This window comes from Microbacterium allomyrinae, assembly GCF_020682705.1.
In the GTDB taxonomy this organism is placed as follows: Bacteria; Actinomycetota; Actinomycetes; order Actinomycetales; family Microbacteriaceae; genus Microbacterium; species Microbacterium allomyrinae.
Map to the genome: position 1 here is coordinate 167238 of NZ_JAGTTN010000002.1, position 458950 is coordinate 626187.

432 protein-coding genes, 14 tRNA genes, 1 other RNA gene and 2 pseudogenes (2 of these 449 only partly in view) are annotated in these 458950 nt (G+C 68.4%); 188 read left to right on the forward strand and 261 right to left on the reverse strand.

All coding sequences use genetic code 11. The features are described from left to right. Together KEC57_RS19085 and KEC57_RS07105 are read right to left on the reverse strand one after the other, a co-directional pair. Positions 1-436, reverse strand: partial view of a hypothetical protein gene (locus tag KEC57_RS19085; protein WP_229383877.1) — the 5' portion only. The gene continues 119 nt to the left of window position 1, outside the view; the window shows 436 of its 555 coding nt (coding positions 1-436); it begins with the start codon at positions 434-436; the stop codon falls past the left edge of the window. 101 nt (positions 437-537) lie between these two features. Then, positions 538-1059 (reverse strand): hypothetical protein, encoded by a 522-nt coding sequence (locus KEC57_RS07105; RefSeq protein ID WP_229383878.1) that lies wholly within the window; start codon positions 1057-1059, stop codon positions 538-540. A gap of 383 nt (positions 1060-1442) precedes the next feature. Here KEC57_RS07105 and KEC57_RS07110 point away from each other — a divergent pair, with 383 nt between their 5' ends. The 5 genes from KEC57_RS07110 (at position 1443) to KEC57_RS07130 (ending at position 4730) form a co-directional block, all read left to right on the forward strand. Beyond that, positions 1443-1811, forward strand: a complete 369-nt coding sequence (locus KEC57_RS07110; protein WP_229383879.1) for a hypothetical protein — start codon at positions 1443-1445, stop codon at positions 1809-1811. Between the two features lie 45 nt (positions 1812-1856). Then, positions 1857-2222: a TraR/DksA family transcriptional regulator gene (locus tag KEC57_RS07115; protein WP_229383880.1), complete on the forward strand. Its 366-nt coding sequence runs from the start codon at positions 1857-1859 to the stop codon at positions 2220-2222. A gap of 1 nt (position 2223) precedes the next feature. Further along, on the forward strand, positions 2224-2658 hold the full coding sequence (locus tag KEC57_RS07120; RefSeq protein ID WP_229383881.1) for a YchJ family protein: 435 nt from the start codon (positions 2224-2226) through the stop codon (positions 2656-2658). 46 nt (positions 2659-2704) lie between these two features. Beyond that, positions 2705-3484, forward strand: a complete 780-nt coding sequence (locus KEC57_RS07125) for an isocitrate lyase/PEP mutase family protein (RefSeq protein WP_229383882.1) — start codon at positions 2705-2707, stop codon at positions 3482-3484. Between the two features lie 136 nt (positions 3485-3620). Next, positions 3621-4730, forward strand: a complete 1110-nt coding sequence (locus KEC57_RS07130; protein ID WP_229383883.1) for an NAD(P)-binding domain-containing protein — start codon at positions 3621-3623, stop codon at positions 4728-4730. On the opposite strand, the gene KEC57_RS07135 is transcribed toward KEC57_RS07130, so the two are convergent. After that, the gene (locus KEC57_RS07135; RefSeq protein ID WP_229383884.1) at positions 4727-5758 is read right to left on the reverse strand and encodes a serine hydrolase domain-containing protein; all 1032 of its coding nucleotides are present in this window, start codon (positions 5756-5758) and stop codon (positions 4727-4729) included. The genes KEC57_RS07130 and KEC57_RS07135 overlap by 4 nt on opposite strands. 84 nt (positions 5759-5842) lie before the next feature. Between KEC57_RS07135 and KEC57_RS07140 the strand changes: the two genes are divergently transcribed. The 9 genes from KEC57_RS07140 (at position 5843) to KEC57_RS07180 (ending at position 14273) form a co-directional block, all read left to right on the forward strand. Further along, on the forward strand, positions 5843-6058 hold the full coding sequence (locus KEC57_RS07140; RefSeq protein WP_229383885.1) for an SCO4848 family membrane protein: 216 nt from the start codon (positions 5843-5845) through the stop codon (positions 6056-6058). A gap of 60 nt (positions 6059-6118) precedes the next feature. Then, entirely contained in the window at positions 6119-6763 is a 645-nt protein-coding gene (locus tag KEC57_RS07145; protein WP_229383886.1) for an SDR family oxidoreductase, read from the forward strand. 49 nt (positions 6764-6812) lie between these two features. Next, positions 6813-7862 (forward strand): zinc-dependent alcohol dehydrogenase family protein, encoded by a 1050-nt coding sequence (locus KEC57_RS07150; RefSeq protein WP_229383887.1) that lies wholly within the window; start codon positions 6813-6815, stop codon positions 7860-7862. Between the two features lie 159 nt (positions 7863-8021). Next, positions 8022-8189 carry a hypothetical protein gene (locus KEC57_RS07155; protein ID WP_229383888.1) on the forward strand — a complete coding sequence of 56 codons (168 nt, stop codon included), beginning with the start codon at positions 8022-8024 and terminating at the stop codon, positions 8187-8189. After that, positions 8186-8920 (forward strand): PH domain-containing protein, encoded by a 735-nt coding sequence (locus KEC57_RS07160; protein ID WP_229383889.1) that lies wholly within the window; start codon positions 8186-8188, stop codon positions 8918-8920. The genes KEC57_RS07155 and KEC57_RS07160 overlap by 4 nt, the downstream gene beginning before the upstream one ends. 283 nt (positions 8921-9203) lie before the next feature. Next, positions 9204-10658 carry a 30S ribosomal protein S1 gene (gene rpsA, locus KEC57_RS07165; protein ID WP_229383890.1) on the forward strand — a complete coding sequence of 485 codons (1455 nt, stop codon included), beginning with the start codon at positions 9204-9206 and terminating at the stop codon, positions 10656-10658. A gap of 191 nt (positions 10659-10849) precedes the next feature. Beyond that, on the forward strand, positions 10850-11338 hold the full coding sequence (locus tag KEC57_RS07170) for a GIY-YIG nuclease family protein (RefSeq protein ID WP_229384402.1): 489 nt from the start codon (positions 10850-10852) through the stop codon (positions 11336-11338). Positions 11339-11433: 95 nt separating this feature from the next. Beyond that, positions 11434-13110 carry a sensor histidine kinase gene (locus KEC57_RS07175; protein ID WP_229383891.1) on the forward strand — a complete coding sequence of 559 codons (1677 nt, stop codon included), beginning with the start codon at positions 11434-11436 and terminating at the stop codon, positions 13108-13110. After that, positions 13107-14273 (forward strand): hypothetical protein, encoded by a 1167-nt coding sequence (locus KEC57_RS07180; RefSeq protein ID WP_229383892.1) that lies wholly within the window; start codon positions 13107-13109, stop codon positions 14271-14273. The genes KEC57_RS07175 and KEC57_RS07180 overlap by 4 nt, the downstream gene beginning before the upstream one ends. 12 nt (positions 14274-14285) lie before the next feature. Here the strand turns inward: KEC57_RS07180 and KEC57_RS07185 are convergent, their stop codons facing one another. Next, positions 14286-15026 carry a response regulator transcription factor gene (locus KEC57_RS07185; protein ID WP_229383893.1) on the reverse strand — a complete coding sequence of 247 codons (741 nt, stop codon included), beginning with the start codon at positions 15024-15026 and terminating at the stop codon, positions 14286-14288. A 549-nt stretch (positions 15027-15575) separates the two neighbouring features. Between KEC57_RS07185 and coaE the strand changes: the two genes are divergently transcribed. The 3 genes from coaE to uvrB all read left to right on the forward strand — a co-directional run bounded on the left by coaE (position 15576) and on the right by uvrB (position 19150). Then, entirely contained in the window at positions 15576-16199 is a 624-nt protein-coding gene (gene coaE, locus KEC57_RS07190; protein WP_229383894.1) for a dephospho-CoA kinase, read from the forward strand. A gap of 114 nt (positions 16200-16313) precedes the next feature. After that, positions 16314-16994: a hypothetical protein gene (locus tag KEC57_RS07195; RefSeq protein ID WP_229383895.1), complete on the forward strand. Its 681-nt coding sequence runs from the start codon at positions 16314-16316 to the stop codon at positions 16992-16994. An 83-nt stretch (positions 16995-17077) separates the two neighbouring features. Further along, complete coding sequence (uvrB, locus tag KEC57_RS07200) at positions 17078-19150, forward strand: excinuclease ABC subunit UvrB (RefSeq protein WP_229383896.1); 2073 nt, start codon at positions 17078-17080, stop codon at positions 19148-19150. A 37-nt stretch (positions 19151-19187) separates the two neighbouring features. Here uvrB and KEC57_RS07205 read toward each other — a convergent pair whose 3' ends face one another. Continuing rightward, on the reverse strand, positions 19188-19442 hold the full coding sequence (locus tag KEC57_RS07205; RefSeq protein WP_229383897.1) for a hypothetical protein: 255 nt from the start codon (positions 19440-19442) through the stop codon (positions 19188-19190). A gap of 72 nt (positions 19443-19514) precedes the next feature. Here KEC57_RS07205 and KEC57_RS07210 point away from each other — a divergent pair, with 72 nt between their 5' ends. The 12 genes from KEC57_RS07210 (at position 19515) to KEC57_RS07265 (ending at position 34008) form a co-directional block, all read left to right on the forward strand. Next, positions 19515-19943, forward strand: coding sequence for a MarR family winged helix-turn-helix transcriptional regulator (locus KEC57_RS07210; protein ID WP_229384403.1), 429 nt, complete (start codon positions 19515-19517; stop codon positions 19941-19943). A gap of 165 nt (positions 19944-20108) precedes the next feature. Continuing rightward, on the forward strand, positions 20109-22532 hold the full coding sequence (locus KEC57_RS07215) for a 5'-nucleotidase C-terminal domain-containing protein (RefSeq protein WP_229383898.1): 2424 nt from the start codon (positions 20109-20111) through the stop codon (positions 22530-22532). 59 nt (positions 22533-22591) lie between these two features. Continuing rightward, the gene (gene uvrA / locus KEC57_RS07220; protein ID WP_372456981.1) at positions 22592-25504 is read left to right on the forward strand and encodes an excinuclease ABC subunit UvrA; all 2913 of its coding nucleotides are present in this window, start codon (positions 22592-22594) and stop codon (positions 25502-25504) included. Between the two features lie 5 nt (positions 25505-25509). Further along, entirely contained in the window at positions 25510-27408 is a 1899-nt protein-coding gene (uvrC, locus tag KEC57_RS07225) for an excinuclease ABC subunit UvrC (protein ID WP_229383899.1), read from the forward strand. A gap of 22 nt (positions 27409-27430) precedes the next feature. Further along, positions 27431-28312 carry an RNase adapter RapZ gene (gene rapZ, locus KEC57_RS07230; RefSeq protein WP_229383900.1) on the forward strand — a complete coding sequence of 294 codons (882 nt, stop codon included), beginning with the start codon at positions 27431-27433 and terminating at the stop codon, positions 28310-28312. A gap of 87 nt (positions 28313-28399) precedes the next feature. Continuing rightward, positions 28400-29377 (forward strand): DNA-binding protein WhiA, encoded by a 978-nt coding sequence (whiA, locus tag KEC57_RS07235; RefSeq protein WP_229383901.1) that lies wholly within the window; start codon positions 28400-28402, stop codon positions 29375-29377. Positions 29378-29510: 133 nt separating this feature from the next. Then, positions 29511-30137, forward strand: a complete 627-nt coding sequence (locus KEC57_RS07240) for a superoxide dismutase (RefSeq protein ID WP_229383902.1) — start codon at positions 29511-29513, stop codon at positions 30135-30137. 105 nt (positions 30138-30242) lie between these two features. Continuing rightward, positions 30243-31253, forward strand: coding sequence for a type I glyceraldehyde-3-phosphate dehydrogenase (gene gap / locus KEC57_RS07245; protein WP_229383903.1), 1011 nt, complete (start codon positions 30243-30245; stop codon positions 31251-31253). A gap of 7 nt (positions 31254-31260) precedes the next feature. After that, on the forward strand, positions 31261-32475 hold the full coding sequence (locus KEC57_RS07250) for a phosphoglycerate kinase (protein ID WP_229383904.1): 1215 nt from the start codon (positions 31261-31263) through the stop codon (positions 32473-32475). Continuing rightward, the gene (gene tpiA / locus KEC57_RS07255; RefSeq protein WP_229383905.1) at positions 32466-33257 is read left to right on the forward strand and encodes a triose-phosphate isomerase; all 792 of its coding nucleotides are present in this window, start codon (positions 32466-32468) and stop codon (positions 33255-33257) included. Before KEC57_RS07250 ends, tpiA begins: the two co-directional genes overlap by 10 nt. Positions 33258-33403: 146 nt before the next feature. Further along, the gene (gene secG / locus KEC57_RS07260) at positions 33404-33652 is read left to right on the forward strand and encodes a preprotein translocase subunit SecG (protein ID WP_229383906.1); all 249 of its coding nucleotides are present in this window, start codon (positions 33404-33406) and stop codon (positions 33650-33652) included. Beyond that, on the forward strand, positions 33652-34008 hold the full coding sequence (locus KEC57_RS07265) for an RNA polymerase-binding protein RbpA (protein WP_229383907.1): 357 nt from the start codon (positions 33652-33654) through the stop codon (positions 34006-34008). Before secG ends, KEC57_RS07265 begins: the two co-directional genes overlap by 1 nt. An 81-nt stretch (positions 34009-34089) precedes the next feature. Here KEC57_RS07265 and pgl read toward each other — a convergent pair whose 3' ends face one another. Genes pgl through tkt form a run of 6 tightly spaced genes read right to left on the reverse strand, consistent with a single transcriptional unit; the run spans position 34090 to position 42274 of the window. Beyond that, positions 34090-34869: a 6-phosphogluconolactonase gene (pgl, locus tag KEC57_RS07270; protein WP_229383908.1), complete on the reverse strand. Its 780-nt coding sequence runs from the start codon at positions 34867-34869 to the stop codon at positions 34090-34092. A 17-nt stretch (positions 34870-34886) separates the two neighbouring features. Next, the gene (locus tag KEC57_RS07275) at positions 34887-35846 is read right to left on the reverse strand and encodes a glucose-6-phosphate dehydrogenase assembly protein OpcA (protein ID WP_229383909.1); all 960 of its coding nucleotides are present in this window, start codon (positions 35844-35846) and stop codon (positions 34887-34889) included. Beyond that, positions 35843-37393: a glucose-6-phosphate dehydrogenase gene (zwf, locus tag KEC57_RS07280; protein WP_229383910.1), complete on the reverse strand. Its 1551-nt coding sequence runs from the start codon at positions 37391-37393 to the stop codon at positions 35843-35845. Before zwf ends, KEC57_RS07275 begins: the two co-directional genes overlap by 4 nt. 14 nt (positions 37394-37407) lie before the next feature. Further along, complete coding sequence (locus tag KEC57_RS07285) at positions 37408-39030, reverse strand: glucose-6-phosphate isomerase (RefSeq protein WP_229383911.1); 1623 nt, start codon at positions 39028-39030, stop codon at positions 37408-37410. Beyond that, positions 39027-40148 carry a transaldolase gene (tal, locus tag KEC57_RS07290; RefSeq protein ID WP_229383912.1) on the reverse strand — a complete coding sequence of 374 codons (1122 nt, stop codon included), beginning with the start codon at positions 40146-40148 and terminating at the stop codon, positions 39027-39029. The genes KEC57_RS07285 and tal overlap by 4 nt, the downstream gene beginning before the upstream one ends. A 17-nt stretch (positions 40149-40165) precedes the next feature. Beyond that, positions 40166-42274: a transketolase gene (tkt, locus tag KEC57_RS07295; protein ID WP_229383913.1), complete on the reverse strand. Its 2109-nt coding sequence runs from the start codon at positions 42272-42274 to the stop codon at positions 40166-40168. Between the two features lie 359 nt (positions 42275-42633). Here tkt and KEC57_RS07300 point away from each other — a divergent pair, with 359 nt between their 5' ends. Beyond that, complete coding sequence (locus KEC57_RS07300) at positions 42634-43575, forward strand: heme o synthase (RefSeq protein WP_229383914.1); 942 nt, start codon at positions 42634-42636, stop codon at positions 43573-43575. A 58-nt stretch (positions 43576-43633) separates the two neighbouring features. Here the strand turns inward: KEC57_RS07300 and KEC57_RS07305 are convergent, their stop codons facing one another. Both KEC57_RS07305 and KEC57_RS07310 read right to left on the reverse strand, forming a co-directional pair. Then, positions 43634-44083 (reverse strand): dinucleotide-utilizing enzyme, encoded by a 450-nt coding sequence (locus KEC57_RS07305; protein WP_229383915.1) that lies wholly within the window; start codon positions 44081-44083, stop codon positions 43634-43636. An 88-nt stretch (positions 44084-44171) separates the two neighbouring features. Continuing rightward, the gene (locus KEC57_RS07310) at positions 44172-45161 is read right to left on the reverse strand and encodes a COX15/CtaA family protein (protein WP_229383916.1); all 990 of its coding nucleotides are present in this window, start codon (positions 45159-45161) and stop codon (positions 44172-44174) included. A gap of 255 nt (positions 45162-45416) precedes the next feature. Between KEC57_RS07310 and sufB the strand changes: the two genes are divergently transcribed. The 7 genes from sufB (at position 45417) to KEC57_RS07345 (ending at position 52115) form a co-directional block, all read left to right on the forward strand. After that, positions 45417-46835 (forward strand): Fe-S cluster assembly protein SufB, encoded by a 1419-nt coding sequence (gene sufB / locus KEC57_RS07315; RefSeq protein ID WP_229383917.1) that lies wholly within the window; start codon positions 45417-45419, stop codon positions 46833-46835. Next, complete coding sequence (gene sufD, locus KEC57_RS07320) at positions 46835-48025, forward strand: Fe-S cluster assembly protein SufD (RefSeq protein ID WP_229383918.1); 1191 nt, start codon at positions 46835-46837, stop codon at positions 48023-48025. Before sufB ends, sufD begins: the two co-directional genes overlap by 1 nt. After that, positions 48022-48348 carry a non-heme iron oxygenase ferredoxin subunit gene (locus tag KEC57_RS07325; RefSeq protein ID WP_229383919.1) on the forward strand — a complete coding sequence of 109 codons (327 nt, stop codon included), beginning with the start codon at positions 48022-48024 and terminating at the stop codon, positions 48346-48348. The genes sufD and KEC57_RS07325 overlap by 4 nt, the downstream gene beginning before the upstream one ends. Positions 48349-48362: 14 nt before the next feature. Next, entirely contained in the window at positions 48363-49157 is a 795-nt protein-coding gene (gene sufC / locus KEC57_RS07330) for a Fe-S cluster assembly ATPase SufC (RefSeq protein ID WP_229383920.1), read from the forward strand. Positions 49158-49166: 9 nt separating this feature from the next. After that, positions 49167-49496, forward strand: coding sequence for a metal-sulfur cluster assembly factor (locus KEC57_RS07335; protein WP_229383921.1), 330 nt, complete (start codon positions 49167-49169; stop codon positions 49494-49496). Between the two features lie 76 nt (positions 49497-49572). Next, a complete protein-coding gene (locus KEC57_RS07340) occupies positions 49573-50733 on the forward strand; it encodes a MalY/PatB family protein (RefSeq protein WP_229383922.1) in 1161 nt (386 codons plus the stop codon). Then, positions 50730-52115 carry an MFS transporter gene (locus KEC57_RS07345; RefSeq protein ID WP_229383923.1) on the forward strand — a complete coding sequence of 462 codons (1386 nt, stop codon included), beginning with the start codon at positions 50730-50732 and terminating at the stop codon, positions 52113-52115. The genes KEC57_RS07340 and KEC57_RS07345 overlap by 4 nt, the downstream gene beginning before the upstream one ends. Before the next feature lie 96 nt (positions 52116-52211). On the opposite strand, the gene KEC57_RS07350 is transcribed toward KEC57_RS07345, so the two are convergent. The 6 genes from KEC57_RS07350 to KEC57_RS07375 all read right to left on the reverse strand — a co-directional run bounded on the left by KEC57_RS07350 (position 52212) and on the right by KEC57_RS07375 (position 57904). After that, positions 52212-53120, reverse strand: coding sequence for a siderophore-interacting protein (locus KEC57_RS07350; RefSeq protein WP_229383924.1), 909 nt, complete (start codon positions 53118-53120; stop codon positions 52212-52214). Continuing rightward, positions 53104-53967, reverse strand: a complete 864-nt coding sequence (locus tag KEC57_RS07355; protein ID WP_229383925.1) for an ABC transporter ATP-binding protein — start codon at positions 53965-53967, stop codon at positions 53104-53106. Before KEC57_RS07355 ends, KEC57_RS07350 begins: the two co-directional genes overlap by 17 nt. Beyond that, a complete protein-coding gene (locus KEC57_RS07360; protein ID WP_229383926.1) occupies positions 53964-54989 on the reverse strand; it encodes a FecCD family ABC transporter permease in 1026 nt (341 codons plus the stop codon). The genes KEC57_RS07355 and KEC57_RS07360 overlap by 4 nt, the downstream gene beginning before the upstream one ends. After that, the gene (locus tag KEC57_RS07365; RefSeq protein WP_372457010.1) at positions 54986-56026 is read right to left on the reverse strand and encodes a FecCD family ABC transporter permease; all 1041 of its coding nucleotides are present in this window, start codon (positions 56024-56026) and stop codon (positions 54986-54988) included. Before KEC57_RS07365 ends, KEC57_RS07360 begins: the two co-directional genes overlap by 4 nt. A 91-nt stretch (positions 56027-56117) precedes the next feature. Then, positions 56118-57149, reverse strand: a complete 1032-nt coding sequence (locus KEC57_RS07370; protein ID WP_229383928.1) for an iron-siderophore ABC transporter substrate-binding protein — start codon at positions 57147-57149, stop codon at positions 56118-56120. 152 nt (positions 57150-57301) lie between these two features. Further along, positions 57302-57904 (reverse strand): biotin transporter BioY, encoded by a 603-nt coding sequence (locus tag KEC57_RS07375; protein WP_229383929.1) that lies wholly within the window; start codon positions 57902-57904, stop codon positions 57302-57304. Positions 57905-58141: 237 nt separating this feature from the next. On the opposite strand from KEC57_RS07375, the gene KEC57_RS07380 reads away from it, so the two are divergent. Beyond that, positions 58142-59740 (forward strand): ABC-F family ATP-binding cassette domain-containing protein, encoded by a 1599-nt coding sequence (locus KEC57_RS07380; protein WP_308187580.1) that lies wholly within the window; start codon positions 58142-58144, stop codon positions 59738-59740. 22 nt (positions 59741-59762) lie between these two features. On the opposite strand, the gene KEC57_RS07385 is transcribed toward KEC57_RS07380, so the two are convergent. The 4 genes from KEC57_RS07385 to KEC57_RS07400 are packed head-to-tail and all read right to left on the reverse strand — an operon-like array spanning position 59763 to position 61935. Next, positions 59763-60677 carry an SURF1 family cytochrome oxidase biogenesis protein gene (locus KEC57_RS07385; protein WP_229383930.1) on the reverse strand — a complete coding sequence of 305 codons (915 nt, stop codon included), beginning with the start codon at positions 60675-60677 and terminating at the stop codon, positions 59763-59765. Further along, positions 60674-60904, reverse strand: coding sequence for a hypothetical protein (locus KEC57_RS07390; RefSeq protein ID WP_229383931.1), 231 nt, complete (start codon positions 60902-60904; stop codon positions 60674-60676). Before KEC57_RS07390 ends, KEC57_RS07385 begins: the two co-directional genes overlap by 4 nt. Next, positions 60901-61293, reverse strand: coding sequence for a DUF3099 domain-containing protein (locus KEC57_RS07395; protein ID WP_229383932.1), 393 nt, complete (start codon positions 61291-61293; stop codon positions 60901-60903). The genes KEC57_RS07390 and KEC57_RS07395 overlap by 4 nt, the downstream gene beginning before the upstream one ends. Before the next feature lie 39 nt (positions 61294-61332). Further along, positions 61333-61935 (reverse strand): DUF4190 domain-containing protein, encoded by a 603-nt coding sequence (locus KEC57_RS07400; RefSeq protein WP_229383933.1) that lies wholly within the window; start codon positions 61933-61935, stop codon positions 61333-61335. A gap of 127 nt (positions 61936-62062) precedes the next feature. On the opposite strand from KEC57_RS07400, the gene fabG reads away from it, so the two are divergent. Further along, on the forward strand, positions 62063-62773 hold the full coding sequence (gene fabG / locus KEC57_RS07405; protein WP_229383934.1) for a 3-oxoacyl-ACP reductase FabG: 711 nt from the start codon (positions 62063-62065) through the stop codon (positions 62771-62773). 69 nt (positions 62774-62842) lie between these two features. Here the strand turns inward: fabG and KEC57_RS07410 are convergent, their stop codons facing one another. Genes KEC57_RS07410 through glgC form a run of 3 tightly spaced genes read right to left on the reverse strand, consistent with a single transcriptional unit; the run spans position 62843 to position 65525 of the window. Then, a complete protein-coding gene (locus tag KEC57_RS07410) occupies positions 62843-63550 on the reverse strand; it encodes an alpha/beta fold hydrolase (RefSeq protein WP_229383935.1) in 708 nt (235 codons plus the stop codon). A 49-nt stretch (positions 63551-63599) separates the two neighbouring features. After that, entirely contained in the window at positions 63600-64244 is a 645-nt protein-coding gene (gene serB, locus KEC57_RS07415; protein WP_229383936.1) for a phosphoserine phosphatase SerB, read from the reverse strand. Positions 64245-64280: 36 nt separating this feature from the next. Next, on the reverse strand, positions 64281-65525 hold the full coding sequence (gene glgC, locus KEC57_RS07420) for a glucose-1-phosphate adenylyltransferase (RefSeq protein WP_229383937.1): 1245 nt from the start codon (positions 65523-65525) through the stop codon (positions 64281-64283). A gap of 47 nt (positions 65526-65572) precedes the next feature. On the opposite strand from glgC, the gene glgA reads away from it, so the two are divergent. The 3 genes from glgA (at position 65573) to KEC57_RS07435 (ending at position 67956) form a co-directional block, all read left to right on the forward strand. Continuing rightward, on the forward strand, positions 65573-66766 hold the full coding sequence (gene glgA / locus KEC57_RS07425) for a glycogen synthase (protein ID WP_229383938.1): 1194 nt from the start codon (positions 65573-65575) through the stop codon (positions 66764-66766). A 10-nt stretch (positions 66767-66776) separates the two neighbouring features. Further along, complete coding sequence (locus KEC57_RS07430; protein WP_229383939.1) at positions 66777-67577, forward strand: ABC transporter ATP-binding protein; 801 nt, start codon at positions 66777-66779, stop codon at positions 67575-67577. A 121-nt stretch (positions 67578-67698) separates the two neighbouring features. Further along, positions 67699-67956, forward strand: a complete 258-nt coding sequence (locus KEC57_RS07435; protein WP_229383940.1) for a type B 50S ribosomal protein L31 — start codon at positions 67699-67701, stop codon at positions 67954-67956. A 57-nt stretch (positions 67957-68013) separates the two neighbouring features. Here KEC57_RS07435 and KEC57_RS07440 read toward each other — a convergent pair whose 3' ends face one another. Then, on the reverse strand, positions 68014-68745 hold the full coding sequence (locus KEC57_RS07440) for an exonuclease domain-containing protein (RefSeq protein ID WP_229383941.1): 732 nt from the start codon (positions 68743-68745) through the stop codon (positions 68014-68016). A gap of 76 nt (positions 68746-68821) precedes the next feature. Here KEC57_RS07440 and KEC57_RS07445 point away from each other — a divergent pair, with 76 nt between their 5' ends. Next, on the forward strand, positions 68822-69721 hold the full coding sequence (locus KEC57_RS07445) for an alpha/beta fold hydrolase (protein ID WP_229383942.1): 900 nt from the start codon (positions 68822-68824) through the stop codon (positions 69719-69721). On the opposite strand, the gene KEC57_RS07450 is transcribed toward KEC57_RS07445, so the two are convergent. Next, on the reverse strand, positions 69681-70235 hold the full coding sequence (locus tag KEC57_RS07450) for a CGNR zinc finger domain-containing protein (RefSeq protein WP_229383943.1): 555 nt from the start codon (positions 70233-70235) through the stop codon (positions 69681-69683). The two genes, KEC57_RS07445 and KEC57_RS07450, sit on opposite strands and share 41 nt — an antisense overlap. 74 nt (positions 70236-70309) lie before the next feature. On the opposite strand from KEC57_RS07450, the gene KEC57_RS07455 reads away from it, so the two are divergent. Continuing rightward, positions 70310-71332, forward strand: a complete 1023-nt coding sequence (locus tag KEC57_RS07455) for an EamA family transporter (protein WP_229383944.1) — start codon at positions 70310-70312, stop codon at positions 71330-71332. Here KEC57_RS07455 and KEC57_RS07460 read toward each other — a convergent pair. Continuing rightward, complete coding sequence (locus KEC57_RS07460) at positions 71307-71777, reverse strand: Lrp/AsnC family transcriptional regulator (protein WP_229383945.1); 471 nt, start codon at positions 71775-71777, stop codon at positions 71307-71309. The two genes, KEC57_RS07455 and KEC57_RS07460, sit on opposite strands and share 26 nt — an antisense overlap. A gap of 166 nt (positions 71778-71943) precedes the next feature. Here KEC57_RS07460 and pdhA point away from each other — a divergent pair, with 166 nt between their 5' ends. From pdhA to KEC57_RS07475, 3 genes are read left to right on the forward strand one after another with little or no spacing between them, the layout of a single operon-like run. After that, on the forward strand, positions 71944-73095 hold the full coding sequence (gene pdhA, locus KEC57_RS07465) for a pyruvate dehydrogenase (acetyl-transferring) E1 component subunit alpha (protein ID WP_229383946.1): 1152 nt from the start codon (positions 71944-71946) through the stop codon (positions 73093-73095). Continuing rightward, entirely contained in the window at positions 73092-74105 is a 1014-nt protein-coding gene (locus KEC57_RS07470; RefSeq protein ID WP_229383947.1) for an alpha-ketoacid dehydrogenase subunit beta, read from the forward strand. The genes pdhA and KEC57_RS07470 overlap by 4 nt, the downstream gene beginning before the upstream one ends. Positions 74106-74151: 46 nt before the next feature. Further along, the gene (locus KEC57_RS07475; RefSeq protein WP_229383948.1) at positions 74152-75624 is read left to right on the forward strand and encodes a dihydrolipoamide acetyltransferase family protein; all 1473 of its coding nucleotides are present in this window, start codon (positions 74152-74154) and stop codon (positions 75622-75624) included. Positions 75625-75682: 58 nt separating this feature from the next. Here the strand turns inward: KEC57_RS07475 and KEC57_RS07480 are convergent, their stop codons facing one another. Both KEC57_RS07480 and KEC57_RS07485 read right to left on the reverse strand, forming a co-directional pair. Further along, positions 75683-77515 (reverse strand): alkaline phosphatase family protein, encoded by a 1833-nt coding sequence (locus KEC57_RS07480; protein WP_229383949.1) that lies wholly within the window; start codon positions 77513-77515, stop codon positions 75683-75685. 57 nt (positions 77516-77572) lie between these two features. Then, positions 77573-78169: an SACE_7040 family transcriptional regulator gene (locus KEC57_RS07485; protein WP_229383950.1), complete on the reverse strand. Its 597-nt coding sequence runs from the start codon at positions 78167-78169 to the stop codon at positions 77573-77575. Between the two features lie 116 nt (positions 78170-78285). Here KEC57_RS07485 and KEC57_RS07490 point away from each other — a divergent pair, with 116 nt between their 5' ends. Genes KEC57_RS07490 through KEC57_RS07510 form a run of 5 tightly spaced genes read left to right on the forward strand, consistent with a single transcriptional unit; the run spans position 78286 to position 84545 of the window. Beyond that, the gene (locus KEC57_RS07490) at positions 78286-79890 is read left to right on the forward strand and encodes a carboxyl transferase domain-containing protein (RefSeq protein WP_229383951.1); all 1605 of its coding nucleotides are present in this window, start codon (positions 78286-78288) and stop codon (positions 79888-79890) included. A 5-nt stretch (positions 79891-79895) separates the two neighbouring features. Next, positions 79896-81989, forward strand: coding sequence for an ATP-binding protein (locus tag KEC57_RS07495; RefSeq protein WP_229383952.1), 2094 nt, complete (start codon positions 79896-79898; stop codon positions 81987-81989). A gap of 18 nt (positions 81990-82007) precedes the next feature. Then, positions 82008-83159 (forward strand): acyl-CoA dehydrogenase family protein, encoded by a 1152-nt coding sequence (locus KEC57_RS07500; protein WP_229383953.1) that lies wholly within the window; start codon positions 82008-82010, stop codon positions 83157-83159. A gap of 19 nt (positions 83160-83178) precedes the next feature. Then, complete coding sequence (locus KEC57_RS07505) at positions 83179-83709, forward strand: MaoC family dehydratase (protein ID WP_229383954.1); 531 nt, start codon at positions 83179-83181, stop codon at positions 83707-83709. Between the two features lie 11 nt (positions 83710-83720). After that, positions 83721-84545, forward strand: coding sequence for an HpcH/HpaI aldolase/citrate lyase family protein (locus tag KEC57_RS07510; RefSeq protein ID WP_229383955.1), 825 nt, complete (start codon positions 83721-83723; stop codon positions 84543-84545). Positions 84546-84609: 64 nt separating this feature from the next. On the opposite strand, the gene KEC57_RS07515 is transcribed toward KEC57_RS07510, so the two are convergent. Beyond that, positions 84610-85215, reverse strand: a complete 606-nt coding sequence (locus tag KEC57_RS07515) for a histidine phosphatase family protein (RefSeq protein ID WP_229383956.1) — start codon at positions 85213-85215, stop codon at positions 84610-84612. Between the two features lie 41 nt (positions 85216-85256). Then, complete coding sequence (locus KEC57_RS07520) at positions 85257-86114, reverse strand: Sir2 family NAD-dependent protein deacetylase (protein ID WP_229383957.1); 858 nt, start codon at positions 86112-86114, stop codon at positions 85257-85259. A 73-nt stretch (positions 86115-86187) separates the two neighbouring features. Here KEC57_RS07520 and KEC57_RS07525 point away from each other — a divergent pair, with 73 nt between their 5' ends. Further along, a complete protein-coding gene (locus KEC57_RS07525) occupies positions 86188-86994 on the forward strand; it encodes a TrmH family RNA methyltransferase (protein WP_229383958.1) in 807 nt (268 codons plus the stop codon). Here the strand turns inward: KEC57_RS07525 and KEC57_RS07530 are convergent, their stop codons facing one another. Continuing rightward, positions 86995-87840, reverse strand: a complete 846-nt coding sequence (locus KEC57_RS07530) for an SGNH/GDSL hydrolase family protein (RefSeq protein ID WP_229383959.1) — start codon at positions 87838-87840, stop codon at positions 86995-86997. It lies immediately after the preceding gene. Between the two features lie 183 nt (positions 87841-88023). Between KEC57_RS07530 and KEC57_RS07535 the strand changes: the two genes are divergently transcribed. From KEC57_RS07535 to KEC57_RS07560, 6 genes are all read left to right on the forward strand, one after another. Continuing rightward, positions 88024-89847: a DEAD/DEAH box helicase gene (locus KEC57_RS07535; RefSeq protein WP_229384406.1), complete on the forward strand. Its 1824-nt coding sequence runs from the start codon at positions 88024-88026 to the stop codon at positions 89845-89847. A gap of 20 nt (positions 89848-89867) precedes the next feature. Next, positions 89868-90371, forward strand: coding sequence for an SRPBCC family protein (locus KEC57_RS07540; RefSeq protein WP_229383960.1), 504 nt, complete (start codon positions 89868-89870; stop codon positions 90369-90371). A 100-nt stretch (positions 90372-90471) separates the two neighbouring features. Then, the gene (locus KEC57_RS07545) at positions 90472-91560 is read left to right on the forward strand and encodes a VIT1/CCC1 transporter family protein (protein WP_229383961.1); all 1089 of its coding nucleotides are present in this window, start codon (positions 90472-90474) and stop codon (positions 91558-91560) included. Between the two features lie 81 nt (positions 91561-91641). After that, positions 91642-91727: transfer RNA gene (locus tag KEC57_RS07550), tRNA-Leu, on the forward strand. Between the two features lie 116 nt (positions 91728-91843). After that, complete coding sequence (locus KEC57_RS07555; RefSeq protein ID WP_229383962.1) at positions 91844-93145, forward strand: M20/M25/M40 family metallo-hydrolase; 1302 nt, start codon at positions 91844-91846, stop codon at positions 93143-93145. A gap of 45 nt (positions 93146-93190) precedes the next feature. Further along, entirely contained in the window at positions 93191-94012 is an 822-nt protein-coding gene (locus KEC57_RS07560) for an undecaprenyl-diphosphate phosphatase (RefSeq protein WP_229383963.1), read from the forward strand. 75 nt (positions 94013-94087) lie between these two features. Here the strand turns inward: KEC57_RS07560 and KEC57_RS07565 are convergent, their stop codons facing one another. After that, positions 94088-94960, reverse strand: a complete 873-nt coding sequence (locus KEC57_RS07565) for a PAC2 family protein (protein WP_229383964.1) — start codon at positions 94958-94960, stop codon at positions 94088-94090. A gap of 99 nt (positions 94961-95059) precedes the next feature. Here KEC57_RS07565 and KEC57_RS07570 point away from each other — a divergent pair, with 99 nt between their 5' ends. From KEC57_RS07570 to lnt, 9 genes are all read left to right on the forward strand, one after another. Then, on the forward strand, positions 95060-95746 hold the full coding sequence (locus KEC57_RS07570; RefSeq protein WP_229383965.1) for an HAD family hydrolase: 687 nt from the start codon (positions 95060-95062) through the stop codon (positions 95744-95746). After that, complete coding sequence (locus KEC57_RS07575; protein ID WP_229383966.1) at positions 95743-96744, forward strand: tRNA (adenine-N1)-methyltransferase; 1002 nt, start codon at positions 95743-95745, stop codon at positions 96742-96744. The genes KEC57_RS07570 and KEC57_RS07575 overlap by 4 nt, the downstream gene beginning before the upstream one ends. A gap of 47 nt (positions 96745-96791) precedes the next feature. Beyond that, positions 96792-97754 (forward strand): FKBP-type peptidyl-prolyl cis-trans isomerase, encoded by a 963-nt coding sequence (locus tag KEC57_RS07580; protein WP_229383967.1) that lies wholly within the window; start codon positions 96792-96794, stop codon positions 97752-97754. Between the two features lie 73 nt (positions 97755-97827). Continuing rightward, positions 97828-98823: a helix-turn-helix transcriptional regulator gene (locus KEC57_RS07585; protein ID WP_229383968.1), complete on the forward strand. Its 996-nt coding sequence runs from the start codon at positions 97828-97830 to the stop codon at positions 98821-98823. Beyond that, the gene (locus KEC57_RS07590; RefSeq protein ID WP_229383969.1) at positions 98820-99782 is read left to right on the forward strand and encodes a helix-turn-helix transcriptional regulator; all 963 of its coding nucleotides are present in this window, start codon (positions 98820-98822) and stop codon (positions 99780-99782) included. The genes KEC57_RS07585 and KEC57_RS07590 overlap by 4 nt, the downstream gene beginning before the upstream one ends. A gap of 84 nt (positions 99783-99866) precedes the next feature. Further along, entirely contained in the window at positions 99867-100112 is a 246-nt protein-coding gene (gene tatA / locus KEC57_RS07595; RefSeq protein ID WP_229383970.1) for a Sec-independent protein translocase subunit TatA, read from the forward strand. Positions 100113-100178: 66 nt separating this feature from the next. Further along, positions 100179-100937 (forward strand): twin-arginine translocase subunit TatC, encoded by a 759-nt coding sequence (gene tatC, locus KEC57_RS07600; RefSeq protein ID WP_229384407.1) that lies wholly within the window; start codon positions 100179-100181, stop codon positions 100935-100937. Next, entirely contained in the window at positions 100934-103447 is a 2514-nt protein-coding gene (locus tag KEC57_RS07605) for a DEAD/DEAH box helicase (RefSeq protein WP_229383971.1), read from the forward strand. The genes tatC and KEC57_RS07605 overlap by 4 nt, the downstream gene beginning before the upstream one ends. 130 nt (positions 103448-103577) lie before the next feature. Further along, positions 103578-105137 carry an apolipoprotein N-acyltransferase gene (gene lnt / locus KEC57_RS07610; protein ID WP_229383972.1) on the forward strand — a complete coding sequence of 520 codons (1560 nt, stop codon included), beginning with the start codon at positions 103578-103580 and terminating at the stop codon, positions 105135-105137. Between the two features lie 27 nt (positions 105138-105164). Here lnt and KEC57_RS07615 read toward each other — a convergent pair whose 3' ends face one another. From KEC57_RS07615 to KEC57_RS07630, 4 genes are all read right to left on the reverse strand, one after another. Continuing rightward, positions 105165-105545: an RNA polymerase-binding protein RbpA gene (locus KEC57_RS07615; protein WP_229383973.1), complete on the reverse strand. Its 381-nt coding sequence runs from the start codon at positions 105543-105545 to the stop codon at positions 105165-105167. A 124-nt stretch (positions 105546-105669) separates the two neighbouring features. Then, entirely contained in the window at positions 105670-106446 is a 777-nt protein-coding gene (locus KEC57_RS07620; RefSeq protein WP_229383974.1) for a glycerophosphodiester phosphodiesterase family protein, read from the reverse strand. Further along, complete coding sequence (locus tag KEC57_RS07625; protein WP_229383975.1) at positions 106443-107399, reverse strand: SPFH domain-containing protein; 957 nt, start codon at positions 107397-107399, stop codon at positions 106443-106445. Before KEC57_RS07625 ends, KEC57_RS07620 begins: the two co-directional genes overlap by 4 nt. Beyond that, positions 107396-107893, reverse strand: a complete 498-nt coding sequence (locus KEC57_RS07630) for an NfeD family protein (RefSeq protein WP_229383976.1) — start codon at positions 107891-107893, stop codon at positions 107396-107398. The genes KEC57_RS07625 and KEC57_RS07630 overlap by 4 nt, the downstream gene beginning before the upstream one ends. Before the next feature lie 44 nt (positions 107894-107937). Between KEC57_RS07630 and KEC57_RS07635 the strand changes: the two genes are divergently transcribed. Beyond that, positions 107938-108723, forward strand: a complete 786-nt coding sequence (locus KEC57_RS07635; protein ID WP_229383977.1) for an SDR family oxidoreductase — start codon at positions 107938-107940, stop codon at positions 108721-108723. A gap of 3 nt (positions 108724-108726) precedes the next feature. Continuing rightward, positions 108727-110730, forward strand: a complete 2004-nt coding sequence (locus tag KEC57_RS07640) for a S9 family peptidase (protein ID WP_229383978.1) — start codon at positions 108727-108729, stop codon at positions 110728-110730. Between the two features lie 62 nt (positions 110731-110792). Here the strand turns inward: KEC57_RS07640 and KEC57_RS07645 are convergent, their stop codons facing one another. Continuing rightward, entirely contained in the window at positions 110793-111350 is a 558-nt protein-coding gene (locus tag KEC57_RS07645; RefSeq protein WP_229383979.1) for an HdeD family acid-resistance protein, read from the reverse strand. A 185-nt stretch (positions 111351-111535) separates the two neighbouring features. Here KEC57_RS07645 and KEC57_RS07650 point away from each other — a divergent pair, with 185 nt between their 5' ends. Genes KEC57_RS07650 through KEC57_RS07660 form a run of 3 tightly spaced genes read left to right on the forward strand, consistent with a single transcriptional unit; the run spans position 111536 to position 113120 of the window. After that, positions 111536-112129: a sulfite oxidase-like oxidoreductase gene (locus tag KEC57_RS07650; RefSeq protein ID WP_229383980.1), complete on the forward strand. Its 594-nt coding sequence runs from the start codon at positions 111536-111538 to the stop codon at positions 112127-112129. A 26-nt stretch (positions 112130-112155) separates the two neighbouring features. Next, positions 112156-112851, forward strand: a complete 696-nt coding sequence (locus tag KEC57_RS07655; RefSeq protein ID WP_229383981.1) for an FAD-binding oxidoreductase — start codon at positions 112156-112158, stop codon at positions 112849-112851. After that, on the forward strand, positions 112848-113120 hold the full coding sequence (locus tag KEC57_RS07660; protein ID WP_229383982.1) for a DUF6510 family protein: 273 nt from the start codon (positions 112848-112850) through the stop codon (positions 113118-113120). Before KEC57_RS07655 ends, KEC57_RS07660 begins: the two co-directional genes overlap by 4 nt. Positions 113121-113130: 10 nt before the next feature. On the opposite strand, the gene KEC57_RS07665 is transcribed toward KEC57_RS07660, so the two are convergent. Both KEC57_RS07665 and KEC57_RS07670 read right to left on the reverse strand, forming a co-directional pair. Then, the gene (locus KEC57_RS07665; RefSeq protein ID WP_229383983.1) at positions 113131-114051 is read right to left on the reverse strand and encodes an AEC family transporter; all 921 of its coding nucleotides are present in this window, start codon (positions 114049-114051) and stop codon (positions 113131-113133) included. Positions 114052-114141: 90 nt separating this feature from the next. Continuing rightward, on the reverse strand, positions 114142-114603 hold the full coding sequence (locus tag KEC57_RS07670; RefSeq protein WP_229383984.1) for a MarR family winged helix-turn-helix transcriptional regulator: 462 nt from the start codon (positions 114601-114603) through the stop codon (positions 114142-114144). 55 nt (positions 114604-114658) lie between these two features. Here KEC57_RS07670 and KEC57_RS07675 point away from each other — a divergent pair, with 55 nt between their 5' ends. Next, the gene (locus KEC57_RS07675) at positions 114659-116143 is read left to right on the forward strand and encodes an MFS transporter (protein WP_229383985.1); all 1485 of its coding nucleotides are present in this window, start codon (positions 114659-114661) and stop codon (positions 116141-116143) included. 133 nt (positions 116144-116276) lie between these two features. Here KEC57_RS07675 and KEC57_RS07680 read toward each other — a convergent pair whose 3' ends face one another. Together KEC57_RS07680 and KEC57_RS07685 are read right to left on the reverse strand one after the other, a co-directional pair. Further along, the gene (locus tag KEC57_RS07680; RefSeq protein ID WP_229383986.1) at positions 116277-116540 is read right to left on the reverse strand and encodes a DUF6458 family protein; all 264 of its coding nucleotides are present in this window, start codon (positions 116538-116540) and stop codon (positions 116277-116279) included. Between the two features lie 132 nt (positions 116541-116672). Further along, positions 116673-117188 (reverse strand): cupin domain-containing protein, encoded by a 516-nt coding sequence (locus tag KEC57_RS07685; protein WP_229383987.1) that lies wholly within the window; start codon positions 117186-117188, stop codon positions 116673-116675. Positions 117189-117305: 117 nt separating this feature from the next. Between KEC57_RS07685 and KEC57_RS07690 the strand changes: the two genes are divergently transcribed. The 3 genes from KEC57_RS07690 (at position 117306) to KEC57_RS07700 (ending at position 120448) form a co-directional block, all read left to right on the forward strand. After that, positions 117306-117989 carry a GNAT family N-acetyltransferase gene (locus tag KEC57_RS07690; RefSeq protein ID WP_229383988.1) on the forward strand — a complete coding sequence of 228 codons (684 nt, stop codon included), beginning with the start codon at positions 117306-117308 and terminating at the stop codon, positions 117987-117989. Between the two features lie 109 nt (positions 117990-118098). Further along, positions 118099-119439 (forward strand): MFS transporter, encoded by a 1341-nt coding sequence (locus tag KEC57_RS07695; protein WP_229383989.1) that lies wholly within the window; start codon positions 118099-118101, stop codon positions 119437-119439. A 94-nt stretch (positions 119440-119533) separates the two neighbouring features. Next, positions 119534-120448, forward strand: coding sequence for a pseudouridine-5'-phosphate glycosidase (locus KEC57_RS07700; RefSeq protein ID WP_229383990.1), 915 nt, complete (start codon positions 119534-119536; stop codon positions 120446-120448). 33 nt (positions 120449-120481) lie between these two features. Here the strand turns inward: KEC57_RS07700 and KEC57_RS07705 are convergent, their stop codons facing one another. Next, a complete protein-coding gene (locus tag KEC57_RS07705; protein WP_229383991.1) occupies positions 120482-120928 on the reverse strand; it encodes an SRPBCC family protein in 447 nt (148 codons plus the stop codon). Next, complete coding sequence (locus tag KEC57_RS07710; RefSeq protein WP_229383992.1) at positions 120921-121286, reverse strand: ArsR/SmtB family transcription factor; 366 nt, start codon at positions 121284-121286, stop codon at positions 120921-120923. The genes KEC57_RS07705 and KEC57_RS07710 overlap by 8 nt, the downstream gene beginning before the upstream one ends. A 101-nt stretch (positions 121287-121387) precedes the next feature. Here KEC57_RS07710 and KEC57_RS07715 point away from each other — a divergent pair, with 101 nt between their 5' ends. Then, complete coding sequence (locus KEC57_RS07715) at positions 121388-121960, forward strand: dihydrofolate reductase family protein (RefSeq protein WP_229383993.1); 573 nt, start codon at positions 121388-121390, stop codon at positions 121958-121960. Positions 121961-121976: 16 nt separating this feature from the next. Here the strand turns inward: KEC57_RS07715 and KEC57_RS07720 are convergent, their stop codons facing one another. The 3 genes from KEC57_RS07720 to KEC57_RS07730 are packed head-to-tail and all read right to left on the reverse strand — an operon-like array spanning position 121977 to position 125257. Then, complete coding sequence (locus tag KEC57_RS07720) at positions 121977-122741, reverse strand: SGNH/GDSL hydrolase family protein (RefSeq protein WP_229383994.1); 765 nt, start codon at positions 122739-122741, stop codon at positions 121977-121979. Between the two features lie 20 nt (positions 122742-122761). After that, entirely contained in the window at positions 122762-124171 is a 1410-nt protein-coding gene (locus tag KEC57_RS07725) for an MFS transporter (protein ID WP_229383995.1), read from the reverse strand. 48 nt (positions 124172-124219) lie between these two features. Further along, entirely contained in the window at positions 124220-125257 is a 1038-nt protein-coding gene (locus KEC57_RS07730; RefSeq protein WP_229383996.1) for an LLM class flavin-dependent oxidoreductase, read from the reverse strand. A gap of 114 nt (positions 125258-125371) precedes the next feature. Between KEC57_RS07730 and KEC57_RS07735 the strand changes: the two genes are divergently transcribed. Next, complete coding sequence (locus KEC57_RS07735) at positions 125372-126028, forward strand: phosphoribosyltransferase (protein WP_229383997.1); 657 nt, start codon at positions 125372-125374, stop codon at positions 126026-126028. A gap of 33 nt (positions 126029-126061) precedes the next feature. Here KEC57_RS07735 and KEC57_RS07740 read toward each other — a convergent pair whose 3' ends face one another. Then, positions 126062-127735: a DUF885 domain-containing protein gene (locus KEC57_RS07740; RefSeq protein ID WP_229383998.1), complete on the reverse strand. Its 1674-nt coding sequence runs from the start codon at positions 127733-127735 to the stop codon at positions 126062-126064. A 93-nt stretch (positions 127736-127828) separates the two neighbouring features. Next, complete coding sequence (polA, locus tag KEC57_RS07745; RefSeq protein WP_229383999.1) at positions 127829-130546, reverse strand: DNA polymerase I; 2718 nt, start codon at positions 130544-130546, stop codon at positions 127829-127831. 69 nt (positions 130547-130615) lie between these two features. Here polA and KEC57_RS07750 point away from each other — a divergent pair, with 69 nt between their 5' ends. Further along, complete coding sequence (locus KEC57_RS07750; RefSeq protein ID WP_229384000.1) at positions 130616-131041, forward strand: hotdog fold thioesterase; 426 nt, start codon at positions 130616-130618, stop codon at positions 131039-131041. 80 nt (positions 131042-131121) lie between these two features. Here KEC57_RS07750 and KEC57_RS07755 read toward each other — a convergent pair whose 3' ends face one another. Continuing rightward, positions 131122-131742: an ANTAR domain-containing response regulator gene (locus KEC57_RS07755; protein WP_056368239.1), complete on the reverse strand. Its 621-nt coding sequence runs from the start codon at positions 131740-131742 to the stop codon at positions 131122-131124. Positions 131743-131790: 48 nt separating this feature from the next. Here KEC57_RS07755 and KEC57_RS07760 point away from each other — a divergent pair. Continuing rightward, positions 131791-131873: transfer RNA gene (locus KEC57_RS07760), tRNA-Leu, on the forward strand. Between the two features lie 61 nt (positions 131874-131934). Here KEC57_RS07760 and KEC57_RS07765 read toward each other — a convergent pair. The 15 genes from KEC57_RS07765 to rpe form a co-directional block, all read right to left on the reverse strand. Further along, on the reverse strand, positions 131935-132324 hold the full coding sequence (locus KEC57_RS07765; RefSeq protein WP_229384001.1) for an SHOCT domain-containing protein: 390 nt from the start codon (positions 132322-132324) through the stop codon (positions 131935-131937). 75 nt (positions 132325-132399) lie between these two features. After that, positions 132400-133848, reverse strand: a complete 1449-nt coding sequence (gene pyk / locus KEC57_RS07770; protein ID WP_229384002.1) for a pyruvate kinase — start codon at positions 133846-133848, stop codon at positions 132400-132402. 48 nt (positions 133849-133896) lie between these two features. Further along, positions 133897-135363: a glutamate synthase subunit beta gene (locus KEC57_RS07775; protein ID WP_229384003.1), complete on the reverse strand. Its 1467-nt coding sequence runs from the start codon at positions 135361-135363 to the stop codon at positions 133897-133899. Continuing rightward, the gene (gene gltB / locus KEC57_RS07780; RefSeq protein ID WP_372456985.1) at positions 135356-139963 is read right to left on the reverse strand and encodes a glutamate synthase large subunit; all 4608 of its coding nucleotides are present in this window, start codon (positions 139961-139963) and stop codon (positions 135356-135358) included. The genes KEC57_RS07775 and gltB overlap by 8 nt, the downstream gene beginning before the upstream one ends. A 93-nt stretch (positions 139964-140056) precedes the next feature. After that, the gene (lgt, locus tag KEC57_RS07785; RefSeq protein WP_229384004.1) at positions 140057-141034 is read right to left on the reverse strand and encodes a prolipoprotein diacylglyceryl transferase; all 978 of its coding nucleotides are present in this window, start codon (positions 141032-141034) and stop codon (positions 140057-140059) included. Positions 141035-141089: 55 nt separating this feature from the next. Next, positions 141090-141884: a tryptophan synthase subunit alpha gene (trpA, locus tag KEC57_RS07790; RefSeq protein ID WP_229384005.1), complete on the reverse strand. Its 795-nt coding sequence runs from the start codon at positions 141882-141884 to the stop codon at positions 141090-141092. Beyond that, on the reverse strand, positions 141881-143137 hold the full coding sequence (trpB, locus tag KEC57_RS07795; protein ID WP_229384006.1) for a tryptophan synthase subunit beta: 1257 nt from the start codon (positions 143135-143137) through the stop codon (positions 141881-141883). Before trpB ends, trpA begins: the two co-directional genes overlap by 4 nt. Continuing rightward, entirely contained in the window at positions 143134-143910 is a 777-nt protein-coding gene (gene trpC / locus KEC57_RS07800) for an indole-3-glycerol phosphate synthase TrpC (RefSeq protein ID WP_229384007.1), read from the reverse strand. Before trpC ends, trpB begins: the two co-directional genes overlap by 4 nt. A gap of 2 nt (positions 143911-143912) precedes the next feature. Beyond that, entirely contained in the window at positions 143913-144143 is a 231-nt protein-coding gene (locus KEC57_RS07805) for a DUF6704 family protein (protein ID WP_229384008.1), read from the reverse strand. An 86-nt stretch (positions 144144-144229) separates the two neighbouring features. Beyond that, positions 144230-144841, reverse strand: a complete 612-nt coding sequence (locus KEC57_RS07810) for a Trp biosynthesis-associated membrane protein (RefSeq protein WP_229384009.1) — start codon at positions 144839-144841, stop codon at positions 144230-144232. Further along, positions 144838-145203: a phosphoribosyl-AMP cyclohydrolase gene (gene hisI, locus KEC57_RS07815; RefSeq protein ID WP_229384010.1), complete on the reverse strand. Its 366-nt coding sequence runs from the start codon at positions 145201-145203 to the stop codon at positions 144838-144840. Before hisI ends, KEC57_RS07810 begins: the two co-directional genes overlap by 4 nt. Next, a complete protein-coding gene (gene hisF / locus KEC57_RS07820) occupies positions 145200-145973 on the reverse strand; it encodes an imidazole glycerol phosphate synthase subunit HisF (RefSeq protein ID WP_229384011.1) in 774 nt (257 codons plus the stop codon). The genes hisI and hisF overlap by 4 nt, the downstream gene beginning before the upstream one ends. Then, positions 145973-146815, reverse strand: a complete 843-nt coding sequence (gene hisG, locus KEC57_RS07825) for an ATP phosphoribosyltransferase (RefSeq protein WP_229384012.1) — start codon at positions 146813-146815, stop codon at positions 145973-145975. Before hisG ends, hisF begins: the two co-directional genes overlap by 1 nt. 43 nt (positions 146816-146858) lie before the next feature. Beyond that, positions 146859-147122, reverse strand: a complete 264-nt coding sequence (locus tag KEC57_RS07830; RefSeq protein WP_229384013.1) for a phosphoribosyl-ATP diphosphatase — start codon at positions 147120-147122, stop codon at positions 146859-146861. Between the two features lie 146 nt (positions 147123-147268). Continuing rightward, positions 147269-147964: a ribulose-phosphate 3-epimerase gene (gene rpe, locus KEC57_RS07835; protein WP_308187583.1), complete on the reverse strand. Its 696-nt coding sequence runs from the start codon at positions 147962-147964 to the stop codon at positions 147269-147271. 20 nt (positions 147965-147984) lie between these two features. Here rpe and glsA point away from each other — a divergent pair, with 20 nt between their 5' ends. After that, a complete protein-coding gene (glsA, locus tag KEC57_RS07840) occupies positions 147985-149157 on the forward strand; it encodes a glutaminase A (RefSeq protein ID WP_229384014.1) in 1173 nt (390 codons plus the stop codon). Between the two features lie 51 nt (positions 149158-149208). Here the strand turns inward: glsA and KEC57_RS07845 are convergent, their stop codons facing one another. The 30 genes from KEC57_RS07845 to KEC57_RS07990 form a co-directional block, all read right to left on the reverse strand. After that, on the reverse strand, positions 149209-150582 hold the full coding sequence (locus tag KEC57_RS07845; protein WP_229384015.1) for an RsmB/NOP family class I SAM-dependent RNA methyltransferase: 1374 nt from the start codon (positions 150580-150582) through the stop codon (positions 149209-149211). Further along, the gene (gene fmt / locus KEC57_RS07850; RefSeq protein ID WP_229384016.1) at positions 150579-151502 is read right to left on the reverse strand and encodes a methionyl-tRNA formyltransferase; all 924 of its coding nucleotides are present in this window, start codon (positions 151500-151502) and stop codon (positions 150579-150581) included. The genes KEC57_RS07845 and fmt overlap by 4 nt, the downstream gene beginning before the upstream one ends. A gap of 42 nt (positions 151503-151544) precedes the next feature. Beyond that, entirely contained in the window at positions 151545-153518 is a 1974-nt protein-coding gene (locus tag KEC57_RS07855) for a primosomal protein N' family DNA-binding protein (protein ID WP_229384017.1), read from the reverse strand. A gap of 66 nt (positions 153519-153584) precedes the next feature. After that, entirely contained in the window at positions 153585-154778 is a 1194-nt protein-coding gene (metK, locus tag KEC57_RS07860) for a methionine adenosyltransferase (RefSeq protein WP_229384018.1), read from the reverse strand. Positions 154779-154865: 87 nt separating this feature from the next. Beyond that, the gene (gene rpoZ / locus KEC57_RS07865) at positions 154866-155120 is read right to left on the reverse strand and encodes a DNA-directed RNA polymerase subunit omega (RefSeq protein WP_229384019.1); all 255 of its coding nucleotides are present in this window, start codon (positions 155118-155120) and stop codon (positions 154866-154868) included. Positions 155121-155211: 91 nt separating this feature from the next. Further along, positions 155212-156108, reverse strand: coding sequence for a guanylate kinase (gmk, locus tag KEC57_RS07870; protein WP_229384020.1), 897 nt, complete (start codon positions 156106-156108; stop codon positions 155212-155214). After that, the gene (gene pyrF, locus KEC57_RS07875; protein ID WP_229384021.1) at positions 156101-156961 is read right to left on the reverse strand and encodes an orotidine-5'-phosphate decarboxylase; all 861 of its coding nucleotides are present in this window, start codon (positions 156959-156961) and stop codon (positions 156101-156103) included. Before pyrF ends, gmk begins: the two co-directional genes overlap by 8 nt. Then, a complete protein-coding gene (carB, locus tag KEC57_RS07880) occupies positions 156958-160245 on the reverse strand; it encodes a carbamoyl-phosphate synthase large subunit (protein ID WP_229384022.1) in 3288 nt (1095 codons plus the stop codon). The genes pyrF and carB overlap by 4 nt, the downstream gene beginning before the upstream one ends. After that, positions 160246-161403, reverse strand: coding sequence for a glutamine-hydrolyzing carbamoyl-phosphate synthase small subunit (carA, locus tag KEC57_RS07885; protein WP_229384023.1), 1158 nt, complete (start codon positions 161401-161403; stop codon positions 160246-160248). Then, the gene (locus KEC57_RS07890; protein WP_229384024.1) at positions 161400-161909 is read right to left on the reverse strand and encodes a PH-like domain-containing protein; all 510 of its coding nucleotides are present in this window, start codon (positions 161907-161909) and stop codon (positions 161400-161402) included. Before KEC57_RS07890 ends, carA begins: the two co-directional genes overlap by 4 nt. Further along, positions 161906-163252 (reverse strand): dihydroorotase, encoded by a 1347-nt coding sequence (locus KEC57_RS07895; protein ID WP_229384025.1) that lies wholly within the window; start codon positions 163250-163252, stop codon positions 161906-161908. Before KEC57_RS07895 ends, KEC57_RS07890 begins: the two co-directional genes overlap by 4 nt. Further along, a complete protein-coding gene (locus KEC57_RS07900; protein WP_229384026.1) occupies positions 163249-164235 on the reverse strand; it encodes an aspartate carbamoyltransferase catalytic subunit in 987 nt (328 codons plus the stop codon). Before KEC57_RS07900 ends, KEC57_RS07895 begins: the two co-directional genes overlap by 4 nt. Further along, positions 164232-164762, reverse strand: a complete 531-nt coding sequence (gene pyrR, locus KEC57_RS07905) for a bifunctional pyr operon transcriptional regulator/uracil phosphoribosyltransferase PyrR (protein WP_229384027.1) — start codon at positions 164760-164762, stop codon at positions 164232-164234. Before pyrR ends, KEC57_RS07900 begins: the two co-directional genes overlap by 4 nt. Before the next feature lie 146 nt (positions 164763-164908). Then, complete coding sequence (locus tag KEC57_RS07910) at positions 164909-165442, reverse strand: DoxX family protein (RefSeq protein ID WP_229384028.1); 534 nt, start codon at positions 165440-165442, stop codon at positions 164909-164911. Positions 165443-165611: 169 nt separating this feature from the next. Then, on the reverse strand, positions 165612-167195 hold the full coding sequence (locus KEC57_RS07915; protein ID WP_229384029.1) for a Rieske 2Fe-2S domain-containing protein: 1584 nt from the start codon (positions 167193-167195) through the stop codon (positions 165612-165614). A 92-nt stretch (positions 167196-167287) separates the two neighbouring features. Further along, positions 167288-170542 carry a DEAD/DEAH box helicase gene (locus KEC57_RS07920; RefSeq protein WP_229384030.1) on the reverse strand — a complete coding sequence of 1085 codons (3255 nt, stop codon included), beginning with the start codon at positions 170540-170542 and terminating at the stop codon, positions 167288-167290. A 49-nt stretch (positions 170543-170591) separates the two neighbouring features. Continuing rightward, positions 170592-171002: a transcription antitermination factor NusB gene (nusB, locus tag KEC57_RS07925; protein WP_229384031.1), complete on the reverse strand. Its 411-nt coding sequence runs from the start codon at positions 171000-171002 to the stop codon at positions 170592-170594. Between the two features lie 19 nt (positions 171003-171021). Beyond that, positions 171022-171582 (reverse strand): elongation factor P, encoded by a 561-nt coding sequence (gene efp, locus KEC57_RS07930; protein WP_229384032.1) that lies wholly within the window; start codon positions 171580-171582, stop codon positions 171022-171024. Between the two features lie 164 nt (positions 171583-171746). Continuing rightward, positions 171747-172205 carry a type II 3-dehydroquinate dehydratase gene (gene aroQ, locus KEC57_RS07935; RefSeq protein ID WP_229384033.1) on the reverse strand — a complete coding sequence of 153 codons (459 nt, stop codon included), beginning with the start codon at positions 172203-172205 and terminating at the stop codon, positions 171747-171749. A 36-nt stretch (positions 172206-172241) separates the two neighbouring features. Then, positions 172242-172796 carry a GNAT family N-acetyltransferase gene (locus KEC57_RS07940; protein WP_229384034.1) on the reverse strand — a complete coding sequence of 185 codons (555 nt, stop codon included), beginning with the start codon at positions 172794-172796 and terminating at the stop codon, positions 172242-172244. A gap of 26 nt (positions 172797-172822) precedes the next feature. Next, entirely contained in the window at positions 172823-173899 is a 1077-nt protein-coding gene (gene aroB, locus KEC57_RS07945) for a 3-dehydroquinate synthase (protein WP_229384035.1), read from the reverse strand. Further along, positions 173896-174441 (reverse strand): shikimate kinase, encoded by a 546-nt coding sequence (locus KEC57_RS07950; RefSeq protein ID WP_229384036.1) that lies wholly within the window; start codon positions 174439-174441, stop codon positions 173896-173898. Before KEC57_RS07950 ends, aroB begins: the two co-directional genes overlap by 4 nt. After that, positions 174425-175654, reverse strand: coding sequence for a chorismate synthase (gene aroC / locus KEC57_RS07955; protein ID WP_229384037.1), 1230 nt, complete (start codon positions 175652-175654; stop codon positions 174425-174427). Before aroC ends, KEC57_RS07950 begins: the two co-directional genes overlap by 17 nt. Before the next feature lie 48 nt (positions 175655-175702). After that, on the reverse strand, positions 175703-176599 hold the full coding sequence (locus KEC57_RS07960; RefSeq protein ID WP_229384038.1) for a shikimate dehydrogenase: 897 nt from the start codon (positions 176597-176599) through the stop codon (positions 175703-175705). Continuing rightward, a complete protein-coding gene (mltG, locus tag KEC57_RS07965; protein WP_229384039.1) occupies positions 176566-178395 on the reverse strand; it encodes an endolytic transglycosylase MltG in 1830 nt (609 codons plus the stop codon). Before mltG ends, KEC57_RS07960 begins: the two co-directional genes overlap by 34 nt. A 1-nt stretch (position 178396) precedes the next feature. Continuing rightward, positions 178397-178864: a Holliday junction resolvase RuvX gene (gene ruvX / locus KEC57_RS07970; protein ID WP_229384040.1), complete on the reverse strand. Its 468-nt coding sequence runs from the start codon at positions 178862-178864 to the stop codon at positions 178397-178399. Then, positions 178861-181518, reverse strand: a complete 2658-nt coding sequence (gene alaS / locus KEC57_RS07975; protein WP_229384041.1) for an alanine--tRNA ligase — start codon at positions 181516-181518, stop codon at positions 178861-178863. Before alaS ends, ruvX begins: the two co-directional genes overlap by 4 nt. A 59-nt stretch (positions 181519-181577) precedes the next feature. Continuing rightward, a complete protein-coding gene (locus KEC57_RS07980) occupies positions 181578-181862 on the reverse strand; it encodes an ATPase (protein WP_229384042.1) in 285 nt (94 codons plus the stop codon). Positions 181863-181993: 131 nt separating this feature from the next. After that, positions 181994-182623, reverse strand: a complete 630-nt coding sequence (gene rpsD, locus KEC57_RS07985; RefSeq protein WP_229384043.1) for a 30S ribosomal protein S4 — start codon at positions 182621-182623, stop codon at positions 181994-181996. A 204-nt stretch (positions 182624-182827) separates the two neighbouring features. Then, positions 182828-184180 carry a replication-associated recombination protein A gene (locus KEC57_RS07990; RefSeq protein WP_229384044.1) on the reverse strand — a complete coding sequence of 451 codons (1353 nt, stop codon included), beginning with the start codon at positions 184178-184180 and terminating at the stop codon, positions 182828-182830. A 175-nt stretch (positions 184181-184355) separates the two neighbouring features. Between KEC57_RS07990 and KEC57_RS07995 the strand changes: the two genes are divergently transcribed. The 3 genes from KEC57_RS07995 to KEC57_RS08005 all read left to right on the forward strand — a co-directional run bounded on the left by KEC57_RS07995 (position 184356) and on the right by KEC57_RS08005 (position 187198). After that, positions 184356-184646: a dioxygenase gene (locus KEC57_RS07995; RefSeq protein WP_229384045.1), complete on the forward strand. Its 291-nt coding sequence runs from the start codon at positions 184356-184358 to the stop codon at positions 184644-184646. Between the two features lie 102 nt (positions 184647-184748). Then, a complete protein-coding gene (locus tag KEC57_RS08000) occupies positions 184749-186530 on the forward strand; it encodes a DUF349 domain-containing protein (RefSeq protein WP_372456988.1) in 1782 nt (593 codons plus the stop codon). Positions 186531-186646: 116 nt separating this feature from the next. Then, complete coding sequence (locus KEC57_RS08005) at positions 186647-187198, forward strand: type IV toxin-antitoxin system AbiEi family antitoxin (RefSeq protein WP_229384046.1); 552 nt, start codon at positions 186647-186649, stop codon at positions 187196-187198. Here KEC57_RS08005 and KEC57_RS08010 read toward each other — a convergent pair. The 10 genes from KEC57_RS08010 to pdxS all read right to left on the reverse strand — a co-directional run bounded on the left by KEC57_RS08010 (position 187185) and on the right by pdxS (position 197478). Further along, entirely contained in the window at positions 187185-189434 is a 2250-nt protein-coding gene (locus KEC57_RS08010) for a RelA/SpoT family protein (protein ID WP_229384047.1), read from the reverse strand. The two genes, KEC57_RS08005 and KEC57_RS08010, sit on opposite strands and share 14 nt — an antisense overlap. A gap of 70 nt (positions 189435-189504) precedes the next feature. Then, complete coding sequence (gene secF / locus KEC57_RS08015) at positions 189505-190497, reverse strand: protein translocase subunit SecF (RefSeq protein WP_229384048.1); 993 nt, start codon at positions 190495-190497, stop codon at positions 189505-189507. Then, positions 190497-192236, reverse strand: a complete 1740-nt coding sequence (gene secD, locus KEC57_RS08020; RefSeq protein WP_229384049.1) for a protein translocase subunit SecD — start codon at positions 192234-192236, stop codon at positions 190497-190499. The genes secF and secD overlap by 1 nt, the downstream gene beginning before the upstream one ends. A gap of 45 nt (positions 192237-192281) precedes the next feature. Next, the gene (locus tag KEC57_RS08025; protein ID WP_229384050.1) at positions 192282-192725 is read right to left on the reverse strand and encodes a preprotein translocase subunit YajC; all 444 of its coding nucleotides are present in this window, start codon (positions 192723-192725) and stop codon (positions 192282-192284) included. A gap of 81 nt (positions 192726-192806) precedes the next feature. Further along, a complete protein-coding gene (gene ruvB, locus KEC57_RS08030) occupies positions 192807-193835 on the reverse strand; it encodes a Holliday junction branch migration DNA helicase RuvB (protein ID WP_229384051.1) in 1029 nt (342 codons plus the stop codon). Next, positions 193828-194451, reverse strand: a complete 624-nt coding sequence (ruvA, locus tag KEC57_RS08035; RefSeq protein ID WP_229384052.1) for a Holliday junction branch migration protein RuvA — start codon at positions 194449-194451, stop codon at positions 193828-193830. The genes ruvB and ruvA overlap by 8 nt, the downstream gene beginning before the upstream one ends. A 46-nt stretch (positions 194452-194497) precedes the next feature. After that, a complete protein-coding gene (gene ruvC, locus KEC57_RS08040) occupies positions 194498-195076 on the reverse strand; it encodes a crossover junction endodeoxyribonuclease RuvC (protein ID WP_229384053.1) in 579 nt (192 codons plus the stop codon). Between the two features lie 68 nt (positions 195077-195144). Further along, positions 195145-195909 carry a YebC/PmpR family DNA-binding transcriptional regulator gene (locus KEC57_RS08045; RefSeq protein ID WP_229384054.1) on the reverse strand — a complete coding sequence of 255 codons (765 nt, stop codon included), beginning with the start codon at positions 195907-195909 and terminating at the stop codon, positions 195145-195147. A 79-nt stretch (positions 195910-195988) separates the two neighbouring features. Then, positions 195989-196594 carry a pyridoxal 5'-phosphate synthase glutaminase subunit PdxT gene (pdxT, locus tag KEC57_RS08050; protein WP_229384411.1) on the reverse strand — a complete coding sequence of 202 codons (606 nt, stop codon included), beginning with the start codon at positions 196592-196594 and terminating at the stop codon, positions 195989-195991. Next, on the reverse strand, positions 196588-197478 hold the full coding sequence (gene pdxS / locus KEC57_RS08055) for a pyridoxal 5'-phosphate synthase lyase subunit PdxS (protein WP_308187584.1): 891 nt from the start codon (positions 197476-197478) through the stop codon (positions 196588-196590). Before pdxS ends, pdxT begins: the two co-directional genes overlap by 7 nt. Before the next feature lie 122 nt (positions 197479-197600). Between pdxS and KEC57_RS08060 the strand changes: the two genes are divergently transcribed. Beyond that, positions 197601-198959, forward strand: a complete 1359-nt coding sequence (locus tag KEC57_RS08060; protein WP_229384413.1) for an aminotransferase class I/II-fold pyridoxal phosphate-dependent enzyme — start codon at positions 197601-197603, stop codon at positions 198957-198959. Beyond that, complete coding sequence (gene pdxY, locus KEC57_RS08065) at positions 198956-199807, forward strand: pyridoxal kinase PdxY (RefSeq protein WP_229384055.1); 852 nt, start codon at positions 198956-198958, stop codon at positions 199805-199807. The genes KEC57_RS08060 and pdxY overlap by 4 nt, the downstream gene beginning before the upstream one ends. Before the next feature lies 1 nt (position 199808). Here pdxY and KEC57_RS08070 read toward each other — a convergent pair whose 3' ends face one another. The 6 genes from KEC57_RS08070 to KEC57_RS08095 form a co-directional block, all read right to left on the reverse strand. Continuing rightward, positions 199809-200345, reverse strand: coding sequence for an HIT family protein (locus KEC57_RS08070; protein WP_229384414.1), 537 nt, complete (start codon positions 200343-200345; stop codon positions 199809-199811). Positions 200346-200425: 80 nt separating this feature from the next. Further along, positions 200426-202420, reverse strand: coding sequence for a threonine--tRNA ligase (gene thrS / locus KEC57_RS08075; RefSeq protein ID WP_229384056.1), 1995 nt, complete (start codon positions 202418-202420; stop codon positions 200426-200428). Positions 202421-202481: 61 nt separating this feature from the next. Beyond that, positions 202482-203141, reverse strand: a complete 660-nt coding sequence (locus tag KEC57_RS08080; protein ID WP_229384057.1) for a DNA alkylation repair protein — start codon at positions 203139-203141, stop codon at positions 202482-202484. Positions 203142-203216: 75 nt separating this feature from the next. Further along, positions 203217-203291: transfer RNA gene (locus KEC57_RS08085), tRNA-Val, on the reverse strand. A 27-nt stretch (positions 203292-203318) separates the two neighbouring features. After that, positions 203319-203392, reverse strand: a tRNA-Cys gene (locus KEC57_RS08090). A gap of 54 nt (positions 203393-203446) precedes the next feature. Next, positions 203447-203519, reverse strand: a tRNA-Gly gene (locus KEC57_RS08095). Positions 203520-203674: 155 nt separating this feature from the next. Here KEC57_RS08095 and KEC57_RS08100 point away from each other — a divergent pair. After that, positions 203675-203747, forward strand: a tRNA-Val gene (locus KEC57_RS08100). Positions 203748-203834: 87 nt separating this feature from the next. Here the strand turns inward: KEC57_RS08100 and KEC57_RS08105 are convergent. From KEC57_RS08105 to zapE, 3 genes are all read right to left on the reverse strand, one after another. Next, positions 203835-204377, reverse strand: coding sequence for a type II toxin-antitoxin system PemK/MazF family toxin (locus KEC57_RS08105; protein ID WP_229384058.1), 543 nt, complete (start codon positions 204375-204377; stop codon positions 203835-203837). 96 nt (positions 204378-204473) lie between these two features. Beyond that, complete coding sequence (locus KEC57_RS08110; RefSeq protein WP_229384059.1) at positions 204474-205715, reverse strand: ammonium transporter; 1242 nt, start codon at positions 205713-205715, stop codon at positions 204474-204476. 206 nt (positions 205716-205921) lie between these two features. Continuing rightward, a complete protein-coding gene (gene zapE, locus KEC57_RS08115; RefSeq protein WP_229384060.1) occupies positions 205922-206950 on the reverse strand; it encodes a cell division protein ZapE in 1029 nt (342 codons plus the stop codon). 184 nt (positions 206951-207134) lie between these two features. Here zapE and KEC57_RS08120 point away from each other — a divergent pair, with 184 nt between their 5' ends. Both KEC57_RS08120 and KEC57_RS08125 read left to right on the forward strand, forming a co-directional pair. Continuing rightward, positions 207135-208043 carry a sulfurtransferase gene (locus tag KEC57_RS08120; protein WP_229384061.1) on the forward strand — a complete coding sequence of 303 codons (909 nt, stop codon included), beginning with the start codon at positions 207135-207137 and terminating at the stop codon, positions 208041-208043. A 63-nt stretch (positions 208044-208106) separates the two neighbouring features. Then, the gene (locus tag KEC57_RS08125) at positions 208107-208547 is read left to right on the forward strand and encodes a SufE family protein (RefSeq protein WP_229384062.1); all 441 of its coding nucleotides are present in this window, start codon (positions 208107-208109) and stop codon (positions 208545-208547) included. A gap of 1 nt (position 208548) precedes the next feature. On the opposite strand, the gene KEC57_RS08130 is transcribed toward KEC57_RS08125, so the two are convergent. Then, positions 208549-209751 carry an alpha/beta hydrolase family protein gene (locus KEC57_RS08130; RefSeq protein WP_229384063.1) on the reverse strand — a complete coding sequence of 401 codons (1203 nt, stop codon included), beginning with the start codon at positions 209749-209751 and terminating at the stop codon, positions 208549-208551. Between the two features lie 25 nt (positions 209752-209776). Here KEC57_RS08130 and KEC57_RS08135 point away from each other — a divergent pair, with 25 nt between their 5' ends. The 6 genes from KEC57_RS08135 to KEC57_RS08160 all read left to right on the forward strand — a co-directional run bounded on the left by KEC57_RS08135 (position 209777) and on the right by KEC57_RS08160 (position 216297). After that, positions 209777-210367 carry a DUF3000 domain-containing protein gene (locus KEC57_RS08135; protein ID WP_229384064.1) on the forward strand — a complete coding sequence of 197 codons (591 nt, stop codon included), beginning with the start codon at positions 209777-209779 and terminating at the stop codon, positions 210365-210367. Beyond that, positions 210360-211559, forward strand: coding sequence for a ribonuclease D (locus tag KEC57_RS08140; protein WP_229384065.1), 1200 nt, complete (start codon positions 210360-210362; stop codon positions 211557-211559). Before KEC57_RS08135 ends, KEC57_RS08140 begins: the two co-directional genes overlap by 8 nt. Positions 211560-211631: 72 nt before the next feature. Continuing rightward, positions 211632-212834, forward strand: a complete 1203-nt coding sequence (locus KEC57_RS08145) for a thiolase family protein (RefSeq protein ID WP_229384066.1) — start codon at positions 211632-211634, stop codon at positions 212832-212834. A 10-nt stretch (positions 212835-212844) separates the two neighbouring features. After that, positions 212845-214989 (forward strand): 3-hydroxyacyl-CoA dehydrogenase NAD-binding domain-containing protein, encoded by a 2145-nt coding sequence (locus tag KEC57_RS08150; RefSeq protein ID WP_229384067.1) that lies wholly within the window; start codon positions 212845-212847, stop codon positions 214987-214989. Between the two features lie 82 nt (positions 214990-215071). Further along, a complete protein-coding gene (locus tag KEC57_RS08155) occupies positions 215072-215749 on the forward strand; it encodes a TetR/AcrR family transcriptional regulator (protein ID WP_229384068.1) in 678 nt (225 codons plus the stop codon). Beyond that, on the forward strand, positions 215746-216297 hold the full coding sequence (locus tag KEC57_RS08160) for a hypothetical protein (RefSeq protein ID WP_229384069.1): 552 nt from the start codon (positions 215746-215748) through the stop codon (positions 216295-216297). The genes KEC57_RS08155 and KEC57_RS08160 overlap by 4 nt, the downstream gene beginning before the upstream one ends. Here KEC57_RS08160 and dxs read toward each other — a convergent pair. The 5 genes from dxs to dut all read right to left on the reverse strand — a co-directional run bounded on the left by dxs (position 216294) and on the right by dut (position 223125). After that, the gene (dxs, locus tag KEC57_RS08165; protein WP_229384070.1) at positions 216294-218246 is read right to left on the reverse strand and encodes a 1-deoxy-D-xylulose-5-phosphate synthase; all 1953 of its coding nucleotides are present in this window, start codon (positions 218244-218246) and stop codon (positions 216294-216296) included. The genes KEC57_RS08160 and dxs overlap by 4 nt on opposite strands. A 98-nt stretch (positions 218247-218344) precedes the next feature. Beyond that, positions 218345-221179, reverse strand: a complete 2835-nt coding sequence (locus KEC57_RS08170; RefSeq protein ID WP_229384071.1) for an aconitate hydratase — start codon at positions 221177-221179, stop codon at positions 218345-218347. Between the two features lie 136 nt (positions 221180-221315). Next, complete coding sequence (locus KEC57_RS08175; protein WP_372456991.1) at positions 221316-222080, reverse strand: DUF3159 domain-containing protein; 765 nt, start codon at positions 222078-222080, stop codon at positions 221316-221318. Continuing rightward, on the reverse strand, positions 222077-222676 hold the full coding sequence (locus KEC57_RS08180; RefSeq protein ID WP_229384072.1) for a DUF3710 domain-containing protein: 600 nt from the start codon (positions 222674-222676) through the stop codon (positions 222077-222079). Before KEC57_RS08180 ends, KEC57_RS08175 begins: the two co-directional genes overlap by 4 nt. Next, the gene (dut, locus tag KEC57_RS08185; RefSeq protein WP_229384073.1) at positions 222673-223125 is read right to left on the reverse strand and encodes a dUTP diphosphatase; all 453 of its coding nucleotides are present in this window, start codon (positions 223123-223125) and stop codon (positions 222673-222675) included. Before dut ends, KEC57_RS08180 begins: the two co-directional genes overlap by 4 nt. 12 nt (positions 223126-223137) lie before the next feature. Between dut and KEC57_RS08190 the strand changes: the two genes are divergently transcribed. Further along, a complete protein-coding gene (locus tag KEC57_RS08190; RefSeq protein WP_229384074.1) occupies positions 223138-223626 on the forward strand; it encodes a DUF3093 domain-containing protein in 489 nt (162 codons plus the stop codon). On the opposite strand, the gene KEC57_RS08195 is transcribed toward KEC57_RS08190, so the two are convergent. Continuing rightward, entirely contained in the window at positions 223601-223894 is a 294-nt protein-coding gene (locus KEC57_RS08195; RefSeq protein ID WP_229384075.1) for a DUF4193 domain-containing protein, read from the reverse strand. The two genes, KEC57_RS08190 and KEC57_RS08195, sit on opposite strands and share 26 nt — an antisense overlap. A gap of 208 nt (positions 223895-224102) precedes the next feature. Here KEC57_RS08195 and sepH point away from each other — a divergent pair, with 208 nt between their 5' ends. Further along, positions 224103-225146 (forward strand): septation protein SepH, encoded by a 1044-nt coding sequence (gene sepH, locus KEC57_RS08200; RefSeq protein ID WP_229384076.1) that lies wholly within the window; start codon positions 224103-224105, stop codon positions 225144-225146. An 11-nt stretch (positions 225147-225157) separates the two neighbouring features. On the opposite strand, the gene KEC57_RS08205 is transcribed toward sepH, so the two are convergent. Then, positions 225158-226273, reverse strand: a complete 1116-nt coding sequence (locus tag KEC57_RS08205; RefSeq protein WP_229384077.1) for an alkaline phosphatase family protein — start codon at positions 226271-226273, stop codon at positions 225158-225160. Positions 226274-226339: 66 nt separating this feature from the next. Between KEC57_RS08205 and KEC57_RS08210 the strand changes: the two genes are divergently transcribed. Further along, a complete protein-coding gene (locus KEC57_RS08210) occupies positions 226340-228799 on the forward strand; it encodes a DNA gyrase/topoisomerase IV subunit A (protein WP_229384078.1) in 2460 nt (819 codons plus the stop codon). Between the two features lie 29 nt (positions 228800-228828). Here the strand turns inward: KEC57_RS08210 and KEC57_RS08215 are convergent, their stop codons facing one another. Beyond that, entirely contained in the window at positions 228829-230913 is a 2085-nt protein-coding gene (locus tag KEC57_RS08215) for a DNA gyrase/topoisomerase IV subunit B (protein ID WP_229384416.1), read from the reverse strand. Between the two features lie 166 nt (positions 230914-231079). On the opposite strand from KEC57_RS08215, the gene KEC57_RS08220 reads away from it, so the two are divergent. Then, positions 231080-231304, forward strand: coding sequence for a DUF7455 domain-containing protein (locus KEC57_RS08220; RefSeq protein WP_229384079.1), 225 nt, complete (start codon positions 231080-231082; stop codon positions 231302-231304). A gap of 7 nt (positions 231305-231311) precedes the next feature. On the opposite strand, the gene KEC57_RS08225 is transcribed toward KEC57_RS08220, so the two are convergent. Next, entirely contained in the window at positions 231312-232358 is a 1047-nt protein-coding gene (locus KEC57_RS08225; RefSeq protein ID WP_229384080.1) for an alanine racemase, read from the reverse strand. Further along, positions 232355-233050, reverse strand: coding sequence for an alanine racemase C-terminal domain-containing protein (locus KEC57_RS08230; protein ID WP_229384081.1), 696 nt, complete (start codon positions 233048-233050; stop codon positions 232355-232357). Before KEC57_RS08230 ends, KEC57_RS08225 begins: the two co-directional genes overlap by 4 nt. A gap of 66 nt (positions 233051-233116) precedes the next feature. Here KEC57_RS08230 and KEC57_RS08235 point away from each other — a divergent pair, with 66 nt between their 5' ends. Next, complete coding sequence (locus tag KEC57_RS08235; protein ID WP_229384082.1) at positions 233117-234139, forward strand: sugar-transfer associated ATP-grasp domain-containing protein; 1023 nt, start codon at positions 233117-233119, stop codon at positions 234137-234139. A 48-nt stretch (positions 234140-234187) separates the two neighbouring features. Here the strand turns inward: KEC57_RS08235 and KEC57_RS08240 are convergent, their stop codons facing one another. The 3 genes from KEC57_RS08240 to KEC57_RS08250 form a co-directional block, all read right to left on the reverse strand. After that, positions 234188-234883 (reverse strand): coenzyme F420-0:L-glutamate ligase, encoded by a 696-nt coding sequence (locus KEC57_RS08240; RefSeq protein WP_229384083.1) that lies wholly within the window; start codon positions 234881-234883, stop codon positions 234188-234190. Continuing rightward, on the reverse strand, positions 234880-236250 hold the full coding sequence (locus KEC57_RS08245) for an RNA polymerase sigma factor (protein WP_229384084.1): 1371 nt from the start codon (positions 236248-236250) through the stop codon (positions 234880-234882). The genes KEC57_RS08240 and KEC57_RS08245 overlap by 4 nt, the downstream gene beginning before the upstream one ends. 227 nt (positions 236251-236477) lie before the next feature. Then, a complete protein-coding gene (locus KEC57_RS08250) occupies positions 236478-237398 on the reverse strand; it encodes a PAC2 family protein (RefSeq protein ID WP_229384085.1) in 921 nt (306 codons plus the stop codon). Positions 237399-237482: 84 nt separating this feature from the next. Here KEC57_RS08250 and KEC57_RS08255 point away from each other — a divergent pair, with 84 nt between their 5' ends. From KEC57_RS08255 to sucB, 3 genes are all read left to right on the forward strand, one after another. Beyond that, the gene (locus tag KEC57_RS08255) at positions 237483-238961 is read left to right on the forward strand and encodes a leucyl aminopeptidase (protein ID WP_229384086.1); all 1479 of its coding nucleotides are present in this window, start codon (positions 237483-237485) and stop codon (positions 238959-238961) included. Then, positions 238958-240331, forward strand: a complete 1374-nt coding sequence (gene lpdA, locus KEC57_RS08260) for a dihydrolipoyl dehydrogenase (protein ID WP_229384087.1) — start codon at positions 238958-238960, stop codon at positions 240329-240331. The genes KEC57_RS08255 and lpdA overlap by 4 nt, the downstream gene beginning before the upstream one ends. A 62-nt stretch (positions 240332-240393) precedes the next feature. After that, a complete protein-coding gene (sucB, locus tag KEC57_RS08265; RefSeq protein ID WP_229384088.1) occupies positions 240394-242112 on the forward strand; it encodes a 2-oxoglutarate dehydrogenase, E2 component, dihydrolipoamide succinyltransferase in 1719 nt (572 codons plus the stop codon). Positions 242113-242131: 19 nt separating this feature from the next. Here the strand turns inward: sucB and KEC57_RS08270 are convergent, their stop codons facing one another. Further along, positions 242132-243448 carry a hypothetical protein gene (locus KEC57_RS08270; RefSeq protein ID WP_229384089.1) on the reverse strand — a complete coding sequence of 439 codons (1317 nt, stop codon included), beginning with the start codon at positions 243446-243448 and terminating at the stop codon, positions 242132-242134. A gap of 125 nt (positions 243449-243573) precedes the next feature. Here KEC57_RS08270 and KEC57_RS08275 point away from each other — a divergent pair, with 125 nt between their 5' ends. Continuing rightward, positions 243574-244284: a DUF4191 domain-containing protein gene (locus KEC57_RS08275; protein ID WP_229384090.1), complete on the forward strand. Its 711-nt coding sequence runs from the start codon at positions 243574-243576 to the stop codon at positions 244282-244284. A 45-nt stretch (positions 244285-244329) separates the two neighbouring features. On the opposite strand, the gene KEC57_RS08280 is transcribed toward KEC57_RS08275, so the two are convergent. Further along, complete coding sequence (locus KEC57_RS08280) at positions 244330-244722, reverse strand: RDD family protein (protein ID WP_229384091.1); 393 nt, start codon at positions 244720-244722, stop codon at positions 244330-244332. A 135-nt stretch (positions 244723-244857) separates the two neighbouring features. Between KEC57_RS08280 and glnA (KEC57_RS08285) the strand changes: the two genes are divergently transcribed. After that, complete coding sequence (glnA, locus tag KEC57_RS08285; RefSeq protein ID WP_229384092.1) at positions 244858-246282, forward strand: type I glutamate--ammonia ligase; 1425 nt, start codon at positions 244858-244860, stop codon at positions 246280-246282. 46 nt (positions 246283-246328) lie between these two features. On the opposite strand, the gene KEC57_RS08290 is transcribed toward glnA (KEC57_RS08285), so the two are convergent. Next, entirely contained in the window at positions 246329-247411 is a 1083-nt protein-coding gene (locus tag KEC57_RS08290) for a tyrosine-type recombinase/integrase (RefSeq protein ID WP_229384093.1), read from the reverse strand. Continuing rightward, entirely contained in the window at positions 247386-248120 is a 735-nt protein-coding gene (locus KEC57_RS08295; protein WP_229384094.1) for a helix-turn-helix domain-containing protein, read from the reverse strand. The genes KEC57_RS08290 and KEC57_RS08295 overlap by 26 nt, the downstream gene beginning before the upstream one ends. A 127-nt stretch (positions 248121-248247) precedes the next feature. On the opposite strand from KEC57_RS08295, the gene KEC57_RS08300 reads away from it, so the two are divergent. From KEC57_RS08300 to KEC57_RS08395, 20 genes are all read left to right on the forward strand, one after another. Beyond that, positions 248248-248439 (forward strand): helix-turn-helix domain-containing protein, encoded by a 192-nt coding sequence (locus KEC57_RS08300; RefSeq protein WP_229384095.1) that lies wholly within the window; start codon positions 248248-248250, stop codon positions 248437-248439. Then, positions 248436-248765, forward strand: coding sequence for a hypothetical protein (locus KEC57_RS08305; protein WP_229384096.1), 330 nt, complete (start codon positions 248436-248438; stop codon positions 248763-248765). The genes KEC57_RS08300 and KEC57_RS08305 overlap by 4 nt, the downstream gene beginning before the upstream one ends. After that, the gene (locus tag KEC57_RS08310) at positions 248765-248959 is read left to right on the forward strand and encodes a hypothetical protein (RefSeq protein WP_229384097.1); all 195 of its coding nucleotides are present in this window, start codon (positions 248765-248767) and stop codon (positions 248957-248959) included. The genes KEC57_RS08305 and KEC57_RS08310 overlap by 1 nt, the downstream gene beginning before the upstream one ends. Before the next feature lie 140 nt (positions 248960-249099). Further along, a complete protein-coding gene (locus tag KEC57_RS08315) occupies positions 249100-249873 on the forward strand; it encodes a hypothetical protein (protein ID WP_229384098.1) in 774 nt (257 codons plus the stop codon). Further along, on the forward strand, positions 249870-250277 hold the full coding sequence (locus KEC57_RS08320; protein WP_229384099.1) for a hypothetical protein: 408 nt from the start codon (positions 249870-249872) through the stop codon (positions 250275-250277). Before KEC57_RS08315 ends, KEC57_RS08320 begins: the two co-directional genes overlap by 4 nt. Positions 250278-250351: 74 nt before the next feature. After that, positions 250352-251029, forward strand: a complete 678-nt coding sequence (locus tag KEC57_RS08325) for a hypothetical protein (RefSeq protein ID WP_229384100.1) — start codon at positions 250352-250354, stop codon at positions 251027-251029. After that, positions 251026-251322, forward strand: a complete 297-nt coding sequence (locus tag KEC57_RS08330; protein WP_229384101.1) for a DNA/RNA non-specific endonuclease — start codon at positions 251026-251028, stop codon at positions 251320-251322. The genes KEC57_RS08325 and KEC57_RS08330 overlap by 4 nt, the downstream gene beginning before the upstream one ends. Positions 251323-251492: 170 nt before the next feature. Further along, positions 251493-252998: a hypothetical protein gene (locus tag KEC57_RS08335; RefSeq protein ID WP_229384102.1), complete on the forward strand. Its 1506-nt coding sequence runs from the start codon at positions 251493-251495 to the stop codon at positions 252996-252998. Next, complete coding sequence (locus tag KEC57_RS08340; protein ID WP_229384103.1) at positions 252995-253186, forward strand: hypothetical protein; 192 nt, start codon at positions 252995-252997, stop codon at positions 253184-253186. Before KEC57_RS08335 ends, KEC57_RS08340 begins: the two co-directional genes overlap by 4 nt. Positions 253187-253232: 46 nt before the next feature. Further along, positions 253233-254312, forward strand: a complete 1080-nt coding sequence (locus tag KEC57_RS08345) for a phage portal family protein (RefSeq protein ID WP_229384104.1) — start codon at positions 253233-253235, stop codon at positions 254310-254312. 1 nt (position 254313) lies between these two features. Then, a complete protein-coding gene (locus tag KEC57_RS08350; protein ID WP_229384105.1) occupies positions 254314-255849 on the forward strand; it encodes a phage major capsid protein in 1536 nt (511 codons plus the stop codon). Positions 255850-255867: 18 nt separating this feature from the next. Then, a complete protein-coding gene (locus tag KEC57_RS08355) occupies positions 255868-256233 on the forward strand; it encodes a hypothetical protein (RefSeq protein ID WP_229384106.1) in 366 nt (121 codons plus the stop codon). Then, the gene (locus KEC57_RS08360; RefSeq protein ID WP_229384107.1) at positions 256223-256621 is read left to right on the forward strand and encodes a hypothetical protein; all 399 of its coding nucleotides are present in this window, start codon (positions 256223-256225) and stop codon (positions 256619-256621) included. The genes KEC57_RS08355 and KEC57_RS08360 overlap by 11 nt, the downstream gene beginning before the upstream one ends. Next, the gene (locus tag KEC57_RS08365) at positions 256621-257115 is read left to right on the forward strand and encodes a hypothetical protein (protein ID WP_229384108.1); all 495 of its coding nucleotides are present in this window, start codon (positions 256621-256623) and stop codon (positions 257113-257115) included. Before KEC57_RS08360 ends, KEC57_RS08365 begins: the two co-directional genes overlap by 1 nt. A gap of 1 nt (position 257116) precedes the next feature. Next, a complete protein-coding gene (locus tag KEC57_RS08370) occupies positions 257117-258523 on the forward strand; it encodes a hypothetical protein (RefSeq protein ID WP_229384109.1) in 1407 nt (468 codons plus the stop codon). A 216-nt stretch (positions 258524-258739) separates the two neighbouring features. Further along, on the forward strand, positions 258740-259597 hold the full coding sequence (locus KEC57_RS08375; protein ID WP_229384110.1) for a hypothetical protein: 858 nt from the start codon (positions 258740-258742) through the stop codon (positions 259595-259597). 40 nt (positions 259598-259637) lie between these two features. Then, positions 259638-259958 carry a hypothetical protein gene (locus tag KEC57_RS08380; RefSeq protein ID WP_229384111.1) on the forward strand — a complete coding sequence of 107 codons (321 nt, stop codon included), beginning with the start codon at positions 259638-259640 and terminating at the stop codon, positions 259956-259958. Between the two features lie 97 nt (positions 259959-260055). Further along, complete coding sequence (locus KEC57_RS08385) at positions 260056-260271, forward strand: hypothetical protein (RefSeq protein ID WP_229384112.1); 216 nt, start codon at positions 260056-260058, stop codon at positions 260269-260271. 4 nt (positions 260272-260275) lie between these two features. Further along, positions 260276-260485 (forward strand): hypothetical protein, encoded by a 210-nt coding sequence (locus KEC57_RS08390; RefSeq protein ID WP_229384113.1) that lies wholly within the window; start codon positions 260276-260278, stop codon positions 260483-260485. A gap of 10 nt (positions 260486-260495) precedes the next feature. Then, complete coding sequence (locus tag KEC57_RS08395) at positions 260496-260729, forward strand: hypothetical protein (RefSeq protein WP_229384114.1); 234 nt, start codon at positions 260496-260498, stop codon at positions 260727-260729. A 264-nt stretch (positions 260730-260993) separates the two neighbouring features. On the opposite strand, the gene KEC57_RS08400 is transcribed toward KEC57_RS08395, so the two are convergent. The 3 genes from KEC57_RS08400 to KEC57_RS08410 are packed head-to-tail and all read right to left on the reverse strand — an operon-like array spanning position 260994 to position 265612. Then, positions 260994-263996 carry a bifunctional [glutamine synthetase] adenylyltransferase/[glutamine synthetase]-adenylyl-L-tyrosine phosphorylase gene (locus KEC57_RS08400; RefSeq protein WP_229384115.1) on the reverse strand — a complete coding sequence of 1001 codons (3003 nt, stop codon included), beginning with the start codon at positions 263994-263996 and terminating at the stop codon, positions 260994-260996. Between the two features lie 13 nt (positions 263997-264009). After that, positions 264010-265347: a type I glutamate--ammonia ligase gene (glnA, locus tag KEC57_RS08405; protein ID WP_229384116.1), complete on the reverse strand. Its 1338-nt coding sequence runs from the start codon at positions 265345-265347 to the stop codon at positions 264010-264012. A 37-nt stretch (positions 265348-265384) separates the two neighbouring features. After that, entirely contained in the window at positions 265385-265612 is a 228-nt protein-coding gene (locus KEC57_RS08410) for an SPOR domain-containing protein (RefSeq protein WP_229384117.1), read from the reverse strand. A gap of 99 nt (positions 265613-265711) precedes the next feature. Between KEC57_RS08410 and ppgK the strand changes: the two genes are divergently transcribed. Then, the gene (ppgK, locus tag KEC57_RS08415) at positions 265712-266473 is read left to right on the forward strand and encodes a polyphosphate--glucose phosphotransferase (RefSeq protein ID WP_229384118.1); all 762 of its coding nucleotides are present in this window, start codon (positions 265712-265714) and stop codon (positions 266471-266473) included. Positions 266474-266486: 13 nt separating this feature from the next. Here the strand turns inward: ppgK and rnpB are convergent. Further along, positions 266487-266877: RNase P RNA component class A (gene rnpB / locus KEC57_RS08420), an RNA gene on the reverse strand. 154 nt (positions 266878-267031) lie between these two features. On the opposite strand from rnpB, the gene KEC57_RS08425 reads away from it, so the two are divergent. Together KEC57_RS08425 and KEC57_RS08430 are read left to right on the forward strand one after the other, a co-directional pair. Then, positions 267032-267670, forward strand: a complete 639-nt coding sequence (locus KEC57_RS08425; protein ID WP_229384119.1) for an LPXTG cell wall anchor domain-containing protein — start codon at positions 267032-267034, stop codon at positions 267668-267670. A gap of 43 nt (positions 267671-267713) precedes the next feature. Further along, positions 267714-269462, forward strand: coding sequence for a DUF4012 domain-containing protein (locus tag KEC57_RS08430; RefSeq protein ID WP_229384120.1), 1749 nt, complete (start codon positions 267714-267716; stop codon positions 269460-269462). On the opposite strand, the gene KEC57_RS08435 is transcribed toward KEC57_RS08430, so the two are convergent. Beyond that, positions 269459-271201, reverse strand: coding sequence for a bifunctional 3'-5' exonuclease/DNA polymerase (locus KEC57_RS08435; protein WP_229384121.1), 1743 nt, complete (start codon positions 271199-271201; stop codon positions 269459-269461). The genes KEC57_RS08430 and KEC57_RS08435 overlap by 4 nt on opposite strands. A 1-nt stretch (position 271202) precedes the next feature. Continuing rightward, positions 271203-271934 carry a zinc ribbon domain-containing protein gene (locus KEC57_RS08440; RefSeq protein ID WP_229384122.1) on the reverse strand — a complete coding sequence of 244 codons (732 nt, stop codon included), beginning with the start codon at positions 271932-271934 and terminating at the stop codon, positions 271203-271205. 87 nt (positions 271935-272021) lie between these two features. On the opposite strand from KEC57_RS08440, the gene KEC57_RS08445 reads away from it, so the two are divergent. Continuing rightward, positions 272022-273539 (forward strand): amino acid permease, encoded by a 1518-nt coding sequence (locus KEC57_RS08445; protein WP_229384123.1) that lies wholly within the window; start codon positions 272022-272024, stop codon positions 273537-273539. Positions 273540-273550: 11 nt separating this feature from the next. Here the strand turns inward: KEC57_RS08445 and KEC57_RS08450 are convergent. Further along, positions 273551-273624 (reverse strand) — tRNA-Val (locus KEC57_RS08450). Between the two features lie 142 nt (positions 273625-273766). Between KEC57_RS08450 and aceE the strand changes: the two genes are divergently transcribed. The 6 genes from aceE (at position 273767) to KEC57_RS08480 (ending at position 281396) form a co-directional block, all read left to right on the forward strand. After that, complete coding sequence (gene aceE, locus KEC57_RS08455; RefSeq protein WP_229384124.1) at positions 273767-276496, forward strand: pyruvate dehydrogenase (acetyl-transferring), homodimeric type; 2730 nt, start codon at positions 273767-273769, stop codon at positions 276494-276496. Positions 276497-276504: 8 nt separating this feature from the next. Next, complete coding sequence (locus KEC57_RS08460) at positions 276505-277725, forward strand: PucR family transcriptional regulator (RefSeq protein WP_372456994.1); 1221 nt, start codon at positions 276505-276507, stop codon at positions 277723-277725. Between the two features lie 124 nt (positions 277726-277849). Beyond that, the gene (locus KEC57_RS08465) at positions 277850-278761 is read left to right on the forward strand and encodes an ACP S-malonyltransferase (protein ID WP_229384125.1); all 912 of its coding nucleotides are present in this window, start codon (positions 277850-277852) and stop codon (positions 278759-278761) included. 15 nt (positions 278762-278776) lie between these two features. Continuing rightward, positions 278777-279778 carry a beta-ketoacyl-ACP synthase III gene (locus tag KEC57_RS08470; protein ID WP_229384126.1) on the forward strand — a complete coding sequence of 334 codons (1002 nt, stop codon included), beginning with the start codon at positions 278777-278779 and terminating at the stop codon, positions 279776-279778. A 74-nt stretch (positions 279779-279852) separates the two neighbouring features. Beyond that, the gene (locus KEC57_RS08475) at positions 279853-280101 is read left to right on the forward strand and encodes an acyl carrier protein (protein WP_229384127.1); all 249 of its coding nucleotides are present in this window, start codon (positions 279853-279855) and stop codon (positions 280099-280101) included. A gap of 56 nt (positions 280102-280157) precedes the next feature. Beyond that, positions 280158-281396, forward strand: a complete 1239-nt coding sequence (locus tag KEC57_RS08480; protein WP_229384128.1) for a beta-ketoacyl-[acyl-carrier-protein] synthase family protein — start codon at positions 280158-280160, stop codon at positions 281394-281396. 233 nt (positions 281397-281629) lie between these two features. Here KEC57_RS08480 and KEC57_RS08485 read toward each other — a convergent pair whose 3' ends face one another. Both KEC57_RS08485 and KEC57_RS08490 read right to left on the reverse strand, forming a co-directional pair. After that, positions 281630-282133, reverse strand: coding sequence for a DUF3145 domain-containing protein (locus KEC57_RS08485; RefSeq protein WP_229384129.1), 504 nt, complete (start codon positions 282131-282133; stop codon positions 281630-281632). 150 nt (positions 282134-282283) lie between these two features. After that, positions 282284-283057, reverse strand: a complete 774-nt coding sequence (locus KEC57_RS08490) for a hypothetical protein (protein WP_229384130.1) — start codon at positions 283055-283057, stop codon at positions 282284-282286. Between the two features lie 141 nt (positions 283058-283198). Between KEC57_RS08490 and KEC57_RS08495 the strand changes: the two genes are divergently transcribed. Next, positions 283199-285205 carry a DUF262 domain-containing protein gene (locus tag KEC57_RS08495; protein ID WP_229384131.1) on the forward strand — a complete coding sequence of 669 codons (2007 nt, stop codon included), beginning with the start codon at positions 283199-283201 and terminating at the stop codon, positions 285203-285205. 60 nt (positions 285206-285265) lie between these two features. Here KEC57_RS08495 and KEC57_RS08500 read toward each other — a convergent pair whose 3' ends face one another. The 4 genes and pseudogenes from KEC57_RS08500 to KEC57_RS08515 form a co-directional block, all read right to left on the reverse strand. Continuing rightward, the gene (locus KEC57_RS08500; protein ID WP_372457012.1) at positions 285266-286309 is read right to left on the reverse strand and encodes a glucose PTS transporter subunit IIA; all 1044 of its coding nucleotides are present in this window, start codon (positions 286307-286309) and stop codon (positions 285266-285268) included. A gap of 12 nt (positions 286310-286321) precedes the next feature. After that, positions 286322-287199: pseudogene (locus KEC57_RS19175) on the reverse strand (PTS transporter subunit EIIC); the annotation flags it as partial. Positions 287200-287334: 135 nt separating this feature from the next. Beyond that, positions 287335-287408 (reverse strand) — tRNA-Ile (locus KEC57_RS08510). Between the two features lie 47 nt (positions 287409-287455). Further along, entirely contained in the window at positions 287456-288541 is a 1086-nt protein-coding gene (locus KEC57_RS08515) for a DMT family transporter (RefSeq protein ID WP_229384134.1), read from the reverse strand. 42 nt (positions 288542-288583) lie between these two features. Between KEC57_RS08515 and def the strand changes: the two genes are divergently transcribed. Beyond that, the gene (gene def / locus KEC57_RS08520) at positions 288584-289150 is read left to right on the forward strand and encodes a peptide deformylase (RefSeq protein WP_229384135.1); all 567 of its coding nucleotides are present in this window, start codon (positions 288584-288586) and stop codon (positions 289148-289150) included. Between the two features lie 8 nt (positions 289151-289158). On the opposite strand, the gene KEC57_RS08525 is transcribed toward def, so the two are convergent. The 6 genes from KEC57_RS08525 to dusB form a co-directional block, all read right to left on the reverse strand. Then, the gene (locus KEC57_RS08525; RefSeq protein ID WP_229384136.1) at positions 289159-289812 is read right to left on the reverse strand and encodes a hypothetical protein; all 654 of its coding nucleotides are present in this window, start codon (positions 289810-289812) and stop codon (positions 289159-289161) included. 65 nt (positions 289813-289877) lie between these two features. Next, a tRNA-Asn gene (locus tag KEC57_RS08530) sits at positions 289878-289950 on the reverse strand. A gap of 65 nt (positions 289951-290015) precedes the next feature. Then, positions 290016-290804: an ATP-binding cassette domain-containing protein gene (locus KEC57_RS08535; protein ID WP_229384137.1), complete on the reverse strand. Its 789-nt coding sequence runs from the start codon at positions 290802-290804 to the stop codon at positions 290016-290018. Positions 290805-290858: 54 nt separating this feature from the next. Next, complete coding sequence (dnaG, locus tag KEC57_RS08540) at positions 290859-292715, reverse strand: DNA primase (protein ID WP_229384138.1); 1857 nt, start codon at positions 292713-292715, stop codon at positions 290859-290861. After that, on the reverse strand, positions 292715-294055 hold the full coding sequence (locus KEC57_RS08545; protein ID WP_229384418.1) for a deoxyguanosinetriphosphate triphosphohydrolase: 1341 nt from the start codon (positions 294053-294055) through the stop codon (positions 292715-292717). Before KEC57_RS08545 ends, dnaG begins: the two co-directional genes overlap by 1 nt. Positions 294056-294065: 10 nt before the next feature. Continuing rightward, a complete protein-coding gene (dusB, locus tag KEC57_RS08550) occupies positions 294066-295232 on the reverse strand; it encodes a tRNA dihydrouridine synthase DusB (protein WP_229384139.1) in 1167 nt (388 codons plus the stop codon). Positions 295233-295324: 92 nt separating this feature from the next. Here dusB and KEC57_RS08555 point away from each other — a divergent pair, with 92 nt between their 5' ends. After that, positions 295325-295828 (forward strand): glutathione peroxidase, encoded by a 504-nt coding sequence (locus KEC57_RS08555; protein WP_229384140.1) that lies wholly within the window; start codon positions 295325-295327, stop codon positions 295826-295828. Positions 295829-295933: 105 nt separating this feature from the next. Here the strand turns inward: KEC57_RS08555 and KEC57_RS08560 are convergent, their stop codons facing one another. The 3 genes from KEC57_RS08560 to recO are packed head-to-tail and all read right to left on the reverse strand — an operon-like array spanning position 295934 to position 298211. Next, on the reverse strand, positions 295934-296614 hold the full coding sequence (locus KEC57_RS08560) for a DsbA family oxidoreductase (protein WP_229384141.1): 681 nt from the start codon (positions 296612-296614) through the stop codon (positions 295934-295936). 53 nt (positions 296615-296667) lie between these two features. Further along, positions 296668-297471 carry an isoprenyl transferase gene (locus KEC57_RS08565; protein ID WP_229384142.1) on the reverse strand — a complete coding sequence of 268 codons (804 nt, stop codon included), beginning with the start codon at positions 297469-297471 and terminating at the stop codon, positions 296668-296670. Further along, positions 297468-298211: a DNA repair protein RecO gene (gene recO / locus KEC57_RS08570; RefSeq protein WP_229384143.1), complete on the reverse strand. Its 744-nt coding sequence runs from the start codon at positions 298209-298211 to the stop codon at positions 297468-297470. Before recO ends, KEC57_RS08565 begins: the two co-directional genes overlap by 4 nt. Before the next feature lie 95 nt (positions 298212-298306). Here recO and KEC57_RS08575 point away from each other — a divergent pair, with 95 nt between their 5' ends. The 3 genes from KEC57_RS08575 to KEC57_RS08585 are packed head-to-tail and all read left to right on the forward strand — an operon-like array spanning position 298307 to position 300135. Beyond that, positions 298307-298774: a MarR family winged helix-turn-helix transcriptional regulator gene (locus KEC57_RS08575; RefSeq protein ID WP_229384144.1), complete on the forward strand. Its 468-nt coding sequence runs from the start codon at positions 298307-298309 to the stop codon at positions 298772-298774. Next, on the forward strand, positions 298771-299409 hold the full coding sequence (locus KEC57_RS08580) for a hypothetical protein (protein ID WP_229384145.1): 639 nt from the start codon (positions 298771-298773) through the stop codon (positions 299407-299409). The genes KEC57_RS08575 and KEC57_RS08580 overlap by 4 nt, the downstream gene beginning before the upstream one ends. Before the next feature lie 39 nt (positions 299410-299448). Beyond that, a complete protein-coding gene (locus tag KEC57_RS08585; protein ID WP_229384146.1) occupies positions 299449-300135 on the forward strand; it encodes a trimeric intracellular cation channel family protein in 687 nt (228 codons plus the stop codon). Between the two features lie 111 nt (positions 300136-300246). Here KEC57_RS08585 and leuA read toward each other — a convergent pair whose 3' ends face one another. The 13 genes from leuA to KEC57_RS08650 form a co-directional block, all read right to left on the reverse strand. Beyond that, positions 300247-302007 carry a 2-isopropylmalate synthase gene (gene leuA, locus KEC57_RS08590; RefSeq protein WP_229384147.1) on the reverse strand — a complete coding sequence of 587 codons (1761 nt, stop codon included), beginning with the start codon at positions 302005-302007 and terminating at the stop codon, positions 300247-300249. A 240-nt stretch (positions 302008-302247) separates the two neighbouring features. Beyond that, positions 302248-303216: a GTPase Era gene (gene era, locus KEC57_RS08595; RefSeq protein ID WP_229384148.1), complete on the reverse strand. Its 969-nt coding sequence runs from the start codon at positions 303214-303216 to the stop codon at positions 302248-302250. Beyond that, a complete protein-coding gene (locus KEC57_RS08600; protein ID WP_229384149.1) occupies positions 303213-304565 on the reverse strand; it encodes a hemolysin family protein in 1353 nt (450 codons plus the stop codon). The genes era and KEC57_RS08600 overlap by 4 nt, the downstream gene beginning before the upstream one ends. After that, positions 304562-305032, reverse strand: a complete 471-nt coding sequence (gene ybeY / locus KEC57_RS08605; protein ID WP_229384150.1) for an rRNA maturation RNase YbeY — start codon at positions 305030-305032, stop codon at positions 304562-304564. The genes KEC57_RS08600 and ybeY overlap by 4 nt, the downstream gene beginning before the upstream one ends. Next, complete coding sequence (locus tag KEC57_RS08610) at positions 305029-306057, reverse strand: PhoH family protein (RefSeq protein ID WP_229384419.1); 1029 nt, start codon at positions 306055-306057, stop codon at positions 305029-305031. The genes ybeY and KEC57_RS08610 overlap by 4 nt, the downstream gene beginning before the upstream one ends. Positions 306058-306109: 52 nt before the next feature. Beyond that, positions 306110-306457, reverse strand: coding sequence for an HIT domain-containing protein (locus KEC57_RS08615; RefSeq protein ID WP_229384151.1), 348 nt, complete (start codon positions 306455-306457; stop codon positions 306110-306112). A gap of 56 nt (positions 306458-306513) precedes the next feature. Then, positions 306514-307272 carry a 16S rRNA (uracil(1498)-N(3))-methyltransferase gene (locus tag KEC57_RS08620; protein ID WP_229384152.1) on the reverse strand — a complete coding sequence of 253 codons (759 nt, stop codon included), beginning with the start codon at positions 307270-307272 and terminating at the stop codon, positions 306514-306516. 3 nt (positions 307273-307275) lie between these two features. Then, a complete protein-coding gene (gene dnaJ / locus KEC57_RS08625) occupies positions 307276-308388 on the reverse strand; it encodes a molecular chaperone DnaJ (RefSeq protein ID WP_229384153.1) in 1113 nt (370 codons plus the stop codon). Positions 308389-308439: 51 nt separating this feature from the next. Then, on the reverse strand, positions 308440-309480 hold the full coding sequence (gene hrcA, locus KEC57_RS08630; protein ID WP_229384154.1) for a heat-inducible transcriptional repressor HrcA: 1041 nt from the start codon (positions 309478-309480) through the stop codon (positions 308440-308442). 98 nt (positions 309481-309578) lie between these two features. Further along, a complete protein-coding gene (gene hemW, locus KEC57_RS08635; protein WP_229384155.1) occupies positions 309579-310796 on the reverse strand; it encodes a radical SAM family heme chaperone HemW in 1218 nt (405 codons plus the stop codon). Positions 310797-310803: 7 nt separating this feature from the next. Then, positions 310804-311454 carry a DUF1990 domain-containing protein gene (locus KEC57_RS08640; RefSeq protein ID WP_229384156.1) on the reverse strand — a complete coding sequence of 217 codons (651 nt, stop codon included), beginning with the start codon at positions 311452-311454 and terminating at the stop codon, positions 310804-310806. 10 nt (positions 311455-311464) lie between these two features. Next, entirely contained in the window at positions 311465-313318 is a 1854-nt protein-coding gene (lepA, locus tag KEC57_RS08645) for a translation elongation factor 4 (protein WP_229384157.1), read from the reverse strand. Between the two features lie 52 nt (positions 313319-313370). Further along, a complete protein-coding gene (locus tag KEC57_RS08650) occupies positions 313371-314513 on the reverse strand; it encodes a pyridoxal phosphate-dependent aminotransferase (RefSeq protein WP_229384158.1) in 1143 nt (380 codons plus the stop codon). A 41-nt stretch (positions 314514-314554) separates the two neighbouring features. Between KEC57_RS08650 and KEC57_RS08655 the strand changes: the two genes are divergently transcribed. Further along, on the forward strand, positions 314555-315298 hold the full coding sequence (locus tag KEC57_RS08655; protein WP_229384159.1) for an alpha/beta fold hydrolase: 744 nt from the start codon (positions 314555-314557) through the stop codon (positions 315296-315298). A gap of 114 nt (positions 315299-315412) precedes the next feature. Further along, the gene (gene rpsT / locus KEC57_RS08660; RefSeq protein ID WP_229384160.1) at positions 315413-315673 is read left to right on the forward strand and encodes a 30S ribosomal protein S20; all 261 of its coding nucleotides are present in this window, start codon (positions 315413-315415) and stop codon (positions 315671-315673) included. Positions 315674-315736: 63 nt separating this feature from the next. Here the strand turns inward: rpsT and holA are convergent, their stop codons facing one another. From holA to KEC57_RS08685, 5 genes are all read right to left on the reverse strand, one after another. Then, on the reverse strand, positions 315737-316774 hold the full coding sequence (gene holA / locus KEC57_RS08665; protein ID WP_229384161.1) for a DNA polymerase III subunit delta: 1038 nt from the start codon (positions 316772-316774) through the stop codon (positions 315737-315739). Positions 316775-316801: 27 nt separating this feature from the next. After that, complete coding sequence (locus KEC57_RS08670) at positions 316802-319213, reverse strand: ComEC/Rec2 family competence protein (RefSeq protein WP_229384162.1); 2412 nt, start codon at positions 319211-319213, stop codon at positions 316802-316804. Then, positions 319210-319809 carry a ComEA family DNA-binding protein gene (locus tag KEC57_RS08675; protein ID WP_229384163.1) on the reverse strand — a complete coding sequence of 200 codons (600 nt, stop codon included), beginning with the start codon at positions 319807-319809 and terminating at the stop codon, positions 319210-319212. Before KEC57_RS08675 ends, KEC57_RS08670 begins: the two co-directional genes overlap by 4 nt. A gap of 118 nt (positions 319810-319927) precedes the next feature. Beyond that, positions 319928-322516, reverse strand: a complete 2589-nt coding sequence (gene leuS, locus KEC57_RS08680) for a leucine--tRNA ligase (protein ID WP_372456997.1) — start codon at positions 322514-322516, stop codon at positions 319928-319930. 70 nt (positions 322517-322586) lie between these two features. Then, the gene (locus tag KEC57_RS08685) at positions 322587-323927 is read right to left on the reverse strand and encodes an anthranilate synthase component I family protein (RefSeq protein WP_229384164.1); all 1341 of its coding nucleotides are present in this window, start codon (positions 323925-323927) and stop codon (positions 322587-322589) included. A gap of 41 nt (positions 323928-323968) precedes the next feature. Between KEC57_RS08685 and KEC57_RS08690 the strand changes: the two genes are divergently transcribed. The 4 genes from KEC57_RS08690 to KEC57_RS08705 are packed head-to-tail and all read left to right on the forward strand — an operon-like array spanning position 323969 to position 327373. Next, positions 323969-324658 carry a DedA family protein gene (locus KEC57_RS08690; protein WP_229384165.1) on the forward strand — a complete coding sequence of 230 codons (690 nt, stop codon included), beginning with the start codon at positions 323969-323971 and terminating at the stop codon, positions 324656-324658. Positions 324659-324662: 4 nt separating this feature from the next. After that, positions 324663-325700: an App1 family protein phosphatidate phosphatase gene (locus KEC57_RS08695; protein ID WP_229384166.1), complete on the forward strand. Its 1038-nt coding sequence runs from the start codon at positions 324663-324665 to the stop codon at positions 325698-325700. A gap of 28 nt (positions 325701-325728) precedes the next feature. Beyond that, positions 325729-326442, forward strand: coding sequence for an SOS response-associated peptidase (locus tag KEC57_RS08700; protein ID WP_229384167.1), 714 nt, complete (start codon positions 325729-325731; stop codon positions 326440-326442). Between the two features lie 34 nt (positions 326443-326476). Further along, complete coding sequence (locus KEC57_RS08705; protein WP_372456998.1) at positions 326477-327373, forward strand: 3-methyladenine DNA glycosylase; 897 nt, start codon at positions 326477-326479, stop codon at positions 327371-327373. A 1-nt stretch (position 327374) separates the two neighbouring features. On the opposite strand, the gene KEC57_RS08710 is transcribed toward KEC57_RS08705, so the two are convergent. From KEC57_RS08710 to rplU, 15 genes are all read right to left on the reverse strand, one after another. Then, a complete protein-coding gene (locus KEC57_RS08710; protein ID WP_229384168.1) occupies positions 327375-328577 on the reverse strand; it encodes a glycoside hydrolase family 3 N-terminal domain-containing protein in 1203 nt (400 codons plus the stop codon). A 57-nt stretch (positions 328578-328634) separates the two neighbouring features. Further along, complete coding sequence (locus KEC57_RS08715) at positions 328635-330314, reverse strand: acyl-CoA dehydrogenase family protein (protein ID WP_229384169.1); 1680 nt, start codon at positions 330312-330314, stop codon at positions 328635-328637. Then, positions 330311-331396 (reverse strand): zinc-binding metallopeptidase family protein, encoded by a 1086-nt coding sequence (locus KEC57_RS08720; RefSeq protein WP_229384170.1) that lies wholly within the window; start codon positions 331394-331396, stop codon positions 330311-330313. Before KEC57_RS08720 ends, KEC57_RS08715 begins: the two co-directional genes overlap by 4 nt. Before the next feature lie 72 nt (positions 331397-331468). Beyond that, the gene (locus KEC57_RS08725; RefSeq protein ID WP_229384171.1) at positions 331469-332491 is read right to left on the reverse strand and encodes a PQQ-dependent sugar dehydrogenase; all 1023 of its coding nucleotides are present in this window, start codon (positions 332489-332491) and stop codon (positions 331469-331471) included. A gap of 116 nt (positions 332492-332607) precedes the next feature. Further along, a complete protein-coding gene (locus KEC57_RS08730; RefSeq protein ID WP_229384172.1) occupies positions 332608-333084 on the reverse strand; it encodes a VOC family protein in 477 nt (158 codons plus the stop codon). Between the two features lie 133 nt (positions 333085-333217). Next, positions 333218-333290: transfer RNA gene (locus KEC57_RS08735), tRNA-Ala, on the reverse strand. A 71-nt stretch (positions 333291-333361) separates the two neighbouring features. Next, positions 333362-333742 (reverse strand): ribosome silencing factor, encoded by a 381-nt coding sequence (gene rsfS / locus KEC57_RS08740; RefSeq protein ID WP_229384173.1) that lies wholly within the window; start codon positions 333740-333742, stop codon positions 333362-333364. Continuing rightward, positions 333742-334941, reverse strand: coding sequence for a hypothetical protein (locus KEC57_RS08745; RefSeq protein ID WP_229384174.1), 1200 nt, complete (start codon positions 334939-334941; stop codon positions 333742-333744). Before KEC57_RS08745 ends, rsfS begins: the two co-directional genes overlap by 1 nt. Then, positions 334938-335534 carry a nicotinate-nucleotide adenylyltransferase gene (gene nadD, locus KEC57_RS08750; protein WP_229384175.1) on the reverse strand — a complete coding sequence of 199 codons (597 nt, stop codon included), beginning with the start codon at positions 335532-335534 and terminating at the stop codon, positions 334938-334940. Before nadD ends, KEC57_RS08745 begins: the two co-directional genes overlap by 4 nt. A gap of 9 nt (positions 335535-335543) precedes the next feature. Beyond that, on the reverse strand, positions 335544-335768 hold the full coding sequence (locus KEC57_RS08755) for a hypothetical protein (protein WP_229384176.1): 225 nt from the start codon (positions 335766-335768) through the stop codon (positions 335544-335546). Between the two features lie 55 nt (positions 335769-335823). Next, a complete protein-coding gene (locus tag KEC57_RS08760; RefSeq protein WP_229384177.1) occupies positions 335824-337083 on the reverse strand; it encodes a glutamate-5-semialdehyde dehydrogenase in 1260 nt (419 codons plus the stop codon). Beyond that, complete coding sequence (gene proB / locus KEC57_RS08765) at positions 337080-337922, reverse strand: glutamate 5-kinase (RefSeq protein WP_229384178.1); 843 nt, start codon at positions 337920-337922, stop codon at positions 337080-337082. The genes KEC57_RS08760 and proB overlap by 4 nt, the downstream gene beginning before the upstream one ends. Then, positions 337919-339424 carry a GTPase ObgE gene (gene obgE / locus KEC57_RS08770; protein ID WP_229384179.1) on the reverse strand — a complete coding sequence of 502 codons (1506 nt, stop codon included), beginning with the start codon at positions 339422-339424 and terminating at the stop codon, positions 337919-337921. Before obgE ends, proB begins: the two co-directional genes overlap by 4 nt. A gap of 91 nt (positions 339425-339515) precedes the next feature. Then, the gene (gene rpmA, locus KEC57_RS08775) at positions 339516-339773 is read right to left on the reverse strand and encodes a 50S ribosomal protein L27 (RefSeq protein WP_229384180.1); all 258 of its coding nucleotides are present in this window, start codon (positions 339771-339773) and stop codon (positions 339516-339518) included. 19 nt (positions 339774-339792) lie between these two features. Beyond that, positions 339793-340101: a 50S ribosomal protein L21 gene (rplU, locus tag KEC57_RS08780; protein WP_229384181.1), complete on the reverse strand. Its 309-nt coding sequence runs from the start codon at positions 340099-340101 to the stop codon at positions 339793-339795. A 256-nt stretch (positions 340102-340357) separates the two neighbouring features. Between rplU and KEC57_RS08785 the strand changes: the two genes are divergently transcribed. Then, complete coding sequence (locus KEC57_RS08785) at positions 340358-340630, forward strand: DUF4031 domain-containing protein (protein WP_229384182.1); 273 nt, start codon at positions 340358-340360, stop codon at positions 340628-340630. Positions 340631-340671: 41 nt separating this feature from the next. On the opposite strand, the gene KEC57_RS08790 is transcribed toward KEC57_RS08785, so the two are convergent. Next, entirely contained in the window at positions 340672-343041 is a 2370-nt protein-coding gene (locus tag KEC57_RS08790) for an Rne/Rng family ribonuclease (protein ID WP_229384183.1), read from the reverse strand. Between the two features lie 305 nt (positions 343042-343346). Here KEC57_RS08790 and KEC57_RS08795 point away from each other — a divergent pair, with 305 nt between their 5' ends. Further along, positions 343347-343964: a vitamin K epoxide reductase family protein gene (locus tag KEC57_RS08795; RefSeq protein WP_229384184.1), complete on the forward strand. Its 618-nt coding sequence runs from the start codon at positions 343347-343349 to the stop codon at positions 343962-343964. 90 nt (positions 343965-344054) lie between these two features. On the opposite strand, the gene ndk is transcribed toward KEC57_RS08795, so the two are convergent. Genes ndk through ileS form a run of 4 tightly spaced genes read right to left on the reverse strand, consistent with a single transcriptional unit; the run spans position 344055 to position 349680 of the window. Continuing rightward, the gene (gene ndk, locus KEC57_RS08800) at positions 344055-344471 is read right to left on the reverse strand and encodes a nucleoside-diphosphate kinase (protein ID WP_229384185.1); all 417 of its coding nucleotides are present in this window, start codon (positions 344469-344471) and stop codon (positions 344055-344057) included. Positions 344472-344489: 18 nt separating this feature from the next. After that, complete coding sequence (locus KEC57_RS08805; protein WP_229384186.1) at positions 344490-344909, reverse strand: DUF4233 domain-containing protein; 420 nt, start codon at positions 344907-344909, stop codon at positions 344490-344492. Further along, positions 344906-346264, reverse strand: coding sequence for a bifunctional folylpolyglutamate synthase/dihydrofolate synthase (locus KEC57_RS08810; protein ID WP_229384187.1), 1359 nt, complete (start codon positions 346262-346264; stop codon positions 344906-344908). The genes KEC57_RS08805 and KEC57_RS08810 overlap by 4 nt, the downstream gene beginning before the upstream one ends. Further along, complete coding sequence (gene ileS, locus KEC57_RS08815) at positions 346261-349680, reverse strand: isoleucine--tRNA ligase (protein WP_229384422.1); 3420 nt, start codon at positions 349678-349680, stop codon at positions 346261-346263. The genes KEC57_RS08810 and ileS overlap by 4 nt, the downstream gene beginning before the upstream one ends. Positions 349681-350047: 367 nt before the next feature. Between ileS and KEC57_RS08820 the strand changes: the two genes are divergently transcribed. The 3 genes from KEC57_RS08820 to KEC57_RS08830 all read left to right on the forward strand — a co-directional run bounded on the left by KEC57_RS08820 (position 350048) and on the right by KEC57_RS08830 (position 354266). Beyond that, on the forward strand, positions 350048-351313 hold the full coding sequence (locus KEC57_RS08820; protein ID WP_229384188.1) for an MFS transporter: 1266 nt from the start codon (positions 350048-350050) through the stop codon (positions 351311-351313). A gap of 105 nt (positions 351314-351418) precedes the next feature. Then, complete coding sequence (valS, locus tag KEC57_RS08825) at positions 351419-354016, forward strand: valine--tRNA ligase (protein ID WP_229384189.1); 2598 nt, start codon at positions 351419-351421, stop codon at positions 354014-354016. 1 nt (position 354017) lies between these two features. After that, the gene (locus KEC57_RS08830) at positions 354018-354266 is read left to right on the forward strand and encodes a hypothetical protein (protein WP_229384190.1); all 249 of its coding nucleotides are present in this window, start codon (positions 354018-354020) and stop codon (positions 354264-354266) included. Positions 354267-354304: 38 nt separating this feature from the next. Here the strand turns inward: KEC57_RS08830 and KEC57_RS08835 are convergent, their stop codons facing one another. Genes KEC57_RS08835 through KEC57_RS08845 form a run of 3 tightly spaced genes read right to left on the reverse strand, consistent with a single transcriptional unit; the run spans position 354305 to position 356510 of the window. Beyond that, entirely contained in the window at positions 354305-355648 is a 1344-nt protein-coding gene (locus KEC57_RS08835; RefSeq protein ID WP_229384191.1) for an MFS transporter, read from the reverse strand. Then, a complete protein-coding gene (locus tag KEC57_RS08840; RefSeq protein ID WP_229384192.1) occupies positions 355645-355875 on the reverse strand; it encodes a hypothetical protein in 231 nt (76 codons plus the stop codon). The genes KEC57_RS08835 and KEC57_RS08840 overlap by 4 nt, the downstream gene beginning before the upstream one ends. Further along, positions 355872-356510: an ArsR/SmtB family transcription factor gene (locus KEC57_RS08845; protein ID WP_229384193.1), complete on the reverse strand. Its 639-nt coding sequence runs from the start codon at positions 356508-356510 to the stop codon at positions 355872-355874. Before KEC57_RS08845 ends, KEC57_RS08840 begins: the two co-directional genes overlap by 4 nt. Before the next feature lie 92 nt (positions 356511-356602). Between KEC57_RS08845 and KEC57_RS08850 the strand changes: the two genes are divergently transcribed. Then, complete coding sequence (locus KEC57_RS08850; protein WP_229384194.1) at positions 356603-358654, forward strand: M3 family metallopeptidase; 2052 nt, start codon at positions 356603-356605, stop codon at positions 358652-358654. Between the two features lie 42 nt (positions 358655-358696). Here KEC57_RS08850 and KEC57_RS08855 read toward each other — a convergent pair. From KEC57_RS08855 to KEC57_RS08890, 8 genes and pseudogenes are all read right to left on the reverse strand, one after another. Continuing rightward, positions 358697-359644 (reverse strand): annotated as a pseudogene (locus tag KEC57_RS08855) (alpha/beta fold hydrolase); the annotation flags it as partial. Positions 359645-359659: 15 nt separating this feature from the next. Beyond that, the gene (locus tag KEC57_RS08860; protein ID WP_229384195.1) at positions 359660-359815 is read right to left on the reverse strand and encodes a hypothetical protein; all 156 of its coding nucleotides are present in this window, start codon (positions 359813-359815) and stop codon (positions 359660-359662) included. 92 nt (positions 359816-359907) lie between these two features. After that, positions 359908-361176 carry an ATP-dependent Clp protease ATP-binding subunit ClpX gene (gene clpX / locus KEC57_RS08865; protein ID WP_229384196.1) on the reverse strand — a complete coding sequence of 423 codons (1269 nt, stop codon included), beginning with the start codon at positions 361174-361176 and terminating at the stop codon, positions 359908-359910. A gap of 214 nt (positions 361177-361390) precedes the next feature. After that, complete coding sequence (locus KEC57_RS08870; RefSeq protein ID WP_229384197.1) at positions 361391-362062, reverse strand: ATP-dependent Clp protease proteolytic subunit; 672 nt, start codon at positions 362060-362062, stop codon at positions 361391-361393. 32 nt (positions 362063-362094) lie between these two features. Continuing rightward, a complete protein-coding gene (locus tag KEC57_RS08875) occupies positions 362095-362679 on the reverse strand; it encodes an ATP-dependent Clp protease proteolytic subunit (protein ID WP_229384198.1) in 585 nt (194 codons plus the stop codon). 81 nt (positions 362680-362760) lie between these two features. After that, a complete protein-coding gene (locus tag KEC57_RS08880) occupies positions 362761-363252 on the reverse strand; it encodes a tetratricopeptide repeat protein (RefSeq protein ID WP_308187587.1) in 492 nt (163 codons plus the stop codon). Between the two features lie 66 nt (positions 363253-363318). Further along, positions 363319-364782, reverse strand: a complete 1464-nt coding sequence (gene tig / locus KEC57_RS08885) for a trigger factor (protein ID WP_229384199.1) — start codon at positions 364780-364782, stop codon at positions 363319-363321. Between the two features lie 81 nt (positions 364783-364863). Next, positions 364864-364937 (reverse strand) — tRNA-Pro (locus KEC57_RS08890). Between the two features lie 196 nt (positions 364938-365133). Between KEC57_RS08890 and KEC57_RS08895 the strand changes: the two genes are divergently transcribed. Then, a tRNA-Gly gene (locus KEC57_RS08895) sits at positions 365134-365204 on the forward strand. A 110-nt stretch (positions 365205-365314) separates the two neighbouring features. Here the strand turns inward: KEC57_RS08895 and KEC57_RS08900 are convergent. Continuing rightward, complete coding sequence (locus KEC57_RS08900; protein ID WP_229384200.1) at positions 365315-366361, reverse strand: DMT family transporter; 1047 nt, start codon at positions 366359-366361, stop codon at positions 365315-365317. 99 nt (positions 366362-366460) lie between these two features. Between KEC57_RS08900 and KEC57_RS08905 the strand changes: the two genes are divergently transcribed. Beyond that, entirely contained in the window at positions 366461-367387 is a 927-nt protein-coding gene (locus KEC57_RS08905) for an alpha/beta fold hydrolase (RefSeq protein WP_229384201.1), read from the forward strand. Positions 367388-367439: 52 nt separating this feature from the next. Here the strand turns inward: KEC57_RS08905 and KEC57_RS08910 are convergent, their stop codons facing one another. Beyond that, positions 367440-367979: a gamma carbonic anhydrase family protein gene (locus KEC57_RS08910; protein WP_229384202.1), complete on the reverse strand. Its 540-nt coding sequence runs from the start codon at positions 367977-367979 to the stop codon at positions 367440-367442. A gap of 36 nt (positions 367980-368015) precedes the next feature. Next, complete coding sequence (locus tag KEC57_RS08915; RefSeq protein ID WP_229384203.1) at positions 368016-370160, reverse strand: acyltransferase family protein; 2145 nt, start codon at positions 370158-370160, stop codon at positions 368016-368018. A 169-nt stretch (positions 370161-370329) separates the two neighbouring features. Between KEC57_RS08915 and KEC57_RS08920 the strand changes: the two genes are divergently transcribed. Continuing rightward, on the forward strand, positions 370330-370815 hold the full coding sequence (locus KEC57_RS08920; protein WP_229384204.1) for a Dps family protein: 486 nt from the start codon (positions 370330-370332) through the stop codon (positions 370813-370815). A 62-nt stretch (positions 370816-370877) separates the two neighbouring features. On the opposite strand, the gene KEC57_RS08925 is transcribed toward KEC57_RS08920, so the two are convergent. The 7 genes from KEC57_RS08925 to KEC57_RS08955 form a co-directional block, all read right to left on the reverse strand. Continuing rightward, a complete protein-coding gene (locus KEC57_RS08925) occupies positions 370878-371558 on the reverse strand; it encodes a response regulator transcription factor (protein WP_229384205.1) in 681 nt (226 codons plus the stop codon). 20 nt (positions 371559-371578) lie between these two features. Then, positions 371579-373045 (reverse strand): sensor histidine kinase, encoded by a 1467-nt coding sequence (locus tag KEC57_RS08930; RefSeq protein ID WP_229384206.1) that lies wholly within the window; start codon positions 373043-373045, stop codon positions 371579-371581. Between the two features lie 106 nt (positions 373046-373151). Next, positions 373152-374657, reverse strand: coding sequence for an amidohydrolase (locus tag KEC57_RS08935; protein ID WP_229384207.1), 1506 nt, complete (start codon positions 374655-374657; stop codon positions 373152-373154). Further along, positions 374654-375295: an FMN-binding negative transcriptional regulator gene (locus KEC57_RS08940; RefSeq protein ID WP_229384208.1), complete on the reverse strand. Its 642-nt coding sequence runs from the start codon at positions 375293-375295 to the stop codon at positions 374654-374656. The genes KEC57_RS08935 and KEC57_RS08940 overlap by 4 nt, the downstream gene beginning before the upstream one ends. Positions 375296-375337: 42 nt before the next feature. Further along, positions 375338-376351 carry an Fpg/Nei family DNA glycosylase gene (locus KEC57_RS08945; RefSeq protein WP_229384209.1) on the reverse strand — a complete coding sequence of 338 codons (1014 nt, stop codon included), beginning with the start codon at positions 376349-376351 and terminating at the stop codon, positions 375338-375340. Positions 376352-376357: 6 nt separating this feature from the next. Then, positions 376358-376903, reverse strand: a complete 546-nt coding sequence (locus KEC57_RS08950) for a ribose-5-phosphate isomerase (protein WP_229384210.1) — start codon at positions 376901-376903, stop codon at positions 376358-376360. A 35-nt stretch (positions 376904-376938) separates the two neighbouring features. Continuing rightward, a complete protein-coding gene (locus KEC57_RS08955) occupies positions 376939-378135 on the reverse strand; it encodes a ferrochelatase (protein ID WP_229384211.1) in 1197 nt (398 codons plus the stop codon). Between the two features lie 141 nt (positions 378136-378276). Here KEC57_RS08955 and pepN point away from each other — a divergent pair, with 141 nt between their 5' ends. The 8 genes from pepN (at position 378277) to KEC57_RS08995 (ending at position 388012) form a co-directional block, all read left to right on the forward strand. Further along, positions 378277-380823: an aminopeptidase N gene (gene pepN / locus KEC57_RS08960; protein ID WP_229384212.1), complete on the forward strand. Its 2547-nt coding sequence runs from the start codon at positions 378277-378279 to the stop codon at positions 380821-380823. An 81-nt stretch (positions 380824-380904) separates the two neighbouring features. Further along, positions 380905-381813, forward strand: a complete 909-nt coding sequence (locus KEC57_RS08965) for an ATP-binding cassette domain-containing protein (RefSeq protein ID WP_229384213.1) — start codon at positions 380905-380907, stop codon at positions 381811-381813. Next, a complete protein-coding gene (locus KEC57_RS08970; RefSeq protein ID WP_229384214.1) occupies positions 381813-382673 on the forward strand; it encodes an ABC transporter permease subunit in 861 nt (286 codons plus the stop codon). Before KEC57_RS08965 ends, KEC57_RS08970 begins: the two co-directional genes overlap by 1 nt. Positions 382674-382682: 9 nt before the next feature. Further along, positions 382683-383939, forward strand: a complete 1257-nt coding sequence (locus KEC57_RS19090) for a sensor histidine kinase (protein ID WP_229384215.1) — start codon at positions 382683-382685, stop codon at positions 383937-383939. Beyond that, positions 383932-384609 carry a response regulator transcription factor gene (locus KEC57_RS08980; RefSeq protein ID WP_229384216.1) on the forward strand — a complete coding sequence of 226 codons (678 nt, stop codon included), beginning with the start codon at positions 383932-383934 and terminating at the stop codon, positions 384607-384609. Before KEC57_RS19090 ends, KEC57_RS08980 begins: the two co-directional genes overlap by 8 nt. An 87-nt stretch (positions 384610-384696) precedes the next feature. Next, complete coding sequence (locus tag KEC57_RS08985) at positions 384697-385800, forward strand: mechanosensitive ion channel family protein (RefSeq protein WP_229384217.1); 1104 nt, start codon at positions 384697-384699, stop codon at positions 385798-385800. After that, entirely contained in the window at positions 385797-386306 is a 510-nt protein-coding gene (locus KEC57_RS08990; RefSeq protein ID WP_229384218.1) for a globin, read from the forward strand. Before KEC57_RS08985 ends, KEC57_RS08990 begins: the two co-directional genes overlap by 4 nt. Positions 386307-386341: 35 nt before the next feature. Then, the gene (locus KEC57_RS08995; protein ID WP_229384219.1) at positions 386342-388012 is read left to right on the forward strand and encodes an FAD-binding dehydrogenase; all 1671 of its coding nucleotides are present in this window, start codon (positions 386342-386344) and stop codon (positions 388010-388012) included. Positions 388013-388067: 55 nt separating this feature from the next. On the opposite strand, the gene KEC57_RS09000 is transcribed toward KEC57_RS08995, so the two are convergent. Beyond that, positions 388068-388748, reverse strand: a complete 681-nt coding sequence (locus KEC57_RS09000) for a DUF8185 domain-containing protein (protein ID WP_229384220.1) — start codon at positions 388746-388748, stop codon at positions 388068-388070. Between the two features lie 100 nt (positions 388749-388848). Between KEC57_RS09000 and KEC57_RS09005 the strand changes: the two genes are divergently transcribed. After that, complete coding sequence (locus tag KEC57_RS09005) at positions 388849-389697, forward strand: acyl-CoA thioesterase (RefSeq protein ID WP_229384425.1); 849 nt, start codon at positions 388849-388851, stop codon at positions 389695-389697. Positions 389698-389710: 13 nt separating this feature from the next. Here KEC57_RS09005 and KEC57_RS09010 read toward each other — a convergent pair whose 3' ends face one another. The 4 genes from KEC57_RS09010 to ssb all read right to left on the reverse strand — a co-directional run bounded on the left by KEC57_RS09010 (position 389711) and on the right by ssb (position 393170). Beyond that, positions 389711-390232 carry an acyl-CoA thioesterase gene (locus KEC57_RS09010; RefSeq protein WP_229384221.1) on the reverse strand — a complete coding sequence of 174 codons (522 nt, stop codon included), beginning with the start codon at positions 390230-390232 and terminating at the stop codon, positions 389711-389713. After that, positions 390225-391904 (reverse strand): energy-dependent translational throttle protein EttA, encoded by a 1680-nt coding sequence (gene ettA / locus KEC57_RS09015; RefSeq protein ID WP_229384222.1) that lies wholly within the window; start codon positions 391902-391904, stop codon positions 390225-390227. The genes KEC57_RS09010 and ettA overlap by 8 nt, the downstream gene beginning before the upstream one ends. Positions 391905-392008: 104 nt before the next feature. Continuing rightward, on the reverse strand, positions 392009-392464 hold the full coding sequence (locus tag KEC57_RS09020) for a DUF6993 domain-containing protein (protein WP_229384223.1): 456 nt from the start codon (positions 392462-392464) through the stop codon (positions 392009-392011). A 109-nt stretch (positions 392465-392573) separates the two neighbouring features. Next, positions 392574-393170, reverse strand: coding sequence for a single-stranded DNA-binding protein (gene ssb / locus KEC57_RS09025; RefSeq protein ID WP_229384224.1), 597 nt, complete (start codon positions 393168-393170; stop codon positions 392574-392576). 230 nt (positions 393171-393400) lie between these two features. Here ssb and KEC57_RS09030 point away from each other — a divergent pair, with 230 nt between their 5' ends. Then, positions 393401-393664 (forward strand): hypothetical protein, encoded by a 264-nt coding sequence (locus tag KEC57_RS09030; RefSeq protein WP_229384225.1) that lies wholly within the window; start codon positions 393401-393403, stop codon positions 393662-393664. A gap of 7 nt (positions 393665-393671) precedes the next feature. On the opposite strand, the gene yczR is transcribed toward KEC57_RS09030, so the two are convergent. Continuing rightward, positions 393672-395096, reverse strand: a complete 1425-nt coding sequence (gene yczR, locus KEC57_RS09035; protein ID WP_229384227.1) for a MocR-like transcription factor YczR — start codon at positions 395094-395096, stop codon at positions 393672-393674. A gap of 62 nt (positions 395097-395158) precedes the next feature. Here yczR and yczE point away from each other — a divergent pair, with 62 nt between their 5' ends. After that, positions 395159-395797 (forward strand): membrane protein YczE, encoded by a 639-nt coding sequence (gene yczE, locus KEC57_RS09040; RefSeq protein WP_229384228.1) that lies wholly within the window; start codon positions 395159-395161, stop codon positions 395795-395797. 41 nt (positions 395798-395838) lie between these two features. Here the strand turns inward: yczE and KEC57_RS09045 are convergent, their stop codons facing one another. Then, positions 395839-396051: a methyltransferase gene (locus KEC57_RS09045; RefSeq protein ID WP_229384229.1), complete on the reverse strand. Its 213-nt coding sequence runs from the start codon at positions 396049-396051 to the stop codon at positions 395839-395841. Positions 396052-396158: 107 nt separating this feature from the next. Here KEC57_RS09045 and KEC57_RS09050 point away from each other — a divergent pair. The 6 genes from KEC57_RS09050 (at position 396159) to KEC57_RS09075 (ending at position 398229) form a co-directional block, all read left to right on the forward strand. Next, positions 396159-396231: transfer RNA gene (locus tag KEC57_RS09050), tRNA-Arg, on the forward strand. A gap of 59 nt (positions 396232-396290) precedes the next feature. Then, the gene (orn, locus tag KEC57_RS09055; protein WP_229384230.1) at positions 396291-396917 is read left to right on the forward strand and encodes an oligoribonuclease; all 627 of its coding nucleotides are present in this window, start codon (positions 396291-396293) and stop codon (positions 396915-396917) included. A 37-nt stretch (positions 396918-396954) separates the two neighbouring features. Then, positions 396955-397030, forward strand: a tRNA-His gene (locus KEC57_RS09060). Between the two features lie 64 nt (positions 397031-397094). Beyond that, complete coding sequence (locus KEC57_RS09065) at positions 397095-397436, forward strand: metallopeptidase family protein (RefSeq protein WP_229384232.1); 342 nt, start codon at positions 397095-397097, stop codon at positions 397434-397436. Beyond that, positions 397427-397738, forward strand: coding sequence for an ATP-dependent Clp protease adapter ClpS (gene clpS, locus KEC57_RS09070; RefSeq protein WP_229384234.1), 312 nt, complete (start codon positions 397427-397429; stop codon positions 397736-397738). The genes KEC57_RS09065 and clpS overlap by 10 nt, the downstream gene beginning before the upstream one ends. After that, positions 397735-398229: a DUF2017 family protein gene (locus tag KEC57_RS09075; protein WP_443676989.1), complete on the forward strand. Its 495-nt coding sequence runs from the start codon at positions 397735-397737 to the stop codon at positions 398227-398229. Before clpS ends, KEC57_RS09075 begins: the two co-directional genes overlap by 4 nt. 46 nt (positions 398230-398275) lie before the next feature. Here the strand turns inward: KEC57_RS09075 and KEC57_RS09080 are convergent, their stop codons facing one another. The 6 genes from KEC57_RS09080 to gatC all read right to left on the reverse strand — a co-directional run bounded on the left by KEC57_RS09080 (position 398276) and on the right by gatC (position 403951). Further along, entirely contained in the window at positions 398276-398881 is a 606-nt protein-coding gene (locus tag KEC57_RS09080; RefSeq protein WP_308187588.1) for a nucleoside/nucleotide kinase family protein, read from the reverse strand. Next, on the reverse strand, positions 398844-399164 hold the full coding sequence (locus KEC57_RS09085; protein WP_229384237.1) for a hypothetical protein: 321 nt from the start codon (positions 399162-399164) through the stop codon (positions 398844-398846). The genes KEC57_RS09080 and KEC57_RS09085 overlap by 38 nt, the downstream gene beginning before the upstream one ends. 60 nt (positions 399165-399224) lie before the next feature. Beyond that, the gene (gene dinB, locus KEC57_RS09090) at positions 399225-400490 is read right to left on the reverse strand and encodes a DNA polymerase IV (RefSeq protein WP_229384242.1); all 1266 of its coding nucleotides are present in this window, start codon (positions 400488-400490) and stop codon (positions 399225-399227) included. A gap of 115 nt (positions 400491-400605) precedes the next feature. After that, complete coding sequence (gene gatB, locus KEC57_RS09095) at positions 400606-402120, reverse strand: Asp-tRNA(Asn)/Glu-tRNA(Gln) amidotransferase subunit GatB (RefSeq protein ID WP_229384243.1); 1515 nt, start codon at positions 402118-402120, stop codon at positions 400606-400608. Next, positions 402120-403640: an Asp-tRNA(Asn)/Glu-tRNA(Gln) amidotransferase subunit GatA gene (gene gatA / locus KEC57_RS09100; protein WP_229384244.1), complete on the reverse strand. Its 1521-nt coding sequence runs from the start codon at positions 403638-403640 to the stop codon at positions 402120-402122. The genes gatB and gatA overlap by 1 nt, the downstream gene beginning before the upstream one ends. An 11-nt stretch (positions 403641-403651) precedes the next feature. After that, entirely contained in the window at positions 403652-403951 is a 300-nt protein-coding gene (gene gatC, locus KEC57_RS09105) for an Asp-tRNA(Asn)/Glu-tRNA(Gln) amidotransferase subunit GatC (protein WP_229384245.1), read from the reverse strand. 58 nt (positions 403952-404009) lie between these two features. Between gatC and KEC57_RS09110 the strand changes: the two genes are divergently transcribed. Then, positions 404010-405713: a long-chain-fatty-acid--CoA ligase gene (locus KEC57_RS09110; RefSeq protein ID WP_229384246.1), complete on the forward strand. Its 1704-nt coding sequence runs from the start codon at positions 404010-404012 to the stop codon at positions 405711-405713. Positions 405714-405754: 41 nt separating this feature from the next. On the opposite strand, the gene ligA is transcribed toward KEC57_RS09110, so the two are convergent. From ligA to KEC57_RS09125, 3 genes are read right to left on the reverse strand one after another with little or no spacing between them, the layout of a single operon-like run. After that, entirely contained in the window at positions 405755-408115 is a 2361-nt protein-coding gene (gene ligA, locus KEC57_RS09115; protein ID WP_229384247.1) for an NAD-dependent DNA ligase LigA, read from the reverse strand. Between the two features lie 29 nt (positions 408116-408144). Next, complete coding sequence (mnmA, locus tag KEC57_RS09120) at positions 408145-409242, reverse strand: tRNA 2-thiouridine(34) synthase MnmA (protein WP_229384254.1); 1098 nt, start codon at positions 409240-409242, stop codon at positions 408145-408147. Between the two features lie 9 nt (positions 409243-409251). After that, positions 409252-410436 carry a cysteine desulfurase family protein gene (locus KEC57_RS09125; RefSeq protein ID WP_229384256.1) on the reverse strand — a complete coding sequence of 395 codons (1185 nt, stop codon included), beginning with the start codon at positions 410434-410436 and terminating at the stop codon, positions 409252-409254. Between the two features lie 124 nt (positions 410437-410560). On the opposite strand from KEC57_RS09125, the gene glgX (KEC57_RS09130) reads away from it, so the two are divergent. The 3 genes from glgX (KEC57_RS09130) to glgB are packed head-to-tail and all read left to right on the forward strand — an operon-like array spanning position 410561 to position 416960. Next, complete coding sequence (gene glgX / locus KEC57_RS09130) at positions 410561-412645, forward strand: glycogen debranching protein GlgX (RefSeq protein WP_229384257.1); 2085 nt, start codon at positions 410561-410563, stop codon at positions 412643-412645. Positions 412646-412701: 56 nt separating this feature from the next. Continuing rightward, the gene (locus tag KEC57_RS09135) at positions 412702-414786 is read left to right on the forward strand and encodes a maltotransferase domain-containing protein (protein WP_229384258.1); all 2085 of its coding nucleotides are present in this window, start codon (positions 412702-412704) and stop codon (positions 414784-414786) included. Beyond that, positions 414783-416960, forward strand: coding sequence for a 1,4-alpha-glucan branching protein GlgB (gene glgB, locus KEC57_RS09140; RefSeq protein ID WP_229384259.1), 2178 nt, complete (start codon positions 414783-414785; stop codon positions 416958-416960). The genes KEC57_RS09135 and glgB overlap by 4 nt, the downstream gene beginning before the upstream one ends. 48 nt (positions 416961-417008) lie before the next feature. Here the strand turns inward: glgB and KEC57_RS09145 are convergent, their stop codons facing one another. Both KEC57_RS09145 and KEC57_RS09150 read right to left on the reverse strand, forming a co-directional pair. Further along, positions 417009-417965, reverse strand: coding sequence for a tetratricopeptide repeat protein (locus tag KEC57_RS09145; protein ID WP_229384261.1), 957 nt, complete (start codon positions 417963-417965; stop codon positions 417009-417011). Beyond that, complete coding sequence (locus KEC57_RS09150; RefSeq protein WP_229384262.1) at positions 417965-419824, reverse strand: DUF8094 domain-containing protein; 1860 nt, start codon at positions 419822-419824, stop codon at positions 417965-417967. The genes KEC57_RS09145 and KEC57_RS09150 overlap by 1 nt, the downstream gene beginning before the upstream one ends. A 173-nt stretch (positions 419825-419997) precedes the next feature. Between KEC57_RS09150 and KEC57_RS09155 the strand changes: the two genes are divergently transcribed. Then, positions 419998-421068, forward strand: a complete 1071-nt coding sequence (locus KEC57_RS09155; RefSeq protein WP_229384264.1) for an AI-2E family transporter — start codon at positions 419998-420000, stop codon at positions 421066-421068. 45 nt (positions 421069-421113) lie between these two features. Here KEC57_RS09155 and KEC57_RS09160 read toward each other — a convergent pair whose 3' ends face one another. From KEC57_RS09160 to rpsB, 9 genes are all read right to left on the reverse strand, one after another. Beyond that, the gene (locus tag KEC57_RS09160; protein WP_229384266.1) at positions 421114-421842 is read right to left on the reverse strand and encodes an alpha/beta hydrolase; all 729 of its coding nucleotides are present in this window, start codon (positions 421840-421842) and stop codon (positions 421114-421116) included. Position 421843: 1 nt separating this feature from the next. Beyond that, the gene (locus tag KEC57_RS09165; RefSeq protein WP_229384268.1) at positions 421844-422128 is read right to left on the reverse strand and encodes an Rv1322 family protein; all 285 of its coding nucleotides are present in this window, start codon (positions 422126-422128) and stop codon (positions 421844-421846) included. A 4-nt stretch (positions 422129-422132) separates the two neighbouring features. Next, positions 422133-422867 (reverse strand): aggregation-promoting factor C-terminal-like domain-containing protein, encoded by a 735-nt coding sequence (locus tag KEC57_RS09170; RefSeq protein WP_372457000.1) that lies wholly within the window; start codon positions 422865-422867, stop codon positions 422133-422135. An 80-nt stretch (positions 422868-422947) separates the two neighbouring features. Then, positions 422948-423511, reverse strand: a complete 564-nt coding sequence (locus KEC57_RS09175; protein ID WP_229384269.1) for a DivIVA domain-containing protein — start codon at positions 423509-423511, stop codon at positions 422948-422950. After that, a complete protein-coding gene (locus KEC57_RS09180; protein WP_229384271.1) occupies positions 423508-424575 on the reverse strand; it encodes a phosphatidate cytidylyltransferase in 1068 nt (355 codons plus the stop codon). The genes KEC57_RS09175 and KEC57_RS09180 overlap by 4 nt, the downstream gene beginning before the upstream one ends. A 9-nt stretch (positions 424576-424584) precedes the next feature. Then, on the reverse strand, positions 424585-425139 hold the full coding sequence (frr, locus tag KEC57_RS09185; protein WP_229384272.1) for a ribosome recycling factor: 555 nt from the start codon (positions 425137-425139) through the stop codon (positions 424585-424587). A gap of 51 nt (positions 425140-425190) precedes the next feature. Beyond that, positions 425191-425910, reverse strand: a complete 720-nt coding sequence (pyrH, locus tag KEC57_RS09190) for a UMP kinase (protein WP_229384273.1) — start codon at positions 425908-425910, stop codon at positions 425191-425193. 81 nt (positions 425911-425991) lie between these two features. After that, on the reverse strand, positions 425992-426819 hold the full coding sequence (gene tsf / locus KEC57_RS09195) for a translation elongation factor Ts (protein ID WP_229384275.1): 828 nt from the start codon (positions 426817-426819) through the stop codon (positions 425992-425994). Positions 426820-426902: 83 nt separating this feature from the next. Continuing rightward, positions 426903-427841 (reverse strand): 30S ribosomal protein S2, encoded by a 939-nt coding sequence (rpsB, locus tag KEC57_RS09200; RefSeq protein WP_229384276.1) that lies wholly within the window; start codon positions 427839-427841, stop codon positions 426903-426905. A 319-nt stretch (positions 427842-428160) separates the two neighbouring features. Here rpsB and KEC57_RS09205 point away from each other — a divergent pair, with 319 nt between their 5' ends. Beyond that, on the forward strand, positions 428161-428721 hold the full coding sequence (locus tag KEC57_RS09205) for a murein hydrolase activator EnvC family protein (RefSeq protein ID WP_229384277.1): 561 nt from the start codon (positions 428161-428163) through the stop codon (positions 428719-428721). Between the two features lie 6 nt (positions 428722-428727). On the opposite strand, the gene KEC57_RS09210 is transcribed toward KEC57_RS09205, so the two are convergent. From KEC57_RS09210 to KEC57_RS09250, 9 genes are all read right to left on the reverse strand, one after another. Beyond that, positions 428728-429642 carry a tyrosine recombinase XerC gene (locus KEC57_RS09210; RefSeq protein ID WP_229384278.1) on the reverse strand — a complete coding sequence of 305 codons (915 nt, stop codon included), beginning with the start codon at positions 429640-429642 and terminating at the stop codon, positions 428728-428730. 57 nt (positions 429643-429699) lie between these two features. Next, the gene (gene dprA, locus KEC57_RS09215; protein ID WP_229384279.1) at positions 429700-430890 is read right to left on the reverse strand and encodes a DNA-processing protein DprA; all 1191 of its coding nucleotides are present in this window, start codon (positions 430888-430890) and stop codon (positions 429700-429702) included. Continuing rightward, positions 430887-432413: a YifB family Mg chelatase-like AAA ATPase gene (locus KEC57_RS09220; protein WP_229384280.1), complete on the reverse strand. Its 1527-nt coding sequence runs from the start codon at positions 432411-432413 to the stop codon at positions 430887-430889. The genes dprA and KEC57_RS09220 overlap by 4 nt, the downstream gene beginning before the upstream one ends. After that, entirely contained in the window at positions 432410-432778 is a 369-nt protein-coding gene (locus KEC57_RS09225) for a YraN family protein (protein WP_229384281.1), read from the reverse strand. Before KEC57_RS09225 ends, KEC57_RS09220 begins: the two co-directional genes overlap by 4 nt. A 113-nt stretch (positions 432779-432891) precedes the next feature. Continuing rightward, entirely contained in the window at positions 432892-433215 is a 324-nt protein-coding gene (locus KEC57_RS09230) for a DUF2469 family protein (RefSeq protein ID WP_127818250.1), read from the reverse strand. Positions 433216-433274: 59 nt separating this feature from the next. Next, positions 433275-433934, reverse strand: coding sequence for a ribonuclease HII (rnhB, locus tag KEC57_RS09235; RefSeq protein ID WP_229384282.1), 660 nt, complete (start codon positions 433932-433934; stop codon positions 433275-433277). Continuing rightward, a complete protein-coding gene (lepB, locus tag KEC57_RS09240; RefSeq protein ID WP_229384283.1) occupies positions 433931-434713 on the reverse strand; it encodes a signal peptidase I in 783 nt (260 codons plus the stop codon). The genes rnhB and lepB overlap by 4 nt, the downstream gene beginning before the upstream one ends. A gap of 199 nt (positions 434714-434912) precedes the next feature. Beyond that, entirely contained in the window at positions 434913-435260 is a 348-nt protein-coding gene (rplS, locus tag KEC57_RS09245) for a 50S ribosomal protein L19 (protein WP_229384284.1), read from the reverse strand. Positions 435261-435429: 169 nt separating this feature from the next. After that, on the reverse strand, positions 435430-435924 hold the full coding sequence (locus tag KEC57_RS09250; RefSeq protein WP_229384286.1) for an MFS transporter permease: 495 nt from the start codon (positions 435922-435924) through the stop codon (positions 435430-435432). Positions 435925-436040: 116 nt separating this feature from the next. On the opposite strand from KEC57_RS09250, the gene map reads away from it, so the two are divergent. Next, positions 436041-436823 carry a type I methionyl aminopeptidase gene (map, locus tag KEC57_RS09255; RefSeq protein WP_229384288.1) on the forward strand — a complete coding sequence of 261 codons (783 nt, stop codon included), beginning with the start codon at positions 436041-436043 and terminating at the stop codon, positions 436821-436823. 42 nt (positions 436824-436865) lie between these two features. On the opposite strand, the gene glgX (KEC57_RS09260) is transcribed toward map, so the two are convergent. Continuing rightward, entirely contained in the window at positions 436866-439070 is a 2205-nt protein-coding gene (gene glgX / locus KEC57_RS09260; RefSeq protein ID WP_229384290.1) for a glycogen debranching protein GlgX, read from the reverse strand. Positions 439071-439373: 303 nt separating this feature from the next. Here glgX (KEC57_RS09260) and nirB point away from each other — a divergent pair, with 303 nt between their 5' ends. From nirB to KEC57_RS09280, 4 genes are read left to right on the forward strand one after another with little or no spacing between them, the layout of a single operon-like run. Further along, positions 439374-441968 carry a nitrite reductase large subunit NirB gene (nirB, locus tag KEC57_RS09265; RefSeq protein WP_229384291.1) on the forward strand — a complete coding sequence of 865 codons (2595 nt, stop codon included), beginning with the start codon at positions 439374-439376 and terminating at the stop codon, positions 441966-441968. Further along, on the forward strand, positions 441965-442363 hold the full coding sequence (gene nirD / locus KEC57_RS09270) for a nitrite reductase small subunit NirD (protein WP_229384292.1): 399 nt from the start codon (positions 441965-441967) through the stop codon (positions 442361-442363). The genes nirB and nirD overlap by 4 nt, the downstream gene beginning before the upstream one ends. Further along, the gene (gene cobA / locus KEC57_RS09275; RefSeq protein ID WP_372457002.1) at positions 442360-443592 is read left to right on the forward strand and encodes a uroporphyrinogen-III C-methyltransferase; all 1233 of its coding nucleotides are present in this window, start codon (positions 442360-442362) and stop codon (positions 443590-443592) included. The genes nirD and cobA overlap by 4 nt, the downstream gene beginning before the upstream one ends. Beyond that, positions 443589-444737, forward strand: a complete 1149-nt coding sequence (locus KEC57_RS09280; protein ID WP_229384293.1) for a uroporphyrinogen-III synthase — start codon at positions 443589-443591, stop codon at positions 444735-444737. The genes cobA and KEC57_RS09280 overlap by 4 nt, the downstream gene beginning before the upstream one ends. 47 nt (positions 444738-444784) lie before the next feature. Here KEC57_RS09280 and trmD read toward each other — a convergent pair whose 3' ends face one another. Continuing rightward, entirely contained in the window at positions 444785-445477 is a 693-nt protein-coding gene (trmD, locus tag KEC57_RS09285) for a tRNA (guanosine(37)-N1)-methyltransferase TrmD (RefSeq protein ID WP_229384294.1), read from the reverse strand. Between the two features lie 257 nt (positions 445478-445734). Here trmD and KEC57_RS09290 point away from each other — a divergent pair, with 257 nt between their 5' ends. Further along, positions 445735-447171: an MFS transporter gene (locus tag KEC57_RS09290; RefSeq protein WP_229384295.1), complete on the forward strand. Its 1437-nt coding sequence runs from the start codon at positions 445735-445737 to the stop codon at positions 447169-447171. 159 nt (positions 447172-447330) lie between these two features. Here the strand turns inward: KEC57_RS09290 and KEC57_RS09295 are convergent, their stop codons facing one another. From KEC57_RS09295 to rpsP, 4 genes are all read right to left on the reverse strand, one after another. Beyond that, positions 447331-451482 carry a bifunctional nitrate reductase/sulfite reductase flavoprotein subunit alpha gene (locus tag KEC57_RS09295; RefSeq protein ID WP_229384296.1) on the reverse strand — a complete coding sequence of 1384 codons (4152 nt, stop codon included), beginning with the start codon at positions 451480-451482 and terminating at the stop codon, positions 447331-447333. A gap of 105 nt (positions 451483-451587) precedes the next feature. Further along, positions 451588-452220 carry a ribosome maturation factor RimM gene (gene rimM / locus KEC57_RS09300; protein WP_229384428.1) on the reverse strand — a complete coding sequence of 211 codons (633 nt, stop codon included), beginning with the start codon at positions 452218-452220 and terminating at the stop codon, positions 451588-451590. Positions 452221-452341: 121 nt separating this feature from the next. Then, entirely contained in the window at positions 452342-452572 is a 231-nt protein-coding gene (locus tag KEC57_RS09305; RefSeq protein WP_045276246.1) for an RNA-binding protein, read from the reverse strand. A 4-nt stretch (positions 452573-452576) separates the two neighbouring features. Next, positions 452577-453008 (reverse strand): 30S ribosomal protein S16, encoded by a 432-nt coding sequence (gene rpsP / locus KEC57_RS09310; protein ID WP_229384297.1) that lies wholly within the window; start codon positions 453006-453008, stop codon positions 452577-452579. Positions 453009-453246: 238 nt separating this feature from the next. Here rpsP and KEC57_RS09315 point away from each other — a divergent pair, with 238 nt between their 5' ends. After that, a complete protein-coding gene (locus KEC57_RS09315) occupies positions 453247-454407 on the forward strand; it encodes a glutamate--cysteine ligase (protein WP_229384298.1) in 1161 nt (386 codons plus the stop codon). 56 nt (positions 454408-454463) lie between these two features. Here the strand turns inward: KEC57_RS09315 and ffh are convergent, their stop codons facing one another. From ffh to KEC57_RS09335, 4 genes are all read right to left on the reverse strand, one after another. Then, positions 454464-456014, reverse strand: a complete 1551-nt coding sequence (gene ffh, locus KEC57_RS09320; protein ID WP_229384300.1) for a signal recognition particle protein — start codon at positions 456012-456014, stop codon at positions 454464-454466. Between the two features lie 86 nt (positions 456015-456100). Beyond that, the gene (locus tag KEC57_RS09325) at positions 456101-456601 is read right to left on the reverse strand and encodes an RNA polymerase sigma factor (protein WP_229384301.1); all 501 of its coding nucleotides are present in this window, start codon (positions 456599-456601) and stop codon (positions 456101-456103) included. After that, positions 456592-457191 carry a hypothetical protein gene (locus KEC57_RS09330; RefSeq protein WP_229384303.1) on the reverse strand — a complete coding sequence of 200 codons (600 nt, stop codon included), beginning with the start codon at positions 457189-457191 and terminating at the stop codon, positions 456592-456594. The genes KEC57_RS09325 and KEC57_RS09330 overlap by 10 nt, the downstream gene beginning before the upstream one ends. Before the next feature lie 225 nt (positions 457192-457416). Next, complete coding sequence (locus KEC57_RS09335; RefSeq protein ID WP_229384304.1) at positions 457417-458406, reverse strand: TetR family transcriptional regulator; 990 nt, start codon at positions 458404-458406, stop codon at positions 457417-457419. 76 nt (positions 458407-458482) lie between these two features. On the opposite strand from KEC57_RS09335, the gene lipB reads away from it, so the two are divergent. Next, on the forward strand, positions 458483-458950 hold the 5' portion of the coding sequence (gene lipB, locus KEC57_RS09340; protein ID WP_267492237.1) for a lipoyl(octanoyl) transferase LipB. 306 nt of this gene lie beyond the right edge of the window; the window shows 468 of its 774 coding nt (coding positions 1-468); its start codon is at positions 458483-458485; the stop codon falls past the right edge of the window.

Consider the following 458950-nt stretch of genomic DNA (forward strand, 5'->3'; position numbering starts at 1 on the left):
GTGCCGCCCATGCGGCGCCGCCCGTCGCACTGCGCCAAGACGTGCCGTCGCCGTGATCGAACACGAACGCGACCGGCACGAAGCGCACGGTGACGTCCCAGCCGAGTACGACGCCCGCCAGGTGCTGCTCGGATGCCGCGGCCACGAGATTCGCCGGCATCCCCACCAGGCCGAACCCGGCCGGCTCACCCGAAAGCGTCGGCGTGGCCGGACGGAATGAGGCGAGGTCGTCGAGAGTCACATCGGGGAACGAGACGACGCTGTACTCGATGCAGCGATTGAGCGGACCGCAGTCCTCCGGCACCGGCGTGGGGGCGGGATCGGGGGCGGTGATCGAGTTCGGACCTTGGTCATCCCCGCCGTGGGTTCCCGGCGTCCATGCCCCGCCATCGGAGCGGTTTCCAAAAATCGTGACTTCCGCCTCGTCGGTCGTCACGCACAGGCCGGCTGCAGCTGCGGTCGCGCTGCAACCGCCGACTGCGCTAATGGGAACAGAAGCTGTTGAGACGGTGAGCAAGACGGACAACGCGACCGACGTCAGCACTGTTTACCCTCGGCCACAGCGCTCTTGGAAATAAGCAACTCAGAGTCGGTCTTGAGGAACGTCGACTCAAGAGCGATCGTCGGTTCACGATCGGCAGGCGTTACATCCGCGCCAGATTCATCAATGACGCGCGCTTCAGTTGAATCGAGGCAAACCACGGCGACAACCTCGGTGTACTCACTCGATGTGGACTCACCGTGAAAAGATGCGAGACGACTCGGCCCAACGATCATCACATGTGACTGGGTGAGGAGCTGATGTGTATCGATTTCCGCCTCAAGTGCGTCGCCGATTAGGAAGTCCATCGGGTCGGGCAATGCGGATGGATCGGCCCGGCGTGCGTTCAGCGCATCGACATACGCACGGTACGTGGCCTCGGCGGCGGCGAAAGCCTCTTCCTCGGTACCGAAGGCGGCGGTCGGAGTCGGCGTCGGGTCGGGCGCAGCCGGGGCGCACGCGCTCAGCGCGATCACGAGCGCCGCGATGCCGAGCGCGTATGCCAGAGGTCCTCTCACCCGCACCAACGTACCGGGGCGGCACAGGCGGCATCCGAGTTATCCACACCCGGACGCAGCAGCGGAAGAAGCCGGCGATCGCGCGGGGGGTCGCAGATCGCCGGCTCCGGGCGGGTCGGTGAGACCGCCCCTCGTGCCCCCGGGGGTCGGGCACGAGGAGTGGTCCCCGGCGACGCTTCGCCGTGCGGGAGAATCGCGCGGAATCGAGGCCTGGAGACGCTTCGGCGACCCCGCGAGTTCCTCTTCACCCTGTCATCGCGACCTGGGAGGAACCTATGGTCCGACCCCATTTTCGCCCCATGCCGAGGCCCATTCCCCGCTCTGTCCGCCATGTTGCTCGCGCCACGCTGGCAGCCACGTCCGCCGCCTGCCATCATGTGCCCATGGGTATCGCGAAGCGGCTGCTCGTTCTGGGTGTGGCAGGTGCTGTGCTGGCACTGTCGGCGTGCGCGGCACCCGCCGGATCCGGCTTCCCTCCCGTCAAGGCCAACGTGGACGAACTGCAGGGCGCGAGAGTGGGCCTCGCCGTCGGGCAGTTGCTCAGCATCGACACCGGAGACCTGGCGGTCGTGAGCTACACCGGTGTCGTGGCCGATCCCGCCGTCGCCCGCTTCATCGCGGGCCGCGACGAGAGCGGGACGCTCTACAACCCGGGTATCGAGGGGCTGTCGGTGGGCACCACCACCGTTGTGCTGTCGAACACCGACGGGGGCATCGAGGACGTCACCTTCACCGTCCATGTCTCGCACTGACGTACGCGAGTGCGGGCGGGCCGGATCGGTCGTATCCTCGGGGCGATGACCACCGCCGCCCACCGCACCGAGTTGCGCGCCCTCCTCGATGAACTCCGGACCGAGGCGGTCCAGCGTCTCGCCGCGATCGACGAGACCATCGCCCAGCTGCGCGCCGACCGTGGAACCGATGTGGCGGACGACGAGCACGATCCCGAGGGCGTGACGCTCTCCGCGGAATGGGCACGGGCGGTCGGGCTTCAGGCGGCGGATCGCCGCGAGATCGCAGAGATCGACGATGCGGTGCGCCGGTGGGAGGCGGGCAGGTACGGAGTGTGCATCGACTGCGGTCGAGGCATCCCCATCGCTCGTCTGCGCGTTCGTCCGTTCGCGACCCGCTGCGTGGCCTGCGCCGAGAAGGCCGGGGTCTGACGTGTCGTTCGGCGCGGCGGCATCGGGCGCCGCGAGCGACGGATTCCCCCGTGTCGACGAAAGTGCCGCGTGTCCGTGCGGCAGCGGGGAGCGATTCGACGGATGCTGTCGCCCCCTGCTGCGGGGATACCCGGCCCCGACGGCCGAGCGGCTCATGCGCTCGCGGTACACGGCGTTCGTCGTGGGCGACGCCCGCTACCTGTCCGAGACGTGGCATCCGGGCACGCGACCGGACGATCTGTCGCTCGACCCGGGACAGCGCTGGAGCGGACTTGAGATCGTCGATGTCGTCGACGGCGGCGACGGCGACGCGCGCGGCGCCGTCGAGTTCCATGCGCGCTGGCGCTACGGTCGCGACCGTGGCGAGCTCCACGAGCGCAGCCGGTTCGTGCGGCAGAGCGAGCGCTGGTGGTACCTCGACGGGATCGTCCAGTAGCTCGGCGGCCGGCCCGCAGACGCCCGCGCGCCGATAGCGTGGAACCATGACGACCCAGGCAGAGAAGGCACAGACCCTTGCGCGGCTGCACGCGGCGCCCGAGATCCTGCGGGTGGTGAACGTGTGGGATGCGGTGTCGGCGAAGACGATCGCAGCGCTGCCCGAGACTCGCGCCATCGCCACCGCCGGCCATTCCATCGCGGCGACCTTCGGCTACGCCGACGGCGAGAACATCCCGCTCGAGCTGATGCTCGACATGGTGGGGCGCATCGTCGAGGCGGTCGGCGATCTTCCGGTCAGCGCCGACCTCGACGCCGGATTCGGCGATGCGGGAGAGACCGTGCGCCGCGCGATCGGCAAGGGCGTGGTCGGCGCGAACGTCGAGGATCGCCTGCGTCCCCTGGGCGATGCCGTCGCTGCGGTCGAAGCCATCGTCGCCGCCGGAGCGGCCGAGGGGGTGCCATTCGTGCTCAACGCCCGGACCGACGCGTTCGTGCGCGCCGGCGGACGCCCGGCCGAGGAATCGCTCGCCGACGCGATCGAGCGCGGCCGCGCGTACCTCGCGGCCGGTGCCGACCTCGTCTTCGTGCCCGGTGCACTCAACGCCGACGTGACCCGTGCGCTGGTCGAGGGCATCGGCCCGCGCAAGCTCAGCGTCATCGGTCTTCCCGGAGCCCTGACCGCCGCCGAGTACGAGGCCCTCGGCGTCGCCCGCGTCTCGTACGGGCCGATGACGCAGCGGGTCGCCCTGACCGCGCTGCAGGATGTGGCCGCAGACCTGTACCGCGACGGCGCCATCCCGGCGGGCACCCGCACCCTGAACTGACGTGGACCGGGATGTCGCGTCCGCAGGCGCGACATCCGGGCACGGCCGGCCGGGACGATCCCACCGAGGCGAGTGCCGGCCGGTGCGCTGGGCGCTGCCCGGGAATCGCCGAGCGATGACCGACGTTGCGTCAGGCATGGAACCCGCAGCCATCGACGTCGACGTGGTCGTGATCGGTGCCGGGCAGGCGGGGCTGTCGGCCGCGTACCACCTGCGCCGCCGCGGATTCGTGCCACTCGGCCACCCGGACGCCACCGACCGCGTCGACCCGTCGTTCGTGGTGCTCGATGCGAACGCGGATGCCGGGGGAGCGTGGCAGCACCGGTGGCCATCGCTGCGCATGGCGACCGTGAACGGCATCCACGAGCTCCCGGGATTCGCCGTGCCGCCGGCCGATCCCTCCGCCGCGAGCCGCGACATCCTTCCCCCGTACTTCGCGGACTATGAGGACCGCTTCGGTCTCGCCGTCGTGCGACCGGTCACGGTGTCCACCGTGCGCCGCGCCGACGACGATCCGCTCGGGCGACTGATCATCGAAACGGATCGCGGGGCGTGGGCGGCGCGCTACGTCATCAACGCCACAGGAACCTGGACACGGCCGTTCTGGCCCCGCTATCCCGGTCAAGCGCGCTTCGGCGGCCGTCAGCTCCACGTCGCCGACTACGTCTCGGCCGAAGAGTTCGCCGGCAAGCGCGTCGTGATCGTCGGGGCGGGCATCTCGGCGGTGCAGCTGCTCGATGAGATCTCGCACGTCGCCGACACATTCTGGGTGACGCGCCGTGAGCCGGAGTGGATCGACGAGGACTTCGACATCGCGAAGCGGGTCGCCGCGATCGCCGGCGTCGAGGATCGCGTGCGGCGCGGCCTGCCGCCCGGCAGCGTCATCTCGGTCACCGGCATGCACTGGACTCCGTGGGCGCGAGCCGCCGAGGCGCGGGGTGTACTGGTGCGGCATCCGATGTTCTCCGCGATCGAAGTGGGCGGGGTCCGCATGCCGGACGGGTCGTTCGAGGCCGCCGACGTGATCCTGTGGGCCACCGGGTTCCGCCCTGCTCTCGACCACCTCGCTGCGCTCCGCCTCCGGACGCCGGACGGCGGCATCCGTGTGGCGAACGGCCGGTCGATCGACGAGCCCCGTCTCTTCCTCATCGGGTACGGCCCGTCGCAGTCCACGGTGGGCGCCAATCGTGCCGGACGCGAAGCGGTGCGCGCGATCATGGGCGACCGAGCGGCGCTCGCCGCCTAAGGTCGGGCGAGGTGCTCGACGAAGGTGCGGATGACGTCCCACGCCCCCTCGGACGAGTTCGACACGATCGTCACCGTCGCCCGCGTCTCGGGATCGAAGCGCGTACGGATCGACACCCCGGCGTCGTACCCCTCGAGCACGATCCCCGGGCCCTCCGCGTCGAGCCAGAACCCCATGCCGTAGCGAAGGCGCTCAGATTCCACGAACACGCGAGGGCGCCACATCTCGGCGATCACCTCGTCAGGAAGCACCAGGCCGTCCGCGAGGGCGCGCCAGAAGCGGCTCAGGCCCGCAGCGTCGGAGAACGCGCCGCCGTCGCCGTTGCCGCGCACCGGCAGGTGCAGCACGTTCGTCCGGAGCGACTGCGGGTCGTCGGCCAGGTAGCCGATCGCGGCATCACCGGGCAGCTCGTCCAGACGCAGGAATCCGGTGCGGGTCAGCCCTGCGGGGGTGAGGACGCGTTGCGCGACCACGTCGTGGAACGGCATTCCCGACACTCGCTCCAGCGCGATCGCCAACACGATGTAGCCGCCGTTGTTGTATGCGAATCGCTCGCCGGGCGGCGACTTCTGCGGTTGCCCGTCGACGGCGCGCACGAACGCCTCGGTCTGGGCGAGCTCATGGACCGGCACCGTCAGGACGTAGTCCTCGACCTCCCAGTCCGCTTCCTCATCGAGATAGTCGCCGATCCCCGAGGTGTGGGTCAGGAGGTGCTCGACCGTCACCGCGTCGTCCACCAGCGGCAGATCCGCACCCAGGATGTCGCGCACCGGTGTGTCGAGAGCGATCACGCTGTCGCCGATCAGCGACATCGCCGCGAGCGCGGTGAACGCCTTGCTCGCGCTCGCCATGGCGAACATCGTGCCGACGTCGTTCGGGATGCCGTGCGCCCGATCGGCGAGGCCGTACGCCGACGAGAACACCTGGACGCCGTCGGCGTCGATCGAGACGACGCCGCTCATGCCGCTCTCACGGGCGCGCACATCCAGCGATCCGCCGAGGGCTGCGAGGTCGAGCGCATCGGTCATGCAGCTCACGCTACGGGTGCCCCGCCCGCTCCGCCAGGCGCTGCGCGGTCGGTCGCGGGCCTTGTGCCTGCGTAGGCTTGCGGGGTGACGACGCTCCTCGCCGTGCTCCTGTTCCTCAACGCCGCATTCAACGTCCTCGTGTGGCCGACGTTCTACCGCCGGGTCGCGAAAGACCCCCGTGCGCGCGACGCGAACGGTCGTGCCACCCGATTCCTCACGGTGCACATCGTGCTCATCGCGGTCGCGCTGACGCTGGCTGCGGCATCCGTCGTCGCCGGTATCGCCGCGCTCGTCGGCTAGGCCCGAACCAGGCGTTCACCCGTCACGCGTAGCGTGGAGGGACGCGACGAAAGGAACACCATGGCACGCATCCTCATCTTCGGCGGTCACGGCAGGATCGCCCTTCTTCTCGAGCCGCTCCTGGTCGCGGCCGGCCACACGGTCACCGCGGTGATCCGCAATCGAGAGCACGAAGCGGATGTCGCCGCGACGGGCGCTCAGCCGCTCGTGGCCGACGTCGAGCGGTTCGACCTCGCCCAGCTGACCAACCTCGTGAGCGGCAACGACATCGTGGTGTGGACGGCGGGCGCCGGCGGCGGCGATACCTCGCGCACTTATGCGGTGGACCGCGATGCGGCGATCCGCTCGATGGACGCCGCGGCCGCCGCGGACGTCGAGCGCTACGTCATGGTGTCGTGGATCGGCTCTCGCGCCGACCACGGTGTCGACCCGGAGTCGTCGTTCTTCGCCTATGCCGACGCCAAATGGGCTGCCGACGCGCACCTCGCGGACAGCGACCTGGACTGGACGATCCTCGCTCCGGGCACGCTCACCCTCGACGCACCCACCGGCCGCATCGAGGTGGATCCCGACGGGAGCGGGGCGGTTCCTCGGGCCGATGTCGCCACCGTCGTGGTCGCCACGATCGCCGACGACACCACGATCGGCCGCACGATCCGATTCGGCAGCGGCGACGAGTTCATCGGCCACGCGATCGCGCGCTGAGACGGCGCCGAACCGGCGGGACCCGACCGTCGAGTCATAGGCTCGACCCATGCTCGCCACCGTCATCCACGCCGCCCGTGACATCCGCGTCGAAGAAGTCCCCGACCCGGTCCTCTCGACAGGCGCCGACGCGATCGTCCGCGTGGTCGCCGCATGCGTCTGCGGATCGGACCTCTGGCCCTACCGAGGCGTGACCCCGACCGATCGCCCGCATCGCATCGGCCACGAGTTCGTCGGCGTCGTCGAAGAGGCGGGGCCCGAGGTGGCGCTCGTGCGCCCCGGCGACTTCGTGATCGCGCCGTTCTACGTGTGCGACGGAACATGTGCGAACTGCCGGAACGGCGTCAGCACCTCATGCCTCGCGGGCGGCTGGTGGGGCAGCGACGACCGTGCCGGTGCCTTCGCCGACGGCGGGCAGGGGGAGCGCGTGCGTGTGCCGCTCGCCGACGGCACCCTCGCGGTCGTCCCCGGTCCCGTCTCGGACGACGAGATCCCCGGGCTGCTGACGCTGAGCGACGTGATGGGCACCGGGCACCACGCCGCCGTGTCGGCCGGGGTCGCCCGCGGAGACACGGTCGCGGTCGTCGGTGACGGTGCTGTCGGGCTCTGCGCCATCATCGCGGCGAAGCGACTCGGAGCGACGACGATCATCGCGATGTCGCGGCATCCGCAGCGCCAGGCGCTCGCCCGCGAGTTCGGTGCCACCCATGTCGTCGAGGAGCGGGGCGACGAGGGTGTCGAGCGGGTGCGAGCGCTCACCGGAGGGCTCGGCGCCGATCGCGTGCTGGAGTGCGTCGGCACCAAGGAATCGATGGATCAGGCACTGCGATCAGCGCGTCCGGGCGGGATGGTCGGCTTCGTGGGCGTCCCCAATGGTGGGCCCGAGCTGCCGGTCAGGACGATGTTCAGCCGCAACGTGGGCGTGAACGGCGGTGTCGCGCCGGTACGCGGATACATCGAGGAGCTCCTTCCCGATGTGCGCTCGGGGGCGATCCGGCCCGGTCTGGTCTTCGATCTCGAACTGCCGCTGACGGATGCCGCGGAGGCGTACGCCGCGATGGACGAGCGGCGTGCGACCAAGGTGCTCCTGAGGCCCTGATCGGTCCTCGTCGACCGGCGGCAGTGCGGGAGACGGACCGGACCAGGCGACTCGCCGCGCGCCTGACCGGTCGACGCTGGCTGCGGGGGTAGAACTGCAGGAGTTGCGCTCTGGGGGGATCGCTCCCGCCGTCGACTCGAAAAGGACCCCCCACACACCATGAAGCTGGTCAAGCGCATCGTCATCGGGCTCGTCATCGCGTTCGCGGTGTTCTATCTCGTCACCCGCCCGCAGGATGCGGCCAACGCCGTGCAAGGCGCGATCGGAGCGGTGTGGGGCGCCGGCGCCGCCGTCGCCCAGTTCTTCACGACCCTCGCCAGCGGGTGAGTGTGTTCGATCCGCGGATCGAGAAGCACCTCATCGTCGATCACGGCGAAGTGGTGATCGACGAGGTTCGCAAGCACTGGGCGGCGATCGTCGCCGCAGTGCTCGAACTGTTCGCGGGGGCCATCGTGCTGCTGCCGTCGTTCTTCGTCCCTCCGCTGGTGTGGTGGGTGCCGGCGCTCGTCGGCGGGGGAGTCGTGCTCCATGCGGCGTGGCGCATCCTCGAGCAGCACACCGACCGGTTCGTCATCACGAACATGCGCGTGTTCCGGGTGCACGGCATCCTCTCGCAGAGCATCGCGACGATGCCGCTCGCGCGCATCCTCGACATCTCGGTGCACACGCCGATCATCGGCCGGATCTTCGGATACGGCCACTTCGTTTTCGAGTCCGCCGCGCAGGCTCAGGGTCTGCGTGAGATCCGCTTCGTCGGAGACCCGGACGCGCGGGGGCTCACGATCCAGCGCGTCATCCAGCAGGCCGGTCTTCGGGGTCGTGTCGATCCGCAGACGCAGGCTCCGGTGGTGCCGCCCCGCCCCGCACCACCGCTGCCGGCGCCCGGTAATCGCCCGGAACGCCCCGAAGGCGACACCGACGGATGGGGCTGGCTCGCCGACGCGCAACGGCGCGAGGACGAGCATCTGGATCGGCTGCGGCGCGGCGAGACGAGCCCTGCTCCGGCGTCATTCGATCCCGATCGCACGACCACCGCCCCGATCGATCTGCCCCGCTGAAGAGGTGCTGTTTCACCCGCGCCGAGCCCGATCGGGCGGGCGATACGGAACATCGCGGTTGACCCCCGCGTTCTGATAGCCTTGGGTGTCACTCGTGTGGCCGTTTCGGCACGCCTGGCTCCCGGTTTCGCACCGGTATCCAGAACCTCACCAGGGCGGGTGACATCGCACGGCAACAAATCCGCTTCGCTTCGGCTCGAGGCATCCGTTCGCGCTCGCGCGGGGGGACCGCCACGAAACGCCGGGGCCCGATACCCCAAACCCAACAAGGACAACCCACTACATGACTACCGCAACGACCGCCCCGGCCACCAAGCAGGTCGCGATCAACGACATCGGATCTGCCGAGGACTTCCTGGCAGCGGTCGAACTGACCCTCAAGTTCTTCAACGACGGCGACCTCATCGAAGGAACCGTCGTGAAGATCGACCGCGACGAGGTGCTCCTCGACGTCGGCTACAAGACCGAGGGTGTCATCCCCTCACGCGAGCTCTCCATCAAGCACGATGTCGACCCCAACGAGGTCGTCAAGGTCGGCGACGAGGTCGAGGCTCTTGTTCTCCAGAAGGAGGACAAGGAAGGCCGCCTCATCCTGTCCAAGAAGCGTGCGCAGTACGAGCGCGCGTGGGGCGACGTCGAGAAGATCAAGGAGAACGACGGTGTCGTCACCGGTTCCGTGATCGAGGTCGTCAAGGGTGGCCTCATCGTCGACATCGGCCTCCGCGGCTTCCTGCCGGCATCGCTCATCGAGCTGCGCCGCGTCCGCGACCTGACGCCGTACCTCGGCCAGGAGATCGAGGCGAAGATCCTCGAGCTCGACAAGAACCGCAACAACGTCGTGCTCTCGCGCCGCGCCCTGCTCGAGCAGACGCAGTCCGAGTCGCGCACCACGTTCCTCAACAACCTCCACAAGGGCCAGGTCCGCAAGGGCACCGTCTCGTCGATCGTCAACTTCGGTGCGTTCGTCGACCTGGGCGGCGTGGACGGCCTCGTGCACGTCTCCGAGCTCTCGTGGAAGCACATCGAGCACGCCTCCGAGGTCGTCGAGGTCGGTCAGGAAGTCACCGTCGAGATCCTCGAGGTCGACCTGGATCGCGAGCGCGTGTCGCTCTCGCTCAAGGCGACGCAAGAGGACCCGTGGCAGGTCTTCGCCCGTACCCACGCCATCGGCCAGGTTGCACCGGGCAAGGTCACCAAGCTCGTTCCGTTCGGTGCGTTCGTGCGCGTCGCGGACGGCATCGAGGGCCTCGTGCACATCTCGGAGTTGTCGGGCAAGCACGTCGAGCTCGCCGAGCAGGTCGTGTCGGTCGGCGAAGAGGTCTTCGTCAAGATCATCGACATCGACCTCGAGCGTCGCCGCATCTCGCTCTCGCTGAAGCAGGCGAACGAGTCGGTCGACCCCACCGGCACCGAGTTCGACCCCGCCCTCTACGGCATGGTCACGGAGTACGACGAGAACGGGGAGTACAAGTACCCCGAGGGATTCGACCCCGAGACGAACGCCTGGCTCGAAGGATTCGACGAGCAGCGCGAGAAGTGGGAGCAGGAGTACGCCGCTGCCCACGCTCGCTGGGAGGCGCACAAGGCCGCCGTCCTCAAGGCCCTCGAGGCCGAGGCTGCAGCGCCCGTCGAGACCGGCTCGAGCTCGAGCTCGTACTCGTCCGACAGCGGCCCCGCGGGCACGCTGGCTGACGACGAGGCTCTCGCGGCTCTCCGCGAGAAGCTGTCGGGCCGCTGATCCGGCAATGATCGACCGGCTCGTCTGAGCCGTCATCCGAAAGGGCCGTCACCACGGAGCAATCCGTGTGTGGCGGCCCTTTCGCCGTTGTTGGGGGAGGGGCGGCGTAGTCTCGCGGGGTGCCCGATGACGTCCGCTGCCTCGTAGACGATGACGGATGCCGCGGCCAGGTGCCGCGGGATGCTCCGGTGATGCTGTGCGAGCGACATCTGGCAGCGGCGGGAGACTGGTGCGAGGCCGAGTACGGGGCGAGCGACGTGCTGCCGTCCCCGTGCGTGCTCTGCGGCTCGAGGCTCGGCGTGCGGCATCGCTCGGGCTGGCTGTGCGCCGTGTGCGAGTGGCGTCACGGCGACATCCCCGATGACGAGCTGCCGCCGCCCCGTGTCGATGTCGTCTACTACCTGCGCTACGCGGATCGCGTGAAGATCGGAACGACCGCGAATCCGCGGCAGCGCTTCGGCGCGATCTGGCACGACGAGGTCATGGCGTTCGAACGCGGCGATCGCGCGCTGGAGCAGCGACGGCACGTGCAGTTCGCGGCGGATCGGTACGAGCGCACGGAGTGGTTCCGGCTGTCCGACGCCCTGCGCGCGCACATCGCGACGGTGGCTGCGGGGATCGACGATCCCTGGTCGCGGCACGCGCGGTGGATGAGCGAAGCGATCGCTCTGCGGGGTTGAGACGGGAGCCTGCGACGGGCGGACCCGGCTCTGCCGGCGCCGGCGACGCGGCGCGGCCCGCGCGCGGGGGCCGCGGCATCCGTTACCGTCACGGTATGACCGCCGCGAGGGAGGATCGATCGAGCCCGCGCGTCGTGCCGCGCGGTCGATCCGGAACGGGCTGGCACGCGCAGGACCTCGCCGATCGCACGCGGGATCGCACCGCCACGTTGAATCAGCTGCTGCTGGCATCCGTCGTCTTCGTGCTCGGCGTGCTGGTGGCGCTGGGATCCTTCCGAGGCGATCTCGTGCTGTTCTTCGCCGGGGTCGTCCTCGTGATCGTGGTGACCGGGGCGACCTTCGTGGTGCCGTGGAACACGATTCCCTACGGCTGGGTCGCGGTCGTGCCCGCACTCGACATCGTCGCGATCACGATGATGCAGGTCGCGGCGCCGACCTCGGCGCTGGGGCTCCTGTGGATCTTCCCGACGACCTGGATCGCGGGAGGGTTCGGCCTGGTGGGCCTGCTCGGCGTCATCTTCGCGATCGCCGGGATCATCAGCGTTCTGAACGCGCTGAGTGACGAGGAGCTGACCTACCAGACTCTGCTGCTTCCGCTCGTGCTCTTCGCGGTCGCGGCGACCAGCCATCTCAACAGCCGCCGTTCCGACGCGCAGCGCATGCTGCTCGCGAAGCAGTCGCAGTTGCTGCGCAGCGTTCTGGCGCGTACGCGACGACAGGAGCAGGTGGTGACGGAGGTGCTCGACGCGGTCGACTTCGGGATCGTGCGCATCGATCCCGACGGTCGTGTGGCCGTCACGAACGATGCACATGGCCGTCTGCAGCAGGCGCAAGAGCCCGACGATTCTGCTCAGGCTGCATTCCGCGACGACGGCACGACCCGGTTGCCGCCCGACGAGCTTCCCGTGGAGCGCGCCCGCCGCGGCGAGGCGTTCGATGATCAGGTCGTGTGGTTCGGAGACGATCCCGAGGAGCGTCGCGCTCTGACGATCACGGCGCGGCGCCTCACCGACCCCGACGGCGAAGATGCCGGCGCGGTCGTCGTGTCGCGCGATATCACCGTAGAGCTCAACGCCCTGCGCGCCCGTGACGACCTCGTCGCGTCCGTGTCGCACGAGCTGCGCACGCCGCTCACGTCGATCCTGGGCTACCTGGACCTCGCGATCGAGAACCCCGAGATCCCCGAGGCGGTCCGCGCGAACCTCGACATCGCCGAGCGCAACGCCGAGCGTCTGCTGCGGATCGTCGCCGATATCCTGGCGGCCTCGAGCTCATCGTCCTCGTCGATCGAAGCATCGCTGACCCCTCAGCTCGTCGATGCGCAGGACGTCGTGCGATCCGCCGCCGAGTCGGCGGTACCGCGCGCCGGCATGCGCGCGATCACCATCGACACGACCGGACTCGAACCCGCACCCGTGTGGGCCGATCCCCTTCGGCTTCGCCAGGTGGTCGACAACCTGGTCTCGAACGCGATCGCGTACAACAAGGACGGCGGCACGGTGTTCGTGGGCACGACGACCGATGGCTTGTGGAGCTGGGTGCTCGTGCGAGACACGGGCGTCGGAATCTCGGATGCCGATCGGTCGCGGCTCTTCCAGCGGTACTACAAAGCGGGTGCCGAGCGTCGTGCGGGAACCGGGCTGGGCCTGGCCATCACCCGCGACATCGTGCGCGCGCACGGCGGCGAGATCGGGCTGCACAGCGCGCCCGGGGTCGGCACCACCTTCGTCGTCAAGCTGCCGGCCGTCGCCGGCGAGAGGACACCGACATGACCCTCGACCTCGCCAGTGTCCTGGTGATGACGGCGCTGGTCGTCAACATCAGCGGCATCCTGTTCATCATCGAAACGTTGCTGCGGCGCGACGAAGGCGCCGGCCGCATCTGGGCGGTGGGCTTCCTCGCCGCGATGCTGACGACGCTCGCCTACATGATCTGGGCGCAGCCCGGAGACGCCTGGTGGGCGATCACCGTCGGCAATGCCGCATTCGTCGCCGGCACCGGATGCATGTGGCTCGGCTGCCGCCGCTTCAACGGCCGGCGGATGACGTGGGCATCGCTCGGCGTGATCGCGGCGGTGATCGCGGCGGCGATGTCTGTGGTCGTGCAGGGTGAGGACGGCGGCGACTGGGCAGGTGCGGTGTGGATGTTCGTCGCCCTGGTCGTGTTCGCCGGTGCGGGCGCCGTGGAGTGTCTCCGCGGCGCGCTGCGAGAATCGCGGACGGCCCTGGTGCTGGGCGCCGTGCTGGGATTCCAGTCGCTGTACTACGTCTTGCGCACAGCGGTCTTCGTCACCTCCGGACCGGAGAGCCCATTGTTCCAGGCCGGGTTCGGAACAATCAGCACGAGCTTCCTCACCGTCATGCTGACGATCGTCGCCGTCGTGATCACCTCGGTCCTGCGCGCGACGCGCGCTCCGATGCGCGGTCACCTCCGACCGGCCAGCGCGTCGGGCGCGTCGGACGGCATCCTCGACGCGCCGTCCTTCTCACGGCTGCTGAGGGACCTATCGGCCCGGGCCGCATGGCGCTCCGAGATCGTTGCGGTCACGGCGGTGCGCATCGACGACCTCGAGCAGATCTCCACGGCGTTCGGCAGCGAAGTCGCCGGAGCGGTGACCGAGGCATGGCGAACCGGTGTCCGACGTCACGCGCCGACGAACGCGACCGTCGCGGAGGACGGGCCGACCGGACTGGTCGTCGCGGTGGTCGTCGCCTCCGCGCAGGAAGCGCGCCGTCAGGCCGGGACCATCTACCGGGGACTGTTCGACGATCTCGGCCGTGTCGGCGGGGGAGTGATACCCGTCGTCGGAGTCGGGGTCTCGCTGAGCGACGCCGCGGGCTACGAGCCGGGGGAGCTCATCCGCGTCGCCCGGGAGGCGGCGAGTCGCGCCGCGACGAGCGTGGAGACATCGGTTCTGATGGGTGACGCCGAGTAGCGGAATCCGCCGTCACGCGGTGAGTCGGTATCCGACTCCGCGCACGGTCTCGATCCAGCGCGGCTGAGCGGGCGACTCGCCGAGCTTGCGGCGGAGATTCGCCACGTGCACCTCGATCGCGCGGGAGTCGCTGTCGGTGACGAACTCGATCCCGGTGTGCTGCTCGCCGCGCAGCATGAGGGCGAGATCGGACTTCGCGCGCACTCGGCGACCCGCGGCCAGCAGGTCGGCGAGGATGTCGAACTCGCTGCGCGTCAGGTCGGTGTCGGCGTCGTCGACGGTGACGATGCGCGTGTGCACGTTCAGGCGCAGCCCGTGATGCTCGAGCCACGCGGCGTCCTGTCGGGCGCTCTCGTCGGCCGTGGTGGTCGCGGCGACATGGTGTCGCGGCCGTCGCAGCATCGCATCGATCCGCGCCCGCAGTTCGCGGGGCCGGAACGGCTTCGCGACGTAGTCGTCGGCGCCGGCCTCGAGGCCTTGCAGTGCGTCGATCTCCTCGGTGCGGGCGCTCAGCATCACGATGTACGTCGAGCTGACCGCGCGGATGCGCTTCGCCGTCTCGAAACCGTCCATACCGGGCATATTGACGTCGAGCGTCGTCACGAGCGGCTGGTGCTCGAGCACGAGATCGAGCCCCTCGGAGCCGTTGGCCGCGCCGTGCACGTCGAATCCCGCCTGCGACAGCACGGCAGAGAGCAGTGACCGGATGTCTTCCTCATCTTCGATCACCACGGCGACGCGCGTTTCTTCCACCGATGCACCTTCCGGAGCCGGTGAGTCGACGGCGGGCTCCTGGACGTCGGTCAGGATATCCCAGAACGCGGTTCGGAACGTACGATCGGCCTCGAGCATCAGACGCGCCGTGCGATGCTGTCGTGCCCGCAGCCTGCCCCGGTGAGGCGGCGGCCCGGTCCCCCCAGGAACCCGGTGCCGCACGCCCCGCCGGAACGAAAGGGCCGCGCGTACTGCGAGGGACATCCCCACGCCTCGCAGTGCGCTCGCCCCCGTGGGACGGATCGGAGCGGCGGTCGCCCCCGCTGTCGCCTCTCCTCCGTGCCCTGACGGAACCTTCCGCACCGGCCGGTGGCACGATGCAGGCGGTAGGGCAGGCTTTCGGCCGACGTCACTTCGTCACGTCCGCCGAACATGTCTGCCCTTCCCCAGAGCCGCTCCCGCGGTTCCGTCTGTTTCGGGTAGCCCGACGCTATCGCCGGCTGCTCAAGGCGGCCTCAGCGCGGCCTCAAGAACTGCCCAGTCTTCGTGACGGCCTGGCAGCGTGCCCTCGCGTGGCATGCTCGATCCATGCCTCTCGTCGCGCTCACCGGCGGCATCGCCTCCGGCAAATCCACGATCGCCCGTCGTCTCGCCGCGCACGGTGCCGCGGTGGTCGATGCGGATCAGATCGTCCGAGAGGTGCAGCAGCCGGGATCGCCGGTGCTGGCCGCGATCGCGGCCGAGTTCGGCGACGGGATGCTGATGGCCGGCGGCGCACTGGATCGGGCCGCGCTCGGAGGGCGGGTCTTCGGCGACGACGCCGCCGTCGCGCGGCTGAACGCGATCGTGCATCCCGCCGTGCGTGCGGAATCGGCCCGCAGGTTCGCGGCGGCCTTCGCAGACGATCCCGCGGCGGTGGTGGTGTACGACGTGCCACTTCTCGTCGAGGCGCGCGCGGACGATCCATGGGCCCTCGTCATCGTCGCGCACGCGCCGGCGGAGGTGCGTATGCGCCGCCTGGTCGAGCTCCGCGGCATGAACGAGAGGGATGCCGCTGCTCGCATCGCATCGCAGGCGCCGGACGATGTGCGCCTCGCGATCGCCGACGTCGTGATCGACACCTCCGGCGAACTCGACGAGACCCTCCGCCAGGTGGATGAGCTGTGGGCGGAGCTGGACACTCGCATCGCAGTCCGCGCGGCCGCGCAATAGCGGCGCGGCCGGGTCCCTACGTCCGTCGAGAGCGCGGCCGGCTCGGGCGTTCGCCGGGGCTGTCGCCTCCGGCGCGCCGGGGCGTACCCTGGTGCCACGTCACTGGAGGTCGGCATGGGCATGCTCTCGAGATTCCGTCGGCGGAAGACCCCTTACGCGGCCGTCACCGACGAAGAGCGCATCGCGCGCTACGTCTATCTGCTGGGATCGCTCCCCGCGTCGGTGATCGAGTCCTCGCACGCCACCGCGTTCGCAGATCTGCCCGCGGAGCGCCGTCGCGAGCTGTTCGAGCAGCTGAGACCGTTCATGGCCGAGTCCGAGCGGGACGCGGCATCCGATGACCCCACGGTGCTGGCGCGACTGTTCCGCCGCGCGGAGGAGCATCGCGCCCGGCGCGCCGCGAGCGCATCCGCGGAGTCCACGATCGGACCGGCCATCGTGACGGCCGAGCGGGTGGACGACGATGCCGATCGCGACGACCTCGTACGGACGACGGATCCTCGGGACGGTGTGGACGTCCGGGGAATGCTCGCGAGCACGGGCGTGCTGGCGCTCGTCGCGAACCAGGTGCTCGTCTCGAGCGCGGTGACGAGCTATTACACGCTGGGAGCCGGCTCGCTGATGATCGGAACCGAGCCGGGGTGGATCGGCGACACTTACGACCTCGGCTCCGCGGGGCTCGACGGCGGCTCCGCGTTCGGCGGGGGCTTCGACGGCGGCGGAATGGATGCCGGGGGCTTCGGCGGCTTCGACGGCGGAGGTTTCGGCGGCGGCGGGTTCGACGGCGGCGGCTGAGACGACGGCGGCGGCGCCGGGGCCCGGCATCCGCCGCCCGCGAACACGGCCCCGATGTCGGCGGTGCCGCCTACGCTGGACGAGTGCAGACCACTCGATCCGTGCGGCCCTTCGAAGTCGTCAGCGAATACTCGCCGTCGGGGGACCAGCCGCAGGCGATCGCCGAACTCGCGGCGCGCATCAATGCGGGTGAGACCGACGTCGTGCTGCTCGGTGCCACCGGAACCGGAAAGTCCGCCACCACGGCATGGCTCGTCGAGGCCGTGCAGCGCCCGACTCTCGTGCTGGCGCACAACAAGACTCTGGCCGCGCAGCTGGCGAACGAGTTCCGCGAGCTCATGCCGCACAACGCCGTCGAGTACTTCGTCAGCTACTACGACTACTACCAGCCCGAGGCGTACGTGCCGCAGACCGACACCTTCATCGAGAAGGACTCGTCGGTCAACGCCGAGGTCGAGCGGCTGCGTCACTCGACCACGAACTCGCTGCTGAGTCGTCGAGACGTGATCGTGGTCAGCACCGTCTCGTGCATCTACGGTCTCGGCGCTCCCGAAGAGTACATGCGGGCGATGGTTGCGCTGCAGGTGGGCGAGGCCTACGACCGCGATGCGTTGATCCGCAAGTTCATCGCGATGCAGTACAACCGCAACGACGTCGACTTCTCCCGCGGCAACTTCCGCGTGCGCGGTGACACGATCGAGATCATCCCGGTCTACGAGGAGTACGCGATCCGCATCGAGATGTTCGGCGACGAGATCGAGGCGCTGTACATGCTCCATCCGCTCACGGGCGATGTGCTGCAGAAGATGGACTCGGTGCCGATCTTCCCCGCATCGCATTACGTCGCGGGAACCGAGACGGTGCACCGGGCGATCGGCACGATCGAGGACGAACTCGCCGAACGGCTGAAAGAGCTCGAGTCGCAGAACAAGCTCCTCGAGGCGCAGAGGCTGCGCATGCGCACGACATTCGACCTCGAGATGCTCCAGCAGCTCGGGTTCTGTTCGGGCATCGAGAACTACTCGCGGCACATGGACGGCCGCGCGCCGGGCGAGCCGCCTCACACCCTTCTGGACTTCTTCCCCGACGACTTCCTCATGGTGATCGACGAGTCGCACGCCACGGTCCCGCAGATCGGGGCCATGTACGAGGGGGATGCATCGCGCAAGCGCACGCTCGTCGAGCACGGTTTCCGGCTTCCCAGTGCCCTCGACAACCGCCCGCTGCGGTGGGACGAGTTCAAGAATCGGGTGGGCCAGACGGTGTACCTGTCGGCGACGCCCGGCCGGTACGAGATGGGCATCGCCGACGGGGTGGTCGAGCAGATCATCCGCCCGACCGGCCTGGTCGATCCCGAGATCGTCGTGAAGCCTTCCAAGGGGCAGATCGACGACCTTCTGGAAGAGATCCGCATCCGGGCGGCGCGTGACGAGCGAGTGCTCGTGACCACGCTCACGAAGAAGATGGCCGAAGAGCTCACCGACTTCCTCAGCGAGCATGGGGTTCGCGTCCGATACCTCCACTCGGACGTCGACACCCTGCGCCGCGTCGAGCTGCTCAGTGAGCTGCGCGCCGGCGTCTACGACGTGCTTGTCGGCATCAACCTGCTGCGCGAAGGACTCGACCTGCCCGAGGTGTCGCTCGTGTCGATCCTCGACGCCGACAAAGAGGGGTTCCTGCGCAGCGGCACCTCGCTCATCCAGACGATCGGCCGCGCCGCGCGCAACGTATCGGGCCAGGTGCACATGTACGCCGACAAGATCACCGACTCGATGGCCAAGGCGATCGACGAGACCGATCGCCGCCGCGAGAAGCAGGTGGCCTACAACACGGCGAACGGGATCGACCCGCAGCCGCTGCGCAAGAAGATCGCCGACATCACCGAAGTGCTGGCACGTGAGGCCTCCGACACGAATCGGATGCTTTCGCGCAGAGGCGGTGCCTCGGGAAAAGGCAAGTCGCCGACTCCTCAGCTGCGCCGTGAGGGGATCGGGGCCGAAGGCGCCCAACAGCTCGAGGCCACGATCGGCGACCTCAGCGATCAGATGCTGGCCGCGGCGGCGGAGCTCAAGTTCGAGCTCGCGGCCCGGCTGCGCGACGAGGTCCAGGACCTCAAGAAAGAGCTCCGCGCGATCGAACGCGCGGGTCACGCCTAACCCCTCGCCCGGTCGGGCCGCGTCGACTCTGCCGTCGTCAGGGGCAGTGCATGAGCGGCTTCGGGCCGGACCGGTCGAACGTGTGCTCCGTGATGGGCGCCCCGCAGAGCGGGCACGCGCGCTCCGCGCGTTCGGCTGCCGACGGCGGGGGAGTCGTCTCGTAAGGGCCGACCGCGGCCGGGCCGGCGAGGCGGATCAGTCTGGTGTTGAACCAGGCGTACCAGCCGCCCGCCTCTCGCACGCGAACGCGAAGCGGCTGAGGAGCGGCGGTCGAGGCATCCTGTTCTTCCATGTTCATTAGTGTACTAACTATTCGTGCCGATACGATATGGGGGTGACGGAATCCGAACTCAGCCTCGACGACATGCTGCGCCTGGACAACCAGCTCTGCTTCGCGCTGGTCACGGCTGCGCGAAACGTGGTGTCGATCTACCGGCCGATCCTCGAGCCGCTCGGGCTCACGCATCCGCAGTATCTCGTCATGCTTGCGCTCTGGGAAGACTCGCCGCGCTCGCTCCGCGACCTCGCAGACGCGCTCGCGCTCGAGCCCGCCACGCTCTCGCCCCTCGTCAAGCGGCTCGAGAGCCAGGGCCTGGTCACCCGTGCGCGCAGCGGCGCGGACGAGCGGGTGCTCGACGTGGGGCTGACGCTCGAAGGGGCGGGCCTTCGCACGCGGGCACTCGAGGTTCCTGGTCGCGTGATGGCCGTCACCGGCATGGATGCCGCCGAGATCGCGCGGCTGCGAGATGCTCTCACGCGCTTCTCGGGACGGATGCCCGTCGTCCCTTCCTGAGCCGGCTGTCGTACGGCACGTCTCGGTTGCGTTGCCATTCGATGAAGTCGCTCTCATGATCGTTGGCAGACTCACGGCAGACTCTTAGGCTCGGCTTCGTGCAGCGCCGCGCGACATCATCGCGCGCGCCGTCGTCTCTATCGGCTCGAACACAGAGGAAGCTCCATGCGATCTCGGTCACACCCCGACCACGCGTCATTCCGAACCCCTCGTCGACTGGCCGCGTTCGCGGTGGCCACCGCTGCAGCGCTCGGCGCGAGCGCGCTCGTCGTCCCTGCGGCGCATGCCGCGACGACCGAGGTGCAGATCCTCGCGACGAACGACTTCCACGGCCGCATCCTGAACAACACGACGAACGGCGAAGCCGGCGCCGCTGTGCTCGCCGGTGCGGTGAAGCAGCTGCGCACCGAGCACGCGAACACCGTGTTCGCCGCGGCGGGCGACCTCATCGGCGCTTCGACGTTCGAGTCCTTCATCCAGGACGACAAGCCCACCATCGACGCCCTCAACGCTGCAGGCCTGGAGGTGTCGGCCGTCGGCAACCATGAGCTCGATCAGGGCTACGACGACCTCATCAACCGGGTGATGGCCCCGTACGACGCCGTGACCAACCCCTGGGGCGGGGCGCAGTGGGAGTACATCGCTGCGAACCTCAAGGTGAGGCAGACCGGCGACCCCGCGGTACCCGCCACCTGGATCAAGGAGTTCGGTGACGTGCAGGTCGGCTTCGTCGGAGCCGTCACCGAGGAGCTTCCGGGGCTCGTTTCCCCCGGCGGCATCGCCGACATCCAGGTCGAGGGGATCGTCCAGTCCGTCAACACGGAAGCCGCGGCGCTGGTGGCCGAGGGCGCCGACCTGGTCGTGATGCTCGTGCACGAGGGAGCGCCCGACGCCTCCTGCGACAAGATGGATGACGGCGGCAAGTGGACCGACATCATCAACACCGTGTCGCCGGACGTCGATGCGATCGTGTCGGGTCACACGCATCTGGCGTACAACTGCTCCTTCCCCGTCCCGCAGTGGGCGACCGAGCAGCGGGCTGTCCTCAACCGCCCGGTCGTGTCTGCAGGGCAGTACGGGATGAACCTCAACCAGCTGTTGTTCAGCGTCGACGGTGAGACCGGCGAGGTTCAGGGGATGACCCAGAACCTTCTGCCCCTCGAGGCGACGGGCGATGTTCCGCTCTATCCGGCCGATTCCGCGGTCGCGGAGATCGCCGCGGCCGCCGCCGCGGAGGCCGAGGTGCTCGGCGCCGTCGAGCTCGGCAAGATCGGAGGGGCGCTCAACCGCGCACAGGCGGTCAACTCCGCCGGAGCGCGCATCGAGAATCGGGGTGGCGAGTCCACCCTCGGCAACCTGGTCGCCGAGGTTCAGCAATGGGCCACCGAGAGCCCTGAATCGGGCGCCGCGCAGATCGCCTTCATGAACCCGGGCGGGCTGCGCACCGACATGGCAGGGACCGACCCCGGCGACGGCTCGTATCCGCGCACCCTGACGTACAAGCAGGCCGCGGTGGTGCAGCCGTTCGCGAACACCCTCGTGAACATGCAGCTCACCGGCGCCCAGATCAAGGCGGTGCTCGAGCAGCAGTGGCAACGCGACGCGTACAACGCTCTTCCGACCCGACCCTTCCTGCGGCTGGGCGCATCGGAGGGCTTCCAGTACACCTACACGCAGGAGACCGTGACCGAGGTCCAGCAGGACAACCCCGCGACCGTGGTGAACGAGGCGGGCCTGACCTATCAGGCTCCGCAGGGCACCGTGACAGGCATGTGGCTGAACGGCGAGCCGATCGATCCTGCCGCGTCGTACTCGGTGACGGTCAATTCGTTCCTGTCGACCGGTGGCGACAACTTCCGCGAGTTGGCGAACGGCGCGGGCAAGCGCGACACCGGCAAGATCGATCTGACCGCGATGGTGGATTACATGGACGCGTTCGCGTCGACGACTCCGCTCGCCGTGGACCATCGGCAGCACGCGGTCGAGGTCGCGTTCCCCGCAGATGCGCCCGCGACGTACGAGCTGGGCTCGACCGTCGCCTTCGGCGTGAAGTCGTGGACCATGTCGCCGCTCAGCGACGCGAAGGACACCGAGGTGGTCGTCTCGCTCGGCGGTGAGGCGCTGGGCTCCTTCCCGCTCGACAACACGATCGGCGCCGCTGTCTACGACGACTACGGCACCGCCTCGGTGTCGGTGGCCCTGCCCGCCGATGCTCCGGTCGGCGCCGCCGAGTTCGTGCTCACCGGCGCCACGACGGGAACGTCCGTCATCGTGCCGATCACGACGTTCGATCGTGCCGACAGCGTCACCGTCGGCATCCCGAACAAGCTCATCGCCAAGCAGAAGTCGGCGATCCAGTACACGGTCATCGTCGTCGCCGAGGGTGGCGTGCGGCCCACCGGCGAGGTCACGATCTACGACGGCGACGCGGTGATCGCAACGGCGACCCTCACCGAGCAGAGCCGCGGCATCGTCAAGGTGAAGCTGCCCGAGCTCGACAAGGGCGTGCACAAGCTGTCGGCGTCGTTCGCCGGCAGTGACGCGGTGCGGCCTTCGACGAGCCCGAAGGTGCCGGTGCTCGTCTACTGAGAGCGTGTGAATGCGGGGTCTCCGGCGCCCATGTCGGAGGCCCCGCCTACACTTGTTTGGTGCCCATCGTCCCTGTCGCCATGCCTGGAAACTCCGCCGGAAACAACAGCGGGATGCTCAGCGTCCGCGGTGCCCGAGTGCACAATCTGAGGAACGTCGATCTCGACATCCCCCGCGATTCGCTCGTGGTCTTCACCGGACTCTCGGGCTCGGGCAAGTCCAGCCTCGCGTTCGACACCATCTTCGCCGAGGGCCAGCGGCGGTACGTCGAGTCGCTGAGCGCGTACGCCCGCCAGTTCCTGGGGCAGGTCGACCGGCCCGACGTCGACTTCATCGAGGGTCTGAGCCCCGCGGTCTCGATCGACCAGAAGTCGACCAACCGCAACCCGCGGTCCACGGTGGGCACGATCACCGAGATCCACGACTACATGCGCCTGCTGTGGGCCCGCATCGGCGTGCCCCACTGCCCGGAGTGCGGCGAGGTCATCCAGCGACAGACCGTGCAGCAGATCGCCGATCAGCTCATGGAGCTGCCCGACCGCACCCGATATCAGATCGTTGCGCCGGTCGTCACGCAGAAGAAGGGCGAGTTCGTCGACCTCTTCAAGGAGCTCGGCGCGAAGGGCTACGCCCGTGCCATCGTCGACGGCGAGCTGATCCAGCTCGCCGAGCCGCCGACCCTCAAGAAGAGCTACAAGCACGACATCGCGGTGGTGGTCGATCGTCTAGTCGCCAGTTCCGACATCCTCGGCCGCGTCACCGACTCCGTCGAGACGGCGCTCGGCCTCGCGGGCGGCATCATGCAGATCAACTTCGTCGACCTCGAGGGCGACGAAGCCTGGCAGTCGTTCTCCGAGAAGCTCGCGTGTCCCAACGGACACCCACTGCAGCTCACCGAGATCGAGCCGCGCACCTTCTCGTTCAATGCGCCGTTCGGCGCATGCCCGGCGTGCTCGGGTCTGGGCACCCGCATGTCGGTCGACACCGAGCTCATGCTCGGCGACGAAGAGCTGTCGATCCGCGAGGGCGTGATCATCCCGTGGACGACCCAGGGCAAGGGGCTGTTCCAGTACTACGAGCGACTGCTCGAGGGTCTCGCCACAGACTTGAGCTTCTCGCTCGACACCCCGTGGCGCGATCTCCGAGTGGACGTGCAGGACGCAGTCCTTCGCGGTGAGAACTACAAGGTCACCGTCAAATGGAAGAACCGCTACGGGCGCGAGATGCGCTACTCGTCGGGCTTCGAGGGTGTCGTGCCCTACATCGAGCGGCAGTACACGCAGGCCGAGTCCGACACGCAGCGCCAGCGCTGGTCGGAGTACCTCCGAGAAGTGCCGTGCCCGGTCTGCGACGGAGACCGCCTGAAGCCCGAGGTGCTGGCGGTGCTCGTGCACGGCCATTCGATCGCGGATGCCTCGCGCCTGAGCCTCGGCGAGGCTCGCGAGTACTTCGCCCGGCTCACGCTCACGCCCCGCGAGGCGACGATCGCCGCACAGGTGTTGCGCGAGATCCGGGTGCGATTGGACTTCCTCATCCGCGTCGGCCTGGACTATCTCAGCCTGAGTCGCGCGGCGGCGACGCTGTCGGGCGGCGAGGCGCAGCGCATCCGGCTCGCGACGCAGATCGGCTCGGGACTGACCGGTGTGCTGTACGTGCTCGACGAGCCGTCGATCGGGCTTCATCAGCGTGACAACCGCCGTCTCATCGAGACCCTCGTGGCCCTGCGCGACCTCGGCAACACGCTCATCGTCGTGGAGCACGACGAGGAGACCATCCATGCCGCGGACTGGGTCGTCGACATCGGCCCGGGCGCCGGGGTCAACGGAGGCGCCGTGGTGCACTCCGGTCCGCTCGAGGAGCTTCTGGCAGACCCCGCGTCGATCACGGGGGACTACCTCGCCGGCCGGAGGGCGATCCCGACGCCGAAGAAGCGGCGCAAGATCGACAAGAGCCGGCAGGTCAGCGTCGTGGGTGCGCGCGAGAACAACCTTCGAAACGTCACCGCCGACTTCCCGCTCGGAGTGCTCACCGCGGTCACCGGTGTCAGCGGTTCGGGCAAGTCGTCGCTGGTGAACGGCATCCTCTACCAGGTGCTGGCCACGCGTCTCAACGGCGCCCGCCGCGTCGCCGGCAAGCACACGCGCGTCACCGGCCTCGACAACCTCGACAAGGTCGTCCACGTCGACCAGGCGCCCATCGGGCGCACGCCGCGATCCAACCCGGCCACCTACACGGGCGTGTTCGACCGTGTCCGCACGCTCTTCAGCGAGACGCCCGAAGCCAAGGTGCGCGGCTACCAGCCGGGTCGCTTCAGCTTCAACGTCAAGGGAGGGCGCTGCGAGGCGTGCTCGGGCGACGGCACGATCAAGATCGAGATGAACTTCCTGCCCGACGTGTACGTGGACTGCGAGGTGTGCCACGGCAAGCGATACAACCGCGACACACTCGCCGTGCACTACAAGGGCAAGAACATCGCCGAGGTGCTGGAGATGCCCATCGCCGAGGCGGCGGAGTTCTTCGAGCCGATCCAGGCGATCCATCGCTACCTGAAGACCCTCGTCGATGTGGGCCTCGGGTACGTGCGTCTGGGCCAGTCCGCGACCACGCTGTCGGGCGGTGAAGCGCAGCGCGTCAAGCTCGCCACCGAGCTCCAGCGCCGCACGAACGGACGCTCGATCTACGTACTCGACGAGCCGACGACAGGCCTTCATTTCGAGGATGTGCGCAAGCTCCTCGAGGTGCTGAACGGCCTCGTCGACAAGGGCAACACCGTCATCGTCATCGAGCACAACCTCGACGTGATCAAGTCGTCCGACTGGGTGATCGACCTCGGTCCCGAAGGTGGATCGGGTGGCGGGCAGATCGTCGCCACGGGCACACCTGAGCAGGTCGCTCGCGCCTCGGGCAGCCACACCGGCATGTTCCTGGCCGAGGCCCTCGGAGGCGGCCAGGCGGTCCGCAAGGCCGGCTGAGCGCGATGGCACGATCCGCACCGACCGTCTCCTACAAACCGAAGCCGGGAGAGATCCCGACGAATCCGGGCGTCTACCGGTTCCGCGACGCCGACGGGCGCGTGCTCTACGTCGGCAAGGCGAAGAACCTGCGCGCCCGCCTCTCGAATTACTTCGCGCCGCTGCACACGCTGCACGAGCGCACGCGGCGCATGGTCACGACCGCGGCCTCCGTCGAGTGGACGGTGGTCGCCACCGACGTCGACTCGCTGCAGCTGGAGTACCAGTGGATCAAGGAGTTCGATCCGCCCTTCAACGTGCGCTACAAGGACGACAAGTCCTACCCGTTCATGGCGATCACCCTCGCCGATGAGGCGCCGCGGGTGATCGTGACCCGCAACCGGCGCATAGCGGGGGCGAAGTACTTCGGGCCGTACCCGAAGGTCTGGGCCGTGCACGACACGATCGACCTCATGATCCGTGTCTTCCCGATCCGGACGTGCAGCGACTCGTCGTACAAGAAGGCGATGGCCACGGGTCGGCCGTGCTTTCCAGGCCAGATCGGGCGCTGTGGCGGCCCCTGCTCGATGAGGGTCACGATCGAGGAGCATCGGGCGATCGTCGACGACTTCGTGGCGTTCATGTCCGGCGGTGATCAGCGATTCACCAAGGCGCTCACCGCGCGAATGCGAGAGGCGTCCGCCGCGATGGACTATGAGGCGGCGGCGGGGTACCGCGACAAGCTGCAGTCGATAGACGCGGTGCTGAACCGGAGCGCGCTCGTGCTCGCCGCCGATACGGACGCGGACCTCTTCGGCATCGCGGAGGACGAACTCGCGGCCACGGTCCAGCATTTCGTCATCCGCGGCGGCCGTGTGCGAGGAGTGCGCGCCACGACGATCGAGAAGGAGATCGACATCTCGACCGGTGAGCTGGTCGACCAGGTGCTGCAGCGCACCTACGGCAGTGCCTCCGGCGCCGACATCCCGAAGCAGGTCCTCGTCCCGGTCATGCCGGATGACGCCGCGGACCTCGAAGAGTGGCTGCGAGCACGGCGGGGCAAGTCGGTCACGATCCAGGTCGCGCAGCGCGGCCGCAAGTCCGAGCTCATGAAGACGGCGACTCTGAACGCCCAGCAGGCGCTGATGCTCCACAAGACGCGCCGCACCAGCGACTACGTTGCCCGCTCGCAGGCGCTCACCGACCTGCAGGAGGCTCTCGACCTGTCGGAGGCGCCGCTGCGCATCGAGTGCTTCGACGTGTCGCACCTCAGCGGAACGAACGTGGTCGCCTCGATGGTCGTGTTCGAGGACGGCCTGCCGCGCAAGGACCAGTACCGCTCCTTCGGCGTCGCCGAGACCACCGACGACACGGACTCGCTGTACCAGGTGCTCACGCGGCGGCTCGCGTATCTGGATCGTCCGGAAGAGCCCGTGAAGGATGCCGATCCCGACGGCGCGGTCATCACCGAACGACGTCGACCTCGATTCGCGTACCGGCCGCAGCTGCTGGTCGTGGACGGCGGACAGCCCCAGGTCGAGGCGGCGGCCCGCGCCCTCCGCGACGCCGGGCACGAGGAGATCGCCCTGTGCGGCATCGCCAAACGTCTCGAGGAGGTGTGGCTGCCGGGGGAGGAGTACCCGGTCATCCTGCCGCGCACCTCAGAGGCGCTGTATCTGCTGCAGAGGCTCCGCGATGAGGCACACAGGTTCGCGATCACGCACCAGCGCAAGCGCCGCCGCCGCGACATCCAGAGCGTGCTGTCCGAAGTGCCCGGCCTGGGCGACGCGCGGATCAAGGCGCTGCTGCGCCACTTCGGCTCGGTCACGGCTCTGAAGAACGCGACGCCCGCCGAGATCTCGCAGCTGCCGGGTGTCGGGCCAAAGCTCGCCTCGGCGATCCACGGGCATCTGTCCGGTGGCTAGGCTGGGATCGACGGGGGTGGACATGGCCGAGGCGACGCACCGCGAGAGCGGGGAAGTTCTGATCGTCACCGGTATGTCCGGTGCCGGGCGATCCACGGCTGCCAACGCCCTGGAAGACCTCGGCTGGTACGTCGTGGACAACCTTCCTCCGCAGATGCTGCGTCCGCTGCTCGATCTCACGGAACTCGCCGCAGGCGTGCTTCCGCGAGTCGCCGTCGTGGTCGACGTGCGCGGCCGCGACCTGTTCTCGGATCTGCCGGAGGCGATGCGAGCCCTCCGAGAACGCCGCCAGATCCGTCTGCTGTTCCTGGATGCCTCGGACGATGTGCTGGTGCGCCGTTTCGAGGCCGTCCGGCGCCCGCATCCGCTGCAGGGGGACGGCACGATCATCGACGGCATCCGCCTGGAGCGCGACCGCCTGGCTGCCATGCGCGAGAGCGCGGACGTCATCCTCGACACGTCGTCGTACAACATCCACCAGCTCGCGACGCAGGTCTCCGACCTCTTCACCGCGGTGGACGCCGCCCGCCACTCGCTCACCGTCCTGAGCTTCGGGTTCAAATACGGGCTGCCGCCGGACGCCGACATGGTCGCCGACATGCGGTTCCTGCCGAATCCGTTCTGGAACGAGGAACTGCGCGCACTCACCGGCGAAGATGCCGACGTGCGTGACTTCGTGTTCGCTCAAGAGGGCGCGAAGGAATTCATCGACGCGTACTCGACGGCGTTGCGTCCCGTGCTCGAGGGCTATCAGCGCGAGAACAAGCGACACTCGGTCGTCGCCGTGGGCTGCACGGGTGGCAAGCACAGATCCGTCGTGATGGCGCGTGAGCTCGCCGAGCGACTCTCCACCGTCTCGGGCGTGGCGGTGCGCGTCAAGCACCGCGATCTCGGTCGGGAGTGACCTTCGCATTCAGGTGCGGCACGGTGTTCGTGAGTTCAGCCGAGTAGGCTGGATCCTCGTTCCCGAACCCGTCTGAAGAGGAGTCCCGTGTCGTTGACCGCTGATGTGAAGGCCGAGCTGATCACGGTGCGCGATCCGCGCCCTACGGCGAGGGTCGCCGAGCTCACCTCCCTGCTGCGGTTCTCGGGCGGACTGCACTCGATCGCGAACCGAGTCGCGGTCGAGGCCGAGCTCGACTCCGATATCCTGGCCCGCCGCACCGCACGCGATCTCGTCGAGCTGTACGGCGTGCGCCCCGAGCTGGTGCATGTGCAGGGCTCCGGTGCCCGCAACGGCAGCCACTACGCCGTGCGCGTCATCGAAGGCGGCGAGACGCTCGCACGCCAGACCGGTCTTCTCGATCAACGCCGTCGTCCCGTGCGCGGTCTGCCGAACAAGCTGACCACGGGCTCCCGCGGCGACCTCGCGGCGATCTGGCGCGGTGCGTTCCTCGCCGCCGGATCGCTCAGCGAGCCCGGCCGGTCGGCGGCGCTCGAGATCACCTGCCCGTCGTCCGAGGCCGCGATGGCGCTCGTGGGCGCCGCGCACCGGCTCGGGATCCCCGGTAAGGCGCGCGAGGTACGTGGCGTGCCGAGGGTCGTGGTGCGCGAAGGCGAGGCGATCAGAGCCGCTCTGGCTGCGATGGGCGCCGTGCGCTCCGCTTCGGACTGGGACCAGATGCGTCAGCGCCGCGAGGTGCGTGCGGGCGTGAACCGGCTGGTGAACTTCGACGACGCGAATCTGCGGCGCTCCGCACAGGCCGCCGTGGCCGCCTGTGCGCGGGTCGAACGAGCGCTCGAGATCCTCGGCGACGAGGTGCCCGAGCACCTCAGCGAGGCCGGCGCGCTGCGCCTTGCGCACCGCGACGCGAGCCTGGACGAGCTCGGCCACCACGCCGACCCGCCGCTGACGAAGGATGCGGTCGCCGGCCGCATCCGACGCCTCCTCGCGATGGCCGACAAGAAGGCCGAGACCGAGGGCATCCCCGGCACCGAGTCAGCCGTTCCTGCGGGCCTCGAGGACTGACGGCGACCCCTTTATCCCTTCGTCATGAAGGGAAGCAACCCCCGCACCCGGGTGTTGTCGGTCAGTAGGATGAAGCCGTCACCCTCGCTGCGCCGTGGAGTCTCGGCGCGCGCCGACAAAGGAAGAAGAGAACATGGCGAATTACACGTTGCCCGACCTCCCCTACGACTATGCCGCTCTCGAGCCGCACATCAGCGCGACGATCATGCAGCTGCACCATGACAAGCACCACCAGGCGTACGTCACCGGTGCCAACACGGCGCTGGAGCAGCTGGCAGAAGCGCGCGAGAAGGGTGACTTCACCTATGTGAACAAGCTCGAGAAGGACCTCGCGTTCAACCTCGGCGGTCACACCAATCACTCGATCTTCTGGACGAACCTCTCGCCGAACGGCGGCGACAAGCCGACCGGCGACCTCGAGTCCGCGATCGCTGACCACTTCGGTTCGTTCGACAAGTTCCAGGCCCACTTCTCCGCCGCCGCGCTCGGCGTGCAGGGGTCGGGCTGGGCGGGACTGTTCTGGGATTCGCTCGGCGAGAACCTGATCATCCAGCAGTTCTTCGACCAGCAGGCGCAGTTCGCCGCGGGTACCGTTCCGCTGCTCCTGCTCGACGTCTGGGAGCACGCGTACTACCTCGACTACAAGAACGTGCGCGCCGACTACGTCAAGGCATTCTGGAACATCGCGAACTGGGCCGACGTCCAGAGCCGCTTCGCCACGGCCCGGGAGAAGACCTCGGGGCTGCTGGTACTGTCATAGCAAGGCGAGGCGTCCCGGCGGGTATGCCCGCCGGGACGCCGTTGTCCTCCGTCTGAACCGCAATAAACCGCGCACTCGCGCACGACACATCTCAGGAGAAACTCCGTGGCTGTCAAGATCGGCATCAACGGCTTCGGCCGTATCGGACGCAATTATCTTCGCGCGGCACTCGCGCAGGGTGCGGACCTCGAAATCGTGGCGGTGAACGACCTCACCGACAACAAGACTCTGGCGCACCTGCTGAAGTACGACTCGGTCGGCGGCCCGCTGTCGGAGGACGTGTCGTACGACGCGGACTCGATCACGGTCGGCGGCAAGAAGATCAAGGTCTTCGAAGAGCGCGACCCCGCGAACCTCCCCTGGGGCGAGCTGGGCGTCGACATCGTCATCGAGTCGACCGGTCGCTTCACCAACGCCGTCGACGCGAAGAAGCACGTCGCGGGCGGCGCAAAGAAGGTTCTCATCTCGGCACCGGCCACCGGTGACGACGTGACGATCGTCATGGGCGTCAACGAGGGCGACTACAAGCCCGAGTCGGACGTCATCATCTCGAACGCCTCCTGCACCACGAACTGCCTCGCACCCCTGGCGAAGGTCTTCAACGACGCGTTCGGCATCGAGCGCGGCTTCATGATGACCGCACACGCGTACACCGCCGACCAGAACCTGCAGGACGGCCCGCACAGCGACCTGCGCCGTGCCCGCGGCGCGGCGATCAACATCGTTCCCGCCTCGACCGGCGCCGCGAAGGCCATCGGCCACGTGCTCCCCGAGCTCAACGGCAAGCTCAGCGGCTCGTCCTACCGCGTGCCCGTACCCACCGGCTCGATCGTCGACCTGACGATCGTCACGCCGGCCGAAGGCCTCACGGTCGACCAGGTCAACGCGGCCTACAAGGCAGCGGCCGCCGACGGTCGCCTCGCGGGCTACCTCGAGTACACCGAGGACCCGATCGTCTCGAGCGACATCCAGGGCAACCCGCACTCGTCGATCTTCGACTCGGAGCTGACCAACGTCAGCGGCAACCTGGTCAAGGTCTCGGCCTGGTACGACAACGAGTGGGGCTACTCGAACCGCCTCGTCGACCTCACCGAGTACGTCGCCGAGCGCCTCTAAATCCGCCATGGCTCTGCGCACCCTCGAATCGCTGGGTTCGCTGGCCGGCAAACGCGTCATCGTCCGTGCTGATCTCAACGTTCCTCTCAAGGACGCGATCATCACGGACGATGGCCGTGTGCGGGCCACGCTCCCCACGCTCAATGCCCTGATCAACCAGGGCGCCCGCGTCGTCGTCTCGTCGCACCTCGGCCGCCCTGACGGCGCTCCGGACGCGAAGTACAGCCTCGCGCCCGTCGCCCAGCGGCTCTCCGAGCTGCTCGGCAAGCCCGTCGCCTTCGCCCTCGACACCGTGGGGCCCTCCGCTCACGAGGCGGTCGCCGCTCTCGAGGACGGCGACGTCGCCGTCATCGAGAACCTCCGCTTCAACCCGGGCGAGACCGCCAAGGACGACGTGACCCGTCGAGAGTTCGCGGAGCAGCTCGCCGCCCTCGGCGACGCGCTCGTGTCGGACGGCTTCGGTGTCGTGCACCGCAAGCAGGCCTCGGTCTTCGAACTCGCCCAGATCCTGCCGTCCGCGGCGGGCCTGCTGATCGAGAAAGAGGTCGAAGTTCTCGACCGCCTGACCGAGAACCCGGAGCGTCCGTACACCGTGGTGCTCGGCGGCTCGAAGGTCAGCGACAAGCTGGGTGTCATCGAGCACCTGCTCCCGCGCGTGGACCGGCTGCTCGTCGGCGGCGGCATGATGTTCACGTTCCTCGCAGCCAGTGGCTACAAGGTCGGGTCCAGTCTGCTCGAGCAGGACCAGCTCGACACCGTCAAGCGGTACATCGCCACGGCGAAGGAGCGCGGCGTCGAGCTCGTGCTCCCCGTCGACGCGGTGGTCGCGGCATCCTTCTCGGCGGATGCCGAGCATGTGGTGACGTCCGCGTCCGCGATCGAGGAGACCCCGTTCGGCGCATCGGGCCTCGGCCTCGACATCGGACCCGAGACCGCCGTGCTGTTCGCCGATGCGGTGCGCGGCTCGCGAACGGTGTTCTGGAACGGCCCGATGGGTGTGTTCGAGATGGCGGCGTTCGCCGCCGGCACGAAGACCGTTGCGAAGGCCCTCACCGAAGTCGACGGCCTGTCGGTCGTCGGCGGTGGCGACTCCGCTGCGGCCGTCCGCCAGCTCGGCTTCACAGATGACGAGTTCGGTCACATCTCGACCGGAGGGGGCGCGAGCCTCGAATTCCTCGAAGGCAAGAAGCTCCCCGGACTGGAGGTCCTCGGATGGCAGTAGCAGTGCGCACACCGCTCATCGCAGGCAACTGGAAGATGAACCTCGACCACCTGCAGGCGGTCGCGTTCGTTCAGAAGCTGCACTGGACGCTGAAAGATGCCAAGCACGAGGACGGATCGGTCGAGGTCGCGGTCTTCCCGCCCTATACCGACCTGCGCACCGTGCAGACGCTCCTCGACGCCGACAAGATCCCGTTCGCCCTCGGCGCGCAGGACCTCTCGTCACACGACTCCGGTGCGTACACGGGTGAGATCTCGGGCGCGTTCCTGGCGAAGCTCGACGCGAAGTACGTCATCATCGGCCACTCCGAGCGTCGCCAGTACCACGCGGAGTCCGATGACGTCGTGGCATCGAAGGTGCAGGCGGCTCTGCGCCACTCGCTCGTTCCGGTGATCTGCGTCGGCGAGACGAGCGAGGACCTCGAGAAGTTCGGTGCGAGCGCCGTGCCGGTCAGCCAACTGGCCGTGGCGCTCGAGGGTCTCTCGGCCGATGCCGACATCGTCGTGGCGTACGAGCCGGTCTGGGCGATCGGCTCCGGCCAGGCGGCGACGCCCGACCAGGCTCAGGACGTCTGCGCCAAGCTGCGCGAGGTCGTCGCTGAGAAGCTGGGTCACGACGCCGCGGCCCGCACGCGCGTCCTCTACGGCGGATCGGTCAAGTCGACGAACATCGCGAGCTTCATGCGCGAGCCGGATGTCGATGGTGCGCTGGTCGGCGGCGCCAGCCTCGTCGTGGACGAGTTCGCCGCGATCATCCGCTACCAGAAGCACGTCGGGGTCTGACCCCGTCTCGTCGTTTCGCCGCTCGCCCAACGACTGGAGAACTACTTTCCGGTCGTTGGGCGAGCGGAGCGAGACGAAACGGCGCAACCCGTATACTTGTCCCTTGTGCGATCGGCGACCGATCGCAGCGAAAGGCTTCAACGACTGTGCAGATCCTCGAGTTCGTCCTGCAGGTGCTTCTCGGCATCACCAGCCTCCTGCTGACCCTTCTCATCCTGCTCCACAAGGGGCGTGGTGGCGGCCTGTCCGACATGTTCGGCGGCGGCATGACTTCGGCGCTCGGCTCCTCGGGTCTCGCTGAGCGCAACCTGAACCGGTTCACCGTCGTGCTCGCGCTGGTGTGGTTCGTAGCGATCGTGGCCCTCGGCCTGATCACGAAGTTCCAGGCGCTCTGATGGCTACCGGAGGCAACGCGATCCGCGGCACCCGAGTCGGCGCGGGACCCATGGGTGAGCAGGACCACGGCTTCCACGCCGACCGCGTGGCCGTGTCGTACTGGGATGCCCTCGGCAACGAGACGGTTCGCTACTTCGCTGCGGGAATCCCCGAAGAGGAGATCCCCGAGACGATCGACTCTCCGCACTCGGGCCTTCCGGCCGGTCGTGACAAAGAGAACCCGCCTGCGGTTGCGAAGACCGAGCCATACAAGACGCACCTCGCCTACGTGAAGGAGCGTCGCACCGAAGAAGAAGCCGTCGCGCTTCTCGACGATGCGCTCAAGCAGCTGCGTGATCGACGCGGTCAGAGCTGACGACGACAACGTACAGAAGAGCGGATGCCGTGACACGGCATCCGCTCTTCTCGTCTGTCCGGTGTAAGAACCGGTCGTGCGTCAGTACTCGCGGTCGATGAGATCCGGCGGAACCTGCGAGGCAGCCGCCTGGTCGATGAAGAAGATCGTGCGCTTGCGCCCCTTGGCGCCGGCTGCCGGAACGCTCGCGTAACTCGCGCCCGCGAGGGCGAGGCCCAGTGCCGATGCTTTGTCGGCGCCTGCCATGACCAGCCACACGCGCTTGGAGCTGTTGATCACGGGCCGGGTCATCGTGACGCGCTCGGGCGGAGGCTTGGGGGAGTCCCGCACGGAGACGACGGTGCGATCGGTGATCTGGATCTCGGAGCGGTCCGGGAACAGTGAGGCGATGTGCCCGTCCGGTCCGACCCCCAGGAAGCACACGTCGAACGACGGCCATGCATCGATCGAGCTCGGGAATCCGGCGAGCTCGTCGGCATAGGCTGCCGCAGCGGCATCCAGATCGGCGCCCTCGTCGCTCGCGAGCACCGAGTGGATGTTCGCGGCGGGGATGTCGAGTGCGTCGAGGAGAGCCTCGCGGGCTTGCTTCTCATTGCGATCCGGATGCTCCCGAGGTACGAAACGCTCGTCGCTCCACCAGAAGTGCGCGCGTGACCAATCGATGCGCTCGAGTCGGGGGTTGCGAGCCGCCGCAGCGAGCACCGCGGATCCCATGGAGCCGCCGGTCAACGAGATGTGCGCGAGCTTGCCTTCATCGATGCGCTTGGCCACACGGCTGAGGAATCGGGCCGCGACCGCATCGGCGAGGGTGGCGGTGTCGGGACTGATGACGACGCGTTTCTCGGCCCAAGCTTCAACCATCCGCGTCTCATCCTCGCTCATCGACCCTGCGTCGCCTTCGTCGCCGGCTGATCGAGCAGTGCCCAACCCTCGGTGATCACTCGACCATACAGGACGTCCGGGTCGAGCCGACGAAGCTCCTCCGCCAGGCACTCGCGCAGCGAACGACGGGGGAAGGCGAGCTCGTGGCTGGGCTGGCCGGGCTGCGTCAGGATCGCCGTACCGGGCGACGGGCGCTCCAGGAGCACTTCGCCGCTCTGACGAACGAGCGCGACCGACTTGATGCCGTGCGGCCACTCGTCGGCGTCGAGATACGCCCAGTCGACGGGGACGTCCAGCGCGAGGCGCAGCCACGCCGCAAGGAGCGCGGTCGACGGCGAGTCGGATGCTCCGCGCACCCGCACGCCGATGACGGGCTCGTACGGCGGCTGGTCGAGGATCGCGGCCAGCTGCTCGCGCCAGCGCGTCAGGCGCGTCCACGCGAGGTCGGTGTCGCCCGGCGCGTACTGGCTGCCGAGGTCGGCGACCCATTCCGAAGGATCGGACTTGGTCGCGGCATCCGTGATCCGGCGCTGAGCGATCCTGCCGATCGACGTCTTCGAGATGTGCTCGGGTGTGCGGTTCGGCCACCACACCACGACCGGCGCATCCGGCAGCAGCAGGCCGGTGACGAGGCTCTCGAGGTTGGAGTGCCCCGCCTCACCGAACGCGCGCAGAGTGACGACTTCGCTCGCGCCGGCGTCGCCGCCGACCCGGATCTGTGCGTCGAGACGGGATTCCGCCTCGAGGCCGTCGCCGATCATCAGCACGATGACCCGCATGGGATGCTCGCGCGACGCATCGTTGGCGGCTTCGATGACCTCTTCGACCGCGCCTTCGCGCGTGAGGATGATCAGCGTGAGCACGCGGCCGAGCGCGACGGCTCCGCCTTCTTCTCGCACGCTGACCAGCGCCCGGGAGATCTTGCTGACGGTGGTGTCGGGCAGATCGACGATCACGGGCGCCTCCAGCTACGGCCGTCGCGGGAGAGCATCTCGTCCGCGGATTCCGGGCCCCAGGACCCGGGAGAATACTGTTCGAGCGGGCCGCCCTGCGCGTCCCAGAACTGCTCGATCGGGTCGAGGATCTTCCATGAGAGCTCGACCTCCTCGTGGCGAGGGAACAGCGGCGGGTCGCCGAGGAGCACGTCGAGGATCAACCGCTCATAGGCCTCGGGACTGGCTTCGGTGAAGGCATGGCCGTAGCCGAAGTCCATCGTGACGTCGCGCACCTGAGCGCCGGCACCGGGAACCTTCGATCCGAACCGGATCGTGACACCCTCGTCGGGCTGGACGCGGATCACGAGGGCGTTCTGGCCCTGGCCGGACGTCTGATTGCGAGAGAACAGCTGCTCGGGAGCGCGCTTGAACACGACTGCGATCTCGGTGACGCGGCGTCCCAGACGCTTGCCGGTGCGCAGATAGAACGGCACGCCTGCCCAGCGACGAGTGTTGACCTCGAGGGTGACAGCGGCGTAGGTCTCGGTCGTGGATTGCGGGTTCATCCCGTCTTCCTCGAGGAACCCGAGCACCTTCTCGCCGCCCTGCCAGCCGCCCGCGTACTGACCGCGAGCGGTGGAACGACCGAGGTCGGCGGGCAGGGTGACCGCCGCGAGAACCTTCTCCTTCTCGGCGCGAAGATCCTTCGCGTCGAACGAGATCGGCTCCTCCATCGCCGTGAGGGCCATCAGCTGCAGCAGATGGTTCTGGATGACGTCACGGGCTGCGCCCACGCCGTCGTAGTACCCCGCGCGACCGCCGACGCCGATGTCTTCGGCCATGGTGATCTGCACGTGGTCGACGTAGTTGCGGTTCCAGATCGGTTCGTACAGCTCGTTGGCGAAGCGCAGCGCCAGGATGTTCTGGACCGTCTCCTTGCCGAGGTAGTGGTCGATGCGGAAGATCGAGTCCGTCGGAAACGCCGACCGAAGCACGTCGTTCAGCGCGCGCGCCGAGGTGAGATCGTGTCCGAACGGCTTCTCGATGACGACTCGCCGCCATCGGTTGGTCTGGTCGGCGGTGTCGTCCACCAGTCCCGACGCCTTGAGCTGCTCCGCCACCAGAGGGAACGCCTTGGGCGGGATCGAGAGGTAGAACGCGTGATTGCCCATCGTGCCGCGCTCGGTGTCGAGGCGATCGACGGTCTCGCGCAGGCGGCGGAACGCATCCGGGTCGTCGAACTCGCCGGAGACGAATCGGATTCCCTGCAGCAGCTGCTGCCAAGTCTCGTCACGGAACTCGGTACGGGCATGCTGCCGTACGGCTTCGTAGACGACCTGTGCGAAGTCCTGGTCCTCCCAGTCGCGGCGTGCGAATCCGACGAGTGCGAACCCCGGAGGCAGCAGACCGCGGTTGGCGAGGTCGTAGACGGCGGGCATGAGTTTCTTACGGGAGAGGTCTCCCGTAACTCCGAAGATGACGAGCGCGCTCGGACCGGCGATGCGGTTGAGGCGACCGTCTTCGGCGTCGCGCAGCGGGTTCTGCCCGTGCGAGATCTCGACAGTCATGGGGCGGTGGGCTCCTACTGGGCCGCTTCGAAGAGCGAGAGCACTTCGATCTGCGGGTCGGTGAGGGTGAGGGTGACGACGGGGCGACCGTGGCCTTGCGCGAGCACGCTCGCGTCGCCGGCGGCCTGCGCCTGGATGAGCTCGCCGAACGTGAACGGGCGGTCCGGGATCTCGAGGTCGACGTCTGTCTGCTCGAGGATCTGAAGGAACACGCCGTTCGCCGGTCCGCCCTTGTGGTACTGACCGGTCGAGTGCAGGAACCGGGGGCCCCAGCCGAAGGTCGTCGGACGACCGGAGTCGGCGGCGACCAGCTCGCGCAGGCCCGTGAGCTGGGGCAGCTCGAGGCGGTTGACGTAGGCCTGGATGGCGACGTAGCCGTCTTCGGGGATCTGTGCCCACAGCGCGTCGAGGACGCCTGCCACCGACCCCGATACGGCGAGCTGCGGGTCGGAGACACGCACCTCGACGCCTTCGACGGTGAACGCCGGGGCGGTCGGGTCGGGCCGTGCGTCGAGCAGGCCGCGGGTGGCGATCTTGGCGGATTCCACATCGGGCTGATCGAACGGGTTGATGCCGAGCATCGATCCGGCGATGGCCGTCGCGTACTCCCACACGACGAACTGCGCGCCCAGCGAGCCGCTGATGACGATCTCGCCCTCGTGGTGCTCGAAGAGGTGGAACTTCTTGGCCTCGTCGACCAGGCGGACGATCTGCAGGTCGGCCGGCGCGCTGTCGATCTCGGGCGAGACGGGGAGAAGCACGACGGGCAGGATGCCGATGCCCCCCTTGCCGGTGGACTCGGCGACCAGCTGCTCGATCCAGTCCGGCAGCCCGACGATGTGCGTGCCGTCGGTGATCAGGCCCAGCTTGTCGCGACGCGGCTCGCCACCGGCGATCGCCGCGGCGAGCACCAGGGCGGGGTTGTCGGGGCTGTCGATCGCCACCTCGAGCAGCGACGCCTCCGCCTCGTCGAGGAGCTCGGAGATGTCGACGCCCGCGAGGCCCGCGGGCACGAGACCGAAGGCGGTGAGCGCGGAGTACCGGCCCCCGACGGTCGGGTCGGCGTTGAAGACGGTGTAGCCGTCGGCCCGTGCCGCCTGATCCAGGGGTGAACCGGGGTCGGTGACGACGACGATGCGCTGCAGCGGATCGATGCCGAGGTCGCGGAACGCGGCCTCGAAAGCCCGCTTCGCCGAGTCGGTCTCGACGGTCGCCCCCGACTTCGACGACACCACGAGAACCGTGTGGGTGAGCCCGCCGGCCTCGGCATCGCCGTCGAGTGCGGCGAGCACCTGTCCGGGCGCGGTGGAGTCCAGGATGACCAGGGGCACGCCCGCGGTCTGGGCGATCACCTCGGGTGCGAGTGATGAGCCGCCCATCCCGGCGAGCACGACGCGCGTGACGCCCTGGGCGACGAGCTGCACGCGCAGCGCCTCGATCTGGGGCACCAGCGGCCGGGACACGCTGACGGCCTCGACCCAGCCGAGGCGCTGCGACGCCTCGTCCTCGGCGGCAGTGCCCCACAGAGCTGCGTCGCCCGCCGTGATGCCCGACGCGACGAGGCTGGAGACCAGCCCCGGAAGCGTGGCATCGACGACGGACTTGACGTGCCCGCTCAGGTGGATGTCAAAGCTCATCGAGCGGCCTCGAGGGCGCTTTCGAGCGCCGACTTCACCGTGCCCTGCAGGTCGTGCCACGAGGCGATGAACTTCTCGACGCCTTCATCCTCGAGCACCTGGGTGACGTCGTCGAAGTCGACGCCGACGGCGGCGAGATCGGCGAAGACCTTGTGAGCCGCCTCGTAGGTGCCGGTGACGGTGTCACCCGCGATGGCGCCGTGATCGAACGTGGCCTCGAGCGTCTTCTCGGGCATCGTGTTGACGGTGCCGGGAGCGACGAGCTCGGTCACGTAAAGAGTGTCGGGAAGGTCCGCCGACTTGACGCCGGTCGATGCCCAGAGCGGCCGCTGCACATTGGCGCCGGCATCCGTCAGCGTCTTCGCGCGGTCGGAGGAGAACTCCTTCTCGAACAGCTCGTACGCGAGCCGCGCGTTTGCGATGCCCGCGAGCGACGCGAGGCCTGCGGCCTCGTCGGTGCCGATCACGGCGAGGCGCTTGTCGACCTCGGTGTCGACGCGCGACACGAAGAACGAGGCGACGGAGTGGATCCCGGACAGATCGTGTCCGTTCGCCTGAGCCTTCTCGATGCCGGAGAGGTAGGCGTCGATGACCTCCGCGTAGCGCTCGAGGCTGAAGATCAGGGTGACGTTGACCGAGATGCCCTCGGCCAGCACCGCCGTGATGGCCGGAAGGCCAGCCTTGGTCGCGGGAATCTTGATGTGCACGTTGGGACGTGCGACCTTCGCCCACAGTTCTTTTGCCTGCGCGATGGTCGCGTCGGTGTCGTGGGCGAGGTCGGGGGAGACCTCGATCGACACACGCCCGTCCACGCCGGCCGTCGCGTCGAAGACGGGACGGAAGATGTCGGCCGCGTCGCGGACGTCGTCGGTGGTCGCGGCGAAGATCGCCTCGTCCACCGTGGCGCCTGCGCGGGCGAGCTCGGCGATCTGGCCCGAGTACGCGGGGCCGCCGCCGCCGATGGCGCTCTGGAAGATCGTGGGGTTGGTGGTCACTCCGCTGACGTTGCGTGTGCTGATGAGCTCGGTCAGGTTGCCGGACGTGATGCGGTCGCGCGACAGGTCGTCGAGCCAGATGCTGACGCCCTGGGCGGTGAGCTGCTGGGTGTGGGTGCTCATGTGCGTTCTCCTCGGTACTACTGGGCTGCCGGGCCGGCTGCCGCGAGGGACTCGCGGGCTGCCAGGACGACGGCGTCGGCGGTGATGCCGAACTTCTCGAACAGGGTCTTGTAGTCGGCGGATGCGCCGAAGTGGTCGATCGCGACGGAGCGGCCGGCGTCGCCGACGATGCCGCGCCAGGTGAGCGCGGATCCGGCCTCGACCGAGACGCGCGCCTTGACGGCGGCGGGGAGGACTTTCTCTTGGTAGGAGGCGTCCTGCTCGGCGAACCATTCCAGTGAGGGTGCCGACACGACGCGGGCGTTGATGCCCTCGGCCGCGAGGGTCTCGCGTGCGGCGATGGCGAGCTGCACTTCGGAGCCGGTGCCGATGAGGATCACGTCGGGCGTGCCGTTCGGGGCTTCGGCGAGGATGTACGCGCCCTTGGCGACGCCGGCGGTCGAGGCGAAGACGTCGCCGGAGGCGTCTGCGTCGCCGCGGGCGAGCACGGGGATGTTCTGCCTGGTCAGCGCGATGCCGGCCGGGCCGTCCTTGCGGCGGAGGATCTCCAGCCATGCGGCCGAGGTCTCGTTCGCGTCGGCGGGGCGCACCACGGTGAAGTTCGGGATGGCGCGCAGCGTCGCGATCTGCTCGATCGGCTGGTGGGTCGGGCCGTCTTCGCCGAGCGCGACGGAGTCGTGGGTCCAGACGAAGATCGACGGGATGTCCATCAGCGCGGCCAGACGCACCGAGGGGCGCATGTAGTCGCTGAAGATGAGGAAGGTGCCGCCGAAGGCGCGGGTCGGTCCGTGCAGCACGATGCCGTTGATGATCGCACCCATGGCGTGCTCGCGGATGCCGAAGTGCAGCACGCGGCCGTAGGGGTCGCCCGACCACTCGTGGGTCGACCATTCCCCGGGGATGAAGCTCTTGGCGGCCTTGATGGTCGTCAGGTTCGACTCGGCGAGGTCGGCCGAACCGCCCCACAGCTCGGGAAGCTCCGCCGCGAGGGCGTTGATGACCAGGCCCGACGCGGCACGCGTGGAGACGTCCTTGCCGGCCTCGAACACGGGCAGGGCGGCGTCGAGGTCGGTGGGAAGCTCGCCGGCCTGGAGCCGGTCGAACAGCGCCTTGCGTTCCGGATTCGCGGCGGCCCAGGCGTCGAAGCCCTCCTGCCACACGGCGCGGTCCGCAGCGGCCCGGTCGGCGAGGGCGCGGGTGTGGGCGATCACGTCGTCGGCGACGACGAAGCTCTGCTCAGGGTCGAACCCGAGCACCTTCTTGGTCGCGGCGAGCTCGTCGGCGCCGAGCGCGGAACCGTGGATCTTGCCGGTGTTCTGCTTGCCGGGCGAGGGCCACCCGATGATGGTGCGCAGAATGATGAGCGACGGCTTGGCCGTCTCGCCCTTGGCCGCCTCGATCGCCGCGTACAGCTCGGCGACGTCCTCGACGTACTGGCCGGACTTCTTCCAGTCCACGACCTGCACCTGCCAGCCGTACGACTCGTACCGCTGGGCGACATCCTCGGTGAACGCGACGTTGGTGTCGTCCTCGATCGAGATCTGGTTCGAGTCGTAGATCGCGATGAGGTTGCCCAGCTGCTGGTGCCCGGCGAGGCTCGACGCCTCGCTGGTGATGCCCTCCTGCAGGTCGCCGTCGCCCGCGATCACGTAGATGTGGTGGTCGAACGGCGACTGCCCGGCGGCGGTCTCGGGGTCGAACAGGCCGCGCTCGTAGCGGGCCGCGTAGGCGAACCCGACGGACGAGGCGAGCCCCTGACCCAGCGGGCCGGTGGTGATCTCCACGCCCGCGGTGTGCCCGAACTCCGGGTGACCCGGCGTCTTGGATCCCCAGGTGCGCAGCGACTTCAGATCGTCGAGCTCGAGCCCGAACCCACCCAGGTACAGCTGCACGTACTGCGTCAGCGAGGAATGCCCTGCCGAGAGGATGAACCGGTCACGGCCCACCCAGTGCGTGTCGGCCGGGTCGTGGCGCAGCACCCGCTGGTAGAGCAGATATGCGGCCGGCGCCAAGCTCATCGCAGTACCGGGGTGGCCGTTACCCACCTTCTCGACCGCATCCGCTGCCAGCACACGCGCGGTGTCAACCGCGCGCCCATCGATCTCATCCCAACGCAGTTCCGACACCCGGCGCCTTTCTCGAGGAGTTAGTGCGCCCAGAATTTGCCGGTCCGCGGCCCTTGTCCGGATGGAGAAGGGGGAATCGGCGGCGGGCGCGCGTGTGGTCTCAGCATAGCGAAGGGGTATGCCACCCAGGCCATGCGGACCGCTGTGTGACAGAGTCTTGCGAACCTCGCCTCGTGCCCCGTGTCCGCACCGTGTCGCGCGGGTCACGTTCTGCTCACGCGACGCGAGGCGATGTTGTGAGGGCTAACGGCCGCCGGCACGCGCAGCACCGGCGTCGCGTCGGGCCGGGGGACGGCTTCGGGGCGACGGAGCCGATGCCATAGACTTGGGGAGTTCTGCATACGGCGATTGCGGGGGCGATGGACATCACGAAGACGGCCGGGGTCGAGGCTTCGGTCGACGGTTCCCGCCCCACCCGCCGAGGTTTCGGCCGTACCGTCCGTGCGTACGTCGCACTGATGAAACCGCGCGTGCTCGAGCTGCTGCTCGTGACCACGGTGCCGGTCATGATCCTCGCGCAGGGCGGTCTGCCCAGTCTGTGGCTCGTCGTGGCCACCGTGATCGGCGGCACCGCGAGCGCCGGATCGGCGGCGGCGTTCAACATGTACCTCGACCGCGACATGGACGCGCACATGCAGCGCACCGCCAACCGTCCGCTGGTGACGGGCGAGGTGTCGCCGCGCGGGGCACTGATCTTCGCGTGGACGCTCGCCGTCGGCTCGACCGTGTGGCTCTGGCTCGCCACCAACTGGCTGGCAGCGACTCTGTCGGTCGCCGCGATCTTCTTCTATGTCGTCATCTACACGATGATCCTGAAGCGCCGCACCGAACAGAACATCGTGTGGGGCGGGATCGCGGGATGCTTCCCCGTCCTGATCGGCTGGACGGCCGTCACCGGCTCGCTCGCCTGGCCGCCGGTGATCCTGTTCACGCTCGTGTTCCTGTGGACGCCGCCGCATTACTGGCCCCTGTCGATGAAGTACAAGGAGCAGTACGAAGAGGTCAACGTGCCGATGCTCGGCGCGACTCGCCAGGGTTCACAGGTCGGGCTGCAGGTCATCCTCTACGCGTGGGCGACCGTCGTGTGCTCGCTGCTGCTGATCCCGGTCGCAGACATGGGTCTCGTCTACATCGTCTCCGCGGTCGTCTTCGGTGGATGGTTCATCTACGAGTCGCACGTGCTCTACAACCGTGCGGTGCGCGGAACCGAGCCGCGCCCGATGCGGGTCTTCCATGCCTCGATCACCTATCTGACGCTGCTGTTCGTCGCGATCGCCGTCGATCCGCTGCTGCCGTTCTGACAGGCGTACGAGAAGAGGCCACCCGGCGAACCGGGTGGCCTCTTCTCGTACGCCTGTCTCAGCGAGATTCGGTTGTCTTGGGCTCCGCGGGCGCGGTGGTCTCGGTGGTCTCCGATGCGGTGTCGACCGCGGCGGTGTAGCCGAGGCCCTGCTCGTAGCCGTGGGCGGGTGCCGCTGTGGTGTCGTCGGCGACGGTCTCTGCCTCGCCCTCCCAGTCGATGGGCTCGACGACCTCGACGGGCGGGTGGGGGCGCAGGGTCGCAGCGGCGGCGACACCGAGCGCCAGCAGGAGGCCGATGACTCCGGCGCCGACGAGAATCGCACCGAGCTGCGCGACCGACTGGCCGACGTAGACGTCGACACCGGTGGCGGTGCCATCGGTGAGGGTCGTCGTCATCGTGCCGAGCGTGCCGTTGAGCACGTACGCGCCACCGGCGATCGTTCCGAGCGAGACGGCGACGAGCCCCCAGAACGGGATGCTGCGGACAAGGCGGGGACGGGTTGACATGTGTCGATCACTCCTCGGGATGCGCGGCCCGGATGGCTGCGACATCCGTCACGCTGTCATCCCCGTTCGTGCGGAAGCGATGTGAATCCTATGAAATGGCTGTGTGCGCTGCGCGGACCGGGGCCTTCAGATTCATGACGACCGCGGTCATCGCCGCGACGAGCATGACGGCGAGCACCATGTGGATGTTCACGAGCCAGATCGGAAGCCCGGTGCGCGCCTGCCACAGCCCGACGACGATCTGCACGAGCTCGACGGCGAGGAGGAGCCCGGTCCAGAGCGTCAGGCGCAGGGCCGGGGGAGTGCGTCGTGCGCCGAGGACGAGGACGATCGTCAATGCGAACGTGACGTATGCGGGCCACGAATGCACGTGCTGCATGAACTCGGGGTTCAGGCCGTTGCGCGCCGCGCCGCCGTCTCCCGCGTGCGGGCCGGAGCCGGTGACGAGAATGCCGACCGCCACCGTCACGAGCACCGCGAGGCTGGTCAGGTGGGTGGTGATCGCGTACCAGCGGGGCACTGCCCGCTCCCGCGGACCCGGAGTGGCGTACACGCGGACCACGAGGATGGCGGCGAGTGCGACGAGGACGACCGATGCGAAGTAGTGGAGCCCGACGACGTACGGGTTGAGGTTCGTGAGCACCGTGATACCGCCGATGATCGCCTGGAGGGGGACGTAGAGGCCGATCCCGAGCGACAGCCAGAACAGGTCGCGGCGCTCACGGCGCATCCGCACCACGAACAGGAACATGAGGATCGCGACGATCACCAGGACGAACGTCAGCATGCGGTTGCCGAATTCGATGACGCCGTGGATGCCCATCTCATGGGTGGCCACGAGCGAGTCCTCGGTGCAGCGAGGCCACGTCGGGCAGCCGAGGCCGGATCCCGTGAGCCGCACCAGGCCGCCCGTGCCGACGATGCCGATCTGCACGGCGAGGGTCGACCACGCGAGAGCGATCACGCGGCGGTCGATCGTCGTGGGAAGCCACTCCCAGAAGCGGTGCCGCACGCCGGCCACCGCGTTCAGGATGCGCCGCCAGGTTCCGGTCGATGACGTCGTCGGTTCCGCGGACATGCTGCTGGTCGCCTCCAGGGCTGGTTCCGCAGCGAGGCATCCATGGACACGCGGGCCCGGTGCCGGGACGGAACCTGTAGAATCGAGGGGTCGGTCGCGCGCGCACTTGAGGCGGCGCACCACCGACAGTCTAGGCGCGATGCTCAGCGCCGCATGAAAGGGCCCACGAGCGGCATCCCCCCTCCGGTAACTCCACCGGAGGAGCAGGAATGCCGGGACGGATCACACCGCCAGGGCCCGGAGGAGAACGTGACGATGTCTGATGTGCTGATCGACCGCCCCGAGCTGGATGGCCTGGGCGTCTACGAGTTCGGGTGGCATGATGCGGATGCCGCGGGCGCTGTCGCGCAACGCGGCATCAACGAGAACGTCGTGCGCGGCATCTCGGCGCTGAAGAGCGAGCCCGAATGGATGCTGAAGACGCGTTTGAAGGGCTATCAGCTCTTCGGACGCAAGCCGATGCCGACCTGGGGCGCCGACCTCAGCGAGATCGACTTCGACAACATCAAGTACTTCGTGCGCTCCACCGAGAAGCAGGCGCAGTCGTGGGAGGACCTCCCCGAGGACATCCGCAACACGTACGAGAAGCTCGGCATCCCCGAGGCGGAGCGTCAGCGCCTCGTCGCCGGCGTCGCGGCACAGTACGAGTCCGAGGTCGTCTACCACCAGATCAACGAAGAACTCGAGAAGCAGGGTGTCATCTTCATGGACACCGACACGGCGCTGCGCGAGCACCCGGAGTTCTTCGAGGAGTACTTCGGCACCGTGATCCCCGCCGGCGACAACAAGTTCGCCGCGCTGAACACGGCCGTATGGTCGGGCGGCTCGTTCGTCTACGTCCCTCCGGGCGTTCATGTCGAGATCCCGCTTCAGGCGTACTTCCGCATCAACACCGAGAACATGGGCCAGTTCGAGCGGACGCTGATCATCGCCGACGAGGGATCGTACGTGCACTACATCGAAGGCTGCACCGCCCCGATCTACAAGTCCGACTCGCTGCACTCCGCAGTCGTCGAGATCATCGTCAAGAAGAACGCCCGCGTGCGCTACACGACGATCCAGAACTGGTCGAACAACGTCTACAACCTCGTCACCAAGCGCGCTGTCGCACACGAGGGCGCCACCATGGAGTGGATCGACGGCAACATCGGCTCCAAGGTCACGATGAAGTACCCGTCCATCTTCCTGATGGGCGAGCACGCCAAGGGCGAGACTCTGTCGGTCGCGTTCGCTGGTCCCGGACAGCACCAGGATGCCGGCGCCAAGATGATCCACATGGCGCCCTACACCCAGTCCTCGATCGTCTCGAAGTCGATCGCGCGTGGCGGTGGACGCGCCGGATACCGCGGCGAAGTGCGTGTCGACGCCAACGCCCACCACTCTGCGAACACCGTGCGCTGCGACGCCCTGCTCGTCGACACCAAATCTCGCTCCGACACCTACCCGTCGATCGACATCCGCGTCGACGACGTGCAGCTCGGCCACGAGGCGACCGTCTCGAAGGTGAGCGAGGAGCAGCTGTTCTACCTCATGAGCCGGGGCATGCCCGAGGACGAGGCAATGGCCATGATCGTGCGCGGCTTCATCGAGCCGATCGCCCGAGAGCTGCCGATGGAGTACGCGCTCGAACTCAACAAGCTCATCGAGATGGGCATGGAAGGATCCGTCGGCTAGTGAGCTCTGTGACTCAGGCCCCCGCCACCATTCCCGGTGCGAAGGGCCACTCCGATGGCGCCGGTGCGTTCGTTCCGGTGCAGACCCGGTCCGAGCGCCTGCGCTCCTATGACCCCTCCGACTTCGAGGCGCCCGTCGGGCGCGAGGTGAACTGGAAGCACACGCCGGTCGCGCGACTCGAGCGTCTTTTCGCAGACGCCGCCGGCGACGCCGGGGCGGTTTCGCTCGTCGTGTCCGGACCGCTCGCGGCCGGGAGCCTCGAGATCGGCGCCACTCCGCGCGGCGAGGTGTTCGTCCCCGAAGACCGGTCCGCCGCGGTGGCCTGGAGCCGCTCCGCCGAGGCCCTCTACATCTCTGTGCCCGTCGAAGCCGAATTCGACGAGCCGATCGTGATCGAGGCCGTCGGCGGTGGCGCCGATCTCGTCGCTCATTCGCACGTCGTGATCGAGGCATCCCGTCACAGCCGCGCCACTGTGGTGCTCCGCCACGTCGGCGCCGCGCAGTTCGCGCAGAACGTGGAGATCATCGTCCGCGAGGGTGCCCATCTCGAGATCGTCACCGTGCAGCGGTGGGACGACGAGGCCGTGCACGCGGCATCCCACCAGGCCCGCGTCGAGCGCGACGCCACGCTCCGTCACATCGTCGTCAGCTTCGGCGGCGGCGTCGTGCGGGTGAACCCAAGTGTCGAGCTCGCCGGCACCGGCTCCCGCGCCGAGCTGTTCGGGCTGAGCTACTCCGACGCCGGCCAGCACCTCGAGAGTCAGGTGTATCTGCACCACAAGGGCGCCGAGACCTCTGGCGACGTCCTCTACAAGGGCGCGCTTCAGGGCGCCGGCGCACGCAGCGTCTGGATCGGCGACGTTCTCATCGGGCCGGATGCCGTGGGCACTGATTCGTACGAGGCCAACCGCAATCTGGTGCTCACCGACGGCGCCCGTGCCGAGTCGATCCCGAATCTCGAGATCGAGACGGGCGATATCCGCGGTGCGGGTCACGCCAGCGCCACCGGGCGCTTCGACGACGAGCAGCTTTTCTACCTGCAGGCGCGCGGGATCTCCGAAGACGAGGCGCGACGCCTCGTCGTCCTCGGGTTCCTCTCCGAGATCGTGCAGAAGATCGGTGTCCCCGAACTCGAGGTCGAGCTCTTCGCCGCGATCGAAGAAGAGCTCGCCCAGGTGGTTGTTCGATGACCGCTCAGCGCGTGTGCGCTCTCAGCGATCTCGAGCAGGATGCCGCCGTGCGCTTCGAGGTCGACGGGGTGGCCATGGCCGTCGTGCTCGACTCGAACGGTGAAGTGCACGCTATCGGAGACACCTGCACACATGGCGACATCTCGCTCGCCGAAGGCTTCATCGACGGCGACACGCTGGAATGCTGGGCCCACGGCTCGGCGTTCTCGCTCCGCACCGGTAAGCCCTTGAACCTCCCCGCGTACGAGCCGGTCCCCGTCTTCGCCGTCGTCATCGACGGTGACGACGTGATCATCGACCCGGCCGTCAAAGTAGAGCTGTGAAGAAGGAAGTTTGAATGTCAGTCCTCGAGATCCGCGACCTGCACGTGACGGTCGAGACGGATGCCGGAACCACCCCCATCCTCAACGGTGTGACGCTCACGATCCGTACCGGTGAGACTCACGCCATCATGGGCCCCAACGGCTCGGGCAAGTCGACTCTCGCGTACACGATCGCCGGTCACCCGAAGTACAACGTGACCAGCGGCTCGATCGCCCTCGACGGCGAGGACGTCCTCGCGATGACCGTCGACGAGCGCGCCCGTGCCGGGCTCTTCCTCGCGATGCAGTACCCGGTCGAGATTCCGGGTGTCACCGTGACGAACTTCCTGCGCACCGCGAAGACCGCGATCGATGGCGAGGCTCCGTCGATCCGCACGTGGACCAAGGACGTCAAGGCGTCGATGAAGGCACTGCGCATGGACCCCAAGTTCGCGCAGCGCAACGTCAACGAGGGCTTCTCCGGCGGCGAGAAGAAGCGTCACGAGATCCTCCAGCTCGAGCTGCTCAAGCCGCAGATCGCCGTGCTCGACGAGACCGACTCGGGTCTGGACGTCGACGCGCTCAAGATCGTCTCCGAGGGCGTGAACCGTGCCAAGAGCGAGACCAACCTCGGTGTGCTGCTCATCACGCACTACACGCGCATCCTGCGCTACATCCGTCCTGACTTCGTCCACGTGATGGTGGGCGGTCGAATCGTCGAGGAGGGCGGGTCCGAACTCGCCGATCGTCTCGAGGACGAGGGCTACGACCGGTTCCTCCCGGCAGGCGAAGAGGAGCCCGCCGAGGCTCCCGTGAGCACCGAAGCGTAGAATCGTTACATGACCGCAACGCTCACGCCCGAGAAGTACGACGAGGTCACCGAGGCGCTCAAGGACGTCATGGATCCCGAGCTGGGGATCAACGTCGTCGACCTCGGCCTCATCTACGATCTGGGTTGGGATGACGAGAACGACGCGCTCGTCATCCACATGACGCTCACGTCAGCCGGATGTCCCCTCACCGACGTGCTCGAAGAGCAGACGGCACAGGCTCTCGACGACGTCGTGGACCAGTTCCGCATCAACTGGGTGTGGATGCCGCCGTGGGGGCCGGAGCGGATCACGGACGACGGGCGCGACATGATGCGCGCGCTCGGCTTCGCGATCTGACTCGACTCCCGTGTCCGTGGCTTCACACGGTGACGCGCGGCGGATGCCTCCGCGTCGTGCTCGATAGGCTCGAAGGGTGAGCGTCACCCCCCTTCAGGCCCTGCCGATCGATGAGCTGCGCCAGCGGACGAGCACGAAGTGGCGCAAGTATCCGCCGCAGGTCCTGCCGCTCTTCGTCGCGGAGACCGACTTCCCGCCGGCGCCGGCGATCACTGCGGCCCTCACGCGGGCGGTGCTGCTCGGCGACACCGGCTACACGCCGCCGGATCCCGGCGTGGCGACCGCGTATGCGAGCTTCGCCGCCCGCCGCTTCGGTTCCGACGTCGATTCCTCGCGGATCCGCTGGACGGGCGACGTGATGATGGGCGTGGTCGAGATCCTGCGCGCCGTCACCCAACCGGGCGACCGCGTGGTCGTGACCCCGCCGGTCTACCCGCCGTTCTACGACACGGTCGAAGAGGCCGGCGCGGTCGTCGAGCGTGTTCCCCTCCTCGACACCGGCTCGGCGTGGGAGCTGGATCTTCTCGGTATCGAGGCGGCCCTCGCCGGCGGTGCGCGGGCCGTGCTGCTGTGCAACCCGCACAATCCGACGGGCACGGTGCACTCCCGGGCCACGCTCGCGGCACTGGCGGATCTCGCCGCCGGGTTCGGCGCCGTCGTCATCAGTGACGAGATCCATGCGCCCCTCGCGCATCCCGGGGTGGTTTTCACTCCTTTCCTCGACGCATCGCCCGCCGCGGCGCGCGTGGGCTACGCGGTGACCAGTGCCAGCAAGGCGTTCAACTTCGCGGGGCTCAAATGTGCGCTGATGGTGACGGCGGACGATGAGACGACCCGCATCGTCAAGGCGCTGCCCGACGAGGTCGAGTGGCGTACCGGGCTGTTCGGCGCCATCGCGAGCGTCGCGGCGTTCTCCGAAGAGAGCGACGCGTGGCTCGATGGACTTCTGGCCGCACTCGATCAGAATCGGCTGCTCCTGGCGGACCTGCTCGCCGAGCACGTCCCCGGCGCGCGGTATCGGATCCCGGATGCCGGCTTCCTGGCGTGGGTCGACCTGTCCGATCTCGGCTGGGGCGACAACCCTGCGGTGAAGATCCGCCGCGAGGCGGACGTCGCCCTGCACTTGGGCCCGCTGTTCGGCACCGAGGGCAAGGGGCACGTCCGCATCAACTTCGGGTGCTCTCCCGAAGTGCTCCGCGAGGCCGTGGAGCGCATCGGAGCCCTGGCGAGATCGTGACGACCTCCGACGGGGACGCCGTCGGAGTCTGGCAGTCCCGCTATCTCTGGGTGACCGTCGGCGCCGTCGCGCTCGTGTTCCTGGCAGCGATGCAGTCGCTCGCGGTGACGACGGTCATGCCCGTGGTCAGCGCGGACCTCGACGGCGATCGCCTGTACGCGGTTGCGTTCGCCGGAACGCTCGCCACGAGCGTGATCGGCATGGTCGCGGTGGGTGCGTGGTGCGACCGGGGCGGGGTGCTGGCGCCTCTCACCACCGCGGTCGTGTTGTTCGTCGTGGGGCTGGTGATCGCCGGTCTCGCGCTCAGCATGCCCGCGCTGGTGGCAGGACGGCTCGTGCAGGGTCTCGGCACCGGCGGGCAGACGGTCGCACTCTATGTCGTGGTGGCGCGTGTCTACCCGCCCGCGCTCCACGGTCGCGTGTTCGCGGCCTTCTCCGCCGCATGGGTGCTGCCGTCGCTGATCGGTCCGTTCCTCGCCGGTGCGGTGACGGAGTTCCTGCACTGGCGCTGGGTATTCCTCGGTGTGGCCGGGCTCACCGTGATCGCCTTCGCCCTGGTGGTGGCGCGATTGCACGGACTCTCGCTGCACACCGATCATCCGTCCACCGAGCGGGTGTGGCCGCGCCTGGCCTGCGCGGTCGCACTGGCGGCAGGCGCGCTCGGACTCAGCCTGGCGGGCGAACTCGGTGCGTGGTCATGGGCGGCCGTCGCGGCATCCGCTCTCGTGATCGTGCTCTCGTCGCGCCCACTGCTGCCGCGCGGCACGCTCGTAGCAGCGCGAGGCCTGCCCAGCGTCGTCCTCATGCGCGGACTCATCGCCGGCGCGCTGTTCGGCGCGGAGATCTACGTGCCCTACCTGCTCATCGCCGACTACGGATTCACTCCGACATGGGCGGGGCTGGGACTGACGGCGGCCGCGCTGGCGTGGGCGGTCGCGGCGGATCTGCAGGGGCGCTTCGGTGACCGGATCGGCAACACGCGCATCACCGTGATCGGCACGGGGCTGCTCGTCGCGGCCCTCCTCTTCGCGCTCGTCACCGCTCTGCTGCTCCTGCACCCGGCGGTGATGATCGCGGGCTGGGCGCTCGCGGGCGGCGGAATGGGTCTCATGTATCCGCGTCTGACGGTGCTGACGCTGGCGTACTCGAACCCGCAGAATCAGGGCTTCAACTCGTCCGCGCTGTCGATCGCGGATTCGATCGGCACGGCGACGACGATCGCGGTGATGGGTCTCGTCTTCACAGCCCTGGTGGGAACGGATGCCGGATTCCCCGCCGTGTTCGCGATCGCCGCGGTTCTCGCGCTCGGCGCCCTCGTCCCGGGGCTGCGTCTCGGGCACGCGCATGAGATGCGCCAGGTCGGCGCCGATCGCGGCGCCTGACGCTCGCGGGAGCCCGGACACGCCGCACGAAGCTCCCGCCCGACGTCGACCGTGCCGACTCACGCCGGGCTCGACCGCCGCGGCCCGCGTCACACGTCAGTTCTCGGCACGCCCGAGGCGCCAGTAGCCCATGAACGCGACCGCACGGCGATCCACGCCCCGCTCGGCGACCAGATGCCGGCGCAACGCCTTGATCGCGCCCGCCTCTCCGGCCAGCCACGCGTAGAGGCGCGCGCTCTTGAGCGCAGCGCCGCCTTTCGCCGTCCGCGGCACCTCCCAGAGGATGTCGGTGTCGATGTCGATCTCCTCGACGTCGGAACCCTCGCCGCTCGGCGCGAGGGTGGCCGCGGCATCCGTCACCGTCGACAGGAGGTGGCTGTGACGGTCGCCATCCCCGCGCGCACCGACAAGGTATTCGAAGCCGGGGTGGCGGGGCAGATAGGCGATGTCCTCGTCGCGAGGCACTTCGAGCGCGACCACGCCGCGGGCCTCGGGCGGAAGCTGCTCGAGGATCACCGCGATCGCCGGTGCGGCGGTCTCGTCGCCCGCCAGGAGGATCTGATCGACCCGGGCGGGCGGCACGAAGTCGATTCCGTAGCTGACGCCGCTGTGGGCGGTGGTGGGGGCGAAGATCAGAACCTCGTCGCCGATGCGAGCACGGGCGATCCAGCCGGATGCCGGGCCGAGCACGTCGTGCGACACCATGTCGACATCGACCTCACTCACTTCGTTGCGCACATAGCGCGTCGTGTAGGTGCGGAACGGCGGGCGCTCGGCCTCGGGAAGCTCGCGCCACTGGGTGTACCAGTCCTCGCCGACCGGCATCGTGTCGAGGCTCACGGAATCAGTGGGGAAGACGATCTTGATGCGCTGATCCAGGCCCGGGTTGCCGTAGACGGTGAGGTCGTCGCCGCCGAACGTGAAGCGGCGGAAGCTCGGAGTCAGATCGGTGATCGAGATCACCCGTGCGCGGAAGAAGCGGTGGACGTCAGCGGTCGGGGCCATCGGGGGATCCTGCCTGGGTTGTGAGGGGCTGTGCGGTGGCGCGGGGGCTCGTGACATGGTGGCGGCCGCGGGGCAGGACGATGGGGGCGCCGGACACCGGGTCGGAGACGACGAGGGCGTCGAGATCGAACACCTCGCGGATGAGGTCGGCCGTCATGACCTCGTGCGGCTCGCCACTGGCCACGAGACGGCCGGCGCGGAGGGCGAAGATGTGATCGGCGTAGCGCGCCGCGAGATTCATGTCGTGCAGCACCATGACGATGGTGGTGCCGCGGTCGCGGTTGAGGTCCGTGAGGAGATCGAGCACTTCGACCTGGTGCGCGACGTCGAGGAATGTGGTCGGCTCGTCGAGGAGCAGGATGTCGGTCTCCTGTGCAAGCGCCATCGCGATCCACACCCGCTGGCGCTGCCCGCCCGACAGTTCGTCCACCGAGCGATCGGCCAGCTCGGTGATGCCGGTCGCCTCGAGAGATTGTGCGACCACCTGGTAGTCGCGTTCGCTCCAGCGCGCCAGCAGCTTCTGATGAGGGTGGCGTCCGCGCCCGACGAGGTCGGCGACCGCGATCCCCTCGGGCGCCACCGGACTCTGTGGCAGGAGGCCGAGCGTGCGCGCGACCTCTTTCGAGGGGCGCCCGTGCAGGGCTTTGCCGTCGAGGACGACCTGACCTGCGCGCGGGGTGATCAGTCGCGCGAGCGCCCGCAGGAGCGTCGACTTGCCGCAGCCGTTCGCCCCGACGATCGCGGTGATGCGGCCGGGCGGGATTTGAAGATCCATCCCATCGACGATCGTGCGATCGCCGTAGGCGAGTGTCAGGGACTCCGCCGCGAGGCGGTGCGGATCGGTCATAGAGAGCCTCCGGATCGGTTCGTCCTGATGAGGAGGTAGACGAGATAGGGCGCGCCGAGCACGCCGGTGATGACGCCGACCGGATAGCGGGTGTCGAACGCGAACTGGCCGATCAGATCGGCGACGAGCACCAGCAGCGCGCCGACCAGCCCCGAGGGCAGCAGCAATGATCCGCCGGGACCGACGATGCGTGCCGCGATCGGCCCCGCCATGAAGGCGACGAAAGCGATCGGCCCGCTCGCGGCCGTGGCGAAGGCGAGCAGCGCGACGGCCGCGACGATCAGGAGCACCCGGGTACGCGTGACAGGCACACCGAGGCTGGCGGCGGCGTCATCGCCCAGACGCAGCATGTCGAGGCCGGCGCTCTGCGACAGCAGCACGGGTATGAGCAGAACGCACGCGATCGCGAGGGGCAGGACGATCTGCCAGGTCGCCCCGTTGAGGCTCCCGGTGAGCCAGCGCATCGCGACCTGCAGATCCCATGTGGCCGCCTTCGACAGCGCGTAGGTGATCACACTGTCGAGCATGGCGGCGACACCGATGCCGATGAGGATCAGGCGTGTTCCGGCGAACTGGCCACGGTGGGACAGCAGATAGATTGCTCCGGCGGTGAGGAGCGCGCCCGCGAGTGCGAGGAACGAGACGGTCGTCTCGTCGAGGGAGAGGATGACGATTCCGATGACGGCAGCAGCACTGGCGCCGGAGCTGATGCCGATGATGTCGGGGGAGGCCAGCGGATTGCGCAGCATCGTCTGGAATGTGACGCCCGCGATGCCGAACGCGAAGCCGGCGAGAAGCCCGAGCGTCGCGCGCGGAAGGCGCAGCTCACCCACTGTGAACGATGCTCCGGGCACCGTCTGGCCCAGCAGTACCTGGAGGACTTCCGTCGGCGCGTAGAACGTCTGACCGATCATGAGGCTCAGCGCGAAGGTGACGACGATCGCGACCACGAGTGCGGTGACGGTGAGCCCGCGGTTGCGCACCCGCCGACGGCGCCCCGCGACGACGACCTGGATGCTCACAGTTCACGCACCTTCTGGCGGCGCACGATCCAGATGAAGAAGGGTGCGCCGATGAACGCCGTCACGATCCCGACCTCGATCTCTTCGGGGCGTGCGACGACGCGGCCGATGATATCGGAGGCGACCAGCAATGCAGCTCCGGCGAGGGCGGAGAACGGCAGCAGCCAGCGATGATCGGTGCCCACGAGCAGTCGGCAGAGGTGGGGGATGACGAGACCGACGAAAGCGATCGGCCCGGCGACGGCGGTCGCGGCGCCGCAGAGGATCACGGCGCCGGCGGATGAGATCAGACGGGTGCGGGCAACGTGCTCGCCCAGCCCGGCGGCCAGGTCGTCGCCGAGGGCGAGGGAATTCATCCCGCGTGCGGTGAGCAGGCAGATGATGGCGCCCACAGCGAGCACCGGGAGAACCGTGGCGATACGGTCCCAGGTGGCTCCGCCGACACCACCGATCTGCCAGAAGCGGAATGTCTCCATGATGTCGACCCGGGGGAGCAGGATGGCGCTCACCAGAGACGTGAACGCTGCCGTGGTGGCGGCGCCCGCCAGCGCGAGCTTGAGCGGCGTGGCGCCCCCGCGCCCCACGGATCCGACCGCGTAGACGAACACCGCGGCGCTGGCGGCGCCGAGGATGGCGAGGCCCATCGTCGCGTAGGGATCGGTCAGCGCGAAGAAGGCGATCCCGATCACGACGGCGAGCGCCGCGCCGCCGGAGACACCGAGGATGCCGGGGTCGGCGAGTGGATTGCGCGTGACGGCCTGCATCGTCGTGCCTGCGAGGGCGAGCGCGGCCCCGACGAGGATGGCGAGCACGGTCCGCGGGATGCGGGTGACCACGGCCGCTTCTGCAACGCCATCGATGTCACCGCGGAGGGCGGTGAGGATCTCTCCGACGCTGACCTCTCGCGCGCCCAGCGCGACCGAGGCGATGCACAGCATCGCGAGCACCAGCGCTGCCGCCGCCAGCCAGCCCAACCGCACCGCCGCCGAGCGCCGCAGGGTGGCGGCGTTCGGCAGCGGCGTACGGGTCTCTGAGATAGTCACGTGGTGAGGGTTTCGAGGTGTCCGGCGTGCTCCCGGGTCCGACGAGAGACGGGCCCGGCTTTCGATGGACTCAGGCTTCGAGGGCTCAGCCGAGCGCGCCGGCAAGCACGGCGAAGTACTCGTCGATGCCCCACCCGATCGACAGCGGCGACGGGTTGGCGGAGGCTGCGAGTGGCGTGGAGCTCTCGAGGATCGCGATCCGTCCGTTCGCGATCGCGGGGATCTGCGAGAGGAGCGGGTCGGACTGGAGCTGGTCGATGATCGCGCCGTCTGCCTCGCCGTAGGTCACGAAGACATCGACGTCCTCGAATCGGTCGGCCTCTTCGGAGCTGATCGTGAGGTAGAACTCTTCCGTGTCCGCCGACTCCTCCTCGACGACGGCCGGCAGCGGCAGCCCGAGATCGGTGAGGAAGCCGGGCCGCGTGTCGAGGCTGGTGTAGAAGCCGACCTGGCTGAGGTCGGACGGGTCGATGTACGAGAAGAGCAGCTTCGAATCGGCGAGTTCGGGGTAGTCGGCAAGTGCCGCGTCGACCTCGGACTGAAGCTCGTCGATCAGGTCGTCGCCCTCGTCGGCGAGTCCCAGAGCCGCCGAGTTGAGCCGGATCATGTCCTGGTAGGAGGTGCCCCACGCGAGGTCCGGGTAGGCGACGACGGGGGCGATCTTCGACAGGGTGTCGTAGTCCTCCTGCGTGAGGCCCGAGTAGGCGGCGAGGATCACGTCGGGCTGCGTGTCTGCGACGGCTTCGAAGTCGATGCCGTCCGTCTCGTCGAACAGCACCGGGGTCTCCGCGCCGAGTTCTTCGAGCTGGTCCTCGACCCACGGCAGCACGCCGTCGCCGTCGTCGTCGCCCCAGGTGGCTTTGCTCATGCCCACGGGCACGACGCCGAGTGCGAGCGGGACCTCGTGGTTCGCCCATGCCACCGTCGCGACGCGCTCGGGCTTCTCCGTGATGGTCGTCTCGCCGTACGCGTGCTCGATCGTGACGGGGAACACATCGCCGTCGCCGGCCTCCGCATCGTCCGACGCCGGCGCGGTGGTGCCGCTCGCGCAGCCGGTGAGCAGAAGGGCGGACGCCGCGGCGAGGCCGAGGGCGGTGCGGGTGCGTGAACGAAGCACGGGACTCTCCAAGTGTGGGGGATGCCCTGGGGAGGTGTTAGGGCAGGCTTACTTTACCTTGAGGGTCGCGGCCGTGCCAATCGATGACGCTCCGAGATGACGAAAGGTCCCGGTCGCACGGGGCGACCGGGACCTCCGAAAGAACGACCTCGTCAGACCTTCTTGCTCGCGTCGGCTTTGCGGACGAGCGCCCAGGCTCCGGGAATGATCGCTGCGGCGACGCCGGCCTTGATGAGTCCGCCGACGATGAACGGCAGCAGTCCGACTTCGAGAAGCGCCGTGAAGGAGTAGTCGAGGCCCATCACGACGTTCAGGATGAACGCCATGTAAGGGATGCCGAACAGGAACGGCACCACGCTCGCGGCGGCGAAGCCGACGAATGCCAGCGCCGGACGGCGGTCCCATGCGCGCTGGGCGAACCAGCCAGCCACGAAGGCCGAGAAGATGAAGCCGATCACGAATCCGAAGCTCGGCTTGCCGACGGCTGCGATCGTGCCGGTGAAGCCCGCGAACACGGGGAGGCCGGCGAGTCCGACGAGCATGTAGGCGGTGAGGGCGGCCGCGCCGCGCCACGCGCCGAGAGCTGCCCCGACCACGATGACACCGAGGGTCTGGCCCGTGATGGGAACGGGCCAGAGGGGGATCTCCACCTGAGCCAGCAGCGCCACGACGGCCGCACCGGCGATGACGAGGCCCGCATCGAGAGCGAATGCGCGGGCTCGTGAGGACGGGCGTGCGATGACGTCGGCGAGCACCCGACGTGCCCCGGTGGACGCGGAGGGAGTGGCGGCGATGGTTGACCTGCGACTCAGCTTAGAGCCGGGCACGCCCGACTACTTGGATGCAGTCCACCAATGAATCCGGATCCCGCTGTGCAGGTTCCACACCGGCGCCGCGATGACTGTTCGGCTGGCACGCAGGCAGCGCAACCTATACTGGGAGGCTGGCCGTTCGGTCAGATCACTTCTCCCTCCAAGGAACGGACGTTCGCTGTGCTCGCCGTGCACGACCTCGAGATTCGCGTGGGCGCCCGCGTGCTCATGTCGGATGTGTCCTTCCGCGTATCCGACGGCGACAAGATCGGACTCGTCGGCCGCAACGGTGCCGGCAAGACCACGCTGACGAAGGTCCTCGCCGGCGACCTGCCGCCCGCCGACGGCAAGGTGGAGCGGTGGGGCGAGCTCGGTTATCTTCCGCAGGATCCCCGCGCGGGTGACCCCGAGATGCTCGCCCGCACGCGCATCCTCGATGCTCGCGGGCTCGGCACGCTGGCGCTCGGCATGCACGAGGCCTCCCTCGCGATGGCGAGCGAGGATGAAGCCGTCGCGGCCAAGGCGATGCGCAAGTACGCCAACCTCACCGAGCAGTTCGAAGCTCAGGGCGGATACGCCGCCGAGGCCGAAGCCGCGATCATCTCGAACAACCTCTCGCTGCCTGACCGCATCCTCGACCAGCCCCTGAAGACCCTGTCGGGCGGACAGCGTCGCCGCATCGAACTCGCGCGCATCCTATTCTCCGATGCGCAGACGATGATCCTCGACGAGCCGACCAACCACCTCGACGCCGATAGCGTCGTGTGGTTGCGCGAGTTCCTCAAGGGATACAAGGGCGGCCTCATCGTCATCAGCCACGACGTCGAACTGGTCGGCGAGACAGTCAACCGGGTGTTCTACCTCGACGCCAACCGTCAGGTCATCGACACCTACAACATGAACTGGAAGAACTACCTGCGTCAGCGGGTGGCCGACGAGGAGCGCCGCAAGAAGGAGCGCGCGGGCGTCGAGAAGAAGGCGACGCAGCTGCAACTGCAGGCGGCGCGCTTCGGCGCGAAGGCGTCGAAGGCCGCGGCAGCCCACCAGATGGTGGCGCGCGCCGAGAAGATGTTGTCGGGCCTCGACGATGTGCGCCAGGACGAGCGCGTCGCCAAGCTCCGGTTCCCGAAGCCGGCGCCGTGCGGCAAGACGCCGCTCATGGCGTCGGGGCTGTCGAAGTCGTACGGGTCGCTGGAGATCTTCACCGACGTCGACCTCGCGATCGACCGTGGCTCGAAGGTCGTCATTCTGGGCTTCAACGGCGCGGGAAAGACCACTCTGCTGCGCATCCTCGCCGGCGTCGACCAGCCCGACACCGGGCAGCTCGAACCAGGGCATGGCCTCAAGATCGGCTACTACGCGCAGGAGCACGAGAACCTCGATGTGAATCGGTCCGTTCTCGAGAACATGATGTCGGCCGCTCCCGACATCACCGCGACTGAGGCGCGCAAAGTGCTGGGATCGTTCCTGTTCACGGGCGATGATGTGCTGAAGCCCGCAGGAGTTCTCTCCGGCGGCGAGAAGACGCGCCTCTCGCTCGCGACGCTGGTCGTCTCGAGTGCCAACATGCTGCTTCTCGACGAGCCGACGAACAACCTCGACCCGGCATCGCGTGAAGAGATCCTCGGTGCTCTGGCCCACTACGAGGGCGCCGTCGTCCTCGTCTCGCACGATGAAGGCGCCGTGGAGGCGCTCAACCCCGAACGCGTGCTGATCCTCCCCGACGGCGTCGAAGACATCTGGGGCCGCGACTACGCCGAGCTGATCAGCCTGGCCTGATCGCGCCCGCGCCGCGTTCGCGTCACCGTCCGGCGGCGTCTATCAGCGCGTCTTCGTCCTCGGCATCGCGATCGCGACGACGGCGCGGCGATGCAGATGCAGATGCCCCGGGGAGTGCGGGATCCTCTGCCGGCCGCGGCATCGAGTCGTCGCCGTCGTCCTCGGCGTCCTCGCGGCGGTGGCGACGCTCGGTACGGATCACGTAACCGATGAACACGAAGCCCATCACCGCGAACAGGATCCATTGGATCGCATATGACAGATGAGGCCCCGGGTCTTCGGACGGGCTCTCGAGCGCCTCGGGGGCGGCAGCGGGCGCCGGGTCCTCCGTCACCATCACGCCGTAGGCGGTCAGCTCGAGGTCCTCGCCCGTCTCAGCGGAGACGGTCGCAGCGATGAGCGGCAGATTGATGGTCGGCACCTGGCCGTCCGGCGCGGAGCGACCCGATGAGGGCAGCTGCTCGCCCGGACGAAGGCGCACGATCACGCTGACATCGCCCGCCGGCGCCGCCGGAACCGCATCGGGTTCGGGCTGGTCCTCGCCGGGCCGAACCCAGCCACGATCGACCAGGACGACGCGCCCGTCGTCGAGTCGGAACGGTACCAGCACCTCGAACGCCGATGTGCCGCCGTGGGGACGGTTGCGCGCGAGCAGCTGGTCTTCGGGAAGGTACCGGCCCTCGAGAATCACCTGACGCCACTGGTCCGAAGGATTCAGCGCACCGCCGACCGGGATGACGTCGGCCAAGGGGACGGCGGGCGCGTCGTAGTTCGCCGCCACGAGGGCGAGCTGCCCGGAGCGCTCCTCGTTGCGCGTGAACTGCCAGTTCGAGAGGAACGCGCACGCTATGGCGAACACGATGGCGAGGGCGATGTAGATCGACCAGCGTCCGCCGCGGGGGAGATCCTGCATGCTGAGGGCGCGGCCGGGGCTCATCGTGGTGCCTCCGCCGGGGAGAGAGCCGTCACCGTGAGCGGAAAGCTGCGCGCCGCGAGGAATTCGCGGAGGTAGTCGCGATGCTCGTCGCACGCCACCCAGGTCTTCGTCCGCCCCTCGGTGTGGATCCGCGGGTTGCGCCAATCGATCCGCCACGCCGCGGGGGCGCGGCATCCGGCCCGCGAGCAGGTCGCCGGCGCGACGGGCTCGTCCGCTGTGGTGCTCATGCGTCGTCGTCCGGGCTCTCGCTCGGGCGCGCGAGCGGCGCAGGCGCCTCGGGGGCCTCGAGATGCGACTCTTCCAGGCGGATGATGCGCGCATCCGGGACCTGCGGTGCGCTCGGCGTGGCCGGCAGAGCCGGTTCGGGGTCCTCGCGACGATTGCGGCGAGCCTCCTGGCCGACGTTCGCACTCACCACGGCGATGTAGGGGAGGAAGATCGCCGCGGCGCCGAGAACCCAGGTGTACCAGCCGTACGGCGTGATCACGACCATCAGGATGAAGCACAGGACGCGTACGCCCATCATCACGAGATACCGCGTGGAGCGCGCGCCGACATCGTCGCGCGGCGCTCGCGGCAGCGACGTGGCGGATGGTGCGTGGCTCGAACTCTTCACGGTGCTTCCAGCGTACGCCGGAAGCACCGTGAAGGAGGGTCAGTACTCGTAGTCGAAGCGCGATCCCTGGCTGGCCGCCCACGCGATGAAGGCGAAGAAGATGATTCCGCCGATGATCCACAGGCCCAGCCCCACGTACCCGGCGATCGTGCCCCCGAGCGCCATGCCGCGACCCTTCTCGCCGCTGGTCTTCAGCTGATTCAGCGAGATGTGGCCCGTGATGATGCCGCCGATCGAGCCGATGATCGGCAGGAAGCCGATGAATCCGACGATCGAGGCGATCAGCGACACGATCGCGAGGACGTTCGTCTTGACCTGGGTTCCGTATCCGTAGGCGGGCGCCGCGCCGTAGCCCTGTGGTGCGCCGTAGGTCTGTGGTGCGCCATAAGCGGGTGCGGTGCCGTAGGCCGGCGCCGCACCGTAGGCGGGTGCTTCGCCGTAGGCCGGAGGAGGGGTCGGAGCGCCGTATGCCGGCGGCGGGTATCCGCCCGGAGCAGGCGGCGGGTAGGCGGCGGGCGTGGCAGTCGCCGGCGCACCGGGGTCGGCCGGGGGAGCGGCGGGCGACGCCGGGGCGGGCGGTACGGGCTGTGTCGGCTGCGCCGACGGGTCCGGCACCGGGGTGTCGGGGGTGTTGTCGCTCACGGGAGGCCTTTCGTCGAGGTACCGGTCCAGCGTTCCAGCGTACGTCGGGGAGTGTCAATCGGCGAGGGTGCCGATGGACCCGCCGCTAGGCTGGGGCGGATCCGTCACCGAACCCGGGAGCATCACCATGTCCAGCGATCGTGTCGTCCTCGTCACCGGCGGAAACCGCGGCATCGGCCGCGCCATCGCAGAGCGCTTCGTCGCGCTGGGCTACAAGGTGGCTGTGACCGCGAGGTCGGGCGAAGGGCCCGAGGGCACCGTGACGGTGCGGGCGGACGTGACGGACTCTGCGGCCGTCGACGCCGCGTTCACAGAGGTCGAGAACACCCTCGGCCCGGTCGAGATCGTCGTTGCCAACGCCGGCGTCACGAAGGACACCCTGCTGCTTCGGATGAGCGAGGACGACTTCGACAGCGTCGTGGCCACCAACTTGGGCGGCGCATTCCGTGTGGTGAAGCGCGCCTCCAAGGGCATGCTCCGCGCCCGCTGGGGAAGGGTGGTGCTGATCTCGAGCGTCGTCGGCCTCTACGGCTCGGCCGGACAGATCAACTACGCCGCGTCCAAGAGCGGACTCGTGGGCTTCGCTCGCTCGCTCACCCGCGAACTGGGCGCTCGGGGGATCACCGCGAACGTCGTCGCACCGGGGTTCATCGAGACCGACATGACGGCCGAGCTTCCGGAAGAGACGCAGGCCGAGTACAAGAAGAACATCCCCGCGGGCCGCTTCGCGACCGCGGATGAGGTCGCCGGTGTGGTCGCGTGGATCGCCTCCGACGACGCCGCGTACATCTCGGGTGCTATCATCCCGGTGGACGGCGGCCTCGGTATGGGGCACTGACCCCCCCCCAGCCCGCTTCACGCTTCGGCAGGTCCGGCGACGGGTGAATTTCAGACCGCGAGCCTGTCGTCAGTCGATCGCGCGCAGGATCGCCTCTGCTACCGCGCCGGGCTGGGAGAACTGCGGCCAATGCCCCGTCTTCTCGTCGGCCGCGTTGAGCTGGACGATGTCGAGGTTCTCGAGGGCCGCCAGCTCGGCGGCCCAGGCGGGTGCCTGCCGGATGTACTCGCGGATCTCGGCCTCGGGCACCGTGCTGGTGATCATCGTCGCGGGGACCGCGCGGCGGCGCTCGTCGGTGAGCTTCACGGCGTCGGTGGGCACACGCGCGGGCACGGATTTCGCGCGGGCCGCGACATCTGCTCGCGTAGCGGGATCGAGATCGGCGATCTCCGGCTCGTCGAAGAAGTCCCACCCCGGAAAGGGGATCACGCCTTCGACGACCGGGAACTCCCAGATCGATCCGCCGTCGGAGGGCGGGAAGGTGTCGAGGAACACGACCCGCGCCACGCGGTCGGGGCGTGCGTCGAGCGCGCCGTAGACGACGTTTCCGCCACCGGAATGACCGACGAGCACGACCTGGCCGTCGAGCCGGTCGATCTCGGCGACAGTGGCCGCGACCCAATCAGCGATGCCGATATCGGCGGATTCGGAGGCCGGGGCGCCGACCCCCGGCATGGTGAGCGGGTGGGTGCGATGCCCGGCGGCCTCGAGCGCGGGAGCGACCTCGCCCCACGTCGCCGCGTCGAGCCACAGGCCCGGTACGAGGATGATGTGCATGCGTCCGACGCTACCGGCGACGCCCGACATACGGCAGGCCGCGGCAGGGTCAGGGCAGAAGCGCGATGACCTCGCGAAGATCCACCGGCCCGACGACGACGTCGGCCTGAGCGCGGACGGCGGGCTTCGCATTGAACGCGACACCGAGTCCCGCCGCCGCCATCATCGTGAGGTCGTTGGCACCGTCGCCGATCGCGATCGTGCGGGTGAGGTCGACCCCGCGCTCGGCCGACCACTCGCGCAGTGCTGCGGCCTTCGCCGCAGCATCCACGATCTCGCCGTCGACGACGCCGCTCAGTACGCCGTCCTGCGTCGCCAGTCGGTTGGCGCGCCAGACATCGACCCCCAGCGACGGCGCCACGGTGTCGAGGACTTCGTGGAAGCCTCCCGACACGACCCCGACGGCGCCGCCGCGCGAGTGGACCGCGTCGATCAACTCCCTCACGCCCGGCGTCGGCTCGATGCGCGCCAGCACGCGGGCGAATGCCGTGACCGGCACACCGGCGAGGGCCTCCACACGCGAGCGGAGGCTCGTCGCGAAGTCGACCTCGCCGCGCATCGCCGCCTCGGTGGCTGCAGCCACCTCCGGCCCGCGTCCGGCCTCATCGGCGATGAGTTCGATGACCTCGTTGCGGATCAGCGTCGAATCGGCGTCGAGCACGACGAGGAAGCGTGCGGGTGCGGCAGCAGACATCCCTCCACGCTAGCGGGAGCGGATGCGCGCGCCGTGTCACCGATCGACGTGGATGCCCTTGCCGACGACCGTGATGCCGCTTTCGGTCACGGTGAAGCCCCGGGCGAGGTCCTTCTCGCGGTCGACACCGACCGTCGCACCCTCGGCGAGCACCACGTTCTTATCGAGGATCGCGCGATGGATTCGCGCGCCCGCACCGACATGGACATGGTCGAACAGCACCGAGTCGGTGATGGTGGAGCCGCCCCCGGCGAGCGTCCAGGGGCCGACGACGCTGCGCTCGAGGTGCGTGCCGGACAGCACGGACCCGAGCGAGACGATCGAGTCGATCGCGTTTCCGATGCGGCCGACCGAGTCGCGCACGAACTTGGCAGGCGGCGAGTTCACCGCCTGCGAGTGGATCGGCCAGTCGGTGTTGTACAGATTGAAGATCGGCAGCGTCGAGATGAGGTCGCGGTGCGCGTCGAAGAACGAATCGATCGTTCCGACGTCGCGCCAGTAGTACCGGTCCCGGTCGGTCGAACCCGGCACGTCGTTGCGATTCATGTCGTACACACCGGCCTCGCCGCGTCCGACGAAATACGGGATGATATCGCCGCCCATGTCGTGATTCGAGGTCGGCAGCTCGCCATCCGATTCGACCGCCTCGATCAGGGCGTCGGCGTCGAAGATGTAGTTGCCCATGGAGGCGAGCACCTGGTCGGGCGCATCCGAGAGACCCGTGGGGTTGAGCGGTTTTTCAAGGAACTCATGGATCTTCGCGGGGTCGTCCTTGTCGACGTCGATGACACCGAACTGGTTCGCCATCGAGATCGGCTGACGGATGCCGGCGACCGTGGCCCGTGCGCCGGATTCGATGTGCGCGGCGAGCATCTGGCGGAAATCCATGCGGTAGACGTGGTCGGCGCCGATCACGACGACGATGTCGGGCTGCTCGTCGTTGATGAGGTTGAGGCTCTGCAGGATGGCGTCGGCCGATCCCGAGAACCATCGCTTGCCGAGGCGCTGCTGAGCCGGCACCGAGGTGACGTACGAATCCAGCAGGGCCGACATGCGCCACGTCTGCGAGATGTGACGGTCGAGGCTGTGCGACTTGTACTGCGTCAGCACGACCACCTGCCGAAGTCCCGAGTTCAGCAGGTTCGAGATGGCGAAGTCGATGAGGCGGTATTGACCGCCGAAGGGGACGGCGGGCTTCGCACGATCCGCGGTCAGGGGCATCAACCTCTTTCCCTCTCCACCTGCGAGGATGATTCCGAAGACCTTGGGCGCTGCTGGCATGGCACCACACTATGACGCGTTCCGGCCGGTGTACTAGCGTTCGACACATGCGCGTCGACATCGTCACCAAGGAGTACCCGCCGGAGATCTACGGGGGCGCCGGCGTGCACGCCGCCGAGCTGGTGAAAGCCCTCCGCTCCACCGTCGATGTCCGCGTCCGTGCGTTCGGCGCCGAGCGTGACGAAACCGGCACCACGTCCTACACGGTGCCGAGCGAACTGGCGGCGGCGAACGCGGCGATCCAGACCCTGGGAACCGATCTCGAGATCGTGACCGATGTCGCCGGTGCCGACGTCGTGCACAGTCACACCTGGTATGCGAATTTCGCCGGGCACCTCGCATCGTTGCTCCACGGCATCCCGCACATCGTCACGGCGCACAGTCTCGAGCCGCTGCGTCCGTGGAAGGCCGAGCAGCTCGGCGGCGGCTATGCCGTGTCGAGCTGGATCGAGCGCGCCGCCTACGAGGGTGCAGCCGCGGTCGTCGCCGTGAGCGAGGGAATGCGCGCCGACATCCTGCGCAGCTACCCGGCTCTGGACCCCGAGCGGGTGCGGGTCATCTACAACGGCATCGATGTGTCGGCGTGGCGCCCCGTCGAGGACCCCGAGCTGCTCGCCGGGCTCGGCATCGACCCCGCCAAGCCCTCAGTCGTGTTCGTGGGGCGCATCACGCGCCAGAAGGGACTGCCGTACTTCCTCCGCGCGGCCGAGCTGCTGCCGGCGGACGTGCAGGTGATCCTTTGCGCGGGAGCCCCAGACACCCCGCAGATCATGGCCGAGGTCGAGGGCCTCGTCCGCGGCCTGCAGGAGACGCGCCAGGGCGTCGTGTGGCTGGATCGGATGCTGTCGCGCCACGAGCTCTGCGCGATCCTGAGCTCCGCCACCACGTTCGTGTGCCCGTCCGTCTACGAACCGCTCGGCATCGTGAACCTCGAGGCGATGGCGTGCGGCGCCGCGGTCGTCGGCACGGCGACCGGCGGCATCCCCGAGGTCGTCGTGGATGGTGTCACCGGGCGGATCGTGCCGATCGAGCAGCTGCAGGACGGCACCGGCACCCCGACGGATCCCGAGAAGTTCGTCGGCGATCTCGCCCGTATCCTCACCGAGGTCGTCAACGATCCAGCCCGCGCACGTGAGTACGGCGCCGCAGGCCGCGAGCGGGCGACGAACGACTTCAGCTGGGAGAGCATCGCCCAGCAGACGGCCGCGCTCTACGCAGAGGTGGCCGCCGTCGGCCGATAGGCTTGACGGCATGCCCCAGGTGCTCGAGTTCTCCGACGTCGTCGTCCGTCGAAACGCCCGGAACATCGTCGATCACGTGGACTGGACCGTCCGCGACGACGAGCGGTGGGTGATCCTCGGGCCCAACGGCGCAGGCAAGACCACCGCGCTGCAACTTGCCGACACCCTGCTGCACCCGACCTCGGGAAGCGTCACGATCCTGGGGGAGCGGCTCGGCCGCACCGACGTCTTCGAATTGCGTCCGCGCATCGGATTCGCGTCCTCGGCGATGGCTCGCCGAGTGCCGCCAGAAGAGACGGTCTTGAACGTCGTACTGACCGCGGCGTACTCGGTGCTCGGCCGCTGGCGCGAGGATTACGAAGACATCGATGAGCGCCGGGCGCTGCGGGTGCTCGCCGAATGGAAGCTCGATCACCTCGCCGACCGCACGTTCGGAACGCTCAGCGACGGCGAGCAGAAGCGCGTGCAGATCGCTCGAGCGGTCATGACCGACCCCGAGCTGCTGCTGCTGGACGAGCCGACCGCGAGCCTCGATCTGGGTGCACGCGAGGAGCTCCTCATCCTGCTCGGCGGGTACGCGCAGGCGCCCACCACGCCGGCGATGATCATGGTCACCCACCATGTCGAAGAGATCCCGGTCGGATTCAGCCACGTCCTGCTCCTCAAGGACGGAATGGCCGTCGCCGCCGGCCCGATCCGCGAGACCTTGACGGGGGAGGCGCTCAGCGAGACCTTCGGTGTGCCCATCCGGCTCACCGAGGAAGACGGCCGCTTCGCCGCTCGCGCGGCGCATTCCGGCACCGGCTCCTGAGCCCGTCGAACGACGATTCACCAGGATGCCCGCGGGCTGATAGAATTGTTGTTTGGTGCGCTCGCACCCCAGACTTTGACCGCCCTGGCAAAATCCAGGGCATCATCCTCAAAGGACCATCATGAAGACTGACATTCACCCCGACTACCAGGCAGTCGTGTTCCGCGACCTCGGCTCGGGCGACACGTTCCTCACGCGTTCGACGGTTTCCAGCGACAAGACGATCGAGCTCGACGGTGTCGAGTACCCCGTCATCGACGTTGAGATCTCGTCCGCGTCGCACCCGTTCTACACGGGCAAGCAGCGCATCATGGACTCGGCCGGCCGCGTCGAGAAGTTCAACCAGCGCTTCAAGGGCTTCGGCGGCGCTTCCCAGTAAGCCCGCTCCTTCGAAAAGGCCTCGCTTCGGCGGGGCCTTTTCGTTTCGGCCTCCGACTCAGCGGATCGGCCAGCTGCCGTCGACGCGATCATCGGGGTCGAGGCGTCCGATGCCGATGAAGTACTCCGTGAGGCTCTCGGCCTGCGCGCGAGCCCACGCGATCTGCCGCGTGTGCAACTCGTGCGCCGTAGCGGGGAGGGATCCGGCGAAGCGCTCGGCGAGTGCCTGAGCCACGCGACCCGCTGCGACCGCGTCGGCCGCGGCCTCGTGCGCGCCGTCCAGCCGCACCGCGTAGTGCGCGGCGACGACCTCCAGGGTGCGCTTGCCGCGCCGCCAGCGGTCGTACGCCTTGTCGACCACCAGTGGATCGATCACCGGGAAAGGTGCGTCGATGGGTGCGATCCCATGCCGAAGCGCCTCGTGCTTGAGCAATGAGAAGTCGTAGGGGGCGTTGTAGGCGACGACGGGGATGCCGGCGTCCAGAAGTGCGCGCAGCGCGTCGACGACCTCGGCCACGACCGCCGCGGCGGGTCGGCCGGCACGGCGAGCATGCTCGGTCGTGATGCCGTGGATCGCGCTGGCGCCTTCGGGGATCTCGATACCGGGGTCGGCGAGCCAGTCGCGAGCGCGGATCACCGAGCCGGTGGCGTCGAGCAGACCCACGTGCGCCGTGACGATGCGGTCGCCCGTGACGTCGACGCCGGTCGTCTCTAAGTCGAAGACTCCGACCACTCGCACCCATTCCGGAATATCGAACAAGGCGAGCTGTTCGCCGGGCGCGTGCTTCATGCCGTTCACGGTATGAGCAGGCGCCGACATCGGAGTGGAGGCGCTCCGTGTGCGTGCGCACTCGTAGACTCGACGCGTGGCCGCTCCCAACCCCTACGCACCCCTGCTCGACGAGATCCCCGTCGAGCGGCGTGAGGTCGCGGTGCTGGGGGGAACGACGGCGTACTGGGTCTATGGGCCGGCCGAAGCGGACACCACGATCGTCGCCGTGCACGGCTTCCGCGGTGAGCACCACGGTCTCGAGCCGGTCGTCGCGCATCTTCCCGGCATCCGTGTCGTGTCGCCCGACCTTCCGGGCTTCGGCGAGACCGGCGCGGTTCCCGGCCGCACGCACGACATCGCCCTCTACGCGGACTGGCTGCGTGAGTTCGCGGCGGCCGTCGCACCGGGCGCCGTCATCCTCGGGCATTCGTTCGGTTCGATCGTGGTCGCGAAGGCGGTCGCCGAGGGTCTCGTGGCGCCGCGCGTGATCCTGGTGAACCCGATCGGCGCACCCGCCCTGGAGGGCCCGCGCGGCATCCTGACCCGCCTCGCCGTGTTCTACTACTGGGCGGGCGCGCGGCTCCCGCGCCGTGTCGGAGAGGCGGTGCTTCGCAACGGGCTCATCGTGCGGGTCATGAGCGAGTCGATGGCCAAGACAAGAGACCCCGAGCTGCGGCGGTTCGTGCACGACCAGCACGACACCTACTTCTCGAACTTCGCGGATCGCGATGTGCTGCACGACGCGTTCCTCGCGTCGGTGTCCAACGACGTGCGGGCGTTCGCGCCGCGCATCGCACAGCCGACGCTCCTCGTCGCGGCCGAGCGTGACGACATCACGCCGATCGAGGTCGAGCGTCGTCTGGCGACCATGTTCAGCGACGCCGAGCTGGTCGAGATCCCCGACGTCGGCCACTTGATCCATTACGAGACGCCGGCGGTCGCGGCCGCCGCGATCACGCGGTTTCTCGCGCCTTCCGACGCCGATACGCGTTGACGTTCATGCGGTTGCCGCAGTTGCCGGTGTCGCAGTACCGTTTCGATCCGTTCTTGGAGTAGTCGACGTAGACCGCGTCGCAGTCGTCGGCGTCGCACACGCGGATGCGGTCGTACTCGTCGGCGCGGATCACGTCGACGAAGGCCATGGCCGCCTCGACGAGGATGCGGGTGGCGAGCGGCGAATCGTCGGTCGTCGCGTGGATGTGCCAGTCGTACGCATCGTGGATGACGAGCTGGGGGAGCGCGTGGCCGTCGCGCAGCATCTCGTTCACGAGCGGCACGGCGCCTTCGCGATCGACAGCCCAGAGGGCGCGAAGGCGGTTGCGGATGCCGCGGACCGCGGCGAGCTCGGCGGCATCGCGTCGCAGCAGCCCGGTGTAGGGGTTCACCACGAGGTATTCGTCGAGCTCGGCGGTGGTCTGCAGGCGATCTTCTCCGTCGTAGCCGGGGAGCGTGTTCACAAGGTGCACGGCCGCCATGAGCGCCTGCTGCGTGTCATGGATGAAGACCATGTTGACTCCTGACATTCGCTTCGATACTGTCACCAGTGTAAGCACACTTCACCCCTGACAGTCGGATGTCGCCCATGACCGCCTCTCCCGCGCCCCTCCCCATGATCACCGCGGGTGCGGCATCCGCAGAGCTCCCCTTCGGTGCGACCTCGCCCGCACGGCTGCGCACGAGCGGACTCGTGATGGGTATCGCCTCGGCGCTGGCGTTCTCGTCGAGCGGTCCTTTCGTCAAGCCGCTGCTCGAGGCGGGGTGGTCGCTCGGGGCCGCGCTGCTCGTGCGCATGGGAGTGGCGGGGCTCATCCTCGCGCCCGCGATCGTGCTCGCCATGAAGCGGCAGCGCGGTTTCCTCCGGCGCCACTGGCGCCTCATCACCGGTTTCGGGTTGATGCCGGTGCTGGGCTGTCAGCTGTTCTTCTTCTCCGCGATGCAGCGCATGCCGGTGGCCGTCGCTCTGCTCATCCAGTACCTCGCGCCGGTCATGCTGGTCGCCTACGTGTGGGTGCGCACGCGACGAGCGCCGTCCGCTCTCGTGCTGTGGGGGTCGGCGGTGGCGGTCGTCGGACTCGTGCTCGTCGTCGACATCTCGGGTGCATCCTTCGACCTGCTCGGCACTCTGCTCGCCCTGGCCGCCGCCGTGTGCGTGTGCGCCTACTTCGTGCTCTCGGAGCGCGCGGGCGATGACATGCCGCCACTGGCGCTGGCAGCCAGCGGCCTGCTCGCCGGCGCGATCGTCATGGGAGTGCTATGCCTCGCGGGCATCATGCCCGTCGCCGCGCCCCCGGTCTCGGTCGTCCTCGCCGGAGTCGAGGTGCCGTGGTTCGTGCCGATGCTGTGGGTCGCCGCCGTCGCGACGACCGTCGGCTACGCACTCGGGGTGATGGCGGTGCCGCGCATCGGCTCGCGCGTGGCGTCATTCGTAGGGTTGTCGGAGGTGCTGTTCGCACTCGGCTTCGCCTGGGTGTTCCTGGGCGAGGTGCCCGCCCCGGTGCAGTTCGCAGGGGGCGCGCTGATCCTGGTAGGCGTCGTTCTCGTACGCGCGGACGCGTCGTCGACCAGATCTACGCGCTCTCTCACTCCCGCCGCGCCAGCTCCATGAGCGGCGTCACGCGATGGGGGATGACCTCGCCCATCACCAGCGAGGTCTCGGTGCGCTCGACGCCCTCGATCGCGAGGATGCGCGCGTCGGTGTCGAACAGGTGCTGGGTATCGCGGCACGCCACGCGCACGAGCAGGTCGACCTGACCGGAGAGGCCGTGGGCCTGCACCACCTCGGGCACCCGAGCCAATTCCACGGCGATCCTGGGCAGCTCGGCTTGGCGGACGATGACGCTGATGAAGGCCTCGATCGGGAACCCCAGCGACGACGACGAGATGGCGCGCTCATACGACAGGAAGACCCCGGAGCGCTCCAATCGCGCCATGCGCGCCTGGACTGTGTTGCGCGACAGTCCGAGCCGTTCGGCGAGCGCGACGACGGTCGCGCGCGGGTCGGCGGAAAGTGCGGCGAGAAGCTCGAGGTCGACGTGATCGAGGGCACCCATAATGCGAAACGTTAGCACGGGTTGAGGGAGGGATATTTGTCAACATGCTCAAGAAGTCCTCGCAAGCTTGAGCGAGGTGCGATGCCGACGTAATCTCGGGCTAGCCGGCGACGATGCCGGCGTACCACGACGCGACCCCTCACGAGGGGGCCCGCACCGAGGAGTGATGACGATGACGCACACCCTGACCCCGACAGCGGATCCCGCCACCGACATCGATGATGTCGCGCGACTGCTGAGCCCCGACGGCGAGAGGATCGCCGACCCCGAACTGGATCGCTGGGTGCGGGATGTCGACGCCGCAGCTCTGCGTGATCTTTACCGCGACATGACGCTCGTGCGCCGCATCGACACCGAGGGCGTGGCCCTCCAGCGACAGGGGCAGCTGGCCCTCTGGCCGCCCTGCCAGGGGCAGGAAGCCGCCCAGATCGGCACCGCACGGGCGCTCCGCCATGACGACTTCGCCTTCCCGAGCTACCGCGAGACGGGTGTCGTCTTCGTCCGTGGCGCACGCCCGGAGGATTACGTCCTCGCCTGGCGGGGCGAGGAGCACTCCACCTACAACCCGTATGAGCTGAACACCGCGACCCCCCAGATCATCATCGGAGCGCAAACGCTCCACGCCGTCGGGTACGCGATGGGCGTGCAGCGCGACGGCACCGACCAGGTGTCTGTCGCCTACTTCGGCGACGGAGCGTCGAGTCAGGGCGATGTGAACGAGGCGATGGTGTTCGCCTCGTCGTTCCGCGCCCCGGTGGTATTCGTGTGCACGAACAACCAGTGGGCGATTTCGGAGCCGGTCAGCGTTCAGGCGAAGTTCCCGATCGCCGGTCGCGCGCCGGGGTTCGGCATCCCGAGCATGCGCGTCGACGGGAACGACGTGCTCGCATGTCTCGCGGCGATGCGCTGGGCGCTCGACATCGCTCGGACCGGCAACGGGCCGGCGTTCATCGAGGCGGTGACCTACCGGATGGGCCCGCACACCACCTCGGACGATCCCACGCGCTACCGCGACAAGGGCGAGGTCGAACGGTGGAAGGGCCGTGATCCCATTTCACGCGTCGAGGCGCTGCTGCGCGCGCAGGGCGAGTTGGACGACGAGTTCGCGGCGCGCGTCGCCGCCGATGCCGACGCGCTCGCGGCCGAGGTCCGCTCGGCGGCCATGGGAGCGGAGAGCCGCGAGCCGATCACCGTCTTCGATCACGTCTACGCCGAAGCCCATTCGGAGCTCGACGAGCAGCGCACGCGATTCTCTGCCTACCTCGACGGGTTCGCGACGACGGAGCCCGTCACCGGCGGTCAGGGGGTCGCGCGATGACTCAGTTGACGATGGCGAAGGCCGTCAACGAGGGGCTGCGGCGCGCGATGGCGGACGACGCGAAGGTGCTCGTGATGGGCGAGGACATCGGAAAGCTCGGCGGGGTGTTCCGTGTCACCGACGGCCTGCTCGACGAATTCGGCGGCCAGCGCGTGATCGACACGCCGCTGGCGGAGTCCGGAATCATGGGCGCGGCCGTGGGGCTCGCATTCCGCGGCTACCGACCCGTCGTCGAGATCCAGTTCGACGGCTTCGTCTATCCGGCGTTCGACCAGATCGTGTGCCAGGTCGCCAAGCTCCACTACCGCACCCGTGGCAACGTCACGATGCCGATCACGATCCGGATCCCGTGGGCGGGCGGTGTCGGAGCCGCCGAGCATCACTCCGAGTCGCCCGAGGCATACTTCGTGCACACGTCGGGTCTGCGCGTGGTCGCGGTGTCCCACCCTCAGGACGCCTATGTCATGCTGCGTCAGGCGATCGCGTCCGATGACCCGGTCGTCTACTTCGAGCCCAAGCGGCTCTATCACGCCAAGGGCGAGGTCGACCTGGACCTCCAGCTCGCCGACGCGCCGCCGATGGGACTTGCGCGCGTGGCGAAAGAGGGCACGGATGTGACCCTGCTCACCTACGGCGCGCAGGTGTCCACCGCGCTCGACGCCGCGACCGCGGCCGAGGACGACGGCATCTCGATCGAGGTCGTCGACCTGCGCTCCATCTCGCCGGTCGACTATCGCACCGTGACCGCATCCGTCCGAAAGACAGGTCGCGTCGTGGTGACGCACGAGGCCGCGCGTGAGGCCGGAGTGGGCGCCGAACTCGTCGCAAGCATCACCGAGCGCTGCTTCCACTATCTCGAGGCGCCGCCCGAGCGGGTGACGGGGCATGACATCCCGTATCCGCCGGCGAAGCTCGAGAAGCATCATCTGCCCGATCTGGACCGGATCCTCGACGCGGTCGACCGTGTGATGGACCGGCCCAACAGCATGTCGGGGCTGGTGGAGGCATGATGCGCACGAGCACACGGGATCGGCGCACGTGTGGGGGCGGCCAGCGATGATCGAGGACTTCCTGCTCCCCGATCTGGGGGAGGGCCTGCCCGAGGCCGAGCTCGTGCAATGGCTCGTGGCCGAGGGTGACACGGTGGCGCTGAATCAGACGATCGCCGAGGTCGAGACCGCCAAGGCCGTGGTCGAGCTCCCGTCGCCGCACGCGGGAGCGGTGAAGACGCTGCATGCCGCGGTCGGCGACGTGATCGCGGTGGGGTCGGTGCTGATCTCGTTCGACACCGGCGGAGCTGCGGATGCCGGACCCGCCGCGCCCGCGACGTCCGGTCAGGTCGCAGCCGTCGTCGCGCCCGCGGTCGAGACGAGCGTTCACGACACGACGGTTGCCGGCGCGACGGCGGACGAGACGTCGGGGCAGTCCGCGAAGGCGGAGCCCAATCTCGTCGGCTACGGCGCTGCTCCCCGCGGCGAGCAGCGACCGCAGCGGCGTGCTCGGGGCGGTCGCAAAGGAGCATCGACCGCCGCGCTCTCGGAGGCTGCGGTGCTGGAGGCCGCCCCGCACGACGCCATCCAGTTCGGCGAGATCGCCGAGCAGCCGCTGGAGCGACCGCGATCCACGCCTCCGGTCCGCCGATTCGCCAAGCAGCTCGGCGTCGACCTGGCACTCGTCGAAGCCACGGGCGCCTCGGGGCTCATCACGCGGACCGACGTCGAAGAGTACGCGGCTCGGGTGGGCGCCCGCGCCACGACGCTCGCGCCCTCGGAGCCGTACGAGGAGGTCGCGCCCGCATCGCTCCCGCTCGGATCGGCAGCACCCGGCGAGCGCATCACACGCACTCCGATCCGCGGGGTTCGCAGGGCGACCGCCGCGGCGATGGTGCGCAGCGCCTTCACAGCCCCGCACGTCACGACCTTCCTCACCGCCGACGTGACCGCGACGAGCGAGCTCATCGCGTCGCTCAAGGCGGATCGCGCGCTGCAGGAGCACCGGATCGGTGTGATGGCCGTCGCCGCCAAGGCGGTGTGTCTCGCGCTCGGCCGCCATCCGGGGCTCAACTCGCGCTGGGACGACGACGCGGGCGAGATCGTCGAGCACCACTATGTCAATCTCGGCATCGCTGCGGCCACGGGCCGGGGGCTCGTGGTCCCCAACATCCGGGATGCCCAGGAGCTGACCCTGGCGGAACTGGCGGACGCGATACGCGGGCTCGCCGAGACGGCCCGTGCCGGCAAGACGGCGCCGGCCGACATGATGGGCGGGACGTTCTCGATCACGAACGTCGGCGTCTTCGGCGTCGATGCCGGAACTCCCATCATCAACCCCGGAGAAGCGGGGATCCTGGCGCTCGGAGCCGTGCGCCGCCAGCCCTGGGAGCACCGCGGCGAGATCGCCCTCCGCGACGTCATGACGCTCGCCCTCTCGTTCGATCACCGACTGGTCGATGGCGAGCAGGGATCGAGATTCCTGGTCGAGGTGGCCGAAGTGCTGCGCGAGCCGGGGAGGGCGATGCTGCTGCGCTGACCGCACCCGGGGATGCGAACGGGTGAACCGGCGCGCCCGAGCCGCGGCATCCGCTCGGTCACTCCACCTTCGGGTAGAACAGTCCGAGGCCGTGCTCCTGCAGGACGGTGTACGCCTCGGCGTACGTCTCGGGCTCGGGTGCGCCCTGCGGGCCGTAGCGCGCGAGCAGCAGACCGAGAAGGCCGCGTCCGGGCGGACTCAGAGGCTTGTCCTTGTGCGCACCGTCGCGCAGGTCGAGCTGCTCGTCCTCATGGGGGTTCGGCGGCACGTACATGGGATGCACGACCGGCCACGTCGCCGGATCCCGCGGGGCGTCGAGGTTGACGATCGAGAACAGATCGCGAGCGTCGGCATCGCGGCGGGTGAGCGGGCGCAGGCCGTGCAGGCGGGCGAGGGTCGCGATCACGGCGCCATGGTGGAACTCGTCGTGCACGATCGTGCCGGCGCGAGTGTAGGCGGAGACGGCGATCGTCGGTACGCGCACACCGAGCCGGTCGAACGCGAAGCCCATCTCGCCGGGAGCGTCGCCCGCCACAGGCGGTGTGGCGGGGGGCGGCGGGACGTGGTCGTAGGTGCCGCCGTGCTCGTCGAACGTGATCAGAAGGAGGGTGTTCATCGCGTTGGAGCCGTTCGGGGTGGCGCTGGCCTTGACCGCGTCGTACACGTCCGCGATCAGCTTCTCGCCGGCGCGGACGTCCGAGACGGCAGAGTCCAGCACCGGCGTGCCATCCACGTCGCTCTCGCGGAAAACGCCGAACGGCGGGTGGAAGTCATTGTGGTTGTAGACCATGCGCGGCTCGATGAACGCATACGCCGGCAGGCGGCCGGCTTCGGCATCCTTCGCGAACTCCGACATGTGGGCGAATCGTCCGGTGCGCCAGTACTTCTCCAGAGCGGGGGCGTGCATCATGCCGGTGAGCGACACGAGCTGCATCTCGTCGAAGTAGATCCTCCACGACACTCCCGCATCTTCGAGACGATTGAAGATCGTCGGGGTGTCGGGGGCGTCGAGCCACTTGTCGTAACCGCCGCCATGCTTGTTGGTCACGTACCCGTGAGATGTCGATGCATGGAAGAAGGAGCGGTTGCAGTAGGTCTGCGACGGCACCGCGGCGAACCATGCGTCGAACACCGCGAAGCCCTTCGCGAGGGTCGAGAGCACGGGCAGCTGTTCGGGCGAGAACCCGCCCATGATGTGGGATGCCTCCTCGAGCGTCGGCGTCCGCCCATGGCGGAGGCGCTCGAGGTTGTGCCAGTAGTCGCGGAGGAAGCCATCCATCGTCGGCCTCGTCCCCGCGGCGGGCGCGTTGAACGGGGAAGTCATGTCACTCACCGGGCTGGTGGCGTTGGAGGGAGGGACCACCGTGCCGAAGAGCTGGGTGTTGACGTGCGGGAACTCCTCGCCCGGATCGGGGTTGGGTCGCCCCATGAGTTCGTCGGTCGGCCCCGTGTAGGTGTGGGCGGCGACGCGCTCGCCGGTGGGTGCCGTATTGGCGTGCTCGCCGAACGCGAGGCCGTCGAACGAGGCGCCCTCCGGCAGCGTCTCGGGGGAGTACAGCCAGCCGAGCAGATTGTCGAACGAGCGGTTCTCTCCCATGATGACGACGACGTGGTCGAACCCGGGCTCGGAGCGTGCCGGCACGGCGCCGAGGTCGATCGAGCCGTCGCGGTAGCCCTGAGGGTAGGCGATGGATGCGGCCGCTGCGGCTCCGACTCCGCCGCCCACGGCGAGCCCTGCTGCCGCGATCCCGCCGAACTTCAGGAAGTCGCGGCGCGTGCTGCCGCCATCGGGCGCTGTGCCGGCGTGAGATGTATCGACGGCCCCCGGGCCGCCATCGCGACCCGTGCGCGGGTCATCCGCCTGATCGTTCTTCTGGTCTCGCCCCGCCATGGTGCGACCCAGAATAGGGCACCGCGGCGCTCTGCGAATCCGTTCGGGTAACCCGGGCTAGGACATCAGCGCCGCGCGGGCCATCGACTGCAGGATGCCGCCGACGTCGCGCTCGCCGGACGGCGCACGGAGCGCCCGCACGCTGTGAGGCGTCGAGTTGATGAGCCCGAAGCAGGCGTGCGCCCGCACGCGGAGCTCGTCCTCGTCGCGGCCGGGGTGCGCAGACGCGAGGATGCCGATCCAGACCTCGACGTACTCGCGCTGGAGGCGACGCACGGTGTGGCGGTCCTCGTCGGCGAGGCTCGCGAGATCGCGGTCCTGGACGCGGATGACATCGGCGTCGCGAAGGGCGAACTCGACGTGGAACGCGATGATCGCGTCCAGCTGATCCGCCGGCTCGCTGTGCTCGGCCAGCACCGTGCGGCCACCCGCGAGCAGCCGCTCGCTCACCTCGACCAGGATCGCCCCCAGGAGCGCCTGCTTGTTCGCGAAGTGGCGGTACAACGCGGGTCCGCTGACACCCACCGCGCTGCCGATGTCTTCCAGGCTCACCCCGCTGAATCCGCGTTCGGCGAACAGCGCCGCCGCTTCGTGGAGGATCGCCGCGTGGCGGTCTGCCTTGGCGCGGTCGCGCTCTGTGACACCGCTTGTCATTTCAGTTAATCCTCGCTAACCTCAATCCCAGTTAGTGAACACTAACCACCACGATCGCGTCTGGACAACAGACGTGATCCGATCGTGACGTCGATGCGGATGACACGGGAGATGACATGAGCGCGCTGGCGACCGATGCCGTGCACGACGAGACCTTCGCGCGCGCCCACCACGCACAGCGGATATTGGCGCAGCGCCTGCGCGAGCGGGTGGCCGCAGCGTCCCTCGGCGGCCCTGCCGCCTCTCGCGAACGGCATGTCGCGCGAGGCAAGCTCCTGCCGCGCGATCGTGTCGTCCGTCTGCTCGACGAGGGTAGTCCGTTCCTCGAGGTGGCTCCCCTCGCCGCGGAAGGCCTCTACGGGGGAGACGCCCCTGCGGCCGGGGTCATCGCGGGAATCGGGCTGGTCCACGGACGCCACGTGATGGTCGTCTGCAACGATGCGACCGTCAAGGGCGGCACCTACTACCCGATGACGGTGAAGAAGCACCTGCGTGCGCAGGAGATCGCGTTCGAGAACCGGCTGCCCTGCATCTACCTCGTCGACTCCGGCGGCGCGTTCCTGCCGATGCAGGATGAGGTCTTCCCCGATCGCGACCACTTCGGCCGCATCTTCTTCAACCAGGCACGTCTGTCGGCCGCAGGGATCCCGCAGATCGCCGCCGTGCTCGGCTCGTGCACGGCCGGCGGAGCGTACGTGCCGGCGATGAGCGACGAGACGGTGATCGTCCGGGGGCAGGGCACCATCTTCCTGGGCGGTCCGCCACTCGTGAAAGCCGCGATCGGCGAGATCGTCACCGCGGAGGAACTCGGCGGGGGAGAGCTGCACGCGCGGCGATCCGGAGTCGTCGACCACCTCGCCGAGGACGACGAGCACGCGATCGAGATCGTCCGCGACATCGTCGCGACGCTGCCGCAGCCCTCGGACCCCGCGTGGGAGGTCGTGCCGGCTGTTGCCCCCGCGGTCGATCCCGCCGATCTGTACGGCGTCGTCCCCGTCGACGTCAACCAGCCGTATGACGTGCGCGAGGTGATCGCCCGCCTCGTCGACGCCAGCGAGTTCCACGAGTTCAAACGCGAGTACGGCGAGACGCTCGTCACCGGCTTCGCACGCATCCACGGCCATCCGGTCGGCATCGTCGCCAACAACGGGGTGCTGTTCAGCGAGTCGGCGCAGAAGGGCGCCCACTTCATCGAACTGTGCGACCAGCGCGGCACTCCTCTGCTGTTCCTGCAGAACATCTCGGGCTTCATGGTGGGGCGCGATGCCGAGGCCGGCGGCATCGCGAAGGACGGCGCCAAGATGGTCACTGCGGTCGCCACGACCCGTGTGCCCAAGCTCACCGTGGTGATCGGCGGTTCGTTCGGCGCCGGCAACTACTCGATGTGCGGGCGGGCGTACTCGCCCCGATTCCTCTGGACCTGGCCCGCGAGCCGCATCTCCGTCATGGGCGGCCCGCAGGCGGCATCCGTCCTGTCCACCGTCAAGCGCGACCAGCTCCAGGTGCGCGGCGAGGAGTGGTCGGCAGACGAGCAGACCGAGTTCGAGGCGCCGATCCGCGCCCAGTACGAGGAGCAGGGGAGCCCGTACTACGCGACCGCACGGCTCTGGGACGACGGCGTCATCGATCCGCTCGACACCCGCGACCTGCTCGGCCTCGCCCTGGACGTCGTCTCGCGCCCGCCCCTGCCCGAACCACGCTTCGGCGTCTTCCGGATGTGACCGCCGTGACCGTCTCCCCGCTCTTCTCCACCGTCCTGGTCGCCAACCGTGGCGAGATCGCGCGGCGGGTGATCCGGACGCTCCGACGGCTCGGCATCCGATCCGTCGCCGTGTACAGCGATGCCGACGCAGACGCGCCCCATGTTCGCGAGGCCGATGTCGCCGTCCGGATCGGTCCCGCCCCAGCCTCGGAGTCGTACCTCTCCATCGATGCCGTGATCGCCGCTGCTCGCGAGACGGGCGCCGATGCCGTTCATCCCGGCTATGGATTCCTCTCGGAGAACGTCTCGTTCGCGCGGGCATGCGCGGCCGCCGGGGTCGTCTTCATCGGTCCGGATGAGCGCGCGCTCGAGGTCATGGGCGACAAGATCCGGGCCAAAGAGCACGTCGTCGCGAACGGCGTGCCGATCGTGCCCGGGTTCAGTGCGGCGGGCATGACGGAGGCCGCGATCGCGGTCGCCGCGCACGACACGGGCTATCCGCTGCTGGTCAAACCGTCAGCGGGAGGCGGCGGAAAGGGCATGCAGGTCGTTCATGCGGCGTCCGAGCTGCCCGACGCGCTCGCGACCGCCCGGCGCGTGGCGGCGGCTGCCTTCGGCGACGACACGCTCCTGCTCGAGCGCCTCATTCAACGCCCGCGCCACATCGAGGTGCAGGTGCTCGCCGACGCGCACGGCAGCGTCATCCACCTCGGCGAGCGCGAGTGCACGCTGCAGCGTCGCCACCAGAAGGTCATCGAGGAGGCTCCCTCGCCGGTCGTGGATGCCGCGACCCGTGCCCGGCTCGGAGCCGCGGCCTGTGCGGCGGCCGCGTCCGTCGACTACCGGGGTGCGGGCACCGTGGAGTTCCTCGTCGCCGGGGATGCCCCCGACGAGTTCTTCTTCATCGAGATGAACACGCGGCTGCAGGTCGAGCATCCGGTCACCGAACTCGTGACCGGGGTCGACCTCGTCGAGCAGCAGCTTCTCGTCGCGGCGGGGCGACCGCTCGCACTCGTCCAGGACGACATCCGCTTCGAGGGTCATGCGATCGAGGCGCGCGTGTACGCCGAGAGTCCCGAGCGCGGATTCCTCCCGGCGACCGGTGACGTGCTCCTCTGGCGGCCCCCGCGCTCGCCGGTCGTCGTCGATGTCTCCTCGTCGGACATTGCACCGGTCACCGTGAGGACGGATGCCGCGGTCGAGTCCGGCAGCGTCGTGACGGCCGACTACGACCCGATGATCGCCAAGGTGATCGCACACGGCGCCGACCGTGCGACCGCTCTCGCCGCCCTGAGCACGGCGCTGGCCGACACCGTACTGCTCGGCGTGGACTCGAACATCGGCTTCCTGCGGGAGCTGCTGGCGGTGCCCGAGGTCACCGCGGGCGACATGGACACCGGTCTGATCGATCGGATCCCGCCGTACGCGCCACCCGGGCCGAGCACCACTGCGCTGCGAGCCGCGGCATCCGTCTCCGTCATGTGCTCTCACCGAACGCACACGTCGCTCGCGTCGGCTTCGTATGCGCTCGGTGAGAGCACACGAAGCGGACGCGCCGGCGCAGCGTGGCGATCGCTCCACGGATGGCGCATCGGTGCGCCCGCAGTGCCTGTGACGTCGGTCTTCCTCGATGATGCGGGTGCGGTGCACTCCGTCGCCTTCCCGCCTCCAGGTGGCGGCTCCGGCGACATCGGGCCTCACGTCTCGGCCGAAACCGATACTCGAGCACCAGCGACGACTGTCGTCGATGCGGACGGCGCGGTGTGGGTGCACGCCGACGGCGCCACCCACCGTCTTCGTCCGCTCACGCGCCGGCAGGCGATGGACAGGCGGCTCGCCGTCCGCGAGCGCGGCGTCGCCGCGACGGACCCCGCGCTGCGCGCCCCCATGCCCGGCGCCGTCGTCGCCCTCCACGTCGCAGACGGTGCGACGGTAGCCGCCGGTGATCGCATCGTCACGATCGAGGCGATGAAGATGGAGCATCCGGTCCTCGCGCCGCACGGGGGAGTCGTCCGCCTCGACGTCGCAACAGGCGATCAGGTGCGGCGCGATCAGGTGCTCGCTCACGTATCCGCCGCAGCAGATCCCGCCCACGAGGCATCCGAAACCCGCTCCTGAGACCCAGAGGAGAAGAAGATGGACCACTTCAACCTGACCGACGACGAGCGTGAGCTCGCCCGCATGGTGCGCGACTTCGCCGACGAGGTCGTCGCACCACAGGCTTACGAGGCCGACCGGACGAAGACGCTTCCGCTCGATGTGGTGCGGCAGATGGGCGAGCTGGGGCTGTTCGGACTCCCGTTCCCCGAGGAGTTCGGCGGGCAGGGCGGCGACTACTTCGCCCTGTGCCTTGCGATCGAAGCCCTCGGCCGCGTCGACCAGTCGATCGCGATCACACTCGAGGCGGGGGTGAGTCTCGGCGCCATGCCGGTGTTCCGCTTCGGCACCGAGGAGCAGAAGCAGGCCCTTCTTCCCGACCTCTTGGCAGGCAGGTCCCTCGCCGGCTTCGGGCTCACCGAGCCCGAAGCCGGCTCGGACGCCGGCGCCACGCGCACGACGGCCAAGCTCGAGGGCGACGAGTGGGTCATCAACGGTTCGAAGCAGTTCATCACCAACTCCGGCACCGACATCACCCGCTTCGTCACGGTCACGGCGGTCACGGGGGAGCGCGACGGTCGAAAGGAGATCTCGACGATCATCGTTCCGTCCGGCACACGCGGGTTCACCGTCGAGCCCGGTTACGACAAAGTCGGCTGGCACGCCTCCGACACTCACCCTCTGACGTTCCAGGACGCGCGCGTTCCCGCGGCGAATCTCCTCGGCGAACGCGGACGCGGATTTGCGAACTTCCTCCACATCCTCGACGAGGGCCGCATCGCGATCGCGGCGCTGTCCACCGGCGCGGCAGAGGGATGCCTCGAGGCGGCGGTGGACTACGCCAAGAAGCGCACGGTCTTCGGCGACGCGCTCTCGACCCGCCAGGGCATCCAGTTCCTCCTCGCCCGCATGCAGCTGCGGGTGCACAACGCCCGGCTCGCCTGGCACCACGCCGCGCGCCTGCGCGACGCCGGCAAGCCGTTCAAGACCGAAGCGGCGATCGCCAAGCTCACCGCCAGCGACGCGGCGATGGACAACGCGCGCGACGCGACGCAGGTGTTCGGAGGCAATGGCTTCATGAACGAGTACCCCGTCGCGCGTCACTACCGGGACTCGAAGATCCTGGAGATCGGCGAGGGCACCACCGAGGTGCAACTCCTCGTGATCGCCCGCTCGCTCGGCGTCGCCTGAGCCGGGTACCGTGAGGATCATGGACGGAATCGGCGACGCGGACGCAATCGTCCAGCGCGGTCTGTACTTCGATGAGCTCGACGTCGGCGCCCGCTTTCTCCACCGCCCCGGTCGCACCGCGACCGAGGCCGACAACGTGATGTTCTCGTCGCTGACGATGAACACGCAGGCACTGCACCTCGACGCTGCATTCGCCGAGACTCAGCCGTTCGGACGGCGCCTCATGAACTCGATGTGGACGCTCGCGACGATGGTCGGCTCGTCCGTCTCGCAGATCACACAGGGCACACTCGTCGCGCAGCTCGGACTCAGCGACATCGTCTTCCCGGCGCCTCTCTTCCACGGCGACACGCTGTACACCGAAACCGAGATCGTCGACAAGCGGCTGTCGGCCTCACGCCCGGGGCAGGGCATCGTCACGTTGCGGCACACCGGCCGCAACCAACGCGGCGAGGTGGTCGCGACGGCGACGCGCGTCGCTCTGATGTGGTGCGGGCCCGATGCCGATGGGGACCAAGATGCCGCCCGCGCGACAGAAGGGAGCGGATGATGGCGGGAGCCATGACACCGACCGCGGCGAGGTTCCATCTGGGTCCCGCGCTGCTGTTCTGCCCGGGCGATCGACCCGAGCGGTACCGCAAGGCGATGGACCGCGCGGATGCGGTGATCCTCGATCTCGAGGACGCTGTTGCGGGGACCGACAAGGCGGTCGCCCGCGGGCATCTCATCGAGTCCGAGCTGGATCCGGAGCGGGTGATCGTGCGGGTGAATCCGCCCGAGACCGACGCGTTCACCGCTGACCTCGCGACGCTCTCGCAGACCGACTACCGGCGGATCATGGTCGCGAAGGCGGAGTCGCCCAAGCGCATCGCGCGTATCGACGCGCGCTTCGAGGTCGTCGTGCTCTGCGAGACGGCCAAGGGTGTCGCGCAGTCCGACCGTCTCGCGGCGCTCGACAACGTCTCCGCTCTCATGTGGGGAGCGGAGGATCTCGTGGCCAGCCTCGGAGGATCCTCCAGCCGCAAGCCCAACGGGCGCTACCGCGACATCGCCCGCTATGCGCGCGCTCGCGTGCTGCTGGCAGCGGGAGCGCGGGGCAAGGCGGCTATCGACGCCGTGCATCTCGACATCGACGACACGAAGCGGCTCACGATCGAGGCGTCCGATGCCGCGGCATCCGGATTCGCCGCCACCGCGTGCATCCACCCGAGCCAGGTGGCGATCATCCGTGCCGCCTACCGGCCCGACGAGAAGACCGTGAGCTGGGCGCGCGCCGTGCTCGCGGCGGCCCAGCAGGAGCGCGGTGTGTTCGCGTTCGAGGGACGGATGGTCGACGAGCCCGTGCTGCGACACGCGCGCGGAGTGCTGGAGCGCGCACGACGGTGACGACGGATTCCCCGCCCGCCGCTCGCGGCCGGTCCTTCGCCGTGTGAGGGTCGCGCTGCTCGGACTAGGCCGCGAGCCCGGTGTAAGCGACCAGGCGGAGGTGGTCGCGTTCGTACACGAAGTCGTGTGCAGACCCGTTCGCGAGGCGCTCGCCCACCGGGGGAAGCTCGCCACCGGTAGCGTGACGGATGATCTCGCGGATGAGCGCCCCATGGCTCACGACGATCAGGGTGCCCGCGGCCGGCGCCGTCGCACGCCGATGATCGCGCACCGCGTGGCCGAGAGCGCTGACGGCGCGCTCGCGGAGAACCGGCCACGGCTCGGCGCCAGGGATCTCGGCCGCGTGCCAGTCGCCCCAGCGCGTGCGGAACTCCTCGACATCCAGCCCCTCGGCTTCGCCGTACGCGCGTTCGCGCAGGCCCGGGTAAGCGCGCGGCTCGGCCATGCCGAGTTCGGCGGCGATGATCTCAGCGGTCTCGCGTGCTCGCGAGAGGTCACTCGAGACGACCGTGAACGGCACGTCGAGGTCGAGTCGCTCTCGCAGCGCCGCCCCGGTGGCACGCGCCTGCGCGCGGCCCGTGTCGTTGAGCGGAATGTCGGTCGAGCCCTGGATGCGCCGATCGCGATTCCAATCGGTCTCGCCATGGCGGATGAGGGTCAGCGCAGTCACCCGTCGAGCCTACGGGACCGTTCTGAAGGGTCGCCGCGCGACTATGTCAGCGGCGGGAGGGAGTCCGCGAGCGCCCGCAGCACCTCGCTCGTTCCGGCGTCGATCTTCACGGTCGCGCGCGAATCGGCGCGAGTCGCTCCGCGGTTGACGATCACGACCGGCAGCCGGCGACGCCGGGCGCGCTCGAGTAGACGGATGCCGGAGTTCACCACGAGCGACGATCCCGCGATCACGAGTCCCTCGCTGGTCTGCACGAGCTGTTCGGCCTCTCGGAACTTCTCGGCCGGGATGAACTCGCCGAAGAAGACGACGTCGGGCTTCAGCATTCCGCCGCACACGCTGCAGTCGGGAACCTTGAATCCATCGACGCTGCTCGGGAGAACGTCGCCGTCGGGTCCGAGCTCGACGTTCTCGGGAACGGTGATCCAGGGGTTGTCCGCCTCGACGCGCACGGCGAGGTCGCGGCGGTCGAACACTTGGCCGCAATGCGTGCAGAAGACGCGACGCATCGTGCCGTGCAGCTCGACCACCCGGCGGCTGCCCGCGCGCACGTGCAGCCCGTCGACGTTCTGGGTGACGACCCCGGTGGCGATGCCGCGCTGCTCGAGGTCCGCGAGGGCGCGATGCCCGTCGTTCGGAGCAGCCGAGGCGAACGCCCGCCAGCCGAGGTGGCTTCCCACCCAGTACCGGCGCCGTGCGGCGTCGCTGGCCAGGAACTGATCGACGGTCATGGGTGTGCGCACCGGCGCGCCTTTGCCTCGATAGTCCGGAATGCCGGAGTCCGTCGACACACCGGCACCGGTGAGCACCGCGATACGACGGCCGGACAGCGTCGACACGGCCTCGGCCACGGCGTCCGCGGTCGTGGCGCCGAACTGCGTCTCGATCGTGGTCGCCATGTGGCACCCCCTTCAGGTCGAGTGTAGGCGGCGCGGTTTTCGGGGATGTTACGGATTCTGCGAGAGTGGACCGGTGAGGATCGAACGCATCGCCGCCGCCGCCGACGAGCGTCTGGCCGATTATCGCGATCTCACGGATGTGGCGCTCCGCCGGATCCTCGAGCCCGAGGGCGGGCTCTACATCGCGGAGTCGGCGAAGGTGATCTCCCGTGCGGTGCGCGCCGGCCACCGCCCGCGGTCGGTGCTCGTGCAGGAGAAGTGGCTCGCCGAGATCGAGGTTCTGCTGGCGTCGCACGACGACGTTCCGATCTACGTCGTCGATTCCGCCCTCGCCGAGCGCCTCACCGGGTACGCCGTGCATCGCGGTGCGCTGGCATCGATGCATCGCCCCGACCTGCCGTCGGTCGCCGAGGTCGTGGCAGACGCGCGTCTCGTGGTCGTGCTCGAAGACCTCGTCGATCACACCAACGTCGGTGCCATCTTCCGCGCGGCAGCCGGGCTCGGCGCCGACGCCGTGCTCGTCAGTCCCCGCTGCGCCGATCCGCTCTACCGGCGGAGCGTGCGCGTCAGCATGGGAACGGTCTTCCAGGTGCCGTGGACCCGTCTGCCGAAATGGAGTGAGGCCGGACCCGTCCTCCACGAGGCGGGCTTCCATCTCGCCGCCCTCGCGCTTGCGGACGGCGCCGTGCCGCTGGACGAGTTCAGCGCCGCCCGGCCCGAGCGCATCGCCTTGCTGCTCGGCGCCGAGGGCGACGGGCTCAGCCGCGCCGCGCTCGCCGCGGCCGACACGGTCGTCACGATCCCGATGGGCGGCGGCGTCGACTCGCTCAACGTCGCCGCGGCGAGCGCGGTCGCGCTATGGGAACTGCGCGCGCGCTGATCAGGTCGAGTCGTCGGCGCCGGGCTCGGCCGCCCGCGTGACAGGGAGCGGATCGGGCCTCTTCGCGGTGACCGTATCGCCCGACGACTGGTGGCGCACGCGCCGCAGAACCCACGGCACGAGATGCGTGCGCGCCCACACCAGATCGACCGCGCGCGCCTCGCGCCACGTGCGGATCGGGAGGGGATCGGGCTGCATCGGCTGAAGGTCGTTGGGCACGTTGAGCGCACGCAGCACCATGCGCGCGACCTCGTGATGGCCCAGCGCGTTGTAGTGCAGCCGGTCGTCGTCGAAGAAGCGCGGGTCCTGCACCTCTTTCAGCGACCATTGGTCGGCGACGATGCAGTCGTAGCGGTCGGCGATCGCGCGGATGTTCTCGTTGTAGATGGCCACCTTGCCGCGGATGCCTCGGAAGACCGGCGTGAAGGCGGTGTCGATTCCGGTGAACACCACGACCGTGGCCCCGCCACCGGAGAGGCGGACCACGGCGTCTTCGAAGACCTGCGCGACGGCATCGGGATCGGATCCGGGCCGAATGACGTCGTTGCCGCCGGCGGAGAAGGTGACGAGATCCGGCTTGAGCGAAATGGCCGGCTCCACCTGCTCGGCGACGATCTGTCCGATGAGCCGCCCGCGGATCGCGAGGTTCGCATAGGCGAAGTCGTCGACCTGCTGAGAGAGAACCTCGGAGACACGGTCGGCCCAGCCGCGCAGACCGTTCGCAGAGCCGGGCTCGGGATCTCCCACACCCTCGGTGAACGAGTCGCCGATCGCGACGTAGCGGCGCCACGGATGCGTCTCGGGGTTCGGAAAATTCTGTGCGGCGTGTGCGTCGCTGATAGGCATGCGTCTTCCTCGGTTCGTGACCGCTGACAGGTTACCGCGACCCGCCGACGACGGGCGGGTGGGCGCAGCCGTCGACGTGCGCGGGCTGTGCGGCGAATCGGCGATGTCGGCGCGATGTCCTATCGTGGTGTCTCGTTGTCGACGGGGGAGGTGCATTCGGTGACCGACGAAACCATCCTGGACATGCCGTCGTCCGAGCCCCACATCGGCAGCTTCGCGGCGGAGCACCTCAGCCCCACCTACCCGCAGCGCGCTCCCTGGGGAACCGCGCAGCGGCTTCGCGCGTGGCAAGCCGAGGCCCTCGATCTCTACTTCGATCTCGACGGGCCGGACGGACCGGGCGGCGGTCCTCGCGACTTCCTCGCGGCGGCGACGCCGGGCGCCGGAAAGACCACGTTCGCGCTGCGTCTGGCGAGCGAACTGCTGCGCCGCCGCATCATCGATCGCATCGTGGTCGTGGCCCCCACCGAGCATCTGAAGACGCAGTGGGCCGACGCCGCGGCCCGGGTGTCGATACGACTGGATCCCGCGTTCAGCAACCGGCACGTCTCGCCGGCCCGGCAGTACCACGGCGTGGCGGTGACCTACGCGCAGGTCGCGGTGAAGGCATCCGTTCATGAGCGTCTGGTGATGGATGCGCGCACGCTCGTGATCCTGGACGAGGTGCACCACGGGGGCGACGCGCTCAGCTGGGGCGAGGCTCTCCGCGAGGCGTACGCACGCGCGACGCGGCGACTGCTGCTCAGCGGCACCCCTTTCCGCAGCGACACCGCGCCGATCCCGTTCGTCGAGTACCACCCCGATGCGAAGGGCATTCGCATCTCGCGCACCGATTACGCCTACGGGTACAAGCGCGCGCTCGAAGACGGCGTCGTTCGCCCGGTGATCTTCATGGTCTATGCGGGCCATATGCGCTGGCGCACCAAGACCGGCGACGAGATGGAAGCCCAACTCGGGCAGGACAACACGAAGGACATCACTTCGCAGGCCTGGCGCACGGCGCTGGATCCGGAGGGGGACTGGATCCCGGCCGTGCTGCGGTCGGCGGATCGACGGCTCACCGAGGTGCGCGAGCACGTTCCGGATGCCGGCGGCCTCGTGATCGCGACGGACCAGACCGCGGCACGGGCCTACGCCGCGATCCTCCACGAGATCTCGGGCGAGGCGCCTACGATCGTCCTGTCGGACGAGGCCGAGGCGTCGAGCCGGATCGAGGAGTTCTCGAAGGCCACGAGCCGGTGGATGGTCGCCGTCCGCATGGTGTCGGAGGGCGTCGACGTGCCGCGGCTGGCCGTCGGCGTGTACGCGACGAGCGCGTCGACTCCGCTCTTCTTCGCGCAGGCCATCGGACGCTTCGTGCGGGCCCGCCGCCGTGGCGAGATGGCCAGTGTCTTCCTGCCGAATGTGCCGCAGCTGCTCGCCCTCGCCAACGAGATGGAACGCCAGCGCGATCATGCGCTCGACCGTGACACCGACGGCGAAGACGAGTGGAACGCCGAAGAAGACCTCATGGACGCCGCCGAGCGCGAGGACAAGGCGTCCGATGCGCTGACCGAGGAGTTCACCTACCAGGCACTCGGGTCCCTGGCGCACTTCGATCGGGTGCTGTTCGACGGCAAGGAGTTCGGACAACTCGCGGTTCCGGGAACCCCGGAGGAGGAGGAGTTCCTCGGTCTTCCCGGCCTGCTCGAGCCGGAGCACGTCCACGAGCTCCTCATGCAGCGCCAGGCCCGACAGGGCAGGCATCGGCAGGTGCGCGAGGCCCGTGAGGCCGCTGCGCCAGAGGGGGAGGAGCCGGCGCTGCCGCAGGCCCTCCATCGCACGCTCAAAGAGCAGCGGCAGCTGCTGAACAGCCTGGTAGGCCTGTACTCGCGGCAATCCGGCGAGGCGCACGGTCTCGTCCACGCCGAGCTCCGACGCATCTGCGGCGGCCCCGCGGTCTCGCATGCGACGGTCGCCCAGCTGCAGTCGCGCATCGACGTGCTGCGGGGCCGGGTCCACTCCTGATCCCGGCCTAGACTCCGGTCATGCCGGCGGCGTACTCGTTCGTGACCCGATGGCACATCACGGTGCCGGTCGATCGTGCCTGGACGGAGATCGAACGGATGATCTCGATACGCGCGCAGAGCGAGCACTCGATCCGGCGGCTGCATCCCGGCGCCGAGCGGACGTGGTGGCCCGGTCTCACACTGCCCATGCCGGCGCGGCGGCTGGCGGCGGGGGAGCGAATGGTCCTCGCGGTGCGGAGCCCTCTCGGATACCGGCTCCGAATGCTGCTCGAGATCTCGGACGTCGACCCCGGCCGCTCGATCGAGGCCATCAGCAGGGGCGACCTGCGCGGGACAGGGCGCGTCAGCGTCGCCGCCGACGGGGCGGGGGCGTCCGTCGTCACCTTCCGCTGGAACGTCGAGACCGACCGCGTCTGGATGAACACCACGTCATGGCTGCTGCGACCGGTGTTCGAGCGCGCCCACGCCCACGTGATGCGCCGGGGCGAGCGCGGACTCCGCGAGGTGATCGCCCGAGCGTGACGTTCGGAGGCCCGAAATACTGGCAATACCGGCAGACGACCGACGTGCACGCGCACCGCTGGCTAGCGTGGACGAAGCCCGAGACCCTCTGGAGGCCTGAGTGAGCGCGACCGCCGCACCCACCGACCGTGATCGTCGCCGCTGGGCGCAATACCTCGTGAACGAGCGCGCGGAAGCCCACGTCTACCGCGAACTCGCCGGCCGTCGCTCCGGGGAGGAGCGCGTGATCCTGCTCGCCCTCGCCGAGGCCGAGGGGCGTCATGAGGCCCACTGGCTCGGACTGCTGGGCGGCGAGCCGGCGCGGCTTCCGCGGGCCGACGGGCGAACCGTGCTGCTGGGGTGGATGGCCCGCCGGTTCGGGTCGATATTCGTCCTCGCCCTGGCTCAGAACGCCGAAGCGCGCTCGCCCTACGACGATGAGCCTTTCGCGACGCCGATGATGGCGGCCGACGAGAAGATCCACCACGAGGTGGTGCGCGGACTCGCCGCGCGCGGGCGGCGACGCCTCTCGGGCACCTTCCGCGCCGCCGTCTTCGGCGCGAACGACGGGCTGGTGTCGAATCTCGCCCTCGTTATGGGCATCGGTGCCACGGGCGTTTCGAGTCAGTTCGTGCTGTTCAGCGGGATCGCGGGGCTGCTCGCCGGCGCGCTGTCGATGGGAGCCGGCGAGTTCGTCTCGGTGCGATCGCAGCGCGAACTGCTCGCCGCCACCGAGCCGAGTGACTTCGCCGACGGGGCGATCCCGCACCTCGACATCGACGCCAACGAGCTCGCTCTCGTCTATCGCACGCGAGGGATGCCGGAGGCCGAGGCATCCGCTCGCGCACGGCGCGCCGTCGAGTCCGCGCGCGCCCTGGGCCAGGGGCGCGCCGAAACCGGCCCGATCGAGGTCGTCGACCACTCCGACGTCATCGGCAGTGCGTGGGGAGCGGCGCTGTCGAGCTTCCTGTTCTTCGCCTCGGGTGCTGTCATCCCCGTGCTGCCGTGGATGTTCGGCCTCTCGGGCGTCACCGCCGTGGCTGTGGCGCTGCTGCTCGTCGGGATCGCGCTGATGTCGACGGGCGCCGCAGTCGGGCTTCTCTCGGGCGCTCCGCCCCTGCGTCGAGCACTCCGCCAGCTGGCGATCGGATTCGGCGCGGCTGCCGTGACGTACGTCCTCGGGCTCCTGTTCGGGGTGTCGATGGGGTGACGCGCCCGGGTGCCGTTCGATTCGTTGAACGCTCAGCGACATGGTAATGTCATTCCTCGGTTGCAAAACCGAAATCCACCTGCGCGGGTGGCGGAATAGGTAGACGCGCTAGCTTGAGGTGCTAGTGCCCTTTAACGGGCGTGGGGGTTCAAGTCCCCCCTCGCGCACAGAATGAGAAGGCCCCCGAAAGGGGGCCTTCCTCATTTGCGGACTGTTTCGTTCCGGCCGTCTTCGTACCCCGTTCGTCGCCGGAGCGAAATCTCGAAACGATAGGTTGGACGCCATGCCCGCACCCGTCTCCGAGCTGCCCGAAGTCGCCGCCGTCGCGCGCGACCTGATCCGGTTCGACACCACGAATCACGGCGGCGGACGGGCGACGGGGGAGCGAGAGGCCGCCGAGTATGTCGGCGCCTACCTCGACCGCCTCGGGCTGGAGCCCGCGTTCTACGAGCCGATTCCGCGCCGCACCAACGTGATGGCCCGTGTCGCGGGTCGCAATCCCCACAAGCCCGCTCTCGTGCTGCACGGGCACCTCGACGTCGTGCCGGCGATCGCCGCGGACTGGAGCGTGGACCCCTTCGAGGGCGTCGTGCGGGACGGGATGCTGTGGGGCCGCGGTGCCGTCGATATGAAGGACATGGACGCCATGATCCTCACCTCGGTGGCCGAGATCCTCCGAGAGGGGGATCAGCCCGAGCGCGACCTGATCCTCGCGTTCTTCGCCGACGAGGAGAACGGCGGCGTCGAAGGATCCGCGCTGGTGGTGCAGGACCGGCCCGAGTGGTTCGACGGCGCGACGGAGGCGATCAGCGAGGTGGGCGGCTACTCGATCTCGATCGGCGACCGCCGCGCCTACCTGCTGCAGGTCGGCGAGAAGGCGCTGGTGTGGATCCGGCTCGTGGCACGCGGCCGGGCGGCCCACGGCTCGAGCTTCCATTCCGACAACGCCGTCACGAAGCTGGCAACCGCTGTCGCGGCGCTCGGGCGCACCGCCTGGCCGGTGACGCTCACCGACACCACGCGCGAGATGGCCGACCGACTGGCCGAACTCACCGGGCAGGATCCCGGCGACCCCGATGCCGTCGCCGCGGCGACGGGTGCGGCATCCGGCTTCCTCCGTTCGACGCTGCGGACCACGACCAACCCCACCGGGCTGACCGCCGGCTACAAGCACAACGTGATCCCCGACCTCGCCGAGGCATTGATCGACGTGCGGGTGCTGCCCGGAACCGAAGAGGCAGCTCTCGCCGAGATCCGCCGCATCGTCGGCGACGATGTGGACGTCGAGATCGTGCACCAGGACATCGGACTCGAGGTGCCGTTCTCCGGCGACCTCGTGGACGCCATGGTCGCGGCCCTCGGCCGGCACGACCCCGAGGCGCCGGTCATCCCGTACCTGATGGGCGGCGGCACCGACAACAAGGCGCTCGCCACTCTCGGCATCGCCGGGTATGGATTCGCCCCGCTGCGCCTGCCGGCCGACCTCGACTTCACCGGCATGTTCCACGGCGTGGACGAGCGCGTGCCGATCGACGCGCTCGTCTTCGGCCAGACCGTTCTCACCGACCTGCTCCGCACCTACTGAAGACCCGCGGATGCCGATCCCGGCATCCTGCAGCGAAAGGCGCCCATGCTTCTCGAAGCGATCATCCTCGGCTTCGTCCAGGGACTGACCGAATTCCTCCCCGTGTCCTCCAGTGCGCACCTGCGCATCCTGGGGGAGTTCCTGCCCTCGGCGCAGGACCCCGGCGCCGCGTTCACGGCGATCACGCAGATCGGCACCGAGGCTGCCGTCGTGCTGTTCTTCTGGCGCGACATCGTGAGGATCATCAGCCATTGGTTCCAAGCCCTTATCGGCCGGATTCCGCGCAACGATCCCGACGCGAAGATGGGATGGCTCATCATCGTCGGCAGCATCCCGATCGTCGTGCTCGGGCTGCTGTTCCAGGACCAGATCGAGACCACGTTCCGCTCGCTCTGGCTCATCGCGGGCATGCTGATCTTCTTCGGCGTGCTGCTCGGCATCGCCGACCACGTCGGAGCGAAGAAGCGCAAGCTCCAGGACATCACGATCGGGCATGGCGTGATCTACGGCTTCGCGCAGTCGCTCGCGCTCATCCCGGGCGTCTCCCGCTCAGGCGGCACCATCACGGCCGGTCTGTTCATGGGCTACGAGCGCGCCGCGGCCGCCCGTTATGCGTTCCTCCTCGCGATCCCGGCGGTCTTCGGAAGCGGCTTCTACCAGCTTTTCAAGAGCTTGGACGAACCGGGTGTCTTCACCCTCGGCGAGACCGCCGTGGCGACCGTCGTGGCATTCGTCGTGGCGCTGGGCGTGATCGCGTTCTTCATGAACTGGATCTCGAAGCACAGCTTCCTGCCGTTCGTGGTCTACCGCGTCGCGGTCGGGTCGCTGCTGCTCGTCCTCCTCAGCGCCGGGATCATCCAGGCGTAGGCCGGCGCATTCGCTGGGCTCGTCAAGAAGGTTCGACGAGCCCAGCGAGCGGACGTGCTCGGTGATTCGATGCGGTCAGCGACCGGAGCGGGGTTCGTCTCGGCCGGGCTTCGTGGGTCCCTCGCCTCCGCCGCGGCGAAGGTATCGCTCGAACTCCTGGGCGATGGCGTCACCGGAAGCCTCCGGAGAGTCCCACGTGTCGCGGGTGCGCTCGAGCTGGTGGATGTACTCGGTCATCTCTTCGTCGTCGGCCGCGGCGGCGTCGATCGACGCCTCCCAGGCGGCCGATTCGGTGGCCAGCTCGCCCCGGGGCACCGGTGCGCCGGTCAGATCCTCGAGCTTGTCGAGCAGTGCCAGCGTCGCCTTGGGCGACGGGGTGTGGCCCGCGACGTAGTGGGGCACGCTCGCCCAGAGGCTCGCGGCCGGGATGCCCGACGCATCCGCCAGGTTGCCGAGCACGCTCAGGATGCCGACGGGTCCCTCGTACGTGCTGCGCTCGAGGTCGAGCGATCCTCGGAGAGCTTCGTTGTCGCTGCCGGCGAAGACCGAGATGGGGCGGGTGTGGGGGACATCCGACATCATCGAGCCGATCGCGATGAAACCGGTGATGTCCTCGCGCAGCGCGATATCGATGAACTCGGAGGCGAAGGCCTGCCACGCGCGAGCCGGCTCGACGCCGGTCAGCAGCCACAGCTGCGTGCCGCGGGTCGAGCGCTTCGGGCGGAGCAGTGTCGCCTCGGGCCACTTCAGAGTCCGGCGCCCCTCGCTGTCGGCCGCCATCTGCGGGCGCGTGTACTGGTAGTCGAAGTAGAGCTCGGGATCCACCGAGAACACCGGTTCGTACGACCCGCCCTCTTGGAGGTGCGTGATCGCGGACGATGCGGCTTCACCCGCGTCGTTCCACCCATCGAATCCGGCGATGAGCACACGGCGACCCAGTCCGTCCACGAGACCTCCTTCTCCACCCGCACGCTCCTTCAACGGGATCCTTCCAGGATAGGCCTCCCTTCCGCGGATGGGCCGGAGACGCCTCGGTAGGATTGCACGGTGAACCCCCCTCGCCTCGCGGCCGTCCTCTGGGACATGGACGGAACCCTCGTCGACACGGAGCCGTACTGGATGGCGGCCGAGACCCCTCTCGTGGAGCGGTTCGGCGGCACCTGGTCGCACGAGCAGGCACTCGCCCTCGTGGGGCTCGGGCTCGAGGACTCGGCTCGCATCTTCCAGGCCGCGGGAGTGCGCATGAGCGTGGATGCGATCATCGACCACCTCACCGACGAGGTGATGCGGGCGCTCGCCACGACCGGCGTGCCGTTCCGGCCCGGGGCGCGGGAGCTGCTCGCCGATCTTCGCGGGGCGGGCATCAAGACGGCCCTCGTCACGATGTCGATGCGGCGGATGGCTCAGACCGTGGTCGATCTCATCGACTTCCCGGCGTTCGACGTGGTGATCGCGGGCGATGACGCCACGCGTCCGAAGCCGTTCCCCGACCCGTACCTGCAGGCCTGCGAAGCGCTCGGCGTGTCGCCCGAAGAGACGGTCGCGATCGAGGATTCGCCCAACGGCCTGCGCTCCGCGGTCGCTGCGGGCACTTCCGCCATCGGCGTGCCGCTCATGGTCTCGGTCGCCGGCGCCGGCGCACACGCCGTGTGGCCGACACTCGAGGGTCGCTCCGCCCAGGACGTCGCATCCTTCCATTCCGCCCACCGCGCCGCACAGGAGAGCACCCGATGACCGAACGACTGAGCGGCCCCTTCCGCCTCGGCGACCGCGTACAGCTGACCGGCCCGAAGGCCCGCCTGCACACCATCACCCTGCGCGAGGGGGGCGAGCTGCACACCCATCACGGCGTGCTCCGCCACGCCGACCTCGTCGGGCAGCCCGACGGCTCGGTCGTCGCGAACAGCGGCGGGCACGAGTACCTCGCGCTTCGGCCGCTGCTGCGCGACTTCGTGATGTCGATGCCGCGCGGCGCGGCCATCGTCTACCCGAAGGACGCGGCGCAGATCCTCGCCGAGGCCGACGTGTTCCCCGGAGCGACGGTCGTGGAGGCGGGCGTCGGTTCGGGCGCGCTGTCGCTCTGGCTGCTCCGCGCGATCGGCGCGGAGGGCCGCCTGGTGTCGTTCGAGCGCCGCGAGGACTTCGCCTCTGTCGCCCGTGCCAACGTCGAGACGTTCCTGGGTGACATTCCGCCGAACTGGGACGTCGTCGTGGGGGATCTCGCCGAGGCGCTGCCCGCCACGTTGGCCGCGGCATCCGTCGATCGTGTGGTGCTCGACATGCTCGCGCCGTGGGAGTGCATCGACGTCGTGGCCGAGGCGCTCACCCCCGGCGGCGTGGTGGTCTGCTACGTCGCGACCGCGACGCAGCTCAGCCGGGTGGCGGAGTACATCCGCAGCACCGGCCTGTTCACCGAGCCGGACGCCAACGAGACGATGGTCCGCGGGTGGCACGTCGAGGGTCTCGCCGTGCGGCCTGACCACAGGATGATCGCGCACACCGGCTTCCTGATCTGGGCGCGCCGCCTCGCACCCGGAGCGATCCTCCCTGAGGTCAAGCGCCGCGCATCCAAGTCGAGCTATGGCGACGAGGATGTCGAGCTCTGGACGCCCGGAGCGGTCGGTGACCGGCAGATCACCGACAAGAATCTCCGCAAGCGCGTGCGCGAAGCCGAGCGCGCAGCCGAGGGCGCGCGCCAGGCTGCAGGGGCCGGCGACGAGGAATCGGAGTGATGCGGCCCCGACACGTTCGCCCTTCCCGACGCATCTAGACTGTTCCGGTGCGCAAGATCCCCGCTGCTCTCGTCGTCCTGGGCCTCGTGACGGTCGGCCTCACCGGCTGCTCGCTGTCCGGTGCCGCCTCCGACTGCTCGCGTCCCACGGTCTCGGATCCCGAGACGATGGATCTCATCGATGTGACCGGTGAGACGGACGCCGAGCCCGAGGTCGAGGTGTACACGCCGTTCAAGGCCCCCGAACTCGCCTTCGAAGACATCGTGACCGGTGAGGGCACGGCGATCACCTCGACCGACCAGCTCGTCGTCATCGATGTCGCGCTGGTGAGCGGGGTCACCGGCGAGCCGCTCGTGGCGACGCCGTACGACGGGGACCTGACCCGGGTCTACCCGGTGTCGCAGTGGACGCAGAACTTCCCGGCCTTCGAAGACGCTCTCGATTGCGCGACCGAGGGGTCGCGCATCGCCGTGGCCCTCGCCCCCGGCGACATCGCCGCGGAGTCCGCCGCGAGCCTGGGTCTCGCCGAGGACGACTCCGCCGTCGCCGTCATCGACCTGCGCAAGGTGTACCTGCCCGCCGCGGACGGCCAGGACCAGTTCAACAGCGACCGCGGCATGCCCATGGTGGTGCGCGCCCCGGACGGGCGCCCCGGGCTCATCATCCCCGAAGGTGCGGCACCCGAGGAGCTCTCGATCCAGACCCTCAAGAAGGGCTCCGGCGCCGAGGTGACCGGCGAGGTCCCTGTTCGCGTGCACTACACGGGTGTCGTGTGGGGCCAAGACGAGGCGTTCGACAGCACGTGGGACGCGCAGCCCGCATCGCTCACGCTCGATGCGCTCGTGCCCGGATTCGCGCAGGCGCTCGAGGGACAGACGGTCGGCTCCCAGGTGCTGGTCGTGATCCCGCCCGAGCTCGGATACGGCGATCAGACGCAGGGCACGATCCCGGCGAACTCGACGCTGGTGTTCGTGGTCGACATCCTGGGTCTCGACGCCCCCGTCCAGTAGCGTTCGAATCGGCGCCGCGATGGCCGCGCCCCGCTCGCTCCGCGTGGTATCGGCGGCGACCTAAGATGGGCGGGTGCCTGCCAATCTCGCTGCGAAGATCCCTCCGGAGGAGCGGCTCGTCAACCTCGTCGTCGCGCTCATCGCGACCGATCAGGGGCTGACGAAGGACACGATCCTGACCTCGGTCGCCGGGTACCGTGAGCAGAGCGATGCCGGTGCGTCCAAGGATGCGCTCGAGAAGATGTTCGAGCGCGACAAGGAGAGCCTGCGCGGCCTCGGCGTGCCGATCGAGACAATCGGGGACTGGGCCGATCCCGACGACCTGCGTGAGGCCCGCTACCGGGTGCCGAGCGCCGAATACGAACTGCCGGAAGACATCGACTTCTCGCCGGCGGAGCTGGCGTTGCTCAATCTCGCCGGCGGGGTGTGGAGCGAGAGCTCCATGTCGGACGACGCGCGCAGCGGACTGCGCAAGATCAGGGCGCTCGGCGACATCGTCGACGAGCCCATCATCGGCTTCTCGCCGCGGCTCAGTCTGCGCGATCCCGCCTTCCCCGTGCTGCAGCAGGCCATCGAGCAGAGCCGGGTCGTGACGTTCCCGTATCTGAAGCCCGGCGAAGAGGCGCCGCGCGTGCGCCGGGTGCAGCCGCTGGCGCTGGTGGAGTACGAGGCGCGCTGGCATGTGTTCGGGATCGACCTCGACGCCCACGGCGACCGCACCTTCCTGCTGTCGCGGATCGTGGGACAGGTCGTGGTGACGCGCACGAGCTTCGACGCGGCTTTGCGCGACGGTGCCGGCGACCGCGCGCTCGCGGGGCTCGAAGAGGTCGCCGCCCGCAACAGCGCGCTGCTCGAGGTGAATCCCGGCACCGAGGCGGCGCTTCGCCTCGCCCGGCGTGCCCGACCTGCAGAGCAGGGGATCCGTGTGCCGTACGTCGACGTCCACATCTTCGCCGACGAGCTCGCCTCGTACGGGCCGGAGGTGCGCGTCGTCGAACCGGCCGTGCTGCGAGACCACGTCATAGACCGTCTCGCGACGACGCGCGAACTGCACGGAGGCGCATCATGACCGCCCGCAGACCCCTGGTGGCGACAGACCGTGCGGCGCTCATGCTCCAGCTCGTGCCGTATCTGATCGGCAAGGGCGAGGTGTCGATCGCCGAGGCGGCCGACGATTTCGACGTGTCGCCCGCCCAGATGCGATCGATGGTCGAGAAGCTCACCGTGATCGGCCTGCCCGGAGACGGCGGGTACTGGCAGATGGCGAACGACCTGTTCGACATCGACTGGGACCTGCTCGACGAGCGCGATCTCATCGTGATCACCAACACCGTCGGGCTGGAGCGCGCTCCGAAGCTCACCGCTCGCGAGGCCGCCGCGCTGCTCGCCGGGCTGCAGCTGGCTCGCGCCATCCCGGGCGTCGGCGACACCGAGCTCTACACCGGTCTGCTGGCCAAGCTCTCGCGGGGCGCGTCGGCGACTCCGGCCGAAGTCATCCTGGCGACCGAGCCGGTCGACGCCGTGCGCGATCTCGTGGCCGACGCGCTGCGGCGAGGCGTGGCGGTCTCGTTCACCTACAAGGCACCGGATGCCGCGCCCACGACGCGCACCGTCGACCCGGTGAAGGTGCATATCGCGAGCGGCCAGTGGTACCTGCAGGGCTGGTGTCACCTGCGCGAGGCGATGCGCACCTTCCACCTCGACAGGGTGAGTGATCTCGAACTCACCGGAATCCCGAGTTCTCACGCAGGCGAGACGGCGCCGGGGTTCTTCGAGCCCGGTGACGGCGACATCGTCGCACGCGTGCGGTTTGCCGAGGCGGTGGCGCCTCTCCTGGGCGACTACATCGACCGCGCTACGCTCGAGACGGTCGACGGGGTGACCGTCGCGACGATGCGAGTGGCCGATGAACTCAGCCTTCGCCGCCTCGCGGCTCGCCGGGGCGGAGCAGTCGAGATCCTCGAGCCTGCGGCGGCCCGGCGAGCAGCGGCCGAGTGGGCCGAAGCCGGACTCGCGCAGTATCGGTGAGCTCAGGCTCTCCGCTTGGCACTCTCGCAGTTAGACTGAAAGTCGACCCACCGCACCGAGAAGTACGACACGACGGAGTTCATCATGTTGGGCAATCTGAACGGCTGGCATCTGCTGATCCTGCTCGTCGTCATCCTGCTGCTGTTCGGCGCGGCCAAGCTCCCGGCGCTCGCCAAGAGCATGGGCCAGTCCGCTCGTGTGTTCAAGGGTGAGATGAAGGCCATGAAGGAGGAGGACGGTGCCGCCGACCCGGCGACCTCCACCTCGGCCGACTCGACGGCCGCCGCTGCCCCCCGCCCCAACGACGGCACTCCTGAAGCCAAGCCCTAGCGGATGGTGGCAGAAGCCGGTTCCCCGCCCGTCGATGGGCCGGAGGCGCCGAAACGCGACAAGCGCATGTCGCTCGGGCAGCACCTCGTGGAGCTGCGCAGGCGGCTGATGTTCGCGGCGATCGCGCTGGTCGTCGGCATGGTCGTCGCATTCCTCATCACCGACCCGATCATCCACTGGATCACGGGTCCCATTCGACAGATCACCGAGGAGCGCGGCGACAATTTCGCGGCACTGAACTTCACCGCGGTGACCTCCGCGTTCGACATGCGCATGCGCATCGCCTTCACGATCGGTCTGTTCCTGTCGGCTCCGGTCTGGCTGTGGCAGATCTGGGCGTTCATCATGCCCGGCCTCACACGCAAAGAGATCCGCTACACGGTGGGCTTCGTCGCGGCCGCCGTGCCGCTGTTCTTCGCCGGCTGCTACGTCGGCGTCCTCGTCGTCCCCCACGTCATCGAGCTGATGTGGGGGTTCACGCCCGAAGGCGGCGTCAACTTCTACAACGCGCCGGACTACTACGACTTCGTCTTCAAGCTGATGATCGTCATCGGCATCTCGTTCGTACTCCCGGTGTTCCTGGTGGCACTCAACATGGCGGGGATCATGTCGGGCCGGGCGATCCTCAAAGGCTGGCGCGTCGCGATCATCATCGCCACGGCGTTCGCAGCCCTGGCCACCCCGGCGGCCGACGTCGTCAGCATGCTCATGCTCGCCGGCATCCTGGTGGTCCTCTTCTTCGCCGCTGCGGGCCTGTCGATGCTGTTCGACCGGCGCAAGGCGAAACGGGCCGCCCAGATCCTCCCGCCCGAGGCGAGCGCATGATCGAACCCGGTCCGGCCGAACGGTACGCGCGAGCGCGAGAGTCCGTCGAGCTCGACCGGAGCCATCCGATCACGGCGTCGTTCGCGGCAGCCCAGCGGTTCACACTGGATCCGTTCCAGCTGGCCGGATGCCGCGCGCTCGAGTCTGGTCGGAGCGTGCTGGTGGCCGCTCCCACGGGGGCCGGCAAGACCATCGTGGGCGAGTTCGCCATCCACCTCGCGATGCGCGAGCCGTCGGTGAACGGACACGGTGACAAGGCCTTCTACACGACGCCGATGAAGGCGCTGTCGAACCAGAAGTTCCGCGAGCTGCAGGAGGTCTACGGGGCTGACCAGGTCGGGCTGCTGACCGGCGACACCAACATCAACGGCAACGCGCGGGTCGTGGTGATGACCACCGAAGTGCTGCGCAACATGCTCTACGCGAACTCGCCCGCGCTGCGGGGCCTGCGGTACGTGGTCATGGACGAGGTGCACTACCTGGCCGACCGGTTCCGCGGCGCAGTGTGGGAGGAGGTCATCATCCACCTCGCGCCCAGCGTCCGGCTGGTGTCGCTGTCGGCGACCGTCTCCAACGCCGAGGAGTTCGGAGACTGGCTCGACACCGTGCGCGGCGACACCGAGGTGATCGTCTCCGAGACTCGTCCGGTTCCGCTCGAGCAGCACGTGCTCGTGCGCGGCGACCTGCTCCCGCTGTTCGACGACCGCGCCGGTGTTGCGACGGCACAGGTCAACCAGGAGCTGATGCGCATCCGCTCGGTCAAGGGATCGAACTACGAGAACAACCGGCGCGCGCAGGCATCGAGCAGCGCCCGCAACGCCGGGTACGAGGCCTCCCGTCACCGTCCGCACAAGGGCGGCAGGAGGCCGGTGCGCTCGGCGAATGTGCAGCGTATCGAGCGGCTGGACAGGCCGGATGTCGTCGAGCTGCTGTCGCGCGCGAATCTTCTGCCCGCCATCTTCTTCATCTTCAGTCGTGTCGGATGCGACGCCGCGGTGCAGCAGGTGCGCCGCGCCGGCGTGCGGCTCACCTCGCACGAGGAGCGACTCGAGATCCGAGAGATCGTGGAGGAGCGCACCCGCACCCTCCACGACGAGGACCTCGCGGTGCTCGGCTATTGGGAGTGGCTCGACAATCTCGAGCGCGGCGTCGCGTCGCATCACGCCGGCCTGCTGCCGGCCTTCAAAGAGGTCGTCGAGGAGCTGTTCCGCCGCAAGCTGGTCAAAGTCGTCTTCGCCACCGAGACGCTCGCGCTCGGCATCAACATGCCCGCGCGCACGGTCGTGCTCGAGAAGCTCGAGAAGTTCAACGGCGAAGCGCGCGTCGCCATCACGTCGGGGGAGTACACCCAGCTGACCGGGCGCGCAGGGCGCCGAGGCATCGATGTCGAGGGGCATGCCGTCGTCCAATGGACGGAGGGGCTCGACCCGCAGGCGGTCGCCGCGCTGGCCTCGCGCCGCACCTACCCGCTCAATTCGAGCTTCCGCCCGACGTACAACATGGCCGTGAACCTCATCGATCAGTTCGGGCGCGCGAAGGCGCGCGAGATCCTCGAGTCCTCGTTCGCGCAGTTCCAGGCCGATCGCGCGGTCGTGGGGCTCGCGCGCCAGGTGCGAGAGCAGGAGGAGTCGCTCGCGGGCTACGCCACCGCGATGACGTGCGACAAGGGCGATTTCGCCGAGTACGCCGCGATCCGGCGAGAGCTGAGCGACCTCGAGAAGATCAACCGCAGAGATGTGAGTGCGTCCCATCGCACCAGGGACGAGCGGCAGCGGCAGATCGCGGGCCTGCGCAAGCGGATGCAGCGCCACTCCTGCAACCAGTGTCCCGACCGCGAGCACCACGCGCGATGGGCCGAGCGCTACTACAAGCTCAAGCGCACGATCGACAAGATGCGTCAGCAGATCGATACGCGCACGGGCACGGTGGCGCGCATCTTCGACCGCGTCGTCGATGTGCTCGCAGAGCTCGACTACGTCCGATCGGCCGACGACGGCACGACGGCGCTCACGCCCGCCGGTCGCACGATGCGGCGCATCTACGGCGAACGCGACCTCCTCGTGGCGGAATCGCTTCGGCGCGGAATCTGGAAGGACTTGGATGCCGCGTCGCTCGCGGCCCTCGCCTGCTCGCTCGTGTACGAGCCGCGCCGCGACGATGCGGGCCCCGGTGAGCGCGGTCTTCCGCGGGGCGCGTTCCGGCCCGCCTTCGCAGCCACGATCGAGCTATGGCAGGCCCTGGACGATCTGGAGCGCGAGCACAGGCTCCCGGGTTCCGAGCCGATCTCCTCGGGCCTGGCACCGGCGATGCACTCGTGGGCGCGAGGGGCGATGCTCGACCGCGTGCTCGTCGAGGCCGATATGGCCGCGGGCGACTTCGTGCGCTGGGCGAAGCAGACCATCGATCTGCTCGACCAGCTCTCGCTCGTCGCGGATCAGCCGATCGCGTCCACCGCCCGCAAGGCGCTGGACGCCGTCCGCCGCGGCATCGTCGCCTACTCGACGGTCTGAACGCCTCCTGGCCAGAGTCGAGAACTGAGGCCGTCAGGCGGGCTGACGGCCTTGTTCTCGTGCGGCCGCAGCATCGCCGGATCGCGACACAGCGTCAGTGGGCGCCGGGCGCTCGCTTAGGGTGGATTCCGTGCCCACCGCCCGCCCGGACCTTCCCCGCCCGGTGCTGCCGCTGTGGGCCGCCGTCATCGCTGCGGCTGCCGGTGGCCTCGCCCTCACGCTCGCCTTTCCCGCGGTCGCATGGTGGCCGATGGTGTTCGTCGCCATCCCGTTGACCCTGCTGAGCCTGATCGGCCGACGCGTCTGGGGAGCGGCGCTGGTGGGCCTGGTCTTCGGCCTCGCGTTCTTCCTCGTGAACGTGTCGTTCACGGCTCGCTATCTCGGTCCGATTCCCTGGCTGGCACTGTCCACCCTCGAGGCGCTGATCACCGCGGCGGGCGCGATCCCCATCGCGCTGGCGTATCGCTGGCTCCCGCGCGTGCGCGCAGGTGCCTGGGCGCGGCTGGTCGCCCTTCCGGCGCTCGTCGCGGCGCTCTGGGTCCTCCGCGAGCAGGTGCTCGGCACGTGGCCGTACGGGGGCTTCCCGTGGGGGAGGGTCGGCATCACCCAGGCAGACAGCCCGCTCGCGAGCGTCGCATCGTGGGTCGGAGTCGCCGGCTTGTCGTTCCTCATCGTCATGGTCTGCGCGGGCGTCGTGGAATGGGTGCGGCTCCGCCGCCACCGCGACCCGCGCTCCGCCATCCCTGTGCTCGTGGTGGGACTGCTGATCTTCGCGCTCCCGCAGTTTCCGACGACGGATGCCGGCACCATGCGCGTCGGCGCGGTGCAGGGCAATGGTCCCGCCGGCTACTTCGACGAGCGTGGCCGCAACGACGTGCTGAACGCCCAACTGGCCGCGACCGCTCCGCTGTTCGGCGAGGACCTCGACGTGCTGTTGTGGCCGGAAGGCGGCGTCGACTCCGATCCGACCACCGACGAGAGCACCGCGCGAACCCTCGATGCGCTGGCCGAGCGCATCGACGCCCCCCTCGTGATCGCGGCGATCACCCAGCGCGGAGACGAGTACTTCAACTCGTCGCTGCTGTGGGAGCAGAATGCCGAGAATCCGGTCGATGTGTACGACAAGCGGCATCCGGTGCCGTTCGGCGAGTATGTGCCCGATCGCGGGCTGTACCGCCTCTTCGCTCCGGATCTGATCGATCTCATCCAGCGAGAGTTCGAACCCGGCACCGTGCGGCCGTTCTTCGAGGTCGACGGCGTCGGCGTCGGGCTCGCGATCTGCTTCGATGTGATCTACGACGACGTCATCTGGGACGGCGCATCGGACGGGGCCGAGATCTTCATGTTCCAGACCAACAACGCGGACTTCCGCGGGACGGATGAGAACCTGCAGCAGCTCGCGTTCGCCCGCATGCGCGCTGTCGAGACGGGTCGCTCGGTCGTCAACATCTCGACCGTCGGGACGAGCCAGGTGATCGCCCCGGACGGTTCCGAGATCGCGGCGATCGACGCCGACACGGCCGGGCACATGCTCGAGGACGTGCCGCTGCGCACCGGTCTCACACCCGCTGTGATCCTGGGCGCCGCGATTCAACTGGTCCTGGTGTGGGGTGGGGTGCTCGCGCTCGTCGCTCTCGGCGTCCTCGGACGATTGCGCTCGCGCGGGCACGCGAAAACGCCGACCCCGTAGGGTCGGCGTTGCGCGGTGCGTCTGGGATCAGGCGCTGATCTTGTCGACGGCGTCCTGGGTGGCGCCGCGGCGGGCACGCACGAAGGCGAGGCGCTCCTCGAGGAGCTCTTCGAGCTCGGGGATCGTGCGGCGCTCCAGCAGCATGTCCCAGTGACTGCGCGGGATCTTGTCGCCGGAGTGGTCGACGGTAGCGGTGCCGTCGCCGACGCGGAGCAGGGCTTCTGCGCCGCAGGTGCGGCACTCCCATGCCGGAGGCACGTCGGCGTCTGCCGCGAATGTCAGTGTGGTGTCACGTCCACACGTTGCACACGTGTAGATGTGCTGTGCACGCTCATGGAAAACGACGCCCTCTTCGCTCTGTAGGCTCTGGGCGCCGAGTCGGATGCCGCGCAGGCTGCGGTCTGCCATTTTGTGGTCCTCTCGTCGCTGTATAGGTATAACGAAGGGACCTGTGCGGATCATCCGAAGGGGCCCCGTTCACCCTCCATTCACAGTGGATCCACAGCGGGGGAGTAGGGCACGCTGGCGCCCGTCACGAGAGGTTCCCGAGTGCGATGTCGGCGCGGTCGGTGACGATGCCGTCGACGCCGAGACGGACGAGGCGGCGCATGTCGTCCGGATCGTTCACCGTCCAGACGTGGACCTCGACGTCATGGCGGTGCGCGGCGGCGATCAGGCGCGGCGTGACGATCCGCACGCGGCCTCGCCGTTCCGGCACCTGCAGGGCGTCGATGCCTGTGAGAGCGCGCGCGAGGAGTCGATCGGAACGCGTCGCGACAGCAGCGAGGACGCGCGCGATCGTGCTGCTTCCAGCGGATGTCGCAGGACGGACGCCGCGCGCCGCGGTCTGCGCGGCGGCCAGGGCCTCGCGGCGGCGCGCGTCGGAGAAGCTCGTGACGAGCACTCGGTCCCCGTAGGGCGCGACGGTCGTCCCGACGGCCGTCGCGGCATCCGCAGCTTTCACGTCGAGGTTGAACTTCATAGTGGGAAAGGCGTCGAGGGCCTGCGCGAGGGTGATGAGGCCCCCTCGCTCGGCCATCAGTCGCTCGAGTTCGAGGACGGTGACGCCGGCGACGGTGCGCGGATCGCCCGTGACGCGCGACAGGTCGTCGTCGTGGAAGAGCACGACGATGCCGTCCGCGGTGAGATGGCAGTCGGATTCGACGTATGGCGCGCCCGCGGAATGGGCGGCGGCGACGGCGGCGAAGGAGTTCTCCACCACGCCCACGCGGGCGTCGTCGGGCGCGACGAGACCGCGATGCGCGAGGACGCGGGGTGTTGCGGTTCCCTCGAACCAGGGGTGCGTCACGGAGCGGGGGAGGTGCCGCGCTGCTCGTTCGCGCGCGACCTGGCCGAGGAATCCGCGACCGCACCGCCGAACGAGCCGCTCAGACCCTTCAGGGCCTCGGTGAATTCGCTCGGGATGATCCACAGCTTGCTCGACGCGCTGTCGGCGATCTTCGGAAGCGTCTGCAGATACTGGTACGCGAGAAGCTTGTCGTCGGGGTCGCCGGCGTGGATCGCGTCGAAGACGACCTGGATCGCCTCGGCCTCGCCCTGCGCGCGCAGGACGGCGGCCTGCTTGTCGCCTTCGGCTTTGAGGATCTCGGCCTGCCGCTGGCCCTCGGCGGTGAGGATGGCCGACTGCTTGGTGCCCTCGGCTGTGAGGATGAGCGCGCGGCGGTCGCGTTCGGCGCGCATCTGCTTCTCCATGGAATCCTGGATGCTGTGCGGCGGGTCGATCGCCTTGAGCTCGACGCGTCCCACGCGGATACCCCATTTGCCCGTCGCCTCGTCGAGCACGAGACGCAGCTGGCCGTTGATGCTGTCGCGGCTGGTGAGTGCCTCTTCGAGGTTCAGCCCGCCGACGACGTTGCGGAGGGTCGTGGTGGTGAGCTGCTCGACGGCGCCGAGGTAGTTGGCGATCTCGTAGGTGGCCGCTCTGGCGTCCGTCACCTGGAAGTAGATGACCGTGTCGATGGAGACCACGAGGTTGTCTTCGGTGATCACGGGCTGCGGCGGGAAGGACACCACCTGCTCGCGCATGTCGAGGAGGGGACGGAGGCGGTCGATGAACGGCACCAGCAGGTTCAGGCCGGGGCTGAGGGTCTTGTGGTACCGACCGAGACGCTCGACGATTCCGGCACTGGCCTGCGGGATGATCCGGATCGATCGCGCGATGACGACGAGTACGAAGATGAAGACCGCGATCGCGAGGATCCACCCGATCGCGGTGGGAATGACGGCGTCGAGATCGTTCATGCGCGGGGATCCTCTGCGGCGATTGCTGGCGGGTCTGTGGGCTCGGCGGATCGTACGATCGCCGTCGCGCCGTCGATGCGGCTCACGCGCACGCGGGTGCCGGGTTCGAGCTCGCCGATCTCGACGCGAGCGGTCCAGATGTCGCCGTTGACGAGCTTCACCTGGCCGCCGTGCGCTCCGACCGTCGAGACGACGGTGCCGGTCAGATCGACGAGTGCGGCGACGTTGGACAGGGTGGGGTCTTCGCCGCGCCGGAGCCTCCTCAGCAGCGGCGGGCGCAGGAACAGCACGAGGATCGCGGCGACAACGCCCGCGATGATCACCTGAAGCCAGATCGGCGCACCCAGAAGGTCGGCGCCGAGACCCGCGAGTCCGCCGATGCTGAGCATCAGGAACGTGAAATCGAGCGTGAGTATCTCGATCACGAGGAAGACGAGGATCAGGACGAGCCAGCCGATCCACGCCCACTGTTCAACGGTCTGGATGAGCTCCACGGTGCGCCTCCTCTTCACTCGAACCTAGCAGGTAGGGTCGTTTCGTGACTGAGTCAACCACCGCGACAAACACCCCACTTCCCGCAGGTTCTCTGAGCGGCAAGACCGCGTTGGTGACGGGCTCCTCCCGTGGCATCGGCGCCGACACGGCGCGCTATCTGGCCGAAGCCGGCGCCAACATCGTCATCAACTACCGCAACAAGGCTCCACGGGCAGAGAAGCTCGCGACCGAACTGCGCGCGCTCGGCGTCGACGTGCTGGTCGTCGGTGCCGACCTGACCGATCCGGCCTCGGTGCAGACCATGTTCGACGAGGTGCGCAATACCTTCGGGGCGCTCGACGTGCTCGTGCTGAACGCCTCGGGCGGCATGGAGTCGGGCATGGCCGAGGACTACGCTCTGCTGCTCAACCGCGATGCGCAGGTGAACGTGCTCGAGACGGCCCTGCCGCTTCTGGGCGAGGGGTCTCGTGTGGTGTTCGTGACGAGCCACCAGGCGCACTTCATCCGCACCACGCCCACGATGCCGGAGTACGAGCCTGTCGCGCTGTCCAAGCGCGCGGGCGAGGACGCCCTGCGCGAGCGCATCCCCGCACTCACCGAGCACGGCGTCGAGTTCGTCGTGGTGTCGGGCGACATGATCGAGGGAACGATCACGGCGACGCTGCTGGAGCGCGCCAATCCCGGCGCCATCGCCGCACGCCGCGAGGACGCCGGCAAGCTCTACAACGTTTCGGAGTTCGCGGCCGAGATCGCCGCCGCCGCCATCGAGACCGTTCCTGCGGACAACACACGCCTCATCGGCGACGTCTCGTCGTTCGCGGGGGAGTGACGCGTGCGCGCTCGAGACATCGAGAGCCTCATCTCGGTCGGTCGCCCCGACATCGCGCCTGACGGCTCCTTCGCCGTCTTCGCCACATCGCGCCCCGATCTCGCCGCCAACCACTCGGTCGGACAGCTGTGGCGGATCGAGCTGCCCGACGGCACGCCTCGCCGGCTGACGCGCGGGATCGCCGATTCCCGACCTGCTGTATCGCCGGACGGCACGCGCATCGCTTTCGTCCGCGGGGATGCGAAGGGCAAGCCTCAGGTGCACGTGCTCGTGGCTGCGGGCGGCGAGCCGGTGCAGGCGACCGATGCGGTGCTCGGCGTCGAGGACTTCGCCTGGTCGCCCGACGGGGCGAGGCTGGCCTTCACCGCCCGCGTTCCCGAGAAGGGTCGGTACGGCAGTGTGGAGGGCCTGGACGCCTCGGCCGAGGCGCCGCGGCACGTCACCGGCATCCGCTGGCACGCGAACGGTCTCGGATACCTCGCCGACCGTCCCGCACACGTGTTCGTGATCGCGGCGCCCGCGGCCGATGCCGAGCCGTTCTATGAACCGGCGTCCGCGGTGCTCCCCGAAGGGGTCGCTCCACCGAAGAAGACCATCGTGGCGGCCGAAGCTCGGCAGCTCACCGAGGGCACCGCCTCGCACGGCGGTGCCGTCTTCACCGCCGACGGGCGCGAAGTGCTCACCGTGCCCGACGAAGTCGAGCCGCTCGCTCGCGACCTGCGTTCGCGCGTGGTCGCGATCGCCGTCGACGGATCGCAGCGGCGCGAGGTGCTCGGCGTCGACGCGGGCCTCTCAGTGCTGCACCTGCGCGTGTCGGTGGACGGCTCGATCGCGGCACTGGCGCACGAGGTCGGCGACGGGGTCGACTTCATCGCTCCGGGCGTCGGGCTGTGGCTGCTCGAGCCGGACGGCGCCCGCAGGCTCACCGATGCCGAGACGATCGATCTCGGCGAGGTCGGCAGTCATATCTCACCCATCGGCGACGACTTCCTCGTGCAGGATCGCACCCGCGGGCGCGTGAGGCTGCTGCGCGTCACGCGATCGGGAGACGTCACCGAGGTCCTCGGCGGCGACGTCGAGGTCGTCGGTCACGCGGCAGCGGAAGACCGCCTCGTCGCCTCGATCGCGGCGCCGGACTCCTTCGGCGAACTCGTGCTGGTCGACGACGCCGGCGGGGATCTCGATGGACTGTCGCGCACACTGACCTCCTTCGGTGCACGGGCCGCGGCATCCGGAATCATCGCTCCTCAAGAGCTCACGATCACCGGGCGTGACGGATACCCCGTGCACGGCTGGGTGGCGACGCCCGAGGGCGAGGGACCGTTCCCAGTGATCCTGCAGATCCACGGTGGACCGTATGCGTCGTACGGCGTCCACCTTTTCGACGAGACGCAGGTGCTCGTGGACGCCGGTTACGCGGTCGTGTACTCGAACCCGCGCGGTTCTGCGGGTTACGGGCGGGCGCATGGGCGCAGCATCCGCCGCGAGATGGGAACGGCCGACTTCGCCGATGTCATCGACTTCTTCGACGGTGCGATCGCCGCCGATCCACGCCTGGATGCCGACCGGGTCGGCATCATGGGCGGTTCCTACGGCGGCTACCTCACGGCGTGGGTCATCGCGCACGACCATCGGTTCGCCGGCGCCATCGTCGAACGAGGATTCCTCGATCCCGCGACCTTCCAGGGCACGAGCGACATCGGCACCTTCTTCGGCGACGAGTACGTGGGCGTGTCCGACGCCGACATCGCCCGCCAGAGCCCCATGGCCGTCGTGTCCCGGGTGAAGACGCCGACATTCGTCATCCACTCCGAGCTGGACTTCCGCTGCCCGCTCGAGCAGGCGACCCGCTACTACTCCGCGCTCAAGCGTCAGGGAACCGAGGCCGAGATGCTCGTCTTCCCCGGTGAGAATCACGAGCTGACACGGGCCGGCCAGCCGCGACACCGCGTGGAGCGATTCGACGCGATCCTCGACTGGTGGGGCCGCTACCTTCCCGTCCGCTGACGCAACGTGAAACGGCCCCGAGAGCAGCTGCTCTCGGGGCCGTTCTGTCGACCGAGGTCGGGTCAGATGTCGCCCTTGAACGTGAAGGCGCGGACGACGTTGATGATGCCGAGGACGATGAGCGAGATGCCCAGGATCCACCACAGCACTGCGACGCCCCACAGCGGGGAGAAGAGCACGAGGATACCGGCGATGATGCTCAGGATGGCGAAGAAGATCGACCATCCCTTCGATGCCGCGTCGCCCAGCGTCGACAGTGCGACGATGCCTTCGACGATCCACATGATACCGACGAGGATGCCGAGGAACAGCGCGAGCCAGGCGGTGGTCTGACCGAGGTTGAAGAGGGCCACGACACCGGCGATGATGAACACGATGCCGAGGGCGATGTGGCCGACGCGCGCCCACCCGCCCTTGGTCTTGGAGAAGATGCCGAGGCCGGCATAGACCAGCCCGGCGGCGATCGCGTAGATCGCGATGATCGCCGCGACGAACATCGCGGTCTTGCCCGGCCAGACCAGGATGAGGATTCCGACGATGACGGCGAGGACGCCGCCGACGCCGAGTGCGGTGCGGATGCCGTTGACGGCCGACTTCTCGGCCGCGGATTCGGTGGACATAGGAGGGTCCTTTCTGAGAGTTCCCTGAGAGGTGCGGCTAAAGCTTAGACCCGAAGTCGAACTTCGCCGTACGCGCGCGGGTGTGTCGCGACACGAACGTTCGCACGGCGCGAGCATCCGCTCTCGCGCACGCAGCCGTCCGCGCGCTACCGTGGGCGTGCTTGCGCGCGACGAGGAGGACTTCGATGGCCGTGATCTCGAGGGGATTCGGTGCCCGTCGCCGTGACAGCGACCCGCACCTTCCGCCGGGGCAGTATCTGACAGAAGATTTTCCGGTGCTGTCGGCGGGGCCCACTCCTCGCATCGACACCGACGAGTGGTCCTTCGAGATACGCACCGAAGGCGGCGACGTGACGTCCTGGACGTGGGACGAGTTCCAGGCGTTGCCGATCGAGGACGTGCAAACCGACATCCACTGTGTGACGCGCTGGTCGAAACTCGGCACGTCGTGGCGCGGGGTCTCGCTCGACACACTGCTCGATGCCGTCGAGACGGAGGCGTCGTTCGCCATGGCGCACTCGTACGGCGGATACACGACGAACGTGCCCCTCGACGATCTCGTGGAAGGGAAGGCCTGGGTCGCCTTCGAGTTCGACGGCGAACCGCTGGATCCCGAGCACGGCGGACCGGCGCGTCTCCTCGTGCCGCACCTGTACTTCTGGAAGAGCGCGAAGTGGGTGCGGGGGCTCACGCTCATGGACGATGACGCGCCGGGATTCTGGGAGCAGAACGGCTACAACATGCACGGCGACCCGTGGACCGAGGAGCGATATTGGTGACGGTGGGCGGCTGGAGGCCCGCACGGGTGGCCGAGACCGTCCCGGCCACGGCGTCGGCGCGCATCCTGCGGCTCGAGGTTCCCGGCTGGCCCGGAAACGACGCCGGTCAGCACGTCGATGTGCGACTCACCGCGGAGGACGGGTACCAGGCTGTGCGGTCGTACTCGCTCGGCACGTACGGGGCGGGCGAGAGGATCGAACTCGCCGTCGATGAGATTCCCGACGGAGAGGTCTCGCCGTACCTCGTGCGAGACGTCCTGCCGGGTGACGAACTCGAGGTCAAGGGCCCGCTCGGAGGCTACTTCGTGTGGCGCGCCGGGGGAGAGGAGCCGGTGCAGCTGATCGCGGGCGGATCGGGGATCGTCCCGTTGGTGGCGATGGTGAGGGCGGCGACGGATGCCTCGGCTGCGGCATCCGTTCGGCTGCTCTATTCCGTACGCAGCCCCGAGAATGCGATATATCGCGAAGAGGTGGAGAATGCGGCGGGCCCCGGGGGAGTGCGGGTCGACTGGACTTACACGCGCACCGCGCCGCCGGACTGGCGGGGACGCGTCGGACGGGTCGACGACGACACGCTTCGCGAAGCCGTGTGGGAACCCGCACGCAACCCGATCGTCTACGTGTGCGGGCCGACGGGCTTCGTCGAGCACGTCGCCGACGCACTCGTGCGGCTCGGATATCCGCCCACGCGGATCAGGACCGAACGCTTCGGAGGTGCATGATGCGAGCAGGCAACGCCGGGGAGATCCTCGACGGCAACGCTGCGGCGGGGCTGCTGACAGATGTGTTCGACACCGACGTCACGGCGTTGATCGCGGTGTGCGCCGGATGCGGCGCCGCGGCGCCTTTCGCCGAAACCGTGGTCGAGCTCGATGAGGCGGCTGCCATCGTTCGATGCCGTAGTTGCACCCACACCCTCTTGACGGTGCTGCGCCAGGGACAGGAAGTGCGGGTTGTGATCGGGATGCTGGGGGAGTTGGTGCGCCGCTGAGGCGGCGGCCCTACCCGAGCAGCAGGGTGACCGCGATCAGCACGGGGACGCAGCCGATCGTGGTGAGGAACACGGTGTCGCGCGAGATCGTCTCGCCGACGTCGTAGCGCTGTGAGTAGTTGAAGACGTTCTGCGCGGTCGGCAATGCTGCCAGCACCGTCACGATGAGCACGTCCTGGGTGCTGAGGCCGAAGACGAACTCGGCGACGGCCCAGGCGATCAGCGGCATGGCGACGAGTTTGAGAATCGATGCCAGCACGATGTCGCGGCGGCGGCCCGAGGGGCCGAGCACGCGCTGGCCGTGAAGCGAGATTCCGTAGCTGATGAGCAGGATGGGCACGCACGCGTTGGCGATGAGCAGTGCGGGCTCCATGACGACGGGCGGAAGATCGAGGTCGAGAACCGAGACGAGGGTGCCGAGCACCGAACCCAGGACGATCGGATTCGTCACGACGCGGCTGACCGCACGCCAGAGCGACGCTCGTGCGGTGGTGACGGCATCCAGGATCGCCATCGTGATGGGAGTGAACACCAGGAGCTGCAGCAGGATCACCGGCGCCGGGTAGGCGGCGCTGCCCAGCAGATACAGCGACAGCGGGATGCCGATGTTGTTCGAGTTCACCTGGCCGGCGCTGAGGGCGCCGATCACCGTCTCGCCGACCGAACGCCGCCAGAGCAGACGTGCGACCAGCGTGTAGACGGCGATCACGGCGACCGCGGCGATCGCCGAGACCGGCAGGAGAGCCGAGAAGAGGGTGTGCACGTCCGCCTGCGCGAGCACGACGAACAGCAGGAACGGAGACAGCACGAAGAACGTGAGCCGGGCAAGCACCGGTCGTGCATGCTCGCCGAGCAGGTCGATGCGGCCCAGGATCCAGCCGACCAGGATCGCGACTCCCACCACGACGAACCCGGTGAGCGACTCCAGCATGCTTCGAGCCTAGAGAAATCGTTCTCTCATGCCGAATCGCTGCGGCCCTGATCGAGCGGCGGAAGTGTGGTCGCGGCGACTCGACTCGGGCTATGGAGTCCGCGGCCACTCGCGCTGCAGGCGAGCCTCGATGGCCTTGTTGAATCGCTCCAGGAGGTCGGCGAAGGTGCCGCGATCGTGCGGGGACCAGTCCGTGATCACGGCGGCGAGCGCCGCCTTGCTCGCCTCGCGCTCCTCTGCGAGCACATGGTCGCCCTCGGCGGTGGGGCGGAACTTTCGCGCCATCCCGCCGTCGGGATCTGCGATGCGCTCGGCGTAGCCGTCGCGCAGGAGCGCCGCTGTCTGCCGATTCAGTGTTGATGCGTCCAGGCCGGTCACAGCCCCGAGTTCCGCGATGCTGGCTGGGCCACCCTCGTGAAGAACGGCCAACAGCGTGTACGCGCTCTGATCGATGAGCCCTCCACGACGTCTGCTGCGACCGGGAAGGCCGGAGAGGTGGCGGCCGAGGATCAGCGCCTCGTACTCGATGGTGGCGATCGGATCCACTGACATGCCTGTCATGCTCGCACAAAGTATGCAATACACATAGTGTGTGTAACATGCATAAGTGACGTTGATCGAGAGACAGCAAGAGCCCGTACTGACAGACACGCTCGAACCGGGAACCAGATCGAGTGTGGTGGTGGCGACCCTGGCGGCAGCCGGGATCGTGGTGTCGCTCGCGCAGACTCTGGTGGTTCCGATCATCGGTTCGCTGCCTCAGATCTTCCAGACGGATGCATCGAATACGGCATGGGTCATCACGGTGACGCTGCTCGCCGGCGCGGTGTCCACGCCGGTCGTGGGGCGACTTGCCGACATGTACGGCAAGAAGCGGATGCTGCTCATCGCGATCATCCCGTTCATCGTGGGGTCGGTACTGTGTGCGCTGTCTGCGGATATCGTGACGATGATCGTCGGTCGCGGAATGCAGGGACTGGCGACCGGCATGATTCCGCTGGGAATCTCCCTGCTGCACGACGTGCTGCCGAAGGACAAAGCCGGTGGAGCGATCGCGCTGATGAGCTCGTCGATGGGGATCGGCGGTGCTCTGGGCCTGCCGATCGCCGCGGCGGTCGCCGAGTTCGCCGACTGGCGTGTGCTGTTCTGGGGGACGGCGGGGGCGGCAGCGCTGGTGGCCCTCGCCATCTGGCGCGCGATCCCGGTCCGTGAACCGAAGGGGCAAGCGCACGGGTTCGACTACGTCGGGGCTTTCGGGCTCGCGTCAGGTCTTATCGCGCTGATGCTGGCCATCTCGAAGGGGGCCGAGTGGGGCTGGGGAAGTGCTCTGACCATCGGGTGCTTCGTCACGGCGGCGGTCGTCCTCGGGCTCTGGGGGTGGTACGAGCTACGCCGTCGCGCACCGCTCGTCGATCTGCGCACGACCACGAAGCCTGTCATCCTGCTCACCAACATCGCTTCGATCCTGGTCGGATTCGCCATGTATGCGATGAATCTCATCGTTCCTCAGGTGATGCAGCTGCCTGTGGAGATCGGCTACGGTCTGGGCCAGTCGATGTTCCAGATGGGCCTGTGGGCCGCCCCGATGGGAATCGGAATGATGGCCGTATCGAACCTCGGCGCCCGAATCAGCCGCGTGCGTGGTGCGAAGGTGACGCTGACGCTGGCGGGGATCGTGATCGCCGTCGGGTACGGCGTGACTGCGGTCGTCCTCGCGACGATCGGGAGCCGTGCGCCGGGACCCGCAGACGATGCAGTCGTGCTGTGGACGCTGATCCTGCTCACGGTCGGCACCACGGTCGTCGGGTGCGGCGTCGGATTCGCGTTCGGCGCCATGCCGGCGCTCATCATGAGTGCCGCGCCCGCGAACGAGAAGGCAGCCGCGAACGGATTCAACTCGCTCATGCGATCGCTGGGCACCACGGCTTCGGCGGCGATCGTCGGCGCGGTGCTCGGATCCATGGTTCACCGCGTCGGCGAGTACATCTTCCCGACGCAGGGCGCCTTCATTCTGTCGCTCGTCATCGGATGCATCGCTGCGCTCGTCGCATCGGTTATCGCATCGACGATCCCGGGCAATGTCAAGAGGTAGCGGCGCACTGAGGTCTCATCGGGACGGAGAATATTCGCTGATAATGCACATTATGTCAGTTCGAGCATCCGACGTCATGATCAGCCGGGTGGGACGACGCCCTCCTCGGCGCCGTCCCACCCGCGCCGTCAGGTCAGAGGCCGGTCGTGTCGTCGGTCGCGCTCGTGCTGTGACGCGTCACGCGTTCGCTCGCATTCGGGTCGACGGCGGTACGGGTCACCGTCTCGGACCGCCGGCGGCGTGCGAGCAGCACGATCCCGAGCACGAAGACGACCGCGCCGGCCGCCATCAGGATGTAGCCGACCAGATCGAGGTTCACCCATTCCACCTCCACGTTCACGGCGAACGCGAGGATGGCGCCAAGAGCGAAGAGGGCGATGCCTGCACCGATACTCATGTGCGGTTTCCTTTCCGGGGCGCGGGCGCGGGCCCTCCCCTGTTCCGGGAAGTGTTCTCCCTCCGTCACACTCCCCCGTCTTCGCCTCGATTCCCAGGGGGTTGACAGACGCGCGCCGTCGACGCTTCGGGGCTACTCGCCGCAGTTCGCCAGATCCGTCTCGGCGAGCGGCTTGCCGTCGGGAATGACGTACGTGACCCACAGGACGACATCCGTATCGCCCTCGTTGCGCCCTTCGTGCGGATACGACGCTCCCTCGATGATCGAGTCGCCGGCCTTGTAGACGTGGACACCGCCGGGATGCGTCTCGGCGTAATGCGTGAGCTCGCCCTCCTTGACGACTGCGATGAGCTGGCCGTAGTGGCAGTGCTCGCCCGTCCCTGCTCCCGGCTCGATCGTGATCTCGCGGAAGGTCACGTCGACGCCGTCAGGGCCGCCGTCGACCAGCACCTCTACGGGTTCGACCTGCTCCCCCGACGCCAGGTCGACGGCTCGCACGGGTGCCTCGGGTGTGGCTGAGGCCGAGGGCGAGGCGACGGCCGGCTCTGCGGCAGGCGCCGTGGCGCTGCACGCCGAAGCGATGAGCGTCGCGAGAAGGATGACGATGACGGATGCCGTCCGTCGCGGACGGCTTCTGACGTGCTGCACAGCTACCCCCAGGCGGCACCGATCTCGTTGACCTCGCTTGCGTGCCTTACTGGACCATAGCGTGGAAGCTGCATCCCGTTCATGGAACGCCGGGCCGGTCTCTGACAGACTTCCCGGATGCCTTCCACTGAGGTTCTCGCGCGGCTCTGGCCGGCGTCGGGCGTTCGCGTGCGCGCCGGAGATCTCGAGCTGCGCTGGATCGACGATGAGCTGCTCGTCGAGCTCGCGGCCCTTGCGGGGCGCGGCATCCACGCTCCCGATGCGATGCCGTTCGAGCATCCGTGGACGCGAGGCGAGCCCGATGAGGTCGCCCGCAACGTCCTGACGTACCAGTGGGATGTGCGCCCGAGGGTCTCCCCCGACCGGTTCGCCGTCGAGCTCGCGGTCCTCCACCACGGGGTCCCCGTCGGCGTCCAGGGGCTGACCGCGAACGATTGGCCGGTGCTGCGACGCGTGCAGACCGGCTCGTGGCTGGGGATGGCGCATCAGGGTCGCGGGATCGGCTCGCGAATGCGCGTCCTCGCGCTCCACCTGGCGTTCGAAGGTCTCGGCGCGCGCGAGGCGACCTCCGGGGCGTTCGCCGACAACCCGGCGTCGAATGCCGTGTCGCGGCGGGTGGGCTATGAGTCCGACGGCGCTTTCATGGTCGCGCGGGAGGGCGTAGCGGTCTCGCACAACCGATACACGATGTCGCAGCAGCGCTGGGTGGAGCTCCGTGCCCCGCACCGCGCACTGCTGGGCGCGCCTGTGGAGCTGCGGGGCGTCGACGCGTTCCGGCGGCAGCTGGACCAGACCGCCTGATCCGCCGCTGCGGACGATCAGCAAGCGGATGCCGCGGGTCGAGGCATCCGCTTCCCACCAGTGGGTCTGCCGCGCGGGGGGCCGCTCCGCGGTGGGTACTGTGGATAGTGTGCAGCGCGTGTCCGGATCCCCCGTGACCGGGCCGGGAGCCCGCGCGTGGCTCATCTGGGGCGTCGGCGTCGCCGCTTACGTGCTCGCCATCACCAACCGCTCCTCGCTGAGCGCGGTCGGAGTCGACGCCGCCGACCGGTTCGATGCGGATGCCGCCACTCTGTCGATGTTCGCCGTCGTGCAGTTGGCGGTGTACGGCGGCATGCAGATTCCGATCGGCGTGCTGCTGGATCGCTTCGGCGCCCGGCCCATCATGACGATCGGCATGCTGCTGATGGCGGCGGGCCAGCTGACGATGGCCATCTCCCCCAGTGTCGGCGTCGCGCTCATCGCACGCATGCTTCTCGGAGCAGGCGATGCGGCGATCTTCCCCGGCGTGCTGCGCCTCGTCGCCACCTGGTTCCCCGCCCAGCGCGGCCCGCTCATGGTGCAGTTCACCGGCATCATCGGGCAATCGGGGCAGCTGCTCGCTCTTATTCCGCTGGCTGCGCTGCTGCACTCCACGTCCTGGACCATCACGTTCGGAAGCATCGCCGGTCTCGGCGTGCTCTTCGCGATCCTGGTCGCGCTCCTCATTCGCAATCATCCGCCAGACCGTGACGACGACGTGTCGGTCGACACCGGCACCGGCGCGATCCGCGTCGTCACCTCGGCGGTCGACACCGGCGTGGGCATCCGTGCTGCCTGGGCGCACCCCGGCACGCGTCTGGCGTTCTGGTCGCACTTCACGACACCCTTCGCCGGGACCGCGTTCGTGCTGCTGTGGGGAATGCCGTTCCTCACCGCGGGAGAGGGGCGCACGGTGGCCGAGGCGGCCACCATCATGTCGACGTACGTCATCGTCGGCATGGTGCTCGGACCGATCATGGGCGGGATCTCCCAGCGCATCCCGCACCTGCGATCGCGGGCTCTGGTGCTTCCGGCCGTGGCAGTGCAGGTCGTCGCATGGCTCGCCGTCATCGCGTATCCGGGACCGGCGCCGCTCTGGCTGCTGTTCGCCCTCGCTTTCGCGCTCGCGATGGGCGGTCCCGCGTCGATGATCGCCTTCGACCACGCGCGCACGCACAACCCATCGCATCGCCTGAGCACGGCGACCGGCGTGACCAATGCCGGCGGGTTCCTCGCCGCACTGATCGCGATCCTGATGATCGGGCTCGCTCTCGACCTCCAGGGTGCCGGCACACCCGAGACCTACACGCTCGACGCCTTCCGGATCGCGTTCCTCACCCAGCTTCCGCTGTGGCTCCTGGGCAGCGCCTTCATCATCGTCGAACGCAGGCGCACCCGGGTCCGGCTCGGGATCGATCCGCCGCGGGCGCCGCGTCGCCCCCGATCCTGAGCCGATCCCACCTGCATCGGGCTCGCGCGCAGAGCAGGAGCCACGGCATGCGTCGTGTCGGTACTGTGGCCGTACCCGACCGAAGGATACGCCCGTGACCTCTGCCCTCGTCGTCGCCCCCGAAGTTCAGGATGCCCTGCGTGCGGGGCGCCCGGTACTCGCCCTGGAATCGACGATCTTCACGCACGGGCTGCCGCGTCCGCGCAATCTGCAGGTCGCACTCGACGCCGAGGCGCTGGCGCGCGCACAAGGTGTCGTTCCCGCCACGATCGGCGTGATCGACGGCCGGCCGACGGTGGGGCTCTCACCGGATGAGATCGAGCGCCTGTCGATGACCGACGGCGTCGTCAAGGCCAGTCTGCGCGATCTGCCGATCGCCGCTGTCAAGGGTCTGAGCGCGGGCACGACGGTCGCGGCGACCGCCCACCTCGCTCACCGAGCGGGGGTGCGGGTGTTCTCCACCGGCGGGGTCGGCGGCGTCCACCGCGGTGCGTCGCAGACCTTCGACGAATCCGCGGACCTCGGCACTCTCGCCACGCTGCCGCTCGTCGTCGTGAGCGCCGGCGTGAAGTCGGTCCTCGACATCCCGCTCACGCTCGAAAGGCTCGAGACACTCGGACTAGCGGTCGTCGGCTACAAGACGACCGACTATCCCGGCTTCTACGTCGCGGACTCGGGCCTGGACATCGAGTACTCGGCGGACTCCCCCGCCGAGATCGCCGCCATCGCCCGCACCCGCGACGCGCTCGGCATCGCCGCGACACTGCTCATCGCGAACCCTGTTCCCGCCGAGCGCGAACTCGATCCCGCGGTGCACGACGCCGTGCTCGAGCAGGCCCTCGCCGCAGCCGACGCGCAGGGCGTGAGCGGCCACGACACCACGCCCTTTCTGCTCGATTTCCTGCAGCGCGCCACGGCCGGGCGGAGCCTCGACGTCAACGTCGATGTGTACCGCGGCAACGTCGAGCTGGGTGCACGGATCGCCGCCGCCCTCGCGGGCGCTCTCTGACGGGTTCGTCGATCGCTGCCGACGCTACGGGGTTCAGGCGCCTTGAATCGCTTCCAGCACCCGCTCGATGTCGTCGACGAAGGCGTTGTAGCCGGCGATCGTCGCCTGGACCTGCTCGTCGGTGAAGTCTGCGCGATCCTGGCGGATGGTGAGCTGCGTCCCCCCGTCCACCTCATCCAGGTCGAACAGCACAGGCAGGCCGGGATCGTCGCCCGGCTGATCTGTGAGGGTCATCGCGAGGTGCGACGGCGGCTGCACGACCCGGTACTCCCCCGACCAGTCGATCCGGTTGCCGTCAGGCAGGAGCATGACGGCGCGGAACTGGCCGCCGGGGCGCACGTCCATCGTGAGGCTCTCCTGCGGCACGTGCACCGCCGCCGTGCCGAACCACACCGCGAAGTGCTCGGGTTTGGTGATCGCGTCGAACACCAGCTCACGCGGTGCACGCAGGGTGCGGGTGATCGTGAAGTACTCAGTCATCGTCGTTCTCCTTGTCGGTGTCTTGCGTAGGTTCACTGAGCTCCTGCAGGGCATGCAGGTATTGGTCGAGCGCATCGACACTGTCTTCCCAGAAGCGGGCGTAGTCGCCGATCCAGCGGGATGCCGCGGCGAGCGGTCGTGCGTCGAGTCGTGCCGGTCGATACTGGGCGTCGCGACCGCGGCTGACGAGCCCCGCCCCTTCGAGAACGCGCAGGTGCTTCGACACCGCGGCGAACGTCATGTCGAAGGGTGCCGCCAACTCCCCCACCGTGGCTTCGCCCTCGGTGAGACGTGTGAGGATCGCCCGGCGCGTCGGGTCGGCGAGTGCCGAGAACGTGCGGGTCAGGGAATCGGTCATGCGAATCACCTCCGTATTAAACTGATCAGTACAGTACCAACTAGTTGAATAGAGGTCAAGACGGCCACGCACGTGTCGGAGCCAGGCGGTACCGTGACCGCATGCCCCGTGTGATCTTCTACACAGCCACCACGCTCAACGGCTTCCTCGCCGACGACCACGACTCGCTCGAATGGCTCTTCGCCGCTCCGGGAGGTGAAGGCGGCGATGACGATTTCCAGCGCTTCCTCTCCGGGATCGGCGTGCTCGTCCAGGGGTCGTCGACCTATCGCTGGGTCGTCGAGCACGAAGACCTCGTCGCGCATCCCGACAAATGGCCGGCGTACTACGGCGACCGCCCGACGTGGGTGTTCTCGAGTCGTGAGCAGCGCGCCGTGCCAGGCGCAGACATCCGCTTCGCCAGCGGCGACGTGGCGGCCGAGTGGCCGGCGATCCGCGATGCCGCGGGCGAGCGCGACGTATGGGTCGTGGGTGGTGGAGATCTGGCCGGTCAGTTCGCCGACGCCGGTCTCCTCGACGAGATCCGGGTGTCGATCGCGCCCGCGACGCTCCCGTCCGGCAAGCCCCTGCTGCCGCGTCGGATCGGCGCGGAGCGGCTCACCCTCACCGCCGTACGGAAGGCGGGCGCGTTCGCTGAGCTCACGTATGCCGTTGGCGCTCCCGCAGCCGAGTGACGGCGTGCTGGGGCTGTCAGCCGTCGGTCGAGGGCGCGAACGGAGTCCACGTCCCGAACTTCGCCGCACGACCGTCTCCTGACGACGTGCCCGTGAGACGGCGGCGCACCCACGGCCCCACGTGCTCACGGTAATACGCCGCCCCTCGTGCACCGGCGGGGGGCAGCGGGGGCATCGACCACCATGCCGGCGGCGGCTCCATGCCCAGGGCGGCGAGCACCCGCGCCGCGACGCGGTGATGGCCACGGGAGCTCATGTGGAGACGGTCCTCCGACCAGTAGGGCGGGCTCGCGAGTTCGCGATCGAACCAGTTGTACGCCCGCACGACATCGGTGCGCTCTGCCACGCGCGCCTCCACGGCCCACGAGAGCAGATCACCGCGCCGCTGGATCAGTCGGCTGAGCGGCAGTTGTCCGGATGGATTGGCGCCCGACAGCAGGATGAGGCGGACGCCCTCCTCATCGCACCGGCGCAGCACGGTGTCGAAGGCGTCGACGACATGCGACACACTCGTGCGCGGACGGAGCATGTCGTTTCCGCCGCCGTTGAACGACAGGTGGGTGGGGCGCAGCGCCAGCGCGGGTTCGAGCTGCTGCTCGAGGATGGGCCACACCAGCTTGCCGCGGATCGCGAGGTTGGCGTACTCGATCGGCTCGCCCGAGGCATCCGCCCAGCCTTGCGCCACAAGGTCGGCCCAGCCCCGCACATGCCCGTCGGGAAGCTCGTCGCCGACGCCCTCGGTGAATGAGTCGCCGATCGCGACGTAACGCACGGATGCCATCGCTCCAGCCTACGTCTGCCTCACCGGTCGTCGAGCGCGACGCCGCGGCGATCGGCCAGACCCCACGCCGCACCCGCGGCCACCGCGAAGAAGGCGGCGAACACGACGAACAGCGCGGGTGCTCCGCCTGCCGCGAGCAGCGGAGGCACCGTGAGCGGCGCGATGATCGAGGCGATCCGCCCGACGCCCGCAGCCCAGCCGGACCCGGTCGCACGCAGTGACGTCGGATAGGTTTCGGGCGTCACCGCATACAGCGCTCCCCACGCACCGAGGTTGAAGAACGACAGTGCCATTCCGGCGGCGATGATGGCGCCTGCGCTGCCGGCCGTGCCGAAGACGATCGCGGATGCCGCAGACCCGACCAGGAAGACCGAGAGCGTCGTGCGCCTCCCCCACACCTCGATCAGCCAGGCTGCTGCGGCATATCCGGGCAGCTGTGCGAGGGTGATGATGAGGGTGAACCCGAACGAGCGCACCAGGTCGTATCCCTGGGCGACCAGGATCGACGGGATCCAGATGAACGCTCCGTAGTAGGAGAAGTTCACGCAGAACCACACGACCCACAGACAGGCCGTCCGCACGCGGAACTCCCGCGACCACAGTGCGCCCAGGCGCGCGCCGGCGCTCGTCGCGGCCGCAGGAGCCTCGGCGGAGGCAGGCGGCGTGGTCTCGGCTTCGGTGGGCGACGAGGCTCCCGGCGTGCCCGACCCGGGCGACGGCGCTGACCCCTCCCTGCTCAGCGCGGCCTGCTCGAACGATCGCACGACCGCCTCGGCGTCGGCATGCCGGCCACGGCGCTGCAGCCAGCGAGCCGATTCGGGCAGGCCCCACCTCACGATGAGTGCGTAGAAAGCCGGAATCGCGCCCAGCGCGAACGCCCACCGCCAGCCGTTCTCGGAGGCGGGGATGACGAGGTAGCCGATGATCGCCGCTGCGGTCCACCCCACGGCCCAGAAGGCCTCGAGGACTACGATCAACCGGCCGCGCATGCGGGCCGGGGCGAGCTCGCTGACGTACGTGCTTGCCACCGGCAGTTCGGCGCCGAGACCGAGTCCGACGAGGAACCGGAGCACGAGGAGCGCGGCGAGGCCCCCCGCGAGCGCGCTCGCACCGGTGGCGACGCCGTACACGAGCAGGGTGACCGCGAAGACCTGCCGCCGTCCGAAACGGTCGGCGAGCAGGCCGCCGAGCGTCGCTCCGAGTGCCATGCCGACGAAACCGATCGAAGCGATCCACGCCGTCTCCTGGGGTTGCAGGCTCCACTGCGCGGCGAGGGCTGCGAGCACGAACGAGATCAGTCCGACGTCCATGGCGTCCAGCGCCCACCCGATGCCGGATCCGGTGAGCACTCGCAGATGACGGCGCGTGAAGGGCAACCGGTCCAGGCGCTCCGAGACCGTCGCTGCGGCGCGGGTATCGGCATCCGTCATGGCGTCATGCTACGGATCTCGTGCTCTCTGCGGGAGTGCGACCCCACGCTACGCCAGCATGTCACGCACGAGCGGAGCCACCCGTGTGCCGTACAGCTCGATCGAGCGCATCATCTTCTCGTGCGACAGCGTGCCGGTGGAGAACTTCATGTCGAAGCGGCCGTTGCCGAGCGTGCGCACTGTCTCGGCGATCTTGCGGGCGACGGTCTCGGGCGAGCCGATGTACAGCGCGCCCTCTGGTCCGACGTCGTGCTGGAACCGCAGCCGGTTGTACGCCGGCCAGCCGCGTTCGCGGCCGATCGTGTTGTTCATGGCCTCGAACCCCTCGAAGGCCTCGTCCCACGCCTGCTGGTCCGTCTCGGCAACATGCCCCGGCGAATGGACGCCGATCGGGCGCGGCGCGTGCTCGAATGTCTCGAGCGAGCGGCGGTAGAGGTCCGCGAAGGGCCGGAAGCGGTCGGCGGGCCCGCCGATGATCGCCAGCATGAGCCCGTATCCATAGCGCGCGGCGCGCACCGCCGACTCGGGGCTGCCGCCCACTCCGACCCACGCGCGCAGTCCGTTCTCGGTCTTGGGAAAGACATCGGCCTCGCTGAGCGCGGCGCGCAGTGTTCCGTCCCATGTGACGGGCTTCTCGGTCAGCAGACGCGAGAACAGGTCGAGCTTCTCCTCGAACAGCGTCTCGTAGTCGCGCAGGTCGTATCCGAACAGTGGGAAGGACTCGATGAACGAACCCCGGCCGAGGATGACCTCTGCGCGGCCGTGAGAGACCGCGTCGAGTGTCGCGAAGCGCTCGTAGACGCGCACCGGGTCGTCGCTCGAGAGCACCGTCACCGCTGTGCCGAGGTGGATCCGCTCGGTGCGTGCCGCAGCGGCCGCCAGCACGATCTCGGGGCTCGAGACCGCGAACTCGGGGCGATGGTGCTCCCCCACGCCGAAGAAGGACAGACCGACCTGGTCGGCGAGCACCGCCTGATCTACGACATTGCGGATGGTCTGGGCATCGCTCAGGCGCGTGCCGCTGGCGTCGTGCGTGACGTCGCCGAAGGTGTCGAGGCCCAGTTCGAGGGCGGAGAGATCTGTCATTTGCGGATCCTTTCCATGCGTCTGCATGAAACCATTCCCCGGCCCGCACCATTCCCCGCTCGGACGGGCAATCCACACGCAGACAGGCGGATGCCGCGAGCGTAGCGTGGTGCAATGGCACTGTTCGCCGACCGCAGGGCCGCGGGGCGGGAACTCTCGAAGTCTCTCGCACCCTGGCGCGACGTGGATGCCGTAGTCCTCGGCATCCCTCGTGGAGGTGTGGTCGTCGCCGCGGAGGTCGCCGCGATCCTCGCACTGCCGCTCGATGCGGTGATCGTGCGCAAATTGGGCGCGGACGGCCGCGAAGAGTTCGCGGTGGGAGCCATCGCCGAGGGCGTGCGGATCGTGACCTCGAGCGCCGTCCGGTGGGCGGGAATGAGGCCCGAAGACGTCGACCGGGTCGAGGCGACGGAGCGGGATGAGCTCGCACGCCGGACGGATGCCTTCGCACCGGGCGACGACGATCTCTCGGGCCGCATCGCGATCGTCATCGACGACGGCGTTGCGACGGGCGCGACCGCGATCGCCGCGTGTCGTTCGGTGCGTGCACGGAAGCCGGATCGAGTGGTTCTGGCTGTCCCCGTCGCCCCGTCGAACTGGCGCGCGCCTCACGATGCGGTCGACGAGTACGTCTGCCCGCATCGTATGCGGGAGTTCTGGGCGGTCGGGGAGTTCTACGACGACTTCACGCAGACCGAGGACGCCGAGGTCGTCGCGCTGCTTCGGAATGCACCGACAGGCCGGGCGACCGGAGAGGATCGCGGCTCGTGAGCCGCGATCCCGGTCGCCGAGCCTGACGACGGGTCAGCGCGAGAGCGCCGAGCGCAGCGTGTCGAGTCCGACGCCGCCGATATCGAGCGCGCGCTTGTGGAACTGCTTGATCGAGAACGCATCGCCCTCGCGTTCGGCGACCTCGTCGCGCAGCTGCTCCCAGATGCGCTGGCCGACCTTGTACGACGGCGCCTGCCCCGGCCAGCCGAGGTAGCGGTTGACCTCGAACTTCACGAACTCGTCCGGCATGTTCACGTTGTGGCGCATGAACTCGAGCGCGAAATCCGCATCCCACACCCCGCGTCCGTCGGGACGCTCCTTCTCGAGGTGCACACCGATGTCGAGCACGACGCGCGCGGCGCGCATGCGCTGACCATCGAGCATCCCGAGACGGTCGGCCGGATCGTCGAGGTAGCCGAGCTGTTCCATGAGGCGTTCCGCGTACAGGGCCCAGCCTTCGGCGTGGCCGGAGGTGCCCGCGAGCAGACGCCGCCAGGAGTTCAGCTGCGCCCGGTTGTACACCGCCTGCGCGATCTGCAGGTGGTGGCCCGGAACGCCCTCGTGGTAGACGGTCGTTAGCTCTCGCCAGGTATCGAACTCCTCGACGCCCTCGGGCACGGACCACCACATGCGGCCGGGACGCGAGAAGTCATCGGTCGGGCCGGTGTAGTAGATCCCACCTTCCTGCGTCGGCGCGATCATGCACTCCAGGCGGCGGATCGGCTCGGCGATGTCGAAGTGGGTCTTGCCGAGCTCGGCGACTGCGTGGTCGCTTGTCTCCTGCATCCACTTCTGCAGTGCCTCGGTGCCGTGCAGCTTGCGGGTCGCGTCCTGCTCGAGGAAAGCGACCGCCTCCGCGACCGAGGCACCCGTCTTGATCTCGTTCGCGATCGATTCCTGCTCGGCGACCATGCGCGAAAGCTCTTCGAGTCCCCATTCGTAGGTCTCGTCGAGGTCGATCGTCGCACCGAGGAACTGGCGCGAGTGCAGGGCGTAGAGGTCGCGTCCTACGGCGTCCTTCTCGGTGGCCGCGGCGGCGAGGTCGGCGGCGAGGAAGTGTGCGAGAGCGTCGTAGGCGACGCGAGCGGCGTTGGCGTTGTCGGCCAGGTCGCGGGCGAGGGATGCCGGGAGCTGGCCCTCCGACGGAGCGGCGTCCGCCGCGAACGTCGCGAAGTAGCCGCTGTCCTCCGTATAGCGGCCGATCTGACTGACGACCTCGAGCACTTGACGACGCGCCGGGACGATGCCCTCGGAAATGCCCTCGCGAAGCGTCTCGACGTAGCCGTCGATGGCGGCGGGCACGGCCTTCAGACGCGTCGCGATCACCGACCAGTCTTCGGCGGTCGCGGTAGGCATGAGGTCGAACACCGAGCGGATGTTCTGCGCGTGGGAGGCGATCACGTTCAGATCGCGAAGGTGCCACTTCGCGTCGTGCAGGTCGATGCCCAGCTCGATCTCGCGGGCGAGGTCCTCCTTCGTCACGGCATCGATGTCGTCGAGCGGGGTCGCACCCGAGAGTGCGCCGAGCACCTTGCGTCCTTCGGCCACGAACTGCTCCTGGCCGGCGGGGCTGTAGTCGCCGAAACGGTCGTTGTACTCGGAGCGTCCGATGTACGTCGCGAGGGTCGGCTCGATTTCGGCGAGCGTGTCCACCCACGCGTCAGCGATCTTGTCGATCTGCGTGGGTGTGCGGGTTTCGTCAGTCATGCTTTCGAGCCTAGGCATGAGACGCGGTGTCGACAAAGCCCCAATTCAGTGCCTGGCGTGCCGGGCCCGACCCGTCTGAGTCCCGGGTCGCGTTCAGTGTCCGGCGGAGTGCCAGTCACCTCCGCGGCCGATCTGAACGTCGAGGGGCACCGAGAGCGCGGCCGCATCGCCCATGCGGGCGTGGACGATCTGCTCAGCGGCATCCCATTCGCCCGGTGCGATCTCGATGACGAGCTCATCGTGGATCTGCAGCAGCACGCGCGATGAGAGTCCCGAAGCGGCGAAATCGTCGTGGATGTGAAACAGCGCGATCTTCATGATGTCGGCAGCGCTGCCCTGGATCGGCGCGTTGAGGGCGGCACGCTCGGCGTTCTCGCGCAGCACGCGGTTAGGGCTCGCGAGATCGGGGAACGGCCGGCGCCTTCCGAAGATGGTCTCGGTGTACCCGTCGATGCGTGCCTGCTCGACGGAGGATCGCAGATAGTCGCGCACGGAGCCGAACCGCGCGAAGTACTCCATCATGAGCTGTTTGGCTTCGGACTGCTCGATGCGCAGCTGCTTGGACAGCCCGAACGCCGAGAGGCCGTAGACCAGTCCGTACGACATCGCCTTGACCTTGGTGCGCATCGCCGGGGTGACGTCCTGCGGGTCGACGCCGAAGACGCGCGCTCCGACGAAGCGGTGGAGGTCCTCACCGGAGTTGAACGCCTCGATCAGGCCGGGATCCTCGGAGAGGTGCGCCATGATGCGCATCTCGATCTGCGAATAGTCCGCCGTCAGCAGCGTCTCGTAGCCCTCGCCGACGACGAACGCGGAGCGGATGCGCCCGCTCTCTTCGGAGCGGATCGGGATGTTCTGCAGATTGGGGTCGGTGCTCGACAGCCGCCCGGTCTGGCTGCCCGTCTGGACGTAGGTCGTGTGGATGCGGCCGTCCGCGCCGATCGCCTTGTCTCCGCCGATGGCGCTGTCGAGCGATTCGATGATCTGACGGAGCTTCGTCGCCTCGCGGTGCTGCAGGAGCAGATCGAGGAAGGGGTGGGGGTTCGTCTCCTGCAGATCGGCGAGGACGGCGGCGTCGGTCGAATAGCCCGTCTTGGTCTTGCGGGTCTTGGGCAGCTGCAGATCGTCGAACAGCACTTCCTGGAGCTGCTTCGGTGAGCCGAGGTTGACTTCGCGCCCGATCGCGGCATAAGCGGCCTGCGCGAGAGCGTCGGCGCGTGCACCCAGTTCGCCTGAGAACGCCGCCAGGGTGTCGTGGGAGACAGCGACGCCGGCAAGCTCCATGTCGGCCAGGGCCAGGAGCGTCGGCAGCTCGATGTCCGTCAGCACCGTCGCCACGCTCGGCGGCAGCTCGCCGCGGACCTCTTCGGCGACCCGGAGCGTGAACCACGACAGTTGCCCGGGAGTGGCGCCCTCGGTTTCGGGGACCAGCTGGGTCGGATCGGCTTCAGGCAGCTTCTCGTCGAGGTAGCGGTCCACGAGGTGTGCGAGGGTCTTGTCGGGGAAGCTCGGACGCAGCAGCCATCCCGCGACGATCACATCGAACGCGAGCCCACCCAGACGCAGCCCGGCTCGGCGCAGCGCCTTGACCTGCGGCTTGGCATCGGCGAAAACCTTGGGCGCATCGGACGCCAGCCAATCGGCGAGAGCATCGGCGATCTCGGGCGTCCACGACGCCTCGGCCGCGGCGGGGCCGACGCGCCCCGAGTCTCCCGACGACGTGCCCGCGGCGCTGGGAGAGGGCATGGGGAACGTGGTCGAGAAGCCGATGCGCTGCGGCAGCCCGCCCTCGACGACGACCGTCACGCCGACCTCCGCATCCGCCCCTTCGAGCCACGCCCGCAGGTCTGCCGCCGACGGCTCGACCGGCGCCGGCATGGGCACCGCGGCGGCCGACGTCACAGCCGCCATCTGCTGCTCGATGCCGGCCAGCTCGGCCACGCGCGGGATGAGCGTCTTGAACTCCAGGCGCGCGAAGATGTCGCGTACGGCCTGGGCGTCCATCGGGCGCACCTCGAGGTCGTCGACGCTGAGCGGCAGCTCGACGTCGCGCAGCAGCCGGTTGAGCGCACGGTTGCGGCGAACATCGTCGAGGTGCTCTCTCAGGTTGCCGCCCACGACGCCGGTGATCTTGTCGGCGCCTTCCAGCAGCGCGTCGAGCGAGCCGAACTGTGTCAGCCATTTGACGGCGGTCTTCTCCCCCACCTTGGGCACGCCGGGCAGGTTGTCGCTGGTCTCGCCCACGAGCGCGGCGATCTCGGGATACTGCTCCGGCGGCACGCCGTAGCGGTCGATCACGGCCTGCCGGTCGTAGCGCTTGAGCTGCGAAACGCCCTGCACGTTCGGGTACAGCAGCGTGACGTCGTCGTTCACCAGCTGGATGGTGTCGCGGTCACCCGAGCAGACGAGCACGTCGAAGCCCGCTTCGGCACCCTGCGTCGCGAGCGTGGCGAGGATGTCGTCGGCCTCGATGTCTTCTTTCTGCAGCACCTGGATGCTCATCGCGGCGAGGCAGTCCTGCAGGATCGGGATCTGGCCCTTGAACTCAGACGGCGTCTCGGAGCGGTTCACCTTGTATTCGGGGTACACGCGCGTGCGGAACGACTGACGCGACGTGTCGAAGGCCACCGCGATGTGGGTCGGCTTCTCGGCCTTGATCAAGTTGATCAGCATGGCGAGGAAGCCGTAGATCCCGTTCGTGTGCTGCCCGTCCTTCGTCGAGAAGTTGTCCACGGGGAGGGCGTAGAACGCCCGATAGGCCAGCGAATGGCCGTCCACGACGAGAAGGGTAGGCTTTGCGGAGTCCGTCACCCTGCAAGCCTAGCCAGGCCCGCGGACAGCCGTTCCCCGCCGGTGCCTGCTTCGACCTGAAGGTGTGAGATGCCCGAACACTCCCCCGTGAGCCTCGACGGACTCGAGTGGGCAGCGAACCGTGGAATGGGCGCGCTGGCCGAGAAGATGGGCATCCGCTTCACCGAGTTCAGTGTCGAGCGGTGCGTCGCGACAATGCCTGTAGAGGGCAACACCCAGCCCGTCGGACTGCTTCACGGCGGCGCATACGTCGTGCTCGGCGAATCGCTGGGGTCGATGGCCGCCAATCTCCACGCGGGCCCCGACCGCCTCGCCGTCGGCGTCGACATCAACGCGACCCACACGCGCTCAGCGACGTCCGGCATCGTCACGGGAGTGTGCACGCCGGTGCACCTGGGCCGCAGCCTCACCGTCCACGAGATCGCCGTCACCGACGAGCAGGGGCGTCGCTGCTCCACCGTGCGCATCACGAATCACATCCGCCGGATCGAGTAGCCGCGTCGGGCGGAGCCCGACGCCGCGCAGACAAAGAGCGGATGCCTCTCGGAGGCATCCGCTCTTTCTGAAACCTGAGGTCAGCCCTTCTTGGGCGCCAGCTGCTCGATGATCGCCTTGGCGACATCCTGCATCGTGAGGCGACGATCCATCGATGCCTTCTGGATCCAGCGGAACGCCTCGGGCTCGGAGAGGCCCATCTTCTCGTTCAGCAGCCCCTTGGCCCGATCGACGAGCTTGCGGGTCTCGAAGCGCTCCACCATGTCGGCGACTTCGGCCTCGAGCGTGATGATCTGCTCGTAGCGGGCCAGCGCGATCTCGATCGCGGGCAGGAGATCGTTCGGCGTGAACGGCTTGACCACGTACGCGAGAGCGCCGGCCTCGCTGGCACGCTCGACGAGCTCCTTCTGGCTGAAGGCGGTGAGCAGCACCACGGGGGCGATGTGGTTCTTGCTCAGCTTCTCGGCAGCGGAGATACCGTCGAGCTGAGGCATCTTCACGTCCATGATCACGAGATCAGGACGCAGTTCTGTGGCGAGCGCCACCGCCGTCTCGCCGTCTCCGGCCTCTCCCACGACATCGAATCCGTTGTCGCGGAGGATCTCGACGATATCGAGCCGGATGAGCGACTCGTCCTCCGCAACGACGACTCGACGGGGGGTGGATGCCGTCGATGCGGCGGTCTGCTCCTGCTCAGTCACTATTGAATCCTACGGTATGGTCGTTCGCGGACGCGCGGTACGGCGTGCGCCGGTGTGGCGGAATGGCAGACGCGACCGACTCAAACTCGGTTGCCCGAAAGGGCGTGTGGGTTCGACTCCCACCACCGGCACCGATGCGAAGAGCGGATGCCTCGTCATGAGGCATCCGCTCTGTCGCTTTCTCGTGCGCGGTCAGGCGCCGAAGAACTGGTTGCCCAGGGCCTTGCTCTTGAGGGCGTCGAACTCGCCCTGCGAGATGGTGCCGGCGTCGAGGAGCTCTTTGGCCTTCGCGATGTCGTCGGCAGGAGTGGAGGAGGCAGCGGGGCGGTAGTCGTCGGACTCGGGCACCACGCCTCCGCGAGCCGACTGCGAACGCTCGGCCATCCCCTTGCCTCGGGCGATGATGTAGACGAGCGCGGTCAGGAAGGGCACGAAGACCAGCGCGATGATCCACACCGCCTTCAGCCACCCGTTGAGCTTCTCGTCGCGGAACAGGTCCGTGATGATGATGATCACCACATACAGGTACGCGATGAAATAGAAGCTCCACAGGAGGAACCAGAAAAGGTCCTGGAAGAACATCGGGGGCACACCTTCCACAAAGAAACGGGCTGTCGCGATCACACTAGTGGTCGCGACAGCCCGTTCGGGAGATTGTCAGCCCTGGTTCTTGTAGATCGGTGCCTTGCCGTGAACGGCATCGCCCACTTTGTGGATGCGGATGTCGTTGGTCGAGCCGATGATTCCGGGAGGAGATCCTGAGATCACCACGACCTTGTCGCCGACCTTGGCGAGGTCGTTCGCCAGCAGGTAGTCATCGACCTGGATGAACATGAGGTCGGTGTGCGCGACGTGCTCGACCAGGGTGGACTGCACGCCCCAGGTGAGCGCCATGCGGCGGCGGATCGCCGGCTCGGGTGCGAAGCCGATCATGGGGATGTGAGGGCGCAGACGCGACATTCGGCGCGCGGTGTCACCCGACTCGGTGAAGATGCAGAGGTACTTCGCATCGACGAACTCCGCGACCTCCATCGCGGCGAGCGTGATGGCGCCACCCTGCGTGCGCGGCTTGGTGTTCAGCGGCGCGATGCGCTCCAGCCCGTGCTCCTCGGTGGAGCGGATGATGCGGGCCATCGTCTCGACGACGCCGACCGGGTACTTGCCGACGCTCGTCTCGCCCGACAGCATGACCGCGTCCGCGCCGTCCAGCACCGCGTTCGCCACGTCACTCGTCTCGGCACGGGTCGGAACCGGGTTCTCGATCATCGACTCGAGCATCTGCGTCGCGACGATGACGGGCTTCGCCATGCGGCGGCAGAGCTCCACCGCGCGCTTCTGCACGATCGGCACGGCCTCGAGCGGAAGTTCGACACCGAGGTCGCCACGAGCGACCATGATGCCGTCGAACGCGTCGATGATCTCTTCGAGGTTCTCGACCGCCTGCGGCTTCTCGATCTTGGCGATGACGGGGACGTGGCGTCCTTCTTCGGCCATGATCACGTGGACGCGCTGCACGTCCTTCGCGTCGCGGACGAATGACAGGGCGATGAGATCGGCGCCCGCGCGCAGGCCCCAGCGGAGGTCGGCCTCGTCCTTGTCGGACAGCGCGGGCACATTGACCGCGACGCCGGGCAGGTTGATGCCCTTGTTGTTCGACACCGGGCCGGCGACGATCACCTTGGTCGTGACGACCGTGGCGTCGGTTTCGATGACCTGAACGCGGACCTTGCCGTCGTCGATCAGCAGGTAGTCACCCGGCTTGACGTCGTGCGGCAGTCCCTTGAAGGTCGTGCCGACGATCTCCTTGGTGCCGAGGATGTCGTCGGTGGTGATCTTGAAGATGTCGCCGACGGCGAGCTCGTGGGGGCCGTTCTCGAACTTTCCGAGGCGGATCTTCGGGCCCTGCAGGTCGACGAGGATCGCGACGGCACGTCCTGCATCGTCGGCGGCCTTGCGTACGTTGGCGAAGTTGTTGTCGTGGACTGAGTAGTCCCCGTGGCTCAAATTGAAGCGGGCTACGTCGACGCCGGCATCGATGATCGCGCGGACCATCTCATACGTCGACGTTGCGGGCCCAAGGGTTGCGACGATCTTGGCGCGTCTCATCCGTGGTTTCTCCGGGTGGTTTGGAAGGTGGCGAATGCCTGGGCCAGCCTACGCGGGCTGCAGGCCGATGGCGATATCGGTCGGGCGCACCGGAGCGGGAAGCTCCGTCGCACCCATGAGGTAGCGGTCGACGCTCGCGGCGGCCGCACGGCCCTCCGCGATCGCCCACACGATCAGGGACTGCCCACGGCCGGCGTCGCCGGCCACGAACACGCCGGGGGCGGTGGTCTGGTAGTCGTCCTCACGCAGGACGTTGCCGCGGTCGGTGAACTGTGCACCGAGCTGGTCTTCGAGAAGTGCACGCTCGGGGCCGGTGAAGCCCATCGCGATGAGCACGAGGTCTGCGGGGATCTCGCGCTCGGTGCCGCTCTTGGGCACGCGGCGGCCGTCGACGAACTCGGTCTCGGCGACGCGCAGCGCGCGCACCTCGCCGACCTCGTTGGAGAGGAACTCGACCGTCGAGGCCAGGAATGAACGCTCGCCGCCCTCTTCGTGCGCGGACGACACCTCGAACAGCGTCGGGGACATCGGCCAGGGCTGGCTGTCGGGTCGCTCCCCCGGGGGGCGACGACCGATCGCGAGGTTGGTGACGCTGAGCGCTCCGTGGCGGTGGGCGGTGCCGATGCAGTCGGCACCGGTGTCACCGCCGCCGATCACGACGACATGCTTGCCCTCGGCGGTGATCTGATTCGGCACCGAATCGCCGGCGGTCGCCTTGTTCGACTCGATCAGGTACTCCATGGCGAAGTGCACCCCCGCCAGGTCGCGTCCGGGGATCGGCAGCTCACGCGGCACAGTGGAGCCGGTGGCGACCACGACGGCGTCATATCGCGCCCGAAGGTCGCTCCACGAGATGTCCTTGCCGATCTCGACGCCCGCGCGGAAACGCGTGCCTTCGTCCTGCATCTGGCGAAGCCGCGACTCGAGGTGCTTCTTCTCCATCTTGAAGTCGGGGATGCCGTAGCGCAGCAGTCCGCCGATGCGGTCGTCGCGCTCGTACACGGCGACGGTGTGACCGGCGCGGGTGAGCTGCTGGGCTGCCGCGAGACCGGCAGGACCCGAGCCCACGACCGCGACCGTCTTGCCCGTCAGGCGTCCCGGGGGCTCGGCTTCGACCCATCCGCTCGCGAACGCCTCGTCGATGATCGAGACCTCGATCTGCTTGATCGTCACGGCGGGCTGGTTGATCCCGAGCACGCACGAGCTCTCGCAGGGCGCCGGGCAGAGCCGGCCGGTGAACTCGGGGAAGTTGTTCGTCGCGTGCAGGCGCTCGATCGCCGAGCGACCCTCACCGCGCCACGTCAGGTCGTTCCACTCCGGGATCAAGTTACCCAGCGGGCATCCCTTGTGACAGAACGGCACGCCGCAGTCCATGCATCGTCCCGCCTGGCGACGCAGCACCGCGGAGTCGCCCGGCTCATAGACCTCTTTCCAGTCCATGATGCGCACCGGCACGGGGCGCCGCGTGGGCAGCTCGCGCTCGGTGGTCTTCAGAAAGCCCTTGGGGTCAGCCACCCGTCACCTCCAGGATGCGGTTCCAGACCACGTCGCCGTCGGGGTCGAGCCCCTCGGCGACCGCCGTCTGGCGGGTCTGCAGTACTGCCGCATAGTCGCGGGGCAGCACGCGGACGAAGTTGTCGAGTTCGGTTTCGAAGTCGTCGAGGAGTGCGCGTGCGAGCGTCGAGTCGGTCTCGGTGACGTGCTGCTGGAGCAGATCGCGGAGGATCTCGGCGTCGCCCGAGCCCAGCGCGCCGAGCTCGAGTTCACCGGACGCGATCGCCTCGCGGTTGACGAGCTTGCGGTCGAGTCGGTACACGTACGCGGTACCGCCCGACATGCCCGCGCCGAGATTGCGCCCGGTCGCGCCGAGGATCACGGCGAGGCCACCGGTCATGTATTCGAGCGCGTGGTCGCCCACGCCCTCGACGACGGCGGTGGCGCCGGAGTTGCGGACGAAGAAGCGCTCGCCCACGACGCCCCGCAGGAACAGCGTGCCCTGTGTCGCTCCGTAGCCGATCACGTTTCCCGCGATGACGTTCTGCGACGCGTCGAACGACGCGTCCCGGGGCGGACGGACGACGATCTGCCCGCCCGACAGGCCCTTGCCGACGTAATCGTTCGAGTCGCCCTCGAGCCGCAGCGTGATGCCGGCCGGCATGAACGCGCCGAACGACTGTCCTGCCGAGCCCTTGAGATTGATCACGATGCTTCCCGACGGCAGGCCGTTCTCGCCGCGTGCTCGGGTCACGTGGTGCCCCAGCAGTGTGCCGACGGCACGCTCGGTGTTGCGGATGGGCAGGTCGAAGGTGATCTGCCCACCGTTCGCGATGACATCCTGGGCCTGCTCGATGAGCGGGATGTCGAAGTGACGGTCCAGCTCGTGGTTCTGACCGACCGCGTTGCGACGAGGCTCGTCATCGGCGAACTCGGGGCCGTGCAGCACCGGAGTGAGATCCAGCCCACTGGCCTTCCAATGGTCCACCGCACCGTCGATGTCGAGCAGGTCGCTGCGGCCGATGACCTCGTCGAGCGACCGGTATCCGAGCTCGGCGAGATACTCGCGCACCTCTTGCGCGATGAACTCCATGAAGTTCACGACGAACTCCGGCTTGCCGTTGAAGCGCGCGCGCAGAACCGGGTTCTGGGTGGCGACCCCGACGGGGCAGGTGTCGAGGTGGCAGACGCGCATCATGATGCAGCCCGACACGACCAGCGGAGCCGTGGCGAAGCCGAACTCCTCCGCCCCCAGCAGCGCACCGATGATGACGTCGCGACCGGTCTTGAGCTGGCCGTCCACCTGCACGACGACGCGGTCGCGCATGCCGTTGAGCATGAGCGTCTGCTGCGTCTCGGCGAGGCCGAGTTCCCACGGCGTGCCCGCGTGCTTGAGTGAATTGAGCGGGCTCGCGCCTGTGCCGCCGTCGTGGCCGGAGACCAGGATGACGTCGGCGAGGGCCTTCGCGGTGCCGGCGGCGACCGCTCCGATGCCGGACTGGCTCACCAACTTGACGTGCACGCGCGCGGAGGGGTTCGCGCGCTTGACGTCGAAGATCAGTTGCTTGAGGTCTTCGATCGAGTAGATGTCGTGGTGAGGCGGCGGCGACACGAGTCCGACACCCGCCGTGGAGTGCCTCGTACGGGCGATCCACGGATAGACCTTCGTCGACATCAGCTGTCCGCCCTCGCCGGGCTTGGCGCCCTGGGCGAGTTTGATCTGGATGTCGTCGGCCTGGGTGAGGTACAGGCTCGTGACGCCGAACCGGCCGGACGCGACCTGCTTGATCGCGCTGCGACGCTCGGGGTCGAGGAGGCGGTCGACGTCCTCTCCCCCCTCGCCGGTGTTGGACTTGGCGCCCAGCCGGTTCATCGCGATGGCGAGCGTCTCGTGCGCCTCGCTGGAGATCGAGCCGTAGCTCATCGCACCCGTCGAGAAGCGCTTGACGATCGACGACACCGGTTCGACCTCGTCGATCGGCACCGGCGTGCGACCCTGCGTCTTCAGGGTGAACAGCCCGCGCAGCGTCTTGAGCTCGTTCGCCTGGTCGTCGACGAGCTTCGTGTACTCGCGGAAGATGTCGTATCGGCGCGTGCGGGTGGCGTGCTGCAGCCGGAACACCGTGTCGGGATTGAACAGGTGCGGCGAGCCGTCACGGCGCCACTGGTACTCGCCGCCGGTCCAGAGCCGCTCGTGGGCGCGGACCGCGGCGTCTTCCGGGTAGGCGTACGCGTGACGTGCCGCGTTCTCCGCGGCGATGACCGAGAGCCCGACGCCGCCCAGCTTGGACTCGGTGCCGGTGAAGTACGAGTCGACGAAGTCCTGGCCGAGGCCGACGGCTTCGAAGACCTGGGCGCCCGCGTACGACGAGACGGTCGAGATGCCCATCTTGGACATGATCTTGAGCACGCCCTTGCCGAGCGCGTAGATCAGGTTCTTGACGGCCTTCTCGGGCGTGATCCCGGTGATGAACCCGGCGCGCACGAGGTACTCCGCCGTCTCCATCGCGAGGTAGGGGTTGACCGCGGATGCCCCGTAGCCGATCAGCGTGGCGACGTGGTGCACTTCGCGCACGTCGCCGGCCTCGACCACGAGACCGCACTTCATGCGGGTCTCGTTGCGGATCAGGTGGTGATGAACAGCCGCGAGCATGAGCAGCGACGGGATCGGCGCGAGGTCCTTGTTGGAGTCGCGGTCCGACAGCACGATGAACTCCGCGCCGTCCTCGATCGCCTGGTCGACCTCGGCGCACATCTGCGCGAGGCGCTTCTGCATGCCCTTGTGCCCGGCCTCGACGCGGTACAGACCGCGGATCGTGACGGAGGTCCGGCCCACGAGGGCGGTGTCGATGTGCTGGATCTTCGCGAGCTCGTCGTTGTCGATCACCGGGAAGTCGAGCGTCACGACCCGCGTGTGGTCGGGACCCCACTCGAGCAGGTTGCGCTCGGGTCCCAGCCCCAGAGCGAGCGATGTGACCACCTCTTCGCGAATCGAGTCCAGCGGCGGGTTCGTCACCTGCGCGAACTGCTGCGTGAAGTAGTCGAAGAGCAAGCGGGGACGCTCGCTCAGCACGGCGACGGGTGTGTCGCTTCCCATCGCGCCGAGGGGCTCGGCACCGTTCTGGCCCATCGGGGTCAGGAGGATCCGCACCTCCTCTTCGGTATAGCCGAAGGTGCGCTGACGGCGCGTGATCGAGGCGATCGGGTGCACGATGTGCTCGCGCTCGGGCAGATCGGCGAGACGCACGCGGCCGGCGTCCAGCCATTCCTGCCACGGCTCGAGGTCCGAGAGCTGCGACTTGATCTCGTCGTCCTCGATGATGCGGCGCTCTGCCGTGTCGACGAGGAACATCCGGCCGGGACGCAGGCGTCCCCGGCGCTTGATGCGCTCCGGGGCGAAATCGAGAACACCGGTCTCGCTGCCGATGACGATGAGGCCGTCGGTCGTCTCGGTCCAGCGGCCGGGGCGCAGGCCGTTGCGGTCGAGCGTGGCGCCGACGAGCGTGCCGTCGGTGAAGATGAGTGCGGCCGGGCCGTCCCAGGGCTCCATCTGCATCGAGTGGTACTCGTAGAACGAGCGCAGCTTCGGATCGATGTCGGCCTGCTTCTCGTAGGCCTCCGGAACCATCATCATGATCGCGTGCGGAAGGCTGCGACCGGTGAGCGTGAGCAGCTCGAGCACCTCGTCGAACGACGCCGAGTCGCTCGCGCCCTCGGTGCAGATCGGCAGCACGGGACGGATGTCGCCCAGCAGCTCGGATTCGAGCTGCGACTGGCGGGCGCGCATCCAGTTGCGGTTGCCGTTCACGGTGTTGATCTCGCCGTTGTGCGCGAGCATGCGCAGCGGCTGCGCGAGCGGCCACGACGGGAAGGTGTTGGTGGAGTATCGCGAGTGCACGACGGCGAGTTCGGATGCGAAGCGCTCGTCCTGCAGATCCGGATAGAACGGCTCGAGCTGGAGCGTGGTGACCATGCCCTTGTAGCCGAGAGTGCGAGCCGACAGCGAGACGAAGTACGCGTCGAGCTCGGTCCGGGCCCGCTTGCGCAGCCGGAATGTGCGACGGTCCAGGTCGATCCCCGACAGCGGCGGCGCATCGCCGACGGCGGGGCGCGACACGAAGAGCTGCTCGAACACGGGGCGGGCGGCGAACGCCAGCTTTCCGAGGTTCTCGTCGGAGGTCGGAACCTCGCGCCAGCCGAGGACGGTGAGGTTCTCGGATGCCGCGATCTGCTCGATGCCCGCCTTCTGAGCGATGCGAGCATCGTCGTCGCGGGGCAGGAACACCATGCCGGCCGCGTACTCCCCCACCGGGGGCAGCTCGAATCCCGCGACGGCGCGGAGGAAGGCATCCGGCATCTGCGTGAGGATCCCGGCGCCGTCACCGGTGCCGGCGTCAGAGCCGATCGCACCGCGGTGCTCGAGATTGCGCAACGCAGTCAGGGCGAGGTCGATGATGTCATGACCTGCCTCGCCGCGCAGCGTCGCGACCATTGCCAGACCGCAGGCGTCTTTCTCGAAGGCGGGGTTGTACATCCCCTGCTTCGCCGGGAACCCGGCTTTTCCAGATGCTGCGGTGGCGTTCGCCTCACCAGAGGCGAGCTGACGGGGGCTCGAAGCCATACCTACCGTCCTCACGTTGATACTCAAACTGGGACGACGTCGGCCCGGTGCTCGCCGCCGGGGGCGCGAGCTCTAAATTCGTGGCGACTCTGCTTATGGAGTGTGGCTCACGGCTGCGCTTGTGGCGCTGGCCCCGCCGGCCTCGGACGTCGGGGGTTCGCTGACGTCGACGAAGTCGTCGGTGTTCTGCGATTGTACAGCCCCGTCGGGCTTCCATTCGCGCCCCGGTACGTACGGCGATGGCTCATAGCCCGGGTGGCGCCGGTTCTGCACGAACATGATCGCCAGACCGAGCACGACGCCGAAGATCGCCGCCCACACATTGGTGCGGATGCCGAGGAAGATCTCGCTCGGATCGATGCGGATCGACTCCCATACGATGCGGCCGGCGCTGTACCAGACCAGGTAGAGGCCGAACAGGCGGCCCCACTGCAGACGGAACCTGCGTCCCGCCCAGAGCAGCACGAGCACGCCCAGACCGTTCCACAGCACCTCGTAGAGGAACGTGGGCTGGAACAGGGTGCCTTCGGGCAGTCCGATCGGCCACGCCGGGTTCGGATAGTCGATCTCGAGGCCCCAGGGCAGGTCGGTGGGCCAACCGAACAGCTCCTGGTTGAACCAGTTGCCGAAGCGGCCGATCGCCTGTGCGAGCAGGAGGCCGGGCGCGAGCGCGTCGGCGAATGTCCAGAACCGGATGCCGGTCCACCGGCATCCGAGCCAGGCGCCGATCGCGCCGCCGATGAGGGCGCCGTAGATCGCGATGCCGCCCTCCCAGATGAACAACGCCGAGATCGGGTTCGCGCCCTCGCCGAAGTAGAAGTCCCAGTGCGTGACGACGTGGTAGATCCGCGCGCCGATGATCGCAATGGGAACCGCCAGCAGGGAGATGTCGATGACGACCCAGGGCTCGGCGCCGCGCTTGGTGAGGCGGCGGTTCGTCAGCAGCACAGCGACCACGATGCCCGTGATGATGCACAGCGCGTAGATGTGGATCCGCAGGGGGCCGAGGTCGAAATAGCTGATCGACGGGCTCGGGATGCTGGCGACGACGCTCGCAGCGGCGTTGATCATGGGAGAACCGTGTCCTTGCTGGTGGGGATGTCGGCGGCGGGCCGACGTCAGAAGTCTAGTTCGCGGTCTGCGCGGCGCCTGCGGCCAGGGCGCGAGCCGTTTCGGCGAGGCCCTCGAGGCCGCCGTCACGGAGCGCGCGCACCAGGGCCGTGCCGACGATCGCGCCGTCGGCATAGTCGAGCACACCCGAAACCTGAGCGGGCGTCGAGATGCCGATCCCTACGCACGCGTGCTCGGCCCCGCGCGCACGCAGACGTGCGACGAGGGTGCGGGCGGCGGCATCCAGCTGCGCCCTCTCCCCTGTGATGCCCATGGTCGAGACGGTGTACACGAAGCCGGTCGAGTTCTCGATGATGAGGTCGAGACGTTCGTCCGTGGACGTCGGGGCTGCGAGGAACACGCGGTCGAGTCCCGTTCTTCTGCTCGCAGCGATCCATTCCGCTGCCGACTCGGGCGTGATGTCGGGCGTGATGAGCCCGGCGCCACCGGCGGCGGCCAAGTCATCCGCGTAGCGGTCCACCCCGTACTGGAGCACTGGGTTCCAATAGGTCATCACGAGCACGGGGATGTCGACGCGCCGGGTGATCTCGCGCACCGCGGTGAACGTGTCACGAAGGCGGAAGCCGCCCGCGAGCGCCGCCTGCGTCGCCTCCTGGATCACCGTGCCGTCCATGACCGGGTCGGAGTAGGGCGGGCCGAGCTCGAGCACGTCGACACCGCTCTCGGCGAGCGTCACCGCCGCATCGATGCTCGTCTGCAGATCCGGGAATCCGAGGGGAAGGTAGCCCACGAACGCGCCACGGCCCTCGGCGCGTGCGGCATCGATCGCCGCAGCGACGCGCGAGGTCATAGCTTCGTGCCCTCTCCCTTGGCAGCATCGTCGGCCGGCGCTGAGTCGACCGCGGGCTCGTCGTCGTACAGCTCGAAGTAACGCGCGGCGGTGTCCATGTCTTTGTCGCCGCGACCCGAGAGGCAGACCGCGAGGATCGCGTCGGGGCCGAGCTCGCGCCCGATCCGCAGTGCGCCGGCGAGGGCGTGCGCGGACTCGATCGCGGGAATGATGCCCTCGGTGCGGGAGAGCAGTCGCAGGGCCTGCATCGCCTCGTCATCGGTCGCGGGGATGTACTGCGCGCGACCGATCGACGCGAGCCAGGAGTGCTCGGGACCGACGCCCGGGTAGTCGAGGCCGGCCGAGATCGAGTGCGACTCGACGGTCTGGCCGTCCTCGTCCTGCAGCACGAAGGTCTTCGCGCCGTGCAGGACGCCGGGACGACCTCGCTCGATCGACGCGGCGTGGCGCTCGGTATCGACGCCGTCACCAGCCGCCTCGACGCCGTAGAGCTTGACGCCTTCGTCATCGAGGAACGCATCGAACATGCCGATGGCGTTCGAGCCGCCGCCGACGCACGCGATCACGGCGTCGGGCAGACGGCCGGCTTCGTCGAGCAGCTGCTGGCGGGCCTCTTCCGAGATGATCTTCTGGAAGTCGCGCACCATCGCCGGGAACGGATGCGGGCCGGCGGCGGTGCCGAAGATGTAGTTCGTCGTCTCGACGGTCGCGACCCAATCACGATACGCGTCGTTGATCGCGTCTTTGAGCGTGCGCGAACCCGTCTTGACGGGCACGACCTCGGCACCGAGCAGCCGCATGCGCGCGACGTTCAGTGCCTGTCGCTCGGTGTCGACCTCGCCCATGTAGATCGTGCACTCCATGCCGAAGAGGGCCGCCGCGGTCGCCGTCGCGACGCCGTGCTGGCCGGCGCCGGTCTCGGCGATGACACGCGTCTTGCCGAGACGCTTCGTGAGCAGCGCCTGCCCCAGCACGTTGTTGATCTTGTGCGAGCCGGTGTGGTTGAGGTCCTCGCGCTTGAGGAAGACCCGCGCGCCGCCCGCGTGCTCGGCGAATCGGGCGACCTCGGTGATCGCCGACGGCCGGCCCGCGTAGGAGCTGAGCAGGTGTGCGAGCTCGGCCTGGAACGCCGGATCGACCTTCGCGGCCTCGTACTCAGCGGTGAGCTCATCGATCGCGGCGATGAGGGATTCGGGCATGTATCGCCCGCCGAACTCTCCGAAGAAGGGCCCGGGTGCCTCGCGAAGACTCATGCGCCTGCCTCCAGGAATGCTCTCAGGGTGGTGACGGGGTCGTTCGTCACGAGAGCTTCGCCCACGAGGACGACGTCGGCTCCGGCAGCCCGGTAATGCGCGACATCGGCGGGGGTGAGCACCGCGGACTCCGCGATCTTCACGGCATCAGCGGGGATGCGCTCGGCGAGACTGCCGAACAGGTCGCGATCCAGCTCGAACGTCGACAGATTGCGGGCGTTCACGCCGATCAGCTGGGCGCCGAGGTCGGCGGCGCGGTCCACCTCGCGGGCGGAGTGGGTCTCGACGAGGGGTGTCATGCCGAGCTCGATCGTGAGGGCATGCAGGCGCTGCAGAACTTCCTGCTCGAGTGCGGCGACGATCAGGAGCACGAGATCGGCGCCCGACGCCCGCGCCTCGAGCACCTGGTACTCGGTCGCGATGAAGTCCTTGCGCAGCACCGGCACACCGACGGCGGCCTTGACCGCCTCGAGATCGGCGAGGCTGCCCTTGAAGCGACGGCCTTCGGTCAGCACCGAGATCGCGGTGGCACCGCCCTCTTCATACCGTCGTGCCTGGAAGGCCGGGTCGGGAATCGCAGCGAGGTCGCCGCGCGAAGGGCTCGCGCGCTTGACCTCGGCGATGATCTTCACGCGATCTGCGGGAGCAAGCGCTGCAAGGGCGTCGCGCGCGGGTGGCTGAGCGAGGGCAGCGGCTTCGACAGCGGCCAGGGGCCGCGCCGATGCTCGTTCCTCGGCGTCTTCCACCGCGCCGGCCGTCAGGTCGGCGAGCATGCTCAGTGCTCTTTCGGCGAGTACTTCGGGCCGTTCACGCCGTAGCCGGCCTTGGAGAGCACCCAACCGACGATCAGGCCCACGAGGACGAGGCCGGCGGACACCCACACCAGCACGGGAAGGTCGAACCAGTAGAACAGCACACCGAGGGTCACCGCGACGAGCATGATCACGACGGCCGTCCAGGCGGCGGGCGAGTGTCCGTGGCCGGGGTCGCCGATGTTGTTGCTCATGGGTGTCTCCTTGTTCAGCCGGGGATCGGGATTCGACCGGAATCAGCGGTCGGCCGGATCAGCGCGGGATGCCGCCAGTCTAGCGGTCAGGCCGTCGGATCCTCGCCACGCGAGAGGTCGTCCCAGTCGTCGATCGCGTCGTGCGGGCGGGATCCGGCCGCTGTCGCCGGGCGTGTCGAATCGCCCGATTCCGCATCGGCGGTGCGATAGCGACGCCCCGTCCCCGCCCAGCCGCGTGCCGTCGCGATCGTGAAGACGCCGGCGGCCACGAGCAGGATCCATCCGGCAAGGGTCACGACCGGCCAGGCGGTCGCCGTGATCGACGCGATCAGAGCGTCGACCGCAGACTCTCCCGCGATACCGGTCGACTCGGTCACCGTCGCGATGACGGATGACGTCGGATGCTCGAACGTCACATTCGAGGTGAGCCACACCAGCAGGATGCCGATGGCCACCGACAACGCGCCGAACACGTATCGCAGGATCAGTCCGACGATCGACAGTGCGGCGCCCAGCGCCAGCACAGCGAGGCTGAGCGGTGCCAGCACCGGAATAGCGGAGGCCCCCGGCACGTCGAGCAGGTGCCCGGCGCCGTCGTCGAGCACGACCGTCAGCCATGTCTGCGTCGAGGAGATGATGCCGAGGGCACCGCATACGACGATCACGACGACCGAAAGCAGCCGCGCTCTGCGGATCACGCGGGTCGCTCCTCGGCCACGGCCGGGGCGAGATCGTCGGCGTCGAAGCAGGTGCGAGTGCCGGTGTGGCAGGCGGGTCCGACCTGCTCCACGATCACGAGGATGGCGTCTCCGTCGCAGTCCAGGCGTGCCCCGCGGACCAGCTGGATGTGCCCCGAGGTGTCGCCCTTGCGCCAGTACTCCTGGCGGGACCGCGACCAGAACGTCACGCGCCCCTCGGTGAGAGTGCGGCGCAGCGCCTCGGCATCCATCCATCCGAGCATGAGGACCTCGTGCGTGTCCCACTGCTGGATGATGGCAGCGACCAGGCCGTCGCCGTTGAAGGCGACGCGGTCGATCCGCTGCTGGGTCGTCTCGCTCATGCGGCCACTTCCCTCACGGGGATTCCCTCTGCCATGAGAGCAGCCTTCACATCTCCCACCGTCAGCTGCCCGGAGTGGAAGACGGATGCCGCGAGCACGGCATCCGCGCCGGCGGTGATCGCCGGGGCGAAGTCGGCCGCCGTCCCGGCGCCGCCGGAGGCGATCACGGGCACGCTTGCGAGTTCGCGCATGAGTCCGACGAGCTCCAGATCGAAGCCCTGCTTCGTGCCGTCGGCGTCGATGGAGTTCACCAGCAGCTCGCCGGCTCCTCGCTCGATCGCCTCGCGCGCCCACGCGAGCGCGTCGAGGGGCGTCTCGGTGCGGCCACCGTGCGTGGTGACGACGAAGCCGGACTCGGTGTTCGGGGAACGTTTCACATCCAGCGACAGGACCAGTACCTGCGCGCCGAAGCGGTCGGCGATCTCGTCGAGGAGGTCGGGCCGGGCGATCGCTGCCGAGTTCACGCCGATCTTGTCGGCGCCCACCGAGAGCAGGCGCGCGACGTCATCGGTGGAGCGCACTCCCCCGCCGACGGTCAGAGGAATGAAGACCTCCTCGGCGGTGCGGCGCACCACGTCGTAGGTGGTCGATCGCTCGTCCACGGTCGCGGTGACGTCGAGGAACGTCAGCTCGTCGGCGCCCTGTCGGAAGTACTCCCGTGCCAGTTCGACCGGGTCGCCCATGTCACGCAGGTTCTCGAAGTTCACGCCTTTGACCACGCGTCCGGCGGCGACGTCCAGACACGGGATGACGCGGCAGACGAGGCTCATCAGAGCCTCGCGTTGTGGATCGCTGTCACCAGGATCGCGCGGGCGCCGATCGCGTAGAGCGCGTCCATGACCTGGTTGACCCCCTTGCGTGCCACCATGACCCGCACGGCAACCCAGTCGGGGTCGCGCAGCGGCGAGATCGTGGGCGACTCGATGCCGCCGGCGATCTTCACGGCCTCGTCCACGAGCGAGGCGGGAAGGTCGTAGTCGACCATCACGTAGCGCCGCGCGACCATCACGCCGCGCAGGCGTCGCAGCAGCGTCTCGGTGCCGGCAGCCTCGATGGGCGCGGCGATCAGGACGGCCTCGGATTGCAGCAGCACCGGGCCGAAGATGTCGAGGCCCGCCTGACGCAGGGTGGTGCCGGTCGACACGACGTCGGCGACGGCATCCGCCACTCCCAGACGCACCGCGGATTCGACCGCGCCGTCCAGCGGGACGAGGTCGACGGCGACGCCGTGCTCGTCGAGGAACGCATCCACGAGTCCCGGATACGAGGTGGCGACACGGTGGCCCTCGAGGTCCTGCACTGTCGAGAACCGGCCGGGAGGGCCGGCGAAGCGGAACGTCGAGTCACCGAATCCCAGCTGCTCGATCTCGCGAGCGCCCGGCATCCGGGCGTCGAGCAGCAGGTCGCGACCCGTGATTCCGACGTCCAGCGCGCCGGAGCCGACATACGTCGCGATGTCTTTCGGGCGCAGATAGAAGAACTCGACCTCGTTCTGAGGGTCGATGACGTGAAGGTCTTTCGGGTCACGGCGGCCGACGTACCCGGCCTCGTGAAGCATCTCGGTGGCGGTCTCGGCGAGCGAGCCCTTGTTCGGCACGGCGATTCGCAGCATGGCAGCGTGGCTTTCGGGTTCGAGGACGGAAGGGAGAGCGAGCTCAGAGATGTCGGTAGACGTCTTCGAGGCTCAGACCCTTCGCGAGCATCAGCACCTGCAGGTGGTACAGCAGCTGCGAGATCTCCTCGGCGGCGGCATCCGTCGACTCGTACTCGGCCGCCATCCAGACCTCGGCAGCCTCTTCCACGATCTTCTTGCCGATCGCGTGCACGCCCGCGTCCAGCTGTGCCACGGTGCCCGATCCCTCGGGGCGCTCGGCCGCTTTGGCGGCGAGCTCGTCGAACAGCGCATCGAACGTCTTCACCACCCCAGGGTATCTAACCGGCGGGATGCCGCGGCGCCGCGTGACGCGAGGGGTCCATCTCGCCGAGAGTGCCCGAAACGTCATGCGGGTCCGCCCACCGCCGCAGTTCCTGCACTCTCGACGTGGGGTCGACCGGTGGAAGCGGGTCAGTGGGTGTGGTGCTGGGCCGCCGTCGCGCGGAGCGCGGCGATGGCGTTGCCGGGGTCGGAGGCCCCGAACACCGCCGATCCGGCGACGAACGTGTCGGCTCCGGCCTCGGCTGCCTGCGCGATCGTCGACTCGCCGATGCCGCCGTCGACCTGCAGCCACACCGACGACCCGCGCCGGCGCGCCTCGTAGGCGAGTCGGCGGAGCTTCGGCATCGTCTCGGGCATGAACGACTGGCCGCCGAAGCCGGGCTCCACCGTCATCACGAGGATCTGATCGAAGTCGTCGAGCAGGTCGAACAGGCCCTCGATGGCGGTTGCGGGCTTCACGGCAACCCCGGCGCGCGAGCCGATCGCACGAAGCCGCCGCGCCAGCGCGACCGGCTCGGTCGCCGCCTCGAGGTGGAACGTGACCGATGCCGCGCCGAGCTCGGCGTACTCGGGCGCCCAGCGATCGGGATCGGCGATCATGAGATGAACGTCCAGCGGCACCGGACTCGTCGCCTGAATGCGCTCCACCATCTGCGGCCCGAACGTCAGATTGGGCACGAAATGGTTGTCCATGACGTCGACGTGGACGAAGTCCGCCGACGCGATGCGCGCGAGCTCGGCCTGCATGTTGACGAAGTCGGCGGCCAGGATGCTGGGGTTGATGCGGATGCCGCCCAGGCGGCCCGTGTCGTCGATGGGGAGCACGCGTCCATTATGGTCGAGCCGTGGATCCCATCACCGCGCTCCTCGACGATCTGCTCGCCGAGGTCCGCCCCCTGACCTCCGGAGCGCCGGCGACGTACATTCCAGAACTCGCCACGGCCGATCCGGACCGGCTCGCGTTCGCGGTCGTCGGCCCTCGCGGACGGGTGCGCGATGTCGGCGACACCGATCACGAGTTCACCATCCAGTCGATCTCGAAGCCGTTCGTGCTCGCTCTCGCACTCTCGGAGCGCGGTCGGGACGCCGTGCTCGCCAAAGTCGGTGCCGAACCGAGCGGCGAGCCGTTCAACGCGATCAGCCTCGAGAAGCACACCGGCCGCCCCGCCAACCCGATGGTCAACGCGGGCGCCATCGCGACCACCGCGCTGGTCGAGGGTGCCGGGATCGACGATCGCATGACGCGGATCGTCGAGACGCTCTCGGCGTTCGCCGGCCGCTCGCTCTGGGTCGATGAAGACGTATATGCGTCGGAGTCGGCCACCGGCGACCGCAACCGTGCGCTCGCACACCTGCTGCGCTCGCACGGGGTGATCGAGGGGTCGGTCGATATCGCCGTGGAGACCTATTTCCGGCAGTGCTCGCTGCTCGTCACCGTGCGAGACCTCGCCGTGATGGCCTCGACGCTGGCGTTCGGCGGAGTGAACCCCGTCACCGGGCATCGCGTCGTGGCCGAGACCGTCGCCCGCGACGTGCTGTCGATCATGGCGAGCTGCGGAATGTACGACTTCTCGGGCGAATGGCTGCTCCGGGTCGGTCTACCGGCCAAGAGCGGCGTGTCGGGCGGTCTGCTCGCCGTCGCCCCATCTCAGTTCGGCGTCGCGGCATTCAGCCCGCGGCTGGACGCGCACGGCAATTCCGTCCGCGGCATCGCCGCCGTCGAGACGCTCTCGGAGCGGTTCGGGATGCATCTGCTCGAACCGCACGAGAGCGTCTCGGTCCCGGCGCTCACGGTCGAGGAGACGGACAGCGGACGCGTTGTGCGCCTTTCGGGCGAGCTCGGCTTCGCGGGCACCGAGCGGATCGCGGCCATTCTGCGCGAGCTCGTGGAGGTGCTCCCGGCCGACTCGTCGGTCACGGTCGACGCGAGCGACCTCGGCCGCACGCATCCCGCCGCCCTCATCGCGCTGCGTGCCGAGTTCGACTCGATGCCGGCGGGGTTCCGTCTCGCCGAGTGAGTCGGGCACCGCGCCGAGACACTTCAGACGCGCTGCAGCAGGGAGATCGACTCAGACGCGCTGCAGCAGGGAGATCGACATCGCGTCGGTGTTGTGGCGGTGCGGCCACAGCTGAGCACGCCCGCTGCCGTCGGCCTGCGCGGGCAGCCCCGGGTCGGCATCCGACAGCGCCGTGATCACATCGCGCGCCGAGAGCTCTTGGATCGCGTCACCCCACGCGCGCTTCGCCTCGGCGACGACGCCGGATGTCTCGGCCAGGTGCGGAGAGCAGGTGACGTACGCCACCACTCCTCCGGGCTTCAGCGCGCCGATCGCGGCGTCGAGCAGGTCCCGCTGAAGCTCGGTGAGCGCCGGGACGTCGCTGGGCGCTTTGCGCCAGCGTGCTTCGGGACGGCGGCGCAGCGCGCCGAGGCCCGTGCATGGCGCATCGACGAGGATGCGGTCGTATGCTCCGGGGGCATTGCCCGCGCGGGTGCGGCCGTCCTCCTCCGACACGATGACGTCCAAGGGGACGCCCGCGATCGCCTGCCGCACGAGCTCTGCGCGCGTGGGCGAGATCTCGTTCGCCTCGAGCGTCGCGCCGTGGGCGAGCGCTTCGGCTGCGAGCACGGCGGTCTTTCCGCCCGGACCGGCGCACAGGTCGAGCCAGCGCTCCCCCGCGACCACCGGCAGGGCGCGGGTGAGCGCGAGCGCGGCGAGCTGCGACCCTTCGTCCTGGACCCGGATGCGCCCTTGAGAGCCGCGTACCGTCGAGTCGGGGTCGCCGCCCCCGAGGCGGAAGCCGATCGGCGAGAACGGGGTGCGGCGCGCGTCGTCGTCGGGGACCTCGGCCAGACCCGGGAGGGCTGCCATCGTGACGCGCGGGGCCACGTTGTCGGCGGTGAGCAGTGCTTCGAGCTCGTCGGCGCGCCCTTCGGCGACCAGAGCGCGGCGGAAGGCGCGGACGATCCACACCGGGTGCGAGAACAGCAGACCGAGCTGCTCGTCGTCCGAGCGGGCGGTCGCGGCCACGTGCGTCATCCAATCGCCCGGGGTGTCGCGCGATACTCGTCGCAGCACGGCGTTCGCGAATCCCGCCGCGCCGCGTCCTCCGGCACCGCGGGCGAGCTCGACCGACTCATTTACCGCAGCATGCGAGGCGACCCGCGTCGACAGCAGCTGGTGCACTCCGAGCCGCAGCGCGTCGAGCACAGCCGGATCGATCTCATTGATCCCACGATCGGCGGCGATGGCGATGACGGCGTCGTAGGTGCCTTGACGCCGCAGGGTGCCGTAGGTGAGTTCGGTCGCCAGAGCCGCGTCGGCTGTGGACAGACCTGCTCGGGTGATCGAGCTCGGCAGCAGGAGGTTGGCGTACGCGTCGGACTCGTGCACGGCGCGGATGGTCTCATAGGCCACCCGGCGGGCGGCGACGGTGCCGTTCATGACGCCGCCACCAGATCTGTCGCGCGAAGCCCGCGCCACCAATCGGCGGCACGCATGGCGCCCTTGCCGGCGGGCTGCACGGTCTCGAGCACGATCGGCGCGCTCGACGTGCCGACGTGCACCTCACGGGAGTGGAGAGCGAGTGCACCGGGTGCGAGCGGCGGCGCATCGGGGGCTGCGGGCCGAACGGCGAGAACCTTGACCCGCGCATCGTCGATCGTCGTGTGGGCTCCCGGTTCCGGAGTGACTCCGCGGATGCGCCCGAGGACGGCGGAGGCGGGCTCGTCCCAGCGCACCCGACCGTCGTCGTCACCGAGCTTCGATGCGTACGTCGGCTCGCCCTGCTGGGGCCGGGCGGTCGCGGTTCCATCGGCGATACCCTGCACGACGTCGGCCAGGAGGCCTGCGCCGTCCTCGGCCAGCGAGGCGAGCAACTCCCCCGCCGTCGCCGAGGGCGGCACCTCCTGAGCGATCGCGCCGAACACATCACCGGCATCCAGTTCGGGCACCAGCTGGAACACGCTTGCGCCTGTCTGCGCGTCACCGGCGATCAACGCGTGCTGCACGGGCGCGGCACCGCGCCAGCGCGGCAGCAAGGAGAAATGCAGGTTGATCCAGCCGTGCGAGGGCGTCGAGAGCAGCGGTTCGCGCACGAGGCCGCCGTAGGCGACGATCACTCCCAGATCGGGCCTGAGCGCGGCGATCTGCTCTGTGACGCCCGCGTCGAGCCGATCGGCCCGGATCACCGGAAGGCCGAGTTCCTCGGCGGCCGCCGCAACCGGCGACGGCGTCACGATGCGCTTGCGCCCCAGCGGAGCGTCTCGGCGCGTGACGACGGCGACGATGTCGTGGTCGGATGACGCGAGCCGTCGCAGGGACGGCACCGCCGGCGCCGGCGTGCCGGCGAAGACGAGGCGCATGGGGCTCCTCAGCATTTGATGATCAGATGGGCGACGGGTGGATCACAGATCGAGATCCGGGACGTCGACGCGGACTTTCAGTGTATTGGCGCGACCGGGTGCACGACCCTTCGCCGGGCGGCGCCCCTTGACCGCAGCGCTCACGACCGAGGCGCGAAGGCTCTCTGTCACGCGCGGCCCCAGACCGTAGTCGAATCGCACGAGGGCGCGCACGGTTTCGTCGTGGGCGAGCGGGCCCAGCACGGCCTCGGCGTCCAGTTCGGGGACGGCGGCACGGAGCGCCTCGAGGGCGGCATCGACGGCACGCCGTGGGCCGTCGACGGAGGCGACGCGCACGGTCGGCGGCATGCGCAGCGGTGCACGCTCGGCCAGCTCCGTCCGCGCGTAGCCCGGCTGCGTCCACGTCGCGAGAGCGCGCGCGACGGGGCCCGTCACGCCGACGAGGTGCACCGGGGCGCCCGGCGCGGCCAGGGCCGCCGCGTTCGACCACCACCGCAGGCACGACTCGCCGATCCTCAGATCGTCGGCCAGCAGCATCCGGTCGCCGTCCAGCAGGATGACCGCGCGGTAGCCGCCGACGGCGAGGGGCTCCGCACCCCGCGTCGACACCACGAGCGCGGGCCGACCGTCGATCTCGGTGACGGGATGGTCGCCGTCCGCGACGATGACGCGGGTCCCGGGAAACGCGCGGCCCAGCTCGTCCGCGGTGCGTTCGCTTCCCGAAGACGCCATGCGAAAGCGCGTCGACGAGCAGTCGGGACACGCCCAGCTGTTCGCCGAGCGGCCGCACCACGTGCACGTCGGCACAGCGCCCTGACGAGCGGCGTGCAGCGGGCCGCCGCAGTGCGCGCAACGCGCCGGATGCCGGCACTCCGCGCACACCAGCACAGGTGCGTACCCGGGGCGCGCGACCTGCACGAGCACCGGGCCGCTCGCCAACGCCTCACGTGCGGCGGCGAAGGCCGATGACGGCACGCGTGCCCCTCTCGATTCCCCCTCGCGTGTCGCGCTGAGCACGACCCGAGGGCTGCGCCTGCGGGCCGCAGGCAGTTCCCGCACCCATCCGACGGCGACGAGCCGCTCGACGTCGGTCGTTCGGGTGTGCCCTGCGAACACCAGCGCGCCTCCGTCGAGCTCCTGTCGCAGCAGCGCGGCATCACGGGCGTGCACCCCAGGACTGAGCGGCTCGGCCAGGAGAGGATCGCCGTCGTCCCACAAGGCGACGAGACCGAGCTGGGCGACCGGCGCATAGACCGTGGATCGATTGCCGATCACGACGCACGGCGCCTCGGCGAGCGTCCGCAGAAACGCGGTGTAGCGCGCGGGAGCGCTCTGCTTCGCATCATCGCGGACCAGTGCTCCCACCGGCACATACGTGGCGAGCACCGCCTCCAGCTGCGCACGGTCGCGATGATCGGGCACGGCGATGACGGCGCTGCGGCCCGAGGCGAGAACATGCACGGCGGCGGCGGCGAGCAGCACCGCCCACGCTCCGACCGCGGCGCCGTCATGCACGGCCGGAGATGGCGGGGCATCCACGGCCAGACGCTCGCCATCAGCCAGCGCGGCGGTGAAGCCCGGGTACTCCGCAAGCACGCTCGCCGCCCACGCGGCCGACTCGGCGGCGACCTCGGGGGTCGCGGGCGGGTCGGCGGCGATCCACGCCTTCTCGGCGCGCACCATGCGCCGGGCGATGGCGAGGCGCAGGATGTCGCCGGCCGAGCCCGCCGCGCGGTCGGCGGCTCGCCGGGCCAGCGCATAGAGCCGCGCGGGCAGGACCGGCACCGGCGAGACCACGGCGTCGAGCTCGGACAGCGGACGGTCCGAGGCATCGGGCTCGCCGAGCTCGACCAGGTAGCCGTCCACCATCCGCCCCGCGCTGCGCAGAGGCACGCGTACCCGCACGCCCGGGAGGGCGTCAGTGGCGAGGGCATCGGGGATCGCGTAGTCGAACAGGCGATCCAGCTGCGGCAGCGGTGAGTCGATCAGCACGCGCGCCACGCGCCGAACGCTCATGGTTGCACTCCGCGCACTCCCGGGAGGCTGCGTCGGGGGTCACGCACCGCGCTCACGCGGCCGACGTCAGAGTCCGGCAGCCGCGCGCAGTGCGTCGGCGCGGTCGGTGCGCTCCCACGTGAAATCGGGCAGCTCGCGCCCGAAGTGGCCGTAGGCCGCGGTCTGGGCGTAGATCGGGCGCAGCAGGTCGAGCTGATCGATGATCGCCTTCGGGCGCAGATCGAACACATCGAGGATGGCGCGGGTGATGGCGTCGTCCGAGACATGACCGGTGCCGAACGACTCGACATAGAGGCCGACGGGCTTCGCCTTGCCGATCGCGTACGCGACCTGCACCTCCAGTCGGTCGGCGAGACCGGCAGCGACGGCATTCTTCGCCACCCAGCGCATCGCATACGCGGCCGAGCGGTCGACCTTCGACGGGTCCTTGCCGCTGAACGCACCGCCGCCGTGACGTGACGCCCCACCGTATGTGTCGATGATGATCTTGCGGCCGGTGAGTCCGGCGTCGCCCTTGGGGCCGCCGATCACGAACGGTCCCGCCGGGTTGATGTAGAACTTGACGTCCGACAGGTCGAGCCCGGTCGCCTCGAGCACCGGGTCGATGACCTCGGCGCGTACCGCGGCGCGCAGTGCCTTCTGCGAGATCTCGGGGTTGTGCTGCGTCGAAAGCACGACCGAATCCACGGTCTTCGGTGTGTGGCCGTCGTAGCCGAGCGTCACCTGGGTCTTGCCGTCGGGGCGCAGGAACGGCAGCGCTCCGGACCGGCGCACGTCTGCGAGGCGCTCGGCCATGCGATGCGCGGTCCAGGCGGCCATCGGCATGAGCTGGGGCGTCTCGGTCGTCGCGTATCCGAACATGATGCCCTGATCGCCCGCGCCCTGCAGGTCATGCGGGTCTTCGGAGCCGTCCTCGCGCCGTTCGAACGCCTTGTCGACGCCCGCCGCGATATCGGAGGACTGCGCGCCGATCGAGACGCTCACACCGCACGATTCCCCGTCGAAGCCGGTCTCGCTCGAGGTGTAGCCGATGCGATTGACGACGTTGCGGACGATCGCCGGGATCTCGACGTACGCGGACGTGGAGACCTCGCCCGCGACGTGCACGAGGCCGGTCGTGACGAGGGTTTCGACAGCCACGCGTCCCCGCGGATCGGCGGCGAGGATCGCGTCGAGGATCGAATCCGAGATCTGGTCGCAGATCTTGTCGGGATGCCCCTCGGTGACGGATTCGGACGTGAACAGACGCAGGTCGGTCATCGATGCTCCAGATCGGAAGAGTGCAGGCACCAGTATGCCCCCGAAGGCGGACATCACCGCCTCGGGGGCATCAGGACGTAACGGGCTCTACTCGATGTGACGCAGACGCAGCTTGTCCTCGTGGATCTCGTGCATCGCGATGGTGAGCGGCTTGTCTTCGACGGTCGAGTCGACGAGCGGGCCGACGTTGTCGAAGAGGTTGCCCTCGTGCAGGTCGGAGTAGTAGTCGTTGATCTGACGCGCGCGCTTGGACGCGAAGATCACGAGCTGGTACTTCGAGTCGACCTTGCCGAGCAGGCTGTCGATGGGGGGCTCGATGATGCCCTGGTTCGTTCCGGCCATGGGAATCCTCCTGGATCGGATGACGGATGGAGAGTTCTGAGCGCCTCGGACGCACCGAGGCATCCCACCATTCTACGCGAGCGGGAGTCGCTCAGCGCGCAAGCCGTGCAACCTCGTCGGCTGCGCGCGCCACGTCGTCGTTGACGACGCGGAAATCGAACTCCCCCTGCGAGGCGAGTTCGGTCTTGGCGGTGCGCAGGCGACGGGTGCGCTCGGCGGCGTCTTCGGTGCCGCGTCCGACGAGTCGCTGCACGAGTTCGTCCCAGCTCGGCGGCAGCAGGAACACCAGGGTCGCCGACGGATCGGCGGCCCGCACCTGACGTGCGCCCTGCAGGTCGATCTCGAGCAGAGCGGTGCGCCCCTCATCGAGAACCTTCTCGATCGGGCCGCGGGGCGTGCCGTAGCGATACGCATTGTGCACGGTGGCGTGCTCGAGCAGTTCTCCCTCGGCGACGAGGCGGTCGAACTCGGCGTCGTCGACGAAGTAGTAATGCTCCCCGTCGACCTCCCCCGGCCGTGGCGCGCGGGTCGTCGCCGACACCGACAGGTGGATCTCGGGATGGTGCTCCTTGATATATGCGGCCACCGTCCCCTTGCCCACGGCCGTGGGACCGGCGAGCACGACCAGACGGCTGCGGCCGCCGCGCGGCTCGAGTTCGGGCCAGCGGTCGTCGAGGAAGCGGCGAAGATCCTCGCGCTGGCGCGAGCCGAGGCCGCCGAGACGCTTGACCGGTGAGATCTGGAGGTCCTGCAGGATGCGGTCGCGTTTTCCCTCGCCGATCGCCGGAATGGCCGTGAGGAACTCGGGCACGCGCATCGCGCCGGCGGGCGACGTGGGCTCGGCCAGGGCACGACGCAGAAGCTCCTGGGGCGTGATGACCCGCATCGCGACGTCCTTCTTCAGAGCGGCGCGTTCGCGGCGGGCGGCGACGGCGCGACGGGATGCCGCGACCCGGTCGACCTCGGGAGGCGTGCGCACGTCAGACATGAGCGCCGTTCCGGTACAGCGCGGCGCGCTCTTCGATGCGCGCGACGATCGCGGCGGGACCCGCCGACAGGATGCTCCGGCTCTCGGAAGCGACGACGTTCGGAGCGAGCGCGCCGAACAACGAGGAGAGGTCCTCGGCGGAGGCGCCTTGGGCGCCGAACCCCGGCGCCAGCAGAGGGGCGCCCCGCAGCGCTTCGTCCGACAGGCCCACCGCGGCACGATCCACGGTCGCGCCGACGACGAAGCCGATCGGACCCAGACCTCCGGCGAACGCGGCCGAGCCGTTGATCCAGCCCGCGTCCCGCGCGACGCGCTCCGCCACCGACTGGTCGTCGCTCGCGGCGACGTCCACCGTGCGTGCGCTCTGCAGCGCGAGAGCCTCGGGGTTGCTCGTCGCGGCGAGCACGAACGCGCCCTTGCCGGCACGGACGGCCGTCGTGAGCGTCGCACGAAGCGAGTCGGGACCGAGATACGGGCTCAGCGTGAGGGCGTCGACCTCGAGCGGGGAGCCTGCAGCCAGCCATGCGCCCGCGTAGCCGTCCATCGTGGAGCCGATGTCGCCGCGCTTGGCGTCGGCGATCACGATCAGTCCGGAGTCGCGAGCCGCAGCGAGAACATCCTCGAGGGCGGCGAAGCCGCGCGAGCCGAAGCGCTCGAAGAACGCCACCTGGGGCTTGACGACGCCGACACGGCCGGCGGCCGCCTCGACGACGCGCAGTCCGAACTCGCGGACGCCGTCGGCGGAGGCATCCAGACCCCATTCCACGAGCAGGTGCTCGTGCGGATCGATGCCGACGCACAGCGGCCCGAAGCGGTCGAGCGCGACGCGGAGTCGCTCGCCGAACGAACTCATGATCGTGCCGCCCGATCCGCGGCGTACTCCTGCAGGCTCTTCACCTTGAACCCTTCTCGCAGCACCGGCAGGGCGCTCACTGCCGCACCGAGGACGGCCATCGTGGTGAACAGCGCCTTGTCGCCGGCGACGGCGGCCGCGCGGATCTCGTAACCGTCGGCACGCGCGGTGCCGCCGGACGGGGTGTTCACGACGATGTCGATCTCGCCGGCGTTGATGAGGTCGACGATGTTGGACTCGCCCGAGTCCTGCGTCTCGGAGTACTTGCTCACAACGCGCACCGCGATGCCGTTGCGGGCGAGGATCTCGGCGGTGCCCTCGGTCGCCACGAGGTCGTAGCCGAGCTCCTGCAGGCGGTGGGCCGGCAGGATCACGGCACGCTTGTCGCTGTCGGCGACCGAGATGAACACGGTGCCCTCCAGCGGCATGCCCCCGTACGCGGCCTCCTGCGACTTGGCGAATGCTGTCGGGAAGTCCCGGTCGATGCCCATGACCTCGCCGGTCGAGCGCATCTCGGGTCCGAGGACCGAGTCGACCGTCTGTCCGTCGGCGGTGCGGAACCGCTTGAACGGCAGCACCGCCTCCTTGACGGCCACCGGGGCATCCAGCGGGACGCGCGAGCCGTCCTGGACGGGCAGCATGCCCTCGTCCTTGAGGTCGGCGATCGTGGAGCCCGCCATGATGCGGCTCGCCGCCTTCGCGAGCGGAATGCCGAGAGCCTTCGAGACGAAAGGCACCGTCCGGCTCGCCCGCGGGTTGGCCTCGATGACGTACAGGACGCCGGCCGAGATCGCGAACTGCACGTTGAGCAGCCCGCGCACGCCCACGCCTTCGGCGATCGCGTGCGTCGCGTCGCGGACGCGGTCGATGTCGGTGCGGCCGAGGCTCACCGGCGGCAGGGTGCAGCTCGAGTCGCCGGAGTGGATGCCGGCCTCTTCGAGGTGCTCCATGACACCGCCGATGTAGAGGTCGGTGCCGTCGTAGAGCGCATCGACGTCGATCTCGATCGCGTCGTCGAGGAAGCGGTCCACCAGCAGCGGCTTGCCCGGTTCGACGATGACCTCGCCGGCGGTGCGGACGAAGTAGTCCCGCAGGCTATCGGTGTCGTAGACGATCTCCATACCCCGGCCGCCGAGCACGAAGCTGGGACGCACCAGCACCGGGTAGCCGATCTCCTCGGCGATGCCCACGGCCCCGTCGACGTCGACCGCGGTGCCGTGGCGGGGAGCGACCAGCCCGGCATCGTCGAGCAGGCGCGAGAACAGCTCTCGCTCCTCGGCGAGGTCGATCGCGGCGGGGCTCGTGCCGAGGATGGCATAGCCGGCGTCCTCGATGCCCTTCGCGAGCCCGAGCGGAGTCTGGCCGCCGAGCTGGCAGATGACACCGAGGATCGTGCCCGACCGCGCCTCGGCGTGCAGCACCTCGAGCACGTCCTCGAGCGTCAGCGGCTCGAAGTACAGGCGGTCGCTGGTGTCGTAGTCGGTCGAGACGGTCTCGGGGTTGCAGTTGACCATGACCGTCTCGTAGCCGGCGTCCGACAGGGCGAACGACGCGTGCACGCAGGAGTAGTCGAACTCCACGCCCTGACCGATGCGGTTGGGGCCGGAGCCGATGATGACGATCTTCGTGCGCTCCGAGGGGGTGACCTCGGTCTCGAAGTCGTAGCTCGAGTAGTGGTACGGCGTGAGTGCGGGGAACTCCCCCGCGCAGGTGTCCACCGTCTTGTACACCGGGCGCAGCCCCAGACCGTGACGGATGCCGCGGACCCGAGTCTCGGTGTCGCCGCGGAGCTCTGCGATCTGGGCGTCGCTGAAGCCGTGCTCCTTCGCGACGCGCAGGGTCGCGGCATCCAATTCGTCTGCGTGGCGCACGAACTCGGCGACCTCGTTGATCAGCACGATCTGGTCGAGGAACCACGGGTCGATCTTGGTGGCCTCGAACGCCTGCTCGATGGTCGCGCCCTTGCGCAGCGCCTGCTGCAGCACGACGATGCGTCCGTCGGTCGGCTTCTTGGCGATCTCAAGCAGTTCGTCCGCCGTGCGGTGCTCCTCGCCCCAATGGAAGCTGGAGCCGCGCTTCTCGAGCGAGCGCAGCGCCTTCTGCAGCGCGGTGGCGTAGTTGCGCCCGATGGCCATGGCCTCGCCCACCGACTTCATGGTGGTCGTGAGCGTGGTGTCGGCCGCGGGGAACTTCTCGAAGTTGAAACGCGGCACCTTCACGACCACGTAGTCGAGCGTGGGCTCGAAGCTGGCCGGAGTCACCTTGGTGATGTCGTTCGGGATCTCATCGAGGCGGTAGCCGATCGCGAGCTTCGCGGCGATCTTGGCGATCGGGAACCCGGTCGCCTTCGACGCGAGGGCCGACGAGCGCGACACGCGCGGGTTCATCTCGATCACGATGATGCGGCCGTTCGCCGGATCGATGGCGAACTGGATGTTGCAGCCGCCGGTGTCGACGCCGACGGCACGAATGATGTCGATGCCGATATCGCGCAGCTTCTGATACTCGCGGTCGGTCAGCGTGAGCGCCGGTGCGACGGTGATCGAGTCGCCGGTGTGCACGCCGACGGGGTCGACGTTCTCGATCGAGCAGACGACGACGGTGTTGTCGGACGTGTCGCGCATGAGCTCGAGCTCGTATTCCTTCCACCCGAGGATCGACTCCTCGAGCAGCACCTCGGTCGTCGGCGAGTCGCGCAGGCCCGCGCCCGCGATGCGACGGAGGTCTCTCTCGTCGTACGCGAAGCCCGAGCCGAGGCCGCCCATCGTGAACGACGGGCGCACGACGAGCGGGTAGCCGAGCTCGTCGGCGGCGCTGATCACCTCGTCCATCGTGTGGGCGATGCGCGATGCCGCGACATCCGCTCCCGCGTCCAGCACGAGCTGCTTGAAGATCTGGCGGTCCTCGCCCTTGTTGATCGCCTCGAAATTCGCACCGATCAGCTCGACGTCGTACTTCTCGAGGATCCCGTGGTTGTGCAGATCGATCGCCGCGTTGAGGGCCGTCTGGCCCCCCAGCGTCGGCAGGATCGCGTCGGGCTTCTCCTTGGCGATGATCGTCTCGATGACCTGCCACGTGATCGGCTCGATATATGTTGCGTCGGCGAAGTCGGGGTCGGTCATGATCGTCGCCGGGTTGGAGTTGACCAGGATGACGCGCACGCCCTCCTCGCGGAGCACGCGGCAGGCCTGCGTGCCCGAGTAGTCGAACTCGCACGCCTGGCCGATCACGATCGGGCCCGACCCGATCACCAGGACGGAATTGATGTCGTCGCGCTTGGGCACTTACTTCTCGCTCTTCTTCGCCAGGTCGGCGATCACAACGTCGCGGAACCGATCGAACAGGTAGTTGGCATCGTGCGGACCGGCCGCGGCCTCGGGATGGTACTGCACGGAGAACGCGGGGATGTCGAGGGCGCGAAGGCCTTCGACCACGTTGTCGTTGAGGCCGACGTGACTGACCTCCACGCGGCCATAGCCGTGCGGGCTGTCGAACTCGCCCTCGACCGGCGCATCCACGGCGAACCCGTGGTTGTGGGCGGTGATCTCGACGCGACCGGTCGTCTTGTCGAGCACCGGCTGGTTGATGCCGCGGTGGCCGAACGGAAGCTTGTAGGTGCCCAGACCCAGCGCACGGCCGAGCAGCTGGTTGCCGAAGCAGATCCCGAAGAAGGGCAGGCCGTCGTCGAGCACCTCGCGCAGGAGCGCGACATGGTCGCCGGAAGCGGCCGGGTCGCCGGGACCGTTGGAGTAGAACACGGCGACCGGCTCGATCGCACGGATGTCGTCGATCGTGACGTCCTGCGGGAGCACGTGCACCTCGAACCCGCGGGCGGCGAGGTTGTCGATCGTGGCCTTCTTGACGCCGAGGTCGAGCACCGCCAAGGTGCCGATGCGCTCGCTCGTGGCCGGGGTGATCTCGACGGCCTCGACCGACACGGCCGCGGAGAGATTCTGCCCCGCCATCTGCGGAGCCTCCTGCACCTGGCGCAGCTGCTCGTCGGCGTCGAGCCCGGCGGACTCGCCCGAGAAGATGCCGCCGCGCATGCTGCCTGCGGCGCGGATGTGGCGCGTCACCGCCCGCGTGTCGATTCCGCTGATGCCGATCACTGCGTCGTTCACGAGCGCGTCGTCCAGCGACTCGTCGGCGCGCCAGTTCGACACGACGCGAGAGGGGTCGCGGACGATGTACCCCGATACCCAGATCCGTCGTGACTCGTGGTCTTCGTCGTTCATGCCGGTGTTGCCGATGTGCGGCGCTGTCTGCAGCACGATCTGGCCCGCGTACGAGGGATCGGTGAGCGTCTCCTGATAGCCGGTCATGCCGGTGGCGAAGACGACCTCGCCGAGAGTCGTGCCGAGGGCGCCGTAGGCGCGGCCGACGTGGCGCGTGCCGTCTTCGAGGACGAGCACGGCGGGGTCGGACTGGAACAGGGAGGTCATGCGTCGGTTCCCGTCTGGGTCGGGTGGAGGATGCCCGCCACGGCGTCCGCGAGGGCGCGGGCCGAGGCATCCTGGGGGCGGAAGTAGGAGTCGACGACCGATCCGATGTCGGTGCGCCAGGTGAGACGGGTGAGACCGTTCTTCTCGACGACGCGGTCGATGGCGACGGTCGACTGGCTCACGTCGACGATCTGGTCGACGCCGAGTACGAAGCGCGGACGGCCGGTGAGGTCGACCGCGACGCCGGTGTCGGCGACGGTGACCGTCGCGCGCGAGCGCATGCTCAGGCCGGGTGCGGCGATGCGATCGAGCGGAGCATCATGCTTCGTGGTCGCGACGTAGAGCGCCTCGAAGGTCGCGAGCACGCGCGCGGACTCGGGGAGTTCGCTCGTGTGGACGAGCGGCCCGGAGTCGCGCCGCGACCGCCGCCACCACGCCCAGGCGAGCACGGCCAGCAGGAGGACGGCGACGAGGACGATGATCGCGAGCGCGCCCTCGCGGCTCATGCGCGGACCCCCGGCGTGTCGAGGAGGCCGCCCTCGGCCACCGTGACAGTGCCCTGGTGCAGGGTCCAGCGCACGTCGCCCGGCAGGTCGCGCCCGAGGTAGGGCGAGTTCAGGCTGCGTCCGCGCAGGTCGTCGGTCGTGAAGGGGCGCATCGGCGCCGGGTCGTAGAACGCGAGCGAGGCCGGCTGCCCCTCGGTGAGCGGTGTGCCGTGCCCGGCGAGGCGCCCGATGTGGGCGGGCTCGCGCGACATGACGCGCGCGACGTCGCCCCACGTGATGAGCCCGGTGTCGACCATCGCGGACTGCACCACGCGCAGAGCGCTCTCGAGCCCGACCATTCCGTTCGCGGCGGCGTGCCATTCGCAGGCCTTGGCCTCGGTCGGATGCGGCGCGTGATCTGTCGCGACGATGTCGATCGTGCCGTCGGCGAGTCCTTCGCGCACTGCGAGCACATCCTCTTCGCGGCGCAGCGGCGGGTTCACCTTGAAGCGCGCGTCGTAGTCGCGAACCAGTTCGTCGGTGAGGAGCAGGTGGTGAGGCGTGACCTCGGCGGTGACGTTCACGCCGCGCTTCTTCGCCCACCGGATGATGTCGACCGAGCCTGCGGTGGAGAGGTGGCAGACGTGCAGGCGGGAGCCGACGTGCTCGGCGAGCAGCACATCGCGGGCGATGATCGACTCCTCGGCTACGGCCGGCCAGCCGGCGAGGCCGAGTTCGGCCGATACCGCCCCCTCGTTCATCTGAGCGCCCTCGGTGAGGCGGGGGTCCTGAGCGTGCTGGGCGATCACGCCGTCGAACGCCTTCACGTACTCGAGCGCTCGCCGCATGATGAGCGGGTCCCACACGCAGAAGCCGTCGTCGCTGAAGACGCGCACCCGCGCCCGGGAGTCGGCCATCGCGCCGAGTTCCGCGAGACGCTCGCCCTTCTGCCCGACGGTGACAGCGCCGATGGGCTGAAGGGTGACGAAGCCGGCGGCCTCGCCGAGCGCGAGCTCCTGCTCGACGACGCCGGCGGTGTCGGCCACCGGTGATGTGTTCGGCATCGCGAACACGGCGGAGTATCCCCCGGCGGCGGCGGCCCGCGATCCGGTGAGGATGGTCTCGGATGCCTCGTACCCCGGTTCACGCAGGTGGGTGTGGAGATCGACCAGGCCGGGGAGCAGAACCAGGCCGTCGACGTCGATCACCGTGGCGCCGGCCCGGCTGAGCCCGGTGCCCATCTCGTCGATGACGCCGTGCGAGACGACCACGTCGGCGGGAGCCGATCCTTCGACGAGCGCGCCGCGGAAGAGGAAGGTCTCAGCTGTCGAGTCGCCGCCTGCGGCGTTTCGAGACACGCTCATCGTGGGGTCACCTTCCGTGTGGCATCTGTCGTATCGGCGTCGCCCTCCGCGCCGGCGAGAAGCAGGTAGAGCGCGGCCATGCGCACCGAGACGCCGTTCGCGACCTGCTCGAGCACTGTCGAGCGGGCCGAGTCCGCGGCCTCTGCGGAGATCTCGAGCCCCCGGTTCATCGGTCCCGGGTGCATCACAATGCTATCCGCTCCGAGGGCGTTCAGCCGCCGCGCGTCCAGACCCCAACGACGGGAATATTCCCGTTCAGTGGGGAAATAAGCGGCGTTCATGCGCTCGAGCTGGATGCGAAGCATCATGAGCGCGTCCGGGCCGTCGGCGATCGCCTCGTCGAGGTCGTAGAGGATGCGCGCAGGCCAGCGCGAGACATCCTGCGGAACGAGTGTGGGCGGCGCTACGAGGGTGACCTCGGCTCCGAGCGTGTGCAGCAGCCAGACGTTGGAGCGTGCCACCCGCGAGTGCAGGACGTCGCCGACGATCGTGACCTTCACACCCGCGAGGTCGCGACCCCGGCTCTCGCCGCCGTAACGGCGTTTGCGGATCGTGAACGCGTCGAGCAGCGCCTGCGTGGGGTGCTCGTGCGTGCCGTCGCCCGCATTGACGACGCCGGCGGTGATCCATCCGCTCGTCGCAAGCGTGCGCGGCGCGCCCGACGCGCCGTGACGGATGACGACCGCATCCGCGCCCATCGCCTGGAGCGTCTGCGCGGTGTCCTGCAGCGACTCCCCCTTCGAGACGCTGGAGCCCTTCGCCGAGAAGTTGATGACGTCGGCCGACAGGCGCTTGGCCGCCGCTTCGAACGAGATGCGGGTGCGCGTGGAGTCCTCGAAGAAGAGATTGACGACGGTCTTGCCGCGCAAGGTCGGCAGCTTCTTGACCTCACGGCGCTGCGTGTCGGCCATGTCCTCGGCGACATCGAGGATCCGGAGGGCGTCGCTCCGGCCGAGGGACTGGGTGTCGAGGAGATGCCTCATGACTCGATCGTCACCTCTTCGCGGCCGTCGGTCTCGGCCAATCGAACGTTGACCCGCTCGTCGCGGGAGCTGGGAAGGTTCTTGCCGACGAAGTCGGGGCGGATCGGCAGTTCCCGGTGACCCCGGTCGACAAGCGTGGCCAGACGCACCGCGGCAGGGCGTCCGATGTCCTGCAGTGCGTCGAGAGCGGCACGGATGCTGCGCCCCGAGAACAGCACGTCGTCCACCAGGACGACGACCTTGCCGTCGATGCCCCCGGCCGGGATCTGCGTCGGCTGCGGCGAACGCGTGGGATTGCGATGCAGATCGTCGCGGTACATCGTGACATCGAGCGCGCCGACCGGCACGGCTGCCGAGCCGAACTCCTCGACGAGCGCCGCGATGCGGTGGGCGAGGGTGACGCCGCGGGTGGGGATGCCGAGCAGCACCAGATTGTGGGGGCCCTTGTTGGACTCCAGGATCTCGTGCGAGATCCGAGTCAGGGCCCGGGCGATGTCGGCCTCGTGAAGCACGGTGCGCGTGCTCATCAGCCACTCCCTTCTCCGCCTCACAGGACGGGATTAAAGGTTGTTCGGTCATTCCAGCATACCCGGGCGGCAGACACGACGAGGCCCGGACACCACATGGTGTCCGGGCCTGTTGCCGGGCGCGGCGAGTCGTCTCGGGAACCCTCTCAGCGCACGCGACCGGGACCGCGGAGGACGCGGGAGGCGATCACGAGCGCGGCGGCGATGAGCACCGCGTTCTTGAAGATGTACTGGCCGGTGAGTGTCGGGCCAGCGGTGCCGAAGACCTCGGCGGGGAGCAGGACGATCGGCGACAGGATGCCGATGAAGGCGAGCGCGAGGACGACCAGGCCGATGCGCGCGAACGCGCCGCCGAGGATCAGCAGTGCGCCGGCGGCGACCTCGATGAGCGCGGTGGCGATCATCGCCGCCTGTCCACCGACCAGCCCGAACGTGAGCTTGTCCCACGTCTGCATCACGAGCGACTCCACGGGGCTCGCACCCGGGACGAACTTGAGCGCCCCGAACACGACGAACACCGCGCCGAGGGCGACGCGCAGCGCCGGGATGCTCCAGCGCTCGAGGAACACCTTGGTCCCGGCCTCGGCGCGAGCCTCGAGCGCCAGAAGCGCGCGGATCGGCTGGGTGCGTGTCGGGACCGCGAGGCCGGCGGCGCCGTGCGTGACGGGAATGGTGGTCATGTCGTGACTCCTTCGGGTTCTGATCGCCCGGACGTCGGGCACGGTGATCAGGACGCGCAGGTGTGCGAGATGATACGGAATCGCTCAGATTGGCGGTCTCGCCACAGGCTCGCGCCGTCTGGCGCGGAAAGTCTTGTGGAGGATCGACAAACGGGTCGTGGGTCGCCGTTCAGGCGACGGGCGCGGCCTTCGTCTGACGGAGGTCGTGCGCACCCGTGTCTGCGCGGCTCGAACGGATCGGGTGCCCCTGGGTCGACAGGCACTTGCCCGACGCGAGGTCCCACTTCCAGTCGTGGAGGCTGCAGGTGAGCACGCCGTCCTCGATCTTGGCGGTCTTGGAGAGGTCCGCGCGAAGATGCGGGCAGCGCCGCTGCACGACCCACTCCTCCAGCTGGATGTCCTCCGAGACATCCGACTGCTCGGCGTACCAGTTCTCGACGTACTCGATCCGGTCGCGCGAGAGGCACTTGAAGAACGTGTAGATGAACTCGTTGAACTTGCCGACGCGGCCCGCCTGGAACTGCATCGAGAGGAAGATCGAGTTCGACCAGTCGATCTCGTGATCGCGGATGTTCGTCGAGACGAGATCGGCGGGGATCGTGAACCAGTAGCTGGTCTCCTCCCCCGCGTATTCGCGGACCTTCGCCTTCGGGAAGTCCACGCACAGGTCGAGGTCTCCGATGGTCATCCGGACCGGACCGCCGACTCCGTCGCGGAAGATGCGGCCGCGGCGCAGGAGCGGCTCCCACCAGGCCTTGAGTTCCGCGAGCATCTCGTCGGGCGGCAGCACCGGTGCGCGGGAGGCCTCCTCCGCCGCGATCTCGCCCTGGCGGGAGTCGCGCTGCTCGGCGAGGTAGTCCCACTTCTCGTCGAAGATCCGGTCGATCTCGGCGTCCGCATAGAGGGTCTGAGTGACGGTGAGCTCACCGCCGCTGATCTCGACGACCGTGCCCGGAAGGAACTCGTAGCCCTTCTGCGCGGGGCGCTCGTCCTTCATATGCTGCAGGAACTGACGCTGATCGGTGAAGATCGCGTCGTTCTCGAGCCCGGTCCCGTTGTAGCGGAAGAGCTCGTCCCGCAGGAACATGGGCGGTCCCGCCATCGGGAACACATGCTCGGCGTCGACCTTCTCGATGTAGTACATCGCGCGCTTGTTCTGCGCATCGCGCTTGAGCTTGGCGAAGTTCTGCTTGGCGTCCTGCGGCAGGTCGTAGACCATCGGCCACCAGATCGCGCCGGACACCTGCGTGAAGTAGGCATCGGGCTTCGAGAAGCCGAGCAGCGTCTCGAGATCGAGCGGGTGCGAGTCGTTCTGATTCAGGATGCTCGCGCTGCCGTCGTCGACGCTGAGGGACGAGTCGCCGATCGGGCCGTCGCTCGGCGCGCGCAGCGGGGTCACCATGAGCGTGAGGTCGCCGAACTCGAGGGGCACCCCGGCCTGGGTGTAGATGATGTTGTCGTAGCCGAGGGCACGCAGATCGTTCTCGAGATCCTCGGTCGGGTAGTCCGGGAGGAGGACCTTGATGTCCTTCGGCACATGCTTCTGCATGAGCGCGGGGTCGAAGTGATCGCGGTGGCGGTGCGAGATGTAGAGGAAGTCGGCGTTGCCGAAGCGCTCCCAGTCGAGTCCCCGGTTATCGGGGAACGGAAACCATGATCCGAAGAACGTCGGGCCGATCACCGGGTCGCAGAGGATGCTTCCTCCCGCCGTCTCGATGAACATTCCGGCGTGGCCGAGGCCCGTGATGCGCATGGGATTCCTCCTGTATCGAACCAGTCGATTCTAGGCGAGTGGCGTGAGCGAGGCCGTTCGGACGGGCCGTGCAAAAGGGATCGGCGCCCCTCTCAGGCGTCGAACAAGCCCCGGATGTCGTCGGCGCTGAGGGCCTGCCCGAACAGTGCGTCGTCATCGAGCACCGATCGGAAGAGGCGCGCCTTGCGCTGCTGCAGCGCCATCACCTTCTCTTCGATCGTGCCGCTCGCGATCAGTCGGTACACCATGACGCTGCGCTCCTGACCGATGCGGTGCGCGCGGTCCACCGCCTGCGCCTCGGCCGCGGGATTCCACCACGGATCGAGCATGAACACGTAGTCGGCCTCGGTCAGGGTCAGCCCGAATCCGCCCGCCTTGAGGCTGATCAGGAACACCGGGGCCTCGCCCCCGCGGAACCGCGCGATCGCCGCGTCGCGGTCGCGGGTCGACCCGTCGAGGTATGCGTAGGGGATGCCGCGCTCCTCAAGCCGAGCGGCGACGATGCCGAGGAAGGACGTGAACTGGCTGAACACCAAAGTGCGGTGCCCTTCGGACAGCGCCTCATCGAGCTGCTCGAACAGCGCTGTGAGCTTGCTCGGGGCGATGTGGGAATGAGCCGGGTCGATCAGTTCGGGCGCGAGGCTCAGCATCCGCAGCAGCGTGAGCGAGCGGAACACGATGAACCGGTTCCGATCGAGGTCGTCCAGCAGGCCCAGCACCTTCTGCCTCTCGCGCTGGAGCACGGTGTCGTAGAGCACCCGGTGCGCCGCGTTCAACTCGATGCGCACCTCCTGCTCCTGCTTGGGCGGCAGATCGCTTGCGACGAGCTCTTTGGTGCGCCGCAGCACCAGCGGACGGATCCGCCGCCGCAGCCGGGCGAGGCGTCGCGCGCGATACTCGCCGCCCTCCTGGTTGCCCGGCACCTTGCCCTTCTCGATCGGCCCGACGTACTCCTCGCGGAACCGACGCGAGGAGGCGAACAGGCCGGGGGCGGTCAACGAGAGCAGTGCCCAGAGCTCGGTGAGGCTGTTCTCCAGCGGCGTCCCGGTGACGGCGAAGACGACGTCGGCATGCAGCGCCCGCACCGCTCGATAGATCTTGGTCTGGCTGTTCTTGACGAATTGAGCTTCGTCGAGCACCACTCCGGCCCACTCGACGCCGACGAACTCGGCCTCGTCGAGACGCAGGAGCGTGTACGACGTGACGACGAGATCAGCGGATGCCGCGGCATCCGTCACGCTCGTGCCGAGCGTGGACTGCGTGGCGCCGATGACGACTACGCGCAGATCCGGGGCGAACCGCGCCGCCTCCGTGCGCCAGGTCGAGAGTACGGAGGTGGGAGCGACGACGAGGAGAGGGCGCGTCTCCCCCGCCGTGCGCGTGTGCGATATGAGCGCCAGCATCTGCAGCGTCTTGCCCAGCCCCATGTCGTCGGCGAGGATGCCGCCCAGACGGTGCTGCCAGAGGAACGCGAGCCAGTCGTATCCGGCGCGCTGATACGGTCGCAGCTCTGCGTGAAGGCCCGGCGGCAGCGGCGCGACCGGCACCCCCTGCGCGTCGCGCAGCCCTTCGGCCGTGGCTCGCCACGACAGAGCGGGCTCCGCCTCGTCGGCGACATCCTCGAAGTCGGCCCAGAGATCTGTCTGATACCGGCTGATGCGAGGCCCGGTCTCCCACTCGTCGAGCTCACCGGCTTCGTCGATGAGGTCGCGCAGTCGCTGCAGCGACGGGTGAGCCAGAGAGAAGTAGGCGCCGTCGCTGAGGAGCATCTTCTTGCGTCCTCTCGTCAGCGCCGAGAACAGGGCTCCGAACGGGATGCTGCGTCCGTCGATCCTGACCACCACTCCCAGGTCGAACCAGTCCGCATCGGTGGTCTCGACACTGGAGACCTCGATGCGCGGGTCTCCGGTGAGCTCGCGGTAGCGAGGGCGCTCACCGCTGATGTCGACCGTGACGTCGTGGTCGGCCTCGAGCACGGGCAGCAGGCGCGATGCGAACTCCGCGGCTTCGAGGCCCGACACGCTTCCCGACGGCGAGAACTCGATGGGCGAGGCATCGCTCCAGAGCGTCTCGACGCGCGCGCGGATCGGTCCCTCGGCGGCGGCATCGCGATCCGGCGAAGGCGGCGCGTCGTAGGCGAGCGGGTCGCCGAGGCCGTAGCGCCATGCGAGCAGGAAGTCGAGGCGGTGCGACGGCAGGAAGCGGACGGTGACGACGAGCGTCGGGCGAGGCGCCGGAGCGATCTCGATACCCGGGGCTTCCACGGCGACACGGCGCGAGATCTGCGGAAGGTGCTGGGAGACGAACTCTTCGGTCTCAGACGCCGGGATCGTGACCGCTTCACGGGAGGCGAGCAGCGCCGGCACCGGATCGGGCAGTGCCACCGCGGCGAGCGTGAGGTCGATGCGGTCCCGTTGGACGAGGAAACGGTACACGCCGGAGCGCCCGATCGGGCGCACAGAAGCGACATCCGCATCTTCGCCGTCGATCATCACGTGCGGTGAGACCTCGAGACCGTTCTCGGTCGATCTCGCGCGCACGGCCACACTCGCCTCGCCGGCGACCGACACCGTCATGGTCCGCTTCGTCGAGACGAGAGGGATGCTGCGCTCCGGGGCGGTGGCGAGGTGCGACCACAGCAGGCTCGACTCGATGTCGTCGAGCGTGAGCCATTCCGAGACGTCGGAGAAGGCACCGAAGCTGCGGACGTCGCGCCCGATGCTGTGCAGTTCGGCGAACCAGCGCGACTGCTCCGGGTCGAACACGGTGTTGGGGCGGCGCAGAGCATCCCATGAGACGGTGCCCTTGACCCACGCGTTCGACCGCGCGCTGCGGGCGAGTGGGCGCAGCCCCACCAGCACGTCGGCACCGTGCTGGTGCAGTCCGCGCGCCGTCGCCGTCTCGACGCGGGCCGGAGTCCACGACGACGCGCCCCGGAGGATGCGCTGGCGCAGTTCCACCCCGAGTGCGAGCGTCGCCGCGTCGCGCGGGTTCGGCACGGTCGGTTCGAGCAGCGACCGCCACGATGCCGCCCGCGGCGCAGGCGCTTCGGCGGCGAGCCTGTTGCCCGCCAGCAGAGTGGCTACGGCATGCTTGCAGTCGAACTGCACCGGGCAGGTGCACGACGTCGCCGCGATCGGACGCTCTGGCCGCCGGGGATCGAGGCGGACGCGGCACCGGTACGACGACCGTCCGCTGCCGTCGACGACCGACTCGATCGTCGAGGAGGGCGCATCCCACGTGATCGAGCGCACCGCTCCTGCGGCGAAGTACGCGACACCTCGCTCGAAGGCGCCATCGCCGGCCATGAGCCGGATCTGGACGGAATCGACGAAGGGCTGGTTCACGGCATCCCTCCTCGCAAGTACCGCAGACGCCCCGCCGCGGCTGCGGTGATCAGGACGAGCGCGCGATGCGGGCGAGAACGCCGTGCACGAAGGAGCCGGACTCGTCGGTCGAGAACTCCTTCACGAGATCGACCGCCTCATCGATCGCCACCGCGGTGGGCACGGCGTCGTTGTAGAGGATCTCCCATGCCCCGATGCGGAGCACCGCGCGGTCGACCGCGGGCATCCGCCCGAGCGACCAGTCCTTGGCGAATGTCGTGATCTGCTCGTCGATGGCGTCGCGGTTGTCGATGACGCCGTCGACGATCTCGCGGGCATACAGCCACGATGCTTCGCGGGCCGGCTCGTTCGCGGCGCGCTTCGCCTCGGCGGCGAGCACCGTTGCGACCTCGTCGCCGCGGACGTCCGCCTGGAAAAGGATGTCGAGCGCGCGTTTGCGCGCCTTGGTTCGAGCACTCATGAAGGGCGGTTCCCCGCGCTCAGCTCACGCGGCCGAGGTAGTCCCCGGTGCGCGTGTCGACCTTGACCTTGGTGCCGGTCTCGACGAAGAGCGGAACCTGGATCTCGTACCCCGTCTCGACGGTCGCGGCCTTCGTGCCGGCCGACGAGCGATCGCCCTGCAGGCCCGGCTCGGTGTAGGTGATCTCGAGAATGACGGATGCCGGCAGTTCGACATACAGCGGGTTGCCGTTGTTCAGCGCGATCTGCACCTGCTGGTTCTCGAGCAGGAAGTTCGACGCGTCGCCGACGGTCGCCGCCCCCACCGTGATCTGGTCGTAGTCGTCGACGTCCATGAAGACGAAGTTGTCGCCGTCGTTGTAGAGATAGGTGAAGTCGCGGCGGTCGACGTTCTCGATCTCGATCTTGGCCCCCGCGTTGTACGTGCGGTCCACCACCTTGCCCGAGACGACGTTCTTGAGCTTCGTGCGCACGAACGCGCCACCCTTGCCCGGCTTCACGTGCTGGAACTCGATGACGTTCCAGAGCTGGCCGTCGATGCTGAGGACGACGCCGTTCTTGATGTCTGCGGTGGAAGCCATGAGGTGAGGAAGTCCGTTCGTAGGAGAAGTGTCGGGCGGCGCGCGTATCGGAACGTACGGCCCGACAGGACATTCTACGGGATGCTCCGCCCCCACTACCGGCGGCACCCGCGGGCGTTCACTCGGGCCTGCGCGACCCGAGGGGAAATGCCGAGATCAAGCGCTCATCCGTCCGCTTGGCCCGTGATGACGTCGATGAGGCGTGCGATCGCGGTCGCGTAGCCCGGCACGCCCTCGCCGATCACGTGCACGATCGCGACGTCGGCGACAAACGAGTGGTGGCGGAACGGCTCCCGCTTCATCACGTCCGAGATGTGCACCTCGGCCACCGGCAGCGATACGCCTGCCAGGGCGTCGCGCAGAACAACAGAGGTGTGCGTGAGGCCGCCGGGGTTGATGACGATCCCCGCGCAGTCCTCGCGTGCCGCATGGATGGCATCCAGCAGTACGCCCTCATGGTTGCTCTGCAGGGCACGGACGTCGAAGCCGCGGGCGGCTGCGGCGTCCGTCGCGATCCGTTCCACGTCGGACAGGGTCTGAGATCCGTAGATGGCGGGCTCGCGCGTGCCGAGGAGGTTGAGGTTCGGTCCGTTGACGAGCAGGAGTCGGCGGGGGGCGCTCATGCTCGCACGATATCAGCGAGGGGAACGACCGCCGCGTCATCGTCGCGGCAGCGCCCTGCCCATCACGATCTCGGGGCCGATGGGACTGGACAGGGTCTCACCCGTCGGCGCGAACCCGCAGCGGCGGTACGCCGCCTGTGCGCGCGCGTTGTCGCGGTGGACGTCGAGGAAGATCTGTGCGAGGCCGAGGCTTCCCGCCCACTCCGCGGCCGCGGTGAGCAGCAGATCGATCGCCCCCGAGCCCCGGAACGAGGGGCTGACGTAGACGCCCACGACATCGGCGCGTCGATCGTCGACGTACCGGCCGAGGTGATCTACCTGCCCGGTCGCGCGCACCAGCACCGATGCGCTGCCCACCCACACGTCGCGCACGATCGCGACGAACTGCGCGGCGACCTCGCTCTCGGCGGCGTCCGAGCTGCGCTCCTGCCAGAACTGGTCGGTCCGCGACGCGACGTCGATGGGGCTCTCGAGGAAGGCGATCGACGCATCGGGGTCGTTCGTCGCCTCGACGCGCAGCGCGCGCACGGCCTGCCACTCGTCGGCGCGGATGCGCCGAACAGCGACGCGGGGGTCGGTGGATGCCGTCATGGATGTACCTCGTCGACGGGCCGGTGTCAGCCCGTGACCTCCTGGTACGCGGCGAACAGCAGCGACTCATCAGGTGCTTGGAGCACGGTGGGCTTCGCGATGTCGTCGAGGACGATGAAGCGGAGCATGCCGCCTCGGCTCTTCTTGTCGCGCTGCATCGTCGCCAGCAGCGTCGGCCAGCGCCCTGCGCCGTACGTCGTCGGCAGGCCGAGGGTGTCCAGGATGTCGCGGTGACGCTGCGCCGCGGCATCCGGAAGGCGTCCCGCGAGCCGCGACAGCTCGGCGGCGAACACCATGCCCACCGAGATCGCGGCCCCGTGACGCCAGCGGTAGCGCTCCGCGTGCTCGATCGCGTGGCCGAGGGTGTGGCCGTAGTTGAGGATCTCGCGCAGGCCGGCCTCGCGAAGGTCTTGGCCCACGACGCGCGCCTTCATGTCGATCGCGAGTTCGATGGTGCGCCGGAAGGCGTCGCTGTGCGGATCCACCGCAGCCTCGGGATCGGCCTCGACGAGGTCGAGGATCTCGGGGGCCCAGATGAATCCGGCCTTGACGACCTCGGCGTAGCCTGCGACGAGTTCGTTCCGCGACAGCGAGTCGAGCAGGTCCAGATCGCACACCACGCTTCGCGGCGCCCAGAAGGCGCCGACGAGGTTCTTGCCTTCGGCCGTATTGACACCGGTCTTGCCGCCGACGGCGGCGTCGACCATGCCGAGCACCGTGGTCGGCACCTGCACGACCTCGACACCGCGCAGCCACGTCGCGGCGACGAAGCCGGCGAGATCCGTGACCGCTCCCCCGCCGAATCCGACCACGACATCCGTACGGGTGAAGTCCGCCTTGCCCATCACCTGCCAGCAGAACGCCGCGACCTCGATGCGCTTGCCCTGCTCGGCGTCGGGAATCTCGGCCAGCAGCACCTCGCGCTCGCCTCCGAGCCGAGCGCGAAGGCTCTCGGCCTGCTCTGCGAGCGTCGGCGGATGGATCACGAGAACCTTGCGCGCAGCCGGCGGCATTGCGTCGGCGAGGGACGACAGGATGCCGCGTCCCACCGTGATGTCGTAGCTGGCGTCTCCGCTCACGCTGATCGTCGTGGCGTCGGTCATCGCTGCTCCTCCGGCGGCTCACCCTGGGGGTCCGCGTTCTCATTGATCCAGGCCACGACCGCATCCACGACGCTCTGCAGCGGACCGCTGGAGGTGTCGAAGGCGACGTCGGCGAGTTCTTCGTAGACGGGTCGGCGAGCCTCGTAGATCGCCGTCCAGCGCTCCAGCCCGTCCTCCCCCTGCAGCAGGGGGCGATTCGAGTCGCGCACGCGTCCTGCCACGACCCGCGGCGAGACGGTCAGCAGGATGACCCGATGCGTCGACAGGTCGGCACGCGTGTCGGGATGCAGCACCGCTCCGCCGCCCAGCGAGACCACCCCGCCTCGCGCGAGGCCCTCCGCGACCGCCTGGCGCTCCAGCGCCCGGAAATGCTCCTCGCCGTGCTCGGTGAACAGCACCTCGATCGGACCGTGATCGCGGACGATCGCGATGTCGGAGTCGAAGAACGACACACCGAGAGCGCGCGCGACCTTCCTGCCGATGCTCGTCTTGCCGGCGCCCATCGGGCCGATCAGGACGATCGGATCAGTCTGCGGGGTCATACTCGGCGAGGCCGGCGTCGCTGGATGCGGTGGTGCGCAGCGCGTCGGGGATCGCCGCGAGGTAGCCCTCGAGGTTGCGTCGGGTCTCGGCGACGCTGTCGCCGCCGAACTTCTCGAGCACGAACTCAGCCAGAACGACGGCGACCATGGCCTCTGCGACGACGCCCGCAGCCGGCACGGCGCACACGTCGGAGCGCTGGTGGTGAGCGGCCGCGGTCTCGCCGGTCGCGACATCCACCGTCCGAAGCGCCTTGGGGATGGTGGCGATCGGCTTCATTCCGGCGCGCACGCGCAGCACGGTGCCGGTCGACATGCCGCCTTCCGTGCCGCCGGCCTTGTCGCTCGAGCGCGTGATGCCGTCGGTCGCGATGTGCAGTTCGTCGTGGGCCTGCGAGCCCCGGCGGCGGGTCGTCTCGAAGCCGTCGCCGACCTCCACGCCTTTGATGGCCTGGATGCTCATGAGGGCCTGGGCGAGCCTGCCGTCGAGGCGGCGGTCCCAGTGCACGTGCGAGCCGAGCCCCGGCGGCAGGCCGTAGGCGAGCACCTCGACGATGCCGCCGAGCGTGTCGCCGTCCTTGCGGGCCGCATCGACCTCGGCGACCATCGCTTCGCTCGTCGCGGCGTCGAAGCAGCGCAGCGGATCCGCGTCGAGCGCGTCGACGTCGTCGGGCGTGGGCAGAGCCGCGCCCTCCGGAGCCTGGACCGGACCGATCGACAGGGTGTGGCTGACCAGACGGATGCCGAGCTCGGAGAGGAACGCGCGGGCGAGTGCACCGAGCGCGACACGTGCGGCCGTCTCGCGCGCGCTCGCGCGCTCGAGGATCGGACGCGCCTCGTCGAACCCGTACTTCTGCATGCCCACGAGGTCGGCGTGCCCCGGGCGGGGACGGGTGAGGGCGGCGCTGCGACCCCGGGACTTCTCGGTGAGTTCCACGGGCTCGGCGCCCATCACCTCGACCCATTTGGGCCATTCGGTGTTGCCGATGCGCAGCGCGATGGGGCTCCCGAGTGAGTAGCCGTGGCGCACGCCGGTCGAGATCGTCAGCTCGTCCTCCTCGAACTTCATCCGCGAGCCGCGGCCGTAGCCGAGCTTGCGGCGTGCGAGGTCGGCCTGGATGGCCGCGCGAGAGATCGGGACGCCCGCAGGCAGACCCTCCATCAGGGCGACGAGTTCGGGGCCGTGCGATTCGCCGGCCGTGAGCACGCGGAGCATTGGTCCAGTCTCCCACGTGCGCGGTGCGGGTTACGTCGCGTTCCGGCGTCAGCTCTCGGGCGGCGCTTCGAGCGCCCGGCGCATGGCATCCACGAGCGCGTCCTCGTCGGCGAGCCCGGCAGCGCCGGCCAGAGGAGTCGCGGGATCGCCGTGGACGAAGATCCGCACCTGCAGCAGCGCCTGATGCAGGAGCATTCCGAGGCCGGACCGCGCGCTCCCGCCCGTCCGCTCCCACCCGGCCGACAGCGCGGTGGGCCAGTGTCCGTAGACGACGTCCAGCAGCAGTCCGCCCGAGCGGGCGAGCGCGTCGGCCACGGCATCCGTCACGGGCGCATCACCCGGGAGCGTCGCGATCGTCACCGGGACGTCCTCGAATCCGGCGGCCTCGAATCCACCGGCGACGACCTCGATGCCCAGCAGTCGACCGAGGACGCGCAACGGCTCGACCGCCTCGGGGCGACGCGCGACGACCTCCACGTCGCGTGCACCGAGCTCGCCGAGCGCGACCAGAGCCGAGGTCGCGGTGGCGCCGGCGCCGACCACGCGCGCCCGCGGCACAGCAGTGACGCCGTCGTCCGCGAGAGCGCGCACGATGCCGCCGACGTCGGTGTTGAACCCGCGCGGACCATCGGGGCCGATCAGCAGCGTGTTCACGGCGCCGGTCAGCTCGGCGCGACGGTCGTGCGTCGCGGCTGCAGCGAACGCGACGCCTTTGAGCGGCATGGTGAGCGAGAGGCCGCGCCAGCACGCATCGAGTCCGGCGAGTTCGCCGGCGAACGACTGCTCGTCGACGCGACGGCGGCCGTAGGACCACTCGAGGCCGAGGAGCGCGTACGCGGCGGTGTGCAGCTGCGGCGAGCGGCTGTGCGCGATCGGGTCGCCCCAGACCTCCAGACGCGTCGCGTCGTCGCTCAGCACCCCGAGTCCGGGTGTTCGCCGCACCACTGCTGCCACTGGTCCACGTACTTCAGGTGCTCGCTGTACGTGCTGGTGAACACGGTCTCGCCGGTATCGAGGTTGACGGTCACGAAGTACAGCCACGGTCCTTCGGCCGGGTGCATCGCGGCGTTGATCGCGACATCCCCGGGGTTGGAGATCGGCCCGATCGGCAGCCCGGTGTTCATGTACGTGTTCCACGGATTCGGGTCGTTCAGCGCCTCTTCGGACGAGCTCACCGTGCCGTCGTGCATCTCGCCATAGCCGTACTGCGCCGTCGAGTCCATCTGCAGCTTGCCGAAGGTCTCCTGGTTGCTCTCGTCGAGGCGATTCTGGATGACGGTCGAGACCTTCTGCATGTCGGCCTCGTAGCGTGCTTCGCGCTGGATGATGGAGGCGATCGTGAGGATGCGCTGACGATCCTCGACGGGCACTTCGGCGGCATCCAGCGACTCGATCGTGCGGTTCACGAGCGTCGTGATCACGTCTGTCGCGGTCGCCTCGGGGGTGAACGTGTAGGTCGCGGGGAACAGCCAGCCTTCGAGCGAGTCGGCGCTCACGCCGTACGCCGCGGGGTCGGCGGCGGCCGCCTCGAGCTCTTCGAGCGGGATGCCGGTGCCGTCGGCCAGGAGCGGCAGGGATTGCTCCACCGTCAGGCCTTCGCGCAGCTGCGCCGTGTTCTCCATCCGGTTCGCCGGGTCCAGGAGCGCAGTCAGCGCGGCCTCGGAGGTCATCTGCTTCTGCAGCTGGAAGTAGCCGGGCTGGAACATCGGGTCCTGGCCCGAGTCGATGAGGTAGTCGTAGAAGGCCTCGGGGGTCTTCGTCACCCCGGCGTCGTAGAGCTTCTGCGAGATCGGCGAACCGGTGTCACCCGATGCGATCGTGACGAACGCCTCGCCGTTGGCCAAGCCCGCCTCGAAGTCCTGGGGTTCTTCCCAGCCCATGACTTCGCGGATCTTGTCCTCATACGTCGTCCACACGTACCACCCGCCCCCGGCGATGCCGCCGAGGAGGAGCAGCACGACGCCGAGCGCGATCCAACCGCCGATACGGCGGCGGCGCTTGTTCTTGGGAGGAGGCACGGTGCCGATCTCGTCGATGGATCCGGTGCCGCTGAACAGAGCGTCGAGGCTGCCGGTCGGAGCGCTGCCGCCGGCGTTCGCGCCGTCGGCTGTGGCGGCGCGTCGGCCGTTTTCGGCGGCCACCCCTGTGCGTGACGGCACATCGTCGCCGTCCGGCTGCGCGATACCGCCGGTCTCGCCGGTCGCCGTGCGCGTGCCGGTCGCGGGAATCGTGGCGATCGCGCCGCTGCGGCTGTACGGCAGTGCGGGCGAGGCGGCGGCCGCGCCGAAGATCCAGGGGTCGGCGCCGCCCGACTCCACGACGTCGATCGGCGCGGTCGGGCGAGGCGTACGGAGTGGGACCGGGCGGAACCCGCTGCCGGGCTCGCCGGACCGGCTCGCCGCCTCGGCGGATTCGGTGCGCGTCGGAACAGAGTCGTGTCGCACCGAGGCGGGGCCCGCAGGCTCCGGGCTCGGCGCAGCAGTCGAGCCTGTGGTCACGCCGTCGGCGCTCTGCTCAGGCGGGGAGGTCTTCTCTGGTGAGGACTGAGCCGCCGCCGCCTCGCGCGCGGCGCGGCGTGACAGGGGGGCGCCATCGCCGTTCACCGGGTGCTCCGTGGACGCCGGTGCCGCGGGCTGTATCGAGCCGTTGCCCGTGTCCGGGCTGCGAAGCTCGCGCGACCGCGGGTCGGGCAGCTTGCCGAACAGATCCGCGAACGGATCGTCGGACAGGGAATCGGGCATGTCAGGCGGGCTCCTGGGGGACGGGGACTCCGGACGGCCTGCCGGTGCTCTTCTCGACATCGAGTGCTTGCTGGAGCAGTACGACAGCGGCGACCTGGTCAACGATGCTACGCGAGGATCGCTGAGATCTGCCCGAACTTCTCAATGCCGCGTGCGCCGACACGGTCGAGAGCCTCTCGTCGACAAGACGGACGGGCAGACCGGATGCCGTCGCCAGCGCCGCCGCGAACTCCCGGGCATCCGTGGTCGAAGGAGTGTCTTCGCCCCGAAGATTCAAGGGCAGACCGACCAGGAGCTCGTTCGCCGAGTACTCCTCCGCGAGGGCCACGAGCCGCGCGATCGCGGCATCGTCGCGGGCCACCGTCTCGACCGGTGTCGCGAGCAGGCCGTCGGGATCGCAGCGCGCGACACCCACGCGGGCCTTGCCAACGTCTATGCCGAGGCGCACCCCGCGGCGGAAGTCGCTCACGCTCCGAGCGCGCCCTTCACCGAGGCCAGCGCCGCGGGCAGTGCCGCGACATCCGTCCCGCCTCCCTGGGCGACATCGTCGCGACCGCCGCCGCCACCGCCGAGCACGGACGCCGCGGCTTTCGCGAGCACCCCGGCCTTGGCTCCTGCGGCACGAGCGGCGTCGTTGGTGGCGACGATCACGACCGGGCGGCCATTGACCTCCGCGCCGAGCGCGACGACCGACGCATCCGCGCCGAGGCGGTCGCGCACCTGCAGGGCGAGCGAACGTACGTCGTCGCCCGACGATGCCGATCCGATCGACTCGGCGACGACCAGGGTGTCTCCGACACGGGAGGCGGCGGCGGCAAGAGCCGGAAGACGATCGCCCAGAGCCTTCGCCTCGAACGCGGCGATCTTCTTCTCCGCGGCCTTCAGGCTCGCGGTGAGTTCGGCGATACGCGCGGGCAGTTGCTCGCGGGGGGTCTTGAGAGTGGAAGTCAGCTGTGACACGAGCGCGCGCTCGGCGGCGAGCGAGCGGAACGCGTCCAGTCCCACCAGCGCCTCGACACGGCGATTCGATGCGCCGACGGACGACTCGCCCACGAGGTTGATCAGCCCGATCTCCGCACTCGTCGAGACGTGGGTGCCCGCGCACAGCTCGCGCGACCACGGACCGCCGATGTCGACCATCCGCACGGTGTCGCCGTACTTCTCGCCGAACAGCGCCATCGCGCCGAGTTGCTTCGCGTCGTCCAGAGCGAGCACGCGCGTGGTCACCTCGAGGTTGTCGCGGACCGCGTTGTTGGCGATCTCTTCGATCTCGGTCTTGGTGGAATCCGACAGCGCCTGGCCCCACGTGAAGTCGAAGCGCATGTAGCCGGCGCGGTTCAGCGAACCGGCCTGCGTCGCGGTCTTGCCCAGCGTGTCGCGCAGCGCTGCGTGCACGAGGTGGGTCGCGGAGTGCGCCTGTCGCGCGGATCGCCGGTTCGCGGCATCCACGATCGACGTCGCCGGCTGACCCACACCCACCTCGCCGGCCGTCACCTCGACGGTGTGGCTGATGAGGCCCGCCACGGGCTTCTGCACGTCGAGCACATCGAGCTCGTAGCCCGGGCCGACGATGACGCCCTTGTCGGCGACCTGGCCGCCGGACTCCGCGTACAGCGCGGTGTCGGCGAGGATGACCTCGGCGATCTGACCCGTCGTCGCGCGGTCGATCGAGACGCCGTCCACGAGGATGCCGAGCACGCGCGACTCGGTCTCGAGATCGGTGTAGCCGGTGAACACGGTCTCGCCCTGGGCGCGGATGTCGCGGTACACGCTCGTGTCGGCGAGCTGGCGCTTGCGTGCCCTCGCGTCGGCCTTCGCGCGCGCCCGCTGCTCCTGCATGAGCGCGTCGAACGATGCGCGGTCGACGGTGAGGCCCGCCTCCTCGGCGATCTCGAGCGTGAGATCGATCGGGAAGCCGTACGTGTCGTGCAGCAGGAACGCCTCGGCGCCGGCGATCGAGGTGCCGCCCGCCGACTTCGTCTGTGCGAGGGAGTCGTCCAGGAGCGTCTCGCCCGCGGCGAGGGTGCGCAGGAACGTGGCTTCCTCGGCCAGCGCGTACTGCGAAATGCGCGCCCAGTCGGTCGCCACGACCGGGTAGGCGTCCTTCATCGCGTCGCGCGAGGCTGCGAACAGCTCGGCGAACGTCGGTCCGTCGACGCCCAGCAGACGCATCGAGCGGATCGCGCGGCGCATCAGGCGGCGCAGGATGTAGCCGCGGCCGTCGTTGGACGGCGTGACGCCGTCCGACATCAGCATCAGCGAGGACCGGATGTGATCGGCGATCACGCGGAAGCGCACGTCGTCTTCGTGGTTCGCGCCGTACGTGCGTCCCGAGAGGGCGACCGCACGGTCCAGGACCGGGCGCACCTGGTCGGTCTCGTACATGTTGTCGACGCCCTGCTTGATGAACGCGATGCGCTCGAGCCCCATGCCGGTGTCGATGTTCTTGGCAGGAAGCTCCCCCACCACGTCGAAGTCGTACTTCGATCGCACGTTGGTGATCTCGTACTGCATGAAGACGAGGTTCCAGATCTCGACGTAACGGTCGTCGTCGGTCGCGGGCCCCCCGTCGATGCCGTATTCGGGTCCGCGGTCGAAGAAGATCTCGGAGCAGGGGCCGGCCGGCCCCGGAAGCCCGGTGCTCCAGTAGTTGGTGTCCTTGCCGAGACGCTGGATCCGCTCGTCGGGCAGGTCGGTGAGCGACAGCCACAGGTCGCGCGCTTCGTCGTCCTCTTCGTAGACGGTGACCCACAGATCCTTCGGATCGAACCCCAGCCCGCCCTCGTCCTCGGGCGAGGTGAGCAGCTCCCAGGCGAAGCGGATCGCGCCGTCCTTGAAGTAGTCCCCGAACGACCAGTTTCCGAGCATCTGGAAGAAGGTGCCGTGGCGCGGTGTCTTGCCGACCTCTTCGATGTCGTTGGTGCGGATGCACTTCTGGTTGTCGGCGGCGCGCCGATACGGGGCCGGCACATCACCGCTCAGGTACGGAATGAACGGCACCATCCCGGCGACCGTGAACAGCAGCGCCGGGTCGTCGGTCACCAGCGATGCCGACGGCACGATGGTGTGGTCGTTCTTCTCGAAGTAGTCGAGGAAGCGCTGGGCGATCTCGGCGGTCTTCATTCAAGTCCTCGCAATGCGCGGTCCACTCCCCCGTCCAGCGGGGAAGACAGGCCGATGGGTCAGTCGGTGAGCTTGTCTGCGGTATCGGCGACGGCGTCGACGGCTTCGGATGCCGCGGCTTTCGCGGCGCCGGCGACTTCGGCGGCGGCATCCCGCACATCGTCGACGAGCCCGGAGAATCGGGCCTCCTGCTCGCGGTACGCGTCACCGATGCGGTCGGTGAACTCCGTGATGCGAGCGTCGACGTCTGCCAGGAGCTCCTGCCCCCGGGGGTCCTTGTTCACGAGGTGGGCGAGAACGAATCCGCCGGCGACACCGAACAGGAACCACACCAGCTTCTTCATGTCACCACTTCCTCGCGGAGCCGCCCGTCGCGGCATCCCTCCATCGTATGCGGAAAAGACCCGCTCCATCGCGGAAACGACGAAGGGCGCCGGGTTGCCCCGACGCCCTTCGTGCGATTCGCTTCGCTGGATCAGCGAGCTGCGTAGTACTCGACCACGAGCTGGACTTCGCAGACGATCGGAACCTCGGCGCGCTTGGGGCGACGCACGAGACGCGCCTGCAGCTTGTCGAGCTCGACCTCGAGGTAGGCGGGAACCGGGGGCAGGACGTCGGCGTGACCGCCGGCGGCTGCCACCTGGAAGGGCTCGGTGCCCTCGCTCTTGGCCTTGACGTGGATGATCTGACCCGGCTTCACGCGGAAGGACGGGCGGTCGACGAGCTGTCCGTCGACGAGGATGTGACGGTGCACGACCATCTGACGCGCCTGCGCCGTGGTGCGGGCGAAGCCGGAGCGCAGGACGAGGGCGTCCAGACGCTGCTCGAGCTGCTCGACGAGGTTCTCACCCGTCAGGCCCTGCGTGCGGCGTGCCTCGTTGAACTGGATGCGAAGCTGCTTCTCGCGGATGCCGTACTGCTCGCGCAGACGCTGCTTCTCGCGGAGGCGGACGGCGTAGTCGCTGTCCTGCTTGCGCTTGGTGCGACCGTGCTCGCCGGGCGCGTAAGGGCGCTTCTCGAGGTACTTGGCCGCCTTGGGCGTCAGTGCGATGCCGAGGGCGCGGGACAGGCGGACCTTGCGGCGGTCCTGGGACTTCGTTGCCACGAAGTGTTCCTTCCGTTGACGTGGCCGTGTCTTTCACGACTCACGGACGTATCCCTGCCACCTGCCTGTCGAGACGCACGTCGGGGCGACCCGGAGGCTGTGAAGGGTGGTGGGGATGCCCGAAAACTCTGTTTCGAGCCGGTCAAGCTTATCAGACGGGGCGGTGGCAACCGCCGGGCGCTCCGGCGGCGGCGCAGCACGCCTTCATCGGTCGCCGCGCAGGATGCGCCGGATCTTCTCCAGGCGTGCCTGGACATCGCGTTCGGAGCCGTGGTTGGTCGGCTCGTAATAGCGGCGGTCGCGGAGTTCGTCGGGGAGATACTGCTGCGGGGAGACTCCGATCTCGGAGTCGTGCGGATACACGTAGCCCTTGCCGTGGCCGAGGCGCTTGGCACCGGGATAGTGCGCATCGCGCAGATGCATGGGCACGCGGCCGAAGCCGCCGCCTCGGACGTCGGCGATCGCCGCGTCGATCGCGAGGTACGCGGCGTTCGACTTCGCGGTCGTCGCGAGATACGCCGTCGCCTCCGCGAGTGGGATGCGTCCCTCCGGCATGCCGATCAGCTGCACGGAGTCCGCCGCAGCAACGGCGATCACGAGGGCGTGGGGGTCGGCGAGTCCGATGTCCTCGGCCGCCGAGATGATCAGCCGCCGCGCGATGAACCGGGGGTCCTCGCCCGCTTCGATCATGCGCGCCAGATAGTGCATCGCCGCATCCACGTCCGAGCCGCGGATCGACTTGATGAACGCGCTGATGACGTCGTAGTGCTCGTCGCCCTGCCGGTCGTAGCGCAGCAGCGCCCGATCGACGGCCTGCGCGACGTGTTCGGCGGTGATCTCCGCAACGGCGGCGGCGTCCGGCGCCTCGTCGCCTTCTTCGGCGGGGAGGGCGAGCGATGCCGCAGCCTCGAGCGACGTCAGGGCACGGCGCGCGTCGCCCGAGGCAAGTCGCACCAGGGCATCGCGGGCTTCACTGCTGAGCGACACGGCGCCCGTCAGGCCGCGGGGGTCGACGACCGCGCGATCGATGAGCATGCCCAGGTCTTCGTCGGTGAGCGGGCGCAGCGTCAGCAGCAGCGAGCGCGACAACAGCGGTGAGATCACCGAGAACGACGGGTTCTCGGTCGTGGCGGCGATGAGAACGACCCAGCCGTTCTCGACGCCGGGCAGCAGAGCGTCCTGCTGGGCCTTCGTGAACCTGTGGATCTCGTCGAGGAAGAGGATGGTGGACTGGCCGTACAGATCGCGCTGGGTGAGCGCCTCCTGCATCACTTCGCGGACGTCACGCACTCCCGCGCTCACGGCGGAGAGTTCGACGAATCGGCGCCCCGAAGACCGGGCGATCGCCTGCGCGAGCGTGGTCTTGCCCGTGCCGGGAGGGCCCCAGAGGATGACGGATGTCGCGGCGCGCGCGGACGCGTCGGGATTGGCGAGCATGACCAGCGGCGAGCCCGCCCGCAGCAGATGGGACTGCCCGGCGACCTCGTCCAGCGACGTCGGGCGCATGCGGACTGCGAGGGGGGTCAGCCCCTGGAACAGCGCGGTCGGGGGGCCCATGCTCCCGGAGGCTCCACGCGAGGCGCCGGCGGCGCGTGGCGACGGAGCGGGGACAGTCATCTTCCCAGGCTATCCCTGGGGTGAGACGGTGGGCGGTCGGCGGGTTTGGCCGGCGCCGCGCCCGCGCCGTAGGATCAACCCGGCCCGGGCTCGGACCCGGAGCGAAGGAGGTCCCGTGGCGACCGGAGGCAAGGATCGCGATACACGTGCGACGCGGGAGCGGGCACGGCTGTATCAGGCGCGCCGGGAGTTCCACGCGGGGCAGGAGCGCCGCCGCACACGCGACAACCTGATCGCGGGCATCGCGGGAGGACTGCTCATCCTCGGACTCGTCGCCGCACAGACGGTGTACTTCGTGGCCGGTCCCGGTGCGCCCGAGCCGGCGCCGACGTCCACGCCGACACCCACCGGTACGACTCCGGCCCCGACACCGGACTCGAGCGTCACCCCGACCCCGACTCCCTGACGCGGCGCGCAACCTCATCGGAGACGGCGGCATCCGCCGTACTAGGCTTGGGAGCCGTCCTACTCCCCCAACGGCGGCGCGAGCCGCGATGAGGTGCATCCCGTGACTGCCGCAGCAGAATCCAATCCCGAGTCCGTCGTGCCCGAAGGCGTCGAGACGCCCGCGACCGAACCCGTCGAGATCGATGTCGTCGATACCGACGGCGTCGTCACCGGCTCAGTCGAAAGCGACGGCACTGACCGCGACACCGCCGCTCCCGAGCCGCAAGCCGTCGAGGCGGCAGCTTCGGGAGACGCAGAAGACGTCGACGCATCGCGTGCAGCAGAGCGGTCGGCGGACGACATCGATGTCGAAGCGGCCGAGGCCGAGGGCGACACGGTGGTTCCCGCGGAGCTTCTCGCCCATGTCGAGGAGGGTGCAGAGCCGATCGCCGAGCCAGAAGCCGGCACCGAGCCAGAAGCCGGCATCCAGCCAGAAGCCGAGCCCGCGCCCGAAGGTGAGCCCGCGCCCGAAGCCGCCACCGACACCGAGCCCGAGTCCGTCTCGACCGACGCTCCCTCACCATCACCGGCACCCGCCATTCCGACGCCCGGCGGCTTCGCCAGGCCGAAACCCCCGGCACGGAAGACCCCTGCTCCCGCGGCGACGCCCGTCGCTGCCGGCGAGCCGTGGGGCCGCGTCGAGGAAGATGGCACCGTCTCGGTCCGCGAGGCCGAAGGCTGGCGGGTCGTCGGACAGTATCCTGACGGATCCACCGATGAGGCACTGGCATACTTCGAGCGCAAGTATGCCGACCTCGCCGCCGAGGTCACGCTGCTCGAAGTGCGTCATCGCCGTGGTGGTGCATCGGCGGCGGATCTGCGCGCGGCCGCTCGCACCGTCTCCGCCAAGCTCGACAACGCTGCCGCTGTCGGCGACCTCGCAGGTCTCGACGCCCGCGTCGCAGCCCTGAACGCCACCCTCGCCGCGGTGTCCGAGACCGAGGCGGCAGCCGCACGCGAAGCGGTCGACGACGCGGTGCGCTCGCGCACCGAGCTGGTCGAGGCCGCCGAGGCGCTTGCCGCCCGCGACCCTCGTTCGGTGCAGTGGAAGCAGGCGACCACTGAGCTGAACACACTGTTCGATCAGTGGCAGTCGCAGCAGCAGAACGGTCCGCGACTGCCGAAGGCGACCGCCCAGCAGCTGTGGAAGCGATTCCGCGACGCGCGAGCCACGGTCGACAAGCACCGTCGTGCCTTCTACGCAGAACTCGACGAATCTCACAAGCACGTGCGCGACAGCAAGACCCGCCTCGTCGAGAAGGCGGAGGCGCTGGCACCACGCGGCGAGGACGGGATTCCCGCGTACCGCGATCTGCTCGACGAGTGGAAGACCGCCGGCCGTGCCGGCAAGAAGATCGACGACGCGCTGTGGGCGCGCTTCAAAGCTGCCGGTGACGCACTCTACGGTGCGCGAATCGAGCGCGAATCCGCGGATGCCGAAGCATCCCGCGAGAAGATCGCGGCCAAGCGCATCCTGCTCGACCAGGCCAAGGCCGTCGCCGATGAGCGCACGATCACCAAGGCGCGCGCATTGCTCACGGGCATCCAGCGCGAATGGGACGAGATCGGCCGGATCTTCCCCCGCGATGCGGAGCGCACCCTCGACGACGAGCTCCGCAAGATCGAGCAGGCGCTGCGCTCGCGTGAGGATGCCGACTGGAAGCGCAACGATCCCGAGACCACCGCGCGCGCCAACGACATGACGCGCCAGCTCGCCGAGGCGATCCAGAAGCTCGAAGACGAAGTCGAGGCCGCGCAGAAGTCCGGCGACAAGCGTGCGATCGCCAAGGCGACCGAGGCGCTCGAGGCTCGTCAGGCGTGGCTGCGGGCCCTCGGCGGCTGAGACCGGTGAGCGCCTGACGTCCGCAACCCCGTGCCGCTCGATGAGCGGCACGGGGTTCTCCACAGGGCGCGAGGCCGCGGCATCCGTCGATGCGCGATGTCGGGCACACTGCCGACATGGCGTCTCCTTTCCTGTACTTCACCGACGACCGACTCTCTCGCGCCGAGCTGTCTGCCGCGTGCCTGGACGGCGACCTCGTCGAACTCGGAGAGGCCTACATCCCGGCGGACGCGGTCGAGACCGCGGCCCTGCGTGCCGGCTCGCTCACCAGGATCCTGGGCGTGACATTGGCGGCGACCCATCTGAGTGCCGCCTGGATCCACGGCGCGCTGCTCCTGCCGCCTGCGCGGCACACCGTGCAGCGGGCGGTGTCTCGGCGCATCAACGTCGTGCCCGGCCGGCAGCTGGTCTACCGTGACCTCGCCGTGGATCCCTCCGACCTTCAGCTCGTGGGCGGGGTCCGCGTGACCGCGCCCGTGCGCACGCTCATCGATCTCGCTCGCATCGGCGACGACGAGCATGCGCGGGCCATGCAGCTGCTCGCGGGCACCCATCCTGCCTCGGTCCCCGATGCGATCACGCGCCTCGAGGCGGGGGTACTCCCCCACAAGCGTGTCGCTCTCGCCCTGCTGCGCCGGGTGGCGGTGGGTGAGATCAGGAAGACGTGACGCGGTACACGTCGTAGACGGCGTCGATGCGACGCACCGCGTTCAGCACCCGATCGAGGTGAACGATGTCACCCATCTCGAAGACGAATCGGCTCAGCGCCAATCGATCATTCGTCGTCGACACGGTGGCCGAGAGGATGTTGACGTGGTGCTCACTGAGCACTCGTGTGACGTCGCTGAGCAGGCCCGAACGATCCAGTGCTTCGACCTGGATCTGCACGAGGAAGATACTCTTCGTGGTCGGCGCCCACTCGACGTCGATCATCCGCTCGGGATCCGACTTCAGCGACGCGACGTTGGTGCAGTCGGCCCGGTGGACCGAGACGCCGCTTCCGCGCGTGACGAATCCGACGACCTCGTCTCCGGGAACCGGAGTGCAGCACTTGGCGAGCTTCACGAGGATGTCGGGGGCTCCGCGCACGAGCACGCCCGAGTCACCGCCGCGCGGTGCACGCGTTCGGCCGACCGTGGGCAGATCGATCGGACCCGTGCTGGTGTCGTTCGCCGCGACGAGGGAGGTGACCTTCTCGATGACCGACTGGGTCGAGACATGGCCCTCGCCGACAGCGGCGTACAGAGCCGACACGTCTTCGTAGCGCAGCTGGTGCGCGACCTCGGAGAAGGAATCCTGGCTCATCAGGCGCTGCAGTGGCAGATTCTGCCTCCGCATCGCGCGTGCGATGGCCTCTTTGCCCTGCTCGATCGCCTCTTCGCGGCGTTCTTTCGTGAACCAGCCGCGGATCTTGTTGCGGGCACGGGTGCTGCGGACGAAGCCCAGCCAGTCCTGGCTGGGTCCGGCATCGGGGTTCTTGGAGGTGAAGACCTCGACGACATCGCCGCTCTTCAGCTCGGACTCCAGCGGGACCAGACGCCCGTTGACCTTCGCGCCCATCGTGCGGTGACCGACCTCGGTGTGCACGGCGTAGGCGAAGTCCACGGGGGTCGCGCCGGCCGGCAGACCGATCACCCGACCCTTCGGCGTGAAGACGTAGACCTCTTTCGCACCGATTTCGAATCGGAGCGAATCGAGGAACTCCCCCGGATCGGCGGTCTCGGCCTGCCAGTCCGAGATGTGGGCGAGCCATGCCATGTCGGTGTCGAGCGACTTGGCGTCGGGCTTCGCGCCGTTCATCCGCTCTTTGTACTTCCAATGCGCCGCGACACCGAACTCGGCCTGCTGGTGCATCTCGTTGGTGCGGATCTGGATCTCGACCGTCCGGCCGCCAGGGCCGATGACCGTCGTGTGCAGTGACTGGTAGAGGTTGAACTTCGGAGTCGCGATGTAGTCCTTGAACCGACCGGGAAGCGGCGTCCAGCGTGCGTGGATCGCGCCGAGGACGGCATAGCAGTCACGCACGCTTCCGACCAGGATGCGGATGCCGATCAGATCGTAGATGTCGTCGAACTCGCGGCCGCGGACCACCATCTTCTGGTAGACGGAGTACAGCTGCTTCGGGCGGCCCATGACGCGCCCCCGGATGCGAAGCTCGCGCAGATCACTGTCGACGGCGTCGATGACGTTCTGCACGTACTGCTCGCGCTGCGGCGTGCGCTGCTTGACGAGACTCTCGATCTCGGCGTAGAGCTTCGGGTGCAGCACCGCGAACGAGAGATCCTCCAGCTCGGACTTGATCGCCTGGATGCCGAGGCGGTGCGCGAGCGGTGCGTAGATCTCGAGGGTCTCCGTCGCCTTCTTCCGCGCCTTCTCGGGCGGGACGAACCCCCACGTGCGGGCATTGTGGAGCCGGTCGGCGAGCTTGATCAGCAGCACGCGGATGTCGCGCGACATCGCGACGATCATCTTCCGGACCGTCTCGGCCTGGGCGCTCTCGCCGTACTTGACCTTGTCGAGCTTCGTGACTCCGTCGACGAGCATCGCGACCTCGTCGCCGAACTCGGCGGTGAGCCGATCGAGCGAGTAGTCGGTGTCTTCGACCGTGTCGTGCAGCAGTGCCGCGGCGATCGCCCGGGGCCCGAGGCCCAGATCGGCCAGGATCTGGGCGACGGCGAGCGGATGCGTGATGTACGGCTCGCCGCTCTGCCGTGCCTGACCGGAGTGCGCCGCCTGAGCTGCGGAGTAGGCGCGCTCGATGATCGAGAGGTCGCCCTTCGGATGGTGCGTGCGCACCGTGCGAAGGAGCTGCTCGACGTCGTCGCGGCGTGCCGAACGCGAGAAGATGCGCGGCACGAGACGGCGCAGGGACGACGACTGGGCGGGAGGGACGGTCTCGGTCACGCGATCGTCTCCCCTCCGCTGGAAGTCACAATCCTACGCCCCGCGCGGGCAGAGCCCGCGCGGGCGCAGGTCAGGCGGGCGTTCCCGCGAGCTCTCGAGCGGCGAGGATGCGCTCGTCGCGCGATTTGAGCGTGGGTTCGTTCTCGCGGAGCAGCGAGTACAGCGGCGCAGCGACGAAGATCGTCGAATACGCGGCCACGATCGTTCCCACGAAGATCGCCAGCGAAAGATCGGTGAGCGTCTGCGCGCCGAGCCACAGCGCGCCGATGAACAGGATCGCTCCCGTGGGAAGGATCGCGACGACCGTGGTGTTGATCGAGCGGATCAACGTCTGATTGACGGCCAGGTTGACGGACTCGCCGAACGTGCGGCCGGACACCTCGCCGTCCTCGTCCGTGTTCTCCCTGATCTTGTCGAACACCACCGTCGTGTCGTAGAGCGCATACGAGAGGATCGTGAGGAATCCGATGACCGCGGCGGGCGAGATCTCGAAGCCGAACAGCGCGTAGACACCGACGGTGATCACGAGCACATCGACGAGGCCGATGATCGCCGAGACCGACATCTTCCACGTGCGGAAGTACAGCGCGAGGATCAGGAAGGTCAGAGCGAGGAAGATCGCGAGTCCCCAGAGCGACTGCCGGGTGACGTCCTCGCCCCAGCTGGGACCGATGAACGAGGCGCTGACTTCGCTTTCGGGAACCTCGTAGATGTCGGCGAGTGCGGTCGAGACCTCGCGGCTGTCGGCATCCGTCATCTGATCGGTCTGGACGCGCACGGTATCTTCGCCGATCGTCACCACCTTCGTGGCGGCGTCGGGGACGACCGAATGCACGGCATCGGTGGCGAGGGACTGATCGACCGGTGTCGCGACGCCGCTGACCGTGAACTGCGATCCGCCGGTGAACTCGATCGAGAACTGGATCGGGCGGAACAGCGGAACGAGCGCCGAGGCGAGCACGAGGATCGCCGCGATCAGGAACCACAGCTTGCGTCGCCCGACGAACGGGAAAGAGGTCTTGCCGGTATAGAGGTCGTTACCGAACTGGCTCATGGAGCGCATCAGCGGTCTCCCTCCTTGGCGGTCGAGGCGGATGTGGAACTGTCTTTCACACCGGCGCCTGCCAGCTCCGCCTGCTTGCGCTCGGCGATGGTCTGGCGGCGCTCGGCTTCTCCGCGCGACTTGGCGGCGCGGCGACCCGCGGCCGTGTCGGCGGTTGCTGCGGCCGGGGCGCGGAACTGCGCCCTGCCGCGGTACACGGCGCCGAGGGCCGTCGGATCGAGGCCCGAGAGCGGATGCCCCGAACCGAAGAACTTCGTGCGCGCCAGCAGCTGCATCACCGGGTGGGTGAACAGGATGAAGATGAGCACGTCGATCGCGGTGGTGAGCCCCAGAGTGAAGGCGAAGCCCTTCACCGTGGAGTCGGCCAGGATGTAGAGCACGACGGCGGCGAGGATGTTGATCGACTTCGAGATGTAGATGGTGCGCTTCGCGCGCCCCCAGCCGTCCTCGACGGCGCTCGTGATCGACTTTCCGTCGCGCATCTCGTCTCGGATGCGTTCGAAGTAGACGATGAACGAGTCCGCGGTGAAGCCGATCGTCACGATGAGTCCGGCGACACCGGCGAGCGACAGGCGGAAGCCCATGCGCCAGGCCAGGATGCACAGTGTGAGGTAGGTGAGCACACCCATCACGACGAGCGAGGCGATGATGACGAAGCCGAGCGCGCGATACACGATGAGCGAGTAGATCGCGACGAGAGCGAGTCCGATGAGACCCGCGATCAGCCCGATCTGCAGCTGCTGCGAGCCGAGGGTCGCCGAGATCGAGTTCGAGCTCTCGACGGTGAAGCTGAGGGGAAGAGCGCCGTACTTGAGCTGGTCGGCCAGGGTCTTCGCGGTCTCCTGCGTGAAGCTGCCGGTGATGCTCGGCTTGCCGTCGAGGATGACGCCGTTCATTGACGGCGCCGACAGCACGGAGCCGTCGAGGACGAAGGCGAACTGGTTCAGCGGCGCGGTCGCACCGTACAGGCGCTGGCTGATCTCGCCGAAGGTCGTGGTGCCCTCCGCGTCGAACTGGAGGTTGACCGCCCACTGGTTGTTGGTCTGCTGCAGGCCGAAGGTCGCATCGTCGATCGACGAGCCGTCGAGTTCGACGGGACCGAGGATGTACTTCACCGTGCCACTGGCATCGCACGTGATCAGCGGTTCGTCGGCGGGGGCGTTCGCGGGGTCGTTCGCGGGGTCGGCGCAGTCATACGCCAGGAACTGCGCGTACAGCGCGTCGGTGATCCAGTTCGGGTCGCTGCCGTTCGTCGGCGCCACGGTCGGCGTCGCGTTGAGCGCCGGGTCGGGGGTGGGGTACGGCGTGGCGCTGCCGTCCTCACCGACGAAAGACGTGGCGGGGTCGCCCGTGTAGAGCACGGCACGCAGTTGGAGCTGGGCGGACGCCTCGATCCGGTTGCGGGTCTCCTCGTCGGCTTGACCGGGGATCTGCACGACGATCTGGTTGCCGGCCTGCGTGGTGACGTCCGCCTCGCCGACGCCGGACGCGTCGACGCGCTGACGGATGATCGTGACCGCCTGCTGCATCTGCTCGCTCGTCGGCTCGACGCCGTCCGCCGTCTGGGCCTCGAGGACGATCTGCGTGCCGCCCTGGAGGTCGAGGGCGAGCTCAGGGGTCCACGAGCTCTCGCTGAAGACGTGGACGCCGAGCGCGTTGATTCCGAACAGGATGGTCGTGATGGCGAGAAGGCCGGTGAGGGCGCGCCACGCATGCCGGACGGGAGTGGATGTCGCCACGTCTTCGCTTTCTGCAGATGCCCTTGCGGGCAGAGGGTCAGACGGTCAGTCTCGCGACTTGGGGCCGGCGTCGGGGTCGGTGTCGTCGGTCGCGGCGGCGTTGTGGTCGTCGCTCACCGAGGTGATGTCGCCGTTGGCGACGCCCTCCGCGTATTCGGCGTGGCTCTCTTCGGCCGCGAGGTAATCGTCTTCGGTGACGGCACCGATCGTCGGGTTGACGACGCGGAGGATGGACTGGCTGTGGACCTTGATCTCGACACCGGGAGCGAGTTCGACGATCGCGGGCTGGTCGAGGTTCTCGGGGTCGTACGAGATGATCGTGCCGTAGAGACCACCCTGCAGCAGTACCTCGGCGCCGGGAACCGTCTGGCGGGCGCGCTCTTCCTGTTCGTGCTTCTGCTTCTGCATGCGTCGACGCGAGCTCCAGAACATGAAGACCAGGAGGACGACCAAAAGGATGATCAGGCCGTAGTTGCTCAAGAAATCCATGGAGCCGGGTGCACCTTTCGGGTCAGGCGCGCCAGGGCGGCACTGCCTTGCATGAGGGGGGTGGGCGAAAGCCTTCAGTGATTATAGGTCATCGATACCCAGCACCGAGTCGACCGTCGGCACGCCGAGGTGCGCATAGGCAACCGGCATGGCGATACGGCCGCGCGGAGTGCGCCCCATGAACCCGATCCGCACGAGGTACGGTTCGACCACCGACTCGATCGTATCGGCCTCCTCGCCGACGGTCACGGCGAGTGTGCCGAGACCGACGGGACCGCCGCGGAATCGTCGCACGAGAGCATCGAGCACCGCACGGTCGAGTCGGTCCAGGCCGATCGCATCGACGTCGTACAACTCCAATGCGGCGTCGACGATCGCGGCGTCCGCGGCCCGGCCGTTGCCGTGCACGATGCTGTAGTCGCGGACGCGGCGCAGCAGTCGGTTCGCGATGCGGGGCGTGCCGCGCGATCGCCGTGCGATCTCGGCGCGCGGGCCCGGCGGAACGGCGATTCCCAGCATGGCGGCGGAACGTTCGATCACGCGCTCGAGCTCTTCGGGCTCGTAGTACTCGAGGTGGGCCGTGAACCCGAAGCGATCCCGCAGCGGGTTGGGGAGCATCCCCGAGCGGGTGGTCGCGCCGACGAGCGTGAACGGCGCGAGATCCAGCGGAATGCTGGTCGCCCCTGCGCCCTTGCCGACCATGATGTCGATGCGGAAATCCTCCATCGCCAGGTACAGCATCTCTTCGGCCGAGCGCGCCATGCGATGCACCTCGTCGATGAACAGGACTTCGCCCGGCATGAGGCTGGACAACAGGGCCGCGAGGTCGCCCGCGTGCTGGATCGCCGGCCCGCTCGACATGCGGAGGGGTCGGCCCACCTCGTGGGCCACGATCATCGCGAGGGTGGTCTTACCGAGACCCGGCGGGCCTGACAGCAGGATGTGGTCGGCTGATCGCTGCTGGATCCGCGCGGCGTCCAGCAGCAGCTGCATCTGCCCGCGGACCTTCTGCTGTCCGATGAACTCCGCGAGCGATGCCGGTCGCAGCGCGCCCTCGATCGCGAGTTCGGTCTCGTCGACCGGCTCCCCCGTCTCTCGCACGTCATCCACCGACCGTCTCCTTCCGTGCGGGGCCGAGAGCGGCGAGCGTGAGGCGCAGCAAGGCGGGCACCGAGGTGCGGTCCGACTCGCCGGCGTCGCTTGCCACGGTCTCGACGGCGTCGACCGCGATGCGCTCCGACCAGCCCAGACCCACCAGTGCCTGCACGACCTGTGCGGGCACCGCAGGGGTGCCCGCGGCATCAGGGCCGGACGCGGCCGGTCGTGTGGACACGATCTTGCCCGCCAGTTGCAGCACGATCAGCTTCGCCGTCTTCGGCCCGATGCCCGAGACGCGTCGGAACGGCGCGTCGTCGTCGGCCGAGACGGCATCCGCGATCTGTGCCACCGAGAGCGTCGCCAGCACGCCGAGCGCGGACTTCGGCCCGACGCCGGTGACACCGAGCAGGAGTGTGAAGACCGCGAGCTCGTCGCGGGATTCGAACCCGAAGAGTGACAGAGAGTCCTCGCGCACGATGAGCGTCGTATGCAGGGTCACGGGCTCGCCGAGGTGGGTCGCGCGCGCGATCTGGGGCGTGACGGCGACGTGCAGTCCGACGCCGCCCACCTCGACCACGACGGAATCCGCATCGATGTGCACGGCGGTGCCGCGGACGGAGGAGATCATACGTCGAGCCTACGGCCGTCGTTCGGAGCTTTGTTCGAGCGACACGCTAGCGACGTGCTCCGCGCTCGGCGTCGGCCCAGGCCCGCTGCGCCGGAGTGAGCGGCCCGGATGCCGCGGAGACCGCGCCTCCGCCGCGCCACGCATGACAGAGTGCGAGGGCGAGCGCGTCGGCCGCGTCGGCGGGTTTGGGCAGCTCGTCGAGTCGCAGCACGCGTGCCACCATCGCCTGCACCTGCCGCTTGTCGGCGGAGCCGTAGCCGGTGATCGCGGCCTTCACCTCGGACGGCGTATGCGTCGCCGCCGGCAGCCCGCGCTCCCCCGCGATCAGGAGAGCGATGCCGCTGGCCTGTGCCGTTCCCATGACCGTCGAGCGGTTGTGCTGGGCGAAGACGCGCTCGACTGCGACGACATCGGGATGGTGCGCGTCGACCACGGCGCGCAGGCCTGCGGCGATCAGCGCGAGTCGTGCCTCGATCGGATCGCCGGGATCGGATCGCACGACGCCCACATAGACGAGCCGTGCGGAGCGATCGGGTGCGACGTCTACGACGCCTACGCCGCACCGGGTCAGGCCCGGGTCGATGCCGAGGACGCGGAGGGAACCGCGGGAGGAGACGGGCGTCACTCCCCCACGGTAGGCGAGTGCCCGGATGCCGCGGCGCAGGCGCGCCCGCCCGCGGGATCCGTCACTGATCAGTCGTTGTCGTCGTTTTCGAGCTCGGCCTGCACTTCAGGCGTGAGGTCGAAGTTGCTGAACACGTTCTGCACGTCGTCGCTGTCTTCGAGCGCATCGATGAGGCGGAAGATCTTGCGCGCGGTGTCGGCATCGATCTCGATCTTGAGATCGGGGACGAACTCGATGTCGGCCGACTCGTAGTCGATCCCGGCGTCCTGCAGCGCGGAGCGCACGGTGACGAGGTCGGAGGCTTCGGTGACGACCTCGAACCCTTGCGGGTGCGCCTCGACCTCTTCGGCGCCTGCCTCGAGCACGGCGAGCATCACGTCATCCTCGGTGGTGCCTTCGCCCGAGACGATGATGACGCCCTTGCGTGAGAAGTTGTAGGCCACGCTGCCGGGGTCTGCCAGCGTTCCGCCGTTGCGGCTGAGGGCGGTACGCACCTCGGCGGCGGCGCGGTTCTTGTTGTCGGTCAGACACTCGATCATGAGTGCGACGCCGTTGGGACCGTAGCCCTCGTACATGATCGACGTGTACTCGACGGCGTCGCCGCCGATTCCCGCTCCGCGCTTGATCGCGCGGTCGATGTTGTCGTTCGGGACCGAGGTCTTCTTCGCCTTCTGCACGGCGTCGTACAGGGTCGGGTTGCCCGACAGGTCGGCGCCGCCGAGCTTCGCAGCGACTTCGATGTTCTTGATGAGCTTCGCGAACGACTTCGCACGACGGCCGTCGATGACCGCCTTCTTGTGCTTGGTCGTCGCCCACTTGGAATGCCCGGACATGGTCCTCCTGATTTGCGCGTCGGCGGATCCTCGGCCGACGCCGTTCGCTCGCCGGCACCACATCCACCGACGGACCATTCTAAGACAGTCGGGCGTCCACCATGTCGAGGAACAGCCGGTGGAACCGGTGCTCGCCCGTGACCTCGGGGTGGAATGACGTTCCCAGCAGGGATCCCGCTCGCACGGCGACGACGCGTCCGTCCGCCAGCGTCGCGAGGCGCTGCACTCCGTCACCGGTGGCCTCCACGAGGGGGGCGCGGATGAAGACCGCGTGCACCGACGGCGGTCCGAGGACCGGGATGTCGAGATCGACCTCGAACGAGTCGACCTGGCTGCCGAAGGCGTTCCGCCGCACCGTCACATCGAGTCCGCCGAAGGTCTGCTGCCCTTCGATCCCGTCCACGATGCGGTCCGCGAGCAGGATCAGCCCTGCGCAGGTGCCGTACACGGGCAGACCCGCGTCGATCGCGTCGCGGATCGGCTCTCGCATGCCGAAGGCGCGCGACAGCTTGTCGATGACGCTCGATTCGCCGCCCGGGAGCACGAGGCCGTCGACCTGGGCGAGCTCGGACGGGCGGCGCACCAGGGAGACCTCCGCGCCCAGTGCAGCGAGGACGTGCGCGTGCTCGCGCACGTCCCCCTGCAGCGCGAGAACCCCGACGCGCGGTCGAGGTGTCGTCACCAGCCGCGCTCGGCGAGACGGTGCGGTGCGGGAAGGTCGCTGACGTTGATGCCGACCATGGCCTCGCCGAGGCCCCGCGACACCTCCGCGATGACCTTCGCGTCGTCGTAGAACGTCGTCGCCTTCACGATCGCGGCCGCGCGCTCGGCCGGGTTTCCCGACTTGAAGATGCCAGACCCGACGAAGACGCCGTCCGCGCCGAGCTGCATCATCATGGCCGCATCGGCGGGAGTCGCGACGCCGCCGGCGACGAACAGCACCACCGGAAGCTTGCCGGTCTCGGCGATCTCGGCGACGAGCTCGTACGGCGCCTGCAGCTCCTTGGCGGCGACATACAGCTCGTCCTTCGTCATCGAGCGCAGGACGTTGATCTCGCTGTGGATCTTGCGGATGTGCTTGGTCGCCTCCGAGACGTCGCCCGTGCCGGCCTCGCCCTTCGAGCGGATCATCGCAGCGCCTTCGTTGATGCGGCGGAGCGCCTCGCCGAGGTTGGTCGCACCGCAGACGAACGGGACGGTGAAGCCCCACTTGTCGATGTGGTTGACGTAATCGGCCGGCGAGAGCACCTCGGACTCGTCGATGTAGTCGACACCGAGCTCCTGCAGAACCTGGGCTTCGACGAAGTGGCCGATGCGGGCCTTGGCCATCACCGGAATCGAGACGGCCTCGATGATGCCGTCGATCATGTCGGGGTCGCTCATGCGCGACACGCCGCCCTGGGCGCGGATGTCTGCGGGAACCCGCTCGAGCGCCATGACGGCGACGGCGCCGGCGTCCTCGGCGATCTTGGCCTGCTCGACGGTGACGACGTCCATGATGACGCCGCCCTTCAGCATCTCGGCGAGGCCGCGCTTGACGCGGTTGGTTCCCGTGTCGGGGGTAGTCACGAGGGGTCCCTTTCGATGGGTCGCGCGGTGCGCGCGGGCGGTGCGGACAATGCGAGCCATTGGCCTAGGCCAAAAGATATCATGTACCGCGCCCTACACTCGGGAAGGCGATGGACCACGAGATGAACCACGAGATCACCGGCGGCTCAGCGGCCGAGATCGCCGACAGCCTGCGCGCGCTCCTCGAGCGCGGCACGCTGCGCGCCGGCGACTCCTTGCCGCCCGTGCGGGCACTGGCGGAGAGTCTGGGCGTCAACCGCAACACCGTCGTCGCGGCGTATCGCCAGCTCGCGCAGGCCGGCGTGATCATCGCGCGAGGGCGCGGCGGCACCCGGGTCGTCGACCGCGCGCCCGTCGCCCAGGAGGGCTTCGCCGGTGACAGCGTGCTGCGCGATGTCGGGACCGGCAACCCCGATCCCGATCTCATCCCCGATCCGCTGCACGCTCTGGCGAGCATGGCCGGGCGCCCGGTTCTCTACGGCGAGCCGGTCATCGACCCCGACCTGGAGCACTGGGCGCACACATGGATGAGCGACGGCCTCGCGCCGGCCGCGTCGATGCGACTCACGATCACGAGCGGTGCTGCCGATGCCGTCGAGCGGCTGTTCGCGCAGGCGCTGACGCGCGACGACGCCGTCGCGCTCGAGGACCCGTGCTTCCTCGCGAGCATTCACACCGTCCGCCTCGGCGGATATCGCCCTGTCGCTGTGCCGGTCGATGAGGAGGGGATGACGGTCGCCGGTCTCCGCGCGGCACTCGCGCAGGGTGTGCGAGCGGTCGTCTGCACGCCTCGGGCGCAGAACCCGACCGGTGCGAGCCTCACCGCCCGACGCGCGGCCGACCTGCGCGACGTGCTGCGCGAGCACCCCTACGTCCTGGTGATCGAGGACGATCACTTCTCGATGCTCTCCCGCCGCGAGTACCACTCGCTGATCGGGCCGGACCATCGCCGCTGGGCGCTGATCCGATCGGTCTCGAAGTTCCTCGGACCCGACATGTGCCTCGCGGTGACGGCATCCGATCCCGAGACGGCAGAGCGTCTCGCGATGCGCCTCACTCCCGGCACCACGTGGGTGAGTCACCTCCTGCAGCGGCTCACTCACTCGCTGGTCACGGATCCCGAGGTGATGGCGGCGATCGAGGCCGCCGCGGGCCACTATGCCGCGCGCAACGCCGCCTTCGCCGAACGGCTGACGTCACACGGCCTTGCGACCGAGGCCAGCGACGGTCTCAACCTCTGGGTGCGTCTGCCCGTCGCGGCCCGAGCCGTCTCGGAGCAGCTGATGCGGCGCGGATGGCTGGCACGCACGGGTGACGAGTTCGTCCTCGGCGCGGTACCTGTGGCGTCCCAGCGCCTCCGGCTCACGGTGCACGACCTCGACGATGCCGACACCGAGCAGCTCGCCGCCGATATCGCGGCGGCCGTGCGGGCGGTGCGCGGACGGACCGCGACGGTGGGAAGTGGCATGATCGAGCGGTGAAGATCCTCTCGATCCAGTCCGCGGTGGCCTTCGGTCACGTCGGCAATTCGGCCGCCGTCTTCCCGCTCCAGCGCATCGGCGTCGAGGTCATGCCCGTGTACACGGTGAACTTCTCCAACCACACCGGCTACGGCGCGTGGCGCGGACCGCTCATCAGCCCCGACGACGTCCGCGACGTCATCCTGGGTATCGAGGAGCGCGGGGTGCTCCCCCAGATCGACGTCGTGCTGTCCGGCTACCAGGGCGGGGAGGGCATCGCGGACGTGATCCTCGACGCGGTGTCTCGTGTCAAAGCGGCCAACCCGTCCGCCGTGTACGCGTGCGACCCGGTGATGGGCAATGCCACGTCGGGCTGCTTCGTGGCTCCGGCGATCCCCGAGCTGCTGCGCGAGCGCGTCGTTCCGGCAGCCGACATCATCACCCCGAACCAGTTCGAGCTGGGCTACCTGACCGGCACGACGCCCGACACCCTCGAATCGACGCTCGATGCCGTCGACCGCGTGCGCACCACCGGCCCCTCGACGGTGCTCGTGACCAGCGTCGAGCGCCCGGATCGGCCCGCAGACACCATCGAGATGCTGGCCGTGGACGACCGCGGCGCGTGGATCGTGCAGACGCCCCGCATCGCAATGAAGGCCAACGGCTCGGGCGATGTGACGGCCGCTCTGTTCACCGCCCACTACCTGCGCACCGGCGATGCCGCGGACGCGCTCGCGCGCACGACGTCGAGCGTCTTCGATCTGCTCGAGCGCACGCACGCGTCGGGCGAGCGCGAACTGCAGCTCATCGAGTCGCAGGACGCCTATGCGAACCCGCGCCTGCAGTTCGCGGCCCAGCAGGTGCGCTGACTCAGGCGTTTCCTGCGCCGGTGCTCCAGGCATCCGAGACCGCACGTCGCACGTCGCCCAGCAGCTGCGGCAGCGCCTTGGTCTTCGCGATGATCGGGAAGAAGTTGGCATCGGACGCCCAGCGCGGAACGATGTGCTGATGCAGGTGCTCGTCCACGCCGGCTCCCGCAACGCTCCCCTGGTTCATGCCGATGTTGAAGCCGTCGCAGCGTGACACCGACCGCAGCACGCGCATACCCTGCTGCGTGAGCTCCGCGATCTCCGCGACCTCTTCGGCGGTCGCCTGGTCGTAGGTGGCGATGTGCCGGTACGGGCACACCAGCAGGTGGCCTGAGTTGTACGGGAAGAGATTCAGCAGCGCGTAGGACGTGCGTCCTCGGAAGACGATGAGACCGTCCTCATCGGACTTCTCCGGAGCCTCGCAGAACGGGCAGGCCTTGCGCAGCACTTCGGGACCCGCCTGGATGTACGCCATCCGGTGAGGCGTCCACAGTCGCTGAAACTCGTCCGGCACTCCCGGAAGCGTCGCGGCGTCGATGAGCGCCGCGTCTGCGGCATCCGTCCCGCTCTCCCCGACGACCTCGGGAGCCGGGACGGTCGCCGCACGCGCGGCGTCGCTCACGAGAAGTCCTGCGCCGTGCTCACCAGAGCGTGCGTCTCGATGCTCTCGCGCACTCGGCGGATTGCATCCGCGATCGGGATGCCGTTCTCCTGCGAGCCGTCCCGGAAGCGGAACGATACCGTTCCTCCTGAGCGGTCCTGCTCGCCCGCGATCAGCAGCAGCGGCACCTTCTGCGTCGTATGGGTGCGGATCTTCTTCTGCATGCGATCGTCGCTGTGGTCCAGTTCCGCACGCACGCCTTCGCTGCGCAGCTGCGAGATGACCTCGCCGAGGTAGTCGGCGTACTCGTCCGCGACGGGGATGCCGACCACCTGCACCGGCGACAGCCACACCGGGAAAGCGCCGGCATAGTGCTCGAGCAGGATCGCGAAGAACCGCTCGATCGAGCCGAAGAGCGCCCGATGGATCATGATCGGCCGCTTCTTCTGGCCGTCGCGATCGGTGTACTCGAGCTCGAAGCGGTCGGGGAGATTCGGGTCGACCTGCACCGTCGACAGCTGCCATGTGCGCCCGATCGCGTCTTTGGTCTTCAGGTCGATCTTGGGACCGTAGAACGCCGCCTCGCCGGGCACCTCGGTCAGCTTCAGGCCGCTGGCCATGGCGACGTTGCGCAGTGCATTGGTCGAGTAGTCCCAGAACTCGTCGGTGCCGATCCACTTCGACTTCTCGTCGTCGCGCATCGAGAGCTCCAGCTCGAAGTCGTCGAGGCCGAAGTCGCGCAGCATCGAGATGACGAACTCGAGCACACGGGTCGCCTCGCCCTCGAGCTGGTCAGGGGTGACGAACAGGTGCGAGTCGTCCTGTGTGAAGCCGCGCACGCGGGTGAGGCCGTGCAAGGCGCCCGACAGCTCATTGCGGTACACGGTGCCGTTCTCGGCGAGTCGCATCGGCAGGTCGCGATAGCTGCGTGCGCGCTCCTTGTAGATGAGGATGTGCATCGGGCAGTTCATCGGCTTCAGGTAGTAGTCCTGGCCGTGTTTGGTGATCTCGCCGTGCTCGTCGCGCTCCTCGTCCATCACGATCGGCGGGAACATGCCCTCCTTGTACGTGACGAGGTGATTCGAGGTGAGGAACAGGTCCTCCTTCGAGATGTGCGGCGTGTAGACGTAGGTGTATCCGCCCGCGATGTGGCGTCGACGCGCGTGCTGCTCCATCTCGCCGCGAACCACGCCGCCGCGGGGATGCCACACCGACAGGCCCGACCCGATCTCGTCCGGGAAGGAGAAGAGATCCAGCTCCTTGCCCAGTTTGCGGTGGTCGCGCTTCGCGGCCTCCTCGAGGCGAGCCTGATAGGCGCGCAGCTCGTCCTTCGTGGGCCATGCGGTGCCGTAGATGCGCTGCAGCTGGGGGTTCTTCTCGCTGCCGCGCCAGTACGCCCCGGCGACGCGCTGCAGCGCCCAGCCGTTGCCGATCGTCCGGGTGCTGGGCAGGTGCGGTCCGCGACACAGGTCCTTCCAGACCGTCTCGCCGTCGCGGTTCACGTTGTCGTAGATCGTGAGCTCGCCGGCGCCGACTTCGACCGACGCGCCCTCGGCGGCCTCTTTCGATCCGCCCTTGAGTCCGATGAGCTCGAGCTTGAACGGCTCCTCCGCGAGCTCGGCGCGCGCCTCGTCGTCGGTGACGACCCGGCGCACGAAGCGCTGGCCCTCGCGGACGATGCGCTGCATCTCCTTGTCGATCGCCTTCACATCCTCGGGCGTGAAAGGATGCTCGACGCCGAAGTCGTAATAGAAGCCGTCGGTGATCGGGGGGCCGATGCCGAGATTCGCCTGCGGGTTGATGCGCTGAACCGCCTGCGCGAGAACGTGCGCGGCAGAGTGGCGGAGGATGTTCAGACCGTCGGGGCTGTCGATCGCGACGGGCTCGACGGCATCCGTCTCCTGCACGGTCGTGGCGAGGTCTTTCAGCTCGCCGTTGACACGGAGGGCGACCACGGAGCGGTCGGGAAACAGGGCGAACCCGTCAGCGGGGTAGGACACGGCGTCAGTCACGTAACTCTCCTGGAGTGGGAACTGATCAAGGCTATCGTCCTGCGCGCGCCGGCCCGCCCGATCAGAGATGCTTCAGCGCCTCACGACGGCTGAGCGGGCTGAGCGGGTGCTCCGACGCGAACGTGCGCACCCATTCCGGATCGATGCGCGCGTACTCTCGCAGCGCCCAGCCGATGGCCTTGCGGACGAAGAACTCGCGATCGTCGATGTTGGGTGTGATCGTGTCGGTCAGCACCGCGGTCTCGACGTGTGCCCCCCGCCCGAGCTGGGACAGGATCGAGATGCGCCGGATCCACATGTCGTCATCGCGCGCCCACGTTCGCGCGAGGGTCGCCGTTTGTGCCGAGTGGCACTCGTGGAGCTCGGCCAGTCGGTGTGCCAGCTCGTCGGTGACGTCCCACCACGCGCCGGTGCGGACCATGTGCTCGACGTCTTCGAAGAGAGCAGGGTCGCCTGCCACCGGGCGCAGCGCCAGAAGTGCCATCGCCGCGTAGCGCTCCTCGCGGAAGTTCGCCTCGTCCCACAGCCGCCGGGCCGCGCGGCGAAGGGTCGTGGCATCCGTCGTCTCAGCCGCAGCGCGCCTCGCGACCTGACGGGCGTCCGGCACGCGGACGCCGAGGAACGGCATGGCCGACTTCATGTAAGCCTGCTGGCCGGCCGCGCGCGCGGGATCTGCGCGGGAGCGGAGTGCCGCACGGATGTCGTCGACGAGCCCGACCATGCCGTCACCGTACCGCGCCGGTCCTGCTCGGACCGTGGTGGAAACGACGAAACCCCCGCCGAGGCGGGGGTTATCTGGTGGGCGATACTGGGATCGAACCAGTGACCTCTTCCGTGTCAGGGAAGCGCGCTACCGCTGCGCCAATCGCCCGAGTCATGCTCCGGTCGGGACCGGGAGTGGAGGTGGCGACGGGATTCGAACCCGTGTAAACGGCTTTGCAGGCCGGTGCCTAGCCGCTCGGCCACGCCACCGTGTGGTTTGACCCCACGTGCCGTGATCACCTCGAAAGGAGATCCCTGCACTCGAGCGGATGACGAGACTCGAACTCGCGACCCCAACCTTGGCAAGGTTGTGCGCTACCAACTGCGCTACATCCGCATTTCATCCCCGGGATTCTCACCCGGGCACTTGAAAGACTCTATCCGATCCTCGCTGTCATGCAAAACCGAGCGCGGCCCGCGCGTGTCCGCTCGAATGGTTCGGTGCGGCGTTCGTCATCCGGTAGGATCGATACTCGTCCCCCTCGGGGAAATGGGCGATTGGCGCAGTTGGTAGCGCGCTTCCTTCACACGGAAGAGGTCGTGGGTTCGAGTCCCGCATCGCCCACAAAGAAACCCCTGGCAGATCCCTCTTCCGGGGGTTTTCCCATTCCTGAACGCGTCGTACGCACGAACGGCGAGTCCGCCTCGTCGATCAGTTGCCGACATCCCACCCGTATCGGCGATGAAGGGCATCCGCCACCCGCGCGAAGCGTTCGAGATCGAGGGCGGATGCCTCGCGTCGCATACCGTCGCGATGCACGCGGTAGATCTGCTCGATGTCGACCCAGGACGGCCGACCGCGCGAATCCCAGTCCCCGGATCCGATCGACAGGAAGTCGCGGTCGCCGTCATGGGCCTTGCTGGTCAGGCGCACGACGTAGACGCGTTCGTCGTCCTCACGGGCGATGACGAGGACGGGGCGGTCTTTTCCACGCCCGTCGTGCTCGCTGTACGGCACCCACGTCCAGACGATCTCCCCCGCATCGGGATCGCCGTCGCGATCCGGGGCGTAGCCGATCCGCAGCGCTCCGCGCGCGGGCGGGACGACCTCGACCGTCGCGGACGAGCCTCGCTGCGCGGCCGACAGGCCCGCCGTGACGGCGGACGTGCGTGCGGCGGGAGCGGTGGTCGCCGTCTTCTTCCGGGGTCGGAACAGTCCGGCGAGGGCGGCGAGCAGGCCGTTGCGTGGGGTCACATCGTCACCCTAGTCAGAGGCAGCGAACCTGGACGAACGGCGAGGGCGCCGCGGCGATGCCGCGACGCCCTCGTTACCGGGGAGAAGTGTTGCGAGTCAGACGCGTTCGTCCAGGAGGTAGCCCTCCTCGCCGTGCACGACGGTGTCGACACCGGCGAGCTCGTCTTCGTTCTTCACGCGGAAGCCGATCGTCTTCTCGATGATGATGCCGATCACGAAGGCCACGATGAACGAGTAGATCAGGACGCCGAAGGCTGCGATGACCTGAACCACCAGCTGCTCGGGTCCGCCACCGAGGAGCAGGCCGGTCTCGGTCGCGAAGAAGCCGAGGTAGATCGTTCCGATGAGGCCACCGACGAGGTGGATTCCCACGACGTCGAGCGAGTCGTCGAAGCCGAGCTTGAACTTGAGCTCGATCGCCAGGGCGCAGACCGCACCGGTGACGACGCCGAGCAGCAGCGCGAAGCCGGGTGTCAGGTTCGCACAGGCCGGGGTGATCGCGACGAGACCCGCGACAGCACCGGAAGCAGCGCCGACCGAGGTGGGCTTTCCGTCCTTGAGCTTCTCGACGATGATCCAGCCGATGACTGCGGCGGCGGTTGCGCCCAGCGTGTTGATCGTGATGAGGCCGACACCGCCCATGTCCTCCGAGAGCCACTCGGCGCCGCCGTTGAATCCGAACCAGCCGAACCACAGGATCGCGGCGCCCAGGAGCGTGAGCGGCACGTTGTGCGGCTTGAGGATGCCCTTCTGGAAGCCGATGCGCTTTCCGAGGACGAGGGCGAGTGCGAGGGCTGCCGCACCGGCGTTGATGTGGACCGCGGTGCCACCGGCGTAGTCGATGACGGCCACGCCGCTCTCCTCGCCGAAGATCGTCGTGCCGAGGTTGTAGACCCAGCCGCCGCCCCAGACCCACGCCGCGACGGGGAAGTAGACGAGAGTGGCGAAGAGGCCCGCGAAGATGATCCAGGCGCCGAACTTCGCGCGGTCCGCGATCGCTCCCGAGATCAGCGCGACCGTGATGATCGCGAACGTCGCGCCGTATGCGGTGCCGAGCAGGCCGGTGTTCGCGCCTTCGCCGGACGCGAGGCTCGCGAGACCGAAGTCGCTGAACGGGTTGCCTGCGAAGCTCCAGGTGCTGTCGACGACGCTCATGTTGGCGCCGTAGAGAATCCAGAGCACGCTGACGAGGCCGAGAGCGCCGAAGCTCATCATCATCATGCTGACGACGCTCTTCGCCTTGACCAGGCCGCCGTAGAAGAACGCCACACCGGGCGTCATGAAGAGGACTAGAGCGGTCGCAGTGACCGCCCAGGCGATGTTGCCGGGTGCGTCCATGGGGTGTTTCCTCGCATCGGGTCGGTGACAGGGACACGAGCGTCACGGGTGTCCGCTGCGTGCTGTCGCAAGTTTTGCGAGTGCGGGTTTCACCCGTCGTCCGTATCGTGTTTCGCGATCGTTACGACGACCCCCCGTACGTAAACATCACGTTTCGTCAGGGCGAGAGCGTGCCGCGAAATGCCCCGAACGGGCGGCGCCGCGGATCAGGCGAGAGTAGAGGCCACGAGGCGCGAGATCGCCCGAAGGTACTTCTTGCGGTACCCGCCGGCGAGCATCTCGTCGGGAAAGACGAGGTCGAGAGAGGTTCCCATGGCGCGGATCGGCAGCTCGGCGTCGTACACCCGGTCGATGAACGCGACGAACCGGAGCGCCGCGGACTGGTCGGTGAAAGGCTCCACATCGCGCAGCCCCACCACCGAGAGACCGTCGATCAGCTTGATGTAGCGGGAGGGGTGCACGCGCGCGAGGTGGCTCACGAGGTCGCCGAACGCGTCGTCCGACACCAGGGCGCTGGTCGCGGCATCCGCGATCGCCGCCTCGTACTGGGCGCCCGAGAGGACGGCGGCATGCCCGTCGACCGCGCGGTGGCGGAAGTCGGTGCCGTCGATGCGGATCGTCTGGAAGCTGGCCGACATCGCGTGGATCTCCCGGAGGAAGTCCTGTGCGGCGAAGCGGCCCTCGCCGAGCGCGTTCGGCGGAGTGTTGGATGTCGCGGCCAGCCGCGTCCCGGACGTCACCAGCTCCGCGAGCAGTCTCGTCATGACCATGGTGTCGCCGGGATCGTCGAGCTCGAACTCGTCGATGCAGAGCAGATCCGCGCCGCGGAACAGCTCGACGGTGTTCTGATAGCCCAGGGCTCCTACGAGCGCGGTGTATTCGATGAACGATCCGAAGTACTTCCGGCGCGCGGGAAGCGCGTGGTAGATCGATGCGAGCAGGTGGGTCTTGCCGACGCCGAAGCCGCCGTCGAGGTAGACACCGGGCTTGATCTCCGGTCGCTTCGCGCGCCGGAACAGGCCCCCCTTGGCTGCCGGTGCGGCACCTGCGAACGCCTGCAGCAGGTCCTTGGCCTCTTGCTGCGAGGGGAACGCCGGGTCCGCGCGGTATGTGGCGAAGGTCGCGTCGGCGAACTGCGGCGGCGGGACGAGCGCGGCCACCATCTCGGCGCCGGCGAGCTGCGGGGTCAGCTCCGCGAGGTGGACGACGCCGGTGCGGGTGGCGGAGACGGTCATACGGATCCTGTGTCGGAGTCTTGTGGACCTGCGACGTCGTCCATGCCCGGCGGGCTGTGACGGCGTCTTACAGCTGGGGTGTGCTCCCCCGCCCGGGAATCTAGGGTCGGAAGGGACGGTTCAACCCTATCCGTCACCCGCTGCGGCCCCGACCCGGGCTGCGCGCCCACACGAGGAGTCGTCCATGTCCGTCGAGCCCGACAACACGTCTGCCAAGTTCGCCGAGTACGCCGAGCCCGGACGGCTCGTCACGACCGAATGGCTCCAGGCGCGGCTGGGCAAGCCGGGCCTCGTCGTCGTGGAGTCCGACGAGGACGTCCTGCTCTACGAGACCGGGCACATCCCGGGCGCGGTGAAGGTGGACTGGCACACCGAGTTGAACGACCCGGTCGTGCGGGACTACGTCGACGGCGCGGGCTTCGCGGCGCTGCTCGGGCGCAAGGGCATCTCGCGCGACGACACCGTCGTGATCTACGGAGACAAGAACAACTGGTGGGCCGCGTACGCATTGTGGGTGTTCTCGCTCTTCGGCCACGAAGACGTCCGCCTGCTAGACGGAGGTCGCGACAAGTGGATCGCCGAAGGACGACCGATCACGACGGACGCCGCCGCTTCGGCCCCGACCGAGTACCCGGTCGTCGAACGCGACGACACGTCGCTCCGTGCCTATAAGGACGACGTGCTCGCTCACCTCGGCCGAGGCCCGCTGATCGACGTGCGATCGCCTGAGGAGTACGACGGCTCGCGGACGACCGCGCCGGCATATCCGGAGGAGGGTGCGCTGCGCGCCGGCCACATCCCCACCGCCCGCAGCGTCCCGTGGGCGCGTGCCGTGGCATCCGACGGCGGATTCAAGCCGCGCGCCGAGCTCGACGCGCTCTACCGCGACGAGGTCGGACTCCAGGACGGTGATGCGATCGTGGCCTACTGCCGCATCGGCGAGCGGTCGAGTCACACCTGGTTCGTGCTCAGGCACCTGCTCGGATTCGACGATGTGCGCAACTACGACGGATCGTGGACCGAGTGGGGCAGCGCCGTCCGCGTGCCGATCGTCTCCGGAGCGGAGCCGGGCAGCGCCCCGGAGCGCAGCTGATCGTGCGCCCGATGTGGACCTGAGGCAGGCCGTGCGAACCGACGTCGTGGGATGATGGCGGAGATGACCGACGCGCCTCTTCCCGATAGTCTCGCCGCGATCCGTGACGAGTTCCTCGAGCTCGCCGAGCCCGACCGGCTGCAGCTGCTGCTGGAGTACTCCTACGAGCTCCCTGCGGTGCCGGCGGAGTACGAGGGGCGCCCTGAGCTGACGGAACGGGTGCTGGAGTGCCAGTCCCCCGTCTTCATCGTGCTCGACGTCGACGAGAGCGGGTCCGTGTCGATGCACGCCACCGCGCCGCCCGAAGCGCCGACGACGCGGGGCTTCGCGAGCATTCTGGTGCAGGGACTGACCGGCCTGAGCGTCGCCGAGGTGCTGGCCGTGCCCGCGGACTACCCGCAGAGCATCGGGCTCACTCGTGCCGTCTCGCCGCTGCGGATCTCCGGAATGACCGGCATGCTCATGCGCGCCAAGCGTCAGGTCGCCGCGAAGGCCGCGATCTGACTCACGACGGGGCGAGTCCGCGCTCGGTGACCCACGCGCGAATCGTGTCGCTCCACCGTTCCTGGTCGTAGTTCCACAGCTTGGTGTGTCGCGCGACCTCGAACACCTGCAGCTCGACGAGGTCGGGCCGGGCCGTGACGAGATCGTGCGAGGAGTCCGATGGCACGAAGCCGTCGTCATCGCTGTGAAGGATGAGGATCGGATGCCGCAGCTCGGCCGCTCGTGCCACCATGTCGAGCCGGTCGAACGGGATTGCGCCGCCGGAGCGTGTGAGCGGCGACGCCCACTCCGTCTGGAGTGCCTCTATCGCGAGACCGCTGACAGCGGTGGGCACCTTGAGGCTGCGCGCCTGGAACTCGAGGACCACGCGCCAATCGACGACGGGTGACTCGAGGATGAGTCCCTCGATGATGTCGCCGTGTGCAGAGTTCAGTGACAGTTGCAGCGCGATCGCGCCGCCCATCGACCAGCCCATCAGTATCACGCGCCGCGCGCCGCGGCGCCGTGCAAACCCGACCGCCGCATCGACGTCGCGCCATTCGGTCGCGCCGAGCGTGTAAGTGCCGCTGCGGCTGCGGGGGGCTTCGCCATCGTTGCGGTACGACACGATGAGCGAGGTGACACCGAGGCCGTGGAACACGGGGACGGCACGCAGGCACTCCGCGCGCGTGGTGCCGCGGCCGTGGATCTGGATCACCCAGGTCTCGCCGTCTCCGGCGGGGAACAGCCACGCGGGGCATGGTCCGATCGTGGAGCCGATCAGTTCGGGGGTGAAATCGAGATGCAATTGCTCGGGGCGGTCGTAGTACCACCCGCTGAAGGCGGCGTCGGGTGCGAGGCTCGCGTCGGAGCCGATGTGCGTGAGCAGCTTGCGCTTGACGCTCGTCTCGTCTTCGGAGAGCACGGAACCGAGCTTCACGTACGAGGACGAACCGGTCGTGAACAGCCCATATCTGCCGGGCAGCTCGGTATCGGGTGTACGCGAGAGGGTGATCGTCTGCGCACCGGTGTCGAGGGCGAGGATGCGCGTGTCGGGCAGTCGCGCCGCGGGGGTCACGACGCGGCGCGCCATGCGGACGGAGCCGGCTGCGAGCAGGGCGAGCACGCCGGCGAGAGCCAGGCTCAACACCGTGAGCGCGGCCTTCACACCGGCGAGGAGAGCGGGTGATGCGCCGCGCAACGCGGCGCGCCTGGAGGAGACCATCGAGGCCTCACTCTAGTCTGTCGGCGTGGCTGAGCAGCGTCCTCCGGCGGCACCTTCTTCGTTCGAGGAAGCGGCCGAGGCTCTGCGCGCGATGGAGTTCCGTGATGATCTCTTGGTGCGCGAGATCGCTGCACCGAACGGTCTTGCGCCGCACACCATCGCCGTTGCCGGCGATGTGCGCTCGGATGCGGACGGGGTGGAGTCTCCCTACGGCACCGGCAGGCTCGTGCTCATGCACGACCCCGACGAGCCCGCACCGTGGAACGGGCCCTGGCGGATCGTATGCTTCGCACAGGCGCCGCTCGAGCCGGAGATCGGGACGGATCCGTTGCTCGCCGACGTCGCGTGGGCATGGCTGACCGATGCGCTGAAATCGCGGCGTGCCGGATTCCACTCGGCGTCCGGAACGGCAACCAAGACACTGTCCAAAGGCTTCGGCTCGCTGGCTACGGAAGGCGATGGCGCACAGATCGAACTGCGTGCCTCCTGGTCACCGGAAGGCGCGATCGGCCCGCACGTGGAAGCATGGGCGGAGTTGGTGTGCATGCTGGCGGGACTCCCGCCGGGTTCGGAAGGGATTGCGATGCTGGGTTCGCGTAGGTCGACGCGTGGCTGATTATGTCGTCATCGATGAGGTCGACGGTGTGTTGGAGGCGGCGCTGCTGCTCGCCGAGGGCACCGGTCCTGTCGCGGTAGACGTCGAAAGGGCGTCGGGTTTTCGGTACTCGCAGCGCGCCTATCTCGTCCAGGTCTTCCGCCGTGGCGCAGGTGTGTTCCTGTTCGACCCGCCACCGATCGGAGACTTCACCGCTCTGCAGGAGGTCATCGGCGGCGAGGAATGGGTGCTGCACGCCGCGAGCCAGGATCTGCCGTCGCTGCGCGAGATCGGTCTCGAACCCGAGAGGATGTTCGACACCGAGTTGGCCGCCCGGCTGCTCGGGCACGAGCGCGTCGGGCTCGGCGCCGTCGTCGAGGACACTCTCGGGATCACGCTCGCCAAGGCCCACTCGGCGTCGGACTGGTCCACTCGGCCGCTCCCGCAGGCGTGGCTCGAGTACGCCGCGCTCGATGTCGAATACCTCATCGACGTGTACGACAAGCTGGTCGCCGAGCTCGCCGATCAGGGCAAGACGGAATTCGCTGCCGAGGAGTTCCGGGCGGTGCTCGAGCGCGAGCCCAAGCCGCCGCGTGACGAGCCATGGCGGCGGCTGAGCGGCCTGCACACGGTGCGCGGCCGCAAGGCCCTCGCGGTGGCGCGTGAGCTCTGGACGGCCCGCGAGGACTACGCCCGTGAGCAGGATGTCTCGCCGGGGCGCCTCGTCCCCGACCGCGCGCTCGTCGCCGCTGTGCTCGCCGACCCGACCTCGAAGAGCGGCCTCGCCGCCGTCAAAGAATTCACGGGCAGGGCCAGCCGTTCGCAGCTGGACCGCTGGTGGGCCGCGATCGAGGCGGGCCGCGCAGAGACTCAGCTGCCGCTCGAGCGGGCGACCGGCGGTGACACGCTGCCGCCGCCGCGTGCCTGGGTGGACCGCAACCCCGAGGCCGATGCACGGCTGAAGGCCGCTCGGCCGGTCGTCGAACAGCGTGCCGAAGAGCTCGGGATGCCGACGGAGAACCTCTTGACCCCCGAACTCCTGCGTCGCCTCGCCTGGTCGCCGCCCGAGCCGGTGACGGCGGTGTCCGTCGGTGAGACACTCGAATCCCTCGGCGCTCGTTCGTGGCAGATTGCGCAGACTGCACAGCTGATTGCGGATGCCTTTGTGGGATCCGTGCAAGAGGCGACAATCGTGTCCGAATCCGCTTCGTAGGATTCCCCCACCCGATTCCTGGCGCTCGACGGGCGCTCCTAGGCTGGCTGCATCCCTATTATTGGAGGCAGAGTGGCCGAGATTTCGGACGTCTTCTTCGTGGACGGCATGCGTACCCCTTTCGGGCGAGCCGGCGAAAAAGGCATGTACTGGAACACCCGTGCGGATGATCTCGCCGTGAAGGCGACGATCGGGCTCATGGAGCGCAACCCGGATGTTCCGGCGGACCGCGTCGACGATGTTGCGATTGCGGCGACCTCGCAGACGGGCGATCAGGGCCTCACCCTGGGCCGCAGCGTCGCGATCCTCGCCGGGCTTCCCCAGACTGTGCCTGGATTCGCGATCGACCGCATGTGCGCGGGCGCGATGACGAGCGTCACCGCGATGGCCGGATCGATCGGCGTCGGCATGTACGACGTGGCCCTCGCGGGCGGCGTCGAGCACATGGGGCACCACCCCATCGGCGCGAACACCGACCCCAACCCCCGCTTCGTCGCGGAGAAGATGGTCGATCCGGGCGCGCTGAACATGGGCGTCACCGCGGAGCGCATCTTCGATCGCTTCCCGCACCTGACGAAGGAGCGCTCGGACCGGTTCGGCATGCTGAGCCAGCACAAGGCGCAGGCCGCATACGACGCCGGCAAGTTCCAGCCCGATCTGGTCTCGGTGGCCGTCAAGGACGCTGAGGGCTCGTGGGGTCTCGCAACGGTCGATGAGGGCCGTCGTCCGCAGACCACGATGGAGGATCTCGCGGCGCTGAAGACCCCGTTCCGGCCGCACGGCCGGGTGACGGCGGGCACCTCGTCGCCCCTCACCGATGGTGCGACGATGTCGCTGCTTGCCGGCGGCGGCGCGGTGAAAGAGCTGCGTCTGCGCCCGAAGATGCGCCTCGTGTCCTTCGCGTTCGCGGGGGTTCAGCCCGAGATCATGGGCATCGGTCCGATCCCGTCGACCGAGAAGGCGCTGCGCAAGGCAGGGCTCACGATCGAGGACATCGGCCTGTTCGAGCTCAATGAGGCCTTCGCGATCCAGGTGATCTCCCTCCTCGATCATTTCGGCATCGCCGACGACGATGCTCGCGTGAACCAGTGGGGCGGCGCGATCGCGCTCGGCCACCCGCTCGCCGCGTCCGGCGTGCGCCTCATGATTCAGCTGGCGGCGCAGTTCGCGGAGCGACCCGACGTGCGCTACGGCCTCACCGCGATGTGCGTGGGGCTCGGCCAGGGCGGCTCCGTCGTCTGGGAGAACCCCCACTACGACGGCAAGAAGAAGTAGGGCCCGAGGAATGACGAACTACGAAGAGATCGACTTCTCCCCCATCCAGGCGCTCACCGAGGGCGAGGTGATCACCCACTCGCGAGTGCGCGACATCCGCCTCGGCTCGGGCAAGGTCCTCGCACTGGTCACGCTCGACAACGGTCGCGACCACACCCGCCCCAACACCCTGGGACCGGCCACGATGACCGCGCTCGGCGAGACTCTCCAGGCGCTCAAGACGCGCGCCGCGACCGATGAGATCCAGGCCGTCGGCATCACCGGCAAGCAGTACATCCTCGCCGCCGGTGCGGATCTGTCCGACATCACCAAGGTGGGGTCGAAGGACAACGCCCGCCTGGTCGCGCAGCTCGGCCACATGGTGCTCGGCAAGCTGTCGGATCTGGGCGTGCCTTCGTTCGCGTTCGTCAACGGGCTCGCGCTCGGCGGCGGGCTCGAGATCGCACTGAACTCGACCTATCGGACGGTGGATGCCTCGGCCGCCGCCATCGCGCTGCCCGAGGTCTTCCTCGGCATCATCCCCGGGTGGGGCGGCGCATATCTGCTGCCGAACCTGATCGGCATCGAGAACGCGCTCGAGGTCGTCATCTCGAATCCGCTCAAGCAGAATCGGATGCTCAAGCCCCAGCAGGCGTTCGAGTACGGGATCGTCGACGCGATCTTCCCCGCGGCGAACTACCTGGAGAACTCGCTGAGGTGGGCCGACGGAGTGCTCTCGGGCGCGACCAAGGTGGAGCGCAAGCATGAGCCGGGCAAGATCGAGCGTCTGACCAAGTGGCCGATCGCGATCAAGATGGCCCGCGGCATGCTCGAGTCGAAGATCGGCACCGTGCCACGCTCGCCCTATGTCGCACTCGACCTGCTCGACAAGGCGAAGAACGGCACCAAGGCCGAGGGCTTCGCTCGGGAGGACGACGCCCTGGCCGAGCTCGTGACGGGCGACCAATTCGCGGCATCCATGTATGCGTTCGACCTGGTGCAGAAGCGCGCCAAGCGCCCGGTCGGCGCTCCCGACAAGGCGCTCGCCAGGAAGGTCACCAAGGTCGGCATCATCGGCGCCGGGCTCATGGCGAGCCAGTTCGCTCTGCTGTTCGTGCGCAAGCTCCAGGTTCCCGTGCTCATCACCGACCTCGATCAGGCACGAGTCGACAAGGGAGTCGCGTACATCCACGAGGAGATCGGCAAGCTCGAGGCCAAGGGCCGCCTCGATGGCGACAGCGCCAACAAGCTGCGTGCGCTCGTCACGGGAACCACCGATAAGAGCCTCTATGCGGACTGCGACTTCGTCATCGAGGCCGTGTTCGAGGAAGTCGGCGTCAAGCAGCAGGTGTTCGGCGAGATCGAGAGGATCATCGCCGAAGACGCGGTGCTCGCGACCAACACCTCGTCGCTGTCTGTCGAGGAGATCGGCTCCAAGCTCGCACATCCCGAGCGTCTCGTCGGATTCCACTTCTTCAACCCGGTCGCGGTCATGCCGCTCATCGAGATCGTGAGGACACCCGAGACGTCGGAAGCAGCGCTGTCCACGGCGTTCATCGTGGCGCGAAACCTCGGCAAGAACGCGGTGCTCACCGCCGACGCGCCCGGGTTCGTCGTGAATCGTCTGCTCGCGAAGGTCATGGGAGAGGCGGCGCGAGCCGTCTATGAGGGCACCCCGGTCGCAGATGTCGAGAGGGCGTTCGCTCCCCTCGGGCTGCCGATGGGCCCTTTCCAGCTCATCGACCTCGTCGGCTGGAAGGTCGCCGCACACGTGCAGGACACCATGGTGCGCGCCTTCCCCGAGCGGTTCTACGCGAACGAGAACTTCCACGTGCTCGCGGAGCTGCCGGAAGTCGTCGAGAAGGACAAGGGCGGCCGCGTCGTCGGCTTCACGAAGGCCGCGGAGAAGGCCCTCAAGCCCGCCGTGGGAAACACCCCGGCTCCGGCTGCGGTCATCCTCGCGCGCGTGCAGGACGGTCTCGCGCAGGAGATCAGGCTCATGCTCGACGAGGGGGTGGTCCCTGAGGTCGAAGACATCGACCTCTGCCTCATCCTCGGTGCGGGGTGGCCCTTCATCGACGGCGGCGCATCGCCCTACCTCGACCGCGAAGGCGCCTCCATCCGCGCCTTCGGCGATACCTTCCATCACCCGGTGATCAAGGGAATCGGCTCGTAGCGTCGTCGTTCGACATCGGAAGGGCGCATCCATGGCGGATGCGCCCTTCCGCATTCACCCGATGCGGTTCTAGACTCTGAACATGTTCAGTTCTGCGATCGTCCCTCCGACGAAGAGCCAGCGCACCCGCGCGCACATCCGCGACGTGGCGCTCGTGTCCTTCCGCGAACGCGGCTATGACGCCACGACGATCCGGCTCATCGCGCAGGAGGCGGGAGTGTCTGTGGGAACGACCAACTACCACTTCTCCTCGAAGAACCACCTCGTGCAGGAGCTGTACCTCGACGTGCAGAACGCGCACCGCGAGGCGGCCGCACCGCTGCTTGCGGCATCTGGAGACCTCGTCCATCGGATCGGCATCGTCTACCGCTGCGGACTCGACCAGCTCTCGGCGTATCACCCCTTCGCACCCGAGTTCCTCTCAGCGGCAGTATCGCCGCGGTCGCCGATCAACCCGCTGTCGGACGAGTCAGCGCCGGCGCTGGCGATCGTCGAGGGGCTCTTCCGGGAGGCGGTGGACGGGGCATCCGCAGCGCTGCCCGCGGAGTTCCGCGATGGCTTTCCCCACGCCCTCGTGCTTGCGCACCTGCTCCTCGCGCTGTTCTGGGTGTACGACCGCTCCCCCGGCCAGAAGCGCACGCACGCTCTTCTGGAGCGCGGACTGCGGCTGCTGCGCCTCGCGCTGCCCCTCACCCGGCTGCCGCTGCTGCGCAAGCCGCTCCGAGAGCTGCTCGACCTTGTGGCGGATGTGAAGGCATGAGCGAGCGGACGCCGGATCCCTCGCCGCGGACGGACGCCGAGCCCATGGCGTTCACGGCCGATGAATTCCTCCGAGGGGCCGTCGCCGCGTGGCTGTGGTTCAACCTGCTCTTCGACCCCACGCTGGCGGTCGTCTCCGTCATGTCGCAATCGCCGCAATGGGGTCCGTGGTGGTCCGGTGCCGCGATGATGCTCCTGTACGGCGCGCCGATCGCGTTCGTGGTCTCGGGGTTGGTGACCCTCCTGTCCTGCGGCGCGGCATGGATCGTGGGGCGAATGCTGTCTCGCCGGCGATCCTTCGTCCTGCATTCCGCCTGCTTTGCGCTCCTCGGCGCCGCGATCGGCACCCTCGTCGTCGTCGGCTACACCGTCGCGATCGGCGCATCCGTGGGCGAGATGAACCCGATCGCGGTGATCGCGATCGGATCGTCCGCTGCGGCTGTGCCGCTCGGATGGGGCTGGACCGTTCGACGGTCGGTGCGGATCGAAGCCGGACGCGAACGACGGCCGAGCGCGGATGTCGACGCCGAGTACGAGGATTCGCTCTAGCGGCGTTCCTCGCGGGAGAGATCGTCGATCGTGGGGATCTCGCTCGTCTGCGCACCGCGTGCAACGGGGATCCGCGTTCCCAGCACCTGGGCCACGACATCCTGCGCGATCTTCGCAGGCATCAGACCGGCGTCCTCGAGGATCTGCTCGCGCGTCGCGTGATCGATGAACGCATCGGGGACGCCCAGTTCGTCGACGGCCGTGTCGACACCGGCTTCCCGCAGCACCTGACGTACACGAGTGCCGATGCCGCCGACACGGATGCCGTCCTCGATCGTGATGACCAGGCGATGCGATGCCGCGAGCTCGACGATCGACGGCTGCACCGGAATGACCCACCGAGGATCGACCACGGTCGCGCCGATGCCCTGGGCACGCAGACGCTCGGCCACCTCCATCGCGGTGTGCGCCATCGGGCCGATGCCCACGAGCAGCACGTCCTGCGCCTCGGAGCGCGCCAGAATGTCAACGCCGTCCGCCAGGCGCTCGATCGCAGGAAGATCGGGACTGACCTGTCCTTTCGGAAAGCGAATGACCGTCGGCGCGTCGTCGACGGCCACAGCCTCGCGCAGCTCTTCGCGCAGTCGGGATTCGTCGCGGGGCACTGCGATGCGGATGTGCGGCACGATCTGCAGTATTGCGAGGTCCCAGATGCCGTGATGGCTCGGGCCATCGGGACCGGTGACCCCCGCACGGTCGAGCACGAAGGTGACTCCCGCGCGGTGGAGTGCGACATCCATCAGCACCTGATCGAATGCGCGGTTCATGAAGGTCGCGTAGATCGCGACGACGGGATGCAGGCCACCGAACGCGAGTCCCGCCGCGGAGGCCACCGCATGCTGTTCGGCGATGCCGACGTCGTAGACGCGATCGGGAAAGCGCTGCGCGAACGGCAGCAGGCCCGTGGGGCGGAGCATGGCGGCCGTCATCGCGATGACGTCGTCGCGTTGCGAGCCGACCTCGACCAACTCGTCGGCGAAGACGTCGGTCCATGCCTTCCCGCCACCGCCGCCGATCGCCTCGCCGGTCACCGGGTCGATCTTGCCGACAGCGTGGAACTGGTCGGCTTCGTCCTCGCGGGCGGGTGCGTAACCACGACCCTTCTCGGTGATCGCGTGGACGATGACGGGAGCACCATAGGATTTCGCGAGCTCGAGGGTCTCCATGAGCGTGGGAAGGTCGTGGCCGTCGACCGGGCCGAGGTACTTGATGTCGAGGTTCGAGTAGAGCGCAGCGTTGTTCGTGAAGCGCGACAGGAACCCATGGGTGCCCCCGCGCACACCGCGATACACCGCGCGCGCGGCCGGACCGAGCTTGCGTGACAGCGAGTCAGAGCCGCGGTGCAGCGATCGGTACGAGTCGGCGGTGCGCACGCGGTTGAGATAGCGAGCCATGCCGCCGATGGTGGGCGCGTAGGAGCGGCCGTTGTCGTTGACGACGATCACGAGATTGCGGTCGTTGTCGTCGGAGATGTTGTTCAGCGCCTCCCACGTCATGCCGCCCGTCAGAGCCCCATCGCCGACGACCGCGACAACATGCCGATCCTTGCGGCCGGTGCGGGTCAGCGCCCGAGAGACGCCGTCGGCCCAGCTGAGGGAGCTCGATGCGTGGGAGGACTCGACGACGTCGTGCGCGCTCTCGGATCGCTGCGGATAGCCGGCCATTCCGCCGCGTGCGCGCAGATCCGCGAAATCCTGGCGACCCGTGAGGAGCTTGTGCACATAGGACTGATGTCCGGTGTCGAAGATGAACGGGTCGGATGGCGAATCGAACACGCGGTGCAGTGCGATCGTGAGTTCGACGACGCCCAGATTCGGGCCCAGATGCCCGCCGGTGCGGGAGACGTTCTCGACGAGGAATTCGCGGATCTCGTTGGCGAGCTGCTCGAGCTGATCGATCGTCAGCGTGTCGAGGTCACGGGGTCCGGCAATGGACGACAGCAACGACATCCTGCTCTCCTTTCCCAGCCCCGGACGGGCCCTGTCATTCTAGCTGGGGCATGGCTGAGGGGCCGGACGCACCGCGTCCGGCCCCTCAGCGATCGATGTCAGACCAGTGACCGCAGCACGTACTGCAGGATGCCGCCGTTGCGGTAGTAGTCGGCTTCGCCGGGCGTGTCGATGCGAACGACCGCGTCGAAGGTGATCGTCTCTTTGCCGGCGGCCGAGAACTCGCTCGGGGCTGCCGTGACCTTGACGGTCTTCGGTGTGACGCCCTCGTTGAGCTGTTCGAGGCCCTCGATCGAGACGATCTCGGTGCCGTCGAGGCCAAGCGACTCCCAGCTCTGACCGGCCGGGAACTGAAGGGGCACGACGCCCATGCCGATCAGGTTCGAGCGGTGAATGCGCTCGAAGCTCTCGGTGATGACCGCCTTGACGCCCAGCAGGCTGGTTCCCTTGGCGGCCCAGTCACGCGACGAACCCGAGCCGTACTCCTTGCCGCCGAAGACGACCAGCGGGGTTCCCTGTGCCTGGTAGTTCTCGCACGCGTCGTAGATGAACGACTGCGGGCCGCCCTCCTGCGTGAAGTCGCGCGTGTAGCCGCCCTCGACGACCGCACCGTCGTTGACCGCGGACACGAGCAGATTCTTCAGTCGGATGTTCGCGAACGTGCCGCGGATCATGACCTCGTGATTGCCGCGGCGCGAACCGAACGAGTTGAAGTCCTTCTGCGCCACGCCGTGCTCGGTGAGGTACCGCGCCGCGGGGGTGCCCGCCTTGATGTTGCCGGCCGGCGAGATGTGGTCGGTCGTGACCGAGTCGCCGAGCGTCGCCATAACGCGCGCGCCGTGAATGTCGCTGACCGGCGTCAGCTCCATCGTCATGCCGTCGAAGTACGGCGCCTTGCGCACGTAGGTCGAGTTCTCGTCCCACTGGAAGACGGAGTCATCCGGGGTCGGGAGGTTCTTCCAGCGGTCGTCGCCCTCGAACACGGTGGCGTACTGCTTGATGAACTGCTCGCGCGAGATCGACGTGTCGATCGTCGCCTGCACTTCCTCCGGCGTGGGCCAGATGTCCTTGAGGAAGACGTCGTTGCCCTCGGTGTCGGTGCCGAGCGGGTCGGTCTCGAAGTCGAAGTGCATCGATCCGGCGAGGGCGTAGGCGACGACGAGCGGCGGCGACGCGAGGTAGTTCATCTTCACGTCCGGGCTGATGCGCCCTTCGAAGTTGCGGTTGCCCGACAGCACGGCGGTGACGGCGAGATCGTGGTCGTTGATCGCGGCCGACACCTCTTCGATCAAGGGTCCCGAGTTGCCGATGCAGATCGTGCAGCCGTAGCCGACCGTGAAGAATCCGAGGCTCTCGAGATCCTTGTCGAGGCCGGACTTCTCGTAGTAGTCGGTGACGACCTTCGAGCCGGGGCCGAGCGTGGTCTTCACCCACGGCTTGCTCTTCAGGCCCTTCTCGACGGCCTTGCGCGCGAGAAGGCCGGCTGCGAGCATCACCGAGGGGTTCGACGTGTTCGTGCACGACGTGATCGCTGCCAGCGTCACGGCGCCGTTGTCGAGGATGTAGGACGTGCCGTCGGGAGTGCGGACCTTGACCGGCTTGGAGGCCGCGGCGGGACCGCCGCTGGAGATGTGGACGATGCGCGTCTCCTCGTGCTCGTCACCAGGCGCGGCGCCGGGGTCCGATGCGGGGAAGGAGTGCTTCGACTCGAGGTCGACGATGTCTGCGGACGTGGTCGGTGCCGCGTAGTTGAGGATGTCCTTCTCGAACTGCGTCTTCGCCTCCGACAGCAGGATGCGGTCCTGCGGGCGCTTGGGCCCGGCGATCGAGGGGACGACCGTCGAGAGGTCGAGTTCCATGTACTCGCTGAAGGTCGGCTCGTGCGACGCGTCGTGCCACAGCTTCTGGACCTTCGCGTACTGCTCGACGAGGGCGACGGACTCGTCGCTGCGGCCGGTGAGACGCAGGTAGTCGAGGGTCACGTCGTCGATGGGGAACATCGCGGCGGTGGAGCCGAACTCCGGGCTCATGTTGCCGATGGTGGCGCGGTTGGCCAGCGGCACCGAGCCGACGCCTGCGCCGTAGAACTCGACGAACTTGCCGACCACGCCGTGCTTGCGGAGCAGGTCGGTGATCGTGAGGACGACGTCGGTCGCTGTGACACCGGCGGGGATCTCGCCGGTCAGCTTGAAGCCGACCACTCGCGGGATCAGCATCGACACGGGTTGACCCAGCATCGCAGCCTCGGCCTCGATGCCGCCGACGCCCCAGCCGAGCACGCCCAGGCCGTTGACCATGGTGGTGTGGGAGTCGGTGCCCACGCAGGTGTCGGGGTAGGCGCGCAGCACGCCGCCGACGCTGCGGTCGTAGATGACCTTCGCGAGGTGCTCGATGTTGACCTGGTGGACGATGCCGGTGCCCGGCGGGACGACCTTGAAGTCGTCGAAGGCCGTCTGCCCCCAGCGGAGGAACTGGTACCGCTCGCCGTTGCGCTCGTACTCGATCTCGACGTTGCGCTCGAGTGCGTTCTCGGTGCCGAAGAGGTCTGCGATGACCGAGTGGTCGATCACCATCTCCGCAGGCGAGAGCGGATTGATCCTATTGGCGTCTCCGCCGAGCGCCTCGACGGCCTCGCGCATGGTGGCGAGGTCGACGATGCAGGGCACGCCGGTGAAGTCCTGCATGACCACGCGCGCCGGGGTGAACTGGATCTCGGTGTCGGGCTCGGCCGCGGCATCCCATGATCCGAGCGCTTCGATCTGAGCCTTGGTCACATTCGCGCCGTCTTCGGTGCGGAGGAGATTCTCCAGGAGCACCTTGAGGCTGAACGGGAGCTTCTCGAAACCGGGGACGGTGTCGACGCGGAAGATCTCGTAGTCGGTGCTGCCGACCGTCAGGGTGCTCTTGGCACCGAAGCTGTCAACCGTGGACACGTCTGTCTCCTTCGTCGGCGGCGGGAGCGGGCCGTGGGCCCGGTCCTCCCCATCTTCCCCTGGCCTGGGCGCCTCTGCTAGTGAGGTCAACCTAATCCACTCGGGGAGAATTTATCTTGATGTCAAGATAAATATATCACTTCGGAGTCTGCGGATAGAGCGCGCGGACGGCGAGCCACGTGACGGCGACGAGTGGTGCGAACAACGGCAGCCCCATCACGAGCTTGAGGGTTCCGAGTGCCGTCACGTCGCCGGCGAAATAGAACGGGAGCTGTACGAGCAGCCGCGCCGCGAAGAGCCCCGCCCACGCGATCGCGAGCCAGAAGTACACGCGACGCTTGCGCTTGTCGGCGCGCCAGGCTGTTCCCTCGCCCATGAGGAAGCCCGAGGCGAGCCCGATGAGAGACCATCCGATGAACGCCGAGACGAGGAACGCGGTTCCGTAGAGCGCATTCGTCACGAAACCCGGGATGAAGTTGTTGGTCGCCTCGCCCGTGAACGCGGCGAACGCGGCGGCGACGCCGGCCGCGACGAGACCGCTGACCGCGGCGGTGACCGGCTGCCGGGCGATGAGTCGGGCGATCGTGAACGCCGCGGCGATTCCCACCGACAGACCCAAGGCGAGCCAGAGGTTTCCGTCCCCGCTCTCGCGGTCGATCGTGACGGTGTAGGCGAGGATGAAGACCAGGCCGGGCAGTACCGACTCGAGGACACCGCGCCATCCGCCCATCGCCGCCCACACGACGTGACCGGTGCTCTTGCCCTCTGCGGGGTCCATGCCGGCTCGCCGCGCCGCACTCCCGAGTGCGGCGCCGAGCATGTCGGATGCCGACGGCTGAGGCTCGTTCGCCGGCTCGGGTCCGTCCTCGATCGGGCCGTTCGTGCGCGCGTCGTCGCTCACGCGACGCCCGGCGTGGCCGGCATGCGCAGTGGAATGAGATCGCGGGGCGGCATCGGCGAGCCGCCGCGCACGACGACGATGGAGCGGAAGAGGTCCTCGATCTTCGCCGCGGCCTCGACGTCCGAGGTCGCCGCGCCGCCGATCACGCCGCGCAGGAACCAGCGCGGTCCGTCGATCCCGATGAAGCGCGCGAGACGCTTGCCCGCTGTGCTGTCGGGTCCGGCGACGACGGGAACCTCGGCCAAGAGTTCGGGACCGAGAGGTCCTTCTCGCTCTTCGACCCGTCCGCCCTGCTGGCGGATCTGCTGGCGGATCTGCTCGCGCGTCTCCTCCCACAGCCCGTTCGAGCGGGGCGCGGCGAACGGCTGCACCTGCAGGGTCGAACCGGCGTAGTCCAGGCCGACCGCGACGATGCGCTTGGTCTGCTCCTCGACCTCGAGACGCAGGTTCAGGCCTTCACGCGGAAGGATCTTGATTCCGCCGAGGTCGATGTAGGGCCGGACCGGGTTCGCCTCGGACTCGTCGAAGGGGCCCGCGGTGCTGCGGTCCTCGGGCGTGTTCGACTGCGGCGCGTCGTCGGGGGTGGGATCAGTCATGCGAGGACTCCGTCCTTCTGGTAGCCGGTGGAGCCGAAGCCGCCTTCGCCTCGAGCGCTGTCGGGCAGCGTCTCCACAGGAATGAATCGGGTGCGCGGAACCGGCATCACGATCATCTGCGCGATGCGATCGCCGACCGCGATGTCATGGGCGTGCTCGGCGTCGGTGTTGAGCAGGATGACCTTGATCTCGCCCCGGTAGCCGGCGTCCACGGTGCCGGGAGCATTGACGACAGTGATGCCGTGCTTGGCGGCCAGGCCGCTGCGGGGTACGACGAATGCGACATGCCCCTCCGGAAGCGCGATACGCACTCCCGTTCCGACCATCGCCCGCTGGCCGGGTTCGAGTCGAACGGCCTCCGCCGCGACGAGGTCGGCTCCGGCATCCCCGGGGTGCGCGTACGCGGGGGCGTCGGGGGCGATAATGAGGACGTCCACCGTTTCAGTCACCCAACGAGGGTAATGCAGAAGACAGCGCGCAAGACCAGGGCCGACGTCTATCGAGAGAGACTCGGGCCCTCCTTGTGGATCCTGGTCTCGGCGGCGGTCGTCGCGCCGATGACGGCGCTCGTCGTCACTCCCATAGACACGACGCTCGCACTGGCGATCGGGGTAGGGGTCGGAGTCGTGCTGATCGTGCTGCTCCTGATGGCTTCCCCGGTCGTGGAAGTGCGCGACGGAGAGCTTCGCGCGGGACGGGCGCATATCGACGTCGAGTTCCTGGGAGAACCCGAGGTGCATGTGGGAGACGACGCGCGGCACGCGCGTGGTGCGGGGCTCGACCCGCGATCCTGGCACCTGATACGGGGCGGGATCGACGGCGTCGTGGTCACGCCGGTCGCCGATCCCGACGACCCGACGACGATGTGGGTCATCTCGTCGCGGACGCCGGATCGGCTCTCGGCCGCGTTGCGGCGGGCTCAGGCTACGCGGAGCACTCCGCGCAGATAGGTCCGTCAGCGGTGTCGTGATCGAGCTGCGAACGGTGCTTGACCAGGAAGCAGTTCACACAGGTGAACTCGTCTTCCTGCGGGGGGAGCACGACGACGTCGAGCTCCAGGTCCGACAGATCGGCACCGGGGAGTTCGAAGCCCGAGGGGTTGTCGGCGTCCTCCACGTCGACCGAACCCGAGAGCTTGTCGGGAACACGCTCCTTGAGCGCTTCGATCGACTCACTGTCATCCTCGGTCTTGCGGGGGGCGTCGTAATCGGTGGCCATGCGTCGAGGTCTCAACTTCCGGGTATCGCGGTTGCACGCCCTTTCGGGCGGCCATAGTTTGCACGACCGAATCCCAATACGCAAATGCGAGGGGAAAGAACACTGACCGTGCGTTCGCGTGAAACTCGCGCCACGCGCTGGATATTCCCGGCGCATGCGGTTCGCTATGACACCATGGGCGAACACGCAGGATCGGAGGGGCGTTCGCATGGAGCAGCTCAAGGTCATCGGAACCGAGGACGACAAGCTCATCCTGGCGACGGAGTCCGGCGAGAGGTTTTCGCTCGACGTCGACGATGTGCTCCGTGTCGAGTTGCGCAAGGCCCGTCGTGAACGCGACGCGGATGTGCAGACCGTCCGTCCCAGTCCCCGTGAGATCCAGTCGCACATCCGTGCCGGACTCTCGGCAGACGAGGTGGCCGCGCTCTTGGGCGCACGCGTCGAGGACGTTGTGCGATTCGAAAGCCCCGTCCTCGCCGAGCGCGAGCACATCGCCGGACAGGCGCTGGCGGTGCCGGTTCTTCTCGGCGGGGACTTCGAAGGCGACGGCCAGGTGACCTTCGGCTCCGCGGTACGTGCGAAGCTCGCGGAGGCCGGTGCCACAGGCGAGCGCTGGACGAGCTGGAAAGAGCCGACCGGCTGGATCGTCAAGCTCGAGTTCACAGCGAACGACGTCGCCCACGACGCGCGTTGGGGGTTCGACCCGCGGCGCAGCACGCTGTCGCCACTCAACGCCGACGCCATCCAGCTCTCTCGGCAGGGATCACTCCCCGACGGCCTGATCCCCCGCCTGCGCGCGCTCGAGAGCGTGCCGCCCAAGGACGACTCCCGCTTCGACAGCGGTGCCTTCGGTCCGCGTCGGCTCCCCGATGCCGATCTGGAGTCGCCTGATCTTCCCGTACCGACCGCTCCCGCGGTGCAACAGGCGGCCATCAAGCGGGCCAGTGAGCCCACCGTGACCTCGGCCGAGACAGCCGACCTGCTCGAGGCGCTGCGGCGCCGCCGCGGTCAGCGCGAGCCGCTCCCAGGTTCCGACGAGGTCACCACCTCTGCGCCGCGAGGCTCGGCGCCGGTCGCGCTGTTCGATGCGCTCGAGCCGGGATACGACGAGGCGCCGGACGACCAGGGTCCGGCCGACGGCTCCGAACATCAGGCTGCTTCGCAGGCGGTCGCCGAGGCAGGGCGCCGCAAGGGCCGCACCTCGATGCCGTCGTGGGACGAGATCGTCTTCGGCGCACGCACCGACGACTGAGTCGATCGGCCTCAGGCGAATGCGCCGAGCCGGAGAAGCGGCACGATCCGCTCTTCGTCGGTGAGAGAGCCGTGCTGACCCACCATCTTCTGCGGCCCCTTGTCGCTGAGACGGTCGTCGTAATATGCGATTCCTGCACGGGGGGCGACGACGACGTCGCCGATGCGCTCGTAGACCTCGGGGGCGACGGCGCCCATCACGCCGGAGGCGATCAATTCGGCGCGAGATGCCACCCAGGACCGCTCGCCTTCGGTCTCCCGCCAGCGCGCGAGCACGTCGGCGGCGGTGCCAGGCTCGGTGTAGAGGTGCAGCATGCGAGGTTCGCCCCCGATGAGCCGTACGCCGTCGAGGAGCGGATCACCGTCCGCGAGCAGGACGTGACGGTGACGCGGGACATCGACCATGCCGTGATCCGAGGTGACGATGAGCCCGGTGCCGGACGAGAGCGACCCGGCGAGCGTGCGGGCCGCGGCATCCACCCGTTCCAAGGCCGCCACCCATTCGGCGGACTGCCAGCCGCGCTTGTGGCCGATCGCGTCGAGATCCGGGGCGTACAGATACGTGAGAGAGCCCGGATGCCGCGCCGCGAGGTCCGCCGCGAGTCGCACCCGTTCGTCGAGGTCTTCGGCACCGTGGAACTGCGCGCCGCCGAGCGTGACCTCGGTGAATCCGGTGCCGGCGTACATCGGCCTGGTGACGGTGAAGAAGGGGCGGCCCAGCGTCTGGGGCAGTGGGGTCGCACGCTGGAACGAATGCGGAAGCCCGTCGGTATCCCATCCACGCAGCTGGTTCACGACATGATCGGTTCCAGGAATCCGCGCGCGATACCCGACGATGCCATGTTCCCCCGGTGTCGTGCCCGTGAGCAGGCTGGTGAGCGCGGCGGCCGTCGTCGACGGGAACACCGTGCGCGCGACATCCCGCTTCGTCCTCGCCTCCGCCAGAAAGCGCGCGTGACCGGTGTGGGATGCGAGGTTGTGCGCACCGAGACCGTCGATCACCCAGACGATGGCACTTCGCGCAGGGGCGAACCACTCCGAGCGCCCCTCGAGTGCGGCCGACATCTCGGGCACGACACGGGTGAGGCTCCGGGCGCGCGGCGGGTCCACGGGTAGGCTGAGGGACATCGGGGCCAGTCTCGCACACCGCACGCAGGCCCCAGCCGCTCCGCCGTCACCCGAGGCCTCATCGTCATGCCCGCATCCCGCACCGACTCCACTCCTGCAGACCACGGTCGCATCGAGGACGTCGACGTCTCGTCAGAGATGCAGACGTCGTTCCTCGAGTACGCGTACTCCGTCATCTATTCGCGCGCGCTCCCCGACGCGCGTGACGGTCTCAAGCCGGTACAGCGGCGCATCCTCTTCCAGATGGCGGACATGGGCCTGCGGCCCGATCGCGGGCACGTCAAGAGCGCCCGCGTCGTCGGCGAGGTGATGGGAAAGCTCCACCCCCACGGAGATGCCCCGATCTACGATGCCTTGGTGCGTCTCGCGCAGCCCTTCTCGCTGCGCGTGCCCCTCGTCGACGGGCACGGCAACTTCGGCTCCCTCGACGACGGCCCTGCGGCGCCCCGCTACACCGAGGCGCGACTCGCGCCCCCCGCTCTTGCGCTCACCGAGAACCTCGACGAAGACGTCGTCGACTTCATCCCGAACTACGACGGACAGTTCCAGCAGCCCGAAGTGCTGCCGGCGGCGTTCCCGAACCTGCTCGTGAACGGCACCACCGGCATCGCGGTCGGCATGGCGACCAATATGGCGCCCCACAACCTCATCGAGGTCGTCGGCGCGGCGATCCACCTGCTCGACAACCCCGAGGCGACGGTCGAAGAACTCATGGAGTTCGTACCTGGCCCCGATCTTCCCGGCGGCGGCATCATCGTGGGTCTCGACGGCATCAAGGATGCCTACACCGCGGGGCGCGGGAGCTTCCGCACCCGCGCGAAGGTATCGGTGGAATCACTGGGACCGCGTCGCATGGGGCTCGTGGTCACCGAGCTTCCCTACCTCGTCGGTCCCGAGCGCATCATCGACAAGATCAAGGACGCTGTCAACGCCAAGAAGCTCCAGGGTATTGCCGACGTCAACGATCTGACCGACCGGCACCACGGCCTGCGTCTGGTCATCGGCATCAAGACGGGGTTCGACCCCCAGGCCGTGCTCGATCACCTGTACCGGCTCACGCCGCTCGAAGACTCCTTCAGCATCAACAACGTCGCGCTCGTCGAGGGGCAGCCGCAGACGCTCGGGCTGCGCGAACTGCTTCGCGTGTATCTGGATCACCGCATCAACGTGGTCACCCGGCGCAGCCAGTTCCGCCTGGCTCGTCGCAAAGAGCGACTGCACCTCGTCGAGGGGCTGCTCGTCGCCATCGTCGACATCGACGAGGTCATCCAGGTGATCCGCGCCTCGGACGACAGCGAGCAGGCGCGTGCACGGCTCATCGACGTCTTCGATCTCTCCCACCTGCAGGCCGAGTACATCCTGGAACTGCGACTGCGTCGACTCACGCGCTTCTCCCGCATCGAACTCGAGGCCGAGCGCGACACCCTCAAGGCCGAGATCGCCCAGCTCGAGGAGCTGCTGGCCAGCGAGGTGCTGCTTCGTGCGTTGGTCGCGCGCGAGCTGGATGCCGCGGCCGAGGCATTCGGCACCCCGCGGCGCACTCTGCTTCTGAACGGCGGTCCGGTCCAGCCTCGTTCGCGCGCCGCGGCTGCCACGGCCGATCTGCAGATCGCCGATGCACCGTGCCGCGTCTTCCTCTCCGCGACCGGGCGCATGGTGCGGGCCGAAGTGGCCGCCGACGCCCCCAACGGCGGAATCGTCCCGCCGGCGCGGCGCTCCAAGCACGACGCGATCCGCGCATCGGTCGACGCCACGACGCGCGGCGACCTCGGAGCGGTCACGAGCGCCGGCAGGCTCGTTCGCTTCTCCCCCGTCGACCTGCCGTCGGTGCCCGGCAACTCGGTTCAGCTCGCCGCGGGAACTCGCGCCGACCAGTATCTCGGACTCGGCAGCGGTGAGCATGTCGTCGGCCTCGTGCCGCTGACGGACGGGCCGCCGATCGCCCTGGGCACGCAGCAGGGCGTGGTCAAGCGCGTCGCCGCGGGCGAGATCGGAACGAAGCACGACATCGAGATCATTGCGCTGAGAGACGGCGACAGGGTCCTGGGCGCGGCGACCGCGTCGGATGGTGCGGAGCTCGTCTTCGTTGCGAGCGACGCCCAGCTACTGCGCTTCGATGCGTCGTCGGTTCGCACGCAGGGCCGGTCCGCGGGCGGGATGGCCGGCATCCGGCTGACGGATGGTGCTGAGGCGATCTCGTTCGACGTCGTCGGGCCATCGGACTTCGGGGCGGTGGTCGTGACCGTCGCGGGCTCGACCACGGCGCTGGCCGGCACCGACGCGGGCAGCGCGAAGGTGTCGCCGTTCAGCGAGTTCCCGGCGAAGGGCCGAGCGACCGGCGGCGTCCGCGCGCAGCGCTTCCTCAAGGGCGAAGACGCACTCACCCTCGCCTGGGTGGGAACGGATCCGCGCGGTGTCGGCACGGACGGCGCGACGCGCGCACTGCCCGAGCCAGGTGCCAAGCGGGATGCCTCGGGGACACCCTTGGACGGCGTCGTCGGCGCGGTCGGCACCGGGGTTCGCTGAGCCGGGCGCTGACGTGCCGGAACGCCGACTCAGGCGTCGATGCGTTCGCGCACCAGGCGGTCGCTGGAGTCGATGATGAACTCCTTGCGTGGTGCGACGTCATTGCCCATGAGCAGTTCGAACACGGATGCTGCGGATTCGGCATCCTGCATTCGCACGCGACGCAGGGTGCGACCGGCGCGATCCATCGTCGTTGTGGCGAGCTGATCCGCGTCCATCTCGCCCAGCCCCTTGTAGCGCTGCACGGGCTCCTGCCACCGCTTGCCCGACTTCGTGAGCTTCGTCAGCAGGGCATGGAGCTCCTGCTCGGAATACGTGTAGATGGTCTCGTTCGGCTTGGTGCCCGGATTCATGACGACGACGCGGTGCAGCGGCGGCACAGCGGCGTAGACGCGGCCTTCGTCGATGAGCGGGCGCATGTACCGGAAGAACAGTGTGAGGAGCAGTGTGCGGATGTGGGCACCGTCGACGTCGGCGTCGCTCATCAGGATGATCTTGCCGTAGCGAGCGACATCGAGATCGAATGATCGGCCGGATCCCGCGCCGATCACCTGGATGATCGCGGCGCATTCGGCGTTGGAGAGCATGTCGCTGACCGAGGCCTTCTGCACGTTGAGGATCTTGCCCCGGATGGGAAGCAGCGCCTGATACTCGCTGTTGCGGGCGAGCTTGGCCGTGCCGAGGGCCGAGTCTCCCTCGACGATGAACAGCTCCGAATCGGCAACGTCGTTCGAACGGCAGTCCGCCAGCTTCGAGGGCAGCGACGACGATTCGAGTGCGTTCTTGCGTCGCTGAGTCTCTTTGTGCGTGCGTGCCGAGATGCGCGCCTTCATCTCGGAGACGATCTTGTCCAGCAGCAGTGCCGACTGGGCCTTGTCGTCGCGTTTGGCCGATGTGAAGCGAGCGGTCAGCTCGCGGGTGACGACATTCGCGACGATCTGGCGAACGGCCGGGGTGCCCAGGACCTCTTTCGTCTGGCCTTCGAACTGAGGTTCGGGAAGTCGAACGGTGAGAACGGCGGTGAGGCCGGCGAGGATGTCGTCCTTCTCGAGTTTGTCGTTTCCGACCTTGAGACGGCGGGCGTTCTGCTCGACCTGTGTGCGAAGCACCTTCATGAGGCCGAGCTCGAATCCGGCCTGGTGCGTGCCGCCCTTGGGCGTCGCGATGATGTTGACGAAAGAGCGGCTGCTCGTCTCGTAGCCCGTTCCCCAGCGTACGGCGATGTCGACCTCGCACACGCGCTCGAGTTCGGTCGGCACCATCGTCCCGGAGGCCTGCAGCACCGGAACGGTCTCGGTGAACGTACCCGAGCCGGTGAGGCGCCAGGTCTCGGTGATCGGCGCGTCGGGGGCGAGGAAGTCGGCGAACTCCGAGATTCCGCCGTCGAAGCGGTAGCTCGTCTCGATCGCCTCGGCGCCGCTCTCGCTCGCACGCTCGTCACGGATGACGATCTCGAGTCCCGGGACCAGGAACGCGGTCTGACGGGCGCGCTGCTCGAGGTCCTGCAGGTTGAAGGCGGCATCCTTCGTGAAGATCTGCGGATCCGCCCAGTAGCGGATGCGCGTGCCGGTGACGCCCTTCGCCGCCCGGCCCGCCACGCGAAGCTCCGAACTCTTCTCGAAGGGTGTGAATGCGGATTCGGGGCTGCCGTTGGAGAAGATGCCCGGCTCGCCGCGGTGGAACGACATCGCCCAGGTCTTGCCGCCGCGGTCGACCTCGACGTCGAGGCGCGCGGACAGCGCGTTCACGACCGAGGCGCCCACGCCGTGGAGGCCTCCCGATGCGGCGTACGACCCGCCGCCGAACTTTCCGCCGGCGTGGAGCTTGGTGAAGACCACCTCGACCCCGGTGAGACCCGTCCGCGGTTCGATGTCGACCGGGATGCCGCGTGCCCGGTCACGCACTTCGACGCTCCCGTCGGCGTGCAGCACGATCTCGATGCGCGTGCCGTGGCCGGCGAGAGCCTCGTCGACGGAGTTGTCGATGATTTCCCACAGGCAGTGCATGAGGCCGCGCGAGTCAGTCGAGCCGATGTACATGCCGGGGCGCTTGCGGACCGCTTCAAGCCCTTCGAGCACCTGCAGATGATGGGCGGAGTACTCGGAGGTCACAATCTCCTATGGTAATCGGGGCTCCGACAGCACCCGTGCAGACACGCTTCAGGGGTGTTCCGCGTACGCGCTCAGCGAAATGTCACTGGTTCGCGGCATTCTTGAAACATCGCCGTGGTTGTATTTCATCACCGGCACGAGAGTTCTAGATGTACGAGGAGGCACCGAGATGAACACGCTATCGACACCGACTGAGGCCGCTGCCGTCCTCGAGCACCGACTCACCGCTGCGGACCGCTGCGATTCCTGCGGCGCTCAGGCGTACATCGCCGCGGAGGTCAACGGCAGCGAATTGCTGTTCTGCGCCCACCACGGTCGTAAATACGAAGAGAAGCTCCGCTCGATCGCGACGTCCTGGCACGACGAGACCGCCCGGCTGGCAGAGTCGGTCTGACCTTCGGTCAGCCGCCCACGTACTCGCGCGGCACGAGCGGAGATACGCGCACCGCGATCTCCTCCCCGATCGTTCCGATGATCTCGGCGAGGTCGGTCGCGCTGCTCTCCCCGCGGTCGCCTGCGCCGTAGACGGTGACGACGTCGCCCACTGCAGCGCCCGGCCACGTCTCCACTCGCGACGCAGTGTCGACGCTCATGAGCCGCCGTGCACCGTCGGGTGTGCCCACCTCGGCCAGGCCGGCGAGTGATGACGGCACTCCGTCTAGAGCGCCGATGCCGATGGTGACGGCGTCGTCCTCGACGGACACCACGTCGGCATTCAAAGAGGCGGCGGGCACCAGGCCGAGATCCGTGGCAGAAGGCCCGCCGGCGGAACGGATGCCGTAGCAGAACGCTCCGACCCGGACCATGTCATAGCGGAACTCGGGTCTGGCGAACGCAGCCGCACTGGCGGCGAGGTGACGCATCGACGGGCGGAGTCCTACCCGCCGCGCATGCGCGATCGCCCAGTCGAAAATCGTGCGCGCGTCGTCGTCGTCCGCATCGGACGCTTCAGCGATGTGACTCCACACGCCTACGACATCGATCGTGCCGTCCGCCTCGAGCTCGGCTGCGCGCGTGACGAATCCCGGCCAGTTCTCCGGACGCACACCGTTGCGATGCAGTCCCGTATCGATCTTGAGATGTACCCGTGCCGGCGTGCTGGCGCTGCGCGCGGCATCCGCCAGATCTTCGAGCAGGGCACTGTCGCCGATGCCGAGGTCGAGCTCGTCTGCGATCGCGACCTCGAGATCTTCCCGCGAAGCGGCGATCCACGCGAAGATCCTCGCGCGCGAGCCCAGCTCCGCTCGCACGGCACTCCCGGTGCGCACGTCGAATGCGCCGAACCACTCGACGCCGGCAGCTGCGGCGGTGCGCACGATCGGGCCCAGTCCGTGTCCGTAGGCATCGTCCTTGACGACCAGCATGAGGCCTGCCGGGGCGACCGTCGCCCGAATACGCGCGATATTGCCGCGGATAGCGTCGAGATCGACCCGCAGGTGAGTGCTCACGCTGAGGCCTCGCGGATCGCTCGAAGTCCGACCGTGGTGATCAGCTCCGCCGCGTCCAGACCGCTCGCGCGCGTCCATTCCACGAGGGAGGGCTCACCCTGAGCCGGGTCACCGAGGAACAGTGCCTCGTCGCCCCGTGCCGTCTGGGCGTTCGCGATCTCGACGACGCAGACATCCATCGCCACGCGCCCGACGATCGGATGCCGCTCTCCTGCGAGCCACACGTCCACGGCGCCGCCGAGCGCGCGAACGACGCCCTGCGCATAGCCGCCCGTCACGAGCGCCACGCGGGTGTCGTGCGGGGCCCGATAGGCATAGCCGTAGGAGACTCCCTCGCCGGCGCGCAGGTCCTTGACCGAGAGCACCGTGCCGGTGAGCCGCAGGGCCGGCGTCGCGGCCGGATCCCCCCCGGGGAGGCCATAGAGCGAGTGGCCGTGGAGAGCCGGCGCATGCGCCGTATCGGGGTGCATCGACGGGGTGATTGCGTGGCGTTCCAGGACCTGCCGCACCAGCTCGACGCCGTGACCCCAGGCATCCGCCATCAGGATCGACGCGTCGAAGCACCGTATGCCGCTCGCTGAGGCCAGTCGGGCGTTCGCGGCCAGCACACCGTGCGACACACGGGCGACGGGGCCGCTGCGAGGGCTGGATCCGGGCACCGACACATCGTGCCCAGGGATCGCGCGGCTCATCACACGAGCCTACCGGGAGGCGCGCCTAGACTATCGGGGTCCCCCGAACCCGACCCCGGAGCACGCATGCCTTCTCAGGGCCTCGCCCTTTCGAACCGCCTTCGCTACCTCGCCGCACGCGCTCGGCGCATCGACGTGGGCTCGGTGATCGAACGCGCCAGGGAGACCTCGCGCGATCACGGCAAGTGGACCCCCGCGGTGCTCGCCGACATGCTGTGGTCGGCGGGTTTCCGCCAGGTGGGGTTCCAGGACTACGTCGACTACGACTTCGCGATCCTGAACCGCGCCGAGCGCGACACGTACATGACCCATCCCGTGTCCAACGAGTTGTCGCAGAAGTTCGACCACCCCGACTATCGTCTGCTGTTCCAGGACAAGGTCGAGTTCGATCGGGTCTTCAGTGACTTCCTCCGCCGCGACTGGATGGTCGTCGAACGCGGCAACGCCGAGGCGGTCAAGACCTTCACCCTCGCGCACGGCACGATCGTCACGAAGGAGCCGGTCGGCCAGGCAGGTACGGGAGTTCACCGCTATCACGCCGCCGACATCCAGGATTGGAACGACTTCCATGCCGGCCTGCTGCAGCGCGGCGAGCTGCTGATCGAAGAGGTCATCCGCCAGCATGCCGACCTTGCAGCCGTCTGCCCGGGCACGGTGAACACGACACGCGTGACCGCGTTCTTCGACGGTGAGAAGACGCACATCCTCGCGATCGCGCAGAAGTTCGGCCGCGGCGCCGTGAGCGACCAGATGACGTTCGGCGGCTTCTACACGATGCTCGACGACGGCGGTCGCGCCGTCGGGCCCGGCTACGACTCACACGGGCACGTGCACCGCCAGCACCCTGACAGCGGAGCGGTCATCGCCGAGTTCCAGCTGCCCATGATCGACGAGGTGAAGACGTTCGTAGATCAGGTGGCGCGCGTCGTGCCGCAGGTGCAGTACGTCGGCTGGGACATCGTCGTGACGCCCGATGGGCCCGTACTCGTCGAAGGCAACTGGGGAGCCGGGGTCTACGAGAACAAGCCCAGCGTCACCGGGATCCGTACCGGCCACAAGCCGCGCTACCGCGCAGCGATCGGGTTCTGACACGAAGAAGGCGCGGCCCCGAGGGGCCGCGCCTTCTTCGTGAACTCGTCAGATGGCGCGAACGATCCCGAGCGGGGTGGATTGGTGTCCCTGCCCGAGAGGGTTGTCCTTGAGGATCGCGACCAGGCGCTTCTCCCCCGCGCTGTCGAGCGTCGATCCGAGAATGTTGCCGCCGAGGTCGTTGATGTCGACCACCGCGACCTCCGGCACGCCGCCGAGCAGTGTCTTCAGGTGCTTCGCGACCTCGCGCGGACGGTCCGGCCCGAGAACCACGGCCTTGTTGTACGGCGGGATGGTCCCACTCGTCGGCCCGTCGATGGCTCGTGCCTTGTCGCCCGCGATGCGATAGAAGTCGCCCTTGCGACCGAACGCCTTGGTCACCGCTGCCACCGCGGACGCGAGCAGGATGCGCGGCGTGCCGCACTCCCGCAGCGCCATCTCCATCGTCTCGGGCATGCCGAGACCGATTCCGTAGGGTGTCCGCGTCACGTACTTCGACAGGAACAGCGCGAGCTTTCGCGGCGTGATGTCCTCGACGAGGTAGGACCGACCCTGGGTGATCGCGACGATCTTCTCGGTGACGAACAGCAGGTCGCCCTCACGCACGAGATCTGCGGCGTACTCCCGCACGAAGGCATCGAGATCGTCGCCCGGCATCACGACCCGCGTGCGGATCGGGATGCGGGCGAACGAGGAGCCTTCGATCTGAACAGTGAGCGCCTTGCCGGCGTTCGCTTCGCTCACTCGAGGTAGTCCCGCAGCGACTGCGAACGCGACGGATGCCGCAGCTTCGCCATCGTCTTGGACTCGATCTGGCGGATGCGTTCGCGGGTGACCCCGAACGTGTCGCCGATCTGGTCGAGTGTCTTGGGCTGACCGTCGCCGAGACCGAAGCGCATCCGGATCACGCCGGCCTCGCGCTCCGAGAGCGAGTCGAGGAGAGACTCGAGCTGGCGTTGCAGCATCGTGAACCCGACCGCGTCGGCAGGGACCACGGCCTCGGTGTCCTCGATCAGGTCGCCGAACTCGCTGTCGCCGTCCTCGCCGAGCGGGGTGTGCAGCGAGATCGGCTCACGGCCGTACTTCTGCACCTCGATGACCTTCTCGGGGGTCATATCGAGTTCGCGGCTGAGCTCTTCGGGCGTGGGCTCACGTCCCAGATCCTGCAGCATCTGACGCTGCACGCGCGCCAGCTTGTTGATGACCTCGACCATGTGGACCGGGATGCGGATCGTGCGCGCCTGGTCGGCCATGGCGCGCGTGATGGCCTGACGGATCCACCACGTCGCGTACGTCGAGAACTTGAAGCCCTTGGTGTAGTCGAACTTCTCCACCGCGCGGATCAGACCGAGGTTGCCCTCCTGGATCAGGTCCAGGAACTGCATGCCACGCCCGGTGTAGCGCTTGGCGAGTGAGACGACCAGTCGCAGGTTCGCGCCCAGCAGGTGGCTCTTGGCGCGCTGCCCGTCGCGGGCGACCCATTGCAGGTCGAGTCCCGTCTGCGACGTCTTCTCGGCCGCAGACATGTGCGAGAGCTTCTCTTCGGCGAACAGACCCGCCTCGATGCGCATCGCCAGCTCGACCTCTTCGGCCGCGTTCAGGAGCGGCACCTTGCCGATCTGCTTCAGGTAGTCCTTGACAGGATCGGCGGTCGCGCCGGTGATCTGCGTCGAATAGACCGGCACATCCTCGTCGTCCGAGGAGGAGATGACGATCGCGCCGGTCGGGAGCGGCTCGGTGAACGCGGGCTTCGTGTTCTCCTCGTCCTCCTCGTCCTCGGCGTCGTCCGAGGCGGCAGCGTCGTCCCCTTCGGTCTTCGCGCCCCGCTTCGCCGCGGGCTTCGCGGTGTCGTCGGTCGAATCGTCGTCGGCGTCGTCCACGAGTTCGACGTCGTCGTCGAGCTCCTCGGCGCCGTCCTCGAACTCGTCGTCCGCCTTCGCGCCGCGCTTCGCCGCCGTCTTGGGCGCGGCCTTGCCCTTGGGGGCTGCCTTCGCCTTCGGGGCCGCCTTCGTCTTGGCTGCCGTCTTCGCGTCGGCCTCGGCGACGATCGTCTCGTCCGCCTCGGTGTCCTTCGCGGCCGCACGGGCCTTGGTGTTCGTGCCTGGAGTCACGTTTCGCCTTTCACCGGTCGGCATGCGCCCATGCCTCCGGTCGATTACGGACACTAGTAAGACCCTTGTCAAGTCCCCGCTTCGCTGAAAAGTCTCATGAAGCTGGTTGACAATGGGTCAGGGCATCCAGTATCTCATACTTGCCGTGCGTCGCCAGTATCGCCCCACCAGCATGCCCGCACGGACCTCTGAAAGGTTCAACGCGTCGGGTTCCCGGTGAATTCCGCTCAGGAGCCGCGTTTGTCGTCCTCAGCCGGCCGAGTTGCGAGGAACCGCTCCAACTCGGCGGCGAGTTCGTCGGCGCTGGGCAGATCACCAGTGTGGATCATCGGCGTCGCGAGCGTGGATCCGGCCATATAGGCGTCGTATCGCTCTTCAAGACCCTGCACCATGCGGGCGAGCTCGTCGCTGCCCTCGATCTGATCGGTGACCTTCGCCAGGTAGTCGCGGTTCTCGTCGCGCAGTTCGTCTCCCGCGAACACCAGGCCGGTGGCGACGGTGAGGCTGTCCAGCGCCGCGAGGGCTGCGGCGGGGAACTCGGTGTCGCCGAGATAGTGCGGGATCAGCAGGACGAATCCCGCGATGCGCGCGCCCACCGCGGCGAGCCGGTACTCCAACAGATGTCCCGCGGTCGCCGGCACCTGGGTGTGGGGCTGCCAGACGGAGTGGGCCTCGGTCAGCTCGGTGCGGGTGCCGCTCACCGTGGTGCCGATCGGGCGCGTGTGCGGCACCGGCATGGGGATGGCATGGACCCATGTGACGGTCGACACGCCGTAATGCTCGGTGAACTCGACGACGGACTCGGCGAAGGCATCCCATCCGAAGTCGGGCTCGTACCCGGCGAGCAGCAGGAACGGCTGTCCGAGCGCATCGTGAGCGAACGAGAGCTCGAGCCGGGCCGGGCGGTAGTCCGTCAGATGATCCTTCTCGAACGAGATCGTCGGCCGGCGCGCACGGTAGTCGAGCAGTGAATCGTTCGAGAACACCACGAGGGGTGTCGGCGCCAGATCGTCGCGGAAGTAGTCGATCACGCGGCTCACGGCGCTGCCCGCATCGGTGAACCCCGTGAGGGCGATGACCAGAGGCAGCCCACGGGGCACCGGCGGCGCGGATGCCGAACGCTCGTACAGCGGACCGGGGAAGGGCATGCCTCCATGCTACGAGCCAGGCGGCAGCGTCGGGTCGCAGTGGTCGTGCTCAGAGCGAACAGTCGAATCCCTAGGATGGAGCGCATGTCGTTTCCCGACCTCGAGTACAGCACTGCACCGATCCGAGAGTCCGAAGCAGACGCGCTTCTGTTGGCGCTGCCGCCGCTCGACGCCGAGGGGTCGCCCGACCTGGACGACTGGCCGGGCCTGCGCGACGCGCTGCTCGCTGTGGGTTTCGCAGGGAGCCCGGGCGGCGTGGTCCGCGTCTACGCCCCCGAGGTCACCACACGTCCGCTCGCCGTCATCGGCACGGGCGCCCAGCCGGATGCCGCGACCCTGCGCGACGCCATGGGCGCGGCGATCCGCACCCTCACCGGCTTCGCGACGATCGCTGCGGCCGCGCCGTTCGCCGATCCCGCGCTCTGGTCCGCTGCTGCCGAGGGCGCCGCGCTCGGCGGCTATCGGTTCGACGGATACAAGACGGATGCGCCCAAGCCTCGTGCGTCGCGCGTCGTCGTGCACGGTTCCGCCGAGCCCGACGTCGATGCGCTGCGGCTGGTGAACGAGACCGCCGCGGCGGTGGCACTGGTGAAGGATCTGGTCACCACTCCCGCCGAGTGGCTCGGGCCATCCGACTTCGCGGAGCGTGCGAGCGAATCCGTCGCGAGTCTTCCCGTCACGGTGGAGGTCCTCGACGAGGTCGCCCTCCGCGAGCAGGGATACGGCGGAATCCTGGGTGTCGGACAGGGATCGGAGCGCCCACCCCGGCTGGTGCGCCTCGACTACGCACCCGAAGGCGCTGCGCGGCACATCGCGCTCGTCGGCAAGGGCATCACGTTCGACACGGGCGGGTTGTCGCTCAAGCCCGCGTCGTCGATGGTCGGCATGAAGTACGACATGTGCGGCGCCGCCACCGCACTCGCCGTGCTGCGGGCGGTCGGAGCCGTGGGCGCCGCCGTCAGGGTGACGGCCTGGCTCTGCATCTCCGACAACATGCCGTCGGGCGGCGCGACACGGCCCGGCGACGTCCTGCGCATGCTCGACGGGACGACCGTCGAGGTCCTGAACACGGATGCCGAGGGGCGACTCGTCCTCGCGGACGGGCTGGTGGCGGCAAGTCGTGAGCGCCCCGACCTGATCGTCGACGTCGCTACGCTGACGGGCGCCATCACGGTCGCGCTCGGCACGCGCCATGCCGGCGTCATGGGCGACGACGACGCCGTTGCCGCGTATCTCGTCGCTGCGGCAGAGTCGGGCGAGCCGGCGTGGCAGCTGCCGCTGCCGGCCCACATGGTGGATGAGCTCGACTCCCCCATCGCCGATCTGCAGAACGCGAAGATCGGCGACCCCGCAGGCGGTTCGCTCTTCGCGGCGCTCTTCCTGCAGCATTTCGTCGGCCGCACCAGCGACGACGCCGACGCCCCCCGCATCCCGTGGGTGCACCTCGACATCGCCGGCGTCGGCACGCACAAGGGCGCGCCGTACGGGTTCACTGACAAGGGTGCCACCGGCGCGACGGTGCGCAGCCTCATCCGCCTCGTCCTGACAGAGGAGTCACGATGACCGACCACACCTTCGACCTCGTCATCCTCGGCGGAGGCAGCGGCGGCTACGCCGCCGCGCTGCGCGCCGCCGAGCTCGGCAAGTCCGTCGCTCTCGTCGAGAAGGACAAGGTCGGTGGCACGTGCCTGCATCGCGGCTGCATCCCTACGAAGGCGCTGCTGCACGCGGCGGAAGTGGCCGAGACCGCGCGGGATGCCTCTGCGATCGGCATCCGCGCTACTTTCGACGGCGTCGACCCCGCCGGCGTGCGCGCGTACCGCGAGGGGATCGTCGCCAAGAAGTTCAAAGGCCTCGAAGGCCTCGTGAAGGCGCGCGGGATCACCGTGGTCGCCGGCGAGGGCCGGCTGGAGTCCGGTCCGGCGATCCGGGTCGGCGAGGATCTGTACCACGGAACGGATGTGATCCTCGCGACGGGCTCCTACAGTCGTACGCTGCCGGGCCTCGAGATCGGCGGTCGCATACTCACGAGCGAGCACGCCCTCGAACTCGATGTGGTCCCCGGCCGTGTCGTGATCCTGGGCGGCGGCGTCATCGGCGTCGAGTTCGCGAGCGTGTGGCGCTCGTTCGGCGCCGAGGTCACCATCGTCGAAGCCTTCGACCACCTCGTCCCGAACGAGGACGTCACTCTGAGCAAGGCCCTCGAGCGCGCCTTCCGCCGTCGGGGCATCCGATACTCGCTCGGCGTCCGATTCCAGAGCGCGACCCAGACGGCGGATGCCGTCACCGTGACCCTCGAGGACGGCACGACGATCGACGCCGACTATCTGCTGGTCGCCGTGGGCCGCGGCCCGTCGACCGCCGGCCTCGGATTCGAGGATGCGGGTGTCACCATCGATCGCGGATTCGTCATCACAGATGAACGACTGCGCACGTCGACGGCGCACGTGTGGGCCGTCGGCGACATCGTCCCCGGTCTTCAGCTCGCCCACCGGGGCTTCCAGCAGGGGATCTTCGTGGCCGAGGAGATCGCCGGTCTGAATCCTGTCGTCGTCCCCGACACGCAGATCCCCAAGGTGACGTACAGCCACCCCGAGGTCGCGTCTGTCGGACTCACCGAGGCTCAGGCCGTCGACGCCCACGGTGCGGACGGCGTGGTGGCGTATGAGTACAACCTCGCGGGCAACGGCAAGAGCGAGATCCTCGGCACGAGCGGGGTCATCAAAGTCGTCCGCGCGAAGGACGGACCTGTGCTGGGCGTGCACCTCGTGGGTGATCGCGTCGGCGAACTCATTACCGAGGGCCAGCTCGCCGTCGGGTGGGAGGCGCACCCCGAAGACATCGCTCCGTTCATCCACGCGCACCCGACGCAGAGCGAAGCACTGGGCGAAGCCTTCCTGGCTCTCGCAGGCAAGCCGCTGCACGCGCTCTGACGCTCGGGCTGCGCAAGCATCACTAAGCTAGATCCGATATCCATTCCGAAGGAGACATCGTCATGAGCACTTCCGTGGTCCTCCCTGCTCTCGGTGAGAGCGTCACAGAGGGAACGGTCACCCGCTGGCTCAAGAGCGTCGGCGACACCGTCCAGGTCGACGAGGGCCTGCTCGAGATCTCCACGGACAAGGTCGACACGGAGATCCCGTCGCCCGTCAGCGGTGTGATCGAAGAGATTCTGGTCGCGGAAGACGAGACTGTCGAGGTCGGCGCCATTCTCGCGAAGATCGGTGACGGCTCCGGTGCTTCGGCAGCACCCGCTCCCGAGACCGCTGAAGCCTCCCCTGCCGCTGAGGCTCCGGCCGAAGCGGCTGCACCTGAGGCTGCCCCGGCCGCCGAGCCGGCTCCGGCGGCACCCGCCGCAGCTGCACCCACCGGTGCAGGCAAGGACGTCGTCCTCCCCGAACTGGGCGAGAGCGTGACCGAGGGCACCGTGACGCGGTGGCTCAAGCAGGTCGGCGACGAAGTGGCGGTCGACGACGCGCTGCTGGAGATCTCGACCGACAAGGTCGACACCGAGATCCCGTCGCCTTTCGCCGGCGTTCTGCAGGAGATCCTGGTCCAGGAGGACGAGACGGTCGCCGTGGGCTCCACGCTCGCGCGTATCGGTGAAGCGGGCGCCGCCCCGGCTCCCGCAGCAGCCCCTGCGGCACCCGCTCCCGCCCCGGCTCCCGCTCCCGCCCCGGCACCCGCCCCGGCTCCCGCCCCGGCTCCCGCTCCCGCCTCGGCACCCGCTGCCGCCCCGACGCCCGCTCCGGCACCCGCTGCCGCTGCTCCGGCACCCGCCGCTCCCTCGCCGATCGACGAGATCGACGGCGCGTCTTATGTCACCCCGCTGGTGCGCCGTCTGGCGCAGCAGCAGGGTGTCGACCTCGCATCGGTGAAGGGAACCGGAGTGGGAGGACGCATTCGCAAGGAAGACGTCCTGAAGGCCGCCGAGGCCGCATCGGCGCCGGCCGCTGCCGCTGCCGCGCCCGCTGCGCCGGCACCGCTCGAGGTCTCGCCGCTGCGTGGCACGACCCAGCCGATGTCGCGCCTGCGCAAGGTGCTCGCCGAGCGCGCGGTCGCATCGATGCAGTCCACCGCTCAGCTCACCAGCGTGGTCGAGGTGGATGTCACCAAGCTCGCATCGTTCCGCGACAAGGTGAAGGGCGACTTCCAGGCCAAGACCGGCGACAAGCTGTCGTTCCTGCCGTTCTTCGCGCTGGCGGCGGCAGAGGCACTGCAGGCCTACCCCGTCATCAATGCGACCGTCGACGGCACCGACATCGTCTACCCGGCGAGCGAGAACCTCTCGATCGCCGTCGACACCGAGCGCGGGCTGCTCACGCCGGTGCTCCGGGACGCCGCCGCCAAGAACCTGGCTCAGATCGCTCACGAGATCGCGGACCTCGCCGCGCGCACGCGTGACAACAAGCTGAAGCCCGACGAGCTGGCCGGCGGCACGTTCACGTTGACGAACACCGGCTCGCGTGGCGCGCTGTTCGACACCCCCGTGGTGTTCCTGCCGCAGTCCGCGATCCTCGGAACCGGTGTCGTCGTGAAGCGGCCCGGCGTGGTCTCGGTCGACGGCAAGGATGCGATCTCGGTCCGCTCGTATGTCTTCCTCGCGCTGTCGTACGACCACCGTGTGATCGACGGCGCCGACGCGGCGCGGTTCCTCGGTGCGGTCAAGACCCGTCTCGAGGCGGCCGCGTTCGAAGGCCAGCTCGGCATCTGAGCCCACTCGCAGCACCGATCTATGGCTGCTGCGCGACGTCACGCACGTCGCGCAGCAGCCATCTTTCGTTCCGGCGGATGATCACGACGAGCTGAGCCGGATGCGACGCCTCGGCCGCGTCCACCCGGGCTACGGCGACGTCTCCGAAATCGTCCAGGAGTGTGACGGTGCGCTCCCCCGCGGGAAGGTCGATCGCGCCGGTACCGAGCGGCGCAGTGGGATCGGCGAGGGGTCCGGCGAGACATTCCGTGTCGCCGTTGCAGTCCGCGCGCTCATCAAGGAGCGCTGCCACCACGGCGGCCAGATCCATCGACTGCACGTCCCCGTCGCCTGCCGTTGTCTCGACCGCTGCGGAATCCGGGTCGGCGTGAGGTGCAGACGGTGAATCCCCGGAATCCGGTGAGTCGTCCGCAGCGGCCTCGACCGGCGCCGTAGGCGTCGCCGGACCGACCGTGGCGACGCCTCCCGCGGCCGGCCAGAGCGCCCCTCCCGCGAGCACTGCCGCCGCAACGACGCCGCCCACGAGCCACGGCGCTTTGCGGGAGCTCGTTCGCACGCGCATCCGCCGCCACAGCGCCGTCGTGGCGATCGACACGGTGTCGGCGAGGTCGGAGTCGACACGCCCGACCAGGCTGCTCCACAGGGACCGCGGCGGGTCGGTCTCGAAAACGGCGCCATCCCGTCCGGCGGCGCCGACGTCCAGCGCAGTGCGAGGGCTGAGAGTCAACGTGGAGAGCGGCTCCGGTGCCGCTGCGGCGAACAGCTCTTCTTCGGCGTCCGCGAGGCCCCGCGCCGTCATGCGTTCCCTCGTCACTGCGCCGATGGCGGCGTCCCACGCGCGCTCGACGCGCGCGGGCACCACGAAGCTGCGCAGCGCACTCGCGGCGGCCTCGAGGGCACGGCGGTCCGAGGCATCCGTTGCAAGCAGTGGTCGCCCGGCGTCGTCGAGCCACCACTCCCCTGTCGTCTCGGGAACGTTGATGACATCCGCGCACCCGCGAAGGATGCTCACCCCGACGGTCACGGCTTCGCCTGCGGTCAGCGGTGCACGGGAGGCGCGCCGACGGAGGAAGTCCTCGACCCGCTCCGTGCAGACCGGGAGCACGACGTCGTGCCCGTCGACGCGCCTCGCGAGATCCAGGGGCGCGAGAAGGTGGCCTGAGGAGGAGGCATCCCATCCCCGCCATCGAGCACCGAGCACTGCCGCATCGACGAGCACCCGCGCCTCACCGGAGGAGGTGCGGACCAGCGAGCCGGGCCAGGGGCCGTCTTCGGGTGCGCGGACGGCGCGCACCGTGCGGTACGGCGTGCGCAGGAGACCGTCGTCGTTCGTCACGGGTGCCAGTCTGGATCGCCCGGATGCCGTCGTCCGTGGATCCGTTGCAAGCTGTGGGAGAACAGGCTCGGCCGCCGGCTGGGGAGGAGCCGGAGAAGACCGTCCCGGAAAGGTAGGCTGGAGGTATGGCCGCCCGCAGTACCGCACCCGAGAAGCGCCCCGGCTTCTTCTCGCAGCTTCGCACCCTCTACACCTTCACGCAGAAGGCGTTCCCCTGGCTGCCGTACCTTCTGGTCGGCATCCTGATCCTCGGCATAGCTGCCGGCGTAGGCGTCGGATTCGCGCTGCCCCCCGTCGCGATCTGGAGCATCATCCTGTGGGGCGTCACCGGCCTTATGCTCGGCATCCTCGCCTCGCTCATGACCATGACGCGCCTCTCTACGCGCGCCATGTACCAGCGGATCGACGGGATGCCGGGGGCCGCCGGGCACGTGCTCTCCACGTCACTCGGCCGCAAGTGGGTAGCCAGCGAGATGCCCGTGGGAATCAACCCCAAGACGCAGGAAGCCGTCTACCGCGCCGTCGGTCGTGGCGGCGTCGTGATCATCGGCGAAGGTGCCCGGGGTCGTCTCACACGTCTCGTGAACGACGAGCGCTCCAAGGTCCAGCGCGTCGCGTCGGGCGTGCCCGTCACTGTCCTTTACGTCGGGCACGGCGACGACGAGGTCACCATCGCGAAGCTGTCGTCGACGATCAAGGGGCTTCCCACGAAGATCGATCGCTCGACGATGGCCGCGGTCATCAAGCGCATCGACTCGGTGTCGCAGACGCTCACGTCGCTGCCGATCCCCAAGGGCATCGACCCGACGAAGGCGCGCGCGCCGCGTCCTCGCTGAACGGGCGCGTGTCCGTCTCGCGGCCGACGGGCGCAGCCTGCGTCGCTACGACCGGATGAGGACGGTGCCCACGACCTTGTCGTGCAGCCCGCGCTGATCGGCGTCCCAGATGACGGCGGGGATCACGACGATCAGCAATGCGGTGCGCACGATCGGACGCCAGAGCCCGACCCAGCTTCCGTCGAGCCGCGCGAGGCGCATACCGAAGAGGCGATGCCCGGGACTCCCTTGCAGCGTCGGCAGGAACGCGATCTGGATCACGGCGAAGATGGCGAGGATCGCGAGCGGATCCCAGCCGAAGAACCCCGAGATCAGGTACGCCGCCCCGTAATCGATGAACAGGGCGCCGACGCGCCTGCCGATACGGCCGATCGAGCCTGCACCCTCGCGGGGCAGACCGAGGCGTTCTCCGGGATACGTCTCTGCGCTCTGGGTCACCTCACCAGCGTATCCAGCGGGCCGTAACATGCCGGAAACATAGGTGACACTACCGGGCAATGCCCTACGGGTAACTTGCCAGAGAAGTCCGCGCCTCGCGCGGACGGTCCCGAGTGCCCTACTTCTGGAGTCTTCATGTTCAAAGATTCATCCGAGGTGCTGAAGTTCATCAAGGACGAGGACGTGAAGTTCCTCGACATCCGGTTCACGGATCTTCCCGGTGTACAGCAGCACTTCAACATCCCCGCTTCGACCGTCGATGAAGAGTTCTTCACCGTCGGCCAGCTTTTCGATGGCTCCTCGATCCGCGGCTTCGCGAACATCCACGAGTCCGACATGCAGCTGATCCCTGACGTGTCGACTGCATACATCGACCAGTTCCGCGAAGCGAAGACTCTCATCATGATCTTCGACATCTACAACCCGCGCACGGGTGAGATCTACCACAAGGACCCGCGCCAGGTCGCCAAGAAGGCGGAGAAGTACCTCGCCTCGACCGGCATCGCCGACACCGCCTTCTTCGCCCCCGAGGCGGAGTTCTACATCTTCGACGACGTCCGCTACGAAGTGAAGCAGAACTCGAGCTTCTACTCCGTCGACTCCGAAGAGGGCGCCTGGAACACCGGTCGGGTCGAAGAGGGTGGAAACCTCGGAAACAAGACGCCCTACAAGGGCGGCTACTTCCCCGTCAGCCCGGTCGACAAGACGGCCGACCTCCGCGACGACATCACCCTCAAGCTCATCGAAGCCGGCTTCACGCTCGAGCGCTCGCACCACGAGGTGGGCACGGGCGGTCAGCAGGAGATCAACTACCGCTTCGACACGATGGTGCACGCGGCCGACGACATCCTGAAGTTCAAGTACATCGTCAAGAACACCTCCGAGCAGTGGGGCAAGACGGCGACGTTCATGCCCAAGCCGCTCTTCGGCGACAACGGCTCGGGCATGCACGTGCACCAGTCGCTGTGGAGCGAGGGAAAGCCGCTCTTCTACGACGAGACGGGCTACGGCGGGCTCTCCGACGTCGCACGCTGGTACATCGGCGGTCTGCTCGCGCACGCTCCCGCCGTGCTCGCGTTCACCAACCCGACGGTGAACAGCTACAAGCGTCTGGTCAAGGGCTACGAGGCTCCGGTCAACCTGGTCTACTCGGCCGGTAACCGCTCTGCCGCCATCCGCATCCCGATCACGGGATCGAACCCCAAGGCGAAGCGCATCGAGTTCCGCGCGCCGGATGCGTCGGGTAACCCGTACCTCGCGTTCGCTGCACAGCTCATGGCCGGCCTCGACGGCATCAAGAACCGCATCGAGCCGCACGAGCCGGTCGACAAGGACCTGTACGAGCTTCCCCCCGAGGAGGCGAAGAACATCCCCCAGGTTCCCAACTCGCTGCTGGACTCGCTGGATGCCCTTGCGGCCGACCACGACTTCCTGCTCGCAGGTGGCGTCTTTACGCCCGAGCTGATCGAGACCTGGATCGAGTACAAGATCGAGAACGAGATCAAGCCGCTCGCCGCGCGCCCGCACCCGTTCGAGTACGAGCTGTACTTCGGCGTCTAGCCTTCTGGCGCGGGATTCCGCGGGTTGAGCGGCCTCTAGTCCGCGTTTAGTCCGCAGAATCTGACGAAGAGCCCTCCGAGTCCGCGCTCGGGGGGCTCTTTCGCGCGCCCAGCACGGCCGCGACGGCGGCGCGCGACGTGTCGTCAGTGTCCGGCCACAGATGCCCGTACGTATTGAGCGTGACCGTCGCGGAGGCGTGCCGCATCCGGGCCTGCACGACCTTCACGTCGAGGCCTGCCGCGATCAGCATCGACGCGAAGTAGTGCCGCAGATCGTGGATCCGAAACCCCGGCGGGAGACCCTTCACCTTGACGCGGGCTTCGTCCCAGACGCGGTTCAGTTGGTAGGCGGTCACTCCGCGGCCGAACACTCCGGGCACCACCTTCCGGGTGCCGACGTTCTGGCGCAGCATCTTCGCGAGCTCGAGCGGGATCGGGATCGACGTTCCCGAGAGGTCGCTCTTGAGGTCCTCGTCGTCGTGCTGCACCTCGGGCGTGATGACGCCGGACTCCCAGTCGACGTCGTCGATGTCGAGCGCGGACATCTCGCCGGCGCGCAGACCCGCGAACGCTCCGAGGAGCACCACGTTCCGGTATCCGGGTTTCAGGGCGTCGTGCAGTGCCCACACCTGCTCCGTGGTGGCCACGTACGGCTTCTGCTTCGGAGCAGGCGGTGACGTGCGCCTGGAGCAAGGGTTCTTGACCAGCACGCCGTCGTGCACGGCATCCGAGAGAATCTGGCTCAGGCGACGGTGCAGGGCGTAAACGTAGCTGGGCGCATAGGTCTTCTGAAGCTCCGCGGTCCACGCCTTCACATCGGACGGGCGGATCGTGCGCAGCTGACGGCTACCGAACTTCGCGCGAATGAGCTTCGCGTGAACCTCCGCCGCTCGGAGCGTCCGGGGCTTGTTCGACGCGTACCCGGCGAGCCAGGTATCGAGCCACTCCCCCGCCGTCATCTTCGACGTCGTCGGGTTCACCCACGTGCCGGCCTGCATCGCCGCCGTGGCCTCGTCAAGCCACGTCTGCGCATCCCGCTTCAGATTCGCGTGCTTCGCGTACTCCTGGCCGTCTGGCCCCCGGTAGCGGGCGCGCCACTTCCCATCAGGGCGCTGCTTGATGCTCGCCATCAGCGTGCGTTCTCTCCGGCTGGGCGTCCTCAATGCTTGGCAATAGTCCCTTGGTCGACCGCGGGTCGGGCTGCTTCTCCCCCGTCAACTCCTGGAGCGCGAGCGCAAGCGACAGGTAGTTCGCCACAGCGGCATCGTGGTCTCGAAACATTTCGTCGATCTCGACTGCGCGAGTCTCGTCCCTGCGTGCCACCGCTTCGCGCAAATCCAGACCCACCCGCCAGCCGAATGACTCGCCAGAGTCCAACGCGCTCGCGATCTCGGGCAACCGGTCGCCAAACCCCCACGCTCTCGCGGTGTCGACTATCTTCTGGCGAATCGTGTCAACGCGTGCGTCCGCTCCGTAGAGCGATACGGCTGTCCTCAATACCGCCGTCGCACGTGCCGACGCGCCTGTCGACATTGAGGATGACGCCCCCCGAAACATCTGCGTGAGCTTCCCGACGCTGTATGCCCACTTGCCCACGACGTGGTGGGAGAAGGGGCGATCCACCGGGAGCATAAGTACGAGTGGAGGCACATCGAGCGCTTGGCTTAGCGCGATCACCTCCGAAACGGTGATGTCGGTGCGCCGGTTGTTCTCGATATTTGCGATGACGGATCGCGTGAGTCCTGCCCGCTCTGCGAGTTCATGGGCGCTGAACCCCGCGAGTTTGCGATAGCGCGCCAAGCGCTTCCCGATCGTCTCCTCGGAGCCTTCATGTGCCATAGAGACACACTAGCGCGGCGGTTGCGCTCGTCGGGAGCAATCGGGCATACTGTGTTGTGAAAGCACAGATCAACGCAGTGTGGCCCGAATCGACACGAATCTGGCCGTGGCATGGAGGGAGCAAGTGATGCAGGATAACGACGCACCAGATCTGTTGTTCGTCGATGAGGTGGCAGCCAAGCTGCGCCGTTCGGTGGACGCGGTCCGATGGCTCATCAACACGAAGCAGCTCAAGGCAGCCAAGCTCGGGGGTCGCGTGGTCGTCCGGCGCGCCGACCTCGAAGCGTTCATCGACGCCGCGTTCGCGGAGGTGTCGTGAGCACCCGTGCACGCCCTGCTGTCCTCGACGGTCTCTCGGTGGAGGCGGACGCGTCGATCGACGCGGAGACGAAGGCGAAGGTCGAGGTCGTCGTGCTCGACATCCTCCGTGTGGCGGGGGCGTCGACGGATGACGTGATCGTCGCGCTGTACGAGTCCCGTGTGGAGCACTTCCCCGGAGTGCCGCGCGTGACCCCTCAGCGGGTCCGTACCGCACGCGCAGCGTGCGTGCGGCGAGGGCTTGTCGGAGCACATCCGACTCCCGGCACGTCGCGGGTCGGCAATCGCGCCACCCGCTGGCAGCTGACCGTGAGGAAGGACGCCTGATGGTGAACGATCCGACGGCGCGGCGCGCGGAGAAGTCCGTGGCCGCTGCCGCGATGACCGACACGATCGCGATCAATGGCGGCGAGCCCTTGAGGGTCTCACGGGCAACCTCGAAGGCGATCACGAGCCAGTTGGACATCCAGTACAGCCCGAGCGCCGGCGAGTACTTCGCGACCCTCAAGGCCGACCAGTGACGCGCCGAGCACACGACGCGCATATCCGTGAGCAGACGTTCGCGGTCGAGAGCTGCGCGTACTGCGCAGATGAGAAGAATGCCCCCGGTTCGGCGGCCACCGAGCCCGAGGGCGAAGATCCCACCCTTGAAGGAGAAATCATGTCCATCATCGCAGACACGAGCCCGATCGTCGACGAAGTCGCGCAGGAGGTCGCTCACTGCTTGCGCGAGCTCGAGGCGGGTGCCTTCCAGATCGTCGTGACGGGCGGCCCGTTGTTCATGGAGGCGGAGGAACGGGTCGACCTGTTCCGAGACCTTCGCATCGACGAGGACCAGGCGCGCCTCGACATCGAGAACGGAAAATCGCACTGGTTTGCCGACTTCTATCGACCGGATGGCACCCGTGTGGGGCGCGAGCGCACTGACGAGGGCTGGTTTGACCGGGAACTCGCATCGATCCGTCGCATCGATATGACCACGCAGAACGGCCTCGCCCGGACCACATCCGGCTACCTCATGGTCTCGCGCGGCTCTTGGATCCCGCGTGAGATCGTCGATATCCCGGAAGGCCGAGCCCTACGTTCGATCACCGTACGGAGCCATACCGCCCAGGTCTTCGCAGCCGCGGCCGCGGCAGAAGCCGCGTTCATCGCGGCGAACCCCGCCATCACTGCAGCCAAGCCCGCATGGGCGGATCATGTGGAGATCTTCGACATCGACCCTGCCCCGACCGAGGGCGTCTTGGTGACGTACGTGCTCGAGAACGCGAGCGCGCGCGTCTCCATTCACGGCGTGTACCTCGACGGCACCATCATGATCGAAGACCCCCGACCGTACTTCGCTCTCGAGCACGAGGCCGAGGGCACTGCATCCGCGCGCGAGGCGATCGCACTCATGCAGGAGCTCGTCGACGCCGTGGAGGCGGCACTGTGACCGTCGTCGACGCCCGGTTTGCTGGCGGCCAGATCGCCGTCCAACGCGGCGAGCTTGACGGCCAGCCCGTGGTCGACCTCGTGCTCCCCGGCGCGCAACGCATCCCGCTGCGCCTGCACGAGGCCGATAACCTCGCGAACGCGCTTCTCGAACGTGGAGAGTACACAGAGGAGGGCACCAACCGTCGTGAGGCCGCCGAGAACGTCGTGCTCGGCCGCGATGCCGGGACGCTCAACCCGAGCCACGTGCTGTTCGTCAACACGTACCCGTTGGAACTGGACCAGCCCGCGGCTCTCGCCTTCGCGTCTCGACTGATCGAGCTCGCCGCCCAGCTGCCCGCCCCGCCCCGGATCCTGCGCCGCCGTACCGACGTCGATGCACATCTGACCCTCGGGGATGTGTGACGACGAACACCAGCATCCTGACCCGCCGGAGCGCTCACTCCCGCGGGTCAGGATCGCGTTCGGAAGGAGCCCGTATGGGCGCTAATCTCGTCGGCCGAACGTTCAGCTATCGAGCGCACGTGCCTGTGCTCAGCCAGACCGAGTTCGACCTCCTCGTGTACATGTCGCTGACCGCGCTCGACAACGACACTCCCCCGCTCTACTTCGACTCTCGCGAGTCCTCAGCGCTCGCGCTCGGCCGTATCGTTCCCGACGCTGTCGCACCCGACGACCCCAGATGCGACGAGGTCGATCGTGAGCGCACGGCGGCATTCCAGCGCGTCAAGGTCGCGATCCAGGGCCTCGTCGCGTTGGGCGCGATCGAGCGCGTCAGGCAGGGCGGGAACGGGCACCGAGCCGAGTTCGCGATCGTCCTCAACGTGCCCGTCTCGCAGACCACAGACGAGTACCGAAAGCGACTCCGAAAGCCCCGGCGAGCCGCTCCGCGCAGGGGTACGGCTGACGTACCCCTGACCCCTGTGGATAACCCCGGGGTCAGGACCACTCACCGACCCCCCAGGGGTACGTCGAACGACTCTCTCAGGGGTACGTCCGACGTACCTGTTGGGGTACGCCCGGCGTACCCCTCAGCGGTACGCCCGACGTACCCCTTAGAAGGAACCACAGAGGAATACCAGGAACACAAGAGGAAGAACATCACCAACGCAAGCACCTCACCAGAGCCTGTGGACAATTCGCAAAGGGCATCATGACCAGTCACCACAAGCACCCGACGTACGTCCGAAACGCCCGCATCATCCGGACCGCGACGAACCAGCGACTGAAGTCCGGGATCGCCGTGCAGTGCATCGGATGCGGCGGGCCGATCACCCCCGAGCAACGCTTCGACGTCGGCCACCGCATCGACGCCAGCCGAGGCGGATCCCATGACCTCGACAACCTCGGCCCGCAGCACCGTCGGGAGAACCGTTCAGCGGGCGGCCGCATCGGCGCACTGCACACCAACGCCCAGTCCCGACGAGCGAGAGGCCTCCCGACATGGTGACGAACCGATGCGACCAGCCGAACAAGACCGGCGGCACATGCCGACGCCGCACCCGTGACGGTGCGCCCTGCCACCAGCACCGCAACGCTGAGCGCCGCGATGACGCGACAGCATCCGCGACAACGACCCCGACCCCCGCTTCTTTGAGAGGGCCTTCACAACCCCCGGGCATGGCCCTCACAGGCGACTTTTTGTTCGGCGAGGAGGGCTGGCTCGCGCTGCGCACCGAAGCGCTCACGCCGTTGCACGTGTCGGAGCTCGTGACGACCGAGCGGGACCGACGCGAGTTCCTCCGCGGCGCGACGATGCTGCGGTTCTTCGGCGAGCGGGCGATGACGGGCCGGGCACCTCGGCCGCAGCAGCTCGTCGTGGTCGATGCGCTCGCCGCGGGTCGGCAGCGGAACGCGTGCCTGTTGCCGCGCCGGTCTTCGAAGTCGACGACGCTGATCGCGATCGGGCTAGGGCGGGCAGAGTCGCGGGAGGACTACCGTGTCGGGATCCTCACGCTGACGACGGGCAAGGCTGGACGGTCCCGTTTCCTGAAGGACGTGGTGCCGGCGCTCGAGCGGTCCGCGGTGCCGTGCAAGGTCATCAAGTCCGCAGGGCAGGAGCGGGTCGAGTTCCCCGGCTCGGGCGGGATCGTGCAGTGGCTGTCGTCGATCGAGGATCTCCGTGGTGAGGCGTTCGACCTGATCATCCTCGACGAGGCGGGCGAGGCGGACCCGCAGAAGGTGGAGGACACGCTCGCCGCGGCGATGCCGACGCTCGACACCCGCCGGGACGCGCAGGTCGTCGTCGCCGGGACGGCGGGGAAGTACCGCACCGGGAACATGCTGTGGGAGTGGCTCGAACTCGGCAGGGCGGGCCGCGCAGGAATCGTGGAGTACGCGATGCCCGACCGGGTACAGGACGAGGACCTGTCGACGTGGGAGGCGATCGAGCCGCTCGTGCTCGCATCCCACCCCGGCATCGGGACGCTCACGACCGCCGAGGTCATCCACGAGCGCTACGAGACGCTGCCGCGCCTGGTGTTCATCGCGGAGTATGGCGGGATATTCGGCGACGAGGGCGGCACGGTGTCGCTGTTCGACGCGCTCAAGTGGGCGCGCACCGGTGTTGACGGGGACCCGGCGAGGGTGCCACTGCCGGAGCGGTGGTCGCTGTCGTTCGCCCCGCACCCGGACCAGCTGTGCGTGTCGATCATGGCCGGGTGGCGCGACGACGAGGGCCGTGCGGTGGGGATGCTGCTGGACCGCATCACCGGGATTGATGACGCCGCGCCCGCGCTGCTGCGGCTGGCGCGGAAGTACAAGGTCCCGATCGTGCATGACGCCGGCTCGCAGGTGGCCGCGCTGATCGTGTCGAAGCTGATGCAGAAGAACCCTCGCCCCCGCGTCGAGGCGTACCACTTCGTCGACGTGAAGAAGGCCGCGTCGCTGATCGTGGACGAGGTCGACCGGGAGAACGTCGTGCACTGGTCCCGGCAACTTGAGCTCAACGAGGCCGTGCACAAGGCCGTGAAACGCAAGGCCGGTGACCGCGGATGGCTGGTCGGCCGGGACCCGAAGAAGCCGGATGACGATGTGACAGGAGTCGAAGCATGGGCGTTGGCGTTGCTGCACTACGACAGCACGAAACCGAAGCGGCGCATGAAGGCCGTGGTCGCGGCAGCATGACCAGCCGCATCCGTCTCGACGCGACGAAGATCAGCGTCGTCGTGACGTGCACGGACTGCCCGCACTGGTCGGCGTTCCGGTTCACGAAGCGCGACGCGTGGCAGGCGGCCAGGGCGCACGAGAAGCGCGCGCACCCGGGCGCGACGCAGGCGACATCGAACCTCGCGAAACACGCCGACACGCCGTAGCTGCTCCGCGCTTTCAGCGCGCATAAGCCGGACTGACGCTTCGTATGTGGCGTGGTTCGACAAGATATTCCGCAGACCGGTGCAGCTGATGGACTTCGTCCAGGCTGCGCCAGTCGCGTTCGGGTTGGAGTCCCCGAACCAGACCTCGACACTCGCGAAGGTCACGTTCTCGGAGTACTTCACCGGCGAGCTGGGCGAGGTGTCGCGGGAAGCGGCGATGCAGATCCCCGCGCTGAAGAAGGCCCGCGACATCTACATCGGCATCATCGCCGGGATGCCGCTGAAGGAGTTCCAGGGCAACACCGACACCACGCCCGGATGGCTCAAGAACACCGCCACCGGGATCAGCCCCTGGCATCGCGCCGCGTACACGTTCGACGACCTGTTCTTCTACGACTGGTCCGCATGGGCGGTCGACCGCGACAAGAGCGGGCAGATCACCGACGGGATCCGTGTCCCCTGGGAACGATGGGAGGCCAACGACCACGGCCAGGTCCTCGTCGACGGCCGCACCGTGTCCGCCGAGCAGATCATCCTCATCCCCGGCAACGGGTCCGGCGGGATCCTCGCGTGCGGTGCGTCCACGATCAAGGGATACCGGGCGCTTGAGCGGGCATGGATCGGGCGGGCGCAGAACCCGATCCCGCTGATCGAGCTGCACCAGGTCACTGACGACGAACTCACCGACGGCGAGCCCGCCGATGAGGAAGACACCGAGCCGGACAACGAGATCCAGGACCTCATCGACACGTGGGCCGCGGCCCGCACGTCGCCGACCGGCGCGGTCGGGTTCACTGACAACCGTGTCGAGGTGCGCGTGCACGGCACCGTGAACACCGACCTGTATGTCGAGGGTCGCAATGCCGCCGTGCTCGATATCGCCCGTCTCGTCGGGATGCCGGCCGCGCTGCTGGACGGATCGCAGTCGACCGCGTCGCTGACGTACTCCACGCAGGAGTCGAAGCGCAACGAGTTCGACGACTACTCGCTGCCGATGTGGACTTCGCCGATCGAAGCACGCCTGTCGCTCGACGACGTGTCCCCCGCCGGCCGGGTGATCCGCTTCGACCAGTCCGGTCGCCGCGCCACCGCCGCGCCCACGATCACCCAGCCACAGGAGGACTGAGATGACCGATGCACTGTTCGCCGTGGACGTCGCGAAACGACGCATCCGCGGCCTGCTGATCCCGTACGGGGAACTGTCCAGCCCGTCCGTGAACGGCACTGAGCCGGTGATGTTCGCGAAGGGCAGCGTGACGCTGCCCGCCGACCCGTCGATCGTGACTCTCAACGACGGACACGACCAGCTCGAACCCCGCGGCCGCGCCGTCAGCCTCGAGGACACCGACGCCGGCGTGGTGGCAGAGTTCGAGATCGCCCGCACCCCGGAGGGTGACGCGCTGCTCGCCGCCGCCCAGGCGATGCCACGCCCGTCACTGAGCGCCGAACTCCGCGGCCTGGTACGTCGAGGCGTCAACGCTGTGACAGCGCACCTGCGGGGTGCCGCAGTCGTCCCCGCAGGTGCGTTCCAGTCCGCCGCCCTGTTCGCCGCGCTCGACCCGATCACGGAAGACGACATCAGCGATGACCTCGTCGACCGGATCGCCGACGCCGTGATCGAGAAGCTCCAGACCCCCGAGGCCACCCCCGAAGAGAAGAAGGAAGACATGACCGCATCTGCTGCTGTCGTGCCGGATGGCCTCACGCCCCCGGCCGCACCGAAGAAGGACCTCACCACCGCCGACGGCCTGTTCGCGGCCGTCGCCGCGTTCAAGTCCGGCAACGCCGACGCCGTGAAGCCGTACGCCGGCGGCGACGCGCTGTTCGCGATCTCCACCATCCAGCACGCCGGCCCGACGACCGTCACGATCGGCGCGGACGTGCAGACTCCGGCGTACGTCGGGCAGCTGTGGAAGCGTCGCCGCTACGCCCGCCGGTTCGTGCCGCTGCTCTCCCACGGCGTCCTCACCTCGTACAAGGTCATCGGGTGGCAGTGGGACGACGGCAAGGAGCCGGTCGTCGGCGACTACGCCGGCAACACGGCCGAGATCCCGTCGAACGCGATCGACACCAAGCAGGTGACCGCGGATGCCGCGCGCATCGCCGGTGGTCACAAGATCGACCGCCGGTACCTGGACTTCAACGACCAGGGCGTGATCGCGAGCTACTTCGACCACATGGTCGAGGACACCGCCCGCAAGACCGACGCGAAGGCGCTGGCCGCGATCATCGCGAACGCGACCGTGACCGCACCTGGCACCGTCCCGTCCGGCATCGCCAAGGGCCTCGCCGCGATCGTGGACGGTGCGCTCGACGTCATCGGCACCGAGAACGCGCCGTCGTTCGCGGTCGTCTCCCCGGAGCTGTGGCGCGACATCATCCTGTCGCCCAAGGACGACGTACTCGAGTACCTCAACGCCGGCTTCGGACTCGAGGAGGGATCCCTGCAGGGCTTCAAGATCCTCCCCGGCGCGGTCGGCACCGGGAAGGTCATTGTCGGCGCGAACGAGGCGCTCACGTTCCACGAGCTCGGCGGCGAAGCGCCTATCCGTGTCGAGGGCATCGATCCCCACCACGGCGCGTTCGACCCGGCCGTGTTCGCCTACTGGGCGGTCATGGTCAACAACGCCGCCGCGGTCCGCTCCGTCACCGTCGCGGCCTGACCCACAGGGGCGTAGACGATGGCCACCTGGCATACCCCCGAGACGCTGCGCGAAGAGTGGACCGACGCTGACACGATCAGCGACGACACGCTCGACGCGCTGCTCGAGGTCGCCCAGGATCAGGTCATCGCCTACGCCCCTTCCCTTCCCGCGGTCGACGTCGCCTGGGTGGACGGTTATCTCGTCCCGGAGTCGCCGTCGAGCATCCCCACCCGCTATGCGTACGCGCAACTCCGGCAGGTGCAGAACCTCTGGAACGCAGGCCGCGTGGACACCACCGGCGGCATCGGAGACGGTGGCGACTTCGTCATGCGCCCGCACCCGCTCGACTGGCACGTGAAGGCCATCATTCGACCTAAGCGAGGCAAGCCCCGTGTCCGATGACCAGACCGTTCGCGCCTATCTCGTCGAGCAGTTGAACCTGCCCGACGACTGGCTCGTCATCCCCGAGCAGCGCTTCCCCGAGACGCTGAGCGTGACGACCGTCGTGCTGCAGCACACTCGCATCGAGCACCTGGCCGCCGCCCCAATCGGGAACCTCGAGCACCAGGTCGTACTCTCCGTGCTCGACCCTCACACCGACATCGCCGCAGCAGAGAACGCGCTCGACGATGCCGTGACTGAGGTGATCGGCCGTATCGATGCGCACTCACGAATCGGATGGACGACCGCCGACAAGGTCATGCACCGCGATACCTACCCGGCGTGGAACATCACGCTCACTGTCATCACCGGGCGTCCTCCGCTGCCCGCCCCGCCTGAGGCGGAATAATGACGGGCCGCATCTCACTGCTCGTCTCCCGCGACCTGTCGACGCTCATCCAAGCGGCGCAGTCGCTCGACCGGGAAGTCGCCGCGCAGAACCGCAGGCACACGCGCGCCAACGTCGAGCCGATGTGGCGTGAGGAGATCACGCATCGCACCGGCACCCGACTGCAGACCCGCGTGCTCGTCGACACGGCCCGGGTGAGCGTCACCGACACGAACGTCACCCTCAAGTCGGCGCACATCAGCAAGGTGCACGGCACGCCCGCCGACCTGCTCAAGGGTGGTGCCGAGTTCGGCGCGAACGAGAACAAGGTCATCACCGTGAAGCGCAAGGGCCGCACCTACAGGCGCCGGCTCGGGAACGCGTTCGGCGGGCCGCGCCGCGCCGGCAACGTATTCCACCCGGCCGCGTACGCGTTCATCCCGCGTGCCTCGTCGCTGTGGATGCAGACCACCTATCGCACGGTCGCAGAGACCTTCGAGAAGGCGGGCGCCTGACATGGCCAAGGGCTACACCGTTGGCATCGCGTCCGAGACGAAGGCCTTCAAGCAGGGCATCGAGTCCGGCGTCATCGACCCGCTCGAGGACGCGCAGCGAGAGCTGCTCGCACTCGGGCGGAGCCGCGGCCCCGAGCAGCTGGAGACCGACCTCAAGGGCGCGCAGAAGGCGACCGAGAAGCTCTCTGAAGAGATCGACACCACCCGTCGCGACCTCGAGCGGATGGGCCGCTCAGGCAAGGACTCCGCGCAGGACATCGGCGAGGGTCTGTCGACGGTCAAGGATGAAGCGCGACAGTCCGGCAAGGAAGCAGCAGCGTCGTTCTCGGGAGAGTTCGACGACGTCGCCGACTTCGTACAGGAAGTGATCGCGAACGCGTTCGAGGGTTTCGGCCCCGCAGGAGCGGCCGCAGGCATCGCGGTCGCCGCCGTGATTGGCACGGTCCTGAGCAACGCGCAGGCCGCGCAGGAGAAGCTCGCCGACGCCCGTGAGAAGGCTGTCGATCTCGCGTCCACGATGTACGAGAACGGCGGCAAGCTCCCGATCGCCGAGCGGGTCGAGGAACTCCTGACCTACCTCGGCTCGGAGCGCCTGGCCCGCAACCCGGTCGAGAAGATCGCCGACAACTTCGTCGACCTCGGCACCAACATCGACGAGGCACGTGACGCCGCCCGGACGGCAAGGGTCCCGTTCGAGGATCTCGTGAAGGCGCTGTCTGGGTCGAACCTCTCCGACTCCCGCAGCATGCTCAGCGCGATCAACGACGAACTGGCACGCCTCGACCGCGCCGCCGGCGACGTCGACCTCACAGCCTGGCAGGAGCAGAAAGACGCGCTATCGAACGTCAAGACCGAGCTCGAGTCCGTCATCAAGCAGTCCGAGCTTGCCCGTGACCTGTACAACTCGACGGAGTTCCTCAGCACGCAGAAGCTCGAGAGCCTCGCCGAGGCGTGGCGAAACGCCGCGGTCGACGCGGGCGGCTACTTCACACAGACCGAGGAAGGCGCAACCTCGTTCGACTGGTCGGCTTACCTCACCGACGGGGAAGCGACCATCGCGGCCGCAGACGAGATGAAGGCGCGCCTGGTGGGGATGCCGCCCGACATCAAAGCCGAGGCTGAACGGATCTTCGCTGAGCAGGGAGCGGTGTCCGCGAACGAGTACACCAAGGCGTACGAGTCCGCATCGGCGGCCGACAAGTCCCGGTTCATCAGCATGGCGACAGCGAACGGTGAGGCCGCGGGACTCGCGCAGGCCAACGCGCTCAAGAACGCATTCGGCACCCCGCAGCTCGAAGCCGTTGCGAAAGTTCGTCTCGATAAGAGCGAGTGGGATCGGTGGGTGCCGAATCCGAAGACGGGTGTGCTGATGGCGCAGGTCTCCCGCACGATCAACGAGTGGGAGTAGTGGAATGCACACTAACGAGATCGAGTCGGCAACATCCCTTGAGCTCGGGACCCCGCTCGCAGCACCGCTGCAGCCTCACATGCCCCGACATGAAGCGATGAAGCCGCGGGGAACGGCGGAGTGGAAGTGACGACGAAGCAGAACGACATCGTCTGGACCGCCGCGACAACCGACCAGATCATCTCCCGCTATCTCCCCGTGGTGAACGGGCACATCGTGAACAACTACCGCGGGATCGCGAGGCGCGGCAACTGCCTATGTTCTGTCGAGGATCTACAACAGATCGCGGCAATGCAACTCGTCACGCTGGCCGCGGAATGGGACGCGATCTGCGCGAGCAAGCAGATCCTTCGCGACGACGAACAAGGACCGCTGTTCTGGGCGTTTCTCAAGCACCGGGTGAAGCAGGCTGTGCTCGAGTTCTTCAATCGCGCAGGGAGCAAGGGCGTCGGCGCAATCTCTCTCGACGAAACCGCGACTGAAGATGCCAAGGACTTCCGGACATCGCTCCATGCCCCCGGCGACACGCCTGTCGCACAGATCATCCGCCGCGACCTGGTCGACTTCTTCGAGATCATGCCTCGACGCGACAAGGTTCTCATCGCCCTCCGCTACTACGACGAGTTGCCATGGTCGCAGGTCGCCGACATTCTGTCCGCCAACGTGCAGACCACCAGAAATCTGTCGTACCTGGTGGAGGAACGCTGGCGTGTGCACGCCCGCAACATGTTCACCGACTATCCGACGGAGGAAGTCCCGCGACGGGCGAAGCATTGGGATCTGCCGGAGACGCTCGAGGTGTATCTCCGCACCCGGCACCGCAAGGACCTTCCCGGTTACCTCTGGTTCGTGACAACGTGTTTCCGAGAAGACGTCTCGTACCTTGTCGACGTCCTCGGCAACGAGCACATCAAGATGCCGGGCGCGTTCGAGCCCACACTGTCACCCTTCCAGCAAGCGCAGATTGATGCGATGCTGCGCGACGGCGTAAGTACGCTCGAGATCGGGCGCCTCCTCGGGCTGTCCCGCGGCGTCATCAGCACACACGCAAAGCGCCGCCACGCCGCCGCGTGATTCTGGGAGGCGTCAGTGCCCCCCCTGGCAGGATGACGTCATGACCGATGACTACGCGGCCCAACTCGAGGTGAGGTTGCGACTGCAGGCTGTGCTGTCCGCGGCTGTGCGGTACGACGACGCCAAGACCGATCCGAGCGAGGAGACCGCGGCGCAGAGAGAGCTCTTCGCCGCAAGTCGATCACTGCTGGCTTCCGGAGACCACCCTCCGGAGTTCTATGTCTCCCTCGTCGCTGACGCAGCAATGCGCTACGTCAACTCGGCCGCCAACGATCTGGGCATCGACCTCCCCGCCGAGCTGTTGACGATCGAGCTCGATCTGCTCACAAAGATCACCGACGACGACGCCACCGATGATTGACCGGTGAGCACGCAGCCGCGGCGGCACGCGTCCCGAACAACGTCGGAGCCGATGGCTACAGTGGCGGGATCCGAACCTTTGAATGGGGGCCCGAACCATGGGTGTGAAGATCCACTACAACGGCACGACCTACGAACCGATGGAACTCGACGCCGAGCAGGCAGAGCGCGACATCGTCGACCTCATCGCGGACGGTGGCGGCGCGTACCGCGTGAACACGAATGGCGGATGGATCAGCCTCGTGGTGACGCCGAGCATCCCGCTGGTGATCGAGCATCTCGAGCCGGTCGACGTGATGTCGACGATCGGCTGATCCGATGGTCAGCAGCTGGCGTGAACTCATCCTCGAAGGCATCCAGCAATGCCACACGGCGACAGCGATCGCCGTCCAGCTGAAGACGCACCGGGATCCAGCCGTTGCCGAACTGGCCAAGGCTGTTCACTTCCTCTCGTTCGGCATCCAACAGATCGGACTCGCTCTCTCTGATGAAGGCCGCATCGACGATCTGCCGATCCGACGCGCGTAGTTCGCATCCGATGCGCGTGAAGATCCATTACGGCGGCGAGGTCTACGAGTCGACACAACTCCGCGCCGACCACGTCGAGCGGGAGATCGCCGACATCGTCTCCGGCGGTGATTGTGGCTTCCTACGAGTCAACACGGCAGCCGGCTGGGTGAGCCTGCTCGTGACTCCCAACATCCCGATTGCTGTAGCGTCCGACACCTCCGTCGAGCCGAAGTCCGACTACAACTGGTTCACGCCTGAGTAGGTCCGCAGACGTCTCGTGGAGGTCCGCAGAAAGTCCGCAGAAGTCCCACAACCCCCCCATCATCGACACTCGCGGACAACGTGGAAACCGCGGAATCACGCGGGAGACACCACCCACCGCCACCCACCGCGAACCCGGCGAAACTCCGAGCTGTACTTCGGCGTCTGAGCCGTAACCGGATGTGAGAAGGGGCCCTGGGAGACCAGGGCCCCTTTCTGCATCTGCGCGTGGGATGCGCGCGCCGACGTCTATTGGGTCGGCCGATCAGCCGTAGAACAGCTTCTCGAACACGCGGCGCGCGCGCCGTGTCGTGCCGAGGTAGTCCTCTTCGACCGCGGTCGCCGACCGCGGCGGGTACTCGAGCAGTCGGCCGATGCCGTCGAGCTTCTTGCGATCGACCGGGAGGACGTCACTCGTCTGTCCTGACAGCAGCGTGTTCGCCGACCGCAGACGACTTGCCAGGCGCCAGGCCTCCGCGAGCCGGTCTGCGGCGTTGGTGGCGACGATCCCCGCCTCTTCTGCGGCGCGCAACGCTCCCAAGGTCGAGGTCGTCTGCATCGTCGGAACGCTGTGCGCATGCTCGAGCTGCAGCATCTGGACGAGCCACTCGACGTCGCTGAGCGATCCGGGGCCGAGTTTGAGATGGCGTGCGGGATCGACGCCTTGCGGCAGGCGCTCGTTCTCGACGCGCGCCTTGATGCGCTTGATCTCGCGCACGGCCTTGTCGTCGACGGAAGCCGGATAGCGCACCTGATCGGCGAGTTCCATGAACGCACGGATCAGCTTGACGCTTCCCGCGACGCCACGCGCACGCAGCAGCGCCTGTGCCTCCCACGACAGCGACCACCGGCGGTAGTACTCCGCATATGCGTCGAGCGAGCGTGCGATGGGGCCGTTGCGACCTTCCGGACGCAGGTCTGCGTCGAGGTCCAGCGGGACGCGGTGGTCCTCGGAGTAAGTCCGCAGTGCCGACACGATCTTGAGCGCCAGTTCGTGGGCTCGCTGCGGATCGACGCCGTTGGCCCGGTACACGTACATGACGTCGGCATCCGACCCGAAGCCGAGTTCCGCTCCACCGAAACGGCCCATCGCGATCACCGAGAAGTCCAGAGCTGCGTCTTCGGGGGGCACGGTGTCGCGTCGCACCGCGCGCAGTGTCGCCTGGATCGTCACATCGGTGATCGTGGTGAGCCCCTCCGCGACCTCTTCGATGGTCACTGTGCCAAGGATCGCGGCCATCGCGACCCGCAGTTGCTCCCGCCGCCGGAGTGCGCGCACTGCCCGCATCGCCTCGTCCACCGTGTCGTGGCGCATCTGGATGGCACGCGCCTCTTCTTGCAGCGCGAGTCCGGAGCGCGGTCGCAGAAGATCGGGGTCGTCGAGCCAGGCGGCCGACTCTGGGATCCACTCCATCAGCTCTCCGACGTACCGCGAGCCCGAGAGCACTCGGGACAGGCTCTCGGCCGCGCCGGATGAATCGCGCAGCATCCGCAGGAACCAGTGCGTGTCGCCGAGTCGTTCGCTCAGACGACGGAACGTGAGCAGGCCGTAGTCGGGGTCGACGCCGTCGGCGAACCACCGGATCATCACCGGCATGAGGTGACGCTGGATCGTGGCTTTGCGGCTCAGACCGCTCGTGAGCGCCGCGATGTGACGGAGCGCGCCGGCAGGGTCGGTGAAGCCGATCGCCGCGAGGCGGTCGTGCGCCTGCGCAGTCGAGAGCCCGCGCTCGTCGGCCGAGAGGGCGGCGACGGCGGACAGGAGCGGACGATAGAACAGCCGGACGTGGATGTCGCGCACCTCGCGCTTGACCGACTCCCACAGGCTCCAGATGCCGTCGGCCGTCTCGGCGAGCCCGCTGGCCCGCGCCAGCACACGCAGATCGTCCGGTCGGGACGGCATCAGATGAGTGCGACGGAGGTGGCGAAGCTGCACCCGGTGCTCGAGCAGTCGCAGAATCCGATAATCCCGCGAGAAGACGGATGCCTCGGCTCGGCCGATATAGCCTTCGGCGACCAGCGCATCGAGCGCGTCGAGAGTGCCGCGCTGGCGGATGCGCTCGTCGCTGAGGCCGTGCACGAGCTGCAGGAGCTGGACGGTGAACTCGATGTCGCGGATGCCGCCCGGCCCCAGCTTGAGCTGGTACGCCACCTCTTCGGCGGGGATATGTTCGGTCACGCGCTCGCGCATGCGTTGAACGCTGTCGACGAAGTTCTCTCGTGCAGCGCTTGTCCAGATCTTCGGCTGCACGGCCTCGACGTACGCCGCGGCCAGCGTCTCGTCGCCGGCGATCGGGCGCGCTTTCAGCAGCGCCTGGAACTCCCAGCTCTTCGCCCATCGGTCGTAGTAGGCGAGGTGCGAATCGAGCGTGCGAACGAGAGCGCCCTGCTTGCCCTCGGGCCGTAGATTCGCGTCGACCTCCCACAACGGTGGTTCGATCTCGATGCCCGAGATGCCCCGCATCGTCTGCACGGCCAGTCGTGTGGCGATGTCGACGACGCGGCTCTCGCCGAGCTCGGCGGTGGTGGCGTCGTCGGCGCCGCCCACGAAGATCACGTCGACGTCGCTCACGTAGTTCAGCTCACGCGCGCCGGTCTTGCCCATGCCGATGATCGCCAGTCCCGTGCGGGCGACCTGGTCACGCGGGAATAGGCCAGCCCCGGCGACTCCGCCCGACACGCGTGTGCGGGCGACGGCGAGGGACGCTTCCAGCGCCGCGCCCGCGGCATCTGCCAGAGCCGCGGACACCGCCGCGATCTCGTCGACCGGCGACGCGCTCAGCAGATCGTACGCCGCGATGCGGGCGAGGATCCGCCGGTAGCGCACTCGGAGAGCGACCCAGGCGTGCTCGCTGCTGTCGGAGGCGAATCCCTCGACAGCGTCGACGGAGTCGAGCAGGCTCTCGCGCATCTGGCCGGCGGAGGGCAGGGTGGGCCCGGCATCCGCCAGCAGTGCCACCTCGGCGGGATGCCGGAGGAAGAACTCTCCGAAGCCGGTGGATGCACCCAGGAGCGCCCACAGGGCGCGCCACGCCTGGGGATCGGCACGCGCTTGGCGAACGACCGCTGCGTCGCGCCGCGCCAGTCGGGTCAACCCGATGAGCGCTTCGTCTGGATCGGCGGCGTGCGCCGCGGCCTCGAGTGCTGCCGAGCGCGGAACACCGGCATCCGTCTCGAGTTCATCGAGGAGACCGTCCGCCTCGGCGAGCCGGCTGAAGCCGAGCCGCGCCAGATAGGTGAGGGAACCGGATCGTTCGCTCGCAGTCATGCGGGACCTGACGTCAGAGCATCTCGAGGTTGCTCTTGAGCTCGAAGGGCGTCACCTGCGAGCGGTACTCCTGCCACTCGCGGCGCTTGTTCAGCAGCACGTAGTTGAACACCTGCTCGCCGAGGGTCTCGGCAACGAGCTCCGACTCCTCCATGTACTCCAGAGCATGGTCGAGGCTGGCAGGCAGCGGCGCGTAGCCCAGTGCGCGGCGTTCGGAGTCGTTGAGCGACCAGACGTTGTCCTCGGCTTCGGCCGGGAGCTCGTACTCGTTCTCGATCCCCTTGAGGCCCGCCGCGAGCATGAGCGCGAACGACAGGTAGGGGTTCGCCGCCGAGTCGAGTGCACGGTACTCGACGCGCGAGGACTGCCCCTTGCTCGGCTTGTACAGCGGCACGCGCACCAGCGCGGAGCGGTTGTTGTGGCCCCAGCAGATGAAGCTCGGTGCCTCATCGCCGCCCCACAGCCGCTTGTACGAGTTGACGAACTGGTTGGTGACGGCCGAGATCTCGTTGGCGTGGCGCAGCAGGCCGGCGATGAACTGACGGCCCACCTTCGAGAGCTGGTACTGGGCGCCCTCTTCGTAGAAGGCATTCACGTCGCCCTCGAAGAGCGACATGTGGGTGTGCATGCCGCTGCCCGGCTTGCCGGTGAGGGGCTTGGGCATGAACGTCGCATAGACGCCCTGCTCGATCGCGACCTCTTTGATGACGGTGCGGAACGTCATGATGTTGTCGGCGGTTGCGAGGGCATCGGCGTAGCGCAGATCGATCTCGTTCTGGCCGGGTCCGCCCTCGTGGTGACTGAACTCCACTGAGATGCCGAGGTCTTCGAGCATGCGCACGGAACGGCGGCGGAAGTCATGAGCGGTGCCGCCCGGGACGTTGTCGAAGTACCCGGCGGAGTCGACCGGCTCAGGACCCTCCGTGCCGAACGACGACGACTTGAGGAGATAGAACTCGATCTCGGGGTGCGTGTAGAAGGTGAACCCGGCATCCGCGGCCTTGGCCAGCGTGCGCTTGAGAACGTGACGCGGGTCGGCGACCGCGGGCTGACCGTCGGGAGTCGTGATGTCGCAGAACATCCGCGCGGTCGGATCGATCTCGCCGCGCCACGGCAGGATCTGAAAAGTGGTGGGGTCGGGATGAGCGAGCAGGTCGGACTCGTACGAGCGCGTCAGACCCTCGATCGCAGAGCCATCGAAGCCGAGGCCCTCGCTGAACGCGCCCTCAACCTCCGCCGGTGCGATGGCGACCGACTTGAGCGTGCCGATGACGTCTGTGAACCACAGCCGTACGAACTTGACACCCCGCTCCTCGATCGTCCTCAGAACGAAGTCACGCTGCTTGTCCATCGCATCCTCTCCGGTGCCCGCTGCGGCCGTTGCCAGACTACTGGTCGTCGCCCGTCTCGCCCGACACCGTGCCGGTTCCCCACGAGTCGGCACGCGCTTCCTCTTCGGCCCATGCCTTCGACCGCGCTCGAATCACATCGGGGGCTTTCGCGGCCTCCTCCGGTGTGTCGAACGGGCCGGCACGGTCGACGGAGGGCGATTCGAAGCCCTTCTCCACCTCGCCGGTCTTGAGGTTGTACCAGTACTTCTCACTGTCGCTCGTCATGGCGGGCTCCTCGGTCGTCGGGGGTTCCCCTCGTTGGCTCGATCCTAGTGATCACGGCTGCTTCGCACCCGGGTCGCGCGCCGTGGATAGGCTGTGCCCATGGCATCTGACGTGGCGCGCGCCGTCGGCGTGGACATCGGCGGCACCGGGATCAAGGCGGGGGTCGTCGATCTCGACCGTGGTGAGCTCATCAGCGACCGCGTCAAGGTCGCGACTCCGGCAGGGGCTCAGCCGCCCGACGTGCTGGCGGCAGTCACCGAAGTCTTGTCGGTGCTGGGCGTCAGCGACGATGCGATCCCGCTCGGCGTGGCGTTCCCCGCGATCGTGAAGAACGGGCGAACGCTGTCGGCGGCGAACGTCTCCGACGAATGGATCGGGTTCGAAGCCGAGAAGTTCTTCGAGGACGGGCTCGGCCGCGACATCCATTTCGCCAACGACGCGGATGTCGCCGGTGTCGCCGAAGCCCGGTACGGCGCCGCGAAGGACCAGCCGGGCCTGACGATCCTCACGACTCTCGGCACCGGCATCGGCTCGGCGCTGCTGTACAACGGCGTTCTGGTTCCGAACTCGGAACTCGGCCACGTGCAGCGCGCCCGGCACGGGAAAGATGCGGAGGCGTATGCCGCCTATTCCGCGATGGAACGTCACGACCTGTCGTGGACGCAGTGGGCCAAACGGCTGCAGTGGTACTACAGCCACATCGAGTTCCTGTTCAGCCCCGACCTGTTCGTGGTCGGCGGCGGTGTGTCCAAGCACTCCGACCAGTTCCTCCACCTGCTGTCGCTGAACACGCCGATCGTTCCCGCGGTGCACCGAAACAATGCGGGCATCATCGGCGCCGCTGCGCTGGCGCGCGGCTGACGCTCTGAGAGGGCGAATGGGCCGGCCTGTACGCCGGGTTCTGTCCGGGGGCCGAAGCCCCGTGGACGGTCATCTCTCTCGGCGACACGTTGCCGTGCCGCTCTAGCGGCCTACCCGAGGACTCGGCGAGCCGCGTCAGCATCCTCTGTCTGGCCTTGCTCCGGGCGAGGTTTACCTTGCGGGTCGTGTCACCACGACCCCGGTGGTCTCTTACACCGCCGTTTCACCCTTACCGCGGCCGGCACTTCGACGAGCGAAGCGACCGGTGCGGCGGTCTGTTTTCTGTGGCACTGTCTCGCGGATCACTCCGGGTGGGTGTTATCCACCGCCCTGCTCTGTGGAGCCCGGACGTTCCTCGGCGCGATACGGCGAACCGCACGCGACGCGACCGTCCAGCCGACCCATTCGCGAGCACGATCCTACGTGATGCCGCGCGGAGCGCCTCGGAGCGTCCCGGTTCGGCAGGGTGGTCGATTCGGGTGAAATTCGGGTGTATAATCACCGCCACCAGACCCGACTGGGGAGTCCGGCTGGCTGTGCCCGCTGGGAGGCAACGAGATGAAGACGAAGACGTTTGCCGTGCTCGTATTGAGCGCGATGCTGGTCCTCAGCACACCGTTGGCGGCCGCCGCCGACGCCGACGACTATACGCCGACGGATCCTGCGACGCCGTCGCTCGCAGGTTCGTCCGCCGTCGGGGAGTGCGACCGCGACGTTCCGTGGATCTTCTTCGAGGTGGCGTTGACCGATCCCGACAAACAGGTCACGAGCAACGAGGCGAAACTCGTGCTCACCAACGGCACCGAGACGGCGACTCTCCCACTCGGTCCGCTCGTCGACGGCACGCTGAAAGGCCGCGTGCTCTGGCCGGGCGCATCGATAGACAGCTCCGGGAACGCGAACGGATGGCCCGGCTGGGCGTTCGAGAACGGTGTCTGGGTGGAGACGGACGGCAACTTCCGATGGACGCGCGGTGCCATCACCGCAACCATCGAGGTGAACCCGTCGGTGGTGGTGCCGCTTTCGTATCCGCCGGCGACTCCTGTCTGCGATGCGAATCCCCCGCAGAGCGGTTCTGCGGCAGCGCTGCCCGCCACAGGCATGGCTGCCGCCATCCTGCCGATCACCGTATTCGGTCTGCTCGCCGCAGCTGCAGGCGTGATCCTGCTCCTGCGACGCCGGTCTGCTCGCCACTGACGTGTCTTCGACCGCTCGGGCGCCCCGGCGTCGACGTTGGATCGTGCTGGGCCTGTCGCTGCTCGCACTGGCGGTCGTCGCGGCGGTCGTCTGGGTCGGCGCGCGCGCATTGCTCGTGAAGGCGGAGTTCGACGACCTGTTGCCCCTCGCCGACGAGGTCGGCGCAGCGGCCGCAGCAGGAGAGTTCGATCGGGTTGACGCGATCGCACCGGCGCTCGCGGAGCATGCCGACCGGGCCCGCGCACTCACCGCGGATCCGGTCTGGGCGGCGAGTGAGGCCATCCCGATGGCCGGTGCGAACTTGCGCGCCGTGCGAGTCGTCGCGGCAGAGCTCTCCCGGCTCTCGGGAGTGCTCCCCGATCTGTCAGAGGTGGCCGCGGAGCTCCAGCGGCGCTCCCCCGGGCTCGTACTGAACACTGCGGCGCTTGCGGCGGCGGCCGACGCACTCGAGGGCACTGACGCGGTGGTGACGCATTCCGTCGACGAACTCGCCGCCCTCGATGCTGATGCACTCATCGGTCCGGTCGCGACCGGTGTCGTTCGCCTCCGTGACGCCCTTCACGGTCTTGCCCCGGGGATCGGCACGCTCGCTCAGGCCGCCCGGGTGCTGCCCGCCACGCTCGGAGAAGACGGCGAGCGGATGATCCTCGTGATGGTCCAGAACCCCGCCGAGCTGCGCACCGGCGGCGGCATCACCGGCACGTTCGCGGCGCTCCGCGCCGATCATGGGCGACTGACACTCGAACGGCAGGCAGGCTCTTCGCAGTTCCCGTCGGTCGCTTCGCCGATCGTCGCCGTACCCGCCAGCACGACCGCGTTGTACGGTGACGGCGTCGCCCGTTACATCCAGAACACGTCGATGACTCCGGACTTCGCAGCGACCGGCACCATGGCGGCGGCGTGGTGGCTGGGTCTCACCGGCGAGACCGCCGACACGGTCGTCTCGGTCGACCCGTACGTCCTTCGTTCCCTCCTGACGGTGATCGGACCGGTCGAGGTGGAGGCAGCGGGAGCGATCGGCGCCGAGAACGTCATCGACGCCCTCCTGGTGCAGCCGTATCTGTCCCTCTCACCGGAGCGACAGAGCGCCCTGTTCGAAGGCGTCATGGATGCCGTGTTCGCCCGGATCGCGAGCGGCGACGTCGATGCGATGGCTTTGGTCGGTGCTCTGCAGGAACCCGCGTCAGAGGGGCGCATCTCGCTGTGGAGCGCCCATCCCACCGAAGCCGAGGTCTTCGCGGCCTCGTCGCTGGGAGGATCGGCCGCACGACAGGATGCCGCCGGCGACGGCGCCTTCGCGGTGTACTTCAACGACGCGACCGGTGCCAAGCTGGCACCGTTCCTGGACGTCTCGATCGAGCAGAGCGTGGTCGCATGCCGTCGCGACGATCTGGCCGAGGTGCTCATCACCGTCACCATGGGCAGCAACGCGCCGGCCGATGTGGGCGATCTGCCGATCAGTGTGACCGGGGGCGGCCTGTTCGGCGTGGGCGTCGGCGACATCGGCACCAACGTCACCGTGTCGGCTCCGCGCGGCGCGTTCGTCTCAGAGGTTCTGGTGAAGGGCGAGGCCTACCCGGCTGCCATTGCGATCGACGGCGGACGCGCGGGAAGCACGGCGCGCGTGAATCTCTCGCCCGCGGAGGTGAACATGCTGGAGTACCACTTCCTGGTGCCCGTCGATCTGACCGAGCACATCGACGTCCTGCACACTCCGCTGATGACATCGCCGACGATCACGACGGATGGTGGTGCTTGCAAGGGTGCCGCAGCATCGCCGCAGGGCGGTTAGTCCTTGAACGCGGTGATGGCGGTCCGGACGTCCAGGCGGAAGTCCATCGGGAAGTCGCCGAAGAGGATGCGTCCCGCCGTGTCGGCGGCATCCTTCACGGCCTGCGCCGCAGCTTCTGCGTGCTCGACGGGTGTGTGGACGATCACCTCGTCGTGCAGGAAGAAGGCCAGGTGCGGTCGCCGGGCGAAGACCGGACCGGAGCGGGGCGCGGACCGCTCCGCGGGAACCGGCGGGATGGCGTCGAGGCGGGTCCGCAGGTCGGCGAGCCAGGCGAGCGCCCACTCGGCCGCAGTACCCTGCACCACGAAATTGCGGGTGAATCTGCCTCGGTCACGCGCCCAGCGACGTGCGCGTGTCTCATCGGCACCGGTTGCGTCGGCCTCGCTCGCACGCGACTGCGCCTCTGCCCACACCTCTGACGGCGGCGGGCACGTGCGACCCAGCCACGTCGATACGAGCCCGCCGTCCTCGCCGGTGCGTGCGGCGTCGTCGACCAGCCCCATCGCTCGGGGATAGGTGCGGCGAAGCCGCGGGACCAGGCGGCCCGACTCCCCCGTCGTCGCGCCGTACATCGCGCCGAGGATCGCGATCTTGGCTTCGGAGCGCGTCGCCACCGCGCCGCTTTCGACGATGCCCGCATAGAGGTCGCGGTCGCGGGCGGCCCCCGCCAGCGTGAGATCGCCCGACATCGCGGCGAGCACGCGGGGCTCGAGTTGCGCGACGTCGGCCACGACGAGTGTGAATCCGGGATCGGCCCGAACCGCCTCACGCAGTTGACGGGGGAGCTGCAGGGCCCCGCCGCCGGACGAGGCCCAGCGTCCTGTCACGACGCCGCCCGGCACGAACACCGGACGGAAGCGCCCGTCGTCGACCCATTCCGCAAGCCACGCCCACCCGTTGGCGGACAGCAGGCGCGAGAGCTTCTTGTACTCCAGGAGCGGTTCGATGACCGGATGTCGCTGCTCGGCGAGCTCCCACCTGCTCGTGGATTCGACCAGCACGCCGACGCGATGGAGTGCGCGCAGGAGCTTCGGCTGAGAATCGAGGCTCGCGGTCGGGTCGCCGAGAGCCGCGCGTACGCGCGCGGCGGACGCCGCGAGATTCGCCGGCTGTCCCCCGGTGCCGCGCTCCCCCAGCGTCTCGGTCAGGATGCGATCGTGGGCGGCGGCATCCCAGGGCAGCCCCGCCGCCTGCATCTCTGCGGCGACGAGCGCCCCGGCCGATTCCGCGGCGGTCAGAAGGCGCAACCGGCCGGGCTCGGCCCCACCGGCGATCGCGTCGCGCTGGCGGGTGAACTCGGCGAGCGCATCGTCCAGATCTGCCGGCGGACCCTTCGCCGCGTCGGCAGGGCCCTCGAAGTCGAACAGCGTGGGCGCTGCCGCCTCCAGCGTCACATGGGGGGCGGCATCCCAGCCCGCGGCGGTGCGCACCGGCGCGTGCGGATCGACCAGCGCCGACGCGCGCAGGATCACGTGGCACAGACGCAGGTCGTGGCACCGGGCGATTCGCACGCCGTGCGCGAGCAGAGCCGGATACCACTGCGGAGTGTCGTGCCAGACCCATCGCGGCGCCCACTCGGCTTCGGCGTGCGCGATCCAGTCGGCGAGCTCGGAGGCTGCGACTTCGTGGCGCCGCTGCTCCATGCCTCCGGGATCGAGGTATGCGACTGCGGCGCCGGCGACGGTGCGGCCGAGGACGATCCATGCGGGAACGCCGGTCACGGGCACCGTCGAGGTCATGTCACAGGCCGGACTCCTCGTGGCGGACGAGGATGCAGCCGCACTCGGGGCACGTGACGACGGCGTCGACAGCGGCGTTGCGCAGCACCTGCAGATCGGTTCCGGCCAGCACCATGTTGCAGCCCTCGCACGTGCGGCGACGCAGGAAGGCCGCTCCCGCGCTGCGCGGGGCGAGACGGTCGTACAGGGCGAGCAGATCCGCGGGGATCTCACCCGCCACCGCCGCACGATCACGGGTCGTCGCATCGAAGGCCGCGGTCGCCTCTGCAACCGCGCGCTTGGCATCCGCGCTGAGGTCTGCGCCCTCGGCGTTGGTCGCGGCGATCAGCGCCTCCTGTTCGGTCACGGCGGCGTCGGCCGACTCGAGGCGCTCCATGATCTCGAGTTCGGCGTCTTCGAGGTCGCTCTTGCGACGAGCGAGCGCCGCGATCTCGCTCTCCAGACCCTGCGCCTCTTTGGAGTTGCTCGAGGTGGCGAGCCGGCCCGCGTCACGTGCGGCGCGCGCGTCGACCACGGCGACGTCGGACTCGATGCGCGCCATTTCTGCGCGCAGATCGTCACGGGCGCCCAGGCGTGTCGAGAGCTCCCGAGACAGCTCTTGGCGTCGTGCGAGCAGTTGCTGCACGCGCGCGGCCTGCGGCGGATTCTTGCGGGCGTTGTCGGCCTGGCGGATACGGGCATCGAGAAGGGCCACCTCGACGAGGCGGTGCTGATCGGCGGGGCTGGCATTCACGCTTCCCAACCTACCGTGGCCCATCGACGGCGGAACGGCCGCGCACTAGCATTCAACGACCGGTCCAACGGAGGGAAGGCGCACTCGATGAGCGTTCTGCGAACGAAGTCCGTCGAGCAGTCGATCGCCGATACCGAGGAACCCGAGTATCGGCTGAAGAAATCGCTCAGCGCACTCGACTTGACCGTGTTCGGCATCGGCGTCGTGATCGGTGCGGGGATCTTCACCCTGACCGGCCGCGCTGCGCACGAGGTGGCCGGCCCCGCGATCGTGGTGAGCTTCGTCGTGGCGGCGATCGCATGCGCCCTCGCGGCGCTGTGCTACGCCGAGTTCGCATCGACCGTTCCGGTCTCGGGCTCGGCCTACACCTTCTCGTACTCGTCGCTCGGCGAACTCTTCGCGTGGATCATCGGGTGGGACCTGATCCTGGAGATGTTCCTCGGCGCAAGCGTCGTCGCCCAAGGATGGAGCGCCTATCTGGGCACGCTGATGGAGCAGCTCGGGATGCCGATCCCGGCGGCGATCGGCTACGGAGGAACCGTCGATCTGATGGCGATCCTGCTCGTGCTCGTGCTGGGTGGACTGATGAGCTTCGGGATAAAGGAGTCGCTCCGCGTGAACCTCGTTCTCGTCGCGGTGAAACTCTTCATCGTGCTGTTCGTGATCGTCGCCGGCGTGCTGTTCATCGACCCGGCGAACTGGGTGCCGTTCGTGCCGGAAGCCGCTTCGCGCGAGTCCGCGTCGGGGCTGAGTCAGCCGCTCCTGCAGTTCTTGTCGGGGATCGAGCCGACGGCCTTCGGCGTCGGCGGCATCTTCGCCGGCGCGGCGCTGGTCTTCTTCGCGTACATCGGATTCGACGTCGTCGCCACCACGGCGGAGGAGACCCGCAATCCTCAGCGCGACATGCCCATCGGCATCATCGCGTCGCTCGCGATCTGCACCGTCCTCTACTGCGCGGTCGCGTTCGTCGTCACCGGCATGGTCCCCTACCAGGATCTCGATCCCGCGGCAGCCCTCGCCAACGCGTTCGCATTCCACGGCCAGGCATGGATGGCGACGCTCATCTCCGCGGGCGCGGTCGCCGGCCTCACCACGGTCGTGCTGACGCTGCTCATCGGCGCCACGCGCATCATCTTCGCGATGTCGCGCGATGCGCTGCTGCCGATCGGCCTTGCGAAGGTGCACCCGAGGTTCCGCACGCCGTGGCTGATATCACTGGTGGTGACCGTGATCGTCGCCGTGGTCGCGGGGTTCACCCCGATCGGGCTCCTCGAGGAGATGGTGAACATCGGCACGCTGTCCGCGTTCGTGATGGTCTCGATCGGCGTCATCGTGCTGAGACGCAGACGACCCGACCTGCCTCGCACGTTCCGGGTCCCCTTCAACCCATGGCTGCCAGGGCTCTCAGCGGCGATCTGCGTCTACCTGATGCTGAACCTCACGGTCGAGACATGGCTGCGCTTCCTGATCTGGCTCGCCGTCGGATTCGTCATCTACTTCGCGTACTCCCAGAAGCGATCGCGGATCGGACAGCCCGGATACATCGATCCCTCATTGCCGCATGTCGTCGCGCACAGGCGCGAAGGGGAGGACGAGACGACCTGACTTCGCTGCGGTGGGCCCAGAGAGACTCGAACTCCCGACCCCCTCGGTGTAAACGAGGTGCTCTAACCAACTGAGCTATAGGCCCGCGACTGTCAGTCTACGAGGTGCATCCGGGCCCGCGTGGACTCGGTAGGCTGACACATGGTGCGCTGTGCAGGGCCGACGAAGCCCGCCACGCTCCGGTAGCGATTCCCTGGCATGATCTGCCAGACGACGAAAGGTCTTCTGTGACTGTCAACGATCAGGATCCGTACTCGCAGGACCCGCTCGACAGCGATCCCGACGAGACGTCCGAGTGGCAGGAATCCCTGCAGCAGCTGGTGCAGGCCAAGGGTCACGGTCGAGGCCGCGAGATCATGCTGAGCCTGCTGCAGACCTCGCACGAGCTCCAGCTGAACGTGCCCCAGGTTCCGACGACGGATTACATCAACACGATCTCACCCGACGCCGAACCGGAGTTCCCGGGCGACGAAGAGCTCGAGCGTCGGTACCGCCGCTGGATCCGCTGGAACGCCGCGGTCACGGTGCACCGCGCCCAGCGCCCCGGGATCGGCGTCGGCGGCCACATCTCGACGTACGCGTCTTCGGCGTCGTTGTACGAGGTGGGCTTCAACCACTTCTTCCGCGGGCTGGACGACCCCAACGGCGGCGACCAGATCTTCATCCAGGGCCACGCCTCGCCCGGCATCTACGCGCGATCGTTCCTCGAGGGCCGTCTGACCGAGACTCAGCTCGACGGATTCCGCCAGGAGAAGTCGAAGGCGCCCGACGGTATCCCGTCGTACCCGCACCCGCGTCTGATGCCGGACTATTGGCAGTTCCCGACGGTCTCGATGGGCCTCGGCCCGATCAACGCCATCTACCAGGCGATGACGAACAAGTACCTCACGAACCGCGGCGTCAAAGACCTGTCGAACTCGCACGTGTGGGCGTTCCTCGGCGACGGCGAGATGGACGAGGTCGAAAGCCGCGGTCAGCTGCAGGTCGCGGCGAACGAGGGCCTCGACAACCTGACCTTCGTCGTCAACTGCAACCTGCAGCGTCTGGACGGCCCGGTTCGCGGCAACGGCAAGATCATCCAGGAGCTGGAGAGCTACTTCCGCGGTGCCGGCTGGAACGTCATCAAGGTGGTCTGGGGCAGCGGCTGGGACGAGCTGCTGGCCAAGGACACGGACGGTGCTCTCGTTCATCTGATGAACACCACCCCTGACGGCGACTTCCAGACGTACCGTGCCGAGGACGGCGCGTTCATCCGCGAGCACTTCTTCGGCCGCGACGAGCGCACCGCTGCTCTGGTGAAGGACTGGTCGGACGAAGACATCTGGGGCAAGCTCCGCCGCGGAGGGCTGGACTACCGCAAGGTGTACGGCGCCTACAAGGCCGCCGCCGAGCACAAGGGTCAGCCCACCGTCATCCTCGCCAAGACGATCAAGGGCTACGGTCTGGGTCACCACTTCGAGGGTCGCAACGCGACCCACCAGATGAAGAAGATGACCCTGCAGGACCTCAAGTACTTCCGCGACTCGATGCGCATCCCGATCTCGGACGCGCAGCTCGACGAGAACCCGTACCTGCCGCCGTACTACAACCCCGGCGGCAACGACGAGACGATCCAGTACATGCTGGAGCGCCGTCGAGCCCTCGGCGGTTTCCTGCCCGAGCGCCGCACCCACCACGTCGGCCTGCAGTTGCCCGGCGACGAGGCGTACGCGCTCCCCAAGAAGGGCTCGGGAACGCAGGAGATCGCCACCACCATGGCGTTCGTCCGACTCCTCAAGGACCTGCTGCGTGCGAAGGACTTCGGCCACCGCATCGTGCCGATCATTCCCGACGAGGCGCGCACGTTCGGCATGGACGCGTACTTCCCGACGGCCAAGATCTACAACCCGCACGGCCAGAACTACACGTCCGTCGACCGTGAGCTGCTCCTCGCCTACAAGGAGAGCCCGCAGGGTCAGATCATCCACGTCGGCATCAACGAGGCCGGCGCCGTGGCGGCGTTCACCGCAACGGGCACGTCGTACTCGACGCATGGCGAGCCGCTCATCCCGGTCTACGTCTTCTACTCGATGTTCGGCTTCCAGCGCACCGGCGACGCCCAGTGGGCCGCGGGAGACCAGATGGCGCGCGGCTTCATCATCGGCGCGACCGCAGGCCGCACCACGCTCACCGGTGAGGGTCTTCAGCACGCTGACGGTCATTCGCACCTTCTCGCGTCGACCAACCCGGCCACGGTGTCGTACGACCCCGCCTACGGCTACGAGATCGCGCACATCGTTCGCTCGGGAATCGAGCGGATGTACGGTGGCAATCATCCCGACCCGAACGTCATGTACTACCTCACGGTCTACAACGAGCCGCTCGTGCAGCCGGCAGAGCCCGAGGGCGTGGACGTGGACGGCATCGTGCGCGGCATCCACCGGATCTCGTCGTCCGAGGGCGAAGGCCCCCGCGCGCAGATCCTCGCGTCGGGCGTCGGCGTGCTCTGGGCCCATGAGGCGCAGCAGCTGCTCCGCGACGACTGGGGCGTCCAGGCCGACATCTGGTCGGTCACGTCGTGGACCGAGCTGCGCCGTGACGGCCTCGCCGCAGACGAGCACAACTTCCTCCACCCGCAGGACGAGCCGAAGACCGCCTACATCTCGGAGAAGCTCAAGGATACGGCAGGCCCCGTGGTCGCGGTGAGCGACTTCATGCACGCGGTGCAGGATCAGATCCGTCCGTGGGTGCCGGGACGCTTCGTCACGCTCGGCGCGGAAGGCTTCGGATTCTCCGACACACGTGCCGCCGCGCGTCGGTTCTTCAAGATCGATGGACCGTCGATCGTCGTCCGCACGCTCCAGGCCCTCGCGGCCGACGGCGTCGTGGATGCGTCGCTCTCGGCCCAGGCGATCGAGAAGTACCGCCTTCACGACGTGACGGCCGGCACGAGCGGGAATGCGGGCGGCGAGAGCTGAAGCACCCGATGCCCCCCTCTCCGGCCTCGATGGACAAGACCGAGACGCTCGCCTGGCTGCGACGCATCTCGGGTGATATCGCGACGGTCACCATCAAGCGGCTCGAAGACACCCTGCCGTGGTACGCCGAGATGCCACCAGCCCGACGCTCTGCCGTCGGGCTGGTGGCCCAGGCGGGCATCACCTCATTCATCCAGTGGTACGAGGACCCAGCGTCGACTCCGTGGATCGCGTCCGACATCTTCGCCGCAGCGCCTCGCGAGCTCTTGCGGAGCGTCAGCCTGCAGCAGACGTTGCAGCTCATCCGCGTCACCGTCGAGGTGACCGAGGAGCGGGTGGCGGGCAAGGGCGAACACCTGCGCGAGGCGATACTGCTCTATTCGCGCGAGGTCGCCTTCGCCGCGGCCGACGTGTACGCCCGTGCAGCCGAGGCCCGCGGGCTCTGGGATGCGCGGCTCGAGGCGCTGGTCGTGGACTCGATCCTGACCGGCGAAGCCGATGAGGAACTTCCCAGCCGCATCGCCGCCCTCGGCTGGCACGGCCACGGCGAGGTCGCCGTCCTCGTCGGAACGACTCCCCCGCAGTTCGACGTCGACCAGCTGCGCCGGACCGCGCGCAAACTCGGCGTCGATGTGCTGATCGGGGTGCAGGGCTCACGCCTGGTGCTCGTGGTGGGGCGCTCCGAGCAGTCCGCCCGAGCCGAGGATTCGGCATCCGATCTGCCGTTCGGTGAGATCGCGCGCCGACTCGAGCCCGGCTTCGGCAGCGGCTTCCTCGTGCTCGGCTCGACGGTGCCGGCGCTCGTCGATGCGGGTCAGAGTGCCCGTGCCGCACTGGCCGGGTTCGCCGTGGCACGTGCATGGCGCCACGCTCCCCGTCCGGTGGAGGCCGATGACCTGCTGCCCGAGCGAGCTCTCGCGGGCGACCCGCTCGCCAAGCAGACGCTGGTGGAGCGCATCTACCGGCCCCTGCAGGCGCACAGCGCCGACCTCGTCGCGACGCTGTGGGCCTATCTCGACAACGGCCGCTCGCTCGAGGCGACCGCGCGCGAGCTCTTCGTGCATCCGAACACGGTGCGGTACCGCCTCAAGCGCGTCTCCGAAGTCATCGGCTGGGATGCGACGGGGCCGCGTGAGGCGCTGATTCTGCAGACCGCCCTGATCCTGGGATCGATCGGCACGGATGCGACCCGTCGACGTCCGCCGGCGATGCGACGCGGCCCGGCCTGACTCACAGCGTTCTGGCGCAGACCCGTTGTAGCCGCGATGGTGTGTGGAGCTCGCACAAAGCCTTTTCGGATTCTTGTGACGATGTCGCCAGAACCTGTCGCCTGATCCTTGGCAGGATGGAAAAGTGCGAATTGCGGTCTTCCCCGGACAGGGCTCCCAGTCCCCCGGCTTCCTGACACCCTGGCTCGACGTCCACGGCGCCGCCCAGCGGCTCGAGGCCTACTCGGATTGGTCCGGTGTCGACCTCGTCGCGGCGGGCACCGAATGGGATGCCGACCAGATCCGTGACACGCAGGTCGCGCAGCCCTTGATCGTGGCCGCGAGCCTGCTCTCGTGGAACGCGCTGACGGATCGCTCGACGATCGCCGGTGTCGCGGGCCACTCGGTGGGCGAATTCGCCGCCGCAGCCGCCGCGGGAATCCTGAGCGAGCAGGATGCTCTCACTCTGGTGGGCATCCGCGGCCGGGCGATGGCCGAGGCCGCAGCCATCGAGCAGACCGGAATGAGTGCCGTCATCGGTGGCGACGAGTCGGCCATCCTGACGCGACTCGCCGAACTGGATCTCTCGCCCGCGAACTACAACGGCGGCGGCCAGCTCGTCGTCGCCGGTGCGCTCGACGCGCTCCAGGCGCTCACCGCAGAACCCGTCGCCGGCACTCGCGTGATCCCGCTCCAGGTCGCCGGCGCCTTCCACACCCGCTTCATGACCCCCGCCGTCGAGACGCTTCGCGCCGCTGCGGCCGAGGTTGCGGCATCCGATCCCACCCTCACGGTGTGGAGCAATCGCGACGGTGCCGCCGTGCCGTCGGGCGATGCCTTCGTCGGCTTCCTGGTGGATCAGGTCGCCTCTCCGGTCCGCTGGGATCTCTGCATGGCGTCTTTCGCCGAGGCCGGGGTCTCGGGCATCGTGGAGCTGTCACCTGCAGGAACCCTGACCGGGCTCGCGAAGCGCGCGTTGCGCGGCGTGCCCGCCGTCGCCGTCAAGACCCCCGACGACCTGCAGGCGGCTGCCGCCCTGCTCGCCGCCGACGCCTGACCGGAGAATCTCCCCATGACCCCCACCCTCGTCCAGCCCACCGGGCCCGCGCACACCCGCATCTACGCCTACGGCGCCGCCCGCGGCGAGATCGCGGTACCCAACGAGGACCTCGTCGGCCCGATCGACTCCAGCGATGAGTGGATCCGTCAGCGCACCGGTATCGTCACGCGCACTCGCGCAGTCCCCGAGACCGATGCGATCGATCTCGCGACGGATGCCGCGCGCGAGGCGATCGAGCGCTCCGGTGTCGACCCGGCCCTGGTGGACGCGGTCATCGTCGCCACGATCAGCAACCCGAAGCAGACCCCCTCGGTGTCGGCCATCGTCGCCGATCGCGTCGGCGCGAACCCGGCGGCGGCCTACGACATCAACGCCGCGTGCGCAGGATTCGCCTACGGCGTCGCGCAGGCCGACGCATTGATCCGCGCCGGCGTCTCGCACTACGCGCTCGTCATCGGCACCGAGAAGCTGAGTGACGTCGTCGACCCGACCGATCGCAGCATCTCATTCCTTCTCGCCGACGGCGCGGGAGCTGTTGTCATCGGCCCCAGCGACACTCCGGGCATCGGACCCACGGTCTGGGGTTCCGACGGATCGAAGGCCGACGCCGTCGGCATGAACCACACCCTCACGGAATTCCGCGACGGCAAGGCGCCGTGGCCGACGCTGCGGCAGGAGGGCCCCACGGTCTTCCGCTGGGCCGTGTGGGAGATGGTCAAGGTCGCCCGTCAGGCTCTCGAGGCCGCGGGGATCGAGGCATCCGATCTTGCGGCGTTCGTTCCTCACCAGGCCAACATGCGGATCATCGACGAGTTCGCCAAGCAACTCGGCCTGCCCGACACGGTGGTGGTCGGCCGCGACATCGAGACGACGGGCAACACGTCGGCCGCCTCCATTCCGCTCGCGACCCACCGCCTGCTCCAGGAGCATCCCGAACTCAGCGGTGGACTCGCGCTTCAGATCGGCTTCGGCGCCGGACTCGTGTTCGGTGCGCAGGTGGTCGTGCTCCCCTGACCGGGCGAGGCCCGACCATAGACTGAGACCCGGCCCGTTCGGGCTCGCGAACCCCTAAGAAACAGGAGAAACCCATGGCATTCACCAGCGAAGAGGTCCTCGCCGGACTCGCCGAGCTCATCACGGACGAGACGGGGATCTCGGCTGACGAGGTCGCACTCGAGAAGTCGTTCACCGACGACCTCGACATCGACTCGATCTCGATGATGACCATCGTCGTCAACGCCGAAGAGAAGTTCGGCGTCACCATTCCCGACGACGAGGTGAAGAACCTCAAGACCGTCGGCGACGCCGTCAGCTACATCGCGTCCAACCAGGCGTAGTAACTCCCGGTGGGGGCCGAGGCCCCCACCGGCACACCCCAATGAGGATTCAACCCATGACCAACTCCCGCATCGTCGTCACCGGCATCGGGGCGTCGTCGCCGATCGGCGGCACCGCACCCGACAGCTGGTCCGCCCTGCTCGAGGGCGTCTCCGGCGCTCGCACGCTCGAGTACGACTGGGTGGAGAAGTACCAGCTCCCGGTCACCTTCGCCGCCGAGGCGAAGGTGCGGCCCGACACCGTGCTCGATCGACCGATCGCCAAGCGATTGGATCCTTCTTCGCAGTTCGCTCTCGTCGCCGCGAAAGAGGCGTGGGCCGATGCCGGCAGCCCGGAGGTCGACCCCGAGCGCCTGGGCGTCGACTTCGCCACCGGAATCGGCGGTCTGCACACCCTGCTCGATGGGTGGGACACCCTGCGCGAGAAGGGTCCTCGCCGGGTGATGCCGATGACGGTGCCGATGCTCATGCCCAACGCGGCCGCCGGCAACCTCTCCCTGCACTTCGGAGCCCGTGCGTACGCCCGGACTGTCGCGAGCGCATGCGCGTCGAGCACCGAGTCCATCGTCAACGCCGTCGAGCACCTGCGTGCGGGGCTGGCCGATGTCGTGATCGCGGGCGGAACCGAGTCGGTGATCCACCCCGTCACGATCGCCGCGTTCTCGTCGATGCAGGCGCTCTCCAAGCGCAACGACGACCCCGCCACCGCGTCGCGCCCGGGCAGCATAGATCGCGACGGCTTCGTGATGGGCGAGGGCGCAGCCGTGCTGATCCTCGAGACCGAGGAGCACGCTCGCGCTCGTGGCGCGAAGATCTACGCGGCCGTGGTCGGCGGCGGCGTGACCGCGGACTCGTACCACATCACGGCCAACGACCCGGATGGACTCGGCGCGGCACGCGCGGTGCGGATGGCGCTCGAGATGGCGGATGCTTCGCCCGACGACGTCACGCACATCAACGCGCACGCCACCTCGACCCCGGTCGGCGACCCCAACGAGTACCAGGCGCTGCGCGCGGTCTTCGGCGCCCGCGTAGACGAGATCCCCGTCTCGGCGACGAAGGCTTCGACCGGGCATCTGCTCGGCGGCACCGGCGCGCTCGAGGCGATCTTCACGATCCTCGCGCTCCGCGATCGTGTCGCTCCCCCGACGATCAACATCTCGACGCCCGACCCCGAGGTGCCGTTCCGGCTCACCGGGGCACCGGTCCCCCTCGGCGATGGAGATCAGCTGGCCATCAGCAACTCGTTCGGCTTCGGCGGCCACAACGCTGTCGCAGCCTTCGCATCGGTCTGACGCGCGACACTTCGACCATGACACGCGCGCGGGCGCGTGCACATACGAAGACGCCCCCGGGAAGCCACCGGGGGCGTCTGTCGTGTCAGGCGGTGATTCGCTGTCCCGCTGCCCGGGATTCATGGCCTCCGAGCCTCGGTAGTGGCGCCTCTGCCGCCTGCGTCTGTGTGTCTGGATACACTCCTTCGTCGCTCCTCGAGAACCGATCGGTGAATCAGACCCTGTAACCCGGCTCAGCCGACCTTGTGGAGCCAGACCACCCGGGCGTCGTCGCTCGCGTGCCGGAATGGTTCGAGTTCTTCATCCCAGGCAGCCCCGAGGGCCACCTGCAGCTCTCGGTGAAGCTCGACGGGGTTGCCGCCCGCGACATCCATGGCATAACGGATGCGGTCCTCGCCGACCACGACGTTGCCCGCGGTATCGGTCTGGGCGTAGTGGATGCCGAGGCCGGGCGTGTGCAGCCACCGTCCACCGTCGCTGCGCGGTGTGGGATCCTCGCTCACTTCGAACCGCAGGTGCTCCCAGCCGCGGATCGCGGTGGCGAGGGCGGCACCCGTGCCCGCCGGGCCTTCCCAATAGAACTCGCTGCGGCGGCTGCCGGTGAGGACGGGCTGTTCCGTCCAGTCGAAGCTCACCGCGCGCCCGAGAGCGCGTCCTACCGCCCACTCCAAGTGGGGGCACAACGCTCGTGGCGCGGAGTGAATATAGATCACTCCACGCGCCTGTGGTGTCGCCATGATCTCTCCGTTCGTCAGGTGCGTCTTCCCCAACGACCTGAAACGGGCTCACGGCGTGCTCTTCGGTTGTGCTGCCGCCATTATCGCCGAGAGGGCGGCGAAATCACAAGAGTGTGATTCCGCCGCCCTCTCGAATCTGCGTGTCGCGGCTCAGGCCTCACTCATCGCCTGGACCTCGACCTGGCCCTTGGCTGCGTAGTACGCGGCGCGTGCGGCGTCCTTGCGCGCCTGCTCGGCGTAGCCGGCGTCGAGCACGTCCTGGGGGACCTCGACGCTCTCGATCTTGTTCACTCCGTTGTACTTCTCGATGTACGCGTCGAGTTCGGGGCCGGACGTCCACGAGGTGATGAGGCAGTAGCGCGGTTCGTCGCCCACGTGGGTGGCGGCGTGCCAGAGGCGCTGCGTGTCGATGATCAGCTGCGCGCCCGCGGGAAGCGCGATACGCACCTCGCCCGCGGGGTCGGTGCGGTTCTCGCGGAGCACGAAGAAGCTGTCCTTGTCGTCGCTCAGGTTGAAGAAGCCACGGACGACCCAGCCGGTGCCGTCGGGGTTGAGGCGATTGTTGTCGTCCTGGTGCAGGTTGTAGAGGCACTCGCCGTAGGGCGTCGGCTGCAGTTCGATGACGCGGCAGCGCCCGACGTTGGCGCCAGGCTCCTGCGCGCGGCGCGTGAGGTTCGGGGCCTTCTCGACCTGGGATTCGATCCAGACGCCGTCCTTGTCGGTGCGCGGCGGCTTGTGGTTCCAGAATCCGTTGCACTCGATGTCGCCGAAGGCGCTGGCCAGCGGCGCGAAGCGCGTGTCGCCGGAGGACTTCCAGTCGTTGTACTCGATATCGAGCCACTCTTTGGGATCGAGCTCTTGGTTGTAGCGGTCGAGGACGACATAGCCGGTCTCTTCGAGAGCGGCAGACTTGATGTAACCCATGAGGTGGATCAGCCTTTCGTAGGGAGCCAGCACGTTTTAACAGGCTCAACTTAGGCAAGCCTACCTCGGGTGATTTCGAGGGGCGGAAGACGGGCCGTGAATAACCGGACGCTGGGCACGCGCGCATAAACTGGTCCGGATATGGTCACTGCCACGAACGTCGATGCAACCGCTGTCAATACGATCGGGTGGCTGTCGGCGGCGGATTGGACGATCGTCGTCCCGGTGTATCAACGGCAGTACCGCTGGGATATCGGCGGGTGCGAACAGCTCCTCGCCGACATCCGCGCGGTGGCAGACCTCGACGACGGCAACATGCACTTCATCGGATCGATCCTGTCTTCCGCCAGTGACGACGGAGAGGGTGCCGAACTCGTCCTCATCGACGGGCAGCAGCGCATGACGACTCTCATGCTCCTCGTCGCAGCGCTTCACCACACGGTCCGCGAGACCGATCCGTCGCTCGCCGACCGTCTCGCGCGTGTCCTCGTGCATTCCGATGATCCGAGTCTCACGAAGCTGCGCCCCCACCACGCATGGGCATCGGTCTTCGAGCGAGTCGTTCTCGATCGGCCGCTCCCGCCGGGCGAGGCGCGCGACTCACGCTTCGACGACAACTACGCCTTCTTCCGCAGCCAGATCAGCCCTGATGAGGCGCCGCAAATCTGGCGCGGCTTGCAGAAGCTCGAGCACGTCGCCATCACGCTGGGGGCCGGCGCGAACGCCCAGCAGATCTTCGAGAGTCTCAACTCCACAGGTGAGCCGCTGCGCGATCACGAGCTGATCCACAACTACGTGCTGATGGGGCTCGGCCATGCCGAACAGCGTGAGATCGAAGCCGACTTCTGGCAGCCGATCGAGCAGAACACCGGCGAATCGATCGCCGATTTCTGGCGCCAGTACCTGATCATGGCGACCGGCCGTGAGGTCACGATCGTGGGAGGCCGGGGCGTATACGACGCGTTCCGTCAGGAGTTCCCGCGGCTGGATCATGCTGACCTCGTCCGTCATGCGGCGGAGTGGCGCGCGCTGTCCCGTGTGTATCGCATCCTTCTGAATCCGCAAGAGGCGGCGGATGCCGAGATCGCTCGGCACATTGCGTACGTGAGTACTTTCGGCACGGTCATGTATCCCCTCGTGATGCTCGCCTACCGGGACTTCGAACGCGGCGGGATCGGCCGTGATGACCTTCTCGAGCTTCTCGAGATGCTCCAGTCGCTGCTCGTGCGCCGCTCCATCGTGGGCACGGGCGTCGATAGGCTCGTCGCGCGGCTCTGCCGTGCACGCGCCGAGAGTCCCGACGCCCTCGTCGCGGCGATCTCGCGCATCACCCCGTCTGACGAGCGCATCGCGATAGCTCTGAAGTACGTCGAACTCCCCCACGCCCGCTACGTTCTTGGCCGGATCGCCGGAGTCGACGGCGCGGGCGATCTCGACGTGGAGCACATCTTCCCGCTCGCGCCGGGCGACTCGTGGTCCGGTGACGGCGTACGCGAATGGCCGTCTTACAGCGACGACGAGCAGAACAGTCACCGTGCACTGTCGAAGACCATCGGCAACATCACCGTGCTCGAAGAGGACATCGCGCTGCGCGCGTTCGATCGCTCGTTCCCCGACAAGCGCGCGCACTACGCCCGCAGTGGCGTCTCAGTGACGGCCGAGCTCGCCGAGGTCGAATCGTGGGGCACCGCGGCGATCGCCGCTCGTTCCGCGAAGCTGACCGAACGATTCGTCCAGGTATGGCGGCGGCCCGGCGGTCCTGCGATCGACGACGACGGTCTGACCCCGATCCTCGATGCGGTGCGTCGCCGGGGCTGGCCGGCGGGATGGCAGCGGGAATGGTCGTACGTGGAGTACTGCGGCGAGCACTGGGAGGTTCCCGACGTCAAGTACCTCTTCAACCGCGTCTTCAAACGCCTCTGGGCCGACTCGCGCGAGGCCGTCGTGCAATACAGTCAGCGCCGCGGTGGTCCGGTCTACAGTGCGCAGTCGTGGAACGGTCAGTGGGACCGCCTGGACGACGAGCACTCGCTCTACATGGGCTGGGACTCCAGTTACATGCTGAGCGCGGTGCAGGGCGTCCTCGACGAGGCGGGTCTCGCCCCCGAGGTGTTCGTCAAGTACTCGTACATCGGCAACGCGATGTGAGGAAGGTGACGGATGCCGCGGCTACGGCATCCGTCACCTCCTCGATCTGCGTGAGCGGATCTATTCGAACTCGACCGTCGCATTCTCGTTGTTCAGGACGATGACCGGGGTGATCGACGGGTGGCCCGCCGCGCGGATCTTCGCGAGATCGAAGCGCAGCAACGGCGTGCCTGCCGCTACGGTCTGCCCCTTCTCTACCAGGGTCTCGAACCCGTCGCCCTTCATCGACACCGTGTCGATACCGACGTGGATGAGCAGCTCGGTACCGTCCGTCAGCACCAGCGCGACGGCGTGACTGCTGTCGAAGGTCGCGCCCACCGTGCCGTCGGCCGGAGCCACGACGGTGTCGCCGCTCGGCTCGATGGCCACTCCCGGCCCCATGATCCCCTCGCCGAACGTCGGGTCGGGAACTGTCGACAGCGGTACGACCCTGCCGCTGAGCGGCTGGCGCAGCGTGATCCGCGTCGGCACACCGGTCAGAACGGACGCTCGGGCGCTTGCGCCAGAAGCTGGCGCAGGTTCGGGAATCGCACCGTCGGGCTCGGTTGCCCGCCCCGCCATGATGTCTTCCATCGCGTCCTTCACGAACTGCACGTTCGTTCCGTAGATCACCTGCACCGACTTGCCGCCCGGCCGCATGGTGCCGGCCGCGCCAGCGCGCTTGAGCGCGGTGTCGTCGACTTTGCTCACGTCGTTGATCTCCATGCGGAGCCGAGTGGCGCAGTTGTCGAGTTCGAGGATGTTCTCTTTGCCGCCGAGCGCATCGATGAAGCGACTTCCGGTGACGAGGTACTTCTCGTCTGCGGAGTGGGTGTCGAACTCCGTGCCCTCCTCCAGGATGTTGTCGTCCTCGCGGCCGGGCGTCTTGAGGTTGAAGCGCTTGATCACGAAGTAGAACACGCCGAAGTAGATGAAGAACCAGAAGACACCCATCACCGGTATCAGCCAGGGATTCTGCGCCATCGGGTTCGTCCAGTTCAGGACCAGATCGACGAATCCGGCCGAGAACCCGAAGCCCATGCGAACGGGAAGGATCGCGCTGATCGCCATCGATATTCCAGTGAACAGCGCGTGGATGACATAGAGAACCGGCGCGAGGAACATGAACGCGAACTCGAGCGGCTCGGTGACGCCGACGAAGAACGACGACACCGCTGCGGAGAGCAGGATGCCGTAGGTGATCTTCTTGCGAGTGGTCTTCGCTGTCAGGTACATCGCGAGGGCGGCCCCGGGGAGACCGAACATCATGATCGGGAAGTACCCGGTCATGTATTGCCCGGTCACGCCATACTCGCCGGTGCCGGCGAGGAAGTTGTTGAGGTCGTTGATTCCGGCCACGTCGAACCAGAACACCGAGTTGAGCGCGTGGTGCAGGCCTACCGGGATGAGCAGGCGGTTGAAGAAGCCGTAGATGCCCGCGCCGAGCGCTCCTAGTCCGGAGATCCACTCGCCGAAGCTGACCAGTCCGCCGTAGACGAAGGGCCACACGAAGAAGAGGAGATCGCCACGACGAGGGAGATGCCAGCGGTCACGATCGCGACCGAGCGCTTCCCCGAGAAGAACGACAGCGCGTCGGGAAGCTTGGTGTCCTTGAACCGGTTGTAGCAGAACGCCCCGATGAGTCCGCAGATGATCCCGATGAAGACGTTCTCGATATTGAGGAAGGCCGCGGGCACCTCGTTGACGTCCTCGACGCCGGTGAACAGCGCCACGGACTCCGGTTTGAGAAGTGATGTGATGACCAACCACGACACGAGGCCGGCCAGGGCCGACGTGCCATCGGACTTCTTCGCCATACCCAGCGAGATGCCGATCGCGAACAGGAGCGCAAGGTTCGACAACAGCGCGAGGCCCGCTGTCGAAAGGACGTCTACGACGACACCGCCGCCGACGGTGCCTTGGATCCAGTTGGCGATTCCGACCAGGATCGCCGCCACCGGCAGCACGGCCACCGGGAGCATGATCGATCGGCCGAGTCTCTGCAAGAACTTCATCGTTCGCCTCCACGGGGAGTGAGTGACACGTGATGCGCATGAGGTTACACAAACGAAAGGGTCACCGATACAGGTGACCCGCTGAACGACTCGAGGTCTGCCGCCACCCGTTGGGCAGCGACAGACCTCGATTCGTAGGGCGGGTGGGACTTGAACCCACGATCGTCGGGTTATGAGCCCGCTGCCTTGACCAGCTTGGCCACCGCCCCTCGCGCAAAGAGCCTACCGTCCGACGGCACGCGTCGATGCGGCCGGCTCAGCGGGTGCCGGGATCGTCCGCGCGGTCTTTGACCGGCGGATCCGGCCACACCTTGGACACGGCCTCGGTGACACGTATCGACCCGGTGTGCGGGTGCCCGGCATCTGCTCCCCCGCTGCTGCCACGCTGAATGGGCAGTCCTTGGCTGTCGCTGATGATCTGCGGGTGGTACCTGGCGAGCTGGTACACGCCCCAGATGGCGATCGCGCCCACGATCGCGAAGGCGATGTAGACCCAGAGCGGAGCACCGGCCGCCTCCTGCAGGATCGTGAGGCCGATGATGATCGCGACGATGGGATCGATGACAGTGAGGCCGGCGACGACGAGATCGGGAGGTCCCGAGGCGTATGCGCTCTGCACGAAGTATGCGCCGACAATGGCGCCGATGATGAGCGCCGCAAGGCAGGTGAACGTCAGCCAATCGAAGTCACTGACCTTCACGCGCTCGATCACGACCTTGGCGAGAGTCGCGACGAAGCCATAGATGACACCGGCGGCGGTGATGTAGAACAACGCGCCCATGCGCGTGCGGAGCCAGATCCACAGACCCGCGAAGACAAGCGTGACCACGCCCAGAAGCACGAGGATCGTGATCAGCTGTCCGTTCGACACCGGCTTCTCGGTCGCGAACAGCGCCGCGATCGTGACGAAGACGAAGATTCCGCCGACACAGGCGCCGATCGCGATCAGCGACCGCCTCGTGGGCTTGTGCCCGCTGATCTGGGCGTTCAGCAGCGTTGTGATGACAAGGGCGACCGCGCCGAGGGGCTGCACCACGATGAGCGGAGCGAAATACAGGGCCGAGAGCTGGCAGACGATCGCGAGACCCAGCATCACCGTGCCGATGACCCAAGAGGGCCGCGCGAGCAGTTTCAGCAGGTGACTGGGCCCGAGGCCCTGGTTGGTGTGCCCCCCGCTCAGCCGCTCGACCTTGGTCACGCCGCGATGCTGGTACTGCGCACCGAACGACATGAAGACGGCACCGAGCAGTGCCAGCGGGATGCCGATGAGGATTCCGGGATTCTGGAAGGCGCCGACGAGCTGATCGCCCACGTCCTCGAGTTCCACCGCTGTCCACACCACACATCGACACTAGCCGCAGCCATCGGTCGATAGGCTCAAGGCGTGGCTGTTCTCCCGATTCGCATCATGGGCGATCCCGTCCTCCACTCCCCCGCCGCGTCGGTGGACGAGATCACGGACGAGGTCCGGACGCTCGTGGCCGACATGTTCGAGACGATGGATGCCGCGCCCGGCGTCGGTCTCGCCGCTCCACAGGTGGGGGTGGGGCTTCGCATCTACACGTACTCGTACCCCGACGACGACGGCGCGCCCTGGCGCGGCGTGATCATCAATCCTGAACTCTGGATGCGTCCGCTCGACCCTGGTGAGCCCGACCCCGATGACGAGGCCGAGGGGTGCCTCTCATTCCCGGGTGAGCGATTCCCCCTTCGGCGGTCCGACGAAGTGCTCGTGACCGGCATCGATCTGGCCGGTGCGCCGGTCCGCATCCAGATCGACGGCTGGCGCGCGCGCATCATGCAGCACGAGTTCGACCACCTGGACGGCATCCTGTACGTCGACCGACTCGGTGATGGCGACTGGAAGACGGTGCAGAAGATCGCACGCAAGCGAGGCTGGGGGCGTCCCGGCAGCTCCTGGACACCGGGAATCGACGACCTCGACGCCTGACGGTCCGGCTATCGGCGGTTCTGCCGCTCGACCCAGCGACGCAAGTGCGCGTCGGCGCCGGGCGGTGCCTGGGCGATGATGTTCATCCCCTGTCGAACCATGTGGGTGCCGACGTCCACGCGCCCCCACACCCGAGCGGTCGCCAGTTCGCCGCTGTCGACGTCTCGCACCTGCACCTGGGTCGTCTGAGAGGCGGTGCGCCGCTTCTTCGCGGAGCCGGCGACGTGCTGGACGGCGAGCACGGGCAGACCGCGCGCGGCTGCGGTCGCCAGGACCGTATCGAGGTCGTGGGCGGCCCACTGACTGCGGATGCGGCGCACGAGCCAGAGGGCGACCAGCACCACCGCGATCGTCGTCGCGCCGGTCGGAACGATGCCGAGACTGAGGACCGCCAGCGCGATCGACCACACGACGATGCCGCGCAGCGCGAGCAGGATCGCCGCAACCGACGGGATCAGCAGGAGCAAGAGCCACGGAGCGGGCAGCGCGACAGGGAACGTCCACGGCTGTCCCCCGAAGATCACATCGAGCACGACCCATGCGACGGATGCCGCGAACAGCGCCAGGACGGTCAACAGCGACGTGGAGCGGTAGATGGGCGCGGGTGCGGGCACCGTTCCCTCGACCGGGAGCACCGGCACCGCTTTGGCGCGACCCGCCATGTGCACCCCTCAGGAACCGCCGAGCAAATGAAGAACGGCCCCAGAGTGGAGTCCGGGGCCGTTCGCTCCCCCACTTGGACTCGAACCAAGAACCTATCGGTTAACAGCCGATTGCTCTGCCAATTGAGCTATGGAGGAATGTCCCGCACTCTCGCGCGGGCAACCATCCCATATTAGCAAAGCCGAAAGGGTGCTCGTGACATTCAGGAGGAGATGAGTCGATGATCGGCGTCTGCGCTGGGAGTCCAGAGGAGATCGTTCGTGCCGTGTCCGTAGGCGATCGCGTGGCCGCCGCGCAGCACCAGCACATCGGCATCGAGGTCGCGCACCACGTCTTTGTCGTTCGTGACGACGAGCGCCGCCATGCCGAATTCGCTTCGCCGGCGCACGATCGCGTCGCGGGCGGCCTTTCGCACTTCGATGTCGAGGTTGGAGAACGGCTCGTCGGCGATGAGGAGACGCGGCTCCAGCATGAGTGCACGCGCGAACGCGACACGCTGCCGCATGCCTGCGCTCAGCTCGTACGGATACTTCGGCGCGGCGCCGAGCGGCAGCATCAACTCGTCGAGCAGAGAGGCCACCCGCACGGCCAACGCGCGCGGATTCACGTGCCGGTCACGGCTCGTGAGCGGCTCGCCGATCGCTTCGGCGACGGTCAGCCGCGCCGGCAGATGCGCGCCCGCGGACTGGGGCAGGTAGCCCGTGCAGTACGCCAGCAGGCGGTGCTCGCGACCGGGACGACGGATCGAGATCCCTTCCACGAACGCGGCGCCGCCGACGACGGCGAGCCCGTGCTCGTCGATTCCGGCGAGCACCGCGGCCAGCGAGGACTTACCGGCACCCGTCGGTCCGAGCAGTGCGAGCGTGCCGGCGCGCGGCAGCCGGAACGAGACGCCGTCGATCACCCGCTGCACGGGACCGCCGCGGCGCGATCGGGCGATCGACAGGTCGGTGCAGTCGATCGCGACATCGTCGTCTCGTCGGCGGGGCATGCCCACATCCTGCCCTGTCATCGTGTCCGTCGCCAGGAGGGACGCGGGGGCGGATCACACCTCGTCGGCGACGACCTGGCGACGCGCGTCGATTTCGCGCAGCCGCAGACGTATGCTGCGGCCTTCCTCGGAATCCGCCGGCACGCGCTGGATCGCGCCGAGCAGCTCGCTCTTCTCGCGGGCCAGGCCGCGCATGAGGAGTCTGCGCGCCAAGTCGGTCGCCGAAGACACCGCCTCGTCGTCGTTCGACGCCGGGAAATCGCTCGCGAGGAGTTCGGCCCCCAGTGATCGAAACGGCTCGCGCACGGCGGTGACGGCATCCATCGCCCACCCGGGCCGCTGCATATCGGGGGCGTTCTGCACCGCCACGCGCACCGCATCCAGGGCGGGATGGCGGAACGGCAGTTCGAGAGCGCGTGCGACGAGGTCGGCGTCCATGCGGTGGCCGAACTGCAGCACTCCCATGAGCGCATCGCGCTCGATGCCGACGTCGGGGGTTCGCGGCAGAGACGCGACGCTCACGCGCATCGCCGCCTCGTCGGCGGGAACGTCGACCGGGGCGGCACCGGACGTGCCGTCGCGCCGCGAGCCGAGGCCGCGTGCGGCCCGTTCGACCTCGCGGCGGACGTCTTCGGTGTCCATGCCGAGGCGTCGGGCGAGCACGCGCACGTACTCGGGCTGCAGGAGGGGATCGCGCAGATCCGCGACGACCGGGGCTGCAGCGCGCAGTGCCCCCACACGGCCCTCCACGCTCGCGAGGTCGAAGCCCGAGATCCGCTGATCCAGGACGAACTCGACCATCGGCACCTTCGTCTCGATGAGTCCTCGCACCGCACCGTCTCCGCGCGCCAGTCGCAGATCGCACGGGTCGAGGCCTTCGGGACCGGTCGCGACGTAGGTCTGGGCGTTGAACCGCTTGGCGTCGGCGAACGCGCGCAATGCGGCCTTCTGACCTGCGGCATCCGGATCGAACGTGAACACGACTTCGCCCGCGGTGGTGTCGTCGCCCATGACCCGGCGAAGCACCGAGATGTGATCCGACCCGAACGCGGTGCCGCACGTCGCGATCGCGGTCGTGATCCCCGCGAGATGGCATGCCATCACATCCGTATACCCCTCGACGACCACCACGCGGTGCGAGCGGGAGATGTCGCGTTTGGCGAGGTCGAGGCCGTACAGCACCTGGGCCTTCTTGTAGATCGTCGTCTCGGGGGTGTTGAGGTACTTCGGGCCCTGGTCATCGTCGAAGAGCTTGCGCGCGCCGAACCCGATCACCTGACCGGTGACGTCGCGGATCGGCCACACCACCCGGCCGCGGAATCGGTCGTAGACCCCCCGCTGACCCTGCGAGACGAGACCCGCGGTGCTGAGCTCCTCGTCGCTGAATCCCTGCGAACGAAGCGCGGAGTGCATCGCGGACCAGCCTTTGGGCGCGTATCCGACGCCGAAGTGGGCGGCGGCGCCCGCGTCGAATCCGCGCTCTCCGAGAAAGCGGCGGGCGATGTCGGCGTCGGGGGTGGCGAGCTGAGCGCGGAAGTACTCCGCCGCGGCGGAGTTCGCGGCGTAGAGCCGCGTGCGCCCGGTGTTCTCGGGCGCAGCCCCGCCGTCTTCGTAGTGCAGCGCGAAGCCGATACGCCCTGCGAGCCGCTCGACCGCCTCGGTGAACGACACATGGTCCATGGCACGCAGGAACGAGTAGACGTCGCCCGACTCGCCGCAGCCGAAGCAGTGGTAGAAGCCGGCCTGCGGACGCACATTGAAGCTGGGACTGCGTTCGTCATGGAAAGGGCACAGCCCCTTCATCGCGCCCACCCCGGCGTTCTTGAGCGCCACACGCTCCCCGATGATGTCGGCGATGTTCGTGCGCGCCTTCACCTCGTCGACGTCCGCTTGCCGGATGCGCCCCGCCATCAGCGGGCCTCAGGAGGCGTGGACGTGGCGGTGTGGGCCGCGTCCATGGGGCGGGCGCCGGGCGCCCATACACCGAGGGATGCCGCGTCCACGGGTGCGACGAGCGAGCCGTGCCACGCGATCGCGAGCTGATCCGTGAGGCTGGCGACCTGGTCGACGACGACGCGGCGTCGCGCGGCGTAGGTCTCTGCCACGGCGAAGTCCTGCGCGTGCAGCGGATCGAGGGAATCGGGACGCTCCCACAGTGCCGTCGCGAGGCGCTTGAGGACGCGTCGCTGCTCCTTGTAGAGGTCCTTACGGCCCTCTATCGACACGACGAAGGCGCCGATCGTGCCCTTCAGCACCGCCATCTCGGCCTGCACCACGCGCGGAACGATGAGACGGCCGCGATAGCGGGTGAGCACCGACGTCTCATAAGCGTCGCGAGTCGCTGTGGTGGCTGCCCGTGCGAAGCGGCCGATGAGGTCGGAGGTCAGGTTCTTCAGGCCCGCCAGCGACGCGCGCGTGCCGTCGAACGAGTCGATCCATTCGGGGATGCGCATGAGTCGGTACAACGCGTCCTCGAGCTCGTCGCGGGCGAAGTCGAACCCGACCCAGGCCTGGATCGCGGTCAGCAGAGCCTGGTGCTCGGCCGGGGCGGCCAGACGTGCAGGGTCGAGATAGCCGTTCACGACGGCATCCTCGAAGTCGTGCACGGAGTATGCGATGTCGTCGGAGAGATCCATGACCTCGGCCTCGATGCAGCGCACGCGCCCCGGAGCGCCCTCGCGCATCCAGCGGAATACGTCCTCGTCCTCGGGATAGACCCCGAACTTGAGGCGGCCGCCGGGATCCGGCAGTGGATGATCCGCCGTCCACGGGTATTTGCAGGAGGCGTCGAGGCTCGCCCGGGTGAGGTTCAGGCCGAAGCTCCGCCCGCCGGCGTCGATCACCTTGGGTTCGAGACGACTGAGGATGCGCAGCGTCTGGGCGTTGCCCTCGAACCCGCCGACATCCGCCGCCCACTCGTTCATGGCGCGCTCGCCGTTGTGGCCGAACGGCGGGTGACCGAGATCGTGGCTGAGGCACGCCGTATCGACGACATCCGCCGCGAGATGAAGCGCAGTCGCGAGTTCGCGCCCCACCTGTGCCACTTCGAGCGAGTGCGTGAGGCGGTTGCGGGCGAAATCGGCGGGACTCGCCGGGCTCAGCACCTGCGTCTTGGCCGCGAGGCGTCGCAGCGCCGCAGAATGCAGCACGCGCGCACGGTCTCTCGCGAATCCGTCGCGCTGGGACCGGTGGTGCTCTGCGTGGAAGCGCGCGGCATCCGCATCGTCGTAGCCCGGCGGCCGCTCCGACATGCCGACGCCCTCACCCGCCACTGTGGTCGAGTTCTGCGTCGGCGAGGGCACAGGATGCCTCGGCGCCGAGATCGCGCGAGTCCAGCCAGCCGTCGGGGAGCGCGGGGCGCTTGGGGGTGCCGGCGCGGCCTCGCTGACCTTCTGCGGCGTGACCGGGGTAGGGCGCGGCGAGATCCATCTCGGCCAGGAGGTCGTCGATCTCGGCCAGAGTCGAAGCGGTGGCCAGACTCGCACGCAACTCGCCGCCGACCGGGTAGCCCTTGAAGTACCAGGCGACATGCTTGCGGATGTCACGGCATCCGCGCCCCTCGTCGTCGAAGAACTCCACCAGCAGCTCGGCGTGACGGCGGAAGGCCTGCGCGACGAATGCGAGCGTGGCGTCGACCGGCGGGCCGGCTGCGGCGTCGGGTTCGCCGAGGGCGCGCGCGAGATCACCGAACAGCCAGGGTCGGCCGAGGCATCCGCGACCCACGACCACACCGTCGCAGCCCGTCTCGGCCATCATCCGCGCGGCGTCGTCGGCCGACCAGATGTCGCCGTTGCCGAGGACCGGGATGCTCGTCACGGCTTCCTTGAGCTTCGCGATCGCCGACCAGTCGGCCTGGCCCGAGTAGAACTCCGCCGCTGTGCGGGCGTGGAGTGCAACGGCGGCGACGCCGGCGTCCTCGGCGATCCGGCCGGCGTCGAGGTAGGTGATGTGGTCGGAGTCGATTCCCTTGCGCATCTTCACCGTGAGCGGGATGTCGCCGGCCGCGCGCGCCGCGCGCGTCACGATGTCGCGGAAGAGTCCGAGCTTCCACGGCAGTGCGGCGCCGCCGCCCTTGCGCGTGACCTTGGGGACGGGGCATCCGAAGTTCAGGTCGATGTGATCGGCGCGGTCCTCTTCGACCAGCACGCGCACCGCACTCTCGACCGTTGCGGGATCGACTCCGTACAGCTGGATCGAGCGAGGCGTTTCGGACTCGTGGTGCGTGATGAGCCGCATCGTGGTCGCATTGCGCTCGACGAGCGCCCGCGAGGTGATCATCTCGCTGACGTAGAGGCCGGCGCCGTATTCGCGGCACAGGCGCCGGAATGCCGTGTTCGTGATTCCGGCCATCGGAGCGAGCACGACGGGCGCATCGAGTTCGATGGGCCCTATTCGGAGGGTGCGCGCGGGAGCTATGGCGGTTGTCACGGGTTCATTCTCCCAGACTTGCGCTGAGTGAGCGCAGCGAGCCGAAGTGCGAATCCGGCCCCCGCCCGAATCGCAGGCCTTAGCCTGGGGGCATGACAGAGGCGACCAAGACCGACCTGCGCGAGATCCCGTTCCAGACCGCCGACGGCGGCACCGCGACTCTGGCCGATTTCGGAGAACAGGTGGTCCTGGTCGTGAACGTCGCATCGAAGTGCGGACTGACACCCCAGTACGAACAGCTCGAGCAGCTGCAGCGCGCGTACGCCGATCGCGGATTCACCGTGCTGGGCTTCCCGTGCAACCAGTTCATGGGGCAGGAGCCGGGATCGATGGATGAGATCCTCGAGTACTGCTCGACGACCTGGGGCGTCACCTTCCCGGTCGTCGACAAGGTGAAGGTCAACGGCGGTAAAGCAGCGCCGCTCTACAAGGCGTTGAAGAAGGCAGAGGACGCCGAGGGCAAGAAGGGCCCGATTCTGTGGAACTTCGAGAAGTTCGTGCTGACGCCGGAGGGTGGCGTGCATCGATTCCGTCCGAACGTGAAGCCGGATGACCCGGCGATCGTCGAGGTCATCGAGTCGCACCTGCCGCGCTGAGCCCGTCGAGCAGGCGGGCGCCGGCTCACTCTGCGGAGAATCGCAACAGCGCGCGAGAATCATCGTGATTCTCGCGCGCTGTTGCGTTGTGGCGTTGCGAGGGAGTCAGGCGTCGACGTCCGCGGGCTCGCGATTCTCTGCCCACACCTGGCGGACGATCTGAGCGAACGCCTCGGCGGGCTGGGCGCCCGACACGCCGTACTTGCCGTCGATCACGAAGAACGGCACGCCGTTGATCCCGTAGGCCTGAGCCTGGGCCTGGTCGGCGCGGACGGCCTCCAGGTATCGACCGGACTGCAGCGCCTCGCGCGCGGCGTCGGCATCGAGGCCGGCATCCGTCGCGAGTGCGACCAGCTCGTCCTCACGGCCGAGGTGGCGTCCCTCGGTGAAGTACGCCGCCATCAGTCGCTCGGCGAGTTCGTGCTGGCGTCCCTGCTCCTTCGCGAAGTGCAGCAGCTCGTGCGCCTTCACCGTGTTGGTGTGCTTGAGCAGGTCGAAGTGATAGTCGAGTCCCGCCTCGGCGGCGACTCCCGTCACGCGCTCCAGCATCTGCTGCACCTGCTCGCGCGCCATACCCTTGTGCTGCGACAGGAAGTCCAGCTCGTCGCCTTCGAAATCGACGGGGGTGTCGGGCGAGAGCTCGAACGAGTGGAAGGTCACCTCCACTGCGGGGGCGTCCTCATCAGCGGATGCCTCGGCCAGCCCCTTCTCGAGATTCCGCTTGCCGATATAGCACCACGGGCAGGCGATGTCGCTCCATACGTCGATCTTGATGGCGTCCGTCATGCTGGTGACAACCCGAGGATCCGGGGGATCTATTCCGGGGAATGCGCCCCGAGTCACGCCGTCGGGGTGTCGACGGCCCCGCCGAAACGTCGCTCGCGGCCGAGGTAGGCGTCGATGCCGTGCCAGAGGTCGGCCCGGGTGAAGTCGGGCCAGAGGGTGTCGAGGAAGACGAACTCGGCGTACGCAGATTCCCACAGCAGGAAGTTCGACGTGCGCTGCTCGCCGCTCGATCGCAGGAACAGATCGACGTCGGGCATGTCCGGCTGGTAGAGCCGGCGCTGGATGAGCTTCTCCGACACGGCCGACGGCTTGAGGCGTCCGGCGGCGACGTCGTCGGCGATCGAGCGCATCGCGTCGACGAGCTCGACGCGGCCGCCGTAGTTCACGCACATCGTGAGCGTCAGCACGTCGTTGTCGGCGGTCAGGCGCTCGGCGTGCTGCAGCTCTTTGATCACCGAGCTCCAGAGGCGTGGCCTGCGACCCGCCCATCGCACCCGGACCCCCCACTCGTTCAGCTGGTCGCGGCGGCGGTGCAGAACATCGCGGTTGAATCCCATGAGAAACCGGACCTCGTCGGGAGAGCGGGCCCAGTTCTCGGTCGAGAACGCATAGACCGACAGGTGCTTCACGCCGATCTGGATGGCGCCGGCGACCACGTCGAGCAGCGACGCCTCGCCCGCCTTATGCCCCTCGATGCGCGTGAGGCCGCGGCGGTTGGCCCATCGCCCGTTGCCGTCCATGACGATGGCGACGTGATGAGGCACCGTTCCCGTCTCGTACTCGGAGGGGTAGACGCCGGTCCAATCGAGTGGACGATACGCCACTGCGTCGCGATGCGTGTAGGGCTTGGGGCTCACCGGCGGCCTTCCTGCGGGGCGGCTGAGACGTGGGACAGCGAACGGATGCCGCGCTCGAGATGCCATTGCGCGTACGCCGCGATGAGTCCGGAGGCGGCCGCGGACGACGCCGGGGACGCGGCATCCACGTCGTCCCATTCACCGGCCATGAGGGAGTGCATGAGCATGACGGTGGGCGCTGCGACGCGCGCCGCGCCGGTGGGGGCGCAGTCACCGCAGATCATGCCGCCGAGCTGCGCGACGAAGGTGTCGTGCGGCCCGCTGCGACCGCAGCGGGCGCATTCGGTGAGGCCGGGGGCCCAGCCGGAGAGCGCCATCGCCCGCAGCAGGTACGAATCGAGGACGGCGCGAGCGACGTGCTCGCCGCGAGACAGTGCACGCAGCCCGCCGACGAGGAGGAGGTATTGCTGCGGCGTCGCCTCGGCCTCGTTGAGCCTGTCGGCCGCTTCGACCATCGCGTGCGCGGCGGTATAACGGTCATAGTGGACGGCGATCTGGGCGCCGTACGAGCCGAGCGACTCGGCCTGCTGCACGATGTCGAGCGAGCGCCCCTGGTACAGCTGGACATCGGCGACCATGAACGGCTCCAGTCGCGCCCCGAAGCGCGACGTCGTGCGCCGCACGCCTTTCGCGACGGCGCGCAGCTTGCCGTGTCGACGGCTGAGCATCGTCACGATCCGGTCGGCCTCGCCCAGTTTATGGGTGCGCAAGACCACGACTTCATCGCGGTAGGTGGGCACGCTTCAATTATGGTCGCCGCCTCCCCCGCGGGACGCTACGGCGCGGCCCGTTGCGTCAAGATGGACCGCCGCATCATTATGTAGACATATTCACTATGTCTGGTACGCAGATTCTTGACTCCCTCCTCGGCATCTCGCAGTTGCTCCATGCCGACCAGGAGCGCGAGCTCGACCGTCGCGGTCTCACCACATCCCGGACGCACCTGCTCTGGGTGCTCTATCACGGCGGTCCGCAGACCCAGGTGCACCTCGCGGAGGCCATCGGCGTGACGCCCCGCAACGTGACGACGCTCGTCGACGCCCTCGACGCCACCGGGTTCGCCCGCCGCGAGCCTCATCCGAGCGACAGACGAGCGGTGCTCGTGCAGCTCACCGAGCGCGGACTCTCGATCATGGAGACCATGGATGCCGAGCACACCGCCCTCGGCTCCGATCTGGTGGCGGGACTCGATGCCGAGACGGTGCAGACCGCGCTGCAGGCGCTCGCCCACATTCAGGAGCGTCTGCACCTGCTGATCGCCGAGCACGACCACCGACAGCGCGAGCGCACGGAGATCGGATGAACGTCGGAATCAGGCCCTCATCGCCGACGCCGGGTGGTCGGTTGGCCGGAATCGCCCGTACCGCGTGGCGCGCCGAGGTCGGGATCTGGCAGAGCCTCTATCGGTGGGTCTTCCGTCGACCGCGCGTGCCGGTCGGTGCCTCGGCGTTCGCCTACCACTCCCCTGTCCTGACGATCCTCATCGTCTTCATCTCGCTCTCCGCCCTCGAGATACCCATCATCGATCTCATCGTGCATCCGTGGCCGTGGGTGCGAATCCCCCTGCTCGTGCTCGGGATCTGGGGTGTCACATGGATGGTGGGACTGCTGCTCAGCTACCTCACCCGACCACACGCCGTCGGGCCCGCCGGCATCCGTGCCCGCGTCGGCGCCGACATCGACGTCGACCTGCCCTGGGAGGCCGTCGCGTCGGTCGAGCGCTCGCGAGACGTCACGGAGAAGGCCCCCAAGATCAGGCGCGAGGCGCACGGACGCACGCTCGCGCTGCGCATGCAGAACGAGACCAACGTTCTCGTCGTGCTGGAGCATCCTGTCGCGACCCGTCTGCGCGGAGAGGTCGTCGACGTCGACGCGGTCCGCCTCTGGGCCGACGACGTCGACGGATTCCTCGCCGCGGTGCGCACGCACATCCCCTGAGATGCCACGCGAGCTTCGCGACTCGCCGACAATGGAGGGGTGAACGAGCCGATCTTCGTGATCCCCCTGTGGGCAGACCTCATCGCCGTGGGCCTCGGTGGCATCCAAGGAGCACTCTTCGCATCGGGGTTCCGCGGGGAGCGGCGCCTCGACCTGCTCGGCGTGGCGATCATCGGCATCGTCGTCGGCATGGGCGGCGGCCTCATCCGCGACCTGCTCCTGAATGTCACGCCCACCACTCTGCAGAGCAACTGGTACCTGCTGACCGCAACGCTCGCCGCCCTGCTCGGCATGCTGCTGGCAGGGCTGTTCCAGCGTCTCAACGCACTCATTCTCGGGCTCGACGCTCTCGTCATCGGCCTGTTCGGCGCGTTCGGCACCAGCAAGGCCCTCGTGCTCGGACTTCCGGTCGTTCCCGCCGTCTTCGTCGGAGTATGCGCAGCGGTGGGCGGCGGCATCCTGCGCGACATGATCATGGGCCTTCCCGTCGCGATCATGCACGTCGGGTCCCTCTACGCGGTCGCAGCCGGCGCAGGATGCCTCGTGCTCGCGACCGCGCACGGGCTGGGGGCGAATGTCGTGGTCGCGGCCATCATCGGCATCGTCGTCACCACCGTGATCCGACTGCTCGCGGTGATCTTCGACATCTCACTGCCCGAGCAGCGCGCCCTCTACCGCCGCAAGGTCGCCGTCGAAACGACCGCGATACCGATCATCAAGCCGTGACCCGAATCGTGACAACTCAGCTGCGACGAGCAGGCGACACACAGACGAGACCGTGGGAGGGGCCCACGGTCTCGTCAGATGCCGGCGCGCTGTCGGCGTGGTCGCTGCGGGTCAGACCGCGGCGAGGGCGCCGGAGCGCTCGCGCGTTCGGATCGCGCGGTTGACACCCGAGACGATCGCCTTCAGGGATGCCGTCGAGATGTCGCCGTCGATGCCGACGCCCCACAGGCGCTCGCCGTCGACCTGCAGCTCCACGTAGGACGCGGCCTGGGCATCGCCTCCTGCGCTCAGGGCATGCTCGACATAGTCGTACAGCGTCACGTCGAAGCCATGCGAGCGCACGATCTCGAGGAACGCGGCGACCGGACCATTGCCCCGACCGGAGGCCTCGTACCGCTCATCGCCGTCGCGCAGGGTGACGTCGAGAGAGACGTCACCCGACATGTCGCTGCGGGTGCTGGTGGCGAGCAGCTCGAAGCGGCCCCAGCGATCGTCGGCCTTCTCGGTGGGCAGATACTCGTCGTGGAAGATCGCCCAGATCTGGTCGCTGGTGACCTCGCCGCCCTCGGCATCCGTCTTCGCCTGCACGACACCCGAGAACTCGATCTGGAGCTTTCGAGGCAGGTCGATCGCGTGGTCGGTCTTCAGTAGGTACGCGACGCCGCCCTTGCCGGACTGCGAATTCACCCGGATGACCGCTTCGTAGGAACGGCCCAGATCCTTCGGGTCGATGGGCAGGTACGGCACGGCCCATTCGATCTCGTCGACCGTGACGCCTTCGGCCGAGGCTCGCGCGTCCATCGCCTCGAAGCCCTTCTTGATGGCGTCCTGGTGCGAGCCGCTGAACGCGGTGAACACGAGGTCGCCCGCCCACGGGCTGCGCTCGGGCACGGGCAGCTGATTGCAGTACTCGACAGTCCGCTTGACCTGATCGACGTCGCCGAAGTCGATCTGCGGGTCGATCCCCTGCGTCAGCAGGTTGATGCCCAGCGCGACGAGATCGACGTTTCCGGTGCGCTCACCGTTTCCGAACAGGCAGCCTTCGATGCGATCGGCGCCAGCCATGTAGCCGAGCTCGGCCGCCGCGATCGCCGTGCCGCGGTCGTTGTGCGGGTGCAGTGACAGGATCACGTTCTCGCGGTGCGCGAGACGTCGCGACATCCACTCGATCGAGTCGGCGTACACGTTCGGCGTCGCCATCTCGACCGTCGCGGGCAGGTTGATGATCACCTTGCGTTCGGGCGTGGGCTCGAAGACCTCGATCACCTGGTTGCAGATGTCGACGGCGAACTCGAGCTCGGTGCCGGTATAGCTCTCGGGCGAGTACTCATAGAAGACGGCCGTCTCGGGGATGCGCTTCTCGAACTCGCGGCACAGCCGCGCGCCCTCGAGCGCGATGTCGATGATGCCCTGCTTGTCGGTGCGGAAGACCACGTCGCGCTGCAGCACACTCGTCGAATTGTAGAGATGGACGATCGCGCGCTTCGCGCCGGCGATCGACTCGTAGGTGCGCTCGATCAGGTGCTCGCGCGCCTGCGTCAGCACCTGGATGGTGACGTCGTCGGGGATCAGGCCTTCTTCGATGAGCTGGCGTACGAAGTCGAAGTCCGTCTGACTCGCCGAGGGGAACCCGACCTCGATCTCTTTGTAGCCCATACCGACCAGCAGATCGAACATGATCCGCTTGCGTTCAGGACTCATCGGATCGATGAGCGCCTGGTTTCCGTCGCGCAGGTCGACCGCGCACCAGCGGGGTGCGGTGGTGATCCGCTGCGCGGGCCAGGTACGGTCGGGCAGGTCGATCCCGAACTGCTCGTGGTAAGGCCGGTACTTGTGGATCGGCATTCCCGAGGGCTTCTGGTGGTTCTGCATGGTTCGTCGCTTCCGTTGTCGCCGCGATCAGGTCGCCTGATCGGGCTGGCTCAATGCCGGATGGTGCGGGCCAACAGGAAGCTCCGCGACGAGGAAGGCCCTAGAACGAGGTCTCGTCGCGGCGGCTAAGAAGAAGGAGCCCGCGGAAGCGCATGTACCGATGGTAGCAGGATGCCGCGAATGGGGGCGTGACCCACTTCGCAGGCCGTCCACATCGATGAGTTCGCCGCACCGACCGGATCAGAACCCGAGGCGTCCGAGCTGCTTCGGATCTCGCTGCCACTCCTTCGCGACGCGCACGTGCAGCTTCAGGAACACGTTGGTACCGACGAGCGGCTCGATCTGCGCGCGTGCGCGAGCCCCCACGTCACGCAGGCGCGAGCCCTTGTGCCCGATGATGATCGCCTTCTGACTGTCGCGCTCCACGATGAGGTTGGCGTGGATATCGGTCATCGACCCCGTCTCGCGCTGGGAGATGTCCTCGATCGTCACCGCGATCGAGTGCGGCAGCTCGTCGCGGACGCCCTCGAGGGCTGCCTCGCGGATGATCTCGGCGATGCGATCCTCGAGCGACTCGTCGGTGACGACGCCCTCTCCGTACAGCGGCGGCCCGACCGGCATGAGCGAGAGCAGCTCGTCGGTCAGCACATCGAGCTGATCGTTGGTGAGAGCAGACAGCGGGATCACCGCCGCCCAGTCCTCGCGCAGTGCGTCGACCTCGAGCAGCCGCTCCGTGATCTGATCGCGGGAGGCGGCATCCGTCTTCGTGACGATCGCGACCTTCTTCGCGCGGCGATACCCGCCGAGTGACTCGGCGATCCGGCGGTCGCCGGGGCCGACCTTCTCGGTCGCGGGCACGCAGAAGCCGATGACATCGACGTCTCCGAGCACCTGTTCCACGAGGTCGTTGAGTCGCTGGCCGAGAAGAGTCCGCGGTTTGTGCAGACCCGGGGTGTCGACGATCACGAGCTGGCCGGATGGCCGGTTGACGATGCCGCGGATGGCTCGGCGGGTGGTCTGCGGCTTGTCGCTGGTGATGGCGACCTTCTCGCCCACGAGGGCGTTGGTGAGCGTGGACTTGCCGACATTCGGTCGTCCGACGAACGTGACGAATCCGGAGCGCCCGTCGTCTGAATCGCCGCGCACCTCGTTCGCGCGACGCGCATCGTCGTCGGGAAGCGAAGCCGAATCGGCGGTGGGATCGGTCATGGGTTTTCCCCCTTCTTCGACACGCGCACCTCTCCGGTGCGTGTGCCGGTGGTGCGGATCTCACCGGTGCGCGGTGAGCGATCATTGTCTGGACGGCCCTCGCCGCGCTCGACGAACACCGTCGAGATCCCGCGGCCGCGGCCTCGCGCTGCGCCGCCGGTCAGAACCAGCCCGGCGTATTCCGCCGTCGCTCCCGGCTGCGGCACGCGTCCGAGCGCCTTGCCGAGCAGTCCGCCGATCGAATCGACGTCCTCGTCTTCGAGCTCGATCCCGAAGAGGTCGCCGACCTCGTCGAGTCCCAGTCTCGCGCTGACACGATAATGTCCGGGCTCCATCTCGGTGACCTCGTCGGCGCGCGGGTCGTACTCGTCGGCGATCTCGCCCACGAGTTCCTCGATGAGGTCCTCGAGGGTCACCAGACCCGAGACACCGCCGTACTCGTCGATGACGAGGCACACGTGGACCGCGTCGCGCTTCATCTGCTGCAGCAGCGATTCGGCTTTCATGGACTCGGGCACGAACACCGCGGGGCGGGTGATCCGCGTGATGGGGGCATCTCGCCAGCCGGACTCGTCACGGAAGCCGAACTGCACCAGATCCTTCAGGTAGAGCACCCCGATCACATCGTCGGCCTCGTCGTCCACAACGGGGACGCGCGAGATGCCGTTGTCGAGGAAGATCGTCATCGCGTCCCGAGTCGAGGCCGATGCGTCCACTGTCACCATGTCGGTTCGCGGCACCATCACCGCGCGCACGAAGGTGTCGGTGAAGTCGAAGACCGAGTGGATGAGTTCCCGGTCGTCCTGCTCGATGAGGGCGTTCTCGGCCGCCTCGTCGATGATGCTGAGGAGCTGCTCCTCGGAGGCGAACGAGGACCCGCGCGACGCGCCCGGCGTGATGCGCGTGCCGAGCGCCACGAGCCCGTGCGCGAGCGGGCCCAGGATGATGCGCACGCCGCGGATCACGGGCGCCGCGCTGCGCAGCAGACCCTTGGCGTGCAGGCGTCCGACCGAGCGGGGACTCGCCCCGACGACGACGTACGAGACCCCTGTCATCAGCACGGCCGCCGCGAGCATCGCCCACCAGATGTTCTCGAACAGCAGGGTGAACGCAACGGTCACGAGCACCGCGGCGGTCGTCTCGGCGAGCACGCGGATGAAGATCACCGCGTTGGCATGTGCCTCGGGATCCGCGGCGATGCGGTGAAGGATCGCGGCATTGCGCCCCGCGGCGCCCAGCTCGGCGAGATCGGCCCGCGAGGTGACGCCGAGCGCGGCGTCGATCGACGCCATGAGGGCACCGAATGCCAGCAGCAGCGCGGCGGCGACGAGCAGGAGGGCTGCGGTCATGCGCGAGGTCGCCGGCGTTCGGCGGCCTGGAACGACGTGATGAGCTCGCGCTGCAATCCGAACATCTCGCGCTCCTCGTCGGGCTCGGCGTGGTCGAACCCGAGGAGGTGGAGCAGCCCGTGCGTGGTCAGCAGGACCAGCTCGTCCTCGGTGCTGTGCTTGGCGGCGACCGCCTGCGTCTCTGCCACCTGGGGGCACAGTACGATGTCGCCGAGCAGGCCGGGAGGGGTCGGTGCGTCCTCGGTACCGGGGCGCAGCTCATCCATGGGAAAGCTCAGGACGTCGGTCGGACCGGGCTCGTCCATCCACTGCACATGCAGCGCCTCCATCGCTCCCTCGTCGACGAGGAGGATTGCGACATCGGCGTCTGGACTCACGTGCAGCTCGCCGAAGTTGTGTTCCATCAGGCGCAGCAGCACCGTCTCGTCGACGGCGATCCCGGACTCGTTGCCGATCTCGATGGTCATGCTCGTCCTCGCTTCGGAAGGTGATCGCGCGGACCGGACGGCCGCGCAGCTGAGCGCTTCTCAGCGCGGTTGGCGAACTCGGATGCCTCGTCCCGCTCACGCCGCCCGGCGAGCCGCCTCTCGTCGTACTCGGTGTACGCGTCGACGATCCGCCCGACGAGGGTGTGCCGGACGACGTCCTCGCTGGTGAGATAAGCGAAGTGGATGTCCTCGATGCTGTTGAGCACCCGCGTCACCAGTCGCAGGCCCGAGGCGCCCTGCGGCAGGTCGACCTGGGTGATGTCTCCGGTCACGACCATCCGCGTGCCGAATCCCAGACGCGTGAGGAACATCTTCATCTGCTCGGGGGTCGTGTTCTGCGCTTCGTCGAGGACGACGAACGAGTCGTTCAGAGTGCGGCCGCGCATGTACGCAAGAGGTGCGACCTCGATGGTGCCCGTCGCCATGAGCTTGGGGACGATGTCGGGATCCATCATCTCGTTGAGCGCGTCGTACAGCGGGCGAAGGTACGGATCGATCTTGTCGTTGAGCGTTCCGGGAAGGAAGCCCAGGCGCTCCCCCGCCTCGACCGCGGGCCGTGTGAGGATGATGCGGCTGACTTCCTTGCGCTGCAGTGCCTGCACCGCCTTCGCCATGGCGAGGTACGTCTTGCCAGTGCCGGCAGGCCCGATGCCGAAGACGATGGTGTTCTCTTCGATCGCGTCGACGTAGGCCTTCTGCCCGAGCGTCTTCGGGCGGATGATCTTGCCGCGCGAGGACAGGATCGCCTCGCCGAGAACCTCGGATGGACGCGGGCCGCCCTCGGTGCGCAGGATGCGGCTCGACGACGACACATCCGACTCGCCGAGCGCATGACCGGCCTTCGTCATGGCCAGCAGCTCATCCACGAGGGATCGGGCGGCGGCCACGGCACCGGCCTCTCCGGTCAGGGTGATCTCGTTGCCGCGCACGTGGACGTCGACGCCGGGATGCTCCTTCTCGACCACGCGCAGAAGGCGGTCCTGCGGGCCGAGCAGTTGCACCATTGCGACCCCGTCGGCATACACCCGATCGATCACGGGTTCCGAGGCTGATTCGTCAGGCACCAAGGCTCGCTTCCTCGAGTCCTCCGGCAAGCACATGGGCATGCACGTGGAAGATGGTCTGGCCCGCGTTCGGGCCGGTGTTGAAGACCAGACGGAAGTCCCCGTCTGCGTGTTCGGCCGCCAGGCTGTTGGCGAGGCCGACGACCTCGGAGAGAAGGTCGGGGTCTCCTGCCGCGAGCTCGACGACGTTTCGGTACTGCTCGGTCTTGGGGATCACCAGCAGATGCACCGGCGCCTTGGGGGCGATGTCGCGAATAGCGAACGCGTTCTCGGTCTCGGCGATGATCTCGGACGGGATCTCGCCGGTGCGGATGCGCGTGAAGATGGACGGTTCGCTCATGCGGCAAGTCTACTGACGGGGTGTCGCTCTCGTCCTGGTCGGGCGGGGATGGGGACTCACCAGCGACCGATTGCCGCGCTTACGACGGCCAGCGCCGCCGGCCCGGCGGTCGACGTGCGCAGCACGGTGTCGCCCAGCCGCACGAGCTGCGCGCCGCCGCGGGCGAGGGCGTCGAGCTCGTCGGAGGCGATGCCGCCCTCGGGGCCGACGACCATTACGACATCGTCCTCGCGATCGTCGAGCGCGAGCGAGGTGAGTGCCTCTTCTGCGTTCGGCTCGAGTACCAGGACGACCGCAGACGCAGCCAGCGCTGAGAGTTGCGCTGTGGTGGCGAGAGCGCCCACCTCGGGAACCCAGGCACGGTGCGCCTGCTTGGCCGCCTCGCGGACGATGCCCGCCCAGCGGTCGCGACCCTTCTGAGCCTTCGCGGCATCCCACCGGGAGACGCTTCGCGCAGCCTGCCACGGAACGATCTCGTCGACGCCGAGCTCGGTCGCCGCCTGGACGGCCAGTTCGTCGCGGTCGCCCTTCGCGAGCGCCTGCACGAGCACGAGGCGACGTGTCGGTGCGGGAACGTCGGCGCGGGACGAGATCCGCACGATCACTTCACGCGGGGCGACCGACTCGACCTCACCCGAGAGCCAGGTGCCGCGACCGTCGCCGATCGTGACCTGCTCCCCCGTGCGCACCCGCCGCACCGCCGCCGCGTGGTGCGCCTCCGCGCCGGTGAGCGTCACCGGGTCGCCCGGTCCCGCGTCCGACACTTCGGCACCGGCACCGGCACCGGCACCGTCGAGAAGGAAGTGCAGGGGCATCTGTCAGGCGCTCCGGAAGCGATCGCGCAGCTTCGCGAACAGACCCTGGTGGAACTCGGCGAGCTTCGGCTCAGGGGCCTTCGTGCGCTTGGCGAAATCCTCGATGAGTGCGCGCTCCTTGGCATCCAGCCGGGTCGGCGTCACGACGTGAAGTCCGACCTTCAGGTCGCCGCGCTGCGAGCCCCGCAGGGGCGTGATGCCGCGACCCTTGATCGTGAGTACGTCGCCGCCCTGCGCACCTGCGCGGACCTCGAGCTCGACAGATCCGTCGAGGGACTGGATGGTCGTCGTCGTGCCGAGGATCGCGTCGGACATCGATACCTCGAGGGTGGCGAGCAGGTCGTCGGCATCGCGGCTGAAGATCTCATGGGGCGAGACGGTGACCTCGATGTACAGATCGCCGTTGGGACCACCGGCGGGGCCGACCTCGCCCGAGCCCGGGAGCTGCAGCCGCAGCCCCGTCTCGACGCCGGCCGGGATGTCGAGCGACACCGTCCGGCGCGCGCGCACCCGGCCCTGGCCCTGGCATGTCGCGCAGGGGTACGGGATCGTCGTGCCGTAGCCCTGGCACACGTTGCACGGCTGGTTGGTCACCACGTTGCCGAGGAGGCTGCGAACCTGACGCTGCACGTTGCCGGTGCCGTGGCAGATGTCGCATGTGACCGGGCTGGTCCCAGGCTGGCAGCACGAGCCCTGACACGTCTCGCACAGCACCGCGGTGTCGACCTCGATGTCGCGGTGCACGCCGAAGACGACATCGGCGAGTTCGAGGGTGACGCGCACGAGGGCGTCCTGGCCGCGCTCACGGCGTGAGCGGGGTCGCCCCCCGCGGGCGCCGCCGGCGCCGCCGAAGAACGTCTCGAAGATGTCGTTGAATCCACCGAACCCGCCGGCACCGCCGAAGCCGCCGCCGTCGCCGCCCATGTCGTAGCGTGCGCGCTGGTCGGGGTCGCTCAGCACGTCGTAGGCATGTGTCACGAGCTTGAATCGCTCGGACGCCTCTTCGCCGGGGTTCACATCGGGGTGGAGCTGGCGCGCCAGGCGCCGGTACGCCTTCTTGATCTCGTCGATGGAGGCGTCTCGCGAGACGCCGAGGACCTCGTAATGGTCAGCCACTTTCGCCTTCCTGCCGCGACATGGCCGCGGGATCGTGTGTGCGCGACCGCGTCAGCGGCTGCTCTCGTCTTCTTCGAGCATCCGCGTGAGGTAGCGCGCGACGGCTCGCACCGCCGCGAGGTTCGTGGGATAGTCCATGCGTGTGGGCCCGAGCAGCCCCACACGGGCGCGAGAGCCGGTCGCGTCGTAGTCGCTGGCGACCACGGAAGCCTCGGCCAGGCCGAACGGCTCGTTCTCCCGCCCGATGCTGGTCGACAGGCCCTGCGAGTCGGTGACCATCTCGCCCATGAGGCGCAGGATCGTGACCTGCTCCTCGATCGCCTCGAGGAGGGGGTAGATGCTTCCCCGGAAATCCGATTCCCGTCGGGCCAGTGTCGCGCTGCCGGCCATCACCAGGCGGTCCTGGCGGAACTCCTCGAGCTCCTCGGCCACGGCGCGGACGATCTCGTCCGTCGCGGCCTCATGGGGCGCCGCAGCGGGCGAGGCCTCCGAGAGCCGGTCGGCGATCCGCAGCAGCCCTTCGCGCACCGAGCGGCCGACGAGCAGCGTGCCGAGCTCCGCGCGGATGCGGGCGAGATCGGAGTCGTCGAACTCGTCGCGGACGAACGTCAGCCGCTGCGAGACGCGGCCGGTATCGGTGACGACGATGACGAGCATCCGCCCGCCGCCCAGCTGGACGAGCTCGACGTGGGTGACGTGAGCGCGGGCGAACGACGGGTACTGCACGATCGCGACCTGGCCGGTGAGCTGCGTGAGCGCGCGGACAGTACGCGAGAGCACGTCGTCGAGGTCGCTGGAGCCATCGAGGAATGAGCCGATCGCCGCGCGCTGGGCTGAGGACAGCGGGCGCAGTTCGGCGAGATGGTCGACGAAGACCCGGTAGCCCTTGTCGGTCGGCACGCGACCCGACGACGTGTGCGGCGCGGTGATCAGCTCTTCGTCTTCGAGGAGGGCCATGTCGTTGCGGATCGTGGCGGCGGAGACGCCGAAGGCGTGCCGTTCGACGATCGCCTTGCTGCCGACCGGTTCATGGGTGTCGACGTAGTCCTGGACGATCGCTCGCAGCACTTCGAGTCCGCGTTCGCTGACCATCCCGCCTCCTCACGCTGCTGTCGACACCAAGGGTTTGGCACTCGCATGACTGGAGTGCCAATTCTACCGGATGCGATGGGCCGGAGCGGGAAGGCGCGTCACTCCGTCAGCGCGCGAACGACAGCGTCCGCGAGCAGACGCCCTCGGCGGGTGAGCACGATGCGCCCTCGCAGCGCGGTCGGGCCGTCGATCAGTCCGTCGGCGATGAGCGCGGCGACCGCGTGCCTTCCCTCGCCGAGCAGGTCCGCGACGGCGAGTCCTTCGCGGATGCGACTGCGCAGCAGGACGTTCTCGAGGAGACGGGCAGAGGCATCCGGCACCTCCCGCCCCGCCGCGGGCGACTCGCCAGCGGCGAGCCGCTGGGCGTACGCCGCCGGATGCTTGACGTTCCAGAACCGTGTGCCCGAGATGTGGCTGTGTGCCCCCGGCCCGAAGCCCCACCAATCCGCGCCCGTCCAGTAGGCGAGGTTGTGGCGCGAGCGGTGGCGTTCGTCGCGCGCCCAGTTGGACACTTCGTACCAGTCGAACCCGGCATCGGCGAACTGCTCGTCGGCGAGCTCGTACATGTCGGCCTGCAGGTCGTCGTCTGGCGCGACCACTTCGCCGCGCCGGATCTGACGTGCGAGCTTCGTGCCGTCCTCGATGATGAGCGCGTAGGCCGACACATGGTCGGGTTCGAGTGCGACGGCGGCGTCGAGCGAGGCGCGCCAGTCGTCGATCGACTCGCCCGGCGCGCCGTAGATGAGATCGACGCTGACGTCGAGTCCCGCCCCGCGTGCAGCGGTCACGGCCGTGCCTACACTGGCGGGCTCGTGGGTGCGGTCCAGCGCGGCGAGGACGTGCGGGACGGCAGACTGCATGCCGATCGACAGACGCGTGACTCCGGATGCCGCGAGTTCGGCCGCGACGGCGTCGGTGACGGTATCGGGGTTGGCCTCGACCGTGATCTCGGCATCCGCATCGACGCCGAACGTCCGGCGCACGCCGTCCAGCATGCGCGCGAGGTCGCCCGGAGGCAGGAGCGTCGGGGTACCGCCGCCGAAGAACACCGTCGAGGCGGGACGGAGTCCGCCGGCGCGCTCGAGCACCCGGGCGGCCAGATCGACCTCGCCCAGCAGCGTGTCGGCGTACTCGTCCTGGCGCGCGCCGCGCAGCTCGGACGATGTGTACGTATTGAAGTCGCAGTAGCCGCAGCGCACGCGGCAGAACGGCACATGGAGGTACACGCCGAACGGCGCGGCGGCATCGACGAGAGTGCCGGACGGGAGTGAGCCGTCCGCCGGAACGGGCTCACCGAGAGGAAGCGCGGAGCCCATCTGAGCGTCAGGCAGGCGTCGTATACAGGGGCGAGATCGCCCGCAGATATCGGGTGAACAGCTCCCGTCGGCGTCGGCGGGTCAGAGCGGGTACCAGGCGGTACAGGAACGACTGCGGCGCGTCGAAGGCTCGCACGGTGAACCACACCTCGTCATTGTCATGCCAGTCGAGCATGAACGACTCTTCCCCGCTCACGACCGAATCGCTGACGGTTCCGAGGGCGAACCCCACGCGCCGCGGCTCCTCGACGGCGAAGATCACGCGCAGCTCGGCATCCGCCCGCATGCCGCTCACGCGACCGTCCACGCGGATCGTGGTTCCCGCGCCCACATAGGGCGTCCCGTCGCTGTCGTAGCGCAGATCGGTGTCGGACCGGCTCGGGGCGATCGCATTGCCCTCGGCGTCGAAGCTGACGCCCGAGTACATCGGTCCAGACGCGGGGCGCACATCCTTGAGCGTGAGGCCCGCACCGCGCTGCGCGGTCCATGACATGAGGGCCTCGCCGGCCGCCTGGAAGCGTGCTTCGCCGCTGCCGATGCGCCACGACTCCTCGGCCGGGATGCTCCGCTCCGGCGGAAAGTGCATCAGGTCGGGTGCTTGCGTCGCACCGACCGCGGCGTAGTCGACGGTGTCGTCCCGGAAGTTTCCTCGACGCATGACGACCAGCCTACTTGGCGTCCTTCTTCTCGACGTCGCCCGACAGCGCGGCGATGAACGCCTCCTGGGGGACCTCCACGCGACCGACCATCTTCATGCGCTTCTTGCCCTCCTTCTGCTTCTCGAGCAGCTTGCGCTTGCGGCTGATGTCGCCGCCGTAGCACTTCGCGAGAACGTCCTTGCGCATAGCGCGAATCGACTCGCGTGCGATGATGCGCGCGCCGATCGCGGCTTGGATGGGCACCTCGAACTGCTGACGCGGAATGAGCTTCTTGAGACGCTCGGTCATGAGCACGCCGTACGCATAGGCCTTGTCGCGGTGCACGATGGCGCTGAACGCATCGACCGGTTCGCCCTGCAGCAGGATGTCGACCTTGACCAGATCGGCTTCCTGATCGCCACTGGGCTCGTAGTCGAGCGAGGCGTATCCCGCCGTCTTCGACTTCAGGTGGTCGAAGAAGTCGAACACGATCTCGCCGAGCGGCATGCTGTAACGGATCTCGACACGGTCCTCACCGAGATACTCCATGCCGAGCAGGGTGCCGCGACGCGACTGGCACAGCTCCATGATCGTGCCGACATAGTCCTTGGGCGCGAGGATCGCGGCCTTGACCATCGGCTCGGTCACACTGGCGATCTTCGTGCCGGAGGGGAACTCGCTCGGGTTCGTGACGGTGAACGACTTCTTGTCGTCGGTCAGAACCTCGTACGTCACCGACGGAGCGGTGGAGATGAGGTCGAGACCGAACTCGCGCTCGAGACGCTCGGTGACGATCTCGAGGTGCAGGAGACCCAGGAATCCGCAACGGAACCCGAACCCGAGCGCGACCGAGGTCTCGGGCTCGTAGTTCAGCGAGGCATCCGACAGCTTCAGCTTGTCGAGTGCTTCACGCAGAACCGGGTAGTCGCTACCGTCGATCGGGTAGAGGCCCGAGAAGACCATCGGCTTGGGGTCGGTGTAGCCGGGCAGCGCAGCTTTGGAGGGCTTCGCCGCGCTGGTGACGGTGTCGCCGACCTTGGACTGGCGGACGTCCTTCACACCCGTGATCAGGTAGCCGACCTCGCCCACGCCGAGACCCTTGGTGGGGGTCGGCTCGGGCGAGGAGACGCCGATCTCGAGAAGCTCGTGCACCGCGCGGGTCGACATCATCTGGATGCGTTCGCGCGGATTGAGGGAACCGTCGATCATGCGGACGTAGGTGATCACGCCGCGGTACGAGTCGTAGACCGAGTCGAAGATCATCGCCCGGGTCGGAGCGTCCGGATCGCCCTTCGGCGCGGGGATCTGCGCGACGACATGGTCGAGCAGCTCCTCGACGCCCATGCCGGTCTTGCCGCTGACCCGCAGTACGTCCTCGGGCTTTCCGCCGATCAGTCCGGCCAGCTCTTTCGCGTACTTCTCGGGGTCCGCCGCCGGCAGGTCGATCTTGTTCAGCACGGGGATGATCTGGAGGTCGTTCTCGAGCGCGAGGTAGAGGTTCGCGAGCGTCTGCGCTTCGATTCCCTGCGCGGCGTCGACGAGAAGGATCGCGCCCTCGCAGGCGGCGAGCGACCGGCTCACCTCGTAGGTGAAGTCCACGTGGCCGGGCGTGTCGATCATATTGAGCGTGAACGTGCCCTCGGCCGTGGCCCACGGCATCCGCACCGCCTGGCTCTTGATCGTGATGCCGCGCTCGCGCTCGATGTCCATGCGGTCGAGGTACTGCGCGCGCATGTCGCGGTCGGAGACGACGCCGGTGATCTGCAGCATGCGATCGGCCAGTGTCGACTTGCCGTGGTCGATGTGGGCGATGATGCAGAAGTTGCGGATCAGCTCGGGCGGAGTCGCGGACGGCTCGAGAGGCTTCAGGGCGCGGGGTGACATATCCCGACGATTCTACGGGTGACGGATGCCGTCATCCTGCGCGTCCGCCCGGTCACGCCGGTGCGGGGATGCGAGCGAGTCCTTCCAGGAGCTGATCGCGCTCGCTCGCGACGCACACCCGGATCCATCCTTCCCCCGACGCGCCGAAGGCGGTGCCGGGCGCGACGGCGACGCCGGACTCGTCGAGGAACCGTTCGCACCAGGCCATGACGTCGCCGCCCGAGACGTGCGCGACGTCGATCCAGAGGTAGAACGCACCGGTCGGAGTCAGGTAGCGCAGGCCGCGGTCGTCGAGGGCAGCAGTCGCGGCGGAGAGGTTGTCGCGGTAGTGCGCGGCCGCACGCAAGACATCGCGCTGGTCTCCCTCGAGTGCGACCAGAGCAGCGCGCTGGGCGGGCTCGTCGACGCAGCTCACGACCGCCTCCTGAACTCGCAGCATGGTCTGGCGCCATCCCGGCGGGGTCACGAGCCACCCGACGCGCGCACCCGTCATGGAATGGGTCTTCGACATCGAGAACACCGACAGCACCCGCCCATCGTCGTCCAGCGTCGCGGGGCTCACGTGCGGTTCGCCCCAGGTGAATCGCTCGTACACCTCGTCGCTGATGATCCACAGATCGTGGCGCCGTGCGAGATCGACGAGCGCCTCGAGCGTCGGGCGGTCGAACGTCGATCCGAGCGGATTCGACGGCGTGTTGACGATGATCGCGCGGGTGCGCGGTGTGATGAGGGATTCGAGTTCGGCGAGGTCGGGCTGGAACGACCGCTCGGGCCGCAGCGGATAAGGGACGGGTTCGGCCTGCAGAAGGCGCGCGTTCATCGTGAACGTGGTGTAGCCGGGATCGGGCACCAGCACCTCGTCGCCGCGCGACAGGGTCAGCGACATCGCCAGATAGAGGGCCTGCGTCGCCCCCACGGTGACCCACACCTGCTCCACGTCGACGGTGAGACCGTTCTCGCGGGCGAGCTTGTCGACGATCGCTTCGCGAAGAGCGGGGATTCCGCCGTTCGGGGTATAGCGGATCGCACCCTGTCGCCAGGCCTCGGCGGCGGCATCCCGGATCCGCTCCCCCGCCACCTCGCCCGGCTCGCCGACCGCGAGGATGATCGTGCCGGGACGGCGCAAGGCCATCTCGAGGATGTGACGCACTCCCGAACCGGGCATGCGCGCGACGTGGGGGGCGATCTCGGGCATGCCGCCATGCTAAGCGGGCCGACGTCGCTAGCCTGGAGCCCATGACGGTCCAGGTCGTGCTCGTGCACGGCATCCGGACGTCCGCGACGATGTGGCGCTCTCAGGTCGCCTACCTGGGCGAGCGGGGCAATCCCGTGCTCGCCGTCGATCTTCCCGGCCACGGCTCGCGAATGGCTGAGGAGTACTCCCTCGATGGTGCCTTCTCGACGATCGACGATGCGGTGCAGGATGCCGCGACGCGTGGCCCTGTGCTCCTGGTGGGGCATTCGATGGGCGGCCTCGTCTCGATCGACTATGTCGGGCGCGAAGTTCCGCCCCCGGTCGACGGGTTCATCGCCGCTTCGTGCACGGCGATCCCCCGAGGGGTCGGTCTGGCGACGTACCGCGCTCTTGCGCGGGGCTTCGACGCCCTTCCCGATCGCGGCATGTGGCTCACCGACCGGATGCTGGACCGCACGCTCCCCGCCGAGACGCGCGCGGACTTCGGAGCCGGCGGCTATGCCTTCGATACCCAGGACCTCGCGCTGCGAAGCCTCTCGGTGCTCGATCTTCTGGCGGCGCTGCGACGCATCCACGTGCCGCTGTGGTTCATCAACGGCCAGTTCGATCAGCTCCGGGCGAACGAGCGGCTGTTCCTGACCGTGGCGCAGGATGCCGAGCTCATCGTCGTGCCGCGGACGAGCCATCTCGTCACGGCGATGCGTCCGGGCGTGTTCAACGCGCTCCTGAATGTCGCGATCACCGCCCTGGAAGCCCGGCAGTCTCAGCAACCGCGAGAGACCTGATAGAATCCTTGTTTGGCTTGCGTGTGGGTTCTTCCCTCACGACCGCCGCGAGGCGCCCTCTCTCGCCGAACGGCATCTTCAAACCGATCACTCCGAACGAAAGAACGTCGACACGTGGCGAATATCAAGTCGCAGATCAAGCGCAACAAGACCAACGAGAAGGCGCACGAGCGCAACAAGGCCGTCAAGAGCGAGCTGAAGACCGAGGTGCGTCGCACCCGCGAGGCCGTCGCCACCGGCGACAAGGCTGCTGCGGAGAAGGCTCTCGCCAAGGCGACCAAGAAGCTCGACAAGGCCGTGAGCAAGGGCGTCATCCACCAGAACCAGGCGGCGAACCGCAAGTCGGCCATCGCCAAGCAGGTCGCTGCGCTCTGACGCATCGTCTTCCAGAAAGAGCCCGCCCCGTCTCGGGGCGGGCTCTTCTGCGTGTGGGGCGTGTCAGGAGCCGTAGGGTGCACGCGTCGCGATGACGGTGATCATGCGCTCGAGCGCGAACACCGCGTCCCGCGAGCCGCCCTTGACCTCGGCGTCCGCCCGCGCCGTCGCCTGGATCGCCATGCCGAGGCTCGTCTCGTTCCACCCCGTGAGGTCGCGACGAGCCCGATCGACCTGCCAATCCTTCATGCCCAGCCGCGATGCCAGCGCGGCGGACGGCTCGCGGTTTCCCGCGACCCGCGCCATCGTGCGCAGCTTCATGGCGAACGCGGCGACCAGCGGAACGGGGTCTGCACCGGAGGCGAGCGCGTGGCGCAGTGAGATGAGAGCCTCGCCGTAGCGACCGGCGATGGCTGTGTCTGCCACAGCGAAGGCGGATGTCTCGACGCGGCCGCCGTAATAGCGCTCGACGACCTGCTCGGTGATGTCGCCCGGCACGTCGGCGATGAGCTGCTGGCACGCGGCGGCGAGCTCGGTGAGGTCGTCGGCGAAGGCCGAGACCAGCGAGCGCAGCGCGGGTGGCGCGATGCGCTTCTTCGCGGCCTGGAACTCGCCGGCGGCGAAGTCGAAGCGGTCGGAGTCGCGTTTGACCGCCGGGCAGGCGATCTCGACGCCGGAGCCCTGTCCGGCACGGATGGCGTCGAGGAGCTTCTTGCCGCGCACGCTCGCCCCGGTATGGCGCAGGACGACCGTCGCGCCGTCCTGTGGGGCGGAGAGATAGGCGACGGCCTCGGAGAGGAACGCGTCGGAGCACTTCTCGACACCGCTGACGCGGATCAGCCGCGGTTCGCCGAAAAGCGAGGGCGAGGTGAGCGTGAGCAGCGACCCGGACGAGTAGTCGTCGGCGCGCAGGTCCGACACCTCGAGCGTCGGGTCCTCGGCGCGCAGGTACTCCCGGATGCCCGCGATCGCGCGTTCGGCGCAGACTTCTTCGGGACCCGACACCAGGACGACCGGAGCGGGCTGCGGTGAGCGCCATGAGAGCTGCGGGATCGCGCTGCGCGCGCTCTTGGCGGGGGCGCGTCGCGCGGGAGATGCCATTGCTCCAGCCTACCGAGCCCCTCGGACTCAGCGCCCGCGCTCGCGCCACAGCGACAGGGTCGCACCGCTCTGCCATAGGGCGACCAGGCCGTCTGTGTCGGTGCGCGCGATCCGCGAGCCGGTTGCGGCGAGCACCTCGAGAATCTCGTCCCTCGGATGTCCGTAGTCATTGTCGGCGCCGACGGTGATCAGGGCTGTCGCGGGGTCGGCCGCCACGTACAGCGCCGGCTCCTGGTCCGCGCTCCCGTGGTGTGCGACCTTGACGATCGCATAGGGCGGAGCGAGTGCCCCGGACGCCTCGATCGCGCGCTGCGGCGAGGCGGATAGGTCGCCGAGCATCAGCAGAGGCGGAATCCCGCCGCCTCGCACGTCGAGCACGACGCTGGCGTCATTGCCCGCGGGGAAGGCGCGGCTCTCGGCGATAGGCCACAGCACGCGCCAGCGCGCGTCGCCGAGAGCGCCGGTCAGACCCGCCGACGCCGCGACCGCACGCGCACCACCCGCGGTGAGCCGGTCGATCAGCGCCTCACCCTCGGGGTCGGGAGGTCCGTGCAGCACGGTGTCCACGTGTCCCATCACCGCTTCGACTCCTCCGACGTGATCGAGATCGAAATGCGTGAGCACCAGCAGGTCGACGCTCTGGATTCCGGTGCGGGCGAGGCAGGCGCTCAGACGCTCGGGCTCGGGACCCGTGTCGATCAGGGCCACCGCGTCCGCGGAGCGCAACAGCACCGCATCGCCCTGACCGACGTCACACGCGAGGACGGTCCAGGCATCCGGCACCGTCCATCGCCCGGCGATCGAGGCGAGCGCACCGGTGCCCAGCGAGACTCCCGCGATCACGCCGACAAGTACGCCGGAGATGGCACGAACCACGCGTCTGCGGCGGTCCGCTGTGCGCGCGACGGCGATCAGCACGCCGATCGCCGCCCCCAGCACAGCCAGAGCGGCGGCCCCCGGCCAGCCCTCGATCCACGGCAGCAGGTCGGCCGGCAGCGTGGAGACCGTGGTGGCGGTCGCGGCGATCCATGAGGCGGGAACCCAGGCGATCGCAGCGAGTCCCGACTGCAGCCAGGGGACGGGGGCCGCCAGACAAGCGGCGAGACCCAGGACCGTCGCCGCCGGTGCCGCCGGCCCCGCGAGCAGATTCGCGAGCACACCGTACACCGGAATCTGCGGTGCGATCAGGATGAGCAGCGGACCACACGCCAGCTGCGCGGCGAGCGGCACCGCCAGTGCGAGCGCGAGGGCCCTCGGCATCACCCGCGACAGTCCTGCCGCGAGCGGCCGCGTCAGCAGCAGCAGCGAACCGGTCGCCGCCGCGGAGAGCGCGAATCCGAGGGATGCCGCCAGCCAGGGGTCGGCGATCAGCAGCACCGCGACCGCGAGAGACAGCGTCGCCATGCCTGCTCCCTCTCTTCCCAGAAGCAGGGCCGTCATCGCGATCGCGGCCATGGCGCCGGCTCGCACGACACTCGGCTCGGGGGTGACGAGGGCGACGAATCCCACGAGGACGGCGAGACCCGCGCCGACGCGCACTCCTCGTGGCGCGCCGATCGCAGCGGCGACGGCGAACGCGATCCCGACGACCAGCGCGCAGTTCGCGCCCGACACCGCAGTCAGGTGCGACAGCGAGGACTCCTTCATGGCGGCATCCAGCGCGGGCGTCACCGCCGAGGTGTCGCCGACCGCCAGACCCGGAACGAGCCCCGCACCGACGCCCGGAAGACCCTCGACCGCATCGACGAGGCCCTGCCGGAGCCCCGCTGTCGCGGCGGCGATCCCCGTCGGCCCGCGGAGCACGTCGACGCCGCGGGATGCCGACAGCACGATCACCGCGCGCTCCCCCGCGCGCCCCGGCTGCGCAGTGCCGCGTGCGACGACCCGGGCTCCGACGTCGAGCTGCTCGGTGCCGGCCACCTCGCCCGGCTCGACCCTCACGACGACCTCCACCCGCGTGTCGGTCGAGTGAACACCGGTCGTGAGTCGTGTCGCCACAGCGTCGAACGCCAGCGCTCCGTCGGCCCGCCGCTCCACCTTGCCCACCACCTCGGCCCGTACCTCGATCGCTCGCCCGCCCTCGAGCGCGAGCGATCTGGCGACCGAGCGCGCCGGTTGAGCGAGCGCGACGTGCGTCGCCGCAGCGGCCGAGGCCGCCACCGCCAGGACGAGGATCACGAGTAGTCGGGCCAGGCGATCGACCGCCGGTTGCGGGCACGCGGTGAGAGGCTCCCTACGACGCGCCGTCGGTGCGCGACGTGGCCGTGGGGACCGGCGGATGCGCCACACGACGATCGCTGCGGTGGTGAGCGCCGTCGCCCAGAGGACCAGGGCCAGGCCCGCAGCTGCAGCCGGTAAGAGGATCGCGGCGGCGGCGGTTGCCCACGTCGCCGCAGCCACCGGGACGAGCCGGAGCGTCGCCTCACGCGATGCGTTCATACCGTGACGAGGTCGCGCAGGCCCTCGAGCATCTTGTCGCCGATGCCGGGGACGGCCAGCAGATCTTCGACACTCGTGAAGCGCCCGTTCTCGTCGCGCCAGGCGATGATGCGCTCGGCCATGGCCGGGCCGATGCGGGGCAGCGTCTCGAGCCGGGTCGTGTCGGCCGTGTTGAGGTCGACGAGACCTCCGCTGTCGTCGATGGCCGGGCCCGACAGCTCGGCGGGCCCGCCCGTCGACGGCACGTGCAGCTGCTCGCCGTCGTCGAGGCCTCGCGCAAGGTTGACTGCGGCGTCGTCGGCGCCTTCCGCGAATCCGCCGGCGGCGGCGACGGCATCCACGACCCTGGACCCGGCCGGGAGCACATACAGCCCCGGTGCGGCGACGGCACCCGACACGTGCACGTACAGCTCGGTCGTCGCCGATGGGGTGCTGACGCCGTCCTCGTCGAACACGACCGAGTCGACGGGGGCCGTGGCGCCGCGCAAGATCCCGATGCCTACCGTGATCGCGAGCGCTGCGATGACGACCACCACGATGGCGCCCACGCCGAGCCGTCGCCGTGCGACGCCCGGGGGGTCGTCAGCAGCTGTCACGTCTTGACGCTAGGTGGCCGCGGTGGCGTGCGGGCGCTCTTCCGGCGCAGCTGTGGAGCGCCCCGCCGGAAGAGAGCCGGTGGAGGAACCTCGCCTGCACGCGGGCGAGCGGGCAGCCTCAGTGCGTGCTGAAGCTCACGACCTTGGGAGGCCGCACCACCGCGCGCGTGATCTCGCGTCCGGCGAGCGAGCGGACGATGCGTTCGTCTTCGCGTGCGAGCTTCTCGAGCTGAGCGGCATCGATGCGTGCGGGCACCGTGAGTGTCGCGCGCACCTTGCCGTCGATCTGGACGACCGAGGTCACCGTCTCTTCGACGAGAAGGGTCGAATCCGCGCTCCGCCACGGGACAAGACCCACGAATCCGTCATATCCGAGGATCTCCCAGAGCTCTTCCGCGGTGTGAGGCGCGAACAGGTCGATGATCATCGCGGTCGCCTCAGCGGCTTCGCGAACGGCGGGATCGGCGGGACCGGCGCCGCTGTCGATGGTCTTGCGAGTGGCGTTGACCAGCTCCATGAGGCGCGCGACGACGACGTTGAACTTGTTCTGCTCGATGAGCCCGGGCGCATCCGCGAGCAGGCGGTGGGTCACGCGGCGAAGGGCGACGTCACCCTCTGCCCAGATGACGTCGGGCTCGCTCGCGACGTCCTTCGCGACGCGCCATGCGCGCGCGAGGAACTTCTGGGCACCCGTCGTCGAGACATCCTCCCAGTTGATGTCGTCCTCGACCGGACCGGCGAACACGATCGCGGTGCGCACGGCGTCTGCGCCCGGGTCGATCATGCTCGAGGCGAACTCGACCAGATTGCCCTTGCTCTTGGACATCTTCGAGCCGCCGAGCAGCACCATGCCCTGGTTGATGAGGCTCGAGAAGGGCTCGGTGAAGCCGATCAGTCCCTCGTCGAAGAGGACCTTGGTGATGAACCGCGCATACAGCAGGTGGAGGATCGCGTGCTCGACGCCGCCGATATAGGAATCGACGGGCGCCCACTTGTCGGCCTCCCGCGAGGGGAACGCCTGCGTGGGGTCCTCGGCCGCGAGGAAGCGGAGGAAGTACCACGAGCTGTCGACGAAGGTGTCCATCGTGTCGGCATCACGCAGAGCCGGCTCGCCGGTCTCGGGATCGACGGTGGCCATCCAGTCTGCTGCGCCGCCGAGGGGCGAGGTGCCCTTCGGCGTGAGGTCGAGGCCCTTGACGTCGGGAAGCGTCAGCGGGAGCTGATCCTCCGGAACGGGCACGATCCGTCCGTCCGCCGTGTGGATCATCGGGATCGGGGTCCCCCAGAAGCGCTGGCGCGAGATCAGCCAATCGCGCAGGCGATACGACTTGGCCGCCCGGCCGGTGCCGGCCGCTCGGAGCTGGTCGATGATCCGGGCGATGGCGTTGCGCTTGGACAGCCCGTCGAGCGAGCCGGAGTTGATCATGCGGCCATCGCCGGTGAGCGCGATGCCGGTCTTCGCGGGGTCGATCGTGTCGAGCGAGTCCTGATCGGCGCCCGGATCGATCGGCACACCCTCATCGTCGAGTTCGATCACGGGCAGCGCGCCCGTGATCGGAGCCGTCGTGTCGACCACCACTCTGACCGGCAGGTCGAACGCGCGCGCGAAGTCGAGGTCGCGCTGGTCATGGGCGGGTACGGCCATGACGGCACCGTGACCGTAGTCGGCCAGCACATAGTCGGCGGCCCAGATGGGAAGCCGCTCGCCGTTGACGGGGTTGATCGCGAACCGGTCGAGGAACACGCCGGTCTTCGGCCGGTCCGAGCTCTGGCGCTCGATGTCGGTCTCGCGCTGCACGTTCTCGAGATAGTCCTGGAAGCGCAGGCGCACCTCTGCCGACGATCCCGCGGCGAGTTCCGAGGCGAGATCGCTGTCGGGGGCTACGACCATGAAGGTCGCGCCGTGCAACGTGTCGGGACGCGTCGAGAAGACCGTGACGCGCCCCTCGCGCCCCTCGATCTCGAAGTCGATGTCGGCCCCGATGGAGCGGCCGATCCAGTTGCGCTGCATCCGGATGACCTTCTGCGGCCAGAACCCCTCGAGCTGGTTCAGATCGTCGAGCAGGCGGTCGGCGTAGTCGGTGATCTTGAAGTACCACTGCGTGAGCTTCTTCTTCACGACTTCTGCGCCGCAGCGCTCGCAATGCCCGTCGACGACCTGCTCGTTCGCGAGCACCGTCTGGTCGTTCGGGCACCAGTTGACCGGGCTCTCCTTGCGATACGCGAGGCCACGCTCGTAGAGAAGCTGGAACAGCCACTGGTTCCAGCGGTAGTACTCCGGGTCGCTCGTGTGGAGGATGCGCGACCAGTCGTAGGACGAGCCGTATTCGCGGAAGCTCTTCTTGTGCTGCTCGATGTTGGCGTAGGTCCACTCGCGGGGATCTGCCCCGCGCTGGATCGCCGCGTTCTCGGCCGGCAGCCCGAAGGAGTCCCAGCCGATCGGATTGAGCACGTTGTAGCCGCGATGGCGCCAGAAACGAGCCACGACATCGACATAGGCGTAGTTCTCGGCGTGACCCATGTGGAGGTCGCCGGACGGGTACGGGAACATGCCGAGCACGTACTTGCGCGGACGGGTGTCATCGTCCCCGCCGGCGCGGAACGGGTCGGCCTCGGCCCAGCGCGCCTGCCACTTCTCCTGGATCGCGAAGGCGTCGTAGCCGCCTTCGGCGGGCACGGCGGTGTCGGGGGGAAGCGTCTGACTCACGTGGGAAGTACCAATCCTGGATGCCGGGTGGCGCGCACAGCGCAACGTCCAGATTAGCGGACCAGCGCCGTCACCAGCCGGGCGGGAGCGCGGCGCCGAGTGCGGCGAGCGGTCCGCGCGCCTTGATGCCGACCTCCGCGACCTCGGCCGCGGCATCCGATCGCCAGGTGATGCCGCCGCCCGCTCCGACGTAGGCGCCCGTCGGATGCACGACGATCGACCGGATCACCATCGCGAGGTCGAGCGCGCCGTCGTCGCCCACCCAGCCGAAGCAGCCGGCGAAGAGGCCGCGAGGCGCTCGTTCCAGTGAGTGCAGGATCGACATCGCCGAAAGCTTCGGGGCACCGGTCATGCTGCCGGCGGGGAAGGTGGCGTCCAGCAGCTCACCGACCGTCGTTCCCGGGCGGAGCATGCCCGACACCGTGCTCACGAGCTGATGCACGGCCGGGTACGACTCGACTTCGAGAAGGCGGTCGACGGTGACGGTGCCCGGCAGGCATACTCGCGACAGATCGTTGCGCATGAGGTCGACGATCATGACGTTCTCGGCCTGCTCCTTCTCGCTCGCGCGCAGCTCGGCCTCCAACTCGGCATCCGAGACGGCGTCCGCGCCGCGCGGGCGCGTGCCCTTGATGGGACGGGTGCGAACGGCGCGTTCGCCGGTCGTCGCATCGTCGGCGATCTCGAGGAAGCGCTCGGGGCTCGCGCTCACCAGAGCGACCTCGCCGGAACGGACGAACCCGCCGTGATGCGCGGGGGTCGTGTCGCGCAGACGGCGGTACGCCTCGACGGGATCGATGGTCGCGTCGACCGCGAACCGCGTCGTCAGGCAGAGCTGGTAGGCGTCTCCCTCGCGGATCGCGTCGCGGCACCGCTCGATGAGCGCGGCGTACGCGTCGGGCTCCTCGCGATCGCGCGCGATCGCACGGAGGTCGATCGCGGGCAGCGACGGCGGGTGCACGTTCTCGGCGGTCGCCACCACGGCGAGCAGTCCGTCGATCTCGGCTGGTGCGCCGAACGCCCAGACCCTGCGGGAGGCGTGATCGAACGCCAGCAGCCGCTCGACGCGCAGCCAGAGTTCCCGAGGGACACCGTCCTCGTCGCGGGCAGCGGGCGCACCCGCCCGCCCGGCGGCGTCGTCGTACCCGATCCAGCCGATCCACCCCCCTCGAAACGCTCCGGCGTCGGTCGACGGGCGGTCGTCGGCGACGTCGCGCGTCCGGGTGCAGGCGACGGAGCGCACACGGTCGGGATCGTCGGGCGCGCCGGTTCCGATCCAGCTCCATCCGCTGTCCGCGTCGGGTCCGGCATCCAGCCAGAACACGTCCGTCTCGCGATCCCAGCCGCCGAAGAACACGGAAGCCGGGTCCGCCCAGCGCGCGCAGGACGCGGCGACGAGGGGCGGCGACATGTTCCCAGGCTAGACGGCGCGCCGACCTCTAGGCTCGTGGCGTGAACGAGTTCCTCACGTGGCTGCTCGACGCCGTTCAGAGCGTCGATCCCGTCGTCAGGACTCTTCTGGCCGGCGTGGCCATCATGCTCGAGACGAGCGTGCTCATCGGGCTCGTCGTCCCGGGCGACACGATCGTTATCGTGGCCGGCACCGCGGTGGGTTCCGTGTGGGAGGGCGTACTGCTCGGCATCGCCGTCGTGATCGGGGCCCTGATCGGCGAGAGCATCGGCTTCTGGCTGGGAAGGTTCCTCGGACCGCGGATCCAGCACTCGAAGCTCGGCCGCCGCATCGGCGAAGAGAACTGGGAGCGCTCCGAGCGATATCTGCGCCGCCGGGGCGGCCCTGCGATCTTCATCTCCCGCTTCCTGCCGGTGCTGCATTCCCTCGTCCCCCTCACCGTGGGTATGAGCGGGTACCCGTATCGCCGATTCCTGGCCTGGACGGTCCCGGCGTGCGTCATCTGGTCCACGCTGTACATCTCGGTGGCGGCCGTCGCCGCTGGAACATACCGAGAACTCGCCGACCAGCTCCACTACGCCGGGTACATCTTCGTCGCGATCATCGTGGCGTTCCTCGTGCTCGTGTTCGTGAGCAAGAAGGTCATCGAGCGTGCCGAGCGCAAGCACCTCGAGCACGACGAGCCCGGCGATGCGGCGGACAGTGGTGCCGCGGTGGACATGGAAGACTGAGGGGATGCCCGAGACCACCGTCGCGCCGACGCGCGCCAAGGTGCTGTGGCTGGCGAGACTCGAGTATCGGTTCCACTCATGGCGAGAGCGCAGAGCGCGAAGCCGCGGCCAGAAGCCCACGATCACGCCGTTTCCCGGCTACGCGGGACCGGACTGGGTGCGGGTGCTGGGTCGGGTCATGATCGTGCCGCCCGTCAAGCGCACCGAATCCGGCGAATATGCCAGCGTCCGAGGCTGGCGCAGTTTCGTCGCCGTCCCGATCGGATACGCCCAGGTCACCGTCACGATCGCGGGGGTGGAGCACGAGGTCGTCGCCGACCGCGGCGGCGTCATCGACGTACGGCTCCCTGCACGCCTGGAGCCCGGGTGGCAGACCGTCACGATGGCGGTCGAGGACGGCGAGCCCGTCGAGACCCGGGCCTTCGTGGTCGGCCCGGATGTGCGCTTCGGGGTCGTGTCGGATGTCGACGACACCGTGATGGTGACCGCGCTGCCGCGTCCCCTGCTCGCTGCGTGGAACTCGTTCGTCGTCGATGAGCATGCGCGCCAGCCCGTGCCGGGCATGGCGGTGCTCATGGAGCGCGTCGTCCGAGAGCATCCCGGCGCACCGCTCGTCTACCTTTCGACGGGGGCATGGAACATCGCGCCCACGCTCATGCGCTTCCTCCGCCGCCATCTGTTCCCGCCCGGTGCACTGCTGCTCACCGACTGGGGCCCCACTCATGACCGCTGGTTCCGCAGCGGCAAGGTGCACAAGCTGTCGAACCTCCGCCGGCTCGCCGACGAGTTCCCGCACGTGCGATGGCTGCTCATCGGCGACGACGGGCAGCACGACGACCAGATCTACACGACGTTCGCCGGTGAGCATCCCGAGAACGTGGTGGGTGTCGCGATCCGGCGTCTGTCCCCGGCCGAGGCGGTGCTCGCCGGTGGTCGTACGGCGGTCAACGATCATGTCGCGGCCGGAGTTCCGTGGGTGAGCGAGGCGGACGGCGCGGGCCTGCTCGAGCGGCTGCAGGACGTCGGCGTCGTCGAACGCTGACGTCGGACGTCGCGCGTAGGCTGGCCGCATGTGCGGACGCTTCGTCGTGGCAAGTGCCGGATCCGATCTCGTCGGCGTGCTCCGCGTCGACGTCGAGGGCGATGATCTTCCTGCCCCGTCCTACAATGTGGCTCCCACCGATCGTGTGGCCATCGTGATGGACTCGGCGAAGACCGAGCCCCCCACGCGCCGACTGGAGGTCGCGCGGTGGGGCCTCGTTCCCGGCTGGGCGAAGGATCCCAAGATCGGCGCGCGCGCCTTCAATGCCCGGGCCGAAGAGCTCGAAGAGAAGCCGATGTTCCGTACCGCCCTCGAGAAGCGGCGGGCGGTGGTCCCGGCATCCGGGTACTACGAATGGGCCACGGTCGACGGCGTCAAGACGCCGCACTACATCCATCCGGCCGGCGGCGAGCCCCTCTTCTTCGCGGGCCTGTACGAGTGGTGGCGCGACAAGAGCAAGGCCGACGACGATCCGGAGCGGTGGCTCCTCAGCTTCACGATTCTCACGCGCGATTCGATCGGTCATCTCGGCTCGATCCACGATCGCATGCCGTTGTTCCTCGATGCGGATTACGCCGACGCGTGGCTCGATCCGACCACCGACAACGTGGGTGATGTGCTCGACGCGGCCATCGACGCTGCGCCCGCCCTGGCGGCGACGCTCGACGAGCATGTCGTATCGACGGCTGTGGGGAACGTCCGCAACAACTCCCCCGAGCTCATCGAGCCGGCCGCCGACTGACCCCTGCGCAGGTGCTGCCGCGTATCCTCATACGGTGACTCCCGCCCCCGCCCCCGCCCTCCCACGTGTGCGCACCGCACCGGTGGTCCGAGGCGCCGCGCAGTGGCGTGCCGACGAGGCGGCGCATGAGGCACGCGCCGACTCCCTGACGCGCGGGCACCGCGAGCGGTCATCGCGTCAGGAGTCGCATCCGGTCGAGGACTTCCTCTTCACCTACTACTCGTACAAGCCCTCGGTATTGCGGCGCTGGCATCCTGGTGAGGGCGTGGAACTGGCGGATGCCGCAGCCACCGCGCGCGCCGGCTGGCGGTGGTACGTTCCCGGTGCGGCAGCGGACGATGTGACGGTGGACGGCGCCGGGTACCGCGCGGAGCGCAGCCTCCTCGTGGAGGGCATCGGCAGAATCCTGCGCGCCACCGCCGGACGCGCGGCGGGATTCGGATGCTTCGGACTGCACGAGTGGGCGATGCTCTACCGGCAGCGCGAGCATCGGCACCCGGTCCCCCTGCGGCTCGGGCAGGAGGCCACCGATGAGGTCGTCGAGACCCACGAGCTGCGGTGCACCCACTTCGATGCGTTCCGCTTCTTCACCGAAGACGCCGTGCCCCTGAACCGCGACGTTCCGACGCGCGAGCGGCAGCCCGAACTCGAACAGCCGGGCTGTCTTCATGCCGGCATGGACCTCTACAAGTGGTCCGTCAAGCTCGGGCCGCTCGTCCCCGGTGATCTGCTGCTCGACGCGTTCGAACTCGCGCGCGACATCCGGGTGATCGACATGCGGGCCTCGCCGTACGATCTGAGCGGGTGGGGTTACGAGGCGATCACGGTGGAGACGCCGGACGGCAAGGCGGCTTACGTGCGGGCTCAGCGCGGATTCGCCGAGCGCGCCCAGCACATCCGCGCACGGCTGCTCGGAGTGATCGCGGGCTGACTCACTCCGCTGGTGCGCATTCGGCGCACGGCAGGAGGCCGCGCCCCTCTGCCGCAATGCTCAATCGCAGCAGGGTGACGCGCTCCGAGGCTTCGCGCAGGCGCTCGGACGGCAGCGCGCCCGACTCGACCGCCGCGATGATTCCGTCGACGGTGCGCGAGGCGGTCTCCGGCGTCGAGAACACCACCGTGAGCACCAGGTCGTTTCCGGCGACGAGAGCAGCCACCGCATTCGCCACCGGGTCGGCGTACTCGGGCCTGCCCGAGCTCTGCAGCATTCCGAGGTCGTCGGTCACGACAACGCCCTCGAACCCGAGATCTTCGCGCGCGATCCGGTGCCATTCTGCCGACAGGCTCGCGGGAGTCTCATCGATCGCGGTGTAGGCCAGGTGGCCGAACATGAGCAGCGGAGCATCCGCTTCGATCGCCCCCTCGAACGGGATGCCGTCAGTGGCGCGCCACTGGTCGTACGACATACCTGACGAGGGGATGCCCGCGTGAGAATCGCCCGGAGCAGCACCGTGCCCCGGGAAATGCTTGAGTGTCGACAACGCGTAGGGTCGCTCGCCCTGCACGGCGGCGACGACACGCTCGGCCGACGACTCGGGACCGGTCCCCAGCGCGCGTCGGTAGATGAAAGACGACGGGTCGGAGGTCACGTCGGCGACGATGCCGAAGTTGACGCCTACCCCGGCGCGGCGCACGAGCGCCCCACGCCCGGCGAATGCGGATTCGGCCGCGGATGCCGGCTCGTCTTTGAGTGTGCGCGCGGAGGGGAATCCGTCCCACGGCAGGCGTGACACGTCACCGCCCTCCTGGTCGATCGCGAGCAGAGGCGGAAACGCGGCGTTGACGGTGAGGGCCGATGTGACGGCGCGGAGCGCGTCCTCATCGCCGGGAACGTTCGCACCCATGAGGATGAAGCCGCCGATGCCCGACTCCTGCATGTACGCGCGCAGCGCTGCCTCATCGGTCGTCGGGATGTGCCCCATCACGACGCTCGCCGCCTGCTCTCGCAGCGACATCGCGGATACGGCGGCCTTCGCCTCGGCCACTGCCCCTGCCTCGTCCGCCGCGATCACCGATACCGTTCCGGAGGAGGCCATAGGCACGTCGATCTCTGCCGCCATCGCCGGGGGCACGAGCGCCGCGCAGACCACCACGAGCAGAGCGGCGACGGCGCCGGCGCGCTGCGGGGTTCTCACCGCACCAGCCTATGCGCGAGCCTGGCGCCGGCCCAGGTGGGCGGCCTCGCGGATGCCTCAGTGGCGAGCGACGATCGCGGCGGCATCCGTCCCAGAGGGGAGCACGCCGTACTGCGCGCCACGGTCGTCACCGAGGCGGGCCGCAATGAAGGCTTCCGCGTCTCGCGAGGGCGCGTGTCGCAGCATGAGGGATGCCTGGAACGCCAGCGCGAGGTCTTCGCTGAGCCGTCGTGCCTGCGTCTGCGCTTCGGTCGCATCCTCATGAGTGAGCCTGGACAGAAGGGCGAGTGTGCGGTCCACATGGGCATCCAGCACGGTCGACGCTCCGGACGTCGAGCCGAGCTCATCGGCGAACGCCTCGCCCGACTCCGAATCGCGTGTGAGGGCACGCAGCACATCGAGCGCGATCACGTTCCCCGAACCCTCCCAGATCGCCATGACGGGCTGCTCGCGGTAGCGGCGAGCCAGCGGGAACGATTCGGTGTAGCCGTTGCCGCCGAGGCATTCCAGCGCCTCGTATGCGTGCTGCGGCCCGCGCTTGCAGACCCAGTACTTCGATACGGGCGTCGCGAGCCGGCGAAGAGCGACGTCGCGGTCGGTTGCCCCGGCTTCGAAGAGCTGCGCCAGCCGGAGACCGCTCAGCATCGCGGCCTCGTACTCGAGTGCCAGATCGGCCAGCACGGCTGTCATCGCAGGTTGGTCCACGAGAAGCGCGCCGAAGGCCTCTCTCCCGCGTGTGTGCCACAGAGCCTCAGCCAGCGACTGGCGCATCCCCGCCGCGGTGCCGAGCACGCAATCCAGGCGCGTGCGTTGAACCATCTCGAGGATCGTGCGCACGCCCCGACCCGGCTCGCCGAGCACGAAGCCCACCGTGCCGTCGAACTCGACCTCCGCCGAGGCGTTCGACCGGTTGCCGAGCTTGTCCTTCAGCCGTTGGATGCGAAACACGTTGCGCATGCCGTGAGGGAGCATCCGCGGCACGAAGAGGCACGAGAGTCCCTCGTCGACGTTGCCTCGCGTCGTGTGCGCGAGGACGAGGAAGGCGTCCGACATCGGCGCCGAGCAGAACCATTTGTGGCCGGTGATCTGGTACGCGTGACCGCCCATCGACTCGCCGGTCGTGGTGCCCGCGCGCACGTCCGAGCCGCCCTGCTTCTCGGTCATCGCCATGCCGATGAGGGCACTGCTCTTCGTCTCGTTCGGCAGCAGGCGGGGCTCGTACTCGCGTGAGTACGCGCGGGGCAGCCACTCGTCGGCCACCCACGGCGACCCTTCGATCGAGGCGACCGCGGCGTGTGTCATCGACACGGGGCAGGCGTGACCGGGCTCGACCTGCGCGAAGAGCATGAAGGTCGCCGCGCGCGCGACATGCGCTCCTGGGCGCGGGTCGGCCCAGGCCGAGGTGTGCGCACCGCGCGCGACGGCTTCGCCGATCACACGGTGATACGACGGGTCGTACTCGACCTCGTCGAGTCGGAATCCCCAGCGATCGTGCGCGTGGGCGATCGGGGTGTGCACGTTCGCGAGATACGCGTCGCGCTGGAATCCGGCCGACCCGACGAGGGCGCCCGCCTCGCGGAGTTCGGGGTCTGCCCATTCCGCGCCGAAGCCGCTGACTGCTGCGGCGAGAGGTGCGTTCAGCCCGTACTCGTCGACATCGACGCGCCAACGGGGTTGGTTCTCCACATAGTGCGTTGCGGATCCGATGACGCGCTGACCGCGCGAGAAGGCGGTCATGCTCGTTCCGTTTCGCGGGACGTGGCAAGCGCGTACTGCTCGGCGGGAGTGAGAGGCGCACGCGTCACGATGTCGTGCAGGAAGGCGAGCTTCCGCTGCACCGGTGCGACGATCGTGAACGGGTAGAGATCGCCGAATCCCATCGCCCGGTTGATCCGGTTGAAGCCGCGCGACATCCACTCCCAGTCGGTGAGGAGCCGCTGGATGGGCTCCCGTTCGTACGAGTCGAGCGGCACGACATCCGTGTCTCGCAGATTGCTCACTCCGGCATCGAGATGGATGCCGATCACGGCGGCCGTCTGCAGGGTCCCGGTGATGTGCAGATAGTGGGCGAACGTCTCCGCGAAGTCCTCCCAGGGATGCATCGTCGCGTATTCCGAGATGTACTGATCGTGCCACCCCGCCGGCGCACCGAACTTGTAGTGGTGACTGAGTGCATCGCGGTAGCTCGCGCGCTCATCGCCGAAGAGTTCACGACAGCGGTCCCACGCCGCATCGTCGGGAAGGAGCACATTCTGGAAGTAGTGACCGACCTCGTGGCGCAGGTGCCCGAGAATCGTGCGGTACGGCTCGCCCAATCGCACCCGCAACGCTTCGCGACGGTCATCGAGGCTCTCGGCGAGATCGATCGTGATGATGCCGTTCGCGTGACCGATCAGCACCGGCTTGCCGTCCGAGAGGCTGGAGACGAGGTCGAACCCGAGCCCGCCCTCTTGCGTGTCCCACCCCACGATCGGCAGACCGAGGTCCGCAAGCTGCAGGAGCAGCCGCCGCTTGGCTTCCTCGACCTTGGCGAGCTTCTCCAGCGCGACCGTGTCGTTGGATGCCGGTCGCCGGCGCGTGAGCCGGCATGAGAAGCATCGTCCCGCCGGCGCGCCTTCCCAGACCAGCCAGTTGCAGGCCCACTCGCGATTCGAGCAGGTGTACCAGGTCTCGCCGTCCACCACGCACTGGCCGTTTCGGAGCCCCTGGAACTCACGTGTGGGCATGTGGTACCCGAGGTCGGCCTCGCAGTTGGGGCACGCCATCGTGTCCAGGTAGACGAAGTGGCGGCAATGCGGACAACGGGGCTGGGAGCTCACGCTCTCACCGTAGCGCTCCCCCACCGCGGCGCTCCCGCTCCGTCTGCGACGCCGCGCCGGTCGTTTGCACGGTCAGTGTGCCGGCGCCAGTTCGACACGCAGGAGAACATCATCGTCGGGTCGAGGGCTCCCGCGGCCGTCGGTGTTGTTCATGAGAATCCAGAGCGATCCGTCCGCTGCCACGACGACGTCGCGCAGGCGCCCCTGTGCACCCTGCAAAGCGGCCACGGGATCATCCGCCAACACCCCGTCGCGGATGTCGGCCAGCCAGAGGCGCTCACCTCGAAGTCCCGCGACGAACAGCGTGCCGCCTCGCGCGGCGATGCCGCTGGGACTCGCTTCGCTCGTGGGCCATGCCGCGACGGGATCGATGAAATCGTCACGGCCTGCAACACCCTCGACTTCGGGCCAGCCGTAGTTGGCACCGGGTTCGATGCGGTTCAGTTCATCCCAGGCGTTCTGACCGAACTCGCTCGCCCACATCGTGCCGTCGCTCGTCCAGGCGATCCCCTGCACGTTGCGGTGACCGATCGACCACGCCGCGTTCGCCCAGGGATTGCCCGGCGCAGCCTCGCCGTCGGCCGTGATGCGGAGAATCTTCCCGCCGAGAGCATCGACGTCCTGAGCCGCGTCACGCTGCTGAGCATCGCCCGTGGTCACGTAGAGGTACCCGTCCGGACCGAACGCGATTCGCCCGCCGTTGTGGGTGCCGGCGCGCGGGATGCCGTCGATCACGACCTCCGCTGCACCCAGATGGAACGACCCGGGTTCACCGAGCAGCGGCATCCTCTCGACGCGGTTGTCGGAGCGCGCGCCGAAGTAGGCGTACAGCAGCGTGCCGCCGTCATCCGTGAGCAGCGCGAGCCCGTGGAGTCCGGACTCTCCGCCGGACACGACCCCCTCGACCAGGCCGACGGTACGCAACGTGCTTTCGACCGTCAGCTCCAGGATGGCGCCGTCATCACGCTGCGAGATGAGGGCCCCGCCATCGGGCAGAGGCACGACCGACCACGGTGAGTCCAGTCCGGACGCGAGGCTGGAGATCGCGTCGGTCGGGCGCCACCACTCGCTCTCGGCGATCGTCGCCGTCGGCACAGGTGCGATCGTCGGCGCCCGCGTCGTCGGTACCGGCGACGGAGACGCGGAGCATCCGGATCCCGTGACCAGCGTCAGCAGAAGGCATCCGATCGCCGCCGCCCCGGAAGGGCGGCTCACGGGCCTTCGGCAGCCGCCTCGAGTGCGGCGATGTCGATGCGACTCATACCGAGCATCGCCTGCACCGACCGGTGCGCGATGTCGGGATCGGGGTGACGGATCAACTCGATCAGCCGGTCGGGAATGATCTGCCACGACAGACCCCAGCGATCCTTGAGCCAGCCGCAGGGCTGCTCCTGTCCGCCGCCCGCGATCAGTGCGTTCCAGTAGCGGTCGACCTCGGCCTGATCAGCGCACGCGACATACAGCGACACCGCCTCGGTGAACGGGAACTGCGGACCGGCATCCATCCCGAAGTAGTCCCGGCCTGCGAGTCGGAAGTGGACGTGCATGACCTTGCCGCCCATGCCCGGCACCTCATCGGGGTACCGGCTCATCGAGAGGATCTCCGAATCGGGCACGAGCTCGGTGTAGAAGGCGACGGCTTCTTCCGCGGAGTCGTCGAACCAGAGGAACGGAGTCACGGCGGTCATGGAGTTCACCATCCCCCACCGGCCTCGCACACGCAATGGGGTTGCGTCGCGACGCGGGGTGCGGCAGCACCGCAGAGACGAGCGGGTGAAACGACGTAGCGCCCCTCACAAGTGAGGGGCGCTACGAATCGGGTGGACCTGAGGGGACTCGAACCCCTGACCCCCTGCATGCCATGCAGGTGCGCTACCAGCTGCGCCACAGGCCCTTGACCGTGGCCCCGATCTCTCGGGGCAACTCGTCAAGCTTACAACATTCGAGACGGTGCTCCGAACCGGCTCAGTCCTCCACAGCGGTTCTCGCCGGCAGTTCGATCGGCACCGTCGGGCAGTCCTTCCACAGCCGCTCGAGTCCGTAGTAGACGCGCTCCTCTTCGTGGAACACGTGCACGACGAGGTCGCCGAAGTCCAGCAGTACCCAGCGCGACTCGCTGCGTCCCTCTCGTCGCAGACGCTTGTGGCCCGCCTCCAGGAGCTTGTCTTCGATCTCGTCGGCGATCGCAGCGACGTTGCGCTCGCTGCGCCCGGTCACGAGCAGGAAGACGTCGATGAGCGGGAGCGGACCCGAGACGTCGAGCGCGACGAGATCCTCACCGCCCTTCGAGTCCGCGGCGGCCGCGGCGATCTGGACCATGTCATGGGCTTGGGCTGTTGCCGTCATCAAAATACTCCTGTCACGAACGCCAGGATGAGCACTCCGACCAGGGCGAGCGCCAATGCGCCCGCCGTGATCGCGAGCGTCATCATCAGGCGGCTGCCCTTTTCGGGCACCGGGGGCCTGATGACCTCACCCGGTGTCTTCACTGTGCTCACCGCAGCGCTGGCGGCGATCGGCGTCGGCGACGAGTGCGACGGCAGTTCGCCGTCGACGAGCGTCGCGTCGATCTCCTTGCCATCTGTGGTGCCTTTGGCGTGCCCGGTCGATCCGAGCCCCTCGGGAAGATTGAACGTACCTGTCACGAGCACTTCGCCTGTCGCCGTGACCGGAGCCACGAGCGGCGCGATCTCGGGCGCCTGCGAGACGATCAGAGTGTTCTGGAGCGAGATCGCCCCTGTCGACCGAGCGAGGAGCTGGTCGAACGACGCGGGCATTTCCGGCGCTGCGGACACCGGAGCCGGGGATTCGCCTGCGAGCAGGCCGGCGCCGAACATCGGATTGACCACGGCCTTGGCCTGGTCGTCCGCCTCGTCTGCCGATGCCTCGGCCTCGGGTTCGGCCGGGAATGACCACGGGTCGTCCGCCTCGGGCGAATCGATCGCGGCGCGACCGGGTCCGGACGGCGAGGATTCCGCCGACCCGACGGACGCGGCGGCGCCCACCACCCACGGCAACGCGGACGCCTCGGACACCTCGGACTCGGTTGCCGTAGCGGGAGGACCGAAGAGCTCCTGCATATCGGCGTCGGTCGTGACCTGGTCCTCGGAGCCCGGCGAGCCGGGCTCGCCTGCGTCCGGGTCCGCCGTCGGCGCGGACGTCTCTGACGGGAACGCGAACGCGGGCGTGGCGCCGCCGTGGGCGGCGATCACCTCGGGAGTGATCACCGGCACGGAAGCCGTGCGGATCCGCTCCTGCTGGCGTGCCTGACGGCGCGTCAGGGGCGAGACGCCCAGGTCCACTGTGGAATCCGCGGCGGGCGGCGGCGAGACGACGGTGGGCTCCGAGGGCCGCGGGAGCGGTGCGGAGGCGATGGGAAGCGCCGATACGGGCGCCGCCGGTGCCACGGGCTCAGAGGGAGCCGTGATGTCGGCCGCGGGTGCGTCGGCGTTCTGGATGATGACGGGATTGGACCCCGTGTTGCGGATATCGCGCAGCTGCTTGCGTGTCAGGGGCGGCGATTCCGGCTGCTCGGATGTACTCATTCCTTGCTCCGGTAGAGATGATGCTTCGCAATGTATTGAACGACCCCGTCGGGAACGAGGTACCACACGGGATGCCCTCGCTGAACCCGATCACGGCAGTCCGTCGACGAGATGGAGAGGGCGGGGATCTCGAGCTGACTGACGTCGTCGCTGGGCAGGCCGTCCGTGTTCAACACGTGTCCCGGGCGAGACACTGCGACGAAGTGGGCGAGGTCCCACAACTCATCATGGTCCCTCCAACTGAGAATTTGCGCTATTGCGTCGGCGCCGGTGATGAAGAACAGCTCCGAGTCCGGGCGCTGGGTCTTCAGATCGCGGAGAGTATCGATCGTGTACGTCGGTCCGGAACGGTCGATATCGACGCGACTGACGGTGAATCGAGGATTGGATGCCGTCGCGATCACCGTCATCAGATACCGATGCTCGCTCAGTGAGGCGTCGTCCTTCTGCCACGGCTCGCCCGTGGGAACGAACACGACCTCATCGAGGTCGAACCATTGCGCCACCTCGCTGGCGGCGACGAGATGACCATGATGGATGGGATCGAATGTCCCACCCATGACCCCGATCCTCGAGGTGCTCGTCACCGACATGCAGTCGGCCTAGTGGCCGTGCCCCGCTCGCTGGACATCGTTGGCGTGGGCCTTCGCGTAGGCCTCGGCCTTGTGCGCGTGGCGATTCGCGACATTGCGGTACGAGAGCGTCACGAGCGCGAGTGCGCCGAAGACCAGGATCGCGATGATGCCGAAGCCGACCGTCTCGAGCGCGACGCTTCCGTGGTGCTCGGATTCTTCGGCGGCGAGGGCGATGATCGTGGCGAATGTCATTCGGGCTCCGTTCGGGTTCGCCTCAGTGGGCGCAGGACTGGTTCAGTTTATGCCGTCACGCGCGCACTTGTCCGGCGCCGCGCGCCAGCCACTTGGTACTGGTGAGTTCGGCGAGGCCCATCGGCCCGCGTGCGTGCAGCTTCTGCGTGGAGATTCCCACCTCGGCGCCGAAGCCGAACTCGCCGCCGTCAGTGAACCGCGTCGATGTGTTCGCCATCACCACGGCCGAATCGACCTCGGCCAGGAAGCGTGCCTCGTTGGCGGAATCTTGCGTGATGATCGACTCGGTGTGGTGGGTGGAGTAGCGCCGGATGTGATCGAGGGCGACATCGAGGTCGTCGACGACCCGCATCGCGATGTCGAGGCTGAGGTACTCGGTGGACCAGTCCTCGTCGGTCGCGGCGGTCACGCCGTCGGCCAGCCCGAGGACCGAATCATCGCCGTGCACGGTCACCCCGCTCGCCTGGAGCGCGGCCACCACCGGGGGGACGAGGCGCTGCGCGGCGCCGCGGAGCACGAGGACCGTCTCGACCGCGTTGCACACGCTCGGGCGCTGGGTCTTGGCGTTCACGACGATGTCGCGGGCCCACTCCAGCGGCGCGCTCTCATCGAGCACGATGTGCACGATACCGGCGCCGGTCTCGATGACGGGCACGGAGGATTCGGTGACGACCGTCTCGATCAGCTGGGCACTGCCGCGAGGCACGAGGACATCGACCACACCGCGAGCGTGCATCAGCTCTCGGGCGCCGTCGCGACCGAAGTCGTCGATGGTCTGGATGGCTTCGGGATCGAGTCCTCGGTCGGCGAGGGCGCCCCGCATCGCGCTCACGAGCGCCGCGTTCGTGCGTGCGGCGGCGGATCCGCCGCGCAGCACCACCGCGTTGCCAGAGCGCAGCGCCAGCGCCGCGATGTCGACGGTCACATTGGGGCGAGCCTCGTAGATCGAGCCGACCACGCCGAACGGCACCGCGACCTTGGTGAGCGTGACGCCGTTCGCGAGCGTGCGCTCGTCGAGGACGCGGCCGACCGGATCGGGCAGCTCGGCGATGTCACGGACGGCGGCCGCCAGCGCGGCGACGCGCGGTGCGTCCAGCCGCAGGCGGTCCTGGAGCGCCTCGGACAGGCCGCTCTCGCGCCCCCGTGCGAGGTCTTCGCCGTTCGCATCGACGATCTCCGCCTGGCCGGCCGCGATCGCGTCCGCGATCGCGAGGAGGGCCTCACGCTTGGTGGCGTCGTCGAGCAGGCCGATGCTGCGCGATGCATCCTTGGCCAGCAGCATCCGCTCGCGTGCCGTCGTGGCGATGGTGGTCATCCGCCCAGTTTATCGACCATGGTGCGCACCGGGCCGGTCGCCGCCGGTGCGGACGGCTCGGGGTTCGGCTGGAACCAGGTGCCGATCTCGGCGCCGGACAACGCGGCATCGACCAGATCGGCGCTCGTGACGAGCACGCCGATGCCGGATGCCGCGGCCAGCCGTGCGGCCGAGACCTTGGTCGCCGCTCCCCCGGTGCCGACGCTGTTGACGACGACGGAGCCGAACGAGAACCCGTGGAGGTCGTCGCCGTACGTCACGTGCGGGATCGGCAGGGCTCCCGGCTCGTCCGGCGGGCGCGTGTACAGGCACTCGATATCGCTCAGCAGCACCAGCGCATCAGCGCCGATGAGCTGTGCGACCATCGCCGCCAGGCGGTCGTTGTCGCCGAAGCGGATCTCGTGGGTCGCGACGGTGTCGTTCTCGTTCACGATCGGGAGGATGCGCAGCCCCAGCAGGCGCTCCATGGCGCGCCGGGCATTCGAGCGGTGCGTGGGGTTCTCGAGGTCGCCGGCGGTCAGGAGCACCTGACCGGCCACGATGCGGAACGTCCGCAGCGCCTCTTGATAGCGGTAGATCAGCACGTTCTGGCCGACCGCCGCCGCCGCCTGCTGCGTTGCGAGATCGCTCGGCCGCTCATCCAGGAGCAGGTACGGCATGCCGGTGGCGATCGCGCCCGAGGACACCAGCACGACCTCTGTGCCGCGCGCGTGCGCAGCGGCCAGGGCATCGACGATAGGGGCGATCTTGTGGGCGTTGTCGCCACTGATCGACGAAGAGCCGACCTTCACCACCACCCGGCGAGCGGTAGGGATGTCGGCGCGCTCGCGCGCGCTCACTCGGACCCCTCGTCCCCGCTCTTCTCGGCGATGCGCTCCGCCTCGAGCTCGGCGCGGGCGTCGGCCTTGGCGTCCATCCGGTCGTGATAGCGCTCGCGCCGCTCGGACGTCGTGCGCCGGTTGTTCTCGAACAGTCGCGGGTCGGTGCCACGGGGAGCGGTCATGAGCTCGGCCATGGAGGTCATGGTCGGCTGCCAGTCGAAGACGATGCCGTCGCCCTCGCCGATCACGACAGTCGCACCCGGCGTAGCGCCGGCGCGATAGAGCGAGGTTTCGACCCCGAGCTTCTCGAGGCGGTCGGCCAGATAGCCCACTGCCTCCTCGTTCTGGAAGTCGGTCTGCTGCACCCAGCGCTCGGGCTTCTCGCCGATGATCCGGTAGACGTTCCCGTACGTGCCGCCTTCGACACGCACGATGAACTCCTTGACCGAGCCCCTCGGGCGGATCACGATCCGCTCGGGAGGCGGCGTCTTCGCCTGCTCGATGCGGTGCGCCGTGACGATCTCGCCGAGCGCGAACGTCAGCTGGCGCAGGCCGGCGTGGCTCACGGTCGAGATATCGAACACCCGATAGCCGCGCGCCTCGAGCTCGGGGCGCACGAGGTCTGCGAGATCTTTCGCCTCCGGAACGTCGACCTTGTTCAGCGCGACGAGCTGGGGGCGCTCCAGCAGCGGGATCTGCCCCTCGGGCACAGGGTAGGCGGCAAGCTCCGCCAGGATCACGTCGAGGTCCGACAGCGGGTCGCGGCCGGGCTCGAGGGTGGCGCAGTCGAGCACGTGGACCAGTGCGGTGCAGCGCTCGACGTGACGCAGGAACTCCAGCCCCAGGCCCTTGCCCTCGCTCGCACCCTCGATGAGCCCCGGAACGTCGGCGACGGTGTAGCGGACATCGCCGGCTTGAACCACCCCGAGGTTGGGATGAAGGGTCGTGAAAGGGTAATCGGCGATCTTCGGACGCGCCGCCGAGATCGCGGCGATGAGGCTCGACTTGCCCGCGGACGGGAAGCCGACCAGGGCGACGTCGGCGACGGTCTTCAGCTCGAGGACGACATCGCCCTGCCAGCCGGGGACGCCGAGCAGGGCGAATCCCGGTGCCTTGCGCTTGGGGTTGGACAGGGCGGCGTTGCCGAGCCCGCCCTGACCGCCGGGAGCGACGATGAAGCGCATGCCCGGCTCGATCATGTCGACCAGGGGTGTGCCGTCGACATCCTTGACGAGAGTGCCCACCGGGATCGGCAGCTCCGTCACTTCGCCGGCGGCACCCGAGCGGTGATCGCCCATGCCGAAGCCGCCGTTGCTCGCGGTGCGGTGGGGCGAGTGGTGGTAGGAGAGCAGCGTGGTGACCTGAGGGTCGGCGACCAGCACGACATCGCCCCCGTCGCCGCCATTGCCCCCGTCGGGCCCGGCCAGCGGCTTGAACTTCTCGCGCTTGACGGAGACGCAGCCGTTGCCGCCGTTTCCGGCACGTAGGTGCAGCGTGACGCGATCGACGAACGTGACCATGCGGTCCCCCTCAGGTCTGGGTCATCCCCAGGTAAAGGGAAGGGGCGGGCCGAAGCCCGCCCCTTCCTGGAAATCTGCGTGAGCGCGAGGACTACTGTCCGGCTGCCACGATGTTGACGACCTTGCGGCCGCCCTTCTGACCGAACTCGACCGCGCCTGCCTCGAGGGCGAACAGCGTGTCGTCGCCGCCACGGCCGACGTTGGCGCCGGGGTGGAAGTGGGTGCCGCGCTGGCGGACGATGATCTCGCCGGCGAGGACCTTCTGACCCCCGAAGCGCTTCACGCCAAGGCGCTGAGCGTTGGAGTCACGACCGTTACGGGTGGAGCTTGCGCCCTTTTTATGTGCCATCTCTGCGTCTCCTGTGGCTTTACTTGATGCCGGTGACCTTGACGCGCGTGAGGTCCTGACGGTGGCCCTGGCGCTTCTTGTAGCCGGTCTTGTTCTTGAACTTCTGGATCACGATCTTGGGTCCGCGCTCTTCGCCGACGACCTCGGCGGTGACGGACACCTTCGCGAGCTTGTCCGCGTCGGTGGTGACGGCGTCGCCGTCGACCAGGAGCACCGCGGGGAGCTCGATACTGTCGCCGATCTTCGCGGACTGGCGATCGAGGACGACGATCGTGCCGACCTCGACCTTTTCCTGCCGGCCGCCGGCGCGCACAACTGCGTAAACCACTTCACACCTGTTTCTTCTGGATGGAGCGCACGGCTCCGGTTGCCTTTGCGAGACTCTGCTCTTGCGAGAAGAGGAAGTCGTGGTGCGGAAGCGACTGATCGTGCCCGAAACCTGGGTTGGACAGGGCCGATCTCGTCGAGGAACGCAGTGAGGACTGCGAAACGTGACGCACCAAAGGACTACTTTACCGGATGGCGGGACCAGCCGCAAAAGCAAGCTCTGCCGTGTCGCCCGATTCCGTGATTAGGATCTGCACGTGACGATCTTGATCGACGATCCGCGCTGGCCCGCGCACGGTCGGCTGTGGGCTCATCTGGTGAGCGATTCGAGCCTCGAAGAGCTCCACGCCTTCGCCGCGGCGAACGGGATTCCACGGCGCGGTTTCGATCGCGATCACTACGACGTGCCCGATGAAGCGCACGCGAGGCTGGTGGCGGCGGGCGCACATCACGTCAGTGGACACGAACTCGTCCGCAGACTGATCGGTTCGGGACTGCGGGTGACGGCCCGGCAGCGTCGGGAGCTCTGAGAGCCCCCGACGCCGACGGATCGGCCCGCTTGGCGTCCTGCTCAGTCCTCGAGAGGCGCGTGAGCGACCGGGGTGCCGGTGAGTGCGGCCGTCGTCACACGACGGCGCGCACGACCCTGACCGGGCGCCTTGGGCTCGGGCAGGGCGCTGAGCACCGAGTCGAGCAGCATGTCGGTCTCGGTCTTGGGGGCTTTCGAGGCGCTGTCGGGGCGCTTCTTGCGCGGCTTCTTGACACGCTCGACGGGCGGAGCAGCGACGACGGGCACCGCGGACTCGGCAGGCGCCTCATCGTCGGGGTGGTGGATCGTCGAGGCGGCGATCTGCGCGAGAGCCGACTTGGCACCCTCGGTGATCACATGGGTCCCGTTCGAGCCGCCCGCGGCGGGGGCATTCCCGCGCGGACGCCGGCCCGCAGGCTGTGCGCCGGCGTTCGGAACACGGTGCTTGACGACGGGGTCATGGTGCACGATCACTCCGCGACCCGCGCAGACCTCGCACGGCTCGCTGAACGTCTCGAGCAGACCGAGGCCGAGCTTCTTGCGGGTCATCTGCACCAGCCCGAGCGAAGTGACCTCGGCGACCTGGTGCTTGGTCCGGTCACGGCTCAGGCACTCGACGAGCCTGCGCAGAACGAGGTCGCGATTGGACTCGAGCACCATGTCGATGAAGTCCACGACGATGATGCCGCCGATGTCGCGCAGTCGAAGCTGCCGGACGATCTCTTCGGCCGCCTCGAGGTTGTTCTTGGTGACCGTCTCCTCGAGGTTGCCGCCCGAGCCGACGAACTTGCCGGTGTTGACGTCGACGACCGTCATCGCCTCGGTGCGGTCGATCACGAGCGAGCCGCCGGACGGCAGCCAGACCTTGCGATCCAGCGCCTTCTCGATCTGCTCCGTCACGCGGAACTCGTCGAACGGATCGTGATCGCCCTCGTGGCGCTCGATGCGCTCGAGCAGATCGGGTGCGACCGACTCCAGGTACTTGGTGATCGTCTGGTGCGCCTCTTCGCCCTGGATGAGCATCCGGGAGAAGTCCTCATTGAACACGTCGCGCACGATCTTGACGAGCAGATCGGGCTCGGAATGAAGGAGGGCCGGCGCCTGGATCGACTCGATCTGCTTGCTGATGTGCTCCCACTGGTTGGTGAGGCGCTGCACGTCGCGCGTCAGCTGATCCTCGGTGGCGCCCTCGGCGGCGGTGCGCACGATCACGCCCGACGACTCCGGCAGCACCTCCTTGAGGATCTTCTTCAGGCGCGCGCGCTCGGTGTCGGGAAGCTTGCGCGAGATGCCGTTCATCGAGCCGGCGGGAACGTAGACGAGGTACCGGCCCGGCAGCGAGATCTGGCTCGTCAGACGGGCGCCCTTGTGGCCCACGGGGTCTTTCGTGACCTGCACCAGCACACGGTCGCCGCTCTTGAGGGCGAGCTCGATGCGGCGTGGCTGGTTGCCCGTCTCGACCGCATCCCAGTCGACCTCGCCGGAGTACAGCACCGCGTTACGGCCCCGCCCGATGTCGACGAACGCCGCCTCCATGCTGGGCAGCACGTTCTGAACGCGGCCGAGGTACACGTTGCCGATGAGCGACGCGTCCTGATTTCGGGCGACGTAGTGCTCGACGAGCACGTTGTCTTCGAGGACGGCGATCTGGATGCGCCCGTTCTTGGAGCGAACGATCATCACGCGGTCGACGGACTCACGGCGCGCAAGGAACTCGGCCTCGGTGACCACGGCGCGGCGGCGACCCGCCTCGCGTCCGTCCCGGCGGCGCTGCTTCTTGGCCTCGAGACGGGTCGAACCCTTGATTCGCTGAGGCTCGGTGATCAGTTCGACGGCGCGCTTGCGGGGCTGCTGGGGCTCGGCAGGGGCGGATGCCTCGTCCCTCGCCTCTCCCCCGCGGCGCCGGTTTCGCCGGCGCGACGTACCGGACGCCGGGGCGTCCGCATCGATCTCGACGTCGGGCTCGGCCTCGCGGGTGCGCTCGCGTCCGGGACGTGGCGGCAGCGGAACGAACTCCGGCGCGTAGAACATGAGCTGCGTCGACACCGCCGAGACGAAGACCTCGGGGAGAAGCCCCAGTCCGACCGCGGTGAGATCCTTCGGTGCGGAAGGCTCCTCGGTCGATGCGGTCTCGTCGGCTGGAACCTCGGCAGGCGCCACATCTTCGGCGGGGGCCGAAGCGTCGTCTGCCGTCGCCGACTCATCCTCGGTGGAGGACGGAGCATTCTCGACCGGAGCCGGGTCGTCCTCCGCCGGTGCCGCGGCGGGCTCGTCGCCCTCCACGACAGCCACCGACTCGATCGTGTCGTGGATCTCCGTATCCGCTGACTCCGCCGGAGGAGTCTCACTCTGCGCTAGCTGCGCGTCCGGCTCGGTCTGAGGATCGAATTCTGTGTTGTTGCCATCTGCCATCACTGGCGCACTCCCTGCGGGGCGGCACCGCGCGCCACCCGGCGAAATCTCGTGCGGCGCCGCACCTGCGGTGCCGCGAACTCACTCGGTCTGCAGTGGAATTCCTGCTCTCGGCGGATGTTCCTACTGCCAAGGGCGTCCGTCGCCCTGAAGTCTTCGGTGATGGGTGTCGCGGCGCGGCCGCGAATCATCAGACACCAGTATCGCACTTCCGTCACTGGATTGCCCATTCACGGCGCGCGGGCTGCTTTTGCACGGCGGCGGGATGCGGCATCCGCCCAGTCCTCGATGTCATAATCCGAGGCATGCCCGCGCCGCAGACGCACACCAGACCGACCGCCCTCGCCGTGTGGCTGGTGATCGCGGGCGTCATCGGCTGGTGGGCGGCTTTCCAACTCACCCTCGAGAAGTTCCACGCGCTCGAGAATCCCGGCACCGGCGCGTCGTGCGACTTCAGCGTCCTGGTGCAGTGCAGCGCGAACCTCGACTCATGGCAGGGCAGCGTGTTCGGTTTTCCGAACCCCGTCCTCGGTCTCACGGGCTGGGTCGCGCCCATCGTCGTGGGCGTGGCGATCCTCGCGGGCGCCCGGTTCGCCCGGTGGTTCTGGTGGTGCTTCTGGGCGGGCTTCGCGTTCGCGTTCGGCTTCGTCGTGTGGCTGATCGGCCAGAGCCTCTACGATCTGCACACTCTCTGCCCCTGGTGCATGGTCACGTGGGCGGTGACGATCCCCACCTTCTACGCCGTCTCGGTTCATCTGCTGCGCTCCGGCGTCGTGCCCGTGCCGCCGGGTGTCCGCCGCGCCGCCGATGCCGCGATGGCGTGGGTGCCGCTCGCGGCGATCCTCAGCTACGCCGTCGTGATCCTCCTCGCACAACTCGAGCTCGATGCGATCCCCAATATCTGGAAGACGCTCTTCGGCTGAGCGCTCGTCCTCGCATTTCTCACGACGCTGCCGACACGAACGGCCCGGAGCCTCCTCGCGGGGCATCCGGGCCGTTCGGACGGCAACGAGTCAGACGAACCAGATTCCGAGCTCGCGGGCTGCGGACTCGGGGCTGTCGGAGCCGTGGACGAGGTTCTGCTGCACCTTCAGGCCCCAATCGCGACCGAAGTCGCCGCGGATCGTTCCGGGAGCGGCCGTCGTAGGGTCGGTGGTGCCGGCGAGCGAGCGGAAGCCCTCGATGACACGGTTGCCGGCGAGGCGGATCGCGACCGAAGGCCCGGACAGCATGAACTCGAGCAGCGGCTCGTAGAAGGGCTTGCCCTCGTGCTCGGCGTAGTGCCGCTCGAGGGTCTCACGGTCGGGCTCGACCAGGCGGATGTCGACGAGCGCGTAGCCCTTGGCCTCGATGCGGGCCAGGATCGCGCCCGTCAGACCGCGGGCGACGCCATCGGGCTTGACCAGGACGAGGGTCTCTTCGGTGGGCATGGGGCTCCGTTCGCTGATTCAGACAGTGTCGGTGTGGTTCGCGGCACGCTCGGCGTTGCGACGGTCGAGAGCTGCTCCCTTGATCGTCGCATACCCGTACATGCCGCCGAAAATGACGGCCACGATCGCGAGCGCGGGCACGAGGAATGCTCCGAGGGCGACGACGACCTGCAGCACCCAGCCCAGGGCGATGCCCCACGGGTAACGCAGAAGCCGCGCCGTCACGATCATGAGAAGGGCGACGACGGATCCGGCGACGATTCCCCACCACGGCGCGATCGGCTCGGGCAGCGCCTCGAGGCCGTAGATCGTGAGCCCGCCGAGGAAGGCGATAGCGGATTCGAAGCCGAGGACGATGCTCCCGAGCGACTCGGCGGCGCCCCGCCGACGGCGGACCCGCGGCGGTGTCGATTCGGACGGCGGCGACTGGTCGCTCACTCGCTCCACCCGCCCTTCCAGTCGTCAGCCGCCGCGAGAGCGAGGGCCTCGCCGGCCAGCAGCACGGAACCTGCGATCACCACGGCCCGACGATCGGATGCCGCGGCCCATTGCCTGGCCGCCTCCGCGGCTTCCGCGAGGTCACGGTGAACGGTCACGGCGAGTCCGCGCGCCTCGGCGAGGTCTGCGACCGTGTCGGCATCGGCGGCACGCTCGGACTCCGGCGCCGTCGCGAAGACGCAGGCGGCGACCGGCGCAAGCTCGTCGACGATGCCTGCGGCATCCTTGTCGGACAGCACGCCCAGGACGACACCCCACTCGTCGAAGTCGAACGACTCCCCCAGCGCCGCCGCGAGGGCGCGCGCGCCGTGCGGGTTGTGCGCCGCGTCCACGACCACAGTGGGGGCCGCGCCGACGAGCTGCAGCCGGCCGGGCGACGTGACGGTGCCCAGCCCTTCGGCCAGGATGTCTCCCGTGATCGACTGCTGTGCGCCGCCGACGAGGGACTCGACCGCAGCAATGGCCAGCGCCGCGTTGAAGCCCTGATGCGCACCATAGAGGGGCAGGTATTCCTCCGCGTACACCCCCGCCAGGCCGCGCACGGTGATCTGCTGGCCGCCGACAGCGAGACGATGCTCGGCCAGGGCGAAACCGTCGCCCTCGAACGCGATCGTCGCGCCATGCGCGGCCGCGGCATCCTTCAGCACTGCCTCGACATCGGCATCCTGTCGCGCCGAGACCACGGCGGCGCCGTCCTTGATGATCCCGGCCTTGACGGCGGCGATCTCGGCGACGGTGGCGCCCAGTCGATCGGCATGGTCGAGCGCGACCGGGGCGAACACCGCGACGTCGCCGTCCGCCGTGTTGGTGGAGTCCCACGATCCGCCCATCCCGACCTCGAGGACGAGGACATCGATCGGGGCGTCGGCGAACGCGACGAAGGCGAGCACCGTCAGCAGCTCGAAGAAAGTGAGCGGCGCGTCTCCTGCCGCCGCGAGCTCGGCATCCACGAGGTCGACGAACGGGGCGATCTCGTCCCACGCGTCGGCGATGGCCGCGTCGCCGATAGGCGCGCCGTCGACCATGATCCGTTCGGTGAAGCGCTCCAGATGCGGGCTGGTGAACAGTCCCGTGCGCAGTCCGTGCGCGCGCACGAGGCTCTCGATGATGCGGCTCGTCGAGGTCTTGCCGTTGGTACCTGTCACGTGCACGACGCGATAGGTGCGCTGCGGGTCGTCGAGCAGTTCGAGCACACGCCGGGTGCGCTCGACGCGAGGCTGCACCCACCGCTCGCCCTGACGCTCGAGCAATGCCGCGTAGACCGAATCTGCGCGCGTGCGATCGCGATCGCTCATACGGATGCCTCGACCTTCGTCACCGCGACGGTGAAGTCGCCGCGGTTCGCGTAGGTATTCCCGGCGATCACCGCCTCGTAGTCCGCCGTCCCGTTCTCGCTGCCGGCACCCGCGAGCAGTTCGGCCAGCGGCGTGCGGACCGTGTACTGGACCGCCAGTGTCTCCCCTGCGACGTCGGCATCGCGGAATGCCGACGCGACCGCGTCGCCATCGCTTGCATCCTCGAACAGCAGATTCAGCCGGATGCGGTCGCTCACGTCGAAGCCCGCCGCCTTGCGCGTGTCCTGAACGGCGCGGATGATGTCGCGCGCGAGACCCTCCGCCTCGAGTTCGACCGTCGTGTTGGTATCGAGCAGGACGAAGCCGCCGCGGGTCTCGGCCGAGCCGAGCAATGCGATCGCTGTGCCCTCCTCGACGCCGCCCGCCTCGAGCGTGAGCTCGTATTCGCCGTCTTGCAGAGCGACACCGTCGACGACGACCACCCCGTCGCGCTCCTCCCAGACACCCGCCCGCGCACCCGCGATCACGTGCTGGACCTGCTTGCCCAGCCGCGGACCGGCGGCACGCGCATTGACGGTGAGGCGCCTGCTGATGCCGTACCGCTGGGCGACGTCATCTACGAGCTCGACGAGCTCGACCTGCTTGACGTTCAACTCGTCGCGCAGAATGCCGTCGAACTGGGCGAGCGCACCGGCACCGGTCAGCGCCACCGTGAGTTTCGGCAGCGGGAGTCGTACGCGCTTGCCCTCGCGCTTGCGGAGCGCGTTCGCGACGCTCGACACCTCGCGGACGGCGTCCATCGCCGCGCGGATGTCATCCGCCGCCGGGAACGCGTCGGCATCGGGCCAGTCCTGCAGGTGGACGCTGCGTCCGCCGGTGAGGCCGCGCCACACCTTCTCGGAGACGAGCGGGATGAGCGGGGCTGCGACGCGGGTGAGCGTCTCGAGCACCGTGTAAAGCGTGTCGAACGCCTCGGTGCTCGGGTCGGTTTCGCTCACACCCACCCAGAACCGGTCGCGCGAGCGTCGGATGTACCAGTTGGTCAGAGCCTCGGCGAAGTCGCGGAGCTTCGCCGCGGCGAGCGTCGAGTCGAGTGCGTCGAGATCGGTCGCGACCTCGCGGACGAGGTCGCCCGTGAGTGCCAGGATGTAGCGGTCGAGGACATTCGTCGAATCCGTGCGCCACGACGCCTGATAGCCCTCGCCTCCCGCCGCGTTCGCGTACGTGGAGAAGAAGTACCAGGTGCTCCACAGCGGGAGCAGGAAGTCGCGGACTCCCGCGCGGATGCCCTCCTCGGTGACGACGAGGTTCCCGCCGCGCAGCACCGAGCTCGACATCAGGAACCAGCGCATCGCATCCGACCCGTCGCGGTCGAACACCTCGCTCACGTCGGGGTAGTTCTGCAGCGACTTCGACATCTTCTGCCCGTCGCTGCCCAGCACGATGCCGTGGCACGACACGCCCGTGAACGCGGGACGATCGAACAGAGCGGTCGACAGCACGTGCATGACGTAGAACCAGCCACGGGTCTGTCCGATGTACTCGACGATGAAATCGGCCGGGGAGTGCGCGTCGAACCACTCGTGGTTCTCGAACGGGTAGTGCACCTGCGCGTAGGGCATCGACCCGGAGTCGAACCACACGTCGAACACGTCCTCGATCCGGCGCATGGTGCTCCGGCCTGTCGGGTCGTCGGGATTCGGCCGGGTGAGGTCGTCGATGAACGGCCGGTGCAGGTCGACGTCGCCCGACGCGTTGACCGGCAGTCGGCCGAAATCGCGTTCGAGTTCTTCGAAGGAGCCGTACACGTCGATGCGCGGATACTCCGGGTCATCGCTCTTCCACACCGGGATCGGTGAGCCCCAGTAGCGGTTGCGGCTGATGGACCAGTCGCGCGCGCCCTCGAGCCACTTGCCGAACTGGCCGTGCTTGACGTTCTCCGGAACCCAGGTGATCTGCTCGTTGTTCTCGAGCAGGCGGTCTTTGATGTCGGTGACGCGAACGAACCAGCTCGATACCGCCCGGTAGATCAGCGGGTTGCGGCAGCGCCAGCAGTGCGGGTACGAGTGCTCGTAGCTCGCGAGACGCAGCAGGCGGCCGTTCTGGCGGAGGATGCGCACGAGGGGCGTGTTCGCGTCCATCCACAGCTCGCCGGCCACCTCGGTGACCTGCGGCAGGAAGCGTCCGCCGTCGTCGAGGCTCATGATGAGCGGGATGCCGGCGGCCTCGGTCACCCGCTGGTCGTCCTCACCGTAGGCCGGGGCCTGATGGACGATGCCGGTGCCGTCGGCCGTCGTGACGTAGTCGTCGACGAGGATGCGCCATGCCGACGCCGTGTCCCAGGTCGCGGCATCCGCGTAGTAGTCGAAGAGCCGATCGTAGGTGACGTCCTGCAGCTGCGAGCCCAGGACGGTCTGCTCGACCGCCTCGCGGGCGGCCTCGGCGGACTCGTAGCCGAGATCCTTGGCGTAGCCGCCGAGAAGCTCTTCGGCGAGCAGGTACCGATGCGAGGTCGCCTCGACCGGGTCGTGCGCGGCGCCCGTGCCCGAACCCGTCGCAGGGTCGTGGTGGACATCGGCAGCGCCGTTCGGGCCGCCCGGGACGACGACGTAGCGGATGTCGGGACCGACGACGAGCGCGAGGTTGGTCGGCAGCGTCCACGGGGTCGTCGTCCAGGCGAGAGCCCGCACCGCGGTGAGCCCGAGAGCCTCGGCCTTCGCGCCCGTCAGCGGGAAGGTGACGGTGACGGAGGGATCCTGTCGCATCTTGTAGACGTCGTCGTCCATGCGAAGCTCGTGCGCCGAGAGCGGGGTCTCGTCGCGCCAGCAGTATGGGAGTACGCGGTATCCCTCGTACGCGAGCCCCTTGTCGTGAAGCGTCTTGAACGCCCAGAGCACGGACTCCATGTACGACGGGTTGAGCGTCTTGTAGCCGCGTTCGAAGTCGACCCACCGTGCCTGGCGGGTGACGTAGTCCTCCCACTCATGGGTGTACGCGAGCACGGACTCGCGGGCTTTGTCGTTGAACGCGGCGACTCCCATCGCCTCGATCTCGCTCTTCTCCGTGATGCCGAGCTGCTTCATCGCCTCGAGCTCGGCCGGCAGGCCGTGCGTATCCCAGCCGAAGACGCGGTCCACCTTCTTGCCGCGCATGGTCTGGAAGCGCGGGAACAGATCCTTCGCGTACCCGGTGAGGAGGTGACCGTAGTGCGGCAGGCCGTTCGCGAACGGCGGGCCGTCGTAGAAGACCCACTCCTCGGCACCTTCGCGCTGATCGATGGATGCCCGGAAGGTCTGGTCCGCCTCCCAGAACGAGAGGGTCTCACGCTCGATCTCAGGAAAGCGGGGGCTCGGAACGACGGAGGCGGGCGCGGTATCGGCCGCGGGCCCGAAGGCGGAGGGGCGTGGGTAGGTCATCATCTCTCGCAGGTGCTCGCTCGTATGCTTCCTGCCGGGACGACACTGCCTGGATCGCTGACCAGGCGTACCGCGGTACCACCCTGCGTTGACGCCCGACCCCGTTCAGGATCAATTCGTCCGCTTTCACTGCGGCTGTGACGGGCCTGCCCCGCTCGGTTCTAATGAGGACTCGCATCCCGTTCTTCCGAGAGCTCCCCGGTGATGCCGGATCAGCGCTGCTGCATCGATTCTAGCGTGGTGGCGCATGGGGAATGCGGCTGGGCGATCCGCTGTTTATGGACCCGTGCCAAGATTGAGCCCTGTGAGTTCCCCTGAAATGTCTGCGTCCACTTCGTCCCCGACCCGCCGCGTCGCCTGGGCATCCATGGTGGGCACCTCTCTGGAGTCCTTCGACTTCTACGTCTTCGCCTACTTCTCGGCGTTCTTCATCGGACCGCTGTTCTTCGAACCGCTCGGGGAGTTCGGCGGCTCGCTGCTGGCCTTCTCGACCGTCGCCGTCGCGTTCATCGTGCGCCCGATCGGTGCCGTGATCTTCGGCCACATGGGTGACCGCCTGGGACGCCGGACGACGCTGCTGTGGACGGTCGGCATCATGGGCATCGCGACCGGCCTCATCGGCCTGCTCCCGACCTACGCGCAGGCGGGCTGGTTCGGAGCCGTGCTCCTCGTGCTGCTGCGCGTCGTCCAGGGGCTCTCGCTCGGAGGCGAATGGGGCGGTTCGATCCTCATCGCGACCGAGCACTCCGGACCGGTCAAGCGCGCCTTCTACGCGGCGATCCCGCAGCTCGGCTCGCCGGTCGGCTCGATCCTGTCGGCCACGCTGTTCATCGTCATGACGTTCGTGCTGCCCGCCGAGGAGCTCGCCGCGTGGGGCTGGCGGATCCCCTTCCTCCTCGCGATCCCCCTGCTGGCGGTGTCGCTGTACCTGCGCTGGTCGATCAGCGAGACGCCCGTCTTCGAGGGCGTGGTCGCGGAGAAGCGCCGCGATGCGGTCCCGCTCGTCTCGCTGTTCCGTGCGCGCCCGGCAGCGATCCTCATCGCGATCGGTGCGGCGCTGCTCGGCATCGGGTCGTACTCGCTGATGAACACGTACACCGTCAATTACGGCGTCACGCAACTCGGGTTCAGCTTCCAGGATCTGCTCGTCGCCACGACGATCGGCGGCCTGCTGCAGCTGGTGACGATCCCCCTCTTCGGTGCATTGGCCAACCGGATCGGATCGGCACGCGTCGTGATGTGGGGCGCGCTGGGCACGCTGTTGATCGCGTTCCCGATGTACTTCCTCCTGCAGTCCGCGACCTTCGGCATCCTTGTGGCGACGATGATCGTCGGCGGGATCCTGCCGACCATGTCGTGGGCGGCGCTCGGCGGGCTGATGAACGATCTGTTCCCCGATCACTTCCGATACTCCGCGCTGTCGATCTCGTACGCCATCGCCGCCACCGTGAGCGGATTCATCCCGATCGTCACGCTCGCGATCGGCGGGGCCACCGACTTCGCGTGGTGGCACCCCGGCATCGTCCTCGCCGTGCTCTCGGCCGTCACGCTGCTGTCGGCGTGGTCGGCTTCGCGCCTCCCGGCCGAGCCCGAGCTCGCCTCGGCGCCCGAGACGGCGTCCGCGACGGTCTGACGCGGCACGATCGTCGGGAACGGCGGATGCCCCGGGTAGAATCGATCGGCATCCCACACTCAGGCACGCTCACACAGTGCCGCACATATCGAACGAGGAGACCTGATGGCCGACGCGATCATTCCCGACAAGCCCGCACTCGAGGGTCTCGAATCCAAGTGGGATGAGGCGTGGAGCGCGCAGGGCACGTACCTGTTCGACCGTGCTCGTGCCGCCGAAGTCGGCAAGTCGGGCATCTTCTCGGTCGACACTCCGCCGCCCACCGCGTCGGGAAGCCTGCACATCGGGCACGTCTTCAGCTACACGCACACCGACGTGAAGGTGCGCTTCGAGCGCATGCGCGGAAAGACCGTCTTCTATCCGATGGGGTGGGACGACAACGGCCTTCCGACCGAGCGTCGCGTGCAGAACTACTACGGCGTGCGGTGCGACCCGTCGCTGCCGTACGACGCCGGATTCACGCCCCCCTTCGAGGGCGGCGACAACAAGTCCAGCCGTGCCGCCGACCAGATCCCCGTCAGCCGGCGCAACTTCATCGAGTTGTGCGAGCGGCTGACCGTCGAGGACGAGAAGCACTTCGAGGCGCTGTGGCGCTCGCTCGGGCTGAGCGTGGACTGGACCCAGACCTATCGCACGATCTCGGACGACACCATCCGCACGAGCCAGCTGGCATTCCTGCGCAACCTCGAGCGTGGCGAGGCCTACCAGGATCTCGCCCCCACTCTCTGGGACATCGACTTCCGCACGGCGGTCGCGCAGGCCGAGCTCGAGGACCGCGACCAGCAGGCCGCCTATCACCGCCTCTCGTTCCCCTTCGCCGATGGGTCGGGCTCGATCGACATCGAGACGACACGTCCCGAGCTCCTTCCCGCGTGCGTGGCCCTCGTCACCCACCCAGAGGGCCCGCACAAGGACCTCATCGGCACCAGGATCCGCACGCCCTTCTTCGGCACAGAGATCGAGGTGCACGGCCACCACCTCGCCCAGGCCGACAAGGGCACGGGCGTCGCGATGGTGTGCACGTTCGGCGATGTGACCGACATCGTGTGGTGGCGGGAGCTTCGCCGCACCGACGGATCGAACCTTCCCAACTTCACGACGATCGGGATCGACGGGCGTTTCCTCGCCGATGCGCCGGCGGGTGTCGGCAGCGCCGACGCCGGCGCCTGGTACGTCGACCAGCTCGCGGGCAAGACGGTGTTCAGCGCGCGCAAGGCGATCGTCGAGAAGCTGACCGAGACCGGCGACATGCTCGAGGTGTCCAAACCGTTCACGCACGTCGTGAAGTTCTACGAGAAGGGCGACCGCCCGCTCGAGATCGTGTCGACCCGCCAGTGGTACATCCGCAACGGTGCCCGCGACCAGGCGCTGCGTGACAAGCTCATCGGCTTCGGCAAGGCGATGTCGTGGCATCCGGACTTCATGCGGGTGCGCTACGAGAACTGGGTCGGCGGGCTCACCGGCGACTGGCTCGTCTCGCGCCAGCGGTTCTTCGGTGTGCCCATTCCTCTGTGGTACGCGCTCGACGAGAACGGCGAGCGGGACTACAGCCGCGTGCTCACTCCCGATGCCGCGCTCCTGCCGGTCGACCCGAGCACCGATGCGCCGGCGGGATACACCGAGGACCAGCGCGGCGTTCCGGGCGGCTTCGACGGAGAGAACGACATCTTCGACACCTGGGCGACCTCGTCGCTCACCCCGCAGCTCGCCGGCGGCTGGGAACGCGACCCCGAGCTGTGGAACCTCGTCGCGCCGTTCGACCTGCGCCCGCAGGGCCAGGACATCATCCGCACGTGGCTGTTCTCGACGATGCTCCGAAGCGTCCTCGAAGACGACCGCGCGCCGTGGACGGATGCCGCTCTTTCGGGCTTCATCGTCGACCCCGACCGCAAGAAGATGTCGAAGTCGAAGGGCAACGTCGTCACACCCGCCGATGTCCTCGCCCAGCACGGGTCGGATGCGGTGCGGTATTGGGCCGCATCCAGCCGCCTCGGCACGGACGCCGCGTTCGATCCGCAGAACCCCACGCAGATCAAGATCGGCCGACGCCTCGCGATCAAGGTGCTCAACGCCGCCAAGTTCGTGCTGTCGTTCCCGGTGCCCGAAGGCGCGCAGGTGACGCACGCGCTGGATGCATCCATGCTCACGACTCTCGACGGCGTCGTGCGTGACGCGACTCGCGCGATCGAGTCGTACGACCACGCCCGCGCACTCGAGATCGCCGAATCATTCTTCTGGACGTTCTGCGACGACTACCTCGAGCTCGTGAAGGAGCGCGCCTACAACCAGACCGACGTCGGGCAGGCCTCTGCGGCGCTCGCGCTGCGCACGGCGCTGTCGACTCTGCTGCGTCTGTTCGCCCCGGTACTCGTTTTCGCGGCCGAGGAGTCGTGGTCGTGGTTCAACGAGGGATCTGTCCACACCGCTGCGTGGCCCGACACCCTCGGCATCGAGGGCGATCCGGCCGTGCTAACGGTCGTCGGCGAGGCGCTGATCGGCATCCGTCGCGCGAAGACCGAGGCGAAGGCATCGCAGAAGACTCCGGTCTCCCGCGTGACGATCGCCGGGCCTGCGGCATCCCTCGAGGCGCTTCGGCTCGCGGAAGGCGACCTCAAGGCCGTCGGCCGCATCTCCGAGATCTTGTACGCGGATGCCGATGCCCTCGCGGTCACCGACATCGAACTCGCCCAGCAGGAGGCCTGACATGCAACTCGGCACCCGCTGGACCTCGGGCGATGAGCCGCCCCGGGCCGTCCCCGAGGCGCTCGGGCGAGGCATCCGCGATGTCGACGCCGCCGTGCCGGACGACGGACTCGGCCAGCCGCGCCCCCGCTGGACCCTCACATGGCTCGAGGGCAGGCCGATCGCGGAACTCGACACCGGCGTGATCGTCACCCTCGACGACGACGGCGAGCCGGTCGTCCGCCACGACGTGGACGACGAGTTCGCCTAGACCTGGTGCGTGGCGCGTACAGATGCTCGCCGCCGTCATCAGTCCTGGTCGACCCCGGCCTCGGCTCCTGCACGGCGCGTGCCCACGATCAGGAGCCTCGCGCCGCACGCCGTGGCGACCAGGATCAGGATGCCGGCGATCACGAACGGCAGTCGGAGGTCGGCGCGCGCCACCCAGCCGCCGAGAAGCGTCGCGATCGGGAAGATGCCCCACGTGAACATCCGGATGATGCCGAGGACGCGACCGAAGAGGTGCGGCGGCACGATCTGCTGACGCAGGGCGCCCCAGGGGACGTTCCAGACCGAGATCGAGAAGGCTCCGAGCGCATACGCGGCGCTTGCGCTGAAGACCTCGGGGGCGAGCCCGGTGAGGCCGAGCCCGACCGCGGCGCCGATGTTCGCGGCGAGCATGACGGGGCCCCGGCCGAACCGTTCGACGAGGCGGGACGCCACGAGTGACCCGAGGAGGGCGCCCACGCCGACCCCGGCAGTGACGAATCCGATCGCGGCGGGTGCGACACCCAGGTCGTCGAGGAAGTACAGGATCGTGGCGGCCTGCGCGAACGAGAGTGCGCTGCCGACCAACGCGGTGTACAGCACCATCGAGCGGAGGTAGCGGTTGTGCCACAGGTACGAGATCGCCTCGCGCGCGGTGACCCTGCTCGAGGGCTGCGGCACAGGAACCGGTGTCGCGGCCGTACCGGGTGCGACATCCGGTGCATCCGTGTCCGACGCCTCGTCGGCTCGCCGGAGTGGGCGCGCGGCAGACAGCGGCAGCAGCAACGCGAGCACGATCGGGATGACGTAGCCCGCCGACCCGACCCACAGCGGCAGTGCGAGCGACACCGCGAAGAGCACGCCCGCGATCGGCTGAGCGACGAACATGTCGATGGTGACCTGGGCCGCCTGCATCCGCCCGTTCGCGCGGTCGAGCTGCCGTCTCGTGACGACCCCGGGAATGACGGCATTGGTCGCATTGTCGAACAGCGTCTCGCCGAGTCCGAAGACCAGCGTGCCGACGAACAGCGCCCACAGCTCGAGCGTCCCCGTCGCCGTGAGGATCGCGAGCCACAGTGCCACCGCGCCCCGGATGGTGTTCGCCGCTGCCATGATGACGCGTCGATCGAAGCGGTCGACGATCATGCCGGCGGGCAGGCCGAAGATGAGCCACGGCAGGAACGCCAGGGCGCCGATGACCGAGATCGCCAGCGGATCGCGCGTGAGCGTCGTCGCGATGAGCGGCACGGCGGTTCGACCGAGGCCGTCGGCGAGGTTGCTGAATGCCGCCGCGGTCCAGAGCTTTGCGAAGTCGCGGCCGAGCGGAGTCTTCTTCCGCGCCGCCCGAGCGTCGATCGCGTCCGTGACGTCGACCCTGCTGCTCATCGCGGGATCATGCCCATCACACCGCGAGCCTCGGCGTCGCGGCGGGCCAGCGCGAAGGCTGCCTGCACCGTGAGCGCTTGGCGCCCGACTGCGCCGGTGCGGCGTTCGAGACGTGTCACGACGAAGGCGTCGAGGGCCGAGGCGGTGCGCAGCAGCGTGCGCTCGAACGGGGTGACACGGGCGCGGGAGCCCGGTGCCGAGACATACTGCGTCGCGATGGCGGTCATGGCTGTCCTCCTAGCTCGGGGAGCGGGAACAGGTCGGCCCGGATGGTGACGGGACGCACGTTCTCGCCGGTCTGATTGCGGTTCTGATCCACGGCCTCGTCGATCAAGGCCATGATCTTCAGCGAGAGCTCTTTGCTCTGCTGGGGAGTCAGGTGCGCGGTGGCGGTGGAGATGAGCGTGCCCTCCTGCCATTGCTCGTCCTCCCCGCCGATGCCGCGGTTGACGAAGTCGAGGAGCTGATCGTTGCGGCCTCGCAGGAACTCGTTCATGACCACCTGCGTGGCGGCACGGCCGGCCGGAGTGGTCATGGCATCGGGGTTCGCGAAGGACACGCCGCCGATGGGCCGCTCCCACCACCGCTCACGGCCGGTGCCGCGATCGGCGGCCTCGCGGATGAGGTCGTGCTTGGCGAGCGCGCGCAGGTGATAGCTGGTCGAGCCGCTGGACTCCCCGAGCCGCTCGGCGAGCGTGCTGGCTGTCTGCGGACCGTATTGGCTGAGGATGTCGTAGATCTTCACCCGGAGCGGGTGCGCAAGGGCCCGCAACGCCCCCGAGTCGAGTACGCGATCCCGATCGTGACGCTTCCCTTCGTGGGCCCGCGCGTCCGCCGGTTCATCGATCTCGTTGCCTGGCATGCTCTCAGAATAGCCCTGCAAAGAACTCTTTGCAAGGATTCGTTTGCAAACAGATCTCGGTACCTGGTTGACGCGACACTAGGCTTGTCGCCATGGCGAATGACAATCCGCTCCTGTCCCCCCGCGCGCTTCCCTACGGCCTTCCCGAATACGCCCTCATCAAGCCCGAGCACTACCTGCCCGCTTTCGAGCAGGCGTTCGCGGAGCACACCCGTGAGATCTCGGCGATCACCCGGGTGCGGTCGATGCCGACCTTCGAGAACACGGTGGTGGCGCTGGAGCAGAGCGGCCGACTCCTCGGCGACGTCTCACGCACCTTCTACACGGTGTCGTCCGCCGACGCGACCGCCCAGATCCAAGCCATCGAAGAGGAGCTGGCCCCCCGGATGTCGGCGCACCGCGACTCGATCCAGCTCGACAGCCAGCTCTACTGGCGGATCAAGACCCTTCACGATCAGCTCGATGCTCTCGGTCTCGACCCCGAACAGCGCTATCTCGTGGCGCGTCATTACACCGAGATGTCGCACGCCGGTGCGGGTCTCGACGACGAGGACAAGGCGCGTCTGACCGAGCTCAACCAACGCCTCTCGACCCTCACGACGCAGTTCGAGAAGAATCTGCTCGCCGACACCAACGACCTGGCGGTGGTCTTCGATGACTCCTCGGAACTGGACGGCCTGACGGAGGGAGAGGTCTCCGCCGCGGCCCAGGCGGCCATCGATCGAGGCCTCGAGGGCAAGTGGGTCGTCACGCTCACTCTGTTCACGGGTCATCCGTATCTGTCGAGTCTCACCGACCGCCACTCGCGTGCACGCCTGCTCGAGTCCTCTCGTTCCCGTGGCTCGCGAGGCAACGCGAACGACAACCGGGCGACGCTGCTCGAAATCGTGCGTCTGCGCGCCGAGCGGGCAGGGCTCCTCGGCTATGAGTCGCACGCCGCGTACATCACCTCCGACGAGACAGCAGGCTCCCCCGAAGCCGTGCACGACCTGCTTCGCCGGCTCGCGGTGCCCGCTGCACGCAACGCGAGGCGCGAGCAGGAGAAGCTGCAGGCGATCATCGACGCCGAATCCGAGCCCTTCCCGCTCGAGGCGCACGACTGGGCGTTCTACACCGAGAAGGTGCGTGGGGCGGAGTACGACCTCGACCGCGGCGCGCTTCGGCCCTGGTTCGAAGCGGAGCGCGTGCTGCAGGACGGCGTCTTCCGCGCGGCGACCGAGCTCTACGGGGTCACGTTCACGGAGCGCTCGGACCTTGTGGGCTATCACCCCGACAATCGCGTCTTTGAAGTCCACAACGCGGACGGATCCGCGCTGGGGTTGTTCATCCTCGACCTGTACACGCGCGACACGAAGCGGGGCGGGGCGTGGATGAACTCCATCGTGCTCCAGTCGCGCCTGCGGGGCACCGATCCCATCGTCGTGAACAACCTGAACGTCTCCAGGCCTGCTGCCGGCCGGCCCACCCTGCTCACGCTCGACGAAGTCACGACCCTCTTCCACGAGTTCGGGCACGCCCTGCACGGTCTCTTCGCCACGGTGACCTATCCCCATTTCGCCGGGACGAACGTGTTCCGCGACTTCGTCGAATTCCCCAGCCAGGTCAATGAGATGTGGATCTACTGGCCCGAGATCCTCGCCGAGTACGCGCGTCACATCGACACAGGCGCGCCGCTTCCGGCCGAGGTCGTGGAGAAGCTCCACGCATCCGAGGCGTTCAACCAGGGCTTCGCGACGAGCGAGTATCTCGCGGCGTCGTGGATCGACCAGGCCTGGCATTCGCTCGGCACCGAGGAGGCAGCGGCCGGCCTCGATGTCGCGGAGTTCGAGGCGGCCGCGCTCGTCGAGATCGGACTCGACAACCCGGCGGTGCCCACGCGCTATTCATCGACGTACTTCGCGCATGTGTTCTCCGGTGGCTACAGTGCGGGCTACTACTCCTACATCTGGAGCGAGGTCCTCGACGCCGACACCGTGGAGTGGTTCCGCGAGAACGGCGGCCTGCGACGCGAGAACGGCGAGCGGTTCCGCACCCGGCTGCTCGGAGTCGGCGGATCCAAGGATCCGCTGCAGGCATACCGGGACTTCCGAGGACAGGATGCCGATATCCGGCATCTTCTCGCACGCCGGGGCCTCGCGGACTGAGCCGTCATGCTCCGTCGGGCCGGGACCCCGTCGGGTCGATGCTCAGAGGGCGCCGATGCTCGAGGCGAAAGCAAGCACCCGTGCGGCCAGCGCGTCCGGCACCTCCGCGGCGGCGAAGTGCCCGCCTTCCGGGAGGCGCTCGAACGTGCGCAGATCTCGGTAGAAGCGGCGCGCGAGCGATTCAGGATAGTCGGCTTCATGGCGTTGGATGTGGACCGACGCCGGAACCTCGACCGGCGGGATCTCATCAGGCTGATCCGCACCTTCGTAGTACGGGCGGAACGAGGTGCCGATGCTCTGCGTGGTCCAGTAGATCATCGCCTCGGTGAGGATCCGCTCGCGCGAGATACGTCGCTCGACCGCGTGCGGATCGCCCGGTGGGGTGTCGCTCCATTCGACGAGCTTCTCCGTCAGCCACGCCAGCAGACCGCCGGGAGAGTCGTTCAGCGCGGCGGCGAGCGTATCGGGACGGGTGGCCTGCACGTGCCCGTAGGCGCCATCCGGGCCGCCGGCCGCGGCCAGACGATCGAAGAACTCGCGCTCGGCGGTGTCGGCCAGATCTGCACGTTCACGCACGGATGGGAAGTGCGCGTGCGTCGCGATGATGCCCAGCACGGCATCCGGATAGGCACCCGCGAGGAGGTCGTTGACGTTCGCCGAGACGTCCTCGCCGTAGGTGAGGTACCGTTCGTAGCCGAGGACCTCCGTCATCAGGGCGTGCATGGTCGCCGCCAGCCGCACCTCGGTGACCGGGCCTTCAGCGTAGGCAGTCGAGAATGCGAAGCCGGGAAGGCTCGGCACCACGACATGGAAATCGGGCAGCAGATCGGCGAAGTCGAGTTGGAGCGCGAAGGTGTGCGGCCAGCCATGCATGACGAGCAGGACCGGGGCGTCAGCGCGGGCGGAGCGCAGATGCGCGAAATGCACCGTGGTGTCGCCGATCTCGGCGAGGAACTGCGGGTGAGCGTTGAGCCAGTGTTCCCGCGTGCGCCAGTCGAAGGTGCGTCACGAGTCGACGAGCGCATTGAGGTACTCGCCCGTCATACCCGACGGCGGGCGGCGCGGTGAGTCCGCCAGCGCTCGGAATCGCGCGAGGCGCGAGCCGAGATCGGCCAGCTCTTCGTCGGGAACATGGAGTTCGAAAGGTCTCGTCGGGCTCACACGGAGAAGCTACCGGTCACCGCCGACATCTCTGATCCCGGGCACCATGCGAGACCGTCCTCGAAATCTGACGTCCTGGCCGTGTCGCAGCGTCAGGCGCTCTTGCGCTTCTCTCGCAGAACCAGCGTCGGCGGGGCACCCTCTTCGACCGCGGCGCGCGTCACGATGACCTTGTCGACGTCGTCGGCCGACGGGATCTCGAACATGATCGGTCCGAGCACATCTTCGAGGATTGCCCGCAGCCCACGGGCACCGGTCTTTCGCTCGACCGCCAGATCGGAGATCGCCTCGAGCGCCTCGCGGTCGAATTCCAGCGTCGCTCCATCGAGTTCGAACATGCGCTGATACTGCTTCACGAGGGCGTTCTTCGGCTCGGTGAGGATCTCCATGAGTGCCTCCTGGTCGAGCGGGGACACCGATGCGACGACGGGCAGGCGTCCGATGAACTCGGGGATGAGTCCGAACTTGTGCAGGTCTTCGGGACGAACCTCGCTGAACAGGGTGAGGTCGTCGCCCTTGTTGTGCAGGGGGGCGCCGAAACCGATGCCGTGCTTGCCGACACGCGACGAGATGATCTCTTCGAGTCCGGCGAACGCGCCGGCGACGATGAAGAGGACGTTCGTCGTGTCGATCTGGATGAACTCTTGGTGCGGGTGCTTGCGACCGCCTTGAGGCGGCACCGACGCGACCGTTCCCTCGAGGATCTTCAGCAGAGCCTGCTGCACGCCTTCGCCCGACACGTCGCGGGTGATCGACGGGTTCTCCGCCTTGCGCGCGATCTTGTCGATCTCGTCGATGTAGATGATGCCGGTCTCGGCCCGCTTCGTGTCGAAGTCGGCGGCCTGCAGCAGTTTGAGAAGGATGTTCTCGACGTCTTCTCCGACGTAGCCCGCCTCGGTGAGCGCTGTGGCATCTGCGACGGCGAACGGGACGTTCAGTCGCTTCGCGAGCGTCTGGGCGAGGTAGGTCTTGCCGCAGCCGGTCGGGCCGAGCAGCAGGATGTTGCTCTTGGCGATCTCGATCTCGTCGGCGCGCTGCTCGGCGGATTGGATCGTGCCGTGGGCCCGCACGCGCTTGTAGTGGTTGTACACCGCGACCGAGAGCGCGCGCTTCGCGGCGTGCTGCCCGACGACGTACTCCTCGAGGAAGCCGAAGATCTCGCGGGGCTTGGGCAGATCGAAGTCGGCGACGACACCGGTCGAGGACTCGGCCATGCGCTCTTCGATGATCTCGTTGCACAGCTCGACGCACTCGTCGCAGATGTACACGCCCGGGCCCGCGATCAGTTGCTGAACCTGCTTCTGGCTCTTGCCGCAGAAGGAGCACTTGAACAGGTCGGCGCTCTCACCGATGCGTGCCATGTGTGGCGCCTCCTGGTCGCGACGGGGCAGGACCCCCGTACTGTCCTCCGAGCCTAACCTCTAGCGGCGACAACGGGCGGGATTGCGACGCTGGTTGTGGATGCCCGTCCGTATCCCGATGACAGAACGGCGCGGCACCGGACGACGGCGCCCCGCCGCCCGAAGGGATCGGGACGGCGGGGCGCGTAATCATCCGCTGGAGTGGTGTGAAGCCCTACTTGCCCAGCGCCTGCTGACCGCGCTTGCGCGTGGTCAGCACCTGGTCGATGAGGCCGTAGGAAAGTGCCTCCACCCCGGACAGGATCTTGTCGCGGTCGATGTCCTTGTTGACCTCTTGCTGCGTCTTGTTCGAGTGCTTCGCGAGCGTCTCCTCGAGCCAGGTGCGCATGCGGAGGATCTCCGCCGCCTGGATCTCGATGTCGGAGGCCTGACCATGACCGGACTCGCCCACGGCGGGCTGGTGGATCAGGATGCGGGCATTGGGAAGCGCAAGGCGCTTGCCGGGGGCCCCGGCCGCGAGGAGCACGGCAGCCGCGGAAGCGGCCTGCCCGAGCACGACGGTCTGGATCTGCGGCGACACGTACTGCATGGTGTCGTAGATCGCCGTCATCGCCGTGAACGATCCGCCCGGCGAGTTGATGTACATGATGATGTCGCGGTCGGGATCCTGGCTCTCGAGCACGAGCAGCTGCGCCATGACATCGTCGGCCGAGGCGTCGTCGACCTGGACGCCCAGGAAGATGACGCGGTCCTCGAACAGCTTGTTGTACGGGTCCTGGCGCTTGTAGCCGTAGGCCGTGCGCTCCTCGAACTGGGGCAGGATGTAGCGGCTGCCGGGCATCTGAATGCCCTGCGGGGCGCTCTGACCGAAGGTGGGGGTCTGCATTTCCGGGTTCTCTCTCTTTCGCCTTCGGGCCGTCAGTTCGCGGTTCCGCCGCCGCCGATGACGTCGGCTGCGGACTCGCGGATGTGGTCGACGAAGCCGTACTCCAGCGCCTCCTGGGCGGTGAACCAGCGGTCCCGGTCGCCGTCCTCGTTGATCTGCTCGACGGTCTTGCCCGTCTGAGCGGCCGTGATCTCGGCAAGACGGTTCTTCATCGACACGATGAGCTGGGCCTGCGTCTGGATGTCGCTCGACGTTCCGCCGAAGCCACCGTGGGGCTGGTGCAGCAGCACGCGCGCGTTCGGCGTGATGTACCGCTTGCCCTTGGTGCCGGCGGTCAGCAGCAGTTGACCCATCGAGGCGGCCATTCCGATGCCGACGGTGACGATGTCGTTCGGCACGAACTGCATCGTGTCGTAGATCGCCATGCCGGCCGTGATCGAACCGCCGGGAGAGTTCACGTAGAGGTAGATGTCCTTCTCGGAGTCCTCGGCGGCGAGGAGAAGGATCTTCGCGCAGATCTCGTTCGCGTTCTCGTCGCGCACCTCCGACCCGAGCCAGATGATGCGGTCCTTAAGCAGCCTGTCGAAGACGCTCGTCGCGACAAGTGGTTCGGCCATTTGTACTCCCTGATTCCGTGGTCGTGCCATTGAATCTACCGGCGCGGCCAGGGCGACCCGCCCGTGTTCGCCCTGGGCAGATCAGCCGTTGCCCTCGGCCAGCTCGTCGGCGTACCAGAGCACCGAGCGGCCATACCGGGTGAGATGCGGCGCGAGTGCACGCAATGCCACGGATGCCGCCTCCCTGGAGTCGCCGTGCGACGCCAGGGCGAGCGCGAGAAAGGCCGTCGCTTCGTCGCGCAACGGCGACTGCGGGTCGCGATCGAGCTCGGCACGCAGCATCCGGATCGCCTCCGCACTGCGACCGAGGTTGCGGACCGTGCTCGCGAGCTGGATCACCGCTTGCGGGCGGTGCTGGTCATCGAGTCCTGCCGCAAGCGCCGCGCGATACAGCGGCTCGGCGTCGGATTCGAGGCCGGCGGCGTCGCGTGCACCGGCGCGCTCGAACAGCGCGCGGGCGTCGCCCACCGGCCGCCTGCCCGCCAGCGCGTCGATCCGCTCGATCCGCTCGGCGTCCTCCAACGTCTCGTCAGCCCAGACCTCGGTGACGTGCGCGTCCCATTCGTCGATCACGATCCTCCTCGATCGGAAAGGGGACGGATGCCACGGCATCCGTCCCCTTGTCGCGTCAGCGGGCGACTACTCCTTGTCGGCGGCGGCCTTCTTGGCCGGCGCCTTCTTGGCGGGAGCCTTCTTGGCCGGCGCCTTCTTGGCGGGCTTCTCGTCGACGGCTTCTTCGGCCTCGATCACCGCGTCGGCGTCGGCCGCGGCATCCGCGATCTCCTGCGCCTCTTCGACGACCTCATCCTCGGCCTCGGCCTCGTCCTCGACGGCGACGAAGCCGGCCAGGTCGACGGTGTTGCCGTTGGTGTCGACGACGGTGACCTTGCCGAGCGCAACGGCGAGAGCCTTGTTACGGGCCACCTCACCGATGACGGCGGGCAGCTGGTTACCCTCCTGCAGTGTGTTCACGAAGTCCTGGGGCGCCATGCCGTACTGCGCCGCGGACTGCACGAGGTACTGCGTGAGCTCGTCCTGCGAGACCTGGACGTCGACCGACTCGGCGATCTTGTCGAGCAGCATCTGGGTCTTGAACTGCTTCTCGCTCGCCTCGGCGACCTCGGCGCGGTGCACGTCGTCCTCGAGACGGCCTTCGCCCTCGAGGTGGTTGTGCACCTCGTCTTCGATGAGCTGCGGCGGAACCGGGATCTCGACCTGCTCGAGGAGCAGCTCGATGAGCTTGTCGCGCGCGGCGGAGCCCTGCGTGAACACAGACTGCTCACCGACACGATCCTTGAGGCTGTCGCGCAGCTCGACGATGGTGTCGAACTCGCTCGCGATCTGCGCGAAATCGTCATCGGCTTCGGGCAGCTCGCGCTCCTTGACAGCCTTGACGACCACCGAGACCTCGGCCTCTTCGCCCGCGTGGTCGCCGCCGACGAGCTTCGAGCGGAAGGTGGTGTCCTCACCCGCGGTGAGCGACTCGATCGCCTCGTCGATGCCTTCGAGCAGCTCGCCCGAGCCCAGCTCGTAGGAAACGCCTTCGGCGCGGTCGATCTCAGCGCCGTCGATCGAGGCGACCAGATCGAGTTCGACGAAGTCACCCGTTGCGGCGGGACGGTCAACGGTCACGAGCGTGCCGAAGCGGCCGCGCAGGCGGTCGAGCTCTTCGTCGATCGCGGCTTCGTCGACCTCGATGGCGTCGACCTCGACCGTGGTGCCCTCGAGGGCCGGAAGGTCGAACTCGGGTCGAACGTCGACCTCGACCTCGACGAGCAGGTCGCCCGAGAAGTCCTTGTCGCTCGGCCAGCCGGTGACCTCGGCAGCGGGGCGACCGAGGACGCGCAGCTCGTTGGCCGAGACGGCCTCGCGGTAGAAGACGTCGAGGCCTTCGCTCACGGCGTGCTCGAGCACGGCGAGACGGCCGACGCGCTGGTCGATGATCGGCGCGGGCACCTTGCCCTTGCGGAAGCCGGGGATCTGCACGTCCTGAGCGATGTGCTCGTATGCGTGCGCGATGCTGGGCTTCAGCTCATCGGGGCTGACCGTGATGTGCAGCTTCACCCGGGTCGGGCTGAGCTTCTCGACGGTGCTGTTCACCATGCCTGTTCGTTCTCCTCTATCGGACCGCGCGCGGACGCGCGGCTGAAGGTCTGGGTTCGGAATTCTGTGAGGGCCGTGATGTCGGGGCGACAGGATTTGAACCTGCGGCCTCCCGCTCCCAAAGCGGGCGCTCTACCAAGCTGAGCTACGCCCCGGGCGGGTCCGCACGCGTGCGTGCGCCTTTTCGGCCCCGTGAAGTCTAGCCGACGCACTCGGGCATCGCCTCCGCGCGACGCTCCGTGACCGCAACGGTGTCAGAACGACCGTCATCCGTCGACTACACTTGCGGATGCCGCGGCGTGCCGCTGGCTCCAACTGAACACGATGATCCGGCGGAAATACGCCGGATTCGGGGCTGTAGCTTAGTGGTAAAGCCTTAGTCTTCCAAACTAATGATGCGGGTTCGATTCCCGTCAGCCCCTCCGATGCCCTGGCGTGCCGACGAAGTCGGTGCGGCGGGGCATTCGCGTCGATCGCCTCGGCACCCGACCCGCTCCCTGCGGTGTGTCCGCGCCGGCCGGGACAGTTCGTGTCAGTGCGGGTGCCGGTGGTGCGCATCCGGATAGTGCTCGTGCGTGTGGGTCGACCGTTCGTGGGCGTGCGTGTGCCGGTGCCATGTCCCGGCCCCGACCAGGCCGCCCTCCTCGTGTGCGTGCTGGTGATGCTCGTCGTGCGTGTGCCAGTGGTCGTGCGTCACCGGATCATGCGTGTGCTCGTGTTCATGGCGCTCCGTGAGATGCAGCCAGACCCCGGTCGCCATGAGCGCGGCGGCGACGATCAATGGCCAGGTGACCTGCTCACCGAGCACGACGGCCAGAACTGCACCGAAGAACGGCGCCACCGAGAAGTACGCGCCCGCCCGCGCCGTGCCGATGTGCCGCATCCCGACGATGAACAGCGCAAGTGACACGCCGTAGGCGAACAGACCGACCAGCATCGCTCCGCCGATGATCAGGGCACTGGGAACGGCCGCGCCCAGCAGGAAAGCGAGAGCGAGGTTCACGGGTCCCGCGACAGCACCCTTGACGGCTGCGAGCCACGTCGCGTCGTTGAGCGCCACCTTGCGTGTGAGGTTGTTGTCGAGTCCCCAGCACAGGCAGGCACCCAGAACGGCGAGGCTGGGCCACGGCGACCCGAGCTGCGCTCCGCCGGGAACGCTCAGCACGATCGCCCCCGCGACGATGGCGACCATGCCCCACGCGATGCGCCGATCGAAGCTCTCCCGGAAGACGAACCACGCCAGAACCGCGGTGAACACGGCCTCCGCGTTGAGGAGGAGGGATGCCCCGGATGCCGGCATGTTCGCCAGACCGACCATGAGCAGGACCGGGGCGACAAGACCGCCGAAGAGGACCGCTCCGATGAGAGGCGGAATATCGCGACGGGGAATCGTTATGCGTGGAGCACGACGCAACAGCCGCCACGCCATCAGTCCGAGACCCGACCCGGTGTAGAGCAGTCCCGCGAGCAGCCATGGGCTCACATCACCCAGGAGCATCTTCGCGAGCGGCGTGCCGGCGCCGAACAGGACGGCTGATGCGATCGCGGCCTGCACACCGACGTTGCGGAGGCTTCTCACCGCTCCAGTATCGCCGCGACCGCGCGGTCCTGCATCCTTCGGAGTGTGCGCGGGTGGACAATGGCGCGCAGGCCATTCCGCCCCCGCCGAGGAGACCAGATGAGTCGTGACAGCCCGTCACCCGCCGACCCGAAGCCCCGCAAGCTTCCCCGACGCCCGGCATCCGCTCTCGCCGAGCGCTGGACACGGATCGACGGGGTCGACGTCTTCTACCGCGAATCACCGACTCCTCCGCCCGACGCTCGCGTCCTCGCCCATCTGCACGGGTTCGGCCTGTCGGGCCGCTACCTGCTGCCGACGGCCGAGCGGCTGGCCGACGAGTTCCACACGTTCGTCCCCGATCTGCCGGGTTTCGGCCGCAGCGGCAAGCGCAAGGACATGCTCGACATCCCCGATCTCGCGCATTCGGCGGCGGACTTCTTCGACGATCGGGGCGTCGAGAAGGTGTCGCTGGTGGGCAACTCCATGGGCTGCCCCGTCATCATCGAGTTCGCCCATCACTATCCGGAGCGCATCGAACGGGCTGTGCTCGTCTCGCCGGCAGGGGGGCTGTTCAACCAGCCGCTGAGACGGGCGATCAGACAGCTCAGCGCGGATGCGCCACGTGAGCCCGTGCGGATGGCCGGAGTCGCGGTGCCCGACTACGTGCGATTCGGCGTCCCCAGCACGATGCGGCTCTTCCGGTCGCTCACGCAGTACCCGACCCTGCAGCGTCTGCTCGAGATGCACATTCCGACGCTGGTCGTGCTGGGCGAGCGCGATCCGCTCCTCCCCCACGCTCACCGCATCGACGAGGTCGCCAGCCAGACCGACAGCCACGTCCTCGTGGTCCTCGTCGGAGGAGCCGCGCACGCGATCAACTTCAGCCACCCCGAACAGCTCGCCCATGTCATCCGGCTCTTCATGGACGACAAGCCCATCGTGAACGACCCCGAATGGCCCGGCCATGTACGCCTGTACGAGGTGCACCGCGGCAAGCATCATCCGCCATCGAGCGCGCAAGGCGTGGCGCCCGACCCGGAGTGATCGCCCGCCGCCGCTCCGGCGGGGGAATCGTGTCTCGGCTGTCTCGCCGGAGTCACGCCTCCGCGATCGCGTCGGTGTGCTCTCGGACGTGAGCGAGGTAGTGCTCTGCGTTGCGAACGAGAGCGTCGCGCTCATCGTCGGTCAGCGTGCGGCGGACTTTGCCCGGGACGCCCGCGACGAGCGATCCGTCGGGGATCTCCGCCCCCTCGAGTACGACGGTCCCGCCGGCGATGAGGCATCCGGAACCGATCCTCGCTCCGTTGAGCACCACCGCACCCATGCCGATGAGCGAGCCATCGCCGATCGTGCACCCGTGCACCACCGCGTTGTGACCCACAGAGACGTTGTCGCCGATCAGCACGGGCTTTCCCGCGTCGACATGCACCGAGACGTTGTCCTGCAGGTTGCTGCCCGCACCGATCGTGATCGTGTCGCCATCGGCGCGCAGGACGGCGTTGTACCAGACGCTCGCACCCGGGCCGAGGGTCACTCCCCCGATCAGGCGCGCGCCTGCGGCGACGAAGGCCGAGGCATCGAGTGCGGGCGTGCGGCCCGAGACCGAGAGGATCGAGGCACCGGAAGCTACCGTCATGGGCTCGACCCTACGGGACGCAACGGCGCCTCGCGTCTACTCGCCGCGGGGTGTGAGGCGTGCGCTGATCGCCTCGGAGTACCAGGGGGCGAGAGTATCGGCGAACGTGACGGTCAGATGGTCCTGATCCCGGTAGACGTTCGCTCCACCCACGACGGGCTCGCAGGTCTCGGCCGTGCAGAACACATCGGTGAAGTCGAGCAGGGTGACCGATTCGAGACCGGATGCCGCCTCCCGCAGCGGATCGTCCGCCACCAGCACATCCGACCGCGGTGCGCCGCATTCCGCGATATCGCGGGTGCGCAGGCACTTGTTGGGGTCCGTCTCCCAGACCGGGTTGTCGACCACGGTGATCACAGGGATTCCGCGGTCGGTGACCTCGCTCCATGCGTCCCGGTAGCCGGCGACGGCCGCGTCGTAGGACGAGCCGAAGCCGGTCGACGAATAGGGCGTGGTGGCGATCGCCGCGGTGAAGACCGCGTCGAGGTCGGCGTCCGCGAGAGCCGACTGCACGCCCCCACGCCACTGGGTGCACGCATCTCCGAACGCACCCGGGGTCGACAGCGGCGTCGTGTTCCACGGGCATGCGCCCTTGAACCATGTCACGAGCTGCCAGCCGTTCTCATCGGCCATCCGCTGGAAGGTCGACAGCAGCTGATATGCGTGGCTGTCGCCGATCAGCGCGACGCGCGGGGCATCCGGGTCCTGCGAGCCGAAGGTGCACGACACCGGTCGCGCGTCAGTGAGCTGCACGAAGCACTGCTCGTCGCTCGGCCTGTCCACGCCGGCGAAGCCGGGGGCCGGCAGCACGGTGTCGCCGAAGTCGGTGTCCACGCAGGATGGGTCCAGAACGGATGCCGCACCGAAGCAGTCGGGTGGATTCGCCTGCAGCTCCTGAATGGCGCGCGTGCCTGCGGCGTAGGCCGGAGCGTTCACGAACCAGGCGGTGGACGCCACCACCGCGACAACGAGCATCGCCGCGAGCGACGACCACAGCGTCACGCGCGGCGGGCGCGTCGTCAGTACTCTCCATCCGCGCGCGGGGTCTTCGACGAAGCGTTTCGTCAGCCACGCGAGGACGAAGCAGAGCACCAGAAGCGCCACACGGTGGTAGATCGTGAGACCCCAGAAGGGCACCGACGGCGCGATCACGATCAGCGGCCAGTGCCAGAGGTAGAGGGAGTACGAGATGTCGCCGACGAACTGCGCGGGGCGGATGGCCAGGATCCGGGTCGGGTACCACCACCGGTCGGTGTTCGACGCGGCGATGACGGCCGCCGCTCCCAGTGTCGGAAGGGCCGCCATGTAGCCGGGGAACGGCGTCTGGCCGTCGAACGTGAACGTCACGTAGACGAGGAGCAGGATTCCCGCCCAGCCGACCACGAAGCTCGCGATCGCATTTCGAACCCGGAGCATCGGAACGAGCGCGATCATGGCGCCGACGCCGAACTGCCACATCCTCCCGAAGGTGACGAAGTACGCGGGTGCCGGATTCGTGATCGTGAAGACGACGCAGAACACGAACGAGGCGACGGTCACGACGCCGAGGGCGATGAGCACCGCACGCCGGCGAGCGCCGCGGAACCACTTCACGCCGATCCATGCCGCAAGCAGCATGATGAGCGGCCACATGACGTAGAACTGCTCTTCCAATGACAGCGACCAGTAGTGCTGAACCGTCGCCGGCTCACCGGCGTGGTTCAGATAGTCCGCGGAGTTGAGCGCGAGGTACCAGTTCTCGACGTAGAACGTCGACGCGAGAATCTCGCGCACCTCGTTCGGCAGCGCCGATGTGGGCATGAGATACGGCGACATCACCACGAGCGCGCAGAACAGCAGGACGAGCAGCGACGCCGGCAGCAGGCGTCGCGCGCGCCGTGCCCAGAACTGCCCGAGCCTGACGGTGCCGGTGGCGGTCAGTTCGCGCATCAGGTGCGCGGTGATGAGGAATCCGGAGATCACGAAGAAGACGTCGACGCCGATGTAGCCACCGGTGATCCGCCCAGGCCAGAAGTGATAGAGCACGACGCACAGCACGGCGATCGCACGCAGCCCCTGCACATGGGGGATGAAGCGCGACGGCTCTGAATGCTCGGGCGAGCGGTCGCGGGGTTCCCGCGTCACGATCTTGGCGGGTTCGCCCAGATGCTGCGGTCCGAGGTCGTGATCTGCGGAAGGCACGCATCGACGTTAGCCGCTGTCGCCGGTCTCGCTTGCACCGACAGGGCGAAACCCCTGTTTAGCCCAGCCTTCTCTTGCTTGCGGAATGTCGACGGCTGAGTAGCGTTGCAGTCACTGGAGGAAGACCGCCGAACTGAGCGGACCTCCGCACGATGGAGGCGAGAGAGACATGACGAAGACGAACACCACCCCCGCTACCGCTGCCGGCCCCGATGTCGCCGCGGCGACTGCTCAGTTCCTCACGCCCGTTGTCCTGGGGCTCCAGGCCCTGGCGGTCAACGGCAAGCAGGCGCACTGGAACGTGCGCGGTGCCAACTTCATCGCGATCCACGAACTGCTCGATTCGGTCGTCGCACACGCGCAGGCCGGTGCCGACCAGGCCGCGGAGCGCATCGTCGCCCTCGGCCTGCCCATCGACGCGCGCGTCGCGACCGTCGCCGAGAAGACGAAGGCGACGGGAGTGCCGGCAGGCTTCACGCAGTGGGATGTGCTGATCCGGAACGTGATCTCCGACATGGACGCGGTCATCACCGACGTCCAGTCCGCGATCGATGGCCTGGACGAGTTCGACCTCACCAGCCAGGACATCGCGATCGGCATCAAGGAATCGCTCGAGAAGGACCGCTGGTTCCTCTTCGCTCACCTCGCGGAGTGATCGACGCCGACTGACAGAAGGCCCCCGGCTGTGCCGGGGGCCTTCTTCGCTCCGGGGCCCGTTCAGGGGCGCTGCAGGAATGCCAGGACCGCAAGAACGCGGCGGTGCTCCGTGCCCGACTCTTCGAGTCCGAGCTTCGCGAAGATCGCACTGATGTTCTTCTCGACCGCGCCCACACCGATGAACAGACGCCCCGCGATGGACGCATTGCTGCGACCCTCCGCCATCAGGCCCAGCACATCCCGCTCGCGCGGCGTGAGCGCGGCGAGCGGATCGGGACGCGCGGCGATCAATCCCTGCACGACGAGCGGATCCAGCACCGTGCCGCGCTCGCGCACCCGGCGCACGGCATCCGTGAACTCGTCGAGCGAGGTCACCCGGTCCTTCAGGAGATACCCCACTCCCCCGTCGCCGCTGGCGAGGAGTTCCCGGGCATAGACCCCCTCGACGTACTGGCTGAGCACGAGGATCCCGACGTCGGGCAGGGCCGCCCGCAGCGCGACCGCTGCGCGGATGCCTTCATCCCGGAATCCCGGAGGCAGGCGCACGTCGAGGATCGCGACATCCGCCCTCGCGCCACGCACCCGCTCGACGATGTCTTCGGCATCGCCCCACGCGCCGGCGGTCTCGTACCCCGCCTCGTCGAAGAGGCGGATGAGGCCCTCCCGCAGGAGCACCGAGTCTTCGACGAGGACGACTCTGGTGGGCGCGGAGGGGGGCGCGGCCGGATGCTGCGGAGCCATGTCCTCAGGATAGGCGGCGTTCACGAGGCCACCGGTGCGAGTGGGATGTGTGCTCCGACAGAGGTGGGTCCGCCCAGCGGGCTCTGCACGACCATCACTCCGCGGAGCCCGGCGATGCGCTCGCGCAGCCCTTCGAGGCCGTGGCCGGGTGCCAGGACTGCCCCGCCGCGCCCATTGTCGACCACCCACACGTCGAGAGTCAGCGGACCGTCGGCGGCCGCCCGCAGCGACGCTTTGAGCGTCGCCCCCGCGGCTCCGGAGTGCTTCACCGCGTTCGTGAACAGCTCGGCGACGACGAAGTAGACGGTGCGTGCGATCTCGGGGCTGACGACGGCGTCGATCGCAGGGTCGATCTCGGTGCGCACCAGCAGGGGCGTCCCGCCAGCGACCGCCGCAAGCGCCGCGGCGAGTCCGCGGTCCTGCAGCAGCGGCGGAGCGACGCCGCTCGACAGCGCCCGCAGTTCGTCGAGTGCGGCCTTCGCGTGACCGCGCGCTTCGCGGGCGAGCTCGGCCGCGGCGTCGGTGTCTCCCGACTCGGCCCGTCGTTCGAGTGCCGCCAGATCCAGCTGCAACCGCACGAGGCGCTGCTGCGGTCCGTCGTGGATGTCGCGCTCGAGGCGGCGCAGCGCGACGTCCTCCGCGTGGACGGCGGCGCCGCGAGCGGCGGATTCGGCACGGACCTCGGCGGCGAGGTCGTCGGAGCGCCAGTGCCCGAGCATGCCCTGGGCGATGGCGTGATGCAGACGCGCGAGTGCGCCGAGCGCCCAGGGCATCGTGCTGGTGAACACGATGCCGGCCACGAGGTAGAGGATGACTTCGACGGACCAGCTGCTCCAGCCTCCGAACATCCACGGGATCGCGTCGGCCACGTAGTGGCCCCACTCGCCTCCGTCGCCGCGGGGAAGGAACGCCCCCCAGAACCAGTACGTCAGGCCGCCGAGGCCGACGCCCAGCCACACCGTGGTGAGGGTGAAGGTGAGGGTGCTGACGATCGGGCTCACGACCATGCCGTGCACCAGGTACACCCAGTAGTGGGCGCCTCTGATCGGGCGGGTGAGTGTCATCCAGAAGCCGGACGTGTCGGACTGGTCGCGGTTCCACATCGGCTCCGCGATCTCGGGCAGCGAAGTGAGGCGAAGCAGGAATCTGTCTGCCACGCCGAAGCCGCGCGCGACCAGGAGCGAAAGCACCACGATCGGGATGCCGATCACGATGATCAGCAGACCGACGCCGGTCCAGAACAACGTCGCCAGCACGCTCACCGCGATCATGGCCAGCACGAAGACGGCCAGCAGATACACCGCGCTTCCGGGCGTGCGGCGCCAGGCCTGCGCGTACGACGCCCAGAATCCGCCGGAGCCGGATGCGGGCGTGGCCGTGACCACGGTCGAGGTCGTGTCAGTGGTCATGGTGCTCATCGCCGTCTCCTCGGGCCGCGGCAGGTCGGGGTGCTCCCCCGTTTCGGCGACCAGGAACGGTTCCATCATGCCCTGCAGCGAATCTCATGCCTCCAGCCTCGCGGTGCGGGTCGCGCCGCGGCATCCGCTCCGCTCCCGAACCGGTACGGGGGCTGACCCCCGATGCGGGTGCGACTCAGACGACGTGGGTGAGGCGGCCGCCGAGCAGGGTGGCGCTGACGCTCATGTCGCGCATGCCCCGCTCGTCGGCCTCGAGCGGGTCGCGCTCGCAGACGGCGAGGTCGGCGACATCGCCGGGCTGGATGCGCGCAGCGGTCGCGGAGCCGCCTCGGGTCGAGGCGGCCAGCGCGGTCGCCGCGTCGACCCTCTGCGAGGCCTGCCACGGGCCCCGCCCGCCGCGGGTGCGGAAGACCGCAGCCGCCATCGCCGCCCATGGATCGAGGGGCGCGACCGGCGCATCCGAGCCGAACAGCAGGTTGGCGCCGCTGTCGGAGAGAGCTCGGAGCGGGTAGGGCTGGGCGGTCTGCCCCGCCCAGATCGAGTCGGTGAGATCGCGATCGTCGAGGGCATGCTCGGGCTGCACGCTCGCCCCGACCCCCAGTCGGGCGAATCGCGGGATGTCGGCGTGCGAGACGAGCTGCGCGTGCTCGATGGTGCCCCACGCTCCGGTGGCGGCGAAAGCATCGAGCGCCTGCGAGTTCGCGACATCGCCGATCGCGTGGATCGCCGATGCCAGGCCGGCGCCGGTCGCCCGCGTCATCAGATCGACGAGCGTGGCGATGTCGACGGTGATCAGCCCATGGTTCTGAGGATCGTCCGGGTAGGCGTGCGAGCACGCCGCCGTGCGGGTGCCCAGTGAACCGTCGGTGATCACCTTGAGCGGGCCGACGCGCACGAGATCGGATGCCGCGCCTCGAGCCAGATCGCCGGTCTGAAGGCCCTCGGAGACTGCCCTGTCGAGGAACTCCGGGTAGATTCCGAACGAGACGCGCAGGGTGTCGAAGCCCGAAGCGACCCGGCGGACCCACGCGTCCTCGTTCCAGGCCATGTCGAGGTCGAGGAGCCCCACGACGCCGCGAGCGGCAGCATCCTGCGCCATTCGCGCCACGAGCGGATCGACGAGATCCGCGGCCACCGCGTTGAGTCGCCGCGAAATCTCGAACGCCGGCTCCTCGCGGAGCATCCCGATGCCGTCGGGTTCGAAGCCCTCCCGGCGCAGCGCCGCCGAGTTGAGCCACACGCTGTGCACGTCGGCGTTGATCAGATACGTCGGCACCTCGCCCGTCGCGGCGTCGAGCACCGCGAGAGTCGGCACCTCGTGCCACAGCGCATCGCGGAACCCGGTGCCCACCCGCCGGCCGTCCGTCCGCACCGCCGCACGCGACATCAGCTCCGCAGCGTGCGCCGGCGTCGTGGCCTCACCGAGCGGCACCCGGTCGCCCGTGAGCGCCCACTGGACGACGTGGACATGGTGATCCCAGAGGCCCGGGATCAGCCAGCCGCCTCCGGCGTCGAGCACGCTTCCCCGACGCGCGAGCGCACCGGCCGGGGCGATGTCGACGACGAGGCCCTCGGCGAGATGCACGTCGACCGCATCCGCGCCGAACGGATCGGTGCGGTCCGAGCCGGTCAGGCGGGCGTTCACGATCACATCCGGCGCATCTCCGCGGGTCGGTGTCACCGGGCTGCCTTTCGCGTGTCGAGGTCGCGACGCATCTCGCCGGCCAGGCGAGGATCGGCGTAGGTTCCCCCGCCGGCGTGCAGCTCGCGGATGATCGTCTCCACCACCTCATCCGGCTTGTTCTGGCTGAGCTTGCGCTTGGCGACCACCCTCGTGGGCGTCAGCCGGAATCCGACCGTGCCCTTTTCGAGGCGGCGAACATAGTCGGGGTCGTTCGGCCGCTCCCACAGCAGGCGGGGCTGAGGCATCCCGTTCTCGAAACGAGCCACCAGCTGATCGAGCACCTCGAGGTTCTCATCGGGCGTCAAGAGCTCGGGCACGCCGGTCAGGTGCGCGGACACGAAATTCCAGGTCGGCACGCTCGCGGTGTCGCCGTACCAGTTCGGCGAGACGTAGCCGTGGGGCCCCTGGACCACGACGAGCAGTTCACGTTCGCCCAGACCGTGGACGTAGTCATCGGGCTTGCCGACATGGCCGACGATCGTGAGGTCGTCACGCGCGGCGTCCAGGAGCACGGCGTAGTGCGATGCGACGAGGCCGTCCGCGGTGGAGCTGACGAGCGTGACCCACGGATTGAGCTCGATCAGGCGACGCAATTCGATGACATCGGTCATCGCGAAGCTCGGGTTCTGGCGCATGTCGTCCAGCCTATTCTCGGAGGTGCGAAGCCCGCCCGCGCGTCATGCCTGGCACGACGGGCACCAGTAGAGCTTCCGCCCGGCGGCCTCCTCGACCACGATCGCCGTCCCGCACACCCGGCACGGAAGGCCCGCCCGGTGATAGACCCAGTGCCGGTCGTCGCGGTGGGCCATCGCCTTGCGGTAGGACTCGGGGTCGAGGTCGCTCATCGTCATCATCTGGCCGGTCTCGACGCCGATCGACAGCAGGCCGACCCAGTCCCGCCAGAGATCGCGCACGACCTCCTCCGGAACGTCGCGACCGGGCGTGTGCGGATTCTGCCGGGCGCGGAAGAGCAACTCGGCGCGGTAGACGTTACCGATCCCGCTCACGACGGTCTGATCCATCAGCAGCAGCCCGATCGGCGTGGGCTTGCGTCGGACGACAGCAGTGAAGCGCTCCTCGCCTTCGGCGACATCGTCCACGAGCGGATCAGGGCCGAGCTTCGCGATCGTGGCGGCCACCTCGTCGGGCGTCCGCAGCTCGCAGGCGGTCGGTCCGCGCAGATCCGCACAGGTCACGTCCGTGAGCAGCCGCAGGCGCACCTGCCCGACCACGGCCGGCGGCCACGCATCGCCCTCGTCGGCGAGCCCGGTGGTCTGCTCCGACATGCGTACGTGCACGCGCGTGCGCCGGGGCGCGCCGATCGAGGTGAGCGAGTTCTCACCCGCGTCGTCGAGGATCGCGGCGTGCGCCACCGTCGCATCCAGATCGGTACCCCGCTGGTTCGTCTGCCCCATGCGACCGTTCGCGGATGCGATGGTGGGGTCCACGAGTATCTCGCCCGCGAAGTCCCACGCGCCGTACATGCCGAGATGGATGCGCAGCCACAGATCGTCGTCGAATTCGAGGAACATCTGCTTGCCGACCGCGCGCACCTGCGTCGCGGTGCGGCCGCTGATCACCGACGCGCCCTCGGCGAAGCGGCCCTGCGGGCTGCATGCTCCCACGGCACGACCGACGAAGTTGCGGTCGAACTGCCGAGCGATCCGGTGGACCGAATGGCCCTCGGGCATCGGGCGTCAGCCCGCTTCGGGGTCGAACGAGCTGTCGTCCGCGGCCAGCACATCGGGCCGCCCGGCGATCGCGCGCGGGTCGGCCTCGAGCGTGCCTTCCTGCTCATACGCGGCCAGTTGTGCGATGCGTCGGGCGTGGCGCTCCTCGCCCGAGAACGGGGTCGCGATGAAGCGGTCGATGAACGTGACGGCTTCGTCGAACGTGTGCTGACGTGCGCCGATCGCGATCACGTTCGCGTCGTTGTGCTCACGCGCGAGCTCTGCGGTGGCGATGTTCCACACCAGGGCCGCACGAACCCCGACGACCTTGTTCGCTGCGATCTGCTCACCGTTGCCCGAGCCGCCGAAGACGACGCCGAGTGTCTCGACGCCGGACGCCTGGTCTCGCACGACCGCCTGGGCCGCACGGATGCAGAACGAGGGGTAGTCGTCGAGCGGCTCGTACTCGATGGGGCCGTGGTCGACGACCTCGTGACCGGCGGCCGCGAGATGGTGCTGGAGCTGCGTGGAGAACTCCAGACCGGCGTGATCGGTGGCGATGTGGATGCGCATGGCTCAATCCTAGAGAGGGCGAGCAGGTCGTCGGATCACGGCGCGATGCCGGCCGCGGCGGGCTGGAATCCCGCCCGGACGTTCTCGCAGCACGCCGGACGGCAGACGTCGAACCAGGGTCCGAGCGGGGTCGCGTGCGGGCGATCCGCCGCGGGCGTCCCCTGGAGGCGCTCCTCGACGAGGTCGACCAGCCCGGCCACGAAGACCGGATCGACCCCGGGGGTCGGCGTGCGCACGGCGCGCAGGCCCGCTTCTGCCGCGGCATCCATCGCCTCGGTGTCGAGGTCCCACAGCACCTCCATGTGATCGCTCATGAAGCCCAGCGGCACGATCGCCACCGCCTGGATCCCTGTCGCGGGGAGCCCCGCGATCACGTCGTTGACGTCGGGCTCCAGCCAGGGCTGGCTGGGCGGGCCCGAGCGCGACTGGTAGACGAGATCCCACCCGATGCCCTGCGCGCCGGGGACCTCGGCCGCGACGGCGGCCATGACGACGTCGGCGACGGCGAGATGCTGCGCCGCGTACGCGCCACCCTCGCCGAGGTCGCGATGAAGCTGGTCGCCCTCACGCGGACCGGAGCGCTGGGCGTCGGCTGTCGGGATGCTGTGGGTCGAGAAGAGGACCCTGATGGCGGATGCCGCGACGCCGTCGGCCAGGAAGCCGGCCACCGCGTCGCGCACTCCGTCGACGAAAGGCTGGACGAATCCCGGGTGGTCGAAGAACTGCCGCACCTTGTCGATCGTGACGGTGCCCGCGAGCGCCGTCTCATCGAGCACGCGTGCGAAGTCCTCGCGATACTGCCGGCAGCTCGAGAACGAGGAGTACGCGCTCGTGGCGAGAGCGAGGAGATTCGTGTCGCCCGCTGCCGTGGCCTGCTGGACCGCATCGCCGAGATACGGCGCCCAGTTGCGGTTGCCCCAGTAGACGGGCAGGTCGATGCCTCGGCGGGCGAGTTCCGCCTCGAGCGCCGCCTTGAGGACGCGGTTCTGCCCGTTGATCGGGCTGACTCCGCCGAAATGCCGATAGTGGTGGGCGACCTCTTCGAGCCGCTCGTCGGGGATCCCCCGCCCCCGCGTCACATTGCGCAGGAACGGGATCACATCGTCCTGCCCCTCCGGCCCGCCGAAGCCGGCGAGAAGGATCGCGTCATACGCGACCGGGGTCTCGACGAAGGGAGCGCCCGAGGCGGCGGCTCGAGAAGCGAACGGGACACTCTGCTCACCGGAAGACACCCCTCCATCCTGACACTGCGGGCCGCGCGCTTCATCCACAGCCCCCGCCGGGCGGTGCGCTGGCATAGGCTGTTCGGGTTGCCGTCGGCGCCAGCAGCGCCTTGCCCATGGCATCCCACCCTCACCCACGGGAGCATCGCAGTGCCTGGAGAGAACCTCACCCGCATCGAAGCGCAGGAGCGCCGCGCGATCGTCGACACCCAGTCGTACGAGATCGCCCTCGATCTCACGAAGGGCGCCGAGGTCTTCGGATCACGCACCGTCGTGCGCTTCACCGCCACCCCCGGCGCCGAGACCTTCATCGACCTGATCGCACGAGACGTGCGCGAGATCACGCTCAACGGTCGCTCGATCGACCCGGCTGTCGCGTTCGCCGACTCGCGCGTCGTGCTCGACTCCCTCGCGGCCGAGAACGAGCTCGTCATCGACGCCGACTGCCTGTACACCAACACCGGCGAGGGCCTGCACCGCTTCGTCGACCCTGTCGACGGGGAGGTGTACCTGTACTCGCAGTTCGAGGTGCCCGACTCGCGTCGCGTGTTCGCCGTCTTCGAGCAGCCCGACCTCAAGGCGACGTTCCAGTTCACCGTCACGGCTTCCGAGCCGTGGAAGGTCGTCTCGAACTCCCCCACCCCCGAGCCGAAGAAGCACGGCGACGGCAGTGCGACGTGGACCTTCGAAGCGACCCCGCGCATCTCCTCCTATATCACCGCACTCATCGCAGGACCCTACGAGGCCACCTTCTCGGAGCTGACGAGCGCATCCGGTCGCGTCATCCCCCTGGGCGTCTACGGCCGCAAGAGCCTGTGGCAGTTCCTCGACGCCGACTACATCTTCGACAAGACCCGCCAGGGCTTCTCCTACTTCGAGGGCAAGTTCGACTACGCGTACCCGTTCGCGAAGTACGACCAGCTGTTCGTGCCGGAGTTCAACGCCGGGGCGATGGAGAACGCCGGCGCGGTAACCTTCACCGAGGCGTACGTCTTCCGCTCGAAGGTGACGGATGCCGTCAAGGAGCGCCGCGTCGTCACGATCCTCCATGAGCTGGCGCACATGTGGTTCGGCGACCTCGTCACCATGAAGTGGTGGAACGGCCTCTGGCTGAACGAGTCGTTCGCGGAGTGGGCGTCGACCATCGCCACCGCCGAGGCGACGGAGTGGACCGAGGCGTGGACGACCTTCAACGCCATGGAGAAGACCTGGGCATACCGGCAGGATCAGCTCCCCTCGACGCACCCCGTCGTCGCGCAGATCAACGACCTCGAAGACGTCCAGGTCAACTTCGACGGCATCACGTACGCGAAGGGCGGCTCGGTGCTCAAGCAGCTGGCCGCATGGGTCGGCATCGACGAGTTCTTCGCCGGAGTCGCGGCGTACTTCAAGAAGCACGAGTGGTCCAACACCGAGCTGTCGGATCTGCTGACCGAGCTCGAGACGACCAGCGGCCGGGAATTGTCGACCTGGTCGAAGAAGTGGCTCGAAACGGCCGGCGTCAACACCCTCTCGCCGGAGATCGCCACCGACGCCGACGGCGTCATCACGCGCTTCGCGATCGTGCAGACCGCGCCGGCGGACTACCCGACGATCCGCCCCCACCGTCTCGGCGTCGGCTTCTACGACGTGAAGGGCAGCGCACTCGTGCGCGTTCACCACGTCGAGCTCGATGTCGACGGCGATCTCACCGAAGTACCTCAGCTCAAGGGCATCGCGCGCCCCGATCTCGTGCTGCTCAACGACGAGGACCTCGCCTACGCCAAGATCCGCCTCGACGAGCGCTCGCTCACGACGGCGATCGACCACCTCGGCGACATCAGCGACCCGCTCGCGCGTTCGCTGGTGTGGGGCGCCGCATGGGATCAGACACGCGATGCCGAGGCATCCGCCTCCGACTACGTCGACCTGGTTCTTCGCAACATCGGCGCCGAGACCGAGTCGACGACCGTCCGCACGACCCTCGGTCAGCTGCAGCTCGCCGCGAACGCCTACGTCGCGCCCGAGAAGCGATCGGCGACCCGTGAGCGCGTCGCCGGCGCACTGTGGGAGCTCGCTCAGGCCGCCGAAGCGGGCAGCGACAGCCAGCTGCAGTTCGTGACGGCGTTCGCAACCGCGGCGGCGACTCCGGCGCAGTGGGAGCAGGTGCGTGCGGTTCGCGATCGTGAAGTGAGCTTCGACGGGCTCGAGATCGACACCGATCTGTCGTGGCAGCTGCTCGTGTCCCTGGCAGCCGGCGGTCTTGTCTCCTCCGCCGACATCGACGGGGCACTGGCCGCCGACAACACCGCCAAGGGTGGAGAGTTCGCCGCGCAGGCGAAGGCGTCCCTGCCGGACGCAGACGCGAAGGCCGCCGCGTGGTCGTCGCTGATCGACAGCGACGACCTGCCGAACACGATCGTGCGCACGACCGCACTCGGTTTCGTGCACCCCGCCGGGGTCGACCTCCTCGGCGCATTCGTCGAGTCGTACTTCTCGATGCTGCTTCCGATCTGGGAGGCCCGCTCCTATCAGATCGCGCAGTACCTGATCGTCGGCCTCTACCCGGCGCCGCTCGCCAACCTCGCGCTGCGTGACGCCACGCGGGCCTGGCTCGAGGGCAACCGTGAGGCAGCGCCGGCGCTGCGCCGTCTTGTCGCGGAGAACCTCGCGGGTGTCGAGCGCGCCCTCGCGGTGCAGGAGCGCGACGCGCAGTAGTACCGCGGTACCACCCGCAGCAGACGAAGACCCCCCTCTCGGCCGATGCGCCGGAGGGGGGTCTCGCCGTAGCGTCGAAGCATGATCGTCGCAGAGAACCTCAGCAAGAGCTTCGGCGCCAAACACGCCGTCGCCGATGTCAGCTTCACCGTCAGTCCCGGAAAGGTCACCGGATTCCTCGGGCCCAACGGTGCGGGAAAGTCCACCACGATGCGCATGATCGTGGGGCTCGATCGCCCGACCGGGGGAAGGGTCACGGTCGGCGGCCGTGATTACACGGGTCTTCGCTCTCCCCTCACCGAGGTCGGAGTGCTCCTCGACGCCAAGGCGGTGCACACCGGACGGAGTGCGCAGAACCACCTCCGGGCGATGGCGGCGACCCACGGCATCCCGCGTTCCCGCGTCGACGAGGTGATCGACATCACAGGTCTGAGCTCGGTCGCACGCAAGCGCGCGGGCGGCTTCTCACTGGGCATGGGGCAACGCCTGGGCATCGCGGCGGCGCTGCTCGGAGATCCGCACACGCTGATCCTCGACGAGCCGGTGAACGGCCTCGACCCGGAAGGCGTGATGTGGGTCCGCCGGTTCGTCCGTCACGCCGCTTCGGAGGGAAGGACCGTGTTGCTGTCGAGCCATCTGATGAGCGAGATGGCGCTCACCGCCGACCACATCATCGTGCTCGGTCGCGGTCGAGTGCTGGCGGATGCCCCCGTCGACGACCTCGTTCGCCAATGGACGCGTGCGACCGTCCGGGTCCGGAGCCCCCGCACTCAGGAGCTCGCCGACCTCTTCGCCCGCGACGGCGTGAGCGTCACTCATCTCGCCGCCGACGTGATCGACATCGAGGGAGCCCTCGCCTCGGAGATCGGCGATGCCGCCGCGGCGCGCAGCATCGCGCTGCACGAACTCACCCCCACCTCGGGAACCCTCGAAGACGCGTACCTGCGCCTCACCGGCGACGACGTCGAGTACAAGACGAAGGACATCTGATGACCACCGCCACCGTTGCCGCCCCACCGGCCTCCGCCGGCGCCACGCGTGCCTCCTCTCCGTACCGGCTCTCCTTCGCTCACCTCGTGCACGCGGAGTGGATCAAGCTGACGAGCCTGCGCTCGACCTGGTGGTCGATCGGTCTGGTCGCCGTCGTCTCCATCGGCCTCAGCCTGCTGATGGCAGCCTCCTTCGCGAGCTTCGGCGGTGACATGCCTGCGATGAGCGCCGAGGAGGCGAACCGGCAGGCCGTGCAGGTCGTCGTCTTCAGCACGGTGCTCACACAGCTGCTCGCGATGATCCTCGGCGCGATCACCGTCACCGGCGAATACTCGACCGGCATGATCCGGTCGACGCTCACCGCCGCGCCCGGGCGCATCGCCGCCCTGTTCGCGAAAGCGCTCGTGCTGGCCGTGACCATGTTCGTGACCGGCATCGTCGTCTTCGCGGTGGCCGCGCTCGTCTCGGGTCCGTTGATGCCGACCGGGGCACTCGATCTCAGCCTGCCCGACAGCTCGATCATGCCGCTGCTCGGCGCCGCGCTGTACCTCGCATTGATCGCGGTGATGGGCGTGGGCATCGGCTTCATCATCCGCAACGGCCCGGGGGCGCTGGCCGCGGGCATCGGGCTGGTGTTCGTAGCGCCGATCCTCGTGCTCTTCTTCCCGCAGTTCGAGACGTTCCAGTGGATTCACGACGCGGCGAGCTACCTGCCGTCCAACGCCGGGCAGTCGCTCTTCATGGGCGCGCCGATGACCGGGACCGCACTCGAGACCCTTCCCGCGATACTGACGCTGGTCGCATGGACGGTCGTCGCGGTGGCAGGCGGGATCGCGGTGCTGAAAACCCGCGACGCGTAGAGTCGATCGGTGCCTGCACGACCTGAGCTCGTCCTCGCTGGGAGCAATTCGCCCAGCGAGGACGAGCTCGCGCTGCCGCGCCCGCCGGGAGTGATCCGACGGTTCTGGGCGCGGCATCCGCTCCTCACCGACATCCTGATCGCCGTCCTTGCGCTCCTGCTGACGCTGCCGTCGGTCACCCTGCGTTCCGCCACCGACGCCCCCATCGCGCTCTGGTCGCTGATTCTGACCGGCATCCTCTCGGTTCTGGGCTGCGTCGCGCTGGTCTGGCGGCGCCGCTGGCCTCTCGCGGTCTTCGTCATCGCGTTCCTGTCGAGCATCGTGGTCACCCCGGACGTCAACGGCACCGTCAGCGGCCCGGCAGCGCTCATCGCGCTCTATTCGGTCGCGGTGTACCGCGGCAGCCGCGCCTGCTGGACGGCTCTCGGCCTCGGCACTGCGGCGCTCGCGCTCAGCTGCGGTGCGCTGATCTGGATCGATCCGTCCTCGGCGATCGCTCAGATCAACGTCACCGTCGCCACGATCGTCGTGCTGCTCATCGCAGCGCTCGCCGGCGTGAACGTCGGCAATCGCCGCCGCTACCTGCTCGCGCTCATCGATCGGTCCAGGCAGCTCCTCATCGAGCGCGATCAGCAGGCGCGGCTCGCCGCCGCCGAGGAACGCACCCGCATCGCACGCGAGATGCACGACATCGTGTCGCATTCGCTGACCGTGGTGGTCGCCCTCGCAGAAGGCGCGACCGCGACCCGCGATCCGGTGCGCTCGGCCGAGGCGACGCGGGCGATCGCCGATACCGCGCGCGGTGCGCTCGCCGAGATGCGCGACATGCTCGGTGTGCTGCGCGAGGAAAGCCCGCTCGTGCCGCTCGGACCGACCGGCGCCGCGTCGGTGCACGACATCATCGAGGCTGCACGTGCGGCCGGCGCCCCCGTGACCCTGAGCACGTCGGGAACTCCGGATGCCCCGGCAGCGGTGCGTCTCGCGGTCCTGCGGGTCGTGAGAGAGGGGCTCACGAACGCGATCCGGTACGCGCGGGACCCCTCCTACATCCGGGTGATCCTCGATTATCGGGCCGGCACAGTGGAGGTCACCGTCGAGAACGACGGCGCTCCCGCCGACGCGCCGTCGGAGGGAGCGGGCCTCGGACTGCAGGGCCTTCAGGAGCGCGCCGACCACGTCGGGGGCACCATGGAAGCCGGCATGATCCGCGCCGGCGTCTGGCGACTGTGGGCTTCGCTGCCGACAGAAGGGACTCCCGGTGACTGAGGGCATCCGCGTGCTGATCGTCGACGACCAGCCGCTCATCCGCATGGGGTTCCGCATGATCCTCGACGCCGAGGGCGATATCGAGGTCGTCGGCGAGGCTGCGGACGGGCACGCGGCCATCGCGCAGGCGCTCGCCCTCGATCCGGATGTCGTCCTCATGGACGTGCGGATGCCAGGACTCGACGGCATCGGTGCGACCCGCGCCATCCTCGAAGCTCAGCCGCGCATTCGCGTGCTCGTGCTCACGACGTTCGATCTCGACGAATACGCGTTCGGCGCCCTGCGCGCCGGTGCCAGCGGTTTCCTGCTGAAAGACGCGCATCCGCACGAACTCGCCGGTGCGATCCGTGCCGCGCACAGCGGAGATGCGGTGCTGGCACCCCGCGTCACGCGGCGGATGCTGGAGATGTTCGGTGACCGGCTGCCGATCGACACCACGAGCAGCGGCCGAACGAGCGACCTCACCGATCGAGAGCACGAAGTCTTCGTCGCGATTGCGCGCGGCCTCACGAACGCCGAGATCGGGGCGGAGCTGTTCGTCAGCGAATCGACGGTCAAGACCCACGTCGGCCGTGTGCTGGGCAAGCTCGGCGCCCGTGATCGGGTCCACGCGGTGATCATCGCTTACCGCATGGGTCTCATGCGCGGCGATACGCCGGAAGCGCTCTGACGAGGCAGAGCCCGCGGGCGGCCGCCGATGCCTCCCAGGCCGGATCGCTCGGCCAACGCTCGGGCGGCGCTCGTTAGGATCGACTCGATGATCCCCTTCGGCACGACAGACCCGGCCACGACCGCAGACCCCACGATCTGGGAGCAGATCCTCGACTTCTTCGTGAGGGCCGGCTGGAACGTGCTCACGATCGTCGGCATCCTCGTCGGCGCGTTCGTGCTCGTCTGGATTCTGCGCGTCGTGATCCGTCGTGTGGTGACGCGCATCGTGAACGGCGCCAAGTCCAAGGCCAATGTCGATGACACCCAGGCTCTCGAGCGGTCACCGCTGGCCTCGGTGCGCCTCGTGCAGCGCACGCGGACGCTCGGCTCGATCCTGCAGAACATCGTCAACGTCACCATCGTGATCATCTCGATGCTGCTGATCGTGAACGTCTTCGCTCCGAACGCGCTCGGATCCCTCACGCTCCTGACGGCCGCGATCGGCGCCGGCCTCGGTTTCGGTGCGCAGAACATCGTCAAGGACGTGCTGAACGGCATCTTCATCGTCGCCGAGGATCAGGTCGGCATCGGCGACGTCGTCGACCTCGGCCTCGCGTCGGGGGTCGTGGAGTACGTGAGCGTGCGCGTCACGCACGTGCGCGACGTCAACGGCACCCTCTGGTACGTCCGCAACGGCGAGGTCACCCGGATCGGAAACCTCTCGCAGGGCTGGTCGCGCGTGATCCTCGATCTCGCAGTCTCGGCCGATTCCGACATCGACCTCGTCGAGAGCACGCTCCTGGACACCGCGAAGGCGCTGGCGAAGGACCCGAAGTGGCGCACGCGCATCCTGGAACAGCCGGAGGTGTGGGGCCTGGAGTCGATCTCGGGCGACGCACTCGTCATCCGGCTCGTGATGAAGACCAGGGCGAACGCCAAGGATGACGTGGCGCGGGAACTGCGCATGCGCATCAAGCACGCGATCGACGAACTCGGCATCGCGCTTCCCTCCCTTACGGCGGTCATGCCCACCGGGCTCGAGGGAGCGCTGCGCGTCAAGGGTGCGAACCCGCCGAAGACGAAGCCTCATCCGGTCGCGACCGCGGTGACGGACCGACCCGTCTGGAAGCCGAAGCGCACCTCGAAGTCGAAGCCGCACACCCCTGAGGACGGCGCGGCTCCGTCCGGCAGCGAAGAAGGACAGCCATGACGGATGCGGCTCCCACCAGCTTCTACGAGGAGGTCGGCGGACACGCCACCTTCGTGAGGCTCGTCGACACCTTCTACCGCGGCGTCGCCGATGACGAGGTGCTGCGACCGATGTACCCCGAAGAGGACCTCGGTCCGGCCAAGGTTCGGCTGTCGATGTTCCTCGAGCAGTACTGGGGCGGCCCCACCACCTACAGCGAGCAGCGCGGACACCCCCGGCTCCGGCTGCGGCATGCGCCGTTCCACGTCAACCCCGACGCACGCGACCGCTGGCTCGCACACATGCGCGTCGCGGTGGACGAACTCGAACTGCCTCCGCTGCACGAGGCGACGCTGTGGGACTACCTCCAGCGCGCGGCGCACGCGATGCTGAACACGTTCGAGCCCTCCGGCATCGGACCGGCCGCCGAGGGCCGGGATGCGGCATCCGGATCCGGCTCTTCGAAGCCGGGAGCACCGCGGTCGTCGCTCCCTCTCACTGTCGAGCCGGTCGCCGACGGCGACTGACCCGCATCCTGTCCGCCGCCGACGAAGGAGTCGACATGCCCGCTGGACCCACCACCCACACCACCGATGTGCTCATCATCGGCTGGGGCCTCGCAGGGCTCGTCGCCGCTGCCGAGGCCGTGAGCGCCGGCAAGCGCGTGACGATCGTCGATCAGGAAGCTCGCTCGAATCTGGGCGGACAGGCCTGGTGGTCGTTCGGAGGCCTCTTCTTCATCGACTCACCCGAGCAGCGCCGGCTCGGGATCAAGGACTCCCTCGAGCTCGCGCGGCAGGACTGGTTCGGAAACGCCGCGTTCGACCGCGCCGAGGATCTCTGGCCGCGACGCTGGGCAGAGGCCTACCTGCAGTTCGCCCACGAGGAGAAGAGATCGTGGTTGCGTCAACGGGGCGTCGGATTCTTCCCGATCGTCGGCTGGGCCGAGCGTGGCGGATACACCGCGATCGGCCCCGGGAACTCCGTCCCGCGCTTCCACATCACGTGGGGCACCGGCCCCGGGCTCGTCGCACCCTTCCAGGCGGCCGTCGAAGCGGGCGAAAGTGCCGGACGGGTCACGATCCTCCCCCGGCACAAGGTGACTGCGTTGACCACGGGCGCCGGCGCCGTCACCGGCGCGGAGGGCGATGTCCTCGCTCCCTCGGGAGCCGCTCGCGGAATGGCGACGTCGCGAGAGGTCGTGAGCGGGTTCTCCATCAGCGCCGGTGCGACGATCGTGGCGTCGGGCGGCATCGGCGGCAACCACGACCTGGTCCGCCGGTGGTGGCCCGAGCGCCTCGGCACACCCCCCGCCACGATGCTGACAGGCGTTCCCGCGTATGTCGACGGGTCCATGCAGGCAGTGACCGAAGCCACAGGCGCACGCCTGATCAACGGCGACCGGATGTGGCACTACGTCGAAGGCGTCCAGAACTGGGATCCGGTATGGCCCGATCATGGGATCCGCATCCTGCCCGGACCGTCGTCGGTCTGGCTGGATGCCACCGGCACCCGGCTGCCGGTACCGCTGTTCCCCGGTTTCGACACGCTCGGCACCCTCGCATACCTGCGTTCCACCGGTCACGATCACTCCTGGTTCGTCTTGTCGCAGAAGATCATCGAGAAGGAGTTCACGCTCTCGGGCAGTGAGCAGAACCCCGACCTCACCGGCCGGGATGTGCGGCTGCTCGCGAAGTCGCGGCTCGGCAAGGGGGCATCCGAGCCCGTCCAGGCGTTCATGGACCACGGCGCCGACTTCGTCGTGCGCGATACGCTCGACGAACTCATTGCGGGAATGAAGGCCCTTCCGGGCGGAGACGTGCTCGACGCGGACCGCGTGCGGCTGGAGGTCGAGTCGCGCGATCGCGAGATCGACAACGACTTCACGAAGGACGCGCAGATCGCGATGCTGCGGTCCGCGCGAGCATTCCGCGGAGACCGGTTGATTCGGACGGCGAGTCCGCACCGCATCCTCGACCCGGGTTCCGGACCGCTCATCGCGGTGAAGCTCCACGTCCTGACGCGCAAGTCGCTCGGCGGAATCGAGACCGATCTTTCGGCCCGCGCCCTCGGGGCGAACGGCGAACCCGTCCCCGGGCTCTATGCCGCAGGGGAGGCCAGCGGCTTCGGCGGCGGCGGCGTGCACGGCTACCGCGCGCTCGAGGGCACCTTCGTCGGCGGATGCCTCTTCTCGGGCCGCACGGCCGGACGCGCTGCTGCGGCGGCGATCTGACACGCGCAGCTGCGGTGGCGTTCGGGAGCGCGCAGTGGCCCGTTCCGCACTGTTCTCAGCCGTTACCGGTCGTGCCGGTGCGCCGCACCGCGGTCAGCCCGGTGGCCACCGGACCGCGCACGATCACGTGTCCGCGCTGCAGGCTGATGCGCGTCCACGGTCCGCTCACGAGCACTCGCGCGGTCTCTCCCCCGTTGATGAAGCCCATGCTCAAGGCGGCGAAGGCGACGCCGAGAGGAAGGCCACCGAGTTCATCGTCCGGCGCACCCCAGACCGACGCCCGGACGGCGCGCACCGCGTCCTCGCCGGCATCCGTCGGAACGGCGTCGGCGACGCGCGCGATCCCGCCCTGCGCCTTCGCAGCGAGCACCGACGCTTCGATACCGTCGCGAAGGGCCCAGCCCTCGCGTGGCGGAGCGATGCCCGCCCAGGCCGGAGACAGCGCGGTGTCGGGCAGCAGCACTGCGGTCGCGTCATCGGCGATCGCGGAAAGCGCGGATGCCTCGACGACCAGATCGCAGACGAGCTCAGGGTCGGCGGCGAGCGTGCGCAGGGCGAGCACCGTGGGTGTCGGATCGCCGAACCCCCGGGGCGCCAGCGCCGCCGCTGTCATCGCGAGAAGGCCCCCCGATGCCTGCAGCCGCACCCCTTCGGTGGTGAACCGCGCCGCCCTGCTCGCGAAGGTGAGGGCGTCGGCGGCGGACTGAGGATCGGAGAAGAGCAGGCGCGGTGACATCGCCCCTAAGCTACCAAGCGGAACGACGGGCGGCTGACGCCCCGAGAGGAGCGCCGTGAACGATGCCGAGCTGATCGCCGAGTCCGATCCGGTCGCCTCGATGCTCGCGGTGCTCGATCTGAGCGGTTCGGATGCCCGCACCACCGAGGACATCTTCACCGGGGTCTCCCAGTCGATGCCTCTCGGCCGCGTCTACGGCGGGCAGGTTCTCGCCCAGTCCATCGTCGCGGCGGAGCGGACGATTCCCCAGGGGCGCATCGTCCATTCCATGCACGGGTACTTCCTGCGCCCGGGCGACTCCGCGAAGGGCATCACCTTCTCGGTGGATCGCATCCACGATGGCCGGTCGTTCTCGACCCGCCGTACGCAGGCGTACCAGGAGGGCGTCCCGATCTTCTCGATGATCGCGTCGTTCCAGGACGAGGATCCGGGGCTCGAGCATCAGGCTGCGATGCCCGAGGGCCTGCCTGCACCCGATGAGCTGCCCGACATCGAGGCGCACCTGAAGGGCCTCCACCCGATGTCGAAGCGTCTGTTCACCGATCGTCCCGTCGATCTCCGGCATGTTCCGTCGCCGATCTACGTGACGGTCGACGGCGAGCGGGTGCCTCGTCAAGCGGTGTGGATGCGCGTGCGGCGGCCGATCTCCGATGAGCCGGCGATCCATCGCGCTGCGCTCGCCTACCTCAGCGACCTCACCATTCAGGAGTCGATACTTCGCGCCCATGGTGTGGCGTGGGCCACACGCGGGCTCAAGGTCGCAAGCCTCGATCATGCGATGTGGTGGCACCGTCCCGGGCGCGTGGACGAATGGATGCTGTACGTCCAGGAGTCGCCGAGCGCCCGTGGCGGTCGCGGACTAGCGACCGGACGGATCTTCACCGCGGACGGCGTGCTGCTGGCGAGCGTCGCTCAAGAGATCATGGTCCGCGTTCCTGACGAGGCGTGACCGGCAGTGTGATTCAGCGGCGGTGCGGATACTCGATCGGCGGACCGACGAACGGCTCCCAGGCTGCGCGCTCTTCGGGTGTCAGGCGCAGCGGGCGGCCGCTCGTCGCATCTACTTTGACGACGACGGTCGTCGCACGAGCGTAGAGCGTCTGACTCGGTGCGGCGGTCTCGACCGGACTGAGGACCTCGTAGCAGACCTCGATGCTCGATCCCCCGAGCTTGCCGAACCACATCTGGATGTCGAGCGGATGGCGCTGGTAGGGCACGGGTGCGAGGTACTCGATCTCCTGGCGCGCGATGAGCGTCAGCACGCCGCTGAGGATGCTCGAGTCCAGCACCGCGGTCGGGGGTGCGTCCTCACCCGGTTCAGGGATCCAGAATGCCCTCACCCGCGCCTCTTCGAGAAGCTTGAGCATCGATGTGTTGTTGACGTGGTTGAACGCGTCGAGATCCCCCCATCGCACCGGGATGGGGATGTGAAGGCGGCGGCCCTCCGCTGTCGGGACGGCCGCCGTCTCGCTGAGATCAGTCACGCGTGAGCTTGCGATAGGCCGAGCGGTGAGGCTTGGCGGCATCGGGACCGAGGCGCGCGATCTTGTTCTCTTCGTACGCTTCGAAGTTTCCCTCGAACCAGTACCACTGGTCGGGCTTGTCGTCGGTGCCCTCGTAGGCGAGGATGTGCGTCGCGATGCGGTCGAGGAACCACCGGTCGTGCGTGATGACCACTGCGCAGCCGGGGAACTCGAGCAGAGCGTTCTCGAGCGACTGCAGCGTCTCGACATCCAGGTCGTTCGTCGGCTCGTCGAGCAGGAGCAGGTTGCCGCCCTCTTTGAGCGTCAGCGCGAGGTTGAGTCGGTTGCGCTCACCACCCGAGAGCACGCCGGCCTTCTTCTGCTGGTCCGGCCCCTTGAAGCCGAACTTCGACACGTAAGCGCGCGACGGGATCTCGATCTTGCCGACCGTGATGATGTCGAGGCCGTCGGAGACGACCTCCCACAGCGTCTTGTTCGGGTCGATGTTCGAGCGGGACTGGTCGACGTAGCTGATCTTGACCGTCTCGCCGACCTTCAGATCGCCGCCGTCGAGCGGTTCGAGACCGACGATCGTCTTGAACAGCGTGGTCTTGCCGACACCGTTCGGGCCGATGACGCCGACGATGCCGTTGGGCGGGAGCGTGAAGCTGAGTCCGTTGATGAGCGAACGACCGTCGAAGCCCTTCTGCAGCTTCTTCGCCTCGATCACGATGCCACCCAGGCGCGGCCCCGGCGGGATCTGGATCTCATCGAAATCGAGCCTGCGCGTGCGGTCGGCTTCGGCTGCCATCTCCTCGTAGCGCGCCAGACGGGCCTTCGACTTGACCTGACGGCCCTTCGCGTTCGAGCGGACCCACTCGAGTTCGTCGGCGAGCCGCTTGGCCAGCTTCGCGTCCTTCTTGCCCTGGACCGCAAGACGCTCGGCCTTCTTCTCGAGGTAGGTCGAGTAGTTGCCCTCATAGCCGATGAGACGGCCGCGATCGACTTCGGCGATCCATTCGGCGACGTTGTCGAGGAAGTACCGGTCGTGGGTGATGGCGATGACGGCGCCGGGGTACTTCTGCAGGTGCTGCTCGAGCCACAGCACGCTTTCGGCGTCGAGGTGGTTCGTCGGCTCATCGAGGAGCAGGAGGTCGGGCTTCTGGAGGAGAAGCTTGGTGAGCGCCACGCGACGCTTCTCACCGCCTGACAGCGGCGCGATCTGCGCGTCGCCGGGCGGGGTGCGCAGCGCATCCATCGCCTGCTCGAGCTGCGAGTCGAGGTCCCAGGCGTCTGCCGCGTCGATCTCTTCCTGCAGCGTGCCCATCTCTGCCAGGAGTGCGTCGAAATCGGCGTCGGGGTCGGCCATGAGCGCCGAGATCTCGTTGAAGCGGTCGAGCTTCGCCTTGATCGCGATGCCGTCCTGGATGTTCTCCAGCACCGTCTTGGATTCGTCGAGAACGGGCTCCTGCATCAGGATCCCGACGGTGAATCCGGGGCTCAGCTTCGCCTCGCCGTTGGATGGGGTGTCCAGACCGGCCATGATCTTCAGGATCGTCGACTTACCGGCACCGTTCGGACCGACCATGCCGATCTTGGCGCCCGGAAGGAACGCCATCGTGACGTCGTCGAGGATCAGCTTTTCTCCGACAGCCTTGCGGGCTCGGACCATCGAGTAGATGTACTCAGCCATGCGGTTTTCTGCTCTCCTTGGACTTCAGACGTCAGCGTCCCAGCCTACCGGCCGCCGGGCGGGCGGTGCCGCCCTGCGATCGTGGGCGCACGGGCGCCGCGAGCTCACCAGTCGATAGGTCTGGTGGACCCGACCAGGCAGTTGCCCTCGGCGAGCGCGGGGACGACGATCGTCGCCGGTTCTCCGGTCGCCGGACCGACCTGGCCCACGAGGCATTCTTCGCCCCAGCGCACCGAGAAAAGTATGCTCTCGGCCGCGTTTCCGACCGTCGACAGATCGTTCGTCACCTGCATCGCGGCTTTGTCGAAGCCGGCCGAGACGAGCGCGTCGATGTAGGCGCGCCCCGCCGTCCGCTCTTCAGTGGCCCACACCGCAGCGGTGACCGAGGTGAAGAGAGGAAGGTTGTCGCTCGCCGTCCCATCGGGCACCAGAATGGGCGCGACGGGAGCCGGTGCCGTCGCAGACGGCACCGGCTCTGCCGGCGTCGTCGTCGTACCGGTCGTGGACGGACCGGGCGCCGGGATCGTGCAGCCTGCCAGCAGAAGCGCGGCGAGGATCACGGCACTCAATCCCACGGCACGGGCGGAAAAGCCGCTCCGGTGCGTGGCGGAACGCGGGTCTCGGGGCACCCAGCGAGTCTAAGGCTCCTCATCCCGGCGATACGCCTCGCTAGAACGGCGTCTCGACGTCTACGCGCTCCCGGATCTCCGCATCGGAGGCTTCCCCCGCATCGGTGACCGCGGTCCCCGTCTGCAAGCTCGCATCGTGCCCTTGCGGAGACGAAGCGATTTCGTCCGTGCCGGAGGGATCCGTGATCACCGCGTTCGCGTGGTCGACCCCCGGTGCGGCCCAGGCGCCATCGGAGTCGTCTGCTCTCCAGGAACCGGCGTCCTCCTGGACGCGTGGCGTGCGCTCGTTCTTCGTGTACGTCGTCGTGCCCCAGAGGAGATCGTGGCCGATCGCATCCGCGTCGACGTCGATCGAGACTCCGCGCTTGTCGCCGCTCTCCCACGGGGTGAGTCGCAGACGGCCGGTCAAGAGGACACGTTCACCCTTGCGCAAAGAGCGAAAGGCATGGTCTGCGAGCCCACGATAGGTCGACACCGTGTAGTAGTTCGTTGCCGTATCTCCCCAGACGCCGGTGACCGGGTCCCGGCGCCTCTTGCTGCTGGCGATGCGGAAGGTGGTGATAGCCATTCCAGCCGGTGTGCGCTTGCACTCCGGATGCGTCGCCACATTCCCGACGATCGTGATCCTGTCGCTCATTTCGCTTTCCTCTCTTCCGCCCCGGAGTCTCTCCCCGGTCCGCCGGCGTCTGCGTGCCCGGCAGACGCCGGCGGTGCATCCACGATGACGCGATGCGCGGCCGACCGCAGAGGCCGACGGTGCAGCTGGGGACGCTCCGCTCGCGGCACGCGTTGGGGAGGAGGCTCGAAAACGACGCGATCGAGCGAGATGTCAGAGGTCGTACATATCTTCGAAGAAGGAGGTCTTCGATGGAAACCACGATCCGAGGCGAAGCGCTCGACCCGCCTGTCATCGCTGCGGGTGTACCGATCCGCCTCTCAGCGGCAGCGCCGTCGCTGTGGCGGGTGATCGACGCCACCGGACGGGTGATCGGGCACCTTCAGGCCCTCTCCTTCGGCGACGGCATCCGCTATCGTGCGCGTCGGTTCCAGTCGGCGACGCGCGCCTTCCTCGATCTGGGCGACTTCTGGAACGCCGATGACGCGATCGAGTGTCTCCGCTTCGTGCGGTGACGCACGCTCAGACCACCGCGCCGACCTGGTCGACGATCGACGATGGGGCTCCCGCCCTCACATCGCGCCACGACTGGGCGAGAAGGTGCACGGCGCGCACCAGCGATTCCGGTGGCGCGGTGAACGGCAACCGCAGGTGCCGGTCATGTCCACCCTCGATAGAGAAGCGAGGTCCGGCGCTCAACAGCACTCCGCGGGTGCGCACATCCATGACCAGCCCCGCGCTCAACGCGGCGTCCAGGCCGATCCACATCGACACCCCACCGCTCACCGCAGGAATCCGCCATTCGGGGAGGTGCTCGGCGAGGGCAGAGGTGAGGGCGTCCCGCCCGCCGCGCAGGAAGTCCGAGCGCTGTGCCACGATCTCATCGAATCTGCCCAGCACGCGCGTCGCGACCGCCTGTTCGAACTCCGGCGTTCCGAGGTCGTGCGCGGGACGGGCCGCGACGAGCCGGCGAATCAGATCCCCCTCTGCGCGCACCCAGCCCACTCTGAGTCCTCCCCAGACGGTCTTGCCGAGCGAACCGATCCGCACCACGCTGCCCGGCTCCGAGCCCGCGAAGGCTGCAGGGACCGAACCGCGATCGATGTCGAGATCGCCTGTCGTCTCGTCGAGCACGAGTACCGAGCCGGCGCGCTCGCCGGCACGCAGCATGACGTCGCGCTCAAGCGAGGTCATCGACCGTCCCGTCGGGTTCTGGAAATCGGGCATGAGATACGCCATGACGGGAAGCGTGCGAGCGAACGCCTGCTCGGCGCGATCCAGATCCCACCCGTCCTGCGTCGTCACCGGAACCCCGACGGGGCGCGCGCCCGCGCGGCGGAGGGCATCCACCGCATGGGGATAGGTCGGCGTCTCGACGAGGACCCGATCACCTCGCCCGAGCAGCACGGACGACACGAGGTGAATCGCGCTCTGCGCGCCGGTGGTCACCAGTACCTCGTTGGGCGTCGTCGGGATCCCGCGGAGCTCATAGCGTTCGGCGATCGCCTCCCGCAGCTCGATCCTGCCGAGCACGTCGTATCCGACGCGGGCAACGAGCATCGAGGCGGTGCCGGCCACCTCGGCCATCACCCCGGCGAGTCCTGGCCACGCAGGCGGGCTCGCCTGCTGAAGGTCGATCATGCCGTCCTCGGGCGTCGTGCGCCCGGGATCGTTCCGGCCGAGGGGCAGGGTGACACTGCCCGATCCGCGCAGGCTGGAGATGTGCCCGGTATCGCGCAGACTCCGATATCCGGCGGCAACAGTACTCCGGCTCAGGTGCAGGGCGGTGGCGAGCTCCCGCTCCGCGGGGAGTGCGGTCCGCGGCGCGAGCCGGTTGTCGAGACAGAGCAGTCGGATGCCGTCGGCCAGCGCCTCATACGCCGGCTCACGCGTGCGCCAGCCGCCGAGCGCGGCGGCGAGGGCTCGAGCAGAGATGCGTGAATCCATGGGGGCCACAATAGCCGCATTGGACTGTTGGCTTCGATCCAATCGTGGGATTGGATCTGAGTATGCCCCGTCGCGTCATCCAACTGCTCCTCGGCCTGTTCCTCTACGGCGCCGGTTGCGCCCTCACGGTCGAAGCCGGTCTCGGAGTCGATCCGTGGACCGTCTTCGCACAGGGCCTCTCGGTGCGCACAGGGATCGGAATCGGATGGATCACGAACATCGTGGGCTTCTTCGTCCTGCTGCTATGGATCCCGCTCCGTCAGAAGCCGGGCATCGGGACGGTGGCGAACATCCTGCTCGTCGGCACGAGCATGCAAGTCGTGCTGTGGATCGTGCCACCCGTGTCGGGAATGTTCGCGCAGTTCGCCGTGCTGCTCACCGGCATTCTGGTGGTGGCGATCGCGTCCGGTCTCTACATCGGCGCTCATTTCGGGCCCGGACCGCGCGACGGACTGATGACGGGATTGAACGCGCGTCTGGGCTGGCCCATCTGGGCGTGCCGGGTGCTCGTCGAACTATCGGTGCTCCTCGTCGGTTGGCTGCTCGGCGGCACCGTCGGAATCGGCACCGTGCTGTTCGCGCTGCTGATCGGGCCGCTCGTGCACGTCGCGCTTCCGCTGCTGGACACGGATCGGCCAATCGCCAAGGCCGCCCGACGTGTCGAGTCGGTGGGCACGTCCGAGCGAGGCGATGCCCGCTGACGGCGGAGCCGTGATGCGTGCCGTCGTCAGCGCCGCGTGTCTCAGTGCTCGCGGAACATCGGCCAATCGCTACCCGGCGACATATGCGCGTGGAGTGCGCTCTTCGCGATCTCCATCGTCGGATAGGTGCCCGTGACGGCGTCTGCACCCGCCATCGTGACGGTGTAGCCGTCGTCGTCCTTGCGGATGCTTCCGACGACTCCGCCGCCTCCGTAGGCGACCCAGAGCGGGTGGTGCGTCTGCGTGGTGCTCATGGTGAACTCCTTTCGATGCCTCCGCTGCAGACGCTACGCCGCGGAGCCTCCACGCGCCACCGTCCGTCACGGCGTGGCGTGACCGGCTAATCTGGTTGCTCACCCTTCCCTCCGTAGCTCAGGGGACAGAGCGAGCGGTTTCTACCCGCAAGGTCGGGGGTTCGAATCCTCCCGGAGGGGCACTGGGCTCGGCCGCGCCGCCGAGCCCCGCGTCTGGGGACGTCAATAGGATGGAGCGCATGGTGGGTTCAGCTGAGAACGACCGCTTGGTCTGGATCGACTGCGAGATGACCGGGCTCGACCTCGAGGTCGACGAACTGGTCGAGATCGCTGTGGTGGTGACCGACTTCGAACTGCGTCCTCTGGACGCGGGATTCCACGTCGTGATCAAGCCGGATGCATCCGCGCTCGAGCATATGAACGAGTTCGTCACCAATATGCACCGCTCCTCGGGTCTTCTCGACGAGATCCCGGCCGGCATCACGGTGGCCGACGCGGAGTTCCAGGTGCTCGAGTACATCCAGCGCTTCGTTCCCTTGCAGGGCAAGGCCCCACTGGCGGGGAACACGATCGGCACCGACCGCATGTTCCTCGCGAAGTACATGCCGCGCGTGGACCGCTGGCTGCACTACCGCAACGTCGACGTCTCGAGCATCAAGGAACTCTCACGGCGCTGGTATCCGCGCGCCTACATCCACGCCCCCGCGAAAGACGGCGGCCACCGTGCCCTGGCCGACATCATCGAATCGATCCGAGAGCTCGCGTACTACCGTCAGGCGGTCTTCGTCCCCGAGCCCGGGCCGACGAGCGACGGTGCCCGCGCGGCCGCTGCCGCCGCCGTGTCGTCGTTTGCCCCAGAGGTGTGAGAGAATCTTCTGGTTGCCCGCTGATGCGGGAGACATGGTGGGTATAGCTCAGTTGGTAGAGCGCGGCCTTGTGGTGGCCGATGTCGCGGGTTCGAGCCCCGTTACTCACCCCAAATATGTGTGGTCCGGCGCAGTTCGTGCGCCCGGGCTCCGCGATTCCGAGGCATCATGATGGAGATGGATGCCGCGACTTTCGAACAGCTTGTGATCGATGAGCTGGATGCACTCCCCGATGACATGGTGGAGGGTCTCGACAACGTCGTCTTCGTGGTCGAAGACCGTCCCGAGGACGGCAGCCTCGACCTTCTCGGTCTCTACGACGGCTGGGCTCTGACCGAACGCGAGCGTTACGGCATCGGCGAACTGCCAGACCGCATCATCGTCTACCGTGAACCCCACCTCGCCGTCTGCGAGGACGATGGCGAACTCCGCGACGAGGTCCACACGACCCTCGTCCACGAGATCGCGCACTTCTACGGCATCGATGACGACCGCCTCCACGAACTGGGATGGGCGTGATGATGACGCCTCTGGCTGCACCCGGTGTGGACGAGGAGATCGACCTCCAGCGGCGCGTCGACCCCGAGAGATCGTGGCAGACCGTCGTGTGGGACGATCCCGTCAATCTCATGAGCTACGTCACGCACGTCTTCCGGGAGTACTTCGGATTCCCCCGGCCCGAGGCCGAGCGTCTCATGCTCGCCGTCCATCACCACGGGCATGCGGTCGTCGCCGAAGGCGCTCGCGAGCAGATGGAGCTGCACACGCAGGCGATGCATGACTACGGGCTCTGGGCGACGGTCAGGCAGGCACCCCAGTGACGCCCCGGCGGACCGTCGCGATGGAGATCACCCGCCTCGAAGCAGCGCACCTCGCCGGCCTCGTCGAGCAGTTCGCCGAGCTCGTGCGTGATTCCGAACCCGACGATGGCGACCCCGCCATCGGTCGATTGCTCCCGTCGGCGTATGCCGACGAGGAAGCAGCTCGCGAATTCCGTGCGCTCACCGCGTCGGACCTGCTCGATCGGCGGCTGGCGGACGCCGCGGTCGTTCAGGAGTCGCTCGGAGACGCCGCGACGACCCCGGACGACCTTGCGGATCCGGCGTTCCTGGAGACCGTCGAGATCCGGCTGGATCCCCCGACGGCGCATGCATGGCTGCGGACGATCGCTGCGATCCGGCTGGTGCTCGCCATGCGCCTGGGCATCGTCGAGGCCGAAGATCACGACTCGGACGACCCGCGGTTCGGCATCTACGACTGGCTCGGCTACCGCCTCGACGGTCTCGTCGGTGCGCTCGACGCCGAGAGCTGACCGCGTCGCACGGCCGCGCTGCCCGGGACCGCCGCGCCCTTCGTTGTCAGGGGATGTGGAAGACGTGGGTGGCGAGTCGCATCGGCGTGTCGCGCTCGAGATGACGCTGCTCCTGCCGGGCCCATCGATCCCAGTGCGGGCGGTACGCGGCCCCGTCGCGGGTGAGCGCACGATTCTTGCGGGATGGCATTGGCGACTCGAGCCACACGCGCACGTCGCCGAGCTTCGATGTCGCCGCCGTCAGCAGGCCCGCACCCTCGACGACGAGCGGCAGCGACGGATCGACTGCATGCGATTCGGCCGGAGCGCCGACTTCCCAATCCCACCGCTCCCACACCCCGACGACGCCGCGGGCGTGCGGAACGAGGATCTGCTCGCGGGCGAGACTCACGCCCTCGTCCAGACCGTCCCAGCCCGGGTAGATCGAGTCCAGAGCGACGAGCTGCACGCGCCCCGCGAGCGGCCATCGCGCCACGAGTACGCGCGCGAGCGAGGTCTTGCCGGCGCCGCTCTGACCATCGACGAGCACGACGGGATTGGATGCGGCAACCTGCGTGACCGCAGAGATCAGGCGCGTCGCCGCCGTCTCCAGCGATATCGCGACGGGATCGGAGCTACTTCTTGAGGACGCGGATGACACGGCTGAGCGCACGACCGGCGATGAAGACGAACGGGATCGCCACGGCCAGCAGCGCCACGATGTTCGGCTCGAAACGCAGGTCGTCGCCGCGGCGGATGTAGGCGCCGAGCGGAATCGCGTAGCCGCCTCCGCCTCCGCCGCCGTTGCCGGATTCGTCGGAGCCTCCTCCGAACCCGGTCCACGTCAACGCGACCGGGATGAGACGGACGCCATCGACGTCCTGCTGCTCGCCGTAGGCGCTCTTGACGCCGAAGGACGCGGACTGCTTGCCGAGTTCGAGTGCGATGTTGGGCATGGGTCAACGCTAGCGTCCGCGCGACCGGCTGCCCAGCATGATCCGCGTTCGCGGCCTCGCTCAGCCCTGGTCGAGGCGGGGTGCGGGTTGATGCGACGGCAGCGTGCCACCGCCGCGCGCATTGCCGATGTGGGTCGCGCGAGTCACGGCGCCTCGCCCGAACTTCGCCACCGCACCGTCGAGCGCATCTTCGATGCGACGCCACTCCTCGTCGTCGTCCCACAGCGCCGGCGCGGAAGTGCCGGATGGTCGCAATCGCTCGGCTCGCACCCCGATCAGCCGCACCGGAAGCCGGCGGTCGACCGCTGAGAACAGTTCGTGCGCAGCGACGCCGATCCGCTGTCCGACCGCCGTCGGCTCGGCGAGCGTCTGGGACCGTGAGATCGTCGTGAAGTCGGCGAAGCGGACCTTGATCGCGATCGTCGTCGCCTCCCACCCGCCCGCGCGCAGGCGCGCGCCGACACGATCCGCGAGCCTGCGCAGTTCGGATCGGAGGATGGCGGCATCCGAGACGTCGTCATGAAATGTCTCTTCGTGCCCGATGCTCTTCTCGACGCGATGCGTGTCGACGACGCGGGGGTCGATGCCGCGCACGAGGTGCCATACCCGGTCCCCCATGGCCGCACCCAGGGCTCGATCGAGCATGTCGCGCGGGGCGTCGAGGACGTCGGAGACGGTGCGGATGCCGCGTGCCTCGAGGGCTTCGGACGCCTTCGGGCCGACGCCCCAGAGAGCGCGCACGGATCGTGGCGCGAGGAATGCGGCGGTCTCGGCCTCGGGAACGATGAGGAGGCCGTCGGGCTTGCTGATCGTCGACGCCATTTTCGCGACGTGTTTCGTCGCCGCTCCCCCGACGCTGCAGGTCAGTCCTGTCTCGTCGGACACGCGCTCCCGCAGCATGCGGGCGATGGTGCCGGGGCTCCCCCACAGCCGCCTCGCGCCTCGCACGTCGAGGAACGCCTCATCGATCGACAGCGGCTCGACCAGAGGCGTCACGTCGCGGAAGATCCCCATCACCTGGGCGGACAGCGCGAGATACCGGTCGAAGTGGGGCCGCACGACGATGGCGGTCGGGCACAGCCTGAGTGCCTGCCCGACGGGCATCGCCGACCGCACACCGAAACGGCGCGCCTCGTATGAGGCGCTCGAGACGACGGAGCGACTCTCCGGTGCGCCCACCACGATCGGCTTGCCACGCAGAGACGGATCGTCGAGTTGCTCGACGGACGCGTAGAACGCATCCATGTCGACATGCAGGATGCCGGCACCGGTGTCGTCGGAACCCGCCGGTGAGACGACCCGACCGGTTCCATCGCCGCGGCCCATGCGTCCATTCTCTTCTGTAGCACCGACACTCGAGTCGGCGAACAAGAACCGGTGGGCGAGAGACAGGATTCTCCGGTCTCTCGCCCACCAGCTACGCTCCCGTGAGGCGCGTCGCCTACTGCGCCGCGCGCTCCAGGACGAGTTCGCGCACGCGGGCGGCGTCAGCCTGGCCCTTCATCGCCTTCATGACCGCACCGATGACGGCACCGGCGGCCTGCACCTTGCCGTCGCGGATCTTCGCGAGCACGTCCGGCTGCGACGCGAGCGCATCGTCGATCGCTGCGATGAGTGCGCCGTCATCCGACACGACCGCGAGGCCGCGCGCATCGACGACCTCCTGCGGTGTGCCTTCGCCGGCGGCGACGCCCTCGAGCACCTGGCGCGCGAGCTTGTCGTTGAGCGCTCCCGAGTCCACGAGTGCCTGCAGGGCGGCGACGTCAGCCGCGGTGGCGAGATCCGATGCCTCGCGTCCCTGTGCGTTCGCGATGCGGGTGAGTTCACCAGTCCACCACTTGCGCGCGGACGCGGGCGCCGCGCCGGCCGCGACCGTCGCTTCGACCTCGGCGAGCAGACCGCCGTTGACCACATCCTGGAACTCGAGGTCGGTGAAGCCCCAGTCCGCTTTGAGCCGTCGGCGACGGATCGCCGGGGGCTCAGGGAGCGCGGCGCGAAGCTCGTCGATAAGTTCCTGCGGAGGTGCGACGGGAAGCAGGTCGGGCTCGGGGAAGTAGCGGTAGTCGTCGGCGTCCGACTTCGGACGACCGGGCGAGGTGGTGCCGGTGTCCTCGTGCCAGTGGCGGGTCTCCTGGATGATGGTGCCTCCGGCGGCAAGGATCACCGCCTGTCGCTGGATCTCGTACCGCACGGCGCGCTCGACGGACCGCATCGAGTTCACGTTCTTCGTCTCGGTGCGCGTGCCCAGCTTCTCTTGACCGCGCGGCCGGAGCGAGACGTTCGCGTCGCAGCGGAGGTTGCCGCGTTCCATGCGGGCCTCGGAGATGCCGAGCGAGAGCACGATGTCGCGGATCGCCTGAACGTATGCCTTGGCGATCTCGGGCGCCCGGTGCTCGGCGCCGAAGATGGGGCGCGTCACGATCTCCACCAGCGGGACGCCCGCACGGTTGTAGTCGACGAGCGAGTACTCGGCACCCTGGATGCGACCGGTCGAGCCGCCGACGTGCGTCAGCTTGCCGGCATCCTCCTCCATGTGGGCCCGCTCGATCGGCACGGTGATGAGCGTGCCGTCGGTGAGCTCGATCTCGACCTCGCCGTCGAACGCGATGGGCTCGTCGTACTGCGAGATCTGGTAATTCTTGCCGAGGTCCGGGTAGAAGTAGTTCTTGCGCGCGAACCGGCTCGACGGAGCGATCGAGCACCCCAGCGCAAGACCGAGGCTGATCGAGTAGCGGACGGCCGTCTCGTTGACCACCGGCAATGAGCCCGGAAGACCCATGTCGACGGGGGCGACCAGCGTGTTCGGCCCGGCACCGTGATTCGACTCATGAGCCGGGTTACCCGCAGCCGAGAACATCTTCGTCTCGGTGTTCAACTCGACATGCACCTCGAACCCGAGCACGGGCTCGAACAGCTCGAGAGCCTTGTCGAAGTCCATCAGCTTGTCCTTCGCCATCAGCGGGATCCTCCGTTCGAGCCGAGCACCGGCGCCCTGTCGAGGAGCGGACCGCCCCAGGAGTCCACCAGCAGTGCTTCCAGCGCCGCTCCGACGCGGTAGAGGCGTGCATCCTCGTGAGCGGGGGCGAGGAACTGGATGCCGACGGGCAGTCCGTCCTCGGCCGCGAGACCCGAGGGGATCGAGATGCCCGGAACCCCGGCGAGGTTCGCCGGGATGGTCGTCACGTCGTTGAGATACATCTGCAGCGGATCGTCGATCTTCTCGCCGAGCTTGAACGCGGTCGTCGGGGCGGACGGGGTCGCGATGACGTCCACCGACGCGAAGGCCGCGTCGAAGTCGCGCTGGATGAGCGTGCGGACCTTCTGCGCCGAACCGTAGTACGCGTCGTAGTAGCCGGCCGACAGCGCGTACGTGCCGAGGATGATGCGTCGCTTCACCTCATCGCCGAACCCCGCGTCGCGCGTGGCGGCCATGACGTCCTCCACGGTCCCCCCGGGAACGTCGACGCGGAGCCCGAAACGCACTGAGTCGAACTTGGCCAGGTTGCTGGATGCCTCGGCCGGGAGGATCAGGTAGTAGGCGGCGACGCCGTACTCGAAGTGCGGAGCGCTGATCTCGACGATCTCGGCCCCCTGCGCCTCCATCGCCGCCAGTGCCGCCCGGAACGACTCCGACACACCGGCCTGGAAGCCGCTGTCGGGAAGCTCCTTGATGACACCGATCCTCAGTCCCTTGAGCACCTCGCCGGAGGCGCCTTCGCGCGCTGCGGCCGCGAAGGAGGGCCAGGCGTGCGCGAGCGACGTGGAGTCATTGATGTCGTGGCCGCCGATCACGTCGTGCAGCAGGCCCGAGTCGAGCACGGTGCGCGTGACGGGTCCGACCTGGTCGAGCGAGGATGCCAGCGCGATGGCGCCGTAACGGCTCACGCCGCCATAGGTCGGCTTGAGCCCGACGGTCCCGGTGACGTGGGCCGGCTGACGGATGGAGCCGCCGGTGTCGGAGCCGAGCGCAAGAGGGGCCTCGAACGAGGCGACGGCCGCCGCCGAGCCGCCGCCGGAGCCACCCGGGATGCGGTCGAGATCCCACGGATTGCGCGTCGGGCCGTATGCGGAGTGCTCCGTGGAGGAGCCCATCGCGAACTCGTCCATGTTGGTCTTACCGAGCGGCACGAGTCCGGCGGCGCGCGCACGCGCGACCACCGTCGCGTCGTATGGCGACATGTAACCCTCGAGGATCTTGGATCCACTGGTCGAGGGCATGTCGGTGGTCACCAGCACGTCCTTGATCGCGAGCGGGACACCCGCGAGAGCGCCCAGGCTCTCGCCCGCGGCGCGGCGGCGATCGATGTCGGACGCGACCTCGAGGGCGTGGTCGCTCACATGGAGGAAGGCATGGATGTCGCCGTCGACCGCAGAGATTCGGTCGAGGTGCGCCTGGGTCGCCTCGACGCTGGAGACATCGCCTGCGGAGAGCTTCTCGGCGAGCGCAGCGGCGCTCAGCCTTGTCAGATCGGTCACGGAAGGGGCCCTTACTGCTCTTCGCCGAGGATCGCGGTCACGCGGAAACGTCCGTCCGCCGCATCAGGTGCATTCTGGAGCACCTGCGCGGGCGTCAACTGCTCGCCCGCGACGTCGGGGCGGAAGATGTTCTGCATCGCGATCGGGTGACTCGTCGCAGGCACCTCCGCAGTGGCGACTTCGGAGACCTTGGCGATGTTGTCGACGATCGCGTCGAGTTGGCCGGTGAGGCGCTCGACCTCCTCGTCGCTCAGCTGGATCCTGGCGAGCACACCGAGATGGCGCACGAGATCGGGGGTGATTTCTGACACTCAGACATTCTACTGGCGCGGCGAGGAACGCCTCCGGCGCTCGGCGTAGGCTGAGCGCGTGACGACGATCTACGACCCGCCGCGCCCGTGGACCGCCAGCTATGCCGAGGGAGTCCCCGAGGATCTCGCGCCCGTCGAGGGATCGCTGGTCGACATCGTCGACGCGTCCGCTGCCGACTATCCGCACGCCGTCGCCCTGCAGTTCTTCGGGCGCACGACGACGTACCGCTCGATGCACGATCAGATCGAGCGCGCGGCGGCGGGGCTGCGCGCGCAGGGAGTCCGCGCGGGCGACCCCGTCGCGATCGTCCTGCCCAATTGCCCGCAGCACATCGTCGCCTTCTACGCGATCCTGCGTCTGGGCGCCGTGGTCATCGAGCACAACCCCCTCTACACGCCACGCGAGCTGCGCAAGCAGTTCGAGGATCACGGAGCGAAACACGCGATCGTCTGGTCGAAGGTCGTCAAGACGGTGCAGGAGTTTCCCGCCGACCTCGCCGTCACGACTCTCGTCTCGGTCGACATCACCAAGGCGATGCCGTTCGGCACGCGGATGGCACTGAAGCTTCCGATCGCGAAAGCCCGCGAATCGCGCGAGGCGCTGCACGAGCGTGTGACCGGCACCGTGTCGTGGGACGCCCTGGTGCGCAGCGATCCGCTGCCGGGGAGCCACCCCAGGCCCGTCACGGACGACCTCGCGCTCATCCAGTACACGAGCGGCACCACGGGCACGCCCAAGGGGGCCGCCCTCACGCACCGCAACCTGCTCTCGAACGCCGCGCAGGCGCGCGCATGGGTGCCGTCGATCGTCCGCGGCGACGGCTGCGTCGTGTACGCCGTGCTCCCGATGTTCCACGCATACGGGCTGACTCTCTGTCTCACCTTCGCGATGTCCATGGGTGCGCGGCTGGTGCTCTTTCCGCGCTTCGATCCCGACATGGTGCTCGCAGTCACCAAGAAGAATCCGGCGACGTTCCTCCCACTCGTGCCGCCGATCGCCGACCGCCTCCTCAAGGCGGCGAAAGAGAAGGGCGTCTCGCTCGCCGGCACCGAGGTCGCGATCTCGGGCGCCATGGCGCTCCCGCATGATCTCGTGGTGCCGTTCGAAGCGGCATCGGGAGGCTTCCTCGTGGAGGGCTACGGCCTCAGCGAGTGCTCACCGGTGCTCATGGCGAACCCCGTCGCCAGCAACCGCATGCCCGGGACCGTAGGGCTTCCGCTCCCGGGCACCGAGTGCCGCGTCGTCGATCCCGATGACCCGACCCAGGACGTGCCCGCCGGCGAGCGGGGTGAACTCGTCGTCCGCGGTCCGCAGGTATTCGGTGGGTACTACGGCAAGCCGGAAGAAACCCAGGCGGTCTTCACGAACGGATGGTTTCGCACCGGCGACATCGTGACGATCGATGACGCAGGGTTCGTCCGGATCGTCGATCGCATCAAGGAGCTCATCATCACGGGCGGCTTCAACGTCGCTCCGACCGAGGTCGAGAACGCGCTCCGTCAGCATCCGCAGGTCGAGGACGTCGCCGTCGTCGGACTGCCGAGCGTGCATTCCGGCGAAGAGGTCGTCGCCGCGATCGTGGTCGCATCGGGAGAAGAGATAGACGTGGAGGCGGTCCGCGAGTTCGCACGCGGGATCCTCACCCCCTACAAGGTGCCGCGACGTATCTTCGTCGTCGATGAGCTGCCGAAGTCGTTGATCGGGAAGGTGCTTCGGCGTCAGGTGCGCGACCGGTTGCTCACGCTGACGACAGGGTCGTGACCGCGGAGGTCAGCGGACGAGTCCGTCGCGCGCCACGGTGATCATCCTGCGTCGGGGGCGAGGGCGTCCAGGGCCGCGGGACCTTCGGTGACCAGGATGTGGAACTGCGCGGCGTCGATGATCCGCACGCCGAGATCTTCGGCCTTGCCGAGCTTGGCTCCGGCGCCGGGGCCGGCCGCGACGAAGTCCGTCTTCTTGGAGACGCTGGAGGCGGCCTTGCCGCCGGCGTCGATGATGGCCTGCTGGGCGCCGTCGCGCGAATAGCCCTCGAGTGAGCCCGTCGCCACCACCGTGAGCCCCTCGAGCACACCCCCGGCAGCGACCGCCGCACCGGGACCCGGGTGACCGGGCGTCTCCCACTGCACGCCTGCCGCCGTCCAGCGCTCCACGATCTCCTGGTGCCAGTCCACCCGGAACCACTCCAGCAGGGAATCCGCGATCAGCGGCCCCACACCCTCCACGGCCGCGAGGTCCTCGATGCTCGACGAGCGGATGAGGTCGAGGCTGCCGAACCATTCGGCCAGCGCCCGGGCGGCCACCGGGCCGACACGCCGGATGTTGAGTGAGACCAGCAGCCGCCACAGCTCCTTCGTGCGTGCCCGCTGCAGCTCGGCGATGAGCTTGGTCGCGGCCTCTGAGGGCGATACGACGACGAAGTCCTTGCGGATGCCGGCGGTCCGGCGCTCCGCCGGGGTCATGTGCTCGCTACCCGGCGGGTAGTCCTTCCGTGTCTTCTGGAACGGTGCCCGCATCTTGACGACGCCGTCGTCGTCTTCCTTGGGCAGGCCGGTCTCGGCATCTCTCACGACGACCTGAATCGGCACCAGCTCGTCCACGGTCAGCTCGAACAGGCGCGCCTCGGTGACCAACGGCGGCGTGCTCGGTTCCGCCGGCTGGGTGAGGGCCGCGGCGGTGACCTCGCCGAGGGCCTCCACATCCAGCGCGCCGCGGGAGCCGATGTGCTCGACCCTGCCTCGCACCTGCGCGGGGCACGCCCGCGCGTTCGGGCAGCGCAGGTCGATGTCGCCCTCTTTCATGGCACGCAGCGTGTGCCCGCACTCCGGGCAGGTCTCGGGCATCCGCCATTCGCGCTCGGAACCGTCGCGGCGTTCGATGACCGCCCCGAGGATCTCCGGGATGACGTCGCCGGCCTTGCGCAGGACCACGGTGTCACCCAGCAGCACGCCCTTCGCCTTGACCACCTGCTGGTTGTGCAGCGTCGCCTGACGTACCGTGCTGCCGGCGACCTTCACCGGCTCCATGACGGCGTAGGGGGTGGCGCGGCCGGTCCGCCCGACGCCCACGACGATGTCGAGCAGACGCGTGTACACCTCTTCTGGCGGGTACTTGTACGCGATCGCCCACCGCGGCGCACGGCTCGTCGCACCGAGTTCCGCGTGCAGCGCCAGTTCGTCGACCTTGACCACGATGCCGTCGATCTCGTGCTCGACGTCGTGGCGATGCGCACCGCGTTCCGCGATGTAGGCGACCACCTCGTCGACCGTGTCGAAGACCCGGGTGTGTGGCGAGACGGGCAGTCCCCAGCCGGCGAGCAGGCCGTAGATCTCGGACTGGTCGCGCATCGGGGGGCTTTCCCAGGCGCCGATCCCGTGCAGATACAGGGCGAGGCGGCCGAGGCGGTCGCGCATCAGCTCGAGCTGCTCGGGCGATTTGTTCTCGGCGCGCTGTCGCAGACTGCCCGCTGCGGTGTTGCGCGCATTCGCGAACTCGGGGAATCGTGTCGGCACCGAATCGGCATCGCGCCCGCGTGCGATCTGATCGGCGGCGAATGCCGCCTGGAGTGCGTGCTGCCGCTCGTTGAGCACCTCGAAGTCCTCGCCGCGCAGGAATACCTCGCCGCGCACTTCGAAGAATGCGGGAAATCCCGTTCCCGTCAGCCGGTGCGGGATCGCGGGGATCCATTGCACGTTCTCGGTGATGTCCTCGCCGACGCGACCGTCGCCCCGGGTGGTCGCCGTCTCGAGGACCCCGTCGCGGTAGGCGAGGCTGATCGCGAGACCGTCGATCTTCAGCTCGCTGAGCCACCGCACCGGAGCGCCGGCGGCCGCGCGCGTCTTATCGGCCCATTCTCGGAATTCCTCGATCGTGAACACGTTGTCGAGACTCAGCATCCGCTCGGCGTGCTCGTGCGAGGGAAAGCCCACTGACACGATCCCGGCACCCACCTGCTGGGTCGGGCTGTCCTGCGTCAGGAGCTCGGGGAACGCACGCTCGAGGGCCTCGAGGCGGTGGATCTCGACGTCGTACTCCGCGTCGCTGACGAGGCTCACGCCCTCGGAGTAGTAGGTCACGCGATACCGCTCGATCCGCTCGCGGAGAGCGGACGCTTCGTCCCGCGCCTGGTCGAAGTCGACGGGAAGATCGCCCGGAAGCTCAGTCACCCGCCCAGTCTAGGAGCGGGGTGCGACCTTCACGCCGAGACGGGAACGGCCGACACGGTGCGCGAGATCGTGAACTGGCCGATGACCCGCGTTCCCTCGTAGAGCACGGCGGTCTGCCCCGGCGCGACGCCGTCGAAGGGCGCCCGCGGCACAACCGTGAGAACGCCGTCCTCGAGCCGCGCGGCGGCCGGAACGGGATCGGCGTGAGCCCGGATCTGCACGTCGCACGCGAAGACCGATGCGGCGGGCTTGCGGCCTGCCCACGAGATCCGCTCTCCCGCGATCTCGGCGGTCGCGAGCGCCTCTTTGGGGCCGACCACCACCGTGTTCGACACGGGGCGCACCTCGAGAACGAAGCGTGGCTTGCCGTCGGAAGCGGGTACGCCCAGCTGAAGCCCGCGACGCTGACCCACAGTGAAGGCGTGGGCGCCTTCGTGCGTGCCGACGACCGCGCCGGAGCGGTCGAGGATCTCGCCCTGCTCGGCCCCGACCTTCTCGGCGAGCCAGCCGCGCGTGTCACCGTCGGGGATGAAGCAGATGTCGTGGCTGTCGGGCTTGTGCGCCACGGTCAGGCCGCGTGCCTCCGCCTCGGCGCGAACGACCGCCTTGGACGGCGTCGAGCCGAGGGGAAAGTACGTGTGCGCGAGCTGATCCGCCGTCAGTACGCCCAGCACATAGGACTGGTCCTTGGCGGCATCCGATGCCCGGTGCAGCTCTCGCCCGTCGGCAGTGTCCACCAGCGTCGCGTAGTGCCCGGTGCACACGGCGTCGAAGCCCAGCTCCAGCGCGCGCTCCAGGAGAGCTGCGAACTTGATCTTCTCGTTGCACCGCATGCACGGGTTCGGAGTGCGGCCGGCGCGGTACTCGGCGATGAAGTCGTCGATCACATCGTCGCGGAAGCGCTCCGAGAAGTCCCACACGTAGAACGGGATCCCGAGGCGATCGGCGGCGCGACGCGCATCCATCGCATCTTCGATGGTGCAGCAGCCGCGGCTGCCGGTGCGCAGGGTTCCCCCGGCGCGAGAGAGCGCGAGGTGAACGCCGACGACATCGTGTCCCGCCTCGACGGCACGTGCGGCCGCCACGGCGGAATCGACTCCACCACTCATGGCCGCAAGGATCCGCATGGGTCCAGTCTACGAGCGGACGCCTGAACGCGGCCCGGATGCCGCCCGCGCGCGTTCCACCGCCTCGGGCAGGGCATCGAGGACGGCGGTGACGTCGTCGTCGTCGCTGGTGCGCCCCAGCGTGAATCGCAGCACCTCGCGGGCTTCGGCGTTCGTGCGCCCCATGGCCAGCACGACGTGCGACGGCTCGGGAACCCCCGCCTGGCACGCCGACCCCGTCGAGACGGCGATGCCCGCCCGATCGAGGAGGAAGAGGAGCGTCTCTCCGGTGGCGCCGGGGAAGAGCAGGTGCGCGTTGCCCGGGACGCGTCGCTCGGGATCCCCCAGGAGCTCGGCCCCGGGGATCGTGGTCCGGATGCCGTGGATCAGGCGTTCTCGCAACACCGTCAACCGGCGAGATTCGGCATCGAGCTCGGATGCCGCGAGTTCGGCGGCGATCGCGAAGGCTGCAGCACCCGCGACGTCCTGCGTACCCGCGCGAAGGCGCCGCTGCTGCCCCCCGCCGTGCATCAGCGCCGAGAGCCGAGCATCGCGGGCCACGACCAGAGCACCGACTCCGGCAGGCCCGCCGACCTTGTGCGCCGAGACGCTGAGGGCCGCAAGCCCGCCCCGGCCGCGCGCACCCGCCCGCCACGTCCTGAACGACACCGGAGTATGCCCGAACGCCGCCACCGCATCGAGGTGAAGAGCGACTCCCTCGGCCGCCGCCGCGGCCGACAGCTCCGCCGCATCGTTGAGCGTGCCCACCTCGTTGTTGGCCACGAGCGCAGTGGCGAAGGCGGCGCCCGCCAGCTCCGAGGTAAAGGCGGCGGCATCGATACGGCCGACGGCGTCGAGGTGCACAGGGCGGATCATCGCCCCCTGCCCGACGAGCCATTCGACCGCGTCGAGGGTCGCGTGGTGCTCACCGTCGGGGAGGACGACCGCCGCGGCATCCGCGTCGCGCGCCCACCACAGCCCTTTGACCGCGAGATTCACCGCCTCCGTTCCCCCGGAGGTGAAGACGACTTCGGGCGGGTCGCACTCGAGCACGGCTGCGAGACGCTCCCGCGCCTCTTCGAGGACGCGGCGCGCGTGCTGACCGGCACCGTGGATCGACGAGGCGTTGCCGACCGGGCCGACGGCCTCGAGCCAGGCATCACGGGCCTCGGGCCGCAGCGGCGTCGTGGCGGCGTGGTCCAGATAGACCGTCACACGACCCCCTTCACCGATTCGTCGCAGGCTCCGCGCCGGCGCCCGAGGCTGCACCCGAGTCTCGACGCGCCCGGGACCGGGTCCCGTAACGTCCGTGACTCACAGCATGGTTATCGTAGTCCGCATGGTCACCACGGAGCCCGCCATCGCGACCGCCGCCGCGGGTCTGCTCAGCCCGGATCTCGATGATCTGGGGGTCACCCTCGGTCCCGACGGCGGAACACTGCGCGTGTGGTCCTCCTCCGCCGATTCCATGGAGCTGGTGATCTTCGACGACACCGACCTCGACTGGATCACCGACACCGTGCCGCTCGTGGCGACGGTCGGCGACGTGTGGACGACGACGACGGCGCTGCTGCGCCCCGGGACGCGCTACGCCATCCGGGTGGACGGCCCGCACTCCCCCGGCAACACCTTCAACCGCGGCACGCTCCTGATCGAGCCGTACTCCCGTGGCGTCGTGCGAAACAGCTTCGACGGCTGGCGCTCCGCGGTCGTGGACGGTTCGTTCGACTGGGATGGTGTGACCAAGCCCGGCATCCCGCTGGATCGGACCGTGATGTACGAGGGGCACCTCAAGGGTCTCTCGAAGCGACACCCCGACGTGCCGGGCGCGTTGCGCGGCACCTATGCGGGCCTTGCGCACCCCTCGATGGTGCGCCACCTGCTGGATCTCGGAGTCACCAGCGTCGAGCTCCTGCCGATCCACGCCTTCGTCACCGAGCCGCGGCTGCTGCAGCACGGCCTCGCGAACTACTGGGGCTACAACACCCTCAACTTCTTCGCGCCGCACGCCGAGTACGCCACTGAAGAGGCCCGTCGCCAAGGCCCGGACGCCGTGCTCCGCGAGTTCAAGAGCATGGTCAAGCTCCTGCACGAGGCCGGCCTCGAGGTGATTCTCGACGTCGTGTACAACCACACCTCCGAGGAGGGCATCGGCGGCCCCCGTACGAGTTTGCGTGGCATCGACAACCGTGCGTACTACCGGCAGCAGGACGACGGCGCCTACATCGATGTCACCGGCTGCGGCAACGCCGTGAACACCTCGACGGATGCCGCATCCCGCCTGGTGCTGGACTCGCTCCGCTACTGGGCGAACGAGGTGCAGATCGACGGCTTCCGCTTCGATCTCGCCGCCACGCTGGGCCGGGATGCCGCGCACACGTTCACTCCGGAGCATCCGCTGCTGCGCGCGATCATCGACGACCCCGCACTGGCCGGCGTGAAGAAGATCTCGGAGCCGTGGGACGTCGGAATGGGCGGCTGGCAGACCGGCAACTTCGGTGACGGCTGGACCGAATGGAACGACCGCTACCGCGACCGCGTCCGCAACTTCTGGCTCAGCGACGTCGACTACGCCCGCCGGGCCTCGACCTCGCCGGTGGGCATCGGCGGGTTCGCGAACCGGCTCTCGGGATCGGCCAACACATTCAGCGACGAGCGCGGACCGCTCGCAGGCATCAACTTCGTGACGGCTCACGACGGCTTCACGATGCGCGATCTCGTGAGCTACGACGTGAAGCACAACCTGGGCAACGGCGAACAGAATCGCGACGGCGCCGACACCAACCGCTCGTTCAACCACGGCGCCGAAGGACCCACCGACGACGAGCGGATCCTCGCCACGCGACGCAAGGCCATGCGCAACCTGCTGGGGACCCTGCTGCTGTCGGCCGGAGTGCCGATGCTCACCGCGGGCGACGAGTACGCCCGGACTCAGCGCGGCAACAACAACGCGTACTGCCACGACTCGCCTCTCACCTGGCTGTCGTGGGATCACGCTGCTTGGCAGGAGGACCTGTACGCGCACGTGCGGCACCTCATCCGGCTGCGCCATGAGAATCCTGCGCTCCGGCCGATTCGCTTCGCACGGCTCGACGAGCGGACGCCCTCCGCCTCGGTGATGGAGTGGTACGACGAGCACGGCGAGACGATGTCGATCGAACGCTGGACGGATCCCGCGCATCGGACGCTGCAGTACGTGGCCGCGTCGACACCCGAGACCGAATCGTTCAACCGAGTGCTCCTGATGATCCACGGCACCGAGCGCGCGACCGAGGTCACGCTGCCCGACGTCGAGGGCGTCACCAGGTTCGTCGCGCTGTGGTCGAGTGAGGACGAGACGCCCGGCGCCGATCCGACCGAGTACGCGCCGGGAGACGTCGTCTCGCTGGGAGGAACCTCGATGCGTCTTTTCCAGGCCGTATGACTCGACGCCGTCCGCGCCGCCTGTCACACGGTGCAGTCGCACGGTAGGTTCGAGACGTGGTCACGACGACGCGCTCCGCGCGCTCCCGCCCGTGGCGGAGCGCCTCCGCCATCCCCGTCCGCGATGCCCGTTCCTGGCAGCCCGAACCCGATACGGCGGCTAGACGCATCCCGCTCGCGAAGCCGGCCCCGACGGTGCCGTGGGGGCCCTATCGGCCCAAGGCGTTCGCGGGAGAGACCGTCCCCTTCCGGGTGACCGCATTCCGCGAAGGGCACGACCGCATCGGTGTTCAGGTCCGTCTGGTGTCTCCGTCCGGCGACGTATCGCTGCACCGGCTGCGCGCGCTCGAGGATGGACTCGACGGCTGGGAGACGTCGGTCACCCTCCTCGAACAGGGGATCTGGAGCTTCCGCTTCGAATCGTTCGGCGACGACTTCGCGACGTGGGAGCACGCCGCCGATCTCAAGATCGCGGCGGGCGTGGATGTCGCGGTCATGCGAGAACTCGGCGCGGCGCTGTTCGACCGCGCCGTCGCCGAGAAGTCGCGGCCCGTCGCGCAGCGAGCGGCTCTCACGATCGCGGCGGCGATGCTGCGCGAGAGCGGAACGGACGACGAGGGCGCGCTCGCGGTCGTCCGCGATCCCGCGGTCGCCGCGTACTTCCAGTCGCGGCCGCTGATGTCGCTCGTCACCGTCGGCGACGATCATGAACTGCTCGTCGAGCGCGAGAGAGCAGGCGTCGGAGCGTGGTACGAGTTCTTCCCGCGTTCCGAGGGTGCCCGGCGCCTCAAGGACGGCACCATCAAGAGCGGCACCTTCCGTACGGCGACCAAACGGCTGCCTGCCGTCGGGCAGATGGGCTTCGACATCCTGTACCTGCCCCCGATCCACCCGATCGGGACGCTCAACCGCAAGGGCCCGAACAACACGCTCGACCCGCAGCCGGGCGATCCCGGCTCGCCCTGGGCGATCGGATCTGCGGCGGGCGGCCACGACAGCGTGCACCCCGACCTCGGCACGCTCGCCGACTTCCGAGCCTTCGTGCGTGCCGCGCGCGCCGAGGGCATCGAGGTCGCACTGGATCTCGCCCTCCAGGCGGCCCCCGATCATCCCTGGGTCACCGCGCACCCGGAGTGGTTCACCACCCTGCCCGACGGATCGATCGCCTACGCCGAGAACCCGCCCAAGAAGTACCAGGACATCTATCCGGTCAACTTCGACAACGATCCGGCGGGCATCCGCGCCGAGGTGCTGCGCGTGGTGCGTCATTGGATCGCGCAGGGCGTCAACGTCTTCCGCGTCGACAATCCCCACACCAAGCCCCTGCAGTTCTGGGAGTGGCTGATCTCGACCGTAAACGCCGAGAACCCCGACGTGATCTTCCTGGCCGAGGCCTTCACTCGTCCCGCCGCACTGCAGAGCCTGGCCGCTGCGGGATTCCAGCAGAGCTACACCTACTTCACCTGGCGCAACACGAAGGCAGAGCTTGAGGAGTTCCTCTCGTCTCTCGCGCACGAGACGGCGGACTTCCTCCGGCCGAACCTCTTCGTCAACACCCCTGACATCCTCACCGAGTACCTGCAGTACGGGGGCCGTCCGGCGTATGTGATCCGCGCCGCGATCGCGGCCACGGCGGCGCCCAGCTACGGGGTGTACGCGGGCTACGAGCTTTTCGAGAACGTCGCTCGCCCGGGGTCCGAAGAGAACATCGACAACGAGAAGTACGAGTACAAGCTGCGCGACTGGGCAGGTTCCCTCGAGCACGGCGATTCCCTCGCCCCGTTTCTCACGCGGCTCAACGAGATCCGCCGCGCTCACCCGGCGCTTCGGCAGCTGCGCAACCTCAGCATCCACTGGAGCGATGACGACGCGATCCTGGTCTATGCGAAACACATCTCGGCCGAGCTCTCCCCCGAGGGGCGCAGCGATACGGTCATCGTCGTGGTGAACACCGATCCCCACTCCGTGCGTCAGACGATGATCCACCTCGACACCCGAGTATGGGGCGTCGAACCCGGGACCCCCTTCGAGGTCGAAGACCTGATCACCGGCGCACGATGGACGTGGTCCGAGCACAACTACGTGATGCTCGACGCGTTCACCGAGCCGATGCACATCCTGCACGTGAAGGAGACCCGATGACGCCCTCGGACCAGATTCTCGATGCCGTCGCCGCGGGTTCGCATCACGATCCCCACGCGGTGCTCGGCATCCATCCCGATACGGATGCCGAGGGTGCCGCGACCTGGACGATCCGCGCTCGCCGCCCGCTCGCACGCAGCGTCACCGCCGTCTTCGACGACGGCACCCGGGTTCCGCTGGAGCATGTCCGCTCCGGAATATGGGAAGGAGCGCGCGCGGGGGCGCTGCGCCCGTACGAGCTCTCGGCCACGTACGCGGAGGGCCCGGACTTCCTCCAGGACGATCCCTACCGTCATCGCCCGACCATCGGCGAGCTCGACCTCCACCTGATCGGCGAAGGGCGTCACGAAGAGCTCTGGCGCGTCCTCGGCGCACACGTCCGCGAAGACGACGGTGTGAATGGCACCGCATTCACCGTCTGGGCCCCGAACGCCCGCGCAGTGCGCGTGGTCGGCGACTTCAACAACTGGGACGGCCAGGGGCACGCCATGCGGTCGATGGGCGGCAGCGGCGTGTGGGAGATCTTCATACCCGACATCGGCCCCGGGACCACATACAAGTTCGAGCTGCTGAGCCGGCGCAGCGAATGGGTGCTCAAGGCCGACCCGATGGCGCGTTTCGCCGAGGTCCCCCCGGCCACGGCCTCCGTCGTCATGCAGTCCTCATACCGCTGGGGCGACACGGAGTGGATGGCGCGGCGCGCGCGCTCCACGCCGCTCTCCCAACCCATGTCGGTGTACGAGCTGCACCTGGGATCCTGGCGACAGGGCCTGACCTATCGCGAGGCAGCCGACCAGATCATCGACTACGTCACCGCGCAGGGCTTCACGCACGTGGAGTTCCTCCCGTTGGCCGAGCACCCCTTCGGCGGGTCCTGGGGCTATCAGGTCACCGGCTATTACGCTCCCACCAGCCGGTACGGGCATCCCGACGACCTGCGTTACCTGATCGATCGCCTGCACCGCGCTGACATCGGCGTGATCATGGACTGGGTTCCCGGGCACTTCCCCAAAGATGCCTTCGCCCTCGCGCGCTTCGACGGCGAACCGCTCTACGAGCACGCGGATCCGCGTCGCGGCGAACACCGCGACTGGGGTACGTACATCTTCGACTACGGCCGCAACGAGGTCCGCAACTTTCTCGTCGCGAACGCGCTCTACTGGTTCGAGGAGTTCCACGTCGATGGACTGCGCGTCGACGCCGTCGCTTCGATGCTCTACCTCGACTACTCCCGTGAGGCCGGCGAGTGGGTGCCGAACGTCCATGGCGGGCGGGAGAACCTCGAGGCGATCCGCTTCCTGCAAGAGGTCAACGCGACCGCCTACAAGAGGTATCCGGGCATCTCGATGATCGCCGAAGAGTCCACGAGTTTTCCAGGAGTGACCGCCCCGACCGATCACGCCGGGCTCGGATTCGGCTTCAAGTGGAACATGGGCTGGATGAACGATTCTCTGCAGTACATCGCGCGCGATCCGATGTACCGCTCGCACCACGAAGGAGAGCTGTCGTTCTCGTTCGTCTATGCATTCAGCGAGAACTACATGCTCCCGATCAGCCACGACGAGGTCGTCCACGGCAAGGGAAGCCTGTTCGGACGGATGCCGGGAGACCATTGGCAGAAACTGGCGAACATGCGCGCCTTCCTGGCGTACATGTGGGCTCACCCCGGCAAGCAGCTGCTCTTCATGGGTCAGGAATTCGGCCAGCTGTCCGAATGGTCCGAAGGACGCTCGCTGGACTGGTGGCTGCTCGATCAGCCCGCCCATGCTCAGCTGCAGGGCTACGTGGCGGCGCTCAACAGCATCTACCGCGAGCACTCGGCGCTCTGGGCGCGCGACAGCGACGGAGCCGCCTTCACGCGATTGGGCGCGCCCAAGTGGAACCCGAATGTGATCGCCTTCGCCCGGCGTGACTGGCATGGCAACACCATCGTGGTCGCCGCGAACTTCTCGGGGACGCCGCTCACGTCCTATCAGCTCGACCTGCCTGAGCGCGGGGTATGGCACGAGGTGCTGAACACCGACGCACAGGTGTACGGCGGTTCGGGCGTCGGAAACATGGGCGTCGTTCACGCTGGCGAGGGCGGACGAGCTTCGCTGGTACTGCCGCCGCTCGGTGTGCTGTGGCTGCGCCACGATCCCGAGGCGCACATCCCGTCGCCTACACAGGGCTGAGCACCCCGGGCGGGATCACGTCAACGTGGCGACGCCTTCAGAGCACCCTCAGAACAGCAGGGATGCGAGTCGGCCCCGTGCCGCAGTGACACGCGGGTCGGCGTCGCCGACGAGCCCGAAGAGCTCGATCAGGCGCTCCCGCACCGGAGCGCGCTCGTCGGCGGGCAGCTGCGCGAAAAGGTCGAGCAGGCGTCCGAACGCATCCTCGACGTGGCCGCCCGATACGTCGAGATCGGCGACGGCGAACTGCGCCGCAACATCCAACGGGTCCGCGGCCGCGGCCGCGCGCGCTGCCTGCAGGTCCGCGGTCTGGACCCGGTCCAGCAGACGCACCTGGCCGAGTCCTGCGCGCGCTTCTTCGTCGCGCGGATTCTCCGCCAGCGCCTTCTCGTAGGCCGCGATCGCGCGCGGATAGTCGCCGGCTTCGATCGCGTCGTACGCCTCGGCATGCAGCGGCGGCAACGGCGGCTCGGCAGGCTCCACCGGATCGGCGGGCTGCTCGTCGTCGGTGGCGCCTTCTACCCTCGCCGTGCCATTGACACCGTTCTGCGCGGCGAGCTGGAGGAGCTGGTCGAACACCTCTCTCACCTGCTGCTCGGGCACCGCGCCGTTGAACAGCGGCACCGGCTGGCCGGCGACCAGTGCGACGACCATCGGGATCGACTGGGCGCGGAAGGCCTGCGAGAGTTGCGGGTTCGCATCCACGTCGACCTTCGCGAGCACCAGGCGCCCGGCCAGCTCCGTGACGACGCGCTCGAGCACAGGGCTCAGCTGCTTGCACGGACCACACCATTCTGCCCACAGGTCGATCACGACCGGAACGGTGCGCGACAGTTCGAGCACCTGGGGGAACGTCTCATCAGTGACGTCCATCACGAGTGTCGGCACCACGACGCCTTCGCTCGGCGCAGATTCCGCGCCCGCGGGTGGCGCCGCCGGACGATTGCGCAGCGAGGACAGGTCGACGGCGCCGCGTACGGCGGCACCGATGGCGGGATCGGTCACTAGAGCACCTTCGCGTCGAGGATGTCGGAGGAGTATCCGAGGAGTGTGATCTTCTCGTTCGAGCCTGGACCCGGCACATAGAAGAACACCTGGTCGCTGAACGTCGTCTGGAACCCCGTGGCCGACTGGTCCACACCCGACAGGGTCTTGACGGTGGTGTTGCCGTCCAACTTGATCACGGCATCCTCATTCGTCGGCTTGACCGTGTCGGACTCGTAGAGGTTCACCGCGACGATCGCGCCGCTCTCGACGGTCGCCAGCGCGAACGGCGGCTGCGAACCAGGAGTAGACGCGAACTCGAGTGTGCCCGTGGATGAAGCCGTCTGGTTGAACGATTCGAGCCGCCGCTGACGGTCGGCGGCGATGCTCTCGCGCAGCTGATCCCCCTCGACCTCGAAGAGGTCGTAGAACTCGCTCTCCTCGCCCTTGTTGAGGACGTCGGCGTAGGCTGCCGCGACATCTTCCGGAGCCAGCAGGAGGAACGGCGAATCGGGCTCCACCTGCGTTGCTCCGATATAGGCGGGAGCGAGGGCAGGCATCTCGGTGGACGCCTCGAGGCTGGCTGCGTACGAGAGCTTGTAGTCCGACCACGCATCCTGCTGCGTCATCACCATGATGCTGGACGTCTTGGACTCCGCGTCATCGACGACGGCGATCACCGATCTCGGCCACCCGTCGTAGGCCTGCGGAAGAATGATCTTGAGCGGCTTCGACAGGATCGCCGAGGGTGCCGCGTAGTCCGTGAGGGACGCGCGCAGCTTGTAGTTGGTCTCGCGCAGCGCGAGCGCCGCACCCTCGAGTCGCGTCGCAGCGAGATCGCCGTCCAGCGCCGCATCGGCGTCGGCCACCGTCGACGCGATGCGCGTCAGGATGCGCTCCGCCTGCGCCTTGGTGACCGCAGGGGCCTGCTGACCCTCCGGAGCGATGACCGTCGCGGTGGGAGTCGGTGTCGGCGTCGAGCCGAACTGGGGCCAGGAGTCGGCGGAGCAGCCGGTGAACAGCAGCGCCGAGACCGCGACGACCGGAAGCACGGCGAAGGCGCGCCGGCCGTTCGTGACAGAGCGTCGGGTGCGGGTCGACGAGCTGATGACGCCCTTGTCGGGGTCGTCGATCGTGATGTCGATCGGCTCCGTCACAGCGAGCGGCAGCCCCTTGCGCCTCGGTCCCCGCGAGCGGCGCGCGTGGCGGATGCCGAGGATGTAGAGGAACGCTCCGACGGCCATCAAGATCGCGCCCCCGACGATCAACGGGCCGGCCCACGGTGTGGTGGACTGCAGCGGCCAGGTCACCGACACGCTGGCGGGGGCGGCGGCTGTGCCGTCAGCGGCGATCAGCACGCTCATCTCATCGGGGAGCTGCAGCGGCGCGATCAGGATGTCGCTCTGCTGGTACTCGTCGAGCCAGAGGTCTGATCCGGCGGGGTTTCGCCCGGTCGTGCCGGCCGGGGCATCCGCGGACTCCTCGGTTTCCGCGTCCGCAGCCTCGTCGGTCGCCGGGTCTGCGGCATCGCCCTCGGCGGGAGCTTCCTCGGCAGGCTCGGGCTCGACCAGCGTGGTCACGATCTCGCTCTCGTCGTTCAGCGTCACGCGGTTGTACTCGGCGTCGGCCAACCAGGCCTGCACATCGGCAGTACGTCCGTACGAGGCGAAGATCTCGCCGTCGCCCTGGGCACGCAGCGTCTGCGTTCCGGGAAGCTGATTGAGCACAGCGCCGTCGACGACGAGATACGGGGCCTCGTCCTCGAGCGAGATCGTCGCCGTCTCGGTCTTGGGTCCCTGGAAGACCGTTCGCTGGGCGATGCCAGCCCCGATCATCACGGCAGCGAGCACGAATGCCGCTACCGCCCATACGAAACGCACGAAGAACACCTTTCCGGAGCCGCGGGAGCATGGCGCGGCTCTTCGATTCGACGTTTCAGACTAGCGAACATCGCCTGAAAGGCGCCCGGGAGGCTCATTGCAGAGCCTGAGCGTTCCCGATGCGTATCCTGACGGAACAGACTTTCGGCGCGCGCCGACGGGAGGGATGATCCATGAAGGTGCACAATCCGTTCCGGGTCGCGTTCGTGGGAACACTGGGCGTCGGGCTCGGTCTTCTGCTCATCGGCAGCATCCAGACGCTCTCGACGATCCTGCTGTACGTGGGCACGGCCCTGTTCCTCTCCCTCGGTCTCGACCCGATCGTCGCCTGGCTCGAGCGCCGCAAGCTCCCCCGCTGGGCGGCTGTGCTCGTCACGATCCTCGGTGTCCTCGCCGCCTTCGCCGGCATCATCCTGATGATCGTGCCGATCATCGTGCAGCAGGTCGGACAGCTCGTGGCAGCCATCCAGGAGCTGTTCGAGGACGGAACGTGGAATCCCTTCGAAGAGCTTCGCCAGTGGATGACCGACACCTTCCCGTTACTGCGCGTCGACGACGTGTTCCAGGCGGTGCAGGAGTGGCTCGACACGCTGGACTACGGGGCGATCGGCGGCACGATCGGCGAGAGCATCATCGTCATCGGCGGCACCATTCTCAGCGGTCTCGCCGGCGCCTTCATCGTGCTCATCCTCACGATCTACTTCACGGCCTCGACTCCGAGCCTCAAGCGGGCCGTCTATCAGCTCGCGCCCGCATCCAAACGCGCCCGAGTCATGGACCTCGGCGAGCAGATCACCGACTCGGTCGGCTTCTACGTCATCGGCCAGCTCAGCCTCGGCGTGATCAACGGCGTGCTGAGCGCGATCTTCCTGACGATCATCCACGCACCGTTCCCCGCCGTGCTCGCCGTGATCGCCTTCTTCTTCTCGCTGATCCCGCTCGTCGGAACCCTCACGGGCTCGACGATCATCGTCCTGACCTGCCTCATCCCTGGGCTCGGCTCCCCGACGACCGCTCTGATCGCCGCGATCTACTACCTCATCTACATGCAGATCGAGGCGTACGTGATCTCACCGCGCATCATGGGCCGTGCCGTCTCGGTCCCCGGGGCCGTGGTCGTCATCGCTGCGCTCGCAGGGGGGTCATTGCTCGGACTCCTCGGCGCACTGGTCGCGATCCCCGTCGCGGCGAGCATCCTGATCCTCTACCGCCAGGTCGTGATCCCGCGACAGAACGAGCGTTGACGCGCCTCGCAGGCGCGTGAACGGGCTTCACTGGCGCGTGAACGCTCAGGCGTCGGCGACGACCTGACCCGTCCACTCGGTCGCCAGCGGCAATGCGTCGGCATTCACGGCGGCGACGATCTCGGTCAGCACCCTTCGCGTCTGACTCTCGCCCACCCAGAGATGCTTGCCGCCCTCTACCGGAATCATCACGGCCTCGGGCACGCTCGCGAATCGCTCGATCGCGGCATCCGGTCGCAGATAGTCGTCGAACTCGGGCACGAGGACGATGAGTCGCCGCTCGTCTCCGGCCCACGCGGCAACCTCGGCTTCCGTCGCTCGGTGAAGCGGCGGCGACAGCAGAACGGCGCCCTCGACCGCGTGGTCCCGTCCGTACTTGAGGGCGATCTCGGTGCCGAACGACCATCCCACGAGCCATGGACGAGGAAGGCCGCGCTCGTGCACGAAGGCCATCGCGGCGGCGAGATCGAATGCCTCGGCACGTCCGCCGTCGAACGCCCCCTCGCTCGTACCCCGCGGCGACGTGGTGCCGCGTGTGTTGAAGCGCAGCACGGCGAGGTCCGCCAGCGCAGGCAGACGCGCGGCGGCCTTGCGCAGGATGTGCGAATCCATGAACCCGCCGGCGGTGGGAAGCGGATGCAGCGTCACCAGGGTCGCGACCGGCTCACGGTCCTCGGGCACGGCGAGCTCTCCGACGAGGGTCAGCCCGTCGAGAGTCTCGAGTTCGATCTCCTCCCGGCGCGCCGGCAGCAGCATCGGTCCGCGGATCTCCATGTCAGCCCACTCTCCAGCAATGCTGATGCCAGTGCCGGCGCGCGGCGAGGTCCGCGGCGTCGCCGAGTACCCCATCCGCACGCCACGTCACGAGGTGCGCGACGCCGGCATCGATCGAGCGCCCGCAACCCGGGCACGTGTAGCTCTTCTGCGCCTGTGCGGCCGACACGGGCTGCACCGTCCACTCGATGCCGCGGCGGATCTCGGTGCGCTTCCATCCCGCGAGCAGGCGCTCCAGCGGATCATCGCCGCTGTGGTCCGGTCGGCGGCGGTTCGCCCGTGGCATGGGATCAGTACCAGCCCACGCGCTGGGAGTGATCCCACGCGCCGCACGGCGTGCCGTAGCGGCCGCCGATATAGCCGAGTCCCCACGAGATCTGGGTCGCGGGGTTGGTCTCCCAGTCCGCGCCTGCCGACGCCATCTTCCCGCCGGGAAGTGCCTGCGGGATGCCGTAGGCGCCACTGCCGGCGTTGTAGGCGTTGACGCGCCAGCCGGACTCCTTGTTCCACAGCGCCACCAGGCAGGCGAACTGGTCGTCGCCCCACCCGCGCGCGAGCACCATCTCGTACGCGATCGCCTGCGCCGTCCCGGGGTCGGGAGTCACGAACGGGGGGCGCCAACCGCTCGAAGACGAAGAGGTGGTCGCCGCGACGGGAGTCGGCGTGGGCTTGGGCTTGACGTAGACCGAGTAGCCGCCGCGATCGAGCACGGCCGCCTCACTCGGCTCGGCATCGGCATCGACGGCCAAGACCTGGATGTCGCCGAGACTGCTGGCGTACAGCGAGATCGGCGGCACCTCCTCGGCGCTCGCCTCGCTCAGTGCGAGGCTCGTCGGTCCGATGTACGCCGCGACGAAACCGACGGCGGCGAAAGCGGCGAAGACGCCCAGAACACCCCGGCGACGTGACCACCGGAGCTTGGCGACCGGGAGGCGACGAGGGCCTTGAGGCCGGGCGTCCGCGCGGGTCGACACATCCTGACGACGGGCGCGCCTGGTGGGGGTCAGCTCGTTTCCGGAAGTCACAGTGCTTCGATGATAGCCGCGGGCACCGTCCCGATTCCAAACCCGGTCGCCAGCACGGCCATCCGCAAGCCCGCTCGTGGTCACTTGACCGCGAGCATGACCTCCACGACCGCATCGAGAACCGCGTCCACCTGCACCTCGCGATAGCCGCCACGCTGCATGCGGAACGCGACCGAGCGCACCTGCTCGACCGAGAGTGGGTCGCCGGTCTCGAGATAGCGCGCGATCTTGTCGGAGACCAGATCGACCTCGTCGACCCGATAGCCGTAGCGCAGCGACGAGAGGCGGTCGAACCGGCGCTTGCGCGGCCGCGAGAAGCGGTCGAGCACGATCTGCGCCGTGTCGCGGGTGCTTCCCACCCACGCCTGCGCACCCTGCGTGGTGACGGCGTTCGTGCGCTCACGCGCGGCGAAGGCGTCCTCGATACGGCCCAGCGCGGCATCAACCGAGCCGATCACATAGCCATGGCGCACGAGAGGAAAGGCCGCCTGCCGGATGTCGGCCGACGTGAGCGCGTCGGCCCCGGACTCGAACGAGGCTCGAGCACGATCCAGGAACGCGTCGACGGCGCGCTTCTCGTACCCCTTCTCGCGACCGCGCGTCTCGGGAAAGGAACTCCGAGCAGACGTCTCGGATGTCGTCATGATGCCACCAGGGGGGTGAAGAGGTAGTACAGGGCCAGCGCCGCGACGGTCGACGGCAGGATGGAGTCGAGCCGGTCGAGCACACCGCCGTGCCCCGGAAGCCAGGAGCTCATGTCCTTGATCCCTAGATCGCGCTTGATCATCGATTCTCCCAGGTCACCGGCGGTCGCCGTTCCCAGGATCAGGATGCCGAGCACCACGCCCATCCACCAGTCCAGGCCGAGCATGAAGATGCCGACCAGCACGCCGGCGAGCACCGCCGCGGCTGCGGCGCCGGCAAAGCCCTCCCACGTCTTCTTGGGGCTGATGCGCGGCGCCATCGGATGCTTCCCGAAGGTCAGTCCGGCGGCGTACGCGCCCGTGTCGGCCGCGACCGCGATGATGATGAACGCGAGCACCCACCACTCGCCGCCGTCCTTGCTCAGCAGGACGATGCAGAGGCTGCCCAGGAACGCGACGTACAGCTGGACGAAGCCGGCGATCAGCACATCGCCGAGCACGGTGGCGTAGGTGCGGCCATCGCGCGAGGTCATCTGGGCGACGAGCCGCCACACGACGACGAAGGCGAGGGCGACGAAGAGGATCACCCAGTGCAGCCAGGCGGTCACGAAGTACGCCGAGCCCACGATCACGGCACCGGCGATCAGTTGCGGCACGATGTCGACGCGGCGACCGCTCGCGATGAGCGCGCGCGAGAACTCGAAGATCGCAAGCAGCACCGCCGCCAGCGCGAGCGGGAGGAATGCCCACTTCACGAAGATCAGCGACCCGAGCACCACGGCGCCGATCGCGACGCCGATCACGGTGGCAAGGATCAGGTCGCGCCCGGTGCGCTCCTTGATGCGCTCATTGGCCTCTTCGAACTCCGCCTTGGCCTGGGCGACCTGACTCTCGAACTCGCTCTTGGCGGCACGGATGTGCGATTGGATAGCACCCGAATCAGCCGATTCGGCCTGACGTCGTGCCTCGTTCGCCTCTCGTCGCGAGTCGCCGAACTCCCGGCGTGTGGACGACACGTCGTGGGGGTCGCCGTCGCTTCCCCGTCCCCCGGATGCATCCGTCATACGCAGGCCTCAGACCTCGAGCAGTTCTGCCTCTTTGCGCTTGAGTGCCTCGTCGATGGCGTCGACGTGCGTGCGCGTGAGGGCATCGAGCTCTTTCTCGGCACGTGCCAGTTCGTCGTCGCCGAACTCGCCCTTCAGCGCGTCGAGGTCGTCCTTGGACTTGCGACGGATACCGCGCAGATGGACCTTGTGGTCCTCACCCTTGGAGCGCACCAGCTTGACGTACTCCTTGCGCCGTTCCTCGGTCAGCTCAGGCATCGTGATGCGTACGAGGTTGCCGTCGTTCGTCGGGTTCACCCCGAGATTCGGGACGTCGCGGATGGCCTGCTCGATCCCCTTGAGCGCCGACTTGTCGTACGGAGTGATGATCAACGAGCGAGCCTCGGGGCTGTTGATCGACGCGAGCTGGGCGAGAGGGGTCGGAGTGCCGTAGTAGTCCACGAGCACCTTCTGGAAGAGCTGCGGATTTGCACGCCCGGTGCGAACAGTCGCGAAGTCCTCCTTCGCGGACTCGACAGCGCGGTCCATTCGAGCTCCGGCATCAGCCAAGACGTCCGCGATCACAGTTTCTCCTTCATCGGGGTGGGGCCTGATCAGTCTACTCAGCGGGGCGATTCACGCCGTGACGACAGTCCCGATGGACTCGCCCAGCAGCGCCCGGGTGACGTTGCCCGCGGGCTCCATCCCGAACACGCGCATGTCCATGCTGTTGTCCATGCACAGGCTGAACGCGGTGGAGTCGACCACCTTGAGTCCGCGCTGCAGAGCATCGATGTACGTGATGCGGTCGATCTTGGTGGCCGTGGCATCCTTCTTGGGGTCGGCGGTGTACACGCCGTCCACGCCGTTCTTCGCCACGAGGACCTCCTGCGCGTCGATCTCGAGCGCGCGCTGGGCCGCTACCGTGTCCGTCGAGAAGTACGGCAGACCGGCACCCGCGCCGAAGATGACGACGCGGCCCTTCTCCATGTGCCGCTCCGCACGCCGCGGGATGTACGGCTCGGCGACCTGCGTCATAGAGATCGCGGACTGCACGCGTGTGGCGGCGCCTGCCTGCTCGAGGAAATCCTGCAGCGCCAGAGCGTTCATCACGGTGCCGAGCATGCCCATGTAGTCGGCACGGCCGCGGTCCATGCCGCGCTGGCTGAGCTCCGCGCCGCGGAAGAAGTTTCCTCCGCCGACCACGATGGCGATCTCGACGCGGTCGACCGCGGCGGCGATCTCGCGAGCGATCTGGCTGACGACGTCGGGGTTGACCCCCAGCTGGCCTCCGCCGAACGCCTCGCCGGAGAGCTTCAGGAGGACGCGACGGCGTCCGGTGTTCTCACTGATCACAATGATCCTCTCGTTGACGACAAACTACCGAAGGGCATGAGAAAAGCCCGCACCGGAATCCGATGCGGGCTTCTCGAACTGCTACGCGCCGACCTTGAAGCGCGCGAAGTCGGTCAGAGTCAGACCGGCATCCTGCGCGACCTTCGCGACGGACTGCTTGTTGTCCTTCGCGTAGTCCTGGTCGAGCAGTGCGACCTGCTTGAAGAACGCGTTGACACGGCCCTCGACGATCTTCGGAAGGGCAGCCTCGGGCTTGCCCTCGTTGCGCGAGATCTCGGTGACGATCTCACGCTCCTTGTCGACATCGGCCTCGGGCACCTCGTCGCGGCTCAGGTACGACGGGTTGGCGAAGGAGATGTGCTGCGCGAGGCTGCGCGCGGTCTCGGCGTCATCGCCCGTGTAGGCGAGGACGACGCCCACCTGGGGCGGGAGGTCCTTGCTCGTCTTGTGGAGGTAGATCTCGAAGTTGTCACCGGAGAGCGTGCGCACGCGACGCAGTTCGACCTTCTCGCCGATGATCGCGGCCTCGTCCGAGATGAGCTCGGCGACGGTCTGCGCGCCCGCCGGAGCGGCAAGGGCGGCCTCGACCGAGTCCGCGGCGACCGCGGCGGCTGCGTCGAGGACCTTGTCGGCCAGCGCGACGAAACGGTCGTTCTTCGCGACGAAGTCGGTCTCGGTGTTGAGTTCGAGGATCGTGACCTTTCCGTCGACCTCCTTCGCCGTGACGAGTCCCTCGCTGGTGGAGCGATCGGCACGCTTGGCGTTGCCCTTCGCGCCCTTCAGGCGCAGGATCTCCACAGCCTTCTCGAGGTCGCCGTCGGCCTCCTCGAGGGCCTTCTTGGTGTCGACCATTCCCGTGCCGAGCTGCTCGCGCAGCGCCTTGATGTCGGCGATCGTGAAGTTTGCCATGAGTGGCGGCTCCTTGATTGTGTGAGTTCTCGTGGATGCCCGGCGTCCGCGATCAACGCGGACGCCGGGCAGAAGAGCGGGCTTTACTCGGCCGATGCCTCGGCGGTCGCCTCGACGACGTCCACCTCGACGACCTCGACCTCGATGCCGTCGGCGGTCTCGGTGACGACCTCGACCACGTCGACCTCGACGACCTCGACGCCCTCGGCAGCCTCAGCCTCGACGACGGCCTCGGCAACAGCTTCGGCGACCTCTTCGGCAGCGCCCTGCTCGAGCAGCTCGCGCTCCCAGTCGGCCAGCGGCTCGGCCTCGGCCGACTCTTCGGTCGGCTGGTGGCGCTGGATCAGGCCCTCGGCGGCGGCGTCGGCGATGATGCGGGTGAGCAGGCCCACCGAGCGGATCGCGTCGTCGTTGCCGGGGATCGGGTACTGGAACTCGTCCGGGTCGGCGTTGGTGTCGAGGATGCCGATCACCGGGATACCCAGCTTGGCGGCCTCGTTGACGGCGAGGTGCTCGCGCTTGGCGTCGACGACCCAGATCGCCGAAGGCGTCTTCTGGAGGTTGCGGATGCCGCCGAGCGACTTGTGCAGCTTGTCGAGCTCACGCTTCTTGAGCAGGAGCTCCTTCTTTGTGAAGCCGCTGTTCGCCGGTGTCTCGTAGTCGAGCTCCTCGAGCTCCTTCATGCGAGCGAGGCGCTTGGAGATGGTGCTGAAGTTGGTGAGCAGTCCACCCAGCCAGCGCTGGTTGACATAGGGCTGGCCGACGCGGGTCGCCTGCTCGGCGATGACTTCCTGAGCCTGCTTCTTCGTGCCGACGAAGAGCACCGTGCCACCGTGGGCGACGGTCTCCTTGACGAACTCGTACGCCTTGTCGATGTACGAAAGCGACTGCTGGAGGTCGATGATGTGGATGCCGCTGCGCTCCGTGAGGATGAAGCGCTTGACCTTCGGGTTCCACCGACGGGTCTGGTGTCCGAAGTGGACGCCGCTGTCGAGCAGCTGGCGAATGGTGACGACGGCCATGGCCGTTCTCCTTCTCTGGCGCATGCGCGCCTCTTGCGGTTGTGTCGCGCCGACATGTGATCGGCGAGCCTGGTGCCCGGCACACTCCCGCTCTTCGATTGCGCGAGGCTCTCGAGAAAGACCGTTGGGAGTTGGATGCCGCGCCGCGATGTCTCAAGACGATCGCTGCGCTCTGGGCACGCGGAGTCACTCCGACGAGCGGAGTGCGAGTCCAGTGTATCAGTCGCGGCTCCTCCCCCGGGTGCTCCGCCCGGCCAGGTGTCCACCGTTCTCGCACCCCGCGCACACCGAGTGGGCGCGCTGAGGGATCGTCGTGCACATGCACGTTCCCGCATTCCGCCGGCGCCGCTTCACACTTCGCCTCACCTCATTCCTGCTGCTGGCCACCATCCTCGTTGCGGGGCCGGCCGGTGCCGCACGTCGCGCCGACGCCGGTGAACGCGCCGCGACCGCAGAATCCGGTGAACTCGCCTCACTCGGCTGGATGTGGCCGGCGGCATCATTCCGCCTCGTCCACGCCTTCGTCGCGCCCGCCCATCGGTACGGCCCCGGCCACCGCGGCATCGATCTGGAGCCACTCGCCGGCGCGGCGCTGCGCGCACCGGCTGACGGAGCGGTGGCGTTCGCCGGGCAGGTCGCGGGACGAGGAATCCTGACGATCGATCATGGCGGAGGTCTGGTCACGACGCTGGAGCCGGTCTCCACGACTCTCGCAGTCGGCACGCACGTGGTGCGCGGCACCCCGATCGCATTGCTGACGCTCGGCGGGCACGCGACGCCGGGAACGCTCCACTTCGGCGTGCGCCTGCACGGCGAGTACATCAATCCGATGCTCCTGCTCGGGGGCGTGCCTCGCGCGGTGCTGCTGCCCTGCTGCTGAGAACGCTCAGGCGCGCGGATGCGCCAATCGATAGGAGGCTACGAGCCGCTCGTTCGAAACGTGTGTGTAGATCTGGGTGGTTCCGAGGCTCGCGTGGCCGAGGATCTCCTGCACCGCTCGCAGATCAGCACCGCCATCCAGCAGATGCGTCGCTGCCGAGTGCCGCAGTGCGTGCGGTCCGACCGCTGCTCCGAGTTCGGGACCGAGCTCCCGCGAAACGAGGTCGTACACCGCGCGTGAGCCGATCCGAGCTCCGCGTGCACCGATGAACACCGCGGACTCGACACGCGCCTGTGCATCACCTGCTCGCCGCGACAGCAACGCGGGACGCCCTCGGACGAGATACGCGTCGAGAGCGCGGAGTGCGGGAAGACCGAAGGGCACCACCCTCTCCTTCGAACCCTTGCCGAGCACCCGGGCGGTGCGTCGCTCCGGATCGACATCGTCGACGTCCAGGCCGCACAACTCTGACACGCGCACGGCCGATCCGTACAGCAGCTCCAGGATCGCGTGATTGCGCAGCGCGACCGGATCGCCGTCGCCCGCTGCCGTCTCCAGTCGAGCGAGGACCGAAGACAGAGTGTCGCTCGTCGCGACCTGTGGAAGCGAGCGACCTCGTTTCGGTGCGACCAGCCGCAGGCTCGGGTCGTCACCGATCGCTCCTGTCTCGCACGCCCAGGAGAAGAAGCCCCGGGCGGCGGCCGTCCGGCGCGCGATCGTCGAACGGGCGTCGCCGCGACGGGTGGCCTGCCAGAGCCATTCCCGCAGCACCTCGAGGTCGACATCGGCGAGCTCGGTGCCCGCGCAGAGTTGGGCGAGACTCGCCAGATCGGCGCGGTACGCGCGCACGGTCGCGGGCGAAAGGCGCCGCACTTCCGCCAGGTGATGCGCGTACTCGGATGCCGCGTCCTCGACCTTCATCGTCCCAGCATGCTCCGCCGTCCTCGCGTCGGAGCGACGGCGCTCCGATACCGCGCCCTATCGTTCGTGACCGCTCACCAGCCGCCACCCGGTCGCCGCACGCACCACCGCTCCCTCGAGATGCAGCAGCCCAAGCAGCGCCTCGACCTCGTCCGGCGCCATGCCCGCTCGACGTGCGACGTCGACCGGGTCGCGCCAGAGCGTCGTGCTCAACGCGTCCTGCACGCGTGTCGCATCGTCGGTGCGCGGACCGCGCACCCCCTGCTCGCTCCCTCCTCGAACAAGTCCGAGCATCTCGCGCACGTCCTGCGCGCTCGTGATGCAGTGCGCGCCGTACTCGCGCAGCAGACGATGACTTCCCGCCGACGCCGCCGACGTGATCGGTCCCGGCACCGCGCCGAGTTCACGCGACAGCGCCGCTGCATGCCCAGCGGTGTTGAGAGAGCCGCTCCGCCACCCCGCCTCGACCACCACCGTGGCATCCGAGATCGCGGCGATCAGCCGATTGCGCTGGAGGAACCTCCATTTCGTCGGTGCAGATCCGCAGGGAACCTCGCTCACGACCACGCCACTCGCGGCGACCTCATCGATCAGGCCGGAGTGGCCCGCCGGGTATGCGCGTTCGGCACCACCCGCCAGAAGTGCCACGGTGAGTCCGCCCACTGACAGCGCGGCCCGATGGGCGGCGCCATCGATCCCGTAGGCGCCGCCCGAGACCACCGGGACACCGGAGCCGGCGAGCTCGGCCGCGAGTTCCATCGCGACATGATCGCCGTACCGCGTCGCCGCGCGCGCGCCGACGATCGCCACCGATGGCCGCAGCAGCCGCAGCGCACTCGTCTCGCCGCGGACCCATAGGCACATCGGCGCATGAGCCCCGAGATCTTCGAGTTGATCGGGCCAGTCGGGGTCGGCGCGCGTGATCAGCGAGACAGCACGCACCTGCGCGATGCGGAGGGTGTCGGTCACCGCGCGCGGGTTGAGGCGCGGCATCCATCGTCGTCTCGCTGCAGCGAGCTCCTGCGCGGTGACGTCCGCCACAGTGCCCCCGCCGAAGACGGAGTCGAGCGCGCCCGCCGCACCCCGTGCCGCCACGAGCCTGCCCGCGACGGAATCTCCGGGCTCGACGAGATGGGACCACACGACGGTGGCGTATCGCTCGACGATCGCAGAATCTGCCTCATCCGCGTGCGCGACCGACGCCAGGGCAGCCCGCGCAGTCGCCGGCGAGAGATCGATGCCGGTCACAGCGCCAGCCCCTTCTTCAGGTAGAGCGCCCGCCCGATGTGCTCGGCGCTCAGCTGGCTGCGCCCACCGAGATCGGCGATCGACCATGCGACCCGCAGCACGCGGTCGTATCCGCGCAGAGTCAGCGCACCGCGATGCAGAGCGGCGTCCAGTGGACGGCGCACCGCAGGCGGCGGTGCCGCCGGGCCTTCGCGCAGCCAGGTGCCGGGGACGTCGGCATTCACCCGCCACGGGGTTCCGGTGAGACGCCGTGCGGCGCGAGCACGTGCCTCGGCAACGCGTTCGCGGGCGATCGCGGTCGACGTCTCGGGCGCCGGCGCACCCCGGTGGGCCACGGACACGCGTGCCAGCGTCAGCTCGATGTCCATGCGATCCAGCAGCGGCCCGGACAGCCGTCCGAGGTACCGCCGGATCGCGGCAGGTGGGCAGGTGCAGGTGCCACCGCGAATGCCGTAGTCGCCGCACGGGCACGGATTCGTGGCGAGCACGAGCTGAAACCTCGCCGGGTACCGCGCACTCGCTCCCGATCGGTGGATGGTGATCGTGCCGTTCTCGAGTGGTTGACGCAGCGCATCCAGTGCCGCTGCCTGGAATTCGCCCGCCTCATCCAGGAACAGCACCCCCTCTGACGCCCGCGCGATCGCGCCGGGACGCACGACTCGCGACCCGCCGCCGACCAGGGCCGCGACGCTGGCGCTGTGGTGCGGCGCTTCGAACGGCGGCGTGCGCGAGAGCTCCATGACCCGAGCTCCGGTGAGGCTGCGGATGGAGGCGCTGGCCAGCGCCGCGCGGTCGTCGAGGCCGGGGAGGATTCCGGGCAGGCGCCGCGCGAGCATCGTCTTTCCGGCACCGGGTGGACCGCACATCAGCAGATGGTGTCCGCCGGCCGCCGCGACCACGAGCGCGTCCACCGCGTCACGCTGCCCGATCACTTCGGCGAGGTCGAGGTGGTCCTCGACCGGCTGATCCTCGCCGGCCATCACGACCGGAGCGTCGTCGGGGATCGCGATCTCTCCGCCGTGCCAGGCGATGACCTGAGCCAGATTCGTGGCGGCCAGCACGCGCATCCCCTCCACCAGCTCTGCCTCGGGACCGTTCGCGTGCGGCACGACCACCCGCGTGTGCCCGGCCCGTCGTGCAGCGACGACGGCCGGGAGGATGCCCGGGATGGGGCGCAAGCGACCGTCGAGTCCGAGCTCGCCCAGATGCACGGTCGATGCGACGGATGCGGCATCCATCGTCGACTCGGTCGCGAGAGATGCGATCGCGATCGCCACGTCGAAGCCCGACCCCTGCTTGGGCAGGCTGGCCGGCGACAGGTTGACCGTGAGTCGGCGCCGAGGAAGCGGAGTGCCACTGTTCGCGCACGCGTTGTGCACGCGCTGGACAGCTTCGCCGAGGGCCTTGTCGGGAAGTCCGATGATCCGGAAGTCGGGTGTCTGATTCGACAGGTCCGCCTCGACTTCGACGCATTCGCCCTCGGCCCCCACCAGCGCGACCGCCCAGGTGCGCGCGATGCTCACGGCACTTCCACATCGACGAGGTGCTCGAGGCGCGCCGTGGCAGGATCGGCGCCGGTGAGCCCGATCGCGTCGATGCGCAGCCGTCGGCCCTGAACCGCGTCGCGGTGCGCGCCGGTCCATGCGACCGCCAGGCGCCACAGCCTCGCGCGCTTGCGCGTGTCGATCGCCTCGAACGGGTGCCCGAACGCCTCACCCCGGCGCGTCTTCACCTCTACCACGACCACTGAGACGCGGTCTGCGACCACCAGGTCGATCTCGCCCGCACGGCATCGCCAGTTGCGGGCGAGGACGGTGAAGCCCATCTCCTCGAAGTAGCGTGAGGCGCGATCCTCGCCCGCGCGGCCCAGCTCGTCTTTGTCTGCCATGTAGGCATCGTGGCGCGCCGAAGCAGCGACGAAACGCCCCGACAGGGCGTCTTCTCATACTCCCTCGGATTCGCGCGAAACCGCTACCTGGGGAGGAGCCTCGAAACGCCGGCTCAGGTGTCGAGCGACAGCTCTTCCGGAAGGTGGAAGTCCCGGCGCGAGAGCTCCTCGACGTTGACGTCCTTGAACGTGAGGACGCGCACCGCCTTCACGAAGCGGTCGGCGCGGTAGATGTCCCACACCCAGACATCGGACATCGAGATCTCGAAGTAGAAGTCGTGCTCGGTGTCGCGGCGGACGACGTTGACCTCATTGGCGAGGTAGAACCGCCGCTCGGTCTCGATCACGTATTGGAACTGCGAGACGACGTCGCGGTACTCCCGGTACAGCGCGAGCTCCAGCTCACGGTCGTAGTCTTCGAAGACGTCGTCATCCATGGTGTCTCCATCCTACGGGCGCGAGCGGATGCCGCGACCATCGTGGGTCGTAGCCGATCTCAGAAGAGGGTGGGGGCGTCGGCGATCGCCCACGATGCGCGGTGATGCGAGCTGATTCCGTGAGCGCGGATCGCCTCGCGGTGATCAGGACTCGCGTAGCCCTTGTTCCGTGCCCAGTTGTAGGCGGGCAGCTCGTCATGGAGTTCGGTCATCAAGGCATCGCGCGCGACCTTCGCGATGACGGATGCCGCGGCCGCCGACGCGCAGTCGCGGTCAGCCTTGATGACCGGACGCACGGTGAGTCCCCGTCCGCCCGCCGGGGAGATGTAGTCGTAGTTGCCGTCGAGGACGACGATGGCATCTTCGGGGACGACGCCCTGCGCGCGCAGGTCGGCGATCGCGCGGATCGACGCGAGCCCGAGCGCACGCATGATCCCGATCTCGTCGATCTCGGCCGAGGTCGCCCAGCCGACCGCACTCGCAGCGACCCAGGATGCCGCGCGCGAGGCGACGTCCGCCCGCTTGTGCTCGGGCACGAGCTTCGAGTCGCGTAGGCCCTGCGGGATCCGCTTGCGCGATCGGGGCCCGTCGATCACCGCCGCCCCCACCGCGACGGGGCCCGCGAGGGCACCGCGGCCGACCTCGTCGCATGCGATCACGAGCGTGTGCTCGCGCAGGAGACGACGCTCCAGCGTGAGCCTGGGCTCGATCACGGTCACTGCGTTTCGCCCTCGGGTTCTGCTTCGGGCACCCCGGAGAACACCTCGTGGTGGAAGTCGAGCATGCCGAAGCGATCGAACGGCCAGGTCACGAGGAAGGCGCGTCCGACGACGTTGTCGATCGGGACAAATCCCTTGCCCGGCTGGTCGGTGTTGTAGCGGGAGTCCTTCGAGCGGTAGCGATTGTCACCGAGCACCCAGAGGCTTCCCTCGGGAACGACCACGTCGAACGGATCGCCCGAAGCGGCCGATTCGCCCGTCGCTAGCTTGATGTAATCGCTCTCGTCGATGGGCACGCCGTTGACAGTGATCTGGCCGAGGGCATTGCAGCACACGACATGATCGCCCGGAAGTCCGATGATCCGCTTGACCAGATGGTCGTCGCTGTCGGGAGCGGCCAGGCCGATCAGCGAGAGCGCCCACTCGACGGCCTCCACCACCGCCGGACGTGCGACCTCGGTGCTGGGCGGGAGCCAGCCGCCCGGGTCCTGGAAGACGACGATGTCGCCCCGCTCGTAAGCGCCGAATCGCGGTGTGATCTCGTCGACCAGGATGCGGTCGTTGATGTGGAGGGTGTCCTCCATCGAGCCCGATGGAATGTAGAACGAGCGGACGACGAACGTCTTGACGAGGAACGACACCAGGACGGCGATCAGGATGATGACCACCACGTCGCGGAGGAACACGATCCATCCGCGACGGCGTGGCTGGACGGTCGCCCCGCTCTCCGGCCGCGGCGCGGGCGCCGGCTCGGCGGGTGCCGACTTCTCGGTCGTCATTCGGGTTCCTTCACCGTCCACCGTCCGTCGGCGGGCCTGCCTTCAAGGGTCCCACACTCCGGCCCGCACTGACGCCTGCGCGCCACCTTCGAATCGTCCGCGCGGCCCGGTGCGAAACGCGAGCGTGTTCGCGGAAACGACGAAACCCCGGACCATCGGCCCGGGGTTTCGCGACAGAATGCGTCTGCTGACGAGAGTGTCAGTTGCCGCGCTTCTCCTTGATCTTGGCCTTCTTGCCACGGAGGTTGCGAAGGTAGTACAGCTTCGCGCGACGCACGTCACCACGGGTGACGACCTCGATGTGGTCGATGACCGGGGAGTGCACCGGGAAGGTGCGCTCGACGCCGACCTGGAAGCTGATCTTGCGGACCGTGAAGGTCTCGCGGACACCATCGCCGGAGCGGCCGATGACGACGCCCTGGAAGACCTGGATACGCGAGCGGTTGCCCTCGGTGATGTTGACGTGCACCTTGACGGTGTCGCCGGGGCCGAAGACGGGGATGTCGGAGCGCAGCGAAGCTGCGTCGACAGAGTCGAGGATCTGCATGATCGTTTCTCTCTGCGGCCGCCACAGGTCGACCGCGGGAAGTAATGGAAAGGATGTCGTGTGCCCGAAGCCACCGGCTGAGAGCCGAATGACGGATTCCCCTGAGGCAGAACCTGGTCAGGGCACAAAGGCCCATTCTGCCATGGATGCCCTGCACGGCCAAAACGGGTCAGGAGGCCGGCGGGCGCTGCTTCTCGCTCACGATGATGACATCCTGCACGGTCGCCTCTGCAGGCTCCTGCGGCGGCGCGAGGTACGCGACCCCGTCGGTCGTGTGCAGGATCAGTCGCGAGGGCTTGGCCTCGCTCCACAGCTGCCACAGCTCCAGCCAGAACAGACCGACTCCGACGAGGATCGCGACGACCATCACCGGCGCCCACCATGCGGCGTTGAAGAAGCCGAGCGAGATCACGAGGCCATGCCAGACGGTGAACCCGAGCACATCCCACCACGAGACGGCGCGATGGGCGCGCACGGTGCCGCGGGCACGGACGAGAAGCGTCAGGACGAGCTGCCACAGGAACACGCCGGGAATCGCCAGGAAGAGCACCCAGAGGAATGCCCAGCCGCCGGCGTTGAACACGCCCCACCCGACGAGGATCCACAGCGGCAGCACGAAGGCGGCGGGGATGAGCCAACCGAAGAATGCGCGACGCAGCCACATGCCTCCGATGCTACGCCGGTCGTGCGGGTCGTGGCTCCCTCCCGCGTGGCGCTGAGCATCCTCACAGCCGTGCGCTCCCGCGTCCGACACAATGGTGGGTGAACGAGAGGAACCCGATGATCGAGTTGCGCACCCCTGCCGAGATCGAGGCGATGCGGCCCGTGGGGCGATTCGTCGCCGAGACCCTGGCGACGCTGCGCGACGAGACAAAGGTGGGCACGAACCTGCTGGCGATCGATCGCCGAGCACACGATCTGATCCGTCGCGCCGGCGCCGAGTCGTGCTACATCGACTACCACCCGTCGTTCGGCGCCCGCCCGTTCGGAAGGGTGATCTGCACATCGGTCAACGACGCGGTGCTGCACGGGCTGCCCTTCGACTACGCCCTCCGCGACGGCGACCTGGTGTCGCTCGACTTCGCCGTGTCAATCGACGGCTGGGTGGCGGACTCGGCGGTCTCATTCGTCGTCGGCACGCCGCGCGAGGAGGATCTCACCCTGATCGACACCACCCAGCGTGCTCTGGATGCCGCCATCGCCTCCGCTCACGTGGGCAACCGCATCGGCGACATCTCGGCATCCATCGCCGCCGTCGCGCATGCCGACGGGTACTCGATCAACACCGATTTCGGTGGACACGGCGTGGGTCGCGTCATGCACGGCGATCCGCACATCCCCAACGACGGCAAGCCAGGACGCGGCTATCCGCTGCGCGCCGGGCTCGTCGTCGCGCTCGAGCCCTGGTTCCTGCAGACGACCGACGAGCTCATCACCGACCCCGACGGATGGACGCTCCGCTCGGTGGACGGCTCGCGCGGCGCACACGCCGAGCACACCGTCGCCATCACCGAGGAGGGTCCGATCGTTCTCACGGACCGCTCCTGGCTCGGCGTGGCCTGAGCCGACTGCACCAGCCGAGGCAGCACCGGCCGGGACTCCGGATCAGGTCCTGAGTTCGGCGCTCGGAGCATGCGAGGGCGGCGCTGCCGCCGCGAGCGCGGCGAGGGACGCGGCCACGGAGTGATCGGCGGCGGCATCCGATCGGGGGTGCTCGCACAGCACGATGAGCGACTTCGCCGCGAGCCGCAGTACGTCCCCGGGTTTCACGAGATCGGAATCCGCTCGCTCCCCCGCCGTGTCGACGAAGACCTCCCAGTCGGGGCTGTACTCGACGACCGGAATTCGGAAGTCGATGATGTCGTCGCCGGCGTTGAACAGGACGATGAAATGCCGATCCCGGATCTGCTCGCCGCGCCGGTCCCGCTCGCGGATCCCTGCCCCATTGAGGAACACGCCGACCGCGCGGCCGAATCCCGAATCCCAGTCCTCGGGCTGCATGAGCGTGCCGTCGGGCCGCAGCCAGGCGATGTCCTGAACGGGAGCGCCGGCAGCGCGACGCACCGGGCGTCCCTCGAAGAAGCGCCGACGGCGGAAGGTGGGGTGGTCGCGTCGGAGCCGTGCGAGGGCGGAGGTGAACTCGAGCAGGGGAAGGTCCGCGGCATCCCAGTCCACCCAGGTTGTCTCGTTGTCCTGCGCGTAGCCGTTGTTGTTGCCGTGCTGGGTGCGGCCGATCTCGTCGCCGTGCAGGAGCATGGGCACGCCCTGGCTGAGCATGAGCGTCGCGATGAAGTTGCGCTGCTGCCGCGCGCGTAGCGTGAGCACGGCGGGATCGTCGGTGGGACCCTCGACACCGAAGTTGTCGGATCGGTTGTCGTCCGCGCCGTCACGGCCGTCTTCGCCGTTCGCATCGTTGTGCTTCTCTTCGTATGAGACGAGGTCTCGCAGCGTGAAGCCGTCGTGGGCGGTGACGAAGTTGACGGATGCCACGGGGCGGCGCCCGGAGTGCTCGTAGAGGTCCGCCGATCCGGTGAGACGTGACGCGAACTCGCCCAGCGCCTGCGGCTCGCCGCGCCAGAAGTCGCGCACCGTGTCGCGGTACTGGCCGTTCCATTCCGTCCACTGCGGCGGAAAATTGCCGACCTGGTAGCCACCGGGGCCGACGTCCCATGGTTCGGCGATGAGCTTCACCTGCGACACCACCGGGTCCTGCTGGACGAGCTCGAAGAACGCCGACAGGCGGTCGACGTCGTAGAACTCGCGGGCGAGGGCCGAAGCGAGGTCGAACCGGAACCCGTCGACGTGCATTTCCAGCACCCAGTACCGCAGCGAGTCCATGATCAGCTGCAGCGAGTGCGGGTTGCGTACGTTCAGGCTGTTGCCCGTGCCGGTGTAGTCGGTGTAGAAGCGCTTGTCGTCCTCTTCGAGCTTGTAGTAGGCGGCGTTGTCGATGCCGCGCATCGACAGCGTCGGACCGAGGTGATTGCCCTCCGCGGTGTGGTTGTACACGACGTCGAGGATCACCTCGATGCCGGCGGCGTGCATGGCGCGCACCATCCCCTTGAACTCCTGCACCTGCTGCCCGCGATGGCCGGTGGCGGCGTACGCGTTATGCGGGGCGAAGTAGGAGATGGTGTTGTAGCCCCAGTAGTTCGAGAGCCCCTTCTCCTGCAGGATCGCGTCGTCCACGAACTGGTGCACCGGCATGAGCTCGATCGCGGTGACGCCGAGCTTGAGCAGGTGGTCGATGATCGCCGGGTGCGCGAGCGCGCTGTAGGTGCCGCGCATCTCGTCGGGGATGGCGGGGTGGCGCATCGTGAGGCCCCGCACGTGGGCCTCGTACACGAGTGTCTCGGAGTACGGCGTGCCGGGCCGTCGATCACCCGCCCAGTCGAAGTACGGGTTGACGACGACGCCCTTGAGCATGGCGGCAGCGGAGTCCAGGTCGTTGCGGGAGTCGGGATCGCCGAACGTGTAGCCGTAGACGGCCTGGCCCCAGGCGATATCCCCCTCGACCGCCTTCGCGTACGGGTCGAGCAGGAGCTTGGCGGGGTTGAACCGCAGTCCGTTCGCCGGATCGTACGGGCCGTGCACGCGGTACCCGTAGCGCTGACCGGGCTGCACGTTCGGCACGTACACGTGCCAGACGTACGCGTCCACCTCTGCGATGTCCAGTCGTGTCTCTGCGCCGCGCTCGCCGAACAGACAGAGCTCGACGCGTTCGGCGCCTTCGCTGAACAGCGCGAAGTTCGTGCCGCTTCCGTCGAACGTCGCGCCCAGCGGATAGGCGGATCCCGGCCAGGTGTGCATCGAATTCCCCCGAGTGGTTATCGGCTCACCCTATCGAGGACGGATGCCGAGGCCGACGCATCCGTTCTCACATCGTCTTCGCGACCTGTGTGAGCGAAACGTTCGCTCGAGGTAACCGCGCGCGGCCCGGCGATGAAACACCGCGCTCCTAACGTCGCAGGCACACACCGAGAGACCCGTCGTCGATCAGGAGAAATCATGTCAGAGGCCACCCGCGCTGCCGGCGAATCGTCGGACCGCGCCGTCAAGAACTCGAAACATGGTGCTGACGGTCCCGCAACATCACCCGCGTACGGTGGCGACATGAGCACCACCCCCGCCCTCGGCACGCACGTCGTGGTGGTGGGCGCGGGGATGGTCGCGCACCGCTTCGTCGAGAGCCTGCTCAGCCGAGGCGGTGCGGACTGGCGCATCACCCTCATCGGCGAGGAGGATCGCCACCCGTACGACCGCGTCGGCCTGACCGGATACTTCGGCGGTGCGAGCGCGGACGACCTCACTCTCGACCGCGAGATGCTCGACGACGAGCGCCTGCGCTTCCTCCGGGGCGACGCCGTGGCCCGCATCGACAGGACGGCGCGACGCGTCACGACCAAGAGCGGCGTCAGCGTCGCCTACGACCGTCTCGTCCTGGCCACCGGCTCGTATGCGGCCCGCCTCGCTGTCGACGGATTCGGTCTCGAGGGCTGCTTCGTCTATCGCACGCTCGACGACGTCGAGATGCTCGAGGCGTTCGTCGCCCGTCGCAGCGCCGAACTCGGCCGCCCCCTCACCGGAACTGTCATCGGCGGCGGCCTGCTCGGGCTCGAAGCGGCGGGAGCACTGCAGGGCCTGGACGTCGCGTGCACCGTCGTGCAGTCCTCCGACCGGCTTATGTCGGCTCAGCTCGACCTCCCGGGCGGCAATACTCTCCGGCGCCTCATCGAATCGCGCGGGATCACGGTCAAGACCGAGACGGTCACCACGCGGCTCGACCCCGACCGCAGCGGCCAGGTCGCGGGCCTGGAGTTCCGTGACGGCACATACGAGCGCACCGATGTGGTGGTCTTCACGGTCGGCGTCCGCCCGCGCGACGAGCTCGCACGTGCCGCAGAGCTGGATGTCCACCCTCGTGGCGGCGTCCTGATCGACGCGGGCTGCCAGACCTCGGACCCGAGGATCATGGCGATCGGCGAGGTCGCGAACTTCGACGGCATGTGCGTCGGTCTCGTCGCCCCCGGCTATGCGATGGCCGAGGTCGCCGCGACCCGTCTCCTGGGCGCGGATCCGCACAGCCGCGAGGCATCCTTCCCCGGCTACGACCTGTCCACCAAGCTCAAGCTCTCCGGCGTCGACGTGGCGAGCTTCGGCGATGCCTTCGCTGAGACGCCCGGCGCGCTCGACGTGACGTACACCGACCCGGTCGCCGGCGTGTACAAGAAGCTCGTGCTGTCGGACGACGCGAAGACCCTGCTCGGCGGCATCCTCGTCGGCGACGCGTCGGCGTACGGCTCGCTGCGCCCACTCGTGGGGGGCGCACTCGGCGGTGACCCGGCGGCGTACCTCATGCCGGAGGGCGGGGTCGCAGCGCCCACCGGAGATCTTCCTGACGAGGCGCTGGTGTGCTCGTGCAACAGCGTCACTGCCGGCACGATCCGCGGAGCGGTTCACGATGAGGGCTGCACCGACGTTGCGAGTGTAAAGGCCTGCACGAAGGCGGGAGCCGCTTGCGGCTCGTGCGTGATGATGGTCAAGAAGATCGTCGGCACCGAGCTCGCCAAGAGCGGCGCTGCACTGAGCAACGCGATCTGCGAGCACTTCGACATGTCGCGTCGCCAGCTCTTCGACTCCGTGCGCGTATCGGGGTTGACTACTTTCAGTGCGGTCATCGAGCGCTTCGGCAGCGGACGCGGGTGCGACATCTGCAAGCCGGCCCTCGCGAGCATCCTCTCCACGCTGGTGCGCGGACATGTGCTCGACGGCGAGAACGCGACACTGCAGGACACCAACGATCACGTGATGGCGAACCTGCAGAAGGACGGCAGCTACTCGGTCGTGCCCCGCATCCCCGGCGGCGAGATCACCCCCGAGGGGCTCCTCGCGATCGGACAGGTCGCGAAGGACTTCGGGCTCTATACCAAGATCACCGGCGGCCAGCGCATCGACATGTTCGGAGCGCGCCTGGAGCAGCTTCCCGAGATCTGGAAGCAGCTCGTCGACGCCGGATTCGAATCGGGCCATGCCTACGGCAAGTCCTTGCGCACGGTGAAGTCATGTGTCGGATCCACGTGGTGCCGCTACGGCGTGCAGGACTCGGTTGGCATGGCCGTACAGCTCGAGCTGCGCTACCGCGGCCTCCGCTCACCCCACAAGATCAAGCTCGGTGTCTCGGGCTGCGCCCGCGAGTGCGCAGAAGCCCGCGGCAAGGACGTCGGCGTCATCGCCACCGAATCCGGCTGGAACATGTACGTCGGCGGAAACGGCGGATTCACTCCTCGCCACGCGGTGCTGCTGGCAGAGAACCTGAGCGACGAGGACCTTCTCACCGCCATCGACCGGTTCCTGATGTACTACATCTTCACCGCCGACCGTCTCCAGCGGACCGCGCCCTGGTTCGAAGACCTCGACGGAGGGATCGAAGGCCTTCGCGATGTCATCTTCGAGGACAGCCTCGGCATCTGCGCCGATCTTGATGCCGCGATGGACGCGCATCTGGACTCGTACGAGGACGAATGGAAGGCCACTCTCGAAGACCCCGAGAAGCTCCGCCGCTTCGCGTCCTTCGTGAACGCCCCTACTACGCCGGATCCCTCGCTCGCCTACACGGCCGAGCGCGGACAGCCGCGACCCGCTACGGATGACGAGCGCACCGATTCGCGCGTGCTCATCGCCGGCACGACCCTGGAGGTGCGCCGATGACCCTCGTCGACCCGCAGACGGCCGAGTACACCGCGCCGGACGGATGGGTGCGCGTCTGCGCACTCGACGACCTCGAGATCGAGCGCGGCCGTGCCGCACTGCTCGGAGGTACGCAGATCGCGCTGTTCCTGCTCCATGCTCCTGATGGCAAGGGCGGGCGGGTGCACGCGGTGTCGAACTTCGATCCCTACAGCCGTGCGCATGTCATCTCGCGCGGCATCGTCGGCACGCGTCAAGACGCCCCCACCGTCGCCTCGCCCATGTACAAGCAGGTGTTCGACCTGCGCACCGGCGTCTGCCTCGATACGCAGGGCAAAGAGTCCCTGTCGCTTCACGTCTGGCCGGTGACGCTGGATGACGGGAACGTCCTCGTCCGCTGGGATGGTGACTCGTGACCACGATGCTCGGAGTCTCGCTCGCCGGCCGGCGCGTGCTGATGGTCGGCGGCGGGTCGGTCACGGCCCGGCGACTCGAACGCTTTCTCGCCGACGGCGCCGATGCGGCGATCGTCGCCCCGGAGCTCTCCGATGGCGTCCGGGCACTGGTTGACGCCCACGGTGTGCCGTGGACTCCCCGCCGCGTGCGTACGGCCGATGTCGCGGGCGCGTGGCTCGTGCACACCGCGACCGGCGACGCCCGCATCGACGCCGACGTCGCAGCCGCGTGCGAGCGCCGCCGCGTGCTCTGCGTCAACGCCTCCGACGGCGCCCACGGCAGCGCGCGATTGGCCGCTGAGACCCGCTCGGGCGATGTCGTGGTCGGCGTCGTCTCGGACGCCGGCGTCGACCCCCGGCGCACCGCACGGGTGAGGGATGCCGTCGCCACGCTGCTGCGCGAAGGGTCGCTGCCGCTGCGCCGCCGCCGCTCCGCGCGCACCGGCAGGGTCGACCTCGTCGGCGGCGGCCCCGGTCCCGCCGACCTCATGACCGTCCGCGGACGGCGCCTGCTGGCCGAGGCGGATGTCGTCGTGGCCGACCGTCTCGGTCCCACCGACGTGCTGTCGGAACTGGACCCCGACGTCGAGATCATCGATGTGGGCAAGCGTCCCGGCCATCACCCCGTTCCGCAGGACGAGATCAACGCGCTTCTCGTCGAGCACGCCCGCGCCGGCAAGCACGTCGTCCGACTCAAGGGCGGCGATCCGTTCGTGTACGGCCGCGGCGGTGAAGAGGTGGCGGCGTGTCTCGCCGCAGGCGTTCCCGTCGAGGTCGTGCCGGGCCTCACCAGCGTCGTGTCGGTGCCCCAGGCAGCCGGGATCCCGGTGACGCATCGCGGTACGGCGGCCGGCCTTCACGTGGTGAACGGGCAGGCCGACACATCCCCGTCCACGCTCGCCGCGCTCGCCGACGACACGGTGACGACCGTCGTGCTGATGGGTGTCGCCGCGCTCCCCCGTCTCGTCGCCGCGGCTCTCGCCGCGGGTGCTCCTGCCGACCGGCCGATGGCGATCGTGGAACGCGGTCACACCCCCGAGCAGCGCACCACCCGCACGACCCTCGCGGAGGCGGTGGCGGACGCAGAGCGCGCCGGCGTGCGCAATCCGGCGGTCATCGTCGTGGGCGACGTGGCCCGCGCAGGTCTGCTCCTCCCCCAGCACGAGCTGGCAGGTGACGCGAACCGGTGACCTCCCTGCCCCGCCCCGCACTGTCGGCGGCGCTCGACGGCTGCACGATCGTGATCGCCGTCGATCGCCGCTCGTCGGAGCTCGCCGCCGCCCTCGAGCGACACGGCGCTCAGGTGCGCCACGCGCCCGCGCTGACGATCGTGCCGCATATCGACGACGACGCCCTGATCGAGGCGACACGCGAGCTCATCGCGCAGCAGCCCGAGATCGTCGTCGCAACGACCGGCGTGGGCTTCCGGGGATGGATGGAGGCCGCCGACGAGGCGGGACTGCTCGATGATCTTCATGCGGCGCTGTCGCGGGCGCAGATCGTCGCGCGCGGTCCGAAGGCACGCGGCGCTATTCAGCAGGCAGGATTCACGGCCGACTGGGTCGCGGAGTCCGAGACCTCGGCCGAGCTCGGCGAGTACCTCCTCGCGGAGGGCGTCGCCCGGCGGCGTGTCGCCGTGCAGCACCACGGCTCGGGCGCCGACGGGCTCGACGAGCTCTTCGCACAGGCCGGTGCCGATGTGGTCAGTCTGACGGTGTACCGCTGGGGTCCGCCGCCGGATCCCGCGGTGGTGTGCCGCTCGGTGTCGACCACGGCCCAGGGCGAGGTCGACGCCGTGCTCTTCACTTCCGCCCCCGGAGCTGCGGAGTGGCTGGCCGCGGCCGCGCGCGAGGGCGTGCTCGACGACATCGTGGATCTCGCCGCGAGCGGCAGGGTGCTGATGGCAGCAGTCGGCCCCATCACGGCCGAGCCGCTGCGCGCCGTCGGCATCGCGCCGCTGATCGCCGAACGCGGACGGCTCGGCTCACTGGTTCGCGCGGTGGTGACACATTTCGGCGGCGGGCACGCGGCATCCCTTCCGACCAACGCGGGACGGCTGGAATTGCGCAGCACCGGCGTCGTCATCGACGGTCGCCACGTGCCGCTCTCGCGTACCGGCACCGACATCCTCGCGTCGCTGTTCGAGGCCGGCGGCGGCGTCGTGTCGCGTGCGCGACTTCAGAACGCCCTGCCGCGCTCGGGCGAGAACACCCATGCGGTCGAGATGGCCGTGGCCCGTCTGCGCGAGGCCATCGGCGTGCCGGACCTCATCAAGACCGTTGTCAAGCGCGGTTACCGGCTGAACGTGCTCGATCCGGTCGAAGCGACTGCGTGACGTCGACCCGATCGGTCATTGCATCCGTGCGCCGATGCCTGCGTGCGTCAGCGCACCGGCGGATCGGCGAGCAGATCGGGGCGATTGAGGCGGGTCCGATCGAGGCTCTGCTCGCGACGCCACGCCGCGATCGCCCCGTGGTTGCCGCTGAGGAGCACCGGCGGCACCTCCAGCCCGCGCCACTGGGCGGGCTTGGTGTAGCTCGGGTACTCGAGGAGTCCCGCCTCGTGGGATTCCTCGACCAGGCTCTCGGGGTTGCCGACGACACCCGGGATGAGGCGCGACACGGCCTCGATCATGGCCATCGCCGCGACCTCGCCGCCGTTGAGCACGTAGTCGCCGAGGCTGACCAGCCGCACGCGTCCGCGCGCGGCGTAGTGGTCGACGACACGCTGATCGATGCCCTCATAGCGCCCGCACGCGAACACCAGGTGCTTCTCGGCCGCGAGTTCCCGCGCCAGCGGCTGCGAGAACTGCTCTCCGGCGGGCGAGGGCACGAGCAGGACGGCGTCCTCGCTGAGTACGGCATCGAGCGCCTCACCCCACGGCTCGGGCTTCATCACCATGCCGGCTCCGCCGCCGTAGGGCGTGTCATCCACCGTGCGGTGGCGGTCGTGGGCCCAGTCCCGCAGATCGTGGACGTGCATATCGAGAATGCCGCGATCTCGGGCCTTCCCGATGAGCGAGACCCCGAGCACGTCGAAGAACGTCGGGAAGATCGTGACGATGTCGACGCGCATGACTTCGAGACTACCGCCCAGGCGGATGCCGGAATCCGAGCGTGTTTCCGACGTGTGACGGGACCCCAACACGACGCCCCGCACCGGCGTGACAGAGAAGTGATGGAGAGGTAACGGGGCGGGTGCGCGGGCGGAAACACCGGCTTCGTACGGTGTAGCCATGCTCATTCCGCACTGAGCAGGTCCACCCGGCACCACCGCCGGCGCATGTCCGCCCAGAGCTCGTCCACCCCCGCAGGTTCACACCAGGGAGCGTCATGACCAACACCGTCACTCCATCCACCACGGATGTCACAGCTCCGCCCGTCGCCGGAGCATCCGGTGCTGCCACCACCGTAGAACTCACCCACCGCCCCGGTCGCTGGATCGACGGCTGGAACCCCGAGGACGGGGCCTTCTGGCAGTCGCAGGGGCGCGTGATCGCCCGCCGCAACCTCGGCTGGTCGATCTTCGCCGAGTTCCTCGGCTTCATCATCTGGCAGCTGTGGAGCATCGTCGTCGTGATGCTCCCCGCAGCCGGATTCGAGCTCACCAGCTCCGAGCTGTTCTGGCTCATCTCTCTTCCGAGCCTCGTCGGCGCGACGCTGCGCTTCCCCTACACGTTCATGGTCGCGATCTTCGGCGGCCGCAACTGGACGATCGTGTCAGCCGGCCTGCTGCTCATCCCCGCGGTGTTCCTGGGCATCGTCGTGTCCAATCCCGAGACGCCGTTCGGCGTACTTCTGCTGGTCGCCGCGCTCGGTGGCGTCGGCGGTGGCAACTTCGCCAGCTCCATGGCGAACATCACCTACTTCTTCCCTCAGAAGGAGAAGGGCTGGGCACTCGGCCTCAACGCCGCGGGAGGAAACCTCGGCACTTCGGTCGCCCAGTTCGCGGTGCCGATCGTCGTCACGATCGGCGCCGGTGCAACTCTCAACATCGCGCTCGCGGGCTGGATGTGGATCCCGCTGATCCTGGTCGCGATGTGGGGTGCGTGGAAGTACATGGACAACCTGTCGTCTGCGAAGGCCGACTTCGCAGGCTCGGCCGCGGCGCTGCGGGAGCCCCACCTCTGGGTGATGGCCCTCCTCTACATCGGAACGTTCGGCTCGTTCATCGGCTTCGCCAGCGTCTTCCCGAAGCTGATCGCGGATCAGTTCCCCGACTACTCGACGTTCCAGGTCGGCCAGGCGGCAGTCTCTCTCGCGTTCCTGGGTGCGCTCATCGGCTCGCTCGCCCGGCCGTACGGGGGCCGGCTCGCCGATCGATTCGGCGGCGCGCGAGTCACCGTCGTCGCGTTCTCGGTGATGGCGCTGGGCGCGCTGTCGCTCATCTGGACCCTCCCGCTGCAGAACTTCTGGGTGTTCCTTGCATGCTTCCTGCTGCTGTTCGCCGCGACAGGCATGGGCAATGGCTCGACGTACCGCATGATCCCGAGCATCTTCGCCGCGCGAGCGGTCGCCAAGGGCATCGAGCCGGGCACGCCCGAGGCGGTCAAGGTGCAGCGCAAGGGTGCGGCCGCCCTCGGCCTCATCTCGGCGATCGGCGCGTATGGCGGGTTCCTGGTTCCGCAGGTGCTCAACGCGTCGCAGCTCGCGACCGGTGGATACGTCGCGGCCTTCTACGGGTTCGTCGCCGCCTACATCGGCCTGCTGCTGCTGACCGTATTCGTGTACGTCATCCCTCGCGCGTCGCTGGCCAAGCAGCGCATCTGACCTCTTCAGGAAGAAGCGGGCCGCCTCGTCGAGGCGGCCCGCTTCTTCGCGTCGACGGCGACGCGGAACCAGGAGGACGGCGGAGGACGAAAGCGGAAGAGCGGATGCCGCGGCCGCCGCAGCAGCGGAGGTCGCGGCATCCGCTCGACGGGCATCCGCTCAGTAGACGTCGCGCACGTAGCGCTTGTCGGAGACGAGCTGCTGCTTGAACTCGAGGGCGGCGTCCTCCGACATTCCGCCATGCTGCTGGGCGATGCCCACCAGGGTCGCGTCTACGTCCTTCGCCATGCGCGTCGCGTCACCGCACACGTAGACGTGTGCGCCGTCCTCGAGCCAGCGCCACAGCTGCGCGCCGTGCTCGACCATGCGGTCCTGCACATAGATCTTCTGTCGCTGATCGCGGGAGAACGCCAAGTCGAGCCGGGTCAGGAACCCGTCGTCGCGCATGTCTTCGAGCTCGTCGCGATAGTAGAAGTCGCTGGCGGCGTGCTGCTCGCCGAAGAAGAGCCAGTTGCGGCCGGTATGGCCGTCCGCGCGCCGATCCTGCAGGAAGCTTCTGAACGGCGCGACGCCGGTTCCCGGACCGATCATGATCATCGGTGTGTCCGAGGCGGCCGGCGGACGGAAGCCGGGCGAGCGCTGCAGGTAGAGCGGGGTGGACTCTCCGCCGCCGTCGGCGAGGAACGTGGAGCATACGCCGCCGCGCGCCCGCCCGGCATCGGTCTGGAAGCGCACGACGGACACGGTGAGTTCCACGGCGTCGGGGTCAACCTTCGGGCTCGACGAGATCGAGTACTGCCGCGGCTGCAGGCGCTTGAGCACCGCCGTCCATTCGTCCGCATCCGCCGAGACGGGAAAGTCGCGCACGAGGTCCACGGCCTGCATGCTCCACAGGAACTGGTCGAGCTTGCCCTTGTTCTCGCGGCGCAGCAGCGTGGACAGCGTACTGTCGCTGGAACGCTCGGCCAAGAACCGCAGCAGCTCTCCGGAGATCTTCGTGATGTCGAGACGAGTGCGCAGCGCCTCGCCGAACGCGCGCTCTTCGCCGTCGATCTCGACGATGGTGCCGGGAGAGATCCCGGTCGCGTCCAGCCACTCGGTCACGACACTGGCACCGTTCGCGCACACGACGCCGAGCGAGTCGCCGGCCTCGTACACCGCGCCGGAGTCGGCGAGGTCGAAGGCGAAGCGCCGGACCTCCTTCTTCGACGCCGGCCCGCTCAGCAGGTCATTGCGCACCAGAGAGGCGCGCACCGGATTCGCTCGCGTGAAGAGGCGCTTGGTCGGCGTGGACGTGACGAGCGCGAAGGTCGGAGCGCCGGCATCCTGCCCCTCCGAGAGGGTGTCGAGGACCTGCTCGAGCCATGCCGCCGCGTGCTCTTCGAAGTCGGGTTCGAGATCGACCCGCGCCATCAGCGGGGTGGCGCCCAGTTCACCGAGCCGATCGTCGATCTTCCGTCCGTGCCCGCAGAAGTCGTCGTAGTTCGAATCGCCCATCGCGAGGACGGCGTAGCGCAGCCCCGAGAGCACCGGCGCCCCGTCGGCGCTGAGCTCCTGCCAGAACTGCGTGCCGTTATCGGGCGGACCGCCGTCGCCGAACGTCGAGGTGATCACCAGCAGACGGCGCACGGCGGTGAGATCGGCTGGACGCAGCTCCATCATGCTCTGCGCACGAGCGGGCACGCCGCGGGCTGTCAGCGCTGCGGCGCTGGCCGTGGCGAAGTCCTCGGCATTTCCCGTCTGGGAGGCCCACAGCACGACGACCTCGTCGGCCGGGTCGGGGGCGCCGATCGTCGGGGGCACACCGCTGCTGGTGCGCGAGTAGGCGCCGGCGAGCACGCCGTCGAACCACGCTCGCGCCACAGCGCCGAGCGGCGTGCTCTCCGGGAGCACGGGCACCTCGCCGGGCGCCACGGTGCGGGAACGCACGGTGGAGACGAAGCCGGCAAGGTACGCGCCCTCGGTGTCGCTGAGTGCGGGCACCGCGGCGACGTCGACGCCGGCACGGACGAGAGCGCGCTCCGCGGAAGCGGGGTCACCGCCCGCCCCGACCTCGATCGATGCGGGAGCAGCGGCCGATGCGGCGGGGCCGACGCGGCGCAGCGTCACAGCGGCGTACTTGAGTTCGGGCTGAGCAGAGAATTCATCGACGGCGTCACTGGTGACGGCGTTGACGGTGACGTACTCGCCGTGCTCGTCGTTCCAGTGGAAGGGCGCGAACAGGTTTCCCGGGCGCACCCGGTCGGTCACCACCGCCGGCACGACGAAGCGGCCGCGCCGTGACGAGACTTCGACCTCGTCGCCGGCGGCGATGCCGTGCTCCTCGGCGTCGAGCGGATGAAGCTCGACGAACGGACCCGGGTTCAGGCGGTTGAGCTTGGCCACCTTGCCGGTCTTGGTCATCGTGTGCCACTGGTGCTGCACGCGGCCCGTGTTGAGCACCCACGGGAAATCGTCGTCCGGAAGCTCCGCCGGATCCAGGTGCGGCCGGGCGAAGAACTGCGCGCGGCGCGAGGGCGTCGCGAAGGCGAGCGCCGGCACTGCGCCCTCGGCATCCAGATGCAGCGACTGACTCACTCCGTCGTTCAGGTAGCGGATCGGATGCCGCGTGCCTGCGTCGCCGGGAGGAGCCGGCCACTGCACCGGCGTCTCGCGCAGTCGCTCGTATGTCACGCCACGCACGTCCCAGCCCGTCTGGGGGTTCCAGAAGCGGCGGATCTCGTCGAAGACCTCCTCGCTGCTGACGAAATCGAAGCCCTCGTCGTAGCCCATCGCGCGGGCGACCTGGCAGATCGTGAGCCAGTCGGGCTGTGCGTCACCCGGTGCGGGAACGATCTCCCGCACGAGGGTGAGGGTGCGATCACTGTTGACAGTGACTCCGTCTGCCTCCACCCAGAGGGTCGCAGGAAGCAGGATGTCGGCGTAGGCGTTGGTCGCGGTCTCGGTGTAGACGTCCTGCGCGATGACCAGCTCGGCCTTCTCGAGCGCCTCGATCACGGTCTTTCGGTTGCCGATCGATGCGACGGGGTTCGTGCAGATGATCCACGCGGCCTTGATCTCGCCCGCCGCCATCCGCTGGTACATGTCGATCGTGCCGCTGCCGGCTTCGGCGCGGATGGCCCCGTCGGTGAGCCCCCAGATGTCTTCGACGAACGCGCGATCTGCCGGGTTGAACACCGCCCGCTGCCCAGGTAGCCCGGGACCCATGTAACCCATCTCACGACCGCCCATGGCGTTGGGCTGGCCGGTCAGCGAGAACGGACCGCTGCCGGGCCGGCAGATCGCGCCGGTCGCGAGATGAAGGTTGCAGATCGCGTTCGTCGACCAGGTGCCGTGCGTGGACTGGTTGAGCCCCATCGTCCACAGCGTCAGCCACTCGCCGGCCTCGCCGATCCAGCGTGCGGCGGTGCGGATGTCGTCCTCGTCGAGCCCGGTGAGCTCGGCGACGTGGGCGGGAGCGTAGTCCGCCAGGAACGCCGGCATCTGCTCCCATCCCTCGGTGTGGGCCGCGATGAACTCCTGGTCGATGTCTCCCGACTCCACCAGCAGATGCAGCAGTCCGTTCAGGAGCGCGAGGTCGGTGCCGGGCGCGATCTGCAGGAACAGGTCGGCTCGTTCCGCAGTCGCCGTGCGCCGCGGGTCGACGACGATGAGCTTCGCCCCCTGCTTGAGCCGGTCGGCCATGCGCAGGAACAGAATAGGGTGGCAGTCGGCGGTGTTCGAGCCGATGACGAAGAACAGATCGGCCCGGTCGAAGTCCTCGTACGAGCCGGGCGGACCGTCGGCTCCGAGCGACTGCTTGTAGCCGGTGCCGGCAGAGGCCATGCACAGGCGTGAGTTCGACTCGATGTGGATTCCGCGCAGGTACCCCTTGACGAGCTTGTTCGAGAGGTACTGCGCCTCCATGCTCATCTGCCCCGAGACGTACACCGCGACGGCGTCGGGCCCGTGCTCGTCGACGATCGCGCGAAGACGCCTGCCGGCGTCCGTCACCGCATCGGTCAGCGGGACCGGCACGGCATCTTCACCGCGCGACGGTCGGACGTGGGCCGACGTCATGCGGCCCGGAGCCTGCATCAGCTCCGCGTGAGTGGCGCCTTTCGTGCAGAGCCGTCCGCCGTTGGTGGGGTGCGACGCATCTCCCGCGACCTTCGAGATGGCGAGCGGATGCCCCGGCCCGGCATGCGTCGCCGTGACCGAGATCCCGCAGCCGACGCCGCAGTACGAGCAGACCGTTCGGACGACACGCGGGGGCGCGTCGTCCGGCTGCCGGGAGTCCGGCTGCGTGGGGAGACCTGCAGCTGAGCCCATGCCTCGATGATCCGGCACAGACGTTCCGGGACGTTTCCCACCGTGTTACCCGCAGATCACATCTGTTGCACGGTGGAGCGAGGCGCGAAGTGAGCGCCGTGGCGCTCAGTCCTCGGAGAGCGCCTCGGAGTCGGAGGAGTCCTCCGCGTCGTCGACCTCCGCGCTCGGAGTCCGGGGTGCCGGCTCAGCGTCGTCGTCGGCGGGCAGTTCTTCGAAGAGCCCCGCCGGAGGCGTCACGACGACTCGGCCGGCGGGCACGTCCACTTCGGGCACGATCGCCTTGACGAAGGGGACCAGCACTTCCTCGCCGCTTGCGACGCGGACGATCAGCAGATCCTGAGCCGGGAAGTGATCGACCCGGATGACGCGGCCCACGATCGTGTCGTCGCGCACGACGTCGAGTCCGACCAGCTGGTGGTCGAACCACGCGTCGTCCTCGACAGGTGCGGTCTGCGTGTCCTGGTCGATCCATAGGATCGCCCGGATGAGCTCCTCGGCGGTCTCGCGGTCCTCGACGCCGTCGAAGAACGCGACCGGATGGCTGTTCATCCACCGGAACTCACGCACCGTGAGGGGTTTGCCGTGCCACGGCGACGATTCGGGCACCTGCAAGGTGAACGTGGCGCCGGTGACGAAGCGCCCCGCGGGATCATCGGTGTACAGCTCGAGCTTGATCGCACCCTTGAGCCCGTGGGCCTTCACCAGGCGTCCGACACGAAGCTGCGTCTTACCCGCCAGGGCGAGCTCGGCCGGTGACTGCTCGGACGGTGTCGCCTCGGCCGACCCGTCGATCGGGGCGGCCGGCTGTTCGGGCTGCGGAGCCTCAGGCTCCTGCTTGGCCCTGTCTTCGCGAGTCACCTCAGTCGTCCGCGACGTCGACGCGAACGCGGCGCCCGTCGGCGAGTGCGCTGATGAGGGTGCGAAGGGCTTTGGCCGTGCGGCCGCCGCGTCCGATCACGCGACCCCGGTCGTCGGGGTGGACGTGCACCTCGAGAACGTCACCGCGAGGCGACGTGGAGGAGTCGATGCGCACGTCGTCCGGGTGATCGACGATCCCCTTGACGACGTGCTCGAGCGCGGCGGCCAGCAACGGATTACTCTGCGGACTCGGCGGCCTCATCGGCCGCGTCGGTCGCTGCGTCGGCAGGAGCCTCAGCGGGCTCCTCGACCTTCTTCGCAGCCTTGGGCTTGACGACCGACTTCTTCGCCGAGTCGATCTCGAAGGGAACCTTCTCGGGGGCGACCTTGACCGTCGAGACGGCGTTCTCGTCGCCCTGGAAGCGGCCCCAGTCGCCGGTCAGCTTGAGGATGGCGAGCACCTGCTCTGTCGGCTGCGCGCCGACACCCAGCCAGTACTGCGCACGCTCGGAGTCGACCTCGATGAACGAGGGCTCCTCGGTGGGGTGGTACTTGCCGATCTCTTCGATGACACGGCCATCGCGCTTGGTGCGCGAGTCGGCAACGACGATGCGGTAGTACGGCGCACGGATCTTGCCGAGTCGCTTGAGACGGATCTTGACAGCCACAATTCTCCTGAATGGTGTGTAGAAGTGCGAACCTTGGCGCCTGGAGAGTGGGGTGCACACCCGGCGGAAGCTCTAAGGAGGATCTCCGCGCTGGATAGAGGGTCGAGCGGGTGATCCGACCCTCCATTCTGCCAGATGCGGCGGCCCCCTGCGAACCGGCAAGCGCCGGTCGCGATCCGATGACGTCGTATGCCGCGAACCGGCGGGCTCCACGGCGGTCGCGTGGCAGACTGTGCGGATGACGGTGCCCTTCGCGACATCCGCCCGTTCGTCCGTCGGACTCGAATGGGAGATCATGCTCGCCGACGGCGAGACCGGAGATCTGCTCGGTCGTGCCCCCGAGCTGCTGGACGCCGTCGAGGACGGCACGGTGCTCGAGCGATTCACGGTGACCGGAGAGCTGCTCACCAACACGGTCGAGGTCACCAGTGGGGTCGGCGACACGGTGGCTGCCGCCGTGGACGACATCGCCGACGCGATCGCCGAGGTGCGCACGTTCACCGACCCGAACGGCATCGACCTTCTCTGCGCGGGCAGCCATCCGTTCGCGCAGTGGTTCGACCAGGGAGTCACCGACAAGACGCGGTATCACAAGCTCATCGAGCGGACCCAGTGGTGGGGACGCAACATGATGATCTGGGGCATCCACGTGCACGTCGGCGTCGAGGACGTCAACAAGGTGTTCCCGATCATCAACGCTCTGTCCGTGTATCTCCCTCACCTGCAGGCGCTGTCGGCCTCCAGCCCCTACTGGGCGGGCGAGCGCACCGGCTACGCCTCCAATCGCGCGCTCGTGTTCCAGCAGCTGCCCACCGCGGGTCTGCCCTGGCCGCTCGCCGACTGGGCGCAGTTCGAGGCGTACCTCGACGACATGGTCGGCACGGGCGTCATGGAAGACGCCTCCGAGGTGCGCTGGGACATCCGCCCTGCACCGCGCTGGGGCACCATCGAGGTGCGGGCGTGCGACGGCATGTCGACGCTGCCCGAACTCGCCGCGGTCGCGGCGCTCGTGCAGGTTCTGGTCGAGTACTTCTCCCGCCGCATCGATGAGGGCATCCCGCTCGAGACGATCCAGCCGTGGTTCATCCGTGAGAACAAGTGGCGTGCGGCGCGCTATGGCCTCGACGCACGCGTGATCGTGGACCACCGCGGCACGCAGATGCCGGTCGTCGAGCACCTCCGCACGACCCTCGCCGACATCGCCGACATCGCGGTCGAGCTCAAATGCGCGCGAGAGCTCGCCGGAATCGAGACGATCCTCACGCAGGGCGCGAGCTATTCGCGACAGCTCGCGGTCGCCGAGGCGGCGGACGGCGACCTGCGCGAAGTCGTGCGCCACCTGGTCGCAGAGTTCCGCTCGGGTCCCACACTGCGCGAGCACCTGGCCTCGGGCGCATAGCGGGCACAGGCTCCAGCGCGCGAGGTGTCGCGCCTACGGGAACTCGGCGGCGCGGGTCAGCCGCGACCGAGCATCTTCTGCAACTCGGCGAGGTCCGCCTCGGTCGGCGCCCCCTTGGCTGCTCCCAGGCCGAAGCCCGAGCCGGTGGCAGGCGCTGCGGCGGAGATACCGGCGTTCTCGGCGGCGCGCTTGGCGGGGTTGCCCGAACGCGAACCCTTCGCCTTCGGCTGCTTGCCGCGCTTGGCCGAGGCACCAGGTCGAGCGCCGGGCATCGGTCCCATTCCGGGAATGTTGGGCATTCCGCCGCGAGCCACGGTCTTCATCATCTTCGCGGCCTGCTCGAACCGCTGCACGAGCTGGTTGACGTCGGTCACCGTCATGCCGGCACCGCGCGCGATGCGCAGGCGCCGTGAGCCGTTGAGCACCTTGGGGTTGCGGCGCTCCCCCGGCGTCATGGAGCGGATGATCGCCTCGGTGCGATCGATCTCGCGCTCGTCGAAGTTCTCGAGCTGCTCCTTCATGGACCCCATACCCGGGAGCATCCCGAGCATCTTCTTCATGGAGCCCATCTTCTTCATCTGCTGCATCTGCTCGAGGAAGTCCTCGAGCGTGAAGGTCTCGGTAGCGAGCTTCTCGGCGACCTTCATCGCCTCTTCCTCGTCGAACGCGGACTGCGCCTGTTCGATGAGGGTCAGGATGTCGCCGAGGTCGAGGATGCGCGACGCCATACGGTCCGGGTGGAAAGCCTCGAGGTCGTCCAGCCCTTCCCCCGTCGAGGCGAAGATGATCGGCCGACCTGTGACGGATGCGACCGAGAGCGCCGCACCACCGCGCGCATCGCCGTCGAGCTTGGAGAGCACGACTCCGGTGAAGTCGACGCCGTCCTGGAAGGCCTTCGCCGTGTTGACGGCGTCTTGGCCGATCATCGCGTCGATGACGAACAGGACCTCGTCGGGGTCGGTTGCCTTGCGGATGTCGGCCGCCTGCTTCATCATGTCGGCGTCGACACCGAGACGGCCGGCCGTATCGATGATGACGACGTCATGCTGCTGACGACGAGCGACCTCGACACCATCCCTGGCGACCTTCACCGGGTCGCCGACGCCGTTGCCGGGCTCGGGCGCATAGATGGCCGCACCCGCGCGCTCGGCCACGACCTGGAGCTGGTTCACGGCGTTCGGGCGCTGCAGGTCGGCCGCGATCAGGAGCGGGGTGTGGCCCTCCTTCTCGAGCCGGTGGGCGAGCTTGCCGGCGAACGTCGTCTTACCCGAGCCCTGCAGGCCGGCGAGCATGATGACCGTAGGCGGGTTCTTGGCGAACTGCAGCCGGCGCTGCTGGCCGCCGAGGATCGCGACGAGCTCTTCGTTGACGATCTGCACGACCTGCTGCGCCGGATTCAGCGCCTTGCTGACCTCATCGCCCAGTGCGCGCTCGCGCACCTTGGCAGTGAAATCCTTGACGACGGGCAGTGCCACGTCGGCGTCCAGCAGGGCGCGCCGGATCTCGCGGACCGTGCCATCGACGTCCGCGGGCGTGAGCTTGCCCTTGGTGCGGAGGTTGCGGAAGGTCTCGGTGAGCCGGTCGGAGAGGGTGCCGAAAGTCGCCATGATCCCCCGATTCTACGCGAGCGGATGCCGCGCCTCGGCGCCCTGCGTTTCGTCTCGCTGTGCTCGCTCGACAACACGAAACGCACTCAGCTCACCACCGCCCCGAGCGCGACCCGCAGCTGTTCCTTCGCTCTCGCGTATTTTCCCCGTGCGGTCGAGTCCGGGATGCCGAGCATCTCCGCAGCTTCGACCAGCGACATCCGATCCCAATGGACGAGTCGGACGAGTTCCGCGAGATCCGGTTCGAGGCGCCCGATAGCGTCGCGCACCTCCGCGCCATGATCGGCGGGCGGGGCCGCGGCATCCGACGCCGCATGCCCCCGGACGCGGTCGGCCAGCGCCCAACGGCGCCGCTCGCCGCGCGCGTGGTTGAGGAGCGTTCCGCGCGCGATGCCGAACAGCCACATCCGCGCCCGCTCCGGATCGGCGGGGAGGTCTGCGACCCGCCGCCACGCGACGACCATGGTCTCGCCGAGGAGGTCCGGCGCATCGTCGAAACCGACGCGACGCTGCAGGTACGCGAGAAGAGCCGGGGATGCCTCCTCCAGCGCCGCGGTCAGCCGGGCGCGGTCGCGCGTCACCGCCACTGCTCACCCTCGCAGTGCACCTGACTGCCTCCGGAGGCGAGCCCGGAGCCACCGCTGAAGCCGTGCGTCGCCAGCTCGTCGTGCAGCAGTTCGCCAACCGCCTGGTCAACGGCGGTCCAGTAGTTGAGATCCGGGAGTCGCGGATCCGTGATCGGGTCGGGATCTGCCGCCTGAGACCCTTCGAGCACGGCGAGGTACCCGGGGATCAACGGGATGATCTCGGTCTCGATGTCGGCGCTCGAGAACCAGTCGTCGATGACGCGGTCCATAGCGAGCTGATCGAACGGATTGGCCGCCCGGAGGTCTCCCAGGCGCAGTTCGCAGGCACCCCAGGTGGGCGAGGTGTAGGTGACGCTGCGCAGCGGGTCGTCCATGTCGGCGCCCCAGAGCCAGTCCGAACTCGCCGTCGCGACGCCGGCGCCGCCGATGAGCAGCACCGCGAGAACGCCGATGGAGATCCCGACTCGACGGCGCCGAGCCGAAGCCACCTCGCGGGCGGCGGCGACCATCGCCCGCAGCGCGCCGGGGTCTTCCGCGCGCGTCGCGGGCGCGGAACGCCTGAGCAGGTCGTCGAGCATGTCGGGCGTCATTGTGCCTCCATCTTCGGGTGCCGTCACTGCGTACGTGTCCGGCATTCGGCAATTCGTCCTGCCGCACCCGAAATCACTCCGCAGTCACTTCCTGCACGCCCACGCGGCCGGCCTCGGGAGTCTTCTGATTGCGGAGCAAGGTCGCATTGAGCTGCGCAGTCACACTTGTGCGCGGTGCAGGCCCGCGCGGGGCGGAATCTGACTCCGGAGCAGGTGGCGTCCGCGTCAGGCCGGCCCCAGCTCCTGGAAGAGCGTCAGCTGCACGTCGGCCGGGCCGCGCAGCCGTGCGTTCACCGAACGCCACGGCGTTTCGCGTGCGGATGCCTCGACCTCGGCACCGGCCGCCGACAGGCGCGCGACCGCTCCGGCGGCGTCGTCGACTTCGAGGGCGATCCGGATGCGGTCGCTCGGAGCGTCACCGTCGGTCTCGACACGGTCGATGAACTCCACCTGCGACGGATTGGCGATCTCGAGCGTCGCGCGTCCCGCAGCAAGAATCGCGACCCGCGCGCCGCCCTCGGCCTCGTACGCCTCCGCTTGCGGCATACCGACGACATCCCGGTAGAACGCGAGGGTCTGCTCGAAGGCCGAAGCCTGCACGACTACCCGAAGCTGCCGAACCGCGCCGGTGGGCGCCGCAGAGACCTCGGCCGCGGCATCCGATGCGCGCTCGAGGAAGCGCGAGAGCGACGTACGGCCCGCGCCGTCGTGCGCCCACGCCTCGATCGCGGCAAGCACCGCGCCCGCCCAGGCAGCGCCGGCGACCTCGGCGCGCAGGCGGTCGGCGCCACCGCGCGCCAGTCGTTCCGCCGCTGCGCGGGCGATGCGGGAGCGGCGCAGCGACGCCTCGCGCTCGAATTCGGCCACGAGGCCCATCGCCGCGGCGTTCACGATGCCCAATGCAAGGCTGTCGGGCGCGAAATCGGCACCGATCGAGCGCATCTCGCCGCGGACGGCGGCCACAGCGTCCGCCGTATCGTCCCCCGCGAGGCGGCTCTCGAACAGAGCGAGGCGTTCGTCCAGCCCCGCCCAGAGAATGTCGGACTTCGATGCGAAATAGTTGAAGAAGCTGGACCGGCTGACGCCCGCTCGCTGGGTGATGTCGACGATGGACGTCGCCTCGAACCCCTGCTCGAGGAACAGCTCGCACGCCGCCTCAGCGAGGATCTCGCGCGACGACGCCTTCGGTCTGCCCACTCGGCCGGTGCTGCTCATCCCCTCACGCTAGCGATTCACAGACCTCGAGGGGTCCCGAACGGCTCACGCCGCGAAAGCCGCCATCAGCGTTGGAATGGAGGGGCGCCGAGGAGCGGAAAGTGACCGCGCGCCGCAATCAACGCAACGCGAGCGGGCGAGCCGCGCCAACCCGCAAACACAGGCGTATTGTTGGACGCGATCCAGCAATCGCCATAAGCGAAGGAGCGCGATGCTCGCCATCGAGACCGTCGGCCTCTCCCCCGACTTCGTCCCCTATCTGGACGGTTGGGATCTGCAGCGCCGCGTCCATGCCCAGGTCGTGGCTGGAGACCGCCCCGACACCCTGCTACTGATGGAGCACGAACCGGTCTACACCGCCGGCGCACGCACCGCTCGGCACGAACGGCCGACTGACGGCACGCCCGTGGTCGATGTCGACCGCGGCGGCAAGATCACCTGGCACGGTCCGGGGCAGCTCGTGGGGTACCCCATCGTGCGTCTTCCCGAACCCATGGACGTCGTCGCGCACGTGCGGCGGCTAGAGCACGTGCTGATCGGCGTC

Bases quoted from the DNA above. Each gene is read 5' to 3' on its own strand.
- KEC57_RS07110 (WP_229383879.1), top strand. From the start codon at position 1,443: ATGGGTATCGCGAAGCGGCTGCTCGTTCTGGGTGTGGCAGGTGCTGTG.
- KEC57_RS07115 (WP_229383880.1), top strand. From the start codon at position 1,857: ATGACCACCGCCGCCCACCGCACCGAGTTGCGCGCCCTCCTCGATGAA.
- KEC57_RS07125 (WP_229383882.1), top strand. From the start codon at position 2,705: ATGACGACCCAGGCAGAGAAGGCACAGACCCTTGCGCGGCTGCACGCG.
- KEC57_RS07130 (WP_229383883.1), top strand. From the start codon at position 3,621: ATGGAACCCGCAGCCATCGACGTCGACGTGGTCGTGATCGGTGCCGGG.
- KEC57_RS07135 (WP_229383884.1), bottom strand. From the start codon at position 5,758: ATGACCGATGCGCTCGACCTCGCAGCCCTCGGCGGATCGCTGGATGTG.
- KEC57_RS07145 (WP_229383886.1), top strand. From the start codon at position 6,119: ATGGCACGCATCCTCATCTTCGGCGGTCACGGCAGGATCGCCCTTCTT.
- KEC57_RS07150 (WP_229383887.1), top strand. From the start codon at position 6,813: ATGCTCGCCACCGTCATCCACGCCGCCCGTGACATCCGCGTCGAAGAA.
- KEC57_RS07155 (WP_229383888.1), top strand. From the start codon at position 8,022: ATGAAGCTGGTCAAGCGCATCGTCATCGGGCTCGTCATCGCGTTCGCG.
- rpsA (WP_229383890.1), top strand. From the start codon at position 9,204: ATGACTACCGCAACGACCGCCCCGGCCACCAAGCAGGTCGCGATCAAC.
- KEC57_RS07170 (WP_229384402.1), top strand. From the start codon at position 10,850: ATGCTGTGCGAGCGACATCTGGCAGCGGCGGGAGACTGGTGCGAGGCC.
- KEC57_RS07175 (WP_229383891.1), top strand. From the start codon at position 11,434: ATGACCGCCGCGAGGGAGGATCGATCGAGCCCGCGCGTCGTGCCGCGC.
- KEC57_RS07180 (WP_229383892.1), top strand. From the start codon at position 13,107: ATGACCCTCGACCTCGCCAGTGTCCTGGTGATGACGGCGCTGGTCGTC.
- coaE (WP_229383894.1), top strand. From the start codon at position 15,576: ATGCCTCTCGTCGCGCTCACCGGCGGCATCGCCTCCGGCAAATCCACG.
- KEC57_RS07195 (WP_229383895.1), top strand. From the start codon at position 16,314: ATGGGCATGCTCTCGAGATTCCGTCGGCGGAAGACCCCTTACGCGGCC.
- KEC57_RS07205 (WP_229383897.1), bottom strand. From the start codon at position 19,442: ATGGAAGAACAGGATGCCTCGACCGCCGCTCCTCAGCCGCTTCGCGTT.
- KEC57_RS07210 (WP_229384403.1), top strand. From the start codon at position 19,515: ATGCTGCGCCTGGACAACCAGCTCTGCTTCGCGCTGGTCACGGCTGCG.
- KEC57_RS07215 (WP_229383898.1), top strand. From the start codon at position 20,109: ATGCGATCTCGGTCACACCCCGACCACGCGTCATTCCGAACCCCTCGT.
- uvrC (WP_229383899.1), top strand. From the start codon at position 25,510: ATGGCACGATCCGCACCGACCGTCTCCTACAAACCGAAGCCGGGAGAG.
- rapZ (WP_229383900.1), top strand. From the start codon at position 27,431: ATGGCCGAGGCGACGCACCGCGAGAGCGGGGAAGTTCTGATCGTCACC.
- KEC57_RS07240 (WP_229383902.1), top strand. From the start codon at position 29,511: ATGGCGAATTACACGTTGCCCGACCTCCCCTACGACTATGCCGCTCTC.
- KEC57_RS07250 (WP_229383904.1), top strand. From the start codon at position 31,261: ATGGCTCTGCGCACCCTCGAATCGCTGGGTTCGCTGGCCGGCAAACGC.
- tpiA (WP_229383905.1), top strand. From the start codon at position 32,466: ATGGCAGTAGCAGTGCGCACACCGCTCATCGCAGGCAACTGGAAGATG.
- KEC57_RS07265 (WP_229383907.1), top strand. From the start codon at position 33,652: ATGGCTACCGGAGGCAACGCGATCCGCGGCACCCGAGTCGGCGCGGGA.
- pgl (WP_229383908.1), bottom strand. From the start codon at position 34,869: ATGGTTGAAGCTTGGGCCGAGAAACGCGTCGTCATCAGTCCCGACACC.
- zwf (WP_229383910.1), bottom strand. From the start codon at position 37,393: ATGACTGTCGAGATCTCGCACGGGCAGAACCCGCTGCGCGACGCCGAA.
- KEC57_RS07285 (WP_229383911.1), bottom strand. From the start codon at position 39,030: ATGAGCTTTGACATCCACCTGAGCGGGCACGTCAAGTCCGTCGTCGAT.
- tal (WP_229383912.1), bottom strand. From the start codon at position 40,148: ATGAGCACCCACACCCAGCAGCTCACCGCCCAGGGCGTCAGCATCTGG.
- KEC57_RS07300 (WP_229383914.1), top strand. From the start codon at position 42,634: ATGGACATCACGAAGACGGCCGGGGTCGAGGCTTCGGTCGACGGTTCC.
- KEC57_RS07305 (WP_229383915.1), bottom strand. From the start codon at position 44,083: ATGTCAACCCGTCCCCGCCTTGTCCGCAGCATCCCGTTCTGGGGGCTC.
- KEC57_RS07310 (WP_229383916.1), bottom strand. From the start codon at position 45,161: ATGTCCGCGGAACCGACGACGTCATCGACCGGAACCTGGCGGCGCATC.
- sufB (WP_229383917.1), top strand. From the start codon at position 45,417: ATGTCTGATGTGCTGATCGACCGCCCCGAGCTGGATGGCCTGGGCGTC.
- KEC57_RS07325 (WP_229383919.1), top strand. From the start codon at position 48,022: ATGACCGCTCAGCGCGTGTGCGCTCTCAGCGATCTCGAGCAGGATGCC.
- sufC (WP_229383920.1), top strand. From the start codon at position 48,363: ATGTCAGTCCTCGAGATCCGCGACCTGCACGTGACGGTCGAGACGGAT.
- KEC57_RS07335 (WP_229383921.1), top strand. From the start codon at position 49,167: ATGACCGCAACGCTCACGCCCGAGAAGTACGACGAGGTCACCGAGGCG.
- KEC57_RS07350 (WP_229383924.1), bottom strand. From the start codon at position 53,120: ATGGCCCCGACCGCTGACGTCCACCGCTTCTTCCGCGCACGGGTGATC.
- KEC57_RS07355 (WP_229383925.1), bottom strand. From the start codon at position 53,967: ATGACCGATCCGCACCGCCTCGCGGCGGAGTCCCTGACACTCGCCTAC.
- KEC57_RS07385 (WP_229383930.1), bottom strand. From the start codon at position 60,677: ATGAGCCCCGGCCGCGCCCTCAGCATGCAGGATCTCCCCCGCGGCGGA.
- KEC57_RS07390 (WP_229383931.1), bottom strand. From the start codon at position 60,904: ATGAGCACCACAGCGGACGAGCCCGTCGCGCCGGCGACCTGCTCGCGG.
- fabG (WP_229383934.1), top strand. From the start codon at position 62,063: ATGTCCAGCGATCGTGTCGTCCTCGTCACCGGCGGAAACCGCGGCATC.
- KEC57_RS07410 (WP_229383935.1), bottom strand. From the start codon at position 63,550: ATGCACATCATCCTCGTACCGGGCCTGTGGCTCGACGCGGCGACGTGG.
- serB (WP_229383936.1), bottom strand. From the start codon at position 64,244: ATGTCTGCTGCCGCACCCGCACGCTTCCTCGTCGTGCTCGACGCCGAT.
- glgC (WP_229383937.1), bottom strand. From the start codon at position 65,525: ATGCCAGCAGCGCCCAAGGTCTTCGGAATCATCCTCGCAGGTGGAGAG.
- glgA (WP_229383938.1), top strand. From the start codon at position 65,573: ATGCGCGTCGACATCGTCACCAAGGAGTACCCGCCGGAGATCTACGGG.
- KEC57_RS07430 (WP_229383939.1), top strand. From the start codon at position 66,777: ATGCCCCAGGTGCTCGAGTTCTCCGACGTCGTCGTCCGTCGAAACGCC.
- KEC57_RS07435 (WP_229383940.1), top strand. From the start codon at position 67,699: ATGAAGACTGACATTCACCCCGACTACCAGGCAGTCGTGTTCCGCGAC.
- KEC57_RS07440 (WP_229383941.1), bottom strand. From the start codon at position 68,745: ATGAAGCACGCGCCCGGCGAACAGCTCGCCTTGTTCGATATTCCGGAA.
- KEC57_RS07450 (WP_229383943.1), bottom strand. From the start codon at position 70,235: ATGGTCTTCATCCATGACACGCAGCAGGCGCTCATGGCGGCCGTGCAC.
- KEC57_RS07455 (WP_229383944.1), top strand. From the start codon at position 70,310: ATGACCGCCTCTCCCGCGCCCCTCCCCATGATCACCGCGGGTGCGGCA.
- KEC57_RS07460 (WP_229383945.1), bottom strand. From the start codon at position 71,777: ATGGGTGCCCTCGATCACGTCGACCTCGAGCTTCTCGCCGCACTTTCC.
- pdhA (WP_229383946.1), top strand. From the start codon at position 71,944: ATGACGATGACGCACACCCTGACCCCGACAGCGGATCCCGCCACCGAC.
- KEC57_RS07470 (WP_229383947.1), top strand. From the start codon at position 73,092: ATGACTCAGTTGACGATGGCGAAGGCCGTCAACGAGGGGCTGCGGCGC.
- KEC57_RS07475 (WP_229383948.1), top strand. From the start codon at position 74,152: ATGATCGAGGACTTCCTGCTCCCCGATCTGGGGGAGGGCCTGCCCGAG.
- KEC57_RS07480 (WP_229383949.1), bottom strand. From the start codon at position 77,515: ATGGCGGGGCGAGACCAGAAGAACGATCAGGCGGATGACCCGCGCACG.
- KEC57_RS07485 (WP_229383950.1), bottom strand. From the start codon at position 78,169: ATGACAAGCGGTGTCACAGAGCGCGACCGCGCCAAGGCAGACCGCCAC.
- KEC57_RS07490 (WP_229383951.1), top strand. From the start codon at position 78,286: ATGAGCGCGCTGGCGACCGATGCCGTGCACGACGAGACCTTCGCGCGC.
- KEC57_RS07500 (WP_229383953.1), top strand. From the start codon at position 82,008: ATGGACCACTTCAACCTGACCGACGACGAGCGTGAGCTCGCCCGCATG.
- KEC57_RS07505 (WP_229383954.1), top strand. From the start codon at position 83,179: ATGGACGGAATCGGCGACGCGGACGCAATCGTCCAGCGCGGTCTGTAC.
- KEC57_RS07510 (WP_229383955.1), top strand. From the start codon at position 83,721: ATGACACCGACCGCGGCGAGGTTCCATCTGGGTCCCGCGCTGCTGTTC.
- KEC57_RS07520 (WP_229383957.1), bottom strand. From the start codon at position 86,114: ATGGCGACCACGATCGAGACGCAGTTCGGCGCCACGACCGCGGACGCC.
- KEC57_RS07530 (WP_229383959.1), bottom strand. From the start codon at position 87,840: ATGCCTATCAGCGACGCACACGCCGCACAGAATTTTCCGAACCCCGAG.
- KEC57_RS07535 (WP_229384406.1), top strand. From the start codon at position 88,024: ATGCCGTCGTCCGAGCCCCACATCGGCAGCTTCGCGGCGGAGCACCTC.
- KEC57_RS07540 (WP_229383960.1), top strand. From the start codon at position 89,868: ATGCCGGCGGCGTACTCGTTCGTGACCCGATGGCACATCACGGTGCCG.
- KEC57_RS07555 (WP_229383962.1), top strand. From the start codon at position 91,844: ATGCCCGCACCCGTCTCCGAGCTGCCCGAAGTCGCCGCCGTCGCGCGC.
- KEC57_RS07560 (WP_229383963.1), top strand. From the start codon at position 93,191: ATGCTTCTCGAAGCGATCATCCTCGGCTTCGTCCAGGGACTGACCGAA.
- KEC57_RS07575 (WP_229383966.1), top strand. From the start codon at position 95,743: ATGACCGAACGACTGAGCGGCCCCTTCCGCCTCGGCGACCGCGTACAG.
- KEC57_RS07590 (WP_229383969.1), top strand. From the start codon at position 98,820: ATGACCGCCCGCAGACCCCTGGTGGCGACAGACCGTGCGGCGCTCATG.
- tatA (WP_229383970.1), top strand. From the start codon at position 99,867: ATGTTGGGCAATCTGAACGGCTGGCATCTGCTGATCCTGCTCGTCGTC.
- tatC (WP_229384407.1), top strand. From the start codon at position 100,179: ATGTCGCTCGGGCAGCACCTCGTGGAGCTGCGCAGGCGGCTGATGTTC.
- KEC57_RS07605 (WP_229383971.1), top strand. From the start codon at position 100,934: ATGATCGAACCCGGTCCGGCCGAACGGTACGCGCGAGCGCGAGAGTCC.
- KEC57_RS07615 (WP_229383973.1), bottom strand. From the start codon at position 105,545: ATGGCAGACCGCAGCCTGCGCGGCATCCGACTCGGCGCCCAGAGCCTA.
- KEC57_RS07625 (WP_229383975.1), bottom strand. From the start codon at position 107,399: ATGAACGATCTCGACGCCGTCATTCCCACCGCGATCGGGTGGATCCTC.
- KEC57_RS07645 (WP_229383979.1), bottom strand. From the start codon at position 111,350: ATGTCCACCGAATCCGCGGCCGAGAAGTCGGCCGTCAACGGCATCCGC.
- KEC57_RS07650 (WP_229383980.1), top strand. From the start codon at position 111,536: ATGGCCGTGATCTCGAGGGGATTCGGTGCCCGTCGCCGTGACAGCGAC.
- KEC57_RS07660 (WP_229383982.1), top strand. From the start codon at position 112,848: ATGATGCGAGCAGGCAACGCCGGGGAGATCCTCGACGGCAACGCTGCG.
- KEC57_RS07665 (WP_229383983.1), bottom strand. From the start codon at position 114,051: ATGCTGGAGTCGCTCACCGGGTTCGTCGTGGTGGGAGTCGCGATCCTG.
- KEC57_RS07670 (WP_229383984.1), bottom strand. From the start codon at position 114,603: ATGTCAGTGGATCCGATCGCCACCATCGAGTACGAGGCGCTGATCCTC.
- KEC57_RS07680 (WP_229383986.1), bottom strand. From the start codon at position 116,540: ATGAGTATCGGTGCAGGCATCGCCCTCTTCGCTCTTGGCGCCATCCTC.
- KEC57_RS07690 (WP_229383988.1), top strand. From the start codon at position 117,306: ATGCCTTCCACTGAGGTTCTCGCGCGGCTCTGGCCGGCGTCGGGCGTT.
- KEC57_RS07705 (WP_229383991.1), bottom strand. From the start codon at position 120,928: ATGACTGAGTACTTCACGATCACCCGCACCCTGCGTGCACCGCGTGAG.
- KEC57_RS07710 (WP_229383992.1), bottom strand. From the start codon at position 121,286: ATGACCGATTCCCTGACCCGCACGTTCTCGGCACTCGCCGACCCGACG.
- KEC57_RS07715 (WP_229383993.1), top strand. From the start codon at position 121,388: ATGCCCCGTGTGATCTTCTACACAGCCACCACGCTCAACGGCTTCCTC.
- KEC57_RS07720 (WP_229383994.1), bottom strand. From the start codon at position 122,741: ATGGCATCCGTGCGTTACGTCGCGATCGGCGACTCATTCACCGAGGGC.
- KEC57_RS07725 (WP_229383995.1), bottom strand. From the start codon at position 124,171: ATGACGGATGCCGATACCCGCGCCGCAGCGACGGTCTCGGAGCGCCTG.
- KEC57_RS07730 (WP_229383996.1), bottom strand. From the start codon at position 125,257: ATGACAGATCTCTCCGCCCTCGAACTGGGCCTCGACACCTTCGGCGAC.
- KEC57_RS07735 (WP_229383997.1), top strand. From the start codon at position 125,372: ATGGCACTGTTCGCCGACCGCAGGGCCGCGGGGCGGGAACTCTCGAAG.
- KEC57_RS07740 (WP_229383998.1), bottom strand. From the start codon at position 127,735: ATGACTGACGAAACCCGCACACCCACGCAGATCGACAAGATCGCTGAC.
- KEC57_RS07750 (WP_229384000.1), top strand. From the start codon at position 130,616: ATGCCCGAACACTCCCCCGTGAGCCTCGACGGACTCGAGTGGGCAGCG.
- KEC57_RS07765 (WP_229384001.1), bottom strand. From the start codon at position 132,324: ATGTTCTTCCAGGACCTTTTCTGGTTCCTCCTGTGGAGCTTCTATTTC.
- pyk (WP_229384002.1), bottom strand. From the start codon at position 133,848: ATGAGACGCGCCAAGATCGTCGCAACCCTTGGGCCCGCAACGTCGACG.
- gltB (WP_372456985.1), bottom strand. From the start codon at position 139,963: ATGGCTTCGAGCCCCCGTCAGCTCGCCTCTGGTGAGGCGAACGCCACC.
- lgt (WP_229384004.1), bottom strand. From the start codon at position 141,034: ATGATCAACGCCGCTGCGAGCGTCGTCGCCAGCATCCCGAGCCCGTCG.
- trpA (WP_229384005.1), bottom strand. From the start codon at position 141,884: ATGACCTCGCGCGTCGCTGCGGCGATCGATGCCGCACGCGCCGAGGGC.
- trpB (WP_229384006.1), bottom strand. From the start codon at position 143,137: ATGAGTCTTCGCGAGGCACCCGGGCCCTTCTTCGGAGAGTTCGGCGGG.
- trpC (WP_229384007.1), bottom strand. From the start codon at position 143,910: ATGCTCGCCGACCTGACGGCCGGCGCGGTGGAAGACGCCGAGGAACGA.
- KEC57_RS07805 (WP_229384008.1), bottom strand. From the start codon at position 144,143: ATGAGCAACAACATCGGCGACCCCGGCCACGGACACTCGCCCGCCGCC.
- hisI (WP_229384010.1), bottom strand. From the start codon at position 145,203: ATGAGCGAGACGACCCAGCAGCGGATCGACCGCGTCGCCTTCAACGGC.
- hisF (WP_229384011.1), bottom strand. From the start codon at position 145,973: ATGAGCCTCGTCTGCCGCGTCATCCCGTGTCTGGACGTCGCCGCCGGA.
- hisG (WP_229384012.1), bottom strand. From the start codon at position 146,815: ATGCTGCGAATCGCCGTGCCGAACAAGGGCTCGCTCGCCGAGACCGCC.
- KEC57_RS07845 (WP_229384015.1), bottom strand. From the start codon at position 150,582: ATGAACGGCACCGTCGCCGCCCGCCGGGTGGCCTATGAGACCATCCGC.
- fmt (WP_229384016.1), bottom strand. From the start codon at position 151,502: ATGCGCCTCGTCTTCGCCGGCACGCCGGCGCCGGCGGTGCCGTCCCTG.
- KEC57_RS07855 (WP_229384017.1), bottom strand. From the start codon at position 153,518: ATGAGCGTTCGGCGCGTGGCGCGCGTGCTGATCGACTCACCGCTGCCG.
- metK (WP_229384018.1), bottom strand. From the start codon at position 154,778: ATGACCGACCTGCGTCTGTTCACGTCCGAATCCGTCACCGAGGGGCAT.
- rpoZ (WP_229384019.1), bottom strand. From the start codon at position 155,120: ATGGCCGGAACGAACCAGGGCATCATCGAGCCCCCCATCGACAGCCTG.
- gmk (WP_229384020.1), bottom strand. From the start codon at position 156,108: ATGTCTGACGTGCGCACGCCTCCCGAGGTCGACCGGGTCGCGGCATCC.
- pyrF (WP_229384021.1), bottom strand. From the start codon at position 156,961: ATGAGTTCGTTCGGCGAGCGACTCCGCGTCGCGCTCGACCGCTTCGGG.
- carA (WP_229384023.1), bottom strand. From the start codon at position 161,403: ATGACCTCCCTGTTCCAGTCCGACCCCGCCGTGCTCGTCCTCGAAGAC.
- KEC57_RS07890 (WP_229384024.1), bottom strand. From the start codon at position 161,909: ATGAGCCGCGAGGGCGCGCTCGCGATCATCGTCCTCGTCGCCGTCCTC.
- KEC57_RS07895 (WP_229384025.1), bottom strand. From the start codon at position 163,252: ATGAGCGTGTCTCGAAACGCCGCAGGCGGCGACTCGACAGCTGAGACC.
- KEC57_RS07900 (WP_229384026.1), bottom strand. From the start codon at position 164,235: ATGAGGCATCTCCTCGACACCCAGTCCCTCGGCCGGAGCGACGCCCTC.
- pyrR (WP_229384027.1), bottom strand. From the start codon at position 164,762: ATGAGCACGCGCACCGTGCTTCACGAGGCCGACATCGCCCGGGCCCTG.
- KEC57_RS07910 (WP_229384028.1), bottom strand. From the start codon at position 165,442: ATGACCACCATTCCCGTCACGCACGGCGCCGCCGGCCTCGCGGTCCCG.
- KEC57_RS07915 (WP_229384029.1), bottom strand. From the start codon at position 167,195: ATGCGCATCACGGGCCTCGGCCACGCCGGAATGTTCATCGAGACGGCG.
- nusB (WP_229384031.1), bottom strand. From the start codon at position 171,002: ATGAGTGCTCGAACCAAGGCGCGCAAACGCGCGCTCGACATCCTTTTC.
- efp (WP_229384032.1), bottom strand. From the start codon at position 171,582: ATGGCTTCCACCGCAGACATCAAGAACGGCGTCGTCCTCAGCATCGAC.
- aroQ (WP_229384033.1), bottom strand. From the start codon at position 172,205: ATGAGCGCCCCCCGCCGACTCCTGCTCGTCAACGGACCGAACCTCAAC.
- KEC57_RS07940 (WP_229384034.1), bottom strand. From the start codon at position 172,796: ATGACGGCATCCACCGACCCCCGCGTCGCTGTTCGGCGCATCCGCGCC.
- aroB (WP_229384035.1), bottom strand. From the start codon at position 173,899: ATGACCGACGCCACGACGATCAGCGTGAGCGGAGACGCCAGCTACGAC.
- KEC57_RS07950 (WP_229384036.1), bottom strand. From the start codon at position 174,441: ATGACCCCGCAGACTGATCCGATCGTCCTGATCGGCCCGATGGGCGCC.
- aroC (WP_229384037.1), bottom strand. From the start codon at position 175,654: ATGCTCCGCGTGCTCACGGCCGGCGAATCGCACGGCCCCGAACTCGTC.
- mltG (WP_229384039.1), bottom strand. From the start codon at position 178,395: ATGCCCGATTCCCTGTCCGACGATCCGTTCGCGGATCTGTTCGGCAAG.
- alaS (WP_229384041.1), bottom strand. From the start codon at position 181,518: ATGAAGACCGCCGAGATCGCCCAGCGCTTCCTCGACTACTTCGAGAAG.
- KEC57_RS07980 (WP_229384042.1), bottom strand. From the start codon at position 181,862: ATGAAGAAGCTGGTGTGGTTCCTGTTCGGTGTCGCCGGCGGATTCGTT.
- KEC57_RS07990 (WP_229384044.1), bottom strand. From the start codon at position 184,180: ATGGGCCCCCCGACCGCGCTGTTCCAGGGGCTGACCCCCCTCGCAGTC.
- KEC57_RS08005 (WP_229384046.1), top strand. From the start codon at position 186,647: ATGGCGTCTCCTTTCCTGTACTTCACCGACGACCGACTCTCTCGCGCC.
- secF (WP_229384048.1), bottom strand. From the start codon at position 190,497: ATGCGCTCCATGAGCCAGTTCGGTAACGACCTCTATACCGGCAAGACC.
- KEC57_RS08025 (WP_229384050.1), bottom strand. From the start codon at position 192,725: ATGGATTTCTTGAGCAACTACGGCCTGATCATCCTTTTGGTCGTCCTC.
- ruvA (WP_229384052.1), bottom strand. From the start codon at position 194,451: ATGATCTCCTCCGTCCGCGGCACCGCCGTGCACATCGATGCGGATTCC.
- KEC57_RS08045 (WP_229384054.1), bottom strand. From the start codon at position 195,909: ATGTCCGGGCATTCCAAGTGGGCGACGACCAAGCACAAGAAGGCGGTC.
- KEC57_RS08060 (WP_229384413.1), top strand. From the start codon at position 197,601: ATGAACCACGAGATCACCGGCGGCTCAGCGGCCGAGATCGCCGACAGC.
- KEC57_RS08080 (WP_229384057.1), bottom strand. From the start codon at position 203,141: ATGGTCGGGCTCGTCGACGACATCCGTGCGGCACTCCGCTCCCGCGCA.
- KEC57_RS08110 (WP_229384059.1), bottom strand. From the start codon at position 205,715: ATGGACGCACCCGGCAACATCGCCTGGGCGGTCACTGCGACCGCTCTA.
- zapE (WP_229384060.1), bottom strand. From the start codon at position 206,950: ATGACCGTCTCCGCCACCCGCACCGGCGTCGTCCACCTCGCGGAGCTG.
- KEC57_RS08120 (WP_229384061.1), top strand. From the start codon at position 207,135: ATGTCCGTCGAGCCCGACAACACGTCTGCCAAGTTCGCCGAGTACGCC.
- KEC57_RS08125 (WP_229384062.1), top strand. From the start codon at position 208,107: ATGACCGACGCGCCTCTTCCCGATAGTCTCGCCGCGATCCGTGACGAG.
- KEC57_RS08130 (WP_229384063.1), bottom strand. From the start codon at position 209,751: ATGGTCTCCTCCAGGCGCGCCGCGTTGCGCGGCGCATCACCCGCTCTC.
- KEC57_RS08150 (WP_229384067.1), top strand. From the start codon at position 212,845: ATGACGAACTACGAAGAGATCGACTTCTCCCCCATCCAGGCGCTCACC.
- KEC57_RS08155 (WP_229384068.1), top strand. From the start codon at position 215,072: ATGTTCAGTTCTGCGATCGTCCCTCCGACGAAGAGCCAGCGCACCCGC.
- KEC57_RS08160 (WP_229384069.1), top strand. From the start codon at position 215,746: ATGAGCGAGCGGACGCCGGATCCCTCGCCGCGGACGGACGCCGAGCCC.
- dxs (WP_229384070.1), bottom strand. From the start codon at position 218,246: ATGTCGTTGCTGTCGTCCATTGCCGGACCCCGTGACCTCGACACGCTG.
- KEC57_RS08180 (WP_229384072.1), bottom strand. From the start codon at position 222,676: ATGACTGATCCCACCCCCGACGACGCGCCGCAGTCGAACACGCCCGAG.
- KEC57_RS08190 (WP_229384074.1), top strand. From the start codon at position 223,138: ATGCAGAAGACAGCGCGCAAGACCAGGGCCGACGTCTATCGAGAGAGA.
- KEC57_RS08195 (WP_229384075.1), bottom strand. From the start codon at position 223,894: ATGGCCACCGATTACGACGCCCCCCGCAAGACCGAGGATGACAGTGAG.
- sepH (WP_229384076.1), top strand. From the start codon at position 224,103: ATGGAGCAGCTCAAGGTCATCGGAACCGAGGACGACAAGCTCATCCTG.
- KEC57_RS08205 (WP_229384077.1), bottom strand. From the start codon at position 226,273: ATGTCCCTCAGCCTACCCGTGGACCCGCCGCGCGCCCGGAGCCTCACC.
- KEC57_RS08210 (WP_229384078.1), top strand. From the start codon at position 226,340: ATGCCCGCATCCCGCACCGACTCCACTCCTGCAGACCACGGTCGCATC.
- KEC57_RS08220 (WP_229384079.1), top strand. From the start codon at position 231,080: ATGAACACGCTATCGACACCGACTGAGGCCGCTGCCGTCCTCGAGCAC.
- KEC57_RS08230 (WP_229384081.1), bottom strand. From the start codon at position 233,050: ATGAGCCGCGCGATCCCTGGGCACGATGTGTCGGTGCCCGGATCCAGC.
- KEC57_RS08235 (WP_229384082.1), top strand. From the start codon at position 233,117: ATGCCTTCTCAGGGCCTCGCCCTTTCGAACCGCCTTCGCTACCTCGCC.
- KEC57_RS08250 (WP_229384085.1), bottom strand. From the start codon at position 237,398: ATGCCCTTCCCCGGTCCGCTGTACGAGCGTTCGGCATCCGCGCCGCCG.
- KEC57_RS08255 (WP_229384086.1), top strand. From the start codon at position 237,483: ATGTCGTTTCCCGACCTCGAGTACAGCACTGCACCGATCCGAGAGTCC.
- lpdA (WP_229384087.1), top strand. From the start codon at position 238,958: ATGACCGACCACACCTTCGACCTCGTCATCCTCGGCGGAGGCAGCGGC.
- sucB (WP_229384088.1), top strand. From the start codon at position 240,394: ATGAGCACTTCCGTGGTCCTCCCTGCTCTCGGTGAGAGCGTCACAGAG.
- KEC57_RS08275 (WP_229384090.1), top strand. From the start codon at position 243,574: ATGGCCGCCCGCAGTACCGCACCCGAGAAGCGCCCCGGCTTCTTCTCG.
- glnA (WP_229384092.1), top strand. From the start codon at position 244,858: ATGTTCAAAGATTCATCCGAGGTGCTGAAGTTCATCAAGGACGAGGAC.
- KEC57_RS08290 (WP_229384093.1), bottom strand. From the start codon at position 247,411: ATGGCGAGCATCAAGCAGCGCCCTGATGGGAAGTGGCGCGCCCGCTAC.
- KEC57_RS08295 (WP_229384094.1), bottom strand. From the start codon at position 248,120: ATGGCACATGAAGGCTCCGAGGAGACGATCGGGAAGCGCTTGGCGCGC.
- KEC57_RS08300 (WP_229384095.1), top strand. From the start codon at position 248,248: ATGCAGGATAACGACGCACCAGATCTGTTGTTCGTCGATGAGGTGGCA.
- KEC57_RS08310 (WP_229384097.1), top strand. From the start codon at position 248,765: ATGGTGAACGATCCGACGGCGCGGCGCGCGGAGAAGTCCGTGGCCGCT.
- KEC57_RS08315 (WP_229384098.1), top strand. From the start codon at position 249,100: ATGTCCATCATCGCAGACACGAGCCCGATCGTCGACGAAGTCGCGCAG.
- KEC57_RS08325 (WP_229384100.1), top strand. From the start codon at position 250,352: ATGGGCGCTAATCTCGTCGGCCGAACGTTCAGCTATCGAGCGCACGTG.
- KEC57_RS08330 (WP_229384101.1), top strand. From the start codon at position 251,026: ATGACCAGTCACCACAAGCACCCGACGTACGTCCGAAACGCCCGCATC.
- KEC57_RS08335 (WP_229384102.1), top strand. From the start codon at position 251,493: ATGGCCCTCACAGGCGACTTTTTGTTCGGCGAGGAGGGCTGGCTCGCG.
- KEC57_RS08340 (WP_229384103.1), top strand. From the start codon at position 252,995: ATGACCAGCCGCATCCGTCTCGACGCGACGAAGATCAGCGTCGTCGTG.
- KEC57_RS08350 (WP_229384105.1), top strand. From the start codon at position 254,314: ATGACCGATGCACTGTTCGCCGTGGACGTCGCGAAACGACGCATCCGC.
- KEC57_RS08355 (WP_229384106.1), top strand. From the start codon at position 255,868: ATGGCCACCTGGCATACCCCCGAGACGCTGCGCGAAGAGTGGACCGAC.
- KEC57_RS08365 (WP_229384108.1), top strand. From the start codon at position 256,621: ATGACGGGCCGCATCTCACTGCTCGTCTCCCGCGACCTGTCGACGCTC.
- KEC57_RS08370 (WP_229384109.1), top strand. From the start codon at position 257,117: ATGGCCAAGGGCTACACCGTTGGCATCGCGTCCGAGACGAAGGCCTTC.
- KEC57_RS08380 (WP_229384111.1), top strand. From the start codon at position 259,638: ATGACCGATGACTACGCGGCCCAACTCGAGGTGAGGTTGCGACTGCAG.
- KEC57_RS08385 (WP_229384112.1), top strand. From the start codon at position 260,056: ATGGGTGTGAAGATCCACTACAACGGCACGACCTACGAACCGATGGAA.
- KEC57_RS08390 (WP_229384113.1), top strand. From the start codon at position 260,276: ATGGTCAGCAGCTGGCGTGAACTCATCCTCGAAGGCATCCAGCAATGC.
- KEC57_RS08395 (WP_229384114.1), top strand. From the start codon at position 260,496: ATGCGCGTGAAGATCCATTACGGCGGCGAGGTCTACGAGTCGACACAA.
- KEC57_RS08400 (WP_229384115.1), bottom strand. From the start codon at position 263,996: ATGACTGCGAGCGAACGATCCGGTTCCCTCACCTATCTGGCGCGGCTC.
- glnA (WP_229384116.1), bottom strand. From the start codon at position 265,347: ATGGACAAGCAGCGTGACTTCGTTCTGAGGACGATCGAGGAGCGGGGT.
- KEC57_RS08410 (WP_229384117.1), bottom strand. From the start codon at position 265,612: ATGACGAGCGACAGTGAGAAGTACTGGTACAACCTCAAGACCGGCGAG.
- ppgK (WP_229384118.1), top strand. From the start codon at position 265,712: ATGGCATCTGACGTGGCGCGCGCCGTCGGCGTGGACATCGGCGGCACC.
- KEC57_RS08425 (WP_229384119.1), top strand. From the start codon at position 267,032: ATGAAGACGAAGACGTTTGCCGTGCTCGTATTGAGCGCGATGCTGGTC.
- KEC57_RS08435 (WP_229384121.1), bottom strand. From the start codon at position 271,201: ATGACCTCGACGGTGCCCGTGACCGGCGTTCCCGCATGGATCGTCCTC.
- KEC57_RS08445 (WP_229384123.1), top strand. From the start codon at position 272,022: ATGAGCGTTCTGCGAACGAAGTCCGTCGAGCAGTCGATCGCCGATACC.
- KEC57_RS08460 (WP_372456994.1), top strand. From the start codon at position 276,505: ATGCCCCCCTCTCCGGCCTCGATGGACAAGACCGAGACGCTCGCCTGG.
- KEC57_RS08470 (WP_229384126.1), top strand. From the start codon at position 278,777: ATGACCCCCACCCTCGTCCAGCCCACCGGGCCCGCGCACACCCGCATC.
- KEC57_RS08475 (WP_229384127.1), top strand. From the start codon at position 279,853: ATGGCATTCACCAGCGAAGAGGTCCTCGCCGGACTCGCCGAGCTCATC.
- KEC57_RS08480 (WP_229384128.1), top strand. From the start codon at position 280,158: ATGACCAACTCCCGCATCGTCGTCACCGGCATCGGGGCGTCGTCGCCG.
- KEC57_RS08485 (WP_229384129.1), bottom strand. From the start codon at position 282,133: ATGGCGACACCACAGGCGCGTGGAGTGATCTATATTCACTCCGCGCCA.
- KEC57_RS08490 (WP_229384130.1), bottom strand. From the start codon at position 283,057: ATGGGTTACATCAAGTCTGCCGCTCTCGAAGAGACCGGCTATGTCGTC.
- KEC57_RS08495 (WP_229384131.1), top strand. From the start codon at position 283,199: ATGGTCACTGCCACGAACGTCGATGCAACCGCTGTCAATACGATCGGG.
- KEC57_RS08500 (WP_372457012.1), bottom strand. From the start codon at position 286,309: ATGTTCCTCGCGCCGGTTCTCTATGTCATCCACGCGCTGTTCACTGGA.
- KEC57_RS08525 (WP_229384136.1), bottom strand. From the start codon at position 289,812: ATGGCGGGTCGCGCCAAAGCGGTGCCGGTGCTCCCGGTCGAGGGAACG.
- KEC57_RS08535 (WP_229384137.1), bottom strand. From the start codon at position 290,804: ATGCCCCGCCGACGAGACGACGATGTCGCGATCGACTGCACCGACCTG.
- dnaG (WP_229384138.1), bottom strand. From the start codon at position 292,715: ATGGCGGGGCGCATCCGGCAAGCGGACGTCGACGAGGTGAAGGCGCGC.
- KEC57_RS08545 (WP_229384418.1), bottom strand. From the start codon at position 294,055: ATGTCGGAGCGGCCGCCGGGCTACGACGATGCGGATGCCGCGCGCTTC.
- KEC57_RS08555 (WP_229384140.1), top strand. From the start codon at position 295,325: ATGACAGAGGCGACCAAGACCGACCTGCGCGAGATCCCGTTCCAGACC.
- KEC57_RS08560 (WP_229384141.1), bottom strand. From the start codon at position 296,614: ATGACGGACGCCATCAAGATCGACGTATGGAGCGACATCGCCTGCCCG.
- KEC57_RS08575 (WP_229384144.1), top strand. From the start codon at position 298,307: ATGTCTGGTACGCAGATTCTTGACTCCCTCCTCGGCATCTCGCAGTTG.
- KEC57_RS08580 (WP_229384145.1), top strand. From the start codon at position 298,771: ATGAACGTCGGAATCAGGCCCTCATCGCCGACGCCGGGTGGTCGGTTG.
- leuA (WP_229384147.1), bottom strand. From the start codon at position 302,007: ATGCAGAACCACCAGAAGCCCTCGGGAATGCCGATCCACAAGTACCGG.
- era (WP_229384148.1), bottom strand. From the start codon at position 303,216: ATGACCGATCCCACCGCCGATTCGGCTTCGCTTCCCGACGACGATGCG.
- KEC57_RS08600 (WP_229384149.1), bottom strand. From the start codon at position 304,565: ATGACCGCAGCCCTCCTGCTCGTCGCCGCCGCGCTGCTGCTGGCATTC.
- ybeY (WP_229384150.1), bottom strand. From the start codon at position 305,032: ATGACCATCGAGATCGGCAACGAGTCCGGGATCGCCGTCGACGAGACG.
- KEC57_RS08610 (WP_229384419.1), bottom strand. From the start codon at position 306,057: ATGGTGCAACTGCTCGGCCCGCAGGACCGCCTTCTGCGCGTGGTCGAG.
- KEC57_RS08615 (WP_229384151.1), bottom strand. From the start codon at position 306,457: ATGAGCGAACCGTCCATCTTCACGCGCATCCGCACCGGCGAGATCCCG.
- KEC57_RS08620 (WP_229384152.1), bottom strand. From the start codon at position 307,272: ATGCCCCTGCACTTCCTTCTCGACGGTGCCGGTGCCGGTGCCGGTGCC.
- hrcA (WP_229384154.1), bottom strand. From the start codon at position 309,480: ATGGTCAGCGAACGCGGACTCGAAGTGCTGCGAGCGATCGTCCAGGAC.
- hemW (WP_229384155.1), bottom strand. From the start codon at position 310,796: ATGGGCTCCGCGCTTCCTCTCGGTGAGCCCGTTCCGGCGGACGGCTCA.
- KEC57_RS08640 (WP_229384156.1), bottom strand. From the start codon at position 311,454: ATGCGTCGAGGAAACTTCCGGGACGACACCGTCGACTACGCCGCGGTC.
- lepA (WP_229384157.1), bottom strand. From the start codon at position 313,318: ATGTCACCCCGCGCCCTGAAGCCTCTCGAGCCGTCCGCGACTCCGCCC.
- KEC57_RS08650 (WP_229384158.1), bottom strand. From the start codon at position 314,513: ATGCCCGAGATCGCCCCCCACGTCGCGCGCATGCCCGGTTCGGGAGTG.
- KEC57_RS08655 (WP_229384159.1), top strand. From the start codon at position 314,555: ATGACGGTCCAGGTCGTGCTCGTGCACGGCATCCGGACGTCCGCGACG.
- holA (WP_229384161.1), bottom strand. From the start codon at position 316,774: ATGGCATCTCCCGCGCGACGCGCCCCCGCCAAGAGCGCGCGCAGCGCG.
- KEC57_RS08670 (WP_229384162.1), bottom strand. From the start codon at position 319,213: ATGAACGCATCGCGTGAGGCGACGCTCCGGCTCGTCCCGGTGGCTGCG.
- KEC57_RS08685 (WP_229384164.1), bottom strand. From the start codon at position 323,927: ATGTCGCCGCCCCTCGTCGCCGCGTCCTGCGCGCGCTGGGCGGACCCG.
- KEC57_RS08695 (WP_229384166.1), top strand. From the start codon at position 324,663: ATGCCCGAGACCACCGTCGCGCCGACGCGCGCCAAGGTGCTGTGGCTG.
- KEC57_RS08700 (WP_229384167.1), top strand. From the start codon at position 325,729: ATGTGCGGACGCTTCGTCGTGGCAAGTGCCGGATCCGATCTCGTCGGC.
- KEC57_RS08715 (WP_229384169.1), bottom strand. From the start codon at position 330,314: ATGACCGCCTTCTCGCGCGGTCAGCGCGTCATCGGATCCGCAACGCAC.
- KEC57_RS08730 (WP_229384172.1), bottom strand. From the start codon at position 333,084: ATGACCGCCGTGACTCCGTTCCTCTGGTTCGACGACTCCGCGGAAGAA.
- rsfS (WP_229384173.1), bottom strand. From the start codon at position 333,742: ATGACGGCAACAGCCCAAGCCCATGACATGGTCCAGATCGCCGCGGCC.
- KEC57_RS08745 (WP_229384174.1), bottom strand. From the start codon at position 334,941: ATGAGTACATCCGAGCAGCCGGAATCGCCGCCCCTGACACGCAAGCAG.
- nadD (WP_229384175.1), bottom strand. From the start codon at position 335,534: ATGTCGGTGACGAGCACCTCGAGGATCGGGGTCATGGGTGGGACATTC.
- KEC57_RS08755 (WP_229384176.1), bottom strand. From the start codon at position 335,768: ATGACATTCGCCACGATCATCGCCCTCGCCGCCGAAGAATCCGAGCAC.
- KEC57_RS08760 (WP_229384177.1), bottom strand. From the start codon at position 337,083: ATGACCACCATCGCCACGACGGCACGCGAGCGGATGCTGCTGGCCAAG.
- obgE (WP_229384179.1), bottom strand. From the start codon at position 339,424: ATGGTCACGTTCGTCGATCGCGTCACGCTGCACCTACGTGCCGGAAAC.
- rpmA (WP_229384180.1), bottom strand. From the start codon at position 339,773: ATGGCACATAAAAAGGGCGCAAGCTCCACCCGTAACGGTCGTGACTCC.
- KEC57_RS08790 (WP_229384183.1), bottom strand. From the start codon at position 343,041: ATGGCAGATGGCAACAACACAGAATTCGATCCTCAGACCGAGCCGGAC.
- KEC57_RS08795 (WP_229384184.1), top strand. From the start codon at position 343,347: ATGCCCGCGCCGCAGACGCACACCAGACCGACCGCCCTCGCCGTGTGG.
- ndk (WP_229384185.1), bottom strand. From the start codon at position 344,471: ATGCCCACCGAAGAGACCCTCGTCCTGGTCAAGCCCGATGGCGTCGCC.
- KEC57_RS08810 (WP_229384187.1), bottom strand. From the start codon at position 346,264: ATGAGCGATCGCGATCGCACGCGCGCAGATTCGGTCTACGCGGCATTG.
- ileS (WP_229384422.1), bottom strand. From the start codon at position 349,680: ATGACCTACCCACGCCCCTCCGCCTTCGGGCCCGCGGCCGATACCGCG.
- KEC57_RS08820 (WP_229384188.1), top strand. From the start codon at position 350,048: ATGGTGGGCACCTCTCTGGAGTCCTTCGACTTCTACGTCTTCGCCTAC.
- valS (WP_229384189.1), top strand. From the start codon at position 351,419: ATGGCCGACGCGATCATTCCCGACAAGCCCGCACTCGAGGGTCTCGAA.
- KEC57_RS08830 (WP_229384190.1), top strand. From the start codon at position 354,018: ATGCAACTCGGCACCCGCTGGACCTCGGGCGATGAGCCGCCCCGGGCC.
- KEC57_RS08835 (WP_229384191.1), bottom strand. From the start codon at position 355,648: ATGAGCAGCAGGGTCGACGTCACGGACGCGATCGACGCTCGGGCGGCG.
- KEC57_RS08840 (WP_229384192.1), bottom strand. From the start codon at position 355,875: ATGACCGCCATCGCGACGCAGTATGTCTCGGCACCGGGCTCCCGCGCC.
- KEC57_RS08845 (WP_229384193.1), bottom strand. From the start codon at position 356,510: ATGCCAGGCAACGAGATCGATGAACCGGCGGACGCGCGGGCCCACGAA.
- KEC57_RS08850 (WP_229384194.1), top strand. From the start codon at position 356,603: ATGGCGAATGACAATCCGCTCCTGTCCCCCCGCGCGCTTCCCTACGGC.
- clpX (WP_229384196.1), bottom strand. From the start codon at position 361,176: ATGGCACGCATCGGTGAGAGCGCCGACCTGTTCAAGTGCTCCTTCTGC.
- KEC57_RS08870 (WP_229384197.1), bottom strand. From the start codon at position 362,062: ATGCAGACCCCCACCTTCGGTCAGAGCGCCCCGCAGGGCATTCAGATG.
- KEC57_RS08875 (WP_229384198.1), bottom strand. From the start codon at position 362,679: ATGGCCGAACCACTTGTCGCGACGAGCGTCTTCGACAGGCTGCTTAAG.
- tig (WP_229384199.1), bottom strand. From the start codon at position 364,782: ATGGTGAACAGCACCGTCGAGAAGCTCAGCCCGACCCGGGTGAAGCTG.
- KEC57_RS08905 (WP_229384201.1), top strand. From the start codon at position 366,461: ATGAGTCGTGACAGCCCGTCACCCGCCGACCCGAAGCCCCGCAAGCTT.
- KEC57_RS08910 (WP_229384202.1), bottom strand. From the start codon at position 367,979: ATGACGGTAGCTTCCGGTGCCTCGATCCTCTCGGTCTCGGGCCGCACG.
- KEC57_RS08920 (WP_229384204.1), top strand. From the start codon at position 370,330: ATGACGAAGACGAACACCACCCCCGCTACCGCTGCCGGCCCCGATGTC.
- KEC57_RS08925 (WP_229384205.1), bottom strand. From the start codon at position 371,558: ATGGCTCCGCAGCATCCGGCCGCGCCCCCCTCCGCGCCCACCAGAGTC.
- KEC57_RS08930 (WP_229384206.1), bottom strand. From the start codon at position 373,045: ATGATGGAACCGTTCCTGGTCGCCGAAACGGGGGAGCACCCCGACCTG.
- KEC57_RS08940 (WP_229384208.1), bottom strand. From the start codon at position 375,295: ATGCGCCAGAACCCGAGCTTCGCGATGACCGATGTCATCGAATTGCGT.
- KEC57_RS08945 (WP_229384209.1), bottom strand. From the start codon at position 376,351: ATGCCCGAGGGCCATTCGGTCCACCGGATCGCTCGGCAGTTCGACCGC.
- KEC57_RS08950 (WP_229384210.1), bottom strand. From the start codon at position 376,903: ATGCGCATCCACATCGCCACCGATCACGCCGGTCTGGAGTTCTCCACG.
- KEC57_RS08965 (WP_229384213.1), top strand. From the start codon at position 380,905: ATGATCGTCGCAGAGAACCTCAGCAAGAGCTTCGGCGCCAAACACGCC.
- KEC57_RS08970 (WP_229384214.1), top strand. From the start codon at position 381,813: ATGACCACCGCCACCGTTGCCGCCCCACCGGCCTCCGCCGGCGCCACG.
- KEC57_RS08985 (WP_229384217.1), top strand. From the start codon at position 384,697: ATGATCCCCTTCGGCACGACAGACCCGGCCACGACCGCAGACCCCACG.
- KEC57_RS08990 (WP_229384218.1), top strand. From the start codon at position 385,797: ATGACGGATGCGGCTCCCACCAGCTTCTACGAGGAGGTCGGCGGACAC.
- KEC57_RS08995 (WP_229384219.1), top strand. From the start codon at position 386,342: ATGCCCGCTGGACCCACCACCCACACCACCGATGTGCTCATCATCGGC.
- KEC57_RS09000 (WP_229384220.1), bottom strand. From the start codon at position 388,748: ATGTCACCGCGCCTGCTCTTCTCCGATCCTCAGTCCGCCGCCGACGCC.
- KEC57_RS09005 (WP_229384425.1), top strand. From the start codon at position 388,849: ATGCTCGCGGTGCTCGATCTGAGCGGTTCGGATGCCCGCACCACCGAG.
- ettA (WP_229384222.1), bottom strand. From the start codon at position 391,904: ATGGCTGAGTACATCTACTCGATGGTCCGAGCCCGCAAGGCTGTCGGA.
- ssb (WP_229384224.1), bottom strand. From the start codon at position 393,170: ATGAGCGACAGGATCACGATCGTCGGGAATGTGGCGACGCATCCGGAG.
- KEC57_RS09030 (WP_229384225.1), top strand. From the start codon at position 393,401: ATGGAAACCACGATCCGAGGCGAAGCGCTCGACCCGCCTGTCATCGCT.
- yczR (WP_229384227.1), bottom strand. From the start codon at position 395,096: ATGGATTCACGCATCTCTGCTCGAGCCCTCGCCGCCGCGCTCGGCGGC.
- yczE (WP_229384228.1), top strand. From the start codon at position 395,159: ATGCCCCGTCGCGTCATCCAACTGCTCCTCGGCCTGTTCCTCTACGGC.
- KEC57_RS09045 (WP_229384229.1), bottom strand. From the start codon at position 396,051: ATGAGCACCACGCAGACGCACCACCCGCTCTGGGTCGCCTACGGAGGC.
- orn (WP_229384230.1), top strand. From the start codon at position 396,291: ATGGTGGGTTCAGCTGAGAACGACCGCTTGGTCTGGATCGACTGCGAG.
- KEC57_RS09065 (WP_229384232.1), top strand. From the start codon at position 397,095: ATGGATGCCGCGACTTTCGAACAGCTTGTGATCGATGAGCTGGATGCA.
- clpS (WP_229384234.1), top strand. From the start codon at position 397,427: ATGGGCGTGATGATGACGCCTCTGGCTGCACCCGGTGTGGACGAGGAG.
- KEC57_RS09085 (WP_229384237.1), bottom strand. From the start codon at position 399,164: ATGCCCAACATCGCACTCGAACTCGGCAAGCAGTCCGCGTCCTTCGGC.
- dinB (WP_229384242.1), bottom strand. From the start codon at position 400,490: ATGGGCCGCGGCGATGGAACCGGTCGGGTCGTCTCACCGGCGGGTTCC.
- gatB (WP_229384243.1), bottom strand. From the start codon at position 402,120: ATGGCGAAGGACAAGCTGATGGACTTCGACAAGGCTCTCGAGCTGTTC.
- mnmA (WP_229384254.1), bottom strand. From the start codon at position 409,242: ATGCGGATCCTTGCGGCCATGAGTGGTGGAGTCGATTCCGCCGTGGCG.
- glgX (WP_229384257.1), top strand. From the start codon at position 410,561: ATGGTCACCACGGAGCCCGCCATCGCGACCGCCGCCGCGGGTCTGCTC.
- glgB (WP_229384259.1), top strand. From the start codon at position 414,783: ATGACGCCCTCGGACCAGATTCTCGATGCCGTCGCCGCGGGTTCGCAT.
- KEC57_RS09155 (WP_229384264.1), top strand. From the start codon at position 419,998: ATGAAGGTGCACAATCCGTTCCGGGTCGCGTTCGTGGGAACACTGGGC.
- KEC57_RS09160 (WP_229384266.1), bottom strand. From the start codon at position 421,842: ATGGAGATCCGCGGACCGATGCTGCTGCCGGCGCGCCGGGAGGAGATC.
- KEC57_RS09165 (WP_229384268.1), bottom strand. From the start codon at position 422,128: ATGCCACGGGCGAACCGCCGCCGACCGGACCACAGCGGCGATGATCCG.
- KEC57_RS09175 (WP_229384269.1), bottom strand. From the start codon at position 423,511: ATGACGACATCCGAGACGTCTGCTCGGAGTTCCTTTCCCGAGACGCGC.
- KEC57_RS09180 (WP_229384271.1), bottom strand. From the start codon at position 424,575: ATGACGGATGCATCCGGGGGACGGGGAAGCGACGGCGACCCCCACGAC.
- tsf (WP_229384275.1), bottom strand. From the start codon at position 426,819: ATGGCAAACTTCACGATCGCCGACATCAAGGCGCTGCGCGAGCAGCTC.
- rpsB (WP_229384276.1), bottom strand. From the start codon at position 427,841: ATGGCCGTCGTCACCATTCGCCAGCTGCTCGACAGCGGCGTCCACTTC.
- KEC57_RS09205 (WP_229384277.1), top strand. From the start codon at position 428,161: ATGCACGTTCCCGCATTCCGCCGGCGCCGCTTCACACTTCGCCTCACC.
- KEC57_RS09210 (WP_229384278.1), bottom strand. From the start codon at position 429,642: ATGAAGGTCGAGGACGCGGCATCCGAGTACGCGCATCACCTGGCGGAA.
- KEC57_RS09225 (WP_229384281.1), bottom strand. From the start codon at position 432,778: ATGGCAGACAAAGACGAGCTGGGCCGCGCGGGCGAGGATCGCGCCTCA.
- KEC57_RS09230 (WP_127818250.1), bottom strand. From the start codon at position 433,215: ATGGATGACGACGTCTTCGAAGACTACGACCGTGAGCTGGAGCTCGCG.
- lepB (WP_229384283.1), bottom strand. From the start codon at position 434,713: ATGACGACCGAGAAGTCGGCACCCGCCGAGCCGGCGCCCGCGCCGCGG.
- rplS (WP_229384284.1), bottom strand. From the start codon at position 435,260: ATGCAGATCCTCGACTCTGTCGACGCAGCTTCGCTGCGCTCCGACATC.
- KEC57_RS09250 (WP_229384286.1), bottom strand. From the start codon at position 435,924: ATGTGGCTGCGTCGCGCATTCTTCGGTTGGCTCATCCCCGCCGCCTTC.
- map (WP_229384288.1), top strand. From the start codon at position 436,041: ATGATCGAGTTGCGCACCCCTGCCGAGATCGAGGCGATGCGGCCCGTG.
- glgX (WP_229384290.1), bottom strand. From the start codon at position 439,070: ATGCACACCTGGCCGGGATCCGCCTATCCGCTGGGCGCGACGTTCGAC.
- nirB (WP_229384291.1), top strand. From the start codon at position 439,374: ATGAGCACCACCCCCGCCCTCGGCACGCACGTCGTGGTGGTGGGCGCG.
- nirD (WP_229384292.1), top strand. From the start codon at position 441,965: ATGACCCTCGTCGACCCGCAGACGGCCGAGTACACCGCGCCGGACGGA.
- trmD (WP_229384294.1), bottom strand. From the start codon at position 445,477: ATGCGCGTCGACATCGTCACGATCTTCCCGACGTTCTTCGACGTGCTC.
- KEC57_RS09290 (WP_229384295.1), top strand. From the start codon at position 445,735: ATGACCAACACCGTCACTCCATCCACCACGGATGTCACAGCTCCGCCC.
- KEC57_RS09295 (WP_229384296.1), bottom strand. From the start codon at position 451,482: ATGGGCTCAGCTGCAGGTCTCCCCACGCAGCCGGACTCCCGGCAGCCG.
- KEC57_RS09315 (WP_229384298.1), top strand. From the start codon at position 453,247: ATGACGGTGCCCTTCGCGACATCCGCCCGTTCGTCCGTCGGACTCGAA.
- ffh (WP_229384300.1), bottom strand. From the start codon at position 456,014: ATGGCGACTTTCGGCACCCTCTCCGACCGGCTCACCGAGACCTTCCGC.
- KEC57_RS09330 (WP_229384303.1), bottom strand. From the start codon at position 457,191: ATGACGCCCGACATGCTCGACGACCTGCTCAGGCGTTCCGCGCCCGCG.
- KEC57_RS09335 (WP_229384304.1), bottom strand. From the start codon at position 458,406: ATGAGCAGCACCGGCCGAGTGGGCAGACCGAAGGCGTCGTCGCGCGAG.